410 protein-coding genes, 2 tRNA genes and 2 other RNA genes (2 of these 414 only partly in view) are annotated in these 449,429 nt (G+C 69.8%); 203 read left to right on the top strand and 211 right to left on the bottom strand.

Annotated features, from left to right (window positions below; all coding sequences use genetic code 11):
* From N7L95_RS08060 to hldE, 12 genes are all read right to left on the bottom strand, one after another.
* Positions 1–142, bottom strand: the 5' end (the start) of a protein-coding gene (locus tag N7L95_RS08060; RefSeq protein ID WP_301259305.1) for a hypothetical protein. Its footprint begins 650 nt before the window's first position; 142 of the gene's 792 nt are visible here — the first part of the coding sequence; the start codon lies at positions 140–142; its stop codon lies off the left edge, out of view.
* 1 nt (position 143) lies between these two features.
* The gene (gene glf / locus N7L95_RS08055; protein ID WP_301259304.1) at positions 144–1,235 is read right to left on the bottom strand and encodes a UDP-galactopyranose mutase; all 1,092 of its coding nucleotides are present in this window, start codon (positions 1,233–1,235) and stop codon (positions 144–146) included.
* A 265-nt stretch (positions 1,236–1,500) separates the two neighbouring features.
* Positions 1,501–2,934, bottom strand: coding sequence for a glycosyltransferase family 2 protein (locus N7L95_RS08050; RefSeq protein WP_301259303.1), 1,434 nt, complete (start codon positions 2,932–2,934; stop codon positions 1,501–1,503).
* 51 nt (positions 2,935–2,985) lie between these two features.
* Positions 2,986–4,059 carry a glycosyltransferase family 2 protein gene (locus N7L95_RS08045; RefSeq protein WP_301259302.1) on the bottom strand — a complete coding sequence of 358 codons (1,074 nt, stop codon included), beginning with the start codon at positions 4,057–4,059 and terminating at the stop codon, positions 2,986–2,988.
* Between the two features lie 630 nt (positions 4,060–4,689).
* The gene (locus N7L95_RS08040; protein WP_301259301.1) at positions 4,690–5,541 is read right to left on the bottom strand and encodes a hypothetical protein; all 852 of its coding nucleotides are present in this window, start codon (positions 5,539–5,541) and stop codon (positions 4,690–4,692) included.
* A complete protein-coding gene (locus N7L95_RS08035) occupies positions 5,534–6,313 on the bottom strand; it encodes a glycosyltransferase family 25 protein (protein ID WP_301259300.1) in 780 nt (259 codons plus the stop codon). The genes N7L95_RS08040 and N7L95_RS08035 overlap by 8 nt, the downstream gene beginning before the upstream one ends.
* Before the next feature lie 361 nt (positions 6,314–6,674).
* Complete coding sequence (locus N7L95_RS08030; protein WP_301259299.1) at positions 6,675–7,727, bottom strand: polysialyltransferase family glycosyltransferase; 1,053 nt, start codon at positions 7,725–7,727, stop codon at positions 6,675–6,677.
* Positions 7,724–8,851, bottom strand: a complete 1,128-nt coding sequence (locus N7L95_RS08025; RefSeq protein WP_301259298.1) for a glycosyltransferase — start codon at positions 8,849–8,851, stop codon at positions 7,724–7,726. The genes N7L95_RS08030 and N7L95_RS08025 overlap by 4 nt, the downstream gene beginning before the upstream one ends.
* Positions 8,848–9,909 carry a glycosyltransferase family 9 protein gene (locus N7L95_RS08020; protein WP_301259297.1) on the bottom strand — a complete coding sequence of 354 codons (1,062 nt, stop codon included), beginning with the start codon at positions 9,907–9,909 and terminating at the stop codon, positions 8,848–8,850. Before N7L95_RS08020 ends, N7L95_RS08025 begins: the two co-directional genes overlap by 4 nt.
* On the bottom strand, positions 9,906–11,009 hold the full coding sequence (locus N7L95_RS08015; protein WP_301259296.1) for a glycosyltransferase family 4 protein: 1,104 nt from the start codon (positions 11,007–11,009) through the stop codon (positions 9,906–9,908). Before N7L95_RS08015 ends, N7L95_RS08020 begins: the two co-directional genes overlap by 4 nt.
* Positions 11,009–11,779 carry a polysaccharide deacetylase family protein gene (locus N7L95_RS08010; RefSeq protein WP_301259295.1) on the bottom strand — a complete coding sequence of 257 codons (771 nt, stop codon included), beginning with the start codon at positions 11,777–11,779 and terminating at the stop codon, positions 11,009–11,011. Before N7L95_RS08010 ends, N7L95_RS08015 begins: the two co-directional genes overlap by 1 nt.
* A complete protein-coding gene (hldE, locus tag N7L95_RS08005; protein WP_301259294.1) occupies positions 11,776–13,203 on the bottom strand; it encodes a bifunctional D-glycero-beta-D-manno-heptose-7-phosphate kinase/D-glycero-beta-D-manno-heptose 1-phosphate adenylyltransferase HldE in 1,428 nt (475 codons plus the stop codon). Before hldE ends, N7L95_RS08010 begins: the two co-directional genes overlap by 4 nt.
* Before the next feature lie 199 nt (positions 13,204–13,402).
* Here hldE and N7L95_RS08000 point away from each other — a divergent pair, with 199 nt between their 5' ends.
* From N7L95_RS08000 to ybaK, 3 genes are all read left to right on the top strand, one after another.
* On the top strand, positions 13,403–13,900 hold the full coding sequence (locus N7L95_RS08000) for a GNAT family N-acetyltransferase (RefSeq protein ID WP_301259293.1): 498 nt from the start codon (positions 13,403–13,405) through the stop codon (positions 13,898–13,900).
* A 71-nt stretch (positions 13,901–13,971) separates the two neighbouring features.
* A complete protein-coding gene (locus tag N7L95_RS07995; protein ID WP_301259292.1) occupies positions 13,972–15,033 on the top strand; it encodes an aldo/keto reductase in 1,062 nt (353 codons plus the stop codon).
* Between the two features lie 7 nt (positions 15,034–15,040).
* Positions 15,041–15,529, top strand: coding sequence for a Cys-tRNA(Pro) deacylase (ybaK, locus tag N7L95_RS07990; RefSeq protein WP_301259291.1), 489 nt, complete (start codon positions 15,041–15,043; stop codon positions 15,527–15,529).
* A gap of 66 nt (positions 15,530–15,595) precedes the next feature.
* On the opposite strand, the gene N7L95_RS07985 is transcribed toward ybaK, so the two are convergent.
* The 3 genes from N7L95_RS07985 to N7L95_RS07975 all read right to left on the bottom strand — a co-directional run bounded on the left by N7L95_RS07985 (position 15,596) and on the right by N7L95_RS07975 (position 20,494).
* Entirely contained in the window at positions 15,596–16,975 is a 1,380-nt protein-coding gene (locus N7L95_RS07985; protein ID WP_301259290.1) for a sigma-54-dependent transcriptional regulator, read from the bottom strand.
* 511 nt (positions 16,976–17,486) lie between these two features.
* Positions 17,487–20,258, bottom strand: coding sequence for a hybrid sensor histidine kinase/response regulator (locus N7L95_RS07980; RefSeq protein WP_301259289.1), 2,772 nt, complete (start codon positions 20,256–20,258; stop codon positions 17,487–17,489).
* Between the two features lie 86 nt (positions 20,259–20,344).
* Positions 20,345–20,494 carry a hypothetical protein gene (locus N7L95_RS07975; RefSeq protein ID WP_301259288.1) on the bottom strand — a complete coding sequence of 50 codons (150 nt, stop codon included), beginning with the start codon at positions 20,492–20,494 and terminating at the stop codon, positions 20,345–20,347.
* Positions 20,495–21,037: 543 nt separating this feature from the next.
* Here N7L95_RS07975 and N7L95_RS07970 point away from each other — a divergent pair.
* From N7L95_RS07970 to N7L95_RS07945, 6 genes are all read left to right on the top strand, one after another.
* On the top strand, positions 21,038–21,307 hold the full coding sequence (locus N7L95_RS07970) for a GlsB/YeaQ/YmgE family stress response membrane protein (protein WP_301260098.1): 270 nt from the start codon (positions 21,038–21,040) through the stop codon (positions 21,305–21,307).
* 23 nt (positions 21,308–21,330) lie between these two features.
* Positions 21,331–21,819, top strand: coding sequence for an ElaB/YgaM/YqjD family protein (locus N7L95_RS07965; protein WP_301259287.1), 489 nt, complete (start codon positions 21,331–21,333; stop codon positions 21,817–21,819).
* Position 21,820: 1 nt separating this feature from the next.
* Positions 21,821–22,297, top strand: coding sequence for a phage holin family protein (locus N7L95_RS07960; RefSeq protein WP_301259286.1), 477 nt, complete (start codon positions 21,821–21,823; stop codon positions 22,295–22,297).
* Between the two features lie 12 nt (positions 22,298–22,309).
* Positions 22,310–23,272: a lipocalin family protein gene (locus N7L95_RS07955; protein ID WP_301259285.1), complete on the top strand. Its 963-nt coding sequence runs from the start codon at positions 22,310–22,312 to the stop codon at positions 23,270–23,272.
* A gap of 35 nt (positions 23,273–23,307) precedes the next feature.
* The gene (locus N7L95_RS07950; RefSeq protein ID WP_301259284.1) at positions 23,308–23,796 is read left to right on the top strand and encodes a DUF421 domain-containing protein; all 489 of its coding nucleotides are present in this window, start codon (positions 23,308–23,310) and stop codon (positions 23,794–23,796) included.
* A 147-nt stretch (positions 23,797–23,943) separates the two neighbouring features.
* Positions 23,944–24,405, top strand: a complete 462-nt coding sequence (locus N7L95_RS07945; protein WP_301259283.1) for a hypothetical protein — start codon at positions 23,944–23,946, stop codon at positions 24,403–24,405.
* A gap of 21 nt (positions 24,406–24,426) precedes the next feature.
* On the opposite strand, the gene N7L95_RS07940 is transcribed toward N7L95_RS07945, so the two are convergent.
* Positions 24,427–27,477, bottom strand: a complete 3,051-nt coding sequence (locus N7L95_RS07940; protein ID WP_301259282.1) for an ATP-binding protein — start codon at positions 27,475–27,477, stop codon at positions 24,427–24,429.
* A gap of 283 nt (positions 27,478–27,760) precedes the next feature.
* Here N7L95_RS07940 and N7L95_RS07935 point away from each other — a divergent pair, with 283 nt between their 5' ends.
* The 11 genes from N7L95_RS07935 to N7L95_RS07885 all read left to right on the top strand — a co-directional run bounded on the left by N7L95_RS07935 (position 27,761) and on the right by N7L95_RS07885 (position 38,441).
* Positions 27,761–28,165: a PRC-barrel domain-containing protein gene (locus N7L95_RS07935; protein ID WP_301259281.1), complete on the top strand. Its 405-nt coding sequence runs from the start codon at positions 27,761–27,763 to the stop codon at positions 28,163–28,165.
* Between the two features lie 3 nt (positions 28,166–28,168).
* Entirely contained in the window at positions 28,169–28,519 is a 351-nt protein-coding gene (locus tag N7L95_RS07930) for a hypothetical protein (RefSeq protein ID WP_301259280.1), read from the top strand.
* A gap of 212 nt (positions 28,520–28,731) precedes the next feature.
* Positions 28,732–30,054, top strand: a complete 1,323-nt coding sequence (locus N7L95_RS07925; protein WP_435870070.1) for a glycosyltransferase family 4 protein — start codon at positions 28,732–28,734, stop codon at positions 30,052–30,054.
* A 34-nt stretch (positions 30,055–30,088) separates the two neighbouring features.
* On the top strand, positions 30,089–30,847 hold the full coding sequence (locus N7L95_RS07920; RefSeq protein ID WP_301259279.1) for an SDR family oxidoreductase: 759 nt from the start codon (positions 30,089–30,091) through the stop codon (positions 30,845–30,847).
* A complete protein-coding gene (locus N7L95_RS07915) occupies positions 30,838–31,488 on the top strand; it encodes a D-glycero-alpha-D-manno-heptose-1,7-bisphosphate 7-phosphatase (protein ID WP_301259278.1) in 651 nt (216 codons plus the stop codon). Before N7L95_RS07920 ends, N7L95_RS07915 begins: the two co-directional genes overlap by 10 nt.
* Complete coding sequence (waaF, locus tag N7L95_RS07910; protein ID WP_301259277.1) at positions 31,466–32,626, top strand: lipopolysaccharide heptosyltransferase II; 1,161 nt, start codon at positions 31,466–31,468, stop codon at positions 32,624–32,626. The genes N7L95_RS07915 and waaF overlap by 23 nt, the downstream gene beginning before the upstream one ends.
* The gene (locus N7L95_RS07905) at positions 32,623–34,371 is read left to right on the top strand and encodes a carbamoyltransferase family protein (protein WP_301259276.1); all 1,749 of its coding nucleotides are present in this window, start codon (positions 32,623–32,625) and stop codon (positions 34,369–34,371) included. The genes waaF and N7L95_RS07905 overlap by 4 nt, the downstream gene beginning before the upstream one ends.
* Positions 34,368–35,345, top strand: coding sequence for a glycosyltransferase family 2 protein (locus tag N7L95_RS07900; RefSeq protein WP_301259275.1), 978 nt, complete (start codon positions 34,368–34,370; stop codon positions 35,343–35,345). Before N7L95_RS07905 ends, N7L95_RS07900 begins: the two co-directional genes overlap by 4 nt.
* A 12-nt stretch (positions 35,346–35,357) precedes the next feature.
* A complete protein-coding gene (locus N7L95_RS07895) occupies positions 35,358–36,368 on the top strand; it encodes a radical SAM protein (RefSeq protein ID WP_301259274.1) in 1,011 nt (336 codons plus the stop codon).
* A gap of 5 nt (positions 36,369–36,373) precedes the next feature.
* On the top strand, positions 36,374–37,492 hold the full coding sequence (locus tag N7L95_RS07890) for a glycosyltransferase family 9 protein (protein WP_301259273.1): 1,119 nt from the start codon (positions 36,374–36,376) through the stop codon (positions 37,490–37,492).
* Positions 37,479–38,441 carry a glycosyltransferase family 4 protein gene (locus N7L95_RS07885; RefSeq protein WP_301259272.1) on the top strand — a complete coding sequence of 321 codons (963 nt, stop codon included), beginning with the start codon at positions 37,479–37,481 and terminating at the stop codon, positions 38,439–38,441. Before N7L95_RS07890 ends, N7L95_RS07885 begins: the two co-directional genes overlap by 14 nt.
* Before the next feature lie 73 nt (positions 38,442–38,514).
* Here the strand turns inward: N7L95_RS07885 and N7L95_RS07880 are convergent, their stop codons facing one another.
* From N7L95_RS07880 to N7L95_RS07865, 4 genes are all read right to left on the bottom strand, one after another.
* Positions 38,515–39,786 (bottom strand): Glu/Leu/Phe/Val family dehydrogenase, encoded by a 1,272-nt coding sequence (locus tag N7L95_RS07880; RefSeq protein WP_301259271.1) that lies wholly within the window; start codon positions 39,784–39,786, stop codon positions 38,515–38,517.
* Positions 39,787–39,945: 159 nt separating this feature from the next.
* The gene (locus tag N7L95_RS07875; protein ID WP_435870069.1) at positions 39,946–41,049 is read right to left on the bottom strand and encodes a DNA topoisomerase IB; all 1,104 of its coding nucleotides are present in this window, start codon (positions 41,047–41,049) and stop codon (positions 39,946–39,948) included.
* Between the two features lie 11 nt (positions 41,050–41,060).
* Positions 41,061–41,993: a DUF4142 domain-containing protein gene (locus N7L95_RS07870; protein WP_301259270.1), complete on the bottom strand. Its 933-nt coding sequence runs from the start codon at positions 41,991–41,993 to the stop codon at positions 41,061–41,063.
* Positions 41,994–42,124: 131 nt separating this feature from the next.
* Entirely contained in the window at positions 42,125–42,373 is a 249-nt protein-coding gene (locus N7L95_RS07865; RefSeq protein ID WP_301259269.1) for a DUF378 domain-containing protein, read from the bottom strand.
* Between the two features lie 347 nt (positions 42,374–42,720).
* Here N7L95_RS07865 and N7L95_RS07860 point away from each other — a divergent pair, with 347 nt between their 5' ends.
* On the top strand, positions 42,721–43,854 hold the full coding sequence (locus N7L95_RS07860) for a glycosyltransferase (protein ID WP_301259268.1): 1,134 nt from the start codon (positions 42,721–42,723) through the stop codon (positions 43,852–43,854).
* Positions 43,854–44,747: a DUF2334 domain-containing protein gene (locus N7L95_RS07855; protein WP_301259267.1), complete on the top strand. Its 894-nt coding sequence runs from the start codon at positions 43,854–43,856 to the stop codon at positions 44,745–44,747. Before N7L95_RS07860 ends, N7L95_RS07855 begins: the two co-directional genes overlap by 1 nt.
* Here the strand turns inward: N7L95_RS07855 and N7L95_RS07850 are convergent.
* Together N7L95_RS07850 and N7L95_RS07845 are read right to left on the bottom strand one after the other, a co-directional pair.
* Positions 44,675–45,235, bottom strand: a complete 561-nt coding sequence (locus N7L95_RS07850) for a phosphatase PAP2 family protein (protein WP_301259266.1) — start codon at positions 45,233–45,235, stop codon at positions 44,675–44,677. The two genes, N7L95_RS07855 and N7L95_RS07850, sit on opposite strands and share 73 nt — an antisense overlap.
* Entirely contained in the window at positions 45,210–46,367 is a 1,158-nt protein-coding gene (locus tag N7L95_RS07845) for a glycosyltransferase family 4 protein (RefSeq protein WP_301259265.1), read from the bottom strand. Before N7L95_RS07845 ends, N7L95_RS07850 begins: the two co-directional genes overlap by 26 nt.
* Positions 46,368–46,511: 144 nt before the next feature.
* Here N7L95_RS07845 and N7L95_RS07840 point away from each other — a divergent pair, with 144 nt between their 5' ends.
* Positions 46,512–47,330 (top strand): mechanosensitive ion channel family protein, encoded by an 819-nt coding sequence (locus N7L95_RS07840; RefSeq protein ID WP_301259264.1) that lies wholly within the window; start codon positions 46,512–46,514, stop codon positions 47,328–47,330.
* Positions 47,331–47,409: 79 nt separating this feature from the next.
* Positions 47,410–48,477, top strand: a complete 1,068-nt coding sequence (locus N7L95_RS07835) for a UDP-glucuronic acid decarboxylase family protein (protein ID WP_301259263.1) — start codon at positions 47,410–47,412, stop codon at positions 48,475–48,477.
* 54 nt (positions 48,478–48,531) lie between these two features.
* Here the strand turns inward: N7L95_RS07835 and N7L95_RS07830 are convergent, their stop codons facing one another.
* Entirely contained in the window at positions 48,532–49,824 is a 1,293-nt protein-coding gene (locus N7L95_RS07830; RefSeq protein ID WP_301259262.1) for a phospholipase D-like domain-containing protein, read from the bottom strand.
* Positions 49,825–49,978: 154 nt separating this feature from the next.
* Here N7L95_RS07830 and N7L95_RS07825 point away from each other — a divergent pair, with 154 nt between their 5' ends.
* A complete protein-coding gene (locus N7L95_RS07825; RefSeq protein ID WP_301259260.1) occupies positions 49,979–50,362 on the top strand; it encodes a hypothetical protein in 384 nt (127 codons plus the stop codon).
* A 65-nt stretch (positions 50,363–50,427) separates the two neighbouring features.
* Here N7L95_RS07825 and N7L95_RS07820 read toward each other — a convergent pair whose 3' ends face one another.
* The 4 genes from N7L95_RS07820 to N7L95_RS07805 all read right to left on the bottom strand — a co-directional run bounded on the left by N7L95_RS07820 (position 50,428) and on the right by N7L95_RS07805 (position 54,809).
* On the bottom strand, positions 50,428–52,257 hold the full coding sequence (locus N7L95_RS07820; RefSeq protein ID WP_301259259.1) for an ABC transporter ATP-binding protein: 1,830 nt from the start codon (positions 52,255–52,257) through the stop codon (positions 50,428–50,430).
* 197 nt (positions 52,258–52,454) lie between these two features.
* Positions 52,455–53,540: an AI-2E family transporter gene (locus N7L95_RS07815; RefSeq protein WP_301259258.1), complete on the bottom strand. Its 1,086-nt coding sequence runs from the start codon at positions 53,538–53,540 to the stop codon at positions 52,455–52,457.
* Complete coding sequence (locus tag N7L95_RS07810; RefSeq protein WP_301259257.1) at positions 53,537–54,388, bottom strand: OmpA family protein; 852 nt, start codon at positions 54,386–54,388, stop codon at positions 53,537–53,539. The genes N7L95_RS07815 and N7L95_RS07810 overlap by 4 nt, the downstream gene beginning before the upstream one ends.
* A 22-nt stretch (positions 54,389–54,410) precedes the next feature.
* On the bottom strand, positions 54,411–54,809 hold the full coding sequence (locus N7L95_RS07805; RefSeq protein ID WP_301259256.1) for a DUF4398 domain-containing protein: 399 nt from the start codon (positions 54,807–54,809) through the stop codon (positions 54,411–54,413).
* A 117-nt stretch (positions 54,810–54,926) separates the two neighbouring features.
* Between N7L95_RS07805 and N7L95_RS07800 the strand changes: the two genes are divergently transcribed.
* From N7L95_RS07800 to N7L95_RS07780, 5 genes are all read left to right on the top strand, one after another.
* On the top strand, positions 54,927–56,246 hold the full coding sequence (locus N7L95_RS07800) for a replication-associated recombination protein A (protein ID WP_301259255.1): 1,320 nt from the start codon (positions 54,927–54,929) through the stop codon (positions 56,244–56,246).
* A gap of 231 nt (positions 56,247–56,477) precedes the next feature.
* Positions 56,478–57,407 carry a branched-chain amino acid ABC transporter permease gene (locus N7L95_RS07795; protein WP_301259254.1) on the top strand — a complete coding sequence of 310 codons (930 nt, stop codon included), beginning with the start codon at positions 56,478–56,480 and terminating at the stop codon, positions 57,405–57,407.
* Between the two features lie 18 nt (positions 57,408–57,425).
* On the top strand, positions 57,426–58,514 hold the full coding sequence (locus tag N7L95_RS07790; RefSeq protein ID WP_435870068.1) for a branched-chain amino acid ABC transporter permease: 1,089 nt from the start codon (positions 57,426–57,428) through the stop codon (positions 58,512–58,514).
* Positions 58,515–58,527: 13 nt separating this feature from the next.
* A complete protein-coding gene (locus N7L95_RS07785) occupies positions 58,528–59,310 on the top strand; it encodes an ABC transporter ATP-binding protein (RefSeq protein WP_301259253.1) in 783 nt (260 codons plus the stop codon).
* A 29-nt stretch (positions 59,311–59,339) separates the two neighbouring features.
* Positions 59,340–60,056, top strand: a complete 717-nt coding sequence (locus N7L95_RS07780) for an ABC transporter ATP-binding protein (RefSeq protein WP_301259252.1) — start codon at positions 59,340–59,342, stop codon at positions 60,054–60,056.
* Positions 60,057–60,383: 327 nt separating this feature from the next.
* Here the strand turns inward: N7L95_RS07780 and N7L95_RS07775 are convergent, their stop codons facing one another.
* Entirely contained in the window at positions 60,384–61,361 is a 978-nt protein-coding gene (locus N7L95_RS07775; protein WP_301259251.1) for a Bug family tripartite tricarboxylate transporter substrate binding protein, read from the bottom strand.
* Between the two features lie 128 nt (positions 61,362–61,489).
* Positions 61,490–62,521: a CDP-6-deoxy-delta-3,4-glucoseen reductase gene (locus N7L95_RS07770; RefSeq protein WP_301259250.1), complete on the bottom strand. Its 1,032-nt coding sequence runs from the start codon at positions 62,519–62,521 to the stop codon at positions 61,490–61,492.
* 80 nt (positions 62,522–62,601) lie between these two features.
* Here N7L95_RS07770 and N7L95_RS07765 point away from each other — a divergent pair, with 80 nt between their 5' ends.
* Complete coding sequence (locus N7L95_RS07765) at positions 62,602–63,501, top strand: SDR family oxidoreductase (RefSeq protein ID WP_301260093.1); 900 nt, start codon at positions 62,602–62,604, stop codon at positions 63,499–63,501.
* Positions 63,502–63,651: 150 nt separating this feature from the next.
* Positions 63,652–64,200 (top strand): hypothetical protein, encoded by a 549-nt coding sequence (locus N7L95_RS07760; RefSeq protein ID WP_301259249.1) that lies wholly within the window; start codon positions 63,652–63,654, stop codon positions 64,198–64,200.
* Between the two features lie 137 nt (positions 64,201–64,337).
* Here N7L95_RS07760 and N7L95_RS07755 read toward each other — a convergent pair whose 3' ends face one another.
* Positions 64,338–65,249, bottom strand: a complete 912-nt coding sequence (locus N7L95_RS07755) for a S1C family serine protease (protein ID WP_301259248.1) — start codon at positions 65,247–65,249, stop codon at positions 64,338–64,340.
* 318 nt (positions 65,250–65,567) lie between these two features.
* The gene (locus N7L95_RS07750; protein WP_301259247.1) at positions 65,568–66,173 is read right to left on the bottom strand and encodes a rhomboid family intramembrane serine protease; all 606 of its coding nucleotides are present in this window, start codon (positions 66,171–66,173) and stop codon (positions 65,568–65,570) included.
* A 148-nt stretch (positions 66,174–66,321) separates the two neighbouring features.
* Between N7L95_RS07750 and N7L95_RS07745 the strand changes: the two genes are divergently transcribed.
* Together N7L95_RS07745 and garD are read left to right on the top strand one after the other, a co-directional pair.
* Positions 66,322–67,656 carry an amidohydrolase family protein gene (locus N7L95_RS07745; RefSeq protein WP_301259246.1) on the top strand — a complete coding sequence of 445 codons (1,335 nt, stop codon included), beginning with the start codon at positions 66,322–66,324 and terminating at the stop codon, positions 67,654–67,656.
* Positions 67,657–67,943: 287 nt separating this feature from the next.
* On the top strand, positions 67,944–69,530 hold the full coding sequence (gene garD, locus N7L95_RS07740; protein ID WP_301259245.1) for a galactarate dehydratase: 1,587 nt from the start codon (positions 67,944–67,946) through the stop codon (positions 69,528–69,530).
* A 699-nt stretch (positions 69,531–70,229) separates the two neighbouring features.
* Here garD and N7L95_RS07735 read toward each other — a convergent pair.
* A tRNA-Leu gene (locus N7L95_RS07735) sits at positions 70,230–70,316 on the bottom strand.
* Positions 70,317–70,419: 103 nt separating this feature from the next.
* On the opposite strand from N7L95_RS07735, the gene cysM reads away from it, so the two are divergent.
* Positions 70,420–71,325: a cysteine synthase CysM gene (cysM, locus tag N7L95_RS07730; protein WP_301259244.1), complete on the top strand. Its 906-nt coding sequence runs from the start codon at positions 70,420–70,422 to the stop codon at positions 71,323–71,325.
* Here the strand turns inward: cysM and trmB are convergent.
* Positions 71,295–71,987 (bottom strand): tRNA (guanine(46)-N(7))-methyltransferase TrmB, encoded by a 693-nt coding sequence (trmB, locus tag N7L95_RS07725; protein WP_301259243.1) that lies wholly within the window; start codon positions 71,985–71,987, stop codon positions 71,295–71,297. The two genes, cysM and trmB, sit on opposite strands and share 31 nt — an antisense overlap.
* A gap of 130 nt (positions 71,988–72,117) precedes the next feature.
* On the opposite strand from trmB, the gene N7L95_RS07720 reads away from it, so the two are divergent.
* Entirely contained in the window at positions 72,118–72,642 is a 525-nt protein-coding gene (locus tag N7L95_RS07720; RefSeq protein WP_301259242.1) for an NUDIX domain-containing protein, read from the top strand.
* A 26-nt stretch (positions 72,643–72,668) separates the two neighbouring features.
* Positions 72,669–72,896 carry a sulfurtransferase TusA family protein gene (locus N7L95_RS07715; protein ID WP_301259241.1) on the top strand — a complete coding sequence of 76 codons (228 nt, stop codon included), beginning with the start codon at positions 72,669–72,671 and terminating at the stop codon, positions 72,894–72,896.
* Between the two features lie 101 nt (positions 72,897–72,997).
* Here the strand turns inward: N7L95_RS07715 and galU are convergent, their stop codons facing one another.
* From galU to N7L95_RS07700, 3 genes are all read right to left on the bottom strand, one after another.
* Positions 72,998–73,864, bottom strand: a complete 867-nt coding sequence (gene galU, locus N7L95_RS07710; RefSeq protein ID WP_301259240.1) for a UTP--glucose-1-phosphate uridylyltransferase GalU — start codon at positions 73,862–73,864, stop codon at positions 72,998–73,000.
* 47 nt (positions 73,865–73,911) lie between these two features.
* A complete protein-coding gene (locus N7L95_RS07705) occupies positions 73,912–76,737 on the bottom strand; it encodes a valine--tRNA ligase (protein ID WP_301259239.1) in 2,826 nt (941 codons plus the stop codon).
* A 106-nt stretch (positions 76,738–76,843) separates the two neighbouring features.
* Complete coding sequence (locus tag N7L95_RS07700; protein WP_301259238.1) at positions 76,844–77,821, bottom strand: GMP reductase; 978 nt, start codon at positions 77,819–77,821, stop codon at positions 76,844–76,846.
* 225 nt (positions 77,822–78,046) lie between these two features.
* Here N7L95_RS07700 and N7L95_RS07695 point away from each other — a divergent pair, with 225 nt between their 5' ends.
* The 3 genes from N7L95_RS07695 to N7L95_RS07685 all read left to right on the top strand — a co-directional run bounded on the left by N7L95_RS07695 (position 78,047) and on the right by N7L95_RS07685 (position 83,175).
* Complete coding sequence (locus tag N7L95_RS07695) at positions 78,047–80,389, top strand: UvrD-helicase domain-containing protein (RefSeq protein ID WP_301259237.1); 2,343 nt, start codon at positions 78,047–78,049, stop codon at positions 80,387–80,389.
* 255 nt (positions 80,390–80,644) lie between these two features.
* The gene (locus N7L95_RS07690) at positions 80,645–82,243 is read left to right on the top strand and encodes a class I adenylate-forming enzyme family protein (RefSeq protein WP_301259236.1); all 1,599 of its coding nucleotides are present in this window, start codon (positions 80,645–80,647) and stop codon (positions 82,241–82,243) included.
* A 47-nt stretch (positions 82,244–82,290) separates the two neighbouring features.
* Positions 82,291–83,175 (top strand): IclR family transcriptional regulator, encoded by an 885-nt coding sequence (locus tag N7L95_RS07685; RefSeq protein ID WP_301259235.1) that lies wholly within the window; start codon positions 82,291–82,293, stop codon positions 83,173–83,175.
* Positions 83,176–83,296: 121 nt separating this feature from the next.
* Here N7L95_RS07685 and N7L95_RS07680 read toward each other — a convergent pair whose 3' ends face one another.
* A complete protein-coding gene (locus tag N7L95_RS07680) occupies positions 83,297–83,512 on the bottom strand; it encodes a hypothetical protein (RefSeq protein ID WP_301259234.1) in 216 nt (71 codons plus the stop codon).
* Positions 83,513–83,687: 175 nt separating this feature from the next.
* On the opposite strand from N7L95_RS07680, the gene N7L95_RS07675 reads away from it, so the two are divergent.
* The gene (locus N7L95_RS07675; protein ID WP_301259233.1) at positions 83,688–85,925 is read left to right on the top strand and encodes a PhoX family protein; all 2,238 of its coding nucleotides are present in this window, start codon (positions 83,688–83,690) and stop codon (positions 85,923–85,925) included.
* A 200-nt stretch (positions 85,926–86,125) separates the two neighbouring features.
* Here N7L95_RS07675 and N7L95_RS07670 read toward each other — a convergent pair whose 3' ends face one another.
* The 5 genes from N7L95_RS07670 to N7L95_RS07650 form a co-directional block, all read right to left on the bottom strand.
* Positions 86,126–87,883: a glycoside hydrolase family 19 protein gene (locus N7L95_RS07670; protein ID WP_301259232.1), complete on the bottom strand. Its 1,758-nt coding sequence runs from the start codon at positions 87,881–87,883 to the stop codon at positions 86,126–86,128.
* 245 nt (positions 87,884–88,128) lie between these two features.
* On the bottom strand, positions 88,129–88,884 hold the full coding sequence (locus N7L95_RS07665) for a FecR family protein (protein WP_301259231.1): 756 nt from the start codon (positions 88,882–88,884) through the stop codon (positions 88,129–88,131).
* Complete coding sequence (locus N7L95_RS07660; protein ID WP_301259230.1) at positions 88,868–89,656, bottom strand: BPSS1780 family membrane protein; 789 nt, start codon at positions 89,654–89,656, stop codon at positions 88,868–88,870. The genes N7L95_RS07665 and N7L95_RS07660 overlap by 17 nt, the downstream gene beginning before the upstream one ends.
* A 94-nt stretch (positions 89,657–89,750) precedes the next feature.
* Positions 89,751–90,710 (bottom strand): homoserine kinase, encoded by a 960-nt coding sequence (locus N7L95_RS07655; protein WP_301259229.1) that lies wholly within the window; start codon positions 90,708–90,710, stop codon positions 89,751–89,753.
* Between the two features lie 51 nt (positions 90,711–90,761).
* Complete coding sequence (locus tag N7L95_RS07650; protein WP_435870067.1) at positions 90,762–91,076, bottom strand: hypothetical protein; 315 nt, start codon at positions 91,074–91,076, stop codon at positions 90,762–90,764.
* Positions 91,077–91,145: 69 nt separating this feature from the next.
* Here N7L95_RS07650 and polA point away from each other — a divergent pair, with 69 nt between their 5' ends.
* Together polA and N7L95_RS07640 are read left to right on the top strand one after the other, a co-directional pair.
* On the top strand, positions 91,146–93,908 hold the full coding sequence (polA, locus tag N7L95_RS07645) for a DNA polymerase I (RefSeq protein WP_301259228.1): 2,763 nt from the start codon (positions 91,146–91,148) through the stop codon (positions 93,906–93,908).
* 112 nt (positions 93,909–94,020) lie between these two features.
* Entirely contained in the window at positions 94,021–94,923 is a 903-nt protein-coding gene (locus N7L95_RS07640) for a YihY/virulence factor BrkB family protein (RefSeq protein WP_301259227.1), read from the top strand.
* A gap of 8 nt (positions 94,924–94,931) precedes the next feature.
* On the opposite strand, the gene N7L95_RS07635 is transcribed toward N7L95_RS07640, so the two are convergent.
* From N7L95_RS07635 to N7L95_RS07610, 6 genes are all read right to left on the bottom strand, one after another.
* Positions 94,932–96,359, bottom strand: a complete 1,428-nt coding sequence (locus N7L95_RS07635) for a sigma-54-dependent transcriptional regulator (protein ID WP_301259226.1) — start codon at positions 96,357–96,359, stop codon at positions 94,932–94,934.
* Positions 96,360–96,453: 94 nt separating this feature from the next.
* Complete coding sequence (locus N7L95_RS07630) at positions 96,454–96,774, bottom strand: BON domain-containing protein (protein WP_301259225.1); 321 nt, start codon at positions 96,772–96,774, stop codon at positions 96,454–96,456.
* Between the two features lie 79 nt (positions 96,775–96,853).
* On the bottom strand, positions 96,854–98,104 hold the full coding sequence (locus N7L95_RS07625) for a glycosyltransferase (protein WP_301259224.1): 1,251 nt from the start codon (positions 98,102–98,104) through the stop codon (positions 96,854–96,856).
* A 29-nt stretch (positions 98,105–98,133) separates the two neighbouring features.
* On the bottom strand, positions 98,134–99,084 hold the full coding sequence (locus N7L95_RS07620; RefSeq protein WP_301259223.1) for an amidohydrolase family protein: 951 nt from the start codon (positions 99,082–99,084) through the stop codon (positions 98,134–98,136).
* A gap of 4 nt (positions 99,085–99,088) precedes the next feature.
* A complete protein-coding gene (locus N7L95_RS07615; protein WP_301259222.1) occupies positions 99,089–102,691 on the bottom strand; it encodes an FAD-dependent oxidoreductase in 3,603 nt (1,200 codons plus the stop codon).
* 20 nt (positions 102,692–102,711) lie between these two features.
* Positions 102,712–103,317 carry a hemerythrin domain-containing protein gene (locus N7L95_RS07610; RefSeq protein ID WP_301259221.1) on the bottom strand — a complete coding sequence of 202 codons (606 nt, stop codon included), beginning with the start codon at positions 103,315–103,317 and terminating at the stop codon, positions 102,712–102,714.
* 168 nt (positions 103,318–103,485) lie between these two features.
* Between N7L95_RS07610 and N7L95_RS07605 the strand changes: the two genes are divergently transcribed.
* The 3 genes from N7L95_RS07605 (at position 103,486) to N7L95_RS07595 (ending at position 106,611) form a co-directional block, all read left to right on the top strand.
* Positions 103,486–103,743: a hypothetical protein gene (locus N7L95_RS07605; RefSeq protein ID WP_301259220.1), complete on the top strand. Its 258-nt coding sequence runs from the start codon at positions 103,486–103,488 to the stop codon at positions 103,741–103,743.
* A complete protein-coding gene (locus tag N7L95_RS07600) occupies positions 103,740–104,732 on the top strand; it encodes a hypothetical protein (protein ID WP_301259219.1) in 993 nt (330 codons plus the stop codon). Before N7L95_RS07605 ends, N7L95_RS07600 begins: the two co-directional genes overlap by 4 nt.
* A gap of 442 nt (positions 104,733–105,174) precedes the next feature.
* The gene (locus N7L95_RS07595; RefSeq protein WP_301259218.1) at positions 105,175–106,611 is read left to right on the top strand and encodes an RNA polymerase factor sigma-54; all 1,437 of its coding nucleotides are present in this window, start codon (positions 105,175–105,177) and stop codon (positions 106,609–106,611) included.
* Between the two features lie 95 nt (positions 106,612–106,706).
* Here the strand turns inward: N7L95_RS07595 and N7L95_RS07590 are convergent, their stop codons facing one another.
* A complete protein-coding gene (locus N7L95_RS07590) occupies positions 106,707–107,867 on the bottom strand; it encodes a hypothetical protein (RefSeq protein WP_301259217.1) in 1,161 nt (386 codons plus the stop codon).
* Positions 107,868–108,114: 247 nt separating this feature from the next.
* On the opposite strand from N7L95_RS07590, the gene plsY reads away from it, so the two are divergent.
* The 3 genes from plsY to N7L95_RS07575 are packed head-to-tail and all read left to right on the top strand — an operon-like array spanning position 108,115 to position 109,498.
* Positions 108,115–108,762, top strand: a complete 648-nt coding sequence (plsY, locus tag N7L95_RS07585; RefSeq protein WP_301259216.1) for a glycerol-3-phosphate 1-O-acyltransferase PlsY — start codon at positions 108,115–108,117, stop codon at positions 108,760–108,762.
* Positions 108,763–108,764: 2 nt separating this feature from the next.
* A complete protein-coding gene (locus N7L95_RS07580) occupies positions 108,765–109,121 on the top strand; it encodes a RidA family protein (RefSeq protein WP_301259215.1) in 357 nt (118 codons plus the stop codon).
* A gap of 20 nt (positions 109,122–109,141) precedes the next feature.
* Positions 109,142–109,498 (top strand): glutaredoxin family protein, encoded by a 357-nt coding sequence (locus N7L95_RS07575; protein ID WP_301259214.1) that lies wholly within the window; start codon positions 109,142–109,144, stop codon positions 109,496–109,498.
* A gap of 26 nt (positions 109,499–109,524) precedes the next feature.
* Here N7L95_RS07575 and N7L95_RS07570 read toward each other — a convergent pair whose 3' ends face one another.
* The 7 genes from N7L95_RS07570 to N7L95_RS07540 form a co-directional block, all read right to left on the bottom strand.
* Complete coding sequence (locus N7L95_RS07570; protein WP_301259213.1) at positions 109,525–110,151, bottom strand: L-threonylcarbamoyladenylate synthase; 627 nt, start codon at positions 110,149–110,151, stop codon at positions 109,525–109,527.
* 63 nt (positions 110,152–110,214) lie between these two features.
* Positions 110,215–111,072, bottom strand: coding sequence for a 3',5'-nucleoside bisphosphate phosphatase (locus N7L95_RS07565; RefSeq protein WP_301259212.1), 858 nt, complete (start codon positions 111,070–111,072; stop codon positions 110,215–110,217).
* 72 nt (positions 111,073–111,144) lie between these two features.
* Positions 111,145–112,299, bottom strand: coding sequence for a PQQ-dependent sugar dehydrogenase (locus N7L95_RS07560; RefSeq protein WP_301259211.1), 1,155 nt, complete (start codon positions 112,297–112,299; stop codon positions 111,145–111,147).
* A gap of 309 nt (positions 112,300–112,608) precedes the next feature.
* A complete protein-coding gene (locus tag N7L95_RS07555) occupies positions 112,609–113,778 on the bottom strand; it encodes a PQQ-dependent sugar dehydrogenase (RefSeq protein WP_301259210.1) in 1,170 nt (389 codons plus the stop codon).
* A gap of 114 nt (positions 113,779–113,892) precedes the next feature.
* Entirely contained in the window at positions 113,893–115,125 is a 1,233-nt protein-coding gene (locus tag N7L95_RS07550; protein ID WP_301259209.1) for a PQQ-dependent sugar dehydrogenase, read from the bottom strand.
* 117 nt (positions 115,126–115,242) lie between these two features.
* Complete coding sequence (gene recJ / locus N7L95_RS07545; protein WP_301259208.1) at positions 115,243–116,955, bottom strand: single-stranded-DNA-specific exonuclease RecJ; 1,713 nt, start codon at positions 116,953–116,955, stop codon at positions 115,243–115,245.
* A gap of 20 nt (positions 116,956–116,975) precedes the next feature.
* Positions 116,976–117,908: a hypothetical protein gene (locus N7L95_RS07540; RefSeq protein WP_301259207.1), complete on the bottom strand. Its 933-nt coding sequence runs from the start codon at positions 117,906–117,908 to the stop codon at positions 116,976–116,978.
* A 101-nt stretch (positions 117,909–118,009) separates the two neighbouring features.
* Here N7L95_RS07540 and N7L95_RS07535 point away from each other — a divergent pair, with 101 nt between their 5' ends.
* From N7L95_RS07535 to N7L95_RS07470, 14 genes are all read left to right on the top strand, one after another.
* Positions 118,010–119,266, top strand: a complete 1,257-nt coding sequence (locus tag N7L95_RS07535) for a lipoprotein-releasing ABC transporter permease subunit (RefSeq protein WP_301259206.1) — start codon at positions 118,010–118,012, stop codon at positions 119,264–119,266.
* Complete coding sequence (gene lolD, locus N7L95_RS07530) at positions 119,259–119,933, top strand: lipoprotein-releasing ABC transporter ATP-binding protein LolD (protein WP_301259205.1); 675 nt, start codon at positions 119,259–119,261, stop codon at positions 119,931–119,933. The genes N7L95_RS07535 and lolD overlap by 8 nt, the downstream gene beginning before the upstream one ends.
* Positions 119,934–119,952: 19 nt before the next feature.
* Positions 119,953–120,774: a TatD family hydrolase gene (locus N7L95_RS07525; protein WP_301260091.1), complete on the top strand. Its 822-nt coding sequence runs from the start codon at positions 119,953–119,955 to the stop codon at positions 120,772–120,774.
* Positions 120,771–121,346: a DNA-deoxyinosine glycosylase gene (locus N7L95_RS07520; RefSeq protein WP_301259204.1), complete on the top strand. Its 576-nt coding sequence runs from the start codon at positions 120,771–120,773 to the stop codon at positions 121,344–121,346. Before N7L95_RS07525 ends, N7L95_RS07520 begins: the two co-directional genes overlap by 4 nt.
* Entirely contained in the window at positions 121,343–122,104 is a 762-nt protein-coding gene (locus N7L95_RS07515; protein ID WP_301259203.1) for a methyltransferase domain-containing protein, read from the top strand. Before N7L95_RS07520 ends, N7L95_RS07515 begins: the two co-directional genes overlap by 4 nt.
* Before the next feature lie 10 nt (positions 122,105–122,114).
* Complete coding sequence (tfpB, locus tag N7L95_RS07510; protein WP_301259202.1) at positions 122,115–123,923, top strand: type IV pilus assembly ATPase TfpB; 1,809 nt, start codon at positions 122,115–122,117, stop codon at positions 123,921–123,923.
* Between the two features lie 353 nt (positions 123,924–124,276).
* The gene (locus tag N7L95_RS07505) at positions 124,277–124,741 is read left to right on the top strand and encodes a tripartite tricarboxylate transporter TctB family protein (RefSeq protein WP_301259201.1); all 465 of its coding nucleotides are present in this window, start codon (positions 124,277–124,279) and stop codon (positions 124,739–124,741) included.
* A gap of 21 nt (positions 124,742–124,762) precedes the next feature.
* Complete coding sequence (locus N7L95_RS07500; protein ID WP_301259200.1) at positions 124,763–126,271, top strand: tripartite tricarboxylate transporter permease; 1,509 nt, start codon at positions 124,763–124,765, stop codon at positions 126,269–126,271.
* 299 nt (positions 126,272–126,570) lie between these two features.
* Positions 126,571–126,834: a hypothetical protein gene (locus tag N7L95_RS07495; RefSeq protein ID WP_301259199.1), complete on the top strand. Its 264-nt coding sequence runs from the start codon at positions 126,571–126,573 to the stop codon at positions 126,832–126,834.
* Between the two features lie 351 nt (positions 126,835–127,185).
* Positions 127,186–128,463: a DUF3422 family protein gene (locus N7L95_RS07490; RefSeq protein ID WP_301259198.1), complete on the top strand. Its 1,278-nt coding sequence runs from the start codon at positions 127,186–127,188 to the stop codon at positions 128,461–128,463.
* 100 nt (positions 128,464–128,563) lie between these two features.
* Positions 128,564–129,664, top strand: coding sequence for an AAA family ATPase (locus N7L95_RS07485; RefSeq protein ID WP_301259197.1), 1,101 nt, complete (start codon positions 128,564–128,566; stop codon positions 129,662–129,664).
* Positions 129,665–129,766: 102 nt separating this feature from the next.
* A complete protein-coding gene (locus tag N7L95_RS07480; RefSeq protein ID WP_301259196.1) occupies positions 129,767–131,383 on the top strand; it encodes a gamma-glutamyltransferase family protein in 1,617 nt (538 codons plus the stop codon).
* The gene (locus tag N7L95_RS07475) at positions 131,380–132,300 is read left to right on the top strand and encodes a DMT family transporter (RefSeq protein WP_301259195.1); all 921 of its coding nucleotides are present in this window, start codon (positions 131,380–131,382) and stop codon (positions 132,298–132,300) included. The genes N7L95_RS07480 and N7L95_RS07475 overlap by 4 nt, the downstream gene beginning before the upstream one ends.
* 15 nt (positions 132,301–132,315) lie before the next feature.
* Positions 132,316–133,095: an SDR family oxidoreductase gene (locus tag N7L95_RS07470; protein ID WP_301259194.1), complete on the top strand. Its 780-nt coding sequence runs from the start codon at positions 132,316–132,318 to the stop codon at positions 133,093–133,095.
* Between the two features lie 19 nt (positions 133,096–133,114).
* Here the strand turns inward: N7L95_RS07470 and N7L95_RS07465 are convergent, their stop codons facing one another.
* Positions 133,115–134,020 (bottom strand): DMT family transporter, encoded by a 906-nt coding sequence (locus N7L95_RS07465; RefSeq protein WP_301259193.1) that lies wholly within the window; start codon positions 134,018–134,020, stop codon positions 133,115–133,117.
* 208 nt (positions 134,021–134,228) lie between these two features.
* On the opposite strand from N7L95_RS07465, the gene N7L95_RS07460 reads away from it, so the two are divergent.
* Entirely contained in the window at positions 134,229–135,212 is a 984-nt protein-coding gene (locus tag N7L95_RS07460) for a quinone oxidoreductase family protein (protein WP_301259192.1), read from the top strand.
* A gap of 123 nt (positions 135,213–135,335) precedes the next feature.
* On the opposite strand, the gene N7L95_RS07455 is transcribed toward N7L95_RS07460, so the two are convergent.
* The 9 genes from N7L95_RS07455 to N7L95_RS07415 all read right to left on the bottom strand — a co-directional run bounded on the left by N7L95_RS07455 (position 135,336) and on the right by N7L95_RS07415 (position 145,800).
* Positions 135,336–136,535: a response regulator gene (locus tag N7L95_RS07455; protein ID WP_301259191.1), complete on the bottom strand. Its 1,200-nt coding sequence runs from the start codon at positions 136,533–136,535 to the stop codon at positions 135,336–135,338.
* 34 nt (positions 136,536–136,569) lie between these two features.
* Entirely contained in the window at positions 136,570–137,088 is a 519-nt protein-coding gene (gene lspA, locus N7L95_RS07450) for a signal peptidase II (protein ID WP_435870066.1), read from the bottom strand.
* Positions 137,088–139,919, bottom strand: a complete 2,832-nt coding sequence (ileS, locus tag N7L95_RS07445) for an isoleucine--tRNA ligase (RefSeq protein ID WP_301259189.1) — start codon at positions 139,917–139,919, stop codon at positions 137,088–137,090. Before ileS ends, lspA begins: the two co-directional genes overlap by 1 nt.
* A gap of 87 nt (positions 139,920–140,006) precedes the next feature.
* A complete protein-coding gene (locus N7L95_RS07440; RefSeq protein WP_301260090.1) occupies positions 140,007–141,005 on the bottom strand; it encodes a bifunctional riboflavin kinase/FAD synthetase in 999 nt (332 codons plus the stop codon).
* A gap of 9 nt (positions 141,006–141,014) precedes the next feature.
* Entirely contained in the window at positions 141,015–141,734 is a 720-nt protein-coding gene (locus tag N7L95_RS07435) for a pseudouridine synthase (RefSeq protein ID WP_301259188.1), read from the bottom strand.
* Between the two features lie 307 nt (positions 141,735–142,041).
* The gene (locus tag N7L95_RS07430) at positions 142,042–143,184 is read right to left on the bottom strand and encodes an acyl-CoA dehydrogenase family protein (RefSeq protein ID WP_301259187.1); all 1,143 of its coding nucleotides are present in this window, start codon (positions 143,182–143,184) and stop codon (positions 142,042–142,044) included.
* 30 nt (positions 143,185–143,214) lie between these two features.
* Positions 143,215–144,408, bottom strand: a complete 1,194-nt coding sequence (locus N7L95_RS07425) for an acyl-CoA dehydrogenase family protein (RefSeq protein WP_301259186.1) — start codon at positions 144,406–144,408, stop codon at positions 143,215–143,217.
* Between the two features lie 231 nt (positions 144,409–144,639).
* Positions 144,640–145,278 (bottom strand): retropepsin-like aspartic protease family protein, encoded by a 639-nt coding sequence (locus N7L95_RS07420; RefSeq protein WP_301259185.1) that lies wholly within the window; start codon positions 145,276–145,278, stop codon positions 144,640–144,642.
* Positions 145,279–145,314: 36 nt separating this feature from the next.
* Positions 145,315–145,800, bottom strand: a complete 486-nt coding sequence (locus N7L95_RS07415) for a YajQ family cyclic di-GMP-binding protein (protein ID WP_301259184.1) — start codon at positions 145,798–145,800, stop codon at positions 145,315–145,317.
* A gap of 51 nt (positions 145,801–145,851) precedes the next feature.
* On the opposite strand from N7L95_RS07415, the gene murB reads away from it, so the two are divergent.
* From murB to N7L95_RS07400, 3 genes are all read left to right on the top strand, one after another.
* Positions 145,852–146,868 (top strand): UDP-N-acetylmuramate dehydrogenase, encoded by a 1,017-nt coding sequence (gene murB / locus N7L95_RS07410; RefSeq protein ID WP_301259183.1) that lies wholly within the window; start codon positions 145,852–145,854, stop codon positions 146,866–146,868.
* A 95-nt stretch (positions 146,869–146,963) separates the two neighbouring features.
* Positions 146,964–147,794 carry a glycine-rich domain-containing protein gene (locus N7L95_RS07405; protein WP_301259182.1) on the top strand — a complete coding sequence of 277 codons (831 nt, stop codon included), beginning with the start codon at positions 146,964–146,966 and terminating at the stop codon, positions 147,792–147,794.
* A gap of 162 nt (positions 147,795–147,956) precedes the next feature.
* A complete protein-coding gene (locus N7L95_RS07400) occupies positions 147,957–148,796 on the top strand; it encodes a CsgG/HfaB family protein (protein ID WP_363324864.1) in 840 nt (279 codons plus the stop codon).
* A 92-nt stretch (positions 148,797–148,888) separates the two neighbouring features.
* On the opposite strand, the gene ppnP is transcribed toward N7L95_RS07400, so the two are convergent.
* Together ppnP and N7L95_RS07390 are read right to left on the bottom strand one after the other, a co-directional pair.
* Positions 148,889–149,206, bottom strand: coding sequence for a pyrimidine/purine nucleoside phosphorylase (gene ppnP, locus N7L95_RS07395; RefSeq protein WP_301259181.1), 318 nt, complete (start codon positions 149,204–149,206; stop codon positions 148,889–148,891).
* 450 nt (positions 149,207–149,656) lie between these two features.
* Positions 149,657–150,199: a carboxymuconolactone decarboxylase family protein gene (locus N7L95_RS07390; RefSeq protein ID WP_301259180.1), complete on the bottom strand. Its 543-nt coding sequence runs from the start codon at positions 150,197–150,199 to the stop codon at positions 149,657–149,659.
* 131 nt (positions 150,200–150,330) lie between these two features.
* Here N7L95_RS07390 and N7L95_RS07385 point away from each other — a divergent pair, with 131 nt between their 5' ends.
* Positions 150,331–150,681 carry a winged helix-turn-helix transcriptional regulator gene (locus tag N7L95_RS07385; protein ID WP_301259179.1) on the top strand — a complete coding sequence of 117 codons (351 nt, stop codon included), beginning with the start codon at positions 150,331–150,333 and terminating at the stop codon, positions 150,679–150,681.
* Positions 150,682–150,931: 250 nt separating this feature from the next.
* Here the strand turns inward: N7L95_RS07385 and N7L95_RS07380 are convergent, their stop codons facing one another.
* From N7L95_RS07380 to kynB, 4 genes are all read right to left on the bottom strand, one after another.
* Positions 150,932–152,257 carry an argininosuccinate synthase gene (locus N7L95_RS07380; RefSeq protein WP_301259178.1) on the bottom strand — a complete coding sequence of 442 codons (1,326 nt, stop codon included), beginning with the start codon at positions 152,255–152,257 and terminating at the stop codon, positions 150,932–150,934.
* A 687-nt stretch (positions 152,258–152,944) separates the two neighbouring features.
* Entirely contained in the window at positions 152,945–153,805 is an 861-nt protein-coding gene (gene kynA, locus N7L95_RS07375; RefSeq protein WP_301259177.1) for a tryptophan 2,3-dioxygenase, read from the bottom strand.
* A 41-nt stretch (positions 153,806–153,846) separates the two neighbouring features.
* Entirely contained in the window at positions 153,847–155,118 is a 1,272-nt protein-coding gene (gene kynU, locus N7L95_RS07370; RefSeq protein ID WP_301259176.1) for a kynureninase, read from the bottom strand.
* A gap of 94 nt (positions 155,119–155,212) precedes the next feature.
* The gene (gene kynB, locus N7L95_RS07365) at positions 155,213–155,845 is read right to left on the bottom strand and encodes an arylformamidase (protein ID WP_301259175.1); all 633 of its coding nucleotides are present in this window, start codon (positions 155,843–155,845) and stop codon (positions 155,213–155,215) included.
* A gap of 205 nt (positions 155,846–156,050) precedes the next feature.
* Between kynB and N7L95_RS07360 the strand changes: the two genes are divergently transcribed.
* Positions 156,051–159,167: a diguanylate cyclase domain-containing protein gene (locus N7L95_RS07360; protein WP_301259174.1), complete on the top strand. Its 3,117-nt coding sequence runs from the start codon at positions 156,051–156,053 to the stop codon at positions 159,165–159,167.
* 9 nt (positions 159,168–159,176) lie between these two features.
* Here the strand turns inward: N7L95_RS07360 and N7L95_RS07355 are convergent, their stop codons facing one another.
* The 3 genes from N7L95_RS07355 to N7L95_RS07345 form a co-directional block, all read right to left on the bottom strand.
* On the bottom strand, positions 159,177–160,919 hold the full coding sequence (locus N7L95_RS07355) for a vWA domain-containing protein (protein WP_301259173.1): 1,743 nt from the start codon (positions 160,917–160,919) through the stop codon (positions 159,177–159,179).
* Between the two features lie 124 nt (positions 160,920–161,043).
* A complete protein-coding gene (locus N7L95_RS07350) occupies positions 161,044–161,397 on the bottom strand; it encodes a YkgJ family cysteine cluster protein (RefSeq protein WP_301259172.1) in 354 nt (117 codons plus the stop codon).
* Positions 161,394–162,065 (bottom strand): HD domain-containing protein, encoded by a 672-nt coding sequence (locus tag N7L95_RS07345; RefSeq protein ID WP_301259171.1) that lies wholly within the window; start codon positions 162,063–162,065, stop codon positions 161,394–161,396. Before N7L95_RS07345 ends, N7L95_RS07350 begins: the two co-directional genes overlap by 4 nt.
* A gap of 37 nt (positions 162,066–162,102) precedes the next feature.
* Here N7L95_RS07345 and N7L95_RS07340 point away from each other — a divergent pair, with 37 nt between their 5' ends.
* The 6 genes from N7L95_RS07340 to N7L95_RS07315 all read left to right on the top strand — a co-directional run bounded on the left by N7L95_RS07340 (position 162,103) and on the right by N7L95_RS07315 (position 166,823).
* Positions 162,103–162,471 carry a DUF2784 domain-containing protein gene (locus N7L95_RS07340; RefSeq protein ID WP_301260088.1) on the top strand — a complete coding sequence of 123 codons (369 nt, stop codon included), beginning with the start codon at positions 162,103–162,105 and terminating at the stop codon, positions 162,469–162,471.
* A 440-nt stretch (positions 162,472–162,911) separates the two neighbouring features.
* Positions 162,912–163,946, top strand: coding sequence for a chorismate transformation FkbO/Hyg5 family protein (locus N7L95_RS07335; RefSeq protein WP_301259170.1), 1,035 nt, complete (start codon positions 162,912–162,914; stop codon positions 163,944–163,946).
* Positions 163,946–164,845, top strand: a complete 900-nt coding sequence (locus N7L95_RS07330; RefSeq protein WP_301259169.1) for a MipA/OmpV family protein — start codon at positions 163,946–163,948, stop codon at positions 164,843–164,845. Before N7L95_RS07335 ends, N7L95_RS07330 begins: the two co-directional genes overlap by 1 nt.
* 15 nt (positions 164,846–164,860) lie before the next feature.
* Entirely contained in the window at positions 164,861–165,589 is a 729-nt protein-coding gene (locus N7L95_RS07325; RefSeq protein WP_301259168.1) for a lysophospholipid acyltransferase family protein, read from the top strand.
* The gene (locus N7L95_RS07320) at positions 165,586–166,365 is read left to right on the top strand and encodes a glycosyltransferase family 2 protein (RefSeq protein WP_301259167.1); all 780 of its coding nucleotides are present in this window, start codon (positions 165,586–165,588) and stop codon (positions 166,363–166,365) included. The genes N7L95_RS07325 and N7L95_RS07320 overlap by 4 nt, the downstream gene beginning before the upstream one ends.
* Positions 166,362–166,823 (top strand): DUF1294 domain-containing protein, encoded by a 462-nt coding sequence (locus tag N7L95_RS07315; protein WP_301259166.1) that lies wholly within the window; start codon positions 166,362–166,364, stop codon positions 166,821–166,823. Before N7L95_RS07320 ends, N7L95_RS07315 begins: the two co-directional genes overlap by 4 nt.
* Here the strand turns inward: N7L95_RS07315 and N7L95_RS07310 are convergent.
* The 16 genes from N7L95_RS07310 to N7L95_RS07235 all read right to left on the bottom strand — a co-directional run bounded on the left by N7L95_RS07310 (position 166,815) and on the right by N7L95_RS07235 (position 184,353).
* Complete coding sequence (locus N7L95_RS07310) at positions 166,815–168,185, bottom strand: dicarboxylate/amino acid:cation symporter (RefSeq protein WP_301259165.1); 1,371 nt, start codon at positions 168,183–168,185, stop codon at positions 166,815–166,817. The two genes, N7L95_RS07315 and N7L95_RS07310, sit on opposite strands and share 9 nt — an antisense overlap.
* A gap of 341 nt (positions 168,186–168,526) precedes the next feature.
* Complete coding sequence (locus tag N7L95_RS07305) at positions 168,527–170,668, bottom strand: TonB-dependent siderophore receptor (RefSeq protein ID WP_301259164.1); 2,142 nt, start codon at positions 170,666–170,668, stop codon at positions 168,527–168,529.
* A 703-nt stretch (positions 170,669–171,371) separates the two neighbouring features.
* Positions 171,372–172,673 (bottom strand): cation:proton antiporter, encoded by a 1,302-nt coding sequence (locus N7L95_RS07300; protein WP_301259163.1) that lies wholly within the window; start codon positions 172,671–172,673, stop codon positions 171,372–171,374.
* A 105-nt stretch (positions 172,674–172,778) separates the two neighbouring features.
* The gene (gene fabG, locus N7L95_RS07295; protein WP_301259162.1) at positions 172,779–173,516 is read right to left on the bottom strand and encodes a 3-oxoacyl-ACP reductase FabG; all 738 of its coding nucleotides are present in this window, start codon (positions 173,514–173,516) and stop codon (positions 172,779–172,781) included.
* 39 nt (positions 173,517–173,555) lie between these two features.
* Positions 173,556–174,029 carry a hotdog family protein gene (locus N7L95_RS07290; protein WP_301259161.1) on the bottom strand — a complete coding sequence of 158 codons (474 nt, stop codon included), beginning with the start codon at positions 174,027–174,029 and terminating at the stop codon, positions 173,556–173,558.
* Positions 174,026–174,826, bottom strand: coding sequence for a beta-ketoacyl synthase chain length factor (locus N7L95_RS07285; protein WP_301259160.1), 801 nt, complete (start codon positions 174,824–174,826; stop codon positions 174,026–174,028). Before N7L95_RS07285 ends, N7L95_RS07290 begins: the two co-directional genes overlap by 4 nt.
* Entirely contained in the window at positions 174,826–176,010 is a 1,185-nt protein-coding gene (locus N7L95_RS07280; RefSeq protein WP_301259159.1) for a beta-ketoacyl-[acyl-carrier-protein] synthase family protein, read from the bottom strand. Before N7L95_RS07280 ends, N7L95_RS07285 begins: the two co-directional genes overlap by 1 nt.
* Complete coding sequence (locus N7L95_RS07275; protein ID WP_301259158.1) at positions 176,007–176,756, bottom strand: class I SAM-dependent methyltransferase; 750 nt, start codon at positions 176,754–176,756, stop codon at positions 176,007–176,009. Before N7L95_RS07275 ends, N7L95_RS07280 begins: the two co-directional genes overlap by 4 nt.
* Positions 176,753–177,619 (bottom strand): polysaccharide deacetylase family protein, encoded by an 867-nt coding sequence (locus tag N7L95_RS07270; protein ID WP_301259157.1) that lies wholly within the window; start codon positions 177,617–177,619, stop codon positions 176,753–176,755. The genes N7L95_RS07275 and N7L95_RS07270 overlap by 4 nt, the downstream gene beginning before the upstream one ends.
* A gap of 56 nt (positions 177,620–177,675) precedes the next feature.
* Positions 177,676–180,069, bottom strand: coding sequence for an MMPL family transporter (locus N7L95_RS07265; protein ID WP_301259156.1), 2,394 nt, complete (start codon positions 180,067–180,069; stop codon positions 177,676–177,678).
* Complete coding sequence (locus tag N7L95_RS07260) at positions 180,066–180,719, bottom strand: outer membrane lipoprotein carrier protein LolA (protein WP_301259155.1); 654 nt, start codon at positions 180,717–180,719, stop codon at positions 180,066–180,068. The genes N7L95_RS07265 and N7L95_RS07260 overlap by 4 nt, the downstream gene beginning before the upstream one ends.
* Positions 180,679–181,704, bottom strand: a complete 1,026-nt coding sequence (locus N7L95_RS07255) for a lysophospholipid acyltransferase family protein (RefSeq protein ID WP_301259154.1) — start codon at positions 181,702–181,704, stop codon at positions 180,679–180,681. Before N7L95_RS07255 ends, N7L95_RS07260 begins: the two co-directional genes overlap by 41 nt.
* A gap of 13 nt (positions 181,705–181,717) precedes the next feature.
* Positions 181,718–182,041 (bottom strand): ApeI family dehydratase, encoded by a 324-nt coding sequence (locus tag N7L95_RS07250; RefSeq protein ID WP_301259153.1) that lies wholly within the window; start codon positions 182,039–182,041, stop codon positions 181,718–181,720.
* A 13-nt stretch (positions 182,042–182,054) separates the two neighbouring features.
* Positions 182,055–183,434, bottom strand: coding sequence for an AMP-binding protein (locus N7L95_RS07245; RefSeq protein ID WP_301259152.1), 1,380 nt, complete (start codon positions 183,432–183,434; stop codon positions 182,055–182,057).
* The gene (locus N7L95_RS07240) at positions 183,431–184,081 is read right to left on the bottom strand and encodes a COG4648 family protein (RefSeq protein ID WP_301259151.1); all 651 of its coding nucleotides are present in this window, start codon (positions 184,079–184,081) and stop codon (positions 183,431–183,433) included. Before N7L95_RS07240 ends, N7L95_RS07245 begins: the two co-directional genes overlap by 4 nt.
* A gap of 2 nt (positions 184,082–184,083) precedes the next feature.
* Positions 184,084–184,353: a phosphopantetheine-binding protein gene (locus N7L95_RS07235; protein WP_301259150.1), complete on the bottom strand. Its 270-nt coding sequence runs from the start codon at positions 184,351–184,353 to the stop codon at positions 184,084–184,086.
* 326 nt (positions 184,354–184,679) lie between these two features.
* Here N7L95_RS07235 and N7L95_RS07230 point away from each other — a divergent pair, with 326 nt between their 5' ends.
* The gene (locus N7L95_RS07230; RefSeq protein WP_363324863.1) at positions 184,680–185,456 is read left to right on the top strand and encodes a class I SAM-dependent methyltransferase; all 777 of its coding nucleotides are present in this window, start codon (positions 184,680–184,682) and stop codon (positions 185,454–185,456) included.
* Between the two features lie 45 nt (positions 185,457–185,501).
* Here N7L95_RS07230 and argF read toward each other — a convergent pair whose 3' ends face one another.
* Positions 185,502–186,434 (bottom strand): ornithine carbamoyltransferase, encoded by a 933-nt coding sequence (argF, locus tag N7L95_RS07225; protein WP_301259149.1) that lies wholly within the window; start codon positions 186,432–186,434, stop codon positions 185,502–185,504.
* Between the two features lie 7 nt (positions 186,435–186,441).
* Positions 186,442–187,638: an aspartate aminotransferase family protein gene (locus tag N7L95_RS07220; protein ID WP_301259148.1), complete on the bottom strand. Its 1,197-nt coding sequence runs from the start codon at positions 187,636–187,638 to the stop codon at positions 186,442–186,444.
* A 318-nt stretch (positions 187,639–187,956) separates the two neighbouring features.
* Between N7L95_RS07220 and N7L95_RS07215 the strand changes: the two genes are divergently transcribed.
* The gene (locus N7L95_RS07215; RefSeq protein WP_301259147.1) at positions 187,957–188,292 is read left to right on the top strand and encodes a DUF3579 domain-containing protein; all 336 of its coding nucleotides are present in this window, start codon (positions 187,957–187,959) and stop codon (positions 188,290–188,292) included.
* 324 nt (positions 188,293–188,616) lie between these two features.
* Here the strand turns inward: N7L95_RS07215 and rpsT are convergent, their stop codons facing one another.
* Positions 188,617–188,910, bottom strand: a complete 294-nt coding sequence (gene rpsT / locus N7L95_RS07210) for a 30S ribosomal protein S20 (protein WP_301260086.1) — start codon at positions 188,908–188,910, stop codon at positions 188,617–188,619.
* Positions 188,911–189,071: 161 nt separating this feature from the next.
* Between rpsT and murJ the strand changes: the two genes are divergently transcribed.
* Together murJ and N7L95_RS07200 are read left to right on the top strand one after the other, a co-directional pair.
* Positions 189,072–190,634 carry a murein biosynthesis integral membrane protein MurJ gene (murJ, locus tag N7L95_RS07205; RefSeq protein ID WP_301259146.1) on the top strand — a complete coding sequence of 521 codons (1,563 nt, stop codon included), beginning with the start codon at positions 189,072–189,074 and terminating at the stop codon, positions 190,632–190,634.
* A gap of 47 nt (positions 190,635–190,681) precedes the next feature.
* Positions 190,682–191,539, top strand: coding sequence for a SirB1 family protein (locus tag N7L95_RS07200; RefSeq protein WP_301259145.1), 858 nt, complete (start codon positions 190,682–190,684; stop codon positions 191,537–191,539).
* Positions 191,540–191,696: 157 nt separating this feature from the next.
* Here the strand turns inward: N7L95_RS07200 and purM are convergent, their stop codons facing one another.
* Positions 191,697–192,731, bottom strand: a complete 1,035-nt coding sequence (purM, locus tag N7L95_RS07195; protein ID WP_301259144.1) for a phosphoribosylformylglycinamidine cyclo-ligase — start codon at positions 192,729–192,731, stop codon at positions 191,697–191,699.
* Positions 192,732–192,973: 242 nt separating this feature from the next.
* On the opposite strand from purM, the gene hda reads away from it, so the two are divergent.
* The 8 genes from hda (at position 192,974) to N7L95_RS07155 (ending at position 199,294) form a co-directional block, all read left to right on the top strand.
* On the top strand, positions 192,974–193,648 hold the full coding sequence (gene hda / locus N7L95_RS07190) for a DnaA regulatory inactivator Hda (protein ID WP_301259143.1): 675 nt from the start codon (positions 192,974–192,976) through the stop codon (positions 193,646–193,648).
* Positions 193,645–194,355 carry a histidinol-phosphatase gene (locus tag N7L95_RS07185; protein ID WP_301259141.1) on the top strand — a complete coding sequence of 237 codons (711 nt, stop codon included), beginning with the start codon at positions 193,645–193,647 and terminating at the stop codon, positions 194,353–194,355. The genes hda and N7L95_RS07185 overlap by 4 nt, the downstream gene beginning before the upstream one ends.
* Entirely contained in the window at positions 194,333–195,919 is a 1,587-nt protein-coding gene (gene pcnB / locus N7L95_RS07180; protein WP_301259140.1) for a polynucleotide adenylyltransferase PcnB, read from the top strand. Before N7L95_RS07185 ends, pcnB begins: the two co-directional genes overlap by 23 nt.
* Positions 195,920–195,929: 10 nt before the next feature.
* Entirely contained in the window at positions 195,930–196,421 is a 492-nt protein-coding gene (gene folK, locus N7L95_RS07175; protein WP_301259139.1) for a 2-amino-4-hydroxy-6-hydroxymethyldihydropteridine diphosphokinase, read from the top strand.
* An 18-nt stretch (positions 196,422–196,439) separates the two neighbouring features.
* Complete coding sequence (locus N7L95_RS07170) at positions 196,440–196,799, top strand: DMT family protein (protein ID WP_301259138.1); 360 nt, start codon at positions 196,440–196,442, stop codon at positions 196,797–196,799.
* Positions 196,796–197,458, top strand: a complete 663-nt coding sequence (locus tag N7L95_RS07165) for a deoxynucleoside kinase (RefSeq protein ID WP_301259137.1) — start codon at positions 196,796–196,798, stop codon at positions 197,456–197,458. The genes N7L95_RS07170 and N7L95_RS07165 overlap by 4 nt, the downstream gene beginning before the upstream one ends.
* 158 nt (positions 197,459–197,616) lie before the next feature.
* Positions 197,617–198,264: a DUF47 domain-containing protein gene (locus N7L95_RS07160; RefSeq protein WP_301259136.1), complete on the top strand. Its 648-nt coding sequence runs from the start codon at positions 197,617–197,619 to the stop codon at positions 198,262–198,264.
* A 28-nt stretch (positions 198,265–198,292) separates the two neighbouring features.
* Positions 198,293–199,294 carry an inorganic phosphate transporter gene (locus N7L95_RS07155; RefSeq protein WP_301259135.1) on the top strand — a complete coding sequence of 334 codons (1,002 nt, stop codon included), beginning with the start codon at positions 198,293–198,295 and terminating at the stop codon, positions 199,292–199,294.
* 43 nt (positions 199,295–199,337) lie between these two features.
* Here the strand turns inward: N7L95_RS07155 and N7L95_RS07150 are convergent, their stop codons facing one another.
* A complete protein-coding gene (locus tag N7L95_RS07150; RefSeq protein ID WP_301259134.1) occupies positions 199,338–199,793 on the bottom strand; it encodes a TM2 domain-containing protein in 456 nt (151 codons plus the stop codon).
* 193 nt (positions 199,794–199,986) lie between these two features.
* Between N7L95_RS07150 and rpsP the strand changes: the two genes are divergently transcribed.
* The 6 genes from rpsP (at position 199,987) to N7L95_RS07120 (ending at position 203,893) form a co-directional block, all read left to right on the top strand.
* Positions 199,987–200,238 (top strand): 30S ribosomal protein S16, encoded by a 252-nt coding sequence (gene rpsP / locus N7L95_RS07145; RefSeq protein WP_301259133.1) that lies wholly within the window; start codon positions 199,987–199,989, stop codon positions 200,236–200,238.
* A gap of 32 nt (positions 200,239–200,270) precedes the next feature.
* The gene (rimM, locus tag N7L95_RS07140) at positions 200,271–200,864 is read left to right on the top strand and encodes a ribosome maturation factor RimM (RefSeq protein WP_301259132.1); all 594 of its coding nucleotides are present in this window, start codon (positions 200,271–200,273) and stop codon (positions 200,862–200,864) included.
* Positions 200,865–200,887: 23 nt separating this feature from the next.
* Positions 200,888–201,652: a tRNA (guanosine(37)-N1)-methyltransferase TrmD gene (gene trmD, locus N7L95_RS07135; protein WP_301259131.1), complete on the top strand. Its 765-nt coding sequence runs from the start codon at positions 200,888–200,890 to the stop codon at positions 201,650–201,652.
* A 90-nt stretch (positions 201,653–201,742) separates the two neighbouring features.
* Positions 201,743–202,096, top strand: coding sequence for a 50S ribosomal protein L19 (gene rplS / locus N7L95_RS07130; RefSeq protein ID WP_301259130.1), 354 nt, complete (start codon positions 201,743–201,745; stop codon positions 202,094–202,096).
* 78 nt (positions 202,097–202,174) lie between these two features.
* The gene (locus tag N7L95_RS07125) at positions 202,175–202,843 is read left to right on the top strand and encodes a CoA pyrophosphatase (RefSeq protein WP_301259129.1); all 669 of its coding nucleotides are present in this window, start codon (positions 202,175–202,177) and stop codon (positions 202,841–202,843) included.
* A gap of 60 nt (positions 202,844–202,903) precedes the next feature.
* Complete coding sequence (locus N7L95_RS07120; protein ID WP_301259128.1) at positions 202,904–203,893, top strand: CobD/CbiB family protein; 990 nt, start codon at positions 202,904–202,906, stop codon at positions 203,891–203,893.
* 70 nt (positions 203,894–203,963) lie between these two features.
* Here the strand turns inward: N7L95_RS07120 and rsgA are convergent, their stop codons facing one another.
* Complete coding sequence (rsgA, locus tag N7L95_RS07115) at positions 203,964–204,878, bottom strand: ribosome small subunit-dependent GTPase A (RefSeq protein WP_301259127.1); 915 nt, start codon at positions 204,876–204,878, stop codon at positions 203,964–203,966.
* Between the two features lie 87 nt (positions 204,879–204,965).
* Positions 204,966–206,243 carry a M48 family metallopeptidase gene (locus N7L95_RS07110; RefSeq protein ID WP_301259126.1) on the bottom strand — a complete coding sequence of 426 codons (1,278 nt, stop codon included), beginning with the start codon at positions 206,241–206,243 and terminating at the stop codon, positions 204,966–204,968.
* A gap of 159 nt (positions 206,244–206,402) precedes the next feature.
* Between N7L95_RS07110 and orn the strand changes: the two genes are divergently transcribed.
* Positions 206,403–206,978, top strand: coding sequence for an oligoribonuclease (gene orn / locus N7L95_RS07105; RefSeq protein WP_301259125.1), 576 nt, complete (start codon positions 206,403–206,405; stop codon positions 206,976–206,978).
* 22 nt (positions 206,979–207,000) lie between these two features.
* Here the strand turns inward: orn and gluQRS are convergent, their stop codons facing one another.
* Positions 207,001–207,906, bottom strand: coding sequence for a tRNA glutamyl-Q(34) synthetase GluQRS (gene gluQRS, locus N7L95_RS07100; protein WP_301259124.1), 906 nt, complete (start codon positions 207,904–207,906; stop codon positions 207,001–207,003).
* A gap of 26 nt (positions 207,907–207,932) precedes the next feature.
* The gene (locus N7L95_RS07095) at positions 207,933–208,922 is read right to left on the bottom strand and encodes a LysR substrate-binding domain-containing protein (RefSeq protein WP_301259123.1); all 990 of its coding nucleotides are present in this window, start codon (positions 208,920–208,922) and stop codon (positions 207,933–207,935) included.
* A 104-nt stretch (positions 208,923–209,026) separates the two neighbouring features.
* On the opposite strand from N7L95_RS07095, the gene N7L95_RS07090 reads away from it, so the two are divergent.
* The gene (locus N7L95_RS07090) at positions 209,027–209,728 is read left to right on the top strand and encodes a pirin family protein (RefSeq protein WP_301260085.1); all 702 of its coding nucleotides are present in this window, start codon (positions 209,027–209,029) and stop codon (positions 209,726–209,728) included.
* Positions 209,729–209,800: 72 nt separating this feature from the next.
* Positions 209,801–210,526, top strand: a complete 726-nt coding sequence (locus tag N7L95_RS07085; RefSeq protein WP_301259122.1) for a DUF599 domain-containing protein — start codon at positions 209,801–209,803, stop codon at positions 210,524–210,526.
* 70 nt (positions 210,527–210,596) lie between these two features.
* On the opposite strand, the gene N7L95_RS07080 is transcribed toward N7L95_RS07085, so the two are convergent.
* Complete coding sequence (locus N7L95_RS07080; RefSeq protein ID WP_301259121.1) at positions 210,597–211,340, bottom strand: sulfurtransferase; 744 nt, start codon at positions 211,338–211,340, stop codon at positions 210,597–210,599.
* 210 nt (positions 211,341–211,550) lie between these two features.
* Between N7L95_RS07080 and dnaE the strand changes: the two genes are divergently transcribed.
* The 3 genes from dnaE (at position 211,551) to N7L95_RS07065 (ending at position 216,939) form a co-directional block, all read left to right on the top strand.
* Positions 211,551–215,069 carry a DNA polymerase III subunit alpha gene (dnaE, locus tag N7L95_RS07075; protein WP_301259120.1) on the top strand — a complete coding sequence of 1,173 codons (3,519 nt, stop codon included), beginning with the start codon at positions 211,551–211,553 and terminating at the stop codon, positions 215,067–215,069.
* An 89-nt stretch (positions 215,070–215,158) separates the two neighbouring features.
* The gene (locus N7L95_RS07070) at positions 215,159–215,671 is read left to right on the top strand and encodes a hypothetical protein (RefSeq protein ID WP_301259119.1); all 513 of its coding nucleotides are present in this window, start codon (positions 215,159–215,161) and stop codon (positions 215,669–215,671) included.
* Between the two features lie 29 nt (positions 215,672–215,700).
* The gene (locus tag N7L95_RS07065) at positions 215,701–216,939 is read left to right on the top strand and encodes a patatin-like phospholipase family protein (RefSeq protein WP_301259118.1); all 1,239 of its coding nucleotides are present in this window, start codon (positions 215,701–215,703) and stop codon (positions 216,937–216,939) included.
* 80 nt (positions 216,940–217,019) lie between these two features.
* Here N7L95_RS07065 and N7L95_RS07060 read toward each other — a convergent pair whose 3' ends face one another.
* The 11 genes from N7L95_RS07060 to gyrA all read right to left on the bottom strand — a co-directional run bounded on the left by N7L95_RS07060 (position 217,020) and on the right by gyrA (position 230,009).
* Positions 217,020–217,400: a ComEA family DNA-binding protein gene (locus tag N7L95_RS07060; protein ID WP_301259117.1), complete on the bottom strand. Its 381-nt coding sequence runs from the start codon at positions 217,398–217,400 to the stop codon at positions 217,020–217,022.
* A gap of 124 nt (positions 217,401–217,524) precedes the next feature.
* Positions 217,525–218,682, bottom strand: a complete 1,158-nt coding sequence (gene lapB, locus N7L95_RS07055; RefSeq protein WP_301259116.1) for a lipopolysaccharide assembly protein LapB — start codon at positions 218,680–218,682, stop codon at positions 217,525–217,527.
* Entirely contained in the window at positions 218,672–218,995 is a 324-nt protein-coding gene (locus N7L95_RS07050) for a LapA family protein (RefSeq protein WP_301259115.1), read from the bottom strand. The genes lapB and N7L95_RS07050 overlap by 11 nt, the downstream gene beginning before the upstream one ends.
* Positions 218,996–219,231: 236 nt before the next feature.
* Positions 219,232–219,588, bottom strand: a complete 357-nt coding sequence (locus tag N7L95_RS07045) for an integration host factor subunit beta (protein ID WP_301259114.1) — start codon at positions 219,586–219,588, stop codon at positions 219,232–219,234.
* A gap of 51 nt (positions 219,589–219,639) precedes the next feature.
* Positions 219,640–221,355 (bottom strand): 30S ribosomal protein S1, encoded by a 1,716-nt coding sequence (gene rpsA / locus N7L95_RS07040; RefSeq protein ID WP_301259113.1) that lies wholly within the window; start codon positions 221,353–221,355, stop codon positions 219,640–219,642.
* Between the two features lie 175 nt (positions 221,356–221,530).
* Positions 221,531–223,540 (bottom strand): bifunctional 3-phosphoshikimate 1-carboxyvinyltransferase/cytidylate kinase, encoded by a 2,010-nt coding sequence (locus N7L95_RS07035; RefSeq protein WP_301259112.1) that lies wholly within the window; start codon positions 223,538–223,540, stop codon positions 221,531–221,533.
* A gap of 50 nt (positions 223,541–223,590) precedes the next feature.
* Positions 223,591–224,475, bottom strand: coding sequence for a prephenate dehydrogenase (locus tag N7L95_RS07030; protein ID WP_301259111.1), 885 nt, complete (start codon positions 224,473–224,475; stop codon positions 223,591–223,593).
* A 19-nt stretch (positions 224,476–224,494) separates the two neighbouring features.
* On the bottom strand, positions 224,495–225,583 hold the full coding sequence (gene pheA / locus N7L95_RS07025; RefSeq protein WP_301259110.1) for a prephenate dehydratase: 1,089 nt from the start codon (positions 225,581–225,583) through the stop codon (positions 224,495–224,497).
* 4 nt (positions 225,584–225,587) lie between these two features.
* Positions 225,588–226,679, bottom strand: a complete 1,092-nt coding sequence (gene serC / locus N7L95_RS07020; RefSeq protein ID WP_301259109.1) for a 3-phosphoserine/phosphohydroxythreonine transaminase — start codon at positions 226,677–226,679, stop codon at positions 225,588–225,590.
* 13 nt (positions 226,680–226,692) lie between these two features.
* Positions 226,693–227,274 (bottom strand): DUF2059 domain-containing protein, encoded by a 582-nt coding sequence (locus tag N7L95_RS07015; RefSeq protein ID WP_301259108.1) that lies wholly within the window; start codon positions 227,272–227,274, stop codon positions 226,693–226,695.
* 92 nt (positions 227,275–227,366) lie between these two features.
* Positions 227,367–230,009: a DNA gyrase subunit A gene (gene gyrA / locus N7L95_RS07010; protein ID WP_301259107.1), complete on the bottom strand. Its 2,643-nt coding sequence runs from the start codon at positions 230,007–230,009 to the stop codon at positions 227,367–227,369.
* Positions 230,010–230,291: 282 nt separating this feature from the next.
* On the opposite strand from gyrA, the gene ompA reads away from it, so the two are divergent.
* From ompA to N7L95_RS06985, 5 genes are all read left to right on the top strand, one after another.
* Positions 230,292–230,933: an outer membrane protein OmpA gene (gene ompA / locus N7L95_RS07005; RefSeq protein ID WP_301259106.1), complete on the top strand. Its 642-nt coding sequence runs from the start codon at positions 230,292–230,294 to the stop codon at positions 230,931–230,933.
* A gap of 112 nt (positions 230,934–231,045) precedes the next feature.
* On the top strand, positions 231,046–231,753 hold the full coding sequence (ubiG, locus tag N7L95_RS07000; RefSeq protein ID WP_301259105.1) for a bifunctional 2-polyprenyl-6-hydroxyphenol methylase/3-demethylubiquinol 3-O-methyltransferase UbiG: 708 nt from the start codon (positions 231,046–231,048) through the stop codon (positions 231,751–231,753).
* Positions 231,750–232,460 carry an HAD-IA family hydrolase gene (locus N7L95_RS06995; protein WP_301259104.1) on the top strand — a complete coding sequence of 237 codons (711 nt, stop codon included), beginning with the start codon at positions 231,750–231,752 and terminating at the stop codon, positions 232,458–232,460. Before ubiG ends, N7L95_RS06995 begins: the two co-directional genes overlap by 4 nt.
* A 57-nt stretch (positions 232,461–232,517) precedes the next feature.
* Positions 232,518–232,876: a transfer-messenger RNA gene (ssrA, locus tag N7L95_RS06990) on the top strand.
* Positions 232,877–234,280: 1,404 nt separating this feature from the next.
* On the top strand, positions 234,281–235,462 hold the full coding sequence (locus N7L95_RS06985) for a PEP-CTERM sorting domain-containing protein (RefSeq protein ID WP_301259103.1): 1,182 nt from the start codon (positions 234,281–234,283) through the stop codon (positions 235,460–235,462).
* A 78-nt stretch (positions 235,463–235,540) separates the two neighbouring features.
* On the opposite strand, the gene N7L95_RS06980 is transcribed toward N7L95_RS06985, so the two are convergent.
* The 3 genes from N7L95_RS06980 to N7L95_RS06970 all read right to left on the bottom strand — a co-directional run bounded on the left by N7L95_RS06980 (position 235,541) and on the right by N7L95_RS06970 (position 237,652).
* Positions 235,541–235,918 carry a hypothetical protein gene (locus N7L95_RS06980; protein WP_301259102.1) on the bottom strand — a complete coding sequence of 126 codons (378 nt, stop codon included), beginning with the start codon at positions 235,916–235,918 and terminating at the stop codon, positions 235,541–235,543.
* A 377-nt stretch (positions 235,919–236,295) separates the two neighbouring features.
* Positions 236,296–237,336, bottom strand: a complete 1,041-nt coding sequence (locus tag N7L95_RS06975) for a purine-nucleoside phosphorylase (protein WP_301259101.1) — start codon at positions 237,334–237,336, stop codon at positions 236,296–236,298.
* Positions 237,337–237,466: 130 nt separating this feature from the next.
* Positions 237,467–237,652, bottom strand: a complete 186-nt coding sequence (locus N7L95_RS06970; protein ID WP_301259100.1) for a hypothetical protein — start codon at positions 237,650–237,652, stop codon at positions 237,467–237,469.
* 417 nt (positions 237,653–238,069) lie between these two features.
* On the opposite strand from N7L95_RS06970, the gene N7L95_RS06965 reads away from it, so the two are divergent.
* On the top strand, positions 238,070–238,930 hold the full coding sequence (locus tag N7L95_RS06965; protein WP_301259099.1) for a flagellin N-terminal helical domain-containing protein: 861 nt from the start codon (positions 238,070–238,072) through the stop codon (positions 238,928–238,930).
* Positions 238,931–239,069: 139 nt separating this feature from the next.
* Here the strand turns inward: N7L95_RS06965 and N7L95_RS06960 are convergent, their stop codons facing one another.
* Complete coding sequence (locus tag N7L95_RS06960; RefSeq protein ID WP_301259098.1) at positions 239,070–241,106, bottom strand: M14 family metallopeptidase; 2,037 nt, start codon at positions 241,104–241,106, stop codon at positions 239,070–239,072.
* A gap of 1,021 nt (positions 241,107–242,127) precedes the next feature.
* Here N7L95_RS06960 and N7L95_RS06955 point away from each other — a divergent pair.
* Positions 242,128–243,144, top strand: coding sequence for a 1-aminocyclopropane-1-carboxylate deaminase (locus N7L95_RS06955; RefSeq protein WP_301259097.1), 1,017 nt, complete (start codon positions 242,128–242,130; stop codon positions 243,142–243,144).
* 25 nt (positions 243,145–243,169) lie between these two features.
* On the opposite strand, the gene N7L95_RS06950 is transcribed toward N7L95_RS06955, so the two are convergent.
* From N7L95_RS06950 to N7L95_RS06920, 7 genes are read right to left on the bottom strand one after another with little or no spacing between them, the layout of a single operon-like run.
* A complete protein-coding gene (locus N7L95_RS06950; RefSeq protein ID WP_301259096.1) occupies positions 243,170–245,257 on the bottom strand; it encodes a flagellar biosynthesis protein FlhA in 2,088 nt (695 codons plus the stop codon).
* A gap of 13 nt (positions 245,258–245,270) precedes the next feature.
* Positions 245,271–246,395: an EscU/YscU/HrcU family type III secretion system export apparatus switch protein gene (locus tag N7L95_RS06945; RefSeq protein ID WP_301259095.1), complete on the bottom strand. Its 1,125-nt coding sequence runs from the start codon at positions 246,393–246,395 to the stop codon at positions 245,271–245,273.
* Positions 246,388–247,176, bottom strand: a complete 789-nt coding sequence (fliR, locus tag N7L95_RS06940; RefSeq protein ID WP_301259094.1) for a flagellar biosynthetic protein FliR — start codon at positions 247,174–247,176, stop codon at positions 246,388–246,390. Before fliR ends, N7L95_RS06945 begins: the two co-directional genes overlap by 8 nt.
* 5 nt (positions 247,177–247,181) lie before the next feature.
* Complete coding sequence (fliQ, locus tag N7L95_RS06935) at positions 247,182–247,454, bottom strand: flagellar biosynthesis protein FliQ (protein WP_301259093.1); 273 nt, start codon at positions 247,452–247,454, stop codon at positions 247,182–247,184.
* 1 nt (position 247,455) lies between these two features.
* On the bottom strand, positions 247,456–248,214 hold the full coding sequence (gene fliP, locus N7L95_RS06930; RefSeq protein ID WP_301259092.1) for a flagellar type III secretion system pore protein FliP: 759 nt from the start codon (positions 248,212–248,214) through the stop codon (positions 247,456–247,458).
* Positions 248,211–248,567, bottom strand: coding sequence for a FliM/FliN family flagellar motor switch protein (locus N7L95_RS06925; protein ID WP_301259091.1), 357 nt, complete (start codon positions 248,565–248,567; stop codon positions 248,211–248,213). Before N7L95_RS06925 ends, fliP begins: the two co-directional genes overlap by 4 nt.
* A gap of 34 nt (positions 248,568–248,601) precedes the next feature.
* Positions 248,602–249,444, bottom strand: coding sequence for a FliM/FliN family flagellar motor C-terminal domain-containing protein (locus tag N7L95_RS06920; protein WP_301259090.1), 843 nt, complete (start codon positions 249,442–249,444; stop codon positions 248,602–248,604).
* A 70-nt stretch (positions 249,445–249,514) separates the two neighbouring features.
* Here N7L95_RS06920 and N7L95_RS06915 point away from each other — a divergent pair, with 70 nt between their 5' ends.
* The 18 genes from N7L95_RS06915 (at position 249,515) to N7L95_RS06830 (ending at position 263,723) form a co-directional block, all read left to right on the top strand.
* Positions 249,515–249,889: a hypothetical protein gene (locus N7L95_RS06915; RefSeq protein WP_301259089.1), complete on the top strand. Its 375-nt coding sequence runs from the start codon at positions 249,515–249,517 to the stop codon at positions 249,887–249,889.
* A gap of 95 nt (positions 249,890–249,984) precedes the next feature.
* Positions 249,985–250,323 carry a flagellar hook-basal body complex protein FliE gene (gene fliE, locus N7L95_RS06910; protein ID WP_301259088.1) on the top strand — a complete coding sequence of 113 codons (339 nt, stop codon included), beginning with the start codon at positions 249,985–249,987 and terminating at the stop codon, positions 250,321–250,323.
* 10 nt (positions 250,324–250,333) lie between these two features.
* A complete protein-coding gene (fliF, locus tag N7L95_RS06905) occupies positions 250,334–252,055 on the top strand; it encodes a flagellar basal-body MS-ring/collar protein FliF (RefSeq protein WP_435870065.1) in 1,722 nt (573 codons plus the stop codon).
* The gene (locus tag N7L95_RS06900) at positions 252,039–253,070 is read left to right on the top strand and encodes a flagellar motor switch protein FliG (RefSeq protein ID WP_301259087.1); all 1,032 of its coding nucleotides are present in this window, start codon (positions 252,039–252,041) and stop codon (positions 253,068–253,070) included. The genes fliF and N7L95_RS06900 overlap by 17 nt, the downstream gene beginning before the upstream one ends.
* Positions 253,067–253,759, top strand: a complete 693-nt coding sequence (gene fliH / locus N7L95_RS06895) for a flagellar assembly protein FliH (RefSeq protein ID WP_301259085.1) — start codon at positions 253,067–253,069, stop codon at positions 253,757–253,759. Before N7L95_RS06900 ends, fliH begins: the two co-directional genes overlap by 4 nt.
* Complete coding sequence (gene fliI, locus N7L95_RS06890; protein WP_301259084.1) at positions 253,756–255,066, top strand: flagellar protein export ATPase FliI; 1,311 nt, start codon at positions 253,756–253,758, stop codon at positions 255,064–255,066. Before fliH ends, fliI begins: the two co-directional genes overlap by 4 nt.
* On the top strand, positions 255,063–255,485 hold the full coding sequence (fliJ, locus tag N7L95_RS06885) for a flagellar export protein FliJ (RefSeq protein ID WP_301259083.1): 423 nt from the start codon (positions 255,063–255,065) through the stop codon (positions 255,483–255,485). Before fliI ends, fliJ begins: the two co-directional genes overlap by 4 nt.
* A gap of 70 nt (positions 255,486–255,555) precedes the next feature.
* Positions 255,556–256,911: a flagellar filament capping protein FliD gene (fliD, locus tag N7L95_RS06880; RefSeq protein WP_301259082.1), complete on the top strand. Its 1,356-nt coding sequence runs from the start codon at positions 255,556–255,558 to the stop codon at positions 256,909–256,911.
* A 52-nt stretch (positions 256,912–256,963) separates the two neighbouring features.
* Positions 256,964–257,350 carry a flagellar export chaperone FliS gene (gene fliS / locus N7L95_RS06875; RefSeq protein ID WP_301259081.1) on the top strand — a complete coding sequence of 129 codons (387 nt, stop codon included), beginning with the start codon at positions 256,964–256,966 and terminating at the stop codon, positions 257,348–257,350.
* On the top strand, positions 257,343–257,660 hold the full coding sequence (locus N7L95_RS06870; protein ID WP_301259080.1) for a hypothetical protein: 318 nt from the start codon (positions 257,343–257,345) through the stop codon (positions 257,658–257,660). Before fliS ends, N7L95_RS06870 begins: the two co-directional genes overlap by 8 nt.
* Positions 257,657–259,021 carry a flagellar hook-length control protein FliK gene (locus N7L95_RS06865; RefSeq protein ID WP_301259079.1) on the top strand — a complete coding sequence of 455 codons (1,365 nt, stop codon included), beginning with the start codon at positions 257,657–257,659 and terminating at the stop codon, positions 259,019–259,021. Before N7L95_RS06870 ends, N7L95_RS06865 begins: the two co-directional genes overlap by 4 nt.
* Positions 259,018–259,485, top strand: a complete 468-nt coding sequence (locus tag N7L95_RS06860; protein ID WP_301259077.1) for a flagellar basal body-associated FliL family protein — start codon at positions 259,018–259,020, stop codon at positions 259,483–259,485. Before N7L95_RS06865 ends, N7L95_RS06860 begins: the two co-directional genes overlap by 4 nt.
* Positions 259,486–259,639: 154 nt before the next feature.
* The gene (locus tag N7L95_RS06855; protein WP_301259076.1) at positions 259,640–260,359 is read left to right on the top strand and encodes a FliA/WhiG family RNA polymerase sigma factor; all 720 of its coding nucleotides are present in this window, start codon (positions 259,640–259,642) and stop codon (positions 260,357–260,359) included.
* Positions 260,360–260,376: 17 nt separating this feature from the next.
* The gene (gene motA / locus N7L95_RS06850) at positions 260,377–261,246 is read left to right on the top strand and encodes a flagellar motor stator protein MotA (RefSeq protein WP_301259075.1); all 870 of its coding nucleotides are present in this window, start codon (positions 260,377–260,379) and stop codon (positions 261,244–261,246) included.
* A 19-nt stretch (positions 261,247–261,265) separates the two neighbouring features.
* Entirely contained in the window at positions 261,266–262,237 is a 972-nt protein-coding gene (locus N7L95_RS06845; protein ID WP_301259074.1) for a flagellar motor protein MotB, read from the top strand.
* Positions 262,238–262,271: 34 nt separating this feature from the next.
* On the top strand, positions 262,272–262,553 hold the full coding sequence (gene flgM, locus N7L95_RS06840; protein WP_301259073.1) for a flagellar biosynthesis anti-sigma factor FlgM: 282 nt from the start codon (positions 262,272–262,274) through the stop codon (positions 262,551–262,553).
* A complete protein-coding gene (gene flgN, locus N7L95_RS06835) occupies positions 262,550–262,978 on the top strand; it encodes a flagellar export chaperone FlgN (RefSeq protein WP_301259072.1) in 429 nt (142 codons plus the stop codon). The genes flgM and flgN overlap by 4 nt, the downstream gene beginning before the upstream one ends.
* Positions 262,965–263,723, top strand: a complete 759-nt coding sequence (locus N7L95_RS06830; protein ID WP_301259071.1) for a glucosaminidase domain-containing protein — start codon at positions 262,965–262,967, stop codon at positions 263,721–263,723. The genes flgN and N7L95_RS06830 overlap by 14 nt, the downstream gene beginning before the upstream one ends.
* Here N7L95_RS06830 and flgA read toward each other — a convergent pair.
* On the bottom strand, positions 263,708–264,472 hold the full coding sequence (flgA, locus tag N7L95_RS06825) for a flagellar basal body P-ring formation chaperone FlgA (RefSeq protein ID WP_301259070.1): 765 nt from the start codon (positions 264,470–264,472) through the stop codon (positions 263,708–263,710). The two genes, N7L95_RS06830 and flgA, sit on opposite strands and share 16 nt — an antisense overlap.
* Between flgA and flgB the strand changes: the two genes are divergently transcribed.
* The 19 genes from flgB to N7L95_RS06730 all read left to right on the top strand — a co-directional run bounded on the left by flgB (position 264,471) and on the right by N7L95_RS06730 (position 286,493).
* Complete coding sequence (gene flgB / locus N7L95_RS06820; protein ID WP_301259069.1) at positions 264,471–264,827, top strand: flagellar basal body rod protein FlgB; 357 nt, start codon at positions 264,471–264,473, stop codon at positions 264,825–264,827. The two genes, flgA and flgB, sit on opposite strands and share 2 nt — an antisense overlap.
* A 4-nt stretch (positions 264,828–264,831) precedes the next feature.
* The gene (flgC, locus tag N7L95_RS06815) at positions 264,832–265,245 is read left to right on the top strand and encodes a flagellar basal body rod protein FlgC (protein ID WP_301259068.1); all 414 of its coding nucleotides are present in this window, start codon (positions 264,832–264,834) and stop codon (positions 265,243–265,245) included.
* Between the two features lie 2 nt (positions 265,246–265,247).
* Positions 265,248–265,919, top strand: coding sequence for a flagellar hook capping FlgD N-terminal domain-containing protein (locus tag N7L95_RS06810; RefSeq protein ID WP_301259067.1), 672 nt, complete (start codon positions 265,248–265,250; stop codon positions 265,917–265,919).
* Entirely contained in the window at positions 265,916–267,103 is a 1,188-nt protein-coding gene (locus tag N7L95_RS06805; RefSeq protein ID WP_301259066.1) for a flagellar hook-basal body complex protein, read from the top strand. Before N7L95_RS06810 ends, N7L95_RS06805 begins: the two co-directional genes overlap by 4 nt.
* Before the next feature lie 7 nt (positions 267,104–267,110).
* Positions 267,111–267,836, top strand: coding sequence for a flagellar basal body rod protein FlgF (locus N7L95_RS06800; protein ID WP_301259065.1), 726 nt, complete (start codon positions 267,111–267,113; stop codon positions 267,834–267,836).
* A 22-nt stretch (positions 267,837–267,858) separates the two neighbouring features.
* Positions 267,859–268,647 carry a flagellar basal-body rod protein FlgG gene (gene flgG, locus N7L95_RS06795; protein ID WP_301259063.1) on the top strand — a complete coding sequence of 263 codons (789 nt, stop codon included), beginning with the start codon at positions 267,859–267,861 and terminating at the stop codon, positions 268,645–268,647.
* A complete protein-coding gene (gene flgH / locus N7L95_RS06790) occupies positions 268,644–269,321 on the top strand; it encodes a flagellar basal body L-ring protein FlgH (RefSeq protein WP_301259062.1) in 678 nt (225 codons plus the stop codon). The genes flgG and flgH overlap by 4 nt, the downstream gene beginning before the upstream one ends.
* 29 nt (positions 269,322–269,350) lie before the next feature.
* A complete protein-coding gene (locus N7L95_RS06785) occupies positions 269,351–270,472 on the top strand; it encodes a flagellar basal body P-ring protein FlgI (RefSeq protein ID WP_301259061.1) in 1,122 nt (373 codons plus the stop codon).
* A 16-nt stretch (positions 270,473–270,488) separates the two neighbouring features.
* Positions 270,489–270,815, top strand: coding sequence for a rod-binding protein (locus N7L95_RS06780; protein ID WP_301259060.1), 327 nt, complete (start codon positions 270,489–270,491; stop codon positions 270,813–270,815).
* A 151-nt stretch (positions 270,816–270,966) separates the two neighbouring features.
* Positions 270,967–272,346 carry a flagellar hook-associated protein FlgK gene (gene flgK, locus N7L95_RS06775; protein WP_301259059.1) on the top strand — a complete coding sequence of 460 codons (1,380 nt, stop codon included), beginning with the start codon at positions 270,967–270,969 and terminating at the stop codon, positions 272,344–272,346.
* Between the two features lie 61 nt (positions 272,347–272,407).
* On the top strand, positions 272,408–273,319 hold the full coding sequence (flgL, locus tag N7L95_RS06770; RefSeq protein ID WP_301259058.1) for a flagellar hook-associated protein FlgL: 912 nt from the start codon (positions 272,408–272,410) through the stop codon (positions 273,317–273,319).
* Between the two features lie 27 nt (positions 273,320–273,346).
* The gene (locus N7L95_RS06765; protein WP_301259057.1) at positions 273,347–274,393 is read left to right on the top strand and encodes a hypothetical protein; all 1,047 of its coding nucleotides are present in this window, start codon (positions 273,347–273,349) and stop codon (positions 274,391–274,393) included.
* Between the two features lie 287 nt (positions 274,394–274,680).
* Entirely contained in the window at positions 274,681–276,963 is a 2,283-nt protein-coding gene (locus tag N7L95_RS06760) for an ATP-binding protein (protein ID WP_301259056.1), read from the top strand.
* Positions 276,960–279,536 (top strand): EAL domain-containing protein, encoded by a 2,577-nt coding sequence (locus tag N7L95_RS06755; RefSeq protein WP_301259055.1) that lies wholly within the window; start codon positions 276,960–276,962, stop codon positions 279,534–279,536. Before N7L95_RS06760 ends, N7L95_RS06755 begins: the two co-directional genes overlap by 4 nt.
* A 634-nt stretch (positions 279,537–280,170) precedes the next feature.
* A complete protein-coding gene (locus N7L95_RS06750; protein ID WP_301259054.1) occupies positions 280,171–283,425 on the top strand; it encodes a sensor histidine kinase in 3,255 nt (1,084 codons plus the stop codon).
* Positions 283,422–283,811, top strand: a complete 390-nt coding sequence (locus N7L95_RS06745; protein ID WP_301259053.1) for a response regulator — start codon at positions 283,422–283,424, stop codon at positions 283,809–283,811. Before N7L95_RS06750 ends, N7L95_RS06745 begins: the two co-directional genes overlap by 4 nt.
* Positions 283,812–283,815: 4 nt before the next feature.
* Positions 283,816–284,952 carry an ATP-binding response regulator gene (locus N7L95_RS06740; protein WP_301259052.1) on the top strand — a complete coding sequence of 379 codons (1,137 nt, stop codon included), beginning with the start codon at positions 283,816–283,818 and terminating at the stop codon, positions 284,950–284,952.
* Positions 284,953–284,991: 39 nt separating this feature from the next.
* Positions 284,992–285,642 (top strand): response regulator, encoded by a 651-nt coding sequence (locus N7L95_RS06735; protein WP_301259051.1) that lies wholly within the window; start codon positions 284,992–284,994, stop codon positions 285,640–285,642.
* A gap of 233 nt (positions 285,643–285,875) precedes the next feature.
* Positions 285,876–286,493 (top strand): hypothetical protein, encoded by a 618-nt coding sequence (locus tag N7L95_RS06730; RefSeq protein ID WP_301259050.1) that lies wholly within the window; start codon positions 285,876–285,878, stop codon positions 286,491–286,493.
* A 123-nt stretch (positions 286,494–286,616) separates the two neighbouring features.
* Here N7L95_RS06730 and N7L95_RS06725 read toward each other — a convergent pair whose 3' ends face one another.
* The 17 genes from N7L95_RS06725 to N7L95_RS06645 form a co-directional block, all read right to left on the bottom strand.
* The gene (locus N7L95_RS06725) at positions 286,617–287,138 is read right to left on the bottom strand and encodes a hemerythrin domain-containing protein (protein WP_301259049.1); all 522 of its coding nucleotides are present in this window, start codon (positions 287,136–287,138) and stop codon (positions 286,617–286,619) included.
* Positions 287,139–287,275: 137 nt separating this feature from the next.
* Complete coding sequence (locus N7L95_RS06720) at positions 287,276–287,521, bottom strand: hypothetical protein (RefSeq protein WP_301259048.1); 246 nt, start codon at positions 287,519–287,521, stop codon at positions 287,276–287,278.
* An 85-nt stretch (positions 287,522–287,606) separates the two neighbouring features.
* Entirely contained in the window at positions 287,607–288,113 is a 507-nt protein-coding gene (locus N7L95_RS06715; protein WP_301259047.1) for a pilin, read from the bottom strand.
* Complete coding sequence (locus tag N7L95_RS06710; protein WP_301259046.1) at positions 288,110–289,921, bottom strand: zinc ribbon domain-containing protein; 1,812 nt, start codon at positions 289,919–289,921, stop codon at positions 288,110–288,112. Before N7L95_RS06710 ends, N7L95_RS06715 begins: the two co-directional genes overlap by 4 nt.
* Before the next feature lie 105 nt (positions 289,922–290,026).
* On the bottom strand, positions 290,027–291,514 hold the full coding sequence (locus tag N7L95_RS06705) for a DUF3999 family protein (RefSeq protein ID WP_301259045.1): 1,488 nt from the start codon (positions 291,512–291,514) through the stop codon (positions 290,027–290,029).
* Positions 291,511–295,293, bottom strand: coding sequence for a DUF2339 domain-containing protein (locus N7L95_RS06700; RefSeq protein ID WP_301259044.1), 3,783 nt, complete (start codon positions 295,291–295,293; stop codon positions 291,511–291,513). The genes N7L95_RS06705 and N7L95_RS06700 overlap by 4 nt, the downstream gene beginning before the upstream one ends.
* A 120-nt stretch (positions 295,294–295,413) precedes the next feature.
* Positions 295,414–297,786 carry a hypothetical protein gene (locus N7L95_RS06695; protein ID WP_301259043.1) on the bottom strand — a complete coding sequence of 791 codons (2,373 nt, stop codon included), beginning with the start codon at positions 297,784–297,786 and terminating at the stop codon, positions 295,414–295,416.
* Positions 297,783–298,598, bottom strand: coding sequence for a hypothetical protein (locus N7L95_RS06690; protein WP_301259042.1), 816 nt, complete (start codon positions 298,596–298,598; stop codon positions 297,783–297,785). Before N7L95_RS06690 ends, N7L95_RS06695 begins: the two co-directional genes overlap by 4 nt.
* A complete protein-coding gene (locus N7L95_RS06685) occupies positions 298,598–300,118 on the bottom strand; it encodes an SEL1-like repeat protein (RefSeq protein ID WP_301259041.1) in 1,521 nt (506 codons plus the stop codon). Before N7L95_RS06685 ends, N7L95_RS06690 begins: the two co-directional genes overlap by 1 nt.
* A 51-nt stretch (positions 300,119–300,169) precedes the next feature.
* Entirely contained in the window at positions 300,170–300,532 is a 363-nt protein-coding gene (locus N7L95_RS06680) for a hypothetical protein (RefSeq protein WP_301259040.1), read from the bottom strand.
* A gap of 61 nt (positions 300,533–300,593) precedes the next feature.
* Positions 300,594–301,373 (bottom strand): magnesium transporter CorA family protein, encoded by a 780-nt coding sequence (locus N7L95_RS06675; RefSeq protein WP_301259039.1) that lies wholly within the window; start codon positions 301,371–301,373, stop codon positions 300,594–300,596.
* On the bottom strand, positions 301,370–302,119 hold the full coding sequence (locus N7L95_RS06670; RefSeq protein ID WP_301259038.1) for a phospholipase D-like domain-containing protein: 750 nt from the start codon (positions 302,117–302,119) through the stop codon (positions 301,370–301,372). The genes N7L95_RS06675 and N7L95_RS06670 overlap by 4 nt, the downstream gene beginning before the upstream one ends.
* A 1-nt stretch (position 302,120) precedes the next feature.
* Positions 302,121–307,310, bottom strand: coding sequence for a DNA repair ATPase (locus N7L95_RS06665; protein ID WP_301259037.1), 5,190 nt, complete (start codon positions 307,308–307,310; stop codon positions 302,121–302,123).
* Between the two features lie 154 nt (positions 307,311–307,464).
* Positions 307,465–309,765 (bottom strand): hypothetical protein, encoded by a 2,301-nt coding sequence (locus N7L95_RS06660; protein ID WP_301259036.1) that lies wholly within the window; start codon positions 309,763–309,765, stop codon positions 307,465–307,467.
* Between the two features lie 60 nt (positions 309,766–309,825).
* Positions 309,826–310,476 (bottom strand): ubiquinone biosynthesis protein, encoded by a 651-nt coding sequence (locus N7L95_RS06655; RefSeq protein WP_301259035.1) that lies wholly within the window; start codon positions 310,474–310,476, stop codon positions 309,826–309,828.
* A gap of 184 nt (positions 310,477–310,660) precedes the next feature.
* Positions 310,661–311,137: a cyanophycin metabolism-associated DUF1854 family protein gene (locus tag N7L95_RS06650; RefSeq protein WP_301259034.1), complete on the bottom strand. Its 477-nt coding sequence runs from the start codon at positions 311,135–311,137 to the stop codon at positions 310,661–310,663.
* A gap of 11 nt (positions 311,138–311,148) precedes the next feature.
* Entirely contained in the window at positions 311,149–313,434 is a 2,286-nt protein-coding gene (locus N7L95_RS06645) for a cyanophycin metabolism-associated ABC transporter (RefSeq protein ID WP_301259033.1), read from the bottom strand.
* A gap of 236 nt (positions 313,435–313,670) precedes the next feature.
* Between N7L95_RS06645 and N7L95_RS06640 the strand changes: the two genes are divergently transcribed.
* From N7L95_RS06640 to N7L95_RS06630, 3 genes are all read left to right on the top strand, one after another.
* Positions 313,671–315,878, top strand: a complete 2,208-nt coding sequence (locus tag N7L95_RS06640) for a cyanophycin synthetase (protein WP_301259032.1) — start codon at positions 313,671–313,673, stop codon at positions 315,876–315,878.
* Between the two features lie 38 nt (positions 315,879–315,916).
* The gene (gene cphA, locus N7L95_RS06635) at positions 315,917–318,517 is read left to right on the top strand and encodes a cyanophycin synthetase (RefSeq protein WP_301259031.1); all 2,601 of its coding nucleotides are present in this window, start codon (positions 315,917–315,919) and stop codon (positions 318,515–318,517) included.
* Between the two features lie 106 nt (positions 318,518–318,623).
* Positions 318,624–319,439 carry a TIGR00266 family protein gene (locus tag N7L95_RS06630; RefSeq protein ID WP_301259030.1) on the top strand — a complete coding sequence of 272 codons (816 nt, stop codon included), beginning with the start codon at positions 318,624–318,626 and terminating at the stop codon, positions 319,437–319,439.
* A 30-nt stretch (positions 319,440–319,469) separates the two neighbouring features.
* On the opposite strand, the gene rarD is transcribed toward N7L95_RS06630, so the two are convergent.
* Entirely contained in the window at positions 319,470–320,360 is an 891-nt protein-coding gene (gene rarD / locus N7L95_RS06625; protein ID WP_301259029.1) for an EamA family transporter RarD, read from the bottom strand.
* A 216-nt stretch (positions 320,361–320,576) separates the two neighbouring features.
* On the opposite strand from rarD, the gene N7L95_RS06620 reads away from it, so the two are divergent.
* The gene (locus N7L95_RS06620; protein WP_301259028.1) at positions 320,577–321,812 is read left to right on the top strand and encodes a sensor domain-containing phosphodiesterase; all 1,236 of its coding nucleotides are present in this window, start codon (positions 320,577–320,579) and stop codon (positions 321,810–321,812) included.
* Positions 321,813–321,959: 147 nt separating this feature from the next.
* Here N7L95_RS06620 and N7L95_RS06615 read toward each other — a convergent pair whose 3' ends face one another.
* A complete protein-coding gene (locus N7L95_RS06615) occupies positions 321,960–323,021 on the bottom strand; it encodes a porin (RefSeq protein WP_301259027.1) in 1,062 nt (353 codons plus the stop codon).
* A 493-nt stretch (positions 323,022–323,514) separates the two neighbouring features.
* Between N7L95_RS06615 and N7L95_RS06610 the strand changes: the two genes are divergently transcribed.
* Positions 323,515–324,819 (top strand): serine/threonine protein kinase, encoded by a 1,305-nt coding sequence (locus tag N7L95_RS06610; protein ID WP_301259026.1) that lies wholly within the window; start codon positions 323,515–323,517, stop codon positions 324,817–324,819.
* Between the two features lie 126 nt (positions 324,820–324,945).
* Positions 324,946–326,664, top strand: coding sequence for a long-chain fatty acid--CoA ligase (locus N7L95_RS06605; protein ID WP_301259025.1), 1,719 nt, complete (start codon positions 324,946–324,948; stop codon positions 326,662–326,664).
* Positions 326,665–326,688: 24 nt separating this feature from the next.
* Here N7L95_RS06605 and N7L95_RS06600 read toward each other — a convergent pair whose 3' ends face one another.
* Together N7L95_RS06600 and N7L95_RS06595 are read right to left on the bottom strand one after the other, a co-directional pair.
* Complete coding sequence (locus N7L95_RS06600; protein ID WP_301259024.1) at positions 326,689–327,657, bottom strand: DUF924 family protein; 969 nt, start codon at positions 327,655–327,657, stop codon at positions 326,689–326,691.
* An 86-nt stretch (positions 327,658–327,743) separates the two neighbouring features.
* Positions 327,744–328,022: a GNAT family N-acetyltransferase gene (locus tag N7L95_RS06595; protein ID WP_301259023.1), complete on the bottom strand. Its 279-nt coding sequence runs from the start codon at positions 328,020–328,022 to the stop codon at positions 327,744–327,746.
* A gap of 336 nt (positions 328,023–328,358) precedes the next feature.
* Here N7L95_RS06595 and N7L95_RS06590 point away from each other — a divergent pair, with 336 nt between their 5' ends.
* Together N7L95_RS06590 and N7L95_RS06585 are read left to right on the top strand one after the other, a co-directional pair.
* Positions 328,359–328,733 (top strand): hypothetical protein, encoded by a 375-nt coding sequence (locus tag N7L95_RS06590; protein ID WP_301259022.1) that lies wholly within the window; start codon positions 328,359–328,361, stop codon positions 328,731–328,733.
* Between the two features lie 140 nt (positions 328,734–328,873).
* A complete protein-coding gene (locus N7L95_RS06585; RefSeq protein ID WP_301259021.1) occupies positions 328,874–329,647 on the top strand; it encodes an SGNH/GDSL hydrolase family protein in 774 nt (257 codons plus the stop codon).
* Here the strand turns inward: N7L95_RS06585 and opgC are convergent.
* The 3 genes from opgC to N7L95_RS06570 all read right to left on the bottom strand — a co-directional run bounded on the left by opgC (position 329,625) and on the right by N7L95_RS06570 (position 333,137).
* Positions 329,625–330,776 (bottom strand): OpgC domain-containing protein, encoded by a 1,152-nt coding sequence (opgC, locus tag N7L95_RS06580; RefSeq protein ID WP_301259020.1) that lies wholly within the window; start codon positions 330,774–330,776, stop codon positions 329,625–329,627. The genes N7L95_RS06585 and opgC overlap by 23 nt on opposite strands.
* Positions 330,777–330,957: 181 nt before the next feature.
* Complete coding sequence (locus N7L95_RS06575; protein ID WP_301259019.1) at positions 330,958–331,728, bottom strand: ProQ/FINO family protein; 771 nt, start codon at positions 331,726–331,728, stop codon at positions 330,958–330,960.
* A 92-nt stretch (positions 331,729–331,820) separates the two neighbouring features.
* Positions 331,821–333,137: an Hsp70 family protein gene (locus tag N7L95_RS06570; RefSeq protein WP_301259018.1), complete on the bottom strand. Its 1,317-nt coding sequence runs from the start codon at positions 333,135–333,137 to the stop codon at positions 331,821–331,823.
* Positions 333,138–333,337: 200 nt separating this feature from the next.
* On the opposite strand from N7L95_RS06570, the gene N7L95_RS06565 reads away from it, so the two are divergent.
* Together N7L95_RS06565 and thpR are read left to right on the top strand one after the other, a co-directional pair.
* On the top strand, positions 333,338–334,600 hold the full coding sequence (locus N7L95_RS06565) for an ABC transporter substrate-binding protein (RefSeq protein ID WP_301259017.1): 1,263 nt from the start codon (positions 333,338–333,340) through the stop codon (positions 334,598–334,600).
* 121 nt (positions 334,601–334,721) lie between these two features.
* A complete protein-coding gene (thpR, locus tag N7L95_RS06560) occupies positions 334,722–335,357 on the top strand; it encodes an RNA 2',3'-cyclic phosphodiesterase (RefSeq protein ID WP_363324874.1) in 636 nt (211 codons plus the stop codon).
* Positions 335,358–335,415: 58 nt separating this feature from the next.
* Here thpR and N7L95_RS06555 read toward each other — a convergent pair whose 3' ends face one another.
* The 4 genes from N7L95_RS06555 to N7L95_RS06540 all read right to left on the bottom strand — a co-directional run bounded on the left by N7L95_RS06555 (position 335,416) and on the right by N7L95_RS06540 (position 338,885).
* Positions 335,416–336,234, bottom strand: coding sequence for an acyl-CoA thioesterase (locus N7L95_RS06555; RefSeq protein WP_301259016.1), 819 nt, complete (start codon positions 336,232–336,234; stop codon positions 335,416–335,418).
* Between the two features lie 125 nt (positions 336,235–336,359).
* Positions 336,360–337,244: an ion transporter gene (locus tag N7L95_RS06550; protein ID WP_301259015.1), complete on the bottom strand. Its 885-nt coding sequence runs from the start codon at positions 337,242–337,244 to the stop codon at positions 336,360–336,362.
* Between the two features lie 6 nt (positions 337,245–337,250).
* Positions 337,251–337,658 carry a DoxX family protein gene (locus N7L95_RS06545; RefSeq protein ID WP_301259014.1) on the bottom strand — a complete coding sequence of 136 codons (408 nt, stop codon included), beginning with the start codon at positions 337,656–337,658 and terminating at the stop codon, positions 337,251–337,253.
* Positions 337,659–337,820: 162 nt separating this feature from the next.
* A complete protein-coding gene (locus tag N7L95_RS06540) occupies positions 337,821–338,885 on the bottom strand; it encodes an oxidoreductase (protein ID WP_301259013.1) in 1,065 nt (354 codons plus the stop codon).
* Between the two features lie 87 nt (positions 338,886–338,972).
* Here N7L95_RS06540 and gorA point away from each other — a divergent pair, with 87 nt between their 5' ends.
* The 5 genes from gorA (at position 338,973) to N7L95_RS06515 (ending at position 344,509) form a co-directional block, all read left to right on the top strand.
* Positions 338,973–340,364 (top strand): glutathione-disulfide reductase, encoded by a 1,392-nt coding sequence (gene gorA / locus N7L95_RS06535; RefSeq protein ID WP_301259012.1) that lies wholly within the window; start codon positions 338,973–338,975, stop codon positions 340,362–340,364.
* 68 nt (positions 340,365–340,432) lie between these two features.
* Positions 340,433–342,013 carry an alkaline phosphatase D family protein gene (locus N7L95_RS06530; protein ID WP_301259011.1) on the top strand — a complete coding sequence of 527 codons (1,581 nt, stop codon included), beginning with the start codon at positions 340,433–340,435 and terminating at the stop codon, positions 342,011–342,013.
* A 59-nt stretch (positions 342,014–342,072) separates the two neighbouring features.
* A complete protein-coding gene (locus N7L95_RS06525; RefSeq protein WP_301259010.1) occupies positions 342,073–342,939 on the top strand; it encodes a D-hexose-6-phosphate mutarotase in 867 nt (288 codons plus the stop codon).
* Between the two features lie 515 nt (positions 342,940–343,454).
* On the top strand, positions 343,455–343,793 hold the full coding sequence (locus N7L95_RS06520; protein WP_301259009.1) for a hypothetical protein: 339 nt from the start codon (positions 343,455–343,457) through the stop codon (positions 343,791–343,793).
* A 197-nt stretch (positions 343,794–343,990) separates the two neighbouring features.
* Positions 343,991–344,509 carry a BON domain-containing protein gene (locus N7L95_RS06515; RefSeq protein WP_301259008.1) on the top strand — a complete coding sequence of 173 codons (519 nt, stop codon included), beginning with the start codon at positions 343,991–343,993 and terminating at the stop codon, positions 344,507–344,509.
* Between the two features lie 171 nt (positions 344,510–344,680).
* On the opposite strand, the gene N7L95_RS06510 is transcribed toward N7L95_RS06515, so the two are convergent.
* On the bottom strand, positions 344,681–345,736 hold the full coding sequence (locus N7L95_RS06510) for an NADP-dependent oxidoreductase (protein WP_301259007.1): 1,056 nt from the start codon (positions 345,734–345,736) through the stop codon (positions 344,681–344,683).
* Positions 345,737–345,865: 129 nt separating this feature from the next.
* Positions 345,866–346,780 carry a gamma-glutamyl-gamma-aminobutyrate hydrolase family protein gene (locus tag N7L95_RS06505; RefSeq protein ID WP_301259006.1) on the bottom strand — a complete coding sequence of 305 codons (915 nt, stop codon included), beginning with the start codon at positions 346,778–346,780 and terminating at the stop codon, positions 345,866–345,868.
* A gap of 280 nt (positions 346,781–347,060) precedes the next feature.
* On the opposite strand from N7L95_RS06505, the gene N7L95_RS06500 reads away from it, so the two are divergent.
* From N7L95_RS06500 to N7L95_RS06490, 3 genes are all read left to right on the top strand, one after another.
* Positions 347,061–348,206 carry an ABC transporter substrate-binding protein gene (locus N7L95_RS06500; RefSeq protein ID WP_301259005.1) on the top strand — a complete coding sequence of 382 codons (1,146 nt, stop codon included), beginning with the start codon at positions 347,061–347,063 and terminating at the stop codon, positions 348,204–348,206.
* 71 nt (positions 348,207–348,277) lie between these two features.
* Positions 348,278–348,514, top strand: a complete 237-nt coding sequence (locus N7L95_RS06495) for an RNA-binding S4 domain-containing protein (RefSeq protein WP_301259004.1) — start codon at positions 348,278–348,280, stop codon at positions 348,512–348,514.
* Between the two features lie 81 nt (positions 348,515–348,595).
* On the top strand, positions 348,596–349,342 hold the full coding sequence (locus tag N7L95_RS06490; RefSeq protein WP_301259003.1) for a 2OG-Fe dioxygenase family protein: 747 nt from the start codon (positions 348,596–348,598) through the stop codon (positions 349,340–349,342).
* 51 nt (positions 349,343–349,393) lie between these two features.
* Here N7L95_RS06490 and N7L95_RS06485 read toward each other — a convergent pair whose 3' ends face one another.
* Together N7L95_RS06485 and N7L95_RS06480 are read right to left on the bottom strand one after the other, a co-directional pair.
* Positions 349,394–349,579 carry a DUF3606 domain-containing protein gene (locus N7L95_RS06485; RefSeq protein WP_301259002.1) on the bottom strand — a complete coding sequence of 62 codons (186 nt, stop codon included), beginning with the start codon at positions 349,577–349,579 and terminating at the stop codon, positions 349,394–349,396.
* Positions 349,580–349,621: 42 nt separating this feature from the next.
* Positions 349,622–349,948, bottom strand: coding sequence for a plasmid stabilization protein (locus tag N7L95_RS06480; RefSeq protein ID WP_301259001.1), 327 nt, complete (start codon positions 349,946–349,948; stop codon positions 349,622–349,624).
* Between the two features lie 158 nt (positions 349,949–350,106).
* Here N7L95_RS06480 and N7L95_RS06475 point away from each other — a divergent pair, with 158 nt between their 5' ends.
* The 3 genes from N7L95_RS06475 (at position 350,107) to N7L95_RS06465 (ending at position 354,605) form a co-directional block, all read left to right on the top strand.
* Positions 350,107–351,531, top strand: coding sequence for a cytochrome ubiquinol oxidase subunit I (locus tag N7L95_RS06475; protein WP_301259000.1), 1,425 nt, complete (start codon positions 350,107–350,109; stop codon positions 351,529–351,531).
* A complete protein-coding gene (gene cydB, locus N7L95_RS06470) occupies positions 351,521–352,531 on the top strand; it encodes a cytochrome d ubiquinol oxidase subunit II (protein ID WP_301258999.1) in 1,011 nt (336 codons plus the stop codon). Before N7L95_RS06475 ends, cydB begins: the two co-directional genes overlap by 11 nt.
* 151 nt (positions 352,532–352,682) lie before the next feature.
* On the top strand, positions 352,683–354,605 hold the full coding sequence (locus N7L95_RS06465; RefSeq protein WP_301258998.1) for an ATP-dependent metallopeptidase FtsH/Yme1/Tma family protein: 1,923 nt from the start codon (positions 352,683–352,685) through the stop codon (positions 354,603–354,605).
* 80 nt (positions 354,606–354,685) lie between these two features.
* On the opposite strand, the gene N7L95_RS06460 is transcribed toward N7L95_RS06465, so the two are convergent.
* Positions 354,686–355,051 carry a hypothetical protein gene (locus N7L95_RS06460; RefSeq protein ID WP_301258997.1) on the bottom strand — a complete coding sequence of 122 codons (366 nt, stop codon included), beginning with the start codon at positions 355,049–355,051 and terminating at the stop codon, positions 354,686–354,688.
* A 332-nt stretch (positions 355,052–355,383) separates the two neighbouring features.
* On the opposite strand from N7L95_RS06460, the gene N7L95_RS06455 reads away from it, so the two are divergent.
* Genes N7L95_RS06455 through N7L95_RS06445 form a run of 3 tightly spaced genes read left to right on the top strand, consistent with a single transcriptional unit; the run spans position 355,384 to position 357,573 of the window.
* The gene (locus tag N7L95_RS06455) at positions 355,384–355,701 is read left to right on the top strand and encodes a hypothetical protein (RefSeq protein WP_301258996.1); all 318 of its coding nucleotides are present in this window, start codon (positions 355,384–355,386) and stop codon (positions 355,699–355,701) included.
* Positions 355,702–355,720: 19 nt separating this feature from the next.
* Entirely contained in the window at positions 355,721–356,764 is a 1,044-nt protein-coding gene (locus N7L95_RS06450) for a diacylglycerol/lipid kinase family protein (RefSeq protein WP_435870092.1), read from the top strand.
* Positions 356,761–357,573 (top strand): metallophosphoesterase family protein, encoded by an 813-nt coding sequence (locus N7L95_RS06445; protein WP_301258994.1) that lies wholly within the window; start codon positions 356,761–356,763, stop codon positions 357,571–357,573. The genes N7L95_RS06450 and N7L95_RS06445 overlap by 4 nt, the downstream gene beginning before the upstream one ends.
* Positions 357,574–357,581: 8 nt before the next feature.
* Here N7L95_RS06445 and N7L95_RS06440 read toward each other — a convergent pair whose 3' ends face one another.
* Together N7L95_RS06440 and N7L95_RS06435 are read right to left on the bottom strand one after the other, a co-directional pair.
* On the bottom strand, positions 357,582–359,984 hold the full coding sequence (locus tag N7L95_RS06440; protein WP_301258993.1) for a putative bifunctional diguanylate cyclase/phosphodiesterase: 2,403 nt from the start codon (positions 359,982–359,984) through the stop codon (positions 357,582–357,584).
* Between the two features lie 84 nt (positions 359,985–360,068).
* A complete protein-coding gene (locus N7L95_RS06435; RefSeq protein WP_301258992.1) occupies positions 360,069–360,665 on the bottom strand; it encodes a flavin reductase family protein in 597 nt (198 codons plus the stop codon).
* 159 nt (positions 360,666–360,824) lie between these two features.
* Between N7L95_RS06435 and N7L95_RS06430 the strand changes: the two genes are divergently transcribed.
* Complete coding sequence (locus N7L95_RS06430) at positions 360,825–361,358, top strand: DUF2059 domain-containing protein (RefSeq protein ID WP_301258991.1); 534 nt, start codon at positions 360,825–360,827, stop codon at positions 361,356–361,358.
* A 187-nt stretch (positions 361,359–361,545) separates the two neighbouring features.
* Here the strand turns inward: N7L95_RS06430 and N7L95_RS06425 are convergent, their stop codons facing one another.
* From N7L95_RS06425 to N7L95_RS06410, 4 genes are all read right to left on the bottom strand, one after another.
* Positions 361,546–362,646 (bottom strand): AMP-binding protein, encoded by a 1,101-nt coding sequence (locus N7L95_RS06425; RefSeq protein WP_301258990.1) that lies wholly within the window; start codon positions 362,644–362,646, stop codon positions 361,546–361,548.
* Positions 362,643–362,996, bottom strand: coding sequence for a phosphopantetheine-binding protein (locus N7L95_RS06420; RefSeq protein WP_301258989.1), 354 nt, complete (start codon positions 362,994–362,996; stop codon positions 362,643–362,645). Before N7L95_RS06420 ends, N7L95_RS06425 begins: the two co-directional genes overlap by 4 nt.
* A gap of 5 nt (positions 362,997–363,001) precedes the next feature.
* On the bottom strand, positions 363,002–363,862 hold the full coding sequence (locus tag N7L95_RS06415; protein WP_301258988.1) for a class I SAM-dependent methyltransferase: 861 nt from the start codon (positions 363,860–363,862) through the stop codon (positions 363,002–363,004).
* 330 nt (positions 363,863–364,192) lie between these two features.
* Positions 364,193–365,305: a 5'-methylthioadenosine/S-adenosylhomocysteine nucleosidase gene (locus N7L95_RS06410; RefSeq protein ID WP_301258987.1), complete on the bottom strand. Its 1,113-nt coding sequence runs from the start codon at positions 365,303–365,305 to the stop codon at positions 364,193–364,195.
* Positions 365,306–365,590: 285 nt separating this feature from the next.
* Here N7L95_RS06410 and N7L95_RS06405 point away from each other — a divergent pair, with 285 nt between their 5' ends.
* Complete coding sequence (locus N7L95_RS06405) at positions 365,591–367,666, top strand: M3 family metallopeptidase (RefSeq protein WP_301258986.1); 2,076 nt, start codon at positions 365,591–365,593, stop codon at positions 367,664–367,666.
* 201 nt (positions 367,667–367,867) lie between these two features.
* Complete coding sequence (locus N7L95_RS06400; protein WP_301258985.1) at positions 367,868–369,115, top strand: cation:proton antiporter; 1,248 nt, start codon at positions 367,868–367,870, stop codon at positions 369,113–369,115.
* A 9-nt stretch (positions 369,116–369,124) separates the two neighbouring features.
* Here the strand turns inward: N7L95_RS06400 and N7L95_RS06395 are convergent, their stop codons facing one another.
* From N7L95_RS06395 to N7L95_RS06385, 3 genes are all read right to left on the bottom strand, one after another.
* The gene (locus tag N7L95_RS06395; protein WP_301258984.1) at positions 369,125–369,793 is read right to left on the bottom strand and encodes an FkbM family methyltransferase; all 669 of its coding nucleotides are present in this window, start codon (positions 369,791–369,793) and stop codon (positions 369,125–369,127) included.
* A 140-nt stretch (positions 369,794–369,933) separates the two neighbouring features.
* Positions 369,934–370,395, bottom strand: coding sequence for a sensor histidine kinase (locus tag N7L95_RS06390; protein ID WP_301258983.1), 462 nt, complete (start codon positions 370,393–370,395; stop codon positions 369,934–369,936).
* Entirely contained in the window at positions 370,367–371,227 is an 861-nt protein-coding gene (locus N7L95_RS06385) for a PAS domain S-box protein (RefSeq protein ID WP_301258982.1), read from the bottom strand. Before N7L95_RS06385 ends, N7L95_RS06390 begins: the two co-directional genes overlap by 29 nt.
* Before the next feature lie 1,544 nt (positions 371,228–372,771).
* On the opposite strand from N7L95_RS06385, the gene N7L95_RS06380 reads away from it, so the two are divergent.
* Positions 372,772–373,929, top strand: coding sequence for an ABC transporter substrate-binding protein (locus tag N7L95_RS06380; protein WP_301258981.1), 1,158 nt, complete (start codon positions 372,772–372,774; stop codon positions 373,927–373,929).
* Positions 373,930–374,024: 95 nt separating this feature from the next.
* Here N7L95_RS06380 and N7L95_RS06375 read toward each other — a convergent pair whose 3' ends face one another.
* From N7L95_RS06375 to N7L95_RS06365, 3 genes are read right to left on the bottom strand one after another with little or no spacing between them, the layout of a single operon-like run.
* The gene (locus tag N7L95_RS06375) at positions 374,025–374,699 is read right to left on the bottom strand and encodes a class I SAM-dependent methyltransferase (protein WP_301258980.1); all 675 of its coding nucleotides are present in this window, start codon (positions 374,697–374,699) and stop codon (positions 374,025–374,027) included.
* On the bottom strand, positions 374,696–375,136 hold the full coding sequence (cueR, locus tag N7L95_RS06370; RefSeq protein ID WP_301258979.1) for a Cu(I)-responsive transcriptional regulator: 441 nt from the start codon (positions 375,134–375,136) through the stop codon (positions 374,696–374,698). The genes N7L95_RS06375 and cueR overlap by 4 nt, the downstream gene beginning before the upstream one ends.
* Positions 375,133–377,553 (bottom strand): heavy metal translocating P-type ATPase, encoded by a 2,421-nt coding sequence (locus N7L95_RS06365; protein ID WP_301258978.1) that lies wholly within the window; start codon positions 377,551–377,553, stop codon positions 375,133–375,135. The genes cueR and N7L95_RS06365 overlap by 4 nt, the downstream gene beginning before the upstream one ends.
* Before the next feature lie 177 nt (positions 377,554–377,730).
* On the opposite strand from N7L95_RS06365, the gene N7L95_RS06360 reads away from it, so the two are divergent.
* The gene (locus N7L95_RS06360) at positions 377,731–377,922 is read left to right on the top strand and encodes a heavy-metal-associated domain-containing protein (RefSeq protein WP_301258977.1); all 192 of its coding nucleotides are present in this window, start codon (positions 377,731–377,733) and stop codon (positions 377,920–377,922) included.
* Between the two features lie 77 nt (positions 377,923–377,999).
* Here the strand turns inward: N7L95_RS06360 and N7L95_RS06355 are convergent, their stop codons facing one another.
* From N7L95_RS06355 to N7L95_RS06335, 5 genes are all read right to left on the bottom strand, one after another.
* Positions 378,000–378,488 (bottom strand): cupredoxin domain-containing protein, encoded by a 489-nt coding sequence (locus tag N7L95_RS06355; RefSeq protein WP_301258976.1) that lies wholly within the window; start codon positions 378,486–378,488, stop codon positions 378,000–378,002.
* Positions 378,489–378,510: 22 nt separating this feature from the next.
* Entirely contained in the window at positions 378,511–379,944 is a 1,434-nt protein-coding gene (locus tag N7L95_RS06350) for a multicopper oxidase family protein (RefSeq protein WP_301258975.1), read from the bottom strand.
* 33 nt (positions 379,945–379,977) lie between these two features.
* Positions 379,978–381,447: a TolC family protein gene (locus tag N7L95_RS06345; RefSeq protein ID WP_301258974.1), complete on the bottom strand. Its 1,470-nt coding sequence runs from the start codon at positions 381,445–381,447 to the stop codon at positions 379,978–379,980.
* Positions 381,444–381,794 (bottom strand): hypothetical protein, encoded by a 351-nt coding sequence (locus N7L95_RS06340; RefSeq protein WP_301258973.1) that lies wholly within the window; start codon positions 381,792–381,794, stop codon positions 381,444–381,446. Before N7L95_RS06340 ends, N7L95_RS06345 begins: the two co-directional genes overlap by 4 nt.
* Before the next feature lie 122 nt (positions 381,795–381,916).
* Positions 381,917–382,351: a hypothetical protein gene (locus N7L95_RS06335; RefSeq protein WP_301258972.1), complete on the bottom strand. Its 435-nt coding sequence runs from the start codon at positions 382,349–382,351 to the stop codon at positions 381,917–381,919.
* A gap of 299 nt (positions 382,352–382,650) precedes the next feature.
* Between N7L95_RS06335 and N7L95_RS06330 the strand changes: the two genes are divergently transcribed.
* Positions 382,651–383,781, top strand: a complete 1,131-nt coding sequence (locus N7L95_RS06330) for a DJ-1/PfpI family protein (protein WP_301258971.1) — start codon at positions 382,651–382,653, stop codon at positions 383,779–383,781.
* A 121-nt stretch (positions 383,782–383,902) separates the two neighbouring features.
* Here N7L95_RS06330 and N7L95_RS06325 read toward each other — a convergent pair whose 3' ends face one another.
* Positions 383,903–384,238 carry a hypothetical protein gene (locus N7L95_RS06325; protein ID WP_301258970.1) on the bottom strand — a complete coding sequence of 112 codons (336 nt, stop codon included), beginning with the start codon at positions 384,236–384,238 and terminating at the stop codon, positions 383,903–383,905.
* 113 nt (positions 384,239–384,351) lie between these two features.
* Positions 384,352–385,164, bottom strand: coding sequence for a ferritin-like domain-containing protein (locus N7L95_RS06320; protein WP_301258969.1), 813 nt, complete (start codon positions 385,162–385,164; stop codon positions 384,352–384,354).
* A gap of 197 nt (positions 385,165–385,361) precedes the next feature.
* Between N7L95_RS06320 and N7L95_RS06315 the strand changes: the two genes are divergently transcribed.
* Both N7L95_RS06315 and hslO read left to right on the top strand, forming a co-directional pair.
* Entirely contained in the window at positions 385,362–385,886 is a 525-nt protein-coding gene (locus N7L95_RS06315; RefSeq protein WP_301258968.1) for a gamma carbonic anhydrase family protein, read from the top strand.
* A gap of 93 nt (positions 385,887–385,979) precedes the next feature.
* The gene (gene hslO / locus N7L95_RS06310) at positions 385,980–386,903 is read left to right on the top strand and encodes an Hsp33 family molecular chaperone HslO (protein WP_301260082.1); all 924 of its coding nucleotides are present in this window, start codon (positions 385,980–385,982) and stop codon (positions 386,901–386,903) included.
* Positions 386,904–386,952: 49 nt separating this feature from the next.
* Here the strand turns inward: hslO and N7L95_RS06305 are convergent, their stop codons facing one another.
* From N7L95_RS06305 to N7L95_RS06255, 11 genes are all read right to left on the bottom strand, one after another.
* Positions 386,953–387,723: an AAA family ATPase gene (locus tag N7L95_RS06305; protein ID WP_301258967.1), complete on the bottom strand. Its 771-nt coding sequence runs from the start codon at positions 387,721–387,723 to the stop codon at positions 386,953–386,955.
* Positions 387,723–388,358: a nicotinamide riboside transporter PnuC gene (gene pnuC / locus N7L95_RS06300; protein ID WP_301258966.1), complete on the bottom strand. Its 636-nt coding sequence runs from the start codon at positions 388,356–388,358 to the stop codon at positions 387,723–387,725. The genes N7L95_RS06305 and pnuC overlap by 1 nt, the downstream gene beginning before the upstream one ends.
* Before the next feature lie 87 nt (positions 388,359–388,445).
* A complete protein-coding gene (gene ftsB, locus N7L95_RS06295; protein WP_301258965.1) occupies positions 388,446–388,727 on the bottom strand; it encodes a cell division protein FtsB in 282 nt (93 codons plus the stop codon).
* Positions 388,728–388,740: 13 nt separating this feature from the next.
* Positions 388,741–390,024, bottom strand: coding sequence for a phosphopyruvate hydratase (gene eno, locus N7L95_RS06290; protein WP_301258964.1), 1,284 nt, complete (start codon positions 390,022–390,024; stop codon positions 388,741–388,743).
* Positions 390,025–390,084: 60 nt separating this feature from the next.
* Positions 390,085–390,372: a DUF1330 domain-containing protein gene (locus tag N7L95_RS06285; RefSeq protein ID WP_301258963.1), complete on the bottom strand. Its 288-nt coding sequence runs from the start codon at positions 390,370–390,372 to the stop codon at positions 390,085–390,087.
* A 22-nt stretch (positions 390,373–390,394) separates the two neighbouring features.
* A complete protein-coding gene (gene kdsA, locus N7L95_RS06280) occupies positions 390,395–391,249 on the bottom strand; it encodes a 3-deoxy-8-phosphooctulonate synthase (protein WP_301258962.1) in 855 nt (284 codons plus the stop codon).
* A gap of 51 nt (positions 391,250–391,300) precedes the next feature.
* Positions 391,301–392,965 carry a CTP synthase gene (gene pyrG, locus N7L95_RS06275; protein ID WP_301258961.1) on the bottom strand — a complete coding sequence of 555 codons (1,665 nt, stop codon included), beginning with the start codon at positions 392,963–392,965 and terminating at the stop codon, positions 391,301–391,303.
* A 94-nt stretch (positions 392,966–393,059) separates the two neighbouring features.
* Positions 393,060–393,869 (bottom strand): alpha/beta fold hydrolase, encoded by an 810-nt coding sequence (locus N7L95_RS06270; RefSeq protein ID WP_301258960.1) that lies wholly within the window; start codon positions 393,867–393,869, stop codon positions 393,060–393,062.
* On the bottom strand, positions 393,869–394,696 hold the full coding sequence (locus N7L95_RS06265; protein WP_301258959.1) for a proteasome-type protease: 828 nt from the start codon (positions 394,694–394,696) through the stop codon (positions 393,869–393,871). Before N7L95_RS06265 ends, N7L95_RS06270 begins: the two co-directional genes overlap by 1 nt.
* Positions 394,693–397,245, bottom strand: a complete 2,553-nt coding sequence (gene mutS / locus N7L95_RS06260) for a DNA mismatch repair protein MutS (protein WP_301258958.1) — start codon at positions 397,243–397,245, stop codon at positions 394,693–394,695. Before mutS ends, N7L95_RS06265 begins: the two co-directional genes overlap by 4 nt.
* 396 nt (positions 397,246–397,641) lie before the next feature.
* A complete protein-coding gene (locus N7L95_RS06255; protein WP_301258957.1) occupies positions 397,642–398,058 on the bottom strand; it encodes a hypothetical protein in 417 nt (138 codons plus the stop codon).
* A 241-nt stretch (positions 398,059–398,299) separates the two neighbouring features.
* Here N7L95_RS06255 and N7L95_RS06250 point away from each other — a divergent pair, with 241 nt between their 5' ends.
* Positions 398,300–399,049, top strand: coding sequence for a PEP-CTERM sorting domain-containing protein (locus N7L95_RS06250; RefSeq protein WP_301258956.1), 750 nt, complete (start codon positions 398,300–398,302; stop codon positions 399,047–399,049).
* 105 nt (positions 399,050–399,154) lie between these two features.
* Here N7L95_RS06250 and N7L95_RS06245 read toward each other — a convergent pair whose 3' ends face one another.
* Complete coding sequence (locus tag N7L95_RS06245; protein WP_301258955.1) at positions 399,155–400,135, bottom strand: inositol monophosphatase family protein; 981 nt, start codon at positions 400,133–400,135, stop codon at positions 399,155–399,157.
* A gap of 130 nt (positions 400,136–400,265) precedes the next feature.
* Here N7L95_RS06245 and N7L95_RS06240 point away from each other — a divergent pair, with 130 nt between their 5' ends.
* From N7L95_RS06240 to cysE, 3 genes are all read left to right on the top strand, one after another.
* Positions 400,266–401,327: a DUF1176 domain-containing protein gene (locus tag N7L95_RS06240; protein ID WP_301258954.1), complete on the top strand. Its 1,062-nt coding sequence runs from the start codon at positions 400,266–400,268 to the stop codon at positions 401,325–401,327.
* Between the two features lie 147 nt (positions 401,328–401,474).
* Positions 401,475–402,206 (top strand): RNA methyltransferase, encoded by a 732-nt coding sequence (locus N7L95_RS06235; protein ID WP_301258953.1) that lies wholly within the window; start codon positions 401,475–401,477, stop codon positions 402,204–402,206.
* Between the two features lie 216 nt (positions 402,207–402,422).
* Positions 402,423–403,193 carry a serine O-acetyltransferase gene (gene cysE / locus N7L95_RS06230; RefSeq protein WP_301258952.1) on the top strand — a complete coding sequence of 257 codons (771 nt, stop codon included), beginning with the start codon at positions 402,423–402,425 and terminating at the stop codon, positions 403,191–403,193.
* Positions 403,194–403,255: 62 nt separating this feature from the next.
* On the opposite strand, the gene mog is transcribed toward cysE, so the two are convergent.
* The gene (gene mog, locus N7L95_RS06225; protein ID WP_301258951.1) at positions 403,256–403,852 is read right to left on the bottom strand and encodes a molybdopterin adenylyltransferase; all 597 of its coding nucleotides are present in this window, start codon (positions 403,850–403,852) and stop codon (positions 403,256–403,258) included.
* Positions 403,845–404,390, bottom strand: a complete 546-nt coding sequence (gene yjgA, locus N7L95_RS06220) for a ribosome biogenesis factor YjgA (protein WP_301258950.1) — start codon at positions 404,388–404,390, stop codon at positions 403,845–403,847. Before yjgA ends, mog begins: the two co-directional genes overlap by 8 nt.
* Positions 404,391–404,484: 94 nt before the next feature.
* Here yjgA and pmbA point away from each other — a divergent pair, with 94 nt between their 5' ends.
* The 4 genes from pmbA to N7L95_RS06200 all read left to right on the top strand — a co-directional run bounded on the left by pmbA (position 404,485) and on the right by N7L95_RS06200 (position 409,702).
* The gene (gene pmbA / locus N7L95_RS06215; protein ID WP_301258949.1) at positions 404,485–405,867 is read left to right on the top strand and encodes a metalloprotease PmbA; all 1,383 of its coding nucleotides are present in this window, start codon (positions 404,485–404,487) and stop codon (positions 405,865–405,867) included.
* A 179-nt stretch (positions 405,868–406,046) separates the two neighbouring features.
* Positions 406,047–407,129, top strand: coding sequence for a TRAP transporter substrate-binding protein (locus N7L95_RS06210; RefSeq protein WP_301258948.1), 1,083 nt, complete (start codon positions 406,047–406,049; stop codon positions 407,127–407,129).
* A gap of 238 nt (positions 407,130–407,367) precedes the next feature.
* The gene (locus N7L95_RS06205; RefSeq protein ID WP_301258947.1) at positions 407,368–408,450 is read left to right on the top strand and encodes a TRAP transporter substrate-binding protein; all 1,083 of its coding nucleotides are present in this window, start codon (positions 407,368–407,370) and stop codon (positions 408,448–408,450) included.
* A gap of 169 nt (positions 408,451–408,619) precedes the next feature.
* Positions 408,620–409,702: a TRAP transporter substrate-binding protein gene (locus N7L95_RS06200; protein WP_301258946.1), complete on the top strand. Its 1,083-nt coding sequence runs from the start codon at positions 408,620–408,622 to the stop codon at positions 409,700–409,702.
* A 36-nt stretch (positions 409,703–409,738) separates the two neighbouring features.
* Here N7L95_RS06200 and N7L95_RS06195 read toward each other — a convergent pair whose 3' ends face one another.
* The 5 genes from N7L95_RS06195 to N7L95_RS06175 form a co-directional block, all read right to left on the bottom strand.
* Positions 409,739–410,086: a protein tyrosine phosphatase family protein gene (locus tag N7L95_RS06195; protein ID WP_301258945.1), complete on the bottom strand. Its 348-nt coding sequence runs from the start codon at positions 410,084–410,086 to the stop codon at positions 409,739–409,741.
* Between the two features lie 28 nt (positions 410,087–410,114).
* The gene (locus N7L95_RS06190) at positions 410,115–410,561 is read right to left on the bottom strand and encodes a GatB/YqeY domain-containing protein (RefSeq protein ID WP_301258944.1); all 447 of its coding nucleotides are present in this window, start codon (positions 410,559–410,561) and stop codon (positions 410,115–410,117) included.
* Between the two features lie 161 nt (positions 410,562–410,722).
* Positions 410,723–410,935, bottom strand: a complete 213-nt coding sequence (gene rpsU, locus N7L95_RS06185) for a 30S ribosomal protein S21 (RefSeq protein WP_012346814.1) — start codon at positions 410,933–410,935, stop codon at positions 410,723–410,725.
* A gap of 229 nt (positions 410,936–411,164) precedes the next feature.
* Entirely contained in the window at positions 411,165–412,400 is a 1,236-nt protein-coding gene (locus N7L95_RS06180; protein ID WP_301258943.1) for a BaiN/RdsA family NAD(P)/FAD-dependent oxidoreductase, read from the bottom strand.
* A 67-nt stretch (positions 412,401–412,467) separates the two neighbouring features.
* Entirely contained in the window at positions 412,468–413,595 is a 1,128-nt protein-coding gene (locus tag N7L95_RS06175) for a sterol desaturase family protein (RefSeq protein WP_301258942.1), read from the bottom strand.
* A gap of 174 nt (positions 413,596–413,769) precedes the next feature.
* Between N7L95_RS06175 and N7L95_RS06170 the strand changes: the two genes are divergently transcribed.
* Together N7L95_RS06170 and N7L95_RS06165 are read left to right on the top strand one after the other, a co-directional pair.
* On the top strand, positions 413,770–414,942 hold the full coding sequence (locus tag N7L95_RS06170) for an MFS transporter (RefSeq protein ID WP_301258941.1): 1,173 nt from the start codon (positions 413,770–413,772) through the stop codon (positions 414,940–414,942).
* Positions 414,943–415,010: 68 nt separating this feature from the next.
* On the top strand, positions 415,011–415,637 hold the full coding sequence (locus tag N7L95_RS06165) for a LysE family transporter (protein WP_301258940.1): 627 nt from the start codon (positions 415,011–415,013) through the stop codon (positions 415,635–415,637).
* Here N7L95_RS06165 and cobA read toward each other — a convergent pair.
* The 5 genes from cobA to nirB form a co-directional block, all read right to left on the bottom strand.
* Positions 415,618–416,415 carry a uroporphyrinogen-III C-methyltransferase gene (cobA, locus tag N7L95_RS06160; RefSeq protein WP_301258939.1) on the bottom strand — a complete coding sequence of 266 codons (798 nt, stop codon included), beginning with the start codon at positions 416,413–416,415 and terminating at the stop codon, positions 415,618–415,620. The two genes, N7L95_RS06165 and cobA, sit on opposite strands and share 20 nt — an antisense overlap.
* Positions 416,399–417,358 (bottom strand): DNA-binding protein YbiB, encoded by a 960-nt coding sequence (gene ybiB, locus N7L95_RS06155; RefSeq protein WP_301258938.1) that lies wholly within the window; start codon positions 417,356–417,358, stop codon positions 416,399–416,401. Before ybiB ends, cobA begins: the two co-directional genes overlap by 17 nt.
* A gap of 350 nt (positions 417,359–417,708) precedes the next feature.
* Positions 417,709–420,501 carry a nitrate reductase gene (locus N7L95_RS06150; RefSeq protein ID WP_301258937.1) on the bottom strand — a complete coding sequence of 931 codons (2,793 nt, stop codon included), beginning with the start codon at positions 420,499–420,501 and terminating at the stop codon, positions 417,709–417,711.
* 38 nt (positions 420,502–420,539) lie between these two features.
* A complete protein-coding gene (gene nirD / locus N7L95_RS06145; RefSeq protein ID WP_301258936.1) occupies positions 420,540–420,923 on the bottom strand; it encodes a nitrite reductase small subunit NirD in 384 nt (127 codons plus the stop codon).
* Positions 420,924–420,956: 33 nt separating this feature from the next.
* Positions 420,957–423,401 carry a nitrite reductase large subunit NirB gene (gene nirB / locus N7L95_RS06140; RefSeq protein ID WP_301258935.1) on the bottom strand — a complete coding sequence of 815 codons (2,445 nt, stop codon included), beginning with the start codon at positions 423,399–423,401 and terminating at the stop codon, positions 420,957–420,959.
* A gap of 178 nt (positions 423,402–423,579) precedes the next feature.
* Here nirB and N7L95_RS06135 point away from each other — a divergent pair, with 178 nt between their 5' ends.
* Positions 423,580–425,280: a bifunctional protein-serine/threonine kinase/phosphatase gene (locus tag N7L95_RS06135; RefSeq protein WP_301258934.1), complete on the top strand. Its 1,701-nt coding sequence runs from the start codon at positions 423,580–423,582 to the stop codon at positions 425,278–425,280.
* A 70-nt stretch (positions 425,281–425,350) separates the two neighbouring features.
* Here the strand turns inward: N7L95_RS06135 and N7L95_RS06130 are convergent, their stop codons facing one another.
* Positions 425,351–426,622, bottom strand: a complete 1,272-nt coding sequence (locus N7L95_RS06130; RefSeq protein WP_301258933.1) for an MFS transporter — start codon at positions 426,620–426,622, stop codon at positions 425,351–425,353.
* 382 nt (positions 426,623–427,004) lie between these two features.
* Between N7L95_RS06130 and N7L95_RS06125 the strand changes: the two genes are divergently transcribed.
* Positions 427,005–428,279: a type IV pili methyl-accepting chemotaxis transducer N-terminal domain-containing protein gene (locus N7L95_RS06125; RefSeq protein WP_301258932.1), complete on the top strand. Its 1,275-nt coding sequence runs from the start codon at positions 427,005–427,007 to the stop codon at positions 428,277–428,279.
* A gap of 170 nt (positions 428,280–428,449) precedes the next feature.
* A complete protein-coding gene (locus tag N7L95_RS06120) occupies positions 428,450–429,511 on the top strand; it encodes a GGDEF domain-containing protein (RefSeq protein WP_301258931.1) in 1,062 nt (353 codons plus the stop codon).
* Here the strand turns inward: N7L95_RS06120 and N7L95_RS06115 are convergent.
* The 5 genes from N7L95_RS06115 to N7L95_RS06095 form a co-directional block, all read right to left on the bottom strand.
* Positions 429,493–430,305: a sulfite exporter TauE/SafE family protein gene (locus tag N7L95_RS06115; protein ID WP_435870064.1), complete on the bottom strand. Its 813-nt coding sequence runs from the start codon at positions 430,303–430,305 to the stop codon at positions 429,493–429,495. The genes N7L95_RS06120 and N7L95_RS06115 overlap by 19 nt on opposite strands.
* Positions 430,302–430,784 carry an EVE domain-containing protein gene (locus N7L95_RS06110; RefSeq protein WP_301258929.1) on the bottom strand — a complete coding sequence of 161 codons (483 nt, stop codon included), beginning with the start codon at positions 430,782–430,784 and terminating at the stop codon, positions 430,302–430,304. Before N7L95_RS06110 ends, N7L95_RS06115 begins: the two co-directional genes overlap by 4 nt.
* Before the next feature lie 12 nt (positions 430,785–430,796).
* Positions 430,797–430,980, bottom strand: a non-coding RNA gene (ssrS, locus tag N7L95_RS06105) — 6S RNA.
* Between the two features lie 23 nt (positions 430,981–431,003).
* The gene (locus N7L95_RS06100; RefSeq protein ID WP_301258928.1) at positions 431,004–431,330 is read right to left on the bottom strand and encodes a cell division protein ZapA; all 327 of its coding nucleotides are present in this window, start codon (positions 431,328–431,330) and stop codon (positions 431,004–431,006) included.
* Positions 431,330–431,554: a cell division protein ZapB gene (locus tag N7L95_RS06095; RefSeq protein WP_301258927.1), complete on the bottom strand. Its 225-nt coding sequence runs from the start codon at positions 431,552–431,554 to the stop codon at positions 431,330–431,332. Before N7L95_RS06095 ends, N7L95_RS06100 begins: the two co-directional genes overlap by 1 nt.
* Positions 431,555–431,646: 92 nt before the next feature.
* On the opposite strand from N7L95_RS06095, the gene cobU reads away from it, so the two are divergent.
* Genes cobU through N7L95_RS06075 form a run of 4 tightly spaced genes read left to right on the top strand, consistent with a single transcriptional unit; the run spans position 431,647 to position 434,630 of the window.
* Positions 431,647–432,210, top strand: a complete 564-nt coding sequence (cobU, locus tag N7L95_RS06090; protein ID WP_435870091.1) for a bifunctional adenosylcobinamide kinase/adenosylcobinamide-phosphate guanylyltransferase — start codon at positions 431,647–431,649, stop codon at positions 432,208–432,210.
* A gap of 19 nt (positions 432,211–432,229) precedes the next feature.
* On the top strand, positions 432,230–433,285 hold the full coding sequence (gene cobT / locus N7L95_RS06085; RefSeq protein WP_301258925.1) for a nicotinate-nucleotide--dimethylbenzimidazole phosphoribosyltransferase: 1,056 nt from the start codon (positions 432,230–432,232) through the stop codon (positions 433,283–433,285).
* Positions 433,282–434,079 (top strand): adenosylcobinamide-GDP ribazoletransferase, encoded by a 798-nt coding sequence (gene cobS / locus N7L95_RS06080; protein ID WP_301258924.1) that lies wholly within the window; start codon positions 433,282–433,284, stop codon positions 434,077–434,079. Before cobT ends, cobS begins: the two co-directional genes overlap by 4 nt.
* Complete coding sequence (locus N7L95_RS06075) at positions 434,067–434,630, top strand: histidine phosphatase family protein (RefSeq protein WP_301258923.1); 564 nt, start codon at positions 434,067–434,069, stop codon at positions 434,628–434,630. Before cobS ends, N7L95_RS06075 begins: the two co-directional genes overlap by 13 nt.
* Here the strand turns inward: N7L95_RS06075 and nth are convergent.
* The 4 genes from nth to N7L95_RS06055 form a co-directional block, all read right to left on the bottom strand.
* A complete protein-coding gene (gene nth / locus N7L95_RS06070; RefSeq protein ID WP_301258922.1) occupies positions 434,599–435,243 on the bottom strand; it encodes an endonuclease III in 645 nt (214 codons plus the stop codon). The two genes, N7L95_RS06075 and nth, sit on opposite strands and share 32 nt — an antisense overlap.
* A 27-nt stretch (positions 435,244–435,270) precedes the next feature.
* Positions 435,271–435,936 (bottom strand): electron transport complex subunit RsxB, encoded by a 666-nt coding sequence (rsxB, locus tag N7L95_RS06065; protein ID WP_301258921.1) that lies wholly within the window; start codon positions 435,934–435,936, stop codon positions 435,271–435,273.
* A 173-nt stretch (positions 435,937–436,109) separates the two neighbouring features.
* Entirely contained in the window at positions 436,110–437,351 is a 1,242-nt protein-coding gene (locus N7L95_RS06060; RefSeq protein ID WP_301258920.1) for a polyhydroxyalkanoate depolymerase, read from the bottom strand.
* 244 nt (positions 437,352–437,595) lie between these two features.
* Complete coding sequence (locus N7L95_RS06055; RefSeq protein WP_301258919.1) at positions 437,596–438,795, bottom strand: amino acid aminotransferase; 1,200 nt, start codon at positions 438,793–438,795, stop codon at positions 437,596–437,598.
* A 139-nt stretch (positions 438,796–438,934) separates the two neighbouring features.
* Here N7L95_RS06055 and uvrB point away from each other — a divergent pair, with 139 nt between their 5' ends.
* Positions 438,935–441,022 carry an excinuclease ABC subunit UvrB gene (gene uvrB, locus N7L95_RS06050; RefSeq protein ID WP_301258918.1) on the top strand — a complete coding sequence of 696 codons (2,088 nt, stop codon included), beginning with the start codon at positions 438,935–438,937 and terminating at the stop codon, positions 441,020–441,022.
* A gap of 28 nt (positions 441,023–441,050) precedes the next feature.
* Here the strand turns inward: uvrB and N7L95_RS06045 are convergent, their stop codons facing one another.
* Positions 441,051–442,322, bottom strand: a complete 1,272-nt coding sequence (locus tag N7L95_RS06045; RefSeq protein WP_494516327.1) for an ROK family protein — start codon at positions 442,320–442,322, stop codon at positions 441,051–441,053.
* A 98-nt stretch (positions 442,323–442,420) separates the two neighbouring features.
* Here N7L95_RS06045 and N7L95_RS06040 point away from each other — a divergent pair, with 98 nt between their 5' ends.
* The 10 genes from N7L95_RS06040 to N7L95_RS05995 all read left to right on the top strand — a co-directional run.
* Positions 442,421–442,972, top strand: a complete 552-nt coding sequence (locus N7L95_RS06040; RefSeq protein WP_301258916.1) for a low molecular weight protein-tyrosine-phosphatase — start codon at positions 442,421–442,423, stop codon at positions 442,970–442,972.
* A 134-nt stretch (positions 442,973–443,106) separates the two neighbouring features.
* Positions 443,107–443,637 carry a Fe-S cluster assembly transcriptional regulator IscR gene (gene iscR / locus N7L95_RS06035; protein WP_047195414.1) on the top strand — a complete coding sequence of 177 codons (531 nt, stop codon included), beginning with the start codon at positions 443,107–443,109 and terminating at the stop codon, positions 443,635–443,637.
* A gap of 66 nt (positions 443,638–443,703) precedes the next feature.
* Positions 443,704–444,924, top strand: a complete 1,221-nt coding sequence (locus N7L95_RS06030) for an IscS subfamily cysteine desulfurase (protein ID WP_301258915.1) — start codon at positions 443,704–443,706, stop codon at positions 444,922–444,924.
* A gap of 30 nt (positions 444,925–444,954) precedes the next feature.
* Complete coding sequence (gene iscU, locus N7L95_RS06025; RefSeq protein WP_301258914.1) at positions 444,955–445,347, top strand: Fe-S cluster assembly scaffold IscU; 393 nt, start codon at positions 444,955–444,957, stop codon at positions 445,345–445,347.
* A 19-nt stretch (positions 445,348–445,366) separates the two neighbouring features.
* Complete coding sequence (gene iscA, locus N7L95_RS06020; RefSeq protein WP_301258913.1) at positions 445,367–445,690, top strand: iron-sulfur cluster assembly protein IscA; 324 nt, start codon at positions 445,367–445,369, stop codon at positions 445,688–445,690.
* Between the two features lie 119 nt (positions 445,691–445,809).
* Positions 445,810–446,328: a Fe-S protein assembly co-chaperone HscB gene (hscB, locus tag N7L95_RS06015; protein WP_301258912.1), complete on the top strand. Its 519-nt coding sequence runs from the start codon at positions 445,810–445,812 to the stop codon at positions 446,326–446,328.
* 52 nt (positions 446,329–446,380) lie between these two features.
* Positions 446,381–448,237, top strand: coding sequence for a Fe-S protein assembly chaperone HscA (gene hscA / locus N7L95_RS06010; RefSeq protein WP_301258911.1), 1,857 nt, complete (start codon positions 446,381–446,383; stop codon positions 448,235–448,237).
* An 11-nt stretch (positions 448,238–448,248) separates the two neighbouring features.
* Positions 448,249–448,587, top strand: coding sequence for an ISC system 2Fe-2S type ferredoxin (fdx, locus tag N7L95_RS06005; protein ID WP_301258910.1), 339 nt, complete (start codon positions 448,249–448,251; stop codon positions 448,585–448,587).
* 40 nt (positions 448,588–448,627) lie between these two features.
* Positions 448,628–449,335: a DNA polymerase III subunit epsilon gene (dnaQ, locus tag N7L95_RS06000; protein WP_301258909.1), complete on the top strand. Its 708-nt coding sequence runs from the start codon at positions 448,628–448,630 to the stop codon at positions 449,333–449,335.
* 60 nt (positions 449,336–449,395) lie between these two features.
* Positions 449,396–449,429 (top strand) — tRNA-Val (locus tag N7L95_RS05995) (it continues 41 nt past the right edge of the window).

Here is a 449,429-nt window from a genome sequence, read left to right as displayed (position 1 = left end):
CATGTAGTTGAGGGCGGGCACCGTAATAGCTGATGAACAGGTCGAAATCCCGATCGGGCTGCGCGATCCAGGAGGCGTGCAGCGAGGCATCGCCGGCACGCAGGATGACCAGGTTCTTTCGGCGATAGGTCGGCGCCGACATGTCAGACCGCGCTCAGGAAATCTTCTGCGGCTTTCAGCGCTGCGGCCACCACCTGATCCATGTTGTAGTAGCGGTACTGCGCCAGCCGGCCGATGAAGACGACGCCCTTTTCTTGCTCGGCCAATTCGGCATAGCGCTTGAAGAGCGCTTCGTTTTCTGCCCGCGGCACTGGATAGTACGGATCTCCCTCGGCTTGAGGGTACTCACGCACGATGGAAGTGCCGCTATGGCGTTGCCCTGTCAGGTGTTTGAACTCGGTGATCCGAGTGTAGTCGTGATCATTGGGGTAATTCACCGTACCGACTGACTGCACCTGTTCCACGTTAGCGAGGTGTTCATGGTCGAACCGGAGGCTGCGATAGGGTAGCCGACCGAACTTGAACCCGAAGTAGGCATCAATCGGCCCCGTGTACACCAACTGGCTGTAGCTCTTGTCCTGTCGCACTTGCTCGAAATCGGAGCCAAGCTCGATCGTGATGAGCGGGTGATCCAGCATCCGCCTGAACATCTCCCCGTAGCCGGCTGCGGGCATGAACTGGAAGGTGTCAGTGAAGTAGCGATCGTCGTCGTTGGTACGCGTGGGGATGCGCGCTGCCACGCCTGCAGAGAGCTGGGACAGGTCCAAGCCCCATTGCTTGCGGGTATAGCCGCGGAAGAACTTTTCACACAGATCGTGCCCGACGCTGCTGAGTACCACGTCTTCGCTGGTCTTGATCGCTTCACGAGGCTCCCGCACGCTTTCCAGATAGGCCTGCGCTTCGGTTTCCGTCAGGTCTTTGCCGTAAAGCTTGTTCAGTGTGGTGCGGTTGATCGGAATCGGGTACAGCTCTTGATCGACCTGCGCCAGCACCCGGTGTTCATAGAAGCGCCAGTCGGTGAAGCGAGAGAGGAATTCGAAAACGCGCTTGCTGTTGGTGTGGAAGATGTGCGGACCGTAAGGGTGCACCAGAACACCATGCTCGTCATAGCGGTCATACGCATTCCCGCCGATGTGGTCCCGCTTGTCGATGACGTGGACGCGGTGTCCCGCTTCGGCCAGTACGCGGGCGCAAGTGCTGCCGGCGAAGCCGGCGCCAACGATGAGGACAGTCACGATGTTCGATTGAAAGAGTGGGCGAAACTGCGCGAGTGGCGCGAGCGACTATGATGGCTGCCCTCGGGGCGAGCCATGTTGAAGCGGGCGTGAAGCAGGCGAAACGAGGCCGGCCGCGTGTCAGTGCTCGGGACAAACCCGTGCCGACACGGGCGCGATGCGGATTGTACCTGCGCAAAATTCGCTGTTCCGGCGGGCCCGGCCGCTTCCTGCGGGTTCTTGCCGAGAATGGAATCCATCTTGCGTGAGGCGGAGACGGTGCGGCTCACACGTCGGAAGGCAATGGCCGGTCACGCTTGAGCAGTGCGATCGCAACCATCTTGAGCAAGAGCCAGCGGTCCTTTGGAAACCAAGAGCGAAGGACTTTCAAGCGCTGCAACAGCGGAATGGGACCTCTGCTGTTCAGAATCTGTCGCGCCATGCCGTTGCTGTACTCATCCTTGAGTTCGGGCTTGATGCGCTCCAGGGCCCACTTGTGATGTCCGTACATTGCGGCCAGAAATTGCTTGTACAGCGGTCGATCTCGCAAGCGCGTGCGAAGATCGTCAAACAGGTGCTCGAAGATCCGGAAGTGGATGTACAGCCGCTCATCCGTGGCACTGACGTCCTGCCCGGCGCGGCCCAGGATGTAGAAGTAGACATTCTCGCGAACGATGGCCACCCCGTCCGCACGCGACAGGACGCTGATGTTGAACGAGAGATCGTCGTGGCGCCGGAACGATTCGACAAAGCGGATCCTGTTGCGGTTGAGCAGGGCACGGCTGTACAGACGACGCCAGATGCCGGGCGTTTGCGTGATCAGCTCGTAGGCCGGCTTGACTGCTGGCTGGATTCCCGAGTTGACGGTGCGTAACCACTCCGGGTGCGGAACGATCGTGCCGCTGTCGGCATAGACGTACGAAAACTCGGCTTGCGCCATCTCGGTGTTAGCGAGGATGGCCGCATTGAACATCGACGATAGATAAGTCGGAGACACGTAGTCATCGCCGTCGACAAAGGCCAGAAACTCGCCCCGTGCTCGCTCTATGCCCCAGTTGCGTGCCGAAGCCGCTCCGCCGTTTGGCTTCGTGAGCACCTTAGCGATGGTGGAGTTCGCGCATACGCGGTTGAGAATCTCCAGCGAATCGTCGGGGCTGCCGTCGTTGACGAAGAAGACTTCGTAGCGGCCTTGGAAATCCTGATTCAACAGGCTGGTAGCGCAACGTTCGATGAACTGGCCGACGTTGTACACGGGGACAATGACGGTCACGTCGACTTCGTGCCCAATGCCGGTTCGAAGGTATCCCGTCTCGCGGTCCCACAGTACGTAGCGTTCGCACATCGAGGACAACAGCGATGCCAGGTGCGCAAGCGGCAGCGCTTCGCTGTCAGCCATGAAGATCACGAGGGGGAAGCGAGCCACCTTCCACTCGGCCACCAGTCGCGCATGCAGGGACTGCAACCATTCCAGGCTCTCCGCGGCAACCATCGTTCGCAGCGGATCACTGCCTGCCGGCAGCAGCGGCGCGGTGGAGAGCAAAGTAACGACGTTGTCGGCGTGTTCTTCCGGCAGGATCGATTTCGCGCTTTCTGCATCCTCAGCGAGGCAGACCAGATAGCGTCCGGAGTTGAAGACGGGTTCCAGGTGGCTCCGCAGGGCCTGCTCCGGAGTTGCAACTGTCCCGCTTCGGGCGTCTTCGACGTTGGAGGTCATGGGCATGTGGTATTCAAAGCGTTCTGTGAATCGGCGCGTTCATCCTTTTGGGGGCGTTCACTTGCCCCGGGTCAGCCGGTACAGGCCTCCGAATAACTGATCGACGAGGCGCGGGCGCCGATAGCAAAAGAAGTGGTCGATGTTCTTCTTGTTGTAGTAGCCGCTGAAGTAGCAGGCTAGGCGCCGGATGTGCTTCTCGATCCGCCGGTCACGCCTGAGTGCGCGCAGCCACGGCCGGGGTACTTGTGAGAAGGTCTGATACGCGCGCTCCGAAAACTCGCGCTGATGGCCAAGCGGCGTCAGCTCCCAGCCCCACATCACCAGCCGCGATAGGCGGCGTGTGAGTTGCACGCCTTGGCTGGTGTCGAGAATCGTTTCCTTGCCGCGCTGCAGGCTGCGGTCGATTGCCAGGAAAACGTCCATGGTGTCCGGCCGGGTGTCAGAGGTGCGTTGTTGCGGCCGGTTCTGCCGATAGTAGTAATAGGTCTCGTTGGTCAGCAGGACGGCATTGCTGAGTAGCAGTGCTGCGCGGGAGGGGTATACATCCTCGCAGAACCGGATGTCGTCGAATTCGATGCCGTGCTTCTGCAGGAAGCCGGCGCGAAAGATCCGCATGCACATGGACGTCTCTGTGTCCAGCAGTTCCGGCATGTCACGCGAATTGGTCACGAGCGCGCTGTTGTCGCCGAGCAGACGCTTGATGAGGCCAGCGTCTCCGAACGGCCGCGTGTAACGCAGTCCGTCATCGAAGCAATAGGCGATGGGAAGCGCCATGTCGGCGTGATAGCGATGCATCGCATGGATGATCCGCACAAGTGCCGCAGAATTGACCAGGTCGTCAGCGTCCACAAAACAGACGTAGTCGCTGCGCACCTCCTTCAGTCCCCGGTTGCGCGCGGCTCCTGGCCCTTGGTTCGCGGTCTGCACGATCGTCAGCGCAATATCGGGGTGCGACGCCGAGAATGCCTTGGCAAGGGCCACGGTGTCATCCGACGAGCCGTCGTCCACGAGAATCAGGCTGCCGCCCAGCGGGCGCAGTGCTTCACTGCACGAACAGAGGGATTCGTAGATATAGTCGCGCATGTCGTGCGCGACGATGATGACATCGAGGGTGGGTTTGCCAGTATTCATGCAGTGTCTTGCCTTTTTTGTTCGGCGAGAAGGTGAGGCCTGGTTGACGACGCAGGCGGTCAGTGCGTAGCGCCATAGGCGTCACTTGACCGCTCCTCGCAAGGCTGGCCCTTGTGAGGGCGACTGGTGCGGAAAGGCAGCCGCATGCTCGCTGGATGCCTGCTTAGCTTGCCCACGGCGGCCGGGTCATCCCGGAGGGCAGACAGCCGGATGCTGGAGCGCTGCGCCCCAGGCTGACGGTGAACCCCAAGGGCACGGCTTCATGTCGATCGGAACGTTCTCGTTATCAGGCGGCCACCTCTAGCCCGTGATTTGGTGGCCCTTGCGAAACATCGAGGTCTGCTTCCCGCAGAACGGGCCAGGCGAAGCAGCAAGCGGCGAGAGGCTGATCCCGCACGCTCAGGCGGCATTATGGTCGAATTCGACCCTGTCTCCTTCCCGGTGATCGCTGCAAGCAGCAAATGTACCGATGACAGACGGGGTCCCCGCTGTCCTAGGTCTCGCCTCGGCGCAAGAAACCAGCCGGCCGGCCTCTGACTCTGCCGGTGTGTAGGGGGAGTCCGAGGCGCTCGCACGGCAAGCCGCTGCCTTGATCGCGCAGCGACGAAGTGAGGCCTTGCAGCGCCTGATTCAACACTCGCCGAGCCACTCCCGCCCCAGCGCCCGCGTCGAGAACGGCTCCCTCAAATTGCCATTGAGCAAGTCGCGCAGGCGGATGCGGAAGAAGTAGTACAGCGGGTCAAAGGCCTGGTGCATCTTTGGCGCGCCGTGGAACTTGACGATGGTGGCGTTGTCGACCATGTGGGCCGCGCGTGCAGGGTCCCGCCGGCCGACGCGCATGGCATTCTTGTAGCTCACCACCAAAGGCGCCGGGAAGCAGGCCACCCGGCCCTCGTCGCCCCGGCTGCGGATGGCGGCATGCAGGTGGTCCTGGTCGCCGGGCACCCGTTGCGCATGCGTCTCGCCGGCGGCGAAACCGTCATACACATAGCGCAGTGGCCCGCGCCGCACCCGCATCACGCTCGAGTTGTAGCAGGGGTAGTGCCAGTCGTTCACCACCACCAGGTCCTCCGGCCGGCCGAAGGCGTGCTCGAGCAAGTCGCGCATGTCGCGCCGGATGACCAGGCTCAGGTCCAGATAGAGAAACTCGGGAAACTCGACGAAATCGGGATTGAACAGGCCCAGCTTGCGCATCGTCGGGTGCATGCCGGGCGCTTGCAGCGCCTCCCAGCCACTGCAGTCGCGCAGGTCCACCTCGGCTGGCAGGCCGCGTGGCCGGTCGGAATAGCAGTGCAGCCGGAACGGCACCGGGCAATGCCGCTGCAGCATGCCGAACAGTCGGGACACATACATGTCACCCAGCCCGTACAACTCACCGGTGGCGATGCAGACCACCGGCAGTTGCGCGGGCAGGCAGCCGGCGGCGGACGGTACCGGTGCGGCCCCGGCGGTGGCCGGGCCACGGCCGTGGGAGTCATTCATGGCGCGGCACCGGCAGGGAGAGGGACTTGGCCGTCCAGAACGACCAGAGGCTCTTGCCACACAGCCGGCGGTAGATGGCGGCGACGGCCAGGTGCTTCTGCACCGAGCGGGTCCAGCGGGCACGCAGGCCGCGCACGCCCTGCGCCGTCGCCCGGCCGCTCGGCGCGATGCCGGAGTCGAGCTGTCTGTCCTCGGCCACCACAGGCGGGGCAACCATCACCACCGCCAGCCCGTGCCGCCAGTAGTTGTCCACCGCGCTGTCAATGGCCCTCTCGGGCCGGGCGTACGCGGCCAGCAGCCGCCGTGCGCCGTCGTGGGACAGCAGGTAGCCCTGGGTGCCGCTCGGGTTCTTCAGCGGCAATACCAGCTTGCGTGCCGCGGGCAGCTCGGCCACCACCTTGCCCACCTGCTTGTGCAGGCTGGACAGCCGCACCAGGTCGTAGGGCAGCGGTCGGGCGCACAAGGCCTGCAGCACCGGCAGCAGGTCCGGCTCCAGCAGCACGTCGTCCTCCAGCACCAACGCGTGCGACAGGCCGCGCTCGGCGACACGCTGCCACACGCCCAGATGGCTGAGGTAGCAGGCCACCTCCCCGTTGGACAAGGCAGCCGCCCCGGCCAGCTCGGGCGAGGCGGCGCGATCGAGAACGCGGCCGTCCACCGCGTCAAAGAACTCGCCCTCCAGCCCAGCGGCGTGCAAGCGGTCCTGCATCGCGCGACGGCGCTCGGTGCTGCGCCTCAGGCTGATGATGAAGATGGGGAGGGGGGACACCATGGCAATGATTGAACGGAAGCCGACGAACGAAGGCCGCACCAAGTCTCCTGCCGGCTGGGCTCGACGGTCACGAGGCCCGCGGGGTGGCGAAAGAATGGGTGCTGTGCCAGGCAGCAGCCGTCAGGCCCGCCGGCCGCCGCGAGGCAGCGGCTGTTTCACACCTCAGGCCAGCGACGCGACCTGGGCGGCTGCGCCGCTGTCTGGCGACGCCGCGCATCGGCTGCTGTGCAGGTCCGGCCCTCTTGGGCTGCGGGGGTAGCCACGCACCTCGCGCCGGTGCACAGGGGGCGGGCAGGGCTGGGGCGCAGGCGATCGGGCCGACTCTCCGGGATTGAAAGGCCGCATTATCCGGCATCGCCATTCACCTCGGGCCCGCCGCCGGCGGCGGGGCGAGAAGCACGCCACAGGAGCGGAAGGCGGCTTCCATCGCAGAGCGCTCGTTGGCCGACTTGAACTTCACCCGGTCCCAGCCGAAGGCGTGGACTTCGGTCTGGTCGCCATAGATCTGCTTGGCAAACAGCAGCGCCGAAGAGCGTACGCCCACCACGATGTCGAACCGCTGGCTGGCCATCCAGCTCTCCAGCGGTTCGCCGGGCTCCACCACGTCGTAGCCGGCTTGCCACAGCTCGCGCCGCATGTCCTTCGGGTGCCCTTTGTAGAGTACCTGCTGCATGCCGCGCGCCTGCAGCCATTGCCGGATCTCGGCCGACAAGCCGGGCAGGTCGGCTTCGTCGAGCAGGCCGGCGCCTGCCAGCGGTTGGCCCACCACGAGCGCCCGCGGCACCTGCGGCGCGGCTTCGGCCTGCCCATGGCGGGACGCCAGCGGCGCCAGGGTGACGACGCGGTCGGCCTGGTATTCGTGCGGCAAGCCGGGCAGCACATAGATGCGGTCGCAGAACGGCGCGTCGGCCCCGGTGCGGTCGCCTGAGAAGCACCAGTAGTCCAGGGCCGGTGTGACCAGCCGGCGCAGCTTGCGGGCGTACTGCGCCAGCCGCTTGACCCGGCTCAGCGGATAGCGGCGGATGCTGATGATGCCGTCTGGCAGCAGCCGGGCCCGCATGGTGGTGGCGCCGCAGGCGGCCGGCAGTCCGCGCAGGAAGTAATTGATCGCCTCGGTGTCGAACACCGCGCTGTGCAGGTGCAGCGTGTCGCACCGGCCCACCAGCGCCGCCACCTCCCGCAGGTTGGCGCACAGGCGCCGGTGCGCGCCGAACGGCCCGGGCAGCGGTTCCCAGCGTGGCCAGGGCATGTAGGCGGCGGCGTCCCAGTCCTCGGCACGCACCAGCGGCGCCAGCCCCGGCTTGTACCAGACGAGCACCTGCCGTTGCGCCTGCGCCTCGAAGCGCTGCGCGATCTGGCGCGCGGCCAGGTATTGCAGCGGTGAGGCAACGAAATAGACGGCGACGGTGCTCATCGGCTCGAGGCCCGGGACAGCCCGGCGTTGCGAGCATCGAGCACCTGCTGGTACACGGTGCGATTGCCGCGGGCCATGGCCTGCACGGAAAACTCCCGGAGCGCCAGCGCCCGCCCGGCGCGGCCGAAGTCCTGCCGCTCGGCCGGGTTGTCGAGCAGTCGGTTCACCGCGGCAGCCAGCGCCGCCGCGTCGCCGGGCTCGATGAGCAGGCCGGTCTGCCCAGGTAGCACGATTTCGGGAATGCCACCGGCGCGGGTGGCGACGATGGGCACCTCGCAGGCGGCCGCCTGCAGCAGCGAGACGCCCAGGCCTTCCATCTCCGCCGGATGCACCACCAGGTCGAGTGCCGGCAGCACCCGCTCCAGGTCGCGCCGGAAGCCGGCAAAGACCACCCGCTGCTGCCAGCCCGCGTTGGCCGCCAGGCGGCGGATGGCGTCTTCCTCCGGCCCCTGGCCGAACAGCAGCACCCGCACCCGCGGATGTCGGGCGATGATCGCCGGCAAGGCCTGCAGCAGCGTGCGGTGGCCCTTGCGGGGGATGAACTGGGCGATCATCGCCAGCGTCGGCTCGTCCTTGGCCAGGCCGAATTCCGCCTGCAGCCAGCGACGGTCGCCGCCCTCGGGGCGGTAGCGCTCGGTGTCCACCGCGCTGTGCACACATACCACCTTCTCGGGTGACAGCCCTTCGCCCAGCAGCACCTGGCGGATGCCCTCCGAGATGGCCACCACCCGGTCGTAGAGCCGGTACTTCAGGCCCACCCACCACGGTGCTTCCGGGTTGTCGACCCGCCGGCTCAGCACGGCCGGCACGCCTTCCAGCCGGGCGGCCACGCCGCCCCACAGATCGCTGCCGCGGCGGCTGTGCAGGTGGACGATGTCCGGCCGCTCCTCGCGGATGAGGCGGCGCAAGCGGCCGGGCAGCCCGAGGTCGGCATCGCCCTTCATCTCGATCTCGTGCACCCGCCTGGCGTGCGGGCGTGCGGCGGCGGCAATGGCGCTGCCGCGGGGGCACACCAGCACATGCTCGTCGCCCGGCGCCTGGCGCTGCAACTCCGCCAGCAGGAACACCACCTGCAGGGCGCCGCCGTAGAGGTGCTTGCCGGCTTCCACATGCATCACTTTCATGCCGCGGTCACCTCGAGTTGCCGCTGGGCCTGGGCCAGCACGCGGTCCACGGTATGCAGCCGCATGCAGTCGAAGCGGCCGCCACAGGTGGGGCGGCGCCGGCAGGGCGAGCAGGGCAGGGCTTCGTACATCACGGCGGTCCTCGGCGAATCGCCGTTGTCATAGGGGCAGGTGGAGCCGAACAGGGCCACGGTGGGGATGCGCAAGGCGCTGCCCATGTGCGTGAGGCCGGTGTCGACGCCCACCAGCAGCCGGGCCGACTCGATGGCTGCCACGGAGGCATCCAGCTTGAGCCGGCCCACCAAGCTGGCGAGGCCGGGTGCCTGCGCGACGATGCGCTGTGCCGCTTCCTGGTCGGCTGGGCCGCCCAGCAGCACCGGCTGCAGGCCGCGCTGCGCCAGGCGCTGCGCCAGCTCGGCCCAGCGGTCCTCGAACCAGTGCTTCTGCGGCCGGGTGGTGAACGGGCACAGCACCGCATAGTCGCCCTGCACGCCGGCCTCGCGCAGGGCCGCCTGCGCCGCCTCGCGCGGGGCAGCACCCACCGCCAGGTCGAGGCGGAAGGCTTCGTCGGGCGCGCCCAGGTGGCGCGCCAGGTAGCGGTATTCGGAGCCGATGCGGCGGCTGCCCGGCAGGTCCTGCCCGGGCGGGGGCCGCAGCCGCTCGGTGGCCAGCCGGTGGCTGCCCTCGCGGCCTTCCAGCGTGATGCGGCGCGGCGCGCCGCTCAGCCAGGACCACAGGCCGCTCTTGAGCAGGCCCTGGGTGTCGAGCACCAGGTCGAAGCGCCGTGTGCGCAGCTCGCGCCGGAACTCGCGCAGGCGCCGCCACAGTTCGGCGTAGCGCTTCTCGCGCCACAGCGCCTGCCATGCACCACGCTGCCAGACGATCACTTCGTCGAGGCGCGGGTTGTGCGCCAGCAGCGGCGCGGCCGCCGGCTCCACCAGCCAGGCGATGTGGGCCTGCGGATGCAGCTGTCGCAGCGCCGGCAGCAGGCCGGAGGCCATCACCACGTCGCCAATGGCCGACAGGCGGATGATGAGGATGCGCGGGGCGGGATTCATCGGCTCGGCTCCTGGAGGCGGCGGTAGAGCGCCTCGGTGGACTGCACCATGCGTTCGACGGTGAAGCGGTCGAGGTAGCGTTGTCGCCCCGCCGTGCCGAGCTGGCTTGCCAACGCCGGTTCGCTGGCCAGCCTGTCGATGGCGGCGCTCAGGGCCGCCACATCCTCGCTGGCCACCAGCAGGCCGTTGCCGTGGTCCTGCACCACTTCGGGCACACCGCCAACGGCAGTGGCCACCACCGGCAGGCCGGCCGCGCAAGCCTCGGCGATCGACAAGCCGAAAGCTTCCCGGCGCGAGGCGGACAGGTAGGCGTCGAAGCCCGCCAGCAAGGCCTGCACGTCGCCACGGTAGCCGAGGAAGCGGACGCGGGTATCGCCCCCTGCCAGCGCCTGCACCTCGGCGCCGAAGGGCGTGGCCGGGTCGCCCGCCAGGTAGAGCGTGGCGGGCTGGCGGCAGCCACGCAGGGCGCGCACCATCAGGTCCTGTCCCTTGTCGTGGATGAAGCGGGCGGCGCTGAACAGCGCGAACTCGCCGGGCGCGATGCCGAGTGCCTGGCGCACCGCCTGGCGATCGCCGGGCGGTCCTTCCGGCAGGCCGTTGTGGATGACGGTCACGCCGTCGTCCCGGTAGCCGTTGGCCAGCAGCCGGTCCTTCACTGCCTGAGAAACGGCAATCACATGACGGCAGCCGCGCATGTGCTTGCGGGCGGTGGTGGCATGTGCCGTGCAGACCGGCACCACGCCGCGCAGGCCGCGGGCGGCGGTGGCGGCATAGCGCGAGGCCCGCACCAGGTGGCCGTGCACGACGTCCGCCCCCCAGCTGCGCAGCAGGCCGCGCAGCCGCAGGTAGGACGGCAGGTCGAACAGCCCGGACATGCGCAGGTGCTCGGTGGCGATACCTGCGCTGCGGCATTCGCGGGTCAGCCAGGCGTCTTGCGGGCCGGCGTACAGCAGCTCATGGCCCCGGGCGCGCAGGCCGCTCATCAATGTCAGCGCATGCCGCTCCGCGCCACCATAGCCGTGGCTGTGCAGCACATGGACGATACGCAGCGGCCGGGCCGCGGCGGCGTCGGTGCCCGGGGTGGGGGACGCGGCCTGCATCAGGCGTAGACGTCGGCGCGCGCGGCGGGCCGGTCCTTGCGGGCATGTTTCATGTGCAGTTTCCAGGCATAGCCCAGCACGTTGTCGCCGTAGGAAATGGCCTTGCGAGGCAGCTCGAAGGCGTTGTCGGCGGTGTTGGCGGCGCCCCGGATGCAGGTCAGGCCCAGCCGGTAGCCGGCCTCGGCTGCCAGGTCGCGGGCGCGCTGGTCGTAGTCGCCGTAGGGATAGCAGAAGTCGGGCACCGGCTGGCCCAGCACGTCTTCCAGGGCCGCCTTGCTGTCGAAGATCTCGCGTCGCTGCCGCTGCTCGTCCTGCTGAGACAGCCGCACGTGCTGCTGGGTGTGCGAGCCGAAGCTCACGCCCTGTGCCGCCAGCTCGCGCAGCGTTGCGCCGTCCATCAGCCGGGCCGGCGCGAAATCGCTCGACAGCCAGCCCGCCGGCTGGCCGATCTGGCTGGTCACGATGAAGACGCTGGCCGGAAAGCCATGCGACTGCAGGATGGGCCAGGCATGGTCGGCGAAGTTCTGGTAGCCGTCGTCGAAGGTCAGCACCACCGGCCGGGACGGCAGCGCCGCGCCATCGAACAGGCCGCGCCAGGCCCGTTCCAGGCTGATGACGTTGTAGCCGCCCCATTTCAGCCAGCGCATCTGCGCTGCGAACCGACGCACGTCGCAGAAGGCCGCCCGGTGGGCCTTCGGTCGCGGGAACAGGCCGACCTGGTGGTACATCAGCACCGACACGGGAGGCTGCCCGGTCACCGGCGGCTTCATCGCGCACCCTCCAGGATGCGCTGCACGATGGCGCTGGTGGAGCGCCCCTCCACGAAGGGCAGGATGCGCACCTCGCCGCCACGCGCCAGCACGCCGCGGTGCCCGGCAATCTGCGCCACCTCGTAGTCGCCACCCTTCACGAGCACGTCCGGCGCCACCTGGTCGATCAAGCGCTCGGGGGTGTCCTCGCCGAACGGCACCACCCAGTCCACCGCAGCCAGGCCGGCCAGCACCGCCATGCGGTCCTCCACCCGCACGATCGGCCGCGTCGGGCCTTTCAGGCGCTGCACCGAGGCGTCGTCATTCACCGCCACCACCAGGCGGTCGCCCAGGCGGCGTGCCTCTTCCAGGTAGCGCACATGCCCGGGATGCAGGATGTCGAAGCAGCCATTGGTCATCACCACCCGTTCGCCGCGGCGCTGGGCTTCCTGTACCTGTTGCAGCAGCTGTGCCTCGGTCAGCACGCCTGGCTGCGAGCTGGCGCGCTGCGGGCTGCGGGCTGCGTCGGCCAGCTCCTGCAGGCTCACGGTGGCCGTGCCGAGCTTGCCCACCGCGATGCCGGCGGCCAGGTTGGCCAGTGCCACCGCCTGGGCCCAGCTCTCGCCGGCGGCCCGGGCGGCGGCCAGCACCGAAATGACCGTGTCGCCGGCGCCAGTCACGTCGTAGACCTCCTGCGCCTGCGCCGGGATGTTCAGCGGCGGCCGGCCGCGCTCCAACAGCGTCATGCCTTCCTCGCTGCGGGTGATGACCAGTGCCTCCCAGCCCATTTGCTCCAGCAGGGCAGAGCCCTTGCCGATCAGCTCCTCCTCGGTGCGCCAGGGCCCCACGGCACGTTCGAGCTCGGTCCGGTTCGGGGTGATGACCGACGCCCCGCGGTAGACCGACAGGTCGGCCTGCTTGGGGTCCACCAGCACCGGCTTGCCGGCAGCACGGGCCGCCTGGATCAGGGCCTGCACCTGTTGCAGCGCGCCCTTGCCATAGTCGGACAGCACGACCGCGTCGGCCCAGGGCAGCTGGGCTTCGAAGTCGTCCGTACGGACCGCGGCAGCCGCCGCCGGCGGGTTCTCGAAATCGAGCCGGATCATCTGTTGGTGGAGGCTCACCACCCGCAGCTTCGTGATGGTGGCCAGGCTGGGGTCGCCCTGCAGCTCGCAGTGCACGCCGCCGGCCTGCAGCAGCTCGCGCAGGATGCCGGCTGGCTCGTCCTGGCCGACGCGGCTGAGCAGGCGCACCGGCACGCCCAGCGCCGCCAGGCCCAGGGCGACGTTGGCGGCGCCGCCCGCACGGTGCTCCGAGCGGCGGATATTGACCACCGGCACCGGTGCCTCGGGCGAGATGCGGGCGGTGCTGCCTGACCAGTAGCGGTCGAGGATCACGTCGCCGGCCACCAGCAGGCGGTGCTTGGAAAAGTCAGGGATGCGCATAGCTGTGTTCGTTCTGGGGCCGCCGTGCCGGCCGGCAGCGGCCGACCCGCGGGCCGGCCCGGGACAGGAGAAGGACTGCGCGAGGCGCAAACAACCAGCCGCGATTTTGCCCTGCCTGGCGACCGGTCTGCCGGCGCTGCCGCCGGCGGCCCTGCTGGGTGGCCGGCGGCGCATGATCCGCGACGTCCTTGCTTCGATAATGCGCGCCATGAGCCTCACGATACGACCCGCGCAACCGGCCGACGTGCCGACCCTGGTGGACCTCATCCGGGCCCTGGCCGAGTATGAGAAGCTGACGCACCTGTTTGCCGTCACACCCGAGAAGCTGCAGGCCCAGCTGTTCGGCCCGCGCCCTCCTGCCGAGGTGCTGATGGCCGACATCCTGGTCGACGGCCGCCCCCGCAGTGTGGGGTACGCCCTGTTCTTCACCAACTTCTCGACCTTCCTGTGCCAGCCCGGCCTGTACCTGGAGGACTTGTTCGTCCTGCCGGCGCACCGGGGCGGTGGCATTGGCCGGGCCCTGCTGACCCACCTCGGCGGCCTGGCGGTGCAACGGGGCTGCGGCCGCTTCGAATGGAGCGTGCTGGACTGGAACGAGCCCGCCATCCGCTTCTACGAGGCGATGGGCGCCACGGTGTTGCCCGACTGGCGCATCTGCCGCATCGCCGGCGAGCAGCTGCAGCGTTTCGCGCGCTGAGGGCGTCGCCTGCAAGCTGGCGCCGCCTGGTGCACACTGGGCGGCTTTGGGTGAGTGATGGAGCCAAGACGATGGAGTTGACCCGGCTGGGGCGGAGCGAGCTGAACGTGAGCCGCGTGTGCCTCGGCACCATGACCTTCGGCGAGCAGGTCGATGAAGCTGCCGCCCATGCCCTGCTCGACCATGCCGTGGCCAGCGGCATCAATTTCCTCGACACCGCCGAGATGTACCCCGTGCCGGCACGGGCGCACACCTTCAGCCTGACCGAGGCGATCCTGGGCCGCTGGCTGGCAGCCCGGCCGGGCCTGCGCGAGCGGGTGGTGCTGGCGTCCAAGGTGTCCGGCCCCTCGCGCGGCTACGACTGGATCCGCAATGCGAGCCCGGACCTGACGGCCGACGACATCATCGCCGCCTGCGAGGCCAGCCTGAAGCGGCTGAAGACCGATCGCCTCGACCTTTACCAGATCCACTGGCCGGCCCGCCATGTGCCGATGTTTGGCGGTGTCTACTTCGAGCCGCAGCGCGACGTGCCGGTGACCCCGCTGCTGGAGCAGCTGCAGGCGCTCGATCGGCTGGTGCGCGACGGCAAGGTGAGGGCGATCGGGCTGTCCAATGAAACTCCTTATGGCGTCGCCGAATTCGTTCACCTGGCCGAGCGCCATGGCCTGGCCCGGGTGGCGACGGTGCAGAACCCGTACTCGCTGGTCAACCGCACGGTGGAGAACGGCCTCGACGAGGTGATGTACCGTCACGGCGTGTCGCTGCTCGCCTACTCGCCACTGGCCTTCGGCACCCTGACCGGCAAGTACGACGAAGCCGGCTTCGCCAGCCCGGCAGCCGAGGGCGGCCGCCTGGCCTTGTTCGAGACCATGCAGAAGCAGCGCTGGGGCCGACCCGAGACGCTGGCCACCGCACGCCGCTACAACGAGCTGGCACGCCGCCATGGCCTCACGCCGACCCGCATGGCGCTGGCCTTCTGCTACAGCCGCTGGCAGGTGGCCAGCACCATCATCGGCGTGACCACCCGCGAGCAGCTGGACGAGAACCTGCAGGCCTGGGGCACCCGGCTGGATCCGCAGCTGCTGGCCGAGATCGACCGCCTCCGCTGGGAACAGCGGGACCCCGCGCAGTGAGGTCGCCATGGCACGCAGGGACCACGCAAGCGAGACGCCCGCCACCACCTTCCTGCGCCAGCATGGCGTGGTCTTCGAGCCGCACTTGTACGCCTACGAGGAGCACGGCGGCACCAAGGTGTCGGCCCGGGAGCTGGGCGTTGACGAGCACCTGGTGATCAAGACGCTGGTGATGGAGGATGAGCGCAAGCAGCCGCTGATCGTGCTGATGCATGGCGACATGACCGTCTCCACCAAGCAGCTGGCCCGCGAAGCGAAGGTGAAGGCCATCCAGCCCTGCCAGCCCGAGGTGGCGCAACGCCATACCGGCTACCAGGTGGGCGGGACCTCGCCTTTCGGCACGCGCAAGGCCATGCCGGTGTTCATGGAGGCGAGCATCGCGGCGCTGGAGCGCATCTACATCAACGGTGGCCGGCGCGGCTTCCTGGTGTCGATGGATCCGCGCGAGGTGCTGCGTCTGCTCGGGCCCACGCTGGTGCAGGCGGGCTCGCGTTGAGCAGGGCCACCGGGCCGCGGGATGGCCCGGTGGCGCCCGGCCGGGGAGGCCAGGCGCGGAAGGCCCTCAGCCCGGCTCGCGCTCGTTGGCGCTGCCGCCCGCCGGGTCCTGGGAGTATTCCTTCAGCCGGTTGTAGAGCGTCTTCAAGCTGACGCCCAGAGCGGCCGCCGTCTTCTCCTTGTGGCTGCCGAAGTGCTGCAGCGTCGCCAGGATGAGCGAGCGTTCCACATCCGCCAGCGGCGTACCGACGCGCACGGAGAGGTAGGGGCCGCGCGGCTCCTGCACCGCCGGGGTGTCGAACACCAGCCAGTCGTCGCCGATGATGGCGCCTTCCTCCATCACGTAGACCCGCTGCACCACGTTGCGCAGCTCGCGCACATTGCCGGGCCAGCGGTAGCCGCGCATCTTCTCCAGGGCCTGCGGGCCGAAGCGCTTGTTCTCGCCTTCGCGCTTGCAGACCTCGTGCAGGAAGTGCTCGGCCAGCAGGGTGATGTCCTCGGTCCGGTCGCGCAAAGGCGGCAGGTGGATCGGGAACACGTTCAGCCGGTAGAGCAGGTCTTCGCGCAGCTTGCCCTGCTGCACCGCCTGCTCCGGCACCCGGTTGGTGGCGGCGATGACGCGCACATCGGCTTCCTGCGACTGGGTCGAGCCGACCCGCATGAAGGTGCCGGTCTCCAGCACCCGCAGCAGCTTGACCTGCAGCTCCAGCGGCATCTCGGTGATTTCGTCCAGGAACAGCGTGCCGCCATGGGCGCGCTCGAAGAAACCCTGGTGCATGCGGTCGGCGCCGGTGAAGGCGCCTTTTTCATGGCCGAAGATCTCGCTCTCGATGAGCTGGGGCGAGATGGCGCCGCAGTTCACCGCGAGGAAGGGCTTCTTGCGGCGCCGGCTCAGTTCATGGATGGTCTGGGCCACCACTTCCTTGCCGGTACCGCTCTCGCCGGTGATCAGCACCGTGACCGCGGTGCTTGATACCCGGGCCACCTGCTCGTAGACCCGCTGCATCGGCGCCGAGCGGCCCCACAGCAGGCCGAAGCGGCCGCTGCGCTCGAACTCGGCCTTCAGGTCGGCCAGCTCGGCCTTCAGCGTCGACGGCCGCATCACGCGCGACAGGATGCCCTGCAGCTGCTTGATGTTGACCGGCTTGATCAGGTAGTCGGCCGCGCCCAGCCGCAAGGCCTGGATGGAGGTGTCCAGGCTGGCATGGCCGGTGATCAACACCACTTCGGTGTTGGCCAGGGTTTCGGGTTCGTTGAAAAGCTCCATGCCGCTGCCGTCCGGCAGCATCAGGTCCAGCAGCACGATGTCGGGTTCCTGCAAGGCAAGCTGGCGCCGAGCATCACGCAAGCTGGTTGCCGTCGCTGCCGTGAAACCTTCGCTCGCGATCAGCGCCGCCATCATTTCGGCCGAGTCCGCATCGTCTTCGACGATGAGTGCGTGCCCCATCTTCTTCCTCCGTGATGCAGGCCCGGGCACTACCGCCCCGAACCTGCGTTTGAACCACGGCCGCTCGTCGGCGAACGGCCCACTCGCCGCAGCGTGGACGCAACGGCAAGCAAGAAAAGCACCTGGCCTCAGCCGAGCACCGCTTCCATACAGGGAAGCCATGCACTCTGCCGGGGCCCTTCCACCTTGTTGTTCGGCTGCTCCCTGTCACAGGATCCTGTCGACGCTGTGCCGGCAGTCAGGTTTCCTGGCACCTGGGTGACCACCGAAGCGACTGCGCTCACGCTGGCCGGCGGCGGCCCCCGGGACGACGCTGGTCCCTGGACACCATGGAACCTGAATTGCCGGGCTTCTACGGGTGCTGCGTTGCGAGCGTCAATTATGAGGCGGCAAGCCGCCATTGCAACGCTGTCTCTGTCATTGTGGGTCGGCGAATCACGAACGCAATGATTGCAAGATGTGTCGACTGGCTGGGCCGGAACCGTGCCACGCTGCCGTCCGGGGTCCCCCCTCACGGCGTGGGCGAGAGGGCTTCCCGCCCCATCACCACCTCTAGCAGGGTGTCGATCAGCACGGTGGAGTCGATCGGCTTGCCGATATGGGCGTCGAAGCCGGCGGCGAAGGCCTTGGCGCGGTCGCGGGCACTCGCAAAAGCCGTCAGGGCCACGGCCGGCACGCGCCGCAGGCCCTGCCGCAGCTCCTCGGCGCGCCAGCGCCGAATGAAGCTGTAGCCGTCTTCATCAGGCATCGCGATGTCCGAAATCAAGGCGTCGGGCTGCTGCTGCGGCGGCAGCTCCGCCAGGTAGCGGAAGGCGGAGGAGGCGTTGTCGAAGCTGGCCAGCTCCGCATTCTGGTCGCGCAGGATGAAGGAGAGGATCTCGCGGCCGTCCGCGTCGTCCTCCACCACCACGATGCGCTTGCGCGCGAGCTGCTGCGCGCGGCCGTCGTCGCCGCGCTGGCTGCCGGACGGGTCGGGGCGTGCCTCGGCCAGCCGGCGCGGCAGCTCCACCACGAACGCGGCGCCCCGGCCGATGCCGTCGCTGTGCGCCCGCAGCCGGCCGCCATGCAAGTCGACCAGCTGGCGTGCCAGCGACAGGCCCAGCCCGAGCCCGCCCTGGCGGCGCGTGCTGGAGCCGTCGGCCTGGTGGAAGCGGTCGAAGACCTGGGACAGCAGCTGCGGATCAATGCCGATGCCCGAGTCGCGCACCTCGATCTCCAGCGCGTGCGGCTGCAGCCGGGTGGCGACGTCGACCCGCCCCTCTTCCGGCGTGAACTTGATGGCGTTGGAAATCAGGTTGGCCAGCACCTGGCGCAGGCGCTCGACGTCCATCTCGACCATGCCGATCTGCGGGTCGTGTGCCACCGTCAGGGTGATGCGCTTGGCCTGCGCGCCCGGGCGGAAATTCTCGACCGCTTGTTCCACCACGGGTGCCAGCTCCGCACGCCGGGTTTCCAGGTTGAGCTTGCTGCGCAGCAGGCGCTGGGTGTCCAGCAGGTCGTCCACCATGCGGGCCTGCGCCTGCGTGTTGCGGTCGATGGCGTCGAGGGCGCGCAGTTGCGCAGGTGTCAGCTCGCCGGTCTGTCTCAGGACGTGGGCCCAGCCGCGGATGGCATTCAGCGGCGAGCGCAGTTCGTGCGAGACCACGGCAACGAATTCGTCCTTGGCCGAGGCCAGCGCCTCGGCCTCGGCGCGGGCGGCCCGTTCCCGTTCCAGCAGGGCCTCGCGCTCGATTTCGCGTTCCTTGCGCTCGGTGATGTCCTCGGCGATGCCGCCGATGCGGACCACCACGCCGTCCTGGTCGCGCAACTGGAAGCGCCGGTCGCGGATCCAGCGCGGCTGGCCGTCCGCGCGGCGGATGCGGTATTCGCGCCAGGCGTCCGGGCTGCCGGACGAAATCGCCTCGGCGAAGAAGGGCGCCGGCAGGCCCGCCGTTTCAGGCGCGATCAAAGCGGTCCGCCACAGTTCGGGGTTGGCCTGCAGCGCCTCGCAAGACCGGCCCCACACCCGCTCGAAGGCCGGGCTGACGTACAGCAGCCGGCCGCCACCCGCCTCGGCGAGCCAGAACACGTCGTCGCTGCTTTCGGCGAACTGCCGGAAGCGCTGCTCGCTTTCCTCCAGGGCCGACACCGCGTGGCGACGCTGCGTGATGTCGTAGGCGATGCACAGCACCGTCTCGACGCTGCCTTCACGGTCGAACTCGGGAATCAGGCGACAGATGTAGTGGCTCACCGGCCGGACCGGATCGTCGCGCTCGACGGTGAACTGGCACTCCTGCTCCTGCTGTGTCTGCAGGGCCGCCAGCGCGGTACTGCGCCATTGTTCGGCCACCACGGACGGTAGCCCGGCCTGGCCGCTGGTGCAGCCGATCAGCTGGGCCGGTGGCAAGCCGAAGGCGGTTTCGATGGCGCGGTTGGCATAGACATGGCGCAGCCGCCGGTCCAGCCGGGTGATGACGTCCGGTGCGTTCTCCACCAGGGTCCGGAACTCGCGTTCACGCTGGTCCAGCGCGTCCTCCACCTGTTTCTGGTGTTCGATTTCGGTCGCCATGCCGGCCCAGAGCAGGGGCTCGTCCAGCGCGTTGCACATCAGTTGCGCGCGGCACAGGTGCCAGCGGAACTGGCCGCGGGCGTTGCGCAGCCGGAACTGGCCTTCGAACTTGCCGCCTTCGGCATGCGCCCGCCGCCATTGCTCCACCAGGGCCAGGTGGTCGTCGGGATGCACCAGGTCCAGCCAGACGTCTGCCAACGAGCAGTCGTTGGCCAAGCCGGTGTACTCGAACCAGTGCTGGTTCACATACACCGCGCTGCCGTCCGGCGAGCAGGCGAACAGCAGGGCCGGCACTGCGTTCGCGACACCGGCGAAGGGCAGCCCGGCAAGCGCTGGCAAGGCCACTTGCCCGGTCCGGCCGGCAGCGCGCAAGGTATGGAAGGTGACGAGCCAGGCCGCGCTGGCCAGGGTGTACAGGCGCTGCACGCGCAGGTAGCCCTGCGCGCAGGTGCCGCGGCGCAGGCGGGCGACGCGGGCGTGCGCCTCGCGCTGGCCTGCTTCGGAGTCGAGGTCGATCAAGGTGTCCTGGCTGTCCAGCAAGGCCTCCAGCGGGAGCCCCAGGACCTCGGCGGGCTGCATGCCGAGCAGTTCCGGCAGGGCGCCCCCCGCACTGGCGACACAGGGCGCACCGGCGGTCGGGGTCTCCATCACGACGAAGGACAGCTCGCCCAGCGCCACACCGGCGTCAGTAAGCATGGGGACGGCCGCCGCGGCTGCGTGCGGTTGTGCTTGCATGCGCGCTCCTCAGCAGGCGCCTGAACGGCGGGAAAGGCAATGGGAAGGGAACAGATCCGGCAAGGCGTTTGGCTGGGGAAGGAAGGTCAGCGGTAGCGGGCCGATCGCTGCCAGGGATGCGGCAGCGCGTGGGCGCCATTGTCGTCTGCGCAGGCCTGCGCCTGGCGCGGCGGGCCATCCAGCCTGCGCTCGGGGGCCGCCGTGCTGCTGGCGCCACTCATGTCCTCGGCGTCCATGGTCGATGAATGCCGCGTACTGCGGTGTATCGGCCCACTGTGAGCATCGTGGGCTATGGGGCTGGCCATTGCGAACTCTCCTGCGGATCAAGGAGCGGGACGTGCAGCAAGGTCGTACCTCGGGCCAGCACGTCGCCCCAACAAACCGGACGAACGAAATCCTGTTTCCTGGCCCATTCGCCGTGCGTTCAAGGGCAGGACGTGGGTCGGAACAGTACACATCACGCTACATCGCAAACAGCGTGCCTGCTCCCTCTCGCCAGCAAAAAGACCGATGGCTGGCGGCTGGCGGCGAGTGGCGGCGAACGGCTCAACCCGCGTCTGCTTCAGGGTGAATCGTGCCGGGAGCACGGCTTACCGCCCCGCGGAAATTCCTGCGGAGTCTGCGCGCCTGCGGCACGACGGCGGGCAGGTGGCGGCGCCACAGCGGCACGGTGGTTGCTGGGTGTGGTCCGTGAGCGGCTCGGCCAACCGGCCCTCAGCGGCCCCGCGGCTGCTGCTGCACACAACACTTCCACTAACTCTGACAGGAGCATGCCCGTGATCAACTTCATCATTTGGTTAGTCGTCGGCGGTGTGATCGGCTGGATCGCCAGCATGATCATGCGGACGGACGCCCAACAGGGCCTCATCCTCAATGTCGTGGTCGGCATCGTCGGTGCCGCGCTCGGCGGCTGGCTGATCTCACCGCTGGTCGGCGTGCCCAGCATCAACCAGGACGCCTTCAGCCTCGGCGCCATGCTGGTCTCGCTGGTGGGAGCCGTGGTCCTTCTCGCGGTGGTGAACCTGCTGCGACGCGGAAGCGTCCGCTGACGGAAAAAACGGCGGGATCCGCCTTGACGGCGCCCCGCCCGCTGCAAATCTCTCTGCAATTCCTACTCAACCACTCTGCGGGCGAGACCCGCGACAGGAGCGATTTCATCATGGAAAACCAGCCTAGCACCTCCATTGGCACCTCTGGCATCGGCAGCAACGGTGTCGGCTCGGGCGCGGGCATTGGCAGCGGAGCCAGCACCACGACCTCGGGCCTGGGCAGCAGCACGAGCAGCTCCGCCTCGACGAGCAGCATGGTCGAACGCATGGCCCAGACAGCCCATGAGGCCGTCGACCGGGTCGCTGCCAAGGCTGGCCCGACGCTTGAGAAGCTGCGCGGCAGTGCCTCGACGGCGCGCGAGCAGTTCCACAGCAAGGCAGGCCAGTTCGGCGAGATGGAAGAGCAATGGGTCGAGGCCGCACGCGGCTATGTGCGGGAGCATCCGTTCACGGCAGTGACCGTGGCGGCGCTGGCCGGCATGCTCATCGCTCGCCTGACGAGCCATCGTTGAGATGGGGCCCGCCACGTCCACCGAGGCACCGGCCGCAGCGGATGCGGCCGCCGCCTTCCACGCGGCCGCCGCCCACCAGGAAGCGGCGGCGGCCGCCGCCGGGCCCGAGTCTTTCTCGCGTGCGGCCGGCTCGCTCTGGCATGAACTGCGAGCCTCGCTGCAGGAACGGGTGAAACTGTTCTCGCTGGAGGCCCAGCGGACCGGGCTCACCCTGGTCCAGCTGGTGCTATACGCCGTGCTGGCAGCGGTGCTCATCGTCACTGCCTGGCTGGGGTTGATGGGCGGCCTGGCGGCTTGGCTGGTGATCGAGCGCGGGGTGCACTGGGGCGCGGCGCTGCTGGCCGTGGTCGCGCTCAACCTGATCTTTGCCGGCGTCCTCACCTGGTCCATGCGCGGCTTGGTACACCGCATGGGTTTTCCTGCGACGGTGCGGCAGCTCAAGCCGTTCAGCCAGCAGCGGCATCCGCAGACTTCCTGACCTGGAGCCCACATGCTTCGTTCCCTTCTGACCCAGATCGATGCGCAGATCGAGCAGACCGAGGCGCAGGTGCGCCTGCAGGACGCGCGCACCTCTGCCAGCTGGCAGCAGGCGCAGACGGCCGGCAAGCAGCGGGCTCGCACACTGCTCATCGGCGGCGCCACCACGCTGGTTACCGGCTGGCTGTGGCGGCGTGTCACCCGCGGCTCCCGCAAGGGGCGTGCACGGCGTGAGCAGCGGCAGCGCGGTGGCTGGCTGCAGATGCTGCTGAAACCCGCCTTGCTGCCCTTGGTGGCTTCGGCGGTGACACCCCTGGTGGGTCGCAAGGGATCGGCCTTCCTCGCCGGCCTCGGACTGCCTTTCGCGCAGCCCGAGCCGGTGGCGCTGGGCACTGCGGCCCAGCTGGATCTGGAGCGGTATGCCGGCGTTTGGTACGAGATCGCTTGCCTGCCGCCCGCGCGGCCGGAGGACTTGGGCGCCAGCGATGTGCTGGTGGCCTTCGAGTGGCAGCCCGACGGCAGCTGCAACGTGATCCAGCAGTGCCTGCGCGGCGACGGCAGCCTGCAGCGCCAGGACGGGGTGGTGCGGGCGGCCGACCCGGAACAACCATCGCGGCTGGAGCTGAGCTTTGCGCCGGCGTGGCTGCGCTGGTGGCCCGGCTCATGGTCCGACCACTGGGTGCTGCACGTCGAGGCCGACTACTCCGCCGCGCTGGTTGGCACCCCCGACCGTGACGGCCTGTGGCTGCTGTCGCGCAGCCCCACGCTGGACGAGGACACCTTCGCCGAATTCGTCCTGCTCGCGCAGCAGGCCGGTTTCGACGTCAAGCGCCTGGTGCGCACGGCCCACACGTCGGCTGGCGCAGGCGCGGTCGCCAGCGCGGCGCGAGCCGCCGGTGCAGCGGGTGCGGCAGCCGCGCATCCGGTGCCCGGGGCACGGGAGGAGGCGGCGCCGCCCCGCGCCACCTACCACTGAGTCGCGCCGCGGCGCGGGCCGCGCCATTTTTGCCGATGCCCCACTTGTTCGAGGTCCACGTGCCGATCGGGGAGCTGATCCTCCGCGGCACGCTGATGTACTGGTTCCTGTTTCTCATCTTCCGCTTCGTGGTCCGGCGCGATGTCGGCTCGGTCGCCATTGCCGACGTGCTGTTGCTGGTCGTCATTGCCGACGCCGCGCAGAACGCGATGGCCGGCGGCTACGACACCGTCAGCGAAGGCGCGCTGCTGGTCGCCACGATCGTCGGCTGGAACTACCTGCTGGACTGGGCGAGCTACCGCTTCACGCTGGTGCGGCGCTTCGCCGAGCCGCCGCCGCTGCCGCTGGTCTGGCGCGGTCGGGTGCTGCACCGCAACCTGCGCCGCGAGTACCTGTCGATGCAGGAGCTGCAGAGCAAGCTGCGCGAGCACGGGGTGGAGGAACTGTCGGAAGTGAAAGCCGCCTACATGGAGCCCGACGGCGCCGTCAGCGTCATCCTGGTCAAGGATCAACGGCGCGCCTGAACGGCTGGGGCGAGACGCCCTGTCCGGCGGCCAGGGCCGGCGCGGGGTGGCGCCACCCGGAGGGGGGTTGCAAGCGATGTTCGTCGCCCTGCGGAACGCAGCGGCACCGGGCTTGCTGATCAAGATCATCCACTTCAGGAGCACACCATGGCACAAAGCAGCCTGCTCGGCGGGCAACGCGCCCCGCAGCGCAATGAAGGCAGTCGCACCGGCATGCTCGGCCCGAGCGACACGTCGGACACTGGCAGCGACATCCAGGGCGGCCCCGGCCTGGTCGACACCCAGGCCCTGGGCCTGGATGCCGGACCCACCTCGGACCTCGACCGCCGCGGCGGCGCCGGCGCGGACCTGGGCGACGCCGAGCTGGATGCCGACAGCGATTCCACCGGCAGCGGCGAGCGGGCGCTCGCCGATCGCGACGCCGGCTGGCGCGAGGGCGCGGACATCGCACCGGACCGCATCGAGGATGACGAAGATGCGCTGGGCATGACGGCCGAAGCCGATCTGGCCGGCATCGACGAGGATGACTTCGCCATCGAGGACGATGAGGACAGCGTTGATGCCGACATCGACGCCGCCACCCGCGCCGCCCGGCGCGACGCCCACTGAGATGGGGCGCGGTCGCGCGGCTCAGCTGGCGGCCAGGAAGCGCTGCAGCTCGCGCAGGTCGATCGGCTTGACGAGGTGCGCGTCGAAGCCGGCCGCCAGTGCACGCTCGATGTCCTGCGGCTGGCCGTAGCCCGACAGCGCCACCAGCCGCGTGCTGCGGCCGGCGGCGCGCAGTCGCTGAGCGACCTCGTAGCCGTTCAGACCGGGCAGGCCGATGTCGACCAGCGCCAGGTCAGGCTCGCAGTCCATCACCGTCTGCAGGCCGCTCAGCCCGTCCTGCGCCACCGTGACGCGGTGGCCGGCCAGGGTGAGCAGGTTCTCGATGGCATTGCGGGCGTCCTCGTTGTCCTCCACCACCACCACTTGCCGCGCGCCGGCGGTGGTCTCTGCCGACAGGGCCGCCACCGCGGGCGGCGCAATGGCGCGCTGCAAGCGGACGGTGAAGCGGCTACCCAGGTTAGGGCCGGCGCTGTCGGCCGTGACGCTGCCACCGTGCAGCTCCACGATGCGTCGCACCAGCGTCAGCCCGATGCCGAGGCCGCCCTGTCGGCGGTCGAGCGAACGCTCGCCCTGCACGAACAGGTCGAACACCCGGGGCAGCAGGGCGTCGGGGATGCCAATGCCGCTGTCGCTGATCTGCAGCACGGCCTGGTCGCCCTCCGGGAAAACACGCACCTCGATGTGGCCTTCCGCCGGCGTGTACTTGGCGGCATTGGTCAGCAGGTTCGTCACCACCTGCTCGATGCGCATGGCGTCCGCTTCGATCCAGACGTCCTGCAGGTCCACCGTCAATCTGTGTTGGCCGAAGGTGCCCGAGACCTCCAGGGCGCCGAGCGGGCGCTGCACCAGCTGCGCGAAGTTGAGGCACTGGCGGGCCAGCGTGATCTTGCCGGCGGTTGCGCGCGCCATGTCCAGCAAGTCGTTCATCAGCCCGGCGAGGTGACGAGTCTGGCGGCCGATGATGCGCCGGGCGCTCTGCGCGGTGTCATTCTGGGCGCCGACCCGATTGAGCACCTCCACCGCCGCGGCGATCGCGCCCAGCGGGTTGCGCAGCTCATGGCCCAGCATGGCAAGGAACTCGTCCTTGGCGCGATTCGCGTTCTCGGCATCACGACGCGCCGCCTGTTCGCGGGCGACAAAAGCGGCCCGCTCCTGTTCCACCGTCTTTTCGTCGGTGACGTCCACGCTGACGCCGATCATGCGGTCGGCATGGTCCTGCCCGTCATACGAGAGCAGGACCCGGCTGGCCAGCCAGCGCAGCGAGCCGTCCGGCCGCAGCACCCGGAACTCGAAGGTGGTCTGCTCGTCGCGGCGCGCCACCGCTTCATCCACCGCACGGCGCACCGCCGGCACGTCCTCCGGCAGCAGGTGGGCGGTCCAGCCTTTCCAGCCGCCGCCCGGATGGTGTGAGGGCAGGCCGAACAGCTTGGCGAGGCCGGAGGTCCAGATCACCACGTCTTCGGCGAAGTGGTAGTCGAAGAAGCCGACGTGGCCGGCTTCCTGCGCCAGGTCCACCAGGTTCTGGCTCTCGCGCAGGCGGCGCTCGGCGCTGATGAGCCGTTCTTCGGCGTGCTTGCGCTCGGTGATGTCGACGAAGGCGCCGATGGCGCCGCGTGATTGCCCCTCGGGACCGAGCAGCGGCACCGCATAGGCCAGCACGTTGACGACGCGGCCATCAGGGTGCACCACGTCGAGTTCCACATCGCTCAGCTCCACGCCCAGCGTGCAGGCGCGCTGGATCGGCAACTCGTCGGACGGCAACTCCCGGTCGTGGCGGAACACCCGGGCGGCGCCGACCGGCAGCGGCTCGCCGGGCCCGGGCAATTCGCTGCGGCCCGGCACCGTGTTGAACATCGTGGCCAGCGCCGGATTCATCAGCACGCCGCGGCAGCCAGCTTCCTGGGTGATGGCCAAACCAATGGGGCTGCTGTTGAACAGGGCTTCGAACTCGTCGGCCTTGGCCTGCAGGCGCTGGCGTGCCACCTCGCGTTGCTCGGCCGCCTGGACCAGGGCGTCGCGCAGCACTTCGATCTCGCGGACCACGATCTTGCCCGGCGCCGAGGCGGGCCCCTCGTTGGCGAGTTGCAGCAGCGGGTCGGTCACCTGGCGCGCGACGATGAGCGCCAGGATCAGCCCGAGCGACAGCGACAGGGCGCCTGCGCCGACCGCAGACGCGACCGCCGAGAGGTGCGCCCGGTTCAGCGGTGCCGCTGCGATGCCCACTCCCACGCCCCAGCCGGCGATCGCCACTCGCTGCCAGGCTGAGTAAGTGGTGCTGACCCCGATGAAGGGCGACTTCTGCAGGCCGCCCGGATCGCCCGTGATGGGCGGGTTGTCCTCGTTGAGGTCGGCGCCCACCCACTGGTCGGGGTGCAGGCTGTGGGCAATGATGCGGGAGTTGGCATCGAAGAGGGACAGAAAGCCGCCCTTCGGCACGCTGGCGTTGTGCATCAGCGCCTGCCAGTTCGAGGCGGGGATGCGGGCACCGAGCACATAGCGCAGGCTGCCGTCGATGATGACGGGCACCTGCACCGCGGTCACCAGTTGCCGGCCGTCCTGCTCGAGCATCAAGTCGGTCACCACCGGCTGGCGGGTGCGCTTCAGGCGTTCGAACTCGGGCGTGCCTTCAATGTTGGCCAGCACCGGCCCGAGGGGCCGGTCGGTGGAGAACAACAGGTCCCCGTTGGGGGCCACCAGGTAGGCGTTGCTCCAGGTGGCACGCAGCGTCGGTTGCTGCGTCAGCGTCCGGTAGAACCGGGCCACGTCGTTGCGTTGCAGTGACTCTGAATAAGCCAGTATCGACAAAGCGTCCACTGACGAGACGATTTCGCGCTCGACAGCCAAGGCGAACGTGTCCGCAGTGCGTTTCAGGCCTTCTTCAAGCTGGGTGCGACCGGCCAGCGTCTCCTGGTAGATCAGATATGAGACAAAGACCGCCAGCGGCACGGTGGCGACCAGGATCACCATCACGAAATACACCCGCAGCGACGAGGCAGGCCACTTGAACAGCCGGCGCCAGCGGCCGGTGCCGGGCGACGGCAGTCCACGGCGCGACGGCTGGGCTTGGGACATGGGGGGGGAGGAGAGGTCGAGTCGCAAGGGTCGAGGGAGGTCGCTGCGCCCGCGGGCGCCAAAGCGAGATGGTGCGCACCTTCGGGTCTCGCGCACCGAACCGAATGTAACCAGCGTCGCCCCTCCGGCTGGTCCTGCAGCGCTGGGGAGCGCTGCTCGACGGGCATAGGGCTTGCCGTGTCAGCACAGAGAGCTTCGTGCCACGTTGCGCGCACCGGCCTCGCCGGAGCGCGCAGGAATCCGCGAGTTCTCCTCCACTGAAACCAAGTGAAAGGAGCGATCGATGGAAAGCAATATCACGGGCCAGGGCGCCCGCATCGACATCAACGAGAGCGGCCCCGGACCGCGCCTGATGACCGCCGACACCTTGACCGGCGACAAGGTGGTCAACCGGCAGGACGAGACCCTGGGGACGATCAGCGAAATCATGCTGGACGTGCCGCGCGGCCGCATTGCCTATGCCGTGATGTCGTCCGGTGGCTTCCTCGGGTTGGGCGACAAGTTGTTCGCCATTCCGTGGAGCGCCCTGACGCTCGACACGGACCGCAAGTGCTTCGTGCTGGATGCCGACAAGAGCCTGTTTGCCAACGCCGAGGGCTTCGACAAGGACCATTGGCCAGAAAGTCCCAACCTGGACTGGCACCAGAACCTGCACACCCTCTACAAGTCCCGCCCGTTCTGGGAGTAAACCATGGATAGCGCCGCATTCAACCTCGAGACCGGCAAGCGCTTCATCGAGCGCGCCCGTGACTCGCTGGTCAGTCGCACCGAGTCGATGAGCCCCAGCCGGGGCATCTGGATCGCGCTGGCGCTCGGGCTGATCGCCGGTGCCAGCGTTGCTGCCTGGCGTGTGCGCGAGAAACGCCGCCAGGCGGCCGCCGCCGAGCCAGACTACCTGCAGCGCGGCCAGTCGCAGGAAGCGTCCAGCCGGGGACTGGGGGCGGATGACAGCACCAGCCTGAGCCGCAACATCGACCCCTATCCGGCCAGCCGCAGTGCCGATGCGTTGAAGTCGGCACCCGGCACCAGCACGCGTCAGTAGCGGGCAGCCTCTTGCCGCGGCGACTCCCATGATCCGGGCCTTCCTCGGTCGCCGCCTGCGCCCCTTCGGGGGCGCTTTTGTTTCTCGGGAAGATTTACCGGCCGGCCCGCTGCCTGTACATGAGGCGCCGGTGGCCGCCGCTTGCCGTGACTTCGGACCCCGTGGCACGCCGATTGCCATAGGGGTGAATCACTTCTCACCGATGGATCACCATGAGATCACCCTCCAAAAGATCCGCGCTGAAGATCGCCCTCATCAGCGAGCACGCTTCTCCTCTGGCGACCCTTGGTGGTATCGATGCCGGCGGCCAGAACATCTATGTGATGCACGTGGCGCAGTGCCTGGCGCGAGCCGGCCATCAAGTGGATGTGTTCACACGTCGTGACGATCCTGCGTTGCCGACGGTGGTGCACCTGCGCCCCGGCCTGCGCGTGATTCACATCGATGCCGGGCCGGCCCGCTTCGTCCCCAAGGAGCAACTGCTGCAGCACATGCCGGAGTTCGCACGTGCCTGCGAGGTGCTCTGCCGCAATGCGGGTGGCTACGACGTGGTGCATGCCAACTTCTTCATGTCCGGCTGGGTGGCGTTGCAGCTGAAGCAGGCGCTCGGCCTGCCTTTCGCCATCACCTTCCATGCCCTTGGCCTGGTGCGGCGCGAACACCAGGGGGGCGCCGACGCCTTCCCGGAAGAGCGCATCGAGATCGAGAAGACGCTGGTCGAGGAAGCCGACTGCATCATCGCCGAATGCCCGCAGGACCAGGACGACCTGGTGCGGCTGTACGGGGCGGACGAGCAGAAGATGGTGATGGTGCCCTGCGGCTTCGATGCTGCGGAGTTCGCGCCGATGGATCGCAGCGCGGCGCGTCGCCAGCTGGGGCTGGATGAGCAGGAATTCGTGGTGCTTCAGCTCGGCCGCATGGTGCCGCGCAAGGGCGTGGACAACGTGGTTCGGTCGCTGGCCCACCTGGATGCCGACCTGCCGGTGCGCCTGCTGGTGGTGGGTGGCGAATCAGACCGGCCGGACGAGGCCGTCACGCCCGAAATCGGCCGCCTGCGGCGCATTGCCGAGGAGCTGGGCGTGCAGGACCGGGTCACGTTCACCGGCCGGCGCCAGCGCCAGGATCTGCGCAGCTACTACTGCGCGGCGGACGTCTTTGTCACCACGCCCTGGTACGAGCCCTTCGGCATCACACCGCTGGAGGCAATGGCCTGCGGCACACCCGTGGTGGGCAGCGCGGTCGGTGGCATCCAGTACACCGTGATGGACGGCGTGACGGGCTACCTGGTGCCGCCCCACGACCCGACGGCCCTGGCCGAGCGGCTGGCCCACCTGCAGGCCAACCCTGCGCTGGCCCGGGCCCTGGGACGCGCCGGCATCCGCCGCGCACGGGCCATGTTCACCTGGGACCGCGTGGCCGCCCAGTTGGCCGCCACCTTCAGCACGCTGCACCGCAGTGCGGCCCGGCGTTCGGTGGTGGTGCCGATGCGGCGCGGCGCCGCGCGGCTGACGGCGGTGCAGACCGCCGCAACCTGAGATTTCTTTTCAACGCTGCAGGAGATTGCCTCAGATGACTTCCGCTTCAGCTCCCCAGATGACCTCGCTGGAGAACCAGACCGCCCTCGTCACCGGAGCCGGCAGTGGCCTGGGTGCCGAGATCGCGCGTGCGCTGGCGGCCGCCGGCGCGCGGGTGGTGGTGGCCGACCTGGATCGCGCCAAGGCCGACCGGATCGCCGGCGAGATCGACGCGAGCGGCCAGCATGCGCTGCCGCTCGCGCTCGACGTGGCGGATGCCAAGGCGGCCGGCGAGGCGGTGGTGCGCACGGTCGGGCATTTCGGCTCGCTCGACATCCTCATCAACAACGCCGGCACCGACGTCACCAAGTCCATCGACGAGCTGAGCTACGACGAGTGGGACCGGGTGATTGCCACCAACCTGCGCGGCCCCTTCGTGATGAGCAAGGCCGCAGTGGATGCGCTGCGGCAGGGCGACGGCGGCCGGGGCGGGCAGATCGTCAACGTCGCCTCCACCGCCGCCAAGCGGGCCTGGCCGAATGCAAGTGCCTACCACGCCAGCAAGTGGGGCCTGGTGGGCCTGTCGCACGCGCTGCACGCGGAGCTGCGGCCGCAGGGCGTGAGGGTGTCGACCTTGGTGGCGGGGGGCATGCGCACGCCCTTCCTGCTGGACCGCTTTGAAGGCATCGACCAGAGCAAGCTGCAGGACCCGGCCAACGTGGCCGTGGCGGTGCGCATGTTGCTGCAGATGCCGCGGGAGTCGGTGATTCCCGAGTTGATGGTGCTGCCCCTGATGGAGACCTCATGGCCATGATGCAAGCGCCGGCCGCCGGCGGCCTCTCGAAAGCGGTGTTCCTCGACAAGGACGGCACCGTCGTTGAGAACGTGCCCTACAACGTCGACCCCTCGCTGCTGCGCTTCACGCCGCATGCGATCGAAGGGCTGCAGATGCTGGCCGACGACGGGTTCCGCCTGATCATGATCACCAACCAGCCAGGCGTGGGCCTCGGGCTGTTCGATCTGGCGGCACTGACGCGGCTGCAGGAGGCGCTCACCGAGCGCCTGGCGCAGCACGGCCTGGTGCTGGACGGGTTCTACGCTTGCACCCATGCGCCGGGGCTCGATCCATCGCGGGCGCCCTGCAGCTGCCGCAAGCCCTCGCCGGGGCTGCTGCTGCAGGCGGCCGAGGAGCGCGGGCTGGACCTGGAGCGCTCCTGGATGATCGGCGACATCCTCGACGACATCGAGGCTGGCCGGCGCGCCGGTTGCCGCACCGTGATGCTTGACGTCGGCAACGAGACGGTGTGGCGCACCTCGGAGCTGCGCGTGCCGCATCACCGGGCGGCCGACTTGCGGGAGGCGGCGCGCTGGATCGTGCAGGCGTCGCCGCTGCCCTGGGACACTGCCGCCGCCCTCAATACCGACGGACTGCATGGCAACCAGCCTCGTGTCTGAACCGATGGTGTCGGCGCCGGAACGCTGGCGTGGCGTGCGGCGGGTGCTGGCGGTGCGGCTGGACAACCTCGGCGACGTGGTGATGACCAGTCCGGCGCTGGCCGCCATCCGGGAAAGCCTGCGTGGCGTCCACCTCGGCCTGCTCTGCTCCCGCTCGGGCGCCGCCGCGTTGCCGCACCTGCCCGAGGTGGACGAGGCCATCGTCTACGACGCGCCCTGGTCCAAGGGCAGCGCGCCGCGCGAACCTGCCGCCGACCGGGCACTGCTGCAGCGGCTGGAGGCGGGGCGCTTCGACGCGGCGGTGATCTTCACCGTCTACACGCAAAGCGCCCTGCCTGCGGCGCTGATGTGCCGCCTGGCCGGCATTCCACTGCGTCTGGCGCACAGCCGCGAGAACCCGTACGACCTGCTGAGCGACTGGCTGCCCGACCCGGAGCCGGCCCAGGGCATTCGCCACGAAGTGGAGCGGCAGCTGGCATTGGTCGCCTCGGTCGGCCTGCGGACCAGTGATGACCGCCTGCGCTTCGCCTGCCGCGCGGAGGACCGGGCCAGCCTGCAGGCCAAGCTGGCGGCAGCCGGCGTGTCCCCTGAGGAGCCGGTGCTGGTCGTGCACCCCGGCGCCACGGCGGCTTCACGTCGTTACCCGGCCGACCGCTTCGGCCTGGCCGCCGACAGTGTGGCTCAGCACAGCGGCTGCCGCGTGCTGTACACGGGCGGGCCCGACGAGGCGGCCCTGATCGAGGCCGCCCAGGCCGCGATGCGGCAGCCATCGATATCGCTGGCCGGCCGGCTCACCCTGGGCGAGCTGGCTGCATTGCTGCAGCGGGCACGGCTGCTGGTGTCGAACAACAGCGGCCCGGTGCACATCGCGGCAGCGCTCGGCACGCCGGTGGTCGACCTCTACGCCCTCACCAACCCTCAGCACACGCCCTGGCGCACGCCGGCGCGGGTGCTCAACCATGACGTGCCCTGCCGCAACTGCCTGAAGAGCGTCTGCCCGCAGGGCCATCACGACTGCCTGCGCAAGGTCGAGCCACAGCGGGTGGCCCAGGCCGCCCTGGAACTGCTTGGCCCGGCTGGAGTGGCCGAAGCGGCGACCTCGCATCCCATCGTCACACCACCCATCGCCTACGCATGATCACACTCGGCATCAACGCAGCCTTCCACGACAGCTCCGCCGCCCTGGTCGCCGATGGCGTCCTGATCGCCGCGGCGGAGGAAGAACGCTTCACTCGCATCAAGCACGGCAAGCGGCCGGTGCCGTTCTCGGCCTGGGAACTGCCCTACCATGCGATCGACTTTTGCCTGGCCAAGGCCGGCCTGACGTTGAGCCAGGTGGACCATGTGGCCTACAGCTACGACCCGCAACGCTTCATCCGCGACCGCGTGCAGGGCGACACGGTGACCCTGCCGATGCAGCCGTCGGCCGGCGCGGCCGGGGAGTGGGAGAGCGTGTGGGACCCGCTGTTCGCCAGCTACATCGTCAACGCACCGCGCCAGCTGGCCGACGGCGCGCCGCACCACCTGAAGGCGCGCTTCGCCGGCGTGCGGCACGACGGCCCGTTCCGCTGGCACTTCGTCGACCACCACCTGTCGCACCAGGCCAGCGCCTACCTGGCCGCGCCCTTCGAGCGCTGCGCGGTGATGACATTGGACGGCCGCGGCGAGGAGGCCACCACCACCTACGGCCGCTATGCCGACGGCCGCTACGAGCCACTGGGCGAAGTGACGATGCCGCATTCGCTGGGCATGCTGTACGAGCGCATCACCAGCTATCTCGGTTTCCTGCATTCGAGCGACGAGTACAAGGTGATGGCGCTGGCCGCGCTCGGCCAGCCGCGTTTCCTCGACACGTTCCGCGACCTGGTGCGGGTGCGCGAGAACGGACGCTACGAGATCGCCCGCTTCGACCCGGTGGCCCTGTTCGGCCCGGCTCGTCAGCGCGGCGGGCCGATGGAGCAGCGTCATTTCGACGTCACGGCGTCCTTGCAGGCGGTGCTGGAAGAAACCGTGCTGCAGCTGGCGCGCTGGCTGCGCGAGACCACCGGCGAAACCCGGCTGGCGATGGCCGGCGGGGTGGCCCTCAACTGCGTGATGAACGCCCGGCTGCGCGACGCCGGCATCTTCGACGAGGTGTGGGTGCAGCCGGCGGCCGGCGACGCCGGCACGGCGCTCGGCGCGGCGCTGTGGATCGACGCCCAGGAGCGCAGCCGTGCCGGCGGCGGCGCAGCACCCCGGCGCTGGACCATGGAGCATGCCTATTGGGGCCCCGACTACGACGACGCAGCCATCGAGCAGCTGCTGCAGTGGGCCAAGCTGCCCTACCGCCGGCTGCAGGATGTGCCCGGCGAGACCGCCCGGCTGCTGCAGGACAACCGCATCATCGGCTGGTTCCAGGGCCGCATGGAGTTCGGCCCGCGGGCGCTCGGCGCACGCTCCATCCTGGCCTCGCCGATCGATCCGGCGATGCAGTCGCGCCTGAATGAGTTGAAGGACCGCGAGGATTTCCGGCCGGTGGCGCCGGTGGTGCCGGAGGATGACCTGCCGGCCTGGTTCACGCCGGCAGAGGCCAATGGCGGCTCGGCGCCCTTCATGCTGTTCATCTACGACGTGCTGCCCCAGCAGGCGGCCCGCATCCCGGCGGTCTGCCATGCCGACCACACGGCCCGCGTGCAGACGGTGCGCCGCGACACCAACCCCCCGTACTACGACTTGTTGAAAGCATTTGGAGCATTGACCGGTGTGCCCGTGCTCGTCAACACTTCGTTCAATGTGCGGGGTGAACCGGTCGTGTGCACTCCGCGCGATGCCATCAATGCGTTCTTCAGCACCCCGCTGGACGCCTTGGTGATCGGATCCTTCCTGCTGGAGAAAAACGCATGACGCTTCGTGTGTCGGTGGTCATCCCCACCTACAAACGACCGCAACTCCTGATGCGCTGCCTGGAGGCGCTGGTGGACCAGAGCTTCGAGCCGTCCGCCTACGAGATCATCGTCGTCGACGACGGCCAGACCGACGACACCGAAGCCGCCGTGGCCCAGCTCGCCGAGCTGACCCGCGGTTCGCCCGAGATCCGCTACCTGCGCCCGGAGGGCACGCGCGGGCCGGCGGCCGCCCGCAACCGCGGCTGGCGGGCGGCCGAATCGGCCGTCATCGCCTTCACCGACGACGACACGATCCCCGACCGCGACTGGCTGCGCTACGGCATGCTGGCGATGACCATGGACCGCGCCGCCGCCTGGGGCCGGGTGGTGGTGCCGACCGCCGACGACCCGCCCACCGACCACGAAAAGAACACCCGCGGGCTCGAAAACGCCGAATTCGTCACCGCCAACGCCTTTGTCCGGCGCGACGCGCTGGAGGCGGTGGGCGGCTTCGACGAGCGCTTCAAGCGCGCCTGGCGCGAGGACGCCGACCTCTATTTCTCGCTGCTGCAGCGCTTCGGCACCGTGGATCCGGTGCCGGCGGCGCTCGTCATCCACCCGGTGCGGCCGGCGCCCTGGGGGGTGAGCGTCATGCAGCAGGCCAACATGTTCTTCGATGCGCTGCTCTATAAAAAGCACCCGCGCCATTACCGCGAGCTGATCCGCCGCATGCCGCCGTGGCGCTACTACCTGATCGTCACCTGCGCGATCGGCGCGCTGGTGTGCGCGCTCGGCGGCTCGCCGGTGCTCGCGCTGCTGCTGGGCATGGTGGCCTGTGGCTTCATCGGTGCCTTCGCCTGGCAGCGGCTGCGCGACACCTCGCACCGGCCGCGGCATGTGGCCGAGATGGTGCTCACCTCGGTGGCCATTCCCTTCCTGTCCGTGTTCTGGCGCCTGGCTGGGGCCTTGCGCTTTCGCGTTCCGTTCATCTGAGAGAGGGCGCCCATGCACCTTGCCGCTGCCGTACCGCCTCGTGGCTCCGAAGCGCTGCCGCCCTTGCCGCGCTTTGCGCAGATCGAGCCGACCGGCAGTTGCAACCTGGCTTGCCGCATGTGCACCGTGACGCAGCGGCCCGATGGCGACGGCATGCTGACGCTGGCCCAGTTCGAGCGCTTGCTCGACGAACTGCCGCAGCTGGAAGAAGTGCACCTGCAAGGCCTCGGCGAGCCGATGCTGAACCCGCAGTTCTTCGAGATGGTGGAGCTCGCCGTGGCGCGTGGGCTGCGCGTCACCGCCAACACCAATCTGACACTGCTCACGCCTGAGCGGGCAGCACGCTGCGTGTCCAGCGGCCTGCACACCCTGTCGGTCTCGATCGACGCGGCGCACCGGGAGCTCTATGAATCGATCCGGGTGAAGGCCTCCTTCGCAAAGGTGGTGCGCAACCTGGAGCGTTTGTCGGCGGCGCGCCGGGCTGCGGCCGGCTCGGTGCTGCAGGTGCGGCTGGTGATGGTGCTGATGCGCCAGAACCTGGACGAACTGGCGGACGTGCTGCGGCTGGCGCAGCGGGTGGGCGTGCACGACGTGCTGGTGCAACGCCTGTCCAGCGACCTCGAGCAGGCGACCTTGCCGCGCCGCTACATCCCGATCCGCGACTATGTGCACCAGGCCGAGCTGACCGAGCACGACCTGCCGCATGCCATGCAGGTCTTCGCGCATGCGTCGCGGCTGGCCGCCGCCTTGGGCGTCACCCTCCATCTGCCGCGCCTGTCGCCGCGACCGGGGGCGGCCGGCTGCCGCTGGCCTTGGGACCAGCTCTACCTGACCGCGGGCGGCGACATGCTGCCCTGCTGCATGGTGGCAACGCCCGACCGGGCGAACTTCGGCAATGTGCTCGACACCGGTGTGGCAGCGCGCTGGCAAGGCGAGGCGGCCCAGCGGTTCCGCGCGCAGCTCAACAGCGCCGAGCCACCGTCGGTCTGCCGCCATTGCGCGCTGTACCACGGCGCCTTCTAGCCGGCATGATGGACCGCGCCCGCTCCTTCCTGCTGTCAGCGCCCCAGGCCAGCACCCCCGCGCAGCCGGTGCTCGACCCGGCCCGGGTCCGTCGCATCCTGGTGTTCCGTGCCCTGGTGCTCGGCGACCTGCTCTGCGCGGTGCCGGCCTTGAGGGCCTTGAAGGCGGCCTACCCGCAGGCCGCACTGACGCTGGTCGGCCTGCCGTGGGCGCAGCAGCTGGCCGAACGCCTGCCCCAGGTGGACGATTTCATCGCCTTCCCGGGGCATCCCGCTCTGCCGGAAGGTCGGCTGGAGCTGTCGGCCTGGCCGGCCTTTCTCGCCGAAGTGCAGGCGAGGCAGGCGGATCTGGCCGTGCAGATGCATGGCAGCGGCGGCATCGCCAATCCGCTGGTGGCCTGCTTCGGGGCGACCCGCATGGCCGGCTTCTGGCTGCCCGGCGCCTGGTGTCCCGACCCGGAGCTGTTCCTGCCCTGGCCCGACGGCGGCCACGAGATCGAGCGCCTGCTGTCGCTCACCGACCGGCTCGGTCTGCCGCGCCAGGGGCAGCAGCTCGAGTTTCCCGTGCGCGATGCCGATCGCCGCAGCGTGCTGGCGCTGTGGCCCGAAGCCGGGCAGGGTGCTCATGTCTGCGTGCACCCGGGAGCCCAGCTGCGTTCACGCCGCTGGCCGGTGGCCCGGTTCGCGGCGGTCGCCGATGCACTGGCCAGCGAAGGCTGGCGCGTTGTCATCACCGGCACGGCGGCCGAAGCGCCGCTGGCCGCCGAGCTGCAGTCCGCCATGCGGGCGCCGGCCGTGAACCTGGCGGGCCGCACCTCGCTGTGGGAGCTGGGCGCGCTGGTGGAAGGTGCCCGGCTGGTGGTGAGCAATGACACCGGCATCTCGCACATCGCCGCCGCGCTGCACACGCCCAGTGTCATCGTCAGCTCCGGTGGCGACGTGCAGCGCTGGCAGCCGCTCGACCATGACTTGCACCAGGTGCTGTGGGGTGATGTTGCCTGCCGGCCCTGTGCCCACGAAGTTTGTCCGGGCGCGCACGAATGCGCGCTTGCCGTCGGGCCCGAGGCGGTGATCGCCGCGGCCCGGTTGTCCCTTGCAGGAGCTAGCGTCCATGTCCCGCAGTAAGCGGTTGAAGATCCTCACCTGGCATGTCCATGGCAACTACCTCTGGTACCTGACCCAGGTGCCGCATGACTTCTACCTGGTCACCGATGCCGAGCGCTCGACCCATCACAGTGGCCGCAGCGGCACGCTGCCGTGGGGCGATAACGTGTTCGAGGCCCGGGTGGAGCAGATTCGCGAGATGGCGTTCGACGTCATCCTGTTCCAGTCGCGCGATGCCTGGACCGAGGAGCAGTACCGGCTGCTGAGCCCGGCCCAGCAGCGCCTGCCGCGCGTCTACCTGGAGCACGACCCGCCGCAGGAGCATCCCACCAACACCCGCCATTGGGTGCAGGACCGGGAGGTGATGCTGGTGCACTGCACCCCCTTCAATGCGCTGATGTGGGACAGCGGCGACACGCCCACCCGGGTGGTGGAGCATGGCGTCAAGCTGATGAGCCCGGCCAGCTACAGCGGCGAGAAGGCCGAGGGCATCGTGGTCGTCAACAACCTGCAGCGACGCGGCCGCCGGCTCGGGCTGGACGTTTACCGCCAGGTGCGGCAGGCGGTGCCGTTGAGCCTGGTCGGCATGGGGGCGCTGGAGTTGCAGGACATCGGCGGCCTGGGCGAGGTGGAGAACCACCGCCTGGCGGAGGTGATGTCGCAGTACCGGTTCTTCTTCAACCCGATCCGCTACACCAGCCTCGGGCTCTCGATCATCGAGGCAATGATGGTCGGGCTGCCGATCGTGGGCCTGGCCACCACGGAGCTGGTGACGGTGATCTGCAACGGCGAGAACGGCTATCTCGACACGCGGCCCGAGCGCCTCATCGAGGCCATGCAGCGCCTGCTGGCCGATCCGAAGGAAGCGCAGGAGTGGGGCGCTGCGGCCCGCAAGACGGCGCTGCAGCGCTTTGGCATCGAGCGCTTCGTGGACGACTGGCTCGACGTGTTCGAAACCGTGGCGGGCTGAGCCGCCACCTGCCGCCGGCCGCGTGGCGCGTCCGGCGGCCAGAAGGGGGCGCGTGGAGCCCCCTGCCGGGGCCTCAGGGGTAGAGGCCGCGTTCCTGGCGCGCCATCAGGATGCGCTCGCAGGCCACGGCGAACGTGGCGGTGCGCAGCGAGATGTTGTGGCGCTCGGCGGTGTCCCAGATCTTCTTCAGTGCGTCGACCATGATCTTGTCGAGGCGCACGTTGATCTCGTCCTCGCTCCAGAAGAAGCTGGAGAAATCCTGCACCCACTCGAAGTAGCTGACCGTCACGCCGCCGGCGTTGCAGATCACGTCCGGCACCACCAGCACGCCACGGTCGCGCAGCACCTCGTCGGCATGCGGCAACGTCGGGCCGTTGGCACCTTCGAGCACCAGCTTGGCCTTGATGCGGTTGGCACGGTCGGAGGTGAGCTGGCCTTCCAGGGCGGCCGGGATGAGGATGTCGCAGTCGACGTCCCAGAACGACTCGTTGTCGATGCGCTCCGCCTGACCGTAGTCGCCGACGCCGCCCCGGTCGTGCAGGGTCTGCATCAGGCTGGCCATGTCCATGCCATTGCGATTGACGATGGTGCCGGTGTGGTCCTGCACTGCCACCAGCTTGGCGCCGGCCTGCACGAACAGCTCGGCTGCAGCGCTGCCGACGTTGCCGAATCCCTGTACCGCCACGCGAGCGCCGTCCAGGTTGAGGCCGATGCGGCGGGCCGCCTCGCGGCCGGTCACGAACACGCCCCGGCCGGTCGCCTTGACCCGGCCCAGCGAGCCGCCCAGGTGGATCGGCTTGCCGGTGACGACGCCGGTGGCGGTGGCCCCCACGTTCATCGAGTAGGTGTCCATCATCCACGCCATGATCTGGGCGTTGGTGTTGACGTCCGGTGCGGGGATGTCCTGCTGCGGCCCGATGATGAGGCCGATCTCGCTGGTGTAGCGGCGGGTCAGCTTCTCCAGCTCCTTCAGCGACAGGTGCTTCGGATCGACACGGATGCCGCCCTTGGCACCGCCATAGGGCAGGTTCACCGCGGCGGTCTTGACCGTCATCCAGGCCGACAGCGCCATCACTTCTTCCAGCGTGACGTCCGGGTGGTAGCGCACGCCGCCCTTGCCCGGGCCGCGCGAGAGGTTGTGCTGCACACGGAAGCCCTCGAAGTGGCGCACCGTGCCATCATCCATCTCGATCGGGATGTCGACGATCAGCGCGCGCTTTGGGCGCTTCAGGGTTTCGGCCCAGCGGGCCAGGGAACCAAGGTAGGGGACCACACGGTCCACCTGGGAGAGGTAGGTCTCCCACGGGCTGTCTGTGGACGGAGTCACGTAAGACAAAGAACTCACGCCTGTTCCTTTCGATCAAAAGCTTCGTTCGTTCGGTTGGCTCGGCCGGTAGGCCGTGCGCGCACCCGGAACTGTAGAGTCGCCCGACCCATTAAAGTCGGCCGAGTCATGCAAGTTATGCATGACCCTGCGGCATACCCTCAGGCCGCGTTGGCGGCGTCAACCCGCCGCTGCGGCGTGCAGGAACAGCATCAGTCGTCGTTCGGCGGCCGGCAGGCGGCTCGGCACCCGCCGGCGCCGGCAGGGCTGGCAGGAGGCCGCCAGCGTGCCGGCTACGAAGCACTCCAGCACGCCTGGATGGACATATGACTTGCGGCACACCGCCACCGTGTTGCCAAGGCGGGACGAGACCTGGGTCAGCGCTTCCTTGATCAGCCGCCGCGCCTCGCCCTTGCTGCCGGCGCTCAGCGGCGCCAGCCACTCCAGCGCCTGTGTCGACGCATGCCAGGTGCGGAAGTCCTTGGCGGTGAACTCAGCCCCGGTGGTTTCCCGGAGGTAGTCGTTGACGTCGCTGGAGCCGACGTCGCGCACCTCTCCGGCATCGTCCACATACTGGAACAGCTCCTGGCCTGGCAGGTCCTGGCAGCTGCGCACCAGCCGGGCGATGCGGCGGTCGGTCACGCTCACCTGATGCAGCACGCCACTCTTGCCCTTGAAACGCAGCTTCAGCGTGTCCCCGCGCACTTCTGCATGCCCGTCGCGCAGGGTGGTCAGTCCGTAGGAGCCGTTGGTGCGCGCGTATTCGTCATTGCCGACCCGCAAATAGGTGGTGTCCATCAGGTGCACGATGGCGGCCAGCACCTTCTCGCGGGGCAGCCCCCTGCGGCGCAGGTCGCGCTCCACACGGGCGCGGATGCGGGGCAGCGCCGCGCCGAAGGCGATCATGCGGTCGAACTTGTTGGCATCGCGCTGGGCGTGCCAATCCGGGTGGTAGCGGTACTGTTTGCGGCCGCGCGCGTCCCGCCCGGTGGCTTGCAGGTGGCCATCCGGCAGCGGGCAGATCCACACGTCGGTGTAGGCCGGCGGGATCGCCAGCTGGCGGATGCGGGCCAGCACTTCAGGGTCGCTCACCGCCCGGCCCTGGCTGTCCAGATAGGCGAAGCCCTGCCCGCGGCGCACTCGCTTCAGGCCCGGCATGCTGTCGCTCACATAGCGCAGGCGGACCGTCCCGCTGTCCAGCGCGCGCGCCAGGGCGGCGCCGATGGCCTCGACCGGCCGGGCGGTGGCGGCAGGCAGGGCGTCAGGACCGGCGTCGGCTCGCATGGGCAGCTCCGCTACTTGGCGCTCGTGCCGCCGGCCAGTTTCTGGGCGGCCGCCAGATGTTGCCGCAGCTTCGGCAGCAGGCGCTTGGCATAGGCCTTCACGTCCGCGTCCTGCGCGCTGCCGGCGGTCTTCTCGTAGAGGTCGATGTCGATCTTGTGTCCGTCGATGGCGCTTTGCAGAAAGCGGCGGTCGAAGTCGGCCCCACGCAGTGCCAGCAACTGCTGCAGGTCCGGCTTGCGCTCCGGCGCCACCTCACTCGCCACGCTCACCTTCTTCTTGGCGGCCAGGGTCCGCAGTTCGTCCAGTGCCGCGGTGTGCTCCTTGACGAGCATTGCCGCATAGTTTTTCACGTCGGCCCGTGCACCGTGCTCCGCGACGCTGCGAGCGGCATCCAGCTCGAACAGGGCCGAGGTGGCGGCCGTGGTCAGGAAATTCTGGTCGGCCAGCGCCAGCGCGCTGGGGTCCACCTGGCTGGCGGCTGGCGCCGGCTGGACCGAGGGGGTGACCCCGCCTGCCGTGATGTTGTTGCCGCTGGGCGTGGCGCGCGGCGACTGGGCGTCGCTGCCGGCGCCGGGGGCGGGCGGCGCTGCAGTGCTGTTGTCCATCGTGGTGCCGGCCGAAGCGGCCGGGCCGGCGGCGTTGCCGCGGGCGCCGGTGCTGGCATCTGCCGACGGCGTGCCCTCGGCCGCGCGCTCGTTACCGATGCCGCTGGTGGCGTCGGCCGAGCCGCCGGTGGGCCCGGTGCCGGTGGCTCCTGCCGTGGCGGTGTCAGACGGGCTGCCGGCGGCGCCGGTCGAGGTGCCTCCCGTCGGCGTGCCGACGGGAGAAGGCGCGCTGTTCGCGGGGCCCTCGGTCGTGCTGGAAGGCGGCGCCTCCTTGCAACCGGCGGCGAGCAGGGCGGACGCGGCGAGCGCCGCAAATAAGGCGGTGGACATCGATCGCATCGGTTCTCCTGAAAAAACTACAGCGTGCGGCAGTTTTGGGTGAGCGATGGGCATGCCCCTGGCCGCAGTCTGTAAGTGTCTGCTGGCCAGGGCCGGCCGGTAGGGCGGCCGACGCAGGCACGCCACTCGCGTCAGGGGCGCCGCAACAGCTTGGGCAACATCACCAGACCAAACAGGGCGGCCACCCCGACCAGGACGTAAACGACGCGGGACAGCGCCGACATGGGGCCGAACAGGGCGGCCACGAGGTCGAAGTTGAGCAGGCCAACCAGCGCCCAGTTCAAGCCTCCGACGATCAACAGCACCAGCGCAATGGTCGCAAGTACGGAAAAACCCGTGACGCCGGAAACTTCCCGGTCGGTGGAGGACTGAGGTGTCATGGACGGACTCCTTGTGACGGATGAAAGGCAGACCCCGATTCAGGGTCATGGCCTGTCTGGCAGGCGGCGTGCCAGCCGGAAGTGGGCACGCGGATTGCCAAAGACCTTTCGAGTTCGGGGATGCCGAGGGTGCACGCTGCGCCCGGCCCGGACACGGTTCGCGCCTTGTGGCGCGCCATTGCGACCATCCACTGCGAGGGAGCCCCATGCAAAGAATGACAAGGGGTAGTGAGCGCCCAGTTACGTCCAGCCATATCTCGTTGCCTACTCCGACGGCCGCCGGCCGGCAGCCGGAGGCGTCATGACCGAGGGTCTTCGCGTTCCCGACATGCCGCGGAGGGGCTGAGATGGCAAGCACTCACCTCGCCGACGTCACCATGTTCTGGAGTGCCGCCAGTGGCGGTGTGCGGCGGTATCTCCATGCCAAGCGGGCCTGGCTGCAGCGCCATGCTGACTGGCGTCACACGATTGCCGCTCCGGTCGTCGACACTGAACGCATGGTTCGCATGCCTGCCGTTCCCTTGCCGTTCTCGCGCGGCTATCGGATGCCCTGGCAACGCGGCGCCTGTGCGCAACTGCTGGTGCAGCTGGCACCCGACCTGATCGAGGCCGGCGATCCTTACCGGCTGGCGTGGTCGGTGCTCGACGCAAGTCGTCAGCTCGGCATTCCGAGCGTGGCCTTCTGCCATTCCAACTTGGCGGCCATGGCTGAGCGGGTGGCCGGCCGTGCCGCGGCGGCCATGGCACGGGCCTACATGAAGCGGCTCTACAGCCAGTTCGACCTGGTGCTGGCGCCCAGCGAAGCGATGCGTTCGCACTTGCTCGGCATGGGCCTCGGCAATGTGGAGCGCCAGGCGCTTGGCGTGGATACGCAGGTCTTTCACCCCAAGCGCAGCGACGCGGTGTGGCGCGCCTCGCTCGGGCTGCCGCCCAATGCGCGACTGCTGGTCTACACCGGCCGCTTCGCGCCCGAGAAGCACCTGGGCCTGCTGTGCAGTGCCGTTGCTCGGCTGGGGCCGCGCTACGTGCTGCTCGCCCTGGGGGCCGGGCCGACCCCGCCGAGTGGTCCGCGCGTCATCGTGCGGCGCTTCGAGCACGACAGCCTGCGGCTGGCCCGGGTGCTGGCCAGCGCAGACGCCTTTGTGCATGCCGGCGACCAGGAGACCTTCGGGCTGGCACCGCTGGAAGCCATGGCCTGCGGCCTGCCGCTGGTGGTGCGTCGGGCCGAGGGCCTGGCCGAACTGGTGGACGACACGGTCGGCATTGGCGTCGACCGCGCCCACCCGGACGATTTCGCGCAGGCGATCGATGCCTGCTTCTCGCGCGACCGGCAGTCGCTGGCGCGGGCCGCACGAGCCCGGGCCGAGCAATACGACTGGTCCAGCGTGATGCCTGTTCTGATGGCCCGCTACCACCGCCTGCTCACGCGGCGCGCAGCAGCGGCGCCCAGCTTGTCGCTCTCATCCCAAACGGAGGCTTGATGGAACCGAGTCTTTGTGTCGTTCTGCATGACGTTGCGCCCGATACCTGGGGCGCTTGTCAGCGGGTGATCGACGCCGTGGGCGAAGTTGCGCCCGTCCCCCTGACCCTGCTGGCCGTGCCGCGCTACCACGGCGCTGCCCGCAGCCCGGCCTTCGAGGCCACCCTGACCCAACGCCATGAGTGCGGCGACGAGCTGGCGCTGCACGGCTATACGCACCAGGACGACGGCACGCCGGCCGGGCCGATCGACCGTTTGCGACGACAGTGGTACACCGCCGGCGAAGGCGAGTTTGCTGACCTGAGCCGCGAGGCGGCCACGCAGCGGCTGGTCGCCGGTCTGCGCTGGTTCCAGGCGAATCGCTGGCCACTCTATGGTTTCGTCGCGCCGGCCTGGCTGCTCAGCCCGGGCACCTGGGAGGCGCTGGCCGTCATGCCGCTCACCTACACCAGCACGCTCCGCAAGATCTACACCCTGCCGCAGCGCCAGTCCATCACGAGCCCCAGCGTGGTGTACTCGACCCGCGCCGGCTGGCGCCGCCTGGCCTCGGTGTGCTGGAACAGCGCGTTGTACCAGGCCGGGCAAGACTCCCAGCTCCTGGTGCGCTTCGAGCTGCATCCGCATGATGCCGACCACTTCTGGGTGCGCCGCTCCTGGCAGCGCCTGCTGTCGTGGCACCTGCAGTATCGCCGCGCAATGACGGTGGCGGAGTTCGTCCGCCAGTGGCAGGAAAGCGCTTGCGCCAACACCTTGCCCGCCACCTACTGGCATCCCGGCGAGGAAACGGCGGCGCTGCCGCTGGTGCCCAGCGCGCTGGCGGCTCAGAACAACCTCAGCACGCCGGCCGCCATCAAGGCGCCGATGACGGCGCCGGCCAGCACATCGCTCGGATAGTGCAGGCCCAGCACCACCCGTGACAGCGCGATCAGCAGGGTGAAGGGCACCAGCACGAAGGCGAGTGACGGGTAGTAGTGCAGCAGCACGGTCGAGAAGGCCACCGCGTGCAGCGTGTGGCCCGACGGGAAGCTGAACTGGTCCAGCGCCCGGGTGCAGGCGCGGATGTCGGTGCAGGCCACGTAGGGCCGGGGCCGGCCGGCCCAGCGCTTGAGCAGCAGGTAGATCGTGAGGTTCGCCACCCCGAGTCCCAGCATGCGCAGGCTGCAGGCCCAGCCTTGCGGCCCGCCCACCAGCGGCAGCAAAGCCATGCCGCCGTACCACAGGGCGCCGTTGCCGAGGCGGCTGACGATGGCCAGCAGGAGCACCAGCCCCCGGTGGTCGGCCGCACGGTGGAGGCGGCGGGTCCATAGCAGGTCGTGTTGGGCCCAGGCGGCGCAGCGCTGCCGCAGCAGGCTGATCTCAAGCCGGGCAAGCGGTCCGGGCATGGGTGGCTTCCACTGCATGGGCGGCATCCAGCAGGTGGGCTTCAAAGCGCGTCAACACCGAGCGCCAGGTGGCTTCCAGGGCGGTGCGCCGCGCGGCCTCTCGCATGGCGCGTAAGCCGCCAGGCTGCAGCAGCAGGCTGCAGGCCGCTGCAATGAAGCCGGTTTCGTCCCCAGGACGGGCCAGCAGGCCGCTTTCGCCGTCCTCGATGTGTTCGCCGGCGGCGCCGGTGTCGTAGGACACCACCGCCAGGCCGGAGGCCATCGCCTCCAGCACCACATTGCCGAAGGTGTCGCTGAGGCTGGGGAAAAGAAAGACGTCCGCCGAGGCGTAGTGCTGGGCCAGCGCCTCGCCCCGCAGTGGACCGACGAAGCGGGCGGCCGGGTAGTCGTGCTCCCAGCGCTTGCGCATCGGGCCGTCGCCGACCACCACCATCTGTGCTTGCGGCAGCCGAGCGCGCAGGTGCTCGAAGGCCTGCAAGGCCAGCGGTACGTTCTTCTCCGCCGCCAGCCGACCGACATAGAGCAGCACCGGCGTGTGGCGGCCCGCCCCCCATTCGCGGCGCAATGCCGGGTTGCGGTGCTCGGGTGAAAAGCGCTCGGTGTCGACGCCGCGGCCGACGACGGCCAGCCGCTCGAAGCCCTGGTGGCTCAGCCCGCGGCGCACCGAGTAGGTCGGCACGAAGGTGCGGTGCGAGGTGTTGTGCAGCCGTCGCAGATAGCCGCGTACCAAGGGCTCGCACCAGCCCAGCCCGTAATAGTGACTGTACTGATGGAAATTCGTGCGGAAATCGCTTGTGACGGCCAGCCCCATTGCGCTCGCCGTGCGCACCGCGGCCCAGCCCAGCGGACCGGGCGTCGCGACATGCACGAGCTGCGGCCGCGCGCGCTGCCAGCGCTGGCGCAAGGTGCGGCCCAGTGCGAGGCCGAAGCGGAGGTCGCGGTACATCGGGATGGGAAGGCCGGCGGTGCGCCACTCCTCAGCGTCGCAGCGTGGAGCTTCGTGCGGCTGTCGGGGCCGCACCAGCTCGACTTCGTGCGGGCCGGAACGCAAGTGGTCAACGGTGCGCTGTACTGTCAGCGCGACGCCGTTGAGCTCGGGCGGATAGGTTTCCGTGATGTAGGCAATGCGCACGATGGCCCCTTGGGAAAGACGCCCGACCTCAACGGCAAGCGCTGTGCCCAGCCTGTATCTTGGCGTGCGCGTAAGTGAGGCATGACACCTCGAGGCATGGCGCCTGCTGAGTTGCCGCGCAACCGCCTCGAATGAAAGGACCGGATGGACTGGGCCGCGTGGTTCCTGCGCCTGAGCGCTTTCGATGTGAAGCTCTTCACCTTCAGTGGCACGACCTTCACTGTCTTCTCGTTGTTCAAGCTCGCGCTGGCGGTGGTGCTGCTGTTCGCCGGTGCGGCACAGCTAAGGCGATGGATGGTGGTCCGGGTGCTGGTGCGCTTCCAGATGGACCTGGGCACCCGGCAGGCCATCGGCTCCATCGTTCGCTACCTGGTGCTGATCGTCGGCTTTGTGGTCATCCTGCAAACCGCCGGCATCAACCTGACCGCCTTCAATGTTGTGGCCGGCGCACTGGGCGTGGGGGTGGGCTTCGGCCTGCAGAACGTGTTCAGCAACTTCATCAGTGGACTGATCATCATGTTCGAGCGCCCCATCAAGGTGGGCGACCGCATCGAGCTGGCCAACATCGAGGGGGTGGTCCACGACATCGGTGCGCGTCGTACCACCATCGTCACCAACGACAACGTTGCCATCCTCGTCCCCAACCAGCGCTTCATCACCGACAACGTGGTGAACCTGGTGTACCTCAATGCGCCCGTGCGGCTGAGGCTGCCGGTGAGCGTGGCGGGTGGCAGCGATATCGAGCAGGTCCGCGCCGTACTGCTCGACGCGGCACGGGAGCATCCCCTGGTGCTGAAGGAGCCGGGGCCCTCGGTGTTCCTGCTGTCGCTGGGCGGCGCAGCCATGAGCTTCGAGCTGCTCGTGTGGCACCTGCCGGGCGCTGCAACGCGCCACCAGCTCAGCAGCGAGTTGAATTTCGCCATCGGCCGAGGCCTGCGCGCGCATGGCATCCAGAACGCCTGACGGCTCGCGGGCGGCTTCAAACGCATTGAAGGGCATACCGCTTGCTGCTCAGGGTGCCACCACTGAAGCAAGAGCTGTGATGACTCCACGACATACCCTTGTAGCCGGCGGCGCCGGTTTCCTCGGCAGCCACCTGGTGGACCGGCTGATCGCCGCCGGCCACGACGTGCTGGTGCTGGACAACTTCTGTACCGGCTCACCACGCAATGTCGAGCATCTGTCGCGGCATCCGCGGTTCCGGCTGCGCTTGCACGATGTGATCGACCCGGTCGCCGTGGATGTCGACGGCATCTTCAACTTCGCCTGTCCCGCGAGCCCGGAGCATTACCAGCGCGACCCGGTGCACACCACGCTGTCCAGCGTCATGGGGGTGCGCAACATGCTGGAGCAGGCGCGCCGCTGCGGCGCCCGGATCTTCCAGTCCTCCACCAGCGAGGTCTACGGCGACCCCGAGGTGCACCCGCAGGTCGAGAGCTACCGCGGCCACGTCAACATCCTCGGTCCGCGCGCTTGCTACGACGAAGGCAAGCGCTGCGCGGAAACGCTGTGCTCTGCCTACCATCGGCAATACCGGGTGCCGGTGCGGATCGCCCGTATCTTCAACACCTATGGCCCGCGGATGCAGCCCGGCGACGGCCGGGTGGTCAGCAACTTCATCGTTCAGGCCTTGCGCGGCGAGGACATCACCATCTACGGGCGCGGCGAGCAGACCCGCAGCTTCTGCTACGTGGATGACCTGATCGAGGGCATCCTGCGCCTGATGGATTCGGACGCCGAAGGCCCGCTCAATCTCGGCAACCCGCATGAAAGCACGGTGATGGAGCTCGCCGAGCTCGTGTTGCGGCAAACCGGTAGCCGCTCCCGCCTGGTGTACCGTCCGCTGCCGGCCGATGATCCGCGACGGCGCTGCCCCGACATCGGCCGCGCCCGCCGTGTGCTCGACTGGCAGCCGGCCGTGCCGCTGGAGGACGGGCTGCGCGAGACCATCGCGTACTTCCGCCGCGTGCTGGGCTTGGGGCGTCCGATGCTGTCGATGCCTGGGCGGCCGGTCACTGCCGCCGAGACGGCTCCGGCGGCCGCACCGCAGTGGGTGCCCGAGCTGGCCGCCGTCGCTGCTGCACAGGAGGCGCAACAGCCGGCCCACTGACGACGGCGCCGGGCGGCGGCCGGCGCCCGCCTGGCACGATTGTCGAGCCGGGTGTCAGGGCAGGAAATCCAGGCGGGCCGCCAGCCATTCGCTGGCGCGGGCGTGCCAGCCGCGTTCGCGCCACTCGGTGGGCAGCACCTCGTGGCTGCAGAACAGGTCCTGGCGGAACACCTCTTCCAGCCTGGCACCGAAGGTCGGGTCGAGCACCACCACATTCGCCTCGGCGGTGTGCAACACGCTGCGCCAGTCCAGCTTGCCCGCGCCCAGCGTGGACCAGACGCCATCGATGACCGCGGTCTGCGCCTGCGGCAGCGCCTCGCGGCGCTCGAAGATGCGCACGCCGGCCGCCAGCAGCTCGGCATAGTGACCGCGGTGCACCGGCCACAGCGCGCTTTTGCCGCCGCCGGGAAGCACCAGGCGCACGTCGACGCCCCGGCGGGCCGCGCTGGCCAACGCGCGCAGGAGCCGGCGAGGCGGCGCAAAGCAGTCGGCGGTCAGCCAGATTCGTTGCTCGGCCGACTCCACCGCTCGCAGCAGCACATGCAGGGACGGGTGGTGGCGGTGGTGGTCGTCGCAGGCGGCCACCGCCACTTGCTGTTCGCCGGCCGCCGCCAGCGGCGGGAAGTAGCGGGCGCGCTGGGCGGCGCTACGCGACTGGCTGCACCAGTGGTCCAGGAACAGTCGCTGCAGGGTGGCCACCACCGGGCCTTCCAGGCGAACGTGGGTGTCACGGGCCGGGCTGTCGCCGCCGGTGCCGAGCGCTTGCGACGGCACCGGATAGATGCTGCTGCCGTCCAGGCCACCGGTGATGGCCACCCGGCCGTCGACGATCAGCAGCTTGCGGTGCTGGCGGGCGTGCAGCGCGTGCCCCAGGGGGTTGCGCCAGACGCTCGGCGGCCGGTATTCGCAGAGATGCACGCCAGCCTTGCGCAGGGCGGTGAAATAGCGGCTGCAGGTGCCGTCCGGGTCCATGCCGCCAAGCAGCAGGTTGACGCGCACGCCTTCGCGCCGCTTCGCCAGCAGCCGGCGCGCCAGTTCGCGTGCGGGGCCGTCCGCCTCGACCAGGTGGCTTTCGATGTTGATGTGGTCGCGTGCGGCTTCGATGGCGTCCAGCATGGCGGCGTACGCGCTCGGCGCATCGATCAGCGCGTCGACCCGGTTGCCGGGCGTGATCGGCCGCTCCAGGGCATTCGCAAGCGCCGTTGCATGGCGCACCGAGCAGGCCGCCTCGGCGGGCGTCTGGCGGGCTTCGAGGCCGGGATGCCGTCGAGGCACCGGCGGCATGGGGCGCAAGCGCGAGGTGGTGGCGGAGCTACGGTGAGGCGGGGCCGGGCGGAAGGTCTGCATGGCAAAACTGCGTGCGCTGAGCGCCAAGCTGGCGTTCGAGCTTTCTGGCAAACAGTGTGCCTGCCCCCTCTGGCACGGGTGTTGCCGTCTGGCAATGGAGACCTGCCGACCGGCGGGCCGAGCACGGCTCACTGCGAGCCGAAAGGAGCAATCGATGAGACACCACCCCATGTTCGCCTTGCTATGGGTTGCGCTTGCTGGCGTGGCGCAGGCGCAGGGCGCCGGCCCGGCCACCCAGCCGCGCAGCACGCCGGCCCCCGACATGCTGCCTCCGCCGGTGACGCAGCCCGATGCCGTCCGGCAGGCCGGCGCCAACGAGACTGAGCGACCGCGTGCCCAGCGTGCCAACCCGCTGCGCGGGGAAATGCCGAGCGGCCACTCGCGCGAGATGTCGCAGTGCACCGACCTCCCGCGCGAATCACGCGCTGACTGCGTGCGCGACCTGATGGGCACCCGCGGTGGCGACGCCGAAGCCGCGCCCGCGCGCGAAGGGGGCATGAACGCCCCGCGTGATCGCGGCCTCACCCCGCCTCGCTGAACGCTGACACGGGAAATGACAAAGCCGGCGCGGGGCCGGCTTCAGGGGGCGCTGCGGGGGCCAGCTCAGGCGGCGATGTGGTTCTCGTTGGCCGCCTCCTCGGTGGCCTGCACGGTCACGGCGTCCTCGCCCTCGGCCGCGGCGGCACCGCGATACAGCTCGCAGAACAGCGGCTGGCGCTCCAGCAGCTCTTCCACGCTGCCAACGTCGACCACCCGGCCGGCGGCCATCAGCACCACCTTGTCGAAGTGGGCCAGCAGGCTCATGCGATGCACCGAGGCGACGATGGTCGCGTCGGGGAAGGCCTCCTCCATGCGGTGGTGCACATGCAGCTCGGTCAGCGGGTCCAGCGCGCTGGTGGGCTCGTCCAGCAGGATCATGGAGCTGTCGCGGGCTGCCAGCACGCCGCGGGCGAGGGCCAGGCGCTGGCGCTGCCCGCCGGACAGATTGAAGCCGCGCTCTGAAATGGCGGTGTCGAGGCCGTGGGGCAGCCGCTCGAGCACCGCGTCGAAGGCGCTCACGTGCACGGCCTGTTCCACCGCCGATTCCGGCGTGGGCATGTCGAAGGTGATGTTCTCGCGAACGCTGGCCTCGAAGATCTCGGCTTCCTGCGGGATCAGGGTCGTGATGCCACCCAAGTGGCGCAGCCCCAGCTGCGCGACACCGTCCACCTCATAGTGGCCGTGCTGGGCGTCGTACAGCCCGGCCAGCACCCGCAGCAGGGTGCTCTTGCCGGCGCCGCTCGGGCCCACCAAGGCCACGCGCTCGCCGCGCTGCAGGGTGAACGACAGGTGGTTCAGGCCGCCCCGCTCGGCATCGCCGCCGGCATGGTGGTAGCTGATATCGGCCAGCGAGATGCGCTCCCAGCTGTCGGCGATCTCCGGGCCGCTGTGGCTGCGCTCGGGTGCTTCCCAGATGGGGGTGGAGGCGGCGAAGTTGGTGCGGATGCGGGCGAAGTTCTGGTAGTTCGATGCGAGCGAGGACACGACCCCGCCGGCCTGGTTCGCATACTGGTAGATCATGAAGAGGCTGCCCAGCAGCAAGGTCGAGCCGGCGCCTGCCACCTGCCAGGCGAAGCTCACCACCAGGCCCCAGGTCAGGATCACGGTGAGCAGGTCGACCGCACACCACTTGAACTCGGTGAGCACGATGGTCCGCTTCAGCGGCACGAACAGGGCCATCAGCCGCTTGTCCAGCAGGCGCTGCGAGGCACCTTGCAGGCGCAGGCTCATCACGGTGGAGATGTTGCCGATGAAGTCGAGCAGGCCCGCTGCATAGCGGCGGCCGGCCTGGTTTTCCTGCGCCGCGAGGCGCATCAGGGCCTGGTCGAAGCGCACGATCACCAGGCCGACGAGGATGTACCCGACGACGGCCACCGAGCCGGTCATCTGCGACAGCATGGTCAGCGCAATCAGCGGGCCGAGCAGGTTGACGGCGTTCTGCAGGTAGATGAACTGGTTCTGGGCGAAATCGAACAAGGCATGGCTGGCCTGGTCCACCCGGTGCTGCACATCGCCTGAATGGTGTTTGTCATGCCAGGCCAGCGGCACGCGGGTGAGCTTGCCGTACAGGGCGTCCGACACGCCGCGGCGCACACGCACGCCGACCGAGCGCTCCAGCACCCGGCCAGGCCCGTGCAGGCACCAAGCGCCAATGTAGACGCCGACGATGGCGGCAATCCACCAGGCGGCGCGGGTCAGGCCGGCCATGCCGCCGGTCTGGATGCTGTTGATGGCCTGGGCGGCCAGCCACGGCAGGCTGAGCTTGATGAGCTGCGAGCTGACCAGCAGCGACATGGCCATCGTCCAGCGCAGCCGGACGCCGGCAGCGTAGTGCCAGACACGGCGGTACAACTCGGCGACGCCGGTGGATTCGTGGGCAGCGGGATGGCTCATTGCGGTTCGCGTTCGAGAATGCCTTTGACGATGCTTGGCACTGTAGGCATCGCTGCTCGAGCGCAACAGTCGGGGGTGGGCCAGACAAGTTGTCGGAAGTTGCCTGACAGACAGTGAGGCCGGACCCCGTGCCGGCCTGCGGCGCGACTGCCGCTTTTGAGCACCGGCGCGGCTTGCCGGCCGGCAGGCGCTTGCCGCTAGCTGCTCGCGTCGCGCGGGTCGCCGATGTAGAGGCCCAGCAGCCGCAGCCGCCGCACCCTGCGGCAGGCGCTGCGCAAGCCCAGCAGCAGGGGCACCGCGATCAGGGCGCCTGCCATGCCCCACATCCAGCCCCAGACCATGACGGACAGGAACACGAACACCGGGTTCAGCCGCAGCCGCCGTCCCATCAGCCACGGCCCGAGGAAATTGCTCTCGATCGCGTTGAGCACCAGGAACGCCAGCGCCGGCGCGAGCATCTGGCTGGCGGTGGAAAAGCTGCTGATCCCCGCCAGCAGCAGCAGCAAGGTGGTGATCACCGGACCGATGTAGAACACGAAATGAAGTGCTGCAGCCAGCGCGCCCCACATCACCGGATTGGGCAGGCCCAGGGCATGCAGCGCCAGGCCAGTGGCCACGCCCAGCCCGATGTTGAGCAGTGTCAACGTGGTCAGGAAGCGGCCAATGTCGCGCTGCGCTTCGGCCAGCCCGGACAGCACCAGCAAGCGGGTGCGCCGCTGGGGCAGGGCCTGCAGCGTGCAGGTGACCAGCCACTGCTCGCTCACGAGCATGAAGTACAGCAGGATGGTGGTCGCCGCCGCCGAGATGGTGAAGTACCCGGTCTCACTCACCAGCACGCGCGTCAGCGCCATGCCTTCGCTGCGCAATTGTTCACGCAAGGCGGCGCTGTCGGGGGTGGCAACGAGGGCGCGGCCCGGCAGGGCGGCGCGGAGCCGGTCAAAGGCGTCCATCAACTGCTGCAGGTTCGACGGCGCCCGCTCCCACCACGCCGCGGCGGGCGTGATCAAGGTGCTTCCGAACAGCAGCAGGGTGCCGAGCAGCGCCAGCAGTACCATGCCGGCGCCCAGCGACGGCGGAATGCCGCGCCGCTGCAGCCCGCGCACCGGTGGCGCCAGCACGAAGGTGAAGAGCACCGCCACCGTCACCGGCAAAGCCACCGTCTTGGCGGCCTTGAGCAGGAAGATGGCGGCAATGGCCAGCAACGCCAAGCCGACCCAGCCCGGCACCCCCGCCGGGGGCGGCGGTGCCGGTGGCTGCGGCGACGCTGGCAGGCGGCCAGTCACCGCGGTTCGATCTGGCCTTGCTCGTCGGAGAACAGCAGTTCGACGCGCCGGTTCAGCTGCCGGCCGGCAGCGGTCTCGTTATTGGCGACGGGATAGGCTTCACCGCGCGGCTGCACGTCGATGCGGTCGGGTGAGACGCCGCGAGCCGTCAGCACCCGCTGCACCGCCTCGGCGCGTTGGCGCGAGAGCTCGAGGTTGGTGGCCTCGCTGCCGGTGCTGTCGGTAAAGCCTTCGATCAACAGGCGCCGCTCCGGATGCGTTCTCAACACTTCGGCCACCCGCTCCAGCGTGCGCTCTGCGCCGGGCTTCAGGCTCGCCTGGCCGACGTCGAACAGCACGTCCTGCAGGGTCACCACCATGCCGCGCTCGGTGTTGCGGGCCGACAGCTGCTGCAGTTCCTGCTCCAGCTGGCGGGCCCGCTGCGATTCGGATTGCGCCTGTTGCTGGGCGCTGTCGGCACGTGCTTGAGCGACCTGCGCCTCGACGCCCCGGGCGTCGGCCCGCACGCGCTCGCGCTCGGCACTGGCCTGCTGAACCCGGGCTTCCGCCTCGCGCTGAGCGCCGGTTTCCATGGCCACCACGGTGAGCTGCTTCGCCAGGTAGGCCAGGTGATTGGTCTCGGCAGTGTCCTGCTTGTCGTTCCACGCCGCGTCGGCACGGTTGAGGGCTTGGCGGGCGCGGTCGAGCTCCACCTGCGCCCCCTGTGCGACGGCCGGGCTGCTCGCGGTACGTCCGTAGAGCTGGCGTGCTTCTTCAAGGGCCGCGTTGGGCTGGGTCGGCGCGCTCGCGCAGCCGGCCAGCAGGCCGGCGGCCAGGGCCAGCAGGGTCAGCGATGGCGTGTGCTTCATGGCATGCTCCTTCGGGTTTTTCTCAAGAGGCGGGACGGGCATTGGGCCGTGCCATTTCTTCGCGCAGCATGCGGATGCTTTGCTCGATCTCGCCGACCGCCTTGCGCGACTTCTCGGCGTTGGCCTTCGCTGTGGCAGTGCGTGCGTCCACCTCGGCCTGTTCGGCAAGGCGGCGCGCGGTCATGGCGTCTTCGGCGCGCAGCGCGTTCTTCGCGCCGTCCAGCTTCTGCCGCGCCTGGTTCAACTCGACCGGCGCGTACTGGGTGGCGCCGGCACTCACCGCGGCATCGACGGCAGCCTGGGATACCGCCATCTGCTCGTTGGGCACCGGTGTCTTGCTGGCACAGCCGGCCAGCGCCAGCGCCGCGGCGGCAGCCAGCGGCGCTGCCACGCGCCAAGGGGTCTGGGGAGAGAACATCATGCAGGTCTCCTTCGGACTGACGGGTTGAGACGCAAAGGAGTCAGCATCTTTTGTTCCTGAGGCCGCCGGCTGCGCGCCGAGCGCCAAGCCGCCCGCTCCCTGCCACAATGCGCGCCCATGGCCGATCTCTTCTCCGCCACTGCCGCTGCTGCCGGCACCCCGGTCCCGCTCGCCGAACGGCTGCGGCCGCGCACGCTCGACCAGGTCATCGGCCAGCAGCACCTGCTGGGTCCGGGCAAGCCGCTGCGGGCGGCGTTCGAGTCCGGGCAACCCCATTCGATGATCCTGTGGGGCCCGCCCGGCGTCGGCAAGACCACGCTTGCCCGGCTGATGGCCGACGCCTTCGACGCGCAGTTCATCCAGATCTCGGCGGTGCTCGGCGGCGTGAAGGACATCCGCGAGGCGGTGGAGCAGGCCCAGGTGGCGCGCAGCATGGGCCGCCACACCATCGTCTTCGTTGACGAGGTGCACCGGTTCAACAAGTCGCAGCAGGACGCCTTCCTGCCGCACGTGGAGTCGGGGCTGTTCACCTTCATCGGGGCCACCACCGAGAATCCGTCCTTCGAGGTCAACTCGGCGCTGCTGTCCCGCGCGACCGTGCATGTGCTGCAGGCCATCGGGCCCGAGGACTTGCAGGCGCTGCTGGAGAAGGCCCGCGACCTGCTCGGCGCGCCCGGCCTGACCGAAGCAGCGCGTGACCGGCTGATCGGCTATGCGGACGGCGATGCCCGGCGCCTGCTCAACACTTATGAGAACCTGGTGCGCATGAGTGGCCCGCAAGGGCTGCTCGAAATCGACGAGGCGATGCTCGAGCGCTCGCTGGGCGAGCAGCTGCGTCGCTACGACAAGGGCGGCGAGCAGTTCTACGACACCATTTCGGCCTTGCACAAGTCGGTGCGGGGCTCCGACCCGGATGCAGCGCTCTACTGGTTCGTGCGCATGGTCGACGGCGGTGTCGATGCTCGCTATATCTCGCGTCGCCTGATCCGCATGGCGGCGGAGGACATCGGCCTGGCCGACCCGCGCGCCCTGCGCATGACCCTGGACGCCGCCGAAACCTACGAACGGCTCGGCTCACCCGAGGGCGAGCTGGCCCTGGCGCAGGCGGTGGTCTATCTTGCGGTGGCACCCAAGTCGAATGCGGTCTACACCGCCTACAAGGCAGTACGGGCCTTTGTGAAGCAGGATGGCACCCGACCGGTGCCCTTGCACCTTCGTAACGCCCCGACACAACTGATGAAGAACCTGGGGTACTCGCAGGGCTACCGCTACGCGCATGACGAGGAAGGCGGCTTCGCCGCGGGCGAGCGCTACTTCCCCGACGGGGTGGAGGACGCGGTCTTCTACCACCCCGTACCTCGGGGGCTCGAAATCCGCATTGGAGAAAAACTCGAAGAATTGCGCCAAAAGAATGAAGAATCGCGCAAAAAACGATGATCTTTTTGGGCCGTCGTTCAATTGACAGTCTCTGAAGGGTAAACCCCGAACTTTTCACCAAGTCGCGCGTGGCTACAATCCGCGCCAATTTGGGGCCACAGAGGGGGCCGGTGTCCGCTGCTGGCCGCGGTTGGGGGGAGGCGCGATGCTGAATCCTGCCGACGTCCAGGTGCTTAGGCGGGCCCGGTTTTTGCTCCAAGCCGACATTTACTTTTCCTCGGAGACCGACGGATGGACATCTTTCTCCAACAGATCATCAATGGTCTGGTGCTGGGCAGCATGTATGCGCTCGTGGCACTCGGCTACACGATGGTCTACGGCATCATCAGCCTGATCAACTTCGCGCACGGCGAGGTGCTGATGGTGGGCGCCCTGACCAGCTGGACGGTGGTCAGCTTCCTGCAGGAGGCGACGCCCGGCATGCCGGGCTGGGCGATGATGTTGATCTCGCTGTTGTGCGCGATCGTCGTCTGCTCGGCGCTGAACTTCGCCATCGAGAAGATCGCCTACCGGCCGCTGCGCAATGCGCCACGCCTGGCGCCGCTGATCACCGCGATCGGCATGTCCATCCTGCTCCAGACGCTCGCCATGATCCTCTGGAAGCCCAATCCCAAGCCCTACCCGCTGCTGCTGCCGACCGAGGTGGTGCCTGTGATGGGCGCCGTGATCACGGTCACCCAGCTGCTGATCCTGGCCACCACCGGCGTGCTGCTGATCGGCCTGTTGTGGCTGGTCAACAAGACCAAGCTGGGCCGGGCCATGCGTGCCACCGCGGAAAACCCGCGCGTGGCCAGCCTGATGGGCGTGCGGCCTGACATGGTGATCTCCGCCACCTTCATCATCGGTGCCGCCCTGGCGGCGGTGGCCGGCGTGATGTGGGCGGCCAACTACGGCACCGTGCAGCACTCCATGGGCTTCCTGCCGGGCCTGAAGGCCTTCACGGCGGCAGTGTTCGGCGGCATCGGCAACCTCACCGGCGCGATGGTCGGCGGCGTGCTGCTGGGCCTCATCGAAGCGATCGGCTCCGGCTACCTCGGCGAGCTCACCGGCGGCGTGCTGGGCAGCCACTACGCCGACATCTTTGCCTTCGTTGTCCTGATCCTGGTGCTGACCCTGCGTCCCTCGGGTCTGCTCGGCGAGCGCGTGGCGGATCGCGCCTGACCGCCTGGAGACATTGCCATGCTGCAAAAAAACAAGCTGCTTTCCTTCGTGCTGATCGGCGCGCTGCTGTTCATCCTGCCGCACGTCGCGCTGCACTTCGGCCAGGGCTGGGTGCGCATCATCGACCTGGCGCTGCTGTACGTGATGCTCGCGCTCGGCCTGAACATCGTGGTGGGCTATGCCGGCCTGCTCGACCTCGGCTACGTGGCCTTCTATGCGGTGGGGGCCTACCTCTTCGCGCTGATGGCCTCCCCGCACCTGTTCGAGACCTTCCCGGCCATCGCCGCCATGTTCCCGAACGGCCTGCACACGCCGATCTGGCTGATCGTCCCGCTGGCCGCCGGCGTGGCCGCCCTGGCCGGCGTGCTGCTCGGCACCCCGGTGCTGCGGCTGCGTGGCGACTACCTCGCCATCGTGACGCTCGGCTTCGGCGAGATCATCCGGGTGTTCATGAACAACCTGGAGTACCCGGTCAACATCACCAACGGTCCGCGCGGCCTGAGCGGCATCGACTCGATGCGCTTCTTCGGCTTCGACTTCGGCTCGCCGCTGATGATCGGCGACTACCGCCTGCCGCCGGTGGTGCTGTACTACTACCTGTTCATGGCGCTGGTGCTGCTGTCCATCGTGATCTGCCACAACCTGCAGAACTCGCGCATCGGCCGCGCCTGGATGGCCATCCGCGAAGACGACACCGCCGCCAAGGCGATGGGCATCAACGTGCGCAACATGAAGCTGCTGGCCTTCGGCATGGGCGCCACCTTCGGCGGCGTCTCGGGCTCGATGTTCGCGGCCTTCCAGGGCTTCATCTCGCCCGAGTCCTTCAGCCTGATGGAGTCGGTGATGATCGTCGCGATGGTGGTGCTGGGCGGCCTCGGCCACCTGCCGGGTGTGGTGCTGGGCGCGTTGCTGCTGGCCGCGCTGCCGGAAGTGCTGCGCTACGTCGCCGGCCCCCTGCAGCAAATGACCGACGGCCGGCTCGACGCCGCCATCCTGCGCCAGCTGCTGATCGCGCTGGCCATGATCATCGTGATGCTCCTGCGGCCGCGCGGCTTGTGGCCCGCGCCTGAGCATGGCAAGGCGGCCCCCCAGCCGGCCGTGAAGTGAGGGAGCACAGAAGATGAGCAACGACAACATCGTCCTGAAGGTCGCCGGCGTCTCCAAGCGCTTCGGCGGGTTGCAAGCCCTGTCGGATGTCGGCATCCAGATCGGCCGCGGCCAGGTGTACGGCCTGATCGGCCCGAACGGCGCCGGCAAGACCACCTTCTTCAATGTGATCACCGGCCTCTACGTGCCCGATTCGGGCGTGTTCGAGCTGGAAGGCAAGGCCTACAAGCCGTCGGCGGTGCATGAAGTGGCCAAGGCCGGCATCGCGCGGACCTTCCAGAACATCCGCCTGTTCGCCGACATGACGGCGGTCGAGAACGTGATGGTCGGCCGCCATGTCCGCACCGGCTCTGGCCTGGTCGGCGCGGTGTTCCGCACCAAAGCCTTCAAGGAAGAGGAGCAGCGCATCCGCGAGCGGGCGCTGCAGCTGCTGGACTACGTGGGCATCGGCAAGTACGCCGACTTCAAGGCCCGCACGCTGAGCTATGGCGACCAGCGCCGCTTGGAGATCGCCCGCGCCCTGGCCACCGAGCCCAAGCTGATTGCGCTCGACGAGCCGGCGGCCGGCATGAACGCCACCGAGAAGGTGGTGCTGCGTGAACTGATCGACCGCATCCGCAAGGACGGCCGCACCATCCTGCTGATCGAGCACGACGTGAAGCTGGTGATGGGCCTGTGCGACCGCGTCACGGTGCTCGACTACGGCAAGCAGATCGCCGAAGGCACGCCTTACGACGTGCAGCGCAACGAGAAGGTGATCGAGGCCTACCTCGGCGCCGGACACGCCGCCCACTGAGCTCGCCCCTGATACGAAAGCGTTCGAAGATGACCCAGACCATCCTCAAGATCAGCGGCCTGAAGGTCGCCTACGGCGGCATCCAGGCCGTCAAGGGCGTGTCGCTCGAAGTCAAGCAAGGCGAACTCGTCAGCCTGATCGGCGCCAACGGCGCTGGCAAGACCACCACGCTGAAGGCCATCACCGGCACCCAGCCCATCGCCAGCGGCTCGGTCGAGTACCTGGGCCAGCCCTGCACCGGCAAGGGCGCCTGGGACCTGGTGAAGCAAGGCCTGGTGATGGTGCCTGAAGGCCGCGGTACCTTCACCCGCATGACCATCACCGAGAACCTGCTGATGGGCGCCTTCACCCGCAAGGACAAGAAGGAGATCGACGCCGACATCGAGAAGGTGTTCGAGCTGTTCCCCCGCCTGAAGGAGCGCCGCAACCAGCTGGCCGGCACCATGTCGGGCGGCGAGCAGCAGATGCTGGCCATGGGCCGCGCGCTGCTGGCCCGTCCCAAGCTGCTGCTGCTGGACGAGCCCTCGATGGGCCTGTCGCCGATCATGGTCGACAAGATCTTCGAGGTCGTGAACGACATCCACAAGCAGGGCGTCACCGTGCTGCTGGTCGAGCAGAACGCCAGCCGTGCGCTGGCCCTGGCCAACCGTGGCTACGTGATGGAGTCCGGCGAGGTCACGATGGACGGCCCGGCCGACCAGCTGCTGAACGATCCGCGCGTGCGGGCCGCCTACCTCGGCGAGTGACCGCGCCCGAGTGGCCCTCCCGCCGCCGACGGCCGCCTTGGGCGGCCGTTTTTCATGGCCGGAGGTGCGGCCCGGCTACACGGGTGAGGCCGGTGCGCGGGCCCTTGCCCGACGTCGAAAGGGCTGCCGTGATGGCCGGCGCTTCCCCAATGAGGTGATGGCCTGCCCTCGCCGATGCGCCACCGGCATCGGTGGGCAACGCTGCCGAGCCGAGCCGAGCCGAGCCGAGCGGGGCCGGCGGCTGGCCCTGGCTGGCGAAGCCAGCCGCCTCCGTGCATCGAGCCCGGTCGCTGCATTCCTTCAGCGGCCGCTGCGGCTCTGCCGGCGTCACTCGATCTTGGCGCCGCTGCGCTGCACCACGCCGCGGTACTTGGCCAGTTCCGACTTCACCAGCTCGCCGAACTGCTGCGGCGAGGTGGGCGCCGGCTCGGCCATGAAGCTGGCGAAGCGCGTCTTGACCTCCGGCAGCTGCAGCACCGTGACAAAGGCCTTGTTGAGCTGGGCGACCGTCTCGGGCGGCGTCTTCGCGGGTGCGAACAGGCCGAACCAGGTGTCCACCGCAAAGCCGGGCAGGCCGGCTTCGGCCACCGTCGGCAGCTCGGGCATGGCCGGGCTGCGCTGGTCGGTAGTGACCGCCAGCGCCTTGAGCTTGCCTGAGCGGATGTTGGCGGCGGCCGAGGCGAGGTTGTCGAAGTTCAGGTCCACCTGGCCCGACAGCAGCCCGAGCTGCGCCGGCGCGGCGCCTGCATAAGGGATGTGCACCATGCTGACCTTGCCGAGGCTCTTGAACATCTCACCGGCGAGGTGGCCGGCGCTGCCGTTGCCCCCCGAGCCGTAGTTCAGCTTGCCGGGGTTCTTCCGGGCGTAGGCCAGCAGGTCCTGCAGGCTGTTGATCTTGAGCCGGGTGGCGCTTTCGGCATTCAGCACCAGCACATTCGGCACGCGGGCCACCAGGGTGATGGGCGCGAAGTCGCGGATCGGGTCGTAGGGGACGTGGGCGTACAGCCAGGGATTGATCGCGTGGGTCGCCACCGCGCCCATGACCAGGGTGTTGCCGTCCGGCGGGGCCTTGGCCACCAGGTCGGCACCCAGGTTGCCGCCGGCGCCCGGGCGGTTCTCGACAATCACCGTGCCGAGCTGCTCGCGCGCCCGCTCGGCAAGCACCCGCGCAATGGCATCGAGCGGGCCGCCGGCAGGGTAGGGCACCACCAGCTTCACGATGCGGTTCTGTGCACGCAGGAGGGAAGGCGTGCACAGTCCGGCGGCCAGCGCGGCCTGTGTCTGCAGCCAGAGGCGTCGATTCATGGGCTACTGCTCAGTGATGGCGTCGAGGCCGACAAGAGCGGGCGCGGCAAAAGCGGTGCACCCGGGGGAGGGGGGCTGTCCGGGCCGCGGCAGCGACCGCAGGTGGCGGCCGCCGTGCGGCGGGGGTCTCAATGCTTATCCGCTTCAGAGGTGAAGGAATCGGCGTAGAACTCGGCTTCCGGCAGCCCGCAACGCGCGACGAAATCGCGCTGCGCCGACTCTACCATCACGGGGGCGCCACAGGCGTAGACCTGGTGCCCCGAGAGATCGGGCAGGTCCTGCATGACCTTCTGGTGCACGAAGCCGACGCTGCCGGACCACTCGTCTTCCGGCCGTGGCTCGGACAGCACCGGCACGTAGCGCAGGCTGGGCAGCGCCTCGCAGGCCTGCAAGGCCCAGTCGTGCAGATAGAGGTCCTGGCGGCTGCGGCAACCCCAGTACAGCACCGCGGGGCGGGTGATGCCCTTGAACTGCATGTGCTCGATGATGGCCTTGATGGGCGCGAAGCCAGTGCCCGAGGCCAGCAGCACGATGGGCTTGTCGCTGTCCTCGCGCAGGAAGAAGCTGCCGAAGGGGCCCTCCATGCGCAGGATGTCCTTCTCCTTCATCGCACCGAAGACATGGTCGGTGAACTTGCCGCCGACCATGTGGCGGATGTGCAGCTCGATGCCGGGCTTCTCGGCCTGCAGGTGCGGCGCATTGGCCATCGAGTAGCTGCGGCGCGCGCCGTCGCGCAGGATGAATTCGATGTACTGTCCGGCGTGGTACTGCAGCCGGTCGTTGGCCGGCAGCTGCAGCTTGAGCAGCGCGACGTCGGCGGCGGCCTTCTCGATGGCGCTGACCCGGCAGGGCATCTTCTTGACCGGGAACTGCCCGGCGCCGACGACCTCGCGCGACTCGATGACGATGTCGGTCTGCGGGGTGCCGCAGCAGGTGAGGGTGTAGCCGGCTTCTTCCTCGGCCGGCGACATGGCCTTGACCTGGTGGGCGCCGTGCAGCACGCGCCCTTCGAGCAGGCGGCTCTTGCAGGAACCGCAGGCGCCGTCCTTGCAGCCATACGGCAGGCCGACGCCCTCGCGGATGGCGGCGGCGAGGATGGTCTCGTCGCGCTGCACCTCGAACTTGTGGCCGCTGGGCTGCACGGTCACGGTGAATGTCATGGGAGGACCTCTTAAACTGTGCCGCCCGTGATTGTGCCCGGGTTCTGGAAGCCTGCTCGCCCTTGTTCCCACTTCTTGCCATGCCCGCCTTCGTCGCTGCCCCTTCGCCCGCCCGTCCCCGCCTGCTGATCGTCGGTTGCGGCGACGTCGGCCAGCGGGTCCTGAAGCTGCTGGCAGCGCGCTGGCGGGTCTATGCACTGACCTCCCGGGCCGAGGCCATGCCCGCCCTGCGCGCGCTGGGCGCGGTGCCGCTGCTCGGCAACCTCGACGACCCGGCCACGCTGGGCCGCCTGGGCGGCCTGGCCGATGCGGTGCTGCACCTGGCGCCGCCGCCCGGCCAGGGGGACGAGGATCCGCGCACCGCGGCGCTGCTGCAGGCGCTGGCCCGCAAGGGGCGGGTGCGGCGCCTGGTCTACGGCAGCACCACCGGCGTCTATGGCGACGCCGGCGGGCAGCGCTTCGACGAGACCCGCGCGGTGTCGCCGGCCTCGGACCGCAGCCGGCGGCGCGTCGATGCCGAGCGGCGCCTGCGCGCCTTCGGACGTGCCCGCGGGGTGTGCGTGACGGTGCTGCGCATTCCCGGCATCTATGCCGGCGACCGCCCCGGCGGCCACCCGCGCGAGCGCCTTGCGCGCGGCACGCCGGTGCTGAGCCCGGACGACGACGTCTACACCAACCACATCCATGCCGACGACCTGGCACGGGCCTGCGTCGCCGCCTTGTTCCGCGGTCGGCCACAGCGCGTCGTGCATGCGAGCGACGACACCGAGCTGAAGATGGGCGACTACTTCGACCTGGCGGCCGACCTCTGCGGCCTGCCGCGCCCGCCGCGTGTCTCACGTGCCGAGGCGGCGGGGCAGCTCGCACCGATGTCGCTGTCCTTCATGAGCGAGTCGCGCCGACTGGAGAACCGGCGGCTGAAGCAGGAGTTGCGGCTGCGCCTGCGCTACCCGCGGGTGCATGACGGCTTGCTGGCCTGAGGCGCCGGCGCTTTCGCCGTGGCTGTGCGCCCGCCGGGGAGGGGCCACCACCCGGTCGACCCGCGACGACCGTCGAGGGCGGTGGCCAGCGCAAACACGGTCGCGGTGCGGAGCGCCCACTGATCACGTCACCGCCATGCGAGAAACAACATGACTGCGCAACTCCCCGACCTCTTCGCGCTGGATGGCGACATCCATCATCTTGCCGGTGCCCGCGGCCATGGCTTGTTCGGTCCCGAGGACCATGGGTTTGCACCGAGTTGCACCACCACGTGCTGCTGGCGAGGGTATGTCGCCACCTATACGGTTCTGGAGGGACGGCTGGTTCTCGATCGGTTGAGGATCAACAACGGCAGCTGGCAGGGCCGAGAGTATCGCTGCTCGCCGCCGCCCGCATTTGGCGGGCGTGCCCCGATTCCGCAGGAGCCCGGGTCGGTGAAATTCGATCTGCAGTACGCCGGCATCGCGCTTCCGGTCGCCTTCACCGGCGGGATCTTGATTGCCAGAGGTTTCATTGCCGACCTGCAGGTGCATATGGGGTTCCAGCCCGCCTGGAAATACCGGCAAGTGAGTGAACTCATCTTCGACGACGGGGCGCTCGTGTCGCGGATGGATGTTTCGGACAAGGTCGGAGCGGATCGCGAGCGGATCCTGCAGGAGGCCGGTCGGCCTGCCGACGCGGAGCACGGGCCGATCTAGCGGAAGCCGACCGCCGCCTGGCTGCTTCCTGTCCTGACGTCGGGCGGCGGGCGGTGCCGATGCGCTTCCAGGCTGGCCGCCCGATCGAGGGTGGGCGCCCCGCGGCATGTGTCGCGCGCGGCGGGCGTGGGCCCGGCTCAGATCCCCACCGACCGGCGCAGCGTCTTCATGCGGTCCACTGTGTGCGCCTTCTTGCTTTGCACGCTGGCGCCGCGACCGATCTCCAGCGTCACTTCTCGCTCGGGCTGGGCATGGTCCCAGAGCTTCTTGTAGAAGGTCTCCAGGCTGTCGATCGGCAAGCCGTCGAGCTTCAGGATCAGGTCGCCCGGCTGCACGCCGGCCTGCTCCGCCGGGCTGTCGGCATTGACGCGGACCACCCGCACCAGGCCTTGCTGCTCGATGCAGTTGACGCCGAGCCACGCCCGCGTGCTTCGCGCCGAGGCGCCGCGGCTGCGCATCTCGGCCAGCACCGGCTTGAGCAGGTCGACCGGCACGAACATGTTGCCGGGCTCGGCCACGCCGGGCTTGCTGGCCTCCATCACGATCAGCGAGCCGATGCCCACCAGCTCGCCCTGGCGGTTGAAGAGCCCGGCGCCGCTGTGGTCCAACCGCGGCGGCACGGTGAAGAGGGCGTCCTCGATGTGGTATTCCCAGTAGCCCGAGAACGGCCGGCGCGAGACCACCTGGGCAAGCGACATCTCCGCCTCGCTGCCGCCGCTGACCACGACATAGGGCTGGCTCTCGTCAACCCCCGAAGACGCGCCCAGCCGTGCCGGCGCAATGCCCAGGGGCAGCACCGATTGCAGCAGGCCGAAGCCGGTGGCCGGGTCGTAGGCCACCACCCGGGCCGGATAGGCCTTGCCGGCAGTGGTGACCAGTTCGACCCGCTCGGCCTCGACAATGAGATAGCCGATGGTGAGGACCGTGCCGTCGCTGCCGATCACCACGCCAGAGCCCACGCGAACCGGGCCCAGGCTGTCGGTGCTGCGCGCCTGCGGCGTGGCCACCGCGCGCACGCCGACCACCGAGCCGGCTGCCTGGCGTAGCACACGCGCTTGTTGCTGGACGGCAGCCTCGTCCGGCTCGTCTTCGGCCGATGCAGCCGATGCAGCCGATGCAGCCGATGCAGCCGATGCAGCCGATGCAGCCGATGCAGCCGATGCGCCGGCCGGCGGGGTGCCCGCCACGGCCGGAGCGCCGCAGGCTGTCAGCAAGACGAGCAGCCGGAGCGGCCGGACAACACGCGAGAGCCAAGACGCACGCGATACAGCCATGGTGCACCCCACTGTGGACAAGAGCGGATCGCCACAGCATCGCGCTTTCGCCATCCCTGTGCTCAAAGCAGGGGCATGGCGGGCGGGCGCCGCTCAGTGCAGGCGGCGGCGCTTCTTGAAGGGGGGCTGGCCGCGCCAGTAGCGAATCATCAGGAAGCCCCCCAGCATGCCGCCCAGGTGCGCGAAGTGACCGATGCCGGAGTGGCCGTGGTAGGCACCGAGGAACAGCTCGATCGCGCCGAACACGAAGACGAAGACCTTCATCTTCATCGGGATGGGAGGGAAGAGCGGCATGATGGTGCGGTTGGGGAAGTACATCGCACAGGCCAGCAGGATCGCGAAGAGGCCGCCTGACGCTCCCATGGACACCGACCTGCCGCCGACCACCACGGTGAACAGGACCTGCACCACTGCCGCGCTCAGCAGGCCGGCGGTGTAGAACTGCAGGAAGCGCTTGCTGCCCCACATCCGCTCCAGCTCGACGCCGAACATCCACAAGCCGAGCATGTTCAGGAACAGGTGCAGGGCGTTGCTGTGCAGAAAGGCGTGGGTGACGACCTGCCAGGGCATGAACTGGCCGCTGTTCAGCGACCACAGTCCGAACCAGAGGGTGAGCCAGCCGCCGGTGACCACATCGAGGCAGTAGGCGGCGACATTGACCAGGAGCAGGGCTTTGATGACGGGAGGCAGAGGAGGCATCGTGACGGCCGTGCGGCGAAGGAGAGGAAGCGCCCCATCATAGCGGCCCCCCCTCCGAGGCGCTGGCAGGGGGCAGGGCCGGTCGCGCCGACGCCCCGTCGTGGCAGCATGCGGGCATTGCCGGTCCATGCACTTCCCGGGAGGCTCCATGCTCGACATCATCCTGCGCCACTGCACCCTGCCCGACGGCCGGCTCGATCAAGACATCGGCATCCAGGCCGGACGCATCGTGGCGGTGCAGCCGGCGCTGCCGGCCCAGGCCGGCCGCGAGATCGACGCCGCCGGCCAGCTGGTGAGCCCGCCGTTCGTGGATGCGCATTTCCATATGGACTCCACGCTCAGCTACGGCCTGCCGCGCGTGAACGCGAGCGGCACGCTGCTGGAGGGCATTGCACTGTGGGGTGAACTCAAGCCCTTGCTGACGCAGGAAGCGCTGGTGCAGCGGGCGCTCGCCTACTGCGACTGGGCGGTGGCCAAGGGGCTGCTCGCCATCCGTTCCCATGTGGATGTCTGCGATCCGCGTCTGCTGGCGGTCGAGGCCTTGCTGCATGTCCGTGAGCGCGTGCGCCCCTACCTGGACCTGCAGCTGGTGGCCTTTCCGCAGGACGGCCTGCTGCGTTCGCCGCACGGGCTCGCGCAGGTCCAGCGGGCGCTCGACATGGGGGTGGACGTGGTGGGCGGCATCCCGCACTTCGAGCGCACCATGGCCGAGGGCGCCGAATCCGTGCGCCTGCTGTGCGAGCTGGCGGCCGAGCGCGGCCTGCCGGTCGATATGCATTGCGACGAATCGGACGACCCGCTGTCACGCCATATCGAAACCCTGGCCTTCCACACCCAGCGCCTGGGCCTGCAGGGCCGGGTGGCGGGCTCCCACCTGACGTCGATGCATTCGATGGACAACTACTACGTGTCCAAGCTGCTGCCGCTGATGCGCGAGGCGGGGGTGGCGGCCATCGCCAACCCCTTGATCAACATCACGCTGCAAGGCCGACACGACCATTACCCCCGACGCCGTGGCATGACGCGGGTGCCGGAGCTGCTTGCTGCCGGGGTGACGGTGGCCTTCGGCCACGATTGCGTGATGGATCCCTGGTACAGCCTGGGCAGCGCCGACATGCTGGAGGTCGCGCACATGGGCTTGCATGTTGCCCAGATGACGGGGCAGGACGGCATGCGGCACTGCTTCGACGCAGTGACCGAAGCACCGGCCCGCGTGCTCGGCCTGCCCGGCTACGGCCTGGCGCCCGGCTGCCGCGCCGATCTGGTGCTGCTGCAGGCGCGCGACCCGTTCGAGGCCTTGCGCCTGCGCGCCACCCGGCTGATGGTGATGCGCGGCGGTGAGGTCCTGGCCACCACGCCTGCCGCCGTTGCCAGCCTGAGCTTGCCAGGGCGGCCCGCCAGCACCAGCTGGCAGCCTGCGGCCGTCGCCGGCGGCAGCGCGGACGTGCGGCTCACGACGGCGGGCCCGGTGGCGACGCGCTGACTCGGGCGCGCGGGCGGCCGGCGAGGGGTGGGCGCACGAGGGGTGGGCGCACGAGGGGTGGGCGCACGAGGGGTGGGCGCACGAGGGGTGGGCGCACGAGGGGTGGGCGCACGAGGGGTGGTGTTGTCGTACAACATCGGCATTACTTGTCGCCACGAGGTCCCCTTTTATCGCCGCCCAGGGGCGGAGTGGCGCACGGCTTGACGCCGTCCCGCGTCATGGATCATCATTGTTGTACGACAACACCGTGTCGCCCTTCTCACTCTCCCAGCCCCGCAAGGACGGTCATGCAGCAGCGCGCGCCGGCATCCCCTCTCTATCTCAAGATGCACGAGGCGGACAACGTGGCCATCGTCGCGAACGACGGCGGCTTGCCCGCAGGAACGGTCTTTCCCGATGGCCTGGTGCTGCGCGAGGCGATACCGCAGGCCCACAAGCTGGCGCTGGTGGACCTGCCGGCCGGCAGCGAGGTGCGCCGCTACAACGTCACCATCGGTCACGCGCTGCGTGACATTGCTGCCGGCAGCTGGGTGCACGAACGCCTGTTGCGCATGCCCGAAGCCTGCGGCCTGGACGACTTGCCGATGGCCAGTGCCCGGCCGGCCCCCTTGCCACCACTCCACGGCTACGCTTTCGAGGGCTATCGCAATGCGGACGGGTCGGTGGGCACGCGCAACCTGCTCGCCATCACCACCACGGTGCAGTGCGTGGCGGGGGTGGTGGAGGCGGCGGTGCGCCGCATCCGGGACGAACTGCTGCCCCAGTTCCCGCATGTGGACGGGGTGGTGGCACTGGAGCATGGCTATGGCTGCGGGGTGGCCATCGACGCGCCCGATGCCGAAGTGCCGATCCGCACGCTGCGCCACCTGAGCCAGAACCCGAACTTCGGCGGCGAGCTGATGGTGGTGAGCCTCGGTTGCGAGAAGCTGCAGCCACAACGCCTGTTGCCGCCCGGCAGCTTGCCGATCCGGGACGAGCGCGCGGCGCCTGGCGATGCAGCCGCTGCAGGGCTGGAGGTCGTGTGCCTGCAGGACAGGCAGCATGACGGCTTCCTCGGCATGGTCGAGGCCATCCTCGGCCAGGCTCGGGTGCATCTGTTGCGCCTTGACCGCCGGCGGCGCGAGCCTTGTCCGGCTTCCGAACTGGTGGTGGGGGTGCAGTGCGGCGGTAGCGACGCCTTCTCGGGCGTGACCGCCAATCCGGCCGTCGGCTTCGCAGCCGACCTGCTGGTGCGCGCCGGCGCGACGGTGATGTTCTCCGAGGTGACCGAGGTGCGCGATGGCATCGCCCAGCTCACTGCCCGGGCGGCCGATGCGGAAGTGGCCGCCGCCATGGTGCGCGAGATGGCCTGGTACGACCGCTACCTGCAGCGGGGCCAGGTCGATCGCAGTGCCAACACGACGCCCGGCAACAAGCAGGGTGGCTTGTCCAACATCGTCGAGAAGGCGATGGGCTCCATCGTCAAGTCCGGCCGTGCGCCCATCTCCGGCGTACTGGCGCCCGGCGAGAAGCTGGGCGGCCGCAAGGGCCTGATCTATGCCGCGACGCCGGCCAGCGATTTCATCTGCGGCACGCTGCAGCTGGCCGCCGGCATGAACCTGCATGTTTTCACCACCGGCCGGGGCACCCCCTACGGACTGGCCGAGGTGCCGGTGATCAAGGTGGCCACCCGCAGCGACCTGGCACGGCGCTGGCACGACCTGATGGATATCGACGCCGGCCGCATCGCCACCGGCGAGGCGAGCATCGAGGATGTCGGCTGGGAGCTGTTCCACCTGATGCTGGAGGTGGCGAGCGGGCGCCGGAAAACCTGGGCCGAGCACTGGAAACTGCACAACGCGCTGGTGTTGTTCAATCCGGCGCCGGTGACCTGAGGGCCGGCTGTCGCCCAGGCGCAGGGTCCGGCGTGTGCCGGGGCGCCTCGGCGGACCGGCGGGTGCTCAGGGTGCTTGCGCTGTGCTGCGGGCTGCGGCGGTCGCCGGGTGTCAGCGGCCGACGTCGGCCGAGTAGGCCATTGCGAAGCGCCACCCCTTGGCCTGCAGCGCGAGCTCCAGCTGCCGACGCCCGCCGTCGGGCGGGGCAGTCGTCCACCCTTGGATGGGCGCCGATGTGCTGCTTCATCGGCACGTCCTCCAGGCCGATGCCTCGGCCAGGGCTGGCCATCACAACGCGCCAGCTGAAGGCGGTAGACAGCCTGCCGCTTGGTCGTGACAGGGCTTGGTGACGACGATCGGGAAATGGGTCGGCTTGGAGACAGTCGGCAGGCCGCCTGCCAGCACCGCCGCACGGAAGTCGTTCCAGTGGGCCTGGGCCTGCGCGCCGGTTTCAGCCGGTGCCGCCGGCACGGCATTTATTGCGAGACCGTCAGCAGGTCCCCGGCTTGAATCGAGGACAACGAGCGAGTGATGGAGGGCACGACGCCGCGCTGACCGGCTCAGGAGAAGAACGAGCGGGGCAGGGCGACGATGCATGTCGACCAACCGGCGCCTCGTGGCGCTGGCTCTTGCGAACAACTGCGGCGGAACAACTGCGGGAATGCGGCGGAAACGGTGAGTGCTTCCTGACCATGCTGGTGGTGCCCAGAGTCGGACTCGAACCGACACGCCATCGCTGGCGAGGGATTTTGAGTCCCTTGCGTCTACCTATTTCGCCATCTGGGCAGAAGGGGGTGAAGAACTTCACCCCGCGTGCGAGCCGCCGATTATGTCATAGCCTCGGGCGAGGCCGGGGCAAGCCTGAGACAATCGGCGCAGGAGAACGCTCATGCCTGTGTACAAGACGATCGAAGACACCATCGGCCGCACGCCGCTCGTGAAACTGCAACGCCTGCCGGGGGCCGACAATGAGCGCCGCGGCAATGTTGTCCTGGGCAAGCTGGAAGGCAACAATCCGGCAGGCTCGGTGAAAGACAGGCCGGCCATCAGCATGATCCGCCGGGCCGAGGAGCGGGGCGAGATCAAGCCGGGCGACACGCTGATCGAGGCAACCTCGGGCAACACCGGCATTGCGCTGGCCATGGCGGCGGCCGTCCGCGGCTACCGCATGCTCCTGATCATGCCGGAAGACCTCAGCGTGGAGCGCGCCCAGACCATGAAGGCGTTCGGTGCCGAGCTGATGCTCACGCCCAAGGCCGGCGGCATGGAATACGCGCGCGACCTGGCAGAGCAGATGCAGCGCGACGGCAAGGGCCGCGTGCTCGACCAGTTCGCCAATGCCGACAACCCGCGGGTTCACTACGAGACCACCGGGCCGGAATTGTGGGAAGAGACCGAGGGCCGCATCACCCACTTCGTCAGTGCGATGGGAACAACCGGCACCATCACCGGCGTCTCCCGCTTTCTGAAGGAGAAGAACCCGCAGGTGCGTGTCATTGGTGCACAGCCCAGCGAAGGCTCGCGCATTCCCGGCATCCGCAAATGGCCCGAAGCCTACCTGCCGAAGATCTACGACCCGAGCCAAGTCGATGAGCTGGTGCATGTGAGCCAGGCCGATGCAGAGGACATGGCACGCCGCCTCGCCGCGGAGGAGGGCATCTTTGCCGGCATCTCCGCCGCGGGTGCCTGCTGGGCCGCCCTGCAGCTGGCCCGGCAGGTCGAGAACGCGACCATCGTGTTCGTGGTCTGCGACCGCGGCGACCGCTACCTGTCGACCGGCGTCTTCCCGGCCTGATCTCCGGCCCGCTCCCGGCCCGGCTCCCCGGCCCGCGCTGCAGATGGATGCGAGGGTGCGCCGCCGTCCAGGGTGGCCTGCACCTGCCACAGCGGGTGGCCGGAGGCGGCGTACTTCAGCTCGAAGGGCGTCAGCGCGGTGCCCTCGGCCACCAGGGGGCGCAACGCGGCAACCTGGCCCGCCTGCCGCAGCGCCAGCGCGAACTCTTGCGCATACAGCTGCCAGTTGGTGCGCAGCTCCAGCTGCCCGCCGAGGGCCAGCAACTCGCGCCAGCGCGGATGGCCATGCCAGCGTCGCTGCAGGTGTTCGGCTTTCGGCCAGGGGTTGGGGTAGAGCAGGTAATGGTGGGCCAGCGTGACCCCGCGCTCCGCCAGCAGGGCCCACAGGTCGGTCGTGTCGGCACGCAGCAGCAGCGCATTCGCGGGCAGGGTGTCGGCCAGCTTGCGTCGGCCGCGCTCCAGGCGCTCGGCCGACTGGTCGATGCCGATCACCAGGGCGGCGGGGTGTCGCCGGGCCAGCACCGCGGTGCTTTCGCCGGTACCGCAGGCGCTGTCCAGCACCAGCGGGCAGCGGCCGTCCCAGCGCTGCGCCAGCCGTTCGAAGGCTTGCTGGCTGTAGCCGGCCACCGGCCGCAGGAAGCGGCTGCCCAGATGACGGGCCACCACCTGCGCCAGGCGGGGATGCGGGCCGGGCTGGTTGCTGGTGACACAGCGAGAGGCGGCGTGCCGAGGTGACAGCGCCGGCGGCGCGGACTCGTTAGCATGCGAAGTTCTCGACACAACATGAAAGTGCATGGTGAAGGACTTCAGATTCTGCCCCTGTTGTGCCACGGCCTTGCAGACGCAACATGACGGCGAGCGCGACCGGTTGCGCTGCCCGGCCTGCGACTTCACCCACTGGAACAACCCGACGCCGGTGCTGGCGGCCATCATTGAGCTGTCGGACCGTGACAACCAGATTCTGCTGGCCCGCAATGCCGCCTGGCCGGGTCGCATGTTTGCCCTGATCACCGGCTTCATGGAAGCGGGCGAAAGCCCGGAAGACGGCATCCGGCGGGAGATCGCCGAGGAAACCTCGCTGTCGGTGTCCTCGCTGACCCTGCACGGGGTCTGCGACTTCCAGCGCATGAACCAGGTGATCATCGCCTATCACGCGGTGGCGCACGGCGAGATCGTGCTGTCGCCCGAGCTGGCCGAATACCGGCTGTTCACCCCGCACACCGTGCGGTGCTGGCCGGGCAGCACCGGGCTCTTGCTGGCGCAGTGGCTGCGCGCCCGCGGTCATGAGCCGCAATGGATGGAATGGCCCAAGCCCTAGAATGGCAGCTTCAAGGACACACGCGCATGGACATCCACAAGGAACTCGACACCCGCGGGCTCAATTGCCCGCTGCCCATCCTCAAGGCCAAGAAGGCGCTGGCCGAAATGCACAGCGGCGAGTTGCTGCGGGTGGTGTCGACCGACCCGGGTTCTCTGCGCGACTTCCAGGCTTTTGCGAAGCAGACGGGCAATGAGCTGATGGACCAGCAGACGCAGGACAAGGAGTTCATCCACGTCCTGCGCCGCCGCTGAAGAGAGGCGCCCGCGCGGGCTTCTCCAGCACCGCGCTCCAGGCGAAAAAAAAGCGGCGCCCGGGCGCCGCTTTGTCGTGAAGCGCCTGACGGCGCTCGGTGTCACAGGTCCAGGTTCTGCAGGTATTCGCGGAAGCCGGGGCCCAGTTGCGGGTGAGCCAGGGCCAGTTCGACCGAGGCTTGCAGGAAGCCTTCCTTGCTACCGCAATCATAACGAGTGCCTTCATAGCGATAGGCAAACACCTTCTCCCGACGCAGCAGGCCGGCGATGCCGTCCGTCAGCTGGATCTCGCCACCCACGCCCTTGGGTTGGCGGCGGATCTCGTCGAAGATGCCCGAGGTCAGGATGTAGCGGCCTGCCACGCCCAGGCGCGAGGGCGCGACTTCCGGAGCCGGCTTCTCGACGATCTGCTGGATGTCGACCAGGCGGTCGTTGACCGCAATGCCGTCGACGATGCCGTAGCGGCGGGTGTGCTCGGGCGGCACTTCCTGCACGGCGACGATGGTGGCCTTCCAGTCGGCGAACTGGTTGACCATCTGCTTCATCACCGGGGGACGGCCCACCATCAGGTCGTCGGCCAGGATCACGGCGAAGGGGTGGCCGTTGACCAGGGTCTCGGCGCACAGCACCGCATGGCCCAGGCCCAGCATCTTCGGCTGGCGCACGAACACGCATTCCATGTCGTCCGGCTTGATGGACTGCAGGATGCGCAGCATCTCGTGCTTGCCGGCCGCTTCGAGCTCGGTTTCCAGTTCGTAGGCCATGTCGAAGTGGTCTTCGATCGGGCGCTTGGTGCGACCGGTCACGAAGATCATTTCGCGGATACCGGCTTCATAAGCCTCTTCCACGGCGTACTGGATCAGCGGCTTGTCGACCACCGGCAGCATCTCTTTGGGCTGCGCCTTGGTGGCGGGGAGGAAGCGGGTGCCGAGGCCAGCGACGGGAAAGACGGCTTTAGTGACGTGCATGTGTATTTTCCTCCTGAAATATCGAGTGGCAGACCGTACTGCAAGCTTCAAGCCAGCCTGGAGATCTGATCACGCACCTTTTGGAGCGTAACAGTGAATTCTTGCAGCCGTACTTTTTCCTGTTCCACCACGTTAGCGGGTGCACGTGCCACAAAACTTTCGTTACTAAGTTTCCCTTGGGCCTTGGCGATCTCGGCTTCCAGGCGTTTGATTTCCTTGCCCAGGCGCTCGCGTTCGGCGGCCGCGTCGATCTCGACGTGCAGCGCCAGACGCACCGCGCCCTGCACCGCCACCGGCGCCTGGGCGGTGGCTTGCGCGAAGGCCGCCTCGTCGTCGAAGACCTTCACTTCGCTCACCTTGGCCAGCGTCTGCAGCAGCGCCGCCGCCTGCGTCACGAAAGCCGCGTCGCCGACGGTGTAGAGCGGCACCCGCTCGGCCGGCGACAGGCCCATTTCGCTGCGCAGGGTGCGGCTGGCTCCGACCAGGGCCTTGAGCTGCTCGACCCAGGCGTCGGCCTTCGGGTCGATGCGCTCCAGCTGGGCCTGCGGATAGGGGGCAAGCATGATGGAATCGTCAGCGTCGGCCGCCTTGCGGCCGGCCACCGGCGCGACCTTCTGCCACAGCTCCTCGGTGATGAAGGGGGTGATGGGGTGCAGCAGGCGCAACACCGTTTCGAGCACCCGGATGAGGGTGCGGCGGGTGGCGCGCTGCTGGGCCTCGTTGCCATTGGCGATCTGCACCTTGGCGATTTCGAGGTACCAGTCGCAGTACTGGTCCCAGACGAACTGGTAGATGGCGTTGGCGACGTTGTCGAGCCGGTACTCGGCAAAGCCCTGTTCCACCGCGTGCTCCACGCGCTGCAGCTCGCCGGTGATCCAGCGGTCGGCCTGCGAGAACTCGAGCCAGCCACCCGGGGCGCAGTCGGCCGGGCCGTGCTCGGCCAAGCCGCAGTCCTTGCCCTCGCAGTTCATCAGCACGAAGCGGGTGGCGTTCCAGAGCTTGTTGCAGAAGTTGCGGTAGCCCTCGCAGCGCTTGGAGTCGAAGTTGATGTTGCGGCCCAGGCTGGCCAGCGCCGCGAAGGTGAAGCGCAGGGCGTCGGCGCCGTAGCCCGGGATGCCCTCGGGGAATTCCTTCTTGGTGGCCTCACGCACCTTCGAGGCGGTCTCGGGGCGGCGCAGGCCGGTGCTGCGCTTCTCCAGCAGCGGCTCCAGCCCAATGCCGTCGATCAGGTCGACCGGGTCGAGCACGTTGCCTTCGGACTTGCTCATCTTCTTGCCCTGCGCGTCGCGCACCAGGCCGTGGATGTAGACGTCGCGGAAAGGCACCTGGCCGGTGAAGTGCACCGTCATCATGATCATCCGGGCGACCCAGAAGAAGATGATGTCGAAGCCGGTGACGAGCACCGAGGAGGGCAGGAAGAGGTCCATCTCCTTGGTCTGCTGGGGCCAGCCCAGCGACGAGAAGGGCACCAGCGCAGAGGAGAACCAGGTGTCGAGCACGTCCTCGTCGCGGCGCAGCTCGCCGTCGTAGCCGGCGGCGCGGGCCTGGGCGCGCGCCTCGTCCTCGCTGCGGGCGACGAACAGCTGGCCGTCGTTGCCGTACCAGGCCGGGATCTGGTGGCCCCACCAGAGCTGGCGCGAGATGCACCAGTCCTGGATGTTGTTCATCCACTGGTTGTAGGTGTTGGTCCACTGCTCGGGCACGAAGCGCACGCGGCCGTCCTGCACCACCTCGATGGCTTCCTCGGCGATCGACTTGCCGTTGGCGCCCGGCTTGCTCACGGCGACGAACCACTGGTCGGTCAGCATCGGCTCGATGACCTGGCCGGTGCGCTCGCAGCGCGGCACCATCAGCTTGTGCTTCTTGACGTCGACCAGGAAGCCCTGGGCCTGCAGGTCGGCCACCACCTGCTTGCGGGCCTCGAAGCGGTCCAGGCCACGGTAGGCGGCGGGGGCTTCGTCGTTGATCTTGGCGTCCAGCGTCAGCACGCAGATCATCGGCAGGCGATGGCGCTGGCCCACCGCATAGTCGTTGGTGTCGTGGGCCGGCGTGACCTTGACGACGCCGGTGCCGAATTCGCGGTCGACATACGGGTCGGCAATGACCGGGATGGTGCGGCTGCACAGCGGCAGCACCACCTCGCGGCCGACCAGCGCGCTGTAGCGCTCATCCTCCGGATGCACCATGAGCGCGACGTCGCCCAGCATGGTTTCCGGCCGGGTGGTGGCCACCACCAGTTCGCCCGAGCCGTCGGCCAGCGGGTAGCGGATGTGCCACAGCGAGCCTTCCTCTTCCTCGCTGGTGACTTCCAGGTCGCTGACCGCCGACTTCAGCACCGGGTCCCAGTTGACCAGCCGCTTGCCGCGGTAGATCAGGCCTTCCTCGAACAGGCGCACGAAGGTGTCGGTGACGACGGGCGAGAGCTTCTCGTCCATCGTGAAGTACTCGTGCTGCCACGACACCGAGTCGCCCATGCGGCGCATCTGCTGGGTGATGGTGGAGCCCGACTGCTGCTTCCATTCCCAGACCTGGGCCACGAAGTTCTTGCGGCCCAGCTCGTAGCGCGACTGCCCACGTGCCTGCAGCTGGCGCTCCACCACGATCTGCGTGGCAATGCCGGCATGGTCGGTGCCCGGCACCCAGAGCGTGTTGAAGCCCCGCATGCGGTGGTAGCGCGTCAGCGAGTCCATCACCGTCTGGTTGAACGCATGCCCCATGTGCAGGGTGCCGGTCACGTTGGGCGGCGGCAGCTGGATGCTGAACGACGGCCGGGTCTCGTCCAGCGTCGGGGCATACAGGCCGCGGCGCTCCCATTCGGGGCCCCATTTGGCTTCGATGGCTTTCGGTTCGAATGACTTGGGCGTTTCGGACATGGTGCCGTGTGCAGTGAAAGTCGGGCGGTGAAAGGAAAGCGGCGTCCCGCAGGACGCCGCCGAGCATTGGGAATGCCGCGATTTTAGGCTGTCGGCCGCAGGCGGCTCACATCAGCAGGTGTTCACCGGCGTTGTCGCCGCCGAGGATCACGTAGTTGACCTTGCGCACGTCCGCCAGGCAACGTCCGCCGGCATAGCTGATGGAGCTCTGCAGGTCTTCCTGCATCTCGCGCAGCGTGTCGCCCAGCCGGCCCTTGACCGGCTCCAGGATGCGCTTGCCCTCGACATGCTTGTATTCGCCCTTGTTGAAGTCGGACGCGCTGCCGTAGTACTCCTTGTAGAGCCTGCCGTCGACCTCGACCGTCTGGCCGGGCGATTCCTCGTGGCCGGCGAACAGCGAGCCGATCATCACCAGCGTGGCGCCAAAGCGCACGCTCTTGGCGATGTCGCCATGCTCACGGATGCCGCCGTCGGCGATGATGGGCTTGGTGGCCACCCGCGCACACCACTTCAGTGCCGACAGCTGCCAGCCGCCGGTGCCGAAGCCGGTCTTCAGCCGGGTGATGCAGACCTTGCCCGGGCCGATGCCGACCTTGGTGGCGTCGGCGCCCCAGTTCTCGAGGTCGATCACCGCCTCGGGCGTGCCGACGTTGCCGGCGATCACGAAGCTGTCGGGCAGCTTCTGCTTGATGTGGCCGATCATGCGCTGCACCGAATCGGCATGGCCGTGGGCAATGTCGATGGTGATGTAGTCGGCGCCCACTCCTTCAGCGGCCAGCCGGTCGATGACCTCGTAGTCGGCCTGCTTCACGCCCGAGCTGATCGAGACGAACAGGCCCTTGTCCCGCATGCGCCGGGCGTAGGCGACGTTGTCGAGGTCGAAGCGGTGCATCACGTAGAAGTAGCCGTCGGCGGCCAGCTGTTCGGTGATGCGTTCGTCCACCACCGTCTTCATGTTGGCGGGCACCACCGGCAGCTTGAAGCGGCGGCCGCCGAACTCCACCGAGGTGTCGCACTCGCTGCGGCTTTCCACGCGGCATTTGCGCGGCAACAGCAGGATGTTGTCGTAGTCGAAGATTTCCATCAGAGATCGCTCCGTAAGCAGGTAGGACGCCGCGTTGAAGCAGTGCGGCGTCGAAGGCTGCGAGCGCTTGACTTGGAGACCCGGCCGGCGGCCGAAGGCCCCCGGGGACGGAGGTGGCCGCGCAAACAAAAACCGGGCGCCAAAATTTGGGCCCGGTGGCTGATTCTACTCACCTCGCGCGGCATCGGCTGCAAGGGGCTTCGCCGGGCTCCCTAGAATCGCGACATGAGTCTCGATTTTCCGCCTGCCGCTGCGTCGGCCCTGCTCAACAACCTCAACCCGGAGCAGCTGGCCGCCGTCACGCTGCCCAGCCGTCCGGCCCTGATCCTGGCTGGCGCCGGCTCCGGCAAGACGCGGGTGCTCACCACCCGCATTGCCTGGCTGGTGCAGACCGGCCAGGTCTCCCCGGCCGGCGTGATGGCCGTCACCTTCACGAACAAGGCCGCCAAGGAGATGCTGACCCGCCTGGGCGCCATGCTGCCCATCCCCGTGCGGGGCATGTGGATCGGTACCTTCCACGGCCTGTGCAACCGCTTCCTGCGGGCGCATTGGAAGCTCGCCAACCTGCCGCAGGGCTTCCAGATCCTCGATTCGCAGGACCAGCTCTCGGCGGTGCGCCGCGTCATCAAGGGCATGAACCTCGACGAGGAACGCTTCGTGCCCAAGCAGGTGACATGGTTCATCGCCGGCAGCAAGGAAGAAGGCCTGCGGCCGCAGGACGTGGTGGTGCGCGACGAGCAGAGCCGCAAGCTGGCCGAGATCTACCAGGCCTACGAGGACCAGTGCCAGCGCGAAGGCGTGGTCGACTTCGCCGAGCTGATGCTGCGCACCTATGAGCTGATGCGCGACCAGCCGGCCCTGCGCGAGCACTACCAGCGGCGCTTCCGGCATCTCCTGGTCGACGAGTTCCAGGACACCAACCGGCTGCAGTACGCCTGGCTGAAGATGTTCGCCGGACCGGGCAGCAGCGTGTTCGCAGTGGGCGACGACGACCAGAGCATCTACGCCTTCCGCGGTGCCCAGGTGGGCAACATGTCGGACTTCGAGCGCGAGTTCGAGGTGGAGCAGGTCATCAAGCTGGAGCGCAACTACCGCAGCTTCGGCAACATCCTCGACTCGGCCAACCACCTCATCGCGCACAACACCAAGCGGCTGGGCAAGAACCTGCGGACCGAGGCCGGGCCCGGCGAGCCGGTGCGGGTGTACGAGTCCACCAGCGACTATGCCGAGGCGCAGTGGCTGATCGAGGAGGCACAGCAGCTGCACCGTGACGGCATTGCGCGCTCGGAGATCGCCATCCTCTACCGCTCCAACGCCCAGTCGCGGGTGATGGAAAGCGCGCTGTTCAATGCCGGCATCCCGTACCGCGTGTACGGCGGGCTGCGCTTCTTCGAGCGGGCCGAAATCAAGCATGCGCTGGCCTATCTGCGCCTGCTGGAGAACCCGAACGACGACACCAGCTACCTGCGGGTCGTCAACTTTCCGACCCGGGGCATCGGCGCACGCACCATCGAGCAGCTGCAGGACGCGGCGCGCGCCAGCGGCCGCAGCCTCTACCAGAGCGTGACGGCCGTCACCGGCAAGGGCGGCGCGAACCTGCTCGCGTTCAACCAGCTGGTGGATGCGATGCGCGACGCCACCCGCGGCCTGACCCTGCGCGAGATCATCGAGCACGTGGTACAGGCCTCGGGCCTGGCCGACTTCTACCTCAACGAGAAGGAAGGCCGCGAGCGGCTGGAGAACCTGGCCGAACTGGTCAATGCGGCCGAGGCCTTCGTCACGCAGGAAGGCTTCGGCAAGGATGCCATTGCCCTGCCGGTGGACGAGCAGGCCGCTTCACCCGGCGCGCTGGCTGACGGCGACCCGCCCGCGGTGGCGCGCACCGAGCAGACCCCGGACGCCGAGACCGGCGAGATCATGTCGCCGCTGGCCGCCTTTCTCACTCACGCGGCGCTGGAGGCCGGCGATAACCAGGCCCAGGCGGGGCAGGATGCCATCCAGCTGATGACGGTGCATGCCGCCAAGGGGCTGGAGTTCGACGTGGTGTTCATCACCGGGCTGGAGGAAGGCCTGTTCCCGCACGAGAACTCGCTGTCCGACCACCAGGGGCTCGAGGAGGAACGGCGCCTGATGTATGTGGCCATCACCCGGGCGCGCCGACGGCTCTACCTGAGCCACAGCCAGACCCGCATGCTGCACGGGCAGACCCGCTACAACATCAAGAGCCGCTTCTTCGAGGAGCTGCCCGAGGCGGCGCTGAAGTGGATCACTCCCAAGGTGCAGGCCTTCGGCTCCGGCTATGCGCGCGACTACAAGGCCGCCTGGGCCAGCGGCCCGGGCGCGGGGTCGGTGGCGGCTGGCGGCGAGAAGAAGATGGCGCCCAAGGTGGCCACCTCCGACGGGGTGGCCCTGCGCATGGGCCAGTCGGTCTTCCACACGAAGTTCGGTGAAGGGGTGATCGTGACGCTGGAAGGCAGCGGCCCGGACGCGCGCGCACAGATCAATTTCGGCCGCCATGGCATGAAGTGGCTGGCGCTCAGCGTGGCGAAGCTGACGCCGGTCGACTGAAGCCGCGCCGCTGGTGCGGTGGCAATGCCGCCCCGGCATCGGCGTCGGCGCGCGGAGCCTCCCCCGGGGCGGCACGACGCGGGGCGGCTGCCATCCGGGTTCGCATTCCGCGGGTGAAGGGGTGCAGCCGCCCGGGACACGTGGGCTGGCGAGCGCCTATGTTCTGCTGTGCAGAACGTCGTTTCGATCTGAATTGACGTTGGCCGGGGCCCGTGACACGATCCGCGTTCCTTGGCATTGCGGGACATCGCGGTCATGACTGCCTCATCGCCCCTGGCCGCTGCGGCGGCTTCCGTTGACGCCGGCTCGACCTGCCCCGTCCTGCCGGCCCGCCTGCACCAGGTGATCGACCGCTGGGCGCGTGACACGCCCTCCGCGCCGGCCCTCGAGGACGCCACCCAGCAGCTGAGCTACGCAGAGCTGCAGCAGCGGGTGGCTGCGGCCGGCAAGCGGCTGGCTGCGGCCGGCTTGCGGCCCGGCGACCGCTTGCTGGTGGTGGCCGAGAACTGCGCGGCAGCGGCGCTGCTCGCGCTGGCCTGCAGCACCATCGACGCCTGGTGCTCGCTGGTGAATGCGCGGCTGTCGCCGCGCGAAGTCGATGCGGTCATCGAACATGCCGGCCCTCGCCGGGTGGTGGTGCTGGAGGGCGGCTCGGCGGAAGCCGCCGCCCACGCGCGCCGGCTCGGTGCCGCGGCGCAGGACTGGCCCGAGCTGGGCGCCTTGCACCTGGGTGCGCTCAACGAGGACTGCCGGCCGGAGCCGGTCCATGCGGCGGCCAGCGAGCAAGTGGCTGCCCTCGTCTACACGTCGGGCACTTCCGGCAGCCCGAAGGGCGTGATGCTGACGCATGCCAACCTGCTGTTCATCGCCGAGAACGGCCGGCGCATGCGACGGCTCGTGCCGGGCGACCGGGTTTGGGGCGTCTTGCCGCTGTCGCATGTCTATGGCTTGACTTCCGTGCTGCTGGCGACGCTGCATGCTGGCGCCAGCCTGGTCCTCGTGCCGCGTTTCGATGCGGCGGAGATGGCTCGGGCGCTGGCCGTCGGCGGCATCACGGTGCTGCATGGCGTACCGGCCATGTACGCCAAGCTGCTGGCCTGGAGCCGCCAGCCGGGCCATGTCCTGCGGGCGCCGGCCTTGCGTGTGGCGCAGTCGGGCGGCGCGCCACTGGACGAGGCGCTGAAGGCCGCCGTCGAGCAGGCCCTGGGCGTGGTGCTGCACAACGGCTATGGCATGACCGAGGCCGCGCCCTCCATCGCCCAGACCCGGCTCGACACGCCGCGGCGTGACGCCTCGGTGGGCATGCCCATCCCCGGCACCGAGGTGCGCATCGTCGACCTGCAGCGCCAGCAGCCGGTGCCTGGCGGTGAGACCGGTGAGCTGTGGGTGCGCGGGCCGCAGGTGATGAAGGGCTACTACCGCGATGCCGTGCTGACCCGGCAGACGGTGAACGCCGAGGGCTGGCTGCATACCGGCGACCTGGCGCGCCTGGCGCCCGACGGTGTGCTGGAGGTGGTGGGGCGTTCCAAGGAACTCATCATCCGATCCGGTTTCAATGTCTACCCCGTGGAGGTGGAGCAGGCCTTGTGCGCCCACCCCGACGTGATGCAGGCAGCGGTGGTGGGGCGCCCGGTGCCGGGCAACGAAGAGGTGGTGGCCTTTGTGGAGCCAGTGCCCGGCCGGCAACTGGAGGCGGGCACGCTGCAGGCCTGGCTGCGCGAGCGGTTGTCGCCATACAAGCTGCCGTCGGCCATCGTGCTGATGGCGCAATTGCCTGCCTCGACCACAGGCAAGGTGGCGAAGGCCCGCCTGCGCGAGCTGGCCCAGCAGCCGCTTGCGGGCAGCTGCGCCTGAGGCCGGCGACGCTGCCACAGTGGGACGGCAACACGAGGGGACGCGAGATGGGCACACGGCAGGCAGATGCCGCGGCAACGGCGGGCGATGACACGGTAGACCGCAGCGGCGGCGGGCAGACCCGCGGCCGCCGTGATGCCGGTGCTGCGGGCAGCCGGCCCGGCAAGCTGAAGGAGGACCGACATTTCGTCACCGCGCTGGCCCGCGGCCTGGACGTGCTGAGTTGCTTCCGCTCCAGTGACGGGATGCTGGGCAACCAGGAGCTGGCGCGGCGCTGCGGCCTGCCCAAGTCCACCGTCTCGCGCCTGACCTACACGCTGACCAGGCTCGGCTTCCTCGATCAGGTGGAGGACACCGGCCGCTACCGGCTGGGGAGCGCCACCCTGTCGCTCGGCAGCGCGATGCTCGCCCGCATGGACGTGCGCCAGCAGGCCCGGCCGCTGATGCAGGCGCTGGCCGATGCCTCGCAGGCCATGGTGTCGCTGGGCTCGCGCGACCGGTTGAGCATGATCTATGTCGAGAACTGCCGCAGCCAGTCGGCGCTGACGCTCAGCCTGGACGTCGGCTCGCGCATCCCGCTGGCCACCACGGCGATGGGCCGCGCCTACCTCGCGATGTGCGACGAGGGCGAGCGCCAGGCGTTGATGGAGCGCATCCGCGAGCTCGACGAGGCCGCCTGGCCGCGCCTGCGGGAAGGCATCGAGCAAGGCGTGCAGCAGTACCGCGAGCTCGGCGTGTGCTGCTCCTTCGGCGACTGGCAGCCAGAGGTCAATGCGATCGCGGTGGCCTTCCGGCCGGCCGGGCAACGCAAGCTGATGGCCATCAACTGCGGTGGCCCGGCCTTCCACCTGAGCCGCGACGATCTGCTGGGGCAGGTGCGGCCGCGCCTGGTGGCGCTGGGCGCACAGCTGGAGCGTGCCGCCGGACAGTGAGACCGGCAGGCGCAAGCGCAGGCGAGCCGACCGACCCGCCAGCAAGCGCCGCCCATGTCGGGCTCACGCCCCGGGCGGGACAGCCGGGCGCCCGGCGAAAGGCCGGCGCCGCCGGGCACGGTCAGTCGTCATCCTCGTCGTCGTCGGAGACGGCGTTGATGCCGGCCTCGACCGCTGCGCCCGTCACCTTGACGCCGGTGCTCACCACCGCGCCGGTGACCGAGATGGCGGCCCCTGCGGCCGCGCCTGCCACGCTGACGACGGCGCAGCCGCCCAGCAGCAGGCTGCACAGGCCGCCGAGCAGCAGCTGCTGCAAGTAACGCAGGGCAGGGCGCATGATGTGTCGATTCCGGAGCAGAAACGGCTTCATTATCGGTGTGCGGCCGGCCTGCCATGGCGCCGGCCGGCGGGCATCCGTCACACGATGTTCATGAAGCTGTAACGGCTCCTTCATGCATCGTCCCTAAGCTGCCGCGGGTCTTTCACCCCAACGCCCTACAGAGGACGACTCCATGAGCCAGCCGCTCGGCTTTCCCCAGCAAGCCATCGATCACGACGACATCGACAACAACAACTCGGGCAACGAAACCTTCGAGGCGGTGCTGCAGGCCCGCATGAGCCGCCGCTCCATGCTGCGGGGCGGCGTTGGCACCGCGGCCACCGCGGTGTTCGGCGGCCTGGCGATGGCCGCCTGCGGCGGGGGCGGGGGTGACGACGACGACCATCAGCCCGGCAACGGCCAGCCGCCGGCCGAGACCTTGCTCGGCTTCAAGGCCGTGGCCAAGAGCCTGGCCGACACGGTGGTGGTGCCCGAGGGCTACACGGCCAGCGTGCTGTACCGCCTGGGCGACCCGATCGCCGCCGGCGTGGCCGCCTACAAGAACGACGGCACCGACGACAACTACGAGCAGCGCGCCGGCGATCACCACGACGGCATGGAGTTCTTCGGCCTCAACGCCGCCGGCACTGCCCGCGACCCCAACGGGTCCGAACGCGGCCTGCTGGCGATGAACCACGAAGCCACGTCGGACGAGAACGGCCAGGTGCTGTTCATGCACCCGGCCGGCGGCAGCCCCAACTCGGCCCGCGTTGCGGCCGAGGTCGACAAGGAAGTGGCGGCGCACGGCATCTCCATCGTCGAGGTGCGCAAGGCCGACGGCCGCTTCCGCTATGTGCAGGACTCGGCCTACAACCGCCGCTTCACGCCGCTCACCCCGGTGGTGCTGGCCGGGCCGGCGCGCGGCCATGCGCTGATGGTCACCAGGTACTCGACCGACGGCACCGCCGCCCGCGGCACGCTGAACAACTGCGGCACGGGCTACACCCCGTGGGGCACGCTGTTGTCGGGCGAGGAGAACTGGGCCAACTACTTCAAGCGCTCGGCCGAGGACGACACCGCGCGGGCCGGCGACAAGAGCATCGTGGCGCTGGAGCGCTACGGCCGCAAGAAGGGCGCCAACACCCGCCACGGCTGGGAAACCGCCGGCAGCGAGGACAAGTACGCCCGCTGGGACCTGAGCGTGAAGGCCGCGACGGCCGCTGGCGACTACCGCAACGAGCTGAACACCTACGGCTACATCGTCGAGGCCGACCCCTACGACCGCAACACCTCGATGAAGAAGCGCACCGCGCTGGGCCGCTTCGCGCACGAGAGTGCCGCCTTCTCCAGGCTGGTGCCGGGCAAGCCGCTGGCGGTCTACATGGGTGACGACTCGCGCGGCGAGTACATGTACAAGTTCGTCTCCACCGCGGTATGGAACGCGGCCGATGCGAACCCGGCCAACCGCATCACCACGGGCGACAAGTACCTCGACTCGGGCAAGCTCTTCGTCGCCAAGTTCAATGCCGACGGCACCGGCCAGTGGATCGAGCTGTCGATCGACCAGCCGGCCATCGCTGGCTACGCGGCCTACGACTTCGCCGACCAGGCCGACGTGTTGATCAATGCCCGGCTGGCCGCCGATGCGGTGGGCGCGACCAAGATGGACCGGCCCGAATGGTGCGCGACCCATCCGGGCACCGGCGAGGTCTACTACACCCTCACCAACAACAGCAACCGCAAGGTCGAGCCGGACCCGGCGAGCACCTCGCAGATGGGGGTCGACGCGGCCAACCCGCGCTCCTACAAGGACGGCGGCGCGGGGTCGGCCGGCAACCACAACGGCCACATCATCCGTTTGCGGGAGAACGGCGGCGAGGCCGCAGCCACCGGCTTCGCCTGGGACGTCTACCTGTTCGGCGCCGAAGTGGGCTCCGATCCGGCCACGGTGAACCTGTCGGGCCTCACTGCCGACCAGGACTTCTCCAGCCCGGACGGCCTGTGGTTCAGCCGCGCCACCGGTGTCTGCTGGATCCAGACCGATGACGGCGCCTACACCGATGTCACCAACTGCATGATGCTGGCCGCGCTGCCGGGGCAGGTGGGCGATGGTGGCAAGAAGACGCTCACCCACACCAAGGCCGACAAGACGACGCTGGCGGTGGACACGCAAGTCGGCAAGGCGCCGACGGCCCAGACCCTCAAGCGCTTCCTGGTGGGCCCGGTGGGCAGCGAGATCACCGGCTGCGCGGAGACGCCCGACGGCAAGGCGCTGTTCGTCAACATCCAGCACCCGGGCGAGAGCACCCGGCTGGCCGACATCGGCAGCCCCTCGAAGTACAGCAGCCATTGGCCCGACGGCGGCACCGCGCGGCCGCGCTCGGCCACCATCGTGATCACCAAGAACGACGGCGGCCGCATCGGCAGTTGACGCCGGGGCTCCGGCTCGCGGTGCGCAACGAGCCGGAACCGCCGCATGACACCAGGGACCCGGAGGCGCGCGGAAGGGCGCCAAGGGGGCGCAGCCCGCCAACTGCGCTTCCTAGAGTGGGGGCCGGTGCTGTTTGCGTCCCCCTGCGCCATCGCCACCTTGCATGGCATGCCAGCCTCCCCTGTGGAGGCCGGCGCGTTTCAGGGCTTGACCACCACGTCGAAGAACTTCTCCACGCAACGCTGGTAGTCACCGGCCTTCAGTGCGAAGTGGGCGGTCTGGTAGCCGACCAGCTTGCAGGCGAAGGCCTTGCCTTCCGGCTTGTCCGGGTGGTAGGACCAGTCCTGGTCCCAATAGATGTCCAGCGCGCCGGCGCCGCCCACCTCGAAGCGCTTCTGGTTGGCGCAGCCCAGCTCTTCCTGCGGGCCGATCGGCACGCCCAGTGCCGCCGCATGCTGCCGGTAGTAGGCGATGCGGTTGACCGACTGCGGTTTCTCCGCGCCTTGCCCGCATTCGATGCCTCCGTTGATGATGTTGGTGGTGGCCCCGAAGCCCGGCCGGATGCCGGCCGCGGTGTCCACCGCATTGGGCTGCCAGGTGCCGTCCACCACATGCAGCATGCTGGGCTTGGGCGAGGCGGGGTAGACCAGGAAGAACACCGCCGAGGCAAGGTTCAGCCAGGTGTCGGCCACCTGCTCGGGGGCGTTCAGCAGCACCTTCACGTCGCCGAAGATCGCATCCGAGAACGGCCCGTAGTTGTAGTTGTAGGACAGCTGCTTGGCGCCGCGGCCGAAGTACTGCTTGAAGCGGCCCTGCGCGTCCTTGCCGCAGGGCCAGGCCTGGCCCTGCCAGGTGGTGGGACTGCATTCGTTGTTGTACGGGCAGCCGTAGCTGTTCTCGGTGCAACCCGCCTCGCGCACGAAGTACAGCGCCTGGCGCCATTCCGGGATGGCGTTGTTGCGGTCGTGCGCGCCGGTTTCCTGCGTGAAGTGCGCGAACATCGTTGCCAGGATCTTGCGGCAGATGGCGTCGGAGTCGCGGCCGTCGCTGTAGCTCATGCAGACACCCGAGAACTTGGCGATGGCCTGCAGCAAGCCGGTGTAGGTGTAGGAGCCGTCGCGCATCGGGAACAGGTAGTCCCACTGGCTTTGCGGCAGCAGGCGCTCGACCCGCTTGACGTTCTCCGGATTCCCGGCAGCCCCCGGCGTGACGGTATTGACGACGCTCTGCGGGCGGGTCGCCACCGAGGCCTTCACCGAACGGAACAATGCCGTGTTCGTCAATGCCGCTTCGGTGGCCTGGACGTCGGACAGCCGCAGGATGTACTTGCCGGTGACCGGATCCTTGATGACCGAGGCCAGCGCGAAGCTCTGGGCCTTGCTGGCCGTGGCGCCCTGGTTGTCCGTCACGGTCAGCGTCACGGCATAGGTGCCGGGTGCGGCGTAGCTGTGGCTTGCCTTGGCGCCGCTGGCACTGCTGCCGTCGCCGAACTCCCAGCGCCATTGGCTGACCTGGCCGTCTGCATCGCTGGAGGTGCTGCCGTCGAGCTGCAGGCTGAGCCGGTCCACCGTGGCGCTGAAGGCGGCGACTGGCGGCTTGTTGGTCCCCGGGGTGCCACCGCCGCCGTCGCAACTGCCCAGCGGTTTCCACACCGCCCAGGCGCCGGAGTTGCCGGCGGGCGACTGGCCCTGCGTCCACCAGTTCGCGCTATAGGCATTGCCACCGTCCTGCACCTGCTGGCCGGTGGTGTACGCGGTGCCGGCGTTCCACACCGGCAGGTTGCGGCAGTCCACGGCCTGGGCGGAGGTGGCCAGCAGACCGCCGAGCAGCAGGGCTAGCAGGGCCGGCCGCGGGCCGCGACGGTTGTCGCCTGGAGTTTCGGGAAAGGGCTCCGGCCGGTCGGCGGAGGGCAGGGCGCAGCGCATGGCGGCCGCGGCCGCGGGGACGGACATGGACATGAACGGGTCTCCTACGTTCAAGGCACGGTGGGATGGCACTGTGGGAGCGTCGTGTCGCCGCCAGTGCATGCGGCGCGACAAGACCAGTACCTGTGATTGATCTTGTACTGGTATTGGATTCTAAATACCAGTTCGCGCCAAGACCGCTCGGCAAGGCAGGTCGACCGTCCTAGCGAACGGGCTGCCGAAAGACGCCGGCGGCCCGGCGCGCAGAACGGGGAGGCGGTATGGCGCCGCCGCGCGTGTCAATCCAGGCGGCGAGAGGCGGCCGGGTGCGGCTGCTCCGCCTGCTCCGGCATGTAGCCCCGGCCGTCGCGCACGCCCTTGCGGCCCAGCTCCTGCCAGCGGGTGCGCAGGCGCAGCAGGCCAGCGAGGAATTCGAGTTCCTCGTCGGTGTGGTTGATCATCCCGGCCGGGCGCAGGCGCTGGCCGGCCGGCTGCCCGGGCTCGGCCCACACCGCCTGGTGGTAGTCCGACTGCGACAGCAGGCGGGTGGCACCGGCCTTCAGCTCGACGCGGCCGTAGCAGTTGCAGAAATAGGTGCGGCCGTCCTCGCGGGCCTCGGTATAGACGCCGGTGCCGCGGATGCCGATGGTCAGCGCGGGCGTCTGTACCAGGCGGGCCGTCTCGCGCCGGCCCCAGACCGACACCAGGCCGCCCGTCAGCAGGCGCAGGGCCGACACCAGGTGCACCGAGCGGCCCCGATCCAGCGTCAGGCGTGTGCGCTGGCGCAGGTGGAAGGCCGCGTCGCCGAGGGTGAACACCAGCATCGAGGCGTCGCCGGTCTCCAGCCTGTCGCCGGCCTGGATGAAGTCGCCGCGACGCAGGCGCTCGCCATTGAGCAGCGCCTCGCCGATCAGCGTGACGATGTTGCTGCGGCCCGGCGCGGCAAGCGGCCCCGCTGGCCAGCCGGCCAGCCAGGCGGCGGCGCCGACCAGCGTCTCACGGCGGGTGAGCCACTGCAGCTCGGTGGCGCTGCGGCCGTCAAGCAGGTGGCTCATCCGCCAGGTCGAGTTCGAAGCAGTCCACGAAGGTGAAGTACAGCGAAATGTAGAACACCGTCATGAACATCAGCGCGGCCGGAAAGGCCGCCAGCTGCACCATGCCGGGCGCGCCGAGCAGCGAGAACACCAGTGCCGACAGCACACCGAAGACAGCCACCACGCCGCCCCAGGTCAGCGCATACACCACAAAGGCGCCCTTGTTGCGCCAGCAGGCCACCAGGCTGAAGAAGACGGCCTTGGCCGCACTCACGCCACCCCAGTGCACCAGGGGCGGCGCATGCCAGAACATCACGCTCAATGGCAGGGCCAGCAGCAGGCGCAGCAGCAGGCCGCGCTGGACCCGGGGGTCGGCCAGCAGGTCCTCGCTGCCCGGGGCGCCGGACATGGCCTGCTCGAGGGCCGCCATGTCGCCCTCCAGCCAGCGGATCAGCAGCATCGCCACCAGCGAGGCGACCGCGTAGGCCACGCCAAGCCGGATCAGGGCCTGGGTGCGGCTGCGGTCGGTGCGGAAGGCCTGGACGAACACGCCCGGCATCGGGAAGCGGCCGCTCTGCGACTGGTGGGTGGCGATCATGAATCCCAGCGTGCCGGCCGGCAGCAGGGCCAACAGCAGCAAGCTTCCGACGTAGCGCAGCTCCAGCAGCAGGAAGGCGCCGAACAGGGCGATGAACAGCAGCGCCGTGAAGGCCAGCGGCTGGCGAAAGAACACGCGGAACGCCTGCTGCACCCACACGGTGCCCCGGCGGGCGCGTACCAGTCGAAGTTTCATGGCTCTTCTTGGTGGAAGTCGGTCTCGGCGATCGCCGGCCCCGGCCGGGCACCGGCATGGCGGCCCTGATGATAGGGCCGCTGCACGCGCGGGCTCAGCCCTTCACGTAGTGCCAGGGATTGGCGATGCGCTCGCGCAGGATGCGCTCGAAGTGCGTCGGGTCGTGAGCTTTCAGCATGTGCGCGTCACGCGGCAGGTGCCAGTCCCACAGGCGCGAGACCCAGAAGCGCAGGGCGCCGGCCCGCATCAAGCCGGGCAGCAGGCGTGACTCATGGTGAGTCAGTTCGCGTTCACTGTCGTAGGCCGCAAGGAAGGCCGTGGCACGCTCTTCCACCAGGCGGCCGCTGTCCAGGTCCACACACCAGTCGTTGAGGCAGACGGCGATGTCGAACAACCAGGTGTCGACGCCGGCGAAGTAGAAGTCGAAGAAGCCGGTGAGGGTGTCGCCCTCGAACATCGCGTTGTCGCGGAACAGGTCGGCATGGATTGGGCCGCGCGGCAATTCCGCATACACCGCGGAGCCGGCCAGATTCTGCTGGAAGGCGAGCTCCGATTCGAGCAGCTCCCGCTGGGGCGCCGCCAGGTGCGGCGCCACCACCGGCACCGTCTCGCCCCACCAGGCCAGGCCGCGCAGGTTTGGCTGGCTGCGCGGATAGTCGCGTCCGGCCAGGTGCATGCGCGCCAGCATGGCGCCCACGGCCTCGCAATGCCGGGTGCTGGGCGCCAGCTGGTGCCCGCCGCGCAGCCGGTTGACCACTGCGGCCGGCTTGCCGCCCACCGCATGCAGGATCTCGCCGGCGGCGTCGGCCTGCGGCTCGGGCACCGGGATGCCGTGGCCGGCCAGGTGCTTCATCAGGTGCAGGTAGAACGGCAGCTGCTCGAAGCCCAGGCGCTCGAACAGGGTGAGCACGTACTCTCCGCGTTCGGTGGTGAGGAAATAGTTGGTGTTCTCGATGCCGGAGGCGATGCCGCGCAGGCCGAGCGTGGCGCCGAGGTTCAGGCGCAGCGCCAGCGCCGCGGCATCGTCGAGGGAAACAGGCGTGAAGACGGCCATGGGGAAGGCAGCGTGCAGGGCACGGGGTTCAGGAAGGGAAGGCGGCGGAAATCAGAAGGACCACAGCTGCCAGACCCGCTTGCCGGCGGCGCCACGCTGGTTTTCGTTGGTCATGTCGCGGCCGCCGTCGGCCGGCAGGACTTCGTAGGCGGCGCCGCCTTTCTTCGGCTGCACGGTGATGCGGCGGTTCTGGCCGCGCACCCGCAATTCGTCGATGCGCGCGCCGTCATCCTCGATATGGATGCGCTGCACCGCCTCCTCGGGCACCGCCGCCGCAGCCGCGGGCTGGGCAGGGGCGGGCGCCGCGGCGGCAGCAGCGGCGAACAGGGCGGCCATCGAGGCCAGGCAGCAGGCAGAGCGCTTCATGGACGCGATTTTAGGCCCCGGTTGCATCTGCCCGGGCAGGCGGCCGAGGGCTTGCAGGAAAATGCCGCCATGAGCGACAACACCCTGCTGCTGGTCGACGGCTCCAGCTATCTCTATCGTGCCTTCCATGCCATGCCCGACCTGCGCAATGCGCAGGACGAGCCGACCGGCGCGATCTACGGGATGATCAACATGCTGCGCAAGCTGCGCGAGCAGTATCCCGCCCGCCATGCCGCCTGCGTCTTCGATGCCAAGGGCGACACCTTCCGCAACGAGTGGTATGCCGACTACAAGGCGCACCGGCCGCCGATGCCGCCGGACCTGGCGGCACAGATCGAGCCCATCCACGCGGTGGTGCGGCTGCTGGGCTGGCCGGTGCTGGAGGTGCCGGGCGTGGAGGCCGACGACGTCATCGGCACGCTGTCGGCCATGGCCTGCAAGCATGGCCGCAAGGTCATCGTCTCGACCGGCGACAAGGACATGGCCCAGCTGGTCAACGACCATGTCACGCTGATCAACACCATGAGCAACGAGACGCTCGACATCGCCGGCGTGCAGGCGAAGTTCGGCGTGCCGCCCGAGCGCATCATCGACTACCTCACGCTCATCGGCGACACGGTGGACAACGTGCCGGGCGTGGAGAAGGTCGGCCCCAAGACCGCCGTCAAGTGGCTGCTGGAGCACGGCTCGCTCGACGGCGTGATCGCCGCGGCCGACAAGATCAAGGGCGTGGCCGGCGACAACCTGCGCAAGGCCTTGGACTGGCTGCCGCAGGGCCGCCGCCTGATCACGGTGGTGACCGACTGCGACCTGAGCGGCCATGTCGACAACTGGCCCGCCTTCGATGCGCTGGAGTTCAAGGAGGTGGACCGCGAGGGCCTGCTCGGCTTCTTCACCCGCTACGGCTTCAAGACCTGGCGGCGCGAGCTGGAGGAGCAGCTGGGCCGGCAGGCCGCGCTGCCGGCCGGCGAGACGGGCCAGCTGTTCGGCGTCAGCAGCGGGGCCCCGGCGGCGGTGCCGGTGGTGGAGAAGCGCTACGAGACGGTGTTCGACTTCGAGGCGCTGGATGCCTGGATCGCGCGCCTGCGGGCGGCCCCGCTGGCGGCCCTCGATACCGAGACCGACTCGCTGGACCCGATGCGGGCCCGCATCGTCGGCATCTCCTTCAGCGTGACGCCGGGCGAGGCGGCCTATGTGCCGCTGCAGCACAGCTATGCCGATGCGCCCGAGCAGCTGCCGCTGGACCAGGTGCTGGAGCGCCTGCGGCCCTGGCTGGAAGACCCGGCGTGCGCCAAGCTCGGTCAGCATGTGAAGTACGACCTGCATGTCTTTGCCAATCACGGCATCGCGGTGCAGGGCTACCGCCACGACACCATGCTGCAGAGCTATGTGCTCGAGGCGCACAAGCCGCACAGCCTCGAGAGCCTGGCCGCCCGCCACCTCGACCGCAAGGGCCTGTCCTACGAGGACGTCTGCGGCAAGGGCGCCAGCCAGATTCCCTTCGCCCAGGTGGAGGTGGGGCGGGCCGCCGAATACTCGTGCGAGGACAGCGAGATGACGCTGCACGTGCACCAGACCCTGTGGCCGCAACTGCAGGCCGAGCCCCGGCTGCGCGAGGTGTACGAGAACATCGAGATGCCGGTGTCGGCGCTGCTGCTGCGCATCGAGCGCAATGGCGTGCTGATCGACGCCGGGCTGCTGGCACGGCAGGGCCAGGAGCTGGCGCAGCGCATCGTGGCACTGGAAGCCGAGGCGCATCAACTGGCCGGGCAGCCCTTCAACCTCGGCAGCCCCAAGCAGATTGGCGAAATCCTGTTCGGCAAGCTGCAGCTGCCGGTGGTCAAGAAAACGGCCAGCGGCGCTGCGTCCACCGATGAGGAAGTGCTCGAGAAGCTGGCCGAGGACTACCCGCTGCCGGCCAAGATCCTCGAGCACCGCAGCCTGTCCAAGCTCAAGGGCACCTATATCGACAAGCTGCCGCAGATGATCAACCCGGCCACTGGCCGGGTGCACACCAACTACGCGCAGGCAGTGGCGGTGACCGGGCGCCTGTCGAGCAACGAACCCAACCTGCAGAACATTCCCATCCGCACGCCCGAGGGGCGGCGCATCCGCGAGGCCTTCATTGCGCCGCCGGGGCATGTGATCGTCTCGGCCGACTACTCGCAGATCGAGCTGCGCATCATGGCGCACATCTCCGAGGATGCGACGCTGATGAAGGCCTTCACCGAAGGCCTGGACGTGCACCGCGCCACCGCGGCCGAGATCTTCAACCTGCCGCCCGAGGACGTCAGCAGCGAGCAGCGCCGCTATGCCAAGGTGATCAACTTCGGCCTCATCTACGGCATGAGCTCCTTCGGCCTGGCGGCCAATCTGGGCATCGAGCAGAAGGCCGCGCGGGACTACATCGATCGCTACTTCCAGCGTTATCCACTGGTCAAGCGCTACATGGACGAGACGCGTGCCTCGGCCAAGGACAAGGGCTATGTCGAGACCGTCTTCGGCCGCCGCCTGTGGCTGCCCGAAATCAACAGCCCCAACGGGCCGCGCCGCGCCGGTGCGGAGCGGGCGGCCATCAATGCGCCCATGCAGGGCACCGCGGCCGACCTGATCAAGCTGTCGATGGTGGCGGTGCAGCAGGCGCTCGACGCCGCGGCCAAGCAGACGCTGGTGGTGCTGCAGGTGCATGACGAGCTGGTGTTCCAGGTGCCGGAGGACGAGCTCGACTGGGTGCGCTCGGAAGTGCCGCGCGTGATGGCCTCGGTGGCGCAGCTGAAGGTGCCCTTGCTGGCCGAGGTGGGCGTGGGCCCGAACTGGGACCGGGCGCACTGAGCTCCTTCGGCCGCGCCTGACCTTGGGGCCACTGTCTTGGCGGCCCCGCTTCGGGCGGCAGGAGCCGCGCCGGGCGCGACCACGGGCATGCTCCCTGCCTTCGCTTGCTGGCATGGATCTACATGCCTTGCAGCAGCGAGCCTGGGGCTGGGTGCCGCGTCCCCTGCGCGGGCCGCTGGCGCTGGTGATCCAGGCGGTGGACGTCTGGCTCGACGAGCAGGGACCGCAGCTCGGCGCGTCGATCGCCTTCTATTCGATGTTTGCGATGGCGCCGCTGCTGGTGATCGTCATCACGATCGCCGGCGCGGTGTTCGGCGCCGAGGCGGCGCGCGGGCAGATCGTCGAGCAGATCCAGGACATCGTCGGGCGTGACGCGGCCCAGAGCATCGAGGCCATGATTGCCTCGTCCTGGCGCGGCAGCAGCAGCGGCCTGGCCGGTACGCTGAGCGTGGCGGCGCTGCTGCTGGGCGCCAGCGGCGTGTTCATCGCGCTGCGCAGCGCGCTCAACCGCCTGGGGCGGCTGCAGCAGCAGGCCAGCGGGCTGTCGGCCTTTCTCAAGGCGCGGCTGATCGCCTTTGCGCTGGTGCTGGGCGTGGGCTTCCTGGCCATCGTGTCCCTGCTGGCCAGTGCGGCGCTGGCGGCGGTGGGCGCTTATCTGTCCGCCCGCTTCCCGCCGCTGGCGGCCTTGATCGCGGCGCTCGACCTGGCGGTCTCGACGCTGGTGTTGTCCTTCGGGTTTGCGGCCTTGCTGCGCTGGCTGCCTGAGGCGCCGCCGGGGTGGCATGCAGTGGCGGTCGGCTCCGTGGTGAGTGCCTTGCTGTTTGCCATCGGCAAGCACCTGATCGGGCTCTACCTGGGCCGCACGGGGGTGTCGTCAAGCTACGGCGCGGCTGGCTCCTTCGTGGTGCTGATGCTGTGGGTCTACTACACCTCACAGATCCTCCTGCTCGGCGCCTCGCTGGCCTGGTGCATCGACGGCGCCCGCGGCCGCGCGCCGGGCCTGCCGGCCGACTGAGGGCGGGCTCAGTGCTTGTGGGTGCCGCCGCCCGCGTCACGGCTGCGCGGCGGGGGCGGACGGTGGCGCGGCAGCGGCGGGTTGCCGTCCTCGCGCGTTTGGTCCTTCATCGAATAGACCTCGAGCCGGTTGTAGAGGGTCTTCAGGCTGATGCCCAGCACCTCGGCCGTCTTGCGCTTGACCTGGCCGCAGCGCTCCAGCGTGGCCATGGTGACGCGGCGCTCCACCTCGTCGAGCGGGGTGCCGATGCGGATGCTGATGACGTCGCCCGGTCCAGTGTCCATCGGCGCATCGCCGGCATCGGCGGTCTCGACGATGTCATCCGACAGGATGAAGGCCCGCTGCACATGGTTGCGCAGCTCGCGGACATTGCCGCTCCAGCTGTGCTCGTAGAGCCGGGCGATGGCCTGCGGCGAGAAGCTCTTGCTGGTGCCTTCCTGCCGGTTCAGCTCGTCCAGGAAGTGCTGGGCCAGCAACTCGATGTCGGTGCCGCGGTCGCGCAGCGGCGGCAGCACCACCGGGAAGACGTTCAGGCGGTGGTAGAGATCCTCGCGGAAGCGGCCCTCGGCCACCGCCTTCTCCGGCAGCCGGTTGGTCGCTGCCACCATGCGCACGTCCGTCGAGATCAGCTGGGTGGTGCCGACCCGGGCAAAGCTGCCGGTCTCCAGCACGCGCAGCAGCTTGACCTGCAGCTCCAGCGGCATCTCCGTCACTTCGTCGAGCAGCAGCGTGCCGCCATTGGCACGTTCGAAGAAGCCGATGTGCTGGCGGTCCGCGCCGGTGAAGCTGCCTTTCTCGTGCCCGAACAGCTCGCTTTCGATCAGCTGGGGAGAGATGGCGCCGCAGTTCACCGCGAGGAAGGGGCAGCGCTTGCGCCGGCTCAAGTCGTGCAGCGTGCGCGCCGCCAGCTCCTTGCCGGTGCCACTCTCGCCGATCAGCAGCACGGTGGCCGAGGTCGGGGCCACACGGGCCAGCTTGTCATAGAGCGATTGCATCGCAGGCGAGGCGCCCAGCAGCAGGCCGAAGCGGCCGGCCTTGCGCAGCTCGCCACGCAGCTCGCCGATTTCGTGGCGCAGTTCGGCCGCTTCGGGCTGGCGCTTCAGGATGGCGCGCAAGCGCTCGATGTCGATGGGCTTGACGAGGTAGTCGGTGGCGCCGAGGCGCAAGGCCTCCACCACGCTGTCCACCGAGGCGTGGCCGGTGATGGCCACCACTTCCGTTTGCGCCGGCGCCTCGAGCTCGCGCACCAGCTGCAAGCCGTTGCCGTCGGGCAGCTGGATGTCGGTGAGCAGCACCTCCGGCTGCTGGCGTACCAGCTGGACCCGCGCGGCACGCAGCGAGTCGGCGGTGGCGACGGTGCAACCTTCGGCTTGGGCCACTTCGCTCATCCACCCAAGTTCATCAGGCGAATCGTCGACGATGAGGACGTGGGGCATGCGAGGTCGGCTGGTGAAAAGGGGGGCCGGTCGGAATTGCTGTGCGATTTACAGACGCAGCGGCGGGTCGGATCCGGCCCCGTGCGTGGGCGGCTTACTTGTCGGCCGGCTTCACGATGATGTTGTTGCGCACGCTCTTGGCCCCCGGGACCTCACGAGCGAGCTCGGCGGCCTTGGCGCGCTCGGCTTCGCTGGTGGCAAAGCCGGCCAGCTGCACCGTGCCGTCCTGCACCTCCACCTGGATGCGGGCGGCGCTCACGCCTGGGTCGGTGGCGAACTTCGTCTTCACCCGGGTGGCGACGGTGGCGTCATCGACGTACTCGCCGACCGAACTCTGACCGCTGGTGACAGCGCAACCGGTCATGGCCATCAGGCCTGCCGTGGCGATCATGCTGGCGACGAAAAGCTTCTTCATAGGGGGCTCCTTGGTGTTGATAAACCGTTGCGGCCCGTGCCGCGAACGCCAGAGAGAACGCAACCAGCGTGCCTGCTCCTCAGACGCCCACCTGCTTGCGGGGCGCACGCCGGCCGGTGCCAGCATGGCCGGCGGCCGCATGGCCGTTGGCGGCGCTGCGTGCCGGCGCCGGCACCGGTGCCGCTTCCGCCAGCGGCCGGCTGCTCAGCGCGCGCTGCGGATTGGCCTGCGCCAGCCGGGCCAGCAATTCGCCGGTGGCGGCCACCCCTTCTGCCAGGTCGAAGTGCTGCTCGGCGCGCTCGCGCGCCCGCCGGCCCATGGCTTCGCGGGTGTCCGGCGCTTCCAGCAGCTTCGCGATCTGGGCGCCGACGCCGTCGAAATCGCCCGGGCTCACCAGCGCACCGGTGAGGCCGTGCTGCACCATGTCCGGCACGCCACCCACCCGGGTCGCCACCACCGGCAGGCCACTGGCCATGGCTTCCATCAGGGCCAGCGGCATGGCCTCGGTGTGCGAGGTCGAGACCACCAGGTCCAGCTCGGCAAACACCGCCGGCATGTCCGACTGCAGCCCGGCCAGGTGCGTGTAGTCGCCCATGCCGAAGCTGTCGATGAAGCTGGCGCACTGCTGCGCCATCGGGCCGTCGCCCACGAGCACGAAGCGCGCTTGCGGGCAGCGGCGGTGTGCGATCAAGGCGGCGCGCAAGAAGCTCTCGGGTCCTTTCTCCCAGGACAGGCGGCCGACGAAGCCCACCAGCGGCACGTCGGCCGCAATGCCGAAGCGCTGCCGCAGTGCGCCGTCGCGCACCCGCCGCGGACGGAACACCTGCAGGTCGGCGCCATTGGCAATGAGGTGCAGCTGCGGCGCAGCGACGCCCAGGGTCAGCGCGTGGTAGTAGGTGTACTTGCAGACCACGCTGAGATGGGTGCCGGCCAGGCGGTGCGCCTCCAGGTCGGCCACCTGCAGCTGCCGGCCGTGGATGGTGGCCAGCACCGGTGTGTGCGTCAGGTGGCCGGCCACGGCGGCCAGCAGGTGCGCATTGGGCAGGTGCGCCTGGATGACGTCGACCCCGTGCGCCCGGATCAGCGCGCTGGTGGTCTGGATCGATGCCCACGGCGGGTCGTCCGGCATCGGCACCACCATCACCTCGGTGCCGGTGGTGCGCAGTTGCTCGCTGATCGAGCTCTCCCAGGGGCACAGCACGGTGACGCGGAAGCGTTCCCGCGGCAGCCGCTCGATCAGGCGGGACACATAGGTCTCCATGCCGCCGACGATCGCGTTGCCGACGATCTGCAGGACATGGGTCCGCGGAGTGGTTTGCAGTGGTGCCATGGGTCGCTGGGAGGCTGAGGACGCTGCAATCAGCAGCACACGGGGGCCAGGCCGGGCGGGCGGCCTTGGTCCCCACCAAGGAGGGAAGTGAACAGGCGGCGGGTCGCCACGCCCAGGGTGGCGGCTTCTGCCGGTGCACGCTCGCGGGCCTGCGCGGCACGGCGTGCCGCATCCGCTGCGTCAAGGCCCAGCCAGGCCGCAGCGGTGCCGCTCCAGATGCGCTCGCGGCCGCGAGCGTCGACGTCCAGCTCGTCCAGCAGGTCTTCCACCCAGCCTCGGCGCTCGGCAATGTGGGCGCCGCTGCAGGGCAGAAAGCAGTCGCTACCGAACTGCAGCAGGTCGGGGCCCAGCACGCTGAGGGCCTTGGACAGCACCTCGCGCCGGTACACCGGCGGCGGTCCGAAGGAGATGTCGAAGCGGAACATCACCTGGTCGGGCGCCACGCCGTGGATCAGCTCGATCAGGCCGACGGCGATGGCTTCATCGGTCCAGGGCCAGCCCAGGTGGGCCAGCGCCACCTTGAGTCCGGGGTAGTCGCGCAGCGCTTCGAAGAAGGTTGGCCGGCAGAAGCGGCCCGAGCGGCCATCGATGAAGATGCCACTGTGGAACAGCAGCGGCATCTTGAGCTCGTGCGCCTTGGCGAACAGCGGCTGCACCTGCTCGTCATACGGATACCAGCCGGCGGGCACCATCTTGATGCCGCGCAGGCCCTGGTCATAGGCGCGCTGCAGGTCGTCGGGTGCGTCGGCGCGGCGCGGATCGAGCACCGCGAAGCCGATCAGCCGGTCTTCGTGGCCCTTCACCAGCCGGGCCAACCCCGCATTGCCGCGGCGCAGCGATTCGGGGTCTTCCAGCGAATAGCCTTCGCTGAGGAAGGGGGCCAGCAACACCGCCATGTCGATGCCGGCATCGTCGAGCGATCGCAGCACGTCGCCGCTGCGCTCCTGGCCGGTGCAGTGCACATGGGCATCGATGATCATCGCCTCACCCCGCCTTGGCGATGGTCTGTGCCGCTGCGCCGCTGCGCGCCAGGGCCTGCTGGGCCGCCCGGCGGCCGGCCACGAAGGCATGTTCCGCATGGTCGTGGGCCCATTCGCCGTAGCGTCCGGCCAGCACGATGCCGAACTGGCCCAGCCACTGGCGCACCAGCGCGAGCTGGCCTGCCTGTGCGGCATCGTGCACCAGCCAGGCGCCCGGCAGGTCGACCTGGCTGCTGGCGAGCAGGCGATCGTCCTCCCGCAGCAGGCCGACACGACGGCAGTCGGCCACCACCCGCTCCAGCAACGCCGGGCCGTCGCAAGGCAAGGGGCGGCCGGGGCCGTAGCCGATCTCGCAGGTCAGGCCGAAGCCGCCCGGCGGGCTGCAATGCGGGCTGGCGTTGCCCTGCGCGAAGACGCGGTCGAAGACGGTGCCTTCGGGGTAGTAGATCCAGTGCTGGTCGGTCAGGGCCGCCCGGTCCACGCCCAGGTTGATGCAGCGCACCGACAGATGGCGCAGCCCGCGGGCGGCCGCCTGCACCTCGGGCGGTGCTTCATTGCCGCACGCGGCCACCAGTTGTGGCAGCGGCATGGTGCTGACCAGGGTTTCGTACTGCAGGGTCCGGCCGTCGTCCAGCCGCAGCGTGCGTTGTGAAGGCGACACATGGACCACCCGCGTATTCAGCGAGAGCTGCGCTTGCAGGTGAGGCAGGAAGGCCTCCATCAAGGCCTGGAAGCCACCGCGCAGCGGATAGCCGAAGCGAGTGCTGGCGCTCGGGCGGCGCTGCTCCTTCAATACGTCCGGCGGCAGGCCGTGGTGTGCACCGGCCAGCGGGAAGGGCGCCAGGCAGCCATCGCGGTGCACCGCCGCCCGGACGGTCTGCCAGTGCAGGTTGTCGCCCAGCAGCTTGCTGTAGAGCGCATGCACCTCCGGGTCTTCGGAAAACATCACATGCCCGGCGTTGCCAAAGGTGAAGCCGTTTTCCTCGGTGGACCGGCAGCCGCCGCCAACGCGGGCCTCGCGCTCGACGAGCAGCGTGTCGCCACCCAGGTGGTAGGCGGCCGCCAGGCCGGTCGGCCCGGCGCCGATCACCACATGGCGCACCGCACGCACCGCGGGGGTCGCGGCGCTCGCTGCCGCGGCGGAGCCCGGGGCGAGCGGCACGGCAGGGGTCGGCAGGGAGGCGGCCGCTGTTGCGGCCGGTTGGCCGGCGGTCGCCACCGTGCGCCGCTGCAGGGCGTCGGCGATGAGCCGGCCGATGGACTTTGCGGTGCTGTCCCACGAAAGCCGGGCCACCACGGCCGACATCGCGACCACCCGCTCCTGGCGTTGCGCCGGCGTTTCGCCGAGTGCGGCGACGCAGGCGTCGATGAAGGCCTGTCGGTCGGCACCGACGCGCACCACGTCGCCGTACAGGCTGACCACGTCGTGGATTGGCGTGCTGACCACCGGCTTTTCCGCCGCCATGTACTCGAGCGTCTTGGTCGGGCTGATGAAGCGCGTCGACTCGTTGAGCGCGAAGGGCAGCAGGCAGACGTCCCAACCGGCCACCAGCGCCGGCAGCCGGGCGTACGACTGCTGCCCCAGCCAGTGGATGTTGGCGCGGCGAGGCAGGTGCGCAGGGTCGATCTTCACCACCGGGCCGACCATCACCAGCTGCCAGTCCGGCCGGGCATCGGCCAGGGCTGCCACCAGTTCCACGTCGAGTCGCTCATCGATCACGCCGAAGAAGCCGAGCCGGGGCGAGGGGAGGTGCGATTGCAACTGCTCGGCGGCCGCCGCATGTGCCGGATCGGCCAGCGCGGAGCCGGGTGCGAAATGCTGTGCATCGACCGCACTCGGGAAACAGTGCACCTGCGGATGCTGCTCGCGCTTGGCCTCATACAGGCTGGGGCCGCCGGTGAAGACCAGGTCGGCGGTCTTCATCAGGGCCGATTCGCGCTGGCGCATCTGCCGCGGCGCGTACTTGAAGGCCGACAACTCGTCCATGCAGTCGTAGATCACCGCTCGCGGCTGCAGGCCGGTGAGCAGCGGCAGCGCCATCGGCGTGTAGAACCACACCAGGTAGTTGTCGATGCCATGGGCCTCGATGTGCCGCTGCACCAGGGGCTTGAGCACTGGCAGCTGGTCGTCATGGAAGCCGGCGGCCTCCACCGGCGTGTGCGGCCGCAGCACCTCCACCCCCTCGCAGGGGCGGAAACATTCCAGGTGCGGCAGCCCGGCATCGTGCACCGGCTCCTCGACGACCAGCACGCGGTACTGCTGTGCGAGTCGCGACAGCAGGTGCTGCGGGCGCTGGTAGACGAAGTCCCAGCGCAGGTGCGAGAAGACGAGCAGGCAGGGTCGAGACATCTTGGGGCTTCCTTCGGTGGTGCAGGCTGGCAGCTGGCGTTGCCAGCGTCTGAGTACACGGGCATAGGGCCGGTTGAGCACGCGCCCCGGTGCACAGCCGGCCGGCAGGGGGGTGTCCGGCGGCGCGGCGTCCCACAGGCCGCTGTTGTGCCAATGGGTGGGGTCGTCCCAGTCGTGGCGGTCGACGATTGGATAGAGGCACAGCCCTTCGAGCGGGATGCCGGCGGCGCGCACACGGGCCGCCTCGGTGGCCATCTCATGCAGCCACTGGCCGCGCCCGACACCGACATGACTCGTTTCTGCCACGATCATCGGATGGCGGTAGCGTTCCCAGGTCTCGCGCACCAGCGAGCCGAAGGGCAGACGACGTGGGTCACGCAAGTGCCAGTGCAGGCGACGCTCGGTGCCGACCTCCCACTGTCCGTTGTGATAGTGGTTCAGGCCCAGCAGGTCGAGCGCCGCCTCGTGGCCGCCCAGCTCCGGCTCCATCCGGCCGGCCAACAGGTCCCAGGTTTGCCACTGGTAGCCGCGCACCTCCGCCGCCAGGCCCTGCAGGTCCGGCCGGTCCGCCGGCGCCACCACGTGCAGCACCGGCTCGACATGCATGAAGCGGGCACGCCCATCGATGGCTCGCATGGCCTGCATCGCCTCCAGGGCGGCCCGCACCAGGCGGCGCTTGACGGCGTAGCCGCTGGCCCGGGTGCTGTCGGCCCGGGCGGCGTCTCCGTTCAGGTAGGGAGCCATCATCGACGTCTCGCTGACGGCCCAGGCCAGGAAGCTGATCTCGTTGATCGGTGTGTAGATCGGGGGCAGCTCGGACAGCGGCTTCAGCGTGCGCGCCACCGCCTCGGCAAAGCGAACGAACCGGGCGATGAAGCGGTCGTCGAAGATGTCGACGTCGGCCGGCATGCCGTAGTGCATGAGGGTCCACAGGGGCTGGACACCGTGGCGGCGAGCCGCCTCCGCCACCCGCTGGGTGCGTGCCAGGTCGATGCGGCCACCGGCGCCCTCCGACAGGCGCCAGCCGATGCTCTCCCGCGCGCCGCGCAGGCCCCAGCGGGCCAGGCTGGCGTAGTCGGCCTCCAGCCGTTGCAGGTGGCCCGTGCTGCGGACCATGTCCAGCGGCTCGCCGCGGCCATTGCGGTGGTCAGCCCCTTCGAAGCCGCCCATCCAGAAGGAGGCCAGCGCGGGGCAGTTGCAGGCGCCTTCCTGCAGCAGTCGGGCCTGCTCGGCGCTGGGCCAGGGCGAGCCGGACATGGGCGGCGGGGCGGCGGCTTTCAGCGGGCGGCCTTGTGGGAGGACTCGCCCCGGCCCGAGCGTGAGCCGCCCTGGGCGTGCGCCCCATCGAAAGACTCGGCTTCCTCGCCGCTGTCGGCTTCGTCGTTGGCGGCCTCCTCGGCCGGGGCCGCCAGGCCCATCTCGACCATCAGCTCGGTGCGGCGCTCGTGCATCTCCTCAAGCAGGGCCTCCCACTCGATGCGCGAGCGGCTCAGCTTCTCGAAGATGTCGCCTTCTTCCTCCTTGATATGGTGCTTCACGTACTCGCCCAGCACCGTCACCGTGGCCGCGAAGCGCGGGTTGTCGGGCGACATCGTGCGCAGCTGCTCGATCAGCCATTTGGCCGAGGCGTGCTCGACCTCGGCCTCCTCGATCAGCTCGGGCTCGTCCATGCCGCTGCGGGCGGCTGGGTAGAACACCTCTTCCTCAAGGCGGGCGTGCAATTGCAGATCGGTGCAGATCTGGTCGGCCAGCTGCTGGCAGGCTTGCGGATCGTTTTCGGGATCGAGCTTGGAGAAATCGCGGAAGGCCTTCTTCACCCGCTTGTGGTCCTCCTTCAGCATCTCGATGACTTCGGCTCTGGCGCTTGAATTGCGGGTGGTCATGGACGGTACTCCTTGGTCGGACGGGCGGGGATGAGTCAAGCACCGGTCAGCAAACGGTGTTCCTCGCCGCCACGGCCCCGCGCCAGCCCGCCAGGCCAGGCAAGCCACCAGCCGCTCCTCGCGGCACGCGCCTTGCCGGACACGCAACACCTATTCGAGGAGCCCAGCATGTCCACCTCCCGCCCGAGCGATACCGGCCAGCGCACCCGCACCGGAGACACCACCGCCAACGCCGCACAGCGCCGCCTGCCCCGGATGCCGCACGAGCGCGACGAGTCGGCCGACAGCCAGGACCAGCAGCGCCCCGAGCAGGACGAGGTGATGCAGCAAGCCCACGACGATGTGGAGCGCGGCCTGGTCGATACCGACCGCGGTGCCGTCACCGACAAGGTCTACCGCGAGCAGCTCAAGAGCGGTCGTTCATGAAACTTCCTGCCTGTTTGCGCCGGCTGCTCGGCACTCCTGCCGCCGAAGGGCCGCATTCCGCTCCCCCCCGCGGCGAGCCCCGGGTGCGCAAGGCGGTCATCCCGGTGGGGCAGCAGGCCGTGGCCTGGCCCGCGCTGCAGGCCCTGCCGATCGAGATGCTGCCGGTGGTGGACCGCCCGCTGTTGCACTACGCGGTGACCGAGGCATTGGCGGCCGGCATCGAGGAGATCTTGTTTGTCCTGGACGGCCCGCGCGGGCCGGTCGATGAGCAACTGGACCTCGAGGTGTCGATGCTGCCGCGCGGTGTGCGAGCCCACCTGCTGCGGCAAGGCGGCGAGCGCGGCCTCGCGCACGGGCTGCTCGGCGCCCGCCATCTGCTGCGCGGCGAGGCCTTTGCCCTGCTGCTGCCCACCGAAGTGACCGACGGCGAGCCCGGCGTGCTGCAGCAGCTGTTGCGGCAGTTCGAGCGCACGCCCTGCAGCCTGGTGGCGGTGGAGGCCGCCGCGGCCAACGACCCGCACAACGTCATGGTGGAGACGGCCGTCAGCGATGTGCGCCTGGCTTGCGTGCGCCGGCTCGGACGGGGCGCGGGCATCGCAGCGACGCAGGCGCCTGCCTGGGCGGCTGCCGGCCGCTGCATCCTGACGCCCGGTGTGCTCGACACCCTCGCCCAGCAGGCTGAACGCACGGTGTTGCGCGCCGCCGACTTGCGCGACGTGCTCGGCGCTGTCCTTCTGACACAGCCGTTGTTTGCCTATCGTTACAGCGGCCGGCGGTTCGACTGTCGGCGGCCCACGAAATGGCTGGAAGCCAACCTCGCGCAGGCCTTGAGACACCCCCGTGTCGCCGGTGAGTTTCAGCAGATATTGCGGCAAAGCGCACAATTTGTTCCCGCGAAAGAGGATTTGTCGCAGGTCCAGGCGCGGGCTTTGCCCTGCGCTCGACCGCCCGTTACGGGTCGGCCCAGGCTAAGACTGGTGCGGAATTGACTCGTCAGGGCGCCACGATCACCCCAGCGTGAGCGCGCTGTGCCGAAAGCGGCGTCGCAATTTTGCGATGCGGGATGTTTCCTGCGTCTTGTAGCGGTATGCGGCTTCTTGTAACGCCGACACCGATGGACTACCCGTTCCCGATTGCCTGGCACGGGGGTTGCTCTAAGAGGACGCACCCCGAGGGCCGGACACCGTGCAGCTTGCTGTCACGCCTGGTTCCCCGGTCCGGGTTCGCCTGGCGCGAGCCCCTTCACCCAACACCGTACACCGTCGTGCCGCGTCCTCCTTCTGCTCATGCTTGCCACTGTTTCTCACAGCCAAAGCGGCGGAAGATGGGCGTTGCCGGCCTGTCTTTTTGGTTTTCGATCCTTGCTCATTCACATGTGCAACCCCACCGACCCGCCGGAGCAAGGCGTGGGGCTTTCATCGGGAGGACTGCATGAACGCACCGGTCATTCGACTTGAGCACCGGCAACACCAGACGCTGACGCCTCGTCTGCAGCAGGCCGTTCGCCTGCTGCAGTTGTCGTCCCTCGACTTTGCCCAGGAGGTCAACCAGGCCGTCGGCAGCAATCCTTTCCTGGAGGAAGACGGCGACGCCCACGCGACGGCAGCCGCCACTCCCGAGGCGGCGCCGGTAGAGCCGGTGCCGACCTGGGCCGATGTCACGCCGGTGACCGCGCCGGCGGCCGACACCCCCTGGGACCGCGAGAGCTGGGGCTCGGCCGGTGGCGGTTCGGGCCGTGGCAGCACGGGCGACGGCGACCTCGACCTGGTCGAGATGGTGGCTGCCGACATCTCGCTGCGCCAGCACCTGCACAGCCAGATCAACGTGATGCCGCTGTCGCAACGCGACCGCACCCTGGCGGGCACCATCATCGAGGCCCTCGACGACGACGGCTACCTGCGCCTCACGCTGGAGGAGTTGCAGGGCCTGGTCGAATGCTCGCCGCCGGCCGACGACACCGAGATGAACGTGGCGTTGAAGCTGGTGCAGTCGCTCGATCCGAGCGGCATCGGTGCACGCGACGTGCGCGAATGCCTGCTGCTGCAGCTCAAGGACATCCAGCCCGCTGCCGAGCAGGAGCTGGCGTGCCGCATCGTCGGCGAGCACCTCGACCGGCTGGCCACCCGCGACGTCAACGGCCTCGCCCGCGCCCTCGGCGCCAGCGTCGCCCAGGTCGAGGCCGTCTGTGAACGCATCCGCCACCTCGACCCGCGGCCGGGCTGGCGCTTCGGCCCGTCCAACACCCAGTTCGTGACGCCCGACGTCATCGTGCGCAAGGTGCGCGGCGTGTGGACCGCCACGCTGAACCCGGACGTGATCCCCAAGGTGCGGCTCAACCAGGTCTATGCCGAGTTGTTCCAGCGCCATCGCGACTCGGGCCATTCGGAGCTGGCCGCCCATTTGCAGGAGGCGCGCTGGACAGTGCGCAATGTGGAGCAGCGCTTCGCCACCATCCTGCATGTGGCTCAGGCCATCGTGAAGCGCCAGCGCCATTTCCTGGAATACGGCGCGCTGGCGATGAAGCCGCTCGGCTTGCGCGAGATCGCCGAGGAACTGGGCCTGCACGAGTCCACCGTGTCCCGCGTGACCAACAATAAGTACATGGCGACGCCGCTGGGCGTGTTCGAGTTGAAGTACTTCTTCTCGCGCGCCTTGCCGACCGTCAGCGGCGGGTCCTGCTCGGCCACCGCCATCCGGGGGGTGATCAAGGACATGATCGAGGCCGAGGATGCGATGGATCCGCTGTCGGATGCGCAGATTGCCCGGCAGCTTGCCCGGCAGGGCCTGAGCGTGGCGCGCCGCACGGTGACCAAGTACCGCCAGATGATGCGCCTGCCCTCGGTCGAAAAGCGCCGCAAGCACGTCTGAGGGGCTGCGGGTCCGCTGCCGGACCCCCTCCCACCCACCAAGAGAACCGCCGGCCTCGTGCCGGCGGTTTCGTTCACGGGCGGCGCATGGGCCGCTTACTTCGACTTGGACGAGCCGGAGGAGCTGGAGCCGCTGCTGGCGTTGTTGCCACTGCCGGTGCGGTCACTGTCGCTGCTGGCCGAGCCGGTGCTGGCGGACAGCCCGCTGCTGCCCGAGACCGAGCCGGTCGAGCCGGCGCCGCTGCTGCCGGCATTCGCGGTGTTGGACGAAGCACCGAGCCCCGAAGAACTGCCGCTCAGCCCGGTGGTTGCGCCGCTGGAGCCGCCGATGCCGGAACTGCCCATCTGTTGGCTGCCTTGGCCGCTGGAGCCCGACTGCCGGCCCTGGCGCCACTGGTCGAATTCGTCGGAGAACTTGCGGTAGCGCTCCTGCCTCCAGTGGTGATAGTCCTCGTCGAGCCTGCGCATCTGCTCCATGCGCCACTGGTGGTAGTCGGGATCGGCGTGGCGCATGCCCTGCGTGTAGCCCTCGTGCTCGCCGGAGCCGCCGTAGTTGCGGCCATAGGTGTTGCTGGAGTGCTCGTCATAGGACTGGCCGCCGTAGCCGCCGCCGCGATAGTTCGCCTGCCCGGCATAGCCGCCGCCGTAGCCTGCGCCACTGCTGCCGCTGCCGTAGCCGCCGTACTGGCTGGCATAGCGGCCGGCCTGCTGGTCGCCATAGCCGCCTTGCTGGCCGTACTGGCCTCCCTGCTGCTGGCCGTACTGGCCACCGCCCTGGTATTGGCCGCCTTGCGAGCCGTACTGGCTGCCGCCTTGCTGGTACTGGCCGCCCTGGTACTGCCGGCCCTGCTGGAACTGGCCACCGCGCTGGTTGGGACCGCCTTCCTCATACTGGCCGCCCCAGCCGCTGCGAGCGCCTTCCCAGCCCTGGGAGCCGCCTTGCGGGCCTTGCGAGCCGTAGTTGCCGGCGAAGCCGCCGGTGCTGTATTGGCTGCCGCGCTGGCCGCCGGTGTAGTAGTCGCCCATCGAGCCGCGACCTGCGCTGTAGTCACTGCCCTGGTCGTTGCTGCCGTAGTCGTTGCCCCAGCCTCCGCCGCTACGTGCCGACTCGTAGTCGCGGCCCCCGGAGCGGGATTGCGAACCGAAGCGATCCTGCTGCCAGCGGTCGCCCTGGCCATAGCGTTCGTCGCTGCGGGCGCGATAGTCGTCGTCGCTGCCCTCGTTGCGACGCTGCTCTCCATAGTTTCGCTGTTGCATCTGCGTTCCTTTCAACCGTTGTGGAATCGTTGCTCCTGCTGCGCCGGCGCTTCTGCAAGCCCGTGTACGCTTTACCGTTGCAGGGGGGCGGCCAGGCCCGGTGCTCGTGGCACGGGCTGTTCGCGCAGCCTCTGCATTTCAGCAAGGGCTGTTCCTGTCATGGATGCGAGGGAGCGGTGGAGGCCCGCGGCGGGTGCACAATGTCGATCGTTTTTTTGTCGCTCGCCGGACCAACTTCCAGGAATCCATGGAGACACTCAACAGCCTCGTCGCGGTGCTTGCCGCCTACCTGATCGGCTCGCTGTCGTTTGCCGTCATCGTGAGCCGCGTGATGGGCCTGAGCGACCCGCGCACCTACGGGTCCAACAACCCCGGCGCCACCAACGTGCTGCGCTCAGGGAACAAGACGGCCGCCATCCTGACGCTGCTGCTCGACGCCCTCAAGGGCGTGGTGCCGGTGGTGCTGGTGCATCTCTGGGGCGAGCGCTTCGGGCTCGGCGAGGGCGCGTTGGCCCTGGTGGGCCTGGCGGCCTTCCTGGGGCACCTGTTCCCGGTGTTCTTCGGCTTCAAGGGTGGCAAGGGCGTGGCGACGGCCGCCGGCGTGCTGCTGGCCATCAACCCCTGGCTGGGCCTGGCCACGCTGGCGACCTGGGTCATCATCGCGGTGTTCTTCCGCTATTCCTCGCTCGCGGCCCTGGTCGCCGCGGTCTTCGCGCCGTTCTACCAGCTGCTGGGCTGGGGGGCCGGTCCGGTGCTGGGTGCGGTCATCGTGATGAGCATGCTGCTGGTGTGGCGCCATGCCGCCAACATCCGCAAGCTGATCGAAGGCAAGGAAAGCAAGATCGGCCAGAAGGCCGCCCCGGCCGGCAAGGCGCACGGCCCGAAAGGAAATTGAGCATGGTGAAACGCTTTCATGTCGGCAAGCGGCTGTCGGAGATGGCCATCCACAACGGCACGGTCTACCTGGCCGGCCAGGTGCCCGACGATGGCACCCAGGACATCCGCGGCCAGACCGCCGAGGTGCTCGGCATGGTGGACCGCCTGCTGGCCGAGGCCGGCACCGACAAGCGCCACCTCCTGATGTGTCAGATCTTCCTGGCCGACCTGGCCGACTTCGACGGCATGAACGCCGTCTGGGACGCCTGGGTGGCCGAGGGCCACGCGCCACCGCGGGCCACCGTGCAGGCGGCGCTGGCCCGCCCGGAGTGGAAGATCGAGGTGGTTGTCACGGCCGCGTTGCCGGCGGCCAGCTGAGCGCCGCTCGACGGGGCCCGGTGCCGCGCCGGCTGCGCTCCCTGCTGGGCCTGCTGCTGACAGCCTGGGCGGTGCTGTGGGCGGTGCAGCTGGCCCAGAACGGCGCCGATCGCGAGGCCGCCAGTGTGCTGGCCGAGCAGGCCCGGCCGGGCGACATCGTGATGTACACGACCAGCGACTGCCCCTACTGCGCCAAGGCGCGAGCCTGGTTGCAGGCACACGAGGTCAGCCACACCGAGTGCAATATCGAGCGCAGCCCGGCGTGCCGGCAGGCCTTTGAGGCACTGCGATCGGCCGGCGTGCCGACGCTGGTGGTCAAGGGGCGGCGCCAGGTGGGATTCGATCCGCAACGGCTGGCACGGGCCTTCGAGCCCTGAAGCAGGAGCCCGCGCGGGTGCCGGCCTCAGGCCAGCCCGAGCGGCTCCAGCGGGCCACAGCCCAGTCGCAGCACCCGCGGCTCGTCCTCGGTGAGGTCGATCACCGTGGTGGGCGTCCTTGGGCAGGCGCCGGCATCGACCACGGCCTGGATCTGGCGCTCGTAGCGCTCGCGGATCTCGGCCGCGTCATTGAGCGGCTCGGTCTCGCCGGGCGGAATCAAGGTGGTGGCCAGCAGCGGCTGGCCGAGCACGGCGAGCAGTTCCTGCGCCACGCCATGTCCCGGCACCCGCAGCCCCAGGGTGCGCCGCGACGGGTGCGAGACGCGTCGTGGCACTTCCTTGGTGGCTTCCAGGATGAAGGTGTAGGGGCCCGGTGTGCCGAGCTTGAGCAGCCGGTACTGGCGGTTGTCGACCTTGGCGTGGCTCGACAGCTCGGACAGGTCACGGCACAACAGGGTAAGGTGGTGCTTGTCGTCCACGCCGCGAATGCGGCGCAGCTGCTCGACCGCGTCCTTGTCGTCGAGGTGGCAGACCAGGGCATAGCTCGAATCCGTGGGGATGGCGGCAATGCCGCCGGCATGCAGGATCTGCGCCGCCTGCTTCAGCAGGCGGGGTTGGGGGTTGTCGGGGTGAACTTCGAAGTACTGGGCCATGCCGGCGATTGTGGCTGCCGCCGATGAACCCGCCGGTCACTGACCGTATCGGGCCGCCGCGGCTCAGCGCTGGATGCGGTCGGCCAGAGCGGCCCACACCGGGCGCAGCTGCGGGCTCAGCAAGGGCAGGCTGCCGAGGTCGGTGTGGCTTTCGGCGGGTGAATGGAAGTCGGAGCCGCGCGAGGCGTACAGGTCGAACTCCTGCGCCAGCTCGGTGTACTTGGCATAGTCCGCCGGCGTGTGGCTGCCGGTGACCACTTCGACGCCGCGCCCGCCCAGGTCCTTGAAGTGCGAGAACAGCGCGTACTCTTCGTTGGCATTGAACTTGTAGCGGCCCGGATGGGCCACCACCGCCATGCCACCGGCGCCGGTGATCCAGCCCACCGCGTCTTCCAGGGTGGCCCAGGCATGGGGCACGAATCCGGGTTTGCCTTCGGTCAGGTACTTGCGGAAGACCTCCGGGGTGTCCCGGCAGGCGCCGATCTCGACCAGGTAGCGGGCGAAGTGCGTGCGCGAGATCAGGTCCGGGTTGCCGACGTACTTGAGCGCCCCCTCGTACGCGCCTTCGATGCCCACCTTGGCGAGGCCGGCCGCCATCTCGCGGGCCCGCAATTCGCGGCCGCCGCGCGTGCGGGCCAAGCCCGCCTGCAGCGCCGCGTCGCCGGCGTCGAAGCCGAGGCCGACCACGTGCACCGTCTCGCCGGCGAAGGTGACCGAGATCTCGGTGCCGGTGAGATAGGCCATGCCCAGCGCCGCAGCCGCGGCGGCGGCCCGTTGCTGGCCGCCGATCTCGTCGTGGTCGGTCAGGGCCCACAGCTGCACGCCGCGCGCGTGGGCGCGCGCCGCCAGGTCTTCGGGGCACAGGGTGCCGTCGGAAACGTTGGAATGGCAGTGCAGGTCGGCGTTCAGGATGTCCACCACTGCATTGTAGGGAGGTGAACGACCGTGCGCTTCCCTTCCGGGCAAAGGCCTTGCCCGGCGGCCGCAGCGGCCTCAGCGCTCGACGCGCAGCACCTTCCCGTCTTCGCTGTCGGTGAGCAGGTAGAGCCAGCCGTCGGTCCCCTGGCGCACGTCCCGAATGCGCTCGTGCAGGTTCTGCAACAGGCGCTCTTCACGCACCACCTTGCGGCCGTCGAGCTCCAGCCGCACCAGCACCTGCGCGCGCAGCGCACCGACGAACAGGCTGCCTTGCCAGCCTGGGTAGCGGTCGCTGGTGAGGAAGGCCATGCCGCTGGGCGCGATCGACGGCACCCAGTGCACCAGCGGCTGCTCCATGCCGTCCTTGGCCGTGCCTTCGCCGATCTTGAAGCCGGTGCCGTATTCACGGCCGTAGGTGATCACCGGCCAGCCATAGTTCTTGCCCCGTTCGGTGAGGTTGACCTCGTCGCCGCCCTGCGGGCCGTGCTCGTGGGTCCAGAGCTCACCGGTCTGCGGATGCAGGGCGGCACCCTGGATGTTGCGGTGGCCCCAGCTCCAGATCTCGGGCCGCGCGCCGGGCTTGCCCACCAGCGGGTTGTCGGCCGGCACGCGGCCGTCGGGCTCGATGCGCACGACCTTGCCGATGGTGTCGCCGGCCGACTGCGCCTGCTGGCGCAAGCTGAAGCGGTCGCCCAGCGTGATGAAGAGCCGGCCGTCGCGGCCGAAGACCAGGCGGGAGCCGAAATGGTTGCCGCCCTTGAACTTGGGCGACTGGCGAAAGATCACGCTCAGGTCGGTGAGCCGCTGGCCCTGCAGCTTGGCGCGCGCTACCGCGGTGCCGTTGCCGCCGTCGCCCGGTTCGGCATAGCTGAGGTAGATCCAGCCGTTCTCGGCGTAATGCGGGTCGAGGGCCACGTCGAGCAGCCCGCCCTGGCCGCCGCTGTCCACCGCGGGCAGGCCCTGCACCGGCGGGCTCAGCTCGCCGCGGGCCGAGACGATGCGCAGCCGCCCGGGCCGCTCGGTGACCAGCATGCGGCCGTCGGGCAGGAAAGCCAGCCCCCACGGGTACTGCAGCCCGCGCGCCACGGCCACGGTTTTCAGGCGCTCGGCGGCGCCGGCCGTGCCGCCCGCCACCGCGGCCCAGACCGCCGCTGCGGCCAGCAGCGCGCTCGGCAGCCGCCGGGGGCGCTGCAGCACGGCGCAAAGGAGAGGACGGGGCCGGCGTGGCATACAGATCTCCATGTACAGGTGGGGTAAACCCACATCCTGCAACAAGGTGCCCACGGCTGCCAAGCGATGCAGGCGTCCAGCGACGCGCGGCGCCGCGGGCAGGCAGGCCAGCAGCACCTCAGGCGGCCATCAGCCCCGGGCGGCGCGTTGCCGGGATGCCGCGGAGGGTGCCGCTCGGGCGGCCGCGGCGAGGCGCCGGGCCGGTCGGCTCCCCCTTTGAGCCCGTGTCCCGATGGCGCCGGCCGATCGGTGCCCGGGCGCGAACCCGCCAGGGCCGCGCGGCCGTCCGGCAGGCTGCAGCGGCCGCGCTCAGTCTTCCAGCCGCAACACGCTCGCCGGCGCGCCGTCGGTCAGCAGGTAGAGGCCACCGTCGGGGCCTTGCTGCAGGTCGCGCAGGCGCTGGCCCAGGCCGACCAGCAGCGGCTCGCGGCGCAGCACTTCCGGCTCTGTCGGGCTGCCGCCCAGCTCGATGCGCCACAGCGCCAGGCCGGCCAGCGTGGTGACGAACAGGTTGCCGCGCCACTGCGGGAAGCGCTCGCTGGTGTACAGCAGCAGGTTGCTCGGCGCCACCGACGGCGCGCCCCAGTGCAGCAGCGGCTGCTCCATGCCGTCCTTGCTTGGGCCCTCGCCGATGGTGGCGCAGTTGTCGTATTCGCAGCCGTGGCTGATGACGGGCCAGCCATAGTTGCGGCCCTGGCGCGTGATGTTGACCTCGTCGCCGCCGAAGGGGCCGTGCTCGCAGGTCCACAATTCCTGCGAGGCCGGGTGCAGGGTGGCCCCCTGGGGGTTGCGGTGGCCGTAGCTCCAGATCTCGGGCAGCGCGCCGGGCGTGTCGACGAACGGGTTGTCGGCCGGCACGCTGCCGTCGGTGTGGATGCGCAGCACCTTGCCGTGGTGATACGCGAGGTCCTGGGCGTGCACCCGCTCAGCAGCCTCGCGTCGGTCGCCCACGGTGATGAACAGCAGGCCGCCGGGCGTGACGGCCAGCCGGCCGCCGAGGTTCTCGGTGCTCTCGGCGGCCGGGGCCTGGTGGAAGATCATCTGCACGTCTTCCAGCCGGCCGGCGTCGGCGTCGAGCCGGGCGCTCGCCACCGCCAGGCCGGTGAGCGGTGCTTCCGGCGTGCCGCAGGCCTGGCTGTAGGACAGGTAGATCCGCCGGTTGCCGGCAAAGCCCGGGTCGATCACCACGTCGAGCAGGCCGCCATGGCCGCGCGCGTCGACTGCAGGAATTGGCCCGAGCAGCGGTGCCGGCGCCGGATCGCCCGGCGTCACCAGGCGCAGCCGGCCGGGCCGCTCGGTGACCAGCAGCCGGCCGTCGGGCAGGAAGGCCATGCCCCAGGGCAGTTCCAGCCCGTGGGCCACCGGCCAGGCGCGCAAGCCGTCCGCCTGCGCCGCGGCGCCGCCGGCCAGTGCCGCTGCGAGTGCGGCACTGCGGGCCGGCGTGCAGGTGGCCGCGGCCAGGCCGGCCAGGCGGCGCAAGGCGTGTCGCCGGCGTGGCGAAGCCGGGCCGGCAGGGAAAAAGGGAAAGCGGGCAGCAGCCATCGGGCCTCGCGGCAGGGGGTAGGGGGGCGGCCCGGGGGCTGCCCTGGCGCGTCAGCGTTCGACGCGCAGCACGCGGCCGCTGGACGCTTCGTCGGTGAGGATGTAGAGCCAGCCGTCCGGGCCCTGGCGCACGTCCCGGATGCGCGCGTTGAGACCGGTCAGCAGCGCCTCGCGATTCACCATGCGATCGCCGTCGAACTGCAGCCGCCACAGCGCCTTGCCGGCCAACGCGCCGGTGAAGAGGTGGCCGCGCCATTCCGGGAAGCGGTTGCCGGTGTAGAAGGCCAGGCCGCTCGGCGCGATCGAGGGCGGGCCCCAGGTGGTCAGCGGCTCGACGTACAGAGGCGCATGCACGCCGCCGCCGATGCGGCAGGCGTCGGACGGTTCTTCCACCTCGTAGGGGCAGCCGTAGCTCACGTTGGGCCAGCCATGGTTGCGGCCGGGACGCGCGATGTTGATCTCGTCGCCGCCCTGCGGGCCATGCTCGCACAGCCACAGCTCGCCGGTGTCGGGGTGCACTGCCGCGCCCTGCGGGTTGCGGTGGCCGAGGCTCCACAGCGCCGGCATCGCGCCGGCGACGCCGACGAAGGGGTTGTCGGCCGGGATACGGCCGTCGCTGTGAATGCGGGCAACCTTGCCGAGGTAGCTGCCGAGGTTCTGTGCTTCTTCCTTGTGGAGGAAGCGCTCGCCGAGGGTGATGAACAGCGTGCCGTCGCTACGGAAGGCCAGCCGCCCGCCGTAGTGCTGGTTGCCGGCGAACTTGGGCGTCTGGCGAAAGATGACCTCGGTCTCGCTCACCCGGGTGGCATCGGCACTCAGGACGCCGCGTACCACGGCCAGTCCGTTCAGGTCGCCCTCGGCTTCGGTGTAGCTCACATAGATGAGCCGGTTGCTGGCGAAGGCGGGGTCGAGCACCACGTCCAGCAAGCCGCCCTGGCCGCTGTACCGCGCGGCCGGCAGGCCGGAGACGGCCTGCCCGCGGCCGCCGGTGTTGGTGCTCAGCAGCCGCAGCTGGCCGGTCTTCTCCGTGACCAGCAGCCGGCCGTCAGGCAGGAAACACAGGCTCCAGGGGTACTGCAGGCCGCTGGCCAGCGAGGCGGTGCGTAGCGGGCCGGGTGACGGCGGCGGTGGCCCGGGAGGTGGCGGCTCGGTCGGTTGCTCGTCATCGCCGCCGGAACCGCCGCCACAGGCGGACAAACCGGTCGCGGCAAGCGCGCTCAAGGCAGCCAGTCGCGCAAGCGCGCGCCGGCGTTCGGGTTGGCAGGGGGCGTCGGTCAGTTCCATGGCGGCACTTCTGCTGTGGAAAGCGCCAGGGTATCCGGAGCCGGGACAGCGAAGAAACGAACGGTAAACGGCGCCCTTGCGCCGCGTCCCTTCGGCGCTGTCCGGCGGCGCCCGGGCTCAGGCCAGCGCTTCCACCACCATCTGTACCCGCTGCGCGCCGTTGAACTCGTCCAGCGACAGGCGGTAAGCCAGCACGCTGCGCTCGGGCACCGGCTCGCTGCGGCCGAACCAGATCGCCTCGCGCACCGCACCGCCGCAGCGCACCGTGAGCTTGAGGTGGCGTTCGCCGACGATGCGCTGCGAGACGATCTCGACCTCGTCGCTGAACACCGGCGCTTCGAAGGACTGGCCCCACACCTCGCGCTCGATGGCCTGCACCACCTCGGGCGCGAACCAGCGCGGCTCCAGCGGGCCGTCGGTGGTCACGGTGCGGGCCAGCAGGGCCGGGTCCAGCCATTCGTGCGCCACTTGCTGGAAGGCCTGCTCGAACAGCTCGAAGTCCTCTTCCTCCAGCGTGCAGCCGGCCGCCATGGCATGGCCGCCGAACTTCTTCAGCACGCCGGGGTGGCGCTTGCTCACCAGGTCGAGCGCGTCCCGCAGGTGAAAGCCCGGGATGGAGCGGCCCGAGCCCTTGAGCAGCCCATCCTGCCCCAGGGCGAAGACGAAGGTCGGGCGGTGCAGCTTGTCCTTCAGCCGCGAGGCCACGATGCCGACCACGCCTTCGTGGAAGTCCGGGTCGAAGATGGCCAGCGCGGGCGGCGGCTCGTCCTCGGGCATCAGCATCTCCAGCATCGCTTCGGCCTGCTCGCGCATGCCAGCCTCGACGTCGCGCCGCTCGCGGTTGATGCCGTCCAGCGTCTGGGCCAGCTCGGCGGCCCGTTGCGGGTCGTCGGTGAGCAGGCATTCGATGCCCAGCGTCATGTCGGCCAGCCGGCCGGCTGCGTTGATGCGCGGGCCGAGTGCAAAGCCGAAGTCGAAGCTGCTGGCGCGGGCCGGCTCGCGCTTGGCCGCGGCAAACAGGGCCGCCACGCCGGGTTGCATGCGGCCGGCACGGATGCGCTTGAGGCCTTGCGCGACCAGCCGGCGGTTGTTGGCGTCCAGCTTGACCACATCGGCCACCGTGCCCAGGGCCACCAGGTCGAGCAGGGTGTCCAGCCGCGGCTGCTCCTGCGGGCTGAAGGCGCCGCGGCGGCGCAGCTCGGCGCGCACCGCCAGCAGCACGTAGAACATCACGCCGACACCGGCCAGGCACTTGCTGCCGAAGCCGCAGGCCGGCTGGTTGGGGTTGACGATGACGGTCGCCTCGGGCAGCACCAGCCGGTCGTCCACCACCGCGGGCAGGTGGTGGTCGGTGATGACCACCTCCAGGCCCAGCGCGCGGGCGTGCTGCACGCCCTGCAGGCTGGCGATGCCGTTGTCCACCGTCAGCAGCACGTCGGGCTGGCGCCCCATCGCCAGCTCGACCACTGCTGGTGACAGCCCGTAGCCGTGCACGGCGCGGTCGGGCACCACGTAGCTGAGGTGCTCGGGCCGCGCGCCCAGCAGGGCCAGGCCGCGCAGCGCCACCGCGCAGGCGGTGGCGCCGTCGCAGTCGTAGTCGGCCACGACGCAGATGCGCTTGCCGGCGGCGATGGCGTCGGCCAGGAAGCGCGCCGCGTCGTCGGCCCCGTGCAGGGTGTCGGGGGGCAGCAGGCGGGCCAGCGAATCGTCCAGGTCGTCGGAGCTGGCGATGCCGCGGGCCGCGAACAGGCGCGCCAGCAGCGGGTGCACGCCCGCCTGTTCCAGCGCCCAGGCGGCGCGCGGCGGGATGTCTCGGGAGGTGATCTTCATGGACGCCAACTTCTCATTCTTCACAGGTTCAGGAGCACGTCGGCCGGCTGCGGCCGGTGCCAGTGGCGCTTCAGGCGCGCCCACCAGCCACTGGGTGCCGGCTCGAAGTCCTGGGCGCTGCGCTCGCCGCACAGCGTGACCCGCACCGGCGCGCCGCGCCGCAGCGCCGCCAGTGCCAGCGTGAGCGGGCCGCGCTCCAGCTCGGCCCAGGCCTCGGCCCAGGCGGCCCAGTCGTCGCCCATCAGGCCGGCGCGCAGGCGCTCGTCCACCACCAGCGCGGGCGGCGCCAGCGCCGGCTGTGCCGGGCCGCAGCCACTGAGCCAGAAGGTGTTCACCGGCAGTGCGCCGCGCTCGACGCGGCGGTCGGTCAGCGGATGGGTGTAGAGAAGCATCTGTACTTCGTTCTGCAGGCGGCGGATGCGGCGCGCGGCGGCATGCTCGGGCATCCAGGCCTCGACGTTGCGGCCGACCACGCGGTCCGGCGAGGCGGTGGGCAGCTCGGCCAGGCTCTCGTGCGCCAGGTACCAGCGGGTCGGGGCGCCCCAGACCATCACATAGCCTTCGGACTCGAACAGCTCGCGCACCGCCTCCATCAGCTCGCGCGACTCGTCTTCCTGCAGCTGCAGCGCCTCCGGCGGCAGCATGCTGACCTGGTCGGTGCCGACATGCCAGTGCACCGGCGTCAGCAGGCCCCAGGCCAGGTCGCCGGTGGCAATGCCGTCGCGCTGGGCCAGCCAGGCTGCCCAGGGCAGGCCGCCGTCCGGGCCGCTCAGGCCCAGCGCCCGCGCCAGCGCGCGCTCGTGCGGGGGGGACAGGGAGTATTCGTCGCCTTCGCTGCGCCAGGCCGGCGACAGCTGGGCCAGGACCTGGGTCAGTACCGGCAGCTGCAAGTCCTTCAAGGTGTGCCGGCAGGCGTCTGACAAGGCCGAGGCATGGGGAATCAGCAGGTGCATGGGGCTCAATTATCGGGGGCCGGCGACGGCGGTCGGCTCGGTTAGCATCGAACGCTTCGCGGAATCGGCGCATTTTTGTCGGCTGCGCCGCAAGACCACTCATGAACTGGCCCTACGAACTGCACATCGGCTGGCGCTACACGCGCGCCGGCCGCGCCACCCGGCGCAATGGCTTCATTTCCTTCATCTCCGGCGTCTCGATGCTGGGCATCGGCCTGGGCGTGGCTGCGCTCATCATCGTGCTGTCGGTGATGAACGGCTTCCAGAAGGAGGTGCGCGACCGCATGCTCTCGGTGATCTCGCACATCGAGGTCTATGCCGCCGGCGGCCAGGCGCTGCCGGACTGGCACGACGTGGCGGCCCAGGCCAGCCGGCACCCGCAGGTGGTGGGGGCGGCGCCCTACATCGCCGCGCAGGCGCTGCTGGCGCGCGGCGACGAGATGCGCGGCAGCCTGGTGCGCGGCATCTCGCCGGCCGAGGAACCGAAGGTGACGCCGCTGGCGGCCCAGCTCAAGGACACCGTGCTCAAGCGCCTGGTGCCCGGCGGCTGGGGCATCGTGCTCGGCGCCGAGCTGGCGCGTGGCCTGGGCGTGAACGAGGGTGACAAGGTCACGCTGGTCTCGCCCAGCGGCCAGATGACACCGGCCGGCGTGGTGCCGCGCCTCAAGCAGATGACGGTGGTCGGCATCTTCAGCGCCGGCCACTACGAGTACGACAACGGCCTGGCGCTGATGCACGTGGACGATGCCGCCAAGCTGTTCCGGGTGGAAGGCCCGATCGGCGTGCAGCTGCGGCTGCGCGACGTGCACCAGGCTCGCGAGGTGGCCGACGACCTGAGCCGCCAGCTGACCGGCGACCTGTTGATCAGCGACTGGACCCGCACCAATCGCCACTGGTACGACGCGGTGCAGCTGGAAAAGCGCATGCTCTTCATCATCCTGACGTTGATCGTCGCGGTGGCGGCCTTCAACCTGGTGTCGACGCTGGTCATGACGGTGACCGACAAGCGGGCCGACATCGCCATCCTGCGCACCCTGGGCGCGAGCCCACGCTCGATCATGCGCATCTTCATGGTGCAGGGCGCAGTCTCGGGCGTGATCGGCACCGCCAGCGGCGTGCTGTTCGGCCTGCTGGTGGCCTGCAACATCGACGTCATCGTGCCTTTCCTAGAAACCGTCTTCCGGGCCAAGTTCCTGCCCGGCAGCATCTACCTGATCACCCGCATGCCCAGCGACCCGCAGGCCGGCGACATCGTGCCCATCGCACTGATCTCGCTGGTGCTGGCCTTCCTGGCCACCCTCTATCCGAGCTGGCGCGCCAGCCGCGTGCAACCGGCGGAGGCGCTGCGCTATGAGTGAGATCGTGCTGCAGGCCCGCGGGCTGAACAAACGCTTCCACGAAGGCCCGCTCGACGTGCATGTGCTGCGCGGGGTGGACATCGCGGTGCCGGCCGGCGAGACGCTGGCCATCGTCGGCGCCTCCGGTTCCGGCAAGAGCACGCTGCTGCACCTGCTGGGCGGGCTCGACGCGCCGACTTCCGGCGAGGTACAGCTCAAGGGCCGCGACTTCGCCACCATGGGTGCCGCCGAACAGGGGCAGTGGCGCAACCTGCACCTGGGCTTCGTCTACCAGTTCCACCACCTGCTGCCCGAGTTCACCGCGCTCGACAACGTGGCCATGCCGCTGCGCATCCGCCGCATGCCCAAGGCCGATGCCAAGGCCCGGGCGCGCGAGATGCTGCAGCAGGTGGGCCTGGGCGAGCGGGTGCAACACCGGCCGGCCGAGCTGTCGGGCGGCGAGCGCCAGCGCGTTGCCATCGCCCGGGCGCTGGTGACGCAGCCGGCCTGCGTGCTGGCCGACGAACCCACCGGCAACCTCGACCGCGGCACGGCCAACACGGTGTTCGAGCTGATGCTGTCGCTGGCCCGCCTGCGCGGCACCGCCTTCGTGGTGGTGACCCATGACGAGGCCATTGCCCGGCGCTGCGACCGGGCGCTGCACCTGGTGTCCGGCATGCTGGCCTGAGCGGAGGCGCGGCGCCGTGATGTGGATCGACACGCACGCCCACCTCGACGCGAGCGAGTTCGACGCCGACCGCCCGGCGATGATCGAGCGCGCCCGTGCCGCCGGCGTGGGCCAGGTGGTGCTGCCGGCGGTGGGCTGCGGCAACTTCGACGCCGTGCAGGCCTTGGCGCACGCGCATGGCTTGAGCTATGCGCTTGGCATCCACCCCATCCTTGCCAACAGCGAGCCGGACGATGCGCTGGAGCGCCTGCGCAGCGCACTCGCGGCCCGGTGCGACGACCCGCGGCTGGTGGCGGTGGGCGAGATCGGCCTCGACCTGTTCCTGCCCGGGCTCGACCGCGCGAGGCAGGACCACCTGTACAGCGGCCAGCTGAAGCTGGCCCGCGAGTTCGGCCTGCCGGTGCTGCTCCATTCACGGCGCGCGGTGGACGCGGTGCTGCAGCAGCTGCGGCGCATCGAGGTGCCCGGCGGCATCGCACATGCCTTCAACGGCAGCGAGCAACAGGCCCGCAGCTTCATCGGGCTGGGCTTCAAGCTGGGCTTTGGCGGGGCGCTGACCTTCGAGCGGGCCTTGCAGATCCGCCGGCTGGCCGCCGGCCTGCCGGCCGAGAGCCTGGTGCTGGAGACCGACGCGCCCGACATTCCGCCGCACTGGCTCTACAAGACCGCCGGGCAACGCGCCGCCGGCGAGGCCAGCCGCAACGAACCGGCCGAGCTGCCCCGCATCGCGGCCGAGCTCGCTCGCCTGCGGGGCACCAGCCTGGCCGAGCTGCAGCGCCAGACGCAGGCCAATGCGCTGGCGGCATTGCCGCGCCTGGCCGGCCTGGTGGGCGCCGCATGAGCCGGGCGCCGCGCCGCGCGGGCGCTGCCCGGGCCGGGGGCGGCGGCGGGCCGGCTCCGCGCGCCGCCGACCCGGCGGCCGTGCCCCTGCAGGGCCTGGCCCCGGTGCTCGGGCCACAGACCCGCCTGGTGGTGCTGGGCAGCTTCCCCAGCGTGGCTTCGCTGCAGGCGCAGCAGTACTACGCCCATCCGCGCAACCACTTCTGGCCGATCCTGTCCGCGCTGTGGGGGCTGGATCTGCCGAGGCTGCCGTATGCCGAGCGCCTGGCCGTGGTGCGCGAGCGCGGGCTCGGCATCTGGGACGTCTATGCCCGCTGCCGCCGCGAGGGCAGCCTGGACAGCGCCATCGAGGACGCCGAGCTGAACGACCTGCCCGGCCTGCGCCAGCACGCGCCGGGCCTGCGGGCGCTGGCGCACAACGGCGGCGAGTCGGCCCGCTCGATGCCCATCACCCGCGGGCTGGGCCTGCCGGTGCACCGGCTGCCGTCCACCAGCCCGGCCAATGCCTCGTGGAGCTTCGAGCGCAAGCTCGCAGCCTGGCGCGAGGTCTTCGATCTCTATTCACTCACATGACCCGCAGCAAGAAGACCCCCACGCTCGCCCCCGTCACCGTTTCTGAATCCGACGGCGTGCGCTTCCTCCACCTCGGGACCATCTGGGTGCAGGGCGCGATGCGCGTGCGCAAGCCCTATGACCTGGAGCTGGAATACATCCAGCGCATGATGGCCTGGATGCTGCTGAGGCCGCAGGCGTGCGTGACCGACGGCCATGCCGTGCAGCTCGGCCTGGGCGCCGGTGCCATCACCAAGTACTGCCACAGGAAGCTGCAGATGCGCACCACCGCGGTGGAGCTGAACCCCGAGGTGATCGCGGTGTGCCGCAGCATGTTCCGCCTGCCGCCCGACGACGACACGCTGCAGGTGCTGCAGCAGGACGCCGCCCGCTATGCCGCCGACCCGGTCAACGCCGGCGGCGCCGACGTGCTGTGCGTGGACCTCTACGACCACGAGGCGGCCAGCCCGGTGCTGGACGACGAGGACTTCTATGCCGCCTGCCACCAGCTGCTGGCGCCGGGCGGGGTGATGAGCGTCAACCTGTTCGGCCGCGACGCCAGCTACGATCGCAGCGTCGAGCGCATGGCCCGCGCCTTCGGCCGTGAAGCCATGTGGGCGCTCAAGCCGACGCGCGAGGGCAACACCGTGGTGCTGGCCACCAAGGGCCTGGCGCCGGCCGAGCGGAGCGAACTTGCTGCCCGTGCCGAAAACATCGAAACTCGCTTTTCCCTGCCTGCGGCCAAGTGGCTGCGCATGATCAAGCATCTCGCTGCGTGAAAGACGGCCGATGAGCGCCTCCACCACCCCCTTGCGGCGCAGCGGCGCCGTGCCGGCCACCACCGCCTTCAAGGGCCGCCTCGATTGGCGGCCGCTGCTCGACTGGCTGCGCGAGGACGGCGTGGTCTCCGCCGCCGACGCACAGCGCACCAGCCAGCGCCTGGCCGCCGGCGACAGCGCACAGCACCCGCTGGTGCGCCTGGCCAACGTCGGCATGAGCGACGCCCGCAACGGCAAGCCGCTGGATGTCGAGGCCCTCACCGAATGGCTGGCCGGCCGCTGCGGCAAGGACTACCTGCGCATCGACCCGCTGAAGGTCAATGTCGGCCGGGTGGCCGACGTGATGTCCATCAACTATGCCGAGCGGCGCCGCGCGTTGCCGGTGCAGGTCGGGCTGCAGGAGGTGGTGGTGGCCACCTGCGAGCCCTTCGACACCGACTGGGTCGCCGAGATCGAGAGCCACCTGCGCCGGCCCATCCGGCTGGTGCTGGTGAGCCCACCCGAGCTGCAACGCTACACCACCGAGTTCTACACGCTGGCCAAGTCGGTCAAGGCGGCGCAGAAGAGCGGCGATGCCACCGTGGCGCCGGCCAACTTCGAGCAACTGGTGGAGCTGGGCAAGAGCAAGCAGCTCGACGCCAATGACCAGGGTGTGGTGCAGGTGGTGGACTGGCTGTGGCAGTACGCCTTCGACCAGCGCGCCTCCGACATCCACCTGGAGCCGCGCCGCGACATGGGAGCGGTGCGCTTTCGCATCGACGGCGTGATGCACACCGTCTACCAGCTGCCGCTGACGGTGATGGCCGCTGTCACCAGCCGCATCAAGCTGCTCGGCCGCATGGACGTGGTGGAGAAGCGCCGCCCGCTGGACGGCCGCATCAAGACCCGCAACCCCGACGGCGAGGAAGTCGAGATGCGCCTGTCGACACTGCCCACCGCCTTCGGCGAGAAGCTGGTGATGCGCATCTTCGACCCCGACTCCACCGTCAAGACCCTGGACGCGCTCGGCTTCGGCCCGCACGAGGCGCAGCGCTGGGAGCAGCTGGTGACGCAGGCGCACGGCGTCATCCTGGTCACCGGGCCGACCGGCTCGGGCAAGACCACCACGCTGTACTCGACGCTCAAGCGCCTGGCCACCGACGAGGTGAACGTCTGCACCATCGAAGACCCGATCGAGATGATCGAGCCGGCCTTCAACCAGACCCAGGTGCAGCCGCAGCTGGACCTGGGGTTCGCCAACGGGCTGCGCGCGCTGATGCGGCAGGACCCGGACATCATCATGGTCGGCGAGGTGCGCGACCTGGAGACCGCCGAGATGGCCATCCAGGCCGCGCTCACCGGCCACCTGGTGTTCACCACCCTGCACACCAACGATTCCACCTCGGCGGTGACGCGGCTGCTTGACCTGGGCGTGCCCCCCTACCTGCTCAATGCCACGCTGCTGGGCGTGCTGGCGCAGCGCCTGGTGCGCACCTTGTGCGCGCACTGCAAGCAGCCCGACGAGAGCTTCACCCGCGAGACGCTGGCCGAGGCGATCCAGCCCTGGCGCATGAGCGGCGGTTTCCGGCCCTACCGGCCGGTGGGCTGCATCGAATGCCGCATGACCGGCTTCCGCGGCCGTGCCGGCCTCTACGAGCTGCTGATGGTGAACGAGCCGCTGAAGGCCCTGATTGGCCAGACGCCCGACCTCTCCAAGCTGCGCCAGCAGGGCGCTCAGGACGGCATGCGGCCGCTGCGGCTGGCCGGGGCGATGAAGGTTGCCGAAGGGCTCACCACGCTGGACGAAGTACTGCGGGCCACGCCGGCGTGGGAGCGCTGAGGGCGGCTGCAAAAGCGGCAGTTTCGTGAGTTCTTTCCGCCCTGCGGCAGGAAGAAGGCCCGCCGGGTGAAGAAAGGCCGGGGCGCGCCGCGTCCCGCTGTATCCTTCGCGCCCCCGCGGCGGCCGGCATGCCGGAGCTGTGCGCCCACCGGACGGCAGTGCCGCGCCGGGGCAGGGCACGGTGGTGGTGCGCCGATGCTGCCGGGAAAGTGGCCAGGCCGGCTGGCCTGGCCGTGTGGTTGTGCCGCAGTTCAAGGGGCGCCTGCATTGCGCTACGTGTAATCCACAGCCAGTGCGCGGAAGGCCCCTCCCTAGAATCGCAACAGTTTTTGAAGCTGGAGAGGAGCGCAAAGATGAAGATCAAAAGCCAGCGGGACTTCGTCTCGGGGCTCATGTTCCTGGCTGTCGGCATCGCCTTCGCGATCGGCGCCGGCAACTACTCCTTCGGCAATTCGGCCCATCCCGGGCCGGGCTACTTCCCGCTGGTGCTGGGCCTGATCCTGGCGGTGCTCGGTGCAGTGGTGCTGTTCACCTCGCTGTCCATCGAGCGCGATGGCGGCGACCCGATCGGCGCCATCGCCGTCAAGCCGCTGGTGATCATCCTCGGTGCCGTGGTGCTGTTCGGCTTCTGCCTGCCGCGCCTGGGCCTGCTGATCTCGCTGCCCATCCTCATCGTGGTGGCCAGCCTGGCCAGTGACGAATTCCACTGGCGTGATGCGCTGATCAGCTCCGTGGTGCTGACGGCCGGTGCCTGGGCCATCTTCACCAAGGGCCTGAACCTGACGCTGCCGGTCTACCCCACCATCTTCGGCGGCTGAGCGGCACAAGGACCTCCCATCATGGACCTGCTTTCCAATCTTGCCCTGGGCTTCCAGACGGCCGCCACGCTGCAGAACGTCGGCTACGCCTTCCTCGGTGCGCTGCTGGGCACGCTGATCGGCGTGCTGCCCGGTCTCGGGCCGGTGGCCACGATCGCGATGCTGCTGCCGTCGATCTACTCGCTGGACGCGACGCCGGCGCTGATCATGCTGGCCGGCATCTACTACGGCGCCCAGTACGGTGGTTCCACCACCGCCATCCTGATCAACGTGCCGGGCGAGTCGTCCTCGGTCGTGACCGCCATCGACGGCTACCAGATGGCCCGTCGCGGCCGCGCTGGCGCCGCGCTGTCCACCGCGGCACTGGGCTCGTTCTTCGCGGGCTCGGTCGGCACGCTGGTGCTGGCTGCCTTTGCGCCGCCGCTGACCGAGATGGCCTTCAAGTTCGGCTCGGCCGAGTATTTCTCGCTGATGGTGCTGGGCCTGATCGGCTCGGTGGTGCTGGCCTCGGGCTCGCTGCTGAAGGCCATCTCGATGATCATCCTCGGCCTGCTGCTGGGCCAGATCAACACCGACGTGATCTCCGGCGTGCCGCGCTACAGCTTCGACATCCCGGAGCTGACCGACGGCATCGACTTCGTCATCATTGCGATGGGCGTGTTCGGCTTCGGCGAGATCATCGCCAACCTGGGCCAGCCGTCCGAGTCGCGTGAGGTCTTCACCAAGGATGTGAAGGGCCTGTGGCCCACCCGTGACGACTTCCGCCTGGCCGCACCGGCGGTGCTGCGCGGCACGGCGCTCGGCTCCATCCTGGGCGTGCTGCCCGGTGGCGGCGCCCTGCTGTCGGCCTTCGCGGCCTACACGCTGGAGAAGAAGATCTCCAAGACGCCCGAGCAGTTCGGCAAGGGCGCCATCCAGGGCGTGGCCGGCCCCGAGTCGGCCAACAACGCCGGTGCGCAGACCTCCTTCATCCCGATGCTGACGCTGGGCATCCCGCCCAACCCGGTGATGGCGCTGATGGTGGGCGCGATGACCATCAAGGGCATCCAGCCCGGCCCGCAGGTGATGGCCAGCAACCCCGACCTGTTCTGGGGCCTGATCGCCTCGATGTGGATCGGCAACCTGATGCTGGTGATCTTGAACCTGCCGCTGATCGGCATCTGGATCAAGCTGCTGACGGTGCCCTACCGTTTCCTGTTCCCGGCCATCCTGGTGTTTTGCTCGATCGGGCTCTACACGCTGAACAACAACAACTTCCACATCTACCTGGCGGCCTTGTTCGGTGTGGTCGGCTATGCCTTCTACAAGCTGAGCTGCGAGCCGGCGCCGCTGCTGCTGGGCTTCATCCTGGGGCCGATGATGGAGGAGCACCTGCGACGGGCCCTGCTGCTGTCGCGAGGCGACTGGAGCACCTTCGTGAGCCGCCCGCTGTCGGCCAGCCTGCTGGGCGCCGCAGGGCTGATGATCATCATCGTGCTGCTGCCCAACATCCGCCGCAAGCGGGAGGTGGCGTTCCAGGACGCTGACTGAAAGCGGCCCCTCCGGCGTGCCGTGAAGAAGGGCCGCTCTTGCAAATAGCATAGAAACCTGCTGATCCGACCGCCTGCCAAGCGTTTTGCTTGGCAGGCGTTTTCATTTGGATATGCAACGCGGGCACCGGGCCAGCAAGCAATCTCGGCATCGGCGAGTATGTGAAGACCAGTTCAGCACCTATTCATTACACCGTGGCGCCGAAGGATGACATGCCACTGTCCCTCTTCCTGCAGCACCTATAGGGACTGGCTGCGAAGGCAACAGAGGAATAAGGTACGCCGGAGGAGGGATGATTCATGTACGAACTATCAACCGAAAGTCTGTTTGTTGCCATTTCGTCTGTGTTGGGGGAACGCCAGCGCCTGATACGCAAGCTGGGGGAAATCTCTGCTGAGGAGGATGAGGAGGAGCGCCTGTCCGAGCGAGTGATGGACATGGACCGTGTGATTGGAGAATTGGCCGGAGCGTATGAAGCGCAGCGAGTGCAGGACCCGGCCTATCCCGCGTTTGAAGTGCTCTACGCATCGTTCTTTGGAAACGCGAGCGCGAACGGCTCTTGACGAGGTGCAGGCGGCAAGCGGTGGCGCGACCGGAGAACGGCGCTGCCACAGTGATCTTGCTGCGCCAAGACACAGCAGCGCGGGCTGGCCACGGTGCCCGCCATGGACTCGGCGCCATTGCTAGTGCAAGGATCCAGAACCCGGGCGGCGCCGCCGCGGCGTCGAGCGCGCGTGGCGTCTGACCCGTGGTGGCGCATCAGCCGCCATGTGCGGTGCGGTTTCACTTCGTGAAGTGAACGGCTCGACGGAGGGCCGCGGCGACGGCCCGCCAGCCCGCCGAGCCCACGCTGGAGCGGGTCGGAGGTGGGTCGGCCCCCCTCGATAATCTTCCGCAAGGAGGATGACCGAGACATGCCGACCCCCCACCCGCTGCGCGAGATGCTGCACAACGAAGTGCACGCGCGTCCCTATGAACGCCTGTCGGCGCCGCTGGCGCTGTCGCACCTGGCGCTGCTGACGCCGCCAGGCGAGACGCGCAGCCGCGAGCACCTGCATGCGCTGCTGCGATCGCGCCACCTGCCGCTGCCGTCGGCCGAGGCCGGCCACCTGAGCATCGACCTGGGCGGCGTGCACCTGCGCTGGGAACAGCACACCGAGTTCCAGACCTACACCTTCTGGCGCAACCTGCCCGACAACCCGGCCGGCTTCGAGCCGAGCGCGGTCGGCTCGGTGCCGCAGGACTGGCTGCGCGGCGTGCCCGGCCAGTGGCTGGTGGGCATGCATGTCATGGTGACGTCCACCCGCGAGGACGGGGCGGACACACTGGTGCGCGGCTCGCTGGACGAGGACAGCCTGGTCGGCTCGGTGGTGATGGACGGCCAGGCCGAGGTGTACACCGACTTCCGCCTGCACGGCGACGGCTTTGCCCGCCTGGTGGTGGTGGCGGCCAGCATGCACCCGCGCCGGCTCGGCCGTGCGGTGCAGCGGCTGCTGGAGATCGAGACCTACCGCATGACGGCGTTGCTCGGCCTGCCGGCCGCCCGCGAGGTGGCCGCCACCCTGGCCGACGCCGAGCGCGACCTGGCCCGCATCGCGGGTGAGATCCGCAGCGCGGAGCGCCACCGCGAACCCGAGCTGCTGCGCCAGCTCACCCAGCTGGCCGGCCGGGTCGAGAGCCTCTACGCCAGCACCCATGCGCGTTTCTCGGCCAGCGCCGCCTACTTCGAGCTGGTGCAGCGGCGCATCGACGAACTGCATGAGCACCGGCTGGCCGGCCTGCAGACCATCGGCGAGTTCATGGACCGCCGCCTGGGGCCGGCCATGCAGACCTGCGCCTGGGCCGGCCGGCGCCAGCAGCAGCTGTCCGAGCGCATCTCGCGCACCAGCAACCTGTTGCGCACCCGCGTCGAGATCGAGCAGCAGCAGAGCAGCCAGGACCTGCTCGACGCCATGAACCGCCGCCAGGGCGTGCAGCTGCGGCTGCAAAGTGCGGTGGAGGGGCTGTCGGTGGCGGCCATCACCTACTACGGCGCCGGCCTGGTGGGCTACCTGGCCAAGGGCGGCAAGGAGGCCGGGCTGCTGCCGCTGTCGCCGGAGGTGCTGGTGGCGCTGGCCATCCCGCTGATCGCGCTCACAGTGTGGAGCGGCCTGCGGCGCATGCACCGGCTGGTGCTGCGCGAGGTGGCGTGACGGGGCTGGCGAGCCGGCCCACGCGCGCGGCCGGTGCGGATTCAACCGAATTTTCCAGCTTGGGTTAAATTCAACTTTACTGGTTGAATCAGGGCCACTCATGGACTTCGAGCACTACCCGAGGACCGACCTCGCCCAGCACTATCTGGATCGGCTCACTGCGCTCCCCGAGCGGGCGCTGTCCATCTTCGGGCCCCGGCAGGTTGGCAAGACGACCTTGCTGCAGAACGACCTGAGCGCCTTGGCGCATCAGCGTGGGTTGACGCCGGTGTATGTCGACTTCATGAGCGCCGACGACCCGCTGCACGCCCTGAGTGGCCGCCTGGAAGACCTGCTGCTCGACGTCGCGGGCGAGTTGAGGAACACCCAGGTCACCCGGGTCAGCGCCGCGCGCTTCGGCGTCACGCTGGCCCCGGCGCCGGTGGCGGCCAGGAGCCCGGATCCTGGCGTGCAGTTGCAGCACCACATGGCGGCGCTCAAGCGCGTGAACCCGGATGCCCGGCTGCTGCTGATGCTCGACGAGGCCCAGGAACTGGTGCGCAAGCGCGATGGTGAGCGCGCCATGAAGGCCATCCGCGGGCTGTTCAACACCTACCGGCGCGACATCCTCCTGCTCATGACGGGCTCATCGCGCGACGGCCTGCTGTGGCTGTTCGGCGAGCACCACCGCGCCAGCTTCGGGCTGGCCGACCATGAGGATTTCCAGGTGCTGGGCCGGGAGTTCGTGGAATTCGTGGTGCGGCCCCTGAACCAGCGCTTGAACCGGCCCCTGGACATCGAGGTGCTGAGCCAGGTGTTCGCCCAGTTGCATCATCGGCCCGCCGACTTCGTCGCCTTCGTTTCGCGCGCCGTGATGACGCATGTCGAGGACCTGCTCGGCGCGGTCAAGCCCTTCCTGGCCAGCCGCTACCCGGTGGAGGCGATCCGGGAGCGCTTCTTCCGCTTCACGCCGCTCCAGCAGGTGTTGCTGGCGATGATCGCCAGCGGCACCGCGCAGCTGACCGGCGCGGCCGCGCTGCGGGAGGTGGCGTCCCGGCTCGGCACGTCGGTCAGCGCCGCGGCTGTCAGCAAGGCCCTGGCGAGTCTGCCGGTGGATACCCTGGTCACCCACGGCCGCGGCCGCCACGAGATCGCCGACCCCGGCCTGCTGCACTGGCTGCGCGAAGGCGCCACGGGCGATGGCGTCGCCGGCGGCGGCTGAGCGGCTCATCGCTACAGCGGGCGCCACGCCTGAACCCACCCTGAACGCCTGCACGCGCCGGCCGGCCGTCCGATAATCTTCGCAGCAGCAGCGAGGTGCGCGATGAAGCCTTTCCTCTACGACTTTCCCTATGCCTCGGCCCGCTTGCCGGTGTTTGGCCGCAATGTGGTGGCCACCTCACATCCGGCCGCCGCCGCAGCCGGCCTGCGCATGCTGATGAAGGGCGGCAACGCGGTCGATGCCGCCATCGCCACCGCGGCCGCGATGACCATCGTCGAGCCGGTCAGCAACGGCCTGGGCAGCGACGCCTTCTGCCTGCTGTGGGACGGCACCCAGCTGCACGGCCTGAACGCCTCGGGCCGCGCGCCGGCGGCCTGGACGCCGGACTACTTCCGGGCCAAGTACGGTGCCGACGCCACCACGCCGCCCAAGCGCGGCTGGGACTCGGTGACGGTGCCCGGCGCGGTCGGCGGCTGGATGGCGCTCAGCCGGCGCTTCGGCAAGCTGCCCTTCGCCGACCTGATGGAGCCGGCCATCGACCTGGCCGAGCGCGGCTATGCGGTGCCGCCCATCGTCGGCTACAAGTGGGCCGCGCCGGTGGAGGAGCTGCGTGGCCTGCCCGGCTTTGCCGAGGCCTTCCTGCCGCACGGCCGCGCGCCGGCGGTCGGCGAGCTGTGGCAGTTCAAGGCCGCCGCGCGCAGCCTGCGGTTGATCGCCGAGAGCGGTGGCGACGCCTTCTACCGCGGCGAGATTGCGGCCGCCGCCGTGCGTTTCGCCCGTGAACATGGGGCGGCGATCACCGAAGCCGACTTCGCGGCCAACGCCCCCGACTGGGTGCAGCCGATCGGCCGCGACTACCGCGGCTACACGCTGCACGAGATCCCGCCCAACGGGCAGGGCATCGCGGCGCTCATCGCACTCGGCATCCTGTCGCACTTCGAGCTGGCCGGCCTGCAACCGGACAGCGCCCAGGCCCAGCACCTGCAAATCGAGGCGATGAAGCTGGGCTTCGCCGACACCTATCGCTATGTGGCCGACCCCCGCACGATGGAGGTCACGCCCGAGCAGATGCTCGACGACGCCTACCTGGCCAGCCGCGCCCGCCAGATCGACCCGGCCCGGGCCCAGCATTTCGGCCCCGGCAACCCGTCGCGCGGCGGCACCATCTACCTGACCGCGGCCGACGAGAGCGGCATGATGGTCAGCTTCATCCAGAGCAACTACATGGGCTTCGGCTCGGGGGTGGTGGTGCCGGGCTACGGGCTGTCCATGCAGAACCGCGGCCATGCCTTCTCGCTCGACCCAGCCAGCCCCAACGTGGTGGCGCCCGGCAAGCGGCCCTTCCACACCATCATTCCGGCCTTCCTGAGCAAGGACGGCCAGCCGGTGATGAGCTTCGGCGTGATGGGCGCCAACATGCAGCCGCAGGGCCACCTGCAGACGCTGGTGCGCATGCTCGACTATGGCCACAACCCGCAGGCGGCCTGCGATGCGCCGCGCTGGCGCTACAACAGCGGCTATTCGCTCAATGTCGAGGCCAGCATGGACCCGGTGGTGGTGCAGGGCCTGGTCGACCGCGGCCACCGCATCGAGGTGATCCAGGACTCGTACCAGGACTTCGGCGCCGGCCAGTTCATCTGGCGGCTGGGCGATCCGGCGCAGCACGGCTACGTGGCCGCCAGCGACCCTCGCCGCGACGGCCAGGCGGTGGGCTTTTGAGGGCCGCGGCAGCGGCATCGCCGCCGGCCGGCGCGGCCTCGGGCATTGCGCTGGCGTTCGCCGGTTCCATCGCGTTCTCTGGCAAGGCCATCATCGTCAAGCTGGCCTACCGGCATGGCGTCGATGCGGTGACGCTGATCATGTACCGCATGCTGTTTGCGCTGCCCCTGTTCGCCGCCATCGCCTGGTGGGCTGGCCGCGGCAAGCCGGCCATGGCCGGGCGCGACTGGCTCGGCATCGTGGGGCTGGGCATCAGCGGCTACTACCTGTCCAGCTTCCTCGACTTCATGGGGCTGCAGTACATCAGCGCCAGCCTGGAGCGGCTGATCCTCTACCTCAACCCGACCCTGGTGCTGGCCTTGAGCGTGCTGCTGTTCGGCCAGAAGGTGAGTGCGCGGCAGTTGGTGGCCATCGGCGTCAGCTACTGTGGCGTGCTGCTGGTGTTCGGGCAGGAGATCAATTTCCAGGGCAGCCATGTGATGCTGGGCGCCGCGCTGGTCTTCGGCAGCGCGGTCTCCTACGCGGTCTACCTGGTCTACAGCGGCGAGCTGGTGCGTCGCATCGGCTCGTTGCGCCTGGTGGGCTGGGCCAGCCTGGTCGCCTGCCTGTGCTGCATCGGGCAGTTCCTGCTGCTGCGGCCGGTGGCGGCCGCGGCGGTGGCACCGGAGGTGGTGTGGCTTTCGGTGCTCAATGCCACGCTCTGCACGGTGGCGCCAGTGCTGATGGTGATGATGGCCATCGAGCGCATCGGCGCGACGCTGACCGCGCAGACCGGGCTGATCGGCCCGCTCTCCACCCTGCTGATGGGGGTGGTGGTGCTGGGCGAGCCGCTGACGCCGTGGATCTTGGCCGGCACCGCACTCGTGCTGGCCGGCATCTGGCTGCTGGCGCGGGCCAGGGCACAACAGACCTCATAGACAGGAGTTCGGACGATGGATCTGGGTTTGCAAGGCAAGTGGGCGCTGGTGTGCGCCTCCAGCAAGGGGCTGGGCAAGGGCTGCGCGCAGGCGCTGGTGCAGGAAGGCGTCAACGTGGTGTTGACCGCACGCGGCGAGGAGGCGCTGCAGGCCACCGCGGCCGAGCTGCGCGCCCTGGGCGGCGGCGAGGTGAGGGCAGTGGCTGGTGACGTCACCACGCCCGAGGGCCGAGCCGCGGCGCTGGCCGCCTGCCCGCAGGTGGACATCCTCGTCAACAACGCCGGCGGCCCGCCGCCGGGCGACTTCCGCGAGTGGTCGCGCGAGGACTGGATCCGGGCGCTGGACGCCAACATGCTCACGCCCATCGAGCTGATCAAGGCCACGGTCGATGCGATGATCGCGCGCCGCTTCGGCCGCATCGTCAACATCACCTCGGGCGCGGTGAAGGCGCCCATCGACGTGCTCGGCCTGTCCAACGGCGCCCGCTCGGGGCTGACCGGCTTCGTCGCCGGCCTGGCGCGCAAGACGGCGCAGCACAACGTGACCATCAACAACCTGCTGCCCGGCGCCTTCGACACCGACCGCCTGCGCAAGACGCTGGAGGCCTCGGCCAAGGACCGCGGCGCCAGCCTCGACGCCACCCGCGAGGCGCGCATGAAGGCCATCCCGGCCGGCCGCTTCGGCACGGCCGAGGAGTTCGGCGCCGCCTGCGCCTTCCTGTGCAGCCGGCAGGCCGCCTACATCACCGGCCAGAACTGGCTGCTGGACGGCGGCGCCTACCCCGGCACCTTCTGAGCCGGCCCGCGCTGGCGCTTCAGCGCCGCGACGACACCACGATGCCGGCCACGATCAGCGCGAAGGCCGCGCCGTGGAACCACTGCGGCGGCTCGCCCAGCAGGGCGGCCGACAGCAGCGCGGCGAACACCGGCGTCAGGTTGCTGAAGAAGGCGGCGATGGCCGGCCCCACCGCGGCCACCCCCATGCCCCAGCAGCGGTAGGCCACCAGCGAGGCGGCCAGCGCCACGTAGAGCAGCCCGCCCGCCACCGGCAGCGACCAGGCCACCTCCACGCTGCCGCCATGCGCCAGCGCTTCACCGCCGGCGGCCAGGGTGGACCACATCAGCCCGAAGACGATCTGCGCAAGCAGGAATTCCGACCAGTGCCACTCGCGCGCGGAGTCGTCGCTGGGCCGGGCCAGCATCCAGCTGTACAGCGCCCACAGCGCCACCGCCACCAGCATGTAGAGATCGCCCGGCACCAGCCGCACCTGCATCAGCGTGTCCCAGCTGCCGCGCGAGATCACCAGCACCACCCCCAGCAGCGACAGCACCGCACCGGCGAGCTGCTGCGGCCGTGGCCGCTCGCGATGGAGCAGGGCGCCGGCGGCCAGCATCCACACCGGCATGCTGGCAGCGATGAGGGTCACGTTGATGGGGGTGGAGGTCTGCAGGGCGAGGTACTGCAGCGAGTTGTAGCTGCCCACCCCCAGGCCGCCCAGCAGCACGAAGCGGCGCCAGCGCGGCCACAGCGGCCCGCCGATGCGCAGCACCCGCCAGCCCAGTGGCAGCAGGACCAGCGCCGCCAGCAGCCAGCGCAGCAGGTTCAGCGTCAGCGGCGGCACGGCACCGACCATCAGCCGGCCCACCACTGCATTGCCGGCCCACAGCAGGGGTGACACGGTGAGCAGCAGGGCGGTCTTGCGGGTCAGGGCGGGCGTCATGGGGCGGGCAGGGGGGCAGCAGGGGCGGCGGGCGCTGCGCGGGCGGGTCCGGCGCAGGGGTGGCCGGCATCTTAGCGCCGGCACGCCGAGCCTGCCTGGCCCGGGCGCGATGGTGGCCCCGCGGCATGGCCGGTGCGGGGGCGGCCTGCAAAAGCCGGCCGTCCGACGTATCGTGTGCGGCATTCCCTGTCATCAAGGAGCAGCGACCATGCCCCTGGCCATCCAGATCAGCGCCTTCGGCGGCCCCGACAACCTGCAGCAGGTGGACCTGCCTGTCGGCGAGCCCGGCCCCGGCGAGATCCGCATCCGCCACCTCGCCTGCGGCCTCAACTACATCGACATCTACCACCGCACCGGCCTCTACCAGGGCGAGCTGCCGTTGACGCTCGGCATGGAGGCGGCCGGCGTGGTGGAGGCGGTGGGCGAGGGCGTGAGCCACCTGCGCGTGGGGGACCGCGCCGCCTATACCAGCCAGCCGCCCGGTGCCTACAGCGAAGCCCGCGTGATGCCGGCCCGCTGCGTGGTCAGGTTGCCCGACCAGATCGACGACGAGACCGCCGCCGCGATGATGCTCAAGGGCCTCACCGTGCAATACCTGCTGCGCAAGACCCAGCCGCAGGGCGGGCTGATGCCGGGCGACTTCATCCTCTTCCACGCCGCGGCCGGCGGGGTCGGCCTGATCGCCTGCCAATGGGCCCGGGCCATGGGCCTGCGGCTGATCGGCACGGCCGGCAGCGACGAGAAATGCCGCCTGGCGCTGGAGCACGGGGCCGACTTTGCGATCAACTACAGCAGCGACGACTTCGTCGCCCGCGTGCGCGAGATCACCGGCGGGCGCGGCGTGAAGGCGGTCTACGACGCGATCGGCAAGGACACCTGGGAGCGCTCGCTCGACTGCCTGCAGCCCTTCGGCCTGATGGTGAGCTATGGCAACACGTCCGGCCCGGTGCCGCCGGTGTCGCTGGGCGTGCTGGGGGCCAAGGGCTCGCTCTACGTGACGCGGCCTTCGGTCTACACCCACTTGGCCACCCGCGAGTCCACCCAGGCGATGGCCGACGACCTGTTCCGCATGGTGGCCGACGGCCAGGTGCGCATCCGCATCGACCAACGCTATGCACTGAAGGACGCGGCCGCGGCCCACCGCGACCTGGAAGGCCGTCGCACCACCGGCTCCAGCATCCTGCTGCCGTGAGCGTTCGGCTGGCGCGACGGTGCCTGGGCGGCCGTGGCCGGGCGGCCCTCGGTGGCCCGCCCCGCCGGCTTCATGGGGGTGGTTCAACCGCGGCGCGGCGGCGCCGGCAGGGCCGGGGGCCGCTCAGCGGGCGTGGCCAAGCACGCGGCTGATCGCTTCGGCCAGTGCCTCCAGCTGCACCGGCTTGGCCACGTAGTCGTCCATGCCGGCAGCCATGCAGCGGTCACGGTCGCCTTCCATGGCATAGGAGGTCATCGCGACGATCGGCAGCCGCGGACCGTCGCCCTCCTTGCGGCGGATTTCGGCGGTGGCCTCCAGGCCGCCCATCACCGGCATCTGCACGTCCATCAGCACCAGGTCGTGGCCGCCGCGGGCGGCCTGCTCCACCGCCTCGATGCCGTTGGCGGCCAGCGTGCAGCTCATGCCCAGTTGCGCGAGCATGGCCACCGCCAAGGTCTGATTGACCGGGTTGTCCTCCGCCAGCAGCACCCGCTTGCCATGCAGCGCGGGCCAGTGGCGCGGCGCCGGCGGCGCCCGACGCGCATCGGGCTCGGGTGCGGCCGGCTCGCAGGGCAGGGTACAGCGCAGGCTGCTGCCGTGGCCGGGGGTGCTGTCCGCCACCAGCTGGCCGCCCATGTGCTCCACCAGGCGCAGCGCGATCAGCAAGCCCAGGCAGGCACCGGCCGGCCGCCGGGGGTCCTGCGCGTCAGGGGCACCCAGCGCCTGCTGCAGCTGCTGCCGGGTGGTGCCGGTGCCGGTGTCGCTGACCAGCAGCTGCAGCTGCAGCCGGCCGTCAGGCAGCGGCTCGGCCTGGGCCGCCACCCGCACCTCGCCCACTGGCGTGGAGCGCAAGGCGTGCTCCACCAGGTGGCCCAGCACCTGGGCCAGCCGTTGCGGATCGCCAATGATCGCGTCGGGCAGCCCGGCAGCGAACTCGCTGCACAGCTGGACGTCCTTCTGCCCGGCCTGCGCCTCGAAGCCCGCCAGCACCTCCCCGACCAGCGCAGGCAGCCGCAGCGGGCGACGCTGCAGTGCCAGCTGGCCGATCTCGATGCGGGAGAGGTCGAGCACGTCGTTGATGAGTGCCAGCAGCGAGCGGGCCGAGCCGTGGGCCAGCTCCAGGAACTCGCGCTGCTGGGGCGTCAGCTCGGTGGCCAGCACCAGCTCGGTCATGCCCAGCACACCGTTCATGCGGGTGCGCACTTCGTGGCTGAGCAGCGCCACGAATGCGCCACGGGCGCGCTGCGCGGCGTCGGGCGCCTGCGCCGCCGGGTGGTCGATGCCGTCTTCCACGCAGCCCCCTTGCTCTTGCGACCGAGGCATTGTCGGCGCTGCTCGCGCAGGCCGTCAACGCAGCTCAGCGGCCCTGCCGCACGCGGCGCAGTTCGTCGAGGATCAGCAGCACCGCGCCCAGGGTGATGCCGCTGTCGGCGATGTTGAAGGCCGGGAAGTGCCAGCCGCCGGCATGGAAGTCGAGGAAGTCGACCACGTAGCCGTGCAGGCCCCGGTCGATCACGTTGCCGACCGCACCGCCCAGAATCAGCGCCAGCGCCCAGCAGAACAGGCGCTGGCCGGCATGGCGGCGCAGCAGGTAGACGATGAAGATCGCCGCCGCCGTGCCCAGGCCGATGAAGAACCAGCGCTGCCAGCCCGCGGCCTTGGCCAGGAAGGAAAAGGCCGCACCGGTGTTGTGCACCCGCACGATGTTGAAGAAGGAGAACACCTCGGTGGACTGGCCCAGCGTGTAGTAGCCGAGGATCAGCGTCTTGGTGAACTGGTCGAGCAGGATCACCACCAGCGCGATCCCCAGCCAGGGCCACAGCGAGCCGGCCGAGCCGCCGCCGGCGGTTTTCTTCTTCACGGTTCCCGCCGCCATCACGCCACCTTGCGCGGCTCGCCCGCGCCATAGAGGTTGCTGGTGCAGCGGCCGCACAGGGCCGGGTGCGCGCTGTCGTGGCCGACATCGTCGCGCCAGTGCCAGCAGCGCTCGCACTTGGCGGCGGCCGAGGGCGTCACCGCCACGGCCAGCGCGTCGCCCGCGGCCACCTGCACGGCCGAGGCGATCAGCACGAACTTGAGGTCCTCGCCCAGGCTGCCGAGCAGGCGGCGGTCATCCTCGCCCGCGGTGATGGCCACGTTGGCCTGCAGCGAGGAGCCCAGCCGGCCCTCGGCCCGCACCGCCTCGATTTCCTTGTTCACCACGTCGCGGATCTCGCGCAGGCGGGCCCACTTGATCAGCAGGGCCTCATCGTCGCCGGCGAACTTCCAGTAGGTCTCGACGAAGATCGACGGCGACTGGTTGGCCGACACCAGCTTCCAGGCCTCCTCGGCGGTGAAGCTGAGGAAGGGTGCCATCCAGCGCAGCATGGCCTGGGTGATCTGCCACAGTGCGGTCTGCGCAGAGCGGCGCGCGTGCGAGCCGGGCGCGGTGGTGTAGAGGCGGTCCTTCAGCACGTCCAGGTAGAAGGCGCCCAGCTCCTCCGAGCAGTACACCTGCAGCTTGGCCACCACCGGGTGGAACTCGTAGACCTCGTAGTGGGCCAGGATCTCGGTCTGGAAGGCCGACGCCCGGGCCAGCGCATAGCGGTCGATCTCCAGCAGCTCGTCGAAGGGCACCGCGTGCTGTGCCGGATCGAAGTCGCTGGTGTTGGCCAGCAGGAAGCGCAAGGTGTTGCGGATGCGGCGGTAGCCGTCCACCACCCGGTCGAGGATCTTCTTGTCGCCGGCGATGTCGCCGGAGTAGTCGCTGGCGGCCACCCACAGGCGGATGATCTCGGCGCCCAGCTTCTGCGAGGTTTCCTGCGGGTCCACGCCGTTGCCGAGCGACTTGCTCATCTTGCGGCCCTGGCTGTCCACCGTGAAGCCGTGCGTCAGCAGGCCCTTGTAGGGCGCCTCGCCATACATCGCGCAGGCGGTCAGCAGCGAGCTGTGGAACCAGCCGCGGTGCTGGTCATGGCCTTCCAGGTAGAGGTCGGCCGGCCAGGCCGACTGCTCGGCATGGCTCTTCTGCAGCACGTGGTAGTGGGTGGTGCCGGAGTCGAACCACACGTCCAGGATGTCGGTGCTCTTGCTGTAGTGCTCGGCGTCGTCGCCCAGCCACTCGCGCGGGTCGAGCTTGGACCAGGCTTCCACGCCGCCCTGTTCCACCAGCTGCGCGGCCCGCTCCATCAGGGCGAGCGTGTCGGGGTGCAGCTCGTCGGTCACCTTGTGCAGGAAGAAGGGCAGCGGCACGCCCCAGTTGCGCTGGCGCGAGATGCACCAGTCGGGCCGGCCGGCGATCATGTCGCGCAGGCGGGCCTTGCCGTTCTCGGGGTAGAAGCCGGTCTTCTCGATGGCGTCCAGCGCCATGCGGCGCAGCGTCTGCGGCGCCTTGTCGACCGTGAACACGCCCTCGCCCTCGTCCATGCGCACGAACCACTGGGCCGCGGCCCGGTAGATCACCGGTGTCTTGTGGCGCCAGCAATGCGGGTAGCTGTGGGTCAGCTCGGTGCTCGCGAACAGGCGGCCGGCATCGCGCATCGCCTCGATGATCTTCGGGCCGGCCTTCCAGATGTGCATGCCGCCGAACAGCGGCAGCTCGTCGGCGAACACGCCGTGGCCCTGCACCGGGTTCAGGATCTGGTCGTACTTCAGGCCATGCGCGATGCAGGAGTTGAAGTCGTCCACGCCATAGGCGGGCGCCGAGTGCACGATGCCGGTGCCGTCCTCGGCGGTGGCGTAGTCGGCCAGGTAGACCGGCGACAGCCGGTCATAGCCCGGATGCACCGCCGCCAGCGGGTGGCGGAAGGCGATGCGGTCCAGGTGCTTGCCTTGCGTGGTGGCCAGCACCTCGCCGGTGAGGCCCCAGCGGGCCAGGCATTTCTCCACCAGCGCCTCAGCCACCAGCAGCAGGCCGCGCTCGGTGTCCACCAGCGAATACGGCAGCTCGGGGTTGAGGTTGAGCGCCTGGTTGGACGGCAGCGTCCAGGGGGTGGTGGTCCAGATCACCGCATAGGCGTCCTTCTCCAGCCGGGGCAGGCCGAAGGCGGCGGCCAGCTTGTCCGGCTCGGCGGCCTGGAAGCCGACCTCCAGCGTGAGCGACTTCTTGTCGGCGTACTCGATCTCGAACTCGGCCAGCGAGGAGCCGCAGTCAAAGCACCAGTACACGGGCTTCAAGCCGCGGTAGACGAAGCCGCGCTCCATGATGCGCTTGAGCGCACGGATCTCGTTGGCCTCGTTGCCGAAGTCCATCGTGCGGTAGGGCCGGTCCCAGTCGCCCAGCACGCCCAGGCGCTTGAAGTCGGCCATCTGCTGGGCGATCTGCTCGGTCGCGTAGGCGCGGCTCTTGGCCTGCACCTCGTCGCGGCTGAGCTTGCGGCCGTAGGTCTTCTCGATCTGGTTCTCGATCGGCAGGCCGTGGCAGTCCCAGCCGGGCACATAGACGGCGTCGAAGCCGGCCAGCTGGCGGGCCTTGACGATCATGTCCTTGAGGATCTTGTTGACGGCGTGGCCCATGTGGATTTGGCCGTTGGCATACGGCGGGCCGTCGTGCAGCACGAAGCGCGGCGCACCGCAGCGGGCGTCGCGCAGCTGCTTGTAGATGCCTTGCTCCTCCCACTCCTTCACCCAGCCCGGCTCGCGCTTGGGCAGGTCGCCGCGCATCGGGAAGGGCGTGTCCGGCAGGTTGAGGGTGGCTCGGTAGTCGGGGGCTTGTGGCGTGTCGCTCATGGTGGGGCGGCGCGGGGGCGCGGAAAAAGCTGGAAAGGGGCCGTCGAGGTGTCGGCCGGCCCGGGCTCGCAGGAGGGGCGGCGAGCTTTAAATTCGATCGCGTGTGGTCTGGCGCCGGGTCTGTCCGTGGAGCGACGCAAAAAACGCGCGTGCGTTGTCTGCATCCTGGCGGATGGCGTCGGTGAGGGCGTCGAGGCTGTCGTAGCGGGCTTCGTCGCGCAGTTTGTGCAGCAGTTCCACGCGCACGATTTTACCGTAGCCCCCCTCCGCGCCGAGCCCGGCTGGCCAGTCGAGGCAGTGCACCTCCAGCAGCACCCGCCCGGCATCCTCGATGGTCGGCCGCACGCCGAGGCTGGCCACGCCGTCCAGCGGCGTGTCGGCGAGGCCATGCGCGCGCACCGCGAAGACGCCCATCGCGGCCGGCTTGCGATGGTGGAAGCGCAGGTTGAGGGTGCGAAAGCCGAGGTCGCGGCCCAGCTTGCGGCCATGGATGACGTGGCCGCTGATGCTGAAGGGCCGGCCCAGCAGGGTGGCCGCGCGATCCATGTCGCCAGCGGCCAGTGCCTCGCGCACCGCGGAGCTGGACACCCGCAGGCCGTGCACCTCGTAGCTGTTCATGCGCGCCACGTCGAAGCCGTGGGCATCGCCCGCGGCGTCCAGCAGCGCATAGTCGCCGGCACGCCTGGCGCCGAAGCGGAAGTCGTCACCCACCAGCACGTAGCGGGCGCCCAGGCCCTCGCACAGCACCTCGCGCACGAAGTCCTCGGGCGACAGGCGCGACAGCCGCTGGTCGAACGGCAGCACCACCACCTGGTCGACGCCACAGCGCTGCAGCTCGGTGAGCTGGTCGCGCAGCGTGGCGATGCGGGCCGGCCCGAGTTCCGGCTTGCCGGCCTGGGCGGCGAAGAAGTCGCGCGGATGCGGCTCGAAGGTCAGCACGCAACTCGGCAGCCCGCGGTGCTCGGCCTCCACCTTCAGCAGGGCCAGCATGGCCTGGTGGCCGCGGTGCACGCCGTCGAAATTGCCGATGGTGAGGGCGCAGGCCGGAGCCAGCGCCGCATGGTGGAAGCCGCGGAAGACTCGCATGGTCACCGATTATCGTGCCGGGGCGGCGCCGCCGCTGCCCAGGATGTCCTGCGGGCCGGCCAACCAGCGCCACTGGCCGGGGGCCAGGTCGTCGGGCAGCACCAGCGCGCCGAAGCGGCTGCGGTGCAGGCTCAGCACCTCGTTGCCGGCAGCGGCCACCATGCGCTTGACCTGGTGGTACTTGCCCTGCGTCAAGGTCAGCCGGAGCTGGCGCTCGCCGACGATCTCGCACGCTGCGGCGGACACCGGCTTCGGGTCGTCGTGCAGCACCACGCCGGCCAGCAGCTGGGCCACCTGGCCCTCGGTCACCGGCTGGGCGGTGCCCACCTCGTAGACCTTGGGCACGTGCTTCTTCGGTGAGGTCAGGCGGTGGATCAGGGCGCCGTCGTCCGTCAGGATCAGCAGGCCGGTGGTGTCCTGGTCGAGCCGGCCCACCGCCTGCACGTCGCGCAGGCGCAGCGGCGAAGGCAGCAGGGTGTAGATGCTGGGCCAGGCCGAGGGCCGGTGCGAGCACTCGTGGCCGGCGGGCTTGTGCATCAGCACGTAGGCTTTCTCGTGGAAGGGCCAGTCCTTGCCTTCGACGTTGAAGACCAGGCCGTGCGGGTCGACCTCATGAGCCGGGTCGTCGACCACTTCGCCGTGCAGGCGGACCTCGCCGGCGAGGATCAGGTTGTCGCACTCGCGGCGGGTGCCGAAACCTTGTGAAAAAAGCACCTGGGCCAGGCGCATAGGAACAACTCCAGCGAAAGAACAAGCCGCCCGCAGGCGGCTCGGAAGGAGAGAGTCTAGCCGGTTTGCCTCACCCGGGCGGCTTGCTTTTGGCGTGGGGCCGCGGGCGCCGCCGCCTCGACCGTGGCAATGGCGGCGGGGCCGCGACGCGGGTGATGGAGCGAAGCCGCATGCCCCCAGAAGGGCGGGAGCCGCCGGGCGGGTCGGCAGGCTCGCCTTCTCCCACCGCAGGGGCTGCCTTGCCCTCCAGCCCGGGGAGCCGGCGCGCACGCGGCGTGGCACCCCGGGGGGGCGCCACGCCGGCGCCTCAGGCAAACACGCCCGCGGTGTCCTGCATGCGGGCCGACACCTCACCCAGGTGGTGCTGGGTGTCGCCGAAGCTCATCTCGATGCAGGTCAGGCGCTTGAAGTAGTGGCCGGCCACGTACTCGTCGGTGACGCCGATGCCGCCGTGCAGCTGGATGGCCTGCTGGCCAACGAAGCGCATTGACTGCCCCAGCTGCACCTTCGCCTGCGACAGCGCACGCCGGCGCTGCGGCGTGTCCTCACCGAGCTTGAGGGTGGCGTAGTAGCTCATCGAGCGGGCCAGCTCCAGCTGCATCTTCATGTCGGCCACACGGTGCCGCAGCGCCTGGAAGCTGCCGATGGGCACGCCGAACTGCTTGCGGGTGTTGAGGTAGTCGATGGTCACTGCCAGCAGCTTGTCCATCGCACCGACCGCCTCGGCGCACAGTGCGGCGATGCCGACGTCGGCGGCCAGCTCCAGCGCATGGTGACCGTCATCCGGGCCGACCAGCAGCGTCGCCGCCACGCCGTCGAGCTGCAGTTCGGCGGCGCGGCCGCCGTCCTGGGTGGGATAGCCCCGGGTGCGCACGCCCGTCGCCTTGCGCTCGACCAGGAACAGCGCAATGCCCTGGCTGTCGTCCAGCGCGCCCGACACGCGGGCCGGGACGATGAAGGCATCGGCCTGGTCGCCCAGGGGCACCAGGCTCTTGGCGCCGTCGAGTAGCCAGGCGCCGTCCTGCTGGCGGGCACGGGTGCCGACGTGGCGCAGCAGGTAGCGCGCCTCGCGCTCCTGGTGGGCCAGCACCACCAGCGCCTCGCCGCCTGCCAGGCGCGGCAGCCAGGCCGCCTGCACCGCCTCGGGGGCATGGCCGCCCAGCAGGCTGGCCGCCACCAGGGCCACCGGCGCGTACGGTTCCAGCACCAGGCCGCGGCCCAGTTCTTCCATCACCACCATCGCCTCCACCGGGCCGAAGCCCAGGCCCCCATGCGCCTCGGGCACCGCCAGGCCGGTCAGGCCCAGGCCGGCGAGCTCGCCCCAGGCCTCGCGGGAGAAGCCGCCGGCTTTCACGATGGCCTGCCGGCGGGCGAAGTCGTAGCCCTTCTCCACCCACTTGGCGACCGCGTCGCGCAGTTGCTGCTGGTCGTCGCTGTATTCGAAGTCCATGCCGTGTTTCCTTGCTCGCGAGGGTGCCGCTCAGCCCATCACCGTCTGGGCGACGATGTTGCGCTGCACTTCGTTGGAGCCACCGTAGATGGTGGTCTTGCGCATGTTGAAGTAGGTGGAGGCCAGCGGCGCGCAGTACGCCGCGCCGACATGGTCGCCCTGCCAGCCGGCCTCCATCGCCTCGTGGATGAAGGGCAGCGCATAGGGCCCGGCGGCCAGCATCATCAGCTCGCTGTAGCGCTGCTGGATCTCCGAGCCGCGGATCTTCAGCAGCGCCGCCACGTCCAGCGCCTGCTTGCCGCCGCGCTCGGCCGACAGCACCCGCAGCACCATCATCTCCAGCGCGACGATGTCCACCTCCAGTTGCGCCACCTGGTCGCGGAAGCGCACGTCGTCAAGCAGCGGACGGCCGCCCGACTTCTCGCTGCGGGCGATGCGCTTGAGCCGCTCCAGCTCGCGCTTGGCGCGGTTGACGTCGGCGATGTTGGTGCGCTCGTGCGCGAGCAGGTACTTGGCATAGGTCCAGCCCTTGTTCTCCTCGCCCACCAGGTTTTTGGCCGGCACCTCGACGTTGTCGAAGAACACCTCGTTGACCTCGTGCTCGCCGTCGAGGGTGATGATGGGCCGCACCGTGATGCCGGGCGACTTCATGTCGATCAGCAGGAAGGAGATGCCCGTCTGCGGCTTGCCCTCGGTGCTGGTGCGCACCAGGCAGAAGATCCAGTCGCCGTACTGCCCCAGGGTGGTCCAGGTCTTCTGGCCGTTGACGATGTAGGTGTCGCCGCGGCGCTCGGCGCGGGTCTTCACCGAGGCCAGGTCGGAGCCGGCGCCCGGCTCGGAATAGCCCTGGCTCCACCAGACCTCGCCGCTCATGATGCCGGGCAGGAAGCGCTGCTGCTGCTCCGGCGTGCCGAAGGCCATGATGACGGGCGCCACCATCACCGGCCCGAAGGGCACCACGCGAGGGGCGCCGGCCAGCGCGCATTCCTCCTCGAAGAGGTGGCGCTGCACCGCATTCCAGCCCGGGCCGCCGAACTGCTTGGGCCAGGCCCAGCCATGCCAGCCCTTCTTGCCGAGGATGCGGGCCCAGGCCTGCAGGTCGTCCTTGTTCAGGCGCAGTGCGTTGTGCACCTTGTGGCTGATGGCCTTGGGCAGGTTGGCCCTGACCCACGCGCGCACCTCTTCCCGGAAGGCCTGCTCTTCCGGCGTGAAGTTCAAATCCATCGCTGTCTCCTTGGCTGCCGCCCCGGGGCCGGGCCGGCTCGGAGAGCCAGTTTAAGCACGATCGTGCGGAAAAGCTTGTCCCGGCGGCGACATCAGGGTTGACCCGGGGCTGCCGAACGGGCAGGAGCCGCATGGGGGCGGGTCAGGCCGGCCTGCCGGGCCGAACCGGCCGGCAGGCGCGGCGCGAAGCAGGCGGCCGCGCGCCTGCACGAGCGCAAGCGCCCGGAGGGGTCAGAAGCGCTTGTCGAGCGTCATCACGTCGTTCTCGCGCCGCATCTGGAAGCGGGTGAGAAAGGTATTGCCGAGCAGCACGTAGGGCATTTCACGGGCGGCCACCACGCCCTGCACGTTGTGCACCTCGACATTGCCGACCTTGACCGAGCTGAGCGCCACCATGTAGCCGTTGACCACGCCGTTGGCGGTGCTGAGCTTGATCGGGTGGCCCTGCTTGTAGTCGAGGCCGATGCGCTCGGCGTCGTGGACCGTCATGGACACCGCGGTGGCGCCAGTGTCGACCAGGAAGCGCACCGGCCGGCCATTGATCAGCCCGTCGCTGTAGAAGTGCCCGCCGGCGCCGGCCTGCAACACGATCTGGGTCGAGTTGCGCCCGGAGCCCGCCACGCTGACCGGCGAGCCGCCGAGCTGCAGCGTCTGCCGCTGGCCGCTGGCCTCGACCACCGCCTGGCCGCCGGCCAGGCTGAGCAGGCGCACACCGTCGACGGTGCTGCCCACGGCCACGGTGCGCGGCGTGCCGTTGATCATGAGCAGCGCCTTGCTGCCCAGGCTGCCGGTGAGGGCCACGCTCTGGGCGCCGGCTGCCTGGCACAGCAGCGCGGCGGCGGCCGCCAGGCCGCATTTGATGAACCACATGTTCCCGGATATCCCTCTGCCGCGCCCGTGTCCGATTCAGTCGCGGAAATTGTTGAAGCTGAGAGGCACCTCGGTGATGTCCTTCTTCAGCAGCGCAATCGCTGCCTGCAGGTCATCACGCTTGCTGCCGTTGACGCGTACGCTGTCGCCCTGGATGCTGGCCTGCACCTTGATCTTGCTGCCCTTGATGAGTTGCTGGATCTTCTTGGCCAGCTCGCTCTCGATGCCGGCCTTGATCTTGATCACCTGCTTGACCTTGTCGCCGCCGATCTTCTCGATCTTGCCGATGTCGAGGAAGCGCGCGTCGACGCTGCGCTTGGTCATCTTCAGCGTCAGGATGTCCAGCACCTGGCCGAGCTGGAAGTCGCTGTCGCCGAACAGGGTGAGTTCCTTGTCCTTCAATTCGATGCGGGCGTCCGAGCCCTTGAAGTCGAAGCGCGTGCCGATTTCCTTGTTGCTCTGGTCGACGGCGTTGCGGACTTCCACGAGGTTGGGTTCGAGGACGGTATCGAAGCTGGGCATGGCAGATGAGGTTTGCAAAGGGAAGAAAAGGGAATCGGCGAAAATTCTGCCATGCAAATCGAGACCGGCGTCAGCCTGAAACCGTACAACACCTTCGGCCTACCGGCCGTTGCCCAGACCCTGGTGCGCATCGAGAGCGACGCCGACGTTCGCCGCGTGCTCGACCACCCCACGCTCGGCACGGCGGGCAAGTTCGTGCTCGGCGGCGGCAGCAACATCGTCCTCACGCACGACGTGTCCCAGGTCGTGCTCAAGGTCGAGGTGCGCGGCCGCCGCGTGGTGGAGGAGCGCGAGGATGCCTGGATCGTCGAAGCCGGTGCCGGCGAGAACTGGCACGATTTCGTGACCTGGACCCTGGACCAGGGGCTGCCCGGCCTGGAGAACATGGCATTGATCCCCGGCACCGTCGGCGCCTCTCCTGTACAGAATATCGGCGCCTACGGGGTGGAACTGAAGGACCGTTTTGAGTCGCTCGACGCGGTCTACTTGGTGACCGGCCGCAGCGTCACGCTGGACGGCCCCACCTGCGGCTTCGGCTACCGCGACAGCGTCTTCAAGCAGTCGCTGGCCGGCAAGAGCCTGATCACCCGCGTGCGCCTGCGCCTGCCAAAGCCCTGGCAGCCGGCGCTCGGCTACCTCGACCTGGAGCGCAAGATGGCCGAGACCGGGGTGGACCGGCCGACGCCGCGCCAGGTCTACGACTGGATCTGCGAGATCCGGCGCGCCAAGCTGCCCGACCCGGCGGTGGTGGGCAATGCCGGCAGCTTCTTCAAGAACCCGGTGGTTACGCCGGAGCAGTGCCGCGACATCATCGGCCGCGACCCGGAGATCGTGCACTACCCGATGCCCGACGGCAGCTTCAAGCTGGCCGCCGGCTGGCTGATCGACGCCTGCGGCTGGAAAGGCAAGAGCATCGGCCGCGCCGGGGTCTACGAGAAGCAGGCGCTGGTGCTGATCAACCGGGGCGGCGCCATTGGCGCCGAGGTGGTCACGCTGGCGCGTGCCATCCAGGAAAGCGTCTACGGCCGCTTTGGCATCCGGCTGGAGCCGGAGCCTGTGGTGGTCTGAGCACGGGCCGGTGCCGGGAGGGCGCCTGTCACGGAAATGTCATGCCGGCACGCGACAGTGCGCGCCAAGAACAACAACAAGGGAGAACAACAAGAATGAGCCTCATCCTCCAGCCTGCCGCCACCCTCGTGTGGCGCGCCGCGCCCTTCCTGCTGGGACTGGCGGCGGCTGCCGCCTGGTGGCCGGTGCTGACCGGCTCGGGCAGCCACTGGCTGCTCGCGCTCGTCGCCAGCCTCCTGTGCCTGTGGGCGCACTCCAAGCTGCGCCGCCTGTTGCGCGAGCAGCGTGAGCACTTCCTGCGCCACGCGCCCCTGCCTCGCCACCTGCAGCAGGCGGTCGGCAAGGCCTACCCGCACCTTCTCGCCGCGGAGCTGGACCTGGTGGAGCACGGCCTGCGGCAGTTCTTTGTGGTCTACCTGCGGGCCGGCGCCTTCATTGCCATGCCCTCGCAGGTGGCCGACCGGATGTGGCACGAGTTCATCCTCGACACCCAGGCGTACCGCGACTTCTGCCAGCGCGGCTTCGGCCACTTCTTCCACCACCGGCCGGCCGCGACGCTGCAGCAGGGCCGCCCGGGCCTCAACCAGGCCCTGCGCACCACCTGGCGGCACGCCTGCCGCGTGCAGGGCCTCGATCCCCGGCGGCCGAGCCAGCTGCCCCTGCTGTTCGCGCTGGACACCCAGCTGGCGATTGCCGACGGCTTTCGCTACAGCCTGGACTGCCGCGAACTCGCGCCCGACGCCGCCAACCCGAGCTACTGCGCCACCGCGTTGAGCGGTTCGGGATGCGGCGGCGGCAGCGACAGCGGCAGCAGCTGTGCCGGCGACGGCGGCAGCGACGCTGGCGGCGGGGACGGCGGCGGCGAAGGCGGAGGGGACGGCGGCGGCGGCTGTGGCGGCGGCTGCGGTGGCGGCGGCGGCGACTGATGGCGCCCCCCGCTCAAGGGGGGGTACCTCAACTTAGGGACAGCCGCCGGGGCCACTTCTCGTTACCATGCCGAGCCTTTGGGGCCCGGTGCGGGTCGCGGCCGTGCGCCGCGCGGCTCGGGCGGGAATCGACGGGGAGCGGGTATGCAAGCGGTGTCTGGAATGAACGGGTCTGGCGTGGCGGTGGGCGTGCGCGCCGCCATGGTGGTGGGCGTGGCCTTGGTGCTGGGGGGCTGCATGGCCACTGCACCGACGATGGGGGACACCCGCGCCAAGACGGCGGCCACCGGCGCAGCCGCCGGCTCGACGGCGGAGAACGCCAATCCGGACATGGAGCGCTGCACCGAGTCGCTCGGTACGGTGGCGCTGGTCGAGGACCAGGGCTCGTCGTGGTACGCCGACCTGCGCAGCCACAAGCTGCAGTCCACCATCCCGGTGCTGCGCATGCTGGTGCAGCAGTCCAACTGCTTCGTCGTGGTCGAGCGTGGTGTGGCGATGCGCAACATGCGCCAGGAACGCGGCCTGGAAGAAAGCGGCGAGCTGCGCAAGAACAGCAACTTCGGCAAGGGCCAGATGGTGGCTGCCGACTACACGATGAGCCCCAGCGTGACCTTCAGCGAGAAGGACACCGGCGGCCTGCGCGGCCTGGTCGGCGGCCGTGTCGGCAGCGTCATCAGTGCGGTGGGCGGCTCGATGAAGTTCAACGACGCGTCGACGATGCTGACGCTCATCGACAACCGCTCGGGCGTGCAGCTGGCGGCGGCCGAAGGCAGCTCCAGCAACATCGACTTCGGTGTGCTGGCCGGCGCCTACAAGGGCGCCGCGGTGGGCGTCGGTGCCTATGGCAACACGCCGCAGGGCAAGGTGGTGGTGGCGGCGTTTGCCGACTCCTACAACCAGATGGTGCGCGCGGTTCGCAACTACAAGGCGCAGGAAGTGCGCGGCGGCCTGGGGACCGGCGGCCGGCTGGGCGTGCAGGGCGGCTCGACGCCGCAACGCTGATCGCGGCGCTGGGCCGGACAGCAGCACAAGGGCCGCATCTGCGGCCCTTTTTCATTCCGGCCTGCGGGCGGTGCACCGCCCGCGGCTGTGGCTCAGCCGAAGTGGCAGACGTAGTGGTAGGGCTCGCCCTCGACCTTGATCTCGAAGCTCGACTGGCCCGGCACTTCGAAGGACTGCCCCGCCTCGTAGCGCTGCCATTCGGTCTGGCCTGCCAGCTTCACCTGGCAGGCACCGGCCACCGATTCCATCACTTCCGGCGCACCGGTGTTGAAGGTCAGCGTGGCGGGCAGGATCACGCCCACGCTCTTGCGGGTGCCGTCCGGCAGGGTGACCGTATGCGAGACACATTTGCCGTCGAAATAGACATTGGCTTGTGCGTTGACGGAGACGTTGGCGATCTGCTTGCTCATGGTTCTTCAGTCGGTGGATCGGAAAGGCGAAGCGGCCATGGTACCTGCTGCAAAGGGCCATCCCCGGCTTGAGGGGCGGAGGACCCTCCCGTGGGGGATGGTGCTCGGGGGCAGGCGGGGCGACACTTGCGTCACGCTGTCATCGCGGCGAGGACACACCGGATACGGGGCCTCGTCGCCCCGGAGATGAAGCATCGAGCCCTGTCGATCGGGGCCCGATGGCTGCCGTGATCTCCGGTCGAGCGACCTGCCGGCCCCGCGGGCCGGCACCTTCTCCTCGGAAGCGGTCAGTAGGGGCAGGGCCTGTCTTGCAGGTGCCTGTCAGGGAGGTGACCGACTTCCGGGGGCCTTGTTCCGTCCTGGTTCGCAGGGTGACTGGTGCCCCGATCTCGAAGCCGGCGTGGCCTCCACGCCGGCTTTCGTCTTTGTGGCGTGCCCACGCCGGCCACTTCAGGCGGTGGCCGGAAAGCGGGCCGCATAGGGCTCCAGTGGCAGGCGCAGCCCGTTGGCGAAGAGGGCCACCGTGCGGTAGAAGCCGGCCAGGGCCATCAGCTCCAGGATCTGCTCGGTGCTGAAGTGCTGCTGCAGTGTGGCCCACAAGTCGTCGGACAGCTGCGTGCCCCGGTGCAGTTCTTCGCACAGGGCGAGGATGGCCTGCTCCTCGTGCGACCAGCCGGCTGGCGAGCCGTCCACGGTGGCGCGCAGCTGTTCGGGCGAGAGCCGGGCCTTCTCGGCGAAGAAGGTCACGTGCACCCCCCACTCGTATTCACAGCCGTTGAGGGCGCAGGTGCGGGCAATGGCGATCTCGCGCTGGCGCAGCGACAGCGGGCCCCGGTCCAGCAGCGCGCCGGCCCGGAAGCGCTCGAACACACGCGGCGCCACCGCCAGCGTGCGAAACAGCGCAAGTGGCGCGACGCCCGCCGGCATGATGCTGTCGAAGGCGGCCTGGACGGCGGGGGCATAAGGCGCTTGCGCGGGCGGAATCCGGGACATGGTCCACTCCTGTGGTTGCTACGGTTTTCGTAGCGACACGCTATCATGGGTGGCGGTGTTTCGCTACTTTTTCAGTAGCAACCGACTGGCAATGAAGTGGCGGTTCCAACGGGCGTGCACGGGAGATCGGGATGACACAGGCGCGGGTCGAGGCGGCGAAGCAGGCGATCAACGAGGCGCTGGCCTTGTTCCAGCAGCGCTGGCTGCTGCGGGTGGTGTGGGAGCTGCGGGCCGGGCCGCTGACGTTTCGGCAGCTGCAGGAGCAGTGCGGCGGACTGTCGCCGAGCGTGTTGAACCAGCGGCTCGGTGAACTGCGCGACGCCGGGCTGCTGGACCGGGGGGGCGAGGCCGACGGCGGCGGCTATCGCCTGGCTCCGCTGGGCCTGGCGCTGCTCGAGGCGTTTGCGCCGTTGACGCAATGGGCCTTGCGCTGGCAGCGCCAACGGTCGAGGAGCAGGCCCGCGGCTGCGGAGGGCGAGTGAGGGCGGGCGCCTTGCGCCCGGCGGGCGAGGCGGTCGAGCTGAGGTGCCCAGCTCAGGCCGGCCGGCAGGCCAAAGGGGACTGCACCGGTGGGTGCGCGGGCCGCAGGATGCTGACGGCGGGGCGGGCTTGAAACGACAAGAGGCCCGTGTCGGGCCTCTTGCTGGCGGCTGCTGAGCCGTGATGGCCGCGGGATGGACCTTGCCTGCCATCCCGCGGCGCTGCCGGGCAGCGATCAGTGCATCGTGCCGGTCACTTCTTGGCCTTGGCGGCCTTCTTGGCCGGCGCGGCCACCGCTGTGGCCTTCTTGCGAGCGGCCGGCTTGCCGCCCGCTGCTGCGCCGCCGCTGCGCTTGGCGCGTGCATTGGCGGCAATGCGCATGCGCAGGGCATTCAGCTTGATGAAGCCGGCGGCGTCGGCCTGGTTGTAGGCACCGCCGTCATCGTCGAAGGTGGCGATGGTGGTGTCGAACAGCGAGTCGGTCAGCGATTCGCGGCCCACGCACATGATGGTGCCCTTGTACAGCTTCAGCCGCACGGTGCCGTTGACGGTGGCTTGCGAGGCATCGATCAGGCCTTGCAGCAGCACGCGCTCGGGCGCGAACCAGTAGCCGTTGTAGACCATGCGCGCATAGCGGGGCATCAGGTCTTCCTTCAGCGCCAGCACTTCGCGGTCGAGGGTGATGGACTCGATGGCACGGTGGCCGGCCAGCATGATGGTGCCGCCGGGGGTTTCATAGCAGCCGCGGCTCTTCATGCCGACATAGCGGTTCTCGACCTTGTCGAGCCGGCCGATGCCGTGGCGGCCGCCGATGGTGTTGAGGGTCTCCAGCACGGTGGCCGGGGACATGCGCTGGCCGTCGATGGCGACGATGTCGCCGCGCTCGTAGGTCAGCTCGACCACCTGCGGCTTGCCGGGCGCCTTCTCGGGCGAGACCGTCAGGCGCCACATGTTGGCCTCGGGTTCGAAGTTCGGGTCTTCCAGCACGCCGCCTTCGTAGCTGATATGCAGCAGGTTCGCGTCCATCGAGTAGGGCGCGCCGCCGCCCTTGCGCTTCTTGAAGTCGACCGGGATCTTGTGCTGGTCGGCATAGGCCAGCAGCTTCTCGCGCGACAGCAGGTCCCATTCGCGCCACGGGGCGATGACCTTGACGTTGGGCATCAGCGCATAGGCGCCGAGCTCGAAGCGGACCTGGTCGTTGCCCTTGCCGGTGGCGCCGTGGCTGATGGCGTCGGCGCGGGTCTTCTTGGCAATGTCGATCAGGCGCTTGGCGATCAGGGGACGGGCGATGGAGGTGCCCAGCAGGTATTCGCCTTCGTACAGCGCGTTGGCGCGGAACATCGGGAAGACGAAGTCGCGCACGAATTCCTCGCGCAGGTCGTCGATGAAGATGTTCTCGGGCTTGATGCCCATCTTCAGCGCCTTGGCGCGCGCGGGCTCGACTTCCTCGCCCTGGCCGATGTCGGCGGTGAAGGTCACGACTTCGCACTGGTATTGGTCCTGAAGCCACTTCAGGATGACCGAGGTGTCGAGGCCGCCGGAGTAGGCGAGGACGACTTTCTTGATCTGCTGGGACATGAGGGGTCTCGTTGATGGAGGGCGGGAAAAGGGGGATTCTACGGGGGCTTAGGTCACTTGTTAGGTGCTTTGGTGGTGGAGGGCGGGGGGGCTGGCCCTGCGGGTGGGGCTGGGTGGTGCAGGTGGGGAGGCTGGCTGGCGTAGAGGGGAATGCCGGCCGGCGGGGGCATGGGTGGCGAGTGGCGCAAGCGGAAGGTGCCGCCTCGATGCCTCGCTGGGAGGCCGGCAGGCCGGCGCGGGTGGGATGCCGGTTGAGGCAGGCGATGATGCCTGCTGGCGCAGGCGCGCGCCCTGTGGGTGCGGTGCCGGGATGTGCGCCCCGCGGCGCACCTTCATTTTTTGTCTTGCCGAAGAAAGAAGGCAAAGAATGGCGAACCCGGGCGGGGGGTCCCTTCGCTGCGCGAAGGCACCCTCTGCGGTGCTCGCAAGCGGAAGGCGGCTGCGCAACTCGCCCTGTTTCGAGGGCGCTGCGCGCCCTTGAAACGGTGCTCGGCCAGGGTCGCCGTCCCCGCGCTGCGGGCGGGGCACCCTTCCGCTCGCTCCGCACGGGGTCCCCTATACCCACGCCCCACGCCTGGCTTCGCATCGGGTGGGGCCTGCTTTCCCTGCGGCAAAAGGTGGGCGGGGGATCGGCTCTTGGCGTTCGCCGCGGTCCGCATCAGTGCAGCCGCGGCTGGCTTGCAGGCCTCACAAGTCCGTGCGCAGCTTCCAGATCTCGGGGAACAGCACCACCTCCAGCATCTTGCGCAGGTAGCTCACGCCCGAGGTGCCGCCGGTGCCGCGCTTGAAGCCGATGACACGTTCCACCGTCGTCACATGGCGGAAGCGCCAGAGCCGGAAGGTGTCTTCCAGGTCCGTCAGCTCCTCGCCCAGCTGGTACAGGTCCCAATACCGGTTCGGGTCGCGGTACACCTGCAGCCAGGCTTGCTCGACGTCATGGCTCTCGGCATAGGGCAGCGTCCAGTCGCGCTCGGTGTGGCTGGCAGGCACCGCCAGGCCGCGCCGCGCCAGCAGGCGTAGCGACTCGTCGTACAGCGACGGCGCTTGCAGGGCCTGCTCCACCTCGACATGGCGCTCCTGGCGATGCGCGTGCGGCTTCAGCATCGCCGGGTTCTTGTTGCCCAGCGCGAATTCGATGCAGCGGTACTGCCAGCTCTGGAAGCCGCTCGAGTTCGACAGGTAGGGGCGGATCGCCGAATACTCGGGCGGTGTCATCGTCGCCAGCACGTCCCAGGCATGCACCAGCTGCTCCATGATCTTGCTGACCCGCGCCAGCATCTTGAACGCCGGCGCCAGCTCGTCGCGCGAGACGCAGGCGATCGCCGCACGCAACTCGTGCAGCATCAGCTTCATCCACAGCTCGCTGGTCTGGTGCTGCACGATGAACAACAGCTCGTTGTGGTCCGGCGACAGCGGGTGCTGCGCACTCAGCACCTGGTCCAGGTGCAGGTAGTCGCCATAACTCATGTCCCGCGAGAAATCGAGTTGGGCCTTCTCCTCGTGCACGATCTGCTCGGGGCGGCCAATGCCAGGGGTGGGGGTGCTCATTTGCGCTTCCTTCAATCGCTTGGTCTGTCTCTGGCTCGTGCTCAGGTCACTGCATGCCGGCGATTGAACTCGGGGCGTCGCCATTCGCCGCTTTGCAATACCTCGCGCAGCTGCTCTACGGCATCCCACACATCGACGAAGCGGCAATACAAGGGCGTGAAGCCAAAGCGCAGGATGTCTGGCGTGCGGGCATCACCGGCGCGGAAGTCGCCGATCACCTGGCGGGCGATCAGCGCCTGCACGATGGCGTAGCTTCCTTCGGTGCAGGTCAGGCACACCTGGCTGCCGCGCAGCGCGGCATCGCGGGGCGAGACGATGGACAGGCCCAGCCCGGCGCAGCGCGTATCCACCAGCTCGGCGAACAGCGTGGTCAGTGCGACCGACTTGGCCCGCAGCGCCGCCATGCCGCCGACCGGCTCGGCCGCCAGCACGGTGTCCACGCCACACTCCAGTGCGGCCAGCGAGATCACCGGCGGGGTCCCGCAGAGGTAGCGGGCAATGCCGGCCGCCGGCGTGTAGTGCGGCGTGAACTCGAACGGCGCGACATGGCCGAGCCAGCCGGACAAGGGCTGCGAGAAGCGCCCCGCATGGCGCGGATGCGCCCACACGAAGGCAGGCGCCCCCGGGCCACCGTTCAGGTACTTGTAGCCGCAGCCCACCGCGAAGTCGGCATCCGCGCCGAGCAAGTCCACCGGCACGGCGCCGGCCGAATGGGCCAGGTCCCACACCGTCAGCGCGCCGGCCTCGTGGGCGCGGGACGTCAGGTGCGCCATGTCGTGCATGCGGCCGGTGCGGTAGTTCACGTGCGTGAGCATCAGCACCGCCACCTCCGGCGCGAGGCCGCCTTCGATCTCGTGCGCCTCCAGCAGCTGCAGCTCCCAGCCCATGGCCTCGCAGACGCTCTGGGCGATGTACAGGTCGGTCGGGAAGTTGCTGCGCTCGGACACGAGCACGCGCCGCTGGGGCGAACGCTCGCGCTGCAGCCGGGCGGCCGCCATCAGCACCTTGTAGAGGTTGACGGAGGTGGAGTCGGCCACCACCACCTCGTTGTCGCCAGCGCCGATGAGGCGGCCGATCTTGTTGCCGATGCGCTGGGGCAGGTCGATCCAGCCGGCCGTGTTCCAGCTCTTGATCAGGTCGCGGCCCCACTCCTCGGTCACCACCTGCTGCACCCGCCGGGCGGTCGCCCGCGGCAGCACGCCGAGCGAATTGCCGTCGAGGTACAGGCAGCCCTCGGGCAGGTCAAACAGCTCGCGCAGGGACGCAAGCGGGTCGGCCTGGTCTTGCGCCAGGCAGTCTTCACGGGTTGTCATGGGGGTCTCCTCAGGGGGGACAGTGGCGGGCACGGTCCCCGTTGTCGTGGGGGTCAAAGGAAAGAGGCGAGGGGCAGCCAGCGCCGCGACCGTCTCACAGTTCACGCAGCACGGCGCGCACCGGACTTGCATCGGCCTGCACCAGCTTGAGCGGCAGGGCGATCAGTTCATAGTCGCCGGGCGGCACCTCGTCGAGCACCAGGTTCTCCAGCACCCGCAGCTCCCGCTGCAGCAGCACCTGGTGGGCGTCAAGGCTCTTGCTGTCGGCCGGATCGACCGAGGCGGTGTCGATGCCCACCAGCCGCACGCCGCGGTCGGCCAGCCACTGCAGCGTCTCGGGCGAATAGGCAGTGAAGTCGTCCACCCAGCGGTGCACCGGGGCGTGCTCGAACGTGCGCACCAGCAGGCGCGGCGGCAGGTCGCCCTGCGCCGCGGCGGCCTGCAGGTGCTCGATGCGGATGAGCGGGCCGATGCCGATGCAGTGCACCACGCGGCAGGGCCCCAGGTAGGGGTCGAGTGCCAACAGGCCCGCGGGGGTGGCGCCGTTGGCATAGTGCAGCGGCGCGTCGGCATGGGCGCCGGCATGCGGCGACAGCGTCATCTGGCTCACGTTGACCGGGCAGCCGGGGCCCAGCGTGGCGCACCAGCGCTGCTGGTAAGGCGTGTCGCCCGGAAAGACGGGGCTGCCGTCGTACAAGGGCGGCGAGATGTCCCAGAGGCGTTTCATGGCGTGCGGTCCAAGCTCAAAACCCAGTTTCTAGCACCGGGAAAATGGCCGTGGTGTCGGTTAATTCCAACGCTCATGAGACGGCCTGGCGTGCGGGAGTGCCAGCGCCGGGCCTCAAGGCTGGCACTGGTGAGCCGATAAGGCACGGAGGCCGGTCACGGCCTGCCCGCCACCGTTTCGTCGCTTCCCTTCGCCCGCTCCCTCGATGCCGCTGCTCCTGCATTGCCTGCTGTCCGTTGCCGTGGCGCTCGGCGCCTGGCTGTGGGCGCCTGCCTTCGCCGACACGCCGCCGCTGCGCTGGGAGCGGGGCGCCGATGCGGTCTTCCAGCGGGTGCAGTCGCCAGCCGCCGCGCTGGCCAATGCCATCGTGCAGGACCGCGACGGCTTCCTCTGGATTGGCGGGCAGGCGGGCCTGTCGCGCTGGGACGGCTATCGCTTCCGCACCTACACCGGCGATGCGGGCCGCCCGGGTGCGCTGCCGGACAGCTTCATCCATGCGCTGCACGTCGACCCGCAGGGCACGCTCTGGGTGGGCACCAGCGCCGGCGGCCTGGCTCGCTACGACGCGGCGCAGGACCGCTTCGTGGTCTATCCGGCCGCAGCCGGCAACGTTGCCGGTGCGGCCGTCTATGCCATCGAGGGCGACGGGGCCGGCGGGCTCTGGCTGGGCACCGGTGCGGGCCTGGCGCACCTCGACCCGGGCCGCGGCCACATCACGCCGCATGCCGGTGCGGCCGGCCCTGGGGCCGGCCCGGTGCAGGCGCTGCTGCGCGACCGCGCCGGGGCGCTGTGGGCCGGAACCCGGCACGGGCTGTGGCGGCGGCTGCCCCGCAGCGAGCGCTACAGCCTGGTGCCGCTGCCCACCGAAGAAGGCCCGGCGCCAGCGGTGACGCGGCTCATGCAGGACAGCGCCGGCCGGGTGTGGGCCGGCACCCGACCGCATGGCGCCTTTGTCATCGAGCCGGGGCCGGGCACCGTGCGGGCCGTGCGCGAGAGCGGCAACCCCGGCGCCGCCGGCCTGCATGGCGACACCGTCTTCGCGATGCTGGAGACCGTGCCCGGCGAAGTCTGGCTGGGCACCGACGGCGGCGGCATCGTGCGGGTCGACACGCATGCCTGGCAGACGCGGCGTCTGCTGCACCACGCCGGCCTGTCGAGCAGCCTGCCGGACAACGACATCTCGGCCTTGTTCCGCGACCGCAGCGGCCTGATCTGGGTCGGCAGCGACACGGCGCTGAGCAGCCACGATCCGCGCCAGCGGGCGGTTTCCACCTGGTTCGGCGGCACCGGCGCCAGCGGCGTCAGCCACGCCAACGTGCCGTTCCTGCTGCCGCTGCCGGACGGTCGCGTCTGGCTCAGTGTGGGCGACGGCGGCGTGGACATCATGGATCCGCTCAAGGGCCGCATCGGCCAGTTGCGGCCGGACTCGGCCCATCCGCGCAGCGCGCTGCCCAAGGGGCGCGTGCTGGCAATGGTGCGTGGCCCGCTGGGCGAGGTCTACCTCGGCACCCAGCAGGGCCTCTACCTGGCCGATGCGCAGGGCCTGGGCGTGCGGCGGCTGGACATCGAGGGCCGCCCGCCAGGCGCTGCGGTGTGGGCCCTGTGTTTCGACGCCGGCCGGCTGTGGGCTGGCGGGCTGGATGGCTTGTGGGGGCTGGACGTGGCCCGGCCGGACCGCCCGCGGGTGGTGGCGCGCGAGGACGCCACGCGGCTGGGCGAACCCAGGGTCACCTCGCTGACCGCGGGCCCTGGCCGCCTGCTCTGGATCGGCACCCGTGCCGGGTTGCTGAGCCGCGACCATGCCACCGGTGCGCTGCAGCGGCCGGCCGCCGACCGGCCGGACCGCATCGGCCTGCCGGCGGGCTACATGACCACGGTGCTGACCGATCGGCAGGGACGCCTGTGGGTGGGGTCCTTCGGTGCCGGCATCCGGGTGGTCGACGGGCGGCACGAGGACGGCACGCCCCGCGTGCGGCGCATCGGCATCCGCGAGGGGCTGCCGGACAACGGCGTGAACCGGCTGCTGCTGGACGCCCGCGGCGACATCTGGGCCAGCACCGATGACGGCCTGGCGCACATCGACCAGCGGACGCTGGCCGTGCGCGCCCTGCGCAGCGACATGGGTGTGGGCATCGGCTCCTACTGGACCAATGCCGGCGCGTTGACGGCCACCGGCGAGCTGCTGTTTGGCGGCATCGGCGGGCTGACCGTGGTGCGGCCCGAGCACTTGCTGCCTCCCAGCTACCTGCCGCCGGTGGTGGTGACGGAGCTGCGCGCCGGGCAGCAGCCGCGGCTGGTGGGCGCGGCACAGCACACCGGCCGGCTGGCGCCCGTGCAGCTGGAGGCCGAGCAGCGCAGCCTGCTGGTGGAGTTCGCGGCGCTCGACTATGCCGCGCCGCACGGTATCCGCTATGCCTACCGGTTGCTCGGCTTCGACAAGGAGTGGGTGGCCACCGAGCCGTCGCGCCGCCTGGCCGCCTACACCAACCTGCCGCCGGGCGACTACCGGCTGCAGCTGCGTGCTGCCAGCCGCGGCGGCGACTGGACCCCGGCGCTGGAACTGCCGGTGCGGGTGCAGCCGGCCTGGCACCAGACCCACCTCTTCCGCGGCATGGCAGTGCTGCTCGGGCTGGCGCTGCTGCTGGGCGGCCTGCAGTTGCGGACGGTGTACTTCCGGCGCCGCCAGCAGCAGCTGCAGGCGCTGGTGGCCGAGCGCACCGCGGCGCTGGAGCAGCGCAGCGCCGAACTCAGGGCCAGCCAGCAGTTGCTGGAGCAGATGGCGTATGCCGATGTCCTGACCGGCCTGGCCAACCGCCGTCGCTTCACCGATGAGCTGCGGCGCCACGCCGCGCCGGCCCGGGCAGGCGAAGGCTGCGTGTTGATGTTGATCGACCTGGACCGCTTCAAGCTCGTCAACGACACGCTGGGCCATGACGCCGGCGACGCGCTGCTGGTGGAGGTGGCGGCCCGCCTCGCGCGGGCCGTGCCGGCGCCGGGCTGCGTCGCCCGCCTGGGTGGCGACGAGTTTGCGGTGCTGCTGCCCGCTGCTGCGGCGCAGGCCGCCGAGGCGGTCTGCCGGCGCGTCCTGCAGGCACTGCTCGAGCCGATGTCCTTCCAGGGGCACCGGCTCAGCGCTGGTGCCAGCATCGGCCTGGCGCGCTGCCCCGAGCACGGGGAGCAGGCCGATGCGCTGTACAAGGCGGCCGATCTGGCCCTCTACGAGGCGAAGCGGGCCGGCCGCAACACCTGGCGCTGGCATGCCGCGCCATGGGCCGACGGGGCGGCCGGCGTGTTGCCACAGGCCCGGGCCGTGGCGGCCTGAGCCGGTCGCTCAGTCGCCCAGTGCGGCCCGGGAGGCGCGCCGCACCAGCTCGACGAACTCCTTGCGCTGGCCCCAGCGGTCGGTACCCAGGTGGCGCTCGGCCTGCTGCAGCACGTCGGGCCAGCCGTAGTCCTTCAGGTAGGGCGAGCCCTGCAGCAGCTGGCCATAGGCAGCCACTGCCATCGCAAAGCCAAAGTCGCTGCCCACCTGGTCGAGGCGCTTGGCGTCGCGCGGCAGCACCTGCTCCATCAGCCGGCTCTGGGTCTCACCGGGGCGCTTGTAGCGCACCTTGAGGTAGCCCAGCTCCTGGCTGTCCGCCCCGTTGGCCGGGGGGGCCGGGCGGTTGGCCGCATAGCGTTCCTCGTCATGCAAGCCGCGCTCGCCTTGCAGCGTGATTTCGTACAGGGCGGTCACCCGGTGGCCGGCGCCGACGTCGCCGGCATCCACCTTGTCGTTGTTGAAGTCCTCGCGTGCCAGGCGGCGGTTGTCGTAGCCGATCAGGCGGTACTCCTTGACCACCGACGGGTTGAACTCCACCTGCAGCTTCACGTCGCTGGCAACGGTGGCCAGGGTCGACGTGAACTCGTCGACCAGCACCTTGCGGCCTTCCTGCTCGGAGTCGAGGAAGGAGTACTTGCCATCGCCGACATCGGCGATCTGCTCCATCAGCGCATCGTTGTAGCTCGCATGCCCCACGCCCAGGGTGGACAGGCCGATGCCCTGCTTGCGCTCGGCCGCGACGATTTCCTTGAGCTGGTCGATGCCGGTGACGCCGACGTTGAAGTCGCCGTCGGTGGCCAGCAGGATGCGGTTGATGCCGCCGGCGATGTAGCCGCGACGGGCCTGCTCATAGGCCAGCCGCAGGCCGGAGGCCCCGGCCGTGCTGCCGCCGGCGCGCAGCTCGGTGATGGCCTGGCGGATGCGCTCCTTGCGATCGCCGGGCACCGATTCGAGCAGCACCTGTGTGCTGCCCGAGTAGGTGACGATGGAGACCCGGTCCTGCTCGCGCAACTGATCGACGAAGGCCAGCAGCGACTGCTTCACCAGCGGCAGCGACTGCGGCACGCTCATCGAGCCCGACACGTCGACCAGGAAGACCAGGTTGGCCGGTGGCAGGCTGTCCTTGGCCGGATCAGCGGCCTGGATGCCGATCTTGAGCAGGCGGGTGCGCGGGTTCCACGGCGTGGCGGCCAGCTCGGCATGCAGCGCGAACGGCTGGCCGGAACGGGCCTCGGGGCGCGGGTAGTCGTAGCTGAAGTAGTTGAGCATCTCCTCCACCCGGACTGCATCGCGCGGCACCGTGAGGCCGCGCTTGAGCAGCCCGCGCACACTGCTGTAGGAGCCGGTATCCACATCGATGGAGAAGGTGGACACCGGCTCGAGCGCCACCCGCTTGACGGGGTGCGGCGCCGCACCGCGCGTCGTGATGCCCTCGTAGGCCGTGTCGCGGGCGCCCGGCGGCGAATGCGGTGCCGCGATCGATGCATCGGCCTGCGCCGCGAATGACGCGATGCCGCGCTCACGGACCAGCTCGGGAGCGGCCGACCGCGCCAGCGGGGCCGGTGCCGGCGGCGCGGCCGGCGGGCTGCCGGCCACAGCGGCTTCGGCAACCCGGGGCGCCGGGCGGGTGGCCGCATCGGCCGGCGCAGCGGGCGGGCGCGAGGTGCAGGCGGCCAGGGCCAGCGTGAGGCTCAGGGTGGCGCACAGCGTGGGGTGCAGCGGGGCGCGCGGCGGGGTGGGGGGCAATGGCATGTCGGGTCCTCTCCTTGTCTGCGATTCGTCGGCGGCCCCGCGAGGGGGCCATGCCGGACTGAAACGCGGCCGCGGCGGGAGCGGGGTTGCGTGCTGCAGAAAAACTTCGGCAGCCGCCCGCGCTTCAGCCGGGGGGCTGCAGCGGTGGCAGGCCGTGGCGGTCGCGGGCGCGTGCGCAGGCCTCGTCACCCACGCCCATCGACGCCCAGGGCGCGAACTCGCGGCAGGGCGAGGGGCGCCATTCGTAGATGCCGCAGCGGGCATCGACGCCCACCGTGCCGACCAGCGCCGCACAGCGCGGGCGTGCATGGTCGGTGCCGCGCATGCGGCAGGTGTGCTCCGTCACCTCCACCGCCAGGCCGGCCGGCACGCGGCCGCCGGCCTCATCGAGCTCGTCGCGGGCGAAATCGACACGAAAGCTGGCGCAGCAGGCGCCGCAGCGGACGCAGGGGTTGTCGCGCGGAGAGGGCGGGTTCATCGGTCGGCGGCGGGCTGCAGGCGGGCCAGGGCGCGTTCGATATTGGCGCGGGCGGCCTGCTCGTAGCGCTGCTGGAAGGTGGCGGTGGCGTAGATGTGCGGACGGTCGAGGAAGCTGCGCAGCACCCGGCTGCGCCCCCCGGCGTAGGCCGCGGCGGGCACCCAGCGGTATTCGCTGCGCACGCCCGCTTCGAACTGGTCGTACACCTCGCTGGGCTGGCCGAGGATGGCCAGGTCGATGTCCACCACCCAGCGCGCGTCGCCCTGCAAGGCGCCGTTGTGGTGCTGCGTGGCCATCACCAGCGCTTCGACCCGGTCGGCCAGTTCTTGCGCACGCGGCCCGGGCAGGCCGCTGTGGTGGATGAAGCGCCTCGCCCAGTCCGCGCTGCGCCGCTCGTTGTGCTTGGACCATGGCCAGTAGACCGCGTCATGGAACCACAGCGCGAGGGCCACGGCATCGGCGTCCTGGCACTGCGCCGCGGCCTCGCGCCAGTGGCGGATGCAGGCCAGCAGGTGGCTGGCATCGTGGTAGCGCCGCGGCCAGCGCTGCCAGGCCGCCAGCAGCGTTTCACCGACGCCCACGCTGGCCCGGCCGGCCAGGCCCAGGCGTTCGCACAAGGCCTGCCACTCGGCCAGCAGTTCCTGGTGTTGCTCGGGAAGGAGTCGCATGGATGCGCAGGCTACCACCGCGCGCTACGCTCGGCCCATGATCTACCGCCTGCTGGCCGACGTGCTGCTGGTGCTGCACCTTGCTTTCGTGATCTTTGTCGTGGCCGGCGGCGCGCTGGTCTGGCGCCGGCCGTGGCTGGCCGGGCTTCACCTGCCCGCCGTGGCGTGGGGGGCATGGATCGAATTCAGCGCCGGCATCTGCCCGCTGACACCGCTGGAGAACCGCCTGCGCCAGGCCGGCGGCGAGGCCGGCTACACCGGTGGCTTCATCGAGCACTACCTGCTGCCGCTGATCTATCCCGCCGGGCTCACGCCGCGCCTGCAGCTGGTGCTCGGGGGGCTTGTGCTGGCGGTGAACCTCGTCGCGTATGCGCTGGCATGGCGGGCGCTGCGTCGCCGGTGGTAGCCGGTCGCGAAGCGCTTGCTTATCCCCCAAACGAGCGACAACGCTGGGCGCGGTCCGTCCAGGCGGCCAAGCTAGAATCCGGCCGGTGTCACCCCTTGACACAACCGAGCGCAAGACCGGTGGTATCCGGCGCTGCGTTGTGGTGTCCAGCCCTTCCTTCCGCGCATGGAATCGACAGCCTCCACCCAGACTTCAGCGACCTTGCCGTGCCAGGTGCGCTCCGTCGGCAACGCGGCCGACCTGGCCCGGCCAGGTACTTCGCTTGCTTCCCGGGGGCCGCGCGCGGCACTCGCCGCAGGGCGTTCCGGGGCCTGGCCCGTGGGTCGCCGTCGCGGCCTCGGGGCGGCAGCAAGGCCGGTGGGCCGAGGCGGCCCGGCAGCGAATGGGCCTCCCCGCGGGTCCTGCCGCCCGGCGCCGGCCGACGTGCGGGTGGCCGGCTCGTGACGGCCCGCGACAGCGCGGCCGGCGTGGCCGCTTCCTTCCTGGAGTTCCGCCGCTACCGGGCCGACTCGCCGCGCCCCCTCGAGGCCGGACGGCAGCTGCTGTCGCGGCGCATGCACGGGCCGTCCGAGGCGCTCGATTGCGCATCCCCCGCACTCCTGGCGCCGACGACGCCGGTGTTCGAGGAATGGCTGGTGCGCGGCGAGGTGCACACCGAGCGGCGCGGCTGCCTCAGCTACAGCACCGACGGCGACTGGCTGTTCGGCACCGCCTGTGTCGATGACACGGCGCTGGCCGGCGGGTTGGAGGCGGCTTCGCTGCAGGCCTATGCCGAGCTCTTCGAGCTGCTGGAAGGCCATGGCTGCCCGCAGCTGTTGCGGCTGTGGAACTACGTGGCCGGCATCAACCGGCCCGACGGGGGCCTGGAGCGCTACCGGCACTTCAACATCGGCCGCCAGCAAGCCTTCCTGGCGGCCCGGCGCAGCGCCTTCGACGGTGCACCGGCGGCCTGCGCATTGGGCACCGAGGGCGGCCCGCTGACGGTGCACTTCCTGGCTGGCCGGCGCTCGCCCCGCGCGATCGAGAACCCGCGCCAGGTCAGTGCCTACCACTACCCGAGCCAGTACGGCCCGCGCAGCCCGACCTTCTCGCGTGCGGCGGTGGCCGAGCTGGGGCCGCAACGCGAGGCGCTGTTCATCTCCGGCACCGCGAGCATCGTGGGGCATGCCACGCTGCACCACGGCGATGTGCGCCGCCAGACCGAGGAAACGCTGGCCAACATCGAAGCCGTCCTGCAGGCGGCGGCGTCGCACAGCCGCGCCGGCGGGCAGCACCGGCTCGACCGGCTCGACTACACCGTCTACGTGCGCGATGCACGCGACCTGCCCGCGGTGCGCGAGACGCTGGAGCGCAGCATCGGCGCCCAGTCGCCCGCCGCGCGGGAGGCGGTCTACCTGCGGGCCGACATCTGTCGGGCCGACCTGCTGGTGGAGATCGAGGCCCAACACATCGTCGATACAAAGGACCCGGCGTGATGCGCATCCGCAAGCTGCAACAAGGAGCCGTGGTGCTCGCCCTGGCGCTGGCCAGCCTGGCGGCCCGGGCCCAGGTGATCGACACGCCGACCACCGACAGCGCCGCCGCCGCCGGCCCGCGCGCCGACAAGCGCCAGCAGGCGCGGCCGTTGTGGGAACTGGGGCTGGGCGTGGGCGGGCTGAGCCTGCCCGACTATCGTGGCTCGGCCGAGCGCAGCAACTACCTGCTGCCGCTGCCCTACGTGGTCTACCGCGGCCAGTGGCTGCGCGCCGACCGGGAGGGCGCCCGCGCCGTGCTGCTGGACGGCCAGCGGGTGGAGGTCGACATCAGCCTCAACGGCTCGCCGCCGACCCGCGACAAGCCGCGCGGCGCCCGCGCCGGCATGGACGAGCTGCCGGCCAGCGTCGAGATCGGCCCCAACCTGAACATCACGCTCTGGCGCTCCGGCCCGCGCGGCGCCAAGCTCGACCTGCGGCTGCCGGTGCGCAGCGCCTTCACGCTGGAGCGCTCGCCACGCCACATCGGCAGCGTCTTCGCGCCCAACCTCAACCTCGACGTGATGGGCCTGCGGGGCGGCTGGAACCTGGGCCTGCAAGGCGGGCCGATGTTTGCCACCCGCCGCTACCACCAGCACCACTATGGCGTCGGCGCCGCCGACGCGCGCCCGGGCCGGCCGGCCTATGACGCGCCGGGCGGCTATTCGGGCTGGCAGACGGTGGCCGCGCTGTCGCGCCGCTTCGAGCGCACCTGGGTCGGCGCCTTCCTGCGCTATGACCACCTGGACGGCGCTGCCTTCGAGGACAGCCCGCTGGTGCAGCGCCGCCACCACCTGAGCGCCGGCGTCGGCGTGTCCTGGGTGCTGGCGACGTCCGGGCAGACCGTGCTGGTCGACGACTGAAGCCGAATCCAAGCGATGCTGGCGCGCGCGCTGCTCACTGCGTGGCTCTGGGTGCTGCTGCTGTGGCTGGGCCTGATCTCGCTGGCCTGGAACACGCTGGCCTTCCTGCTGCATCCGCTGCTGCCCGAGGGCCGCGGCGCTGCGGTCGGCCGTGCCGGCATCGCCTATGGCTACCGCTTCTACTGGGCCTGTGCGCGGGCCAGCGGGCTGATGCGCATCGACACCGAGGCGCTGGCTGCGCTGCGTGATGTGCCGGGCGGATTGATCATCGCGGCCAACCATCCCAGCATGGTCGATGCGCTGCTCATCGTCGCGCAGCTGCCACGCAGCGTCTGCATCATGAAGGCGGCGCTGGTGCGCAACATCTTTCTTGGCGCGGGTGCGCGCCTGGCGCGCTACATCTGCAATGACTCGCCGCGCAAGATGGTGCGCTGCGCGGTCGAGAGCCTGCAGCAAGGTGGCCAGCTGGTGCTGTTTCCGGAAGGCACGCGCACCGAGCAGGCGCCGCTGAACGCGTTCCGGCCCGGCATCACGCTGATCGCGCACAAGGCCGAGGTGCCGATCCAGACCGTCTTCATCGAGACCGACTCCCCCTACCTCGGCAAGGGCTGGCCGATCTGGAAGCTGCCGGCCACGCCCGTCGTGTTCCGGCTGCGCCTGGGCCGGCGCTTCGAGCCGCGGGCCGACCACCAGGCGGCGCTGGCCGAGCTGGAAGACTACTTCAGGAAGGAGCTGCAGCCATGAGCAGCGTCGCCGCCCCGCGCCATGCGGTCATCATCCCGAGCTACAACACCGGCCCGAAGGTGTACGAGACGGTGCGCGCCGCGCGTGCCCACTGGTCGCCGGTGTGGGTGGTGGTCGACGGCAGCACCGACGGCACCGCCGAAGGCCTGCAGCGCATGGCCGCCGAAGACCCCGACCTGCGGGTGCTGCTGCTGCCGCAGAACCGGGGCAAGGGCGCCGCGGTGCTGCTCGGCCTGCACGCGGCCCGGGCCGAGGGCTACACGCATGCGCTGACGATGGATTCCGATGGCCAGCACCCGGCCGAGCTGATTCCGCGCTTCATGCAGGCCTCGGCCGGGCGGCCGGACACCATGGTGCTGGGCCGGCCCATCTTCGACGCCAGTGCGCCGCTGCTGCGCGTGCGGGGACGCCGCATCTCCAACTGGTGGACCAACCTCGAGACCCTGGGCGCCGGCGTGGCCGACTCGTTGTATGGCTTCCGGGTGTACCCGGTCGACGCGCTGATCCAGGTGATGCAGGGCCAGCCCTGGATGCGGCGCTTCGACTTCGACACCGAGGCGGTGGTGCGGCTGGCCTGGCGCGGCGTGAAGCCGCTCAACCTGGACGCGCCGGTCAAGTACCTGCGGCCGGAGGAAGGCGGCGTCTCGCATTTCCACTACGGGCGCGACAACCTGCTGCTGACATGGATGCACACGCGGCTGATGCTGGGCTTCCTGCTGCGCCTGCCGCTGCTGCTGGCGCGCCGGCGGGCGGGCCGGCCGCCCTTCCAGGCTTGAAGGCCGGCGCCCCCCGCGCCGGCGAGCGCCGCGCCAAGGCCGCGCTGCAAGCACCGGTGGCGGCGCGACGCCGGGCGCCGCCGCCTGCTGCCGCACCGGCTGCCGGCTACGGCGCGCTGGCCGTGTTCGCGCTGGCCTACCGGGGGGCGCAGGCCTTCTGGGGAGTGCCGGCGCTGGTGCTGCCGGCCTACCTGGCTGCAAGCGTGGTGTGTTTCGCCGCCTATGCGCTCGACAAGCGCGCGGCGGTGCACGGGCGGCGGCGCACGCCCGAGCGCACCCTGTTGCTGCTCGGCCTGCTGGGGGGCTGGCCCGGCGCCATCGCGGCCCAGCAGGGCCTGCGCCACAAGTCCAGCAAGGCCGCATTCCGGCGTGTCTTCTGGGCCACGGTGGCGCTCAACATCGGCCTGTTCCTGGCGCTGTGCGCGCTGCTGGCGCGCGCTGCCGTCGCTTCAGCGTGAGGGGCCGGCGCCCTGGGCGTGGCCCTGCGGTGCCTGGGGGGCTGCCACGGCCGCAGCCGTCGGCGCCTCTTCGCCGCGCAGCACGTCCTGCAGGCGCTGCTCGTCGAGCTGGCCGCACCACTTGGCCACCACCAGCGTGGCGACGCCGTTGCCGATGAGGTTGGTCAGCGCACGGGCTTCGCTCATGAAGCGGTCGACACCGAGGATCAGGGCCACGCCGGCCACCGGCACATGGCCCACCGCCGACAGCGTGGCCGCCAGCACGATGAAGCCGCTGCCGGTGACGCCGGCCGCGCCCTTGCTCGTCAGCAGCAGCACCGCGAGCAAGGTCAGCTGCTGCACCAGCGTCATGGGTGTGTCGGTCGCCTGGGCGATGAAGACGGCGGCCATCGTCAGGTAGATGGAGGTGCCGTCGAGGTTGAAGGAATAGCCGGTGGGCACCACCAGGCCCACCACCGACTTGTGCGCGCCGGCGTGTTCGAGCTTGTGGATCAGCTTGGGCAGCACGCTCTCGCTGGAGGAGGTGCCGAGCACGATCAGCAGCTCTTCGCGGATGAAGCGCACGAAACGCCAGATCGAGAAACCGTGCGCCCGGGCCACCGCGCCCAGCACGCCGAAGATGAACAACAGGCAGGTGATGTAGAAGGCCGCCATCAGGTGGGCCAGCGACAGCAGCGTATCGACCCCGTACTTGCCGATGGTGAAGGCCATGGCGCCGAAGGCGCCGATCGGCGCCACCTTCATGATGATGCCGACGATGGCGAACAGCACGTGCGAGAGGCGGTCGATCAGCTGGTAGACCATGTTGTCCCGCCCGCCGAACTTCTGCAGCGCGAAGCCGAACAGCACCGAGAACAGCAGGACCTGCAGGATGTCGCCCTTGGCGAAGGCCTCCACCACGTTGTTGGGGATGACGTTGAGCAGGAACTCGGTGGTGCTGGCCATCTTGCCCGGGCCGACATAGGCGGCCACCGACTTGGTGTCCAGCGACGCCGCGTCCACGTGCATGCCAGCTCCCGGCTGCACCAGGTTCACCACCACCAGGCCGATGACCAGCGCCACCGTGCTCATGATCTCGAAGTAGAGCAGGGCCATGCCGCCGGTCTTGCCGACCTTCTTCATGTTCTCCATGCCGGCGATGCCCAGCACCACGGTGCAGAAGATGATGGGCGCGATGATCATCTTGATCAGGCGGATGAAGCCGTCGCCCAGCGGCTTCATCGATTCACCCAGCGACGGCCAGAAGTGCCCGAGCGCGACGCCCAGCGCAATGGCGAACAGGACCTGGACGTAGAGGATGCGGTAGAACGGCCGACGGGTGGGCGCAGAGGCTGGGGTAAGCCCGCTTGTGGAAGGACTCATCATCGATGTAGGGAGGAAGGTTTGCATCGACTCTAAGCGCCGGGTTCGCGCGGCCCGATGTGGATTTTGCGTAGGGGCGCGCTGAGCGGGCGAGCGGCAGGCCCTCGGGTGGCGCGAACGCACCCATGCCAGGGCGGGCGTGCGGAAGGCGGGCCGAGTTCGCACGCGCGCCTGGGTCGCAAGGCCTTGCCTGGTAGGGAGTGTGCAGGCGTTCTTGGCGCCATCGTCCCCGCAGCCGCGGCAAGGTGGGCGCCGCGGACCAGCGGGCTGCGCGGTCGGCAGGCCAGGCACCGGCCCGGCCTGCCTCGCGGCACTTGATGCGGCAGCGAGCCGCGCCGGCCTCAGAAGCGGTAGCTCACCGTACCCACCAGCTTGCGCTTGGTGCCGTACCAGCAATCGCCGCGATCCAGGCAAGCGGCGAAGTAGGTCTTGTCGGTCAGGTTGGTGGCGTTCAGTGCATAGGTCCAGTTGCCGCGTTCGAGCGAGACCATGGCGTCGAACAGCGTCACCGCTGGCGTCGAGAGCGTGTCGCTGCCATCCGAGGTCTTGCCGAGCCGGCGCACGCCGAAGCCGGCCTTCGCGCCCGGCACGCCCATGGCCGCGAAGTGGTGCACCGCCCAGAGCGAGGCATTGTGCTCGGGCACGTTGGGCAGGCGCGTGTCGGTCGCCTTGTCGCGCGTGTGGGTGCGGGTGAAGGCGCCGATCAGCTCCCACGACTGCACGCGGCCGGTGAAGGACAGCTCCAGGCCCTTGACCGCCACCTCGCCGCGCTGCAGCTGGTTGGTGGGGTCGGCCGGGTCCGGCATGGTGCGGTTGGTCTCCTTCGCGGTGTACACGGCGGCGGTGGCGCTCATGCGAGCGTCGGTGGGTTCCCACTTCACACCCAGCTCGACCTGCTTGCCACGCTTGGGCTTGAAGCTGCCGCTCTTGTTGAAGCCCGGCACCGGCTGGAAGGACTCGCCGTAGCTGGCATACGGCGCCCAGCCATGGTCGGCCAGGTAGACCACGCCCAGGTTCTTGGTCCAGGCCTGCTCATTGACGTCCTGGTTGGTGGACGGGCTCAGCTCGGTCTTCACCCGGTCGCGGCGCAGGCCGGCCACCACCACCCAGCGCTGGCCGAACTTCATCTGGTCCTGCAGCAGCAGGCCGTACTGGCGGGTGCGCGTGGTGCCGGAGCTGCCGGGCAGGGCGCTGTCGGCGCTCAGTGCCGGCGGGGTGAAGCGGCCGTACACCGGGGTGTAGACGTCCAGCGGCGTGGCCGCGCCGGCCCAGTAGAGCCGGGACATGCGCGAGCGCATCACGTCGACGCCCAGCAGCAGGGTGTGCTGCACGTCACCCGCCCGCAGCCGGCCTTCCAGCAGCAGGTCGCCGTTGGTGATGCGGCTGTCGTCGTCGGTGGCGTACCAGAGGCGGCCGAGCGAGCGGTCGTCGGCCAGGAAGCCGGTGGTGTAGTCGGCATACATGCTGCGCAGCTTGCCTTCCACGTCGTCATGGCGCAGGTGGTGGCGCAGCGTCCATTGGTCATTCAGGCGGTGCTCCAGCTCATAGCCCAGGCGCCAGCGCCGGCCGCCATAGGTGTCCCACCCCGGCTCGCTGACGAAGCGCTCCAGCGGGATCTTGCCTTGCGGCCCGGGATGGAGCGTGCCTTCCAGCGGGAAGAAGCCCTCGGTGTTGCCGCTGCGGTCCCGCTGGTACTGCAGATAGGCGGTCAGCCGGGTGCCGGGGGCCGCTTGCCAGGTCAGGGACGGAGCCACGTACTGGCGCTCCATGTCGGCGTACTGCACCTGGGTGCCGCTGTCGCGCGTCAGCGCCACCAGCCGGTACAGCAGGGTGGCGTCCTCGTTGAGCGGCCCGGTGAGGTCGGCGGCCAGTTGCTTGTGGTCGTGGTTGCCCAGTTGCACCTGGATCTCACGCTGCGGCTGGGCCTGTGGCCGCTTGGAGACGAGGTTGACCACGCCGCCCGGGCCGTTCTCGCCGCTCATCACCGACGCCGGCCCGCGCAGCACCTCGATGCGCTCGAACGCATAGGGTTCATTGCGCACCACCCCGTAGTACCCGGTCAGCGGCAGGCGCAGGCCGTCGAGCAGGATGGAGCCTTCGCTGCCGCCGCGCATCATGAACCAGTCGCCGCGGTTGTCGAGGCCGTAGACATCGGCCGTCACGCCGGCGGTGTAGCGCAGCACTTCCTGCAGCGTCTGGGCGTTCTGGTCGCGGATCTGCTCGGCGCCGATCACGCTCACCGATTGCGGCACTTCCTGCAAGGGCGTGTCGGTTTTGGTGGCGGTGGCGCTGCGGGTGGCCCGGTAGCCGGTCACCGGCCCGGTGGCGGTTTCGCGCACCGCAGTGGCACGCACCCGCACTTCCGGCAGCTCGGTGCCGCGGTCGGCGGCGGGCGGACGGTCGGCGGTCTGGGCCAGGGCCACGCAGCTGGTGGCTTGCAGGATCGCGGCGGTGAGTAGGCTGAGCCGGTGATGTGAGGCCATGAGGCCATGCTCCTAGCAACAGGACATCCGCATGGCTGGCTGGACCCGGAGCGGGGCGTGGCTGGCGCGGATCGCTTGCGGCATCCAAGGAAGGCAAGCACGGTCGAAGAAAAGCCGCGCCCCGGGTCGGTGGCACGGCACGAAAGACGTCAATGATAACGATTCTTATTCGTGCGAAGTGCCCGGGGGCGCGCAGCGACGCGAGGCCGCCAGGGGGCGGCGGCTCAGGCGGCGTTGGCGGGGGCAGCCGGCGCCAGCGGGCCCGCAGCCAGCCGAGCCAGCCACGGGCGGGTGCCGCGCACGGCTCGAGCGCCAGGCCGGTGGCCTGCGCCGAAGACGCAAGGCCCGCGCACGGCCGCGGCCGGCAGGCCGGTGATGGCGGGAGCGCCGGCTCGTCGGCGAAACAGCCGGTCAGCAGGCTGGGGTCCAGCGGCGCGACGGAGGCAAGGCGGCGATGCACGTCCATGGGTCCTCCCACAGGGCCAGGGGGCCGCGCTGCGGCGCGGCTGCGTTTGGTGCGGACGGCAAACCACCGCGCGTCCCGCGGCGCGCCGAAGGCGAAGCAGGCTGGCCGGCCGCCGCCCGGAGGCGATGGGCCGACCCTGGGGCGATGGCACTCGCAACAGGCGCACTGTCGCATCGAAGCCGCCGGCACCGGACAAGACGTGCATGCCGGCGGGGACAAGCCGGCCGGCGCCCGGCGTCAGCGCAGGGCCGGCCTGGCGGCTCTGACCGTCGGCTGCCACAGTCCCAGCGCCGGCAGCCAGCGGCGCAGCAGCGGGCTGGTGGCCACGGTGCTGGCGATGGCCATCAGCACCAGCATCGTGAACATCTGCGGGCCGATCACCCGCAGGTCGTAGCCGACGTTCAGCACCACCAGCTCCATCAGGCCGCGCGTGTTCATCATGGCGCCCAGCAGCCGGGACTCGTCCCGTCGCAGGCCGGCCAGCCGGGCCGCCAGGTAGCAGCCACCGAACTTGCCCAGCGTGGCGATGCTGATCACGGCGGCACACCACAGCCAGGCGGCACGGTCGGCCAGCGAGCCGATGTCGGTGCGCAGCCCGGTGTAGGCAAAGAAGACCGGCAGGAAGAACACGTCTACGAAACGGCCGACCCGCTCCTTCCAGGCGGCGGCGAAGCGGGCCCGGTCGTGCAGCAGCACGCCCAGCATGAAGCCACCGAACACCGCGAAGATGCCGAGCTCGTAGGTCGCCATGCCGCCGGCGAAGATGCCGGCCAGCACCACGCCCATGACCTGCCCGGACAGCTCGCCGTCACGCTCCACGCGGCTTTCCACCCAGCGCGCCAGCAGCGGCCGCACGCCCCACCAGCACACGGCGGCGAAGGCCAGCACCGCCGCCACCCGCAGGCCGAACCGGCCGCCGTCGAAGGGGGCGCTGGCCAGTGTCGTCACCAGCGCCAGGCACAGCCAGCCGGCCACATCGTTGATGGCCGCCGCGCTGATCGCGATGACGCCGAGCGGCGCGCGTGTCAGCCCGAACTCCATCAGCAGGCGCCCCAGCACCGGCAGCGCCGTGATCGACAGCGCGGTGGCGAAGAAAAGCGCGAAGGACTGTGCCGACGATGCGGGCCCGGCATAGGCGGCAGGCACCAGCGGAGCAAAGCCGAGGCCCAGGACGAACGGCACCGCGATGCCGGCCAGCGCCACGCCGAGCACGGCGCGGCGGTTGCGGCGCTCGCCGAGATGGCTGAACTCGAACTCCAGCCCGATCTGGAACATCAGCAGCAGCAGCCCGACCTGCGAGAGCAGGTCCAGCGGCAGCGGCGGGGTCGAACGAAACACGAGCCCGAAGGCCGCCGGTGCCAGCAGCCCGAACAGCGACGGCCCGAGCAGGATGCCGACGACGATCTCGCCGACCACCCGGGCCTGGCCGAGCTTCTGTGCGGCCGAGCCGCCAAGACGGCCGGCCAGCACGATGATGAGCAGCTGCAGCAGCGTGAAGAACAGCAGCTGCTCGCTGGCATGGACATGGGACGTCTGCATGGTGCTCCTCCTGGATCCGCCTGAGCGGAGGAGCCTTGCCCAATGCGAGAGGCGTGCCGGCGGCGCCCGCCGCCGGCTGTCCTTGCGGGCAGCGCCGCGCGGGCGTCAGACCATGCCGCCGTTGATGGACAGCACCTGCCCGGTGATGTAGCCGGCCTCGGGGCCGGCCAGGAAGGCGACCAGCGCCGCCACTTCCTCCGGCGTGCCGGCGCGCTTGGCGGGCACCAGCTGGGCGATGGTGGCGGCGTCGAAGACCGCGTCGGCCATCGGCGACTGGATGATGCCCGGCGCCACCGCGTTGACGGTGATGCCGCGGCTGGCCACCTCCAGCGACAAGGCCTTGGTGGCGCTGTTGAGCGCGCCCTTGGCTGCCGCGTAGTTCACCTGCCCGCGGTTGCCGGCCACGCCGGCCACCGAGGAGATGTTGATGACCCGGCCCCAGCGGGTGCGGATCATCGGCATCATGAGCGGCTGGGTGACGTGATAGAAGCCGTTCAGCGAGACGTCGAGCACCCGCTGCCATTGCGCCTCTCGCAGCGCCGGAAAGACGGCGTCGTCGTGCAGCCCGGCGTTGTTGACGAGGATCTGCACCGGCCCGGCCTGCAGCAGGGCGTCGATCGCCGCATGGGCGGCGGCGCGGTCGGTCACGTCGAAGGCGACGGCCTCGGCCGAGTGGCCTGCGGCACACAGCTCGGCGGCCAGCTGCTCGGCCGCCTCCAGTCGCGAGTTGGCATGCACGATGACATGGGCGCCCTCGCGCGCCAGCCGGCGGGCAATGGCGCTGCCGAGTTCGCCGCTGGCGCCGGTGACGAGCGCGCGCTTGGGGGGAAGGGGAGCGGTCATGGTGAGGGGCGGTTGCGCAGACAGGGTGGCCGGCTGGCTTCAGGGCAGCGGCAGGGGCGTGTCGAGCACGACGGCGGCGCGGCCCTCGGCCACCGGCTCGCCGGCATGGCGCACGCTGAAGGCGTAGAGGATCTGGCGCTCGTCGCCGGCCTGGCGGATCGCCTCCACTTCGAGCGGGCCGGGCAGGTCGTCGAGCCGCAGGCGGTGCCACTGCACACTGCGGGCGCTGGCCAGGAAGCCGGGTCGGGCCGTGCCACCGGCGGCGCGGGCCAGCAGGGCACCATGCAGGGCCATGGCCTGCGCCGCGTACTCGATGGCGGCGCTGGCCAGCAGCCCGCTGGCGCTGCGCAGCGGATGGTCGGGGCGGCGGTGGTTGCCGGCCTCGCAGCGGATGCGTTCGGCATCGCAGGACAGCAGGCGTTCGAGCAGGCACATGCTGCCGGCATGCGGCACCAGGGCGGCAATGCCCGCGTGATCGAGGTGGGCCGGCAGGGGGAGTGGCGTCGCCGTCATGGCTGCAGCAGCACTTCCAGGTGCAGGCCGGACTGGTAGTCGAGCACCACACGCTGCTCGCCGCCCTCGGCCAGCGCCTGCAGCAGTGGCAGCACCCGGGCGGCCGGGACGATGCGCCGCAAGCCTTCCAGCGCCGGGTCGCGGCAGGGCGTGGGCGAAACGCCAGCGGCCGCCGCCGCCAGCGGCCGCACGCTCAGGCGCGGGGTGCCCGCTGCCGGGTCGCCCAGCACCAGCCCGACCGCGAAGCTGTCGCTGATCGGCCGCACCGTGTGCAGCGGTTCCGGATAGGCGGTGTCGCTGGCCACCAGCAGCAGCTGGCTGCCGGGTGCGCGCTGCGCCAGCGCTTCGACCAGCCCGGCTCCAAAGCTGGCATCGTGCGCACACAGGCTGGTCGAGGCGGCCCGGCTGCCGACGGCGATGTGCCAGTACCCGGCTGCGGCGTTGTGGACCGAGTTGGTGAACCGGGTCGGCGAGATGAGCCGGTCGTCGCCGGCCAGCACTTCGCACAGCGCGTGGCAGTTGGCACCGTCGCCGCTGGACGAGGTGAAGACGGTCGGCAGGCCCTGCGGGTCCACCGCGGCATCGGCGCAGGCGGCTTCGGCGGCCGCCATCGCCAGCTTGATGGCCAGGCCGGCGCGGCGTCGCTCGGCCGCCGGCAGCCGCTGCGGCGCCGGCACCGCGCTGGCGGTGGGCTGGTAGGGCTGCTGGCCGGCCAGCACCGCGCGGGCTTCGGCCCAGCTGGGCAGGCCAGGGCCGACCAGACCGATGCCATGCAGGGAAACGGTGAGGGCGGGCATCAGGCGGCTCCGAACACGAGGCTGGCGTTGGATCCGCCGAAGCCGAAGGAATTGCTGAGCACCGCCTGCAGCGGCGCCGTCTGGTTGCGGTCAAGGTAGCGGACCTGCAGCGCGGGATCGCGCTCGCGCAGGTTCAGGCCGCCAGGCATCAGGCCATGCTGCAGCGCCAGCACGCACAGCGCCGCTTCCACCGCACCCGCCGCGCCCAGCGTGTGGCCGGTGGCGCCCTTGGTGGAGCTGCACGGCGTGTCATGGCCGAACACCTGGCTCACCGCCCGGTCCTCGGCCGCATCGTTGCCCGGCGTGGCGGTGCCATGCAGGTTGATGTAGTCGATGTCCGATGGAGCCAGGCCGGCTTGCGCGAGTGCCTCGCGCATGGCGGCCACTGCGCCCGCCCCTTCGGGATGGGGCGAGCTCATGTGGTGGCCGTCGCTGCTTTCGCCGCAGCCCAGCAGCCAGGCGCGCGGCCCGGCGCAGTCGCGCTCGATCAGCGCGAAGGCGCCGGCCTCGCCGAGCGAGAGCCCGCGCCGTTGCGCATCCCAGGGGCGGCAGATGTCGGGCGAGAACAGCTCCAGCGAATTGAAGCCATAGAGGGTGGTGAGGCAGAGGCTGTCGACGCCGCCCACCACCGCGGCATCGACCCAGCCGGCCTCGATGAGGCGGGCGGCCGAGGCGAACACCTTGGCGCTGGAGGAGCAGGCGGTGGACACCACCATGCCCGGCCCCGTCACGCCGAGGGCGGCCGCCACGAAGGCGGCGAGCGAGCCGGTGTTGTGCGTCTCGGCATAGTGGAAGTCGGCCGGCAGCGCGCCGCTGGCGTCGCGCCGCCGGTAGGCCAGCTCGGTCTGCAGGATGCCGGAGGTGCTGGTGCCGAGCAACACCGCAACGCGCTCGGCCCCCCAGCGCTCGCGGGCCTGGTGCACCGCCTCGAAGAAGCCGTCCTGCTGCAGGGCGAGCCAGGCCAGGCGGTGGTTGCGGCAGTCGTAAGCGGCCAGCGCCTGCGGCAGTTGCACCGCGTCCAGGCCCTTGACCTCGCCGACATAGCCGGGCAGGTCCACATCGGCGAAACGGCAGGGCGCCAGGCCGCTGCGGCCGGCCTGCAAGGCCGCCAGGTGGGCGGCCTGACCGGCGCCCAGTGCGCTGGTGGCGGTGATGCTGCTGATCGGCAGCGGGTTCTTCTTCATGCGCAAGCTCCTGCGTCGCTGCGGCGGCGGGCCACCAGCAGGACGTTCGCGAAAGGGGTGCCCTGGCTCATCGGGCGAGGCTGCACCTCGAAGCCAAGTGCCCGCAGCTGTTCAATCCAGGCGGCCAGGGGCCGGCCATAGGTGGGCGGCACACGGTGGCCGCGCACGCGGGTGACCAGCCGGTCCACCCACTGGCTGATGGCGTAGCCGCGCTTCTGGGCGGCATCGCCCACCCGCAGCAGCAGCACGCCGCCCGGCGAGAGCGCGGCATGCACGCGCCGCAGCACCGCGTCCTGCTCGGCATGGCCGATGTAGTGCAGCACGTCGAGGATGACCACCGCCTCGCTCGGCGGGAACTCGGCCTGGCGCATGTCGGCGCAGACGAAGCGGGCGGCCTCGCCTTCGCCGGCCAGGGCAGCCCGCGCCCGTGCGACGTCGCGCGGCATCAGCTCGATGCCGGTGACGCGCGTGCCGCAGGGTGCCGGTGCCCAGCCTTCGGGCCAGTCGCCGGGAGCGCTGCGGCCGGCGCTGAGCAGCAGGCTGGCCAGCACGCCCTGGCCGCAGCCGATGTCCAGCACCCGGGCCGCCGGCGGCACCAGGCCCTGGCTCAGCAGGTGGCGAAACACCGGGTCCATGCCGAGCTTGCCCCGGGCGAAATGCCAGGCGAAGCGGCCGGCGCTGCGGTAGGGCGCGGCGGCGGTCTCGCGCAGTCGGTGCCAGGCGGCGTCGGGCGTCGGGCGGCTCATCGGGCAGCCTCGGCCATGCCGGGCAGGGGCCGGCGGGCGGCCGGGGCGGCAAGCGCCTCGGGCAGCGTCACCGGGCGCAGCCCGGCGGCGGCGCAGCGCTGCAACAGGGCCGGCAGCACCTCGAGCACCACCGGGCGGCCGGCCGCGGTGCGGGCCGCATGGCCGTCGTGCAACAGCAGGATGTCGCCGGCGCCCAGCCCATCGCTCAACCGGGCCAGCACCCGGGCCGGATCGCGCTCGCGGGTGTCGTAGCCGCGCCGGGTCCAGCTGGCCAGCAGCAGGCCGTGGCGGTGCAGCACCGGTGCAAGGAAGGGGTTGCGCAGGCCGGCCGGGGCACGAAACAGCGTGGGTGCCTGGCCGGTCAGCCGGGTGAAGGTCGCCTGCGAGGTGGCGATCTCGCGCTCGAAGCCGCCCGGACCCAGTAGCGAGAAGCGGTGCGAATGGTGCTGTGTGTGGTTCTGCACGCTGTGCCCGCGGCGCAGGATGTCCTGCAGCAGCGCAGGATGGCGGGCTGCCCGCTCGGCGATGCAGAAGAAGGTGGCGCGGGCGGCGTGCGCGTCGAGCAGGTCGAGCACGGCGGGCGTCACCTCGGGATCGGGGCCGTCATCGATGGTGAGGGCGATCTCGCAGCGGGCCGCTGCGTCGGCCGGCAGCCGCGTCAGGTTCGCGCCCAGCCAGCTCGAACGTGGCCACAAGCCGGCGGCGGTGATGATGGCATGGTTGGCCAGCAGCAAGGCCAGGCCCCAGCGCCAGCCCTCCGGTACGGCGAGCGGCAGCAACGCGGCCGCCAGGTGGCAGGCAGCGCTGAGCTTCAGCAGCGGCGGCACGGGCCAAGCGGGCGGGAAGGTCGGCAGGGACGTCATGGCTCTTGCGGAAGCGCCGCTCGGGCGCTGGCGGCAGGCCCCGGGTTCGGGGTCGATCAGCGGGCGGATTGTCCCACACGGGCTGCCGCCGGCACCTCCCTAGAAGGAGCGATGAAGGCCGCCGCCAGCACCAGCGCCAGCAGCGCGCCAGGCGCCACCACCAGGCCGATGCCGGCCAGCGCCGGCACCCCGGCAGTGGCCAGCACGCCGAAGGACACCACGGTGGTGAGGTTGGCCATCATCAGTGAGGCCAGCGTCTCGGCATCGGCCTCCCCGGTGTGGCGCAGGTGGTCGAAGAACAGGGCGTAGTTCGAGCCCACCGCCACCACCAGCAACAGGCCCACCAGGTGCAGCACGCCGAGCGGCACGCCGGCCGCCGTCAGGCCCGCCAGTAGCAGCGCCACGCTGGCGGCCAGCGGCAGCGTCACCGCCAGCAGCCGGCGCAGCGAGCGCAGGTGGGCGCCCAGCAGCAACAGCACCGCCAGCGCGCCCAGGCCCGCCTGCCACTGCGCCTCGCGCAGGTAGTGGCGGTAGAGGCCGTCGAGTTCGGCCTGGATCTGCACCACCCGCGTGTCCGGCAGTCCGGCCAGGGCCGCCCGCAGCGAGGTGCCGTCCAGCGTGGGCTGCGGCGGCAGCTGCAGGTGCAGCAGCACCGTCCACGGGCCGCCGGCGTGGCCCGGCAGCAGTTGTGCCTGCAGCGCGCTGTCGAGCGGCGTGCCGGCCAGGCTGGCCCGCGTCAGCGGTGGCAGGCGGCGCTGGGCCTGCACATCGTCGATGAAGGGCTGCATGCGGGCGGCCGGCAGCGGGCCGCCCTCGGCCGCCTCGGCCAACCGGGCGCGCAGGGTGTCGGCGTTGGGCAGGGCGCGCTGGCGGGCCCTCTGGGTGGCCGGGCTGGGCAGCAGCTTGGCCGGCGACTCGTAGCCCAGCAGCCGGCCGTCGGCCACCAGCGCGTCCAGCCGCCGGCCGGCCTGCTCGGCGCGCTCCAGCGCGGTGGCTTCGTCCGGTGCCTCGATGGCGATGAGTGTGCCGGCTTCGGAGGCACCCAGGTCGGCACGCAGCGAGGCATCCAGCTGCAGCGCGGCCGGCGCGACCGGGCTGAGCGAGGCCAGCGTGCCCCGCCAGGCACTCGGCTGCAGTGCCAGCCAGGCCAGGGCCGCCACGGTCAGCGCAGCCAGCGGCCAGCGCCAGCGCGGCAACGCCGCGGCGGCGCGGGCCACCGCCCGGCCCAGCGGGCGCCGCAGGCCGAGGCCGGCGGCGCCGTCGGGCGCCAGGCAGGGCAGCAGGTGGCGGGTGGTCAGGGCTGCCGCCGCCAGGCCGGCGAGCGAGAACACGCCCAGCTGCGCCAGGCCCGCAAAGCCGGAGAAGGCCAGCGCGGCGAAGCCGGCCATCGAGGTCCACAGGCCCAGCCGCACCGTGGGCCAGCTGTGGTGGCGCCAGTGCAGATGGCCCTGGCCGGCGGGGGCGGCAGCCGGGTCCGCCGGCCGGGCCTGGATGAGGTAGTAGATGGCGTAGTCCACCGCCTCGCCGATCAGCGTGGTGCCGAAGCCGAGCGTGATGCCGTGCACCTCGCCGAAGCCCAGGCTCACCGCGGCAATGCCGGCCAGCACGCCGCTGGCCACCGGCAGCAGCGCGATGCCGACCGCCGCCAGCGAGCCGAAGGCCAGCAGCAGCAGCGCGACCATGGCCACCGTGTCGATGGTGGCCAGCCGCTCCACCTCGGCCTGGATCTGGCCGCGCGCCTCGACGCTCATCACGCCGGGGCCCGACAGCTCCAGCTGCAGGCCGCGGCCGGCCAGCGGCACAAAGGCGCGGCGCACTTCGGCGACGGCGGCGGCCTGCGCATCGAGGTCGGCGCCCTCCGCCCGCGTGGTGGCCACCAGCAGCGCACGGGGCTGCTGGCGCGACATCCACACGCCGGCCTCGATGCGCGGCGCGCTGGCCGGCATCATCGCCTCGGCCATGCGCACGGTCTCGCCGGTGGGGTCGCGCCACAGCAGCGGCTTGATCATGCTGCCGGCCGGCGTGCCGAGCAGCGAGGCGGTGTCGGCCAGGCCGTCGCGCAGGCCGTTCACGGTGAAGCGCTCGGCGTCGACCGCCGGGCTCAGCAGGTAGCGGTGGTCGAGCAGGAAGCGGCCGGCCTGCTGCCAGGCGGTGTGGTCGCCGTTGTGCACGGCGTCGAAGTGGCCGCTGGCGCGCAAGCCGGCGGCCAGCGTGCGGGAGGCCTCGGCCCGCGTCGTGGCATCGGCGCCGCGCAGGCCGATCAGCATCACCCGGGCGGTGCCGCCCCGCTTGAGCTGCTCCAGCAGCACGCGCTGCTCGCCGCTCGGCGCACGGGGCAGGAAGGCCGACAGGTCGGCCACATAGCTGGCGCGCCAGGCCAGGCCCAGCGCCAGCAGCATCAGGGCCAGCCAGGCCCACAGGGCCGGCTGCCGAAGCCAGCGGCGGTTCATCGGCCGGTGCCCGGCGCCAGCGTCTCGATCTGCATCACCGACGAATCACCGTCGGCCAGCAGGATGCGCACTTCCCGCAATTGCGCCTGCTGGCCCAGCACGGTGACACGTGCCACCTGGCCGCGCAGGCGCGGCTCGCGCGGCTCCAGCTCCAGCGTCCAGCGCTCCAGCGTGCCGGACAGGCCGGGGATGAAATGCCGCTGCAGCGCCGCGGCATTGCCGGTGAGCGTGCCGCGCACCGCCTCGACGATGGCCTCGGCCTCGGGCGCGCTGTCGAGCGCCAGCGTGCGGCTGCGGCTGCCCTGGCTCATCGTGACGTGGTTGCCGGTCACCGCGAGACGCTCCTGCCGCGGCTTGAGCGTCTCGCGGACAAAGACATCGGGCGCCTGGAACGACAGGCGGCCGGACGATTCGAGCGTCGTCTGCAGCTCGCCGACCCGGCGCTTCTCGACAAAGCGCGCCTCGCCCGACTTGACCTGGGCCAGCGCCTGCATCAGCTGCGCCAGGCTCAGCTCGCCGGCCGCCAGCGCAGGCGCGCACAAGGCCAGCCCGGCGGCCAGCCCGACGGCCGCCAGCAGCCGGCGGCGCCAGCACGCGGGGGCAGCCGGCTCAGGCCGTGAGGGGAGGATGCGGGGCAGCGGGTCGGTCATCGTCGGCAGTGGGTGAGACCTGGGGCGGCGGCTCGGCCGCACTGGCCCAGAAGTCGAAGAAGTTGAACCAGTTGTAGGGCGACTCGCGGCACAGCCCTTCGAGGATGGCGACATAGCGGGCGACGGCCTCGCCGATGGCGGCATCCAGCGCCGCCTGGCCGCGCGGCCGCTGCCGGAAGTCGGCCACCGGCAGGAAGCGCAGCTCGTAGCGGCGCCCGCCATGGTAAAGGCCGGCCATGAAGACAACCTGGCGGCGCAGCAGCGCGGCCAGCCGGAACGGGCCGTCCGAGAAAGCCGCCGGCTGGCCCAGGAAGGGCAGCTGGTGGGTGCCGGAGCGCTGGCCCTGGGCCGGCAGCGTGCGGTCGGCCAGCAGCCCGGCCACGCCGCCGTGGTCGAGCCAGTCGCGCAGGCTCAGCATGGCCTCCAGGCGGCCCAGCGCGATGGTGTGGAGCTCGGCCGCCGGGGCGATCGCCTTCAGCGTGCTGTTGATGAGCCGGGCATTGTCTTCGTACATCACCATGGCCACCCGCAGGCCGCCGTGCGACTGCCCGAGCGCCCGCAGCGCCTCGAAGCTGCCGAGGTGGGCCCCGACCAGCAACGCGCCCTCGCCCTCGGCCAGCACGGCGTCGAGGTGCTCCAGGCCTTGCAGCTGGATGTCGAATTCGTCGAAGCGCTCCTGCAGCAGGTAGACGCGGTCGAGCACCGTCGCCGCGAAGTGGTGCAGGTGGCGATAGCGCTCCCGCCAGCCGGGGGGGCGTTGCAGCACCCGCCCCAGGTACTGGCGCGAGGCCCGACCGGCTGCCGCGCCAAAGCAGAGGAAATAGAGCGTGATCGGGTGCAGCACCGCCCGGGCCACGCGCCGGCCCAGCGTGGTGGCGATCCAGCTCATCAGCCGCAGCGTGCGCGCATTGCTGCGCTCGCGCTGCCCGGTCCACGCGGTGGGGGCGGCGGCATTGCCGGCGGCGGAGGCGGAGCGGTCGTGCATTGGCAGGCCCGGATCAGCGGCCAGGCAGCGCCGTGTCGAAGTGGCCACTGGCAGCAGTGGCCTCGCCCGCCTCATCCAGCCGCGTCGCATCGAAGCGCAGCCGTGCGCCGGCGGCCTCCCAGCTCAGCCGCAGCCGGGCACCCGGGCCCACCGGCGCCAGGAACTTGACCGCGCCGAGCCGGGGCGCCGGCCCCAGCAGCCGCGCCGCCTCGGCGTCGGCGAGAACGGCTTCCATCAGCTCGGCCAGCAGCACCACCCCCGGCAGGATGGGATGGCCGGGAAAGTGGCCGGCGAAGCTCGGGTGGTCGGCAGGGATGCGCAGCTCGCAGCTTGGCATGGCAGGCGGCTGGTCAGGCGGTGCCGGCGGCGGCCTCGCCGGGCAACAGGTGGGCGGCCAGGGCGGCCAGGCGAGCCGCCGGCAGCTTGCCGGTCGCATCGCGCGGCAAGGCGTCCAGCGCAATGATGCGGCGCGGCAGCAGCACCGGGTCGATGCGCTGGCGCAGCTCGGCCAGCAACTGCTCGCGGGCGAGGCCCGGGGCAACGACAAAGGCCACTGGCCGGGCCACGTCTTCCACCTCGCCGGCCGGCGGCAGCCAGAAGACACCGTCGTGCACGCCGGCGATGCTGTTGAGGTGGTAGTTGAGGTGCGACAGCGAGCTGCGCTTGCCGGCCACGTTGATCAGGTCGTTCGAGCGTCCCAGCAGGCGAAAGCGGGTGTCGTCCAGCACCTCGAGCACATCGGCCAGCGCGGTGGCTTCCGGCACATGGCCGCCCTGCACCCGGCACGCTTCCCCGTCGCCGCTGAGGACCAGGCCCTGGAAGGTGCGCCACTCCGGGCCTTCGGTGGTGCGGCGGGTGGCAACCTGGCCCGCCTCGGTGCAGCCGTAGATCTCCATCAGCGGCGCGCCGAAGGCTGCCTCGGCCCGCGCCGCCAGTTGGGGCGACAGCGGCGCGGTGGCACTCACGCACAAATCGACCGGCGGCAGCGCCAGGCCCGATTCGAGCAGTGTCTTCAGGTGGAAGGGCGTGGTCACCAGCACCCGCGGGCGCGGCAGGCGCTGCAGCGACTGCACGATGTCGGCCGGGAAGAAGGGGCGCTCCACCGCAAAAGCGGCGCCGCCCAGCATCGCGACCAGCACGGTCGACTCGAAGCCGTACATGTGGTGCGCCGGCACCGTGCCGACGAAAGTCACCCCCTGCAGGTCGGGCCGGCCCAGGTGCTCGGCAATGCGCTCCGCGGCAGCACTGATGTTCTGCACCAGCCCGCCCCAGCGCTTCGCGTGCACGCCCGGCGTGCCGGTGGAGCCGGAGGTGAGCACCCGGGCGACCACGGCCTGCGTGTCGATCAGCGGCACATCACCGGCATGGCCGCCAGCCGTGCCGGCGAGCGCCGGGAAGGGCCGGCTCGGCATCGCCAGCGCGGGTGCCACCTCGTCGGCCAGCGCATAGGCCTGCGGAAACAGCGCTGCCAGCCGGGCGATGGTGTCCGGCGTGTGGTTGGGCGGCAGCAGGTTGCACTCGCCTTGCAGCAGGGCCGCGCCCAGCGCCAGCGCGAAGCGGTAGCGGTCGGCCGTCATGGCCAGCAGCGGCCCGCCGGCCGGCAGCGCAGCCGCCAGCGCATGCAGCTCGGCCAGGTAGTGGCTGCGGCTCACCGGCTGGCCGTCGCGCCAGGCCAGCGGTGCGTCGAGCCCGGCGCCGGCCAGCAGGGGCAGGGCGGTGGGCAGGCTCATTGCGGACGCTCCTTGCCGCAGCCCGGCTGGTACTGGCTCCAGGCGCGCACCGCCGCGGTGATGCTGACTCGCTCGAACTCCGGGTGCAGCCGGTAGCGCAGCAGGTATTCCCCGGCGAACAGCAGCACCAGCGACAGCGGCGTCAGCACATTGGCAAACAGCGACCAGGCGGCGAACGGCGCCCACGCGAACAGGCCGAGCGACACGCTGGTGATGGCGAAGAAGTAGCCGGTCCAGACGCCGGTGAGTCGGCGGGTGTACTGGGCCAGCCCCGGGCTCAGGCCCCGGTGGGCCCGCGCTGCAAGCAGCGAGATCAACGGCTGGTGGCCGGCGCGCAGGGTGCTGCCGAACCACCATCCCAGACCCAGGTGGATGCCGGCATGCTGCGCCAGGTAGAGCCACTGTGGCGACACCTGGCCACCGTGCGCGGCTTGTGCCGCCAGCGCGGTGCCCAGCAGCGCCAGCAGCGCCGCCACCATGCGCTGGCCGCTGCGCCACAGGCTCAGCAGCGCCAGCCCGGCCACGGGGCCGAGCAGCACCGCGAGGGCCAGCGGGCGGTCCGCGGCGTGGGTCATCAGCTGGTGCGACAGCACCGCGTAGGCGAGGCCGCCGGCCGCCCCCAGCAGGTAGCGGGCGCGGGTGTCCATGATCAGGTGGTGCGGTGGTCCGCGATGTGCCGGGTCAGGCTGGCCAGCGACGAGAAGATGCGCACATTGTTCTCGTCGTCCGAGCGCAGCTGGAAGCCATAGCGCTTGGACACCACCAGGGCCAGCTCCAGGATGTCGATCGAGTCCAGCCCCAGGCCTTCGCCGTAGAGCGGCGCTTGCGGGTCGATCGCGTCGGCGGCAATTTCCAGGTTGAGGCTTTCAACCAAGAGCGCGGCCACCTCCCGCTGCAAATTCTCGTCGGCAGAAGTCATGCTTGCCTGTCCTGTACCTCGGTATGTCTCATCGCCCCCCTCGGGCGAATTCAAGCGGCTGCAGCCGGTGTGCGCGCTGCAAGGCGCGCCTGTGGCTGCATCGCATGGCGCGGACACCTGTTCTTGTTGGGCGCTGCGGCCTCGTGTCCGGCACCCCCGCAGGGCGCGGGTGCCCTGCCGTAGGAGGTGGGGCAGTTTAGCAGAGGGGCGCGGCGGCCCGCCTCCCCGCTTTGGGGGTGCGTGTGAAGGAGTACCATGACTCACTGCTTCTCATCTTGCCCATCGCGCCCGGGCCCGTGGGCCGAATCAGGACACGCATCGTGCCCGTGCTGCAGAAATCCCCGCCCGCCGATCCTCACAGCGACCTCGTCCACCTGCCTCACACGCCCTTGCCCGATTACTACAAGTCGGGCGACGCTGCGGAGCGCGAGCGCTTCCTGCGCACCACCTTCGACGACACCGCGGTCGACTACGACCGCCTGGAGCGCATCCTCGGGCTCGGCACCGGCTCCTGGTACCGGCGCCAGGCGCTGCTGCGGGCCGGTTTGAAGCCGGGCATGGACGTGGTGGATGTCGGCATGGGCACCGGCCTGGTCTCGCGCGAGATCCTGCATGTCACAGGCGAGCCGGCCCGCCTGGTGGGGGTGGACCCGAGCCCCGGCATGATGGGCCAGGCCCGGCTGCCAGCGGAGGTGCGGTGTCGCGAGGGGCGGGCCGAGGCCATGCCCCTGCCCGATGCAAGCGCCGACTTCATCGTGATGGGCTATGCGCTGCGGCACATCGCCGACTTCTCGGCGGCCTGCACCGAGTTCCGCCGTGTGCTGCGGCCGGGCGGCACGCTGCTGATCCTGGAGATCACGCGGCCCGAGGGCCGGCTGGCCACCGCGCTGCTGAAGGCCTACATGCGCGGCGCCGTGCCGCTGATGGCCCGCCTGGTGTCGCGCGCCCGTGCCACGCCGATGCTGTGGCGCTACTACTGGGACACCATCGAGGCCTGCGTGCCGCCGGCCGAGGTGCTGCGCACGCTGGCCGGCTGCGGGCTGCAGGCGGCCGAGCGCTACGTCGAGCTGGGCATCTTCTCGGAATACCGCGCCCGCGGCTGAGCGGAAGGCGCGCGTGCGCCCGCTCAGCTGCCGGCGCCGGCCGACTCAGCCAATGCGGCCGAGCAGCAGGTATTCCATCAGCGCCTTCTGGACGTGCATGCGGTTCTCGGCCTCGTCCCAGACCACCGATTGCGGGCCGTCGATCACGTCGGCGCTCACCTCCTCGCCGCGGTGCGCCGGCAGGCAGTGCATGAACAGCGCGCCCGGCTTCGCGGCGGCCATCATCTCGGCATCCACGCACCAGTCGGCGAAGGCCTTCTTGCGTGCCTCGTTCTCGGCTTCGAAGCCCATGCTGGTCCAGACGTCGGTGGTCACCAGGTCGGCGCCGCGGCAGGCATCCATCGGGTTGCGGAAGGTCTGGTAGCAGGAGCGGTCGGTGATGCCGGCCAGCTGCGGGTCCACCTCATAGCCGCCGGGCGTGCTGACATGCACCTTGAAGCCCAGCACCTCGGCGGCCTGCAGCCAGGTGTTGGCCATGTTGTTGCCGTCGCCCACCCAGGCCACCGTCTTGCCCTGGATCGACCCGCGGTGCTCGATGTAAGTGAAGATGTCGGCCAGGATCTGGCAGGGATGGAACTCGTTGGTCAGCCCGTTGATGACCGGCACCCGCGAGTAGGCCGCAAAGGCCTCGATCTTCGCCTGCTCGAAGGTGCGGATCATCACCAGGTCGACCATGCGCGAGATCACGCGCGCGCTGTCCTCCACCGGCTCGGCGCGGCCGAGCTGGCTGTCGCCGGTGGTCAGGTGCACCACCGAGCCACCCATCTGGTACATGCCAGCCTCGAAGCTGACGCGGGTTCGCGTGGAGGCCTTCTCGAAGATCATCGCCAGCGTGCGGTCGGTCAGCGGCGTGTACTTCTCGTAGTTCTTGAAGCGCTGCTTGATGATGGCCGCACGCGCGAACAGGTAGGCGTACTCCTCGGTGCGGAAGTCCTTGAACTGCAGGTAGTGCTTGAGCAGCGTGTTTCCGGGTTTCATAAGGCACTCATGCAGCAAGAGGTTCAGACAGGAACTGCTTGATCAGCGGGCAGAGCAGGGCCACCACCTGGGCTGCTTCGGCCTCGCTGAGGATCAGTGGCGGCACCAGGCGGATCACCTTGTCGGCAGTGACGCTGATCAGCAGGCCGGCTTCCATCGACCGGCCCAGCAGCGCGCCGCAGGGCCGGTCGAGCTCGATGCCCAGCATCAGGCCCTGGCCGCGGATGGCCGTCACGCCGGCCACGCCTTCCAGCTCGCGCACCAGGCCGGCGCGCAGGGCTTCGCCGACGCGGGCCGCGTTCTCCAGCAGCCGGTCTTCTTCCATGATGCGCAGCGTCTCGACGCCGGCACGCATGGCCAGCGGGTTGCCGCCGAACGTGGTGCCGTGGTTGCCCGGCTGCAGCACGCCGGCTGCCTTCGGCCCGGCCACCACCGCGCCGATCGGCACGCCCGAGCCCAGGCCCTTGGCCAGCGGCATCACGTCGGGCACGATGCCGGCCCACTGGTGGGCAAACCACTTGCCGGTGCGGCCGATGCCGCACTGCACCTCGTCGATCATCAGCAGCCAGTCGCGCTCGTCGCAGATGCGGCGCACCGCTTGCAGGTACTCGGCACGGGCCGGATTGACGCCGCCCTCGCCCTGGATGGTCTCCAGGAAGATCGCCACCACATTGGGGCGGCTGCGCGCGACCTCCTCGATGGCGGCCACGTCGTTCAGCGGCACCCGCACGAATCCCGGCACCAGCGGCTCGAAGCCCTTCTGCACCTTTGCATTGCCGGTGGCCGACAGCGTGGCGATGGAGCGGCCGTGGAAGGCCTTCTCGTAGACCACGATCTCGGGCATCTCGACGCCCTTCTCGTGGCCGTACTTGCGCGCGATCTTCAGCGCCGCCTCGTTGGCTTCCAGGCCGCTGTTGCAGAAGAAGGCGTTGCTCAGCCCGGACAGCTCCACCAGCTTGGCGGCCAGCTGCTCCTGCAGCGGCACCTGGTAGTAGTTGGAGCAGTGGATGAGCTTGCTCACCTGGTCCTGCAGCGCCGGCACCAGGCGCGGGTGGGCGTGGCCCAGGGTGTTGACCGCGATGCCGCCCAGCGCGTCGAGGTATCGTCGACCCTCGGTGTCCCAGACCCAGGCACCCTCGCCGTGCGACAGCGCGATCGGCAGGCGGCCATAAGTGTTCATCACATGGGGCATCGGGTTTGTCATCGCTTTCTCCGGGGCGTTCATGGCAGACCAAAAACAAAAACCGCGGAGGCAGCCCGGCACCACAGGGCCGGCCCAACTCCGCGCTGGAAGTCCATTCTATCGGCCAGCCGGCGAAAGCCGGTTGACAGCGTGAGCTGCGATCATGTCGGGTGCGGCGGGGATCCTCGTGCATCCGCCACGATGGCGGTGCGGCCCGGCGACCGGTGGGCCCCGGTCTTCTATAAGATATCGTCCCGAACCGGAATGTTGCGTCGCAGCGAACGACACTGCGCTGCGCGCTCGCCGCCATCAGCGGCCTCCACTACAGTTCACGACTGCATGACGACTGCCAAACCCCGCGAGATCTTCATTCAGGGGATCACCTCCGATGGCCGCACCTTCCGCCCCAGCGACTGGGCCGAGCGGCTGGCCGGCGTGATGTCGTGCTTCCGCCCCGGTGGTCAGGCAGTGCCGCGCGGCGGCCACATCAGCTATTCACCGTGGTGCGTGCCGATGGTGGTGAACGGGGTGAAGTGCGTGGTGGTCAACGAAGCCGTGAAGCAGGTCGAGCCGATGGCCTGGGACTTTGTGATGAACTTCGCGCGCGACAACGACCTGCAGGTGGCCGAGGCCTGCCTGATTCCCGAGGACGTGCCGCCGACGAAAAAGCGCTGATCGGCGGGTGCTCGCCCGCAGGGGCGGGCGCTGCCAGGAGGGTGCGCTCGATGCGGCGTCTGCGCTGGCGGCCACAACGCCGGCACGGAGGGGGGGCGATGGGGGAGCTGTCGCAGCGTCCCGCGGTGACAGCCGGCTGTCCTGGCGGCGGGGGCATTGGCGCTGCCGTTGTCGAACACGCGCCGGCCATTCGCTGCGGCTGGGCGTAGATCATGGCAGCCGGTCAATGCGGGCCAGCCAATGCAAAAGGCCCGCATGCTGCGGGCCCCATGGAAAAAGGCCCGCAGCGCGAGCCTTTTCGTCTTGCCAACCCGGTGTTGGGCTTTAGGCGGCCAGCGCCTTGATGGCGGAGGACAGGCGGCTCTTGTGGCGAGCGGCCTTGTTCTTGTGGAAGAGGCCCTTGTCAGCGACCGAGTCGATGACCTTCTGGGCGCTGGTGAACAGCTCGGCTGCCTTGGCCTTGTCGCCGGTAACCACAGCTTTTTGCACGTTCTTGATGGCCGTGCGGAATTTGGAGCGCAGTGCGGTGTTCGCTGCGTTCAGCTTGACGTCCTGGCGAGCGCGCTTGCGGCCCGAGGCGATGCGAACGGTTTTCTTGGCTTTGGAAGAGGTGGCCATACTGAATGCTTTTCCGGGTTGGGCAAAGAGGCGAAAGTATAGCAGCATCTTTTTGCGCAAGGCAACGCGCATGAGCAAAGGCGAGCACCTGCTTCCTATAATCCCGCGTCTTCCACCCCTGGCCGCCCCTCCTTGCCCAAGCAACGGCGCGCTCGTCTGCCATGAATCTGCTCCGCGCCGCCTCCACGGTTTCCTTGTTCACCCTGTTGTCCCGCATCACCGGCCTGGCCCGGGACACGCTGGTTGCTGCCTATTTCGGTGCGAGCGCCTGGACCGACGCCTACAACGTCGCCTTCCGCATCCCCAATCTGCTGCGGCGGCTGTTTGCCGAGGGGGCCTTCTCGGCCGCCTTCGTGCCCATCCTCGGCGAATCGCGCACGCGTGTCGGTGACGAGGCCACCCGCGAGCTCGTGGACTCGGTCGCCACCGTGCTGGTGATGGTGCTGGTGGCCACCTGCGTGCTGGGTGTGGTGGGCGCGCCGGTGCTGGTCTACCTGATGGCCGCCGGCCTGCGGCGGTCGCCCGAGGCCTTCGACGCGGCCGTGGTGATGACCCGCTTCATGTTTCCCTACATCGGCTTCATGTCGCTGGTGGCGCTGGCCGCCGGGGTGCTCAACACGTGGAAGAAGTTCGTCGTGCCGGCGGCCACCCCGGTGCTGCTCAACGTGGCGATGATCCTGGCAGCCGGCTGGCTGGCGCCGCAGTTCGGCCACTGGGGCATCCAGCCGATCTACGCGCTGTCGGCTGGCGTGGTGCTTGGCGGCGTGCTGCAGCTGGCGGTGCAGTTTCCTGCGCTGGCCCGCATCGGCATGCTGCCGCGCCTGCGGCGGCCGTCGCAGGCCTGGCGCCATGAGGGTGTCGGGCGGGTGCTGAAGCAAATGGCGCCGGCGGTGCTTGGCGTGTCGGTGGCGCAGCTGTCCCTGCTGATCAATACCCAGGTCGCGTCCTTCCTCGGCTCGGGCACCGTCTCCTGGCTTTTCTATGCCGACCGGCTGATGGAGTTCCCCACCGGCTTGCTGGGCGTGGCGCTGGGCGTCGTGCTGCTGCCGCAGCTGTCCGCGACGCGGGCGCGGGGCGACGATGCCGGCTATTCGGGCCTGCTCGACTGGGGCCTGCGCCTGGTGGTGTTGCTGGCGCTGCCCTGCGCGGTGGCGTTGATGACCTTTGCCGAGCCACTGGTGGCAACGCTGTTTCACTACGGTGCTTTCGACCGCGAAGACCTGAGGCAGACCGTGGTGTGTCTGCGCGGCTATGGTGCTGGCCTGCTCGGGCTGATCGCCATCAAGGTGCTCGCTCCCGGCTTCTATGCCCGCCAGGACACGCGCACGCCGGTGCGCATCGCGGTCGTCGTGCTGTGCCTGACCCAGCTCATGAACGTGCTGTTCGTGTGGCTGCTGGACATGGGCCATGCGGGCCTGGCGCTGTCGATCGGCGTGGCGGCCCTGATCAATGCCGGCTGGCTGCTGTGGGGGCTGCGCAAGCGCGGCTCCTACGTGCCGGCGCCCGGCTGGGGCCGCTTCCTGGTACAAGCCGGCCTGGCCTCGCTGCTGCTGGGCGCCGGCCTGGCGGCCTGCGCCCAGGCGCTCGACTGGGCCGCCCTGCGCGCCACGCCGGGCCTGCGCATCGGCTGGCTGGCGCTGTGCATCACCGGCGGCGCAGCGGTGTACTTCGCCGTGCTGCTGGCGCTCGGCGTGCGGCCGCGGCAGTTCATGCGGCGCGGTTAAGCCGGGCGGGTTTGATGCGCCCGGCGGGGCCCGACTACACTGCATTCATGCGTTTCGTGGCCCCTTCCGTGATCGAGTACTTCGCCTCCCTGGTGGCCGACGACGCCAGCTTCTCCCTGACCGAAGTGGCGCTGTCGCTGGCCCAGGACGAGTTCCCCGATCTCGACCTGCAGGCCGCGCTGGCCGAGATCGACGCCCTGGCCGAGCGGCTGCGCCAGCGCCTTGCGCCCGACGCTTCCGCGCTGCAGCGGCTGCGCCTGCTGAACCGCTACTTCTTCCACGAGCTCGGGTTCGCGGGCAATGTGAACGACTACTACGACCCGCACAACAGCTGCCTCAATGCCGTGCTGCGCACCCGTCGTGGCATTCCCATCTCGCTGGGTGTCATCTATATGGAACTGGCCGGCCAGGTCGGCCTGACCGCCCGTGGCGTGTCCTTTCCCGGGCACTTCCTGGTCAAGCTCAAGATGCCGCAGGGCGAGGTGGTGATGGACCCGTTCTCGGGCGCCTCGCTGTCGCGCGAGGAGCTGGACGAGCGGCTCGATCCCTACAAGCGCCAGCAGGGGCTGGTGGGCGAATTCGACGTGCCGCTGGGCCTCTTCCTGCAATCGGCCACGCCGCGCGAGGTGGTGGCGCGCATGCTGCGCAACCTGAAAGAGATCTACCGGGTGCGCGAGGACTGGCCCCGATTGCTCGCGGTGGCGCGGCGGCTGGTCATCCTGCTGCCCGGTGCCCTCGAGGAAAGGCGCGACCGCGGGCTCGCTTATGCCGAGCTCGGCTGCCACGAGGAGGCCATTGCCGACCTGTCCGCCTATGTGAACGAGGCCGACGAGGCCGACGACCGGCTTGCCATGGCCGAGCGCCTCGACGCCCTGCGCCGCAGCGGACCCGCCCCCTTGCATTGATCCGGCCCGGCGGGGCGGCGGCGGTCGTCCGGCTTGCCGGCGCAAGAACGCTGGCCCCAAAAAGGAAGCGGAGGCCCGCCGCCTCCGCTTCCTGATCTTCTTGCGTCGTGCCGGCGGCGCCCTGGCGCCCGCTCGGGTACGCCAGGGACGCTGGCGCTCAGGCCACCTGCGTCTGGTGTTCCTCGCCCTGGCGCGCTTCGATGCGGCCGATGCGGTACACCGTCTGGCCCTGGGCCGTCAGCACCTCGGTGGCGCGTTCGGCGTCGGCCGCCGAGACGATCAGCACGAAGCCGATGCCGCAGTTGAAGGTGCGGTGCATCTCGCTTTCCAGCACGCCGCCTTCCTTCTGCAGCCAGGTGAACAGCTCCGGACGTGGCCAGCTGGCCGCGTCGAGCACCGCCTTGGTGGCCTCGGGCAGGCAGCGCGGGATGTTCTCCACCAGCCCGCCTCCGGTGATGTGGGCCATGCCCTTGATGGCCACCGACTGCATGGCTGCCAGCACCGGCTTAACGTACAGCCGGGTGGGCGCCATCACGCGCTCGCGGAAGGGCAGGCCGTCCAGCGTGGCGGGCAGGCTGTCGCCAGCACGCTCGACGATCTTGCGCACCAGCGAGTAGCCGTTGGAATGCACGCCGCTGGAGGCCAGGCCCAGCACGACATCGCCGGGCGCGATGCTGCGGCCGTCGACGATGCCGCTTTTCTCGACCGCGCCGACGCAGAAGCCGGCCAGGTCGTATTCGCCGGCCGGGTACATGCCGGGCATCTCGGCGGTTTCACCGCCGATCAGCGCACAGCCTGATTCCTCGCAGCCGCGCGCGATGCCGCCGACCACCCGCGCGGCGGTGTCGACGTCGAGCTTGCCGCAGGCGAAGTAGTCGAGGAAGAACAGCGGCTCGGCCCCTTGCACCAGGACGTCGTTGACGCTCATGGCGACCAGGTCGATGCCGACCGTGTCGTGCATGCCCCACTCGAAGGCCAGCTTCAGCTTGGTGCCGACGCCGTCGGTGCCGCTCACGAGCACCGGTTCCTTGTAGCGCTTGGGCACCTCGAACAGGGCGCCGAAGCCGCCGATGCCGCCGAGCACGCCTTCGCGCAGGGTGCGCTTGGCCAGGGGCTTGATACGGTCGACCAGGGCGTCGCCGGCATCGATGTCGACGCCGGCATCACGGTAAGACAAAGGGGTGTTGGACATGATCGGGGTGCCGGGACCTGCTGGCCGGCCTATAGAATTTGCGCGGATTTTACCGGTTGGGCTTCGCAATTCCGCGAGGCGCCGCCCATCCTGCTTCTCATGACCTTCACCACTGCACAAAAACTCGCCCTGGGCGGCCGCTTCGACGCGGCGGCGGCGCCCGGGCCCGGCACGCCGGCGACGATGCCCGCCGTGCCCGCACCAGGCCCCGGCGACCGACGCCGGCGGGGTTGACGATGGTCATGCGCCAGATTCCTCTGGGCTTCGGCACCGACGAAGCCCTCGGCTTCGACAACTTCTTCCCCGGCGACAACACGCCGGCGGTGCTGCACCTGCGCGGCCTCAATGCCGACCCGCGGCCGGCGCCCGTCTACCTGTGGGGCGAGGCCGGCGCCGGCAAGACCCACCTGCTGCAGGCCCTCGCGCACGAGATCGCCTCGCTGGGCGGGCGCGTCGGCTGGTTCGACGCCGCCAGTTCGCTGGAGATGGATTTCGACGACACTTGGCGCTTGCTGGTGCTCGACCAGTGCGAGCGCTACGACCCCGAGCAGCAGCAGCGCGCCTTCTCTCTGTTCGTGCAGGCCACGACGCATGGCCAGCTGATCGCCGCGGCCGGCCGCCTGCCGCCGGTGGACCTGCCGCTGCGCGACGACCTGCGCTCGCGCCTGGGCTGGGGCCATGTGTTCCAGCTGCTGCCGCTGTCGGAGAGCGATTGCCGGGCGGTGCTGCGCCGTGCGGCGGACCGCCGCGGCATCTTTCTTTCGGATGAAGTGATGAGCTACCTGTTGACCCGCTTCTCGCGCGACCTCGGCAGCCTGATGGGCCTGCTGCGGCGGCTGGACAACTTTGCGCTGGCGGCGCAGCGTGCCGTCACGGTGCCGCTGCTCAAGCAGATGCTGGCGGAGGAGGGCCGATGACGGCGCGCCCGCTGGCGTCGCGCACGCTGTGCCTCTTCGACCTGGACCACACGCTGCTGCCGATCGATTCCGACCACGCCTTCGGTGACTTCTTGGTGCGCATTGGCTGGGCCGACGCCGACGCGTTCCGCCGTGGCAACGATGCCTTCTACGCGCAATACCTGGCCGGCCGCCTGGACATCGACGCCTACATGAGCTTCACCACCGCGCCGTGGCGCGGGCGGTCGCCCACCGAGCAGGCGCAGGTGCAGGAGCGCTTCATGGCCGAGGTGGTGCGACCACAGATGAAGCCGCAGGCACTGGAGCTGGTGCGGCAGCACCAGGCGGCAGGCGACCTGGTCGCCATCGTCACCGCCACCAACGAGTTCGTCACCACCCCCATCGCAGCTGCCTTCGGCGTGGAGCACCTGCTGGCCGTGCAGCTGGAGCGCGACGGGGCCGGTACCATCACGGGGCGTATCCGCGGCGTGCCGTCCTACCAGGGGGGCAAGATCACGCGGGTGGACCAGTGGCTGCAGTCGCTGGGGGCGCGCTGGGGCGATTTCGAGCGCACCACCTTCTACAGCGATTCCCCGAACGACCTGCCGCTGCTGGAGCGTGTCAGCGATCCGGTGGCGACCAACCCGTCGCCTGCCCTCCAGCAAGTCGCGCAAGAGCGCGGCTGGCGCATCCTGAAACTGTTCAATGATCAAGAAATTCATCGATAGGCTGCTCGGCAAGTCCGCCCCCGCGGCCACGCCCGCCGACGCCGCCGCCACGGCGGTGCCCCGGCCGGGCAGCCACATCGGCCAGCGCGTCGAGGTGGGCAAGAGCGAGCACGGCATTGACCGCGCGCTGGTCGACGAGCGCGCGATGAAGGTGGTGGCCACGCTGAAGGACGCGGGCCATGAGGCCTACATCGTCGGCGGCGCGGTGCGCGACCTGATCCTCGGCCTGCGGCCGAAGGATTTCGACGTTGCCACCGACGCCACGCCGGAGCAGGTGAAGGCGTTGTTCAAGCGCGCCTTCATCATCGGCCGGCGCTTTCGCATCGTGCATGTGGTGTTTGGCCGCGGGCGCGAGCACGAGGTCATCGAGGTCTCGACCTTTCGCGCCTACCTCGACAACACTGCCGCCGAGCAGGTCGAGGGCAACGAGAAGACCTCCAAGGCCGACCTGGCCGGCAAGACCCATGTGGTGGACGCCAGCGGCCGGGTGCTGCGCGACAACGTCTGGGGCCCGCAGATCGAGGACGCGGCGCGGCGCGACTTCACGGTCAACGGCATGTACTACGACCCGCAGACCGAGATCGTGGTCGACTACCACCACGGCATCCGCGATGCCAAGCAGCGCGTGCTGCGCATGATCGGCGACCCCGAGAGCCGCTACCGCGAGGACCCGGTGCGCATCATCCGGGTGGTGCGCTTCGCCGCCAAGCTGGGCTTCGACATCGAGCCCAAGACCCGCGCGCCGATCAAGCGCATGGCCGAGCTGCTCGACAACGTGCCGCAGTCGCGCATGTTCGACGAGATGATCAAGCTGCTGCAGACCGGCCATGCGCTCGCCTCGCTGGAGCAGTTGCGCAAGGAAGGGCTGCACCGCGGCGTCTTCCCCATCCTCGACGTGGTGCTCGACGAGCAGCAGCGCCACGACGGCCGCGAGAAGTTCGTGCAGCTGGCGCTGGCCGACACCGACCGCCGCGTCTCCGAAGGCAAGCCGGTGGCGCCCAGCTTCATGCTGGCCTGCATGCTGTGGCACGACGTGCTCGATGGCTGGGCGCGCCGCCGAGCCCAGGGCGAGCACCCCTTCCCGTCGCTGCAGGCCGCCATCGACGAGGTCTTCGATGCCCGCATCGGCGACATCTCCGGCCGCGGCAAGCTGGCTGCCGACATGCGCGAGATCTGGATGATGCAGCCGCGTTTCGAGAAGCGCTCCGGCAACGGTCCGTCGGTGCTGGTGGAGCAGCCGCGCTTCCGCGCCGGCTTCGACTTCCTGCGCCTGCGTGCGGACGCTGGCGAGATCGACACCGAGTTGGCCCGATGGTGGGAGGACTTCTCGATGGCTGATGCCACCGAGCGCCGCGAGCTGCTCGACATGGCACGCCAGCAGGACCAGGGTCGCCGTGCGCCCGGTCGCGGCAGCGCCGTGCCGGCCGCCGGCATGCCGGCCGGCGAGGGTGGCGACGCCGCTCCCGCGAAGAAGCGCCGCCGGCGTCGCCGCAAGCCGGCCGGCGAGGGGGCGGGCGAGCCGGCTGGCGAGCGGCCGGGCGACGATGGTGATGCCGCCGACTGAGCAGGCCGCCATGCGAGGGTTTGTCGGACTGGGGGCCAATCTCGGCGAGCCGGTGGCCACGCTGCGTGCGGCTGTGCAGGCGCTGGCCGCGCTGCCACGCACCTCGGGCCTGCGGGCGTCCTCGATCTACCGCAGCGCACCAGTCGATGCCGGCGGGCCCGACTACTTCAATGCGGTGGTGGCGCTGGAGGGCGACTGGGACGCCGCCGGGCTGCTCGCGCAACTGCAGGCGATCGAGCAGGCCCACGGCCGCGAGCGTCCCTACCGGAATGCCCCCCGCACGCTGGACCTGGACCTGCTGCTGTGGGGCGACATCCGCAGCGACAGTCGCGAGCTGACGCTGCCGCATCCCCGGCTGCACGAGCGTGCCTTCGTGCTGCTGCCGCTGGCCGAGCTGGCGCCGGCGCTCCTCATCCCCGGCCGCGGTGCCGTGCAGGCCTTGCTGCCGGCCGTGCGTGAGCAGGCGATCTCGCGCTGCGACGACCTGCCACCGCTGGCCTAGTGCCATTCACCTCTCACCATGAACGCCTTGCCCGTCTCCCTGCAGACCCTGCTGCTGCTGATCGCCTCCAACGTCTTCATGACCTTCGCCTGGTACGGGCACCTGAAGAGCCTGTCGACCAAGCCCTGGTACGTGGCGGCGCTGGTCAGCTGGGGCATCGCGCTGTTCGAGTACCTGCTGCAGGTGCCTGCCAACCGCATCGGCTTCAGCAGCGGAGCGTTCACGCTGGCCCAGCTGAAGATCGTGCAGGAGGTCATCACGCTGGCGGTCTTCGTGCCCTTTGCCATGGTCTACATGAAGGTGCCGTTCAAGCTCGACTTCGTGTGGGCGGGCCTCTGCCTGGTGGGGGCGGTGTACTTCATGTTCCGGTCTGCATGAGCGACTTCCGCTTTGCACGCTGCCGCCACATCGTCATCGAAGGGCCCATCGGCGTCGGCAAGAGCTCGCTGGCGCGCAAGCTGGCCAGCCGCCTGGGGGCGGAGCTGATGATGGAGAAGCCGGAGGAGAACCCCTTCCTGGCGCGCTTCTACGCCGACGGCAGCCGCTATGCCTTGCAGACGCAGATGTTCTTCCTGTTCCAGCGCCTGGAGCAGTACCGCGAGCTCGCCCAGCCCGGCATGTTCTCGGGCCCGGTGGTGAGCGATTTCCTGTTCGCCAAGGACGCGCTGTTCGCCCAGCTGACGCTCAGCGACGACGAATACCGCCTCTATGCGCAGATGTACGCCCACCTGGCGCCGCAGATCCCGCAGCCCGACCTGGTGGTGTGGCTGCAGGCGACGCCGGCAACGCTGCTGCAGCGCATTGCACGCCGCGGCATCGCGATGGAGCAGGGCATCGATGCCGGCTACCTGCAGCGCCTGAGCGACGCCTACGTGGAGCACTTCGGCAGCCATGCCGAAGTGCCCTTGTTCGCGGTCGATACCGAAGGCTTCAACCCGATCGACAGCGAGGCCGATTTCGAGCAGTTGCTGCAGGCGCTGCAGCGCTTCGGAGGCGGCCGTGCCTTCTACTCGCCGAGGTCCGCACCGACGAGCTGACGCCCCCTGCCGGCAGGGCCGCAATCCCGGGCACGGCCGGTGCTGTCACAATATCGCCGTTTTTTTCCTCACGCCTCTTATCCGCAGGCTTGGCAGGTGCGCCGGGGGCTGACCCGCTCCCAGCAGCCGCACCACGATACACGCACAAGGTTTTCAACATGATCTTCGGCAAGCTGTTGCCCCGCGAAGGCAATTTCTTCGAACTCTTCAACCAACACGGCGAAAAGATCGTCGAAGGCTCGCGCGCATTCATCCTCATGGTCGAGAACTACGCCGACCAGGCCGCGCGGGAGCGTCATGCCGAAGCCGTCATTTCCGCCGAGCGCCAGGCCGACAAGATCACGGCCGAAGTCAACCGGCTGCTGCACACCACCTTCATCACGCCGATCGATCGCGAGCAGATCCACTCGCTGATCAATGCGATGGACGACATCGTCGACCTGCTGCAGGACGCCAGCGAGACCATGTCGCTGTACGACGTGCGGGCCATGACCGAGGAAGTGGTGCGCCTGGCCCACCTGAGCGCCAAGTGCTGCGAGCGGGTGCAGCATGCCGTGTCCTTGCTCGGCCGGCTGAGCAAGCAAGACGGTGCCCAGGCCGCCATCAAGACCTGCGAGGAAATCGACCAGCTCGAATCCGACGCCGACCGCGTGATGCGGGCCGCCATGTCCAAGCTCTTCCGCGAGGAGCAGGACGTGCGCGAACTGATCAAGCTGAAGGCCATCTACGAACAGCTCGAATCCATCTCCGACCGCTGCGAGGACGTGGCGAATCTGATCGAGGGCATCGTCCTCGAGAATTCCTGAGCCGCGCGCTTTCGTTTCGGAGCAAACCATGGAAGTAGGCTTCTGGGTCGTCGTGCTGCTCGTCGTGCTGGCGATCCTGTTCGACTTCATGAACGGTTTCCACGATGCGGCGAACTCCATTGCCACGGTGGTCTCCACCGGCGTGTTGAAGCCACAGCATGCGGTGCTCTTCGCCGCCAGCTTCAACTTCATCGCGGTGCTCATCTTCCACCTGAGCGTGGCGGCCACCATCGGCAAGGGCATCGTGGTGCCGGGCGTGGTGGACCACCATGTGGTGTTCGGTGCCCTGATCGGCGCCATCGCCTGGAACGTGATCACCTGGTACTACGGCATCCCGTCGAGTTCCTCGCATGCGCTGATCGGCGGCATCGTCGGCGCGACGATGGCCAAGGCCGGCGCGAGCGCGCTGATCGCCAAGGGCGTCTGGAAGACCGTCGCCTTCATCTTCGTCTCGCCGTTGCTGGGCTTCCTGCTCGGCTCGCTGCTGATGGTGCTGGTGGCCTGGATCTGCCGTCGCAGCTCACCCTTGAAGGTGGACAACTGGTTCCGTCGCCTGCAACTCGTGTCGGCCGGCCTGTATTCGCTGGGCCACGGCGGCAATGACGCGCAGAAGACCATCGGCATGATCTGGATGCTGCTGATCGGCTCCGGCTACGCCGCGGCCAGCGACGCATCGCCGCCGGCGTGGTCGATCTGGGCGTGCTACATCGCGATTGCGCTTGGCACCATGTTTGGCGGCTGGCGCATCGTGAAGACCATGGGCCAGCGCATCACCAAGCTCAAGCCGGTGGGTGGCTTCTGCGCGGAGACGGGTGGCGCCATCACCTTGTTCCTGGCAACGGCACTGGGCATCCCGGTGTCGACCACCCACACCATCACCGGCGCCATCGTCGGTGTCGGCTCCACGCAGCGGGCCTCGGCGGTGCGCTGGGGCGTGGCGGGCAACATCGTGTGGGCCTGGATCCTGACCATCCCGTGCGCCGCCTTCATCGCGGCGGTGTTCTACTGGGTCGGCATGCAGGTGCTGTGAGGCCCCGTCCGGCGGCACGCGCCGCCGGCCAAGGCCGGCCCCCTCACTGGCTGATCTTGTAGGCTTCCTCGGTCTGCACCTCGAAGTAGCGCTGCATGCTGTAGGCGATGGTGGCCATCAGCACGCCGGCTCCCACCATCAGCGCCAGCACCACGCCCAGCACCGTGTCCCAGCCGGTACGGTGCTGCGGCTGGCCCACATTGAAGCGCTCGTTCCAGCGTTCGTCCGGCATCAGCCCGTAGACGATGGCCGCCAGCATGGCCTGCGCCAGCATCAGGCCCAGCACCGGAATCAGCAGCCAGCTCAGCCGATCGTCCTGGCCCAGCTCCAGCATGCGGTGCACGCCCCAGGCGCCAACCAGGGTCGGCCAGGGGTGCAGCCAGCCGAGCAGGTCGCCAAAGCCGTAGAGGTAGAAGCGGTGCAGCCCCAGGCTGCCGCCGAGCAGGGCGATCCAGGTGGCAAGGGTCTTGGACTTGTAGCCGGGCGAGGGTTTTTTCATGGCGGCGTACTGTAACGGCAGTGCGCTGCGTCGCGGGCGCTGTCCGCAACTCCGGCCACCTTGCTATAATTTTCGGTTCTCAACGCCGGCCGGTCGGGTGACTGGCACGTATCTACGGTGTTGACCCCCCGGATGCTTTGCGCCTGTGTGTCTCCTGGTGCGGCGGCCTGACAAGAGATTCAAAGGAAACATCATGGTCGTGATTCGACTCGCCCGCGGCGGCTCCAAGAAGCGCCCCTTCTACAACATCGTGGCCAGCGACAGCCGCAACCGCCGCGACGGCCGCTTCCTCGAGCGCGTGGGCTTCTACAACCCGGTGGCGTCCGGCGCTGCCGAGTCGCTGCGCGTCGCGCACGACCGTGTCGACTACTGGGTCAGCCATGGCGCCCAGGTGTCGCCCACCGTTGCCCGCCTGATCAAGCAGGCCAAGACCGCCACCGCCTGAGCGGTTGGCGACGCGCCTTGCCCCCGATGGACATGAACCTGCCGACCACGTCGCCTGATGATGCGGCCTGGCCGGAAGATGCGGTGGAGGTGGGGCGCATCGTCGATGCCTATGGCATCAAGGGCTGGATCAAGGTCCAGCCCTACTCGGCCGATCCACAGGCCTTGTTTTCCTCCCGGCGCTGGTTCCTGAAGGCGTCGGAGGGGCCCCGCAGGGCCCCGGGCGTGGCAGCCTTGCCCACCCTCTTGAAGATCACCGAGGCGAAGGACCATGGCGATGTGGTCGTGGCCCGTGTCCGGGATGTCGAGGACCGCAATGCGGCCGAAGCCCTCAAGGGCGCCCGCGTGTTCGTCTCGCGCGCCAGCTTTCCCACCGCCGACCCGGACGAGTTCTACTGGGTCGACCTGATCGGCCTGGCGGTCGTCAATCGCCAGGGCGAAGCGCTTGGCCAGGTGGCCGACCTGCTCGACACCGGCGCCCACAGCGTGCTGCGGGTGGTGGACGAGGCCCAGGCATCTGCCGGCGCCGAGCCGGTCGAGCGGCTCATTCCCTTCGTCAGCGCCTATGTCGACGCGGTCGACCTGGCCGGCCGTCGCATCACCGTGGACTGGGGCCTGGACTACTGACGGTCCTTTGCGAAGTCCAACGCATGCGCTTCGATGCCCTGACGCTGTTTCCCGAACTCTTCCAGCCTTTCCTGACCCAGGGGGTCACCCGTCGAGCCTTCGAAGGCGGACAGGTGGACGTGCGCCTCTGGCAGCTGCGCGATTTCGCCGACGACAACTACCGCCGTGTCGATGACCGGCCCTACGGTGGCGGGCCCGGCATGGTGATGCTGGTCGAGCCACTGGAGCGCGCCCTGGCCGCGGTGCGCCGCAGCCGTGTGGAGGCTGGCGCGCCGGCCGCGCCGGTGGTGCTGTTCACGCCCACCGGCCGGCGCATCGACCAGGCACTGATGCGCGAGTGGGCCGATGGCCCCGGTGCGGTGCTGGTGTGCGGCCGCTACGAGGGGGTCGACCAGCGCTTCGTCGAGCGGCATGTCGACCTGGAACTGAGCCTCGGTGACTTCGTGCTGTCCGGCGGCGAACTGCCGGCCCTGGCACTGCTGGACGGCGTGGCGCGCCTGCAGCCGGGCGTGCTCAACGACCAGCAGTCGCATCTGCAGGACAGCTTCAGCGACGGCCTGCTCGATTGCCCGCATTACAGCCGCCCCGAGGTCCTGCAGGCCGAGGACGGTCCGCAGGCGGTGCCGGCGGTGCTGCTGTCGGGCCACCATGCGCAGATTGCCCGCTGGCGGCGCGAGCAGTCGCTGCGCCTGACGGCCGAGCGACGGCCGGAACTGATACATGCTGCACGCGCCGCCGGCAAGCTGACGGTCACCGATGAGCGCTATCTTTCCCAGCTTGGGCTATAATCGCGAGCTTTTCGATCCTCTGCCGGCCACTACACCCTTGCAGCCACGCTGCAGGCATATCGCGCCAGGCACGATCACAAGGAGAACTCCATGGATTTGATCGCTCAACTCGAGCAAGAAGAGATTGCTCGACTGAACAAGAACGTGCCCGCTTTTGCGCCCGGCGACACCGTGATCGTCAGCGTGAACGTGGTCGAAGGCACCCGCAAGCGGGTGCAGGCCTATGAAGGTGTGGTGATCGCCAAGCGCAATCGCGGCCTGAACTCCAGCTTCATCGTGCGCAAGATCTCCAGCGGCGAAGGCGTCGAGCGGACCTTCCAGCTCTACAGCCCGCTGATCGCCTCGATCGAAGTCAAGCGCCGTGGCGACGTGCGCCGCGCCAAGCTGTACTACCTGCGCCAGCGCAGCGGCAAGTCGGCCCGCATCAAGGAAAAGCTGGCCTGAGCACCGGCCTCGCCGGGCATCAGCCAAGCCGCCTGCCGCGTCACTGCCAGGCGGCTTTTTCACGTCTGAAGGGATTCGATGATCTTCAATCCCCATGAAGTGCCGGTCGTCGGCATCGATGATCATCTGCCGGCCGTGCCGGCGGAGCGCCTGCAGCCGCAGGCCCTGCGCGAGCGGTTTCGGCGCCCGCCCCACTGGGAGCCCGAGGTGGCGAGCGAACGGCCGACCGGCACGCGGGCTCCGGCGCATGCCTCGGTGCTGGTGCCGCTGGTGATGCGTGAGCAGCTCACGGTGCTACTGACCCGGCGGACCGAGCACCTGCGCGACCATGCAGGGCAGATCAGCTTCCCCGGCGGCCGTGCGGAGCCGCATGACGCCGATGCCACCGCCACCGCGCTGCGGGAAGCCGAGGAAGAGGTGGGCCTGGCGGCAACCCATGTGGAGGTGATCGGCAGCCTGCCCATCTATTCCACCGTGACGGCTTTCCTCGTGACGCCGGTGGTCGCCCTGGTGCAGCCCGGCTTCGAGCCGCGGCCCGACCCGTCGGAGGTGGCCGAGGTGTTCGAGGTGCCTCTGCCCTTCCTGATGCAGCCGGCCCACCATCGCCGGCATGCCTTCGAATTCGGCGGCGAGCGCCGCGAGTTCTTCTCCATGCCCTTCAGCTCGGCTGCGTCGGCGGCGCCCTATTTCATCTGGGGCGCGACGGCGGCGATGCTGCGCAACCTGTACCGCTTCCTGGCGGCCTAGGTGTGCTCGCCGCGCAAGCGGTGACGGCCCGAAGTCAACCTCGCCGGTATCATGCCGGCCATGAGTTTTCTCTCTGTTCTCTTCGCGCTGCTGATCGAGCAGCTCAAGCCCTTGCGCGGAGGCAACTTCGTGCACCAGTCGCTGATGGGCTGGGTGCGCTGGACGGGGCGCAACTTCGACGCCGGCAAGGCGGTGCATGCCTGGGTCGTCTGGTGCATCACGGTCATCGTGCCGTCCCTGGTGATCTGGGGCGTCTCGGCGATCATCAGCCAGGTCAGCCTGCTGCTTGCGCTGGCCTGGAACGTGGTGGTGCTCTACCTCACCCTCGGCTTTCGGCAGTTCAGCCATTACTTCACCGACATTCGGGACGCGCTGGAGCGCGGCGACGAAACCACCGCCCGGCAGCTCCTGGCGGAATGGCGCCACCTCGATGCCAGCGAGCTGCCGCGCTCGGAACTGCTGCGACACGTCATCGAGCATTCCCTGCTGGCCGCGCACCGCCATGTCTTCGGGGTGTTCTTCTGGTTCGTGCTGCTGCACAGCTTCGGCCTCGGCCCGGCCGGCGCGGTGCTCTACCGGATGGCCGAGTTCTCGAGCCGCTACTGGGCCTACAAGAGCCGCACGGTCGGCGTGCCCAGCAATCCGCGCCTGATGGAGCTGGCCCAGCAGGTGTTTGGCTGGCTGGACCACATCCCGGCCCGCCTGACCGCCTTTGGTTTCGCGGTGGTGGGCAACTTCGAGGAGGCGGTGGACAGCTGGCGTCGCTATGCGCGGCTGTGGCGTTTCGCCAACGACGGCATCATCCTCGCGGCCGCGGCCGGCGCGGTCGGCGTGCGCCTGGGCGGCAGCAGCGCCCCTGCGGTGATGCCCGACCGGTCCAAGACCTTCGACATCGGCTCGGCCGCCGAGGCGGCCGACGCCGAGGGCTCCACCGGCGGCATGCCGCCGGAAGCCGGCCACCTGCGCAGCATCGTCGGCCTGGTCTGGCGTTCGGTGGTGCTGTGGATGCTGCTGCTGGCCTTGCTGTCGCTGGCCAACCTGATCGGCTGAGCGCTGCGCCGGCGGCGGGCTGGCGGCGCTCGGTTCGTGCCGCGCAGGCAGGCGATGGTACCGGTGGCGCTCAGTACTGGCTGCGTGTCAGCTGCTCGTGGATCTCGGCATAGATGCGATAGCGCGATGCCGTGATCTCGCCGCGCTCCACCGCGGCACGCACGCCGCAGCCGGGCTCATGCAGGTGGGTGCAGTTGTAGAAGCGGCACTGGCTGGCGTGCTCGCCGAGGTCGGGCATGAAGGCCGCCAGCTGCTGTGGCTCGACCTGGCGCAGGCCGAATTCCTGGAAGCCGGGCGAGTCGATCAGGCCGCTGCTGCGCGCGTCGTCCAGCCAGTACCACTGCGTGGTGGTGGTGGTGTGGCGGCCCGAGTTGAGGGCCTGCGACACCTCGCCCACCTGGGCGCCGGCCGCCGGCACCATCAGGTTGATCAGGGTGCTCTTGCCGGTGCCCGAGGGGCCCAGCACCAGGGTGCTGCGGCCCTGCAGCCGCGGTGCCAGCGCGGCACGGGCTTCGTCGGGGCGGGCCTTGAGGGCCAGCTCCAGCACCTCGTAGCCCATGCCGCGATAGGGCGCCAGGCGTTCGCGGGCGGCCTGGGCCTGGGGCAGGTCGGTCTTGTTGAGCACCAGGCAGGCCGGGATGCCGGCATGGCCGGCCGCGATCAATGAACGGCTGAGCTGCGATTCGCTGAACACCGGCTCGGCCGCCACCAGCACCAGCAACTGGTCGAGATTGGCGGCAAAGGACTTGGTGCGCCACTCGTCCTGCCGGTAGAGCAGGTTGCGGCGCGCCTCGATGCGTTCGATCACGCCTTCGTCACCGCCTGCATTGGTGGGTTGCCAGTGCACCCGGTCGCCCACCACGCAATCGCTTTTCTTGCCGCGAGGGTGGCAGGTGAGGCGCCGGCCTTCGGGGGTTTCGACGATGTAGTGGCGGCCGTGGCCGGCCACCACCAGGCCGAGGTCGAGGTCTGAGTGCTTGGCCAAGGTGCTCAGGCGGCCACGGCCGCACGCAGGAAGGGCCAGGGGGCAGCGCGCAGGCGGCGTTGCGGCGGGATCGGGTGCTTCATCGGCTCAGGCAGTGTGCAGCGACATGGCCGCCAGCCGCTGCGCGGCGGGCGGGTGCGAGTAGTAGAAGCTGACATAGACCGGGTCGGGTGTCAGCGTCGAGGCATTGTCCTCGTAAAGGCGCAGCAGGGCGGCCTTCAGGTCGGCCCCGCTCGCATTGGCGCAGGCGTAGGCATCGGCCTCGAACTCATGGCGGCGCGACAGGCGGGACATCCAGGGCGAGACAAAGTACATGAAAGGCGGCGCCACCAGCATCAGCAACAGCAGCGCCAGCGCGTCATTGGGGGCGCCCAGGTTGGGCTCGACCCCCAGGTCGGCATAGAACCACAGGTGGCCGGCCAGCCAGCCCAGCAGGGCGAAGCCGATCAGCGTGACGGCGAACATCCCGCTCATGCGCTTGAGCAGGTGACGGTGCCGGAAGTGGCCCAGCTCGTGTGCCAGCACGGCCTCCAGCTGGGCGTGGGAGAGCTTGTCGAGCAGGGTGTCGAACAGGATCACCCGCTTGGAGGAGCCCAGCCCGGTGAAGAAGGCATTGATGTGCGCGGAGCGCTTGGAGCCGTCCATCACGAACAGTCCACGAGCCTTGAAGCCGCAACGCTGCATCAAGGCCTGCACCCGCTGCAACAGCCCGGGGTCGTCCAGCGGGGTGAAGCGGTTGTAGAGCGGCATCACGACGATCGGGATGACCACCATCATCAGCAGCATGTAGGCCGCGCAGGCGGCCCAGGCCCACAGCCACCACCAGCTGCCGGCCGAGGCCATCAGCCACAGCACCAGGGCAGCCAGCGGCGGCCCCAGCACCGCCATCACGCCCAGGCTTTTCAGGAAGTCGCTGACGAACAGGCGCCCGGTCATGCGGTTGAAACCGAAGCGCTGCTCGATGCGGAAGGTGCCCCAGGCCTCCAGCGGCAGCTCCAGCAGGCTGGCGATGAGCATGAAGGCGCCCAGCAACGCCAGCTGGTAGGCCATTGGCCCCCAGGCCGGCAGCACCGCGTCCCGCACCGCGGTGTTCAGGGCGTCCAGCCCGCCCAGCAAGGTCCAGCCGAGCAGCAGGGCGCTGCCGAAGGCGGTGGCCAGCAGGCCGAAGCGGGTCTTGGCGATGGTGTAGTCGGCGGCGCGCTGATGGGCCGTCAGCGTCACGATGCCGTCGAAGTCCGGGGGCACCGCAGCGCGGTGGCGGGCGACGTGGCGGATCTGCCGCGCTGCCAACCAGAACTTGGCGAGCAGGGAGGCCAGCAGCGCCGCGACAAAGGCGAGCGTCAGGGGGGAGAGCGCTTCTTGCATAAGCTGCAAGTGTAGGGGTCGCAGCCCCCGGTGGCGCGTGGCGGCGGGATGGCCTTGCGTCGCCCTGGCGCGGCGCTGCGGTGACGGGCGGGTTTCGTCGAGAATCCTGGCTTTGGCGCCGCGGCCGCCTCGTGCCGCGCCGCCCCCGCTGGAGAACCCATGACCGATGTTTCCGCCCCGCCGGCCACACTGCCGTTCAATGACCAGAACCTGGTCTGGATCGACCTGGAGATGACGGGCCTGTCGCCCGAGCGCGACCGCATCATCGAGATCGCCGTGGTGGTGACCGACCCGCAGCTGACGCTGCGGGTGGAGGGCCCCGTGTTTGCGATCCACCAGAGCAACGAGGCGCTGGACCGCATGGACAACTGGAACAAGGGCACCCATGGCCGCTCGGGTTTGATCGACCGGGTGAAGGCGTCGACCGTGACCGAGGCGGAGGCGGAGCAGCACGTGATCGACTTCCTGAAGCAGTTCGTCTCGAAGAACAGCTCGCCGATGTGTGGCAACTCGATCTGCCAGGACCGTCGCTTCCTGGCCAACTACATGCCGCGCCTGGAGGCGTTCTTCCACTATCGCAACCTGGATGTCAGCACCCTGAAGGAGCTGGCGCGGCGCTGGAAGCCGGCGGTGATGGCCGGCTTCCGCAAGGCGCAGAAGCACACCGCGCTGGCCGACATCCAGGAGTCGATCGACGAACTGGTCTACTATCGGCAGCACCTGCTGCAGGCCTGAGGGGAACGCCCGGGCGCGCGCTTCAAGCCTGGCGGTAGCGCGCCGCCCATTGCGCCACCAGCCCGGCCAGCATGTCGGCGAGCGTCGCGCCGGCTGGGGCGGATAGCCCGAGCATCGTCGCTGCCTCCTGCAGCGCCTGCAGCGGCCGGCCGGTGTCGAAGGCCAGCGCCCCGTTCTGCTTGGAGAGCTTTTCCCCGTTCGCCCCCAGCACCAGCGGCGTGTGCAGGTAGCCCGGGGTGGGCAGGCCCAGCAGCCGCTGCAGGTGGATCTGGCGCGGCGTGTTGTCGGCCAGGTCTTCGCCGCGCACCACCTGGCTCACTTGCTGCTCGGCGTCATCCACCACCACCGCCAGCTGGTAGGCCCACAGGCCGTCAGCCCGCTTCAGCACGAAGTCGCCCACCTGCTGGCTGAGGTTCTGCTGCTGGGTGCCCAGGCGGCGGTCCTGCCAGGTGATGTGGATGTCGCGCCAGCCGCCGTCGGCGCCGCGCCCGGCGGTCAGGGCCCGCACCGCACGCGCGGGCTTGCCATGCAGGCCGGTGCGGCAGGTGCCGGGATAGACCAGCTCGGCATGCCGCGGCCTGGCGCGACCACTGGCGGCCCAGGCGTCGGCGATGTCCTTGCGCGTGCAGCCGCAGGGATAGGCCCAGCCGGCGCTCAGCAACTGCTCCAGCGCCTGCTGGTAGCGCGGCCCCCGCTGCGACTGCCACACGGGTGGCTCGTCCGGCAGCAGGCCGCAGGCTGCCAGCTGCTGCAGGATGACGTGGTCGGCACCCGGCACGCAACGCGGGCCATCGACGTCCTCGATGCGCACCAGCCAGCGCCCGGCATGGGCGCGTGCATCGAGCCAGCTGGCCAGCGCGGCCACCAGCGAGCCGGCATGCAGTGCACCGGTGGGGGAGGGAGCGAAACGCCCGACGTAGGCCGCCATGCCGGTCTGCCTGCCTTGCTTGCGGTTCAGCCCAGCAGGCCGGGCTGCCAGCCGCTGTGCCGCTCCATCAGCGCGCTGCGGGTGGCGGGGCGCTCCAGCTGGGCCAGCCACCATTCCAGCGCCAGGCCCAGCCGGGCCCGGCTGCGGCCGGCACCGGCCGGCGCAGAGCGCCAGGCGTAGAAGAGCTTGCCGGTGAGCCGGGGGCGCGTCACCTGCTTGATCACCAGCCGTCCGACCTGCACCTGCTCGCGCACCAGGCTCTCTGGCAGGAAGCCGCAGCCCAGGCCGCGCAGGATGGCTTCCATCTTCGATGCCACGCTTGGCACCGTCAGCACGTCCTGGCCGGGCAGCAGGTTGATGGTCAGCGGCGTCAGGCGCTGGGCCGAGTCGGCCGCGGCCACGGCCCGGTGGTGGACCAGCTCGCCATCGGTCAGCGGTTCGGGCGCTTGCGCCAGCGGGTGGTGGGGTGCCACCGCGAAGACCATGTCGAGCTCGCCAAGCGGCTGCATCGAGATGCCGGGTGGCAGGCTCTGCACCGCGGAGATGCCGATGGCCAGGTCGGCCACGCCGGTGACCAGTGCCTCCCAGGTGCCGGCCAGCACTTCAGAGCGCAGCCGCAGCCGGGTGCCGGGGCCGTGTGGCGGATTCAGCGCGTAGAAGGACTCGCACAGCTCGAACATCGTCAGGCTGGAGAGGATGCTGTCCACCGCGATGCACAGCTGCGTTTCCCAGCCCGAAGCGACCCGCCGCACCCGATTGGCCACCGCGTCCATCTCCTGCAGCAGGCGGCGGCCTTCCTGCAGCAGCTCTTCGCCGGCCGCGGTCAGGCGCGCCTGGCGCGAGCGGCGGTCGAACAGCAGCACGTCCAGCGCGTCCTCGAGCTGGCGCACGCTGTAGGTGAGGGCCGAGGGCACCTTGCCGAGTTCCCGTGCAGCAGCGGCGAAGCTGCCGGTGCGGGCGATGACGTCCACCATGGCAAGGGCTTCGGGCGTGAGGACGTTGCGGCGATCGGTCATCTGTTCAATGGAATTGAACGATGTTATCAAGCCTGGCGGACGGCAGCGAATTCATGGCGGACCAACATAGCCGCATCACGAACGACAACACCAAGGACGCCGCCATGCTCACCCTGCGCCAATCGCTCGAACGCGGCCATGCCGACCATGGCTGGCTCAAGAGCCATCACAGCTTCTCGTTCGCCGAGTACTACGATCCGGCCCACATGGGCTTCGGGCCGCTGCGGGTGCTCAACGAGGACCGCATTGCGCCGGGCACCGGCTTCGGTACGCACGGACATCGCGACATGGAGATCATCTCCTATGTGCTCGACGGCGAACTCGCGCACAAGGACTCCATTGGCAACGGCGCGGTGATCCGCCCCGGTGAAGTGCAGCGCATGAGCGCAGGCAGCGGCATCCGCCACAGCGAGTACAACCACGCGGCCGATCGCACCACCCATTTCCTGCAGATCTGGATCGAGCCGGCGGTGGCCGGCATCGAGCCGGGCTACGAGCAGAAGGCCTTCACCGCCGAGGAAAAGCGCGGCCGACTGCGGCTGGTGGCCTCGCCCGATGCGGCCGACGGCTCGGTCACGCTGCATGCCGACGTGCGGCTCTTCATCGGCCTGTTCGACGCTGCTGAGAAGGCGGAGGTGCCGCTCGATCCCGGCCGGCAGGCGTATGTGCATGTGGCGCGCGGCTCGGTGCGGGTGAACGGGCGCACGCTGCAGGCCGGCGACGCCGCCAAGCTGGTGGGCGAGGCCCGGCTGACGCTCGACGGCGGCCAGCAGGCCGAGGTCCTCGTGTTCGACCTGCCCGCCTGAACCCGCACGGTCCGGCTGGCGGTGTGCGGGCCGCCGCCGGCGGCCGGGCGCGGTGGACGCTACAGTCGCGGCATGGACCTCACTGCATTCAAGAGCTTGAAGATTCTGACGGTGCTGCCGTGGCCCGACTGGCTGGCCCTGATCGTGTTTTTCATCGGCTGGGTTGGCTACGCGGTGTTTGCGCGGCGGCGCAGCGCGTCCTCCATGTCCTTGCTGGCCACCACCAACCACTACCGGCGGCTGTGGATGTTGCAGACCACCTGGCGCGACGTGCGGGTGGTGGACGGTGTCATCGTGCAGAACCTGTCCACCAGCCCGTCGTTCTTCGCCTCCACCACCATCCTGATCATCGGCGGCCTGCTGGCCGTGCTCGGCACTTCGGAGAAGGCCGCCGTGCTGGTCAAGGAGATTCCGTTCGCGGCGGCCACCAGCGCGCTGGTGTTCGACCTGAAGGTGCTGCTGCTGACCGGCGTGTTCGTCTATGCCTTCTTCCGCTTCACCTGGTCGCTGCGGCAGTACACCTTCGGCGCGCTGGTGATGGGAGCCTTGCCGGACTTCCGGGTGTTCGAGCGCGGCGAGCTGTCACGCGAGGAATATGCCGACCGCGCCGGGCGTGTCATGGGGCTGGCCGCCGAGAGCTTCAACGACGGGCTGCGTGCCTACTACATGGCCTTCGCGGTGATCGGCTGGTTCTTCTCGCCGTTGTGGTTCGTGGTGGGCACCGCGGGCGTGGTCTATGTGCTGTACCAGCGCGAGTTCCATTCGGACGTGCTCGCCGTGCTGAAGTCGTCGCCCTGACGGACCGGCTCCGAAGCGGGCGCTGAAGCGCGGGCGGCGCCGCCCGCGCGCCGCCTGGCGGCGGCCAGCCTTACTGCGCCTCGGCCTGCGGCTGCAGCTGCTGGCCCAATGCCTCGCGTTCGTCGAAGACGAAGCAGCTGCCGTGGTAGTGCGGCCCGCCGGTTTCCTCGAAGTACTTCAGGATGCCGCCCTCGAGCTGGTAGACATGGTCGAGCCCGGCTTCCTGCATGAAGATGGCGGCTTTCTCGCAGCGGATGCCGCCGGTGCAGAAGCTGACCACGGTCTTGCCGCGCAGCTCCTCGCGGTGGGCCATCAGGGCGGCGGGGAAGTCGCTGAACTTGGTGATGCGCCAGTCGATGGCGTTGTCGAAGCTGCCGTAGTCCACTTCGAAGGCGTTGCGCGTGTCCAGCGTCACCACCGGCCGGCCTTCGTCGTCCCGGCCCTGCTCCAGCCAGCGCGCAAGCGTGGCGGCGTCCACTGCCGGCGCGCGGCCCGCCTGCGGGCGGATGGTCGGGTGGTTCATGCGGATGATCTCGCGCTTGACCTTGACCAGCAGCTTGCGAAACGGCACGCGGGCCGACCAGCTTTCCTTGGGCGCCAGGTCGGCGAAGCGCGGGTCGGCCTGCAGCCCGCTGACGAAGTCGCGCACCGCAGGCGCCGGGCCGGCCAGGAAGAGGTTGATGCCTTCCTCGGCCAGCAGCACGGTGCCCATCAGGCCGAGGCGCTGGGCCTCGGCATGCAGCCGCTCCCGCAGTGCGGCGCAGTCGTCCAGCGAGACGAATTTGTAGGCGGAAATGTTGAGGATCTCGTTCACGCCCGGATTTTAGGCAGGGCCAGGCCGTGACCTTCCCTAAAATCGGCGCATCCGGACCGTGTTGCGCGGCCGCTGCCGGGATGTGGGCGCATGCTCCCCGGTGGTGCGGCCTTCCGCCACGGCCAGCCCGCGCCGTGGGCGCCGACCCGACTCGGCATCACCGCCCGGCGTGGCGCCGCGTCGCCACGCTTCACTTATTAGATTCACGCAATGCCCTTCGTACACCTTCGCACCCACACCGAGTTCTCGGTGGTGGACGGCACCCTGCGTGTCGACGATGTGGTGGCCGCCGCCGCGGCCGACCAGCAGATCGCGCTGGCGATCACCGACCTGAGCAATCTCTTTGGTGCCATCAAGTTCTACAAGGAGGCGCGCGGCAGCGGTGTCAAGCCGCTGATCGGCGCCGACGTGTGGCTGGAGCCGGGCCACGGCGAGAAGGCGCCCAGCCGCCTGCTGCTGCTGATCCAGGACAAGGCCGGCTACCTCAATCTTTGCGAACTGCTGGCGCGCGCCTGGACGCAGAACGTCAACCTGGCCAAGGCCTGCCTGAAGTGGGAATGGCTGCAGGACCTCAATGGCGGCCTCATCGCCTTGTCGGGCGCCGACCTGGGCCCGGTGGGCCAGGCCCTGCTGGCGCGCGACGATGCACGTGCCGAAGCGCTGGCGCAGCGCCTGGCAGCGCTGTTCCCGCAGCGGTTCTATATCGAACTGCAGCGCGCCGGCCAGCCCGGCAACGAGGCGCATGTGCGGGCCGCGGTGCCGCTGGCCGCCCGGCTGGGCCTGCCGGTGGTGGCGACCCATCCGGTGCAGTTCCAGACGCCTGATGACTTCGAGGCGCACGAGGCCCGCACCTGCATCGCCGAAGGCGAGACGCTGACCAACCCGCGCCGCGTCAAGCGCTTCACCCGCGAGCAGTACTTCAAGACCCAGGCCGAGATGGAGGCCTTGTTCGCCGACCTGCCGTCGGCGTTGGCCAACACGGTGGAGATCGCCAAGCGCTGCAGCCTGACGCTGGTGCTGGGCAAGCCGCAGCTGCCCGACTTCCCGACGCCGGAGGTGGACGGCCGCCGCATGCCGATGGAGGAGTACTTCCGGTATGCCTCGCATGAGGGCCTGAAGGAGCGCATGCTGCTGCTCTTCCCGGACGCCGCCAAGCGCGAGGAAGCGATGCCGCGCTACGTGGAGCGGCTCGACTTCGAGATCAACACCATCCTGAAGATGGGCTTCCCCGGCTACTTCCTGATCGTGGCCGACTTCATCAACTGGGCCAAGAACAACGGCTGCCCGGTGGGCCCGGGCCGGGGCTCGGGGGCCGGCTCGCTGGTGGCCTATGCGTTGAAGATCACCGACCTCGACCCGCTGCGCTACAACTTGCTGTTCGAGCGCTTCCTGAACCCCGAGCGGGTCTCGATGCCCGACTTCGACATCGACTTCTGCCAGGCCAACCGCGACCGCGTCATCGACTACGTCAAGGAGAAGTACGGCCGTGATGCGGTGTCGCAGATCGCCACCTTCGGCACCATGGCCGCAAAGGCCGCGCTGCGTGACGTGGGCCGGGTGCTGGGCATGGGCTATGGCCACGTGGACGGCATCGCCAAGCTCATCCCCGCGCCGCCGGGCAAGACCGTGACGCTCAAGCGCCCCGGCGACAAGCCCGACCCCGGCATCATCTACGCCCGCAAGGAAGCGCCCGAGATCGAGGAGCGCGAGAAGAACGAGGAAGAGGTGGCCGAGCTGCTCGCACTGGCCGAGCGGGTCGAGGGCATGGTGCGCAATATCGGCATGCACGCTGGCGGCGTGCTGATCGCGCCCGGCAAGATCACCGATTTCTGCCCGCTCTACATGCAACCCGGCAGCGACTCCGCGGTGTCGCAATACGACAAGGACGACGTCGAGGCCATCGGCCTGGTGAAGTTCGACTTCCTGGGGCTGGCGACGCTCACCATCCTGGAGACGGCCAAGGAATTCATCGTCAAGCGGCACCCGTCGCAGAAGGACTTCGCTTTCGAGACCATTCCGCTGGACGACAAGGCGTCCTACCAGCTGCTCTCGGAAGGCAAGACGGTCGCCGTGTTCCAGCTGGAAAGTCGCGGCATGCAGGGCATGCTGCGCGACGCCAAGCCGAGCGTGTTCGAGGACATCATCGCGCTGGTGGCGCTCTACCGCCCAGGCCCGATGGACCTGATCCCCAGCTTCTGCGCCCGCAAGCACGGGCGCGAGGAGGTCGAGTATCCGCACCCGCTGATGAAGGAGGTGCTGGAGGAGACCTACGGCATCATGGTCTACCAGGAGCAGGTGATGCAGGTGGCGCAGCGGCTGGGCGGCTATTCGCTCGGCGGCGCCGACCTGCTGCGCCGCGCCATGGGCAAGAAGAAGGCGGAGGAGATGGCCAAGCACCGGCTGATCTTCGCCGAGGGCGCTGCCAAGAACGGCATCCCGCCCGAGCTGGCCAACGAAATCTTCGACTTGATGGAGAAGTTCGCCGGCTACGGCTTCAACAAGTCGCACGCGGCCGCGTATGCGCTGCTGGCCTATCACACGGCCTGGCTCAAGGTGCACTACCTGGCCGAATTCGTCGCAGCCAACATGACCGTGGCGCTCGACGACACCGACAAGCTGAAGATCTTCTACGACGATGCGGTGGCCCTGGGCATCACCTTCGAGCCGCCCAACGTCAACACCGGCGGCTACCGCTTCGAGCCGGTCGCCAACAAGGTGGTGCGCTACGGCCTGGGGGCCGTCAAGGGCACCGGCCAGAGCGCCATCGAGGCCATCGTGCAGGCGCGGGAGGAGGGGGGGCCTTTCAAGAGCCTGTTCGACTTCTGCGCCCGGGTGGACCGCAGCCGCATCAACAAGCGCACGGTGGAGGCACTGATCAAGGCCGGCGCCTTCGACACGCTCGAGCCCAACCGGGCGCAGCTGGTCGCCAGCATCGGGCTGGCCTTCGAATACGCCGGCGCGCAGGCGGCCAACGCCGACCAGGGCGGTCTGTTCGATTTCGGCGACTGCCATGCCTCGTCCTCGCAGGAGCCCGAGCTGGTGGCGGCCGAGCCGTGGAGCATCAAGGAACGCCTGGGTTTCGAGAAGGTCGCCATCGGCTTCTACCTGTCGGGCCACCTGTTCGACGAATACGAGCCCGAGGTGCGCCAGTTCGCCAAGCGCAAGATCGCCGACCTGATCGACAGCCGCGAGCCGCAGATGCTGGCCGGCATCGTCAGCGACCTGCGGGTGGTCAACGGCCAGCGGGGCCGGGTGGCCATCTTCAAGCTCGATGACCGGAGCGAAGTGATCGAGGCGGTCGCCAACGAGGAGTTGCTGGACGCCCATCGCGAGCTGTTCAAGGACGACGAGCTGATCGTCGTGCAAGGCAAGGTGCAGCCCGACCGCTTTTCCGGCGGGCTGCGCCTGAACGTGCAGCAGGTCTGGGACCTCACCAGCGCCCGCTGCCGCTTCGGCAAGTACCTGCGGGTGGCGGTCAACGGCTCGGCGCCGCCCATCGGCGAGCTGATCAGGCAGTTCCCGCCCAAGCGCACCCAGACCGAGCACGGCGACCTGCTGCAAGGCCTGACCGTGCGGCTGCTCTTGAACCGCCCGGCCGCCTACGGCGAGCTGGACCTGGGCGAAGAGGCGCGTTTCTATCCCAGCGACGAGGCTCTGCAGCGCTGGCGCCAGGGCGCCCAGGCCGGGCAAGCCACCGTCATCTACGAGGAGCCGCAGAAAGCCATGTGAGGCCGGTGGGACGCCTTTTGTGGATTCCTCCGGCACGTTGGTCGGAAACGTGGGCGATCTTCCCTTCGATGGGCTGGAAGCGCACTAAGATGCCGGCATTGTTGTACTGGGTCGGCTCCGATGCGGTGCCGGCCGATGTGGAGCCCGCAGTGAAAGCAATATCAGCAGCCGTTGGCCTGGCGCTCGCCGTCGCGGCGGCGGCCAGCGCCGCCCAGGATGTCGGCGTCTCGGTGAGCATCAGCCAGCCGGGGGTGTACGGCCGCATTGACATCGGCAACCGGCCGCCGCCGCCGGTCATCTATGCGCAGCCGGTGATCATCGCCCGGCCGCGGGTGATGCCGCAGCCGGTCTACATGCATGTGCCGCCCGGGCATGCCAAGAACTGGGGCAAGCACTGCCATCGCTACCACGCCTGCGGCACGCCGGTGTATTTCGTCAGAGAAGGTTGGGATCGGGACGACGGCCGCTACGAGCGGCGCGACCGTGGCGATGACCGCCATGGGTCCTACGATCGTCGCGACCGGCGCGATGCCGAGGACGACCACCCGGGCCACGGCCATGGCCACGGCCGTGGCCATGGTCACGGGCGTCACGGTCACTGAGCCCTCGCCGCCTCCGGCCCCTGCCGCCCATGCCATCCGACCGTCCTAGCACCGGCCTGGTCCTGATGGGGGGCGGTGCACGCGCGGCCTACCAAGTGGGTGTGCTGGAGGCCATCGCCGCGATCTACCAGGACTGCGGCGCGGCCCACGGCGGCGGCAATCCCTTCCCCATCATTGCCGGCACCTCGGCAGGTGCCATCAATGGCGCGGCGCTGGCCTGCCGGGCCGACGACTTCGTTGGCGCGGTGGACGCCTTGTGCCAGGTATGGTCCGGCTTCCATGCCGAGCAGGTGTATCGGGCCGACTCCTTCGGCGTCATGCGGACCGGCGCGCGCTGGCTGTCCATGCTGTCGCTCGGCTGGGTGATTGCCCGCTGGCGGCGCGCCCGGCCACGCTCCTTCCTCGACAACACACCGCTGGCCGGCCTGCTGCAGCGCCTGGTGGCGCTCGAACGTATCGAGGAACTGATGCGCGACGGCCACCTGCAGGCCCTGGCGGTGACGGCGTCGAGCTATTCCTCGGGCCAGCATGTCACCTTCTACCAGAGCCGCGACGACATCCTGCCCTGGACCCGCACCCAGCGGCTCGCGATGCACGATCGCCTGACGCACGACCACCTGCTCGCCTCGTCGGCCATCCCCTTCGTCTTCCCAGCCGTGCCACTGGGCCTGGCCGGGACCGTGGAGTACTTTGGCGACGGCTCGATGCGTCAGGCGGCGCCCATCTCGCCGGCGGTGCACCTCGGCGCGCAGCGCATCCTGGTGGTGGGCGCCGGCCGCCTTCACGAGCCGCCCGGGCGGCGCCTGGTGTCGCAGGACTATCCCAACCTCGCGCAGATTGCCGGGCATGCCTTGTCCAATATTTTCCTCGACGCCCTGGCGGTTGACGTCGAGCGGCTGCAGCGCATCAATCACACGCTGGCGCTGATGCCGCCGGAACTGCGCGCCCGCACGTCCCTGCGGCCGCTGGAGGTGCTGGTGATCGCCCCGAGCCAGCGGCTCGACGACATTGCCGGCCGCCATGTGGGCGCGCTGCCGGTGCCGATCCGGGCGATGCTGCGGGCCCTGGGCGTCACCAGCGTGCCGGGCGACACGCGTGGGGCGGCCCTGGCGAGCTACCTGCTGTTCGAATCCGACTACACCACCGAGCTGATGGCGCTTGGTCGTGACGACACACTGGCCCGACGTGAAGAGGTGGAGCGCTTCTTTGGCTGGAGCCGCATGCCGCCGGCGCCGTCCGGGCCGGCAAGCGGGCCCTCGGGCGCCTAAAGAAAATGCCCCGGGTCACGGGGCATCAGGAGCAGGACGGCCCCGTGGGTCACGGGGCGGGGTGGTTGCGCAGGTGCGCGCTACTGCTGTTTCGCCGCCTTTTGGGCGGCGGGCTTCGCATGGGGGTCGGCCGGCTTAGCAGCGGCCTTGGGTTCGGTCTTGTTTTCGGTCTTGGCCGGTGCGGCTGCGGCGCCACTGCCGTAGCTCGTGCCGTTGACGGTCAGGCCTTCTTTGGACAGGCGGGCCGCGCTGCCTTTGCCGACGCCGGCAACGCGGTTGATCAGGTCGTCCCAGTCCTTGAAGGGACCGGCCTTGCGCTCGTTGATGATGCGCTCCGAGAGCGTGGCGCCCACGCCCTTGACGGTTTCGAGCTGGGCCTGGTCGGCCTTGTTGGCGTCGACGGCGGCGAAGGCGGCGGCAGCCACGAAGGCCAGAACTGCAAACAGCATGTGCTTCAGCATGAACTCCTCCCTGTGCGGTTGACTGGACTGCAGCCGGCCGGACCTTCCCGGCGGGCTGCTCGCAATATAGGGAAGGCGGCTGGCCGCGTCAGCCTGTCAAGCCCGGCAGAAGCGCAGGCTGAGCTCAGTAGTCTTCGATGCGCCGGGGGGGATAGCTGTCCCAGGTGTGGCAACCGGGGCACTGCCAGAAGTAGTGCGAAGCTTCGAAGCCGCAGGCGGCGCAGCGGTAGCGCTGCAGCGGCTTGGCCGACTGCGCCAGCACCTGGTGCAGGTGCTGCAGGTCGTGGCTGGTGAGCGCCTGGGGTTGCCCGCTGCTCTCGTCGATGAGGTGCAGGGCCGACGACATCGACGGGTGCTTGGCCAGGTGCTGCGCGATCCACTCGCGCCGTTGTGCCGGATCGTCCTCCAGCTGGCGCAGGGCAGCCAGCAGGTCGACCGACGGCACCCGCTCGTACAGCGCGCGCAGCCGCTCCCGGGCCGCAGCCTGCTGCCGCGCCGCGATGGCCGAGGCGGCATAGTCCTGTGCCACCAGCGAGAAGGCCGATGGATTGGCCGTCATCAACTCGTTCCACACCTCCAGTGCCTCGGCATGCCGCTCCTGGCGCGCCAGGCGCTGGCCGCCCACCACCATCGGCCGCGGCGCCTGAGGTGCCACGCGACGCGCCTCGGCCAGGGCCTGGGCAGCCGCCGCACCGTCGCCCTTCGCGTCGGCATCCAGGGCGATCTCGCACCAGCAGTGCGCGATGCGGCTGGCGAAGGAGCCGGCCGCCGCCGCCTCCAGCTTGCGGGCGGCGTCGATCGCCTTGCCCCAGTCGCGCGAGCGTTCATAGAGCGAGAGCAGCGCGAGCCATGCATCGGTGCGAAAGGCCGAGCCTTCGAGTGCCTGGTAGGCCATCTCGGCACGGTCGAACAAGCCGGCCTTCAGAAAGTCCTGGGCCAGCGCGAACTGGGCCCGTTCGCGCTCTTCACGGGGCAGGTCGGCCCGGCTGAGCAGGTGCTCGTGCACCCGCACCGCGCGCTCGTACTCGCCACGCCGGCGGAACAGGTTGCCGAGTGCGAAATGCAGGTCCGAGGTGTCGGGGTCATGGCGCACCGCCTCGATGAAGGCATCGATGGCCTTGTCCTGCTGCTCGTTGAGCAGCAGGTTCAGGCCCTTGAAATAGGCCTTGGGCGACTGGCGCTCGGCCGAGCGCAGTTGGCGCACATCAATGCGTGAGGCCAGCCAGCCGAGCGCAAACGCCACCGGCAGGCCCAGCAGCAGCCACTGGAGATCAAAGTCCATCGCGGGGGGGGTGCATCAAGGGCGGCGCGTCATCAGCACGGGCGACGGCAGCCGGTACGGCAGCGACCGGGTCGGCACTCACGGGGGCCGGCACATGGCGGGCGGCGCGGCGGTGCCGCCACCAGCTGGGCACCATGGCCAGCACGCCGAAGGCGCAGCCGAGTGCGAAGGCAGCCAGCACGATGAAGACCATCGGCGCGTGCGACTCATAGCCGAAGAACCAGTGCAGCACCGCCTGGTGCTGGTTGTTCAGCGCGAACGCGAAGAGCAGGAAGAAGATGGCGGCTCGAAAGAGCCAGAGCAGGGCTCGCATCGCAGCGATTCTAGCCGTGAGGCCGGGGCTTGCTGTCAGCGACCCGATGAGACCAGCAGGGCGCGGCTGCGGCAGGAAGTGCGGCCAGTGCCGGCAAGGTCGCGACTGGCCATCGGGCCTCGGCCTTCATGCCGGTGCCGCGCGACAGGGCCGGCGGGAAAGTCAGAACGGGAAGTCTGCAGCGGCAGGCAGGGCCCGCAGCCGGGCCGATGCCGCAGGGGCGCGATCAGCCGACGTCAGGCCGCGGCCTTGTCGATGCTGTCGGTCGTGTCCTCGCGCAGCTCGGCCTCTTGTTCAGGCTCGGTGTGCACGGTGCGGGCATCCACCGCTTCGCGCAGGGCCTTGCCCGGCTTGAAGTGGGGGACGAGCTTCTCGGGGATGATGACCTGCTCGCCGGAGCGGGGGTTGCGCCCCACCCGCGGCGGGCGGCGGTTGATCGAGAAACTGCCGAAACCCCGGATCTCGATGCGGTGCCCGCGCGCAAGCGCGTCGGACATCGCATCCAGGATGGTCTTGACCGCGAACTCGGTGTCGCGATGGGTCAGCTGGGCGAAACGCTCGGCCAACTGGTTCACAAGATCGGATCGGGTCATGAATCCTGGAGGTGAGATCGGGGCGTCGGGGTGTCAGATCGACGGCTGGGATCAGCCGTTGTTCTGCTGGTCGCTCAGCTTGGCCTTGAGCAGCGCGCCCAGGCTGGTGGTGCCGGCGTTCTCGCGGTTCTCGGCCGACAGGCGCTGCAGCGCTTCCTGTTGCTCGGCGTTGTCCTTGGCCTTGATCGACAACTGCAGGCCGCGGGTCTTGCGGTCGATGTTGATGATCAGGGCGGTGACTTCGTCGCCTTCCTTCAGGACGTTGCGGGCGTCTTCGACGCGGTCGCGCGAGATTTCGGAGGCACGCAGGTAGCCAATGACGTCGTCGGCCAGCTGGATCTCGGCGCCACGCGCGTCGACCGACTTCACCACGCCGGTGACCGTGGTGCCACGGTCATTGATGGCGGTGAAGCTGCTGAACGGGTCGGCGTCCAGTTGCTTGATGCCCAGCGAGATGCGCTCGCGCTCGACGTCGATGGCCAGCACCACGGCCTCGACTTCCTGGCCCTTCTTGTAGTTGCGCACAGCCGCTTCGCCCGGTTCGTTCCAGGAGAGGTCGGACAGGTGCACCAGGCCGTCGATGCCGGCAGCCAGGCCAACGAACACGCCGAAGTCGGTGATCGACTTGACGGGGCCCTTGACCTTGTCGCCACGGTTGAAGTTCTGGCCGAACTCGTCCCAGGGGTTCGGCTTGCACTGCTTCATGCCCAGGCTGATGCGGCGCTTGTCTTCGTCGATTTCCAGGACCATGACTTCGACTTCGTCGCCCAGCGTGACGATCTTGCTGGGAGCGACGTTCTTGTTGGTCCAGTCCATTTCGGAGACGTGCACCAGGCCCTCGATGCCCGGCTCGATCTCGACGAACGCGCCGTAGTCGGCAATGTTCGTGACCTTGCCGAACAGGCGGGTGCCGGTGGGGTAGCGACGCGAGACGCCGACCCAGGGGTCGTCGCCCATCTGCTTCAGGCCGAGCGAGACGCGGTTCTTCTCGGCGTCGAACTTCAGGACCTTGGCGGTCAGTTCCTGGCCGACCTGCACCACTTCGCTCGGGTGGCGGACACGACGCCATGCCATGTCGGTGATGTGCAGCAGGCCGTCGATGCCGCCCAGGTCCACGAACGCACCGTACTCGGTGATGTTCTTGACCACGCCATGCACCACGGCGCCTTCCTGCAGCGTCTCGAGCAGCTTGGCGCGCTCTTCGCCCATGGAAGCCTCGACGACCGCGCGGCGGCTCAGCACCACGTTGTTGCGCTTGCGGTCGAGCTTGATGACCTTGAATTCCAGGGTCTTGCCCTCGTACGGGCTCATGTCCTTGACCGGACGGGTGTCGATCAGCGAGCCGGGCAGGAAGGCGCGGATGCCGTTGACCAGCACGGTCAGGCCACCCTTGACCTTGCCGGAGACGGTGCCGGTGACGAAGTCGCCGGACTCCAGCGCGCGCTCCAGCGACAGCCAGGAAGCCAGGCGCTTGGCCTTGTCGCGCGACAGGATGGTGTCGCCGTAGCCGTTCTCGAGCGAGTCGATCGCCACGGAGACGAAGTCACCCACTTGCACTTCGAGTTCGCCCTGGTCGTTGCGGAACTCGTCGATGGGGATGTAGGCCTCGGACTTCAGGCCGGCGTTCACGACGACGAAGTTGTAGTCCACGCGGACGACTTCAGCGGTGATCACCTCGCCGGAGCGCATTTCGGAGCGCTGCAGCGATTCCTCGAACAGGGCGGCGAAGGATTCCGACCCTTGGGCGGTTTGGGTGGTTTGAGACATTCAGGTTCCTGGGGCCAGCCGGAGCTGGCGATGACTGCAACCGGGGTTGCGGGTTAAGTTGTCGAACCGGACCTTCGGCGTGCTGCTGTGCACAGGAGGGGAAGGTCCGGGCCTGCTTGCCCCGCTTGCGCGAGGCGGTGCCGCTTCGGTGGAGGGGGCCGCGAGGCCTCGCCCGTCAAACCGGCCGGCGTTGCTGCCACCACGCCAGCACTTGTTGCACCGATTCTTCGATGCTGAGGCTGGAGTTGTCGAGCGACACCGCGTCCTCTGCCGGCACCAAAGGCGCTGCGCTGCGGGAGCGATCCCGCGCGTCGCGCGCCTCAAGATCCTGGCGGAGGTCGTCAATACTAGCCGGAATTCCCTTAGAAATCAATTGCTTATGCCGGCGTTCGGCGCGTGTGGCGGCGCTGGCCGTCAAAAACACCTTCAAGCGGGCGTCGGGGAAGATCACCGTGCCCATGTCCCGGCCGTCGGCCACCAGCCCGGGCAGGCGGCGGAAGGCAAGTTGCAGCTCCAGCAAGGCCTGGCGCACGCCGGGCAGGGCCGAGACGCGGGAGGCCAGCAGGCCGACGTCCTCGCGGCGCAGGGTCTCCGTGACGTCGCGCCCGTCCAGCTCGATGCGTTGCCCGTCGAAGCGCAACGCCAGTCGGCCGGCCAGGCGGCTCAGGCTCGCCTCGTCGTCGGCCGGGATGCCGGCGTCCAGCGCGGCCAGCGCGGTGGCGCGGTAGAGCGCACCGGAGTCCAGCAGGTGGTAGCCCAGTGCCTGGGCCACTTCGCTGGCCAGCGTGCCCTTGCCCGAGGCGGTGGGGCCGTCGATGGTGATGACCGGGATGTCGGCGGTGCGTGCCTGCGCGACGCTGAACAGCGTCTCGAAGTAGTCCGGGAAGGTCTTGGCGACGCACTTCGGGTCAAGGATGCGCACCGGCACGCCGGGTCGAGCACCGGCCAGCGCATTGAAGGCGGCCAGCGAGAAGCACATCGCGACACGGTGGTCGTCGTAGGTGTGGATGGCAGCAGGCCGCCAGTCACCGGCCAGCGGGTGGACCTCGATGTAGTCCGGGCCCTCGATCACATGGGCGCCGAGCTTGCGCAGCTCGGTCGCCATCGCGGCGATGCGGTCGGTTTCCTTGACGCGCCAGCTGGCGATATTGCGCAGGCGGGTCGGGCCGTCGGCGTAGAGGGCCATCACGGCCAGCGTCATCGCCGCATCGGGGATGTGGTTGCAATCCAGGTCCAGGGCGCGCAGCGGCCAGGCGCCACGCGAGACTTCCAGCCAGTTCGGCCCCTGTCGCACCACCGCCCCCATCGCCTCGGCGGCCTCGACGAAGCGGATGTCGCCCTGGATGGATTCGGCGCCGACGCCCTCGATGCGCACCGGCCGGGCGGCCTCGGCCGCGATCGCGCCGAGCGCGACGAAGTAGGAGGCCGAGGAGGCGTCGCCTTCCACATGCACGTGGCCCGGCGAACGGTAGCGGCTGTGCGCCGGGATGGTGAAGCGGCGCCACTCGTCGCGTGCCACCTCGATGCCGAAGCGGCGCAGCAGGTTCAGCGTGATCTCGATGTAGGGCTTGGAGATCAGCTCGCCTTCGACCTCGATGACCACCGGGCCGTGCTCGCTCATCAACGGCAGGGCCAGCAGCAGGGCGGTCAGGAACTGGCTCGACACATCGCCGCGGACCCGCAGCGGCTCACCGGGGCGGGGCTGCCCGCCGGCCAGGCGCAGGGGCGGGTAGCCCTCGTTGCCGAGGTAGTCGATGCGGCAGCCGATGCCGCGCAGCGCATCCACCAGGTCGCCGATGGGCCGCTCGTGCATGCGGGCCACGCCGCTGACCTCGAATTCGCCGCCCTGCAGGCCGCTGAGCAGGGCCAGCGCCGCGCACAGCGGGCGCATGGCGGTGCCCGCGTTGCCCAGGAACAGCTGGGCCTGCCGCACCTCGAGCCGCCCGCCCAGGCCGGTGACGCACAGACCGCCGTCCTGCGGCTCGATGCGGCAGCCCAGCTGGCGCAGCGCCGCGATCATCACGCGGGTGTCGTCCGAGTCGAGCAGGTCGTGCAGCACGGTGCGGCCCTCGCTCAAGCCGGCCAGCAGCAGCAGCCGGTTGGAGATGCTCTTGGAGCCGGGCAGCCGCACGGTGCCGGCCGCGCCCTGCAGCGGGGGAAGGTCGAGGAATTCGGTGGCGTACATGCGTGGTCGGGCCGGGTGGCGGCCCGCGGAACGAGAACGAAGCCCCGACTTTATCGGCCGGGCGTGGGCTTGGGCGTGGACATCTGCCAGCCCGAGCGGGCATCGGCGGCGCTGCGGATCAGGTCCTCCAGCGCCTCGGCGTTGCCGGTCTTCATGACGTGCTCCATGGCGTCCAGGGTGTGCCTGAAGCGCATGGACTGCTTCAGGATCTCTTCCTTGTTGGCCAGCAGGATGTCGCGCCAGATGGCCGGATCGCTCGCGGCGATGCGGGTGAAGTCGCGGAAGCCGGGACCGGCCAGCGACAGGAAGTCCTTGCCCGCCGGCTGCTTGTGGATCGAGCTGAAGTAGGCGAAGGCCAGCAGATGGGGCAGGTGGCTGACGGCCGCGAAGGCGGCGTCATGGTTCTCGGGGCTCATCTTGAGCACCTGGGCGCCGATGGCGGCCCACACGTCGGTGGCCTTCTGCAGCAGCTTGGGTTCGGTCTGCGGCAGGGGCGTCAGGATGACCTGGCGGCCCGAGTACAGCAGCGGGTCGGCGTTCTCGACGCCCGACACTTCCTTGCCGGCGATGGGATGGGCGGGCACGAAGCAGTCGGCCCGGTCCTTCAGGACCCGGCGCGCGGCGTCAACGACGTCGCGCTTGGTGGAGCCGACGTCCATGAACAGCACGCCCGGCTCGACCAGGTGCCGGATGGCCTTGAAGGTCGCCTCCGAGGCGGCCACCGGCACCGAGATCAGGACCAGGTCCGATCCGGAGACGGCCAGCAGCGCCGATTCGGCGGCGATGTCGATGACGCCCAGGCGCTTGGCCTTTTCCGTCGTGGAGGGTGATTTGCTGTAGCCGATGACACGCTTGACCAGGCCGGCGCGCTTGAGCGCCAGCGCGAAGGATCCGCCCATCAGTCCACAGCCGATCACGCCGAGTTGATTGAACATCTGTGCAAACTCCGGCAGCTCAGTGCACGTCGATCGGGTAGGTGCCGAGCAGCTTGAAGAAGGCGCACACCGCGCGCAGCTCCTTCAGCGCAGCGGCCACGTGCGTTTCGTCGGGATGGCCCTGCAGGTCGATGTAGAAGTAGTACTCCCACTGGCCCGAGCGCGCCGGGCGCGACTCGAAGCGGCTCATCGACACGCCGTGCTGCTTCAGTGGCACCAGCATGTCGTGCACCGCGCCGGGGCGGTTCACCACCGACACCACAAGGCTGGTGCAGTCGTGGCCCGAGGCCTTGGGCTGGGGATGGCTTTCCGGCCGCGTCACGATGGCAAAGCGGGTGCGGTTGTGCGGGTCGTCCTGGATCGCCGGCGACACCACATGCAGTCCGTACTCGCTGGCCGCGCGCTCGCTGGCGATGGCCGCCAGCGCCGGGTTCTCCGCCGCCAGGCGGGCCCCTTCGGCATTGCTGGAAACCGGCCGGCGCTCGATGTTGGGCAGGTGGTTGCTGAGCCAGCCATGGCATTGGGCCAGGGCCTGCGGGTGGGCGCAGACCGCCTCGATCTCCTTGAGGCCGTTTTCGCGCCGCAGCAGGTTGTGCCGCACGAACAGGCTGGTCTCGCCGATGATGAACAGCGGCGTGGTGAGGAACAGGTCGAGCGACCGGGCCACCACACCCTCGGTCGAGTTCTCGACCGGCACCACGCCGAAATCGGCTGCGCCGGCGGTGGTCGTGCGGAACACCTCGTCGATGCTCGCGCAGGGCACCTTCACGATGGAGGCGCCAAAGAAACCCAGGGCCGCCAGCTCGCTGAAGGTGCCGGCCGGGCCGAGGTAGGCCACCCGCGTCGGCGTTTCCAGCGCCCGGCAGGCCGACATGATCTCGCGCCAGATGGGGGCGACCGAGTCGGTCTGCAGCGGGCCGCCGTTGACGGCCTTGAGCCCGTCGATCACCTGCGCCTCGCGCTCGGGGCGGAACACCACCGAGCCTTCCTTCTTCTTCAGCTCGCCAACCGCCTGGGCCAGCGCGGCGCGTCGGTTGAGCAGCGCCAGCAGTTCGCGGTCGACCGAGTCGATCTGCGTGCGCAGCGAAAGGAGGTCTTCGGGGGACATGTGTTCAGCCATGGCGAGCCGCAAATTCTCGCATGTAGTCCACCAAGGCCTGCACACCTTCGAGCGGCATCGCGTTGTAGAGGCTGGCGCGCATGCCGCCGACGCTCTTGTGGCCTTTCAGCTGCAGCAGGCCGCGTTCCTTGGCGCCGGCCAGGAAGGCCTCGTTGTGGCTGTCGTCCGGCAGGAAGAACGGCAGGTTCATGCGGGAGCGGGCGGCCGGCGCCACCGTGTTGCGGTAGAAGCCCGAGGCGTCGATGTAGTCGTACAACAGCGTGGCCTTGGCGATATTGCGCTGCTCCATCGCCGCCACGCCGCCCTGGCGCTTGAGCCACTGGAAGACCAGGCCCGCCAGGTAGATGGCATAGGTCGGCGGGGTGTTGTACATCGACTGGTTGTCCGCCACCGTCTTGTAGTCGAAGGCGGAAGGGCAGACCGGCAGGGCATGGCCCAGCAGGTCCTCGCGCACGATCACCAGCGTCAGGCCGGCCGGGCCGATGTTCTTCTGCGCACCGGCGAAGGCCAGGCCGACGCGGCTCCAGTCGATGGACCGGGTGGCGATGTGGGAGGAGCAGTCGATCACCAGGGCGGCGTCGCTGCCCAGGCCCTTGAGGTCGGGCAACTCGGAGAACTCCACCCCGTGGATGGTCTCGTTGGTGCACAGGTGCACATAGGCCGCCTGCGGCCGCAGCTGCCAGCTGGCTGGCGCGGGCAGGCTGGTGTGGTCGTCGGCCTCGTTGCTGGCGGCTACCGCGCTGTCGCAATAGCGCTTCGCTTCCTTATAGGACTTCTGCGACCAGCTGCCCGTGACGACGAAGTCCGCCTGGCCACCGCGCGAGAGGTTCATCGGCACGATGGCGTTCTCGGCCAGGCCGCCGCCCTGCATGAACAGCACCTTGAACTGCGGCGGCACGGCCAGCAGCTCGCGCAGGTCGGTCTCGGCCTGGTCACGGATGGACATGAACTCGCGACCGCGGTGGCTCATCTCCATCACGCTCATGCCGCTGCCATGCCAGTCGAGCATCTCGTCGGCGGCTTGTTGCAGCACTTCCGGCGGCAGGGTGGCCGGGCCGGCGGAAAAGTTGTACGGACGCTTCATGTCGGCGGGGGCCTTACTTCTTGGGCTTGGCGGGGGCGCTGGCGGGCGCGGGCGGCTGTTCCGGCAGGCCGAGGTGCTTGCGGATGTTCGCTTGCAGCGTGCGGATCTTGGGCTCCACGCTCGGGCGGGTGTCCTCGACCAGCTTCTGGCTCAGGTTCTTCTGCACTTCAGGCAGGACCTGCTGGTACTTCTTATAGGCCGGCGATTCGAGCCAGGCGATGATCTGCTTCAGCTCGTCTTCGCTGAACTTCTCCTCCAGCGCGGTGCCCAGCGTGCCGGGCGAGAGCTTGACGGCGCGCTCGCGCACCAACGCGCTGGCTTCCTCGGCGTACTTCTTCACGTCGGCCTCGATGGCCTGCGCGGCCGCCTGGCGCTTGGCTTCCGGCACCTGCGTGCGCAACAGCTGGCCGGCTTCCTGCATCAGCTGGGCGGCCGGTTGTTCGGCAATGCTGCGCGCCAGGGCTTCCACCGCGGGCTGCTGGATCTGCACGATCTTCTGGGCCAGTTCCTTCTTGCTCTGGGCGGCGGCCGGCAACGCCAGACCACCGAGGGCGAGGGCAAGGGCGGAGCAGGCGAAGACACGGGACATGGACATGGAAGCCTCCTGAAGTTGAACTGTGCCACGCGCGCAGCCAACCTGCTGCGCGGCGCGGAATCTTTGGAAAAAGAGGTGAGCGAGGCGCGCGCTCACTCCTCGGTGGTGCCTGCCGCCTCGGCGCCGTCCTCGGTGCCGGGCTCGGCGACCTTGTCGGCGGCGTCGTTCTCGACGATGCGTTGCAGGCCGCTCAGCTTGGAGCCGTCGTCGAGCGCGATGAGCGTGACGCCCTGCGTTGCGCGGCCCAGTTCACGGATCTCCGAAACACGGGTTCGCACCAGCACGCCCTTGTCGGTGATCAGCATGATCTCGTCCTCGGCGCGCACCAGCGTGGCGGCCACCACCTTGCCGTTGCGCTCGGACTGCTGGATGGCGATCATGCCCTTCGTGCCGCGGCCATGCCGGGTGTACTCGACGATGGAGGTGCGCTTGCCGTAGCCGTTCTCGGTGGCGGTGAGCACGCTCTGCGACTCGTCTTCGGCCACCAGCATCGCAATGACGCTCTGGCCTTCCTCCAGCGTCATGCCGCGCACGCCGCGGGCCTGGCGGCCCATGGAGCGGACATCGTTCTCGTCGAAGCGCACCGCCTTGCCGCCGTCGCTGAACAGCATCACGTCGTGCTTGCCGTCGGTGAGCGCGGCACCGATGAGGAAGTCGCCCTCGTCCAGGTCGACCGCGATGATGCCGGCCTTGCGCGGGTTGCTGAACTCGTCGAGCGCGGTCTTCTTGACCGTGCCCTGCGCGGTGCTCATGAAGACGTAGTGGTCAGCCGGGAAGCTGCGGAACTCGCCGGTGAGCGGCAGCACGACGTTGATCTTCTCGCCCTGCTGCAGCGGGAACATGTTGACGATGGGGCGCCCGCGCGAGTTGCGCGAGCCCTGCGGCACTTCCCAGACCTTGAGCCAGTACACCCGGCCCCGGTTGCTGAAGCACAGGATGTAGTCGTGCGTGTTGGCGATGAAGAGCTGGTCGATCCAGTCGTCTTCCTTCGTCGCGGTGGCCTGCTTGCCGCGGCCGCCGCGGCGCTGCGCGCGGTATTCGGCCACCGGCTGGCTCTTGATGTAGCCGGTATGGCTGAGCGTGACGACCATGTCGGTCGGCGCGATCAGGTCCTCGGTATCGAGCTCGTAGGCGTTGTGCTCGACCACGCTGCGGCGGGCGCCGACCTTGGTCTGGCCGAACTCCTGCTTGATGGCGGTCAGCTCCTCGCTGATGATGAAGGTGACACGCTCGGGCTTGGACAGGATGTCGAGCAGGTCGGCGATGTGGGCCATGACCTCCTTGTACTCGCCAATGATCTTGTCCTGCTCCAGCCCGGTCAGGCGTTGCAGGCGCATCTGCAGGATCTCGCCGGCCTGGTCGTCGGACAGCCGGTAGAGGCCGTCGGCCTGCAGGCCGTATTGGGTCGGCAGGCCCTCGGGGCGATAGGCAGCGCGGCCGGTCTCGGAGTCGGAGGCACGTGCGAGCATCTCGCGCACCAGCGATGAATCCCAAGAGCGGTTCATCAGCTCCTGGCGTGCAATGGGCGGGGTCGGCGAGTTCTTGATGATCGCGATGAACTCGTCGATGTTGGCCAGCGCCACTGCCAGGCCTTCCAGCACATGGCCGCGTTCACGGGCCTTGCGCAGTTCGTAGACGGTGCGGCGGGTCACCACCTCGCGGCGGTGTTCCAGGAAGATGGACAGCAGGTCCTTGAGGTTGCAGAGCTTGGGCTGGCCGTCGACCAGCGCGACCATGTTGATGCCGAAGGTGTCCTGCAGCTGGGTCTGCTTGTAGAGGTTGTTCAGCACCACCTCGGGGACTTCACCGCGCTTGAGCTCGATCACCACCCGCATGCCCGACTTGTCGGACTCGTCCTGGATGTGGCTGATGCCTTCGATCTTCTTCTCGTTGACCAGCTCGGCGATGCGCTCCAGCAGGTTCTTCTTGTTCACCTGATAGGGAATCTCGTCGACGATGATCGACTGCCGCGAGCCCTTGTCGATGTCCTCGAAGTGGCACTTCGCGCGCATCACCACCTTGCCGCGGCCCGTGCGATAGCCGTCGCGCACCCCGGACAAGCCGTAGATGATGCCGGCGGTCGGGAAGTCGGGCGCCGGGATGATCTCCATCAACTCGTCGATGGACGACTCCGGGTTCTTCAGCAGGTGCAGGCAGGCATCCACCACCTCGTTGAGGTTGTGGGGCGGGATGTTGGTGGCCATGCCGACTGCGATGCCGGCCGAGCCGTTCACCAGCAGGTTGGGCAGGCGCGTCGGCAGCACCAGCGGCTCCTTCTCGGAGCCGTCGTAGTTGGGGCCGAAGTCCACCGTCTCCTTGTCGATGTCGGCCAGCATCTCGTGCGCGATCTTGGCCAGGCGGATTTCGGTGTACCGCATGGCCGCGGCGTTGTCGCCGTCCACCGAGCCGAAGTTGCCCTGGCCGTCGACCAGCATGTGGCGCAGCGAGAAGTCCTGGGCCATGCGCACGATGGTGTCGTACACCGCTGAGTCGCCGTGCGGGTGGTACTTACCGATGACGTCACCGACGATACGAGCCGACTTCTTGTAGGGGCGGTTCCAGTCGTTGTTCAGCTCGTGCATGGCGAACAGGACCCGCCGGTGGACCGGCTTCAGGCCGTCGCGGGCGTCGGGGAGGGCCCGACCGACGATCACGCTCATGGCGTAATCGAGATACGAGCGCCGCATCTCCTCTTCGAGGCTGATGGGCAGGGTTTCTTTAGCGAACTGAGTCATGCGGTCCCTGAAATCGACGATGCAACGGGGCGGGTGCTCGATGGCGGCGGCGTTAAGCGCCGAGAACCCAGCATTCTAATTGGGGCTTGTTGTGGCAGTCGCGCAACATGCTCTGCCCACGTACCCGCCCCTATAGACAAAAACTTGTCCATGTGACGTGCTATGGCACAATGATTTGTCGATAGGGCAACCCGCGCGTAACTGCGCGTTTCCATTAAGCCGTCCGATCTTTTACTGGACGTTTTACGCAGTCCGTCTGCGGCTTTTCTTGAGAGGAGAAACATGAACAAACTCAACAAAGTGGCGATGCTGTTTGCCTCGGCCGCATTGGCTACCGGTGCTCTGGCGCAATCGGTCGACAACTGGCGCAACGTCGATGGCAATGTTTGGAAGAACGGCACCAACGAACTGTGCTGGCGCGATGCCACCTGGACCCCGGCCACTGCTGACCAGCGCTGCGACGGCGCTCTGAAGGCAGCGGCACCGGCACCGGCTCCGACCGCTGCTGCTCCGGCTCCGACCCCGACTCCTGCTCCCACCCCGACGCCTGCTCCCGCTGCTCCGACCAGCGAGAAGGTGACCTTCGCCGCTGACGCTTTCTTCGACTTCGACAAGGCCGTGCTGAAGCCCGAAGGCCGCGCCAAGCTGGACGACCTGGTCAGCAAGATGGGCGAGATCAACCTCGAGGTTGTGATCGCTGTGGGCCACACCGACTCCGTCGGCAAGGACGCCTACAACCAGAAGCTGTCCGTCAAGCGTTCGGAAGCCGTGAAGGCCTATCTGATCAGCAAGGGCATCGAGAAGAACCGCGTCTACACCGAAGGCAAGGGCGAGAAGCAGCCCGTTGCTGACAACAAGACTTCCGAAGGCCGTTCCAAGAACCGCCGCGTGGAGATCGAAGTCGTCGGTACCCGCAACAAGTAAGATCGTTCTCCTCAAGAACCCCGCCTCGGCGGGGTTTTTTTATGGCCGTGCGAATCGGCCCGACCGCGGTGCCCCGGGCGGCGGCCGCGCGATCAGGGCACAATCCAGGGCCATGACCGAAGCGACCAACGTTGATCCTCAGGAACTGGCCAAGTTCGGCGACCTCGCCCATCGCTGGTGGGACCCCGAGAGCGAATTCAAGCCCTTGCACCGCATCAACCCGCTGCGCCTGGACTGGATAGACAAGCACGCCAGGCTGGCAGGCAAGCGGGTGGTGGACATCGGTTGCGGGGGCGGCATCCTGGCGGATTCGATGGCCCGCAAGGGGGCCCGGGTGCTGGGCATCGACTTGGCGGGCAAGGCCCTCAAGGTGGCCTTGCTGCATGCGATGGAGGCCGGCACCGAGAACGTCGAATACCGGGAGGTGGCTGCGGAGGCGCTGGCCGCTGAACAGCCGGGGCAGTACGACGTGGTGACCTGCATGGAAATGCTGGAGCACGTGCCGGATCCATCGTCCATCGTCCGGGCCGCTGCCACCTTGGCAAAACCCGGTGGCTGGGTGTTTTTCTCGACCTTGAATCGCAACCCGAAGTCTTTCCTTTTCGCCATCGTCGGTGCTGAATATCTGCTGAAGATGCTGCCGAAGGGAACCCACGAGTACGCCCGATTCATTCGCCCCAGCGAACTTGCGCGCTGGTGCCGCGACGCGGGGCTGGACCCCGCCGACAGCCGGGGCATGGAATACAACCCGCTGACGCAGCGCTACTGGCTTTCCGGCGATACCAGCGTGAATTACCTGGTCGCCTGCCGCAAACCATGACGACACCTTTTCCCGATCGAGCCGTGGCGCGCTGGACGCCGCGGGCGGTGCTGTTCGACCTGGACGGCACGCTGGCTGATACCGCCCCCGACCTCGGTGGGGCCCTCAACCGACTGCGACAGCGGCGCGGTCTGCCGGCCCTGCCACTGGAGGTGTTGCGGCCGGTGGCCTCGGCGGGCGCGCGCGGCATGCTGGCGGTGGGCCTTGGCATTGCGGCAGACGACCCGAACTACCTGGCCTTGCGTGACGAGTTCCTGGCTGAATACGAGGCGGCGCTGGATGTCGACTCGCGGCTGTTCGACGGCGTGCAGCGCCTGCTCCGCCAACTGAGCCAGGCAGGACTTGCGTGGGGCGTCGTGACCAACAAGGCGATGCGCTTCACCGGCCCGGTGATTCGCGGCCTCGGCCTGTCGGACGCTGCGGTGGTCATTGCCGGCGATACCACGCCACATGCCAAGCCGCATCCGGAGCCCTTGCTGGAAGCTTGCCGACGACTGAACATCGCGCCTGCAGACGCCATCTACGTGGGCGACGACTTGCGTGATGTGCAGGCGGCCCGGGCGGCCGGCATGCCGGCCGTGGCGGCAGCCTATGGCTACCTGGGCCAGGAACCCGACCTCGGCGCCTGGGGGGCGGATGCAGTGATCAGCGAGGTGCTGGACCTGTTGCCGCTGCTGGGGATCGTGGAAAGTCACCCGGCGTCCTGAATTTGTTGGGGGCCTCTTGAAAGGCGGACGGGCACCCTGATCTACAATACCGAATACGGGGCCGACCTGGTTTCGACGTGGGTGCGGAATCAGAGCGGTGCATGCCGAGCACCAGTAAGCTCGTAAATCCACTGGATCAAAGTAACTGCGAACGACGAACGTTTCGCCCTCGCCGCTTAACACCGGTGAGCCTCTCAACGGTTGGCCGATAGGCCGGGCCCGCAAGGGCTGAGAGGTCATTCATATCGGCTGGTCTTGAGCCGGGTCACTCGGTTCAAGACGAGATCAAGTGACTGGCGTTGTTGGTAGCGTGCTCCTGCGCGACCGCAACGTGAGATTCAAATCAGTGAGCTAAGCATGTAGATCTGCCTGAGGATGGCTTGCGGACGCGGGTTCAATTCCCGCCGGCTCCACCACCTGAGACGGCCAGCGCCTGTGACGACAGTCGTGGCGCTGGCCCGTCAACTTCCCTGAATTGGCGTTGAGCGGCATTTATTTGCCTCGCCTGGCGCCAGCACCTCCCTGTGCACCGGCTGTCGCTGCCCGCCCTCTGGCTTGGCCGACTCGAGAGCTTCAGCCGTGCTGTCGCCACGCCCTCCGTATCGCCGACGTGCGAGCACTGCCGAAGAGCAGAAGGAACCGCCGGGCGTCCCAGTCGCTGGTGCCCGCGCGGCTCGGCCGCCTTGGCCCGGGTGATGGCCGTGGCTCTCCGTGGTTCTCTGCGCGTCTTCGAGTAACGCTGCTGCGGCGGCTCGAAACGGGCCAGGCGGTGAGCGCTGCTCGAGGCGAGCGGCAGGCGTTCGCTTCCAGCATGCCTGTTGTGCGCCGGGGCCCGACGCCTGCTGCTCGCAAGCGACCCGTGCGCGCTGTCGCGGCTGCCGCTCCCAGGCGCAGGTCGGGGCTGCGTCGGAGGTCAGCCTCATCGCTGGCGGACCGACGGCCGATCGGCCACGCGATTCGCGGGCGCACACACGGCGCTCGCTCGCCGTTCTCTCCACGCTTTCGGGGGCGCCACGACGCCCGGTCCACGGCCGGCACGCTGGGCACATGCGGGCCGTGCCCGGCCGGCCGGCCCCTCAACGGTCCATCGGCCCGTGCCGGCGCAGTGGGCGAGAGTGGGCAGGGCTGACCTGAACGCGCTGCGAGCGGCTCGTGGCCTTCCCACCTGCTCTGCGTCTTCGCGCTGGGACCGCCCCCTCGGAGCGGCGGTCCCAAGGACGTCCGGCCGGTGGCATGCGGGCGTCTTCCCGTTGTGCCTAGCCCCTTGCTGCACAGGCGAGGCAGTGGGACGGCCGGCGGCGCTGCGCCACTTCTCCAGGCCCGGCGTTCCATCGTGGCAGGATGCAGCCTCGGCCGCGGGCGGAACGCGCCGTTTCCATTCGTCTCCATGCCCGCTCCCCGAATCGCCAGCTTGCCTCATCCTGACCCGGGCATGGCGGAATCGCCAGGCCCGGCTTGTCGCGACGAGCCGTGAGCCTTGCTTCTGTGCTGCGACCTTGCCTGTCCCGATCCCAACCTCATCCCAGGACGTGCTTGCCATGAAAGCTGACTTCCCCTCGATGTTCCTCATGCCTGCCGTGGCTGCCCACCGCTTGCTCGTGGCTGGCGGAGTGATGCGCTTCCACAAACGAGGCGGCGACAGGGCGGGCGCTGCGGCCCGATCGGCGAAGGCGGACAGGCGGCGGATCCGCCCCCATCGCTTGTGGCGAGCGGGCCGTGTCGTGATCGGGGTGGCGGCCTTGACGATCGCAACGCATGCAGCGGCCGAGATCCGCTAGCAGTTGTCCGCCGAATTGGGCTGGCAGACCGGCTGGATTCGAATGGACACCGGCAGCGATTGGCCCGAGCCACTGACGCATCTGCAAGTGCGGACTGCCGATGGACAGCAGCTCACCGACGTGCGGCCGACCGTCTTCACTGAAGAGGGCGCCGCCACGGGCATGGCGCAGGTGGCTGGTGACTACCGGGCGGTGGCCTGGTCGGCCTCCGGCGAGCCTCGGCTGCTCCCCCGCCCGCAGCTGCCGGGGGCGACGCCTGCCGTCCCATCCGGCATGAACCGGGCCGGCGACGCCATTGCCAATGTGACGATCCAGGCGGACGGCCTCGATGGTGGCGGCCGCGCGGTCTGGTGGTCAGGGGGCCGCGCCACTGTATTGGCGCCGTTGACCGAGCACGCAGGCGGTGAAGCCTACAGCTATGCCGCGGACGTCAACGATGCGGGGCAGGTGGTGGGGGGCTCGACCCTGCATGAGAACGGCGAGTATCGTGGCAGCCATGCGGTGATGTGGGACCGCGGCAAGCCGATCGACCTGGGTACCCTGCCTCCGCCCGCTTCGGGCATCGTGAGCTTCAGCGAAGCCACCAGGGTGAACAATGCCGGCCAGGTGGTGGGCAATGTCATGTTTGCGGATGCCGAGCAACACGGCGTCGGGGGCTGCGCCTTCGTCTGGTCCGACGGCCAGATGATGCGACTGACGGCGCCGGGGGAGGACAGGACCGCCAGCCACATCGTCGACCTGAACGAGGCAGGACAGGCCCTTTTCAATGCCGCCCATTACGTGGGCGAGGGCAACGATCAAACCACTGCCTATGTCTGGCAGGACGGGCAGCTGGTGCGCCTGACGGGCTTGCGGGAGGGCCCCGGCGGCTTCACATATGCGCGCGACCTCAACGAAGGCGGCGTTGTGGTGGCGAGTTCGAACGGTTCTGCAGCCGTTGCATTGGATGGCCAGCAGTTCATCGACCTGAACGACCTGGTCGATCCCGCCGCGCTGGGCGACTGGCACTTGGCGGACGCTGTGGCGATTCGCGAGGACGGCCGCATCCTGGTGGAGGCACTGCGAGGACAGCCGCATCTCGGCACCCTCGAGCGGGTTGCCTTCGTGCTGACGCCGGTGCCCGAGCCGGCCTCCGTCCTGCTGATGCTGGGCGGCCTGGCAGTCCTGGCCGGCGGTGCACGCCGACGCAGCGCCGCGCGTCGTGGCTCGTCCAAGGCAAGCTGATCCAACGGCCTTCGCGCAGGGCCGCGGCGGCCGCCTGGCGAGGGGCCACGTCACCGTTTGCAGCGAGGACTGCACGCCCTACACCGTCTGCCCTGGGAACGGGCCGTTGTCCGTCTGGATCGACATCACCTCCAGTTCTGCCGGCCAGCAGGCAAGATGGCCGCAACCACGCGACGACCGGGGGCGATGGACGATGCCGACGGCGGTGACGATGTGGCCGTGCCAGGCACGCAGTGCATGGCGGTCCGGCCCGGGACCTTCGCTGTGGAGCCGCAGCCAGAGGCTGGAGTCATGGACCAGCCGCGATGTCGGCTCCCGGCGGCGACGCTCCTTCTCGGGGACATGCCATAAGGCGACATGTTCGAACTCCACGCGCAGGAAACCGTGCACGGCCAGCATGCGGCCGCTCAGCTCGGACAGACGGTCCAGCACGTCGTTGACGGAACACAGGTTCATCGTCCAGGACTCCTCGGGTCTTCAGCGGCCCCCTGCAGGTGGTATGCGGCGACTGGCGGTCGGTGCCCCGCGCTGGATCGGGCTGCCCCATCGACTTGTCACCTGAAGGGCCGGGTGTCGTCACCGTCGCGCCTCGGCGGCATGCGCTGTCGCAGGCGGGCCGGGCCGGGCGGCTGCCCAGCATGAGGGCGCTCGGTGCGCTGCCGTCGCCCGATGCCGGGCGTCGCTGACCGAGGTGGCAAGCACCCGCGGCAGGCGCCATCAGGCGACGGGCAGCGCCGTGCTTCCGTTGGCGATGCCAGGATGAGGCGGGGCCGCAGGCCGGTCCAGCCGGCCGGGGTCGGTCCCGCGCCTCACCCGGGTCGGGGCGCAGCGGCTTATTGCGCCGGCACCCCGTCTTGCCACAGCGACCAGCGCTGCACGATGTCGCGCACGAGAGCGCCGCCCACCTTGGCCAGGTTGCGGGTGGCCGGCACGAAGCCGCCAGTGGTGCCGCCGCTGGACGCCATCAGCGAGGCATATGCGCTCTGGCCGGGATAGGGGCGGTCGAAGTTGGACGCGGTGCGCAGCACGGCCAGGCGCTTGAGGTCCAGCTTGCCGGCAGCGGCCGCACGGGCCAGGGCGTTGTAGGTCGCGTTGTCTTCCTGCTGCGTGGTGCAGTAGGTGGCCTGGCCGTCGCTGAGCAGGCGGGTCCAGTCGCGTGCATGCTGGCCCAGGCGGTGGCCGTGCCACCAGGTGTCGCCGGCCAGGGTGTCGCACTGCGTCACCCGCGGCGGCTGGTTGGCCGGAGCCCAGCGGTAGTTCTTGCGATAGGCACGCGCTTCGGCGCTGTCCTCGAGTGGCACGTCGCGGCTGAGGGCCAGGGCTTTCTGCAGCAGCGCTTCGTCGAGCTGGAAGGCTTCGGTCCGGTAGTCGAACTTCGGCTTCTCGCCAGGGCCCTTGGTCATGATGCCGAAGTAGCCGCTGTTCCAGTGGCGTGGCATCTCGCGCGCGTCGATCTCATGGGCAATGCCGACGTCCACCAGCCAGCGCGCCCAGGCGGCGGTGCCCAGCGTGCCGCGTGCCGGGTCGATGCCCGCAATGCCGGCGATCAGGAAATAGGTCTTGCGCAGGTCGAAGCGCGGATCCAGCGTCACGGCCAGCGTCGATGCGGCGGCGTTGGCATGGCCCATGCCGGTGGTCAGCAGGCAGACGCCGTCGTTGTTGCAACGGAGGTCCGGCGCATCCGGCGAAAGGCCGGGCACCCGCACCTTCTCGGTCAATGTGAAGGGGTCGATCCATGGTGCCGCTTCCGGCTCGAACATCGAAATGATCAACACCTTCAGCGGTCGCGGCGTCTCCGTGGCGTGGGCCGAGCCGGCCAGCGCCAGCAGACCGGTCGCCAGCAGGCGGACCAGCGTCTTTCCTTGCTTCTTCATCTTGACTTGACTCCGTATGGGCCGCGCCGCCCGGGCGGCGGCAGCGTGCCCGCGCAGCGTAGCCGAGCAGGGTGGGTCACTGCCGTGTCAAGTTGTCTATGTATCGGAGCGCACCTGCAACCGGCCTCTGTCAGCCGCCGGGCCGGCTGTGCCGCCGCGACAGCAGGGCCTCGGGTTCGGGCTGAGGCAGTTGCGGGACTTCTTCGTCCGGTGACATCTCGGGCGGGATGGGGTCTTCCACCGGCTGGCCCGGCAGCACCTTGGGCGAGACGGGTTCGTGCTTGGGCGTGGCAGTGGCGAGAAGCGGGGTGCTCATGGGAGGCTCCAGGGTAATGGGGGCGCTGCGCGGCCGGCTGCAGCGGCTCGGGCCATGCGGCCGGGTTGCAGCCGCCATGCAGCGTGATGAGCAATGGGGGTGCCACGCCTGTCCGGGCCGCAAGTGGCCCGGACAGGCGAGCGGCAAGCCCTGCGCTGCCTCCGCAGCGCGATCGACCTCGGGTTTGCCCGCGGTGGCGGGCCGCCGAAGCGCGGCGGCGGGGCCGGCAGGGAGACGACTTCGTGCTTCAGTTGTGCACTATTGCGCTCTCCGGTGGGCTGCTTGCGGCGACACCCGCATTTCGTAGCAAAGCGCGGGGCGGCTGTTTAAGTTCAGCGCGCAGGTAGCCGCCTTGTACAGGCAGAGGGGATGACAGTTGTAGCGCCCCCCGATGTACAAACCCTACCGGAGTTCCTCATGCTCAGCCTGCACACCAACGCCGCTGCCCTGTCCACCAAGTCGGCCCTCAGCCACACCCAGGGTGCCCTGTCGACCTCGATGACCCGCCTGGGCACCGGCTTCCGCATCAACTCGGCCATGGACGACGCTGCGGGCCTGCAGATCGCCACCCGCCTGAACGGCCAGACCCGCGGCATGGCCGTGGCGATGCGCAACACGCAGAACGGCATCTCCATGCTGCAGACCGCCGAAGGCGCCTTCAGCGAGATCACCAACATCCTGCTGCGCATGAAGGACCTGGCCACCGAAGGCGCCAACGGCTCGACCACCGCTGCCGACAAGACCGCGATGCAGGCCGAGTTCGACGCCCTGGGCCTGGAAGTCGCCAACATCATGACCAACACCACCTTCGGTGGCGAAGCCGTGATGAAGTCCGGCAGCGGCAAGCTGACCTCGGCCGTCAACTTCCAGATCGGCTCGGCCACCGCTGAAACGATGACGGTGGACGTGACCACCGGCCTGAGCGATGTCGAGACCGCCTTCGCGGCCGTCAGCGCCAACTACACGGCCGCTGCCACGGGCACCGAGCTGACCGGTGGCGGCGCCAACGCCATGATCGGCACCATCACCACCGCGCTGGACAAGGTCGGTGTCGTGCGTTCGGCCCTCGGCGCTGCGTCCAACCGCCTGAACCACGTGCACAACAACCTGTCGAACATGAGCACCAACGCCGAAGCCGCGCGTGGCCGCATCATGGACGTCGACTATGCGACCGAGACGGCCAACATGACCTCCAAGCAGATGCTGCTGCAGGCCAGCACCTCGATGCTGAAGCAAAGCAACAGCATGTCGCAGCTGGTCCTGTCGCTGATGCAATAAGCGTCGGGCACCCAGCCTGCGGCCGGCGGCAGTGCCTGATGGCACGGCCGCCACGCCAAGGAAAAAGGCCGGACGCGTGAGCGTCCGGCCTTTTGCATGGGTGCTGCGGCAACGCCCGTCACCGGGCGTCCGCCAAGCATCACTTCGCTGCGATGGCAGGAACCGGTGCCGTCAGCGTGATGCTCTGCTCGGCAGAGCAGAGGCTGGAACCACCCTGCTGGCACACCTTGTAGGTCCAGGTGCCCGGCAGGCGCAGCTCGGAATAGCTGCCGTCGTTGCCGGTCTGGCCCACCAGCGTGCCGTTGCGGTAGACCGACACGTTGCTGCCCACCGCGCCGCTGAAGCTGAGCGTCACGCGATGGCTGGTGCCGACGTTCGGCACGGCCCCCACCGACAGGTTGATGACCTGCGGCGTGCCGCCTTCCACGTCAACAAACACCGCCGAGACCGGCCCACGGTGGCCCGAGGCGTCGCGGCCCTGCAGGTAGACGATGTGCCGGCCGGCGCTCAGGTCACCGGTGGGCAGCACGCCGCGCACGGCTTCGGTCCGCTCGTCGTTGAAGCGGCCGTCCACCGCCTGCAGCGGCACCGCCACCGCGCCGGGCGCCCACGGCGGGGTACCGATGTAGGCATCGGCGCCGGTGATGTTCTGCGTCGGTTCCTCGCCGTTGGTGTTGTTGAAGCGCACGTCGGTGATGGTGGCGGTCACCTCCACCGTCTCGCCACGCGCAATGCGCTTGGCATGCGGCTCGCCACCCAGCAGCAGCTCGGTCACATCCGGCCCGGAGGGCAGCATGTAGGGCGCGCGCACCACCTTGGCGGCATACACCAGGGCCTTCATGTTGTCCGGCTTGATGGTGTTGTTGAAGTCGGCGCAGCTCTGGAAGAAGCTGGTGCCCAGCTCGAAGGTGAAGGCCGCCACGCCGAGCTCACCGTAGCTCGGGCCGTCGCTGGTGCCGTCGGTCGGGTACAGGCCGATGGACTGCGTGGGGGTGTAGCCGTTGAACCAGGCAAAGCGCCGGCCCAGCGTCTGCAGGTCGGACGCATTGCCCGAGGGCGCGGGCGTGTTGCCCCAGGGCCAGAGCACCAGCTGGCTGTAGCTGTGGATGTCGAGGTGGATGCCGCTGGTATCGCGCGGGGCGGCATCGTCCAGGCCGGGACCGCGACGGTCGGGCCACAGCGAGCGGATGTACTTCTCGACCGCCTTGATCTCGGGCTCCGAGGCCGGGCCGGTGCCGCGGTAGGTCTGGTCGCACTGGTCGCCGCTGGAGCCTTCGCCGCCGGTGGAGTTCCAGCTGAAGCTGAAGTTGCGGTTCAGGTCGGCACCGCGGTCGACGCTGGTGGCGCCGCAGTAGGCGGTGTTGGTGTTCTTGCGCCACAGCACGCCGCCTTCGGCCTTCTTGCGGCCGTCGGGGTTGGTGTGCAGCAGCAGGTGCACCTCGGTGTTGTCCATGATCCAGGTGGCGTCGGCATTGCGGCCGTAGTACTCCACCAGCCAGCGTGCGAAGTGCAGCACCAGCGGCGAGGTGGCGTACTCGCGGGCGTGGATCGCGGCGTTGATGAAGAGCTTGGGCTTGCTGCCGCCGACCGCGCTGTTGGTGAGCTTGAGCACCCGCATGTCGAAGCCGCCAAGGCCCTTGGTCTTCTCCCAGGAGTCGCCGATGTCGACCCAGCTGGCCAGCTTGGGCCGCAGCTTGATCAGGCCGTCGCCGATGCTGAAGGTTTCCTCGACGGTGGGGTAGCAGGCGAAGCCGGGGATGGCCTGGATGCCGGCATCGGCAGCCATGGCCGACATGCCGCTCTTCAGCCGTGCGGCGGCCGCGGCCTGGATGGCGTTGACGAACTCATCGCGCTTGGCCACGAACTCGGGTGCGGCCTCGATGCGGAAGCCGAAGCGCTGCAGCTTGGCGATTTCCGCGCCGTTGAGTTCCAGCACCAGGAAGCCCTGCTCGTAGTTCGATTCCAGCAGGTTGGCGTGGAAGCTGATGGCCGCCTTGCGGCCGGTCTTCGCGTCCGGGAACCAGGCCTTGTAGATCTGCACCCGCTGCTTCTCCTGCGCCCGCAGCTGGTTCAGGTCATGGCCATGGTCGGCGCCTGCCACGGCGCCAGCGGAAGCGACCGCCAGGCCGATGGCCGCCAGCGCGGCACCGAGTGAGGTGTGAATGAGCTTTTTCATGTGTCCCCTTAGGTTGGTGCCCGTCCGCCCGAGTGGAGTGGAGAGGAAGGCGGCAGGCCCCGGCTTGTGCCCGGGGCCCGGACCAGGCAGGGCGCATTCTGAAAGTCTCAAGGACAAGACGATGTATCGCCCCCGGATGTCATCGGTCGATACAAGGTGCATCGAATTGCGGCGGTATGCTTCCGCACCCTCGGAAATGGCAACCTGTAGTCATTGACAGGCCATTAACGCCTCATTGGCGGTTCATTTCCGGCCGCCTGCTGTTCACAGTGACAGCCGGGCGGTCGCCAGCACGGCCTGGGACACTGAAGGTGAGGGTGTCGCGCGGGCCAGGCAGGCCGCGCGCTTGCTCGGCCTGCGCCGGTTCAAGCTGTCGCTGTTGCAGGGGCCGCAGCGGCAAGTCGTCGAACTGGCCGGTGCCGACGTGGCGCTTCATGTAGCCAGAGAGCTTGACCGCCGCTTGATCGTGGGCGGCGAAGCACGCCGGGTCCCAAGGTCAGCACCAAGCCGGGCATCGACCGCATGACGCCATCGGGCGCGGATTGGGCTGTGGCAATGCCGAAGCTGATTTCCGGCCGCTTCAGTCACTCTCCCCGGCCACAGGCCCGCCGGCAGGCTGCCGCGCTGCAGTGCAGCCTGGCCGGAAGCGCGACCCCGAAACCCGCCCCCGTGACGAAACGCGCCATGGTGGCGCCTCCCTGCGCTGGCGATGGCGCCATTCGCTGCGAGACGTGCGGAAGGCATTGCCGGTGCGTTCGAGGGACGCTGGCCGTGTGGTGGCCCTAGCGAGGAAGGCAGAGAAACGTCTCCTGCACGGGCGCCCGTGGCGGGAAACAACCATGCAGCGGTGGTGCAGGTGGCCTTTGCCCAGGTCCGCGCGACCTCCGGTATCGCGACCCCGGGCCGTGCGCCTCTGCCTACGATGGCCAGGCAAGCCGCCGCGCGCTGTGAGGTGCGGCGAAGTCCCCCGGCCGGCTGCGGCCCCGCTTGCGGCTGCCTGGCCACGACTGCTGGAGTGCGCATGAAGCTGACCCGATTCCCCCGTCATCCGCTGACCTTCGGACCCACGCCCATCCACCCGCTGAAACGCCTGAGCGCCCACCTGGGCGGCCAGGTGGAGCTGTTCGCCAAGCGCGACGACTGCAACAGCGGGCTGGCCTTCGGCGGCAACAAGACGCGCAAGCTCGAATACCTGGTCCCCGAGGCAGTGGCGCAGGGCTGCGACACGCTGGTCTCGATCGGCGGCATCCAGTCCAACCAGACGCGGCAGGTGGCGGCGGTGGCCGCCCACCTGGGCATGAAATGCGTGCTGGTGCAGGAGCACTGGGTGGACCATGTCGATGCGGTCTACGACCGGGTCGGCAACATCGAGATGTCGCGCATCCTTGGCGCCGACGTGCGGCTGGACAGCGCCGGCTTCGACATCGGTATCCGGCCCAGCTGGCAGCAGGCGCTCCAGGAGGTGCGGCAGGCGGGCGGCCGGCCGTTTGCCATTCCGGCCGGCTGCTCGGAGCATCCTCTGGGCGGGCTCGGCTACGTGGGCTTTGCGGAGGAGCTGCGGCAACAGGAAGCCGCGCAGGGCTGGCGCTTCGACTACATCGTGGTCTGCTCGGTGACGGGCAGCACGCAGGCGGGCATGGTGGTGGGCTTCGCGGCCGACGGCCGCGCGCAGCGCGTCATCGGCATCGATGCCTCGGCCAAGCCCGAGGCCACCCACGCCCAGATCGTGCGCATCGCGCGGCACACGGCGGCGCTGGTGGAGCTGGGCCGCGAGATCGAGGCCGCGGACGTGGTGCTCGACACCCGCTACGGCGGCCCGGCCTACGGCCTGCCGAGCGAAGGGACGCTGGAGGCGATCCGCCTGTGTGCGCGGCAGGAGGGCATGCTGACCGACCCCGTCTACGAGGGCAAGTCGATGCAGGGGCTCATCGACAAGGTGCGTCGCGGCGAGTTCCCGGCCGGCTCACGGGTGCTGTACGTCCACCTCGGCGGGGTGCCGGCGCTGAATGCCTACAGCTTCCTGTTCCGCAACGGGTGAGCCGGGCCCGGCATCGGCCCCGGCCTCAGCCCAGCGTGCCGACGATGCTGATCTCGCGGCGCTCGGGGATCTCGTTGTACGAGAGCACGCTCATGCCCGGCGCGAACAGGCGGGCATAGCGGGCCAGCAGCGGGCGGATCTGCGGCATCACCAGCAACAGGGGCGGCAGCGACTGCTGCTTCATCTGTTCGCAGGCCGCCGGCAGGTTGAGCTGCAGTTGCGACAGCAGCTGCGGGTCCACCGGGTAGTTGTCGAGTGCCACCTTGCCGGCCTGGCGGGCCTGGTTCAGGGAGCCCAGCAGCATGTTCTCCAGCTCGGCGCTCAGGCTGAAGACCTTCATCTCCGGCGCGCGGCCGCACAGCTGCGAGACGATCTCGCGGCGCAGGGTGCAGCGTACTTCCGCGGCCAGCAGGATCGGGTCCTTGGTGGTTTCCGCGCTGTCCAGCAGCGTGGTGGCAATCGGCACGATGTCCTTCAGCGGCACGTTCTCGGCCAGCAGCGCGCGGAACACCTTCAGCAGCTGGCTGTGGGTGAGCACCTTCTCCAGCGCCGCCGCCAGCTTGGGGGCCAGGGCGGTCAGCCGCTCCAGCAGCGCCGGCACGTCCTCGTGGCGCAGCAGCTCGGGCAGGTGCTCGCGGATGACCTTGGACAGGTGGGTGGCGATGACGCTCTGCGGTTCCACCACTTGGTAGCCCAGGCCCAGGGCGTGCGCCTTGTCCTGCGGCGCGATCCAGGTCACCGGCAGGCCGTAGGCCGGCTCGATGCCGGGGATGCCGTCGAGCTGACCCCACACCTGGGGCGAGGGCAGGGCCATCAGGCGGTCGGCATGCACCTCGGCCTCGGCGATGATGCTGCCGCCCATCAGCACGGCGTATTGCGACGGCTTGAGGGTCAGGTCGTCACGCAGGCCGATGACCGGCAGCACCAGGCCGAGGGATTCGCTCATGGTCTGGCGCAGGCCCTGCACCCGCTTGCTCAGCGGGGCGCCCTGGGCCGGATCGATCAAGCCCACCAGCTTGTAGCCGACCGACAGCGACAGCGGCTCCACCACCGGCAGGCTCTTCCAGTCCAGCTCGGGGACCCACTCGGTAAGCACGGCGGCCTGCACCGCGGACAGCTCCTCGCTGGCCGGCTGCACCGGCCGTTGCGACATGCGCCAGCCGACGAAGGCCAGCACCACCGCGAAGCACAGGAAGGTCAGCCACGGCATGCCCGGGATGGCGGCCAGCGCCATCATCAGGCCGGCGGCGCTGTAGAGCACGCTGGGCGAGGCCAGCAGCTGGGTGGCCACCTGCTGCTCGAAGTTGCCCGAGTCACTGACGCGGGTGACGATGACCGCGGCCGCCGCCGACAGCAGCAGTGCGGGGATCTGGGCCACCAGGCCGTCGCCGATGGTCAGCAGCGCGTACTGCCGGAAGGCGTCGGCGAAGGACAGGTCGTGCATCAGCGCGCCGATGGCGACACCGCCGACCATGTTGATCACCAGGATCAGGATGCCGGCGATCGCGTCGCCCCGCACGAACTTGGAGGCGCCGTCCATCGCGCCGTAGAAGTCGGCCTCGGCCGCCACCTCGCGGCGCCGCGACTGGGCCTTCTCCTGGTTGATGAGGCCGGCGTTCAGGTCGGCATCGATGGCCATCTGCTTGCCGGGCAGCGCGTCCAGCGTGAAGCGGGCCGACACCTCCGAGATGCGCTCGGCGCCCTTCGTCACGACGACGAAGTTGATGATCATCAGGATCACGAAGACCACCAGGCCGACGACGAAATTGCCGCCGATCACCACATGGCCGAAGGCTTCAATGACGCGGCCGGCCACGTCGGTGCCCTCGTGCCCCTTGAGCAGCACCACCCGCGTCGAGGCGACGTTCAGGAACAGCCGCATCAGCGTGGTGGTGAGGATCACCGTCGGGAAGATCGAGAAGTCCAGCGGCCGCTTGCTGCTCACCGCCACCAGGATGACGATCAGCGCCAGCACGATGTTGAAGGTGAACAGCACGTCCAGCACCACGCCTGGCAGCGGCAGGATCACCATGCCGAGCAGGGCGAACAGGAACAGCGGGATCGCGAAGCGGTGGCGGCGCAACTCGGCCACGGCCTGGGTCAGGTAGTTCATGGTCTTCTGGCGTTCAGGTCAGGTGCGGTGGAACGTCGAGGTCGGTGCTGAGCTGCGGCGCGCTCTTGCGCCGCCCGCCGCGGAAGGCCTGCAGCTGCAGCACGTAGCCCAGCACATGGGCGACGGCCTTGTAGAGCGAGGCGGGGATCTGCTGGTGCACCTGGCTGGTGTTGTAGATGGCACGTGCCAGCGGCGGCAGGCTCACCACCTCCACGCCATGCTCGGCGGCGACCGCGCGGATGTAGAGGGCCATCTCGTCCACCCCCTTGGCCACCACGAAGGGGGCCTGGGCGCGGTCCTCGTCGTACTTCAGGGCGACCGCGTAGTGCTCGGGGTTGACGATCACCACGTCGGCGCCGGGCACGGTCTTGCGCACGCTGCGTCGGGCGATCTGCTGCTGCAGCTGGCGGATCCGCTGGCGCACCTCGGGCCGGCCTTCGCTGGTCTTGTGCTCTTCCTTCAGCTCGCGCTTGCTCATGCGCAGGCCCTGCAGGAAGAAGAAGCGCTGCAGCGGCAGGTCCAGCAGCGCAAAGCCGGCATACACCACGCAAAGCGCCATCACGCCGTCCAGTGCCAGGCCCATGGCATGCTGTAGCGCCTGCGGCAGCGGCATGGCGGCGGCGCGCAGGTGCTCGCCCAGCATGGAGGTCGAGACGTGGTACAGCACCGCGATCATCAGCGCTGCCTTCAGCAGCGAGATGCCGAAGTCGCTCCAGTGCTTGCCGCTGACGAGGCGGCCCAGGTTCTTGGCCGGGCTCAGGCGCTCCAGCTTGGGACCCATGTTGGCGGTGCTCAGCACCCAGCCGCCCGGAAACAGCGAGGCTGCGAGCACCGTGGCCGGCACCGCGAGCAGCGGCAGCACCATCTTCACCAGCAGCAGCAGGGTGGTGGTGAAGGCGGTGGACCAGGCGTTGTCCAGCGTGCCGTCGCCCGAGAGCTGCGCGAAACCGTGGGTGAAGAGCAGGCGGAAGTCATCCAGCCAGCCGGGCAGCATCAGCACCGTCAGCTTGAGCGCGATGAGGATGCCGACCACCGTGGGCACATCGCGCGAGCGAGCCACCTGGCCCTGCTCGCGCGACTTGCGCAGCTTCTGTGGCGAGGGCTTTTCGGTCTTGTCGTCGGTGGATGCGTCAGCCATGCACGCCTCCTGCCTGCAGGCTCTGGTGCAGCATCTGCAGCACCCGCTGCGTCATGCGCACGTAGTGCTCGGGAATGAAGCGGACCATCTGCGACAGCACCAGCAGGCCGAACAGCGTCACCACCGAAAAGCCGAGCGAATAGAGGTTGAGCGAGGGCGCCACCCGGTTCAGGAAGCCGAAGCCCAGCTGCACCACCAGGCTCGAGAAGATGACCGGCACCGCCAGCAGCATGGCGGCCGAGAACACCCAGGCCACGTTGAGCGCCAGGCCCTGCAGCGTGGCCAGGGGAATGCCGGCGGCACCCACCGGCCAGGCCTTGAAGCTGGCGCCCAGCACGCCGGTGAGCACCAGGTGGCCGTCGATCGAGAAGAAGACCAGGATGCACAGCATGTAGAGCAGGCTGGACACTACGTCCGAGGAGCTGCCGTTCATCGGGTCGTTCATCAAGGCCATCGACAGGCCCATCTGCGACGACACCATGTAGCCCAGCACCGTGATCGCCGACATGGTGAGGTGAAAGGCGAGCCCCAGGCCAAAGCCGATCAACGCCTGCTCGACGGTGGCCACCACGCCGTGCAGCGAGAAGGCGTCGATGGCGGAGGCTGGCTGGGCAGCGGGCAGCAGCACCACCGCGAGCGCCAGCGACAGCAGCACGCGCGGCGCCACCGGCACCATCGCCTCGCCCACCACCGGCGCGGCCGACAGCATGGCCATGGTGCGGCAGAAGGGCCACCACAAGGCGCTCAGCAGCGCCACCAGCTGGCCGAACATCAGCTCCATGCGGTTCAGCCCACCAGCGAGGCGGCACGCTGGAAGATGGAGACGCAGAAGTCCATCAGCCAGCTCGCCATCCAGCCGCCGGCCAGCGTGATCACCAGCAAGGTGACCAGCAGGCGGGGCAGGAAGCTCAGGGTCTGCTCGTTGATCTGGGTGGCGGCCTGGAACAGGCTCACCAGCAGGCCCACCACCAGGCCGGGCACGGCCAGCACGGCCACCAGCACCATCACGATGTGCAGGCTCTCGCTCACCAGGTCCACGGCAACGTCGGGCGTCAGCATGTCAGTAGGCCTGTATGCTCGTCACGAGCGTGTTGACGGTGAGCGTCCAGCCGTCCACCAGCACGAACAGCAGCAGCTTCAGCGGCAGCGAGATGACCAGCGGCGACAGCATCATCATGCCCATCGCCATCAGCACCGAGGACACCACCAGGTCGATCACCAGGAAGGGGATGAAGAGCATGCAGCCGATCTGGAACGCGGTCTTCAGCTCGCTCAGCACGAAGGCCGCGAGCTTGACGGTGAAGGGGTGGTCCTCCGGCTTCGCCACCTTGGAGCCGGCCAGGCCGCCCACCTGGGCGAGCGAGGCCTTGCTGGTCTGCGCCAGCATGAAGCGCGACAGCGGCACCTCGGCCACCTTGAGGGCCTGCATCAGGCCGATGCGGTCCTCGTCGTAGGGCACGAAGGCCTGCGTCCAGACCTGCTCGCCGACCGGCCGCATCACCAGCAGCGTCAGGATCAGCGCAATGCCGGTGACGATGCGGTTGGGCAGGCCCTGCTGCAGGCCCAGCGCCTGGCGCAGCAGCGACAGCACGATGACGAAGCGCGTGAAGCTGGTCATCATCAACATCAGCGCGGGCAGCAGCCCGAGCAGGGTCATGATGACGAGCACCTGGGTCTTCACGGTGAACTCGTTGGTCGCGCCGCCGGGGCCGGCCTGGCCGAGCAGCTCGATGGTGCCCGCCTGCGCGCTGGGCGCCAGCAGCGTGAACGCTGCAAGGCCCAGGGCCAGCAGGAGGGGCAGGCGGGCCTTCAGCTTCATTGCGCCAGGCTGCCCAGGTCGAGGTCGCTGCTCAGCTCGACGACCTTCAGTGCGTAGTTGTCGCCGGCTACCACCACCTCGGCACGGCCGATGGTGGTGCCGTTGACCTTGATCACCAGCGGCTCGCCGGCCAGCGTGTCGAGCTCGACCACGCTGTCGGCGCGGATGTCGGCCAGGTCCTGTAGCGAAACACGCGCGCTGCCCACTTCCAGGGTCAGCGTGACGGGGATCTTGCGCATCATGCGGCCCAGGTCGCGGCGCGGTTCGGCACCGGCGGGCGCTGGCAGGTCGCCCGGCGCGGCGGCGGCTTCGCCGAGCAGGGAGTCGATGGCGGGGTTGTCGCTCAAGTCCATGAAGTCGCTTCTCTCGGGGGTCAGGCGGCGCGGCTCAGTCCGCGTCGGCAAAGGAGGTGAGGCACAGCTTGCCCTGGTGCTCGGCCACCGTGGCGGTGTAGAGGCGGGCGTCGTCCACCCGCACCTCGGTGGGGCCCAGGCGCACCGGAATCAGGTCGCCCACCCGCAGGTCGAGCAGATCGCCCAGCGGCATTTCCTTCTCCAGCAGGCGGGCGGTCAGCGTCAGGCGCAAGCGCTGGCTCAGCGGGCGGCTGTCCGCGGCGCCGTGCTCGGCGTTGCGCGCCCGCGGCGCGGGCAGGCAGGCCAGCAGCCGGTCCATCCAGGCGTCGTCGAGCAGGAGCCGCAGGCTCGCGTCCACGCCGTGCTGGCGGTCGATCAGTTGCACCCGGGCGATCCATGCCGGGCCGCGCGGCAGCAGCGCTGCGGTGGCACGCCAGGCCAGGCTGGGGATGTCGTACGGTGCGCCGTCCAGGCCGGCCTGGATGCGCCCGGCCAGCGCTTCGACGAACTGCTGGGCCAGGCTGCTGGCCAGGCGGTCTTCGGTGGCGGTGGGCGGCAGGGTCTGCGGATCGGTGGCCGCGCTGCGGCCGCCGTAGCGCAGCGCCAGCAGCGTCAGCAGCAGCGGCCGCTCGACGGCGCAAGCGATGCTGCCGGCCTCGGCCGCAAAGGCGTTCCAGCGGCCGGCGTCGGCCGGCACGCTGCTGCGCTCGATGCTCACCTTGCCGAGCTCGAAGCCGGCGCGCCAGCGGCGGTTCAGGACCTGGCCGAGCAATTGCGCCAGGTCTTCCCGCCAGCACTCGGTGAAACGGCCCAGCCGGTGCACCGGACGGCCGAGCGTGGACGGATCCAGCACCTGGCAGGGCGTCGGCGGTGACATCGTTCGTTTCATCGTCTCTGGGTCAGAAGTGGGAGGCGGCCGAGGCATTTCGGCGCCGAACAAAATTGTCTTGAGCCACGATTTGATTTTTCCGGCAGGCGGTCGCCTTATTGAGGGGAGCGGGAATGCATTTCGAGGTAATGCCGCTTCCATGCAGACGTTCTGCCTTATTGGCGGCGGATTGTATGGACCCACTATGGCGACGCGTAAGGCATTTGCCTATACACCCGGGCAGGGCCGGGCGGGTCGCCAAACTGCCCCGCTGCTGCGTGCGAAAGTGCCGTTTGCCCGCTCCCAGACTGGCGTGGCAGCCGATGGCGGGGAGCCGCAGGGGAACTTGATAGTGCGCGATGCCGAATCGCCAGGAAGTGAGAAATTCTTCTCGCACTATTCGCCGTATAAGAATTTTCCGGTGTCCTCCGATCGCATCTGCCGTAGCGGGTGAATACCCCATGGTCGCAATATCGCTGCCCGAACGCAGCTGGGTTTCGTCACCCCGATGAAACCCGCTGGCTGCTCCAGACAAGGGATCACAGCGAAATGAACATCGAATTGGGCGCCTGGGCCCGCACCGGCGGTGCCGCAGGCGACGCCGGCTTGTCCGACTTCGCGCTGCCGCAACCTTCCCAGCCTGCCCCGGCCGACGGCGGGCCGAGCAGCGGCAGCTTCATGGACAGCCTGAAGGCCGCCGTGCAAAGCGTGGATGCCCAGGACCGTGCGGCCAACGAGAAGATGGCCGCGGTGGATGCCGGCCGCAGCGACGACCTGGTGGGCGCCATGCTGGCCAGCCAGGAAGCCAGCCTGTCGTTCTCGATGCTGACCCAGCTGCGCAACAAGGTGGTTGGCGCGATGGACGAGCTGATCAAGCTGCAGCTTTGAGGTCGCCACCGTGCTCAACTCTGTGAAGACCGGGCTGCAGCGGCTCGGCCCCAATGTCGCACGCGCCGGCCTCGGCGCCGGCCTGATGAACCGCCTGCTGCCGCTGGTGGTGCTGGCCATCGGCGTCACTGCACTGGTGATGATGCTGGTGTGGCGAGACCAGTCGGCCTACAAGCCGGTGTTTGGCAGCCGCGAGAAGGTGGCGGCGGCCGACATGATGGCCGCCCTCGACGCCGAGCAGATTCCCTACCGCGTGCACCCCGAGACCGGCCAGGTGCTGGTGCCCGAGGACGTGCTGGGCCGCGTGCGCATGCTGCTGGCCAGCAAGGGCGTGGTGGCCAAGCTGCCGGCCGGCCTGGAACTGATGGACCGCAGCGACCCGCTGGGCGTCAGCCAGTTCGTGCAGGACGTCCGGTTCCGCCGCGGCCTGGAAGGCGAGCTGGTGCTGAGCATCCTGTCGCTCGATGCGGTCGAGTCGGCCCGGGTGCACCTGGCCATCGCCAAGTCCTCGTCCTTCGTGGTGAGCGATGGCGCGCCCAGCTCCGCCTCCGTGGTGGTGGGCCTGAAGCCGGGCCGCAGCCTGGCTGCCGAGCAGATCGCGGCCATCGTCAAGCTGGTTTCCGGCAGCGTGGCCGGCCTCGATGCGCAGCGCGTCAACCTGGTGGATCAGGCGGGCAACCTGCTGTCCTCGCGCATCGACCTGAGCGACGGCTTCGACGGCAGCGCCCAGGGCGACGAAGCCGCCCGCCGCGCCAAGGAAGACACGCTGCGCAATGTCGCGGCGCTGCTCGGCCCGGTGCTGGGCGAGCAGAACTACAAGGCCAGCGTCACGGCCGTGGTGAACAACGACCGGGTCGAGGAGACGCTGGAGCGCTACGGCGAGGCGCCCAAGGTGACCAACGAGGCGATGCGCGAGGAGCAGGACGTCGATCCGATGGCCCTCGGTGTGCCCGGCTCGCTGAGCAACCGGCCGGTTCCCGCCGCTGGTGCCGCCTCCGGCGCGGAGCCCGGCACGGCTCGCAAGAACGCCACCACCCGGCAGTACGCCTACGACCGCAGCGTGACGCGCATCAAGCGCAGCCGCGGCAAGCTCAGCCGGCTCAGCGTGGCCGTGGTGCTGAACAACGCGGCCGCGCCGGGCGGCAAGGGCCTGTGGAGCCCGGCCGAGGTGGCCGGCATCGAGCGCCTGCTGCGCACCGGCCTGGGCATGGACACCGAGCGAGGCGACCAGCTGGCCGTTTCCGCGGTGGCTTTCCCGGCCGCGCCCAAGGTGGCTGCACCGGCCTGGTGGGAGGAGCACAACCGGTTGCTGGACATCGGCTCCTGGTTGCTGACGCCGCTGGCCTTCCTGTTTGGTTACCTGCTGGTCGCCCGGCCGCTGCTGCGCATGCTGGGCCAGCGCCTGGCGCCCGGTACCGGTGCGCGCGGCGGTGCCGCCGTGCTGGCCGGCGCGGCCGCCGCTGCGGGCGAGCTGCCGGCGGCCCAGGCTGCCGCCATCCCGCTCGGTGGCCCGGCGGCGATGGCCGCCACGCTGATGGCCGAGCCCACGCACGCTGCGGCGGCGGGGCCTGGCATGCCGGTGGTGCCCTTGCTCGAAAACTACGACCTGCCCCCCGCCGGCTCGCCGGTGGATGTGATGGTGGAACACCTCAAGACCCTGGCTGCCAAGGAGCCCGAGCGGGTGGCCGAAGTCGTCAAGCAGTGGATGCAGAAACATGGCCGATCCGAATAAGCCCCTGGACCGTCCCGCCGACGACGGCCTGCCCAGCCAGATCGAGCAGGCCGCCATCGTGCTGCTGAGCATGGGCGAGGCCCCGGCCGCGGCGGTGCTGCGCTGCCTCTCGCGCGAGGAGCTGCTGGCCGTGACCCAGGTGATGTCGCGCCTGAGCGGCATCAAGGTGGACTCGGTGAAGACCTCGCTGCAGCGCTTCTTCGACGACTACCGCCAGCAAAGCGGCGTGCACGGCGCGTCGCGCGCCTACCTGAAGCGCTCGCTCGACCTGGCGCTGGGCAGCGACGTCGCCAGCAACGTGCTCAATAGCATCTACGGCGACGCCATCCGGCCCAAGATGGCGCGGCTGCAATGGGCCTCGCCCAAGTGGCTGGCCGAGCGCATCTCGTCCGAGCATGTGGGCATGCAGGCGGTCTTCGTGGCCTTCCTGCCGCCGGCGCTGGCGGGTGACGTGGTGGACGCACTGCCGGCCGCCGGCCGTGACCTGGTGCTGCTGCAGGTGGCCCGCCTCGGCGACATCGATGCCGAGCTGCTCGAGGAGCTGGACGCGCTGGTGGACCGCTGCCTGGAAGGCCTGGGCCTGCAGAGCGCCACGGTGGAAGGCGTCAAGCAGGCCGCGGAGATCCTCAACCGCCTGCAGGGCAACCGCCAGCAGATGGTGGAGCTGCTGCGCGCGCACGACCCCGAGGTGGTGTCGCAGATCGAGGTCAGCATGTACGACTTCTTCCTGCTGTCGCGCCAGAGCGAGGCGGTGCTCACCCGCATCATCGAGGAGGTGCCGCTCGAGCAGTGGGCCATGGCGCTCAAGGGCGCCGAGCCGGCCGTGCGCGACGCGGTGCTGCGCTCGATGCCGCGGCGCCAGGCACAGGCTTTCGAAGACACCATGCGCCGTGCCGGCCCGGTGCCGCTCAGCCGCGTCGAGCAGGCCCGCCAGGAAATCATGGCCACCGTGAAGACGCTGGCCGATGGCGGCGAGATCGAGGTGCAGCTGTTTGCCGAGGCGGTGGTGGAATGAAGCAGCACCACCGGCCGCACCGCTTTCCGCCGCTGTCCCAGCTGTCGGCCGGCGCCGCGCTGGCCGGTTCGGGCGGGCCGCATGCGCAGGCCTCGCTGGCCGAGGCCTTCCAGCAGGGGCTGGACCGTGGCTATCGCGAGGGCTATGACGGTGGCCACCAGCGCGGCCTGCAGGACGGCCATGCCGAGGGCCGCGAGGCCGGCCTGGCCGCCGGCCGCGAGGAGGCGCGCCGGGAGGCGATTGCCGGCTTCGAGACGCTGGCCCGGCCGCTGGACAGCCTGCTGCAGCAGCTGCAGCAGCTGCAGGCCGACTACCAGTCGGCCATGCGCAAGGAAGTGGTCGAGCTGGTGGCGAAGGTCGCCCGCCAGGTGATCCGCTGCGAGCTGGCGCTGCAGCCGGTGCAGCTGCTGTCGCTGGTGGACGAGACGCTCGCCACCATGCCGCCGGTGCGCGAGGGCGTGGAGGTCTACCTCAATCCGGAAGAAGCACAGCGCATTGCCGAGCTGGACCCGGAGCGGGCCCGCCGCTGGACGCTGATTCCCGACCCGCGGCTGGAGGCCGGCGAATGCCGCGTCAAGGCCGATGGCCGTGAAGCCGATGCCGGCTGCCGCCAGCGCCTGGCTGCCAGCATGGACCAGATCGCGGCCCAGCTGCTGCCGGGCGGCGGGGCGGGGGAGGCCGCCGCATGATTGCCGACCTGCTGCGCAAGCTGGAGCTCGACGATGTGCCGGTGGCCACGCCCACCGGCCGGCTGGTCGGCGCCTCGGGCCTGTTGCTGGAGAGCGTCGGCTGCCCGCTGCAGACCGGCCAGCGCTGCCGCATCGAGACCGCCTCCGGCGAGTGGCTGGAGGCGCAGGCGGTGGGCTTTCGCAACGAGCTGTCCTTCCTGATGCCGTTCAAGAAGCCGGTCGGCCTGGCCACCGGCGCGCGGGTGCTGCCGTCCACCGACAAGAGCACGCTGAGCATCGGCCCGTCCTGGCTGGGCCGGGTGGTCAACGGCCTGGGCGAGCCGCTGGACGGCCTGGGCCGCCTAGGCGGCGAGCATTCGCTGCCACCGCATCCGCCCAAGGTGCATCCGCTGCGCAAGCGGCCGGTGCACGAGACGCTGGACGTCGGCGTGCGTGCCATCAACGCCATGCTGACCCTGGGCAAGGGCCAGCGGGTCGGCCTGTTCGCCGGCAGCGGCGTGGGCAAGAGCGTGCTGCTCGGCCAGATCACGCGGCACACCGAGGCCGAGGTGGTGGTGGTCGGGCTGATCGGCGAGCGCAGCCGCGAAGTGCGCGAGTTCATCGAGATGTCGCTCGGCCCGGAAGGGCTCAAGCGCGCCGTGGTGGTGATCGCACCGGCCGACGAGTCGCCGCTGATGCGGCTGATGGCCACCGAGCTGTGCCACACCATTGCCGCGCATTACCGCGACCAGGGCCAGAACGTGCTGCTGCTGGTCGACTCGCTGACCCGCTACGCCATGGCCAAGCGGGAAGTCGCGCTGGCGCTGGGCGAGCCGCCGGCCACCAAGGGCTACCCGCCATCGGTCTTCAGCCTGCTGCCGCAGCTGGTCGAGAGCGCCGGCAACGGCGAGCACGAGCGCGGCAGCATGAGCGCCATCTACACCGTGCTGGCCGAAGGCGACGACCAGCAGGACCCGGTGGTGGACACCGCCCGCGCCATTCTCGACGGCCACATCGTGCTGACCCGCGAGCTGGCCGAGCGTGGCCACTACCCGGCCATCGACATCGCCGCCTCGGTCAGCCGCTGCATGGCCCAGGTGGTGCCCGAGTCGCAACTGCGCGCGGCGCGCCAGCTCAAGGAGATGGCCGCCCGGCATGCCCAGGTGCGTGACCTGATCCCGCTGGGCGCCTACGTGCCCGGCGCCGACCCGCATACCGACCGCGCGGTGTCGCTGTACCCGCGCATCGAGGCCTTCCTGCGCCAGGGCACCCGCGAGGGCGCGACGCTGGCCGACACCCGTGCCCAACTCGAAGGACTGACGAAATGAGCCTGTCCAGCCTGAGCCGCCTGATCGACCTGCGCGAGCGCGAGGTGGATCGCCTGAGCGCCGAGGTGGCCGCCAAGGGCGCCGTGCGCGACCGCTACCGGCGCAACCTCGACCGCATGAACGCGCTGTGCCAGGGCAGCGGCGCCACCGCCGCGCTGCCGCCCGCACTGTCGATCAATTGTGGCAACTACAAGCAGGCCATGATCGGCATGACGCAGTTGCACCAGCAGGACCTGGCGCTGCACGAAGCCGACATGGCGGTGTCGCAGCAGGCGCTGAGCGCGGCCGCGCGCAAGCACGAGGTGTTCGTGCAGTTGTTGGCACGCCGCGAAGACGCGCAGCGCCGTGCCGTCGAGCAGCGCGAGCAGAAGCGCCAGGACGAATTGGCCACCCAGGTGTGGTGGAGGTCGCAGCGGTGAGCGCGCCGGCTTCAGTGCCGGGCGCCGGCGGTCGCCTTTCAGGAGGCGAACACCCTCCGAGGAGACCTGCATGACCGAAATCAACCCCAGCAGCATGGCGACCCAGCTCGCCACTGCGTACACCCAGGGCGCGCGGGCCCAGCTGACCACCCAGACCCAGCGGGCCGACGAAACCGCCAAGGCGCTGAGCAAGCTGCAGACGGCGCTGCGCGCCTTCGAGACCGCTGCCAGCTCGATGTCGACCAAGAAGGGCGTGCTGCAGTACGCGGCCAGCTTCGACACCACCGGCATCGGCACCGCCACCGCGTCCAGCAATGCCCAGCCGGGCGCCCAGAAGCTGTTCGTGGAGCAGATCGCCACCGCTCACCAGATTGCGTACAACAACCTGCCGGCGGTGCCGGCCTCCGAAGGCGGCACGCTGAGCCTGCAGGTGGGCTCGGGCAGCGCCTTCACGGTGGACCTGTCGGCGGCCGACTCGGATGCCGATGGCAGCCTGAGCCAGGAAGAGACCGCGCGAGCCATCAACCTGGCGCCGAACAACCAGGGCCAGGTCTCGGCGATGATCGTCACGGTCGGCGCGCAGACGCAGCTGGTGCTCACCTCCGCGCAGACCGGGGCGGGCAGCACCGTGACGCTGGACGTCACCGGCATGCCGGCCGGCGCATTGAAGGACGCGCTGGCGGCTGGTCCGACCACGCTGTCGGCGGCGCGCGACGCCATCGTCTGGCTGGGCGCCAAGGACACCGGCATCAAGCTGCAGCAGGCCTCCAACACCGTCACCGCCATCCAGGGCGTGAGCATGAGCTTCACGCGCGCGATGGCGCCCACCGATGCGCCGATCACGCTGGCCATCAGCCAGGACCAGACCGCCACGGCCGACAACGTGCGCACCTTTGTCGATGCCTTCAACACGCTCAAGACGACGCTGGACGAGCTGACGCGCGGCGCCGATGCCGACGCCGGCAAGTCCGCCGCCGTGTTTGCTTCCGACGCCGGCGTGCGGGCACTGCGCAACAAGCTCAACGAGCTGGTGCGGCAGGAATGGAACGGCGTGCGCCTGATGGAGTTCGGCGTCAGCATGGACCGCCACGGCGCACTGTCGCTGGACAGCGCCAAGCTCAACAAGGCCGTGGCCGCCCGCCCGGATGCGCTGAACCAACTGTTCGGCAGCAACAGCCTGAGCGCCCGCTCGGGCCTGCTGGGCGGGCTGGACACCCAGGTGGACCTGTGGGCCGACAGCACGGGCGGCCAGATCAAGCGCCGCCAGGACTCCCTGGCCACCGTCCAGAAGAACGTCCGCCAGCGCCAGACGCGGCTGGACGAGCAGTACCAGCAAGCCTACGACCGCTACCTGAAGCAGTTCTCCCAGCTGCAGACGCTGATGTCCCAGATGGACCAGACCAGCAGCCTGTTCGCCACCACCTAGCCCACCCGCCCGGCGCGGCCCTGCCGCGCCGGCCCCGACCCGAGAGACCGCCTTGACCTACGACGCCTATCGCAGCTATCACGCTGTCAACCTCGAAGCCCGCACCGCCCAGGCCTCGCCCGTGCAGCTGGTGCTCATCCTGATGGACGGCCTGCTGGAAGAGCTGGCCCGCGCGCGCGCCCACATCGAGGCGCGCCGCTACGAGCTGAAGGCCCGCAGCCTGGACAAGTGCATCGACATCCTCAACGGGCTGTCGAGCGCCCTCGACCCCGAGTCCGGCGGCGAGGTGGTGGCCAACCTCGGGCGGCTCTACGACCACTGCGCCCAGCGCCTCTACCAGGCCGGCTATGAACTGGCGCCGGCCATGGTGGACGAAGTGGTGGCCCTGCTCACCACCCTCAAGCGCGGCTGGCATGGCGTGGAGGCACAGCATGGCTGAACGCCACGCCCAGCAGCTGCTGGGCCTGGCCGGCCGCCTGAGCCATGCCGCCGCCTCGCGCGACTGGGCGGCGCTGGCGCAGGCCGATGCGGAGCTGCAGGCGCTGGCACCCCAGCTGGCCCGGCGCGAGGACTGGAGCAGCGCCGAGCTGCGCGCCTTCGCCGTGTTGCAGCACGCCCACCAGCATGCCCGCGAGCGCTGCGCCTGCGAGGCCGAACGCATCGACGCGCGGCTGGCCGAGCTGCGCAGCAGCAAGGACGGCTGGCTGGCCTATGCCCTCAACGAAGACAGTGAAGAAAGCGCCGCATGACCCCATCGATCCCTGCCGCCCCTGCTGTTCGCCTGCCGGCCACTGCGCTGCCCGGCACGCTCGACGCCGCCGTGCCGGCCGCCGATGACCTGCTGACTGCGCTGCCGCAGGCGCCGGCGTTTGCCGGTGCCTTGCAGCAGGTGGTGCAACAACTGCTGGGCGAACGCCTGCCGCAAGCGCTTGCCGAGCCTGCGCTGCCCGCCGTGCCGCTGGCGTTGCCGCCGGGGATGCCGGCGCCTGCGCTGCCGGCCGAGCAGGTGCCGGCCGCCGCGGACGTGGCGCTGCCCACTCGCGCCAACGCCAACGCCAACGCCAACGCCGGTGCGGATGCGGATGCGGATGCGGGTGCCGGCACGCCGGCGGCCGCGACGCTGCCGGACTGGATGGCGGCCCTGCTGCTGCCCACCGGCCTGCCGCTGCCCCAGCCGGCGCCCGCAGGCGGGCCGGCCGAGGCGGGCGCGCACGCGCCGCAGGCAGCCAAAGCCACCACGCATCCCGGCGCTGGCGTGCCAGGGCTGGTGAATGCCGCGGCTGCCGCACAGCTTCGGCTGGCCCTGCCGGCCGCCGGCCTGCCGGCAGCCGCCGCAGAAGCGCTTGCCGTGCCGGACGCCTTGGCAGCCCAACTGCCGGCCGCTGCCGCGCCGGCCGCTGCTGCGCCGGCCGGGGGCCCGACGCCGCTGCCCGGTGCCGACGCCCGGGTGCCGGTGCCCGGCGCCAGTTTCGATCCGGCACGACTGGCCGAAGCCCGGGAACTGCCGGCGGCGGCGCTCGATGCGCAGGCCGGTGGCGTGGGCAGCGGTGGCACCGGAGACGTGATGGCGGCGCTGCCCTCCCAGTCCGGCGGCGCAGCGGCGGCCCTGCAGGCGGCAATGTCCCTGCACGGCGGCAGCGCAGCTGTCCGCGAGGGCGGTGCACAGGCGGCCCAGGCCACCGGCGGCGCCAAGCTGCGGGCGGCACCCGCCAGCCAGCCGCTGGCCGAGCTGCTGGGTGAGCGCCTGCGCTTCCAGCTGGCCGGCGGTGGCGACCGCGCCGTGATCCGGCTCGACCCGCCCATGCTGGGCAGCGTCGAGATCGTGATCCGCCACGAGGCCGGTGGCCTGCAGGTGCACCTGAGCGCCAGCCATGGCGAGGTGGCGCGACAGCTGCAGGCCATTGGCGACAGCCTGCGCCAGGACCTGGTGCAGCGCCAGTACGGTGACGTGGCGGTAATGGTGGTGGCCGACGCCGGCGCGCGCGAGCGCGACGCCCAGGGCCGCCAGGGCCGGCAGTCACAAGAGCAGCAGTCGCCCGGCCGGGCGCTGGGCGAGGGCGCGGAGGCCCGCAGCGGCTTCCAGCTCACCGACGACAAGGAACGGACATGAAGAAGAGCACGCTGGTGTTGAGCCTGGTGCTGGGCGCCACGCTCGTGGCCGGTGCCGCTGGCGGCGCCGTGTGGTTCCTGCTGCCGCGTGCGGCGGCAGCGGGCGGCCAGGCACCGGTGGTCGAGGAGGCCAAGCCGGACACCCAGGAGTACCGCTACGTCACGCTGGACAAGGTGGTGGTGATGCTGCGCGGCCGCGACGGCGAGCCGTTGGCCCATTACCTGGCGGTGGACCTGGTGTTCAAGGCGCCGGTCAAGAAGGAAAAGGCCACCAAGGCCCAGCTGCCGCTGTTGCGCAGCATCGCGGTGCAGGCGCTGTCGCACTACACGCGCGAGCAGGCGTCGATGATGAGCGTGGAGCAGTTCACGAAAGCGCTCAACGAAGCCATTGCCAAGCGCTATGCCAGCGACCGGCAGGAAGCGCCCTTCACCCAGGCGCTGGTGGGCAAGCTCATCATCGAATGAGCGGCACGGGCCGGCCCTAGCCCGAAGCGGGCCGCCCCTGCGTAGGTATTTGGCTGATCAAGACGGCCGCGGAACGTCCGCAAACCAGGGGGTGGCCCGAGTGTTTTGGGGGCCACGCCTTGTTTGAAGCCCACTTTCCAGAATCCGGACTCTCATGGACTACGGCTACGCCGAACTGCAGAGCGTCGAAAGCGTCGCGGTGGCCCGCAGCCCCGGCGAAGAGCAGCGCCACCTGCTGGCCTATGCGCCGCTGGTCAAGCGCATCGTGCGCCAGCTGTCCTCCCAGGCCGGCGGCGCGATGGACCGGGAGGACATGGAGCAGATCGGCCTGATGGGCCTGCTCGAAGCCCTGCGCCGCTACGGTGCGCCGGACGAGAAGTTCGGCGCCTTTGCAGCGCTGCGCGTGCGCGGCGCGATCCTCGACGAGCTGCGCCGCCAGGACTGGCGCCCGCGTGCCGTGCGCCAGGAAAGCCACCGCGTGCGCGATGCGGTGCGTGAGCTCACGCGCCGCCTGGGCCGCGAGCCGAACGAAGCCGAGATCACCGCCGCCCTGGGCCTCAGCAGCGAAGCCTGGCAGGCGCACCAGCTCAACGAGAACGCCGAAGTCATGGCCAGCTTCGACGAGCTGCTGCATGAGCTGGCCAACCACCCGGCCGACACCTTGTCGCCGGAGGCGCAGCTGGTGCGCCGGCGTTCGCTGGAGCAGGCGCTCGGCCAGCTCAACGAGCGCGAGCAGCGCGTGATCCAGCTCTATTACGAATACGAGGCCAACTTCAAGGAGATCGCAGCGGTGCTCGATCTCACCGAGGCCCGCGTGTGCCAGATCAACAAGGGGGCCCTGAAGAAGATGAAGGCCTTCCTCGAAAGCGCCTGAGGCAGGGACAGGACATCATGCAACTCATCGGAATCGGCATCGTGCTCGGCTGCGTGTTCGGCGGCTTCATGCTCATGGGCGGCAGCTTCAGCGTCATCTGGGAGCCGGTGGAGCTGTTGATCATCGCCGGCGCGGCGGTGGGCGCCATCGTGCTGGGCAACCCCAAGCACGTGCTGTCCGAGATGGTCATCCAGCTGCGCAAGCTGATCACCACCAAGCAGCAGGGGCAGGAGTTCCAGCGCCAGCTGCTGCTGCTGATGTACGAGCTGCTGCAGACCGCCGGTGGCGGCCTGAAGGCGCTCGACCAGCATGTGGAGGCACCGCACCAGAGCCCGCTGTTCCAGCGCTATCCGCAGGTGCTGGAAGAGCCGAAGCTGCTGGCCTTCATCGTCGACAACTTCCGCCTGATGGCGATGGGCAAGATCAACGCCCATGAACTGGAAGGCGTGCTCGAGCAGGAGCTGGAGGCCATCCACGACGAGCTGACGCAGCCCGCCAAGTCGCTGCACAAGATTGCCGAGGCGATGCCGGGCTTCGGCATCCTGGCCGCGGTGCTGGGCATCGTGATGGCGATGAACAGCGTGGCCGACGGTGCTGCCGCGGCCGAGATCGCCGCCAAGGTCGCCGCCGCCATGGTGGGCACCTTCATCGGCATCTTCTTCTGCTACGGCATGCTGGACCCGCTGAGCAACATGATGAAGCAGCTCGTCACCCGCGAGATGTCCACGCTCGAATGCGTGAAGGTGGTGCTGTGCACCCATGTGGCCGGCAAGCCGCCGCTGCTGGCCATCGACGCCGGCCGCCGCCTGGTCCAGCTCAACATCAAGCCGAGCTTCGCGCAGCTGGAGTCGTGGATCGACGCGCTGCAGAACGCGCCGGCTGCCTGAGGCCGGGAACGGGGCGCACATGTCCAAGCACGACAAGCACGAAGAAGCCGTCATCAAGCGCGTCTCGCGCAAGCATGACGACGACGGGCACGGCGGCGGCTGGAAGGTGGCATTCGCCGACTTCTGCCTGGCGCTGATGTGCCTGTTCATGCTGTTGTGGGTGCTCTCCGCGCGCGACAGCGAGCGTGCCTCGCAGGCGCTGGCGGCCGGCAGCCAGCTCGACGAAGGCGCCGGCCCGAACATGGGCGAGTCGATGCGCAGTGCCGACGGCAGCCTGATCTCGCGCGAGCCGGTGCCGGCCACCGCCACCGGCCCGGCCGGCGAATCGGCGGAGCAGCGCCGCGAGCCGGCCGAGCCGGTCAAGCGCCGCTACGACACCGCCGACGACCAGGAAGACCTGTCGCAGCTGCTCAAGCAGCTCAGCGAGCAGTCGGGCCTGGCCGGCAACCTGATGACGGCCATCACGCCGCAAGGCCTGCGCGTGATGCTGCACGACACCGACCGCCGCGGCATGTTCAAGCTCGGCAGCGCGGTGCCCAGCGAGCGCTTCTCGGAACTGCTGCGCCGCATGGGCCCGCTGTTCGCGCGGATCGAGAACCAGATGCTGATCGTGGGCCACACCGATTCGCTGCAGTACAGCCATGCCGGGCCCACCGGCCAGTCGAACTGGAGCCTGTCGAGCAACCGCGCGATGGTGGCGCGTGCCCACCTGCTGGCTGGCGGCATGCCGGGCGAGAGCATCCTGCAGGTGGTGGGCATGGCCGACCGCGCGCCGGTGGATGCCGGGCATCCGTCGGCGGCGGTCAACCGCCGCATCGAACTGCTGATCCTGACCACGTCCCAGGCCCGTGCCACCGCCGCGATGTTCGGCGTGCCGGGCGAGCGCGTGCCCCTGACCGACGGCGTCGATTCGACGCTGCCCGAGCGCGAAGCGCTGCAGCAGCTGCGCAACCGATTGAGCGAGGGCGCGCCTGCTGCCGCAGGCCGCTGACCACATGCGTACTCACAAGACAAGAGGCGATCGAATGAGAATCACCGGCACCGGCTCCACTGCGGGAGCCGCCCCCGTCGCCCCCGCGAGCTCGACGGCCGAGGCCGCCGCCCCGGTCGCCTCCGCCGCACCGGTGCGCGCCCCCACCCTGCAGTCGGCCGCCTTGCAGCCGGCCATGACCGCGATGCAGGGCCTGCCCGAGATCGACCAGGCCAAGGTCGATGCGCTGCGCGAGGCGCTGGCGCGTGGCGAGGTGCGCTTCGACGCCGAGCGCCTGGCCGGCCTGATCGAGCGCTACCACGGAGTGGGCCGATGACCGAGACGACGCCCCTGGCCCGGCTGCTGCAGGGCGTGCGCGCCGACCTGACCGACTACGTGCGGCTGCAGGAGCTGCTGGAGTCGCAGTTCGAGGCCGCCCTGCGCCACGAGACGGTGGCCATGCAGGACGTTGCCGAGCGCATCACCGCGCTGGCGGCGATGCTGGAGGCGCGCCGGCAGGACCGGGTGGCGCTGCTCGAGCAGCTGCTGGCCGGGCAGGCGCAGCCGGCATCGATCGACGCCCTGCTGCCGCAGCTGTCGCCGCAGGGCCGTGCCACGCTGCAGGCCTGGTGGCGCACGCTGGAAGAGCGGGTGCGGCATTGCAAGGCGCTGAACGCCCGCAACTGCCGCCTGCTGATGGACCAGCACGAGATCATGCAGCGGGTGCTGCAACCGGAGGCCGATCTCTATGCTCCGGCCTGAGTTCGCCACCCTGGCCTTGCCGCAGGCGACCGCCGGCGAGCGCATCGCAGCCCCGCAGGGCGGCCGCGGCGGTGCGCCGTTCGCCGGCTTCTTCAACGAAGTGCGCGAGGACGTGCTGGCCTTCATCGAACAGGGCAGCGGCAGCGCAATGGGCGGCCTGAGCCCCGAAGGCAGCCTGCACCGCGCCCGGCTGCAGCCAGCCTCGCCGGCGGCCGTGGCCGCTGCGGCACTGGAGCCGGCCGCACTGGAAGCGAGCGGGCTGGACGCGATGCTGCCGCCCGGCGACCCCAAGCGCCAGTTCCTGGCCGACATCGCTCCCTGGGCGGAAGAGGCCGGCCAGCGGCTGGGCGTCTCGCCGCGCCTGGTGGCCGCGCATGCCGCGCTGGAGTCCGGCTGGGGCCAGCGGCCGCTGCGCGGGCCGGACGGCGAGACCACCCACAACCTGTTCGGCATCAAGGCCACCGGGGGCTGGGGCGGCGAGGCGGCCGACGCGCTGACCACCGAGTTCATCGGCGGCACCCCGGTGCGCAAGACCGAGCGCTTCCGCAGCTACGACAGCGCGGCGGGTGCCTTCCGCGACTACGCCAGTTTGCTGCTGGGCAATCCGCGCTACCGCGCGGCGCTCAACGTGGGCGACGACGCGCAGGCCTTCGCCAGTGGGCTGGCCCGTGGCGGCTATGCCACCGACCCCGGCTATGCCGACAAGCTGGTGCGCATTGCGGCGCGCCTTCAGTCGGCGGAGTGAGGCATGGACATGGGTGCCTGGCCTTCTGGTTCCACCGTGCTGGCAGAGGTGATGCGCGCACGTATCACCTTGCCGGTCTTGGTGTTGCGCACGCGGATCGACTCGCCCTGGCCGCCGGCGTCCAGTGCCTCGCCGTTGGCGCTGACCTCGATGCCGGCATGCCGCGCGACGATGCGCACCGTGTCGCCGCGGCGCAGCAGCCGCGGCACCGCCAGCGCACGCCGCGCCACCGGCTGGCCGGGCTTGAGCGCGCGCCGGCTGCTCTGGCCGACGATGGACTGCGGGTCGGACACCGCGTCTTGCCAGGCTGGCACCGGCCGCCGCTCCAGCGCCAGCTCGCTGGCCTGCAGCGGGCGGTTGGCCGGTATCTCGGCAGTGGCCACCACCACGCGGGCGGACACCTCGGCGCGCACCACCACCGGCTGCTGCCAGCCGGCGGCTTCGCAGCGCACCGAAAAGCGCATGCGCGCGGCATGGCGGGTGTCGAGCGGCTCGATGTCCAGCGGCTCGGCACAGTCGGGCAGTGGCTTCAGGCCGGTCAGCACCGACAGCTCGAAGGCCGGCTCCAGCAGGCCGTCGCGCTCGGCCTGCTGCTGCAGCAGCTCGCGCGCCGCCTCGGCCACCTGGGCCTCCGCGCGGGCCGGTGCGGCCGGTACCGGACCCGAGGCGGCCAGCGCCCACCCCACCCACAGCCAGACCGCCGCGCGTGCGCCGGCCGGCTTCTTCTTCGACTCGAAAGGCAAGTGCATGGGTATCGATTTCGACAAGGCCCTCGGTCTGCATCCCGAGGCCCTCAAGTTGCGGGCAGAGCGGACGAAGATCCTGGCCTCCAACATCGCCAACGAAAACACGCCGGGCTACCAGGCCCGCGACCTGGACTTCGCCGCCACGCTGGCGAGCGTGACCGCAGAGGAAGGCGGCGGCCTGGCGCTCGACACCGATGCACTGTATCGCGTCCCCAACCATGCCTCCAAGGACGGCAACACGGTGGAGCTGGGCGTGGAGCAGGCCGCGTTCTCGCAGAACGCGTCGGACTTCCAGACCAGCCTCACCTTCCTCAACATGAAGCTCAAGGGCCTGGCCAAGGCCATTTCGGGACAGTGACAGCATGACCTTCAGGAACATCGCCCAGATCGCCGGCTCGGCCATGACGGCCCAGTCGGTGCGGCTCAACACGGTGGCCAGCAACCTGGCCAACGCCCAGTCGGCCGCCGGCAGCGAGGCCGAGGCCTACCGCGCCCGCAAGCCGGTGTTTGCCGCGGTGGCCGAGCGCGCCGGCGGCGTGGCGGGCGCCCGCGTGCAGGTGCTGGACGTCGTGCAGAGCGACGAGCCGGTGCGCCGCGCCCACGAGCCCGACCATCCGCTGGCCGATGCCGACGGCAACGTCTACTACCCCAACGTCAACAGCGTGGCCGAGATGACGGACATGATGTCGGCCTCGCGTGCCTTCGAGAGCAATGTCGAGGTGATGGGCCGCGTCAAGCAGATGCAGGCGGCGCTGCTGCGCCTGGGCGAGGGCTGAGCATGCAGACCACCCTGAACTCCACCACCACCGGCGCCGCCGCTGGCGCGACGGCGGCCCCCACTGCCGCGGCCAACGGTGCGCCGTCCGAGCTGTTCACCACCTTGCTGGTGGCACAGATCAAGAACCAGAACCCGCTGGAGCCGGCCGACCCGAGCCAGTTCGTCGGCCAGCTCACGCAGCTGAGCCAGATGGAGGCGCTGCAGAAGCTCGCTTCGCAAGGCGAGGCGCAGGCCACCATGCTGGCCAGCCTGCAGCAACTCGCGCTCGGCGCCCAGGTGGGCAGCACCGTGAGCGTCGCCACCGACAGCCTGCGGCTCGAAGGCGAGCCGGTGTCGGGCCGCTTCGTGCTGGACGGCGCGAGCGCCCAGACCACGCTGCTGCTGACCGGCACCGACCGCCAGCAGCGCCGCATCGAGCTGGGTAGCCAGGCCGCCGGCCAGGTCGACTTCAGCATCGACCCGGCGGCGCTGGGCCTGCCGCCCGGTCGCTATGCGGTGCAGGTGGAGACCGCGGGCGGCGCCGCCCCGGCCGTCGAGGTCGACGGCGTACTGCGCAACGTCCGGCTGTCGCCAGGCGGCAGCGCCATGTTGAACATCGCAGGCATCGGCGAAGTCGCTGCCAGCACCATCACCGGCCTGCAGGGCCGTCGCCAAGAGGAAGTGACCCCATGAGTTTCGCCATCGCCCTGTCCGGCATCAACGCCATCAACAGCGAACTGGACACCATCAGCAACAACATCGCCAACAGCGGCACCTACGGCTTCAAGTCCAGCCGTAGCAACTTCGCCGCCATGGTGGCGGGCACCCAGGCCGCCGGCGCCGAGATCGCCTCGATGACGCAGAGCATCGAGACCGGCGGCGGCGTGGTGAGCACCGGCCGCGCGATGGACGCGGCCATCCAGGGCCGCGGCTTCTTCGTGGCGCGCGACCCGTCGGGCGAGCTGATGTACACCCGCGTCGGCATCTTCCAGGCCGACAAGGACGGCTATGTGGTGGACAGCTTCAACCGCCGCGTGCAGGGCCAGGCTGCCATCGAGGGCAGTGCCGCGGCCGGCCCGATGGGCGACCTGAAGGTGCCGCGCGGGCAGGTGGCCGCCGCCGCCAGCGACGAGCTGAAGTACGTTGGCAACCTGTCGGCCGGCTGGACCGTGCCGAGCATCGCCACCTTCGACCGCACCGACCCGCTGAGCTTCAACAGCTCGATGGTCTCGGTGGTGCACGATTCGCTGGGCACGCAGCACAGCGTGACGCAGTACTTCGTCAAGACCGGCACAAACCAGGTCAACGTGCACTACACCTTCGACGGTGCCGACCTGGCGCAGACCACCACGCTCAGCTTCGGCAGCGATGGCCTGCTGACCGCGCCGGTCGGCGCCACCGCGCTGGCGCTCGGCACCCCCACCGGCGCCGAGCCGCTGACGGTGGACATCGACTACACCGGCACCACCCAGTTCGCTGGCGAGGCCACCACCACGGTCAACAGCAGCAACGGCCACAGCTCCGGCACCCTGGTGGGCCTGCAGCTGGCCGACGACGGCTCGGTGGTGGCGCAGTACAGTAACGGCGAGAAGCAGAGCGTCGGCACGCTGGTGCTGGCCACCTTCCCGAACGAGAACGCGCTGGTGCCGACGAGCGAGACCAGCTGGTCGGCCTCGATCGGCTCGGGCGCCGCGCTGTACTTCGCACCGGGCACCGGCATGGCGGGCAAGCTCAATGTCGGCGCGCTGGAGCAGTCCAATGTGGACATGACCGGCCAGCTGGTGAGCCTGATGTCGGCCCAGCGCAACTACCAGGCCAACACCAAGGTCATCTCGACCGAGAACGAGATGATGCAGTCGCTGATGCAGGCGGTCTGAGCGTGCCATGGACGCCCTCATCTACACCATCATGAGCGGCGCCGAGCGGGCCCAGCGGGCCCAGCAGGTGCACGCCAACAACCTCGCCAACATCGACACCGGCGGCTTCCGCGCCAACCTGGAGCTGGCCACCGCGCAACCGGTGGAAGGCTATGGCTACGACGCGCGCCACCTCAGCGGCCTGCAGGCCGACGCGGTGAGCGGCCGCCAGGGCGCGCTGCGCCAGACCGGCCGCGAGCTGGACGTGGCCATCAGCGGCGACGGCTACTTCGCCGTGCAGTGGCGCGATGGCGAGGCCTACACCCGTGCCGGCGCCTTCACGCTGGACGAGGAGGGCACGCTGACGGTCAACGGCCACAAGGTGCTGGGCGACGGCGGCCCCATCCAGCTGCCGCCGCACAGCCGGGTGGAAGTGGGCAGCGACGGCACCCTTTCCATCCAGCCACCCGGGCAGGCCGACATGCAGCCGGTCGACAAGCTCAAGCTGGTGCGCCCCGAGGCCGGCGAAGTGACCAAGAACGAAGCCGGCCTGATCGTGCCCCGCGCGGGCGGCGACCTGCCGGCCGACGAGACGGTGCTGGTGCGCAGCGGTTTCCTCGAAGGCAGCAATGTGTCGGCCATCGAGGAGATGGTGGCCACGATGAGCCTGAACCGCGACTTCGAACTGCAGATGAAGCTCTACCGCGCGGCCGACTCCATGGCCGAGGCCGGCAACCGCCTCATCCGCGAATGAACCTGACGACAAGGAAGACGACATGAATCCCGCAATGTGGATCAGCAAGACCGGCGTGCAGGCGCAAGACGCCAAGCTGCAGGCGATTGCCAACAACCTGGCCAATGTCAACACCGTCGGCTTCAAGCGCGACCGCATCGTGGCCGAGGACCTGTTCTACCAGGTCGAGCAGCAGCCCGGCGCGCAGCGCGCGGACAACACGCTGTCGCCCTCGGGCGTGCAGCTGGGCAACGGCACCCGGGTGGTGGGCACGCAGAAGGTGTTCACCAACGGCAGCCTGCAGACCACCGGCCAGTCGCTGGACGTGGCCATCGTCGGCAACGGCTTCCTGCGCGTGGCCCATCCCAACGGCGAGACCGCCTACACCCGCGCCGGCCAGCTGCAGGTGGATGCCGAAGGCCGCCTGGTCAATGCCCAGGGCCTGCCGCTGCAGCCCGAGATCACGGTGCCGGCCAATGCCACCGCCATCACCATCGGCGAGAACGGCGTGGTCTCGGCCACCGTGCCCGGCACGACCACGCCGACCGAGCTGGGGCAGCTGACCCTGGCGACCTTCATCAACCCCACCGGCCTGCTGGCACTGGGCGAGAACCTCTACCAGGCCACCGCCGCGAGCGGCGCCGCCAACGAGGGCAACCCCGGCGAGGAGGCCTTCGGCAAGCTCAAGCAGGGCGCGCTGGAAGGCTCCAATGTGCAGGTGGTCGAGGAGATGGTGGACATGATCGCGGCCCAGCGCACCTACGAGATGAACACCAAGGTGCTGTCGGCCGCCGACAACATGCTGCAGTCGCTGGCGCAGGCGGTGCGATGAAACGCCTGACGCCCCCCCGCGCCCCGCTGCTTGCGCTGCTGGCTGCAGTGCTGCTCGGCGGTTGCGCCACCACGATGGCGCCGCCGGCCGCGCCGGCCGACGAGCCGCCGCCCCCGGTGGCGGCGCCCGAGGCCCGCAAGGGCAGCGGCGGCGGTGTCTTCACCGGTGGCAACACCTGGTCGCTGGTGGCTGACCGCCGCGTCTTCCACCCCGGCGACGTGCTGACCGTCATGCTGCAGGAGACCACCCAGGCCAGCAAGAAGGCCGACACCAGCATCGGCAAGGAAAGCGGCGTGTCGGTGAAGGCACCGGTGATCGCCGGCAAGACGCTGAGGGGCGATGTCGCCGTCAGCGGCCAGCGCGACTTCTCGGGCAGTGCATCGAGCACGCAGCAGAACACGCTGTCCGGCGCCATCACGGTGGTGGTGCAGGAAGTGCTGCCCAACGGCTTGATGAAGGTCAGCGGCCAGAAGACGCTGAGCCTGAACCAGGGTGAGGAATTCATCCGCCTGACCGGCTGGGTGCGGCCGGCCGACGTCGACACCAGCAACCGCGTGTCCTCGCAGCGCATCGCCAATGCCCGCATCACCTATGCGGGCCAGGGCGCGCTGGCCGACGCCAACAGCCCCGGCTGGCTGACACGCCTGTTCTTCAGCAGCCTGATGCCCTTCTGAGGCGCAGCCCCCGCCACGAGACCGACCCCATGAACACTCGCTCCCTGCGCCTCCTGCTGGCGCTCCTGTGCAGCTCGCTCCTGCTGGCGCTGGCGCCGCCTGCCCATGCGGCGCAGACCCTGCGCAACCTGGTGCGCGTCGAAGGCATGCGTGAGAACCAGCTGATTGGCTATGGCCTGGTGGTCGGCCTGCACGGCACCGGCGACAGCACCCAGGTGAAGTTCTCGGGCCAGTCGGTCAACAACCTGCTCAAGCAGTTCGGCATCGAGCTGCCGGCCGGTGGCGACACCAAGCTGAAGAACGTGGCCACGGTGATGGTCAGCGCTGTCTTCCCGCCGGGCTACCGGCGCGGGCAGACCATCGACATCACCGTCAGCTCGCTTGGCGATGCCAAGAGCCTGCGCGGTGGCGTGCTGCTGCTGACGCCGCTGCGCGCGGCCGACGGCGAGGTGTATGCGCTGGCCCAGGGCAACCTGGTGGTGGGCGGCCTCTCGGCGCAGGGCAACAGCGGCTCCAGCGTGACGGTGAACACGCCCACCTCCGGGCGCATTCCCAACGGCGCCAGCGTGGAGCGCGAGATCGAGACCGACTTCGACAGCCGCCCCACCGTGCGCCTGAGCCTGAAGCGGCCGCACTTCCAGACCGCCACCAACATCGTGAGCGCGATCAACCGCCGCTATGGCGGCGAGATCGCCACCACCCGCGACGCCACCAGCGTCGAGGTGGTCGCGCCGGTGAACCCGACGCAGCGGGTGGCCTTCGTGGCCGGGCTGGAGTCGATGCCGGTGGAAGTGGGCGACGAGATTCCCAAGGTGGTCTTCAACTCGCGCACCGGCACGGTGGTGATCGCCGAAGGCGTGCGGGTGCGCGCGGCGGCCATCTCGCACGGCTCGCTGAAGGTGGTGATCTCGGAGTCGTCGGCGGTCAGCCAGCCGGCGCCCTTCGGCCGTGGCGAGACCACGGTGACGCCGCAATCGCGCGTGGCGGTGGACCAGGGCAACGGCCAGATGTTCAAGTGGCCGGCCGGCGCCAGCCTGCAGGCCATCATCGACACGGTGAACAGCACCGGCGCCTCGCCCGACGACATCATGGCGATCCTGCAGGCGCTGGACCAGGCCGGCGCGATCGACGGCGAGCTGGTCATCCTGTGAGCCGCGGGGAGCCGAGATGAATCCGATCCAGACCAACAGCAGCGCGGCCGCGCCGGCCGCCGGCGAGGGCGACAAGGTGCGCGCCCAGGCCGAGGCGGCGGCGCAGAAGTTCGAGGCCTTCTTCATCACCGAGGCGCTGCGCCAGATGCGCCGCGCCACGCGCGAGATGGCCGGCGAGGACAGCGTGTTCCGCGACCGCATCAACGACGACATGCTGGACATGGCCGACACCCAGGTGGCCGATGCGCTGGCGGCCCAGCGCGCCTTCGGCATCGCCGACGCGATCCTGCGGCAGGTGCTGCCGGCGCCGGCGGCCGAGGCGCCCAAGCCCGACGGGGCCTGAGGTCGGGGCGGGACGGTGCGCCGTGTGTCCAGCGCCGATGTTTGCGGCTTTTTGCACGCGCGGTGGGTCCATAGCTGCGCTGCCGCCGCCCCGCCGCTTAAGCCCGCCCCCGCGCCGGTCGCCTTAGACGAGTAACCGAAGCTCCATTGCCATGTCCATCATCCAGAACGCGCTGTCCGGATCGCTCGCCGCCCAGGCGGCGCTGAACACCGCCAGCCAGAACATCGCCAACGTCATGACCCCCGGCTACACCCGCCAGGGCGTGCTGCTGGCAGCGGCCAAGCCGTCGCAGGCAGGCGGCCTGGGCGCCGGCGACGGCGTGCGGGTGCCCTCGCTGATCCGCTTCAGCGACGACTACAAGACCCTGCAGCTGTGGCAGGCCGGCTCCGAGCTGGGCCGCCGCGAGGCGGTGCAGCCCTACCTGACACAGCTGGAGCAGGTGATGGGCGACGAGGCCTCCAGCCTCAACGCCGGGATGGACAGCTTCTTCGGCGCGCTCAATGCCGCCAGCGTGGAGCCCACCTCCAGCCCGCTGCGACGGCAGATCGTCACCGCGGCCGATGCGCTGGCGCAGCGCTTCAACAGCCTGGACCAGGTGCTGGGCCAGCAGCGCGCCTCCATCAACCAGCAGCGCCTGTCGAGCGTGGCGCAGATCAACACGCTGACCGCCGGCATCGCTGCCCTCAACCGCGAAGTGGCAGCCACCCGGGCCAGCGGCCTGAACCCGTCGGGGCTGATCGACGAGCGTGACCAGAAGATCGACGCACTGGCCGGCCTGGTCGGCGTGCAGGTGGTGGAGCAAGCCGACGGTACCCGCAGCGTGTCGCTGCGCGGCGGGCAGCCGCTGGTGGTGGGCATGGACGCCGCCACGCTGAGCGCGCAGGGCCAGCCGGATGGTTCGCAGAAGCTCACGCTGTCGTTCGCCAAGGAATCCTTCACGCTGGGCACCAGCGGGCTGGGTGGCCCGCTGGGCGGCCTGGACGAGTTCGAGCAGAAGATCCTGCAGCCGCTGCGCGAGTCGGTGCGTGACATGGCTGGCGAGCTGTCCAGCCGCTTCAATGCCCAGCTGGCCGCCGGCTTCGCGGCCGACGGCAGCGCGGGGGCGCCGCTGTTCAGCTTCGATGCCACCAGCGCTGGCGGGCTGCTGCAGGTGGACACCACGCTGTCGGCCGACGACCTGGGCTTCTCCTCCAACGCCAGCCAGCCGGGCAACAGCGACAACCTGCTGGCACTCATTGCGCTGAAGCAGCAGCCGGTGTCGGTGGGCTCGCTGGGCAATGTGCTGCTGGGCGATGCCTACACCCAGCTGGTCGGCCGGCTCGGCATGGACAGCCAGCAGAACCAGGCCGCGCTCAAGACCGCCGAGACGGTGCGCAACCAGGCGCAGGAAAGCTGGAAGTCGAGCAGCGGCGTCAACAGCGACGAGGAAGCCATCAACCTGATGCAGTACCAGCAGATGTACCAGGCGAACATGAAGGTGGTGGCGGTGGCCAACCAGCTCTTCGACAGCACCCTGGCCATGCTGGGCTGAGGCACGGCAGGCAGCCAAGCAGGCACGCACAAACGCAAGAACGCACGCAGCAGAGACCCTCATGCGCATCGCAAGCACCCATTACCACGCGACGATGAACACCGCGCTGCAGACCGCTTCCGCCCGCGTGGGCGAGGTGATGCAGCGCATGGCCACCGGCCAGCGCCTGCTGCAGCCCAGCGACGACCCGGTGCGCCAGGTGCGGCTGTCGCGCCTGCTGCGCGAGGACGCCGCCATCGAGCAGTACCGCGACAACATCGGCGCCCTGCGCAGCCGGCTGCAGCAGAACGAATCGCTGCTCAGCGGCATGACGCAGGACATGCAGCAGGCGCGCGACCTGCTGGTGTGGGCGGCCGACGGCGGCAACACCTCGGAGGACGTCGGCGCCATGGCCGACTCGCTGGCGGCGCTGCGCGACAGCCTCTACTACACCGCCAACAGCCGCGACCAGGAAGGCCGCTACATGTTCTCCGGCACGGCCACCGGGGTGCCGGCGGTTGCGCTGGACCCAGCCGCTGCGCCGGGAGCGCGCTACAGCCTGGCCGGCAATGCCGGCGAGCAGAAGGTGGTGGTGGGCAACGGCGTCACCCAGACCGCCAACGTCACGCTGCAGGAGATGCACACCATGCTGAACCTGCTGGACCGCGCGGTGGCCACGCTGCGCACGCCGGGCGTGAACATCAACGACCCGGCCACCCGGGCCCATGCTGCCGCGGCGCTGGACGGGCTGGATGCCGGCATGGAGTCGGTCAGCGTGAAGATCGCCACGCTGGGCGGTGCGCAGAACCTGCTGCACACGCTGGACGCCAACCACGAGAATGTCAGCCTGTCGAACCAGCAGGCCCTGGTCAAGCTGGGCCAGCTCGACTATGGCGACGCCGCGGTGCAACTCAACGGCTACACCACCGCGCTGCAGGCCACGCAGAAGGCGTATGGCCAGGTCAGCCGGCTGTCCTTGTTCGACGTGCTGTAAGCGCGGGCGGCGGAGCACGAAGTGAACATGCAGATCACGCCTCTCGGTGCCGGTGCAGTCGCGCCGCGACCGACCAGCGGCCATGACGCCGCTGCGGCGGTGCGCGGCCCGGCCGCAGCCGGCCCGGCCACGGCGGCGTCGCCGGCGTCGGCCGGCACGGCGGCCGCGGTGCGCAAGCGCGGCGTGCGCAACTGGAACCCGCAGCTCAATGCACAGCTGGCCGGCGCCCAGCAGGCCCTGAACTTCCTCGACGACGCGGCCCGCCAGCTGCAGCAGCTGAAGGCCGAACTCAGCGGCCGGCTGGCCGCCGGCCAGCCGCAGGACGACAGCTCGCTGGTGCAGGCGGTGGAGCGGTTCTCGCAGACCTGGCAGCAGCGCAGCCAGGCCAGCGCCGGCAGCCTCGATCCGCAGCTCGACCACACACCGCCCGGCGAGGCGCGGCAGTCGTTCACCATCCGCGGCCTGGACCTGCGCAGCTTGCGTTCGGGTGGCGCCGAGACGCTGGCGTTCAGCGTCGGCCTCCCGGGCCAGAAAACCACCCGGGTGCACCTGGAGCCGGGGCTGTCCGACGAGGCGCTGCTGCAGCGGCTCGACAACGCCCTGGCACCCGCCGGCATCCGCGCCGCGCGCGACGCGCAGGGCGAGCTGGTCTTCAGCACCCTGGAATCCTCCTGGGGCCAGGTGAAGGACAGCCTGTCGGTGCATGGCGGCGGCATCCGCTTTCCTGGCGGTGCCTTCCATGCGGTGCGTGCCGAGGCGCTGCCGGAGGCGGTGCGGCCGGCCAACTGGGCCGCGCAGCAGCGCGCCAGCCTGAGGCAGAGCCTGCAGGAGGTGCTGGATGCGATCGAGCGGGTGCGGCGCGCGCGCGAGGTGGTGCAGACCGCCCTGGCCGAGGCGCGGCAGCAGGTCGACGGCGCCAGCCCGGCCGACGAGGCGCAATGGGCCCAGGACTTCGTCGGCAGCTTCGAAGCCCAGGCGCAACAGCCCGGCTACGAGTTGCTGGCCTCGGTGGCACCGGCCCTGGTGGGCCTGGGCCGCGAGCGCGTGATGGCCTTGCTGTCGGTCGGCGGCTGAGCCGGCTCGCCAGCTGCCCTGCATCCGAGCCGCCGGCCGCGCCGGCGCCGGCCTTCCGCCCGCCTGCGCGGGCCGTTTCCATTCTGCCGCCCCACCTCACCGCCTGCCGCCTGACCGCCTGCCGCTTCGGCCGGTCGGTTGAGCGCGCACGTCCGCCGCCGGCCGCCCCGGCGAGGGGCGCCGGCAGCGCAAGCCCCTACTTGCGCTCGTCCAATAGGAAAATCTCCTAACCCCCTCTACGTCATCCCCATGGAGGTGGCAGGCGGTCTCTGCATATGCTCCCCGGCATGACAACTCCCAGCCGGCCGCAGTCCGTCGAGACGCCTGCGCACCGTGGCGATCGTCGGCCGGCACCGGGTGTGCAGGTGGACGGCGCCGGCGGTGCCGCAGCGCCGTTGCTCGCGGAGCTGCTGCTGCATGGCCGCGATGCGCTGGCGGTGCTCGACCTCGACGGCCGGGTGCAGCACTGGAACGACGGCGCGGCGCGCATCTACGGCATGCCGGGCGAGGCGGTGCTGGGCCGTCCCTTCGAGGACCTGTTCGAGCATGCCGACCGCCTGGCCCTGCAGGAGCTGCTGCTCGGCTGTGCCCGCCCGGCCGAGGCTGCAGGCGCGGGCGCTGTCGGGACGGCACCCGCCACGCTGGAAGTGCGGGCCTGCACGCCGCAGGGCGACGCGCTGTGGGTGCTGCTGTCGGTGTCGCCGCTGCCGGCCGGGCTGCTGGTGCACGGGATGGACATCACCGCCCGCCGCATGGCCGAGGACGCGCTGCGCCACGCGCTGGAACGCGCCAACACGCACAACCTGCGGCTGCTCGAGCTCAACCGCGCGTCGCTCGAGATCAACCGCCTGCTGGGCCGGCCGGAGCTGGTCCAACGCATCGCCGACGATGCGCGCCACCTGCTGTCGGCCCATCTCTGCCTGGTGAGCATCTGCGCCGCTGGCGAGGCGGGCGACCGGCATGCCGCATCGCTGTCGGCCAAGTACGCGGCCTTCCGCGGCCAGCAGGATGCGGTGGCGCAGGCGCGCCAGGCGCGTCGCCTGTGCACCCTGCTGCTGCAGCACGGCGCGCCGGTGCGGTTGGGCACGGCCGAGCTGGCGCGCCATCCCCGCTGGCGCGCGCTGGCCCAGCCGGCGCCGGGCCGGCCGGCGTTGCGCGGCTGGCTGGCAGTGCCGCTGGTCGGCCGTGAAGGCCAGCCGGTGGGGGTGCTGCAGCTGTCCGACCGGCACGAGGGCGACTTCAACGACGAAGACCTGGCCATGGCGACCCAGCTGGCCCAGATTGCCGCCGCAGCGGTCGAGTCCGACCTGCTGTGCAGCGCCGCGCTGCCGCCCCGCATGGTCGCCGCGCCCGTCACGCCGCTGCCGCCGGTGGCCCCGGTGGCGTCGGTGGCCCCGGTGTGCGGGGCGCTGGCCGACAGCGGGCTGCGGGCCGCTGCGCAGCAGGCGATTGACGAGCGCGACCGATTCTTCGGCCTCTGCCCCGACCTGTGTGGCAGTGCCGACCGGCACGGCCGGCTGCAGCAGCTCAATCCGGCCTTCGAGGAATTGCTCGGCCGTGACAGCGCCAGCCTGGTGGGCACGCCGTGGCTGGAGCTGCTGCATCCGGACGACCGTGCCGCCTTCACCGGCCTGCAGCCCGGCGAGCGGCGCGAGCATGGCATGGCGCGGCTGCACCCAGCGCTGCTGGACAGGGATCCCTGGCTGGACTGGGCCTGCAGCCTGGCCGCCGACGGCAGCGTGGTGTTCATCGGCCGCCGCCTGGCCGCGGCCCCGCGCGCAGCCGAGGCGCAGGCCGGCGCCGGCCGGCCGGCCGGCGCGGAGCTGGCTGAGCTGGCCGCGCAGGCGCTGCGCGAGCCGCTGCGCAAGATCGAGGCCTTCTCCGAGCGGCTGCAGCGCCGCCAGGCCGACGTGCTGGACGAGGAGGGCCGCCAGGACCTGGACCGCATCAGCCAGGCCGGCCGCCGGCTGTCGCGCCTGACCGGCGACCTGCTGGCCTATGCCCAGGCCGGTAGCCGCGCGCCGGCCTTCGAGAGCGTCGACCTCTACCAGCTGGCGATGCAGGTGCTGGCCGGGCTGGACGCCGAGGTGCGCCGCAGCGACGCGCGCGTCGCCGTGCTGCCATTGCCCATTGTCGAGGCCGATGCCACCCAGCTGCGCCAGCTGCTGCACCATTTGCTGGTCAATGCGCTGAAGTTCACCCGGCCCGGCGTGCCGCCCCAGGTGCAGCTCAGCGCGCGCAGCCTGGCCGGCGAGCCGGCGCGGGTCGAGATCGAGGTGCGTGACCACGGCATCGGCATCGACCCGCAGCAGGCGGCGCGCCTGTTCCTGCCGCTGCAGCGGCTGCAGGAGCGCGGCCGCTACGAAGGCTCCGGCCTCGGCCTGGCACTGGTGCGCACCATCGCCGAGCGCCACCACGGCAGCGTGGAGTTGCGGTCGGTGCAGGGCCCGGGCGCGAGCTTCGTGCTCCGGCTGCCGCTGCGCCAGGCGGCCGGCACCGACGACCACGGGACGGGCGCTGTCGACGCGCTGCTGCCCGCCGAGCCGCTGCCGGCTCGCAACGCCGCATGACGGGCGGCGCGCTGCGCGTCCTGCTGGCGGACGAAGACGCCGAAGACCGCCTGCTGCTGCAGGACCTGCTGTGCCGCCTGCCGCCGCCCGGCTGCGTGCCGGAGTGCGTGGACAGCTTCGATGCGGCGGTGGCGGCTTTCGCCCAGGCCCGGCACGACGTCTACCTGGTGGCTCAGCAACTGGGCCCCCACCGTGGTGACGCGCTGCTTGGCTTGCCACGCCATGCACAGCAGCGCGCGCCCATCCTGGTGCTGATGGACAGCGACGATGCGCTGCGCGAGCGCGAGCTGCTGGCCCGAGGCGCGGCCGACTGCCTGGTGAAGGGCCAGATCGACGTGGCCGGACTGGCCCGCAGCCTGCGCGGCGCGCTGGGGCGCCAGCAGGTGGTGGCCGGGCTGCTGGAAGAGCGCGACCGGTTGCGCTCGCTGTTTCGCGGCCAGGTGCAGAAGCTGCGGGAGGCCTTGCGCGAGCAGCAGCGCCTGGCCCGCAGCGAAGCCAGCCTGCGGGGCCTGCTGCACGACAGCGACGATGCGGTGCTGGTATGGCCGCTGACCGAGCTGCCCGACCCGCCACTGCTCTACGCCAACCCGGCCGCCGCCGCGCTGTTCGGCCTGGCCGCCCGGCCGGGCCAGCCCCTGCCGGAGGCCGCTGCGGCCGCTCTTGCAGCGCCGGTGCCAGCCGCGCTCACGTTGCTTGACGGGCAGGGCCGGCCGCGCCGCCTGCTGCCGCACAGCGCCTGCACCGACTGGGACGGCCAGGAAGCCGCGCTGCTGGTGCTGCGGGAGCTGTCGCCCGCGCCGCCGGGCCATGGCGAAGCGCTGCCGGCCGCCGGCGCAGTCAGCGGCACCGACCCGCTGACCGGGCTGCCGGACCGCAACGGCCTGATGGCCGGCCTGGCACGCGCCCTGGCTGACTTGGGCAGCGAAGGCCGTCGCCTGGTGGCGCTGGTGATCGACCTGGACCACTTCAAGGAAGTCAACGACACCCTGGGCCACGAGATCGGCGACCGCCTGCTGCGCGAGGTGGCCGCGCGCATCGGCCGCTGCCTGGGCGGCGGCGACACGCTGGGGCGGCTGGGCGACGATGAATTCCTGGTACTGCTGCCCGGCCTGTCCCAGGCCGATGCCGCGCTGCCGCTGGTGCGCGAGATCGCGGCAGCGGTGGCCGCGCCCTGCGAGCTGGGTGGACGCACCCTGTACGCCAGCTGCAGCATTGGCGTGGCGGTCTCGCAGGGGCTGCCCGGCGAGCCGGCCCAGCCGCTGGTGCAGCAGGCCGACATGGCGATGTACGCGGCCAAGCGGGCCGGCCGCAACACCTGGCAGGTGTACAGCGCCGAGCTGATGCAGCGCCTCAACGAGCGCACCGAGATGCGCCAGCGCCTGCAGACGGCCATCCGCCGGCGCGAGTTCGAGCTGCATTACCAGCCGGTGCTCGACCTGGCCAGTGGCCGCATCGGCGGCGTGGAGGCGCTGATCCGCTGGCAGCATCCGGGCCTCGGCCAGATCAGCCCGGCTCGTTTCGTGCCGCTTGCGGAGGAGACCGGCCAGATCGTCGCACTGGGCGAGTGGGTGCTGGAGGAAGCCTGCGCCCGGCACCGGCAGTGGCTGGAGCAGGGCCTGGTGGAGGGGGCGCTGGCGGTCAATGTGTCGGCCCTGCAGTTGCAGCGGCCCGATTTCCCGGCCTTGCTGCAGGGGGTGCTGGAGCGCACCGGCCTGTCGCCGCAGCGCTTGCAGCTCGACCTCACCGAAGCCGTGCTGATGGAGCCGGCCGGCCGGGCGGCGGACACCCTGCGCGGCTTGCGCGAGCTGGGCATCGGCATCGCGATCGACGATTTCGGCACCGGCTTCTCCAGCCTTGGCCAGCTGCGCCGCCTGCCGGTCGACAAGGTCAAGATCGACCGCAGCTTCGTGGCCGAGATGGCCGACGAGAGCGGCGGCGGTGCCATCGCGCTGAGCGTGATGGACATTGCGCGGCATCTCGGCCTGCAGGTCTCTGCCGAAGGCGTGGAAACACCGGCCCAGCTGCAGGCCTTGCGACGCCACGGCTGCCAGCAGGCGCAGGGCTACCTGATCGCGCTGCCGATGCCGGCGGCCCGGCTCGACGGCTTCCTGCGGGAGTTCCGGCTGGCACCCGCTGGCGAGGCCGGGCCGCTGCAGGTGCCGCGGGTGCTGCTGGTGCACGGCGAGCCGGAGATCCTGCGCTCGATGGCCCGCGCGCTGCGGCGCGAGGAGTGCCGCGTCCGCACGGCCGGCAGCGCCGTCGAAGCGCTGGGCCTGCTGCGGGAGGAGAGCGCCGAGCTGCTGCTGGCCGACCTGCACCTGCCAGACGGCGGCGGCCTGGCGCTGTTGCAGGCAGTGCACGCGTTGTATCCGGCGCTGCGCCGCAGCGTGCTGTGCGGCCGGGTCGACCTGCCGGGCGTGCAGGCCGCCGCTGCGCGCGGCGAGGTCGATGCATGGCTGCCGGTGCCCTGGCGAGACGAGGCCTTGCAGGGTTTCGTGCGGCAGTCGCTGCACCGGCGTGAGCGGGACGACGCGGCGGCCGCGGCGCCGCCGGGGGTGCCTGCGGCGCGATGACCCGCTGTCGCGCTGCCCTGCCGTTGAGCCGGTGGATCCAGCTGCCGGCGGTCCGCACGGGCGCATCGTTTGCTGAACTTTCAGCAGGCCTTCCCGCGCACGAGGACCGCCCCGGCCCCGGCGAGAAGACCGGCCGGGCGCGCGCCACGCCGCCTGCGGCCCGCCGTGCGGGCGGCGCCACGTCCTGCAGTTTGTCGTTCACCGAGGAAGGGCCGGCCCGTGGATATCCGCAAGCGCCCCGCAGAGTTGTCATGAGCGGTGCACGGCCGCCCGAAGGCGCTCGCACCGCTGTGCGTCAGCACGGAGGTTGCCGAATGAGCGGTGCACGGCCGCCCGAAGGCGCTCGCACCGCAGTGCGCCAGCACGGAGGTTGCCGAATGAGCGGTGCACGGCCGCCCGAAGGCGCTCGCACCGCAGTGCGCCAGCACGGAGGTTGCCGAATGAGCGGTGCACGGCCGCCCGAAGGCGCTCGCACCGCAGTGCGCCAGCACGGAGGTTGCCGAATGAGCGGCGCATGGCCGCCCGAAGGCGCTCGCACCGCTGTGCGTCAGCACGCACGGCGTGGGATGCAGGGCCCGCGGCCGCCCGAAGACCACGACCGGCGCCGCCCCATCCCCCGCGAGGAGGCCGCACGATGAGCGTGCTGCGCAAGCTGCCGCTGTACCGCGTCCTGTTGCGGGTGGCGCTCTATGTGCTGCTGCCGCTGCTGGCGGTGTCGGTCTGGCTGGGCCGGCAGGCCTACCAGGAAGAGCTGCAGGCCGCCCAGCGTGCGGCCCTGCAGGCCGCCGAGGAACGCGCCAGGGGCGTCGAGCGCAACCTGGAACAGGCCCTGCAGGTGCTGGCCATCGGCGCTGCCCGCCTGGGCGAGCCGGCCCTGCGCGGCAGCCCGCATTGCGACAGCTTCCCGCAGGACTTGCTGCAGGCCGAGCAGGCGGTGATCGGCGCCTGGGTGCTGCACAGCGATGGCGAGCCCGCCTGCAGCGCGCCGAACGCGAGCCGGCCGCCGGCGCTGGCGGCCTGGCCGCGGGATGCCGGCCGGGGCGTGTGGACCGTGCAGGGCGACGAATCGGTCCTGCTGATGCGGCACAGCATCGTCGCACGCGACGGTGCGCCGGTCGGCAGCTTTGCGATGCAACTGGATGCCGGCCTGATGGCCGGCCGGGAGGAGCACCTGCTGGGCCAGAGTTTCCATGTGCGGGTGCACTGGTTCGAGGCGCCGCGCCAGGGGCCGTCGACCCCTGCCAGCACTGACGCCAACGGCACGCTGCGCCTGCCCGTCGTGCTGCGCGGGCAGCAGGTGGCCGAGCTGCTGGCCGAGCCGGCCCCCGCCCACCCCCATCCCGGACGCGACGGCCTGGCCCGCTGGCGCGACATGATGGCCTTCACCGTGGCCGGGCTGGCCCTGCTGGCGGTGGCGCTGGTGGGTTACAGCCACTGGGTGCTGCGGCGGGACGTGGCCAAGCTGGTGCAGGCGGCCGGCAACCCGGGCCAGGCCCTGGCGCGATCGGACGAGATGGCCCTCAGCGAGCTGGCCGGCGTGGCCCGCGCCATGGCCGCCGAGCAGGCCCGCGTGGCCCAGCTCACCGACGCGCTGCGGCGCAATGCCGAGCGCCTGGAGGAGGTGCAACGCACCGCCGCGATCGGCTCCTGGCGGCTCGACCTCCGCGACGGCAGCATCGAGTGGTCGGCCCAGACGCATGCCCTGTATGGCGTGCCCGCAGACACGGTGATCAGCCACGACCTGCTGGAGGGCCTGGTGCATCCGGCCGACCGGGCCAGCTTCTCCGAGCGCACGCGCGCCTTGTACAAGGGACAGGCCGACCTGGACGTGGTGCACCGGGTCCGGCGCAGCGACGGCAGCGAGCGCGTCCTGCATGCACGCGCCACCGTGCAGTTGCAGGATGAAGCCGGCCGGCCGACCCATGTGCTCGGCACGGTGCAGGACATCACCGAGGCCTACGGCGCTGCGCGCCTGAACGATGCCCTGTCGGGCGCCTTGTTCCTGACCGGGGATGCGGTGCTGCTGGCCCGCCCGGGCAGCGACGGCTCGCTGGAGCGGCTGTGGGCCAACCCGGCCTATGACGCGGTGCACGGCGAGGCGGTGATGCTGCAGGCGCCGGTGCAGCAGCAGCTCTTCGATGCCGAGCGCGGGCTGCTGCGCGAGCAGGCCCAGGTGCTGCGGGACAGCATGCAGCGGCAGCTGCCGGCCCGCCTGGAGATGGAGCTGCCCATGCGGCAGGGCCGGCGCTGGACCGAGGTGGACCTGATCCCGGTGATGGCGCCGCAGGGCGGCGAGCTGCACTGGCTGCTGGTGCTGCGCGACATCAGCGCCCGGCATGAGGCGCAGCAGCGGGTGCGCGACAGCGAACGCCGCTACCGCGCCCTGTTCGACCACCATCCGCTGCCGATGTGGACCTACGACACCGCCAGCCGCCGCATCATGCAGGTGAACCAGGCCGCGGTGCGCAACTACGGCTACAGCCGGGACGAGTTCCTGGGCAAGACCGTCTTCGACCTGCATCCCGAGGCCGACCGCGAGGTCGTCGAGCGCTACCTGCAGGAGACGGGCGGGCGGCCACCGCCGGCCGAGCGCCGCTGGCGGCACCAGACCGCCTCCGGCCACTGCATCGTGGTGGACATCTATGGGCAGGACGCGCCCTTCGACGGCCCCGGCCACCGCCTGCTGTGCCCGGTGGACCGCAGTGCCGAGCAGCAGGCGCTGGACGCGCTGCGCACCCTCAATGCCGAACTGGAGGCGACGGTGGAGCAGCGCACCCGCGCGCTGGCGCAGCGGGAGCAGCAATACCGCGTGCTGTCCGACCTGTCGCCGCAGATCCTCTGGCAGGCCGACGCGCGCGGCCGCGTCACCTACCTCAACCGGGCCTGGTACGAGCTGGTGGGCAGCGCCGATGAAGACTGGCTGGACCTGCGCTGGATCGACGCCCTGCATCCCGAGGACGTCGAGCCGACCCGTGAGGCGTTCATGCAGGCCTCGCGCGAGATCCGCCCGATGCGGGTGCGACGCCGGCTGCGCACCCAGGCCGGCAGCTACCGCAGCTTCCTGTGCGTGGCGGCGCCGGTGCTGCAGCCCGGCGGCGAGGTGGAGAGCTGGGTCGGCGTGGACACCGACATCACCGAGCTGGAGCGCCAGTCGAGCCGGCTGCAGCAGCTCAACGACGAGCTGGAGTCCTTCTCCTACTCCGTCTCGCACGACCTGCGGGCGCCGGTGCAGGTGATGAAGGGCTTCCTGGAAGCGGTGCTGTCCGGCCAGGTGGGCCAGGTGGACGACCGCGCGCGCCACTACCTGGAACGCGTGCTGCGCAACGCGCGCCGCATGGACGAGCTGATTTCCGACATCCTGTCGCTGTCGCGGGTGTCGCGGGCGACGCTGCGCTTGCAGCGTTTCGATGTCGCGGCGCTCGCCCGCACGGTGGTCGAGACGGTGCAGGAGCGCTACCCCGACCGGGTGGTGGAGTGCTGGACCCCGGCCCACTTCGACCTGGTGGCCGACCGGGGGCTGCTGCAGGCCGCGCTGGAGAACCTGATGGACAACGCCGCCAAGTTCTCGCAGGGCCGGCCGGTGTGCCGGCTCGAGTTCACCGCGCGCCGCGAGCGCGACCAGGTGGTGCTGGAGCTGGCCGACGAAGGCGTGGGCTTCCCCGAGGAATATGCCCATCGCCTGTTCCGCCCCTTCCAGCGCCTGCACAGCCAGGAGGCCTTCGCGGGCACCGGCGTGGGGCTGGCCACGGTGGCCCGCATCGCGCACCTGCACGGCGGCGAGATCAGCGGGCGCAATCGCGAGGGCGGTGGCGCGTTGTTCGAATTGCGCCTGCCGCTGATGCCCGAGCTGCCGGCGCCGCAGCCGGTGGCCGAGGAGGACATGGCATGAAGCAGCTGGTGCTCGTCGACGACAACCCGGACCAGATCGAGCTGATGGTGCTGGCCTTGCAGATGCGGGGCATCGACCGGCCGGTGGTGACCTTCGAGTCCGGCACCGACTGCGTCGGCGCGCTGCAGCGCGGCACCGTCCGGCCCGGGCTGGTGGTGCTCGACGTCAACCTGCCGGGACTGGACGGGCCGGGCACGGCCGAGCGCATCCGTCGCCTGCCGGCGATGGCGGACGTGCCCATCGTGATGCTCTCGACCTCCGACCAGGCGGCCGACATGCAGCGCTCGCGGGCCTCGGGCGCCGACGGCTATGTGCTGAAGCCCGGCCGCGAGCGCGGCTGGGCCGAGGTCATCGTCGAGTTGATGCGGTTCTGGCAGGAGGGCTGAGGCGATGGACGCAACTGCAGCACCGCAAGGCATGGGCCAGGCAGGGCGGCCGGCGGCCGGCAGGCCGGGGCAGGCCCCCTTGCAGATCGTCTGCATCGAGGACGAGGAAGACGATGTCGAGCTGTTGCGCCTGAGCCTGCTGCGCGGCGGCGTCGCCGCCGACATCCGGCGGGTGGCCGACGAGGCCGGCCTGCGCCGCGAGCTGCTGTCGCCGCCGGACCTGCTGCTGTGCGACTACAGCATGCCCGGCTTCTCGGCCGAGCGCGCCTTGGCGCTGCTGGCCGAAGGCCCGCATGACGTACCGCTGGTGGTGGTGACGCGCGCCATCGGCGAGGAAGCGGTGGTGCGGCTGTTCCGTGCCGGCGCAAAGGACTACGTGGCCAAGGACAAGCTGGCCCTGCTGCCTTCGGTGATCGACCGGGTGCTGCGGGCCCGCGCGCTGGAGCAGGAGCGGCGCCGCACGGCCGAGCAGCTGGGCGCGGCCTATGACCGGCTGCGCCTGCTGTCGGCCCGGGTGGTGAATGCCCAGGAGCGTGAACGGGCGCTGATCGCGCGGGAGCTGCACGACGGGCTGGGCCAGTTGCTGACCGGCATCGTCATCCACCTGCATGCCGCTGCCCGCAGTGGCGACCCGGAGGACGCGCGCCGCTTCGCCGAGCGGGCGGCCGGGCTCGCGCAGGAGGCGATCCAGCAGGTCAAGAGCCTGTCCTTCGACCTGCGGCCGGCGCAGCTGGAGTTGCTCGGCTTCAGCGCGGCGGTGCAGGCCACGGTGGAGCGGCGCCTGGAGCACAGCGGCATTGCCGGCTATGTGCGGGTGCGTGGCGTGGATGACGCGCGGCGTGGCCGGGCCCAGCAGTCGGTGGCCCTGCGCATCCTGCAGGAGGCGCTGACCAATGTCGTGCGCCATGCGCAGGCCCGCACGGTGGTCGTGCGGCTGCGCTTCGCCGGGTCGCAGCGGCTGGTGATGACCGTGGCCGACGACGGCCGCGGCTTCGACGTTGCACGCACGCTGGCCGGTGGTGTCAGCGAGAAGAACCTGGGCTTGTATGGCATGGCCGAGCGGGCCGAGCTGGTGGGCGGGCGCTTGCGCTGGCGCTCCAGCTTGGGTCGCGGCACCGTGCTGCAGCTGTTCATTGCATGAGGGCTGCCGCCATCGCGCAGCCCGGAAAGGAAATACAACGTGAGCCCGCAACCCTCCATACGCGCCGTGCTGGCCGACGACCACGATCTGGTGCGCTCGGGCCTGAAGCTGCTGCTGGAGATGGTGGATGGCCTCAAAGTGGTCTACGAGGCGCGCACCGGCATCGAGCTGATCGAGTCGGTGCAGCGCCTGCGTCCCGACCTGGTGGTCACCGACATCTCCATGCCCGACCTGGACGGCCTCAGCGCGCTGGCCCAGATGCGCGCGGTCGAGCCGCCGCCCAAGGTGCTGGTGGTGTCCATGCACGACTCGCCCGACTTCATCCGGCGGGCCGTGCAGCTGGGCGCGGCCGGCTATGTGCTGAAAGAGAGCTCGCCGCTCGAGCTGGAGCAGGCGGTGGGCAGCGTGATGCGCGGCCATGCCTACTTCAGTGCCCAGGTGTCGCAGAAGCTGCTGCAGGCCAAGGAGCGCTCGCCGGAGGAGCTGCTGACCGAGCGGCAGCTGGAGATCCTGGTGCTGATCGGCAAGGGGCTGGCCACCAAGGAAGTCGCCTTCAAGCTGGGCCTCAGCCCCAAGACGGTCGACGTGCACCGGGCCCGCATCATGGAACGGCTGGGCATCAACGACGTGGCAGGCCTCACGCTGTACTGCGTGCGACATGGCCTGATTGACCCCTCGCGCGGGGCCTGAGCCGGGGGCGGCCACCTTGTTTCGTTGTGTACTTTCTGCTTTGCAGTTGCAGGAGCGGCGGGTAGCATCGCTGCCACTTCGAACATGAGGGGCCGGCGGGCCGGGCCCGCGCGCCCGGCACAGGGGGGTGTCTTGGAACCGGTACAGCCTGTCTTGGCCCTGGAGGCCACCACGGGACGTCGAGCGGTCGGCAGTGGTCCGCGCAGGGGCGGGTGCCCGGCAGGGAGCGAGGCATGAACCTCGACCCACCGCTGGTGGTGGTCAAGCCCCGGCCGCCGGGGGCCAAGGGCCGGGAGCGGTTTTTCCTGTACCGCGGCTCGCTGGCTTCGCTGCAGGAGGTGAAGCGGCGCGAGCTGCCGGCCTACGTGGCCTTGGGCCAGGACTGGGGCATGGAACTGGTGCGGCTGCCTTTCCGGCATGGCTGCCTGCTGGAGTTCCGCCGGGTGTTCGGCGGCGTGCTGCGCTGGGTGGTCTATGCCAAGGACGGCCGGCTCTACCTCGACACCGGCCCGGAGGTCTTCGGCATCGGGCCATCACAGGTGATGCTGCAGGTGAGCCGGCTGCCCGGGGCGGTGCGGGTGCGGATGAGCCGCGGCTCCTCACGCCGCCAGGAAAGCTTCTGGGTGCGGCGCCCGCTGCGCCGGGTGCTGCTCGGCGAGCGTGCGGACGCGGCCGATGGCTGGGACGCGCTGTATGCGCTGTTCAAGGACCTGGAGACGGAGGACGGCCGCGCCCGCTGGACCGAGCGCTGGAGCACCGGCATCGAGCAGCCAGAGACCTATGTGGGCCCGGCCGACAATGGCGGGCCTGCGCCGCAGGCCTCGCACGGTGGGGCCGCCCGGCCGGCCTGAGCCATCCCGGGCGGGCCGGTGGCCTCGGCCGGCCACCACGAGCAGGCCTGACGGCCGGCCGCAGTGCCGGGGCCCCGCGACCTGGCGACACCGGCGCCATGGCATGGCGGCCGGCGTTGCGGGTCAGGCCTCGATGGCCTCTTCCTCTTCTTCCAGCAGCCCCAGCTCCGACAGCAGTGCGTTCTTGCGTTGCAGCAGCTTGGCGCCGAGCTTCTGCAGGTCCACGCCGGCGGCCTTGATCTGCGGGAACATCTCGTTCTGCTCTTCCTTGATGTGGTGCTCCACATACTCGCCCAGCACGATCACCTTGGCGTCATACAGCTTCTCGCGCGGCTGCATGGACTGGATCTGCTCGATCAGGTCCTTGGCGCTGGCATGCTCCACCGTGGCCTCGTCGACCAGGTCTTTTTCCTCGAGGAAGCGACGGGCGGCGGGATAGAAGATCTCTTCCTCGATCTGCGTGTGCACCGTCAGTTCCTGGCAGATCTGAAGGGCCAGCTCGCGCTTCTGGGCGGCAGCGCCGCCTTCCTCGGCCAGCTTCTTGTATTGCTTGAACAGGGCCTTGACCTTCTTGTGGTCGGCGATCAGCAGCTCGATGGCATCGGGGCCGGCAGCCGCGCTGGTCTTGCGTTGAGTACTTGCCATACAGAATTCCTTCGTGGGTGTGGTTGTCAGTGAGCCGGCATGCGCCGCCGGCCATGACAGGATTGCAGCCGACGCGGCGCCGCGTGTCGGTAGGCGATGCGCTGACGCAGCGGTAGGCGTCGGCCGATGCAGCCCGTTCAGGCGTCGAGCGACTTGTCGCGCTCGGGCACCTGCTCGCCGGTGCCGCCGGGCCCGTGCTGCTTCATGTCATGCGCTGCATGGTTCTCGGACGAATGGGCGTGGCGGTCGGACACCAGCGCCTGGTCGGAGCCGCTGCGGCCGGAGCTGTCAGCGGTCGGCAGTGCGTCGGGCGTCGGCGTCGAGGGGGCTTGCGGGGGCCGGCCGGAAGAGCTGTCGCGGCGGGTGCTGGAGGGGCTGGGCATGGTGAACTCCTTCGTTGTTGGAGGCTGTCCACCGGAGCAAGCCCGGTGCCCGTGTCGGCCCCCGGAGGGGCGGGCGGCGCAGCCGTCAGGGAGTCGACGCCCGGCAATTGGCCGGCAGGAAGGCGGCCGGCAGGTCGGTGCGGTCGCGACCGCGCGCCTGCATGGCGCCGGGCGGGGCCGCCTTGCCGCAGACCCAGGCCACCGGCACACGCCGCTCGTCTTCCATCACGCCAGCCCGCAGGCTCAAGGTCTTGCCGCGGAGGGCGCTGCTGGCTTGTTGGCCGAAGGTGACGTGGATGGCGCCATCCTCCACCGTGACGGCGCTGACCAGGTTGCCAACGATGCGCTCGGGCGCCGGCAGACCCGCCTCGGCGTTGTCGGCCGGCAAGTCGTCGCCGGCGCCCCAGGCGGCGGCGATCGGCGCCTTGGCCACGTCGGCCAGCCGCGTGCCTTCGACCACCTGCTCGCGCACCATCTTGTCGCGATAGCTGGGCACGGCCATGAGCGCCAGGATGGCGATGACGGCCAACACCATCACCAGCTCGATCAGCGTGAAGCCGCCGGTCGGCCGGCCGGATCGGGCGGCTTTCATCGGGGCGTGACGGCGGCGCCGCAGGCGGCACAGAAGCGGGCGGCCGGGGTCAGGGCTTCGCCGCATTCGGCGCAGTAGCGGGGCGCCGCCGGCGAGGCGGGCGGCGGCGCCGCCTCGCCGGCCGCCGTGCCGGCCTGGGTCAGTGCGGCGGCGGCCCGGATGTCGTGGTGCAGCTGCGCCGCCCCCGGGCCGGTGGCGAGGGCGCGCTCGCCCTGGCCCAGCTGCGCGATGCGGGCCTGGTCTTCCTCGCTGCCGGGCGCCACCAGCACGCTCTGGCTGCGCCCGAAGGCGGCCAGGTGGGCGGCCAGGTCGCGCGCCTCCATCGCGGTGGAGAACATGGCGGTGACCTGGCGTTCGCCGTCCTTGCCGAACACCACCGATTCGATGCGGGCGCGCCAGACGCGCAAGGTCATCGCCTCGGTGCGCACGATCTCGCTGTCGGTGTGCAGCCGGCTGCTGAGCTGGTTGCCAGTGCCCACCCGCGAGCGTTGCCAGGTGCCGGCCAGTTCCACCCAGACCAGCACCGACTCGAAGTTGAAGCGACCCCACAAGGCCTGCGAGGCCTTGAAGCAGAACAGCGCCACCAGCAGCAGCAAGGTCGAGGTGCCGGCCATCGACAGGCGGTTGTCCTGCCAGGCGGCGGTGACGTCGAAGGCCCGCACGAAGTAGAGCAGGAAGCCGACCGCGATCGCCACCAGCAGCGTGGCATACAGGTCCAGCGCCACCAGCCAGCGGTGCGCCCGGTGGGCCAGCGCCGAAGCGAGCGTGGGCGCCACCGTGCCGCCCTGCGGCATCGGCTGGGTTTCCTCGAGCAGCTCGCCGGCGAAGGGGCCGGCGTTGCGGCCGGGGTCGATGGAGGGTTCCAGCCGGGCATAGCGGCGGTTGGGGATGCGCTCGGTCCACTCCTGCTGCAGCTTGCGGTCGAGTTCGTCGAGCAGCAGGTGGGGCGGCGCATTCATCGACAGCTTGAGCTGTTCACCACTGGCTTGCGTGCTCGGCAGCTCGCCGACCTGGGCCAGCACGGCGAGCGCGACCAGCGTCACCGCCAGCAGGCCGGTGCCCAGCATCACTGCGGTCTGGCCGCTGAGCGAGAAGCTGCCGAGCGATGGCAGCCGCGCGCCGACCAGGCCGATCAGCACCGGGGCCAGCAGGGCGGCGGCCACCAGGCCGACCACCGACGCCATCGTCAGGCGGGCCTGCTGGTCGCTCAGCACCGGCTTGAGCAGGAAGAAGGCGCCGAAGAGGAAATAGAGGATGCCCACCCAGGGCCGCGAGGCCTCGGTGCCCAGCAGCCACCACGAGACGGCGAAGCTCAGCGCGGTGGCCAGCATGGCCGCCAGGTTGAAGAAGTGGCGCTGCGCCAGCGTCTGCACCGCATGCGGTGCGGTGATCAGCCGCGGCACCGCGTGGTAGAGCAGGCCGTCCAGCGCACCCTGCGGCTCGGGGTAGGTGAGGCCGCCCTGGCGCAGCATGTCCTTGTAGTAGCCCGCACGGGGTGAGCCCCCGGTGGTGCCCGGCGCCAGCTCGGGCGCCAGCGAAGCCGGCCGGCCGCGGCCGAAGAAGAAGCGCAGCCGCCGGGCCGCGGTGCCGGCCGCGAACAGCCCGCCGGCCACCAGCGCCAGGCCGGCCAGCAGCGGCGCCAGCACCAGCCGCAGGCTCTGCGCCTGCAGGGCCTCGCGGCTCCACCACAGGCACAGCAGGCCGCCGCCGGCCAGCAGCGCCGCGCACAGCCAGAGCCACAGGTTCTGCAGCCGGTAGGGATTGGGTAGCTCCAGCCGCTGGCTTTCCGAGCTGTAGTCGTAGCCCATGCTTGTCCTCCTGAGTGTTCGGGTCGCATTGTCAACCGGCGCGGGCCGATGGCCCGGTGCCGGTGCGCGATGGCGGCCCCGAACGCCCCACCGCTTCGCTGCGCCTCACTCGGCCGGGGGACGCTTGCGCAGGAGCGACCAGGCCATCCAGCCCATCAGCGCCAGGCCGCCGGCCAGCACGGCCCAGAGCCCCGGCGCCACGGCAGGGCGCGCCGGCACGGGGGCGGGCGAGGACGCGGAGGCGACGGCAGGCGCCGCCGCCGCCGGCAGCGACAGGCTGGCCGTGTCGGCCGGCAGCGGCTCGCCCGGGCGGCGCAGCGGCAGCAGCTGCTGCAGCGCGACTGGTGCGCCGGCCTGGCGCTCGTCGCCGCCCCAGGCCAGCCGGTAGGGGGCCGGCCCGCGTGCCAGGAACACCAGCGAGCGGGTCTCGGCAGCGACCTTCAGGCTCGGCGGCCGCTGGCCGAGCTGGGTGATGGGCCCCTCGGTCTGCAGCCGCAGCTGCGGCCAGACGCCGGCGTCGAAAGGCAGGGCGGGCGAGCGGAATTCGCCTTCCGGCAGGCGCAGCCAGTAGACGCTGGTGCTGGCCAGCGGCAGCCAGCCGGGTGGCGCGGGGGGCCGCTGCTTGTGGCGCAGCGCACGCAGGCGCTCGCGCAGCCCGTGGGGCGGGCCGGCGGCCGGCGCGGCCGCTTCCTGGCCGAGCAGCTGCACCTCGGCCAGCGCATTCGGCTCATGGGCCACCACCTGCAGCTGCGCCAGCGGCAGCTGGGCCGGCAGCGGGTAGTCGCAGTGCCGAGGGCCGCAGCCGCTGGGGGCAATGGGTTCGCTCCACTGCAGGGCGGGCGCCTGCTCCACGCTGGACAGCGCGGTGACCTCGGCGGCGGCCAGCGGCGGCAATTCACTGCCTTCGATCGGGCTGAGCCGCAGGTAGCCGGGTGGCACGCCGCCGAGCGGCAGGCTGGCCTGCTCCAGGCGCAACCCCTGGTGTTCGAGCCACAGCACCTGCAGGCGCGGCAGCACCGACTGCCAGTGCTGCAGGTCGGTGCTGCTGTCCAGCGCCAGCGTGTAGGCCCCGTGCCTGCCCTCGGGCAGGCGCAGCTCCAGGGCCTGCAGCGAACCACGCAGCTGCCGGGTGTCGAGCACCCAGGCAGGCGGCCGGGCGGGCTGGCGCGTCACACCGGGCTGCTTGAAGAAGGGCACCGTGCGACGGCTTTCCTCGGCCGCCGGCGGCGGCAGCTCGCGCCAGGCGAAAGGCAGCGCCTCGCCGCGGGCATTGAGCACGCGCAGCGAGCCGAAGTCCGACGAAGCGGCCCGCGTGTGCAAGGCCATCGGCAGGTGCACCGTGTGGTAGGGGCCGCTGCCCTGCAGGGCCAGCTCGGCGCTGCCGGGGGCGGCCAGGGCCGGGCCGGCGGCCGCGGCCAGGCCCGCCATCGCCTTGGCCATCACACGCGGCAGAATCCGGTGGCCAGTGGCGGGCCGGGCCGGCGGGGCACCGGGCGGGGCCTGCCGCCCGTCGCGGCCGGTCACCGCGGTGTGCCGGCGGCTGCGCGGGCCAGCGGCGCTGGCGGACGGGAAATCGCTGCGGGTCGGGTTCACGCCGGCACCTCCTCGCTGCGCCGGCGTGGCGGCACCGGTGCGAAATAGCCCACCACCAGCAGCAGCACACCTACCACGATGAAGGACACGATGCGGTAGAGGCTGCCGCGATCGGCCAGCTCCACCAGGAAGAGCTTGAGCACCACCACGCCCAGCAGCGCCGCACCGAGCACCCAGACACCGCGGCGCACCTGCCGGTGGCCCGCCAGCATCAGCAGCACGCCGAGCACCGACCAGGCCACCGACAGCGCCGCCTGCGTCAGCGTGGAGTCGTACAGCGCATCGCCGCTCCAGGCCACGCCGGCCCAGTGGTGGCAGGCGCGCAGCACCGCGAAGGTGTAGAGCGCGAAGGCCGTCGCGCCCAGGCCGCCGAGCAGGGGCCGGCGCGGCAGCCGCTGCCGCCAGTGCGCCGGCAGGGCCCGCTGCCACAGCAGCAGCGCAAGCAGCACCAGGCCCTGGCCCAGCTCCAGCGGGTTGAGCAGCGGCACATAGGGCAGCGGCGCTGCATTGCCCGGCTGCAGGTTGCCGACCCAGAGCCAGCCCGCCAGGTAGAGCGCCAGCGGCGCGCAGGCTGCCAGCAGGTAGGTGTCGCGCTGCTCGGTCAGCGGCCAGCGCTGCAGCAGGGCCGGGCGGGTCAATGCACCGAGCAGGAGCGCCGGCACCAGCATCCAGCCCAGCGTGGGCCAGGCCGAGCCCGGCTCACCCAGGCCGGCCATCGCCAGCTGGCATTCACGCGCGGCGAGCAGCAGGAAGAGCCAGAAGCCGAGCACATGCAGCAGGCCCAGTTGCTGCGGGCGCCACCAGGCCGTTTGCCGGCGCAGCAGCAGCAGGTGCCAGGCCAGCGCCAGCGGCCACACCGCCCAACCCAGGTGGGCCGAGGGTGCCAGGCCCGCCACGGCTGGGCCCAGCAAGGCGCAGCCCACCCAGGCCGGCAGCGTGCCGGCGGTGGCGCGGCCGAGCACCTGCCAGCGGCGCCAGCCGGCCAGCGCCGCCATGCCGACGGAGGTCAGCAGCACCCAGGCCGCCAGCGCGGCGGCGCCGAACTGCAGCGCATCGCGCGCCAGCAGCTGGCGCCAGCCTTCGGGCGGCAGCACCTGGGCCCACCAGGCCAGGCTCCACAGCACCACGGCCCAATGCAGCGCAGGCGTGTTGCGCCACGCGCTGGGCCGCCGCCAGCGGCGGTGCAGCCAGTCACCGGCCAGCAGGCCGGCCGCGGTGAGGATCAGCGGGCCCCACAGGGTGACGCCGGGCCCGTCGCCCCACAGTGGCGCCCCGAACAGCAGCAGGGCGACGCCGGCGGCCAGCTGCAGCCCCAGCCCGGCCAGCGCCAGGGCCGGATGGGCCAGCCGCAGCGCAAGGAACAGTGCGGCCAGGCCGAGCACCGGCCAGAGCAGGGCGGCGCGGTCGGCCGGCATCACGAACAGCAAGCTGCCGGCCAGCACCGCCAGGCCGGCAAGCAGGCCCAGGCTGCCGGGCAGCGACCAGGCGGGCACGGCGGCGGCCGCGTCCATCACGCGCAGCTGGCGGCGCAGGCCCAGGCCGGTCTGCAGCAGCAGCGCGGCGGCGATCAGCACCGCGGCCGCCAGGCCTTGCCAGCCGCTGGCGAGCATCGCGCCGTCGCCGGCGACGTGCAGGGTCGAGACCAGGCCGGCCAAGGCCAGCACGTGCAGCACCGCCGAGCAGGCGCCCAGCACCGAGATGCCCAGGCGTTCGCGGCTGGCCGCGCAGGCCAGCGCCAGCCAGGCGGTGGTGACGCTGGCCCACGGCGGTGGCAGCAGCATCCAGCCCAGCAGGGCGAGCGGCGCCGTCACCAGCCAGGGCAGGGCCAGCACGTTGGCGCTTTCCCAGGCCGGGCTGTGCTGCGCCGGAATGCGCAGCCAGACCCGGTAGATGGCGAGCGCGCTGGCGCCGAACAGCACCACGCCGAGCACCGAGCCGTCGATGAGGGGGGTGCCCGGCGTCAGGTCCAGGCTGAGCGAGCTGGCCAGGCGCACCAGCCCGCCAAGCAGCACCAGCAGGCCGAAGGCGCGTGCATACGGCCGGTGCTGCCGGGCACCCAGCCAGTACATGCCGGCGGCCTCCACCGCCCAGGTGGCGCCGGTCCAGGCGCCTTCCAGCGCGAGCGGGACGGCCAGGGTGCCGAAGATCACGCTGACGATCACATAGGCTTCGCCCAGCAAGCCGTAGCGCGGATGGCCGCCGCGCAGCAGCCCGCCGCCCAGCAGCAGGTAGAACAGCGAGTAGCCGAAGGCCGCCCAGGCCGGGCCCCAGGGCAGCGCCTCGACCAGCGTGTACTGCAGGCCGAAGGTGGCCAGCGGCACGCCGAAGACCAGCGTGCTGTCGACCCGTCCCACCTGGGCCAGCGCCTGGGAGGCGCGCGCGGACAAGGGCCGGTCGGCGTCCCGGCCCGCCGGGCTGCCGGTGTCGCTGGCCAGCGCGCGCCGGGCGAACAGCACCCCCATGGCGGTGAACAACAGGAAGAACAGCAGCAGGAAGGCCTGCGTGCTCGGATAGAGCGCGTCGGTGTAGCGGCTGTGGGCCCAGCCGCTGGCCAGCGTCAGCGTGCCGAACAGGCCCACCAGGTGCAGCGGGCGCCAGGCCTTGTGCCAGGCGACGAGGAAGATGCCGATGTCGAGGATGGCCAGGTAGCTGAACAGCGCGATGTGGTTGCCGCTGCCATCCGAGATCAGCACCGGGGCCGCGAAGCCTTCGGCGATGGACACCAGCGCCAGCCAGGGCGCGTCCTGCTTGACGGCCAGCACCGCCCCCAGCACCGCCACGCCGGCCATGAAGCCGAAGGCCATGCCGGCGCTCAGCAGGGGGTGGCCGGCATGCAGCTTCAGCGCGGCCAGTGCCGTCAGGTAGAACACGCCGATGCCGGCACCCTGCAGGATCAGGCCATAGCCCTGGCCGCCGGCCTTGTCGGCCCGCTCACGCAGTCGCCAGCCCAGGCCCAGCAGGAAGGCGCCGACAGCGCCCACGCCGGCGTAGCGCAGCTCCAGCGGTACGGTGACCCGCTCGGCCGCATAGCGCAGCAGGAAAGCCAGGCCGAGGAAGAGGATCAGCACGCCGGCCTTGACGATGGTGTTGCCACCGAAGATCAGCCGGCTCACCACCGGCGGCAGGCGGTCACGCAGCGGCACGGGGGGCGGCGCAGGCGGCCTGGCGGCGCGCGGCGGGGCCGGCTCGGGGGCCGGCGCGCCGAGCGCATCCACCGGTTGGGGCGGAAGCTGCGGGCCGGGTTCGACGGCCGGCCCGTCGAGCGCTGCGCTGGAAGCCACCACCACCTCCGGCAGGGCTGGCTGCCAGGCGTCGGCCTGCGGCTCGGGGGAGGCCGGCAGCGCCGCCTTCGCCAGGACGGCCGGCGTGGCGGCCTGCACCACCGCCGGCGGCAACACCACCGGGCGGGGCTCGGCCGGTGCTGGCCGGGGCGTGCCTGCGTCCGCAGCCGTGTCTGGCACCGCTGGCGGCGCCACAGGGGCCGAGGCCTCCGGCATGGCCGGCTCGGCCTGCTCCAGCCGTTGCAGGCGGCTGCGCAGGCGCGCCACTTCCTGCTCGAGCGCCTGGACCCGTGCTTCCAGTGGCGCCGCGCCGGCCGCCGGGCCGGCTGCCGCCCCGGTGGCTGGCGGCGCCGGGCGGGCCGGCTCGTTCGCTCCCAGGGCGGCCTTGCCGAACAGCGTCCACAGCGCGGGCCCGAGCACCAGGCCGGCAAGCGCGCCGAAGATGTCGCCGATGCTCCATCCCAGGTAGGCGCCGATCAATGCGCTGACAAACTTCATGCCTCACCCTTGGTCTTGTGCCTTGCGGCGATTATCGGCGTGGCGGCGCATGGCGCCGGACCGGCCATCCTCCCCCTCAAGGGCGGGGCGCTGCGGCCGCAGTACGCGGCGCGGGCCGGCTCACTGCCCATACCAGTAGCGGGTGCGGGCCGCCCACGGGCTGCCGGGGTAATGCTTGTGCAGTGCCTGCAGCCCGCGGCGCGACCAGGCGCCGCTGCCCTGGCCCATGCAGCTGTGCCGCGCCAGGCGCACCGCCACCGACAGCGCCTGCGGCACCAGCGGATCGCGGGGCGCGCGCTCCATCAGCGCCAGCGCCGCCTGGGTCATCCAGATCGAGTCCTGCGGCACTTGCAGCAGGCGCTGCGCTTCCTGCTGCTGCTGTTGCTGTTCCGCGGCGTCGAGGAAGCCGAACGGCTGGGCTGCCTGCCGGTTCGCAGGCAGCGTGCCACCGGTCCGGCCGAAGGGGTCGCACCACTTGCCATAGGAGGAAGGCCCGGCGGCGCGCGGCGGCTCGGCGTGCCCGTCCGCCGGCGGCAGTGGCAGGGCGATTGCCCAGTCGGCCGGGCCGCGCAGGTGCGGCGGGTGCGCAACGTCGGCCGCATCGGCCAGGCGGCCCAGCAGCAGGCGCTGCCAGCCGGCGCTGTCGCTGTCGGACAGGGCCTCGGCCTGCCGCAGCCAGCCGACGCTGGCGGCCTTGGCCGGCAGCTGTGCATAGTGCTGCAGCAAGGCCGCGCCGGCTTCGCGGGCGCGGGCTGGCTCGCCGGCCAGCACCGCCCGGGTCCAGGCGGCTTCCAGCAGCTCGAGCTGCAGGGCCGGGTTCAGGCGTGGCTCGCGGCCCAGCCGCAGCAGCAGGGCCAGGCTGCCGCGGGTGTTGAGGGCCAGCGTGGCGTCATGGTCGAGCCCGGCGGCGGCCGCGTCGGCCGGGCGGATCTCGCCGCTTTCCGGGTCGCGCCGGCCGGCCGGCGTGCGCAGCGCCCAGCGCAGCCACTCGGCCTCGCTGCGCGCGCTGGGCAGCAGCAGGGCGGCCAGCAGGTTGTGGTCGGAGGCGCCGTGGCGGGCCGGCGCGGCATCCAGCAGTGGCTCGAGCAGCTGGCGCACCTCCGCGTGCCGGCCGGCATGGTGCAGCGTGCCGGCGCGCAGCAGCCGTGCCGCGAAGTGCCCCGCATGCCGCTGCGGCAGCCGCGCGAGCGCGGCCGACAGCCGGGCCTGCCGCCGGTCGGCCGGCGGCAGGAAGCGCGCCGCGGCAAACAGCCAGGGCAGTGCGCCGGTGCGCTGGTAGCCGGCCCAGCTCTCGCGGGCCTGCCAGTCAGGCGCCAGCGCATCGCCTTCCTGCCCGGGCCGGCCGCGCACGGTGTACAGCCAGCGCAGCATCTCCGGCTCCCGGCCGGCCAGGGGCTGGCGGCAGCGGACGAGGCTGCAGTCGCGCAGCGTCTGGTTGAGCAGCAGCAGCCGGGCGGCCGCGGTGTCGCCGTCGCGGGGCGCACGCAGGCCATCGACCAGCCGCAACAAGCGCTCATGCAGTGGCAGGTGGCGGATCAGCAGGGCCTCGCGCAGGCGCACGATGGAGCTGCGCAGCGGCGCCAGTGGCGCGCGGCGCAGCAAGGAGTCGCTCAGTGCCGTCACTTCTTCGCTCAGCGCGGCCTGCCGGGCCTCGGCCTCCGCCTCGGCCGGCGAGCCGTCCGGGTCGCTTGCGTCCGGGCCGGGATGCTGCCGGGCCAGCACCCGCAGCTGCATGTAGCCGGCCAGGTGGCGCCAGGGACTGGCGGCTTCCTCGGCAATGGCGGCGTAGGCGGTGGCCGCCGCCTCCAGCTCGCCGCCGTAGAACTGGCCGGCCGCCTCCTGCCAGGCGAGGTCGTGCTGCAGCCAGGCCGGCGCGTCGCTGCCGGCGTCGGGCAGGCTGTCGGGCTCCGCCGGCCCGCCCCCGCAGCGGCTGAAGACCCGGTCCTGGCCCTGCAGCCAGCGCAGCAGGGCGCCGCGGGCCTGCGGATGCCGCGCCTGGCGGTCGGCCAGCGTTGTGATGGCGTTGCGGAAGGCGTCGGCATAGCAGCCGTCGGCCGAGCTGAACGTGGCGGCATTCCAGGGTGGCAGGCCGCTGCCGTCGTCGCCGGCGGGCGGCGCCTGGCCCAGCTGGGCCAGCGCCCGGCTGCGGGCCTCCTGCCAGGCCTGGCGGGCCGATTCGTTCTCGCCGGGCCAGCGGTCACGATCGATGCCGTCGAGCACCGCGGCCAGGGGGGCGACCGCCGTGTCGGGAATCGGTACGCCGGTCAGGTGCCACCACCACACCACCTGGTAGGGCGCCCGGTGCTCCGGCTGGAAGCTGCCGGGCCCGGTGATGAACTCGCGTGTCGGCAGGTCGGGGCGCTGGCTGAGGAAATACAGGTCTTCCGGCAGGCCGCCGCCACTGGCGGCCGCCGGACCGCCCATCCAGGTGGCGAGGAGGGCCAGGGCGACGGCCGCGGCGCGGCGTGGCAGGTGGAGGGATCGTCTCATCATGGCGGGGTGGGCGCTGCTGTGGGCAGGCCGGCCGGCGGCAGCGCCGCGACATCGGCGGCCGTCCAGGCGGCGGGGTGAAAGAAGTAGCGGCGCTGCAGGCCTTGCAGGGCCACCACCGGCTCGCCCTGCATGAAGCCGGCGGCGGACTGGCAGGCGGGCACCGGTGCCTGCCGGTCGCGCTGCAGCCGCTCGCGGATGGCCGGGCCGTCGGGGCCGAGGCGGAAATACATCGGCACCACTTCGTCCACCAGCCCGGCGGGCAGCCACGCATCGTCCATGCACCAGGAAGCCAGGGCAGTGATGGACAGGCGCACTGCCGGCCGCTGCGGTGTCGCGGCATGGCGCAGCGGCTGCAGGCGCTGCAGCAGGCGGGCATAGGCTGCGCGCTGGCTGAACCGGGCTTCCAGGTCGAGTTGCACCCAGCCGGAGCGGCTGTGGCGGGCGGCGTGGCGCAGGGCGGCTTCGATGCGGGCCTGCTGCGCGTCGTCCAGCGGCGCGGGCTGCAGGTTGTCGAAGCTGACATGCACCACCGGCATCAGGAAGGCATCCGGCGGCGGCTTCAGCGGCCATTGCCGCAAGCGCACTTCGGCCACCGGCCCGCTCAGCCGCACGGTGGCATGCAGGTAGGCCAGGCCGACGCCGGCCGGATAGTCCGCCAGGCGCTGCGGCCGGTCCCACACCCACAGCACGGTCTGCGGGCGTGCCGCCGCCGGGCCGGGCAGGGCCGCCAGCAAGGCCGCCGAGAGGCACAGCACCCGCAGCGCCCGCTGCCGGCCGGCCGCCAGGCCGCGAGCGGGCAGGTCGCGGCCCATCAGCGGAACACGGCGCCGAGACGGCGCCTCAGCCGGCGCATGCTGCGCGCCAGCAGCACGATGACCCACAGCAGGCAGGCCAGCGGCAGCCACACCACCCGCCAGCCTTCGAAGGCGCCGGCCGGTGGCCGTCCCTGCCGTTGGTGTCGGTCCCGCTGCGCCACCTGGGCGCGCCAGTAGCTGCTGCGGTCGGCATCGTGGCAGGGACTGCCTGGCGGTCCGTAGACCCGGCGGCGCAGCGCCTGCATGGCCTGCCGGTCGCCGGCCTGCGCCGCGCGCTCCAGCCAGTCGCGCGCCTGTCGCAGGGCCTCGGCGCCGCCGGCCTGCAGCAGCAGCTCGCCCACCTGGCGCTCGGCGGCCGTGCGGCCGGCATCGCCGGCGGGCAGCTGCTCGGCGGCGTGGCGCAACAGGCCGAGCGCGCGGCCCGGTTCGGTGATGCCGGCCGTCTCTTCGAGCAGGAGGCCGCCGAGCAGCAGGCACAGCCGCGGGCCGGTGTCGCCCGCGGCCAGGGCACGCTCGGCCCATTCGCGCGCGGCCACCGGGTCGGGCGGGCCGCCGCGGCCGTGCAGCAGGTCTTCGGCATACAGGCACATCGCGGCGGGCAGCGCCTCGGGCGGGCCCGGCGGCCCGTCGGCACCGTCGGCACCGTCGGCACCGTCGGCACCGTCGGCACCGTCGGCACCGGTGGCACCGGTGGCACCGGCGGCGCGAGCGGCCCACAAGCGGGCGGTGGCCGCATCGGCCGGCGAGCTGCGCAGCCCGCGCGACAGGGCCAGTGCGGCCTGCGCGTCACCGGCCCGCCAGGCCTCGGCCAGGCGATCGAGGTCGACCGCCGACGCAGGGGCGGCCGGCTGGGGCTGCGCGGTGGCTGCCGCCTGGAAGTCGGTGTAGCGCAGCGGCTGGGGCCGCTGCTGTGCCGCGTGGAAGTAGGGGTGGCGCAAGCCGGCCAGGCCGAACAGCCGGCACCAGGCAGCCCAGTCGCTGCAGCTCAGCCGGTCGAGGTCGAAGCCCAGCAAGCCGTCGAAGCGGTGCAGCGCGCCGGCATGGCCGGCCGCTTCCAGCTGCTGCCAGCGCGCGGCAAATTCCTGCTGCAGGCGGGCGATGCGGTCGGCCGGCGCGAGGTCGTCGCCATCCATGCGGGCGATGGCAGCCAGGTCGGCGCTGAGCACCGCCACCGCGCGGCCGCCGGCGTGCCGCTCGCAAGCCTCGATGGCATCGCGCAGCCAGGCGGCCGTGGCTTCGAGGTAGCGGGGCAGCGCCGGCACCTCGCGGCAGGCCGGGTGCCGGGCGGCGAAGCCGGCAAACCGCTCCAGCCGCGCCAGCCCCTGCCGGGCGTTGCTCTGCACCCTCGGCAGGTCGGCGTGCAGGCGGTGCGGCAGGGCGTCGTGGGCAGGCTCGCATTGCGGGGCGGCCAGCAGCACCTGCCACAGACCCGGCACGCCACCGGCCGCTTCGGCCAGCGCGGTGGCGGCCTCGCCCGCCATGCCGGCCTGCAGGTAGAGAAAGCAGCGATGGCCCATTCCGGTCTCCCCGATTCTTGGCGCCGGATCGGCCGGCGACGATTCCAGCGCTCAGTAGGAACGCAGCAGGTCCGGGGCGAACAGGACCACCCCCAGCACCACCACATACGCAAAGGGCAGCAGCACCGGCAGCCACAGCAGCCGCTGCAGCAACCGCGGCATGCCGGCACTGCAGCTCCAGGCCTGCAGCCGGCCGCCCAGCGCCACCGCCAGCAGCGCTGCCAGCCAGGACAGCAGGCCGGCCACGGCGCGTGCCTGCCCGCAGCCGCCCTCGAAGCTGACAGTGCATGGCTGCCAGGCGGCCAGGCCCCAATGGGCGGCCATGCTCGCCATGCCGGCGTAGAGCAGGGCGCCCACGGCAGCCGGCTTCCAGGTGGGCGGCATCAAGGGTTTCGTTGTTGTGGTGGTGTCCATCGTTCTTTCCAATGCAACCGGCGCCGCGCTGCTGCGCCGGCCCGGCCGCGGGTGAGGCGCCTTAGCGCCGCGGGCGGGCCGGCTTCTTCTGGCCGTTGCCCGAAGGCGGCGCGGGCGCTTCCTGGCGGCCGATCCAGCCCTTGACCATCACACCCAGCCACAGGCCGGCGACAAAGACACCCCAGAAGGCATGGCCGGGCAGGCCTTCCAGCCCGCTCCTGAGGTTCATGCCGAAGACCGCGGCCAGCGCCATCAGCGGGAAGGTGAGGGCCGCGACGATGTTCAGCTTGTGCTGCGCGCGGCTGAACTGCAGCGCGGCCTGTGCCTGGTCTTCGGCGCTGCGCGCCAGCCGGTAGTCGAGCGACAGCCGGGCGTCGGCCAGCAGCAGCTCCAGGCCGCGTGCCACTTCCACCGCCTGGTCGCGCAGTGCCAGCACCAGCCGGTCCTCGCGCACCTGCTCGCGGGCCGATTGCAGCGCGTCCTTCAGGTTGGCCGCCGCCCGCGACAGCGGGATCAGCCGCTCCAGCACCTGCAGCAGGGCATCGGCCGTGTCGGCCTTGGCGCAGCGGCCCTCCAGGTCGGCCAGCACGCCCTGGTAGCCATCCAGCAGTCCGCGCAGCGCCGGCTCGCCCTCGCGCTGGCCCTGGTAGAGCCACTTGCCGTCGGGCTTGCGCAGGAAGACGGCATGCTCGCGCTGGTTGCCGCCGCGGGTGGGCGCCTCGTGCAGCACCAGCAGCAGGTGGCCCGCCTCGCACAGGGCGCGTTGCGCGCCATAGCTCTCGGTGCCAAGGCGATCGTTGATCTCCTTGGGCAGCTTCCAGTCGTACTCGGGTCGTCTCATCGGGCGCGGTCCTTGTGTCCGGGGCGGTCGGCGGCCAGCTGCCGCCACAGCCGGGCGAAGTGCGCCGAGAAGTGGCGCAGCAGCGCGGGGTCGTTGCAGAGCACCAGGTTCTCTTCGTTCTCGGTGCAGGCGCTGCGGGTCCAGTTGTAGCTGCCGTTGAGCAGCCATTGGTCGTCGAACAGCGCGTACTTGTGGTGCATGTGCGCGGGGCTGCGGTCCACCGCCACCGCGATGCCGGCGGCACGCAGGCGGGCGATGTCGCTGCCGCGGTCGTGCTCCTTCTCGTTGTCGGTGGCCAGGCGCACCACGACGCCGCGGCGGTGGGCCGCCAGCACCTCCTCGGCGATGCGGTCGTCCGACAGCGTGAAGACGCAGATGTCGATGCTGCGCCGCGCGCCGCGCAGCTGGCCGAGGATGGCATTGAGGCAGTCCTCGCCGGGGCTGAAGAACGCCTCGCTGCGCAGGCTGCCGGCCGGTGCGCGGGCGACGTCGATGGCGCGCACCACGCCGTCGAGCCACTTCAGCAGGCCCTGTTGCCCGTCATCGGGGCTGCGCTGGCGCACCAGCTCGAAGGCGCGGTTGCGCAGCTGGCGCAAGCCCTCCTCCGGTGGCGAGGCCTCGCGCAGGGCCTGAGTCAGCGAGCGCTTCTCGTCGTCGCTCAGGCGCGCATCGGCGAGGCTGGACTCCAGCCCGGCCAGCAGCGCCGGCAGGTCGGGCGGCTCGGTGGCAAGGGGGGGCGGCTGCATCTCAGCCCTCCTGCCCCGCAGGGGGCGCGCCGTCGCGCTGGCGGACGGCGCCCAGCCCGTCGAGCTGGTCCGCCACCCGCTTCATCTCGTCCCACACCGCATGCTCCGGAGAGAGCCGGGGCTGGGTGGTGCGGATCAGCGAGACCAGCACCCGGTGCTGGGTGGCGGCCATGTCCAGCACCATCTGCGCCAGCCGGCCCAGCTCGGGCTCGGCAGCGGGCGCGGGCTGCAGCCGTCCGACCGCCTCGGCCACGTCGAGCAGGCTGGCCGCGATGCGGGTGCTGCCGTCGCCCTCGGCCCCGCCCAGCTTGCGGCGCTTGGCGAAGGCCTCGCAGATGGCCTCCCAGCGACGCTGCTCGGCCTCGCTCGGCGAGCCCAGCAGCTGGGCCAGCCGCAGCAGGTTCTCCTCGGCACCGGTGGTGAGCGTCTGGGCCTCGCCGCGGTAGTGGTCGCGCAGCAGCGCATCGAGTTCGTCGTCATGCATCAGCGGCGTGATGCGTGCCGCCAGCTTGCTCATGTTGCGGTAGCTGCCCTGCAGCTTGAAGGGCGGCTCGCTGCGGTAGGCGTCCTGCTGGGCGGCCGACTCGATGTAGGCCAGGTTGACCTTCAGCAGCAGGTCGCGGGCGCGGAACAGCCGCTGCATCAAGGCCTTCAGCTCCTCCAGCTCGGCCGCGCCGTAGGCATGCGAGAAGGCGCTCCCCGGCACCTCTTCGCCCTGCGCCAGGCGCACCAGCAGCTGCACGTCCTTGGGATCGCGCGAGGCCAGCGGCAGCAGGGCCGGGTTGGCGGTCAGGCTGTTCTCGATGTAGGAGAGCGCGAACATCGCCTCGCGGCCCGACAGCACGTCGCCGAGGTTGTAGATGTCGGCCCGGTTGGCCAGCATGTCGGGGATCCTGAAGACCTCGCCCGACTCGGTGTACGGGTTGCCGGCCATCACCACGGCGAAGCGCTTGCCGCGCAGGTCCCAGCTGCGCGTCTCGCCGTTCCAGACGCCTTCGATGCGGCGGGTGCCATCGGCCAGCGCAATGAACTTCTGCAGGAACTCCGGGCTGGTGTGCTGGATGTCATCCACGTACAGCATCACGTTGTTGCCCATCGCCAGCCCGAGGTTGAGCTTCTCCAGCTCCTGCCGGGCGGCGCTGTTGGGCGCGGTGGCGGGGTCGAGCGCCGTCACCTCGTGGCCCAGCGCGGGGCCGTTGATGCGCACGAAGATCAGGCCCAGCCGGTCGGCCACGTACTCCATCAGGGTGGTCTTGCCATAGCCGGGCGGCGAGATCAGCAGCAGCAGGCCCATGCGGTCGGTGCGCTTGCCCTCGCCGGTGGCGCCGATCTGCTTGGCCAGGTTCTCGCCGACGATGGGGAGGTAGACCTCGTCGATCAACCGGTTGCGCACGAAGCTCGACAGCGGCCGGGCCTGGAACTGGCCCAGCTTCAGTCGCGCCTTCTCGGCCTGCAGCAGCTCCAGGCGCAGCGCCTGCAAGGCCTGGAAGGCCGGCACCACCTGGCGGCTGTGCTGCAGGAAACGCCGCCGGAAGTCGTTGAGGTTGAGCTGGCAGCGGCCGCCGCTGACACGCGGGTGCTCGCCCAGCAGGCCGTCCACCTGGCGGTCCAGCGTGGTGTTGACACGCTGGCGGCCCGACGGCACCAGCAGCAGCGTGGCCGCGTCGTCGACCCAGGCGAGCGCGGCGGGCGACTGCGCGGCGGCATAGGCGGCCACCCAGTCGCGCGCCAGGCGCCAGCGCTCCGGCGGCGGGGCGGCTTGCAGGTCCTGCTGCAAGGCGGCCCAGCGGCCGCTGCGCGTCAGCTCGCGCACCAGGGCCTGGGCCAGGTCGTCGCCGGCGCCGGACACCACCCAGGCCTCGGTGCCGCGCTCGCCGGCCAGCTGGCGCACCAGGTAGGCGGCGGCTTCGCTGCAGCGCAGCGCCAGCGCCTCGTCGTCGGCACGTCCGGCGGCAGCCGGCAGGAACTCGCGGGCGAAGCCGCCCAGGGCCCGCGCGGCTTCGCCTTCGAGCTGCTCGAGCCCGTCGCGGCTGCCGAACAGGGCCAGCATCTGCATGGCTGCCCGGGCGCGGCGCAACAACGCATCGCGCTCGGCCACGAAGCGGCCGAAATGCCAGTACAGCAGCGCCAGCGCCCGCTCGGCCGGGCCCCAGGCGAGCAGGCCGGCTTCGTCCTGCATGGCGGCCAGGGCGGCGAGCAGGCGCACCGCGTCCTCGTCGTGCACGCCTTTCTGGTAGCCCTCCTGGTAGCGCGGCGCGGCAAAGCGGCGCACCTGCTCCAGCAAGGCGGCGTGGCCATCGGGCCCCTCGGTGACCAGGCGCATCAGCTCGGCCCACGCCGGCTCGCCGCGGCCTTCCTGCGCCTGCTGCAGCAGGCAGCCGGCCAGGTATTCGGCCCGCGAGAGGGCTTCGGTTTCCGACACCAGTGCCTGCTGCCAGTAGGGCTGCAGCGCCGCCAGCCGCGGGTCGTCCACCGGCGCCAGGTAGTCGGTGCCGGTCAGGTGGTAGGCCAGGCCGCCTTCGCGCGGCAGCAGGGTCAGGTCCAGCGGCTGGCGGTTGACGGTGAAGGCATGGCGGCCGAAGCGCAGCGTCTGGCCATCATCGGCCACCAGCTCGCGCTGGTCGCGCACCGCGCGCAGGGCCTGGTCACGGGCGGTCTTCAGCCGCGTGTCGAGGTCGTCGGCGGCCACCGCGGCGCCCAGCGCACGCAGGTCGTCGACCAGCTTGCGCAGCTTCGCCAGCAGCGGGTCGGCCGCGAAGTAGCCGTGCACCTCGGCCAGCTCCTTCATCTGCGCGACGCGCCGCGGCACACCGTCGAGGATGCGGCCGCCGGCCTCCAGCAGGCCCTGGGCACGCCGCTGGCGCGCCTCGACCAGTGCTTGCCGGCGGGCCGAGAAGGCCTCGTAGACGGCCTCGCGCTTGGCAACGATGTCGGCCAGGAAGCCGTCCTGCTCGGCGAAGCGGCCTTCCAGCTCTTCCAGCTGGGCCAGCAGGCGGGTCAGCGCCTCGTCGCACTTCTCGGGCGCGTCGGCGAACTCCAGTGCGTTTTCCACCGCCTGGCCGAACAGCTTGAACTGCGCGCCGAACTCCGCCGCCGCCTCGCTCGCGCCGAGCGACTTGCGGCGCTGCCGCAGCTCCGCCCGCATGCGGTTGATCTCGGCATAGATCAGCGAGATGCGGTCCAGGATGGTGGTGCGCAGCACCGCGTCGCCGCCGGGCAGGCTGCCGAGCTGCTCGGTCAGCAGGTCGAGACCGGCGGCCTGTTCATCCAGTGCGTCGAGCACGCGGGCGAGCGCCGGCGAGGTGCTGGCCTGGGCCGACTCCTGGGCCAGGCCGTCGAGCGAGCGGCGATGGCTGTCGAAGGCGTTGTCGGCGGCCAGGAACTGCAGCGCGCGTTCGCCCACGCGCTGCTGCTCGGCCTGCAGCTCGGCATCCATCGCCTCGATGCGGGGCAGCTCGGCATAGCGCAGCTCCTTCAGGGCCTGCAGGTGGCCGCGCCGCTCGCGCAGGCGGTTGAGCGCCTGCACGAAGTCCTCCGGACGGCGCCACAGCGTGCTGGCGATGTCGGTGGCCAGCACGCGCTGCTCCTGCTCGGCCTGCGCCAGGGCCCGCGCGGTTTCGCGGCGAATGCCCTCGACCTTCTCGAACTCCGCCAGCGTGCTGCGGGCGCCGTCGGCGATCTGGCGCAGCTCGTCGGCGAGCCGGCCGGCTTCCGGTTCGTCGAGCCAGAAGTAGGCGTCGGCCACCCGGGTGCACTGGCGGATCAGGTCTTCGTACGCTGCCTTGGTCGGCACCTGCTCGCGCACTGCGCGGGCGATGCCGACCAAGTCGGAGACGCCACGCACCAGCTCGGCATTGCCGATGCGGCCGAAGAAGCCGCTGCCGCGCGGCTGCGCACTGGCGTGCTCCTCGCTCGGGAAGGCGGTCTGCCACAGCTGCATCGGGTGCACGCGGGTCGGCTCGCCGCGGTCCACCTGGAACAGCAGGAAGCGGCCGTCGGCAAAGCGGGCATAGCCGTTGGCCAGCAGGGGCGTGGCCAGCGTCTTGTTGATCAGGTTGTAGGTGAACAGCGCATAGTGGCCCGACGCCGGCTGGTAGAAGACATAGAGCATGTCCTCGCCGTTGGGCGAGCGCAGGCTGCGCTTGAAGCGAAGGGCCGGCACGATCTCGCCCGGCAGCTCGAAGCGCTTGTGTTCGCCCGACTGCAGGTAGTAGCCGCCGGGGAAGATGATGCCCTGGTCCTCCGGCAGCTGCACGCAGGAGCCGCCGATGGCATCGATGCGCTCCACCTGCTGGGTGCGCGTGTTGTAGACCAGGTAGCGCACCGCCTGCTCCCGGTAGGGCTTGACCCGCAGCAGGATCAGCAGCCCCAGCCGGGCATAGGCGATCTCGGCATCGGTGAGCGACTGGTGCTTGTCCTCCACCGGCTCGCTGTAGATGCCGAGGCCGGTCTCGGTGTTGTTCTCGATCTTGACCGTCAGGTCGCCGCCCACCGTCTCGACGAACACCGTGTCGAGGATGTTCACATGCGGGTGCTTGCCGCCCACATGGTCCTCGCGCCGGGTCGGCACCCATTCGAAGTCGTGGCTGGGCGGCAGGGCGATGTCGCGCTCGCCGCGGTTGTCGATGTACTGCACGCTGCCGTCGCGCGCGATGCTCCAGCGGAACACCCGGATGTCGCCCAGCTGCGCACCGATGCGGAAGCACGCCAGCAGCCGGTCCTGCGTCACGCGCAGCTGCATCAGCGTGGCCTGCTTGTAGTAGGCGTACAGCTCGCGGAAGTCGGTGGTGAAGCGCGGGTCTTCGAGGAAGCTGCCAGCCAGCGGCACCGTCTCCAGCTCGTCGGCGCCGTCGTGCGCGGCCAGGCGGTAGAGCGCGAAGACGTCGCCGACCGCGGTTTCCTTGCGCAGGCCGATGAAGACGTTGTAGCCGAACAGCAGCAGATCGCCGATGCGCACGATGTCGCGGGCGACGCAGTTGTTCTCGGTGCGCGCCCGCGTGCGCAGGATCAGCGCCTGTTCCGAGCGGCCGAACTCGGCCAGGCGCGCCTCGTTCAGCGCCTGCGTCTTGGCCAGCAGGCTGTCGCCCTGGGTGGCCAGGCGCTTCTTCAGCAGGCCGTAGCTGCCGCTCTCGGCGACGAGGCTGTCGGTCTGCGTCCCGGCGCCGGGGGCTTCTTGTGCGGTGGCTTGCATGGTTGCGGCTTTCACCGGCCGGCGCGCAGCGGCGCCGGCCCGTCATCGGGGCCGGTCCGGCCGGGGCGCCGGGCCCGGCAGGGCACCGCGGTGGCGCGCCGTGCCGTGCGGCCGTGGAAGGGGCCGCACGGGCGGCCGCCAGGGGCGCGCAGGCTCACTGCGGCGGTGCCTTGGCGTCGGCCAGGCCCAGCGGCAGCGACTTGCCGAAGCCGTTGATCAGCGTGCGCAGCGCGGCCTTCTGGCTGTCGTCGCCGTCGCGCATCACGCGGCTCATCAGGCCGGCCAGGCTGAGCTTCTGCAGCTCGTCGGACGACTGGCCGAGTGCGCCCACCACGCTGCTCACGTCGGCCACGATGTCGCGCTCGCCGGCCAGGTGGTCCTTGAACACGGCCTGCAGCGCCTGGCTCTTGCCCAGCGTCGCATCGATGCCCTTGCCGATCGACAGCGCGTTGACGAAACGGTCGAAGTAGTCGCCCTCGCCGCCGACGATGTCGATCTTCGCGTTGCCCAGCGCGGTGCCCAGCACCTGCGCCTGGTCGCGCGCAATGGCCGCCTGCGCCTCCAGGCCCTTGAGCGTCTCGATGTGGTTCTTCTCCAGGCGCATGCGGAATTCCTCGTGCGCGCGGGTGTCCTCGCTCATCGCCTTCATCGCATCGAACTTCTCGCGCAGGCCATTCGCCTCGGCCTGGAAGCGCGCCTCCACCGTCTTGGCCTCGGCCAGGCCGGCCTTGGTGGTGGCCTCGGCATCGGCCGAGCGCACCTGCACCTCGGCCAGGCCCAGCTTTTCCTTGCCGGCGGCTTCGGCATCGAGCTTGGCACGCAGGCCGTCGGCCTCCGCCTGGGCCCGTGCGGCGATGACCTGGGCTTCCGCCAGGCCCTTCTTCTCGCTGCCCTCGGCTTCGGCCTCCAGGCGGGCGCGCAGCGCATCGGCGGCGGCCAGCTGCACCTTGGCGTCGGCCAGGCCCTTGGCCTCGTTGCCGGCGGCCTCCGCAACGATGCGGCTGCGCAGCGCGTCGGCCGCAGCCAGCTGCAGCTTGGCATCGACCAAGCCCTGCTTCTCCTTGGCGTCGGCGGTGACCAGCATCACCTTGGCGGCGGCCAGGCCCGGTGCGGCGGTGACCGCCTCGGTGCCTTCGGCCTCCCGCTTCTTCGCTTCGGCGTCCTTCTCGGCCACCTTCAACTTGGCCTCGGCCAGGGTCAGCTCCTCGGCTGCCTTGTGCCGGGCGCGGCGTTCCTGGGCCTCGGCAGCCTTCACCTCGGTCAGCAGCTTCTCCTCGGCCTGGGCCTCGGCCAGCACGATGGTCGACTTCTTGGTGCGGTCGGCCTCGGCCATCACGCGCAGCTCCTTGATCGCCTCTTCCTGCTCGGCCACCGTGCGCTCGACCACGATGCGCTCGCGGATCACGTCGGAGATGGCCTTCTTCTGCACCTCCACCGCCTTTTCCTTCTCGATGCGCTGCAGCGTCACTTCCTTCTCGCGGTCGACCACCTCCAGCTCGCGCGCCCGGGTGACCTTCTCCTCCTCGATGGCGACGGCGCGGCGGCGGTTGTGCTCGGCCACTTCCTTCTCGCGCTGCACGTTCTCCTGCTGCACCGCCACTGCCTGCTCGGCCTGCAGGCGCGCCAGCTCGGCCTTGGTCTTCTCCTCGGCCTGGATCTTCAGCGTCTCGGCTTCCTCGCGGGCCCGCACCGAGGCGATGTCGCGGGCCTGGCGGGCCTGCGCGTCGGCCTGCTGGCGCTCCAGCTCCAGCAGCGCCTCCTGGGTCTCGACGTCCTTCTTCTTGATCTGCATTTCCTCGTTGCGGCGCAGCTCGTTGGTGCGCACATGCTCGGAGGCGGTCAGCTCGGTGATCTTCTTGATGCCCTGGGCATCGAGGATGTTGTGGCTGTCGAGCTTGTGCACCGGCGTCTGCTCGATGTAGTCGATCGCGGTGTCTTCCAGCGAATAGCCCGACAGGTTGTTGGAGCTGATCTCCTTGATGATGGCCTCGCGGAACTTGTCGCGCTCCTCGTAGAGGTCGACGAAATCCAGCCGCTTGCCCGCGGTCTTCAAGGCCTCGGAGAACTTGGCCGAGAACAGCTCCTCCAGCGTCTCCTGGTTGGAGGCCCGGTCGCAGCCGATGCCCTGGGCGACCTTCAGCACGTCGGCTTCCAGGTTGTTGACCTTGACGAAGAACTTCACCTTGATGTCTGCCCGGATGTTGTCCTTGCAGATCAGGCCTTCGTTGCCCATGCGGGTGATCTCGATGGTCTTCAGCGAGATGTCCATCAGCTCGGCACGGTGGATCACCGGCAGCACCAGTCCGCCGCTGAAGGTGACCACCGTCTTGTCGGCGGTCTTGTTGATGATCAGCGCATAACCCTGCTCGACCTTGCGATAGAACTTGGTGAACATTGCGAACAGGCCAAACACGACAATGGCCAGTGCGCCGATGGCGAAGAGAATCGGCTCCATGGGTTCCTCTCGGGACTAGGGTGGGGCAGGGAAGGGGGAGGCAAGCGCAGCGCTCGGGTCTCAGCTCTTGCGCAGCTGGATTTCGGGGCGGATGTCGTAGCGGTCGAGCCGCACGTCGTAGTGCAGGATGCGGGCGACCGAGCCGCGCGTCAGGGAGTTGGGCACGCCGGCCCGCACATTGATGAGGGCCACCGCGCCGCCGGTCTCGACCTCGGCCTGGCCGTGTCGATCGTCGACCGCCAGGGTGCGCACGGTGCACAGCGTGCCGACGAGGGACACATGGCGGGCCGCCTCGGGCGTGGTGAACAGGCTGCGCAGCGGCCGGATCGACAGCCACGCCGGCGGCAGCGCCAGCAGTGCGCTGCCGAGCAAGACGCCGCTGCCGGCCAGCAGCTGCAACCCGCCAGCCGGCACCAGCGGCAGCAGCCACATGCCGGCCAGGCAGGAGAACATCCAGCCGAACAGCACCAGCAGGCTGGCGCTCAGCGACATCGGTACCCCGGCCAGGCCCAGGGCGGCCATGAAGCTCGCTGCCGCGCCCAGCTCGGGCAGCTCGCCGTCGACGGGATGGCCGACCTCGACGTTCAGGCCGTCGGCTTCGATGTCCACCAGCCCGACGATGGCCAGCAGCCAGTACACCAGCACGACCCCGAGCAGCGTCGAATAGATCGCGGTGGGATAAGCCACCGCCGCGGCCACAAAACTGCCCATGACTCCCTCTCGAAGCGCGGATGCGCCGCCTGAACCGTCGTTCTTGTTGTGGTGGCGATGCGGCACGGACTCCCGTGACTGCACCGCTTCTGCGCGGGGCAGAATAGAAGTGGTCACAGGACGTGTCAACGCCCCCAAGCAGGGGGATCAGGAAGTGGCAGGCGCCGCCGAGGGGGGCGGCCGCTCAGGTCAGGAAGCGGTCGAGCAGGCGTCGGCTGTGCTTGTCCAGCGCGCTGAGATCGCGGATGAGGAACTGCAGGCCGTGGCTGTCGGTGATCATCACCGCGCCCTGGCCGAGGCGGCGGATGTCTTCCTCACCCTTGAGCACCAGCCGGGTGGCACCCCGGTCGGTCTCGACCTCCCAGGTGCTGGGCGTGGTGAAGCCCGAGACCGTCTGCAGCCGCCGGATCTCGGGGAAGAACTCGCGCGCGGCCAGCTCCTCGCGCAGCAGCGCCTGCATCTCGGCCGGCAGTGCGTCCAGGGTGTCGATCCAGGCCAGTTCGCGGCCGTCGCCACCGACCAGCGAGATGCCGTGCTCGGGCGCTGCCACCGGAAAGGCACGCACCGGCGTCACGCCCTCGCAGGCGGTGCCGTCGGCAGCGGTGTAGACCAGGCGGCCGAAGGCATTGCGGCTGAGCATGAAGTCGAAACGGTCGGTCATGGCGGAGCTCCTCATGCGGCGTCGCGGGTGTCGGGCGCGGGGCCGGCGGCCACTTCGGCCGCGCTGGCGGCCTGCGCTTCATGCAGGCGCCAGTAGGCGCCACGGTGCGCCATCAGGGCGTCGTGCGGACCCACTTCGACGATCTGGCCGCGGTCCATCACCACCAGGCGGTCGGCCTGGCGCAGCGTGCTGAGCCGGTGGGCGATGGCAATGGTGGTGCGGCCGCGCACCAGGTTGTCGAGTGCCGCCTGGATCTCCTTTTCCGTCTCGGTGTCCACCGCCGAGGTGGCCTCGTCGAGGATCAGGATGGCCGGGTCGATCAGCAGCGCGCGCGCGATCGAGATGCGCTGGCGTTCGCCGCCCGACAGGCCCTGGCCACGCTCGCCCACCAGCGAGTCGTAGCCGAGCGGCAGGCGCAGGATGAACTCGTGCGCATGGGCCGCGCGGGCCGCCGCCACGATCTCCTCGCGCGTGGCGCCGGGCTTGCCATAGGCGATGTTCTCGGCAATGGTGCCGAAGAACAGGAAGGGCTCCTGCAGCACCAGGCCGATGTGGCGGCGATAGCTGGCCACCGGCATCGAGCGCAGGTCGACGCCGTCGACCCGGATCGAGCCCTCGCTAACGTCGTAGAAGCGGCAGATCAGGTTCACCAGCGTGCTCTTGCCGGAGCCGCTGTGGCCCACCAGGCCGATCATCTCGCCCGGCGCGATGTTGAGGTCCAGCCCGCGGATGACGTGGCGGCTGCCGTAGCGGAAGCCGACCTCGCGGATCTCGATGCGCCCGCTCAGGCTGCCCGGCTCCACCGGGCGCAGCGGTTCCGGCACGCTCGAGACATGGTCTAGGATGTCGAAGATGCGCTTGGCGCCGGCGGCCGCCTTCTGCGTCACCGAGACGATGCGGCTCATCGAGTCCAGGCGGGTGTAGAAGCGGCTGATGTAGGCCAGGAAGGCCGTCAGCACGCCCACCGTGATCTGCCCGCGCGAGACCAGCCAGATGCCGAAGCCCCAGACCACCAGCAGGCCCACTTCCGTGAGAAACGACACGGTGGGCGAGAACAGCGACCAGACCTTGTTGAGCCGGTCATTGACCGCCAGGTTGTGCCGGTTGGCCTCGCGGAATCGGGTGGCTTCGCGCTGCTCCTGCGCGAAGGCCTTGACCACGCGGATGCCGGGGATGGTGTCGGCCAGCACGTTGGTGACCTCCGACCAGACGCGGTCGATCTTCTCGAAGCCGGTGCGCAGCTTGTCGCGCACCACATGGATCAGCCAGGCGATGAAGGGCAGCGGCAGCAGCGTGGCCAGGGCCAGCCAGGGATTGATCGAGAACAGGATGGCCGCCGTCATGACGATCATCAGCACGTCGGTGGCGAAGTCGAGCAGGTGCAGCGACAGGAAGACGCAGATGCGGTCGGTCTCGCTGCCGATGCGCGCCATCAGGTCGCCGGTGCGCTTGCCGCCGAAGTACTCCAGCGAGAGCTTGAGCAGGTGCTCATACGTGGTGGTGCGCAGGTCCGAGCCGATGCGCTCGCTCACCAGCGCCAGGATGTAGGTGCGCGCCCAGCCGAGCGACCAGGCCAGCAGCGCCGCTGCCAGCAGCCCGCCCAGGTACATGAGCACCCGCGGCGTGTCGATGGGCTGGCCGTTCTGGTAGGGGATCAGCACCTTGTCGATCAGCGGCATCGTCAGGTAGGGCGGCACCAGCGTGGCGCCGGTGGAGCCGAGCGTCAGTGCGAAGCCGGCGGCCAGCTGGCCCCGGTAGGGGCGTGCGAAACGCCACAGCCTGAGCAGCGTCCAGGTCGACGGCGGCGGCTGCGTCTCGCGGTGGCACACGCTGCACTCGTCCTCGTCGGGCTCCAGGGGGGCCTTGCAGCTGGGGCAGCAGGCATCCTGCGTCGCCTCGTCGGGTGGGGTGCCGCAGGCCAGGCCGGCCAGCTGGGCCTCGAAGCGGTCGATCAGCTGCAGCGCTTCGGCATGGTGGCGCAGCGTGTAGCGCCAGCAGGCCAGGCGCGCCTGGCTGTCGTGCAGCTCCAGGCGGCCGACGCCGGCATGGTCCTGGTGCTGCAGGCTCAGGCCGAGGTGCAAGGGCCAACTTTGCCAGTCCTCGCCCGGCTGGCGGGCCAGCAGGCGGCGCGAAGTCAGTGCAATTTGCCCGTGTCCGAAGGTAAGTTGCTCGTCGAGGTCAACCTCCAGCCGAGCCAGAACGTTCTCCCCTTCGGCCAGGACGGATTCCAGATCCGCCGGCTGTCGGACCGGCCGAACGCCGGCGGAGAGAGTGGTGTTGGAGGGTCGATGTGTCATTGAGTCCTGTGCGTCTCGGCAAGACGTGGCCGCCTTCGTGCGGAATTCACGTCTTCGTGCCAGGCACCGGCGAAGGCCGGGCAAGGCGAACCCGTGCCTCACGCATGGAGCCCCCGGCCGGTTGACAGCGGCGGCCAACTTTCTCCTTCGCACCTGCTTCAGGTGTGAACATTTATGTAATTCATAGCAAACCCCTGCTTGCCGGGCTGTGCTGCGGCGGCGGCGGGGACACACGCATGCGCGACATCAAGATCCTGCGAACGGCCTACCTCGACGGCCCCAACCTGTGGACTTACCGACCCGTGCTGGAAGCTTGGGTCGACATTGGCGAGCTGGAGGAGCAGCCGTCCAACACCATTCCCGGCTTCGTGGACCGGCTGGTGGCGTGGCTGCCCTCGCTGGCCGAGCACCGCTGTGGCGTCGGCGAGCCCGGCGGCTTCGTGCTGCGGCTGCGCGAAGGCACCTGGCCGGCGCACATCCTGGAGCATGTGGCCATCGAGCTGCAGAACCTGGCCGGCAGCCAGGCCGGCTTCGGCAAGGCCCGCGAGACCGGCGTGCGGGGTGTCTACAAGGTGGCCTTCCGCGCCCGCAACGAGCAGGTCGGCCGCGCCGCGCTGGCGGCCGCGCGCGAGCTGGTGCTGGCTGCGATGGACGACCGGCCCTACGACCTGCCGGCCACGCTGGCGATGCTGCGCGCCATGGTCGACTCGCTGTGCCTGGGCCCGAGCACCGCCTGCATCGTCGATGCGGCGGCCGAGCGCCGCATCCCCGCCATCCGGCTGACCGAGGGCAACCTGGTGCAGCTGGGCTACGGTGCCCGCCAGCGCCGCATCTGGACGGCCGAGACCGACCGCACCAGCGCCATCGGCGAGAGCGTGTCGGGCGACAAGGACCTCACCAAGAGCCTGTTGGCCACCTGCGGCGTGCCGGTGCCCGAAGGCCGCGTGGTCGAGAGCGCGCAGGACGCCTGGGACGCGGCGCAGGACATCGGGCTGCCGGTGGTGGTCAAGCCGTCGGACGCCAACCATGGCCGCGGCGTGTCGCTGGAGCTGCGCAGCCGCGAGGACGTCGAGGCGGCCTTCGCGCTGGCCGAGCAGGAAGGCAGCGAGGTGCTGGTCGAGCGCTTCATCCCCGGCAACGAGCACCGCCTGCTGGTGGTGGGCGGCCAGGTGGTGGCCGCCGCCCGCGGCGAGGCCGCCTGGGTGGTGGGCGACGGCCGCTGCAACGTGATCGAGCTGATCGAGCGCCAGCTCAATGCCGACCCGCGCCGCGGCCTGACCGAGGACTTCCCGCTCAACAAGATCCTGGTCGACGAAGACCCGGCGGTGGTGCTGGAGCTGCAGCGCCAGGGCCTGCAGCCCGGCTCGGTGCCGGCTGCCGGTCAGCGGGTGCTCATCCAGCGCAACGGCAACGTCGCCTTTGACGTGACGGACGCCGTGCATCCCCAGGTGGCGGCCGCTGCCTCGCTGGCCGCGCGCATCGTGGGGCTGGACATTGCCGGCGTCGACCTGGTGGCCGAGGACATCTCGCGCCCGCTGGCCGAGCAGCAGGGCGCCATCGTCGAGGTCAACGCCGGCCCCGGCCTGCTGATGCACCTGAAGCCGGTGGACGGCGCGCCGCGGCCGGTCGGCCGGGCCATCGTCGAGCACCTGTTCCCGCAGGGCGACAGCGGCCGCGTGCCGGTGGTGGGCATCGCCGGCAGCGGCGGCACCGCACTGGTCGGCCGCCTGGTGGCCTGGCTGCTGCACCTGGACGGCAAGCCGGTGGGCCTGGCCTGCAGCGACGGCCTCTACCTGGAGCGGCGCCAGGTCGACGCCCGCCCGAGCGCCACCTGGGCCGCCGGGCAGCGCGTGCTGATGAACCGCCGCATCGAGGCTGCGGTGATCGAGAACGGTGCCGAAACCATCCTGACACACGGCCTGGCCTATGACCGCTGCCAGGTCGGCGTGGTCACCGACGTGAGCGGCGCCGAGGCGCTGGCGGCCTACCACGTCAACGAGCCGCGCCAGGTCTTCAACGTCTTGCGCACCCAGGTGGATGTGGTGCTGCCCGAAGGCACCGCGGTGCTCAATGCCGATGACCCGCTGGTGGCCGAGATGGCGCCGCTGTGCGACGGCGAGGTGCTGTTCTACGGCCTCGACGCCGAGCTGCCGGCGCTGGCCGAGCACCGGGCCGCCGGTGGCCGCGCGGTCTTCCTGCGCGGCACCCAGGTGGTGCTGGCGCATGGCGCCGACGAACAGCTGCTGGGCGGGCTCGACGCCTTCCCCGCGGCCCGCGCCGGCCAGTCGCCGGTGGCCGTCGAGAGCCTGCTGGCCGCTGTCGGCGCCGCCTGGGCCCTGGGCCTGGCGCCGGAGCTGATCCGTGCCGGTGCCGGCACCTTCGACCCGACCCGCACCGCTTCGCTGGACGCCGGCACGCGCGGCACCCGGGCCGCCTCGCGCTGAGACGCGGCGCCCCTTTCTGATTGACGAGGACAACAACGATGGACGTTTCCCGACTCCGTGCGCTCCGTGGCCCGAATCTCTGGAGCCGCCGCACCGCAATCGAAGCGATCGTCTCCTGCAGCGAAGCCGAATGCGCGCTCGACCGCCTGAATGGCGTCGAGGCCCGGCTGCGCGCCCGCTTTCCCGAGATCGGCGAGCTGCGCCCGAGTGGGCATCTGCAGCCGGTCTCGATGGCCCAGGCCCTGGAGCTGGCGGCCCTGCGCCTGCAGGCTCAGGCCGGCTGTGCCGTGAGCTTCAGCCGCACCACGGCCACCGTGGAGCCCGGCGTGTTCCAGGTGGTGGTCGAGTACAGCGAGGAAGCGGTCGGCCGGCTGGCCTTCGAGCTGGCCGAGGCGCTGTGCCGCTCGGCCGTCGAGGACACCCCGTTCGACCTGGCCGCTGCGCTGGCCCGCCTGCGCGAGCTGGACGAGGACGAGCGCCTGGGCCCGAGCACCGGCTCCATCGTGCAGGCCGCGGTGGCCCGCGGGATTCCCTATCGCCGCCTGACGCGCGGCAGCCTGGTGCAGTTCGGCTGGGGCAGCAAGCAGCGGCGCATCCAGGCGGCCGAGATGGACCGCACCAGCGCCATCGCCGAATCCATCGCCCAGGACAAGGAGCTGACCAAGAAGCTGCTGCTGGCCGCCGGCGTGCCGGTGCCGCTGGGCCGTCCGGTGTCCGATGCCGACGATGCGTGGGCCGCGGCCCAGGAGATCGGCCTGCCGGTGGTGGTCAAGCCGCGTGATGGCAACCAGGGCAAGGGCGTCACCGTCAACATCGAGACCCGCGAGCACCTGCAGCGTGCCTATGAGGCGGCCTGCGAGATCAGCTCCGACGTGATGGTCGAGCGCTTCATCCCCGGCCACGACTTCCGCCTGCTGGTGGTGGGCGACAAGCTGGTGGCCGCGGCCCGCCGCGACCCGCCGCACGTGATCGGCGACGGCCGTCGCACCATCGCCGAGCTGGTGGACGAAGTCAACCGCGACCCGCGCCGGGGTGACGGCCATGCCACCTCGCTGACGCGCATGCGCATCGACGACATCGCCCGCACGCGGCTGGCCGCGCAGGGCTACACGCCCGAGTCGGTGCCGCCCAAGGGCAAGCGGGTGGTGCTGCGCAACAACGCCAACCTGAGCACCGGCGGCACCGCCACCGACGTCACCGATGACGTGCATCCCGAGGTCGCCGCGCGCGCAGTGGCCGCTGCACAGATGATCGGCCTGGACATCTGTGGCGTCGACGTGGTGTGCGAGACCGTCCACAAGCCGCTGGAGGCGCAGCATGGCGGTGTGGTGGAGGTCAATGCCGCGCCCGGCCTGCGCATGCACCTGAGCCCGTCCTACGGCAAGGGCCGCGCGGTGGGCGAAGCCATCGTGGCCGACATGTATGCCGGCCAGGACAACGGCCGCATTCCGGTGGTGGCCGTCACCGGCACCAATGGCAAGACCACCACCGTGCGGCTGGCCGCCCACATCCTGGCCGAGCAGGGCCTGAGGGTGGGCATGACCAACACCGACGGTGTCTACATCGCCGGCCAGCGCATCGACACCGGCGATTGCAGCGGCCCGCGCAGCGCCCGCAGCGTGCTGATGCACCCCGACGTGGACGCGGCGGTGTTCGAGACCGCGCGTGGCGGCATGCTGCGCGAAGGCCTGGCCTTCGACCGCTGCCAGGTGGCAGTGGTGACCAACATCGGCAGCGGCGACCACCTGGGCCTGAACTACATCACCACGGTGGAAGACCTGGCGGTGCTCAAGCGCGTCATCGTGCAGAACGTCGCACCGGACGGCATGGCCGTGCTCAATGCCGCCGATCCGATGGTGGCTGCCATGGCGTCGAGCTGCCCCGGCCGCGTGACCTTCTTCGCCAGCGACGCGCAGGTGCCGGTGATGGCCGCACACCGGGCGACCGGCGGGCGGGTGGTCTATGTGGAGGGGGGCGCCATCGTCGCGGCCGAAGGGCGCCACGAGCATCGCCTCCCGCTGTCGCAGGTGCCGCTGACGCGCAACGGCAGCATCGGCTTCCAGGTCGAGAACGCGATGGCCGCCGTGGCGGCGGCCTGGGCGCTGGACGTCGACTGGGACATCATCGCCCGCGCCCTGCGCGGCTTCGTCAGCGATGCCGGCAGCGTGCCCGGCCGCTTCAACCTGTTCGAGCACCGCGGCGCCACCGTGATCGCCGACTACGGCCACAACCCCGATGCCATCGCCGCCCTGGTGCGCGCGGTCGAGGCCCTGCCCGCGCGCCGCCGCTCGGTGGTCATCAGCGGCGCCGGCGACCGACGCGATGAGGACATCCGCCAGCAGACCGAAATCCTCGGCACTGCCTTCGACGACGTGCTGCTCTACCAGGACCAATGCCAGCGTGGCCGTGCCGACGGCGAGGTGCTGGCGCTGCTGCGCCAGGGCCTGCAGGGCGCCCGCCGCACCCGGCGGGTGGACGAGGTGCGGGGCGAGTTCCTCGCCATCGACACGGCACTGCAGCGCCTGCAGCCGGGCGATCTCTGCCTGGTCCTGATCGACCAGATCGAGGAGGCGCTGGCCCACATCGAGGCCCGCTGCCGCCAAGCCGCCACCGAGCCGGCGGTGCTCGAGACGGCCTGAGCGCCGGGCCCGCCGGTCCTCCTCCGCGCGGGGGGCTGGCGGGCTCTTGTCCATCGGCTACCATCCCGCCGTCATTGGCTACCGTCGGGTGGGAAAGGATCAGATCATGGCGATGGACGTGGTGGACTTCGAGATCAAGGGCGCCGAGATGCAGTTCGTGGAAATCGAGCTGGATCCCGGCGAGGCCGCGGTCGGCGAGGCCGGCAGCATGATGTTCATGGACGCCGGCATCGAGATGGACACGGTGTTCGGCGATGGCTCGCAGCAGCAGGGCGGCTTCTTCGGCAAGCTGCTGGGTGCCGGCAAGCGGCTGGTGACGGGGGAATCGCTCTTCACCACCATCTACACCAACCAGGCGCATGGCAAGAAGCGGGTGGCCTTCGCCGCGCCCTACCCGGGCAAGATCCTGCCGATGGACCTGCGCCAGCTGGGCGGCATGCTGCTGTGCCAGAAGGACGCCTTCCTGGCTGCAGCCCGCGGCGTCTCGCTGGGCATTGCCTTCCAGCAGAAGCTCTCGGTGGGCTTCTTCGGCGGCGAGGGCTTCATCATGCAGAAGCTCGAAGGCGACGGCCTGGCCTTCGTGCATGCCGGCGGCACCGTGGTGCGCCGTGAACTGCAGCCCGGCCAGACCCTGATGGTCGACACCGGCTGCGTGGTGGCCTACACGCCCAGCGTCGACTTCGAGATCCAGTACGTTGGCAAGATCAAGACGGCGCTGTTCGGCGGCGAGGGCCTGTTCCTCGCCAAGCTGACCGGCCCGGGCACCGTGTGGCTGCAATCGCTGCCGTTCTCGCGGCTCGCCTCGCGCGTCTTCGCGGCAGCGCCGCAGGCCGGGGGCCGCAGCCGCGAGGAAGGCTCGCTGCTGGGCGGCTTCGCGGTGGGCGGCCTGTTGGGCGGCGTGCTTGGCGGCGACGACGAGTAAGCAGCCCAGCCTGCCGCCTGCCGCGGCGCCTCAGCTTGCGGCCAGCGGCGGCGCCGGCCGTCGCGCATGCCAGGCGCCTTCCAGCGAGTAGACCAGCAAGGCGCCCCAGATGGCGCCGTAACCCAGCGCGGTGGCCGGTGCGAAGGGCTCGTGGTAGAGCCAGAGCCCGAGCAGCAGCTGCAGGGTCGGGCCGATGTACTGCAGCAGCCCCAGCGTCGCGAGCGTGATGCGGCGCGCACCGGCGGCAAACAGCAGCAGCGGCACCGCGGTGATCGGCCCGGCCAGCATCAACAGCCCCTGGGTGGCGGCCGGTGCGGTGGCGAAGGCATTGCTGCCCTGGGCCGTCTGCCACAGCAGCACCGCGAGGGCGATCGGGAAGAGCAGCAGCGTCTCCAGCGCCAGGCCTTCCAGCGGCCCCAGTACCGCCACCTTGCGCAACAGCCCGTAGGTGGCGAAGGTCGCGGCCAGGATCAGCCCGATCCACGGCAACGTGCCGGCCGACCAGGTGAGCCAGGCCACGCCACCGGCCGCCAGCGCCACCGCCGCCCACTGACCGCGCCGCAGCCGCTCGTGCAGCACGAGCCGGCCCATCACCACATTCACCAGGGGCGTGATGAAGTAGCCGAGGCTCGCGTCCACCACCCGGCCGTGCTGTACCGCCCAGATGTAGGTGAACCAGTTGGCCGAGAGCAGGAGGCCGCTGGCCGCGAAGGCCCCGACCAGCCGCGGCTGCCGCGCGGCCTGGCCCAGCCACGCCCATTGCCGGCGCACTGCCAGCACCAGCAACACGAACACCAGTGACCACACGACGCGGTGCAACACCACCTCGACCGAGGCGATGCCCTGCAGTGCCTTGAAGTAGAGCGGAAACAGGCCCCACAGCGTGTAGGCGAGGGCGGCGAAGACGATGCCGTGGTTCATGGATGCACTATCCGGCCGCACCGGGCGGCCCGCGAGACAGGAAGGGCGGCCATTGTGCCGGCCTGCGCTGTTTTTTGCCGAGCGCGCCGCTTTTGTGAACTGCGCCCGATTTGCTGCGGCCAACCCGTGTTTCAAAAAGTAGGGTGACTGCTAAGCTGCGCGGAGCCTGGATTCCACAACACCCCCATCGTGCCCGCCGCCGCCTTCGACGCGCAAATGCCGCCGCTCATCTTCGACGGGCAGCAATGGACCTGCATGCATGGAGAGCTGCGGCTGAGCAGCCATTTCCAGCCCATCTTCAGCCTGGCGCACCGGCGCGCGGTGGGCCATGAAGCCCTGCTGCGCGCCTGTGACGCACAGGGGCGGCCGGTGCCGCCTCCGCAGGTGCTGGCGGCCTGCCGCTCGGCGGACGAGCTGGTGTACGTCGACCGGATGTGCCGCTGGCTGCATTCCGCCAACTTCGCGCGGCAGGCCCGTGCCGACCACTGGCTGTTCCTGAACGTCCACCCGGCCGTCTTTGCCCAGGGGCCGCAGCGCGGCACGCCGGGCTATATGAAGAGCCTCACCGAGCAGTTCAACCTGCGGCCCGAGCAGCTGGTGCTGGAAGTGACCGAGGATGCGATCAGCGAGGACGAGCGCTTCGGCAGCGCGGTGGAGCTGGCCCACGAACTGGGCTGCCTGCTGGCGCTGGACGACTTCGGTGCCGGCCATTCCAACTTCGACCGCGTCTGGCAGATCCGGCCGGAAATCGTGAAGTTCGATCGCCGGGTGGTGCAGCGCGCCGCCTTGCAGCCCAGCGTCGCCCGCCTGGTGGCGCAGATGACCTCGCTGCTGCACGAATGCGGAGCGCTGGTGCTGTGCGAAGGCATCGAGACGCTGGACGAGGGTTACGTCGCGCTCGAATGTGGTGTCGACTTCGTGCAGGGTTACCTGTTCGGCCGGCCTGCGATCGACCTGTTCACCGAGCGTGCTGCACCGAGCCTGCTGGACGCGGTGTGGAGCCGCTTCGATGAGCAGCACGAACTGAGCGAGCGCCGTTCACGGGAACGGCTGGCGCCGTACCGTGCTGCGCTGGCCCAGGCCGCCGTGGAGATCGCCGCTGGTGGCTCGCAGGCGCAAGCCTGCCGCGCGTTCCTTGACCTGCCGGCCGCCGAGCTGTGCTACCTATTGGACGAGCAGGGCGTGCAGGTGGGGGACAACGTCGCCTCGCCCCGCTACGAGGCGGAGCGCCCAGTGCAATTCGCTCCCCTTGCCGATGCGAGCCAGGCCCGCTGGGCGCGTCGCCCGTATTTCCGCCGGGCCTTGCAGGCCGCAGGCCAGGTGCAGGTCACGCGGCCCTACCTGAGCATCACCGGAGCCCGCATGTGCGTGACGGTCTCGGTCAGCCTCACGCTGGGTGGCCGCCGCCTGGTGCTGGGCGGCGACATCGCCTGGGACAGCAGCAGCGACTGAATTCGCCGGCCCCAAAAGAAAAATGGGGCCTGGGGCCGCAGGGCTTGCGCCCCTGGACCCAGACCCCGAAGGAGGTCGGAACCTCTTGTTCAACCTTTCAACCGTGCCGCGTCACGCCTGGAGGCGCGTGACGCGGTGTGCCATTCCTTAGAAGGAGTGGCGAACGCCGACGACGAATTCGTTGACGTTGTCGGTGCCGTCGGTGAAGTTGCCGGCCGGCACGCCAGAGTGCCAACGGGTGGGACCGTCGTTCTTGAAGTGCGTCAGCGAGCTGTAGATCGCGGTGCGCTTGGACAGGTCGTACTGATAGCCGATGCCAAAGGCCTGGGTGTCACGGTCGTCGGCGTCCGGCTGGTTCGCCACGTACTGGGCACGCAGCAGGTTCGAGCCAAAGCGCCAGTCGCCGCCGATCCAGAAGCCGTCGCCGTCGACGTCGTTGGTGCTGCGGTCATCGACCTTCATGTAGCCGCCCAGGATGCGGAATGCACCCAGGGTGTAGGCAGCGCCAGCGGTGATGGTACGGCGCTCGAGGTCGGGCGTCGGGGCTGCAGCACGGTCGTCGATGAACGACAGCATCGCATCGATCGGGCCGGAGGTGTAGCGGGCATACAGGTCGGCAACGCGGGTCTTGTTGTTGCCACCGTCGGCCTCGCCGAAGCCCCACAGGCCACCCACCTTGAAGCCGCCGAAGGACGGGGTTTCGTACTTGATGGAGTTGTTCACCCGTGCCGGGCCGCTGTTGCCGGTGCCGCTGTTGACGGAACCGCGAACCGGCTCATAGCCGCCCAGGCCGCCGATCACAGCGGTGCTGGCGCCATAGGTGCCGTTCGAGAAGGCGCTGAAGTCGCCGGAAGCGAAGTACAGGCTGCTGTACTGGCGGCCCAGCGTGACGGTACCGAAGTTGCCGCCCAGGCCGACGAAGGCCTGACGGCCCCACATCGCGCCCTGGCCGTTGGTGCCGTCGTCCAGGTTGATGCCGCTTTCGATCGTGAAGATCGCGCGCAGGCCGCCACCCAGGTCTTCCGTGCCGCGGAAACCGATGCGCGAACCGTTGAGGCCACCGGACTGCAGGCGGGTGACGCTCTTGTCGGCCTTGGCGTATTGGAAGAAGGCATCGGCCACACCGTAGATGGTGACCGAGCTTTGTGCATTTGCAGCTGCGGCTGCTGCCAGCGTCATCGCTGCCAGTGCAATTTGTTTGATTGCCATCGAAATCTCCTGTGGGTTATGAAAAACGCCCCACTTGGGCGGCGAAATGAACGGTGTCTGCCACCTGCGGCGTCGCGTGCCGGATGCAACCGGACCACGCACCGCATCGGCCGGGGACCCCGTGTGCAAGCTCGCTGACTGCCGTTTCTGCGCGGCGGCCCGGCTTTACAACTCGTGATCAACTTTGCAGCGAAGAATAGGGATCACCCTGAGATGGGGGGATGTCATGCAACGCAATACCGCATTGCGGAATCCGCAATGATCGACAAAGCCGTTTCATGACAAGCACTTGCGGGACAGATTTGGGGTTCTCCCGGATTTCTGTCGCGCTGAAGCGTCTGATTCGTACCACGCTCGAGACGTCCGGTTTTGTCCCAGGTGCAGCGAAGCCGGCGGACGGAGCGCCCGGCTGCCGGCGCGGCAGCCGGCAGGGCGGGGGCTGCGGCGTCAGCCTGCGTTAAGCTCGGCGCAGCCTGACCCATCGATGCCTTGCATGCCCGCCCTGCCGCGCCCAGCCGCTTTTGCGCCGGCAACCGGATCGCTGTTCTCGCGGCCGGCCGATCACCACCAGGACGCCCTGCCTCCTGGCACGCGCCTGTTCGAGTTCGAGATCCAGAAAGTCATCGGCAGTGGCGGCTTCGCCATTGTGTACCTGGCCCTTGACCACGGCCTGGAACGGCAGGTGGCCATCAAGGAGTACCTGCCGGCGGCGCTCGCCGCACGAGGACGGGGCGGCGCGGTCACGCTGCGTTCGCGGTCCCTGGCCGAGACCTTCGCGATCGGGCTGCGCTCCTTCGAGAACGAAGCCAAGCTGCTGGCCCGCTTCGACCATCCCGCGCTGGTGAAGGTCTACCGGTTCTGGCGGGCCAACAACACGGCCTACATGGTGATGCCCTATTACGAAGGAATCACCTTGCAGCAGGCCTGTGGCCGCATGTCGGCGCCGCCCAAGGAGGAGTGGCTGCGGGCCCTGCTGCGGCCGCTGCTGGGGGCGCTGGAGGAGATGCATGGCAAGTCCTGCTTCCATCGCGACATCGCCCCCGACAACATCCTGCTGCTGCGCAACGGGCGGCCGGTCCTGCTCGACTTCGGCGCGGCACGCCGCGTCATCAGCGACCGCACGCAGAACCTCACCGCCATCCTCAAGCCATCGTATGCACCGATCGAGCAGTACGCCGATGCGACGCATCTGAAGCAAGGTCCCTGGACCGATCTCTATGGGTTGGCCGCGGTGGTTCACTACTGCCTGAACCAGGAGGCGCCCGTGCCCTCGGCCGCACGCGCAATCCGCGACCAGCTCAAGCCGGCGCGCGAAGTCGGCCGCATGGTGCAGCAGGCCTTCCCCGGCCGGCGTCAGTACAGCGAGCATTTCCTGGCGGCCATCGATTGGGCGCTCGCCGTGCCGCCCAAGGACCGGCCGCAGAGCGTGGCCGTCTTTCGTGCCGCGCTCGACGGCCTGGCTGCGCCGGTGGTGGAGTGGCAGCCGGCCACTGCGGCCGCCGCAGAGCCGCGGCGGCGCGACCGCGCATCGGGTGTGCGGCGGCCTGCGAACCGTTCGGCCATGGAGCGCTTGCGCGAGGCGCTGCGCGGCGGCCGGCGCAAGGCGGCGCTGGCGACGCTTTTTGTTGCGCTATTGGCCGGGGGGGCGTGGTGGGTCTGGAGCCTGCAGCGAAGCCGCGCTGCACCGCCGGTGGGGGCCCGGTGGTTGGCTGCGCCGGCCGTTGCGGCACTGGCGGTGCAGGTGGGGCAGGGAGTGCAGGGCGGGCATGCGCCCACGCTGCGCCGGCCGCGCCAATGAGGGCGGGACGCGGCCTGGCAGGGTCGGCAGGGCTGTCGCCCGGGTGACAACTCGCTAGCGTTTTGTCCGATGTACTGCACCCCGAGCCCACCGTAAGGTCAGGGCCCAGCCGTGAAGGAGACGCCCTTGCCCCTCGCTCCCGCCGATCCCCCGCATGCCAGCTTCTGGCCCAGGCGCCTGCCACGCCGCTTGACGCTGCCCGAGACCTCGCTGTGGTTCAACCTCGAAGTCTCGGCCCGGCGCTTCCCCGACAAGGATGCCGTGCTGTTCTTCGGCCACCGACTCAGCTATGCCGAACTGCATCGCCAGGCCGAGGCCCTGGCCGGCTGGCTGCAGCAGGTGGCGGGGGTGCAGCGAGGCGACCGGGTGCTGCTCTACATGCAGAACTGCCCGCAGTTCATCGTCGCCTTCTACGCGATCCTGCGGGCGGACGCGGTGGTGGTGCCCGTCAACCCGATGAACCGCGCCGAGGAGTTCCGGCACTACATCACCGACCCGCAGGCCCGGGTGGTGGTCTGCAGCGCCGAGCTGGCCGGCCACGTCCAGGCAGCCAATGCCGCACTGGGTGAGGCCGACCGGCTGCGTCACCTGCTGGTCACCCGCTATGCGGATGTCTTGCCGGAACAGGCGGAACACCCCGAGGACAGCCCGCCGCCGTCCATGGCCGAATGGCTGCTGGCCGATGCTCCGCTGCCGTCGGGCGCCGTGCGCTGGCAGGACGCACTGGCACGCGGCTGCCCGCCGGCGCCGCATGCCGCGCAGGCCGACGACCTGGCCGTGATGCCTTACACCTCGGGCACCACCGGGCTGCCCAAGGGCTGCATGCACAGTCACCGCACGCTGATGCACAACGCGATCGGCGGCGGGCTGTGGGGCTACTCGGGGCCCGAGTCGGTCGCGCTGGGCGTGGTACCGATGTTCCACATCACCGGCATGCAGTACTGCATGCACACGCCCATCTACAACGGGGCCACCGTGGTGCTGATGCCGCGCTGGGACCGCGAGCTGGCCGGCCGGCTCATCTCGCGGCACCGGGTCACGCACTGGACCTGCATCCCGACGATGATCATCGACCTGCTCGGCAGCCCCAACATGGCGCACTTCGACCTCAGCAGCCTGCGCTACCTGAGTGGCGGTGGCGCGGCCATGCCGGAAGCAGTGGCCGAACGGCTGCAGCAGCAGTACGGCCTGAGCTTCGCCGAAGGCTACGGACTGACCGAGACCGCCGCACCGTCGCATGCCAACCCGCCAGAGCGGCCCAAGCTGCAATGCCTGGGCATGCCTTTCCTCGGTGTCGATGCCAGGGTGGTCGATCCCCTCACCTTGCAGCCGGTGGCGGTGGGAGAGGTGGGCGAGATCGTCATCCACGGCCCGCAGGTGTTCAAGGGCTACTGGCGCAATCCCGAGGCCACCCGTGCGGCCTTCATCGAGATCGACGGCAAGTCCTTCTTCCGCTCCGGCGACCTGGGGCGCATGGACGAGGAAGGCTACTTCTTCATCACCGATCGCCTCAAGCGCATGATCAATGCGAGCGGCTTCAAGGTCTGGCCGGCCGAGGTGGAGGCCTTGCTCTACCGGCATCCCGATGTGCAGGAAGCCTGCGTCATCGCATCGCGCGATCCTTACCGCGGCGAGTCGGTGAAGGCGGTGGTGGTGCTGAAGCCCCAGGCGCAGGGCCGCTTGACCGAAGCCGCGCTGGTGGACTGGGCGCGGCAGCAGATGGCCGCCTACAAGTACCCGCGCGCGGTGGAGTTCGTCGACGTCTTGCCCAAGTCCGGCACCGGCAAGGTTCAGTGGCGCCTGCTGCAGGACCGCGAGAACGAGCGGGCCGCTGCCCGCACCTGAAGCGGCGGCGCGCCTGCAGCCGGGCTAGAAGCGCGAGCCGGGCTGTTGCAGGAAGGCCAGCTCCTCCTCGGTGGAGCTGCGGCCGAGGATCTCGTTGCGATGCGGGAAGCGGCCAAAGCGCTCGATCACGCGGCGGTGGCGGTGCGCATAGTCCAGTGCCTCGGCCATGGCCGGCGAGTCGGCCGCCAGGCGGGTGAACAGCCGCACGCTTTCATCCTGGCAGGCCAGGTCCTCGGCATGCTGGAACGGCATGTAGACGAACCAGCGCTCCACCGTGTTGAGCGATCGGTCTGCCCCCCGGCGCACCAGGGCGTGCGCTGCTTCCAGGGCTTGCGCATCGCCTTCGAAGGCCCTTGGCGTGTTGCGAAAGGCGTTGCGTGTCATCTGGTCCAGCAGCAGGATGCGGCCCAGCGTGCCGCGCGTGGTGGCGTCCCACTCGCGCAATGCGCCGCGCAGTGCGGCTTCGATGTGGGGACGGAAGCGGCGCATCACCTCGGCATCGAAGACCGGGTCCTGGCGGAACCAGACGTTGCGCACTTCGCCGTGCGGCGGGCTGCCGGGCTTGCCGAACCAGAAATCGAGCACTTCCTGGGCCATCGCGCCCGGCAGCACCACCAGTTCCTTCTGGCCGGTCGCGGCGTCGGGCTCGCGTCGCAGGCGGTGCTGCGGCAGGGCGAGCACCAGGGCCTCGAGGGTGGTGCGCACGATGCAGCCGCTGCACACCTGCCCGCCGAGCACACGGCCCTGGCTGTCGGCCAGGGTCATGTGGAGCTGGGCACCGTCCGGGCTCAGGGTGCCGGACAGCGTCAGCAGGGTCAGGTCACCCTGCAACTGCTCGGGCTCGGCCGCGCCCGGCAGCCGGAGCCGGGCCCTGCCGAGGCTGCCGACGGCCCCCAGCACATGGGCGGCGGACAGGTCCCGGTCAAGCAGGAAGCGCTCCAGGCTGTGGCGCAGGTCCTCGCCCGGCGGCAGGCGCAATGGCAGGGTGTACATCGCGTAAGGCCCTTGTGTACGTCGTGAATCGCAGCTCGTGGATCGCAGGACGATACCCGATCTGGTCGCCTGCTTCACAGGAAGGCTCAGTCGAGCAGCAAGGGCGCGGTCTCCGGGTGGCACTGCACGTACTGGCGCACATAGGAGCAGAGTAGATTCACCTTCAGCCCCTTCGCCCGGGCATGCTCGAAGGCTGCCCTGACCAGCGCGGCTGCAATGCCGCGGCCCTGCAGCGCGTCCGGCACATGGGTGTGCGTCATGTGCATCACCCCTTCGCGAAGTTCGTAGTCGGCTTCACAAAGCCGCCCCTCGACGGTGGCCTCGAAGCGCTGTTGGTCGGGGCGGTGGATCACGGGCACGTCCATCGGCTGTTTCCTCGGGTGTGGGGCCCGGCTGGAGCGGGCGGACAGGCAGGCCTGCCACTGTAAACACGGCCGAAGGCCCCAGGCGCAGCCGGGTGGCCGTGGCCGGGAATGCGGTCCGGCCAGCGGCAGGCGAACCGCTTGCTACGCTTGTCAGGCGGGGTGGGGGTCCGGCCTCCGCCTTCAGCGGGCGACGCGCGCAAGCCGCCTTGCCGCCAGCCGGACACGGGCCAGCACCTTCGCCCCGGGCCGGCGGCGGGTGAGCCGCGCACGCCACCGCCGTCCATCGTGTTCGCGCCGCGTGCGTGCCTGCGCGCGGGAGCTGGCTGGAGTGTTTCAATGAGCGAGCTGGCAGATCCCCCGTCCCCTTCCACCGTGCCGTCGTCGCCCGGCGAGCCGCTGCGCTTTTGCACGCTGCTGTACCGCTACTGGTTCTTCGCCTGGCTGTTCCGGGATGCCGGCCGCGGGTCCTTGTTCGAGCGGGCCGCTGCCTGGCGGCACAACCAGGAGCAGGCGCGCTGGCTGCCGACCTACATGCGCCGGTGGCTGTTGGCGGGCTGCCTGGCGTTCGCCGCCGGTGCCGCAGTGGAGCACCTCGGGGGTGCGGCCCTGCTGGCCAGCGTGTTCTTCGTGCCCTCGGCGCTGTGCCTGCCGGTCAACGCGATGATCGGTGCGGCCTGGCTGGGCTTGAAGCTGATGCCAGCGCCGGCGTGACGCCGTCGTTGGCGGGTGGCCCGTCGGGCGGGTCCGCGGAACGCGGTAAATTCTGCGAATCCGACCACCGGTCGCCACCGGCCGGCCAGTTCTGCCGGCTCTGCCGGCTGGATTCCGACCGTCTTGCCTCAGGAGCCTGGATGCCTGACTCTCTGCCCCGTCTTGCCCGCCCGGCGCGTTGCCTGGCCTGGCTGGCCCTGATCTGCCTTGCCGGCCCGGCCGCGGCGGCCGCGCCACAGGTGCAGGCCGATGTGGCGGCCGAAGCGCCGCCGGCGCCGGAGGCCGACGTGGCCGCCACGGTCACCCCGGTGGCCAGCGCCCTGGCCAAGCGCTGGGACGCCACCTTCGCGGCCTTCGACGAGGCGGACCTGGCCAACCCGCCACCGCCCGGCGGCGTGGTGTTCGTCGGCAGTTCGTCGATCCGGCTGTGGAGCGGGCTGGAGCAGCAGTTCCAGCTCGCTCCGGTGGTGCTCAAGCGCGGCTTTGGCGGCTCCACCATGCAGGACTGTGCCGAGCACCTGCAGCGGCTGGTGCTGCCCTACCGGCCGCGCCTCGTGGTCGTGTACGCGGGCGACAATGACCTGGCCCAGGGTCGCAGCCCGCAGGAGGTGCTGGGCAGTTTCACGGCCTTCGTCGACGGCGTGCGGCAGGCGCTGCCGGACACGCGCATCGCCTACGTCTCCATCAAGCCCAGCCCGTCACGCAGCAGCTTGCTGCCGCAGGTGCGCGAGACCAATGCACTGATCGAGCGTTATGCGCGGGAGGCCGAGCAGGTCGACTTCATCGATGTCTACACCCCCATGCTCGGCCCCGACGGCCAGCCACGCAGCGAACTGTTCGGCGCGGATGCCCTGCACCTCAACGAGGCCGGCTACCAGCTCTGGCGCACCGTCATCGGCTCGCACCTGAAGTGAGCTGGCCGGGCCAGGCTGCCGGCTGGCCGCCGGCCGTCGCCGGCCGCGCCTGCACCGCGCGCGCCACCGCCCACAGCAGCAGGAAGCACAGCGCCAGCAGCATGGCATCGGCCCAGGGCGGTCGCAGCGCCGGGTTGCCACCGAACAGCGTCAGCACGGCCAGCACGATCACCAGATGGGCGTTGAAGACGCTCAGCGAAGCACGGCCCAGCGTTTCCAGGCCGTGCGGCCGCGGCAGGGCGGCGCGCAGCGCGGGCCCGAAGTGCATCACCACCACCATCAGCGCCAGCAGGTTGAGCAGGCGCAGCGGCCCGAGATGCCATTTGTCGAACAGCAGGTTGAGCGTGGCGTCGGTGCCGAAGGGGGCATGCCCGACCGCATGGCGCCAGAAGAAGCAGGCAGTCGCCACCAGCACCGCTGCGTGCACCATCCAGCGCGGAAACCTGGGTGGCTGCAGCTGCCGCGACGCCGATTCGGCCCCCATCCACAAGCCCAGCACCCAGAGGAACTGCCACGCAAACAGCACGAAGGAGCCGCTGTCTTCCGGGCGCACCGGCAGGCCGAGCCCTTGCATCATCAGCGCATGCAGGGCTTCGCCGAGACCGAACTGCGCGGCCACCCACAGCAGCACGCTGCCAGCCAGGATGCCGCCCCAGCCGTGCCGCAGCCCGTGACACAGCAGCCAGGGGCTGGCGAGCATGAAGAGGACGTACATCGGCAGCACGTCCAGCAGGGCCGGCTGGTAGAGCAAGGCCAGCGCCTGCAGCCAGGCAGCCCGCGGATCTTCCAGGTAGTGGCCGATCAGGTTGCTCACATCGAGCTGGCCAAGCCGTTGCGCCAGCCCGGCAAAGACGCCGAACAGCAGCAGGAGCAGCACCAGGTGGCACAGGTAGATGACCCCGGCGCGTCGCCACAGGCCGTGCCGCATGGCTGCAGCGCCCTGGCGGCGGCCGCGCTGGCTGTAGACGAGGCCGGCCATGAAACCGGACAACAGGACGAAGCCCTCCGCCGCGGACACGAAGCCGAAGGTGTGGCCCAGCGGGTAGGACAGGCGGGTCGGCAGGTGCGTGAGCGTCATCAGCACCAGCATCAGGCCCCTCAGGGCATCGAGCTCCCATCGTCGTGACATCGGCGGCTTCCTGCGAGGGCACCCTGCGATGCAAGCAGCGCGGGGCGCCGCCGCACCAGGGTGCCGGTTGGGTTACCACAGGTGCGGCAGGCCCTGTGCCTGCCGCGGGATGTCCGACACGCGCTTGCCGGTGGCGCCGACACGGCTCGGTGGCACCGGCCCGTGCCCGGCGGAGGCGGGCTCAGCGCTTGCGCTGCGGCCGCTCGCCCTGCGGCGCCGCGGCCGGCCGATCGCCGCGCGGCGGCCGCGCGTCCGAGCGCGCAGCGCGCGGCTCGCCTTCGCGGCGCGGGCCGCGCTCGCGTTCACGCGGGGGTGGCCCGAAGCGCACACCCGCTTCGCGCAGCAGGCGCTCCAGCTGCACGGGATGCATGTGCTTCTGGTGCGCGTAGGCGGCCAGGTTGTTGTCGGCGGCGCGGAAGCCGGCCACCAGTTCGATCAGGAACTGCTGGCGTTCGGCGGTCTCGCGGCGGGCCAGCTCCAGCTGCTCATCGAGCTGGGCCGGGTCCACGCCCTTGAGTGCGCAGAAATTCTCGCGCGTCAGCGTGGTGGTTTCGAAGTCCCGCAGCAGGGCCGCGCGGAACTGGCGCTGCGCCTGCTCCTGGGCCCGCTTGGCATCGCCCTGGGTGCGGCGTTGCGCCAGCGTGTCATGGGCCAGCTTGCGGTGCTCTTCGCTCAGCTCGGCGACCGGCTGGCCGTCGAGGTCGAAGCGGTGTGTGCCGGCGGCCACGGCGCGCAGGTAGGCGTCGCTCATCGTGTAGCGGCGCAGGAAGGCCGACAGCGACTGTTTGGGGAAGACGCCGGGGCTGCGTTCCTGGATGTCCACCTGGATGCGCAGCTTCAGCGGCTTGGGTTTGCCCGCGAACAAGGCGGGAAAACGCTCCCGCAGCAGGGCGGCGCAGGCGGGAACGGTCATGGCCTCGGAGGAGGCGGCGGGCTTTTCTTGCGGGTTCATCCGGTGTGTCGGGTTCGGTTGCGGTGCGTATTGTGAGGCCCCGCGCCCACCGCTGCATCCCCTGATTCCATGAAGGGCGGCCGCGCGCGGCGTCAGGAGCGGCCGAAACGCCTGCCGGCGTCCAGCCCGAGGCCGGTGGCCACGCTTGCGAAACCGTCGCCTCGCACCGCGGCCGCGGCCGGGAAGGCGGCCGCCAGGCGGTCGGTCAGCAGGCGCAGGCCGGTCGAGCCGCCGGTGAAGTAGAGGGCATCGATCTGCTGTGGTGCCACGCCGGCCAGTTGCACGCAGGCGCGCGCGGCATCGACGATCCGCTCCAGGTCGGCCGTGATGGCGTCCATCGCCTGTTGCTCGTCGAGGCTGCGGTGCAGCCCCGCCTCCACCATCGTCAGGTCGATCGCGTGGCTGCCACCGGCCGCCACGGCGATCTTGGCGGCTTCGGCGCGGCCGGCCAGTTCGTGGCCGAGGCGGTGGCGCACCACATGCATCAGCCGCCGGTGGTGGACGGGGTCGGCATAGAAGCTCGCCATCGCCTGCAGTTCGGCCACCCGCCCCGGGTGGTAGACCGTGTTGATCAAGTGCCAGGTGGCGAGGTCGAAGTACACGCCGCTCGGCACCTCGCGCGGCGGCTGGCCCGGCGTGCTGCGGCCGTGGCTGCGGTAGCCGAGCGCCGGCAGCACCGCGGCCAGCTCGACACGACGGTCGAAGTCGGTGCCGGCGATGTGCACACCGTGGCTGGCGAGGATGTCGTCCTTGCGCTCCAGCCGCTCGCGTCGGTCGGGCCCCACCCGCACGACCGAGAAGTCGGAGGTGCCGCCGCCGATGTCGGCCACCAGCACCAGTTCCTCACGTGCGGCCTGCTGCTCGTAGTCGAAGGCGGCCGCGATCGGCTCGAACTGGAAGTGCACCTCGCCAAAGCCCACCGCCTGCGCTGCCGCCTGCAGCGAGGCCTGGGCCTGCGTGTCGCGCAGCGGGTCCTCGTCGACGAAAAACACCGGCCGGCCCATCACCACCCGGTGCAGCGGCCGGCCCGCAGCGGCTTCGGCCTTGGCCTTCAGGTGGTGCAGGTAGCCGGTGATGACATCGATGAACTTGACCGCCTGGCCACCGCCGACGTCGGTGGTCTGCTCCACCAGCGAGCTGCCGAGGATGGACTTCAGCGAACGCATCAGCCGGCCGTCGTAGCCCTCGACATAGGCCTTGACAGCGGCGCGGCCGAATGCGCGCAGCGGCAGCGGGCCGCTGACCGGTGCATCGTGCGGGTCGGCAAAGTAGAACACCGCCGTCGGCATGGTGTTGCGTCCATCCTCCAGGTCCACCAGGCGGTGGCCCTGGCCGCCGGCTGCGGCAATGGCGATGGCCGAGTTGGAGGTGCCGAAGTCGATGGCGCAATAGTCGGGCAAGGGCTTCATGGGGCGTGCGTCGAGGTCGACAGGCGAAAAGGCGCGGGGGGCGGATTCTACGGCCCTCCCGCGGGAAGAACGCCGCACAGCCCCGGGCAACCCCCGGGAAGCCCCGACTTAATCAAATGTTCAGATGTGTTAATAATTGTTATCTCATTCAAGAATTCGTTCGGCATCCTGCCGACATTTCACTAGCGAGGAGAGTCCCCATGCCGACCCCAGCACGTTCACGCCGCAGCGCCGGCCTGTTGCTAGCCTGTGCGCTGGCCGCCGCCATGCCGGCCTGGGCCGGCCAGGTGGAAGTGCTGCATTGGTGGACCAGCGGCGGCGAAGCCAAGTCGGTGGCCGAGCTCAAGCGGCTGCTGGCGGCAGAGGGCCACGGCTGGCGCGATTTCGTGGTGGCCGGCGGTGGCGGCGAAGGTGCGATGTCGGTGCTGCGTTCGCGCGTGCTGGCCGGCAACCCGCCGGCCGCGGCCCAGCTCAAGGGCCCGGCCATCCAGGAGTGGGGCCGCCTCGACGTGCTGGCCAACCTCGACGACGTGGCGCGGCGCCAGCAATGGGACTCGCAGCTACCACGGGTGGTGGCCGAGGCGATGAAGGTCAACGGCCGCTACGTGGCCGTGCCGGTGAACGTGCACCGGATCAACTGGCTGTGGATCAACCGCGAGGCCCTGCGCAAGGTCGGCGCACGCGCGCCGGCCACCTGGGACGAGTTCTTTGCGGTGGCTGACAAGATGCGCAAGGCCGGCATCGTGCCGGTCGCGCACGGTGGCCAGCCCTGGCAGGAGTTCACCACCTTCGAGACCGTCGCGCTCGGGGTGGGCGGCCCCGACTTCTATCGCAAGGCGCTGGTGCAGCTGGATGCCAAGGCGCTGCGCAGCGAGACCATGGGCCAGGTGCTGGAGACCTTCCGGCGCATCAAGGGCTATACCGACGCGGCTGCTGCGGGCCGCGAATGGAATGCGGCCACCGCCATGGTCATCCGCGGGGAAGCCGGCATGCAGTTCATGGGCGACTGGGCCAAGGGCGAGTTCCTGGCGGCGCAAAAGCAACCGAACCGCGATTTCCTCTGTGTTTCGGCGCCGGGCACGGCCCGCTCCTTCATCTTCAATATCGACAGCTTCGCGATGTTCCGGCTCAAGGACAGTGCCGCTGCCCAGGCTCAGCAGGCCTTGGCGGCCACCATCATGAGCAAGGAGTTCCAGCAGGTGTTCAACCTGAACAAGGGTTCGGTCCCGGTGGGCACCGGCGTCGACATGGGCAAGTTCGACCTGTGTGCGCAGGAGTCGAGTGCCTATTTCGTCGCCTCGAGCATGGTGAACGCGCTGGTGCCGTCGGTCGCGCACAAGATGGCCCTGCCGGAGAAGACCGAGGCGGCCCTGAAGGACGTGGTGGCTGCATTCTGGAACAACGACCAGACCAGCGTGCCGGAGGCGATGGACGCTCTGGTGAAGGCAGCACAGGTGAAGTAAGGTGGGGGCCGCGGGGCGCCCTGCAGCACTGGGTGCTGCGCCTGTCCCGCACCGATGGACACGCTTCCAGCATGAACCGGCTCCGTTGCCCGAGCGCCCACGCCGTTGACCCCACCGGCCGCTGCCGCCCCTCCGTGCCGGGCGGGCGCCGGGTGGCCTCGGCCGTCACTGCCCGACGCGCCGACGCCAGGCACCTTCACGGTCGCCAAGGGAGGCCGCTCTGAGCCAGCCCCCTCATGAGCCGGCTGGCGCCCGCCTGTTCTTCGCCCTCTGGCCAGGCGAGCGCGAACGCGAGGCGCTGCACGCCCAGCAGCAGCGCTGGCACTGGCCGCGCGGCGCCCGGCTGACCCGGTCCGAGCGGCTGCATGTGACCCTGCATTTCCTGACCCGGGTGCCGGATGGCCAGGTGGCCGACGTGGCCGATGCCGGTGCGGTGTCGGTGCCACCCTTCGAGCTGGCCTTGCAGGACGGCGGGCTGTGGCAGGGCGTGGCCTGGCTGCGGCCGGCGCGGCCGCCAGCGGAACTGCTCGAGCTGCACCGGCGGCTGGGCGAGGCGATCGCCCGGCTGCGCTTGCCGGTGGATGCCCGGTCCTTCGAGCCGCATGTCACCCTGGCACGCGACGCGCGGGGCGCGCAGCCACCCGCACAGGCAGGCGCGGTGCATTGGCCGGTGGGCGGGCATGTGCTGGTGGCCTCGGTGCTCGGACCCGGTGGCGGCTACCAGGTGCTGCGGCACTATCCCTGGCGCGCCGGCTGATGCTGCTGCCGCCAAGGGCGGCGCCAGGCGGGTGGCAGCGCCGCCGCGTCGCTGCCGCTCAGGCGTAGACCGCCACCACCTGGTGACCAAACGCCGCCAGCTGGCCGGAGGGCGTCCACAGGGTGGTACCGTCGTTGACATGGCCGGCAGCGGCCGCCCGGGTGTCCTTGTCGATGCGCCACCAGGCACCGGGGGCCGCCGTGCGGGTGAGCGGTGCAAGCTCCAGCGCCCAGGAGACCGAGCTGCTGGGCGCGGGCGTCGCCAGCTGGCCCAGCACGGCGGGTGGGGCGGCATCGGCCAGCAGCACGGTCAGCAACTCCTCGTCCAGCGAGTCGTCACGCAGGCGCGCATGCACCTTCACCTGCCAGCCGGGCTGGCCGCTGTAGGGCAGGTGGCCCTCGGCCCAGCGGAAGTCGAGGTGCTGCGTGAAATTGGGCGTCACGCCCGGCACGAACGGCAGGGGCCGTGCATCGGCAGGCGTGATGGACAGCGTCGGCTGCACCGGTGCATGGTGCGGCACGACCGTCTCGCGGCCGGCGCCGAAGACGGCCAGCAGCACCGCGGCGGTCTGGCCGGCCTGGCTGACGTGCGCCTGCACCTGGCGCAGGTGGCGGCCTTCGCGCAGCACCTGCACCGCCACATCCATCATGCCGAGGCCCACCGGGCCGACGAAGCTGGTTTGCAGCGCGGTCAGCTGTACCTGCGCCGGCCAGTCGGCGCCGGCCACGTCGCGCATGGCCTGGACCGCACAGGCGGCAATGAAGCCGCCAAAGGTGGTGCGGCCTTGCAGCCAGTCGTCGGTGACGGGAAAGCTGACCGTGCCGGCGCTGCGGCTGCGCCTGGCGAGCAGTTGCGAAAAAGTGTGTGGAGCAGTCATGGCGGCCGGGCCTTCAGGGCCGGTTGGCGAAACACCGGCTCATTGTGCAAGCGACGCCGGCCGGAAACTGTCACCTAGATAACTGCCGCCAGGGCATCAGCCCTGGACCGTTGCTTGCGAGGCGGTCAGGGCGCCAGCCGGCTGCCGCAATGCCGGCAGAAGTTCGCCTCGGCCGATTCCTCCATCGTGCTGCAGGCCGGGCACACCCGCACCCGCACCGGCCGCAGGCGGATCGAGGTCATCTCGGACGTCACGATGCCGGTGGGTACGGCCAGCGTGCCCCAGCCCAGCAGCATCATCAGCGACGCGATGAGCCGGCCGGTATCGGTCTTGGGGGTGAGGTCGCCGAAGCCCACCGTCGTCAAGGTGGTGATGGCCCAGTAGACCGAGGTCGGGATGTCCTTGAAGCCGTGTGCCGGCCCCTCCACCAGGTACATCAGCGTGCCCAGCACGAGCACCACCATCAGCACGAAGCCGAGGAAGACCAGGATCTTGCGCCGGCTGTTGGCCAGCGCGCGCACCAGCAGGCGATATTCCTGGGCGTACTGGCTCAGCTTGAAGATGCGGAAGATGCGCAGCAGGCGCAGGATGCGCACGTCCATCAGCAGGTGCAGCTCCGGCACCAGCGCCGAGAGGTAGGCCGGCAGGATGGCCAGCAGGTCCACGATGCCGAAGAAGCTCAGCACATATCGCAGCGGCCGCTGCACGCACAGCAGCCGCCCGACATACTCGGCAGTGAAGAGCAGGGTGAAGAACCACTCCAGCACGTTGAAGGCGGTGCGATGCCGCTGGTGCAGGCCCTGCACGCTGTCGAGCGTGACCACCAGCACGCTGAGCAGGATGGCGCCGATCAGGAACAGGTCGAAGCGCCGGCCGGCTGGCGTGTCGGCCTCGAAGATGACGCGATAGAGGCGCAGCCGCCAGCCGCTGGGCGGCTTGCCGAAGTCCTCATCCGAGGTGGAGGACAGCGAGAACGGGTCGGTGGAGGTGTGGGGCCGGAGGTCAGGCATGCGGTGTCACGTCGTGTCGCGCTGGTCCAGCGAGACGGGGCCGGCACCGTAGGCCGCCACGAAGAGCAGGCCGCCGGTGATGGCGAGGTTTTTGTAGAAGCTGATGTATTGGGCCATTTTCTGCGCTTCGTCCACCGTCCAGAAGTTGTGGAAGAAGAAGGCCGCCAGCAAGGCGAAGGCGGCCAGCAGCAGCGCCGCCCAACGAGCCTTGAAACCCAGCAGCAAGGCCAGCCCGGCGCCGATCTCCAGCGCGATGGTGGCGCCAGCCAGCAGCGTGGGCGCCGGCAGGCCCTTGGAGGTGATGTAGGCGACGGTGCCCTGGAAGTTGGTCACCTTGCTGAAGCCGGAAGGCACGAACATCAGCGCAAGCAGGATGCGGCCCATGAGTGGGCCGAATTTTTCGATGAAGGCCATGCATGCTCCTCGTCTGCCCGGCCCCAGGCCGGTGGTCTGGCGAGGATAGGAGGGATGCGCTCCCCCTGCAACGCCTGCCGGCGTGAGGGGCAGGGCGCTGCGGCCGGTCGTGGCCCGTGGCTCGGGTGCGCGCCGGACCGCCGCCGGCACCCGGCGAGGTGCTCAATGGCCGTTCACCGGCATTTCGCAGCGCCGCGCAGCGCTGCGGCGGCCCGCCTCGATCAGCGCCATCACCTGCATGGCTTCCCCGGCCGGCACCGGGTTGGGGGCGGCTCCGCGCACCGCGTCGCGCACTGCGGCGTAGTAGCCGAGGTAGTTGCCGGGCAGCGTCGGGTGACGACGCGAGGCGGCGGGCTCGGCCTCGCCGAGGGTCAGCACGCCGTCTTGCGGATCGCGGCCCCAGTCGCCGAGCGGCTCCAGGCGAGGGCGGGCGCCGGCCTTCAACTGGTCTTCCTGGGGGTCGAGGCCACGCTTCAGGTAGCTGCCGCGCGTGCCGTGCACGACATAGCGGGGGCCAACTGCCGCCACCAGCGCGCTGGCATGCAGGATCACCTGCAGGCCGCCGTGCGGGCTGGCGTAGCGCAGCCGGGCGTGGAAGTAGTCGTCGGCCTGGGAGCCGTCGCGCTGGCTGGCCAGGTCCACGCTCAGCCCCTCGGGCATGCCGAACAGCTGCAGGGCCTGGTCCAGCAGGTGCGGCCCCAGGTCGTTCCACAGCCCGCCGCCGCGGCCGGCCTGCTCGCGCCAGCGGTCGCGCACCTGGGGGCGCCAGCGGTCGAAGTGCGATTCGAAGTGCACCACCCGCCCCAGCTCGCCCGAGGCGAGCAAGGCCTTCAGTGTCAGGAAGTCCGAATCCCAGCGGCGGTTATGGAACACCGACAGCAGCCGGCCCTGGCGCTGCGCCAGCTCGTCGAGGTCGCGGGCCTCCTGCAGCGTCACGGTGAAGGGCTTGTCGACCACCACATGCTTGCCGGCGAGCAGCGCGGCGCGCGCCAGCGGAAAGTGGGTGTCGTTGGGCGTGGCGATGACCACCAGCTGCACGTCCGGCCGGTCGACCAGGGCCTGTGCCGAGGACTCCACCGGCAGGTCGGGCCAGTCGGCCCGCACTTTCCCGGGGTCGCTGCTGCTGACGGCGGCCAGCGCCAGGCCAGGCACCCCGGCCATCAGCGGGGCGTGGAATGTCTTGCTTGCATAGCCGTAGCCGATCAGGCCAACACGTATGGTGTCCATTCGCAGGTGTCCGGAAAACAAGGCGGCAAGCTTAACCTGTGCGGCAAGCGCTTATACAGTGCAGTTCTCGCCACCACAAAGACAGCCATGGCCTCGCATCCTCACGACTATGACCTGCTGGTGATCGGCGGCGGCAGCGGCGGCGTGCGCGCCGCGCGGCTGGCGGCGCGCCGGGGTTGCCGGGTGGCGCTGGCCGAGGGCGCGCGGCTGGGCGGTACCTGTGTCAACGCGGGCTGCATCCCGAAGAAGCTCTATACCTACGCGGCCCACCATGGGCAGGCTTTCGACGAGGCGCGGGCCTTTGGCTGGCGCTTCGAGGCACCGGTCTTCGATTGGGCGGCGCTGCGCGCGCAGCGGGCAACCGAGGTGGGGCGGCTCAACCAGGTCTATGGCCAGTTGCTGCAGGAGGCGGGCGTCACGCTGCTGCCGGGCTGGGCACGGCTCACCGGCCCGCATGCCGCGCAGGTCGGCCATGCCGCCGTCACGGCGGAGCGAGTGCTGGTGGCCACCGGCGGCGCACCGCGGCTGCCGGCGCTGCCGGGCGCCGAGCTGGGCATCACGTCCAACCAGCTGTTCGACCTGGAGCCGTTCCCGCGCCGGCTGGCCATCGTCGGCGGCGGCTACATCGGCTGCGAGTTCGCGTCCATCTTCACCGGCCTGGGGGCACAGGTGAGCCTGCTGCACCGCGGTGAGCGGCTGCTCGAGGGTTTCGACGACGACCTGCGCGCCTTCGTCGCCCAGGAGCTGCTCAAGAAGGGCGTGGACCTGCGCCTGCAGGCCCGCGTCTCGCGCCTCGAACGTGACGCGGGCGGCGCCTTGCTGCTGCAGCAGGCCGGTGCCGACCCGGTGGCGGCCGACGCGGTGCTGCTGGCCACCGGTCGTGCACCCAGCACGCGGGGCCTCGGCCTGGAGGCGCTGGGCGTCGCGCTGGACGAGCGGGGCGCCATCGCGGTGAACGAGCGCTTCGAGAGCTCGCTGCCCTGGCTGCTGGCCATCGGCGACGTGACCGGCCGGCGCGCGTTGACGCCGGTGGCGCTGATGCAGGCCGCCGCACTGGTCGACCGCCTCTATGGCTGCGACGGGCGCCCGCCGCGCGAATGGCAGGATGAGGAGGTGCCGAGCGCCGTGTTCTGCGACCCGCCGGCGGCCAGCGTCGGCCTGACCGAGGCCCAGGCGCGTGGGCGTTACCCCAAGGTGCGCATCTGGCGTTCGGAGTTCCGGCCGCTGCGCCATGCGGTCAGCGGCAGCCCGGAGCGGGCGTTGATGAAGCTGGTGGTGGACGGCACCACCGACCGCGTGCTGGGCGTGCACATCGTCGCGCCCGAGGCGCCGGAGGTCATCCAGGGCTTTGCGGCGGCGCTCAAGGCGGGCGTCACCAAGGCCCAGCTCGACAATACCGTCGCCGTGCACCCCAGCATTGCCGAGGAGCTGGTGCTCATGCGCGACGAGGTCTGCAAGGGCGGCAGCAGCGTGGCCTGACACAGCGCTGTCAAGCGGCGCCGGCATGCTGCGCGGCTCCATCATCACGGCACGAGGCGGGACTTTCGATGAAACGCAGGGACTTCGTGAACCAGGGCCTGTGGGTCGGTGCAGCGGGCTTCGGGTTGCCGGGCGTCCTCAGGGCGCAGCAGGCGCCGGGCGCCATCGTCAGGGACAGCGAGCGGCCCCAGCTGCCTTCGGGCGTGGCCAGCGGCGACGTCACCAGCGACAGCGCCATCGTGTGGGCGCGCAGCGACCGCCCGGCCCGCATGTGGATCGAGTGGTCGACCCGCGAGAGCTTTGCCGATGCCCGTCGGGTGCGCGGACCGCACCTGCTGGAGGACAGCGACCACACCGGCCGCATCGACTTGCAGGGCCTGCCGCGCGGCCAGGAGATCCACTATCGGGTGCTGCTGCAGGACCTGGGCAACGAGCGGGTGCTGTCGCAGCCGCAGGCCGGCCGCTTGCGGCTGGCACCGGTGCTGCCGCGCGACATCCGCCTGGTCTGGAGCGGCGATACCGCTGGCCAGGGCTGGGGCATCAATGCCGAATGGGGCGGCATGCGGCTGTACGAGCAGATGCGGCGGGTCCAGCCCGATCTCTTCCTGCATTGCGGCGACACCATCTATGCCGACGGCCCGATTCAGCCGGAGGTCCGCCTGCCGGACGGACGGGTGTGGCGCAACCTGGTCACGCCCGAGGTCGCCAAGGTGGCCGAGACGCTGGACGAGTTCCGCGGTCGCTACCGCTACAACCTGCTCGACCAGAACGTGCGTCGCTTCGCCAGCGAGGTGGCACAGGTGTGGCAGTGGGACGACCACGAGGTCACCAACAACTGGTCCTTGTCCAAGGACCTGTCAGGCGACGCCCGCTACAGCGAGAAGCGGGTGCCGCTGCTGACCGCGCGTGCCACGCGGGCCTTCCTCGACTACGCACCGCTGCGCCGGGCGGGCGACATCGAGAGCGAGCGGGTCTACCGCCGCATCCCCTACGGTCCGCTGCTGGATGTCTTTGTCATCGACATGCGCAGCTACCGTGGCCCCAACACCGACAACCTGCAGGACCACGACGGCCCGGACACCGTCTTCCTGGGCAAGCCGCAGATCGCCTGGCTGCTGGACGGGCTGCGCCGCTCGCGTGCCACCTGGAAGGTGATCGCCTCCGACATGCCGCTGGGCCTGCAGGTGCCCGATGGCCAGGATGCCAGCGGCCGCCCGCGCTGGGAGGCGGTGGCCAACGCAGAGGACGGGCCGCCCCGCGGGCGCGAGCGCGAGCTGGCCCTGCTGTTGCGCGAGATCCGGCGCGCCCGCATCGAGAACATCGTCTGGCTGACGGCCGACGTGCACTACACCGCCGCCCACTACTACGACCCGGCGCAGGCGCGCTTCAGTGACTTCGACCCCTTCTGGGAGTTTGTCTCCGGCCCCCTGCACGCCGGCAGCTTCGGCCCCAATGCGCCGGACGCCACCTTTGGCCTGCAGGTGGTCTATCAAAAGGCGGCGCCGGTGCCCAACGCACCGCCGTCGGACGGTTTCCAGTTCTTCGGCCAGGTGGACATCGACGGCCGCACCCGCACCATGACCGTCACCCTGAAAGACCTGGCCGGCGAGGCGCTGTACCGCAAGACCCTGTGGCCGGCGCGTGGCTGATGGCATGACCGGCCGGTGCCGCGGCACGGCCCGCGCCGGAAGCGGGTAAGCTCGCGGCCATGTCCCAAGCATCCACTCCCGAACTCATCGACATCCAGGGCCTGCCGGCGGTGCGGCTGCGGGCCCGTGACGGCGCCCAGGCGACCGTCCTGCTGCAAGGTGCGCAGGTGCTGTCCTGGACGCCGGCCGGCGGCCCGGAACGGCTGTACGTGTCCGAGCAGTCGGCCTACACCGAGGGCCAGCCGGTGCGCGGCGGCGTGCCGGTCATCTTTCCGCAGTTCGAGAAGCGGGGTCCGTTGCAGCGCCACGGCTTCGCTCGCAACAAGCCCTGGACGCTGCTGCGCAGCGAGGTCGGCCGTGATGATGCGCTGGCCGTGCTGCGGCTGTGCGACGACGAAGCCACGCGCGCCGCCTGGCCGCATGCCTTCGCGCTGGAGCTCACCGTGGCGGTGGGCGGTGGCCGGCTCGATCTCGAGCTGGAAGTCGAGCACACCGGCCCGGCCGACGCCGAGCCCTTCAGCTTCATGGCGGCGCTGCACACCTACCTGCGCGTGCGCGAGGTGGAAGAAGCGCGCCTGAAGGGCCTGCGCGGCCTCGACTTCCAGGATTGCACCCGGCCCGGTAGCCCGCTGCAGCCGGAGCCTTCGGCGGCCCTGGCCATTGGCGATGAAACCGACCGCATCTACTTCGGCGCAAGCCAGCCGCTGGTGCTCGAAGAGCCGCATCGCGGCCTGGTCATCGAGTCCCAGCAGTTCCCCGACGTGGTGGTCTGGAACCCGTGGGAGGCCAAGTGCGCTGCCATGGCCGACATGCCGGCGCTCGGCTTTCGCCGCATGCTGTGCGTCGAGGCGGCCGTGATCGGCGAGCCGGTGGCCCTGCAGCCCGGCGAGCAGTGGTGGGGCCGGCAGAGCCTGGTGGCCGACTGAACGCGCACTGCCCTGCAGGAGCGGCTCGGCCTTGTCCTGCCAGGCCGGCCGGCGTCCCTCCGCCGGCAGCGACCGGCAGCCCGCCAATTCCTGCAGTGGTACAGGGCCGATGCCTGCGCCACGAGGCGGCGGGTTCCATGACACATGCGCCTGCTCGCGGCCCCGCTGCGCAGCAGCCGGCCCCGGGCAGTTCCGGGCGGGCCACCTGACGCCTGCCAAGGCCTGCGCAGCTGTTGTCCCGAAGCACGATGCACCCACTGCTGACTCCTCACGCCCCAAGCGGCGGTGATCGAGGGGCGGGAGGGTGCCTGCCTCCCTCGATGAGGCAACGGCGCCATCGCCGGGCACCCCGGCGAGCGCGCCCATCGGTGCCGACCGCGTTCACTGGATGCGCGGGCCGCGGTGTCGGACACCGCTGACAACCCCGCCCCGAGCCTGCTGACAGAGCGCCCCGGCCCTGCGGCCTACAGTGAGTCCATCGACCGGTTCATCCGTCTAGCCGTAGAGGACGTGTCATGGCTCCATCCTTCGCCACCCTGATCAGCACTGCGCTGCTCGGCGCAGCGGGCGCCCTGGGAGTCGTGGCGGTGCGCAGCGCGGTGGCTCAGGCGGACGCCCCGGCTGGCGACATTCAGTTCGTGCGTTGTGCCGGTGCGTCGGAGGCTTTTGCCCACACGCCGCATCCGGCCCAGCCGGCGCAGCCGGTGTGGGCCCTGCGCCGGGCGCCGTCGGACGCGCCTGCTTCCTGTGGTGGCGACGGCAACACCGCTCCCGCGCCGGGCACCGGCCCGGTGGAGCCCGAATGGCTGGAGCGCCGGCCAGGCGTGATCGGCATGCCGCGGCTGCTGGTGTGAGGGTGGACTGGAGAGATTGCGGTGCCCGGGGCAGCGAGGCCGTCTGCTGCCGCCCCGGAGCGCGGCGTGCAGCTGGCCTGTGGGCCCGCAGCTGGCGCTGGCGTCAGGACCCGCGGCCGCTGAATGCGGCCCTCCTTCGATGCCGGCTGTGGTCGTGCCCCAGGCGCGGCATTTCTAGACTGGAAGGAGTGTGAGCGATGAAAGCACTGACTTTGGCAAGCGCCCTGGCCGCTGCCATGGCCCTGACGGCCTGCGACCGTGCCAATGAAGAGGACCGGAACGCGGCCGCTTCCGGCGATCCGACGGTGGTGGCCCAGACCGAGCAGGCGGGCCAGAACATGGAGCAGCGCACCGAGAACGGCATGGAGCGCGCCCGGGAAGCCGGCAGCGAAGTGGCCCAGCAGGCCCGCGAGACGGGCAGCGACATGGCCGACAAGGCCGGTGCAGGCCTCGACAAGGCCCGTGAGACCGGCAGCGATATGGCCGACCGCGCCGGCGAAGCGGTGGCCGACACCGCCATCACCGCGTCGGTGAACGCCGAACTGGCGCGCGATGACAAGCTGAGCGCCCTGCGCATCGATGTCGACACGAGCAATGGCAAGGTCAGCCTGAACGGCACCGCGCCCAGCGAGGCCGACCGTGAACGGGCCACGCAGCTCGCTTCGTCGGTGAAGGGCGTCACCGGCGTCGAGAACAACCTCACCGTCAAGCCCTGACGGTCGTCGGAGAAGGCCGGCAGCTTCAGGCTGCCGGGATCCTTCGCGGCGCGGCCCGCCCGGCGCCTGCCTTCGGGCTGCCGCTGACCAGCCCGGCCTCCAGAGTCCGGGCAAACAGGAAACCCCGCCGAGGCGGGGTTTCTTTTTGCGGCCCGGCGGCCAAGCTGCGCGTCAGGCCTCGTCGGCCACTTTCAGCACCAGCTTGCCGAAGTTCTCGCCGGTGAACAGCTTCAGCAGCGTGTCGGGGAAGGCATCGACGCCGCCGCTCACCACGTCTTCGCGCGAACTCATGCGCCCGCTCTGCAGGTGGCCGGCCAGCTCGGCCACGGCCTGGGGATAGCGGTCGGCATAGTCGAACACCACCATGCCTTCCATGCGGGCCCGGTTGACCAGCAGCGACAGGTAGTTCTTCGGGCCCTGCACCGGCTCGGTGTTGTTGTACTGCGAAATGGCGCCGCAAATGATGATGCGGGCCTTGCGGTTGATGCGCGTCAGCACCGTATCGAGGATCTCGCCGCCGACGTTGTCGAAATAGATGTCCACGCCCTGCGGGCAGTGCGTCTTCAACCCGTCCTTGACCGGGCCGGCCTTGTAGTCGATGCAGGCGTCGAAGCCGAGCTCCTTGACGACCCACTCGCACTTGGCCGGGCCGCCGGCGATGCCCACCACCCGGCAGCCGTGGATCTTGGCGAGCTGCCCCACGGTCTGTCCCACTGCGCCGGCGGCGCCGGACACCACCACGGTCTCGCCAGCTTTCGGCTGGCCGATGTCCATCAGGCCGAAGTAGGCCGTCATGCCCGGCATGCCAAGGACGTTCAGCCACTGGGTGAGGCTGCCTGCCCGGGGGTCGATGCGGGTCAGGCCCGAGCGCCTGAGCTGGTCGGCCGGCACGCTGCAGTACTGCTGCACGCCCAGGCTGCCGGTCACCAGGCTGCCAACCGGGAAGTCGGGCTGCTGCGACGCCAGCACGCGCCCGACGCCGCCGGCCCGCATCACCTCGCCGATGCCCACCGGCGGGATGTAGGACTTGCCTTCGTTCATCCAGCCGCGCATGGCGGGATCGAGCGAGAGGTAGAGCGTCTGGACCACCACGCCGCCAGCGGCCGGCTCAGCCACCGCTTCGTCGGTGAAGTGCCAGTTGTCCCGGGTGGGCGTGCCCACGGGGCGCGATGCCAGGCGGACCTGGCGGTTGCTCAGGCTGCCGGGGGAGGGGAGGGAAGTGCTCATCGGGATGTCGTCCGTGTCAGCGTTGGGGCGGGACGGCGGGCAGGCCTGCGAGGGACCGGCCCGCCGACGGTCGCCAGGATCAGACCACAGTCGCGTTGCCTCGCGCGTCACCTAAGTGACGGTCGCGCTTCAGGCCTTGGCAGCGGCCGGCGCTTCCTTGGCCGGATCGGTGGCCGGCGCCTCGAACGGCAGGTTCAGCGGGGCGCGCGGCATGCGCTGGTCGGCGCAGTCGCGGTCGCGCAGCCGGGCCAGCGCGGCGGTGCGGGCCTCGTTCAGGAAGTCGAGGATGATGGGCGAGCTGTCGGCCAGCGCCCGGCGGTCGAGGTGGAACTCCGGGTGCCACTGCACGCCACGCGCATAGCCGTCGCCGGTCCAGCGAATGGCCTCGATCACGCCGTCCACCGAGGACACCGCTTCCACCTCGATCTGCTTGCCCAGCTTGGCCACCGCCTGGTGGTGGATGCTGGTGACCCGCAGGCGCGACTCGCTCGGATAGAGCCGGGCCAGCTGGCTGTTGGGCAGGAAGCTGACTTCGTGCTCCAGCTGGTCGTACAGCTCAGCATCGACGTGCGCGTGCGCGCCGGCGTACTGCGTCATCACGTCCTGGTAAAGCGTGCCGCCAAAAGCGACGTTCAACAGCTGGCAGCCGCGGCAAACGCCGATGACCGGCTTGCGCTGCTGGATGAAGGCGCGCAGCAGCGCGAGCTCATAGCGGTCACGCACCGGGTCGCCGGCCCAGCGTGGGTCGATCGGCTCCTGCCCGTAGCTCTGCGGCGACACGTCGGCACCGCCTTGCAGCACCAGCCCGTCGAGCTCGTTCACGTAATCGAACACCGACAGGTGGCGCGCCGCCCGCCGGCTGTCTTCCGCCACCGCAGGCACCATGAAGGCGATCGCGCCGTGCGCCATGATCCAGTGCGACAAGGATTGCTCCAGGTACTGCAGCGTCTTGTTGCGAAAGCCCAGCTCGGGCGGCACCTGGTACAGCAAGCGGGCTGAGATCCCGATGCGCAAGGGCCGGGTCTGGGACGTGTTTTGCGACATGCGCAGGTTCTCCACTACTACGGGGACCGACACGGCGGTGATGTGCTCTTCTTAAGCAAACAATGCGCCGGCCGCCGCGCGACTTCATGTCGTCTTGTGTCGAAGATCACTGTCCGTATGCAGCCCCGGCTTCGCGGGGATGGTGGCTGCGAACTAGTTCACAGCTGAAGCGACAAGTGCAGCGGTCTCAGGTGGGTGTAAGGGTAAACCCTGGTTTGTCTCCCTAGAATGCCGGCTTGCGTTGCCACTTGCGGTGACGCGCCTTCCACCACTGCCTGCCATGTCCAGCCTCACTCACGCTTTCCGTCGTTTCCTGCCCTCCTTGCACCGTTCCCTGATCGCGCTGGCTGTCGTGGCCTGCGCCGGCGCGGCCCAGGCCGACGTCGTGGTGGCCCAGGTGGCGCCTTTCAGCGGCCCGCAGGCGGTGACGGGTCGCGCCATCCATGCCGGCGTCAAGCTTTACATCGACTCGGTGAACGCACGCGGCGGCGTGCGCGGCCAGCGCATCAAGCTGGTCACGCGCGACGACATGCAACAGCCCGAGAACACCGTGCGCCTGGTGAAGGAAGTGGTGCAGCAGGAGTCGCCGGTGGCCCTGATCGGCACCGTCGGCACCACCAACCTGGAGGCGCTGGCCCGTGACGGGGTGCTCGACAAGCAGCGCATTTCCATGGTGGGCGCGGTGTCGGGCGCCGCCAGCGTGGCGCAGTCGCGCACGCTGCGGGTGGTGAAGGCAAGCTACCACGACGAGGTGGGCAGCCTGTTCAAGCGGCTTTCGCAGCTCGGCCTCAACCGCGTCGGCGTCGTGTTCCAGGACGACGGACTGGGCAAGGACGTCAATGTCGGCGTCGACAAGGCCGCCCGCCAGTACGGCATCACCATCGTCAACAGCACCGGCTACGCCCGCAACACCACCGAGGTGAGCACCGCGGTGAACAACATGCTGAAGGCCAATCCGCAGGTCATCTTCCTCGGTGCGACCACGGCTGCGGCGGTGCAGTTCGTCAAGCAATACGGTGCCGCCGGTGGCCAGGCGACCATGTACGGCATGTCCATCATCGACACCGACACGCTGCTGAAGGCCCTGGGGCCGGATCGTGCCCGCGGCTACGCCTTCTCGGTGGTGCTGCCGCTGTCGAGCAAGACCGACCGTGAGGTGGTGCGCGAGTTCCAGCGCCTGCGCGAGACCGCGAACAACCCGGACCTGTCGGCCCGCTCGATGGAAGGCTTCATCGCGGCCAAGGCCCTGGTCAAGGCGATCGAGAAGGCGCCCCGCCTGAGCGCGGACGCCGTCAGCACTGCGCTGGACAGCGCCAGCGAGCTGGACGTGGGTGGCTACCGCCTCGACTTCACCAAGGCCGACCGCTCCGGCTCGCGCTATGTCGACTTCGCGATGATCGGCGACGGCGGCAAGATCGTGCAGTGATGCTCGCGGCGGTCCCGCCCGGTGCAGGCACAATGGCTCCATTCGTGGCGTAGCAGCAGGCAGGACCCCCCATGTTGATCATCGATTTCGAGCTTCGCGGCGAGTTCATCACTCTGGACCGGCTCCTGAAGGCCACCGGCCTGGCCGACAGTGGTGGTGAGGCCAAGGCCATGGTGGCCGCAGGCAAGGTGCAGGTCGACGGTCAGGACGAATGGCGCAAGACCGCCAAGATGCGCCCGGGCCAGGTGGTGGCCGTGCACGGCACCCGGGTGCGGGTGCTGGCTTCCCGCGAGCCGGCGGCGGCCTGAGGCCCGCCGCCGCGCGACGGGCGGCCTGCAACGCTGCAGGCAGCTTGCTACAGTGAGGGTCCTGTGCAAGGACCCTCCACCATGAACCTGCCGCCGCCGTCGATCGATCTGCCGGAACTGCAGCCTGCGCTGCGCGAACACGGCCATGCCGTGCTGGCGCCCGAAGCGCTGGCCGGCTGGCTGGACTGCGAGCCGGCCGCGCTGCAGGCGCTGCGCCCCTCCTGGGACCGCCTGCCGCCCGACGCCTACCTGCGCGACGGGGGCCGCTACCGGCGCCGCCGGCACTCCTGCTTCCTGGTGGAGCCCGGCGCCTTGCCCGCCCCGGTGCCCCACCGCGCCCACTGGCAGCCGGTGGAATACAACGCGCTGCACGGCGGCCTGGAGCGCTGGTTCGAGCCGATGGAGCCGGAGGTGGTGGCCCAGCCCGCCTGGCAGGCCCTGCTGCGCCAGCTGGCGCAAGCCTGCAGCGCGCTGCGGCCCGAGGCCGGCCCATGGTTCGTCGAGGCGCACCAGTTCCGCATCGACACCACCGACGGCATTGGCCGGCCGACCCCGGAAGGCGCGCACCGGGACGGGGTGGACTTCGTCGCGGTGCTGCTGGTGGACCGGGTTGGCGTGAAAGGCGGCGAAACCCGTGTGTTCGAGGCGCAGGGGCCGCGAGGCATTCGCTTCACCATGGAGCGGCCCTGGACCCTGCTGCTGCTCGACGACGCGCGGGTGATCCACGAAACCACCCCCATCCAACCCCTGGTGCCGGGCAGCGGACACCGCGACACGCTGGTCGTCACGCTTCGCGCGGGCGGCTTCCAGGGCCCACCCGCGGCCTGACGAAGGCGAGGGTGGCCGGTCGCACCGGGCCTGCACGCAAGGGAAGGCGGGCTACACCGTGTGGCTGGCGAGGTAGCTGCGCACCGCGGTCGCCTGCGGCCCGACCGTCTCGACGGCGCGGCGCAGGTCCTCGGCGCTCACGCCCAGTTCGGTGACCCAGTACTCGAGTTCGCTTTCCTCGTCGACGTCGACGGCGATGCGCTCATGCCCTGCGCGCTCGAAGATGTCGGCACCCATCTCTACCTCCTGGCCCGTGGCTCGTCTTGTGGTGGTGGGGTCTCAGCGGGCCAGAGCCTGCTGCAATTCCTGCTTGTTCATCTTGGAGCGACCCCGCAGCCCGCGGGCCTTGGCTTCGTTGTAGAGCTGCTCGTAGGTCCGCCCGCCGGGTCCCGAATGCGACCGCTTGCCGCCGCGGTGGCCGGAGGACACGTCCTCGATCGACGAGCGGCTCGCGGTCTTCGACTCGCCGTGCCGGGCGCGCTCCTTGTTGACCGTGCGTGCCGCGATCTCCTCGGCCACGCTTTCGCGGGTGCCCCGCTCCTCGAGGCCGGCCTTGATGTGCTCGTACTGGCGTTCGCGCTTGGCGCTCCATTGCTGTTGCGGCATGGTGTGCTCCTGGTACCGGGGCCCGCATACAGCACGGGCCCCACACCCCGGCGCTGGCAAGCGACGTGCCCCGTGCGGCGCGGCCCGCGTCTGCGGCCGGGACTCGCGCTTGCTCGCCGAGTCGCCGCGGGGGCGCTGCCGCCCCTGAAAGGAAAACCGTGGAGCTGGACGCCCTCTTGCTGTCGCGCGTGCAATTCGCCTGGGTCATCGCGTGGCACATCCTGCTGCCCGCCTTCACGGTGGGCCTGGCCTGCTACATCGCCACGCTCGAGGTGCTGTGGTGGGTCACCCAGCGTGAGGTCTTCGTGCGCCTGTCGGCCTTCTGGATCAAGTTGTTCGCGGTGTCCTTCGGCATGGGCGTGGTCTCCGGCATCGTCATGCCGTTCCAGTTCGGCACCAACTGGAGCCGCTTCGCCGACGCCACCTTCAGCGTGGTGGGCGGGCTGATGGCCTACGAGGTGCTCACGGCCTTCTTCCTCGAAGCCGCCTTCCTCGGCATCCTGCTGTTCGGCCGCCAGCGTGTGCCGCAATGGGCGCATGTCATGTCGGCGCTGCTGGTGGCGCTTGGCACCTTGTTGTCTTCGTTCTGGATTCTTGCGGTCAACAGCTGGATGCAGACGCCGCGCGGCCACCAGCTGGTGGACGGGCGCTTCGTGCCGGAGGACATGCTGGCGGTGCTGTTCACGCCGTCTTTCCCCTACCGGCTGACCCACACCGTGTTCGCCTTCCTGATCACCACCGGCTTCGTGGTGCTGGCGGTCGGCGCCGGCTACCTGCGGCGAGGCCGGCATGTGGCGGAAAGCCGCATCATGGTGAAGATGTCGCTGGCCTTCCTGAGCGTGATGGTGCCGCTGCAGATCGTGGCCGGCGACCTGCACGGGCTCAACACCCTTGAGCACCAGCCGGCCAAGGTGGCGGCCATGGAAGGTCTGTGGGAGACCCAACGGCGGGTGCCCGCCTCGCTGTTCGCCCTTCCGGATGCCGAGGCCGAGCGCAACCATTTCGAAATCGCCATTCCCGCGCTCGGCAGCCTCTACCTGACGCATGAACTCGACGGCGAGGTGCGCGGGCTGAAATCCTGGCCGCGCGAGGACCGCCCGCCGGTCGCCATCGTCTACTTCGCGTTCCGGGTGATGGTGGGCATCGGCCTGCTGATGCTCGCCGTTGTGGGAGCCGGCTGGCTGATGCACTTCAGGGGCCGGCTCTATGAGTCGCCGGCCTTCCTGCGGGCAGCGCAATACAGCGGGCCGCTCGGCTTCGTCGCCGTGCTGGCCGGCTGGACGGTGACGGAGGTGGGCCGCCAGCCCTGGGTGGTCTACGGGCTGATGCGCACCCGTGATGCCGTGTCGCCCACGCTGTCCGGCAGCGACGTCGCGCTGTCGCTGGCCGCCTACGTGCTGAGCTATCTGGTCATCTTCGGTGGCGGCTTCCTGCTGCTGCGCCGGCTGGTGCAGGCCGGGCCGCCGACCGTGGCGGCGCAGGAGGGGGCGGAGGCGGCCGGTGCGCGACCCAAGCGTCCGCTGTCCGCCGTCACCGACCGGGCCGGCGGCCCCGCACGTCCGGAGGCCGGCGATGCAGCTTGACCTGGTACCGCTGTGGGCCGCGATCCTGGCGCTGGCCGTCTTCATGTACGTGCTGCTGGACGGCTTCGACCTGGGGGTGGGAATGCTGTTCGCGCTGCGCCGGGACGCGCAGGAGCGCGACCTGATGGTGGCTTCGGTGGCGCCGATCTGGGACTTCAATGAAACCTGGCTGGTGCTCGGCATCGGCGGGCTGATGGCGGTCTTCCCGCTGGCCTTTGCCATCGTGCTGCCGGCGTTGTACTTCCCCTTCCTGCTGATGCTGCTGGGCCTGCTGTTCCGTGGCGTCGCCTTCGAGTTCCGCGAGGGCGCCGGCCCCCGCCGCTCGGGCTGGGACCGCGGCTTCTGCATCGGCTCGCTGCTGGCCACCTGGGCGCAGGGCGTGGTGCTCGGCAACTTCATCCAGGGCTTTGCGGTGGCGGGGCGCCAGTTCGCCGGCGACAGCTGGGACTGGCTGTCGCCCTTTGCGCTGCTCACCGGGCTGGGACTGGTGGCCGGCTACGCGCTGCAGGGCGCCACCTGGCTGGTGATGAAGACCGAAGGCGAACTGCAGCAGTGGGCCAAGCGCACCGCCCGGCGCTGCCTGGTGGGCGTGCTGGCCTTCATTGCGTTGTTGAGCCTGTGGACGCCGCTGACGCAGCCGCGCATTGCCGAGCGCTGGTTCAGCCTGCCCAACCTCTTCTACTTCTCGCCGGTGCCGGTCCTGACGCTGGCGCTCGCGGTCGTGATGCTGCAGGCCCTGCGGCGCGGGCGCGACGTGCTGCCCTTCCTGTGCTCGATGGGCTTGTTCTTCCTGGCCTTCACCGGGCTGGTCATCAGCCTGTGGCCCTACATCGTGCCGCCGTCCATCACGCTGTGGGAAGCCGCGGCCGCACCCAAGTCCCAGGCCTTCATGCTGGTCGGCACCTTGTTCCTGCTGCCGGTCATCCTGCTCTATGTGTTCTGGTCCTACTGGGTGTTTCGCGGCAAGGCGCGCGCGCACCACGGCTATCACGGCTTGTAAATCTTTCAACGCGGCGGCGGCCGTGATATTTGCCCGACCTGCACTGGAGAGGGTTCTCTAACTAGAGAAGTAAAGGCCTTTCCCGCCGCTGTTGCTTCCTCTTGCAGGGCCGGCTTTGCGTTCTCATATGGTCCTCTCCTCAGAGATACGCATGAAGCCCTTCAAAACCTGGCCCCGCTGGGCGAAATATCTGGCCGGCAGTGCTGCCGGCATCTCGGTTCTCGCTGCCGCCGTGGCGATGGACTACCACACGCAGGCGCCTGCCAAGGCGAACAAGACGCCGCTCGCCCTGCAATTCCAGGCCGAGGCGCGCTCCTGGCTCGACCATCCCAAGGATGTGTCCGAGTTCGAGCGCGCGCTGGAGCAAGGTGCGGTGCAGGCCGTCGGCGTCGACGGCCGCCGCGTGCTCATCACCACCCGCAGCGGTGAGCGCTACAGCACTGAGCTGTTGCCGGCGCCCCAGGGCCTGGGCTCGCGGCTGGAGTCGCTGAGCCGGGAGCGCGGCTTCGCGCTCACCCCGGTGGACATCGACGAGCGCAGCTCGCTCGCCAAGGTGGCGGACAGCACCGGCAATGTGCTGCAGCGGCTGATGGGCTTGCTGACGGTGGCCGTGATGGGCCTGGTGGCGGTCTACCTGGCGCGCCAGACGCAGGGTGGCGGCAGCAAGGCCAAGCTGGCCGAGAAGCCGGACACCAGCTTCAAGGACGTGATCGGCTCGGCCGAAGCCAAGGCGGCGCTGCAGCAGGTGACGGCCTTCATGCGCAGCCCCGAGAAGTACCTGGCGCTGGGCGCCAAGCCGCCGCGCGGCGTGCTGCTCGAAGGCCCGCCGGGCACCGGCAAGACGCTGCTGGCGCGTGCGCTGGCCGGCGAATGCGGGGCCAACTTCATCGCGGTGGACGGCTCCTACTTCTCCAGCATGTTCTACGGCGCGGGCATCACCAAGGTGCGCGAGCTGTTCGAGACCGCCCGCAAGCATGCACCCTGCATCGTCTTCATCGACGAGTTCGACGGCATCGGCAAGCGCTCCACCGGCGCCAAGGTGGCTGGCGGCCAGTCGGAGGAAAACCGCATCATCAACAAGCTGCTGGTGGAGATGGACGGCTTTGCGGCGTCCGAGAACATCGTCGTGATCGGCGCCACCAACCATGTCGGCAATGTCGACGACGCCCTCAAGCGCCCCGGCCGCTTTGACCTGGTGGCTCGCGTCGCGCTGCCCAATGTGCATGACCGGCGCGAGCTGTTCGCGCTGTGCCTGAGCCGCGTGAAGGCGTCCGGGCAGATCGAGCTGGACACGCTGGCCCGCTCCAGCACCGGCCTGTCGCATGCCGACATCACCAATGTCGTGAACCGCGCCACCGTGCTGGCTGCCGAGGAGGGCAGTGCCCAGGTGATGCAGGAACACCTGCACCGCGCACTGGAGACCCACCAGCTGGGCGGCGAGGTGTCGAGCGTCAAGGAGATGTTCACGCCGGAAGCGCGCCACCGCATCGCCATCCATGAAAGCGGCCATGCCATCGTCGCTCACGTCATGAAGGCGGGCAATGTCGAGCGCGTCACCATCGAGCCGCGTGGCCACGCGCTGGGCGTGACCTTCGTGACGCGCCCCAACGAGGTGCCGCTGTATGGCGAGCAGGAACTGGAGGCCCGCCTCAGCATGATGCTGGCTGGCCGCGAGGCGGAGTTGATGGCGTTCGGCAATACCACCTCCGGCGCGTCGGACGACCTGAAGCGAGCTTCGGAGCTGGCGGTCGAGATGGTGAGCTCGATGGGCTTCAGCAGCGAGTTCGGCCTGCTGAGCCTGCAGGGCGTGCCCGACAAGCTGGTCGGCCCGCACATCCAGGAGAAGGTGCTGGCCGAGGCGCGTGCGCTGCTCGACAAGGCCCAGCACCTGTGCCGCGATGCGCTGCACCATCACCGCGATGCCCTGCACGGGCTGACGGATGCGCTGCTGAAGGAAGAAACCGTGTCCGGCGCGCTGCTGCAGGCCTTGCTGCCGGCCGGTGCAGAGGAAGAAGCGCATCCGCATGCGCCGGCCCTTCGGGTGGCCATGGAAGGGGCGCACCGGGCGCTGTGAACGCAGCAGCCTGGCTGCAACCGAGCCGTCCTGGGGGCTGCCACCGAGCAAGGTGGCAGCCCCTTGTGCCTTCAGTGTCTTCAACTGCTCGTCTTGTCCAGCGGCCTGGAGCTCCACAGCTCGCCAACCTCGCTGCGCAAGTGCGCCACCAGCTCGTCGATCACCGCGGCGTCGACCAGACCGTCGAAGCGTTCGTGCAACACCTTGTCGGCGCGGTAGGGTCCGCCGTCGGTGTACAGGTAGTCGCCGGCCTTGTCGTGCGGGGTGGTCAGGCGGGGGTCTTCATACCGGGTGCCGAACCAGCGCCACATCGCCGCCTGCTGCAGCACCGGCTCGGCGCTGCGCAGCCAGCGCTCCTCAGGCTCGAACACCGGCGCATCGATGTTGCCGGCCTCTGCCGGCAGGCTCACCAGGCGACCGCCGGACAGCTTGTCTGCCACTGCCATTGTTGCCACTCCTTTCTTTCAGCTAGCCCGGTTGGAGCAAACTCCGGGCCTTGCCGCGGCGCGCCATCACGGTGGTTGCCCCGGATGAAGCCACCCGCCGTCGACGCTCGGCGGGCCAGGCGCGCACCCCGGCACGCCCGGCCCGACGGCCAACGGAATGCCGCGGACCGGCAAGGCGGATGACCGGGCCGCCGCCGGCAACAGCGGCATCGATGTTGGAGCGGGATGTCGGGACAGGGGGCCATCCTGACCCGTCAGCTCTTCTGCCAGCCTTGGCCCGCTGGCCGCCGGCAGGGCGGGAACTCTGTTTGCTCTGCCAGGCTCAGACCCCCATGACCCCAACCCTTTCGCGCTTTTTCCGCCGCCTCGCCTTCACCGCCCTCGGTGGGGTGGCCTTCGTGTTCGGCCTGCTGATGCTGGCGGTGCTGGTGGCCGCCGGCCTGGTGCTGGCGGCGGGCGTGCTGCTGTGGAGCCTGGTGAGCGGCCAACGGCCGTCCAGCGTGGCATGGGCACCGGCACGGGCAGCGGCACGGCATTTTTTCCACCGGCGTGCGGCAGCCACCGCGGGCTCCGCGCGTGGCGACCAGCAAGTCGTCGACGTGGTCGCGCGGGACATCACCCCGCGCGACCGTTCACTCATCAGAGACTGAGGCACCCTGCGGCATGACAATGGCGAGCGAAACCACCTCCGGCAATGCCGCATTCCCCACCCGGGTGCCGGCGCCACCGCCCGCCGACGGGCCCTTGTTCATCGTGCTCAACCTGCGTTCTGGCGAGCATGAGGCTGGCGACACCGAGAAGGCCATCGAAGCCGTGCTGCGCGAGGCCGGACGCCCCTTCGAGCTGCTGCGGGTGAACTCCGGCAAGGAGGTGCCGGCACTGGCGGCGCGGGCTGTCGAGCAGGCCCGGCGCCAGCATGGCGTGGTGGTGGCGGCCGGTGGCGACGGCACCATCAACGCCGTGGCCCAGGCGGTGCTGGAGGCGGAGCTGCCGTTCGGCGTGCTGCCGCAGGGCACCTTCAACTACTTCGGCCGGGCCCACGCCATCCCGCTGGATGCCGCCGAGGCCACCCGGGCCCTGCTCGGTGCCGAGCTGACGCCGACCCAGGCCGGCCTGGTCAACGGGCAGCTCTTCCTCGTCAATGCGAGCCTCGGGCTGTATCCGCAGTTGCTGGAAGACCGTGAGGCCTTCAAGCGCCAGTACGGGCGGCGGCGCTCGGTGGCGCTGTGGTCGGCGCTGATGACGGTGCTGCGCCATGAGCGCCGCATGGTGCTGCGCATGGAGCATGAAGGACAGCCCCGGCTGGTGGAGAGCGCGACGCTCTTCATCGGCAACAACCCGCTGCAACTGCAGCAGGTAGGCATTGCCGAGGCGGACGCGCTGCAGCAGGGGCGGCTGGTGGCACTGAGCGTGAAGCCGGTCGGCCGCTGGGCGATGCTCGGGCTGGCCGTGCGTGGCGCGCTTGGCCGGCTGGGCGAAGCCGACAACGTGCTGAGCTTCGATTTCCGCGAGCTCGAGGTGCAGCCCATCGTGGCACCCGGGCGGCGGGTGCGCGTGAAGGTGGCCACCGATGGCGAGACCCGCTGGATGCAGACGCCGCTGAACTTCAGCGTCGCGTCCAAGCCGCTGTGGCTGTTCAAGCCGGTGGCGGCTGCGGGCAGCTCGGGCTCGGAAGCCGCTGCCGCCGCCGAATCGGTGCGCAAGGCCGCATGACCCTGGTGCTGCAGGTCTCGGACCCGCACTTCGGGACCGAGCGGCCCCCCGTGCAGGCGGCCCTGCAGGCGCTGGTGGCCGAGCAGCGGCCGCAGGTGCTGGTGCTGTCGGGCGATGTGACGCAGCGCGCGCGCCGGACTCAGTTCGCGGCGGCGCGGCGTTTCCTGGATGCGCTGGACGTGCCGGCCAAGCTCGTCATTCCGGGCAACCATGACCTGCCCTTGTTCAACCTGCTGGCACGCGCATGGCAGCCGTATGGCGAGCATTGCCGCGCCTTTGGCCCCGAGCTGGAGCCCAGTCACGAGAGCGAGGACCTGCTGGTGCTGTGCCTCAACACCACGCGGCCCCGGCGGCACAAGGATGGCGAGGTATCGGCCGAGCAAATCGAGCGTGTCGCGCGGCGGCTGCGCCTGGCGCGGCCCCAGCAGCTGCGCATCGTCGTCACGCACCAGCCTTTGCTCGTGACGCGGCTGCAGGACGAGGAGAACCTGCTGCATGGCCATTGCGAGGCTGCCGTGGCCTGGGCCGAGGCCGGGGCCGACCTGGTGATGGGTGGGCACATCCACCTGCCGTATGTGCGGCCCTTGAGCGACAGCATTGCCGGCCTGTCGCGGCCGGTGTGGGCGGTGCAGGCCGGCACGGCACTGTCGCACCGCGTGCGCGACGGCATTCCGAATTCGGTCAACCTGTTGCGCTACGACGCCCGGCTGCAGCCGCTGCACTGCGTGGTGGAGCGCTGGGATTGCGCGCCCCAGGCCGGGCGGTTCAGCTGCGAGGGCCGCACCGTCATCGAGCTGGTGCGCGCCTGACGCGGCCTTCAGCGACCACGGCGCTGCAGCATCCAGGCGCGGAAGTCCTCGGCCGACAGCGGCCGGCTGAGCAGTTCGCCTTGCAGCTCGGTGCATCCGTTGGCCGCCAGGAAGTCGCGTTGCGCCGGCGTCTCCACGCCTTCGGCGATCACACCCTGGCCCAGGCTGAGCGCCATCTGGATCAGCGCCCGCGCAATGGCCGCGGCATCCTGTGCCTCGGGCAGGTCGCGCACGAAGGAGCGGTCGATCTTGACCTTGTCGATCGGCAGCTCCTTCAGGTGGCGCAGCGAGAAATAGCCGGTGCCGAAGTCGTCCACCGAGATCGCCAGACCCAGGCCTTTGAGCCGCTGCAGCTTGTCCTGCACCTCGGGCAGGTCGTCCATCAGCATGCGTTCGCTGAGCTCCAGCTCCAGCCATTCGCCGCGCACGCCTTCCTCGGCCAGCATGCGCTCGACCGCCTCGACAAAGCCCATCGCCTGGAACTGCACGGTGGAGAGGTTGACGCCGATGGGCGCATCGGTGAGACCCTCGTCCCGCCAGCGCTTGGCATGCCGGGCCGCCTCGCGCAGCACCCACTGGCCCAGCGGCCACATCAGGCGCTGCTGCTCGGCCACCGGGATGAAGGCGTCCGGCAGCAAGAGGCCGCGCTCCGGATGTTGCCAGCGGATCAGTGCCTCCGCGCCGACCAGGGCGCCGTCGCCGGCGCGCACCTGCGGCTGGAAGTGCAGCACGAACTCGTTGTGCTCGATGGCCTGCACCAGCCGGCTTTCCATCACCAGGGCCGCATAGGCGGAGTGCGCGAGTGCCGGATCGAAGAACTGGTAGTTGGCCCGCCCGCGCGACTTGGCCAGGTACATCGCGCTGTCGGCATGCTTGATCAGCTCGGCCGGGGAGCGGGCATCGGCCGGGTAGAGCGCAATGCCCACCGACGCGGTGACCGAGATCAGCCGGCCGTCGGCATCCACCGGCACCTCGATGGCAGCGAGCAGCTTGCGGGCCACGCTTTCCACCTCGCGGCGCTCCCGCACCTGGGGACACAACACCATGAACTCGTCGCCGCCGAACCGCGCCACCCGGTCGGTGGCGCGCAGGGTCTCGGTGATGCGCATGGCCACCGTCTGCAGCAGCTTGTCGCCGGCGCTGTGGCCGAGCGAATCGTTGACCCGCTTGAAGGCATCGAGGTCGATGAACAGCAGCGCCAGCTGGTGGCCGCCGGCCGCGACGTAGCCCATGCGGTGATCGAGTTCGTCCTCGAAGGACATGCGGTTGGGCAGGCCGGTCAGCGCGTCATGGTGCGCCAGGTGGTGGATGCGGGCCTGCGCGGCACGCCGGTCGCGCAGGTCGCGCACGATGGTCATGCGCACCTCCTCGCCCTTGTGCAGCATGCGGCGGCTGACGAACTCCACCGGGATGCGCCGCCCCTCGCGGTCGAGCACCTCGCTTTCGTAGCTGATGTCCTGCCCGGCCTCGCGCACGGCGTTGACCTTCAAGCGGTGCTCGGGCGGCACGAAGTCGAGGATGGAGCGGCCCCGCAACTCCTCCAGCGCGCAGCCGGTGAGGGCACAGACGGGCGGGTTGGCATCGGTGATGAGGCCGTCGCGGTGGAACACGACACCTTCGGTGCTGGCCTGCAGGAACTTGGTGAGCCGGTCCTCCGATTCACGGGCTGCGCATTCGGCCGCGCGGTGCCGGGTCACGTCGTGGATCAGCACGAAGGCGGCGATGGATCGGCCCTGGTCGTCGACATGGGGCAGCAGGTTGACCTCCATCCACCGTGGGCTGCCGTCCTCGCCCTGCAGCACCCGTTCATAGACGACCGGCTGGCGCGTCTGCAACATGTGCTCGACATGCGGATGGATCTGCCGCGCCGCCGGCTCGCCAATGACCTCCGCGAAGGTGCGCCCGAGGATGGACACCTCGTCCCAGCCGAAGGTGCGTGCGTACTGGCGGTTGGCGAACACGCAGCGGAACGAGACCGCTTCGTAGTAGGCGATCAGGGCCGGCACTGCATCGGCGGTCAGCCTCAGCAACTGGGCCTGGGCCAGGGCGGCCATCTCGGCCTGGTGGGTCGGCGTGGCGTCGTGGAAGAGGCAGAGGTGGCAGCGCTGCGCCGGCAGCCAGCTGGTGATGCAATCGAACCAGCGCCCTTCGCCGCCCGCCCGGCGTATTTGCAGCGAGAGGTGCTGGTCCACCGGCTGCGCCAGGCCGGCCAGCAAGGCCAGCCGCGAAGCCGGTTCCAGCACTGACAACCAGCCCTGGCCGTGGAGCGACTCGACCTCGCTGCTGACGAAGCCGGCAAAGGCCCGGCTCACATGTCGCGCTGCCCCTCCCGCCGCCGCCACGACCACCATGCCGGGCAACAGCGCCCAGAGCACGCTGTCTTCCTGCGATGCCACCCCGTCCTTGTTCATGCCTCGCCCCAGTGAGGCGGCCGAGGCGGGGTGGCTTGCGCCCGGCCCCGGGCCGTCCGCCCTGGTATATGTTGGTTCAAGTCATCATAGCGGCGAGGTGGCGTCGAAGGCCTCGCCGATGGTGAAGAAGGCGCCGCCGGCGACGTAGTGCAGCGTGCGCAGGGCCGGATCGGTCTGCTGGTCGTAGAGCCAGTGCCCGTTGGCGAAAACGCGGTCGTCGGCCCAGGCGGCCACCACTTCGCCGATGAAGAGATCGTAGGCCTGCTGGTTGTGCGGCTCGGGCAACACCCGGCATTCCAGCCAGCCGACGCAGCCTTCGATCAGCGGCGCTTCCACCTGGCTTGCCGCGAAGGTACGCAGGCCCAGTTCCTGGAACTTGTCGCCCGCGGCCTGCGCCGCAAGCTCGCGGCCCGACTGGTTGCCAGCCGCCAGCGCCGGCCTCGCCTGGGCCCGGCAGGGCAGGTTGAGCGCGAAGCTGCCGGAGGCCTCGACCAGCTCCCGCGTGTAGGTGCTCTTGTCGATCACGACCGCCACCTTCGGGGGCTGGAAGTCCAGCGGCATGCTCCAGGCAGCCGCCATCACGTTGCGCCGCCCGCGGTGCGCACTGCTGACGAGCACCGTCGGCCCGTGGTTCAAGAGCCGGTAGGCCTTGGCAAGTTCGACATGGGCAAGGTGAGACATGGCAGCAGTTTACGGGCAAGCGCGGCGGCTGGTGCTGTGGCTTCCCACAAGCCGGCGACGCCGCGGGCCGCAGCGGCGGGGGCGGCTTTCGCTTATGCTGCCGGTCCGGTGGCCGGGCCGCGCACTGCGGTCGGGCCTTGAGTGGCATGAGGGAGCTGAATGAACAAGAGGATGTTGGCGCTGTGCATGGCATGGGCGCTGTCCGGCGCGGCAGGGGCTGCAGCGCCCACCGTGGCGTCGATCGAGGAACTGCTGGAGGTCTCGGGCGCCGAGCAAACCACCGTCGCGATGCAGTCGCAGGTCGACGAGTTGATGAAACGCGAAATGGACGCCGCCTTCGAGGGCCGCACGCTGACGCCCGAGCTGCAGCAGGCGATGGACCGCTTCCGTGACAAGGCAGCGGCCATCTTGCGCGAGACCACCTCGTGGAGCCGCATGAAGGACGTGCACGTGCGCCTCTACGCCGAGACCCTGACCCAGGAGGAGGTCGACAGCCTGCTCGCCTTCTACCGCTCGCCTGGCGGACAGGCGGTGCTGAACAAGATGCCGCTGTTGATGCAGCGAACGATGCTGGCCTCGCAGGAGCGGATGCGGCCCGCGTTACAGCAGCTGCTGGTGGCGCAGCAGGAGCTGCGTGCCGAGCTGGCCCGCATGTCGGCCCCGGCGCGGGCGACGACCAAGCCGGCCCGCTGAGCGGGCGGCCCTTCAAGGGCTCGGCGCGCGACGCCGTCGGCACGGGCATGCGCCAGCGCGCGTGCAGGTGGCCTGGAAAGGTCGGCGGTGTCGAGGCGCGCCCTGGACGGCGCCAGCGCCTTCCGGATCGGACCACCCCGCGGTTGCCGCCGCGCCGGCAACCGCGGCCGGACACCGGCTCCTGCCTCTAGAGCGGCGCCCCATCCGGCGGCCCGCACTCGCCGTCCTCCATCAGCCTTGGGAGACCATCCCACCGCTCTACCGCGGCGGCATTGCTACGTCTGACCGGCAGCGTGGCCATCGGCGAGCCAGGCAGCGGCCCGTCGCTGGGCAGGCAGGGCGGGGCGGTCTCGCCGGGGCGGCAAAGCTCGTGATAGGTGACGTGCCCGGGCAGCAGCGCGCGCAAGCGCTCGAAGCCGCCCGCCGGCCAGCGTCCGCCGGCCAACACCACGGTGCGCAACCGGCTGAGGTCCTGCGTGTCGAGGCGGCCCCCGGCGACCAGCAAGGCCAGCATGGTGGGTGCGGCGCGCAGCACCGTGATGCCTTGGCACGCGAGGAAGCGCGCCAGCGGGGCCGCGGGCGCGGCGTTGCTGGCGTCGTACAGGTAGAGCGTGGCGCCGCTGGCCAGCGGCGCGAAGAGCTCGAACAGCGAAGCGCCGTGGCAGAAGGACGACAGGCCGGCCACGCGGTCGCCGCAGCCGAGGGCCAGTTCGTCGCAGGCCCGGTCAACGACATGGCGGGCAGCCCGGTGCGACACCTGAACGCCCTGGAGGGCGCCGGCGCTGCCCCTGGCCCAAAGGACGCAGGCTGACAGCTCGGGGGCGGCCGCGACGCGAGGCACTTCCTCTTCGCCACAGGCCGGCCGGGCCAGCTGGGCTGCGGTGACACGGCTGGGCAGGCAGGCCAGGTGAAGCCGCTCGCAACCGTCGGCGACGAGCGCCCGGGGCTGCAGCCGGCCCAGCAACTCGCGCTGCAGCGGCAGGGGCCAGCACGGGTCGACCGGCACATAGGCGGCGCCGAGGCTGAGAACGGCATAGAGTGTGATCACCGCGTCGGGCGAGGTCGGCAGGACCACGGCCACGCGGTCGCCCTGCCGCACGCCAGCCTGGTGGAGGTGGGTGCGGCTGCGCACGATGCGTTCGCGCAGCTCGCCATAGGTCATGAAGCGGTCCCGGCACACCAGCGCGGGCCGCCCCGGATAGCGGCGTGCCATCGTGCAGAAGGGAGCGTGTAGCAGCCCGGCGTCGAGCCACTCGGTGTCGGTGCAGTCGAGCTTGGCGGCTGTCATCGGCTGGCAGGGCGCTGGCGGCGATCGCTGCAAGCGATGCTTGCACGCACCCGGCACACCAGCTGGTCGAGCAAGGGGCCGAGCGAGAGGCTCGCATCGAGGTCGATGTCTTCAAGGGCGAGGTCGAGGCGGTGTTCGAGCTCCGTCAGCAGTCGCACGATCTGCACCGAATCGAGCCCGAGGTCGTCCACCAGGCTCAGCGACTCGATGCCAGGTGGCACCGGTGGCCGGCCCGGCACAGCGGCCAGGGTGGAGGCCAGCGTCGCCTCGACCTGGCGCAACACCCGCTGGCGCAGTGCGTCGCGGCGGGGCGGCGGGGTCAGCGCACCGTGGGGTGGAGAAGCAGCCACCTGACTCATGGCAGCCGGCCCATGCCGAAATGGTGGCTGTTGTGCAGGCTGGCGGGCGTGCGGGGCCGGCATACCAGGCGCAGCACGCCCGGGCCCTCGCAGGCATGCAGGCGGACAGGGTGCAGGCCGGCCAGCCGTGCAGCGTCGGCCAGCTCCGCCGGATGGAAGCGCCGTTGAACCTCGGGTGCCAGGCCTTTGAGCAAGGCTGCCGCCGCCTCCCGCGTGCAGGCCTCCGCCCGTGCGACAGCGGCCACCAGCCGCTCGATGGCCATCAGCCACAACCGGGCGATCAAGGCGTCGCGGCCGCTCAGCGCCAGCTCGTGCAGCATTGCCGGCACCGAACTGCTGCCGACCTTGGCGTGCAGTTCATACAGCCGGCGGTTGGCGACGCCGAGCCGCTCGCCCGCCCCCAGGATGCGGGCGGCCACCCAGTGCGGGCCCAGCCGGCCCCAGCCGAGCACCCAGAGCTCGCCATCGGGCAACAGGTGGTCGCGCAGCAGGCCGAGCAGGGCACCGGCTTCGTGCGTCTCGAGCGGGTCGAGCACGCCGGTCGCGATGATCAGGGTGCGAAAACGCAGCCCGGCCGGCACCGGCTGCTCGTTGCTGACCAGATGCACATTGGCGCAGCCACGGGAGCGCGCCTGCAGCACCATCTCCGGCGCCGTGTCGAACCCGAGTGCCTGGTCGCGACCCAGGCGCGCCTGCAGGGCCTGCAGCACCGCCCCGCGCGCACAGCCGAGCAGGCCTGCCGGTGCGGCCAGCTGCGGGGCCAGCGCCTCGGCCATCGCCGGGCTGAGCCCCATCCCCTCGAAGAACCCCCACAAGCTGGCCAGGCCGTTCCATCGATAGGTGCATTGCATATACATCGAGGCGTCCCTTCCTGCGTCCGCAGTCGCTGCCGGATGATCACTTTAGCGGCGCCCACCCCGTGTGAGGCCGCCTGTCGCCGCCCCCTTCGATCGCAGTTGCAAGCGACCGGTGTATGTAGCTACATATTGTTTTGGCGGGTGGCGGCAAGGCGTCGGGCAGTCTCGTCAGCGAACGGTTTTGCGGCCGGGAGGGCAGCGGAGCAGGCCCGCCGACGCAGGGCGTCGGCGGTTGCAATGCCGGTCCGGTGGTCGGGGAGCGGGCCGCTCACCGCTGGCGGGGCGCAGGGGCGCGGGGGGAGCGCCCGCGTCCTGCGGGTGGCTGGCGGCTCAGGGGCGGCCGAACTGGCGTTTCCAGGATTGCAGGAAGGCCAGTGTCACGGCCGAGGCATTTGCTTCCGCCAGGCCGCTGCCGAAGAAGGCGCCGACCTGCGCTGCATCGTCCCCGCCGGCCAGGTCGGAGAGGCTGCGGAAGGCGATGTACGGCACCTGGTTCGCGTAGGCCACATGCGCCAGTGCGGCGGTTTCCATCTCGACGGTCTCCGCCTGCAGCGTCTCGTAGAGGTAGCGCCGGTAGTCGGCATTGGCCAGGAAGGCCGGCCCGCTCACACCGCGGCCGCCCAGCTTGAGCTGCGGCTGGACTGCAACGCACAGCGACGGGTTCTTGGGACCGCAGCGCTCCAGCTTCGGGCTGATGGAGCGTGCCACGCGCAGCATGGTGGGGTCGGCCGGGTAGTCGAGCCGGAACTCGCCCTGCGGCGCATTGCGCTCGTTCAGCACATAGGTCTCGCGCACGAACAGGCCGCTGGGCACCGGGCCTTGCGGCGTCGGGATGGCGTAGGCCGGCAGCGGCTGACCGTCACGCGTGGCCAGGCGCAGGCCCAGGCAGCCGACGTCGCCCGGCGTTCCGCAGGCATTGGGCACCGCGTTGTTGCCGCTCCAGTACACCTCCAGCGGCATGGCCCATTTGGCGGGCACCAGCACGTCGCCGATGTGGTGGGCCGGGTTCACGCCGCCGGAGATGCCGCTCATGATCAGGCGCTCGACACGGAAATGGTCCAGCATCAACTGGGTGACCATGGTCGAGTTCACGATGCTCACGCCGCTGAGCACGATGACCACCGGCAGCCCCTGCAGGGTCCCGGTGGTGAATCGGTTGCCGTTGATGACGTGGGTGCGCGGGTTCAGCGTCTGGGCCACCAGGATGTCGGCCTCGGCGCCGAAGGCCGAGACGATGCCGACGCGCCTGGCGCAGTCGGTGAGGCAGCGCGGGCCGTGGCGGTTGCCGTGTTGGTCGGCGTCTTGCTGTTCATGGCGTGCCGTGGCTGCACCGGCCTGCGCGGTATTGCCACTGGCGACAGCGCAGCCGGCCGCCGCCAGCAGCAGGGCCAGCGTCGAGCACAGCCGGGGGAGCATCTGCGGGAAAAGACGCTTGAACGTCATGGAGAACCTCTCTGGGCAGGTGGATCCTGAAGGAAGCGCCGGCCGGCACCCGGTGCCGGCCGGCAGGACCCGGCAGCTTGCCGGCCTGCTTGCCCTGTTAGTGTTACCGGGTGTGAAACACCGCGGGGCGGCCGGGCGACTGTGTGGCGCCGTGACGCCCGCTTCGCGGGCTGTGTCAAAGTGGGCCATCGGTATCCTGGGTGAGGGCGTGCCAGGCGGCCACCGGGGCGGCCCGGGCCTTGCTTTCGTGCTGCCTTCCTTGCCACCGCCAGAAAGGTTTCCGACATGTCGCCCGCCTCGCCTGCCCATCCCTTGATGCAAGACTGGCTCCCCCCCTATGGCCTGCCCCCGTTCGAGCGGGTGCGACCCGAGCACTTCCCAGACGCATTCGAGGCGGCGATGCAGCAGCACCTGCAAGAGCTGGACGCCATTGCCAAGTGCCCGGAGCCGGCGAACTTCGACAACACGTCCGCCGCGCTGGACCGCAGCGGCGGCTGGTTGAACCGCATCGAGCTGCTGTTCGAGAACCTGTGCGCCTCGCACAGCAGCGATGCCCTGCTGGCCGTGCAGCGGCAGATGGCGCCCCGGCTGGCGGCCCATCGCAACGCGGTGTTCCTGCATGCGGGCGTGTTCGCCCGGCTGGACACGGTGCACCGGCAGCGCCTCGGGCTGGGCCTGGACACCGAGTCGCTGTGCCTGCTGGAGCGGCAGCACCTGGACTTCGTGCGGGCGGGCGCCCAGCTGTCGGGCCCGGCGCGCGAGCGGCAGGCCCGCATCAACGAGCGGCTGGCGGAATTGCAGACCGCCTTCAGCCAGGCCGTGCTGGCCGACGAAGCGCGTTGGCTGATGGAGTTGCGGGCCCCCGAAGACCTGGCGGGCCTGCCCCCGTTCATGCTGGAGGCGACGCGTGAAGCGGCCTTGCAGGCCGGCCTGCAGGGGGGCCATGCGCTGCGGCTGTCGGCCTCCTTGATGGAGCCTTTCCTGGCCTTCTCGACGCGGCGTGAGCTGCGCGAGCAGGCCTGGCGCGCCTGGTCCACCCGAGGCGCCATGCCCGGGGGCAGCGACAGCCGCCCGCTGATCCGCGAGATCCTGGCACTGAGGCTGGAGATGGCCCGCCTGCACGGGCACTCGGACTATGCCGAATACGCCTTGCACGACCGCATGGCAGCCACCCCGGAGGCCGCCACCGAGCTGCTGATGCGCGCCTGGGGGCCGGCCCGCGACCGGGCCCTGCAGGAGCAGGCGGCCTTGCAGCAGGAGGCCGCAGACCTCGACCGGCTGCAGCCCTGGGACTGGCGCTTCTATGCCGAGCAGGTGCGCCAGCGGCGCTTCCGGCTGGACGATGCGGAACTCAAGCCTTACCTGCAGCTCGACCACATGATCGAGGCGATGTTCGACTGCGCCGGTCGCTTGTTCGGGCTCAGTTTCATCGAACGCCGCGGCTTGCCGCTCTACCACCCGGACGTGCGGCTCTGGGAGGTGCGCGAGGGGCCGCTGGGGCGGCAGGTCGGCGTGTTCCTGGCCGACAACTTCGCGCGCCCGGGCAAGAACGGGGGGGCCTGGATGAGCAACTACCGCGAGCAGGCGCGCAACACCGTCGACGGTACTGAGGTGCTGCCCATCGTCGCCAACAACAACAATTTCGCCAAGGCGCCGGCCGGCGAGCCGACACTGCTGAGCCTGGCCGACGTGCGCACGCTGTTCCACGAGTTCGGCCATGGCCTGCACGGCTTGCTCAGCCAGGTGCGCTTCCGCCGCCTCTCGGGCGCCAACGTGCTGCAGGACTTCGTCGAGCTGCCGTCGCAGCTGTTCGAGCACTGGGGCCTGGCGCCCGAGGTGCTGCGCCGCCATGCCCGCCACGCCGCCACGGGCGAGGCCATTCCCGAGGACCTGCTGGAGCGGGTGGAGGCCGCACGCCGATTCAACCGGGGCTTCGAGACGGTGCAGTACGTCGCGCCGGCCCTGATCGATCTGGCGCTGCACCGGCAGACCGAGCTCGACACGCTGGACGTCGACGCCTTCGAGCGGTCCTGGTGCGAGCGGCTGGAAGTGCCGGAAGCGGTGGGCCTGCGGCACCGGCTGCCGCATTTCCGGCACCTGTTCTCGGGCCCCTATTACGCCGCTGGCTACTACGTCTACCTGTGGGCGGAGGTGCTGGAAGCCGATGCCTGGCAGGCCTTTGTCGAGACCGGTGATCTCTTTGACCCCGCCACCGCTGCCCGCCTGCGCCGCCACATCTACGGCGCTGGCAGTTCGGCCGATGTGCGCGACGGCTACCGGGCCTTCCGTGGGCGGGATGCGCGGGTGGAACCCATGCTGAAGCAGCGCGGCCTGCTGCCGGAAGAGGGCCGGCCGTCCTGACGCAGCCGGCAGCCGCCGGGGAGCCGCGTGGTCGGCTCTGCTTGCTTCTCCTTACAGTTGCGGCAGGGTTGGCCGGAAGCGGCCGGGCCGCCGCCGAGCGTGAGCCTCACTGTGACCACGCGGCGCGGGCCTCTGCCGGCCTTTGCGGGGCGCTGGGAGCGCCGTTTGCTGCATGGCGGCGTAACTTCTGCTGTGGTGCGCATGCTGATTCCCTGGTTCGTGCTGGTTGGCGTGGTGCTGATCGTGATGGCCTTCTCCAGCCACCTGGTGCGGCGCCTGCCGCTCTCGCCGGCCATCCTGTACCTCGGGGTGGGCGCGTTGATCGGCCCGCTGGGGGCGGAACTGCTGCCGGCCAAGCCGCTGCGCCATGCCGCGACGCTGGAGTTGCTGGCCGAGATCGCGGTGCTCATCACCCTGTTCGCGGTCGGCCTGCGGCTGCGTGTGCCGCTGGCACGCCGGCTGTGGGGCGTGCCGATCCGCCTGGCGACACTGGGCATGGCCATCACCACCGTGCTGAGCGCCGGCCTCGCGTGGTGGCTGCTGGGGCTGCCCTGGGGGGCAGCATTGCTGCTGGGCGCCACGCTGGCACCCACCGACCCGGTGCTGGCCTCGGAGGTGCAGGTGCGCCAGCCGGGCGACCGCGACAGCGTGCGCTTCTCGTTGACGGCCGAAGGCGGCTTGAACGACGGCACCGCCTTTCCGGCCGTGATGCTGGCACTGGGCGTCATGGGGCTGCATGAACTGGGCGAGCTCGGATGGCGCTGGCTGCTGGTGGACGTGCTCTGGGCCGGCGGCGCCGGGCTGCTGCTCGGCTGGCTCTGCGGCAACGCGGTGGCGCGCGCGGTGCTCTACCTGCGCGAGCGCGGCCATGCCCTGCAGCATGAGGAATTCCTGGTGTTCGGGGTCATCGCGCTGGTCTACGGCATGGCGTTGTGGATCCACGCCTATGGCTTCCTGGCCGTCTTTGCCGCCGGTGCGGCATTGACGCACTGCGAGCTGTGCCGCGAAGGCCCGTCGTCAAAGGAGCCGCAGGATGCCGCCCACTCCTCGCGGCTGATCAACTTCGGCGCGCAATGCGAGCACCTGGCCGAGGTGGCGCTGGTGCTGGTCCTCGGCGCCTCGCTGGCCTGGGCCACCTGGGACCTGCGGACGCTGGCCTTTGCGCTGCTGCTGACCCTGCTGGTGCGGCCGCTGTCGGTGCTGCTGAGCGTGCCGCGGCGCCTGATGGCGCCGGGGCCCCGGCGACTGGTCGCGTGGTTCGGCATCCGCGGGGTCGGCTCGCTGTACTACCTCTGCTATGCCGTGAACCACGACCTGCCCCAGGCGCTGGCCGAGCCGGTCGTCAGCGCGGCGCTGATCACCATTGCGGTGTCCATCGTGGCGCACGGCGTCTCCTCCACGCCCCTGATGGAGCGTCACCTGGCCCGGCGCGGCCAGGGCCGCAGCTAGCCGGAGGTGTCAGCTCGACAGGCCGAGCACGTCCTTGCGGATGAACAGCGCATCGCCGGCGTGGTGGCGATCGAAGTACACGTTGTTGAGCGTGTAGCCACAGGCGTCCAGCCAGGCGCAGAGGCTGGGGAAGGGCACCTGCCCTTGGTACAGCTCGGCGCGCATCACCTCGGTGAAGATGTACTTGACGGACTTCATCGTGCGGTTGGCGCCCATCATGATCTTCAGCTCAGAACCCTGGGTGTCCATGTAGAGGGTGTCCAGCTGGGCCACCGTGTCGGCATGCCCGTTGGCTGCCAGGAAGGCGGTCACTTCGTCGACCGTGCGCGAGGTGAGTTCCACGGTGCCTTCGAACTTCACGTCCTCGAACACCTTGAGGTGGTTGGCCGGTGGCAGGATGCTGCTGCTCATGCCGCCGTTGCTGGCCAGATGGAAGGTGTAGCGCTTGCCGCTCTCGTCGGTGCACAGGGCCTGCACCGCGACATAGCCCGGAATTTGCCGGCACTGCGAGGCCAGATGGGCATATGGCTGCGGCAGCGGCTCGATGAACACGCCGGCGCTGATGCCGTTCTGCATGAACAGCGGCAACTCCTGGCCATAGCTGGCGCCCAGTTGCAGGATGCCGCGTGGTGCGGGCAATGCGAGCGCGCGCAGCGTCTCGAACAAGGGAATTGACATGAGGCGCCCCGTGATGGCGGTGGGCGGGCCGCAGCCGGCCCGGCAGTGATCCAAGGATTGTGGCCGCACCGGTATCCAGCCAGCCTGGCGTAAGCACCGAAGATCGGGTCCAGTTCCGCGGATCGAGCCGCCCTGCGCCCTCAGCCGGGCGGCGGGCGGCGCAGCACCAGGGTGAAAGTGCTGCCCATGTCGGGGACGCTGTGCACCTCGATGCGGCCGCCGAACTGCTCGGCCAGGCGACGCGACAGCGTCAGGCCGATGCCGGTGCCTTCGATGGCACCGCCCTCCCGCCCCAGCCGGTTGAAGGGCTCGAACAGGTGCGCCAGCTGGCTTGCGTTGAGGCCGGGGCCGGTGTCGGCGACCTCGATGCGCACCTCGGTGGCTTGTTCGACCACACTCACCGACACGGTGCCTGCCGGGCGGTTGTACTTGATCGCATTGCTCAGCAGGTTGGCGAGCGCCCGGCCGAGGCCGCCCGCGTCGGCCTGCACCACCACAGCCGGGCTGGCCGGCGCGACCCAGTGCAGCGTGATGCCTTGCTGCGTCGCCAGCGCCTGCATGAGCGCCACGCTGTCATGCACGACCTGGACCGCGTCGGCCACCGCATCCGGCGGTGGGCGCCGGCGCACCTTCCACCCGGATCAGCTCCAGCAAATCGGTGACCATGGCGAGCTGCTGGCGGCCGGCCTGCAGGATATGGCGGGCATACCGGTGCAGGGAGGGCCGCTCCGCGGCCGCCGGGTCCACCAGCAACAGCTGCGCGAAGCCGATCACGGCATTGAGGGGCGTGCGCAACTCATGGCTCAGGTGCGACAGGAAGCGCGACTGCGTGCGGCGAGCCTCCTCTGCGGCCAGCCGGGCCCGGCGCTCGGCGTCGAGCGCTTCGGTGTCGCTCATGTCGCGCAGCATCACCGTCATCAGGCGGCGCCCGCCAACCTCGACCCGCGAGATCGCTGCTTCGATCGGGAACTCCTCGCCGTTGCTGCGCAAGCCGCGCAGGCGGGCGCCGGCGTCCATCGGCCGGGTGGTGGAGCCGGCCTGGTCGAAGACCTGCACGTCCTGCGCATGGCGGGCCCTGAAACGCTCCGGCAGCAGCGGGTCCAGCGGCTGGCCGAGCATCTGCGATGCCGGCACGCCGAAGATGCGCTCGGCAGCGGCATTGAACAGCACGATGCGGTGGCTCGCATCGATGGAGATGATGGCGGTGTTGACCGTGCCGATGATGGCGGTGAGCTGCTCCTGGTTGGCACGCAGCTCCGCGGTGCGTTGCTGGATGCCGGCTTCCAGGCTGATGCGGCGTGCCGACAGCGCCCGCTCGAAGCGGGCGATCCAGCGCGTGCTGAGCAGCGCCGCGCAGAACAGCAAGGCGGTGGAGGCGAGCACCGTTCCCACCATGCCGGCTTCACTGTCGTACCAGCCGGCCCGGCTGCCCACTGGCGCAGCCAGCCGAGCGCGGCGGGGAGCAATAAGGTTATCGGCAGCACCGCGCGGAAGAAGCGGCCGCCGGCGGACGACGGGCCACTCGGCGCATAGGCCTGGCGCACGGGCTGCAGCGCGAGGATCGCAGTGGCCAGCAGCAGGACCCCGGTGCTGGCCGGCAGGGTCACGCCGCGCACACCCGGCAGGTCGAATCCCTGGCCCGGGTACAGCAGGTCCAGAGACGTGAGGTAGGGCAGGGCGATCGCCAGGCAGGCCAGCACGGTGCAGAGGTCGTCGACGCGCCGCGGCGCCCAGCCCGGGCGGCCCGTGTGCAACAGCGTCAGGCAGCCGGCCAGCAGTGAGGTACAGAAGGCAATGGACAGCGGCACTGCCGCCGTCTCGGCCAGGCTGCCGCTGGCCCAGGCTCGCAGGGCCGGCGGCAGCAGCGGCGCGGCGGCGCCGATCCAGGCAAGGAGCGCCGCCGCCGGCGCCAGCCACTTCAGCCGGCTGGCAAGCCAAGGCAGCGGCAGCGCATGCGCGGCGGTGGCGACCGACAGCAGCAACAGGGCGAGCGCCGTGCGCTGGCGCATCACCTGCTGCAGCGGGTCGGCCAGCAGGCCGGCCACGCACACCAGTGCGGTGGCCAGGCTGGCACCCAGCGCATAGGCGCGCCACCAGTCGCTAGCGACATGCAGCGCGCGGTCCTCTGCGGCCTCGGCCGCGGCCATGGCATCGCCGGAAAGCGGCAAGGGCGGGGTGGGGTCGGTAGCCATGCCGCTCAGGCCGCAAGGGCAGGCGGGCGCCTGCAGGCATCGCCGGCTGCCGTCGTGTCGGGCCCGGGCCGCGCCGCAGGCGCCGGGCAGCCCGGTCGAAGCGCAGTGTGCATGGTGAATCGGCTCTGGGGAGGGCGGGCGGCACCTGGGCCGCAGACATGCGGTCGTGGAGTCGGGCAACGGCCGTGCCATGGCGGCGGGTCGCTTCGCCACGAGCCCGGCCGCGTTTCCTGTGCTGGCAGGCCAGGCGGGGTCGCCGGCGATCCGGCAGGTGGGTTCCAGCCGGGCGGAGCAGGAACGCTGCTGCTGCCGGCGAGGTCCGTAGCCCGCCGAGCGGCCCGCCGTGTTGCCGCTCTTCAAGGACTGCTTGTGATGTGAACGGCCTGCGGTGCTGCCTGTTCGTTGTATGCATGCCACTGCTCACGCCTCACCCCCAAGTGAGGGGGGCCGCGGGGCCGCTCCCGCGATGGCCGAGTGCTGGCGCGCCCGGGCGCGCCGGCTGCGGCCGCGGCCGGCGCCCGCAGGCGGGCAGTGGCGGGATTTCCATGCTCCCGGCGCCGCAAGGCTGCGTGGCAATATCGCGCCGCTCGCGGGACCTGTCCTTCGCTGGCGTGCCGCGCGGTGGCGGTGTGTTCAGTGGCGGGTGTGCGGGCACGCAAGCAGGGAGCCAGGCACCCCGGCGCCCGGCGCATCGGCCGGCGACGGCCGGCGCCCGGTTGTCCGGTGTGCGACTGACATGAGGACCAGCGCCCGGTATGGTGCGCGCCAGTGGATAGGGAGGATCACATGGACCGTCGTAGATTCGTGAGCCGCGTGGCCGGCTCGGCCGTTGCCCTGGGAACGGCCTCATGGGCCGTCGGCAGCCGGGCGGCCGAGGTGGGCCTGTCGGCCGGGCATGTCGGCATCGGCAGTTCGCTGGCGCTGAGTGGCCCGCTGGGCGGCGCCGGCACCGACCACAGCACCGGCATCAAGGCCGCCTTTGCCGCGGTCAACCGCAGCGGCGGCGTGCACGGCCGGGAGCTGAAGCTGCAGGTGCTGGATGATGCCTATGTGCCGGCCCGCACCGGCGCCAACGTCAAGCAGCTGCTGGAAGACGATGCCGCGTTCGCGCTGATGTCCATCATGGGTACGGCCAACAACGCGGCCGTGCTGCCCACCATCGAGGCCCGCGGCATTCCCTATGTCGGTCCCATCACCGGGGCCAGCTCGCTGCGCAATGCCGAGCAGCGCTCGGTCTTCCATGTGCGCCCGAGCTACCAGGATGAAGTGCTGCGGGTGGTGCCGCAGCTGGTGCAGATGGGGCTGCAAGGCATTGCGGTGGTCTACCTCGACAACCTCTTCGGCAAGGAAGTGCTCGAAGCCACCCAGCGCACCCTGGCCAGCAACAAGCTGCAGGCCGCCGGCTCCTTCGCGCTGGCGGTGGACGGCTCCAATGCACAGGACGTGGTGCAGCAGGTGCTCGCCGCCCGCGCCGGCGCGGTGGTGATGGGCACCACCGGCTCGGCCACCACCGCCTTCGTGCTGCAACTGCGGGCCAAAGCGGCGGCGCTGCCGCTGCTGGGTGTGTCGGTGGCGGTGGTCAGCTCCGAGCTGGCAAAGCTCGACAAGGCGGCGCATGGGCTGGCGCAGGCAGTGGTGTTTCCCGACCCCCATAGCGCCAAGTCGGGCGCCGCGCGCAGCTACCAGGCAGCGATGCGCGCCATCAAGGCCGACAACATCGGCGCCAGCAGTTTCGAAGGCTGGATCAATGCCCAGCTGGTCATCGAGGGCCTGCGCCGTGCCGGACGCGACCTGACGCGCGACAAGTTGCGCGCCGCACTCGGCGGCATCCGCCAGCTCGACCTGGGCGACTTCGTGCTTGGCTTCCGCGGCGCTGCGCCTTTCGTCGCCTCCAGCACTGTGAAGATCGGTGTGTTCGACGGCGAAGGCCGCATGCGGGCCTGATTCGCCGCGCAGCCACAGCCACAGCCGCAGCCACAGTCACAGCAAAGCCACGGCCGCCGGCCCGGCCCCGCGGGACCGGCGCCAGGCAGGCGGCCTTACAGGCGCAGGCTGACGACCGCTTCGAATCCCGCAGCGCGGAAGTACAGGCGCGCCGGGCCGAAGCCGGTCGCCCGCAGCAGCGCTTCGCGGCGCGCGGCATCCACCGGGTGGAAGCTGCTTTCCAGGCGTTGCAGCATGGCGGCCACCTCGTCCTCGCCGAGGCCGAGCAGCCGGCTCGCTTCGCCATGGCAGCGGCGCTCCAGCGCGTCGGCCCCGGCCCTCAGGTCGGCGAGCAGCAAGGGAGCGCCGGGACGCAGCTGCGCGGCGGTCTGTGCCAACAGGGCCTGCTTGCGGCCGTCGTCCGGCACGAAATGGGCCACCAGCAGGAGCAGGGCCGCGTCATGCGGTGCTGGACCCTGCAGGCGGTCGAGTTCACCCACGTGCAGCTGCACCCGCTCCTGTATGCCGGCCGCGAGGCAACGCTGCTGCGCCACGGCCAGCATGGGTGCCGACAGGTCGGTGGCAGTGAAGCACCAGCCCGGGCGCTGGCCGGCCAGGGCCAGCAGCTCGGTGCCGGTGCCGGCGCCCACCACCAGGACTCGCGCTGCGTCCTCGGGCAGCCGCGCCAGCAACTCGGCGCTGCTGAGCAGGTGCAGCAGGTCGTAGCCGGGTACCAGGCGGCGAATGCGGTGGTCGTAGTGGGCCACTTCCGCAGGATCGAAGCGCTTCATGCTGGCGTGCGCCCGTCACTGTCGGCCAGTTCTTCCAGGATCGGGCATTCCGGCCGGCCGTCGCCGTGGCAGCAGGCCGCCAGTCCTTCGAGCGTGCGCTTCATCGCCTGCATCTCGGCGATGCGCCGTTCCAGGTCGGCCACATGCGAGAGGGCGATGCGCTTGACGTCGGCACTGCTGCGGCGGCGGTTCTGCCACAGCTTCAGCAGCTCCGCGATCTCGGCCATGCTGAAGCCCAGATCGCGGGCACGCCGGATGAAGCGCAGGGTGTGCACCTCGCGCTCGCCATACTGACGGTAGCCGGCTTCGGTCCGGTGCACCGGCGGCAGCAGCCCGAGCGATTCGTAGTGCCGCACCATCTTGGCAGACACGCCGGAGCGGGCGGCGGCCTCACCGATGTTGAGCAGGGACCCGGAGGCAGTGGCGGGACGGTTCATGTGCGGCTTCCTTTCCAGCGGCGCAGCAGCAGCGCGTTGCCCACGACGCTGACGCTGCTGAAGGCCATGGCGGCGCCGGCCATCACCGGGCTCAGCAGGCCGAGGGCGGCCAGCGGCACGCCCACCAGGTTGTAGATGAAGGCCCAGAACAGGTTCTGGCGGATCTTGGCGTAGGTGCGGCGCGAAATGTCGATGGCGTCGGCCACCAGCGTGGGGTCGCCGCGCATCAGGGTGATGCCGGCCGCCTGCATGGCCACGTCGGTGCCGGTGGACATGGCGATGCCCACGTCGGCCGCAGCCAGGGCGGGAGCATCGTTGATGCCGTCGCCGACCATGGCGACGCGGCCACCTGCCTGCTTGAGGTCCGCCACGATGGCGGCCTTGTCGGCCGGCAGCACCTCGGCACGGATCTCGTCGATGCCCAGTTGGCGCGCCACCGCTTCGGCGCTTCCGCGGTTGTCGCCGGTCAGCATGACGGTGCGCACGCCCTGCGCCTGCAGGGCCTGCACTGCCTGTGCGGCCCCGGCCTTCAGGGTGTCGCCGAAGGCCAGCAGGCCCAGCAGGCGCGGCGCCTGGCCGACTTCCGCCAGCCAGGACACGGTGCGCCCTTCGGCCTGCAGCTGCGCGGCACGCGCCTGCAGCGTGCCGGTGTCCACCCGCAGCTCCTGCATGTAGCGGAAGCTGCCCAGGTGCAGCTCGCGCCCGGCCACCTTGGCGGCCATGCCGCGGCCGGCCACGGCCCGCACCTGGCTGGCCGCAGGCACGGCGTCGCCAGTGCCGCGTGCTGCGTCCAGCACGGCATGCGCCAGGGGATGTTCGCTGCCGGCCTGCACGGCGGCGCTCAGCGCCAGCAGCTGTGCATGCTGGCCGTCCGGCGCCTCATGGGCGACCAGCCGTGGCCGGCCCTCGGTCAGCGTGCCGGTCTTGTCGAAGGCCACCACCGCCAGTGCGTGGGCCACTTCCAGCGCCTGCGCGTCCTTGATCAGGATGCCCCGGCGGGCCGCCACGCCGGTGCCTGCCATGATGGCGGTGGGCGTGGCCAGGCCCAGTGCACAGGGGCAGGCGATGACGAGCACCGCCACCGCATGGAGGATGGCGGCTTCCCAGTCGCCGCCGGCCAGTCCCCAGGCGAGCAGCGTGAGGCCTGCGATGGCGACGATCACCGGCACGAAGACCGCGCTCACCCGGTCCACCAGGCGCTGGATGGGCGCCTTGCCGGCCTGCGCCGACTCCACCAGCCGGACGATGCGCGACAGCGTCGTTTCCGCGCCCACCGCGGTGGTGCGCACCACTAGCAGGCCTTCTGCATTGACGGCGCCGCCGGTCACCGGGTCACCGGGCTGGCGTGGCACCGGCAGGCTCTCGCCGGTGATGAGGGACTCGTCGAGCTGGCTGGCGCCTTCGATGATCAACCCGTCCACCGGCACGCGTTCGCCGGGGCGCACCACCACCAGGTCGCCCACCCGCACCTCGGCCAGCGGCACCTCGAGCTCGCCGCCTTCGCGGTGCACCCGGGCCCGCTCGGGCCGCAAGGCGTTCAGCGCACGGATGGCGTCGGTGGTCTGGCGCTTGGCGCGTGCCTCCAGCCATTTGCCAAGCAGCACCAGGGTCACCACCACCGCCGACGCCTCGAAATACAGGTGCGGCATGCCATGCCCGGCATGTCGCCACAGCAGGTAGAGGCTGAGCCCGTAGGCGGCCGAGGTGCCGAGCGCCACCAGCAGGTCCATGTTGCCGGTGCCGGCCTTCAGCGCCTTCCAGCCGGCCCGGTAGAAGCGCGCGCCCAGCCAGAACTGCACCGGCGTTGCCAGGGCGAGCTGCAGCCAGCCGTCCAGCATCCACTCGCGCCCGAACAGCAGGCCCAGCATGGGCAGCGCCAGCGGTGCCGAGAGCAGGGCGGCCAGCACCACCGCCCGGCGCCCGGTGGCCGAACCGGCCGCCGCCGGTGCTGCCTGCGGCCCGGCGTCCAGGTGGGCGGCATAGCCTGCACGAGCCACAGCGGCGAGCAGGCCGGCCACGTCGCTGTCGCGGCCGCTCCAGCGAACCTCGGCGGTCTCCGTCGCCAGGTTGACACTTGCGGCACTCACCCCCGGCACCTTGAGCAAGGCCTTCTCCACCCTGGCCACGCAGGAGGCGCAAGTCATGCCCTCGATGCGCAGGCGCCGGGTCTGTTCGCCAATGCGATAGCCGGCTTTCTCCACCGCCGAGCGCAGCGCCGGCAGGGCCACTGCCGCGTCGGCCTGTACCTGCGCCGCCTCGGTTGCGAGATTGACGCTCGCCTCGGCCACGCCGGGCACTGCGCGCAGGGCCCGCTCCACCCGCGCCACACAGGAGGCGCAGGTCATGCCTTCGATCGGAAAGTCCCATTGCCGCAGCGGCGTGTCGGACAGCGGCAGGGTGGCTGAAGAAGTGCTCATGATGGATGAGGAGGCTCGCAATGCCGCACCACTGGCGGCGAGGACCACAGTGTCAAGCTTGCCACCATGGGAGAGTCAAGTCCGGTCGCGGCCAGTGCTGCGGATGTCCCGCGGCTTGACCTTGCCACGGTGGGAAGGGCCATGCTGGGCACTTCCCATCCCAGACGGAGTGTCTCCATGATCGAATTCAGCATTCCCGCCATGAGCTGCGGGCATTGTGCTAGTGCGGTGGCGCGGGCCCTCGGCCAGGCCGATCCGCAGGCGCAGGTGGACATCGACCTGCGCGCCAGGACGGTGCGCATCACCAGCCGCGAGCAGGCCGCGGCGCTGGCCCAGGCACTCGCCGAGGCCGGCTATCCGCCGGCCTGAACGGCAGCCATCCGCCGGCCGGGCCTGCTCCGCGGCCGTGCCCCGGCCAGCGGCCGCGGGCGGCGCCGGCCGTCCTGTCACGGCCGCACGTGCACCCTGCCTGCCATGCCGGCTTCGTAGTGGCCGGCCACCAGGCAGGCGAACTCCACCTGGCCGGCCCGGTTGAAGGTCCACACCAGCCGGCCGGTCTCTCCGGGCGCCACATGGGCGATGTGCGGCTCGTCGTGCTCCATGCCGGGATGGCGGGCCATCAGCGCAGCATGCGCCTGCAGCGCCTCACGCGTACCGAGCACCAGCTCATGCTGGGCCCGGCCTCGGTTGTGGATCACCAGTTCGACGGTCTCGCCCTGCCGCACCTCGAGGCGATCGGGCGAGAAGCGCATGTCGTCACCCATGTCGATCTCGACACGTCGGTGCACCGCTTTCGGGTCCCCGGCGATGCCCCAGGCGGTCTGTTCGGCCGGTGCGGGCGGCCGCTGGCGGTGCGCGGACGGCTCATGCGCCCGCATGGGCTGCGACAGGCCCAGGCACAGGGCCGCCGTGATCAGGAAGAGGTGAGATTTCATTGCAGGCTCTCCTTGTCGGTCTTCAATGGCCAGTGTGGCCGCCGGTGCCGCGGGGCTTGCGCACCTGGACCTCGATGTTGTCCTGCCGCTGGCCCGGGTGGCCGGTGCGTCGCATGGCGGCCGGGCCGGCCGAGCCGGAGCGGGCCGGCGCGGCCAGGCTGCCGGTCCATTCGTAGGCCACCGTGCCGGGCGGGTGGCTGAACCAGCCGGGATCGCGGTAGTCGCCGGCCGGCTGGTCGCGGCGCACCTTCACGACGCTGAACATGCCACCCATCTCCACCGATCCAAAGGGCCCGTCGCCGCTCATCATCGGCGCGGTGTTGTCGGGCAGCGGCATCTCCATCTCCGCCATGTCGGCCATGCCGCGTTCGCCCATCACCATGTAGTCGGGAATGAGCCGGCTGATCTGTTGCGCCACGCCGCGGTGGTCGACGCCGATCATGGTCGGCAATGCATGGCCCATGGCGTTCATCGTGTGGTGGCTCTTGTGGCAGTGCAGGGCCCAGTCGCCTTCCTCGTCGGCCAGGAACTCGATCTGGCGCATCTGGCCCACTGCCACATCGGTCGTCACCTCCGGCCAGCGGGCCGCCAGGGGCGTGGGGCCGCCATCGGTGCCGGTCACGACGAACTCATGGCCGTGCAGGTGCATGGGATGGTTGGTCATCGTCAGGTTGCCGATGCGGATGCGCACCCGGTCACCCAGCCGGGCCTTCAGCGAGTCAATGCCGGGGAAGACACGGCTGTTCCATGACCACAGGTTGAAGTCGAGCATGGTCATGATGCGCGGTGTGTAGCTGCCGGGCTCGATGTCATAGGCATTGAGCAGGAAGACGTAGTCGCGCTCCACCGGCGCGATGAGTGGATGAGCGGCCTTTGGATGGGTGATCCACGCGCCCATCATGCCCATGGCCATCTGCGTCATCTCGTCAGCATGCGGGTGGTACATGAAGGTGCCGGGCCGGCGCGCGACGAACTCGTAGACAAAGGTCTTGCCCGGCGCGATGGCCGGCTGGGTCAGCCCGCTCACGCCGTCCATCCCGTTGGGCAGCCGCTGGCCGTGCCAGTGCACCGAGGTGTGCTCGGGCAGGCGGTTGGTGACGAAGATGCGCACCCGGTCGCCTTCCACCACCTCGATGGTCGGGCCGGGCGACTGGCCGTTGTAGCCCCACAGGTGGGCCTTGAAGCCGGCGGCCATCTCGCGCACCACCGGTTCGGCCACCAGGTGGAACTCCTTGACGCCCTGGTTCATGCGCCAGGGCAGGCTCCAGCCGTTGAGGGTGACGACCGGCTGGTAGGGCCGCCCGGTCGGCGGCGCCAAGGGCGGCTGGGTTTCGGGCCCGGTCTGGATGACCGGCTCGGGCAGGGCCGCCATGGCCACGCGGCTGACCGAGGCGGCCGCCACGGCGGCCCCGGCGCTGGCCGTGCCGGCCAGGAAGCGACGTCGCTGCAGTGTCATGTCGATGCTCATGGAGTGGGGGAAGTGGCCGCGTCAGTGCGCGGCATCGCTGGTGGGGTCGGCCGCGGCGGAGGGGCGGGCCTCGATCGCCAGGCCACCGGCCGGCGGCCCGACCCGTGCGGCTTGCAGCGCGGCATCGGCCAGCCAGAAGTCGCGCTGCGCATCCAGTGCACCGACGACGCTGGCCACCTGTTGGCGCGCATCGGCCAGCAGCTCGAAGACGCTGATGAGCATGCCGTTGTAGCGCAGCAGGTTCTCCTCGGAGATGGCCTTGCGCAGGGGCACCACCTGGTCCCGGTAGTGGCGGGCCACCTCGTAGGCACTGCGGTAGCCGGCATGCGCCTGCCGGACTTGCGACGCCGCCTCTCGCTCGCGTTGTGCCAGGCGCTGCTGCGCGGCCTGGTGGCTCGCCTGGCGGCGCAGCCGCCCGGCATCGCCCGGGTCGAAGACCGGCAGCGGCAGCTCCAGCTCCACGCCTTTCTGAGGGGCTTCGCCGGTTTCGCTGTTGCGCACGGCGGCCAGATGCGCGCCGCCGGTGATGTCGCCGGCCCGGCCGAGGCCCTGCTCATCGGCGCTGTGTTGCAGCTCGGCCCGGGCGATGCGCAGGTCCAGCCGCAGGGCGGTCGCGTCACGTTCCAGGGCGGTGGCGTCCCGCAGCGTGGCGGGCAGCTCGGGCAGGCGTGACGGCAGGGTCAGTGCCTGAGCCTGGGCGGGCGCGAGGCCCAGCGCCCGAACCAGCGCTTCACGGGTGTCGGCGGCCACCTGCTGCGCACGCGCCAGCTCGGCGGCGGCTTCTGCCGAGAAGGCCTGCTCGCGGGCACGCTGCAGGCGGCTGAAGTTGCCGACCGCCTGCATGCGGCGGGCCAGCTCGGCGCTGGCATCGGCGGCGGCCTGCACCTGTCGCTGGTAGTGCAGCCGCTGTTCGGCCGCGACGGCGCGCACCCAGGCTTGCCGGGCGGCAGTGGCGGCTTGCACCACCTCGCCGGCCAGCCGCCATTGCGTCTGCTGTTGGCGCAGGTCGGCCTGCCGCAGGCGGGCCGGCAGCAACAGCAAGTCGAACAGTGGCAGCCCCAGCATGCGGCCGATGTCGAGTTCGGTCTCGCCATGGCTGCGCCGTGCCAGGCGTTCAAAGGTGAAGACCGGGTTGGGCAGCCGGGCTGCCTGCGTGGCGTCGGCCGATGCGGCGGCCGCTTCGAACAGCAAGGCCTGCAGCGCCGGGCTGTAGGCCAGCGCGAGGCGCACCGCGTCGTCGGCCTGCAACGGCCGGGACAGCACCGCCTCAGCCTCGCGCTGTGCCTCCACGCGCGCGGCTTCCGACCTCAGCCAGCGCACCTCGACGCCCAGATGCTCGCGGCTGAGCTGGCGGGCGGCCTCGAAGTTCCGGTCCACCGGCGGGTTGGCACAGGCGCCGAGCCACAGCGCGGCCGCAACGGCCGCCACCAGGCCGGCCGAGGGGCGGTGCCTCGCCGCCTGGCGCCGGGACGGGAGAGAGCGCGGCGTCATCGCGGCTCCTTCTCGAGGGGGGCAGAGGCCCCTGTGGCGGGGGGAGAAGGCTGCGGGCTGCCCTGCACCGGCGGCCCGACCGGGCGCATCGCCCGCTCCTGCTGCACTTCGCGGGCATATGCCCGCCAGCCACCGATGCGGCCGACCTGGTGGTTGGCGTCGCGCCAGGGGATTGCCGGGGGATCGCCCGGGCCGGGCCGGGTCGCAAGAAGGGCTGCCGCGCCGGCATCGCGGCCGGACGGGTCAAGGCCCGTGGCGGCCGCACTGGCGTGCGCGCCTGCGGCCGTGCCGAGCACGGCCACGCCCATCATGGCCAGCAGGGCTGGCCGCCATAGTAGGTGAGACATGCTGTCCTCGCTGAAGCAGGGCCCGGCGCGCACAGGCGCGGCGCGAGCCACCGGGTCAGGCAGGGAACGGCGCATCCCGCCGCGGGCGGGCCGAGGCTGGGACGGGGCGCGGCCCCTGCGCGTCAGGCGAGGACGTGTCGGGGTGGGCGGTCAGGACCGCCGGTCAGGAAGGCTGCCAGTCGCAGCGGGACGGTGGAGGAATACCCGGCGTCGAAGCGCAGCGGTGCGAAAGCCGGTGCAGCGCTTGGCAGCGCGGCCGACGCACAGCAGGCGGCACAGGCACTGCAGCTGACTTTCGAGAGGCGATCCAGCTGGGCGGTGTCGCCCGATGAGGTGGCGGGGGGGTGGCTGGCCTCGCTGGCGCCAGGATGCGCCGGCACGGCATCTTCCCCATGCGGGGCGGAGGCGTCACCATGCGCATGGGCGCTGCGCTCCCACGGCCCGGCCAGCCGGGCATGCCCTGGCCCGCACGCTATCAGCGTGGCAGCGGCCGTGCCTTGCACCGGCAAGGCCAGCGCCAGCAGGCACATCAAGGCAAGACGGAGGTAACGCCACATGGATGGCAGTTTAGTCCAGCCAGCGGCGGCCAGGTTCCACGCCGCCCGGACGCCAGTGCAAAAATGAGCGTTGCCACCGGAGCATGGGGTGTGCCTCGGTACCTGCCACTTCGGGCAGTCCTGCGCGCCGCATGGGAACGCGGGCAGGCCGGGTGGATTCCCATACCGGATGGGCGCCACTGCGTGGCCAGCGCCGGGCGGTGCGGGATCGAAGCCGGTCCGCCGCGGTTCTACCGCCACGGGGTGGCCCGGGCTGCACGGGCAGCCTGTCGACCGGTCGTTTGATCCAAGGAGACGTGATGCGCCGCATCTTGTGCCTGCTGGGGGCTGCCAGCTTCTTCTTCGTCGCCGGCTGCACCGCGGCACCTGCTGCTGACGGCGCCGGTGCCACTGCGGCCGCCAGCGCACCGGCTCCCCAGGGCCAGGCGATCGCGCCCTACCAGCCGCGTTTCGGGCGCAGCCGGCCGGTGGCCGCGGTGATTGGCGAGAACCGCTACACCGAGTTGTCCGACTATGTGGTGCCGTACGGCGTGTTGAGCCAGTCCGGCGCGGCCGAGGTGGTGGCAGTGGCCACCCGGGAAGGGCCGATGCAGATGTTCCCTGCCTTCAAGATCCAGCCGCAGGCGACCACCGCCGCCTTCGACGCGCGTTATCCGGACGGGGCCGACTATGTGATCGTTCCCGCGGTGCATTACGACGACGATCCCCAGCTGCTGGGCTGGATCGCCGCCCAGGCTCGCAAGGGCGCCACCGTGGTCGGCATCTGCGACGGCGTCTGGGTGGTGGGCAAGGCCGGCTTGCTCAAGGGGCGGCGGGCCACCGGCCACTGGTATGCGTTCGACGACCTGCGCAAGGAATTCAAGGACACCACCTGGGTGAGGAACCGCCGCTATGTGGTGGACGGCCCGGTCGTGACGACCACCGGGCTGAGCGCTTCCATCCCGGTGTCGCTGGCGCTGGTGGAGGCCATTGCGGGCCGCGACCGGGCGCAGCAGGTGGCGGCCGAGCTCGGTGTGCCGGACTGGAACGTGGCGCACGACAGCGAGCGCTTCAAGCTCGGTGCCCGCACGGTGTGGACCATCGCCAAGAACTGGGTGGCCTTCTGGTCGCACGAGGACCTGGGGCTGCCGGTGGCGGCCGGCGTGGACGAAATCACCGCCGCATTGGTGGCCGACGTGTATTCCAGCACCTTTCGTTCGCAGACCTTCTCGGTGGCTGCGTCGCCGGGGCCGGTGCGCACGCGGCGCGGCCTCGTCCTGCTGCCCGACCGCGTGAGCGGCGGCGACAAGGCGCCCGACCGGATGCTGGCCGCCCCGGGCGACACCCCGCCGGTGCGGGCGCTGCAGCGAGCGCTGGACGACATCGCAACCCGCTATGGGCAGCCGACGGCGGCCTGGGTGTCGTTGAAGATCGAGCATCACCGGGATTGAGCCCCGGGGCGCCGCCGCTTCTCCGCCCCCGCGGTGCCGCGACGGGCTGAAGCCGGCAACACGCCAGCCCCCCTGCGGCCTGCCGCGCCGCAGGCCCGCTGCGCAGCCCGCGCCAGCGGTGTCAGACGGCCGCGGGCTCCTGCCCGAGCTGTGTTCCTTCGCCTGCGCCACGCCGCAGATGAAAGACGCAAAGGTAGAGCGCCAGCAGCCAGGCCGGCACCACCAGCGGCAAGAAGATCGACAGCGAGGCGGCCCGGGAGGCGCAGACACTGCCGCAGGCCAGGATGCCGATCACCGGCCAGTGCCAGTGCACCCGCCGCTGGCCGACCCAGGCGCGGCTCATCACGAAAAACGCGATCAACGCGTACCACAGCGCGATGCGCCCGGGCCCGTCCAGGGGCGCAGGCAGGTGCAGCCACTCCTGCGACCGGAGTACCGACGTCAGCAGAGTCGTCAATGCTACCGGGCTGCACAGCAGCCCGCAGGCCAGCGCGACGGCGAAGCGGTGGCCGCTGACGGGCCGCGGGGGACCGCCGCCCGGGCCCGTGGTGGGTGCGCTGGCTGGCGGCATCAGCGCGGCTTGCCGCCGAGCGGCCCCTCCAGTTCGTCCAGCTCCGCCTGGCTGAAGCCGGCTGCCCGGCGTGCCGCAAGGTTGAACGGCGGCCGCAGGCGCGGCGCGTCGTACTGCTGGACCAGGCCCCGGTAGTGCAGCAGCGCGTCGATGCCGTCGCGCTCGCACAGCCAGCGGTACCAGTGGTTGCCGATCGCCACATGGCCCACTTCGTCGCGCAGGATGAGGTCCAGGATCTCCACCGCGCGCTCGTCGCCGGCCTTGCGCAGCTTGGCCTGGATCAGCGGTGTCGCGTCCAGGCCGCGGGCCTCCAGGGTGCGCGGCACCAGTGCCATGCGGGCAATGATGTCGTGCCGCGTGGCGGCTGTCATCGACCACAGGCCGTTGTGCGCATCGAAGTCGCCGTAGCCATGGCCCAGCGTCGCCAGGTGCTCCCTCAGCAGGCTGAAGTGCAGCGCCTCCTCGGCCGCCACCCGCATCCAGTCGTGGTAGAAGGCCGGCGGCATGCCGTCGAAGCGCCACACCGCGTCCAGCGCCAGGTTGATCGCATTGAACTCGATGTGGGCGATGGCATGCAGCAGTGCCGCCCGGCCTTCGAGGGTGAAGGGCGTGCGGCGTGGCACCGCGTCTGCCGGCACCAGCGTCGGCAGAGGCGGGCGGCCGGGCAGTCCGGGCGGCTCGGGCAAGTGCTCGGCGGCATCCAGCGGGTGCTGCGCCATCGTGGCAAACAGCGCCCGGGTGCCGGCCGCCTTCTGCAGGGGATCGGGCAGCGCGAGCAGGCGCAGCGCTTCGTGCCGCAGCGGCGGCGTCATTGCGGATGGGCTCCGGGCCGGCCACAGGGCGGCACCAGGCGGGCAGGACGGCAGAGGCAAGGTGGCAGGTTCATCGGTGGCCAAGGCAAGGGCGGCCGCCGCGCCCCGCACCCTGTGCAGGGTAAGGACGACTCGCGGCACGCGGACGACGCTTCATCTCTAAAATTATGGATCCTCGGCGACCCGGAGAACTCTGCATGGCCCTCTACCAACTCGGCGACGACACGCCCCTGGTTCACGACACGGCCTGGGTGGCCGACAGCGCCGATGTCATCGGCCGGGTTGAATTGGCGGAGAACGCCAGCATCTGGTTTGGCTGCGTCGTGCGCGGCGACACCGAGACCCTGCGCGTCGGCCGCGGCTCCAACGTGCAGGACAATTCCGTGCTGCATGCCGACCATGGCTGGCCGCTGACCATCGGCGAGAACGTCACCGTCGGCCACCAGGCCATGCTGCATGGCTGCACCATCGGCGACGGCTCGCTCATCGGCATCCAGGCGGTGGTGCTCAACGGCGCGAAGATCGGCCGCAACTGCCTGGTGGGCGCCGGCTCGCTGGTCACCGAAGGCAAGGAGTTTCCCGACGGCTCGATGATCCTCGGCTCGCCGGCCAAGGTGGTGCGGCAGCTCACGCCCGAGCAGATCGCCGCCTTCCAGGCGGGCGCGGCGCACTACGTCGAGAACGCACGCCGCTTCAAGGCCGGGCTCAAGAAGCTCGCCTGACCTTCACCCTTACAGGACTCTTTCGTTTTGGACACTTCCTCCACCCCCAGCGAGCTGCACAAGTTTTTGTTCGAAGGCCTTCCGGTGCGCGGCATGCTGGTGCGGCTGACCGATGCCTGGCAGGACATGCTGAAGCGCCGCGAGCAGAGCGGCCCCTTCCCGGCACCGGTGCGCGAACTGCTTGGCGAGATGGCCGCGGCCGGCGTGCTGATGCAGGCCAACATCAAGTTCAACGGCGCGCTGGTGCTGCAGATCTCGGGCGACGGCCCGGTCAAGCTCGCGGTGGCCGAGGTGCAGCCCGACCTGGCGCTGCGTGCCACCGCCAAGGTGGTGGGCGAGGTGAGCGACGACGCCAGCCTGGAAGCCATGGTCAACCTGCAGGGCCGAGGCCGCTGCGCGATCACGCTCGACCCCAAGGACAAGCTGCCGGGCCAGCAGCCCTACCAGGGCGTGGTGCCGCTGCACGGCGACCAGCGCGAGCCACTGCAGCGCATCAGCGAAGTGCTGGAGCACTACATGCTGCAGTCCGAGCAGCTCGACACCCGGTTGATCCTGGCCGCCAATGACCAGATCGCTGCCGGCCTGCTGATCCAGCGGCTGCCGATCGAGGGCGAAGGCAACCTGGCCGGCACCCGCCAGCGCGAGGACGACATCGGGCTGAGCGAAGGCTTCAACCGCATCGCCCACCTCGCCAGCACGCTCACCTCCGAGGAGCTGCTGACGCTGGATGCCAACAAGATCCTGCACCGCCTGTTCTGGGAAGAGGACGTGCGCCGCTTCGAACCGCAGCGCGGCGAGGACGGGCCGCGCTTTGCCTGCACCTGCTCGCGCGAGCGGGTCGGCAACATGCTGCTGAGCCTGGGCCGCGAGGAGATCGACGACATCCTGCAGGAGCAGGGGCGGGTCGAGATCGGTTGCGAGTTCTGCGGGGCGCAGTACCACTTCGATCCGGTGGACGTCGGCGCGCTCTTCACGCCCGATCGCGACCATCCGCCCGGATCGAGCAGCATGCAGTGAGGCAGCCGCCCGCCGGGCGTGTCCGCTGGCCGGCCAGCGCGCAGCGGACTCAGCGCGGCGCGTCGCGGCCGAGCAGGCCGGTGAAGAGGCGCTCGTAGCGGCCGTCCAGGCATTCGGTGCAATAGGCCGGGTCGCTGGCGCCCGCTCCCTGCGGGCGGGTGTCCGAGCCAGCTCCGCCTGGGGCCGCGCCAGGGGTTGCGCCCGCGGCAGGGCCGACGCCGCCCGGGCCCGGGCCGCTGCCGTGGACAGCCGGCGGCCCTGCCTGCCCGCCCGGGCCTGGCCCCGCCGGCAGCAGCGGCCGCACCGCCTGCCACGCCGCCTCCAGCCTGGCCTCGCCCACCCCATACACGACACCGTAGGCCAGGCCGGCCCGCTGCAGGGCGGCGCGCACGCGCTGGTCCACGCCGTCCCGCACCTGCGGGCCATCGCGCTGCAGGCCGTCGGCCACCCACGGCAGGTCCAGGCCCATCAGCAGGGTCAGCGCGGCCTGCCGGGCATGCACCTGCTCGGCATCGGGATAGAGCGACCGGTCGCCGAAGACGAAGTCGCTGTACACCGCGATCATCAGCGCCGTGGTGTCGGCCACCACCAAGGTGTGGCGCGCGGCGGCGGTGTCGATCAGGCGGCTCTGCTCCTCGGCGATGTGGCGCTGCTCGTCCTCGCGCGGCGTGCGGCCGCGTGCCTCGCAGAACAGGCGCAGGTATTCGGGCACCGCTACCGCGTCGACGCCGCCGGCCCGCAACCGCAGCGCCAGTGCCCGGGCCAGCTCGGTCTTGCCGGTGCTCTCGGCGCCCAGCAGGGCGATCACCTGGCCCGCCATCAGGCCGGCTCCGCGGCCAGCTGCCGCCAGGTGCGCCAGCCGGCCATCGCCATCACGATGAACACCAGGTAGAGCGCGGTCGTCAGCCACAGGCCCTTGTAGGCGAACAGGCCGACGCTGACGGCGTTGACGACGATCCAGGTCGGCCAGTTCTCCACCAGCTTGCGGCCCAGCAGGTACTGCCCGGCCAGGCTGGCGACAGTGGGAAACGCGTCCCAGTAGGGCACGTCGGTGTCGGTGTAGCGGTCCAGGTAGAGCCCGAGCAGGGGCCAGCCGACCAGCACCGCGCCGAGCAGCAGCCCGCGGCCCCGGGCGGGCAGGGTGTGCACCCGCAACGGCGCGCCGTTGTCACCGCGCCCGCGCAGCCACTGCCACCAGCCCCACAGCGCGAGCACCGCGAACACGATCTGCAAGGCCGCGTCGCCGTACAGGCGGCTCTGCCAGAACACGAGGAAGTACAGCAGCGAGCTGACGATGGCCAGCGGCCAGCCCCAGGCGATGACGCGGATGTTGCAGGCCACCATCACCACCGCCAGCACGAAGGCGATCAGCTCCAGCACCGTGGTGAGGGGCCGGCCGTCGATGAGGAAAAGCGGCTGCAGCAGCGGCTCCAGGGCGGCGGTCAGGAAGTCCATCGGGCGGCTCGCGGCGGCGATCGGGTTGCATACAAGGAAAAACGGAGCCCCGCAGGGCTCCGTCGGCATCGGGCCCGGCAGCGGGGCTCAGGGCGCGTTGGAAACCTGAACGTAGACCTCGTTCGGCTTCACCATGCCCAGCTCGAAGCGGGCCTTCTCCTCGACCATCTCCAGGCCTTCCTTCAGGTCGCGAACCTCGGCCGCCAGCTGCGCATTGCGCTCGCGGGCGACCTCGTTCTTGGCCTGGTGGTCGGCCAGCTTGTGCTGCAGCTCCACCACCCGGTGCACGCCATTCTTGCCGAACCACAGCTCCGCATGGACCAGCAGGAGCAGCGCGGCGAGCACCAGGGTGAGCAGCGGCAGGCGCATCGCAGGGGGTCGATCAGCGCAGGTTGTAGAACGCAGCGCGGCCGGGGTAGCTGGCGATGTCGCCCAGGTCTTCCTCGATGCGCAGCAGCTGGTTGTACTTGGCCATGCGGTCGGAGCGGCTCATCGAGCCGGTCTTGATCTGGCCGGCGTTGGTGCCCACCGCGATGTCGGCGATGGTCGAGTCTTCGGTTTCGCCGGAGCGGTGCGAGATCACGGCGGTGTAGCCGGCGCGCTTGGCCATCTCGATGGCGGCGAAGGTCTCGGTCAGCGTGCCGATCTGGTTGATCTTGATCAGGATGGAGTTGGCGATGCGCTTCTCGATGCCTTCACGCAGGATCTTGGTGTTGGTGACGAAGAGGTCGTCGCCAACCAGCTGCACCTTGCTGCCGAGGGTCTCGGTCAGGTGCTTCCAGCCGTCCCAGTCGCCTTCGTGCATGCCGTCCTCGATGCTGATGATCGGGTACTTGTCGACCCAGGTCGCCAGCACGTTGGTCCATTCCTGCGAGCTGAGCGTCAGGCCTTCGCCTTCCAGGTGGTATTTGCCGTCCTTGTAGAACTCGCTGGCGGCGCAGTCCAGGCCCAGCGCGATCTGCTCACCCGGGGTGTAGCCGGCCTTCTCGATGGCTTCCAGGATCAGCTGGATGGCCGCTTCGTGGCTGGCCACGCTGGGTGCGAAGCCGCCTTCATCGCCGACGGCCGTGCTCATGTGCTTGTCGTGCAGGATCTTCTTCAGCGCGTGGAAGACCTCGGCACCGTAGCGCATGGCTTCGCGGAAGCTGGGCGCGCCGACCGGCAGGATCATGAACTCCTGCAGGTCGAGGTTGTTGTTGGCATGCGCGCCGCCGTTGATGACGTTCATCATCGGCACCGGCATCTGCATGGAGCCCGAACCGCCGAAGTAGCGGTACAGCGGCAGGCCCGATTCCTCGGCCGCCGCGCGTGCCACGGCCATCGAGACCGCCAGCGTTGCGTTGGCGCCCAGGCGGGACTTGTTGTCGCTGCCGTCCAGGTCGATCAGGGTGCGGTCGAGGAAGGCCTGCTCCGAAGCGTCCAGGCCCAGCACGGCCTCGGAGATCTCGGTGTTGACGTGCTCGACGGCCTTCAGCACGCCCTTGCCCAGGTAGCGGGCCTTGTCGCCGTCACGCAGCTCGATCGCCTCGCGCGAGCCGGTGGAGGCGCCGGACGGCACCGCGGCGCGGCCCATCACGCCGGACTCCAGCAGCACGTCGCACTCGACGGTCGGGTTGCCGCGGCTGTCCAGGATTTCACGGCCGACGATGTCAACGATGGCACTCATGCAGGTTTCCTCTTCCTTGTCTCGATAGTGAATGGGTGGCGAACGATAGCATCGGGCGGGTTACACGCCCTCGACAAGCACCATGCGCATGTCGGCTGCGTTCTCGCGGGCCGTGCGGGCGCGGCGGTACTCTTGCGAGTCGTAGAAGGCCCGGGCCTGGTCCGCCGTCGGGAACTTCAGCACCACGATGCGGGTGGGTTGCCAGGCCCCTTCGAGCACCTCGATGCGGCCACCGCGCACGAGCACTTCGGCCTCGTGCGCCTGGATCGCGAGCGTCGACCACTTGCGGTAGTCGGCGTACTGTTCTTCGTTGGTGACGGTGACGTCGACGATGATGTAGGCGCTCATGGGGTCTCGGTGATGGGAGCGTTCAGGCGAAATTGCTTTCCAGGAAGCCGTTGCGCTTGGTGATGCGGTCGAGCTCCACCAGCGTGGCCAGCAGGTCCTTCATGCGCTTGAGGGGCACGGCGTTGGGGCCATCGCTCAGCGCCTTGGACGGGTCCGGATGGGTCTCCATGAAGAGGCCCGCCACGCCCACCGCCACCGCGGCGCGCGAGAGCACCGGCACGAATTCGCGCTGGCCGCCCGAGCTGGTGCCCTGGCCGCCCGGCAGCTGCACCGAGTGGGTGGCGTCGAAGACGACCGGTGCGCCGGTCTCGCGCATGATGGCCAGCGAGCGCATGTCGCTCACCAGGTTGTTGTAGCCGAAGCTGGCGCCGCGCTCGCAGGCCAGGAAGCTGTCTTCCGGCAGGCCCTTCTCGTGGGCGGCGGCGCGGGCCTTGTCGATCACGTTCTTCATGTCGCCCGGCGCCAGGAACTGGCCCTTCTTGATGTTCACCGGCTTGCCGCTCTGGGCGACCGCGCGGATGAAATCGGTCTGGCGGCACAGGAAGGCCGGCGTCTGCAGCACGTCGACGACGGCGGCCACCTCGGCCACCTCGGCCTCGCTGTGGATGTCGGTCAGCACCGGCACGCCCAGCTCGCGCTTCACCTTGGCCAGGATCTCCAGGCCCTTCTGCATGCCGGGGCCGCGGAAGGAGGTGCCCGACGACCGGTTGGCCTTGTCGTAGCTCGACTTGAAGATGAAGGGGATGCCCAGCTCGGCGGTGATCTCCTTGAGCGTGCCAGCCGTGTCCATCTGCAGTTGCTCGGACTCGACCACGCAGGGCCCGGAGATCAGGAAAAACGGTTGGTCGAGGCCGACCTTGAAGCCACAAAGTTGCATGGCTTGCTCCTCAGCGAAGATTGGGCAGGGTGGTGCAGGCGGGCGTCTTCATCACGCCTTGTCCTTGCCGCCGCGGCTTTGCTGGTGAGCCAGCGCTGCCTTGATGTAGGACGCGAACAGGGGGTGGCCACCCCAGGGCGTGGACTTGAACTCCGGGTGGAACTGCACGCCCATGAACCAGGGGTGCACCTCGCGCGGCAGCTCGACGATCTCGGTCAGCTTCTCGCGCTGGGTGATGGCCGAGATCACGAGGCCGGCGCTTTCCAGCTGCTGCAGGTAGTGCTCGTTGGCCTCGTAGCGGTGGCGGTGGCGCTCGGTCACGACCGGGCCGTAGATCTCGTAGGCCAGCGTGCCGGGCTTGACGTCGGAGCTCTGCGCGCCCAGGCGCATCGTGCCGCCGAGGTCGGAGTTGGCGTCGCGGCGCTGGATGGAGCCGTCGGCCTCCTGCCATTCGTCGATCAGCGCGATCACCGGGTGCCGCGCCTGGGGATCGAACTCGGTGCTGTTGGCACCTTCGAGGCCGGCCTTGTGGCGGGCGTACTCGATGGTGGCCACCTGCATGCCGAGGCAGATGCCGAGATAGGGCAGGCCGTGCTCGCGGGCGTACTGGGCGGCCAGGATCTTGCCTTCCACACCGCGCTTGCCGAAGCCGCCCGGCACCAGGATGGCGTCGAAGCGGGCCAGCTTGTCGACCGTCTGCGGCGTCAGCTCCTCGGAGTCGACGTACTCGATCTTGACGCGGGCATGGTTGTGGATGCCGGCATGGCGCAGCGCCTCGTTGAGCGACTTGTAGGAGTCGCTCAGGTCGACGTACTTGCCGCACATGGCGATCGTCACGTCGTGCTTCGGATGCTCGACCTCGTGCACCAGGCTGTCCCAGCGGCCCAGGTCGGCCGGCTTGGTGGACAGGTGCAGCTTGGTGCAGATGAGCTGGTCCAGGCCCTGCTCGTGCAGCATGCGCGGCACCTTGTAGATGGTGTCGGCGTCCCAGACCGAGATCACGCCGTACTCCGGCACGTTGGTGAACAGCGAGATCTTCTCGCGCTCGTCGTCCGGGATGCGGCGGTCCGCGCGGCACAGCAGCGCATCGGGCTGGATGCCGATCTCGCGCAGCTTCTGCACCGTGTGCTGGGTCGGCTTGGTCTTCAGCTCGCCGGCCGCGGCGATCCAGGGCACGTAGGTCAGGTGCACGAAGGCCGTGTTGTTGGGCCCGAGCTTCAGGCTCATCTGGCGCACGGCTTCCAGGAAGGGCAGCGACTCGATGTCGCCCACCGTGCCGCCGATCTCGACGATGGCCACGTCCACCGCCTCGGGCGTGCCGACCCCGGCACCCCGGCGCACGTACTCCTGGATCTCGTTGGTGATGTGAGGAATCACCTGCACCGTCTTGCCGAGGTAGTCGCCGCGGCGCTCCTTCTCGAGCACGGTCTTGTAGATCTGGCCGGTGGTGAAGTTGTTGGAGCGCTTCATCTTGGTGGTGATGAAGCGCTCGTAGTGGCCGAGGTCGAGGTCGGTCTCGGCGCCGTCGTCGGTCACGAACACCTCGCCGTGCTGGAACGGCGACATCGTCCCGGGATCGACGTTGATGTACGGGTCGAGCTTGATGAGGGTGACTTTGAGGCCGCGCGATTCGAGGATCGCGGCCAGGGAGGCCGAAGCGATGCCCTTGCCAAGGGAGGACACCACACCGCCAGTGACAAAGACAAACTTGGTCATTGTTTGCAGCGGCCGCTTTCACGACCGCTGTGGTGGTAAAGCGGCATTATATCGGCGCCGCCCGCCGGCCTGGGCGCCTGTTCCTTCGCCCGCTTCAGGCACATTCGAAGGCCTTCAGCCAGGCGATGGTGGCCTGCACCGTCTCGTAGGGCTTCTCGAAGGGATAGAGGTGGCTGCCCTCGATCCAGGTGATGCGGTCTTGCGTCAGCTGACGCGTCGCGCGCAGGCCGACCTGCTTCACCTCGCGCGACTGCGTGCCGGCGATGAAGGCCACCGGGCTCTTCAGCCCGTGGCGGTCGAGCAGCCGATGGATGTGGTGGGGCAGGGTGTTGTAGATGTCGGTCTCCACCTCGCGCCGGAAGCTCAGCCGGTGTTCGTCGCCGCCGCCGTGCATGCCGCAGTGCACATAGTCGCGCAGCACCTCGGGATGCCAGCGGGCGAAGTTGGGCTTGCTCTGGAAGTGGGCCAGGGCCTCGTCGGCGCTGGTCCAGGTGGTGCGGCGCTGGCGGGCCACCTTGCCGGGGCCGACCTTGCCGATCCAGCCGGTGGACTTGAACAGCTGCACGCCGCGTGCCTTGACGCCGTAGATCACCGGCGAATCGAGCAGCACCACCCCGCGCACCACCTCCGGCCGGTGGATCGCCACCAGCAGGCTGAGGAAGCCGCCCAGCGAGTGGCCCACCAGGAAGGCCGGGCCGTGCTGCACGCTCTGCTCCACGAAGTGCGCCAGCTGGTCGCGCAGGTGCGGCCAGTTGCTGGTGACCGGATAGCGCGGATCGTGCCCGAACTTCTCGATGGCGTGGACTTCATAGCCCCCGTCCCTGAACTGCTCGAACAACAGCCGGTAGGTCCCGGCGGGAAAACCGTTGGCGTGCGAAAAGACGAGAGGGAGCTTGGTCGACATCAGCCTTGGGGTGCGTTGACTTTGCGGATGGGATTGAGGCCTTGTTCCTGCTGGACCGTGGGCGGCCTGAGCCCGGAATCGGAATCGGGGTCGTCCCAGACCGGGTTGGGAATCGACTCGAAGACCTCGCGCAGGCGCTGGCCCCAGCTGCTGCGGATCATGCGGAAGTAGGGGTCGTGCTCGTCGATGTGCACGATGCGCTGGGCATGCAGCGAGTCGGCCTGGTAGATCAGCAGGTCCAGCGGCAGGCCCACCGAGAGGTTGGACTTGAGCGTCGAGTCCATCGACACCAGCGCGCACTTGGCGGCCTGGTCGAGCGGCGTGTCGCGGTTGACGACACGGTCGATGATGGGCTTGCCGTACTTCGATTCGCCGATCTGGAAGTAGCAGACGCCGTCGGCGCCCGCCTCGACAAAGTTGCCGGCCGCGTACACGTTGAAGAGCCGCATCGGCTCGCCACGGATCTGCCCGCCGAAGATCAGGTTGACGTTGAAATCGATGCCGAAGTTTTTCAGCGACTCGGCATCCCGCTCATAGACCTTGCGGATGGCGCTGCCCACCACGCGGGCTGCGTCGAACAGGCTGGTGCAGTTCCAGATCGACACCGGCCCGTTCTCGCCCTCGATGGTGTGGCTGCCGAGCAGCTGGCGCACGGCCTGCGTGATGGCAAGGTTGCCCGCTGCCATCAACACCATCACGCGGTCGCCTTCTCGCTCGTACACGGTCATCTTGCGGAAGGTGCTGATCTGGTCCAGCCCGGCATTGGTGCGCGAGTCGGACAGGAACACCAGGCCATCGTCGAGGCACATGGCCACGCAGTACGTCATGCGGGTCTCCCTTGCAAATCCTTGAGGCGGTACAGCGCGTCGAGGGCCTCGCGGGGCGAGAGCGCGTCGGGCTGCAGGGCGGCCAGCGCCTGCTCCACCGGCGAGGGGTCGCGCTCCTCGGCGGCCGGCGCGGCAGGGGCGGCAAACAAGTCGATCTGCGCCTGGCTGTCCCGCTGCTGGGCCTCCAGGGCCTCTAGCGTGTGGCGTGCCTGGCGCACCAGCGTGGCCGGCATGCCGGCCAGGCGAGCCACCTGCACGCCGTAGCTGCGGCTGGCCGGCCCGGGCTGGATCTCGTGCAGGAAGACGATGTCCTCGCCCGACTCGACCGCCGAGACGTGCACGTTGACCGCCCGCTCGTGCTTGGCCGGGAACTCGGTCAGCTCGAAGTAGTGGGTGGCGAACAGCGTGAAGGAGCGGTTCCTGTCGTGCAGGTGGGTGGCGATGGCGCCAGCCAGGGCCAGGCCGTCGAAGGTCGAGGTGCCGCGGCCGATCTCGTCCATCAGCACCAGCGAATGCTCGGTGGCGCCATGGATGATGGCGGCCGCCTCGGTCATCTCGAGCATGAAGGTGGACTGGGCGTTGGCCAGGTCGTCGGCGGCACCGATGCGGGTGTGGATCGCGTCGATCGGGCCGAGCCGGCAGCGGCCGGCTGGCACGTAGGAGCCGATGGCCGCGAGCAGTGCGATCAGCGCCACCTGGCGCATGAAGGTCGACTTGCCGCCCATGTTCGGGCCGGTGATGACCAGCATCCGGCGGTTGGCGTCCAGCCGGCAGTCGTTGGGCATGAAGGGGCCGTTGCCGGTTTCCTGCAGCCGTGCTTCCACCACCGGATGGCGGCCCTGCTCGATGTCCAGGCAGGGTTCCTTGACGAACTGCGGCCGCACCCAGTTGAGCGTCGCAGCCCGCTCGGCAAGCGCCGCCAGGGCGTCCAGGCCGGCCAGCGCGCGGCTGAGCGCACCCAGCGCCGGCAGGTGGGGCTGCAGGCGGTCGACCAGCTGCTCGTAGAGCATCTTCTCGCGCGCTAGCGCCCGCTCCTGGGCCGACAGGGCCTTGTCCTCGAAGGCCTTCAGTTCCGGCGTGATGAAGCGCTCGGCGTTCTTCAGCGTCTGGCGGCGCTGGTAGTCCATCGGCACCTTGTCGAGCTGGCCCTGGGTCACCTCGATATAGAAGCCGTGCACGCGGTTGAACTGCACCCGCAGGTTCGCGATGCCGGTGCGGCCGCGTTCACGGGTTTCCAGGTCGATCAGGAAGCTGTCGCAGTTCTGGCTGATGGCGCGCAGCTCGTCCAGCTCGGCATCGAAGCCGGGGGCGATCACCCCACCGTCGCGCACCAACACCGCCGGCTCTTCCGCGATGGCGCTGCGCAACAGCTGGCCGATCTCGGCCGGCGGCGTCAGGCCCTCGTGCAGCTCGGCCAGCAGCGGCGTGGCCTCGGCCGGCAGCGTGGTGCGCAGCTGGGGCAACACCTCCAGCGTCGCGCGCAGGCCCGACAGCTCGCGCGGGCGCACCTGGCGCAGCGCCACCCGGGCGGTGATGCGCTCGACGTCGCTGATCTGCTTGAGCGTGTCGCGCAGCGCGTCATAGCCGTGGGCGATGAAGGCGCCGATGGCTTCATGGCGGCCCACGGCAATGCCGCGGTCGCGCTGCGGGTAGGTCAGCCAGCGGCGCAGCGCCCGGCTGCCCATGCCGGTGCGGCAGGTGTCCAGCACCGACAGCAGGGTGGGGCTGTCTTCGCCGCGCAGCGTCTGGGTCAGCTCCAGGTTGCGCTGGGTGGCCGGAGGCAGCTCCAGGAGCTCGCTGGCGCGCTCGACGCTGAGCGTGCTCACATGCGCCAGGGCCCGGCCCTGGGTGTGCTCGGCATACGAAAGCAGCGCCGCCGCGGCGGCATGGGCCACAGTGAGGTCTTGCGCGTTGAATCCGCCCAGGCTGGCCACCCGCAGCTGTTCGCAAAGCTTGCGCGCCCCCAGCGCCGCATCGAACTGCCAGGCGGGGCGTTTGGTCAAGGGGGCCCGGCACTGGCGCACGGCCTCGGGCCATTCGTCGCCGGCCACCAGCAACTCGGCCGCGTTCAGCCGGGCGAGCCAGGTGCCGAGTTCGCGGCCCGAGCATTCGGTGATGCCCAGCTGGCCATTGCTCAGCCCCAGCCAGGCCAGCCCATAGGTGGCGCCCTTGTGGTGCAGCGCCAGCAGCAGCGTGTCGCGCTTGTCGGCCAGCAGTTCGGTGTCGGTGACGGTGCCGGGGGTGACGACCCGCACCACCTTGCGCTCCACCGGCCCCTTGCTGGCACCGACATCGCCCACCTGCTCGCAGATGGCCACCGCCTCGCCGAGCTTGATGAGCTTGGACAGATGGGCTTCCACCGAATGCACGGGCACGCCGGCCATCACCACCGGCTGGCCACCCGACTGGCCGCGGGTGGTCAGCGTGATGTCGAGCAGGCGGTTGGCCTTGACGGCGTCGTCGAAGAACAGCTCATAGAAGTCGCCCATCCGGTAGAAGACGAGCGTCTCGGGAAAGTCCGCCTTGATGCGCAGGTACTGCTGCATCATCGGGGTATGAGTGGTGTCCGGCTTTCCGCCAAGTGATTGATTCGACTCGTCTTTCACGCCTGAGTGTCTATCGTCTAAGAAAAATGAGGAAAGGCTGCGTGCCGCCGGCGATCGCCACGCCGGCTGGCGGCTGCTTGCCTTGAGTTGAGATAGCGCTTTCCGGGGAGACCGAAATCCTACGCGGCGCACGCCGCGCCCTGATTGAAAAGCGACGCCGGCGATTGTCGGCGCCGGTGCGGCCGGGCTGCCGACGCAGGGCCAACACCTTACCATCGAAGGCGCTTGTGGCCCTCGGTGGGAGGGGGTGAAGTCGGCAGGAACCCGGACATACCGCTGCAAAAGTCCGACAGACGGATTGCGGCTGCCGAGCCCGGCGCGCGGCGCGCCTTGGTGTCTTCAACCGACCCGCTGAGACTCGATGACCGCCGCGAGGCGGTCGTGTACCTCACGCATGGTTCGCCGTGAGGCGAAGTACACCTCCTTGCCTTGCAGGACGACCACCATCCAGAGCGCCCCTGCCTCCGTGCCGTACTCCCCGTCGTAGCCCACATGGTCGATGCGCTCGGCTCGATAGGTCTTGTACCTGAGGCGCCACAGCGACCGGTGGATCTCGACCGACCGGGGCGTCACGGTGATGGCGCAACTCAGGCCGGCGACGGCCAGCACCGCCGTGCTCGCCAGCACGCCAGACGCGACCGGGGCCTTGAACCGGACCCAGGAAACGGCTGCGCTCCCGAGGAGCCACAGGACCGCCCAGAACCGGGCAGCGCCATCAGGGCCGCCATACGAAAAGAGAACCTGCTTGTTCATCATCGGTGGGAACGATCACGCAGTGCTTCACGATCCCACTATGGCACGAGCAGCGCCAGGCAGTCACGGCGCCCGCTCCGCACCGAGCCGGGCCCGCGTGCACAGCCGCCAAGCTCGCGGTCGGCCAGTGGTTTGCGCCAACTTACCGAAGATACATTGCCGCTGCTTTGTCCTTGCTGCGGGTGAATGCGCTGCCATGTCCGGCTCGCTAAGCTGCAGGCTCCTAAAACACTCAGGAGTTTCTGTGCGCCTCAACCTGTTTTCGGCGTCCTGCCTGGCCGCGGCATGCGCCCTTCTGGCCCCGGCCGCCCAGGCGATCCCGTTTCCCGCCGCCACCCGCTTTTCCTCCACGACCTTGCAGCAGTCGCCATGGCTGGCGGGTTCCGTCATTGCGGAAAAGACCTTCGCCTATTCGCTCGACGGCCCGCAGGGGGCGGCTCTCGGCACCGTCACCTCCAGCGTGGTGCGCAGCATCGATGGAACGGTGGACTTCCACTACCACCTCAGTGTGGAATCGGCCAGCGTTCCGGTGACTTTCTTCAACCTCTCCGACTTCTACACCTACAGCCGCGTCGACCAGCTGAAGCTCAAGGCCTACAACCTGGAGGTGCCAGCCCAAGAGGGGTGGGAGCGCCAGGCCGCGATGGACGCGGAGATCCGGAATTACTACTCGCCGGGACAAGGCGAACAGTGCACGGAGCCCGGCTGCACCATTCGCATCGACTTCTACGACAAGATGGGCCCGGGCGGCTTGGTGGGCAAGCAGGACGCCTATTTCGTCATTGACAGCAATGCCGTCAACTTCACCGAGAGCGCCACCATGCAGGTGGCGCTCTTCGGCGGCAGCTATGGATCAGAGTGGGTCAGCACCTATGCGCCGACCTTGGCGCCGGTGCCCGAGCCCAGCACGTTGGCGTTGTTGGGCGGTGGCCTTGCCGGGCTGGGCTATTGGGGCCGGCGTCGCCGCGCCGCTCGGCCGGGAACTCCGGCTTGAGGGTGCACGGCAGGTCATGCGGCGTGCCGCGCGACTTGCCCGATGCGGCGCAGGTCGGGTCACGCTTGCGCTGCACAGCAGGCCGGCCAGGGCCGGCCTGCGGCTTCAGAGCGGTGCGTCTTCGTCCTTGGGCGCGGCCAGGTCCGCCTTGCGGATGCGCACCGGGCCCTTCTTCTTGGCCGGTGCCGCCGGCGCGGCCGCCTCGGCCTCGCCGGCCACGATGCTGGTTGCATCGGGCTTGGCCTTTTCGCCGCCTTCAGCGCCGTCTTCCTTGATCACCCGGCTGAAGGGCGCCAGCATCTGCACCAGCTGGCCGTAGATGCGCGGCGTTGCGGCCACCACCTCGCGCTGGTAGAGGAAGTCGGACTCGCCCGTGAAATTGCCGATCAGGCCGCCAGCCTCGGTGATCATCAGCGAGCCGGCCGCCACGTCCCAAGGGTTCAGGCCGGTCTCGAAGAAGCCGTCGTAGTAGCCGGCCGCCACGTAGCACAGGTCCAGCGCGGCTGCGCCCGGGCGGCGCAGCCCGGCGCAGGACTGCGACATCAGCTCGAACATCTTCAGGTAGCGCTGGAAGTTGTCGCCCTTGCGGAAGGGAAAGCCGGTGCCGATCAGCGCATCGCCCATCCGGGTGCGCTTGGAGACGCGGATCCGCTTGTCATTGAGGTAGGCGCCACGGCCCTTGGAGGCATAGAACAGGTCGTTGCGGGCCGGGTCGTAGACCACCGCCTGCTGCACCTGGCCGCGATAGGCCAGGCCGATGGACACGGCGTAGACCGGGAAACCGTGGATGAAGTTGGTGGTGCCGTCGAGCGGATCGATGATCCAGACGTAGTCGCTGTCCTTCGCGCCGTGGGCGCGGCCCGATTCCTCGGCCAGGATGCCGTGGCCGGGGTAGGCCGTCAGCAGCGTTTCGATGATGACCTGCTCGGCCGCCTGGTCGACCTCGGTGACGAAGTCGTTGGGCGAGGACTTGGTACTGATGCGCAGCAGGTCCAGGTCCATCGACGCCCGGCTGATGATGGCGCCAGCGGCGCGGGCGGCCTTGATGGCCGTGTTGAGCATCGGATGGAGGGCGGCTTGGGACATGGGCAATACCTAAGTCAGGGCAGGCAGGGAGGAAGGGCTGGCGGGAAGAAAGAGCAGGCAGGGGCGGCAGTCGCCGGCCCTGCAAAGATAATAGCGATTCTATCCTTCTGATCTGAATCCTTGCCTTGTGATGAAACTCCTCGCCGTGATGTGTTGCCTGCTGGGCAGTTCCTGGGCTGCGGCCGCCACCCTGGCGGCGCCGGTCTACAAGGGTTTCGGCGACTGGCTGGTGGGCTGCGACAACGTCGGTGATTGCGAGGCGCTGGCCGCGGCGGCCGAGCCGCAGCGCCTGACCCTGCGCATCCAGCAGCCGGCCGGCCCCGCCGGCCGGCTGACGGTGCGGCTTGAAGGCGACGAGCGCTTCTCGGTGACTGATCTGCAGCTCGACGGCCGGCCGCTGGGGCTGGATGCGGCCGGCTGGCAGGTCAGCAGCGACGGCCAGGGCGAGCAGCCCTTCGAGATCGCCTCCCGGAGCCCGGCTGCAGCGGCCGATTTCCTGGCCCGCGTCCGCAACGGGCAGTTGCTGTCGTATGGCAGCGGCGATGCACGGGGCGCCGCCTCGTTGTCTGGCCTGAGCGCCGCGCTGCTGCTCATCGACGAGAAGCAGGGCCGCCTGGGCACCGCTGCCGCGTTGCTGCGCCGTGGCAGCAAGCCGGCGAGCAGCGTACCCGCCGCGGCGCCGGTGCCCCCCGCCCCTGCCGCGTCGCCGGTGCCACCTGGCCTGGACGAGCGCCAAGGCCGGGCCCTGATCGCCGCGGTCCGGCGATCGCAGGCCGGCTTGCTGAAAGAGGTGGACTGCGAGGCGCCCGGCTCGCCAGGCATGGTTGACGAGGCCGACGCGCTCGATGCGCGTGAAGCGCTGGTGAGCCTGGCCTGCTGGGCGGGCGCCTACCAGACCAGCAGCCTGCTGTTCCGTGTGCAGCGTGCGGCCCCGCATGCCGCCCAGCGCTTGGTGCTGAAGTCGCCACTGGGCAGCCGCTACGATCACCTGACCAATGTCAGCTACGACCCCGGCACCGGGGTGCTGCAGCACTTCGCCAAGGGCCGTGGGGTGGCCGACTGCGGCGAGTCGGCCGAATGGCAGTTCGACGGCCGCGACTTCGTGATGACCCGCTTCAGCTACATGGACCGTTGCGCCGGCCTGCGGCCCGAGCTCTGGTTCGAGCTGTGGCGCACCGGCGCCCCGCGTTGAACGCGCACCCTCCGATGGCAGCGGCTGCGCGCGCGACATCCGGGACGCTTGCCGAGCGGCCGCTGCCACCCGCCAGCGATGCCTTCTGCCGTGGCGCGGATGCTGTCGTGCGCCATGCGCCTCCCGAGGCACTGACCCGTCCCCAGCATGAGCACTGATCCGACCCGTTTTGTCCTGGTCCAGACCAGCCACCCCGGCAATGTCGGGTCCGTCGCCCGCGCGATGAAGGTGATGGGCTTCAGCGACCTGGTGCTGGTGGCACCCCGCTTCGCCGATGTGCTGGTGCAGGAGGAGACGATCGCCATGGCCAGCGGCGCTGCCGACATCCTGGCCCGCGCGCGGGTGGTCGAGACCTTGGAACAGGCGCTCGACGGCGTCAGCTTTGCCTGCGCCACCGCGATGACGCCGCGCGACTTCGGCCCGCCCACCCAGGCGCCCCGGGCGCTGTTCCAGGCGCTGGCCGGCTCGCCGCACCGCGTCGGCCTGGTGTTCGGCTCGGAGCGCTATGGCATGAGCAACGAGGATGTCTACCGCTGCCACGCCGTGCTCAGTATCCCGACCCATCCGGCCTATGGCTCGCTCAATCTGGCGCAGGCGGTGCAATTGGTAGCCTATGACTGGCGGCAGGCGCTGGGTGGCTTCGAGGTCGCGCCGCGCACGGCCGACGTCCGGCTGGCCGACGTGCCGGCGGTGCAGGGCGCCCTGCGACATTGGGAAGACACGCTGGCCGACATCGGCTTCCTCGATCCTGCGGCGCCGCGCAAGCTGATGCCGCGGCTGAACCAATTGCTCAACCGTGCGCAGTTGACGCAGGAGGAGGTGCACATCCTGCGAGGGATCGCGAGGGCGGTGCAGAAGCGGGGCGGCTCCGCGAAGTGAGGCGATTCCTCAAGGGCTGCCAGATCGCAAGGCCCCGCCCAGCGCACGGCCTGCGGCGCGCCGCTAAACTGCAACGATTCCGGATCCACAGGGCCAACGCTTCACCGCGCTTCAACCTTCCTTGATCGCGGAGCGTCTGGCGCTGTGGATGTTTCGTCCTGCTCATCGATTTCGGCCGTGCAACGGTCCCCTGTTCCGCAACCACCGGCTTCTGCCATGTTCCAGCACCTCAGAGAAGACATCGCCTGCATCCTTGAGCGCGACCCCGCCGCGCGCTCGTCGTGGGAGGTGCTGACCTGTTACCCGGGGCTGCATGCGCTGGTGCTGCATCGCAAGGCGCATTGGTGCTGGCAGCGGCGGCTCTACTGGCTGGCGCGCTTCATCTCGCACTGCGGCCGCTTCCTGACCGGCATCGAGATCCATCCGGGCGCGCGCATCGGACGGCGGGTCTTCATCGACCACGGCATGGGCGTCGTGATCGGCGAGACCGCCGAGATCGGCGACGGCTGCACCATCTACCAAGGTGTGACGCTGGGCGGCACCTCGCTCTACAAGGGCACCAAGCGCCACCCTACGCTGGGTCGCGGCGTGATCGTCGGCGCCAATGCGCAGGTGCTGGGCGGCTTCACGGTGGGCGACGGTGCCCGCATCGGCTCGAACGCAGTCGTGGTCAAGGAAGTGCCGCCCGGCTCCACCGCGGTGGGCAACCCGGCCCGCATCCTGAACAAGGAAGCCGATGCCGCCCGCGAACAGGCGGCCGCCCGCATGGGCTTCTCGGCCTACGGCGTGACGCAGAGCGACGACCCGGTGTCGCAGGCGATCAAGGGCCTGGTGGACAACGCCTCCAGCCAGGAACACCAGATCGCGCTGCTGTGGCAGGCCATCGAGAAGCTGTCGCGGGGCGGCAGCGCGCGCGAATGCGTGCCCGGCGAGGCCCACACCACCGAGCACTTCGACGCCGAACGCCTCAACCAGCTGGTGAAGTAAGGCAAGCCGCCGGCGGCGCGCTGCGTGCGGCGCCGCCAGCGCGCTGCGGCCGGTGTCCTTCCTCAGGCCTGTGCCGGCCGCAATGCCGACTTGGGCCGGAAGGCCTTGCACACCGCCGGGTCGCACTCGAGGTAGGGGCCGCCGATCAAGTCGATGCAGTAGGGCACCGCGGCGAAGATGCCGGGCACCACGGGCTGCCCTTCGGCATTCGTCAGGCCTTCCAGCGTCTCGGCGATGGATTTGGGCTGGCCGGGCAGGTTGATGATCAGCGCCTGGCCGCGGATGACCGCCACCTGCCGCGACAGGATGGCAGTGGGCACGAAGCGCAGGCTGATCTGGCGCATCTGCTCGCCGAAGCCCGGCATGACCTTGTCAGCCACCGCAAGGGTGGCTTCCGGTGTCACGTCGCGCAGCGCCGGGCCGGTGCCGCCGGTGGTCAGCACCAGGTCGCAGCGCTGCTGGTCCACCAGTTCGCGCAGGGTCGCGCTGATGGTGTCCTGCTCGTCCGGGATCAGGCGCGCCTCCCAGTGCACCGGGTTGCGCACCGCGCGGCCGATCCAGTCACGCAGGGCCGGGATGCCCTTGTCCTCGTACACGCCGCCGGACGCGCGGTCGCTGACCGAGACCACGCCGATGCGCACCGGGTCGAACTCACTCATCACCGTTGTCCTCCGCCAGGTGGGGCTTGATGAACTGGAACAGCTCCCGGTAGGCACGGCCGTTGCGCTGCTCGGGCGTGGCGGCCGCGTCCTTGCGGGCCGCACGCACCAGGCTGCGCAACTGCTGCATGTCGCTGCCCGGGTGTTCGGCCGCCCAGCGGGTGACCGCGTCGTCGCTGGCGACCAGTTCGGTGCGCCACAGCTCGGCCCGGTGCAAGGACAGCGTGTCCTTCGCCCGGCCCAGCTGCTGGGCCGCCACGGCTTCGCGGATCTGCTCGACATCGGCATGGCGCATCAGCTTGCCGATGTACTGCATCTGCCGGCGCAGGCCTTCGTGCGACCGGGTGCGCTTGTACTGCTGGACCGCGTCGCGCAGCGAGTCGGAAATCTCCAGCTGCGCCAGCCGGTCGTCGGTGAGCTGGGTCAGGGCCTCGCCCAGCGCCTGCAGCTCGTGCGAGTCCTTCTTGCGCTGGGTTTTGCTCGGCCGCGTGTCGAGGTCGTCTTCTGCGGGGTCGCGGGGCTCGGAATCGTGCTGCATGGAAAGGCCTGGCGGGGCACTCGCCCCGATGAACAACTGGGTGGGTATGATAAAGCGGCCGTTTATCCAAGGCCTGCCCGGCCAGAACCCGACCATGCCCAATACCGCTGCTTCTTCCCCCACCCGTGGCTTTGCCTATGCCCAGGACCAGTTCCGCGAGCTGGTCGAGGATGCCCTGGCCTTCGCACAAGCGCAGGGGGCGAGCGATGCGGCGGTGGAGGTGTCCGAGGGCGTCGGCCTGTCGGTCTCGGTCCGCAAGGGCGAGCTGGAGAATGTCGAGCGCAACCGGGACAAGTCGCTTGGCGTCACGGTCTACCTCGGCCAGCGACGCGGCAACGCGAGCACGTCCGACTTCTCGCGCGCCGCACTGGAGCAGACGGTGCGCGCGGCCTACGACATCGCCCGCTTCACCGCCGAAGATCCGGCCGCCGGCCTGCCGGACGAGGCGGACCTGGCCCTGGGCGAGGCCGCCGAGCGCGACCTCGACCTCTTCTATCCCTGGGACATCGATGCCGAAGCTGCGGCCGAGCTGGCCCGGCGCTGCGAAGCCGCCGCGCTGGAAACCGACCGCCGCATCACCAATTCCGAAGGCGCCGGCGTGTCGGCCCAGCAATCGCATTTCTTCGCCGGCAACACCCGCGGCTTCCGGGGCGGCTATGCCAGCTCCCGGCATTCGCTGTCGGTGGCGCCCATTGCCGGGCGCGGTGCCCAGATGCAGCGCGACGCCTGGTACACCTCGATGCGCGACCCGGCCGAGCTGGCCGCTGCCGAAGCGGTGGGCCGCTACGCCGCCGAGCGCGCGCTGTCGCGCCTGAAGTCGCGCAAGATCGCCACCTGCGAGTGCCCGGTGCTGTTCGAGTCCACGCTGGCCGTCGGCCTGCTGGGCAGCTTCGTGCAGGCCACCAGCGGCGGTGCCCTCTACCGCAAGGCGAGCTTCCTGAACGACAGCCTGGGCACCCGCGTGTTCCCCGAGCACGTCGACATCGCCGAGGACCCTCACATCCCCAAGGGCAAGGGCAGCGCGCCGTTCGACGACGAAGGCGTGGTCACCCGGGCCCGCCATGTCGTCAAGGGCGGGCAGGTCGAAGGCTACTTCCTGTCCAGCTACTCGGCGCGCAAGCTCGGCATGCGCACCACCGGGCATGCCGGCGGTTCGCAGAACCTGTCCATGACCAGCCGGCTCACCCAGCCGCAGGACGACCTCGACGCCATGCTGCGCAAGCTCGACCGCGGCCTGTTCGTGATCGAGCTGATGGGGCAGGGCGTCAACTACGTGACAGGCGACTATTCGCGCGGCGCGGCCGGTTTCTGGGTCGAGAACGGCCGCATTGCCTATCCGGTGCACGAGATCACCATCGCCGGCAACCTGCGGCAGATGTGGCAGGGCATCCAGGCCATCGGTGCCGACGCCTACACGATGGGCTCCAAGACCATCGGCTCGGTGCTGATCGACCGCATGAAGGTCGCCGGCTCCTGAGGCCGGTGGTCCGGCGATAGCACAGCCCGGCTGAACGCCCGCTGAGAAAAGCGGGGCTCTACGTAGTATTGCGAACAGGAATGCTCCCCGTGTTGCCGGGGGGCGCCGCTTCCTAGAATGGGTCGGCACCGGTGGCGGTATGCCGGCCGGGCTTGTGTGATCACTACGAGGATTCGAACATGGAGCGCCGTTCCTTCATTCGCAGCACCGGCATCGCCGGGGTGCTGGCAGCGGGTGCCGCCCCTGCCGTCGTGCAGGCCCAGGCCAATCTTCGCTGGCGTCTGGCTTCCAGTTTCCCGAAGGCGCTCGACACGATCTATGGCGGCGCCGAAGTCTTTGCGAAGAAGGTCGCGGAGCTGAGCGGCGGCAAGTTCAACATCTCGGTGCATGCCGGTGGCGAGCTGATGCCGCCCTTCGGCGTGGTCGACGGCGTGCAGAACGGCACCGTCGAGCTGGCCCATACCGCGCCCTACTATTTCTTCGGCAAGGACGACACCTTTGCCATCGGCGGGGCGATTCCCTTCGGCCTGAATTCGCGCCAGATGACGGCCTGGATGCAGGAAGGCAACGGCATGACGCTGATGCGCGAGTTCTACGCGCAGTTCAACATCATCAACTTCTCCTGCGGCAACACCGGGGCACAGATGGGCGGCTGGTTCCGCAAGGAGCTCAAGGGGCTGGCCGACGTGAAGGGGCTCAAGTTCCGTGTCGGCGGCTTCGCCGGCAAGGTCATCGAGCGCCTGGGCGGCGTGCCGCAGAACATCCCTGGCGGTGAGATCTACCAGGCGCTGGAGAAGGGCACGATCGACGCCGCCGAGTGGATCGGCCCCTACGACGACCAGAAGCTGGGCTTCGCCAAGGTGGCGCCGCACTACTACTACCCCGGCTGGTGGGAAGGCGGCCTCGAGCTGTCGCTGTACATCAACACCAAGGCCTATGCCGGCCTGTCGGCCGAATACAAGGCCATCATCGATGCGGCCTCGGCCTACGCGCATGTGGACATGCAGGCCAAGTACGACGCCCGCAACCCCACCGCGCTGAAGCAGCTGGTGGCACAGAAGGTCAAGCTGCTGCCCTTTCCGAAGGACATCATGGATGCGGCCTTCAAGGAGTCGATGGCGCTGTACTCCGAGCTGTCGGCCAAGAACCCGAACTGGAAGAAGGTCTACACCGACTACGCCAACTTCCGCCGCGACCAGAACCTCTGGTTCCGCTTCACCGAGGCGCAGTTCGACCGCTACATGCAGGCCGCCAAGCTCTGACCCCCGCATGACAGGACCGGGGCGATGGCGCTGCCGCGAGCGGCGGGTGCCACGCCCGTGCCTGCCCGACTGGCTTGCGCCAGCCTGACGGCCGGCGCCGGGGTGGAGTGCTTGCCACGAGGGGAAACCCCTCAGCGTCCGGCGGCAACCCCACTCCTAGAATCGCTCACGCCGGTCGCACCGGCACGCCCTGCAGGGCGGGCTGCCCGCGATCCTACATATCGACAGGAGATTGTTCATGGAGCGTCGTTCCTTCATCCGCAGCACCGGCATCGCCGGCGTGCTGGCAGCCGGTGCGGCACCGGCCGTCGTGCATGCGCAGGCCAACGTGCGCTGGCGCTGTGCCTCCAGCTTTCCGAAGTCGCTCGACACCATCTATGGCGGGGCTGAAGTCTTCGCCAAGAAGGTGTCGGAGCTGACCGGCGGCAAGTTCCAGATCACCGTGCATGCCGGTGGCGAGCTGATGCCCCCGTTTGGCATCGTGGATGGCGTTCAGAACGGCACGGTCGAGATGGGCCATACCGTGCCCTACTACTACTTCGGCAAGGACCCGACCTTCGCCATCGGCGCGGCCATCCCCTTCGGGCTGAACTCGCGCCAGATGACGGCCTGGACCTTCGAGGGCAACGGCCTGAAGCTGATGCGCGAGTTCTACGCGCAGTACAACATCATCAACTTCGCCGGCGGCAACTCCGGCGCCCAGATGGCCGGCTGGTTCCGCAAGCAGGTGAAGAGCGTGGCCGACATGAAGGGGCTGAAGTTCCGCATCGGTGGCTTTGCCGGCAAGATCATCGAGCGCCTGGGTGGCGTGCCGCAGAACATCCCCGGCGGTGAGCTGTACCAGGCGCTCGAGAAGGGCACCATCGACGCGGCTGAATGGGTCGGCCCCTACGACGACCAGAAGCTCGGCTTCCACCGCGTTGCGCCGTACTACTACTACCCGGGCTGGTGGGAGGGCGGTCCGCAGATCGACTTCTTCATCAATACCAAGGCCTACGAGGCGCTGTCGGCCGAGTACAAGGCGGTGGTGCAGGCGGCCTCCGCGTATGCGCACGTGGACATGCAGGCCAAGTACGATGCCCGCAACCCGATCGCGCTGAAGCAGCTGGTGGCCCAGAAGGTGCAGCTGGTTGCCTTCCCCAAGGCGCTGATGGATGCGGCCTTCAAGGAATCGATGGCGGTCTACGACGAGCTGTCCACCAGCAACCCGAACTGGAAGAAGGTCTACGCCGACTACGCCGCCTTCCGCCGAGACCAGAACCTGTGGTTCCGCTTCACCGAAGCGCAGTTCGACCGCTACATGCAGTCGGCCAAGCTCTGAGGCCGCGCGGCACCCGCTCCAGCCCCGCCTTGGCGGGGCTTTTCTTTTTCCGCTCGGCCGGCGAGGGCCGAATGGGTAAACCCTTGCAGGAAGCTGAAAGTTGCACTCCTAGAATCTTCAGACAAACAGTGATTCATTCACAGCTTTCATGTCGGAGAGGAGCACTTCCATGCAACGTCGTTCCTTCATACGGCACACCGGCCTGGCCGGCGTGCTGGCCGCCGGTGCGGCACCAGCCGTGGTGCGCGCGCAGGCGGCGCTGCGCTGGCGTCTGGCGTCGAGCTTCCCGAAGTCGCTGGACACCATCTACGGCGCGGCCGAGGTGTTCGCGAAAAAGGTGGCCGACCTCAGTGGCGGCAAGTTCCAGATCTCGGTGCATGCCGGCGGCGAGTTGATGCCGCCCTTCGGCGTGGTCGACGGCGTGCAGAACGGCACGGTCGAGATGGCGCACACGGCGCCTTACTACTTCTTCGGCAAGGACGAGACCTTCGCCATCGGCTGCGCGATTCCCTTCGGGCTCAACTCGCGCCAGATGACGGCCTGGATGTACGAGGGCAATGGGATGAAGCTGATGCGCGAGTTCTACGCGCAGTACAACATCGTCAACTTCCCGGGCGGCAACACCGGCGCACAGATGGGCGGCTGGTACCGAAAGGAGATCAAGACGCTGGCCGACATGAAGGGCCTGAAGATGCGCATCGGCGGCTTTGCCGGCCGGGTGCTGGAGCGGCTCGGCTCGGTGCCGCAGAACATCCCTGGCGGCGAGATCTACCAGGCGCTGGAGAAGGGCACCATCGATGCGGCCGAATGGGTCGGCCCGTATGACGACCTGAAACTGGGGTTCAACAAGGTGGCGCCGGTCTACCACTACCCCGGCTGGTGGGAGGGCGGCCCGCAGCTCGACTTCTTCATCAACACCAAGGCCTACGACGGCCTGTCGTCGGAATACAAGGCGATGCTGGAAGCGGCCTCGGCCTTCGCCCACATCGACATGCAGGCCCGCTACGACGCGCGCAACCCGGCAGCCCTGAAGCAGCTGGTGGCCGCCAAGGCCCGGGTGCTGCCGCTGCCCAAGGCGGTGATGGATGCCGCCTTCCGGGAGTCGATGGCGCTGTACTCCGAGCTCAGCGCGAAGAACTCGAACTGGAAGAAGGTCTACGCCGACTACGCGAACTTCAGGCGCGACCAGAACCTGTGGTTCCGCTTCACTGAAGCGCAGTTCGACCGCTACATGCAATCGTCCCGCCTGTGAGCGGGAGGCCGCCTGCCCTCAGGCAGGCGGCAAGCCTCAGCCGCGGGTGGCGGTGGCCGCCTGGAACAGGCGGGTGCACCGCCCGCCAGAGCGGCAGAAGGCCAGCACCGGCTTGGGCAGCGTCTCCAGCAACTCGGCGAAGCGGGCGATCTCCTCGGGGGTTTGCACCGAGGGGCTCACCGGCAGGTGCACATACTGGAGGCCGGCCGCCTTGGCAGCCGCCTCCATCTGCTCGCTGGTGGGCTGGGTCGGGCCGCCTTCATGGTCCGGGCGGTTGTTGATGACACTCTTGAAGCCGGCCTCGGCAGCCGCCTGCATGGCCGCAGGCTCGAGCTGGGGCGCGACACACACTTCACTGGACAACTGCTGGATCGGCAGGCTCATCGTCTTCTCCCGGTGGGGTGGTGGCGAATTATCGGCTCAGCGCCTGCTTGATGGCGGCGGAGACCTGGCCCATCTCGGCCTTGCCGGCCAGCCGGGTCTTGGCCACGCCCATCACCTTGCCCATGTCGCCCGGGCCGGCAGCGCCGGTTTCGGCAACGATGCGGGCCACCTCGGCGGCAATCTCCTCGGCGCTCAGCCGCTGCGGCAGGTAGGCCTCGAGCACCTTGATCTCGGCGGCTTCCTTGTCGGCGAGGTCGGTGCGACCGGCAGCGCTGTATTGGGTGTGGGAGTCCTTGCGCTGCTTGATGAGCTTGTCGACGATGCCGACCACGGCCACGTCGTCCAGCTCCACGCGCTCGTCGACTTCCTTCTGCTTCATGGCGGCCAGCAGCATGCGAATGGTCGAGAGGCGCTCGACTTCCTTGGCGCGCATCGCTGCCTTCATGTCTTCGGTGATCTGGTTCTTCAGGCTCATGGCGGTCTCTGGCGAAACGAAGGGGTGATGGTACTGCGTCGCGGCAGGCGGCGGCAGGGCGGAGGTGGGTGGCGCGCCAAAGCGGCCCAACAACGAAAAAGCCCGCGTGGGCGTCCCCAGGCGGGCTTTGTCAGTGCGCTGTCGGCGAGCGCGTCAGCGGATCAGTACAGCTTCTTGGGCAGCTGCATGCTGCGCACGCGCTTGTAGTGACGCTTGACGGCGGCGGCCTTCTTGCGCTTGCGCTCGGCGGTCGGCTTTTCATAGAACTCGCGGGCACGCAGCTCGGTCAGCAGGCCCAGCTTTTCGATGGTGCGCTTGAAGCGGCGCAGGGCCACGTCGAACGGCTCGTTTTCTTTGACGCGAATGGTAGTCATTGAGAGATCGGATCCTTGGATACGTGCGTTGCCGCCAAGACGGTGTCTGTTCACTGTGTGCTGCAAGCTAGGCCCAGGTGTACGGGCTGGGCTCACGGCGAAAAGACAGCGAAATGCGACGGACGCGGGTTTGCCAGCAAAGACCGCGATTATAGGTAGAAATTTCGCAAATGCAAAATGCCTGCTGGATTCCACTGCTGCGAGCCGTCGCCGCGGGCCGTGGCCTGCTTCACGCTTGCGGTGCCGCCTCGCGCGGGGCCGACTGGCTCGCCGCGAGCGCCCGTGCGCAGGCAGCCGCGCTGGCCCAGGCCCATTGGAAGTTGTAGCCACCCAGCCATCCGGTGACGTCCACCACCTCGCCGATGAAATACAGCCCGGGCACGTGCCGGCTCTGCATGTCCTGCGAGCCGAGCTCCCGCGTGTCCACACCGCCGGCGGTGACCTCGGCCTTGCGATAACCCTCGGTGCCGGCGGGCAGCAGCTCCCAGCGATGCAGCCGCTGGGCCAGGCCGTCGAGGTCCTTGTCCTTGACCTCGGCGATCGGCCGGGTGGCCAGCTGCGGCACGGCAGCCAGCCAGGTGTCGAGCAGCCGTGCCGGCAGCAGGCCGTGTAGCTCGTTGCCCAGCTGCTTGCGCGAGCCGGCCTTGGCCGCGCGCAGGTGGGCGGCCAGGTCGAGCTGGGGGGCGAGATCCAGTTGCAGCGGCTGTCCGGGCCGCCAGAAGCTCGAGATCTGCAGCACGGCCGGTCCGCTCAGGCCTCGGTGGGTGAACAACAGGTCTTCGAGGAACTCGGTGCGAGCCTTGCCGGCACCGGCGGCAATGCGCACCTCCAGCGAGAGGCCGGCCAGTGCGGCATATGGCGCAAAGGCTTCCGACGTGAAGGTGAGCGGCACCAGCGCCGGGCGCGGCTCGACCAGCCGGTGGCCAAACTGGCGTGCCAGCCGGTGGCCGAAATCGGTCGCACCGATCTTCGGAATCGACAGGCCGCCGGTGGCCACCACCAGGCGGGGCGCCTGCACCGGGCCGCCCGAGGTGTCCAGCTCGAAGCCCCGCACGCCGTGCCGTACGGCCTGCACCTCGCACGGCTGCCAGCGCTGCACCCGGCCCTGCTCGCATTCACGCAGCAGCATGGCGATCAGGTCTTCGCTGGAGTGGTCGCAGAAGAGCTGGCCCTTGTGCTTCTCGTGGAAGGGGATGCGGTGGCGCTGCACCAGCGCAATGAAGTCCTGCGGGGTGTAGCGGGCGAGCGCCGAGCGGCAGAAGTGCGGGTTGTCGGACAGGAAGTTGGCCGGGCCGGCGTCGCGGTTGGTGAAGTTGCTGCGGCCGCCGCCGGAGATACGGATCTTCTCCGCCACCTTGGCTGCATGGTCGATGAGCAGCACCTTCTGGCCCAGCTGGCCGGCAATGCCTGCACAGAACAGCCCGGCGGCGCCTGCTCCGATGATGACCGCGTCGAACTTCTGCATGGCGCGGGATTATCGTCCCTCGCCCGATCGGCGACGATGCGCCGGCTTCAGGCCGGGCGCCGCGACGTCAACCCTTCCACGTGAACGGAAACTTCAACTGCTTCCAGAAGCCCACCGGCACATAGTCGCCCAGCACGCCGTAGTCGCGTGGCCACTTGCGGTCGGCCTTCACGGCGGTGCCGAAAAGATGGTCGAGGAAGGCGAAGTGGGCCGCGTAGTTGCGGTCCAGCGCCTCCTGGTCCTGCGAGTGGTGCCAGTGGTGGAAGTTGGGCGTGACCAGCAGGTAGCCGAGCGGTCCGAGCCGGACGTCGACATTGGCATGGTTGAAAACGGCTTGGAAGCCGACGATGACGATGTAGGTGTCGATGACTTCCTTGGAGAAGCCGAGCACGAAGATCGGTGCCAGCACGAGCGTGCGGGTCAGCACCAGCTCCAGGATGTGCTGCCGGGAGCCGGCCAGCCAGTCCATGCTTTTCACGCTGTGGTGCACCGCGTGCAGCCGCCACAGCGCCGGCACCTCGTGGTAAGCCCGGTGGGTCCAGTACTGCACCAGGTCGGCCACCAGCACGATCAGGAACAGCGCGACGGGGAAGGGCAGGTCCTGCACCCAGGCCTGCACCCCGTCCTTGACGGCCCAGCCAAAGAGCTGGTGCACCAGCAGGTTGGTGGCCAGCAGGATGAAGCCCACCACCATGTGGTTGACGATGAAGTGGTGCAGGTCGCACTGCCATTCGGCACGGAACACGGGCTGCTGGCGCCGCAGCGGGAACAGCTTCTCGATGAAGATGAAGATCAGCGTCGAGCCGAGCAGGTCGAGGATGAACCAGTCCAGGCCGATGTAGGGCGTGTGGTCCGGGAAGTCGTTCACCGGCACCTTGTGCCCGCCGAGCGCCAGCGTCAGGGCCACCAGCGTGAAGGCCGCGAAGGACAGCCAGCGCACGCGGCCGAACACGACGTTGAGCAGCGCGGTGGAGCCGGCGATGACCATGGCCCAGTACATCACGCTGCGCAGGGTCTGCACATCGTAGGACTTGCGCAGTTGCGGCGTCGTCAGGTATTGCGGGAAGTGGAAGGCCAGCACCCCCAGGAAGCACAGCAGGGCCAGGGTCAGCGCCACCACCCCGGACACCATGCCGGTGCCGCGGCGCAGGTGGCCATGCGACTCGCCCAGTTGATTGATCTTTTCCAGCAGCATGACCCCGTCCCTTCCAACCGGCGCGGCAGCGGCAAGGTGTCGCGGCCTGTGTCCCTCTCAGTGCCCGGCAATTATCCGGGCAGTCCTGCATCCGTCACCGTCTGCTCCCTAGAATGGGGGGATCCTCCCTGCAGTGCTCCTCGACGGGTGCTGCATCCAACCGGTTGTTCCCCCATGTCCGCATCCACCAGCGGGTCCCTGGCCCGCCCGTCTGCTTCGCTGCGCGCTGCACGCTGGGGCACGCGTGCCAACTTCTTCTGCGCCGGCTTCCTGTTCGCGACCTGGGGTGTGCACGTGCCGACGGTGCGTGCTCACTACGAGATTGGCGAATGGGCGCTGAGCATGGCGATGCTGGCGGCCGGCGTCGGTGCCTTGCTGGGGCTGTCGCAGGCCGGCCGGCTGATCGGCCGCTATGGGCCGAAGTCGGTCGCCTGGGTGTGCGGCCTCAGCTCCACGGTGGCGATCGGCTGCCTGCTCAGCTTTCCAAGCTATCCCGGGTTGCTCGCAGCGCTGGCGCTGTTCGGGGTGATGAGCAGCGTGTTCGACGTGGCTATCAATGCCGAGGCGTCGGAGCTGGAGCGGCAGGAGGGCCGGCCGCTGATGAGTGGCTTCCATGCCCTGTTCAGCCTCGGCGGCATGGCAGGCGCGGGCCTGGGCAGCCTGCTGCTGGGGTGGCTGGTGGACCCGAAGAGCCACCTGCTGTGGGCCGCCGTGGCGACGGCGGTGGCGATATGGGCGGGCTGCCTGCAGATGCTGCCGCATGTGGCTGCACCGTCCGAGCCAACGCGCTTTCGCCTGCCGAGTGGCGTGCTGCTGCTGCTGGGCGTGCTGGCGGCGCTGGGATTGGTGTCCGAAGGCGCCATGTACGACTGGAGCGTGCTCTTCATGCAGAAGGAGCTGGGCAGCCCGCAAGACCTGGCGGCGCTTGCCTATGCGAGTTTTTCGGGCGCGATGGCCGCGGCCCGTTTCGGCGGCGACTGGCTGCGCGCCCGGGTGGCGGCGGCGCCGCTGATGTTCGCCAGCGCCTTGCTGGCGACGCTGGCGATGGCGATGGTGCTGCTGGTGCGCGAGCCGGTGGTGGCGCTGATCGGTTTCGCACTGGTGGGAGCCGGGCTGGGCAATGTGGTGCCGGTGCTGTTCAGCGCGGCAGCCAGCGTGCCGGGCACCACGCCGGCCCATGGCATCGCGGCGGTGTCCTCGGTGGGCTACCTGGGCTTCATGGCCGGCCCGCCGGTGATCGGCATGCTGGCCGAGGGTTGGTCGCTCACGGCGGCCTTGTTCGTGGTGGTCCTGTTCGCCGGCGTGCTGGCAGCAGCCTCCCGGCGGGCACTGGCACAGGTGGGTTGAGCCGTCGGCTCGCCGGGGCGTGCGGTGGTGCGCTGCCGCGTCAATGACAAATGCAGAAGGGGTGAGGGATGAGCTGGGATGCGTGGTGGGTGTTCTTCTTTGCAGCCTGGGCCATTGCGCTGTCGCCGGGCTCGGGGGCGGTGCTGTCGATGAGCCACGGGCTCTCCTACGGCTTTGCGCGGGCCAGCGTCACCATCCTGGGGCTGCAGGCGGGCCTGCTGTTCATCCTGGTGGTGGCCGGCGCGGGTCTGGGCGCGGTGCTGCTGGCGTCGGAAACCGCCTTTGCCGTGGTCAAGACGGTGGGCGCGCTCTACCTGCTGTGGCTGGGTGTGCAGCAGTGGCGGGCGCCGGCGGCGCGCCAGGCCGGCCAGCAGGTGGCCCCCATGTCGGCGCGGCGGCGGTTCCTGACCGGGGCGCTGACCAATGCCACCAACCCCAAGGGCATCGTCTTCATGGTGGCGGTGCTGCCGCAGTTCATCGATCCGGCCGGCCCCCTGGGACTGCAGCTGTTGATCCTGGGCGCGACGATGACGGCGGTCGATCTGGTGGTGATGCACGGCTACGCGCTGCTGGCGGCCAACCTGCAGCGCTGGCTGCGCAGCGAGCGGGCCGGCCGCTGGCAGAACCGGTGCTTCGGCGGCGTGCTGATGCTGGTGGGTGCGGCGCTGTTCTTCGTCAGGCGGCAGCCGCACTGAAGGGGCTGGCCGCCGCGCTGGCAGCCGCCAGGCCGCGCAGCACATCGCCCACGATGATGACGGCCGGGCTGCCGAGGCCTTCGCGCTCCAGGGTTGCCTGCAGCTGGCCCAGCGTGGACAGCGCCTGGCGCTGCCCGGGCAGGCTGGCGTGCTGCACGATGGCCAGCGGAGTGCCGGCCGGCAGGCCGCTGAGCAGGCCGGCCTCCAGCTGGGCCGCCTGGGCCACCCCCATGTAGATCACCAGCGTGAAGCCTTGCGCCGCCGTAGCGGCCAGTTGTGGCCAGTCCAGCGGTGCGCCGTCGCTGCGGGCGTGGCCGGTGACGAAGATCACGCCGTGCGCATGGTCGCGGTGCGTGAGCGGCGCCCCCAGGCTGGTGGTGGCCGCCAGGCCGGCGGTGATGCCGTTGACCACTTCCACCTCCACGCCCGCGGCCCGCAGGTGCTCCTGCTCCTCGCCGCCGCGGCCGAAGATGAAGGGGTCGCCACCCTTGAGCCGCACGACCCGCTCGCCCTTGAGTGCCTCGTTGAGCATCAGCCGCCCGATGAAGTCCTGTGGGGTGCTGCTGCAGCCGCCGCGCTTGCCCACCCTCACTACACGCGCGCTGCGCCTGGCATAGCGGAGCACGCCTTCGCTGACGAGGTCGTCCACCAGCAGCACGCTGGCGCGGCGGATGGCCTTGACGGCCTTGACGGTGAGCAGTTCGGGATCACCCGGGCCGGCCCCGACGAGCGTGACTGTGGGGCGGCGGGCGGCAGCGGCTTCAGGCAGAGCGTTCATCTCGGTCCGTGATGGCGATCGGTAGACGCCGCAGGGAATGCAAGATGCATTCCACTTGCTGCAGCAAGGCCGGGGGGGCTGGCTTCTCGCCGCTGACCACGCTCTGGATATAGACGGCGGTGGTTGGCGCGTCGCACTGCCGCGGCAGCAGGGGCATCTCGGTCAACACCCCTTCGCGGGCCGGCACGCTCAGTGCCGGCTGGGGCTGGCCATGCAGGAACACGTCCATGCGGGGCGTGCGGCGCGGGTCGGCCACCGGCTCGCCCTCGGTGCCGCGCATCAGCAGCGCGTTGGCACCGGTCTGCTGCAGGAACTGGGTCAGGGTGCTGCCGTACTCGGGATGGGTGTAGTTGACCACCCGCAGCGCGCTGCCCGGGGTGCAGGGGTCCAGCAGCTTGGCCACCGTGTGGCCGGGGTTGCGCAGGCCGATGACCCAGCGTGCATCCAGCAACCTCGCCAGCGGCGGGCACAGCCGGTCGGTGCGGATGTAGACCGGTTCGCGCCGCCGCCAGGCCTGCTGAATGCCGGCAGCGTCCTGCGCCACCGGCAGGCCGAGGTCGCGGAAGATGTCGGCCGTGGTCACCCGGGCGGGGTCTTCGGGCATGCCGTGGATCAGCACCGGCACGCCCTCCTGCGCCAGCAACAGGGCCAGCAAGGGCGTCAGGTTGGGCAGCCGCCGGGCCCCGTTATAGGACGGCAGCACCACGGTGGGGCGCATGCATTCGATGGGCAGGCAGCGCTCGACAGTGGCGGCCAGGAATCCATCCAGCTCGTCCAGCGATTCGCCCTTGATGCGCATCGCGATGGCAAAGGCGCCCAGCTCGAGGTCGCTCACCTGGCCGTCGAGCACCTGGGACATCAGGTCGTGTGCCTGCTCCCGGTCGAGGGCGCGCGCGCCCTCCTTGCCGCGGCCGATCTCCTTGATGTATTTGGCGATGCTCATGTGTCTCCTTGGCTGGGATGCCGGCCATCGAGTGGCCTTGCAGGGCGAACCGCAATTCTCAGGCCATTCGCATGGCTGCGGCGTGGGCGAGGCCGCCTTGGCGCGACGCGGGGGCTGGGGCCGTGGTTGGCCCCACCCGGCGCGCCACGACGCAGAACACGAAGGATCCGGGAATGCTGCAGGCGCCGCGGGGCACCGAGCCGCCAGGGGCAGCTGCATCCCTGCTTGCCCGCGGTGCGCGCCGTGTTCCCTGTCTTCCCGCGCCGAGCCCTGCCGATGACGCGTGGCGGCGATCCACGCTCGCAGCAGCCGCGGGCGCCGGGGACACGGGCACTGCCGCGGGCCGGTCCTCAAGCCACGCTCAATTGCAGGCGGATCAGGCGCTTGAGCTCCGGCACGCAGGAGCCGCAGTTGGTGCCGCACTTGAGCCGCTCCTGGAGCTGCGACAGCTGGTGGTCGGCCGGGCCGCTGCAGCCTGGCAGGGCCTGGGCGATCTGCGGCTCCGAGACGTTGAAGCAGGTGCAGACCTGGCGGCCTCGCGCCTGCACCGCCACCGGTGCCTTGGCCCCCGGCACCAGCAGCAGCCGGCCATAGGCCTGCGCCGGCAACTGGTCCTGCAGCACGGCCTTGATCCAGGCTTCGGCGCTGGTGTCACCGGCCAGCACGAAAGCATGCAGCCGGCTTTCCTTGCCGCCCTGCGGCACCAGGCGCATGGCACGGCGCTGGCCGCGCCGGGCATCGTTGTAGCGCAGCACGTCGGCACCGCTCAAGCCCAGCAGTGCCTCGATGCGCGTCACCACTTCCGCCGCCGGCGCGTCATGTGCCGCGGCGCGGAACTGCAGGCCCGACAAGCCGTCCGCACTCGGTTCGCGGCCGAAGGGCACGCAGCTGGCGAAGGGGAAGGCGCGCATCAGGGTGCGCAACTCGGCGCGAGCGCGCAAGGCCTGCTCCTGGGGCAGCCAGCCGACTGCCAGCAGCGACCACGGCAGCTCCGCCTTCAGCACCTTGACTGCGGTGTGCTTCAGCTCGGGTTGCCGGGAGCTCGGGCAGTAGGCCGGCGTGGTGAGCGCATTGATGCCGCGCGCCGGCTCGCCGGTGCTGGTGCTGCCGGACAGGAATTCCTCGCCCCAGTGCATCGCGATGAAGGCCTGCGAGGGGCCGACCTGCTCGCTGGCCTGCGCCGGCAGCACGATGGAGCCACGCCTCGACGTGACGTAGACCAGATCGCCGTCCTTGAGCCCGCGCCGCTGCATGTCTTGCGCGTGGAGCTGCACCGCCGGCTCCGGCACATGGCCGAACAGGCGGCCCAGCGTGCCGGTGCGGCTCATGCCATGCCACTGGTCGCGCAGGCGGCCGGTGTTGAGGCTGAACGGGTAGCGAGCGTCGCGCGGCTCGGCCACCGCGGCATACGCCACGTTGGCGAAACGGGCGCGGCCGTCGGCGGTGGGAAAGTGGCCGTCGGCATACAGGCGGGGCGTGCCGCTGCGGGCGCCTTCGGGCATGGGCCACTGCTGCGGGCCGGCGCTGTCCAGCAGGGCGTAGCTGAGGCCGGTGATGTCGAGGTCGCGTCCGCGGGTGCTTTCCCGGTGCTCGCACCAGACGTCTTCCGGCGTCTCGTAGGGAAAGAGGGTGTCGCGGCCATGCAGGCGGTGCGGCAGGCGGCGCTCCAGCCGGCGGGCGAAGTCGACCACCGCCCGCCAGTCATGCCGGGCCTCGCCGGGCGCCGCCACGGCAGGGCGCACGCGGCTGATGCGGCGCTCGCTGTTGGTCACCGTGCCGTCCTTCTCACCCCAGCTGGTGGCCGGCAGCAACAGGTCGGCATAGGCGCAGGTGGCGGTCGAGGCAAAGGCTTCCTGCACCACCACGAACTCCGCGCGCTCCAGCGCGCGGCGCACGGTCGCTTGGTCGGGCATCGACTGTGCCGGGTTGGTGCAGGAAATCCACAAGGCCTTGATCTCGCCGCGGGCCGCCGCTTCGAACATCTCCACCGCGGTCTTGCCAGGCGTGGCCGGTACCTCGGGCACGCCCCACAGCGCGGCGACCTCGGCGCGGTGCTGTGGATTGGCGAGGTCCCGGTGGGCGCTCAGCAGGTTGGCCAGGCCGCCCACTTCGCGGCCGCCCATCGCATTGGGCTGGCCGGTCAGCGAGAAGGGGCCGGCGCCGGGCCGGCCGATCTGGCCGGTGGCCAGGTGCAGGTTGATCAGCGCCGCGTTCTTCGCGGTGCCGCTGCTGCTCTGGTTCAGGCCCTGGCAGTACAGCGAGAGCACCGAGGCGGACTCGCCGAACCAGCGCGCCGCCTGCACCAGCGCGGCTTCATCGATGCCGCAGATGCGCGCCACTTCACGCGGCGTGTAGTCGCGCACCGTGGCCTTGAGCGCCTCGAAGCCGTGGGTGTGGGCCTCGATGTAGCGCGTGTCGATGCGGCCGTCCCACAGCAGCAGGTGCAGCAGGCCGTGGAACAGCGCCACGTCGGTGCCCGGCAGCAGCGGCAGGTGCAGGTCGGCCACCTCGGCCGTCTCGGTGCGCCGGGGGTCGGCCACGATCAGCTTGAGCGCCGGATTGGCGCGTCGTGCCTCCTCGATGCGGCGAAACAGGATGGGATGGGCCCAGGCCGTGTTGGCGCCGGCGATGAAGATCAGCTGGGCATGGTCGATGTCTTCGTAGCAGTTGGGGGGGGCGTCGGCGCCCAGGGTCTGCTTGTAGCCAGCGACCGCGCTGCTCATGCACAGCCGGGAGTTGGTGTCGACGTTGTTGGTGCCGATGAGCCCCTTGGCCAGCTTGTTGAAGACATAGTAGTCCTCCGTCAGCAGCTGGCCCGAGATGTAGAAGCCGACCGCGTCCGGGCCGTCGCGCTCGACGATGCGGGCGAAGCGCTCCGCCGCCTCGTCGAGCGCCGCGTCCCAGCCCACGGTCTGCGGCACCTCGCCGCGGCGGGCTCGCCGCTGTGGATGCAGCAGCCGCGCCTGCAGCGTCACCGGCGCGGCGGCCGTCAGGTGCAGCGTGCTGCCCTTGGTGCAGAGGCGGCCGAAGTTGGCCGGGTGCGCGGGGTCGCCGCGCACCCCGGTGATCTGCTGCCCCTGCGATTCGATGATCACGCCGCAACCGACGCCGCAATACGGGCAGGTCGAGCGGGTTTCTTTCATGCTGGCCCCTTGCTGGTCGGTGATGGTCGCGGGCGTCTTCAGGCGGCCACCAGGCGGATGACGGCCTGCGCCTCGGCCAGGCCGGCGTCGAGAGCGAGGCGGTTCAGCTCGTCCAGGTCGAGGTAGACCTGGCCGTCCTCCACTTGCACGCTGAACTTCTGCGTGCAGCCGACGTCCGGCGCCTGGGCACAGCCGTCGGCCAGGCCAATGGTCCAGTTGTGCAGCGGGCAGGCCACGCTTTCGCCGAACACGATGCCCTGCGACAGCGGGCCGCCCTTGTGCGGGCAGCGGTCGAGCAGCGCGAACACCTTGTCGCTGGCGCTGCGGAAGATGGCAACGTCACAGGCGCCGGGGCGGGCGACGCGGCGGGCGCCGAGCACCGGGATGTCGTCGACGCGGCAGATGGCTTTCCATTGGCTCATGATGCGGGGCTCCTTGCTTGTTCTTGGATGGCTTCAGGCCGACAGCGGCTCGAACTGGCGGGTGTCGACCCGCGCCTTGTCGAACTCGAACCAGGGATCGGGCTCGCCGTCCAGCGCGAACTGCAGCCGCTCCCACAGGGCCTTGCGGTTGGCGGCGTCTTCCAGCACCGCCTTCTTGATGTGCTCCATGCCGACCCGCTGCAGGTAGTGCACGGTGCGCTCCAGGTACCAGCCTTCCTCGCGGTAGAGCTGCAGGAAGGCGCCGCTGTACTCCAGCACCTCCTCGGCGGTCCTCACCTTGCAGAAGAAGTGGCCGGCTTCGGTCTTGATGCCGCCATTGCCGCCGATGTAGAGCTCCCAGCCGGAGTCGACCCCGATCACGCCGACATCCTTGATGCCCGATTCCGCGCAGTTGCGCGGGCAGCCGCTGACGGCGAGCTTCACCTTGTGCGGCGCATACATGCGCCACAGGGCGCGTTCCAGGTCCTTGCCCATCTGGGTGCTGTCCTGGGTGCCGAAGCGGCACCATTCGCTGCCCACGCAGGTCTTCACCGTCCGCAGCGCCTTGGCATAGGCATGCCCCGAGGGCATGCCGATGTCGCGCCAGACGTTGACCAGGTCTTCCTTCTTGACGCCCAGCAGGTCGATGCGCTGGCCGCCGGTCACCTTGACGGTGGGAATGCGGTACTTGTCCACCACGTCGGCGATGCGGCGCAGCTCGGCGGCGGTGGTCTCGCCGCCCCACATGCGCGGGATCACCGAGTAGGTGCCGTCCTTCTGGATGTTGGCATGCGAGCGTTCGTTGATGAAGCGCGACTGCGGATCGTCCTTGGCCTCCTTGGGCCAGGTGGAGATCAGGTAGTAGTTCACCGCCGGGCGGCAGCTGGCGCAGCCGTTGGGCGTGCGCCACTCCATGAACCGGAACACGCTGTCGATGGTGATGAGCTTGTGCTCGCGGACGGCCTGGCGCACCTCGGCATGGCTGTGGTCGGTGCAGCCGCACAAGGCCTTCTTCTTCGGCGTCGCCGAATAGTCGCCGCCCGCGGTGGACATCAGGATCTGCTCCACCAGCCCGGTGCAGGAGCCGCAGGAGGCGCTGGCCTTGGTGTGCTTGCGCACCTCGTCGAGCGTGAACAGGCCTTTCTCCTTGATGGCCTTGCAGATGGTGCCCTTGGTGACGCCGTTGCAGCCGCACACCTCCGCATCGTCGGCCATGCTGGCGGCCTTGTTCTGGCCTTCGTGGCCGGCCACGCCGAGGTGGGATTCGCCGAACATCAGCTTGTCGCGGATCTCGCTGACCTTGCGGCCTTCACGCAGTAGCTGGAAGTACCAGCTGCCGTCCACGGTGTCGCCGTAGAGGCAGGCGCCGACCAGCTGGTCGTCCTTGATGACGAGCTTCTTGTAGACGCCACCATAGGGATCGCTCATCACGATCTCCTCGGTGCCGTCGCCGCCCATGAAGTTGCCGGCCGAGAACAGGTCGATGCCGGTGACCTTCAGCTTGGTCGACACCTGCGAGCCGGTGTAGCGGCCGATGCCGAACTCGGCCAGGTGGGTGGCGCAGACCTTGCCCTGCTCGAACAGCGGTGCCACCAGGCCGTAGGCGATGCCGCGGTGGGCGGCGCATTCGCCGACCGCATAGATGCGCGCGTCGGTGACAGTCTGCAGGGTGTCGCTGACGACGATGCCGCGGTTGCAATGCAGGCCGATCTTCTCGGCCAGCGTGGTGTTGGGGCGGATGCCGGCGGCCATCACCACCAGGTCAGCCGGCACCTCCTTGCCGTCCTTGAACTGCACCGCCATCACACGGCCGGCACGGCCGCCGTCCTGGTCGCCGATCAGGGCCGCGGTCTGGGCGCCGAGCAGGAACTTCAGGCCGCGCTCCTCGAGCGACTTCTGCAGCAACTTGCCCGCCACATCGTCGAGCTGGCGCTCCATCAGCCACGGTGCGATGTGCACCACGCTCACCTGCATGCCGCGCAGCATCAGGCCGTTGGCCGCCTCCAGGCCCAGCAGGCCGCCACCGATCACCACCGCGTGCTTGTAGCGCTGCGCAGCCTCGATCATCGTGTTGGTGTCCTGGATGTCGCGGTAGGCAATCACGCCGTCCAGGTCCTTGCCCGGCACCGGCAGGATGAAGGGGTTGGAGCCGGTGGCCAGCAGCAGCCGGTCGTATTCGGCGGTGGTGCCGTCCTCGGCGGTGACGACACGCCGGCGCCGGTCCACGTCGACCACCTTCTTGCCCAGGTGCAGGGTGATGCCGTGCTCGGCATACCAGTCCAGCGGGTTGAGGACGATCTCGTCCAGCGTCTGCTCGCCGGCCAGCACCGGCGACAGCAGGATGCGGTTGTAGTTGGGATGCGGCTCGGCACCGAAGACGGTGATGTCGTAGAGGTCGGGGGCGATCTTCAGCAGCTCCTCGAGCGTGCGCACGCCCGCCATGCCGTTGCCCACCATCACCAGTTTCATCTTCCTCATGGTCTTACTCCAAGGCTATGCGCCGACGGGTTCAAGCGAAAAGGGTGCCAATACGCAGTGCGTTCGCTGCGTCCTTGGCTTGAAGCGGGCCGGCCGGGCGCACTGTTTTGGCGCCGCGCAGCTTCCCGGGGACAATGCCCGCCGGCGCGCATGGCGCTGCACAGCAGGCAGGGACAAGATGGGTTTGGAAGTGGACGTCGGCCACTGCAGCGAGCGCGGCCCGCGGCCCGGCAACGAGGACTTCGCGGCCGCCGTGGCGCCCCCGCCCGGCGAGGCCGCCCGTGGCTGGATCGCTGCGCTGGCCGACGGCGTCTCGGCGGGGGGCCATGGCGCCGAGGCGGCCCAGACGGCCGTGCTGAGCCTGGTGCGCGACTACCACGCCACCCCCGACACCTGGGACACCACCGTCGCGCTCGACCGCCTGATTGGCGCCCACAACGCCTGGCTGGCCGACCACAACCGCCGCCGTGCCGGACCGGCTGCCATGTGCACGCTGACGGCGGTGGTGCTGCAGGGACAGGGCTACACGGTGGCGCATGTGGGCGACACCCGGGCCTGGCTGCTGCGCGACGGCGAGTGCGTGCAGCTGACGCAGGACCACAGCTTCGACCATCCCGATCTGCGCCACCGCCTCATGCGGGCCCTGGGCCTGGACGACCTGGTGCGCGTGGACTACCTGCAAGGCCGGCTGCAGGCCGACGACGTGCTGCTGCTGACCAGCGACGGCGTGCACCGCGCTCTCAAGCGCAGCCGGCTGGCGGCGCTGGCCCTGCACGGCGACGCCAGCCTGGCCAGCGAGGCCATCGTGCGCGAAGCCGTTGCCGCGGGCAGCCGCGACAACGCCACCGCGCTGGTGATGCGGGTGCTGCACCTGGCCGAGGCCCGGCTGGAGGACATGCTGCTGCTGGGCCGCCAGCTGCCGGTGCCGCCGCGGCTCAAGGCCGGCGACCGCCTGGACGGGCATGTCATCGAAGTGCTCGTCAGCGACGACGGCGTGCATCGCCTCTACCGGGCGCGCGAACCGGTTCGCGGCGAGCCGGTGGCCCTGAAGACGCTGCACGAGGCGCGCGCCGCCGACCCGCAGGAGCGCGCGATGCTGGCGCACGAGGCCTGGCTGGGCAGTCGCGCCGGCAGCGGGTTCGTGCGCCTGCGCGAGCAGCGCGACGCCAGCGCCTTCTACCTGGTGTTCGACTGGCATGAAGGCCAGACGCTGGAGCAGTGCCTGGCGAGTGGCCGGCGCTTCGGCGTCGACCAGGTCGTGGCCGCCGCGCTGGCCGTGGTGCGCGCCCTGGGCGGGCTGCATCGGCAGGGTGTGATTCATCGTGACATCAAGCCCGCCAACCTGCACCTCGGCGTCGATGGGCAATGGCGCGTGCTCGACCTGGGGGCCGCCGTCTCCGGTCGCGAACCGCAGGCGCAGCGCCTGTTGCATGCCGGCACGCCGAGCTACATGAACCCCGAGCAGTGGCCCGGCCCCCACGGGGACGCCGAGCCGGCCGATGCCGCGAGCGACCTCTACGCGCTCGGTGTCACCCTGTATCGCTGGCTGACCGGTCGGCTGCCCTATGGCGAGATCGAGCCCTACCAGAGCGGGCGTTTCCGCCGCGACCCGTGCGCGCCGTCGCGCAGCCGGCCCGACGTGCCGATCTGGCTGGACCATGTCGTGCTGAAGGCGGTCGCCCGCGAGAAGGCCCAGCGCTTCGAAACCGCTGAGGAGTTCGCGCTCGCGCTCGAACGAGGTGCCTCGCGCCCGCTGCCCGCCCCGGGGGCCACCCCGCTGGTGGCCCGCGACGAGGCGGCGCTGTGGAAGATCGGCCTGGGGCTGTCGCTGCTGTTCAACCTGCTGCTGGTGATCTGGCTGCTGTTCCTGCCGCGTTGAACCGCAGCAGGCAGCAGGCGGGCAGTGGGCGGGGCGCCGGCGCATCGTCATCTCGTGCATGCCTCCGCGCTCACTCGGCCTGAGTGGTGTAGCGGGCCCGGCCATAGTCGTGCGGGGCCGGCGTTGTGGCTGCCGGCGGGCGCGCGCGGCCCCCCTTCTCGGCCCAGGTGCGGGTCCAGCGGATCTGGGCCACCCGCAGCACCAGCAGCATCAGCAGCGCCAGCACCGCGAAGACGACAAAGCCCCAGAGGTAGCTGCCGGCATGCTGCTTGGACAGGCCCATCGCGTTGGGCACCAGGCCGCCGCCCAGCGCGCCGACCTCGCCGATCATCGAGCCCGCCACTGCGGTGCTCAGTGGCCAGCGCAGCGGCACCAGCTGGAACAGCGCCCCGTTGCCGGCACCGAGCGCCGCGAAGCAGAGCATGAACAGCAGCGTGGTGACGACCACCGACTGCCCCGCCAGGCCGCACAGCACCAGGCAGGCGGCCACCATCAGCAGCACCGCCGTCAGCGTGTTGACGCCGCCGATGCGGTCCGAGATGTAGCCGCCCACCACCCGTACCGCGGAGCCCATCAGGGTGGCCAGCATGGTGAGCTGACCAGCCTCGATCTTGGTCACCTTGAACTGGTCGTAGAAGTAGGTCGGCAGGAAGCTGGACAGGCCGATGAAGCCGCCGAAGGTCACCACGTAGATCAGGCTGAAGACCCAGCCGTCCTTCTCGAACAGGCAGGACAGGTGCTCGCGCAGGGTCTGGTGCTCCCGGTCGGGCGGCTCCTTCGCGGCCAGCCACATCACGGCCATGGGCAGCAACATCGTGAAGGCCGCCATGCCGTACACGGCCTGCCAGCCATAGTGGGTCGCCAGCGGTGGGGCAAACAGCACCGCCAGCACGGTGCCGGAGTTGCCCGCACCTGCCAGGCCCATCGCCAGGCCCTTGTATTGCGGCGGGAACCAGCCCGAGCCGAGCGACAGCGCCACACCGAAGCTTGCGCCGGCAATGCCCAGCAGCACGCCCATGGCCAGTACCGAGTCATAGCTGTCGACGAAGAAGTAGCCGAAGGCCAGTGCCAGCACGATCAGGCTCATCTCGACCATCGCCGCGTTCTTGCGCCCGATGTACTGCGCCAGCACGCCGAGCGGGAAGCGCATCAGCGCGCCGGCCAGGATGGGCACCGACACCATGAAGCCCTTCTGCGCTGCGCTGAGCTGGAAGGCCTCGCCGATGAAGGGCCCCATGGCGCCGTTGAGCACCCAGATGGCGAAGCAGAAATCGAAGTACAGGAAAGAGGCCAGCAGCGTGGGCCAATGACCTGAGGAAAGAAAGCTCTTGTAGCCTGCCATGAAGCGACTCCGGACGGATGGAACGTGGACGGGGATGGATTCAGGCCTGGCCTGCACGGGAGGTCGGCGCGGGCGACGAGCGCCGACCGGCGGCAGGGCGGGGCAGGGGGGCCGGCAGGGGGCGGCCCGGGTGAATGGGGGCGTGGCGCATGATGCTCTCCAGCAGGAACAGGGTCCTCGCCTGCGGCGGGGACATGGAGGCACATGGCTGCGCACGGCGCTGTGCGCATGGCCGGCGGTGCTGTGACCGGCCTGGGTGCATCGTCACACCCGAGGCGATGCAAAAGCAACGTCCATGCCAAAGCTTCCGCGCTTGCGTGCACCGCCATGGCGTGTTCTTTGCATCTACGCCCGTCGGTCTGGCTGAGAGCAAGAGGGGCGAATGACGTCGGTGCTGGTGGTGTGTGCAGAAGCGGCCGCGGCTGCCATGCTGGTGGCCGACCTCGACGGGGTCGGCATTCACGTGCTTGGTGCGGTGGACCGCCGCAATGTGGTGCGGGACACGGTGCGCCATGCACCGGACCTGCTGGTCTGGTCCGAGGCGGTGCCCGACGAGCCGATGTTCGAGGCCCTTGCGGCGCTGGCCTCTACCGCGCCGCTGCCGGTGGTGGTTTTCACGGCCGATGCCGATGCGGACAAGATGAGCCGGGCGCTGGCCGCGGGCGTGCATGCCTGGGTGGTCGACGGCTATGCGCCCCAGCGAGTGCGCCCCTTGCTGCACCTGGCCCAGGCCCGCTTCCGCCATGAGCAGCAGCTGCGCACCGCGCTCGAGGACGTGAGCCACCGCTTCGAGGAACGCAAGCTGGTGGACCGTGCCAAGGGTATCCTGATGCGGGCCACCCAGGTCTCCGAAGAAGAAGCGTTCCGACTGCTGCGCACCTTGTCGATGCGTGACAACCGGCGCGTCGGCCAGGTCTCGCGTCAGGTCATCGATGCAGCCCGCTACGCTGAGGCCATCAACCGCGCGGGGCAGTTGCGCATGCTGTCGCAGCGCCTGGTCAAGTTGCATGCGCTGCTCGCGGCCGAGGTCGACACGGCCGGCTCGCGGGCCCTGATGGCTGCCTCGGTGAGCCGGGTGGAGGCCAACCTCGACGTGCTGTCGCGCAGCCTGCCCGCAGCCACCTTCGGCGACTTGCTGGATGAAGTGCAGCGACTGTGGGCAGAGTTGAAGCCGAGCCTCGGCCGTCCGGCACAGGTCGCGCCCCTGGCGCCGCTCGACGAGCTGGCCGGACGGTTGCTCAAGGGCGCCGAGCGGCTCACGACGGTGCTCGAGTCGGCCAGCCAGCTCCATTCATTGCACATCGTCAATATCTGCGGGCGGCAGCGCATGTTGTCGCAGCGCCTGGCCAAGCAGGCGCTGCTGGCGCGGCTGCTCGAAGGCGCCCAGGCCGACGCCGCTCAGGCTGGCCTGCGCGAGACGGTGCAGCAGTTCGAACAATCGCTGGCCTGGCTCCAGGCGGCCCCGCTCACCACCTCCGACATCCGCCAGTTGCTGGAGGCGGCGAGCCTGAGCTGGCGGTCGTTCTCGAGCGGGCTGCAGCAGGCCCACAGGGCCGACGGGCGGCTCGCACTGGCAGCAGCCAGCGAGGACCTGCTGGAGCTGTTCGACCGGCTGACAGAGCGCTATGAGCGCAGCATCGACCTGCTCACCCGCTGAAAGCGGCACTATTTCGCGCTTGCCCGATGCCCTGAACGAGGGGGCTGCTCGCGCCATGCCAGCACATGTTCAGGCGCTTGGGTGGACAATGACGCATCCGTGCGGCAAGTCGCCCGCGGAACCCGACATTGCACCGTCCTGGAGCCGCGATCGGTTCGCCAGGCCCGCTCATGGAACAGCCGCAACTCATCGCCGGGGCGCAGAGCGCGCCCAGCCAGACGCCGCCCGACCTGCCGTCGCCGGCCTTGCTCGCGCTGCTGCTGGCAGCCACGGAACACAGCCAGGGCGCCGTCTATGCCAAGGATGGCGATGGCCGCTATGTCTATGCCAACCCCGCCGCAGCCCGCTTGCTGGGCCGCGCCGTCGAAGAGGTGCTGGGCCGCACGGACGATGAACTGCTGCCGCCCGAATTCGCTGTGCCGTTGAAGAGCGCCGATCAGGCCGCACTGGCCCAGCGCCATCCGCTCCACCGTGACGACAAGCTGCCCGGCACACCGGGCGGGCAGCCGGTGGAACTGGCGGCGGTGCGGGTGGCGGTGGTGCCGGACCCGCTGGCCGAGGCTCGCTATCTGTGCGGCGTCTGGACCGATGTGACCGAGCCGCGGCGCCACCAGGCGCAGCTGCGCCAGGCGCTGGCGCAGCTCGAACAGCAGCAGCGCCAGAACGAGGAGCTGCGCCAGGAAGTGCGCGACCAGGCGGTGCGCGACCCGGTCACCGGCGTCTACAACCGCCGCCACTTCGAAGAGCAGCTGCATCGTGAGATCGACCTCTCGATGCGCGAACACCGCGAGTTCGCCTTGGTATCGGTGCAGGTGGATGGTCATGCGCGCTTGCTGGCCACTCACGGCCGCGAGGCGGCAGAGCGCACGCTCCAGGCGCTGGGTCGGCTGCTGCGCAGCAACACCCGGGTGATGGATGCGCCCTGCCGGCTTGGCGAGGACCGTTTCGCGGTGGTGCTGTCAGGCGTCGGCCTGGCCACGGCGCATGCCCGCATGGAAAGCGTGCGCCGGCAGTGCGAGGCCCAGCTGGTGATGCTGGAGGGCGCCGAGCTGCACTTCACCGTGTCCATGGGCGTGGCCAGCTTCCCGCACACCGCCTATGACCGAGAGGGCTTGCTGCGCAGTGCCGATGCGGCGCTCGAGGAGGCCAAGCGCCGTGGCAGCAACTGCGTGATGCTGGCGGCCATTCCCTTTGGGCCGGCCGCGCCGCCCCCTCAGGCCAGCGCCTTGTAGAGCATGTAGGCGGCGAGCAGGTAGAGCGTGCAGGCAAAGGCACGCTTGAGCTGGCGCACGTTCATCGCGTGTGCTGCACGTGCCCCCAGCGGGGCGGCCAGCACGCTGGCCGAAGCGATCACCACCAGGGCCGGCAGGTAGAGGTAGCCGAAGGCGCCGGGCAGCGGCGGGGCCAACTCGCGTCCGCCAATCAGGTAGCCCAGCGTATTGGCGAGCGCGATCGGGAAGCCGAGGGCTGCGCTGGTGGCCACCGCGTTGTGGATGGGCACATTGCACCAGGTCATGAATGGCACCGAGATAAAGCCGCCCCCGGCGCCGACCAGGCCCGAGATGAAGCCGATCCCGCCGCCCGCGGCGGTGCGGCCGGCCAGCCCCGGCATCTGCCGGCTGGGCGCGGGCTTCTTGTCGAGCAGCATCTGGGTGGCCGAAAAGCCGACGAAGACCGCGAAGATGAGGGCCAGCGACTGCCCCTTGAGCAGCGCGAACACGCCTGCCCCACCGAGCAGGCCACCCAGCACGATGCCAGGTGCCAACCCGCCCACCAGGCCCCAGCGCACCGCGCCGCGCTTGTGGTGCGCGCGCACGCTGGAGATGGAGGTGAAGAGGATGGTGGCCATCGAAGTGGCGATGGCCATCTTCACCGACAGATCAGCCGAGACACCGCGGTGCGTGAGGATCAGGGTCAGGAAGGGCACCAGCAGCATGCCGCCACCGATGCCGAGCAGGCCGGCCAGGAAACCGGTGCAGGCGCCGAGGGCGAGCAGCTCGGTGACGAACCACCATTCGATGTTCAAGAAGTCTCCAACAGCTTCACGATGTGGTCCCATTCCTCGGCCGTGACCGGCGTGATCGACAGGCGGTTGCCGGGCTTGAGCACCTGCATGCCGGCCAACGCCGGGTCGGCCCGCATCTCCTTCAGGCCGAGCAGCCGCGTCTTGCGCGACAGCTGCACGTCCACATGCAGCCAGCGCGGCGCCTCGGGCGTCGATTTGGCGTCGTGGTACGGGCTTGCGGGATCGAACTGCGTCGCGTCCGGATAGGCAGCGGACGCCACGGTGGCCAGCCCGGCAATGCCAGGCTCGGGGCAGGAGGAGTGGTAGAACAGCACGCCGTCGCCGACGCGCATCGCGTCGCGCATGAAGTTGCGCGCCTGGTAGTTGCGCACGCCGACCCAGGGAACCCGTTGGCCGGGCGCCGCTGCCAGGTCGTCGATCGAGCACTCGTCGGGCTCGCTCTTCATCAGCCAGTACTGGCAGGGGGAGGCAGGGGGCATGCGAGAAATCGGAAGGTGTCCGCCACGAGCCGAGAGCCGCATTCCTGAACCCAGGGGATTCAGGTGGGCGAGGTCAGTCAAGCTTCGGGTTCATCTGACGCGAGACGATCACACCAGCAGGACGATGTTCCAAGCCCTTGCTCAAAGAGCATCGGTTCAAGGAAATATAAAACTCCCGCGAACGCGACGGACGGATTGATTCTACGCCGGATGGCGGGCTCAGATGAGTTGCCCGTCTTGTCCTAGGGCCTCGTCGATGCGACGGACCAGGGCGGCCGCATCTGTGCTTGGCGATACCGCGGGCGCCGGCACCTGGCCAGGCGCCACCGAAGGTGCCGAAGCCGGTGGCCGCTGTGCAAGTTCGAAAGCCACATTCAGCGCAGCCAGCACCGCGATGCGCTCGCGCGCCTTCACCTTGCCCGCATCGCGTATCGCACACATCTCGCGGTCGACATGGTTCACCGCCTCCAGCAAGGCCGCCTCGCCACCTTCGGTGCAACCGAGGATGTAGCTCTGCCCCATGATGGTCACTTCGATCTGCTTCATCAGACCTCTTTCTCGCCGCCGGCTTGCGGCGCGATGGCTTCAGGCAGGCGTTCGAGCAAGGCGTCGATGCGGCTGCGCGCGGCACTCAGGCGTGAGCGCAGGCTGTCGCGCTCCGCGGTCACGCCGGCCAGTTGCTGCTCCAGCAGGGCATTGGTGCGCTTGAGTTCCTCGTAGCGCACCAGCAGGCGCTCCACGCGGTCCGCGAGTTCATCGGTCTGTGACATATCGGCGAGACATCCTCCTCGGCCATTGTAGAACGGGCTCTTACAATCCCGCGCTGTCCCCGCCAACAGGGGGTATCCAAGAGGGAGGCTGGCTGTTGTCATCGTCCGTACACCTGATCCTGGGTGCCGCCCGCTCCGGCAAAAGCCGGCATGCAGAACGGCTCGCCGCGCACTGCGAGCAGCAGGGTGCCGAGGTGGTCTACATTGCCACCGCATGGCCTGGCGACGACGAGATGCGCGAGCGCATCGCCCGCCATCGGGCCGGTCGTCCTGCAAGCTGGCAGAGCATTGAACTGCCGCCCGGCGGCGCGGCCCTGGCCGCAGCACTGCGCGAGCACGCGACGCCGGGGCGCTGCGTGCTGGTCGACTGCCTGACGCTGTGGCTGTCGCAACTGCTCTGTCCACCGCCCGGTGTGGCGCCCGAGCCGGCGCAGCCGGCCGTCGAGGCGCTGCTGCTGGCCTTGCAGCAGGTGCCGGGCACGGTGCTGCTGGTGTCCAACGAGATCGGCTGGGGCGTGATGCCGCTGAGCCGCGAGGCGCGGGCCGCGGTGGATGCGCTCGGGCGTCTGCACCAGCAGGTGGCCGAGATCGCCGCGCGAGTCACGCTCACCGTCGCGGGCATTCCGATGCAGGTCAAGCCGGCGGCAGCCGCGTGAGGCAAGAATCCCTTCACACATGAATCACTTCGATTATCTCGCACCCTCGGTGGCGCCTGCCGCCAATGCCGCCCTCGCCGCGCGCCTGCAACAACGTATCGATCGCAAGACCAAGCCGCTTGGCGCGCTCGGGCGGCTGGAGCGCCTGGCGCTCCAGCTGGGCTTGGCGCTGGCCAGTGACACACCGCAGCTGGAGCAGCCGCAGCTGATCGTGTTTGCCGGCGACCATGGTCTGGCTGCGCAGGGCGTCTCGGCCTACCCTAGCGACGTCACCTGGCAGATGGTGGAGAACTTCCTGGCGGGCGGGGCCGCGGTGAGCGTGCTGGCACGCCAGCACGGTATGGCGCTGACGGTGGTGGATGCGGGCGTCCGGCACGACTTCCAGCCGCGGCCGGGCCTGCAGCTGCGCAAGATCGCTGCTGGCACCCAGGACGCGAGCCGGGGCCCGGCGATGACAGCGGCCCAGTGCCAGGCGGCCCTGGCCGCCGGTGCGCAGGTGCTGCGCGAGCGGCCCGGCAATGTGGTGCTGCTGGGGGAGATGGGCATCGGCAACACCTCGTGCGCCTCCTTGTTGATGGCACGCCTGTGTGGCCTGCCCATCGAAGCGTGCGTCGGCCGGGGCACCGGCCTGAACGACGCGGCGCTGCAGCGCAAGCAGCGAGTGCTGGCCCAGGCACTCGAGGTGAACCATGAGGCGCGCGAACCGCTGGCTGCGCTGGCGGCACTGGGTGGCTTCGAGGTCGCGATGATGGTCGGCGCCATGCTGGAGGCCGCCCATGAGCGTCGTGTCATCGTGGTGGACGGCTTCATCGCCAGCGCAGCGGTGCTGGTGGCGCGGGCACTTGCACCGGCGCTGCTCGACTACTGCGTGTTTGCGCACTGCTCCGGCGAGCAGGGGCACCGGGCGCTGCTGCAGCACCTGGGCGCCGAGCCGCTGCTGGACCTTGGCATGCGGCTCGGCGAAGGTTCGGGCGCCGCGGTGGCCTGGCCGTTGATCGATTCCAGCCTGCGCCTGCTCGACGAGATGGCCAGCTTCGAGTCGGCCGGGGTGTCCGACGGCATGCCTGGCACATGAGGTGGCTCGCCCACGAGGTGCGCCTGGCGCTGATCGGCTGCCAGTTCCTGACCCGGTTGCCGCTGCCGGACTGGTTGACGCGCTGGGTGGGCTATCAGGATGCATGGCTGCAGGCCAGCGCGCGGCACTTCCCGCTGGTGGGCGCCGCGGTGGGGGCGGTGGCTGCCTCGGTGCTGCTGGCGGCAGCCACTGTGCTGGGCATGCCGGCCGCCACCGGCCTGTGCATCGCCGCCAGCCTGCTGCTGACCGGCGGCTTTCACGAGGACGGCTGGGCCGACACCTGTGACGGCCTGGGCGGCGCCAGCAGCCGCCAGCGCGCGCTGGAGATCATGAAGGATTCGCGCATCGGCGCCTATGGGGCCATGGGCCTGTTCGTGATGCTCGGCCTGAAGTGGGCAGCGCTGGCCAGCATGCCACCTGCGCTCGCCGCGCCGGCCTTGCTGCTGGCCCACACCGGCTCACGCACCGTGGCGGTGAGCCTGATCCGCTGGCTGCCCTATGCCGGCGACCTGGAGCAGGCCAAGGCCAAGCCCTTGTCGCGCCATCTGTCGAACCCGGGCTGGGCGGTGGCGCTCGGGTGGGCGGCATGCGCTGGCGCTGCCTGCCTGGCCTGGCTCTCGCTGCCGGCCGTGGCGGCAGCACTGTTGGCCATGGCGGCAGCCGGCCTGTACTGCCGGCGCTGGTTCCGCCGGCGGCTGGGCGGCTACACCGGCGACTGCCTGGGCGCTTCCCAGCAACTGAGCGAGCTGGCCGCCTACCTGGCGGTGCTCGGGGCGTGGCGATGCACTGCCTGATCTGGCGCCACCCGAAGCCCCGCGGTGCGCAGGGCCGCTGCATCGGCCGAACCGACCTGCCGGTAGACCCGCGCAAGGCGAAGCGGCTGGCCCACCGCATTCGCCGCGCGGCGCGCCGCGAAGGCTGGCCGCGCGAGGTGTGGACCTCGCCGCTGCAGCGGGGCGCGGCGGTGGGCCGCTGGCTGGCGCGCTGGGGCTGGCGCCATGAGTGCGACGCACGGCTGGCGGAACTCGACTTCGGCGAGTGGGACGGCCGGCATTGGCAGGATATTGGCGCCGGACCGGTGCAGGCCTGGTGCGACGATTTCGCTGCCCTGGCGCCGGGTGGTGGCGAGGCGCTGGTCCAGCTGTTCGACCGTTGTCTGTCCTTCCTGCGCGAGCAGGAGCCGGCCGCGGTGCGGCTGGTGGTGGGCCACGGCGGCTGGATGAACGCCGTGGCGCTGCTGGCTGCCGGCCGCGGCCTGCCGCACTCGCCCGGTGACTGGCCGGCAGCGCCCCGCTATGGCGCGCTGCGGCGCTTCAGCCTGACGGTGGCGGTGTCTTCGGGGTGAAATCGCAGTACTGGGCAACGGCGCACTTGTAGCACAGCGGCTTGCGCGCCACGCAGACATAGCGGCCGTGCAGGATGAGCCAGTGGTGGGCGTCCACCAGGTAGGCGGGTGGCACGCGGCGCAGCAAGGCCAGCTCGACTTGCAGCGGGTTCTTCCCCGGCGCCAGTCCGGTGCGGTTGCTGACGCGGAAGATGTGCGTGTCGACCGCCATCGTCGGCTCGCCGAAGGCGACATTGAGCACCACATTGGCGGTCTTGCGGCCCACGCCCGGCAAGGCCTCGAGCGCTTCGCGAGTGCGTGGCACCACGCCGCCGTGCTGCTCCACCAGGATGCGGCAGGTCTCCAGCAGGTGCTTGGCCTTGCTGCGGTAGAGGCCGATGGTCTTGATGTACTCGCACAGCCCGTCGTGGCCCAGCGCCAGGATCTTCTGCGGTGTGTTGGCCACCGGGAACAGCCGGCGGGTGGCCTTGTTCACACCGACGTCGGTCGCCTGTGCCGACAGCAGAACCGCCGTCAGCAGCTCGAAGACGCTGGTGTACTCCAGCTCGGTGTTGGGCTGCGGATTGGCAGCCTTGAGGGTGGCGAAGAAGGGCTCGATGTCAGAGACGCGCATGCGGCGCAAGTGTAGCGAGCCGCGGGTTCAACCGCCGCTGCGCTGCTGCCGGGCGCGCTGCAGCGCGGCCTCGATGATGGCCCGCTTGCGGTCGATCTGCGCCGGATCGGTCAGGCGGGTTTCGGCCGGCAGGTTGGCCAGCTTGCGCTCGGCCTTGGCGGCCAGTCGCTCGTCGTTTTCCTGCTTGTCGCGCACCAGCCGCAGGCGGTGGAAGGCATGGCGCTCGCGTGCCTGGCCGGCTTGCTCCTCGCTCCACGCCTGCCAGCCGGTACGCCCCGGGGTGGCCGAGGCCAGCGAGATGCAATCGACCGGGCAGACCGGCACGCACAGCTCGCAACCGGTGCACAAGGCGTCGATCACGCTGTGCATCTGTTTCGGCGCGCCGACGATGCAGTCCACCGGGCAGGCCTTGATGCACAGCGTGCAGCCGATGCACCAGTCTTCGTCGATGATCGCCAGCCGGCGCTCGCCCTCGATGCCATGGGCCGGGTTCAGCGGCCGCTCGGGCTGGCCGGTGAGCGCAGCCAGTCGGGCGATGCCCTCGGCGCCGCCGGGCGGGCACTGGTCGATGCCGGCGCGGCCCTCGGCGATCGCTTCGGCATAGCTGCGGCAGTCCGGATACCCGCACCGGGTGCATTGCGTCTGCGGCAGCAGTGCATCGATGGCGTCGGCCGTGACGGTAGGGTGAGGCATGGACTCGGAAGACATGGACGCCGGGACGGTCAGGGCAGGGCGGGCGGGGGGTGGCGTTGCTCCGGATGCCGGCAACACCGCGCCCACCGGCGCCTGGCTTGCGAGGGATCGCAGGCAACGCCGCGCGGCGCGGCGCATTGTAGCCACGGGCCACCGGGCCGGCGGCCGCGGCTTTACTTCTCGTGCTTGGCGATGAAATCGCGCACCCGGGGATACACCTTCTCGCGCCAACGCCGGCCGGAGAAGATGCCGTAGTGCCCGGCACCTTCCACCGTGTAGTGCGGCTGCTCGTCCTTCGGGATGCCGGTGCACAGTTCGTGTGCCACGCGGGTCTGGCCGGCGCCGGAGATGTCGTCCAGCTCGCCTTCCACGGTCAGCAGCGCGGTGGTCTTGATGTCCTGCGGCCGGACGTACTCGCCCCTCACCTGCCAGGTGCCATTGACCAGTGCGAAGTCCTGGAAGACGGTCTTGATGGTGTCCAGGTAGTACTCGGCGGGCATGTCGAGCACCGCGTTGTACTCGTCGTAGAAGGTGCGGTGTTGCTCGACGCTTTCATCGTCACCACGCACCAGGTCCAGGAAGTAGTCGTAGTGCGAGCTGAGGTGCCGGTCCGGGTTCATCGCGACGAAGCCGGTGTGCTGAAGGAAGCCCGGGTAAACGCGCCGTCCCGCGCCCGGGTAGTTGGGCGGCACCCGGTAGATGACATTGTTCTCGAACCACTCGTAGCTCTTGTTCATCGCCAGGTTGTTGACCGCGGTCGGGCTCTTGCGGGCATCGATGGGCCCACCCATCATGGTCATCGTGCGCGGCGTCGGCTCGCCGCGGCTGGCCATCAGCGAGATAGCCGCCAGTACCGGCACGGTGGGCTGGCAGACCGAGATGACGTGCACGTCCGGCCCGATGTGGCGGATGAAGTCCTGCACATACTCGACATAGTCGTCGAGATGGAAGGGGCCCGCGTCGAGCGGCACCATGCGGGCATCGACCCAGTCGGTGATGTAGACCTTGTGGTCCCGCAGCAGCATGCGGACCGTGTCGCGCAGCAGGGTGGCGTGGTGGCCCGACAGGGGCGCCACCACCAGCACCGAGGGTTGCGACTTCATCGTGGTGAGCAGCTCCACCTCGTCAGTGAAGCGCTTGAAGCGGCGCAGCTGGCAGAAGGGCTTGTTGACCGCGATCTGTTCCTGCACCGCGATGTCGGTGCCTTCGACCTGAACCGTGGTGATGCCGAACTGCGGTTTCTCGTATTCCTTCGCCAAGCGGTGCATCAGGTCGAAGCAGGCGGCGACCCGGTCGGCGCCCGGCGTGTGCGTCAGCGGCGACAGCGGGTGGCTGTAGAGCTTGGATGAAGCGCTCGCGAACTCCGCAAAAGGGCTGAGCCAGGCGCGTTGGGTTTCATACAGTTGGTACAGCATCGGAGGCCCTTTCTCTACGTACAGGCGCCGTGCAGCGGCGGCCCGTGGCCGAGGGAGTGGTGCAAGCGGCGTGCGCAAGCCGAACGGATGTTGCGGCGCACCATTCTAAGTTCGGTAATCGGATGTTTGCAGAGGCAGGCCTTCGCCGAAACCCGGAATAAGCCCGGATTCCAAAGCCAGAAACCGAGTCCAAGGCGAAAAAAATGGGCCAGTCGGCCCATTTTTTGTCACACAGATGACAACATCAAATGACTTTGGCGATGCAGGCGACCACGTAGTCGATGTTCTTGCTGTTCAAGGCGGCGACACAGATGCGACCAGAATCGACGCCATAGACGCCGAATTCCGTACGCAAACGCTGCATTTGCTCCTTGCTCAGTCCTGAATAGCTGAACATTCCCTTTTGCTGCGTCACGAAGCTCATGTCCTGTGCAACATTTGCCGACTTCAGCTTTTCGACCAGGGCGCCGCGCATCTGCTTGATCCGCACACGCATCTCGGCCAGTTCCTGCTCCCACATCTGGCGCAGGGCCGGTGTGGTCAGCACCGTGGCCACCACCTGGGCGCCATGGGTCGGCGGGTTCGAGTAGTTGGTGCGGATGACGCGCTTGAGCTGGCTCAGCACGCGATCGGCTTCTTCCTTGGTCTGCGCCACCACGCTGAGGGCGCCCACCCGCTCGCCATAGAGCGAGAAACTCTTGGAGAAGGAGGTCGAGACGAAAAAGTCAAGGCCCGACGCGATGAAGCGGCCGACCACGGCGCCGTCTTCGGCGATGCCTTCGCCGAAGCCCTGGTAGGCCATGTCGAGGAAAGGCACCAGGCTGCCGGCCTTGACGACCTCGATGACCTCTTCCCATTGGGCGGGCGACAGGTCATAGCCGGTCGGGTTGTGGCAGCAGGCGTGCAGCACGACGATGGTGCCGGCCGCTGCCGCCTTGAGGTCGGCCAGCAGGCCTTCGAAATTGATGCCTCGCTTGGCCGCATCGTAGTAGGCGTAGGTGCCGACCGTGAAGCCGGCGCTCTCGAACAGCGCGCGGTGGTTCTCCCAGCTGGGGTCGCTGATCAGCACGCGGGCGTCGGGATTCACCTTCTTCAGGAAGTCGGCGCCCACCTTCAGCCCGCCGGTGCCGCCGAGGCCCTGCACGGTGGCGATGCGGCCTGCCTTCACGGCGGCGCTGTCGGCGCCGAAGACCAGGCCCTGCACCGCCTTGTCGTAGGCCGCGATGCCGTCGATGGGCAGGTAGCCGCGCGCCTTCGGGGCCTCGAGCATCTGCTGCTCGGCGGCCTGCACGCACTTCAGCAGCGGGAGCTTGCCGTTGTCGTCGTAGTACACGCCCACGCCCAGGTTGACCTTGTTCGGGTTGGGATCGGCGTTGAACTGTTCGTTGAGACCCAGGATGGGGTCGCGCGGAGCCATGTCGACAGCGGCAAAAAGCGATGCCATGGAAACTATCCTTGTCAGTGGAGGGGAGCGGGCAATTGGGCTAACCTTGATGGCTACCGGCCCCAGTCGCAGCCAATTACTTCACACATGGAGCATCTGGCGGCCCGTAGCCCCTTCATTCTAGGCTGCTGACCTTCCCATGGCCGACACATTGACCGAAGTTCCCGCGCTCGACGACAACAAGTTCGTGCAGTTTCCGGACTCGCCCTTCCAGCTGTACCAGCCCTATCCACCGGCCGGTGACCAACCCAACGCGATCGCGCAGCTGGTGGAGGGGGTGAACGACGGCCTCAGTTTCCAGACCCTGCTGGGCGTGACCGGCTCGGGCAAGACCTTCACGATGGCCAATGTCATTGCCCGCTGCGGGCGCCCGGCCATCGTGTTCGCGCCGAACAAGACGCTGGCGGCCCAGCTGTATGCCGAGTTCCGCGAGTTCTTCCCGCGCAATGCGGTGGAGTACTTCGTGAGCTACTACGACTACTACCAGCCCGAGGCCTATGTGCCTCAGCGCGACCTCTACATCGAGAAGGACAGCGCGATCAACGAGCACATCGAGCAGATGCGCCTGTCGGCCACCAAGAGCCTGCTGGAGCGGCGTGACGTGGTCATCGTCGCGACGGTCTCCGCCATCTACGGCATCGGCAATCCGAGCGACTACCACCAGATGGTGATGACGATGCGGGTCGGTGACAAGATCGGCCAGCGCGACGCCATCTCGCAGCTGATCCGCATGCAGTACAAGCGCAACGAGATCGACTTCGGGCGCGGCACCTTCCGGGTCCGCGGCGACACCATCGACGTCTTTCCGGCCGAGCATTCGGAGCTGGCAGTCCGCATCGAGCTGTTCGATGACGAGATCGATTCGCTGCAGCTGTTCGACCCGCTGACCGGGCGCATCCGCCAGAAGATCCCGCGCTTCACCATCTACCCCAGCAGCCACTACGTGACACCGCGCGAGCGGGTGCTGTCGGCGATCGAAGGCATCAAGGAGGAGCTGCGCACGCGGCTCGACGAACTGGTCAAGGCCGGCAAGCTGGTGGAGGCGCAGCGGCTCGAGCAGCGCACCCGCTTCGACCTGGAGATGCTGCAGGAGATCGGCCACTGCAAGGGCATCGAGAACTACACCCGCCATGTCTCGGGCTCGCGCCCGGGCGATCCGCCGTCCACGCTGGTGGACTACCTGCCGCCGGACTCGCTGATGTTCCTCGACGAAAGCCACGTGATGATTGGCCAGCTCGGCGGCATGTACAACGGCGACCGGGCGCGCAAGACGACGCTGGTGGAGTACGGCTTTCGCCTGCCCAGCGCCCTCGACAACCGGCCGCTGAAGTTCGAGGAGTTCGAGCGCAAGATGCGCCAGGTGGTCTTTGTCTCCGCCACCCCGGCCGACTACGAGAAGCGCACGGCGGGGCAGGTGGTGGAGCAGCTCGTGCGGCCTACCGGCCTGGTGGATCCGGTGGTGGAGGTGCGCCCCGCCACCCACCAGGTGGACGATGTGCTGCAAGAGATCCGCGAGCGCATCGAAGTCAATGAGCGGGTGCTGATCACCACGCTCACCAAACGCATGGCCGAGCAGCTGACCGACTACCTGTCAGACAACGGCGTCAAGGTGCGCTACCTCCACTCGGACATCGACACCGTGGAGCGGGTGGAGATCCTGCGCGACCTGCGCCTTGGCACCTTCGACGTGCTGGTTGGCATCAACCTGCTGCGCGAGGGGCTGGACATCCCCGAGGTGTCGCTGGTCGCCATCCTGGACGCCGACAAGGAAGGCTTCCTGCGTGCCGAGCGCTCCCTGATCCAGACCATTGGCCGTGCGGCGCGCAATGTCAACGGCAAAGCCATCCTGTACGCCGACAAGATGACCGACTCGATGAACCGGGCCATCGGCGAAACGCAGCGCCGGCGTGAGCGGCAGCTGGCGCACAACGCGGCGCAAGGCATTACACCGCGCAGCGTCACCAAGCAGATCAAGGAGCTGATCGACGGTGTGTTCTCCGGCCAGGAAACGCGCCAGGACCTCAAGGCCGCCGAGGAGGCCGCCAAGGTCGAGGCGCTGTCGGAAAAGGACCTGGGCAAGCGCATCAAGCAGCTCGAGAAGCAGATGCTCGAGCACGCCCGCAACCTGGAGTTCGAGAAGGCGGCCCGCCTGCGGGACCAGCTGGCGTTGCTGAAGGAGCAGGCCTTCGGTGCCAGCGGTGGCGACCACGTGGTGCCGCTGCGCTGAACCGCCGGCGGCCCACCAGCCGCTGCGCTCAGCCGGCGTCCGCCGCGATCATGCTGCTGGCCTGCTGCGTGGCGTCCGACAAGGGTCGCACCTGGTAGTGGATCACCGCGGCTGCGGCGCCCACTGCGTGGGCCAGGCGTCCGAAGCGCGCCTGCCGCACCAGTGGCGGCTGCAGCCCGGCCGCTTCCGCATAGTGAGCGAGGCGCTCGCGGGCCGGCCCCAGCAGCGATTCGCCGAGTTCGCAGGTGGGCCCGCCCAGCACGATCAGCGCTGGGTCGAAGGCCGCCCAGAGGTTCTGCAGCAACAGCCCGATGTAGTGCCCGGCGCGCTCCAGTGCGGCACCGATCGCCTCGTCGTGCACCGCCTGCCCGGTCGCGAACACCGAGGCTGGCAGGCTGCGCAGCAGCATGGCCGGGTCTCGAGTGACCGGCGCACTGTCTTGGCCGAGCACCGCCTGCACCAGCGCTGCCAGCCCCACGAACGCCTCGGCGCAACCGCGCCGCCCGCAACTGCAGCGGGGGCCCTGGGCGTCGAGCACGGTGTGGCCGATCTCCCCGGCAAAGCCGCCGGCGCCGGTCAGCAATCGGTCGTTGACGACGATGCCCGCGCCCACGCCCGTGCCGAGGCCCAGGAAGACCAGCGGCTCGGACACCGGGGGCTCGCCGAACTCGAACTCGCCCAAGGCAGCCACATCGGCATCGTTCTGCACATACAGGGGCAGCTGGGCGGCCGGGCCTCCGGCCAATGCGTCGCGCAGCAGGTCGCGCAGCGGCACGCCTTTCCAGCCCAGGTTCGGAGCGAAGCGCAGCATGCCGGTGCGTTCATCGACGGCGCCCGGCACCCCCAGGCCCAGCCCCACGACGCCGCGCCGGCGCAGCTCGGGGTCTTCGAGCAAGGCATGCACCATCATCGCGACCCGCTCGCAGGTCTGCGCGGGCGATGCAATGTCGACCGGGCCGCTGTGCTCGGCCAGGATCTTGCCGACCAGATTGGTGGCCACCACGGTGGCCGACGCCAGGCCCAGGTCCACCCCGATGAAGGCGAGGCGGTGTTCGTCCAGCATCAGCGGCGTCGGCGGGCGGCCGGTGCCGCGCGCCTGTAGCGGCTGCGGTTCGGCTTCGACCTCTACCAGCCAGCCCTCCTCGATCAGCTCCTGCGAGAGCAGGCTGATGGTCGATTTCGTCAGACCCAAGGCCTGGGCCAGGTCAGCCCGCGAGCTCCCCGGCGCCTGCCGGACCTGTCGTATCACGGCACTGCGGTTGAGACGCTTCAGGAGCCGATGGTCACCAGTGATGGACATAGGTAAGGCCGAGCTGGAAAGCCGGGGATTATGCCGGGCTGCCCGCCGGCAGGCGGGCGCCGCCGGGCGGCCGCGGGTCGGCCCCTTAGACTGGCGCCATGGCCAGCTCCGACCCTGTACTTTCGTTACGCCTCTTGTTTGTCTGCACTGCCAACATCTGCCGTTCGCCAAGCGCCGAGGGCGTGTTCCGGCATCTGGTACAAAAAACCTCGCTGGCATCTCGATTGCTTGTCGATTCCGCGGGCACCCATGGCTACCGCCTGGGAGAGCCGCCGGATCCGCGCGCGCTGGCGCATGCACAGCGTCGCGGCTACGACCTGTGTGCATTGCGCTCGCGCCAGGTGGTGCCGGCGGACTTCGAGCGCTTCGACCTGATCCTCGCCATGGACCACGAGAACCTCGACTGCCTGCGTGCCGCCTGTCCGCCGGAGTACCGACACAAGCTGCGCCGGTTGATGGAATTTGCGCAGCGCCACGCCAAAGAGGAGGTGCCCGATCCCTATCACGGCTCGCCAGCCGGCTTCGATGTGGTCCTGGACTACCTGGAAGACGCCTGTGCCGGGCTGCTTGACCACCTGCTCGCGCAAGCGGCGCAGGATCCTGCCGGTTCTTCGCCTCAGAACTTGACTAAAAAAGTAGGCTTCACGTAAAATTCGAGTAAATCAGTCGGGAAATCACCGCACGGGAAACAACCGAAGGGCCACCGAGGGTTTACCCGAATCACCTGTTGTTTTGGGTTCAACACACCTTCAGCAGAGCTAGCTGAACGATTAAGGAGCTTGCCATGCGTCTTACCACCAAAGGTCGTTTTGCCGTCACTGCCATGATCGATCTCGCATTGCGGGAGCATCAAGGGCCGGTTGCGCTGGCGGCCATCAGCCAGCGCCAGCAGATTTCGCTGTCCTATCTGGAGCAGCTGTTCGGCAAGCTGCGTCGGCATGAACTGGTGGAAAGCACCCGTGGGCCGGGCGGCGGCTACTCGCTGGGCCGCAAGGCCGAGGAAATCACGGTGGCCGACATCATCGTGGCCGTGGACGAGCCGATCGATGCGACCGGCTGTGGCGGCAAGGAAAATTGCATGAGCGACCAGGGCCGCTGCATGACCCATGACCTGTGGGCCAGCCTGAATGCCAAGATGATCGAGTACCTCGATTCCATCACGCTGCGCAAGCTGGTCGAAGACCAGATTGCCCGGGGCATCTCGATCGAGGAGCAACCGGTCAAGCGTGCCATCTCCAGCCAGCCCGTCGTCAAGCCGATCAAGGTCAATGCACCGAATTCGGTCTTCGCGCTGGGCAACGCCTTCTCGAAGTAACCCGCTGTTCCCACTCCCGCTTTCTCTCCAGCCAGCCGGAGCCGAGCGGCTCCTGATGCAAGCACCATGGACATGACTCCCCACTTCCCCATCTACCTGGATTACGGCGCGACGACGCCGGTGGATCCGCGCGTGGTCGACGCGATGATTCCGTGGCTGCGCGAGCATTTCGGCAACCCTGCTTCCCGCAGCCACGCCTGGGGCTGGGAAGCCGAAGAGGCGGTCGAGAAGGCGAGGACCCAGGTGGCGCAGTTGATCAACGCTGATCCGCGCGAGATCGTCTGGACGTCCGGCGCCACCGAGTCGAACAACCTAGCCCTCAAGGGTGCAGCGCAGTTCTACAAGACCAAGGGCAAGCACCTCGTCACTGTCAAGACCGAGCACAAGGCGGTGCTGGACACCTGCCGCGAGCTGGAGCGCCAGGGCTTCGAGGTGACCTACCTCGACGTACAGGAAAACGGCCTGCTGGACCTCGAGAAGTTCAAGGCCGCGCTGCGGCCGGACACCATCCTGGCCTCGGTGATGTTCGTCAACAACGAGATCGGCGTGATCCAGGACGTCACCGCCATCGGCAATCTGTGCCGGGAGCGTGGCATCATTTTCCATGTTGACGCTGCGCAAGCCACCGGCAAGGTGGAGATCGACCTGGCCACGTTGCCGATCGATCTGATGAGCCTGGCGTCTCACAAGACCTACGGCCCGAAGGGCATCGGCGCACTGTATGTGCGCCGCAAGCCGCGGGTGCGTCTGGAGGCGCAGATGCACGGCGGCGGCCATGAGCGCGGCATGCGTTCCGGCACCCTGCCGACACACCAGATCGTCGGCATGGGCGAGGCGTTCCGCATCGCCCGCGAGGAAATGGCGACCGAGCATCAGCGCATCCGCGCGCTGCAGCAACGCCTGCTGGACGGCCTGAAGGACATCGAGCAGGTGTTTGTCAACGGCGACCTGGAGCGCCGCGTTCCGCACAACCTGAACATCTCCTTCAATTTCGTCGAGGGCGAGTCGCTGATCATGGGCGTCAAGGGCATTGCCGTGTCGTCCGGGTCGGCCTGCACTTCGGCCAGCCTGGAGCCGAGCTATGTGCTGCGTGCGCTGGGCCGCAGCGACGAACTCGCGCATTCGTCCCTGCGCATGACGATCGGCCGCTTCACGACCGAAGAGGAGATCGACCATGCGGTCAGCCTCCTCAAGGACCGTGTGGCCAAGCTGCGCGAGCTGTCCCCGCTGTGGGAGATGTACAAGGACGGCGTGGATCTCAGCACGATCCAGTGGGCCGCCCACTGACCGAACAAGTGCTAGTAGTAGGAGAGTGACATGGCTTACAGCGACAAGGTGATCGACCATTACGAGAACCCCCGCAACGTGGGTTCCTTCGAAAAGGGCGACGAGACGGTGGGTACCGGTATGGTGGGCGCTCCGGCCTGCGGCGACGTGATGAAGCTGCAGATCAAGGTCAATCCGAGCACCGGGGTGATCGAGGATGCGCGCTTCAAGACCTATGGCTGCGGTTCGGCCATCGCGTCCAGCTCGCTGGTCACCGAATGGGTGAAGGGCAAGACGCTGGACGAGGCGATCAGCATCAAGAACACGCAGATCGCCCAGGAACTGGCGCTGCCGCCGGTCAAGATCCACTGCTCCATCCTGGCAGAGGACGCCATCAAGGCCGCGGTGGAAGACTACAAGGCCAAGGCGGCCGCCACGGCCTGATCGAGCAGGCACATACACGATGGCTGTGACACTGACCGAAGCCGCAGCGCGGCACGTGACGCGCTACCTCGCCAAACGCGGGCGGGGAGTTGGAGTGCGCCTGGGGGTCAAGACCACCGGCTGCTCCGGCATGGCCTACAAGCTCGAATATGCCGACGAAGTGGCGCCGGAAGATTACATTTTCGAAGGCCACGGCGTGAAGGTGCTGGTCGATCCAAAGAGCCTGCCTTACCTCGAGGGCACGCAGCTCGACTTCGTGCGCGAGGGCCTGAACGAGGGCTTCCGCTTCAACAACCCCAACGAGAAGGATCGCTGCGGCTGTGGCGAATCGTTCCGGATCTGAAGCTTCAGATCTGAACCAAAACCGGTCGGCGGGAGGCGCGGGGAGGGCCCCCGCCTGCATGGGACGATGACACAACGATTCAGCGACGCGCCGGCTCTCGGGCGCACGGGATGCAGGCGATGAAGCTGGACGTGGACGATTTCGAGCTGTTCGGGATACCGCGGCGCTTCACGGTCGCCCGCGACGTGCTCGATGCGCGCTGGAAGGCCTTGCAGGCCGAGGTGCACCCCGACCGCTTTGCGGCCCAAGGGGCCGGTGCGCAGCGCGCTGCGATGCAGTGGGCCGTGCGGGTCAACGAGGCCTACCAGCGCCTGAAAGACCCGCTCAAGCGCGGCGCCTACCTGTGCGAGCTGCACGGTGCGCCGATCAAGGCCGAAAGCAATACCGCGATGCCGCACGCCTTCCTGCAGCAGCAGATGGAATGGCGTGAGGCCCTTGAGGAAGCGGCTGGCCTTGAGCCGCTGGAGGCGCTGGCCGCCGAGGTGGCGGAGCGGCGCCGCACGATGCTGGCGACCCTGCAAGACGAGCTCGACGATCGGCATGATCCTGCCGCGGCGGCCCAGCAGGTCAGAGCCCTCATGTTCGTCGAGCGTTTCGCCGAGGAAGTCGATCGCAAGCTGGAAGCCTTGGGACAATAGAAGGCAGAAGAAAGAAACCCGAGGCTCGCGCCCCACGTTCCCGTCCTACACCATGGCATTGCTACAGATCTCCGAACCGGGCCAGTCGCCGGACCCGCATCAGCGCCGCATCGCGGTCGGCATCGACCTAGGCACCACCCACTCCCTCGTCGCGGCGGTGCGCCACGGCCTGCCGGAATGCCTGCCGGACGACCATGGCCGTGCCATCCTGCCCTCGGCCGTGCGCTACCTCGGCGAAGGCCGCCGCCAGATTGGCCATGCAGCCTTGGCGGAGCAGGCCAACGACCCCGAGAACACCATCGTCTCGGTCAAGCGCTTCATGGGGCGTTCGGTGGCGGACATCGAGGGACGCGAGAAGCTGCCCTACGAGTTCATCGACACGCCGGGCATGCTGCAGCTCGCCACGCGGGAAGGCCCGAAGTCACCGGTGGAGGTGTCGGCCGAGATCCTCGCGACGCTGCGCTTCAGGGCCGAGGACACCTTCAACGACGACTTGTTCGGCGCGGTGATCACCGTGCCGGCCTATTTCGACGACGCGCAGCGCCAGGCCACCAAGGATGCCGCCAAGCTGGCCGGCCTGCATGTGCTGCGCCTGATCAACGAGCCGACCGCGGCGGCCATCGCCTATGGGCTGGAGAACGGGTCCGAAGGCCTCTATGCGGTCTATGACCTGGGTGGCGGCACCTTCGACATTTCGCTGCTGCGCCTGACCAAGGGTGTCTTCGAGGTGGTGGCGACCGGTGGCGACTCGGCGCTCGGCGGTGACGACTTCGACCGTGCGCTGGCCGACTGGGCCTTGCAGCAGGCCGGGCTGGCTGCCGACTCTGCGCACGACAAGCGGGCGGTGCTGGTCGCGGCCCGCGCGGCCAAGGAAGCGCTGACCGAGGCCACATCGGCGCGGCTGCGCTGCAGCCTGGCGGGTGGCGACATCGACCTGCCGATCGATCGCGCCCAGTTCGACCGGCTCACCGCCTCGCTGGTGGACCGCACCCTGCTGTCGGTGCGCAAGGTGCTGCGCGATGCCAAGGTCGACAAGCAGGAGGTGCAGGGTGTCGTGATGGTGGGCGGCTCGACCCGCATGCCGCGCATCCAGGCCGCGGTGGGCGAGTACTTCGGCCAGGCGCCGCTGACCAACCTGAACCCGGACGAGGTGGTGGCGCTGGGCGCTGCGGTGCAGGCCAACGCCCTGGCCGGAAACCGCGAGAACGGCGAGTTGCTGCTGCTGGACGTGATCCCGCTGTCGCTCGGACTCGAGACCATGGGCGGGTTGGTCGAGCGCATCATCCCGCGCAACAGCACCATCCCGACCGCCCGCGCCCAGGACTTCACCACCTTCAAGGATGGCCAGACCGCGATGGCCATCCACGTCGTGCAAGGTGAGCGTGAGCTGGTGAGCGACTGCCGCTCGCTGGCCCGCTTCGAACTGCGCGGCATCCCGCCGATGGCTGCGGGTGCGGCGCGCATCCGGGTCAGCTTCCAGGTCGATGCCGATGGCCTGCTGAACGTGTCGGCTCGCGAGGAGGGCTCGGGTGTCGAGGCGGCCATTGCGGTCAAGCCCAGCTACGGCCTGAGCGACGACGAGATCGCCCGCATGCTGCACGAGAGCTTCAGCACCGCCGAGAGCGACATGAAGCTGCGTGCGCTGCGTGAGGCCCGGGTGGAAGCCGAGCGCCTGCTGCTGGCCACGCAGGTGGCGCTCGAGCGCGACGGCGACCTGCTGGCGCCCGAGGAGCGCGCCTCCATCGATGCACTCACGGCTGCCGTGGCGCGCGCGGCGCAACAGGAAGACCACCGCGTGATTGAAGCCGCGCTGGAAGACCTGGCCAAGGGCACCGAGAGCTTCGCGGCCGAGCGCATGAACCGCAGCATCCGCCAGGCGCTGGCGGGACGCAGCGTCGAAGAGGTCTGATTCCCTACACCATGCCCATCATCAAGATTCTGCCCCACAACGACTTCTGCCCGGAAGGCGCCGAGATCCAGGCGCCGGCCGGCACCTCGATCTGCGAGGCGCTGCTCGACAACGACATCGCGATCGAGCACGCCTGCGAGATGAGTTGCGCCTGCACCACCTGCCACGTCATCGTGCGCCAGGGCGGCGACTCGCTCAACGAGCCCGAGGAAGGCGAGGAGGACATGCTGGACCGCGCCTGGGGCCTGGAGCCGCAGTCGCGGCTGTCTTGCCAGGCGATCCTGGCGCAGCAGGACGTGACGATCGAAATCCCCAAGTATTCGATCAATCACGCGAGAGAGAACCACTGAGCCGGCGCGGCCGCAGCGGCCGCTTCGCGATAATCGCCGCATGACGCGACAGATCTTCTTCGACACCGAAACCACCGGCCTGAGCCCGGAGTCCGGCGACCGCATCATCGAAATCGGTTGCGTGGAGATGGTGAACCGCCGGTTGACCGGCAACAACAAGCACTTCTACGTCAACCCGGAGCGCCCGAACCATGAGGACGCGGTGAAGATCCACGGGTTGACCGACGAGTTCCTGGCGGACAAGCCGGTGTTCGCCGCCATTGCGGACGAGCTGCTCGACTACCTGGCCGGGGCCGAGATCATCATCCACAACGCCAGCTTCGACGTCGGCTTCCTCGACGCCGAGCTCAAGCGCCTGGGGCGCCCGAAGTTCCACACGCTGGTGGCGGGTGTGACCGACAGCCTGCTGATGGCGCGCGAGATGTTCCCCGGCAAGTCGAACTCGCTGGACGCGCTGTGCAAGCGGCTGGAGGTCGACAACTCAAGCCGTACGCTGCACGGCGCCCTGCTCGATGCCGGCTTGCTGGCCGAGGTCTACATCCAGATGACGCGCGGCCAGGAGTCGCTGGTCATCGAGGCCGATGAGGGTGGGCCGCAGGAGCTGGAAGTGGAACGCATTGATCTGAGCCAGTTCCAGCTGCCGGTGCTGCTGGCCACCGAGGCCGAGACGGTCGAGCACGAGGCGGTTTTGGTCCAGCTCGATAAATCTTCGTCGGGGGCTACCATTTGGCGAAAAGTTCTGCCATAATTGCGTTCTTCGGTCGCAACGACAAACAAACAAGAAGTTGACGACTGAAACCGGAATCCCGGGTGGTTAGCTCAGCGGTAGAGCACTGCCTTCA

Source organism: Eleftheria terrae, assembly GCF_030419005.1.
GTDB lineage: Bacteria > Pseudomonadota > Gammaproteobacteria > Burkholderiales > Burkholderiaceae_C > Caldimonas > Caldimonas terrae.
The sequence above is the reverse complement of the archived record's forward strand: the minus strand, read 5'-3'. Positions and strand labels throughout refer to the sequence as shown.

Bases quoted from the DNA above. Each gene is read 5' to 3' on its own strand.
- N7L95_RS06430 (WP_301258991.1), top strand. From the start codon at position 360,825: ATGAACAAGAGGATGTTGGCGCTGTGCATGGCATGGGCGCTGTCCGGC.
- N7L95_RS07470 (WP_301259194.1), top strand. From the start codon at position 132,316: ATGGATCTGGGTTTGCAAGGCAAGTGGGCGCTGGTGTGCGCCTCCAGC.
- N7L95_RS06445 (WP_301258994.1), top strand. From the start codon at position 356,761: ATGACCCTGGTGCTGCAGGTCTCGGACCCGCACTTCGGGACCGAGCGG.
- N7L95_RS07625 (WP_301259224.1), bottom strand. From the start codon at position 98,104: ATGGCACCACTGCAAACCACTCCGCGGACCCATGTCCTGCAGATCGTC.
- N7L95_RS07915 (WP_301259278.1), top strand. From the start codon at position 30,838: ATGGCCATGATGCAAGCGCCGGCCGCCGGCGGCCTCTCGAAAGCGGTG.
- N7L95_RS07170 (WP_301259138.1), top strand. From the start codon at position 196,440: ATGAACGCCTTGCCCGTCTCCCTGCAGACCCTGCTGCTGCTGATCGCC.
- nirB (WP_301258935.1), bottom strand. From the start codon at position 423,401: ATGAGGAAGATGAAACTGGTGATGGTGGGCAACGGCATGGCGGGCGTG.
- N7L95_RS07770 (WP_301259250.1), bottom strand. From the start codon at position 62,521: ATGACATTCACCGTGACCGTGCAGCCCAGCGGCCACAAGTTCGAGGTG.
- flgC (WP_301259068.1), top strand. From the start codon at position 264,832: ATGACCTTCAGGAACATCGCCCAGATCGCCGGCTCGGCCATGACGGCC.
- N7L95_RS07465 (WP_301259193.1), bottom strand. From the start codon at position 134,020: ATGACGCCCGCCCTGACCCGCAAGACCGCCCTGCTGCTCACCGTGTCA.
- N7L95_RS06045 (WP_494516327.1), bottom strand. From the start codon at position 442,322: ATGTCCATCACTGGTGACCATCGGCTCCTGAAGCGTCTCAACCGCAGT.
- N7L95_RS07640 (WP_301259227.1), top strand. From the start codon at position 94,021: ATGGATCTACATGCCTTGCAGCAGCGAGCCTGGGGCTGGGTGCCGCGT.
- N7L95_RS06780 (WP_301259060.1), top strand. From the start codon at position 270,489: ATGAATCCGATCCAGACCAACAGCAGCGCGGCCGCGCCGGCCGCCGGC.
- N7L95_RS07540 (WP_301259207.1), bottom strand. From the start codon at position 117,908: ATGCACCTGCTGATTCCCCATGCCTCGGCCTTGTCAGACGCCTGCCGG.
- N7L95_RS07885 (WP_301259272.1), top strand. From the start codon at position 37,479: ATGTCCCGCAGTAAGCGGTTGAAGATCCTCACCTGGCATGTCCATGGC.
- N7L95_RS07355 (WP_301259173.1), bottom strand. From the start codon at position 160,919: ATGCCATTGCCCCCCACCCCGCCGCGCGCCCCGCTGCACCCCACGCTG.
- N7L95_RS07535 (WP_301259206.1), top strand. From the start codon at position 118,010: ATGAACTGGCCCTACGAACTGCACATCGGCTGGCGCTACACGCGCGCC.
- N7L95_RS06645 (WP_301259033.1), bottom strand. From the start codon at position 313,434: ATGACACATCGACCCTCCAACACCACTCTCTCCGCCGGCGTTCGGCCG.
- N7L95_RS06305 (WP_301258967.1), bottom strand. From the start codon at position 387,723: ATGGCGGGCCAGGTGATCGCCCTGCTGGGCGCCGAGAGCACCGGCAAG.
- N7L95_RS06960 (WP_301259098.1), bottom strand. From the start codon at position 241,106: ATGAAAAAGCTCATTCACACCTCACTCGGTGCCGCGCTGGCGGCCATC.
- N7L95_RS06055 (WP_301258919.1), bottom strand. From the start codon at position 438,795: ATGGCATCGCTTTTTGCCGCTGTCGACATGGCTCCGCGCGACCCCATC.
- N7L95_RS07675 (WP_301259233.1), top strand. From the start codon at position 83,688: ATGAGCCAGCCGCTCGGCTTTCCCCAGCAAGCCATCGATCACGACGAC.
- N7L95_RS06510 (WP_301259007.1), bottom strand. From the start codon at position 345,736: ATGAGCACTTCCCTCCCCTCCCCCGGCAGCCTGAGCAACCGCCAGGTC.
- N7L95_RS06340 (WP_301258973.1), bottom strand. From the start codon at position 381,794: ATGTCTCACCTACTATGGCGGCCAGCCCTGCTGGCCATGATGGGCGTG.
- N7L95_RS07350 (WP_301259172.1), bottom strand. From the start codon at position 161,397: ATGAACCCGCCCTCTCCGCGCGACAACCCCTGCGTCCGCTGCGGCGCC.
- cysE (WP_301258952.1), top strand. From the start codon at position 402,423: ATGTTCCAGCACCTCAGAGAAGACATCGCCTGCATCCTTGAGCGCGAC.
- N7L95_RS06120 (WP_301258931.1), top strand. From the start codon at position 428,450: ATGGAACAGCCGCAACTCATCGCCGGGGCGCAGAGCGCGCCCAGCCAG.
- hldE (WP_301259294.1), bottom strand. From the start codon at position 13,203: ATGCGCATCCCTGACTTTTCCAAGCACCGCCTGCTGGTGGCCGGCGAC.
- lolD (WP_301259205.1), top strand. From the start codon at position 119,259: ATGAGTGAGATCGTGCTGCAGGCCCGCGGGCTGAACAAACGCTTCCAC.
- murB (WP_301259183.1), top strand. From the start codon at position 145,852: ATGCAAATCGAGACCGGCGTCAGCCTGAAACCGTACAACACCTTCGGC.
- N7L95_RS07650 (WP_435870067.1), bottom strand. From the start codon at position 91,076: ATGAAGCGCTCTGCCTGCTGCCTGGCCTCGATGGCCGCCCTGTTCGCC.
- N7L95_RS06810 (WP_301259067.1), top strand. From the start codon at position 265,248: ATGCAGACCACCCTGAACTCCACCACCACCGGCGCCGCCGCTGGCGCG.
- N7L95_RS06360 (WP_301258977.1), top strand. From the start codon at position 377,731: ATGATCGAATTCAGCATTCCCGCCATGAGCTGCGGGCATTGTGCTAGT.
- rpsU (WP_012346814.1), bottom strand. From the start codon at position 410,935: ATGACTACCATTCGCGTCAAAGAAAACGAGCCGTTCGACGTGGCCCTG.
- nth (WP_301258922.1), bottom strand. From the start codon at position 435,243: ATGCGCGTCTCTGACATCGAGCCCTTCTTCGCCACCCTCAAGGCTGCC.
- N7L95_RS06550 (WP_301259015.1), bottom strand. From the start codon at position 337,244: ATGCCTGACCTCCGGCCCCACACCTCCACCGACCCGTTCTCGCTGTCC.
- tfpB (WP_301259202.1), top strand. From the start codon at position 122,115: ATGAGCGCCTCCACCACCCCCTTGCGGCGCAGCGGCGCCGTGCCGGCC.
- N7L95_RS06565 (WP_301259017.1), top strand. From the start codon at position 333,338: ATGCCGACCCCAGCACGTTCACGCCGCAGCGCCGGCCTGTTGCTAGCC.
- waaF (WP_301259277.1), top strand. From the start codon at position 31,466: ATGGCAACCAGCCTCGTGTCTGAACCGATGGTGTCGGCGCCGGAACGC.
- flgA (WP_301259070.1), bottom strand. From the start codon at position 264,472: ATGCACTTGCCTTTCGAGTCGAAGAAGAAGCCGGCCGGCGCACGCGCG.
- nirD (WP_301258936.1), bottom strand. From the start codon at position 420,923: ATGAGCCAATGGAAAGCCATCTGCCGCGTCGACGACATCCCGGTGCTC.
- dnaQ (WP_301258909.1), top strand. From the start codon at position 448,628: ATGACGCGACAGATCTTCTTCGACACCGAAACCACCGGCCTGAGCCCG.
- N7L95_RS07440 (WP_301260090.1), bottom strand. From the start codon at position 141,005: ATGCGAGTCTTCCGCGGCTTCCACCATGCGGCGCTGGCTCCGGCCTGC.
- N7L95_RS06320 (WP_301258969.1), bottom strand. From the start codon at position 385,164: ATGACGCCGCCGCTGCGGCACGAAGCGCTGCGCCTGCTCGCGCTGCCC.
- N7L95_RS06175 (WP_301258942.1), bottom strand. From the start codon at position 413,595: ATGCTGCTGGAAAAGATCAATCAACTGGGCGAGTCGCATGGCCACCTG.
- N7L95_RS07810 (WP_301259257.1), bottom strand. From the start codon at position 54,388: ATGAAGCACACGCCATCGCTGACCCTGCTGGCCCTGGCCGCCGGCCTG.
- cobS (WP_301258924.1), top strand. From the start codon at position 433,282: ATGAGGTGGCTCGCCCACGAGGTGCGCCTGGCGCTGATCGGCTGCCAG.
- N7L95_RS06245 (WP_301258955.1), bottom strand. From the start codon at position 400,135: ATGTCCCAAGCCGCCCTCCATCCGATGCTCAACACGGCCATCAAGGCC.
- N7L95_RS07415 (WP_301259184.1), bottom strand. From the start codon at position 145,800: ATGCCCAGCTTCGATACCGTCCTCGAACCCAACCTCGTGGAAGTCCGC.
- N7L95_RS07855 (WP_301259267.1), top strand. From the start codon at position 43,854: ATGGAACCGAGTCTTTGTGTCGTTCTGCATGACGTTGCGCCCGATACC.
- pheA (WP_301259110.1), bottom strand. From the start codon at position 225,583: ATGTCCCCCGAAGACCTCCTTTCGCTGCGCACGCAGATCGACTCGGTC.
- ompA (WP_301259106.1), top strand. From the start codon at position 230,292: ATGAACAAACTCAACAAAGTGGCGATGCTGTTTGCCTCGGCCGCATTG.
- N7L95_RS06170 (WP_301258941.1), top strand. From the start codon at position 413,770: ATGTCCGCATCCACCAGCGGGTCCCTGGCCCGCCCGTCTGCTTCGCTG.
- N7L95_RS07430 (WP_301259187.1), bottom strand. From the start codon at position 143,184: ATGGACTTCGAATACAGCGACGACCAGCAGCAACTGCGCGACGCGGTC.
- N7L95_RS08010 (WP_301259295.1), bottom strand. From the start codon at position 11,779: ATGAAGCCGCCGGTGACCGGGCAGCCTCCCGTGTCGGTGCTGATGTAC.
- flgH (WP_301259062.1), top strand. From the start codon at position 268,644: ATGAAACGCCTGACGCCCCCCCGCGCCCCGCTGCTTGCGCTGCTGGCT.
- N7L95_RS07285 (WP_301259160.1), bottom strand. From the start codon at position 174,826: ATGCCCGCCCTCACCGTTTCCCTGCATGGCATCGGTCTGGTCGGCCCT.
- N7L95_RS06590 (WP_301259022.1), top strand. From the start codon at position 328,359: ATGAGCGAGCTGGCAGATCCCCCGTCCCCTTCCACCGTGCCGTCGTCG.
- N7L95_RS06040 (WP_301258916.1), top strand. From the start codon at position 442,421: ATGGCCAGCTCCGACCCTGTACTTTCGTTACGCCTCTTGTTTGTCTGC.
- N7L95_RS07035 (WP_301259112.1), bottom strand. From the start codon at position 223,540: ATGTACGCCACCGAATTCCTCGACCTTCCCCCGCTGCAGGGCGCGGCC.
- N7L95_RS06785 (WP_301259061.1), top strand. From the start codon at position 269,351: ATGAACACTCGCTCCCTGCGCCTCCTGCTGGCGCTCCTGTGCAGCTCG.
- N7L95_RS07490 (WP_301259198.1), top strand. From the start codon at position 127,186: ATGCCGACCCCCCACCCGCTGCGCGAGATGCTGCACAACGAAGTGCAC.
- N7L95_RS06520 (WP_301259009.1), top strand. From the start codon at position 343,455: ATGGCTCCATCCTTCGCCACCCTGATCAGCACTGCGCTGCTCGGCGCA.
- N7L95_RS06670 (WP_301259038.1), bottom strand. From the start codon at position 302,119: ATGCAGCCGCCCCCCCTTGCCACCGAGCCGCCCGACCTGCCGGCGCTG.
- rplS (WP_301259130.1), top strand. From the start codon at position 201,743: ATGGATTTGATCGCTCAACTCGAGCAAGAAGAGATTGCTCGACTGAAC.
- N7L95_RS06195 (WP_301258945.1), bottom strand. From the start codon at position 410,086: ATGAGCCTGCCGATCCAGCAGTTGTCCAGTGAAGTGTGTGTCGCGCCC.
- N7L95_RS07290 (WP_301259161.1), bottom strand. From the start codon at position 174,029: ATGACGGCGACGCCACTCCCCCTGCCGGCCCACCTCGATCACGCGGGC.
- N7L95_RS06405 (WP_301258986.1), top strand. From the start codon at position 365,591: ATGTCGCCCGCCTCGCCTGCCCATCCCTTGATGCAAGACTGGCTCCCC.
- murJ (WP_301259146.1), top strand. From the start codon at position 189,072: ATGAATCTGCTCCGCGCCGCCTCCACGGTTTCCTTGTTCACCCTGTTG.
- N7L95_RS07785 (WP_301259253.1), top strand. From the start codon at position 58,528: ATGAGCAACGACAACATCGTCCTGAAGGTCGCCGGCGTCTCCAAGCGC.
- N7L95_RS06450 (WP_435870092.1), top strand. From the start codon at position 355,721: ATGGCGAGCGAAACCACCTCCGGCAATGCCGCATTCCCCACCCGGGTG.
- serC (WP_301259109.1), bottom strand. From the start codon at position 226,679: ATGAAGCGTCCGTACAACTTTTCCGCCGGCCCGGCCACCCTGCCGCCG.
- cphA (WP_301259031.1), top strand. From the start codon at position 315,917: ATGGACGTTTCCCGACTCCGTGCGCTCCGTGGCCCGAATCTCTGGAGC.
- N7L95_RS07495 (WP_301259199.1), top strand. From the start codon at position 126,571: ATGTACGAACTATCAACCGAAAGTCTGTTTGTTGCCATTTCGTCTGTG.
- rpsT (WP_301260086.1), bottom strand. From the start codon at position 188,910: ATGGCCACCTCTTCCAAAGCCAAGAAAACCGTTCGCATCGCCTCGGGC.
- N7L95_RS06965 (WP_301259099.1), top strand. From the start codon at position 238,070: ATGCTCAGCCTGCACACCAACGCCGCTGCCCTGTCCACCAAGTCGGCC.
- N7L95_RS06570 (WP_301259018.1), bottom strand. From the start codon at position 333,137: ATGAAGCCCTTGCCCGACTATTGCGCCATCGACTTCGGCACCTCCAAC.
- N7L95_RS07310 (WP_301259165.1), bottom strand. From the start codon at position 168,185: ATGAGTCCTTCCACAAGCGGGCTTACCCCAGCCTCTGCGCCCACCCGT.
- N7L95_RS06355 (WP_301258976.1), bottom strand. From the start codon at position 378,488: ATGAAATCTCACCTCTTCCTGATCACGGCGGCCCTGTGCCTGGGCCTG.
- N7L95_RS06485 (WP_301259002.1), bottom strand. From the start codon at position 349,579: ATGGGTGCCGACATCTTCGAGCGCGCAGGGCATGAGCGCATCGCCGTC.
- N7L95_RS06425 (WP_301258990.1), bottom strand. From the start codon at position 362,646: ATGACAGCCGCCAAGCTCGACTGCACCGACACCGAGTGGCTCGACGCC.
- N7L95_RS07110 (WP_301259126.1), bottom strand. From the start codon at position 206,243: ATGCAAGAAGCGCTCTCCCCCCTGACGCTCGCCTTTGTCGCGGCGCTG.
- cueR (WP_301258979.1), bottom strand. From the start codon at position 375,136: ATGAACCGTCCCGCCACTGCCTCCGGGTCCCTGCTCAACATCGGTGAG.
- N7L95_RS06400 (WP_301258985.1), top strand. From the start codon at position 367,868: ATGCTGATTCCCTGGTTCGTGCTGGTTGGCGTGGTGCTGATCGTGATG.
- N7L95_RS06440 (WP_301258993.1), bottom strand. From the start codon at position 359,984: ATGAACAAGGACGGGGTGGCATCGCAGGAAGACAGCGTGCTCTGGGCG.
- pmbA (WP_301258949.1), top strand. From the start codon at position 404,485: ATGCCCAATACCGCTGCTTCTTCCCCCACCCGTGGCTTTGCCTATGCC.
- N7L95_RS06330 (WP_301258971.1), top strand. From the start codon at position 382,651: ATGCGCCGCATCTTGTGCCTGCTGGGGGCTGCCAGCTTCTTCTTCGTC.
- N7L95_RS07245 (WP_301259152.1), bottom strand. From the start codon at position 183,434: ATGAGCCTGCCCACCGCCCTGCCCCTGCTGGCCGGCGCCGGGCTCGAC.
- N7L95_RS06655 (WP_301259035.1), bottom strand. From the start codon at position 310,476: ATGGGCAGTTTTGTGGCCGCGGCGGTGGCTTATCCCACCGCGATCTAT.
- N7L95_RS06235 (WP_301258953.1), top strand. From the start codon at position 401,475: ATGAGCACTGATCCGACCCGTTTTGTCCTGGTCCAGACCAGCCACCCC.
- N7L95_RS07360 (WP_301259174.1), top strand. From the start codon at position 156,051: ATGCCGCTGCTCCTGCATTGCCTGCTGTCCGTTGCCGTGGCGCTCGGC.
- N7L95_RS08030 (WP_301259299.1), bottom strand. From the start codon at position 7,727: ATGAGCACCGTCGCCGTCTATTTCGTTGCCTCACCGCTGCAATACCTG.
- N7L95_RS06855 (WP_301259076.1), top strand. From the start codon at position 259,640: ATGGACTACGGCTACGCCGAACTGCAGAGCGTCGAAAGCGTCGCGGTG.
- N7L95_RS06870 (WP_301259080.1), top strand. From the start codon at position 257,343: ATGGCTGAACGCCACGCCCAGCAGCTGCTGGGCCTGGCCGGCCGCCTG.
- N7L95_RS07275 (WP_301259158.1), bottom strand. From the start codon at position 176,756: ATGAGCCGCCCGACGCCCGACGCCGCCTGGCACCGACTGCGCGAGACC.
- lspA (WP_435870066.1), bottom strand. From the start codon at position 137,088: ATGGCGGCGGGAACCGTGAAGAAGAAAACCGCCGGCGGCGGCTCGGCC.
- N7L95_RS07150 (WP_301259134.1), bottom strand. From the start codon at position 199,793: ATGAAAAAACCCTCGCCCGGCTACAAGTCCAAGACCCTTGCCACCTGG.
- N7L95_RS06505 (WP_301259006.1), bottom strand. From the start codon at position 346,780: ATGTCGCAAAACACGTCCCAGACCCGGCCCTTGCGCATCGGGATCTCA.
- N7L95_RS06365 (WP_301258978.1), bottom strand. From the start codon at position 377,553: ATGAGCACTTCTTCAGCCACCCTGCCGCTGTCCGACACGCCGCTGCGG.
- N7L95_RS06595 (WP_301259023.1), bottom strand. From the start codon at position 328,022: ATGGACGTGCCCGTGATCCACCGCCCCGACCAACAGCGCTTCGAGGCC.
- N7L95_RS07670 (WP_301259232.1), bottom strand. From the start codon at position 87,883: ATGTCCATGTCCGTCCCCGCGGCCGCGGCCGCCATGCGCTGCGCCCTG.
- flgL (WP_301259058.1), top strand. From the start codon at position 272,408: ATGCGCATCGCAAGCACCCATTACCACGCGACGATGAACACCGCGCTG.
- fliE (WP_301259088.1), top strand. From the start codon at position 249,985: ATGAACATCGAATTGGGCGCCTGGGCCCGCACCGGCGGTGCCGCAGGC.
- N7L95_RS07270 (WP_301259157.1), bottom strand. From the start codon at position 177,619: ATGACGTCCCTGCCGACCTTCCCGCCCGCTTGGCCCGTGCCGCCGCTG.
- N7L95_RS06975 (WP_301259101.1), bottom strand. From the start codon at position 237,336: ATGAAGAAGCAAGGAAAGACGCTGGTCCGCCTGCTGGCGACCGGTCTG.
- fliD (WP_301259082.1), top strand. From the start codon at position 255,556: ATGACCGAAATCAACCCCAGCAGCATGGCGACCCAGCTCGCCACTGCG.
- dnaE (WP_301259120.1), top strand. From the start codon at position 211,551: ATGCCCTTCGTACACCTTCGCACCCACACCGAGTTCTCGGTGGTGGAC.
- N7L95_RS07860 (WP_301259268.1), top strand. From the start codon at position 42,721: ATGGCAAGCACTCACCTCGCCGACGTCACCATGTTCTGGAGTGCCGCC.
- N7L95_RS08025 (WP_301259298.1), bottom strand. From the start codon at position 8,851: ATGAAAGTGATGCATGTGGAAGCCGGCAAGCACCTCTACGGCGGCGCC.
- N7L95_RS07795 (WP_301259254.1), top strand. From the start codon at position 56,478: ATGGACATCTTTCTCCAACAGATCATCAATGGTCTGGTGCTGGGCAGC.
- N7L95_RS07805 (WP_301259256.1), bottom strand. From the start codon at position 54,809: ATGATGTTCTCTCCCCAGACCCCTTGGCGCGTGGCAGCGCCGCTGGCT.
- recJ (WP_301259208.1), bottom strand. From the start codon at position 116,955: ATGAAGATCACCTCCCGAGACATCCCGCCGCGCGCCGCCTGGGCGCTG.
- N7L95_RS07685 (WP_301259235.1), top strand. From the start codon at position 82,291: ATGGGCACACGGCAGGCAGATGCCGCGGCAACGGCGGGCGATGACACG.
- N7L95_RS06545 (WP_301259014.1), bottom strand. From the start codon at position 337,658: ATGGCCTTCATCGAAAAATTCGGCCCACTCATGGGCCGCATCCTGCTT.
- N7L95_RS06460 (WP_301258997.1), bottom strand. From the start codon at position 355,051: ATGGCAGTGGCAGACAAGCTGTCCGGCGGTCGCCTGGTGAGCCTGCCG.
- N7L95_RS06165 (WP_301258940.1), top strand. From the start codon at position 415,011: ATGAGCTGGGATGCGTGGTGGGTGTTCTTCTTTGCAGCCTGGGCCATT.
- N7L95_RS07515 (WP_301259203.1), top strand. From the start codon at position 121,343: ATGACCCGCAGCAAGAAGACCCCCACGCTCGCCCCCGTCACCGTTTCT.
- fdx (WP_301258910.1), top strand. From the start codon at position 448,249: ATGCCCATCATCAAGATTCTGCCCCACAACGACTTCTGCCCGGAAGGC.
- N7L95_RS07050 (WP_301259115.1), bottom strand. From the start codon at position 218,995: ATGCGAGCCCTGCTCTGGCTCTTTCGAGCCGCCATCTTCTTCCTGCTC.
- N7L95_RS06720 (WP_301259048.1), bottom strand. From the start codon at position 287,521: ATGCCCAGCCCCTCCAGCACCCGCCGCGACAGCTCTTCCGGCCGGCCC.
- N7L95_RS06410 (WP_301258987.1), bottom strand. From the start codon at position 365,305: ATGACGTTCAAGCGTCTTTTCCCGCAGATGCTCCCCCGGCTGTGCTCG.
- fliP (WP_301259092.1), bottom strand. From the start codon at position 248,214: ATGAAGCTGAAGGCCCGCCTGCCCCTCCTGCTGGCCCTGGGCCTTGCA.
- N7L95_RS07875 (WP_435870069.1), bottom strand. From the start codon at position 41,049: ATGCGAGCCGACGCCGGTCCTGACGCCCTGCCTGCCGCCACCGCCCGG.
- N7L95_RS07715 (WP_301259241.1), top strand. From the start codon at position 72,669: ATGGACATCCACAAGGAACTCGACACCCGCGGGCTCAATTGCCCGCTG.
- N7L95_RS07095 (WP_301259123.1), bottom strand. From the start codon at position 208,922: ATGACCGATCGCCGCAACGTCCTCACGCCCGAAGCCCTTGCCATGGTG.
- N7L95_RS07600 (WP_301259219.1), top strand. From the start codon at position 103,740: ATGAAACTTCCTGCCTGTTTGCGCCGGCTGCTCGGCACTCCTGCCGCC.
- N7L95_RS06095 (WP_301258927.1), bottom strand. From the start codon at position 431,554: ATGTCACAGACCGATGAACTCGCGGACCGCGTGGAGCGCCTGCTGGTG.
- folK (WP_301259139.1), top strand. From the start codon at position 195,930: ATGCGAGGGTTTGTCGGACTGGGGGCCAATCTCGGCGAGCCGGTGGCC.
- N7L95_RS07930 (WP_301259280.1), top strand. From the start codon at position 28,169: ATGGATAGCGCCGCATTCAACCTCGAGACCGGCAAGCGCTTCATCGAG.
- N7L95_RS06715 (WP_301259047.1), bottom strand. From the start codon at position 288,113: ATGAAAGCCGCCCGATCCGGCCGGCCGACCGGCGGCTTCACGCTGATC.
- galU (WP_301259240.1), bottom strand. From the start codon at position 73,864: ATGCACGTCACTAAAGCCGTCTTTCCCGTCGCTGGCCTCGGCACCCGC.
- N7L95_RS07345 (WP_301259171.1), bottom strand. From the start codon at position 162,065: ATGCGACTCCTTCCCGAGCAACACCAGGAACTGCTGGCCGAGTGGCAG.
- N7L95_RS07595 (WP_301259218.1), top strand. From the start codon at position 105,175: ATGAACGCACCGGTCATTCGACTTGAGCACCGGCAACACCAGACGCTG.
- N7L95_RS07690 (WP_301259236.1), top strand. From the start codon at position 80,645: ATGACTGCCTCATCGCCCCTGGCCGCTGCGGCGGCTTCCGTTGACGCC.
- N7L95_RS07610 (WP_301259221.1), bottom strand. From the start codon at position 103,317: ATGACCACCCGCAATTCAAGCGCCAGAGCCGAAGTCATCGAGATGCTG.
- N7L95_RS07960 (WP_301259286.1), top strand. From the start codon at position 21,821: ATGGGGCCCGCCACGTCCACCGAGGCACCGGCCGCAGCGGATGCGGCC.
- N7L95_RS06955 (WP_301259097.1), top strand. From the start codon at position 242,128: ATGAAGCTGACCCGATTCCCCCGTCATCCGCTGACCTTCGGACCCACG.
- N7L95_RS07380 (WP_301259178.1), bottom strand. From the start codon at position 152,257: ATGTCCCAGCAGATCAAGAAAGTCGTCCTCGCCTACTCCGGCGGCCTC.
- N7L95_RS06100 (WP_301258928.1), bottom strand. From the start codon at position 431,330: ATGAAGCAGATCGAAGTGACCATCATGGGGCAGAGCTACATCCTCGGT.
- pnuC (WP_301258966.1), bottom strand. From the start codon at position 388,358: ATGGACTTCCTGACCGCCGCCCTGGAGCCGCTGCTGCAGCCGCTTTTC.
- N7L95_RS07890 (WP_301259273.1), top strand. From the start codon at position 36,374: ATGATGGACCGCGCCCGCTCCTTCCTGCTGTCAGCGCCCCAGGCCAGC.
- N7L95_RS07605 (WP_301259220.1), top strand. From the start codon at position 103,486: ATGTCCACCTCCCGCCCGAGCGATACCGGCCAGCGCACCCGCACCGGA.
- N7L95_RS06865 (WP_301259079.1), top strand. From the start codon at position 257,657: ATGACCCCATCGATCCCTGCCGCCCCTGCTGTTCGCCTGCCGGCCACT.
- N7L95_RS07950 (WP_301259284.1), top strand. From the start codon at position 23,308: ATGCCCCACTTGTTCGAGGTCCACGTGCCGATCGGGGAGCTGATCCTC.
- N7L95_RS06435 (WP_301258992.1), bottom strand. From the start codon at position 360,665: ATGTCTCACCTTGCCCATGTCGAACTTGCCAAGGCCTACCGGCTCTTG.
- N7L95_RS07830 (WP_301259262.1), bottom strand. From the start codon at position 49,824: ATGCAGACCTTCCGCCCGGCCCCGCCTCACCGTAGCTCCGCCACCACC.
- N7L95_RS07680 (WP_301259234.1), bottom strand. From the start codon at position 83,512: ATGCGCCCTGCCCTGCGTTACTTGCAGCAGCTGCTGCTCGGCGGCCTG.
- N7L95_RS06690 (WP_301259042.1), bottom strand. From the start codon at position 298,598: ATGGGCCGCGACCTGCCCGCTCGCGGCCTGGCGGCCGGCCGGCAGCGG.
- N7L95_RS06415 (WP_301258988.1), bottom strand. From the start codon at position 363,862: ATGTATATGCAATGCACCTATCGATGGAACGGCCTGGCCAGCTTGTGG.
- N7L95_RS07425 (WP_301259186.1), bottom strand. From the start codon at position 144,408: ATGGATTTGAACTTCACGCCGGAAGAGCAGGCCTTCCGGGAAGAGGTG.
- N7L95_RS07620 (WP_301259223.1), bottom strand. From the start codon at position 99,084: ATGATCATCGATGCCCATGTGCACTGCACCGGCCAGGAGCGCAGCGGC.
- N7L95_RS06060 (WP_301258920.1), bottom strand. From the start codon at position 437,351: ATGCTGTACCAACTGTATGAAACCCAACGCGCCTGGCTCAGCCCTTTT.
- N7L95_RS07085 (WP_301259122.1), top strand. From the start codon at position 209,801: ATGGACCTCACTGCATTCAAGAGCTTGAAGATTCTGACGGTGCTGCCG.
- rimM (WP_301259132.1), top strand. From the start codon at position 200,271: ATGAACCTGCCGACCACGTCGCCTGATGATGCGGCCTGGCCGGAAGAT.
- N7L95_RS07260 (WP_301259155.1), bottom strand. From the start codon at position 180,719: ATGACCGACCCGCTGCCCCGCATCCTCCCCTCACGGCCTGAGCCGGCT.
- plsY (WP_301259216.1), top strand. From the start codon at position 108,115: ATGGAGACACTCAACAGCCTCGTCGCGGTGCTTGCCGCCTACCTGATC.
- uvrB (WP_301258918.1), top strand. From the start codon at position 438,935: ATGGCCGACACATTGACCGAAGTTCCCGCGCTCGACGACAACAAGTTC.
- N7L95_RS07070 (WP_301259119.1), top strand. From the start codon at position 215,159: ATGCCGGCATTGTTGTACTGGGTCGGCTCCGATGCGGTGCCGGCCGAT.
- N7L95_RS06995 (WP_301259104.1), top strand. From the start codon at position 231,750: ATGACGACACCTTTTCCCGATCGAGCCGTGGCGCGCTGGACGCCGCGG.
- ftsB (WP_301258965.1), bottom strand. From the start codon at position 388,727: ATGCGCCTGCCGCTGCTCACCCTGGTGCTCGCCGCGCTGCTCCTGCTG.
- N7L95_RS06315 (WP_301258968.1), top strand. From the start codon at position 385,362: ATGGCCCTCTACCAACTCGGCGACGACACGCCCCTGGTTCACGACACG.
- N7L95_RS06805 (WP_301259066.1), top strand. From the start codon at position 265,916: ATGAGTTTCGCCATCGCCCTGTCCGGCATCAACGCCATCAACAGCGAA.
- N7L95_RS07840 (WP_301259264.1), top strand. From the start codon at position 46,512: ATGGACTGGGCCGCGTGGTTCCTGCGCCTGAGCGCTTTCGATGTGAAG.
- N7L95_RS07320 (WP_301259167.1), top strand. From the start codon at position 165,586: ATGAGCAGCGTCGCCGCCCCGCGCCATGCGGTCATCATCCCGAGCTAC.
- flgG (WP_301259063.1), top strand. From the start codon at position 267,859: ATGAATCCCGCAATGTGGATCAGCAAGACCGGCGTGCAGGCGCAAGAC.
- N7L95_RS06980 (WP_301259102.1), bottom strand. From the start codon at position 235,918: ATGAACCTGTGTTCCGTCAACGACGTGCTGGACCGTCTGTCCGAGCTG.
- N7L95_RS07820 (WP_301259259.1), bottom strand. From the start codon at position 52,257: ATGAGCCATCCCGCTGCCCACGAATCCACCGGCGTCGCCGAGTTGTAC.
- N7L95_RS07765 (WP_301260093.1), top strand. From the start codon at position 62,602: ATGCCCGCCTTCGTCGCTGCCCCTTCGCCCGCCCGTCCCCGCCTGCTG.
- flgN (WP_301259072.1), top strand. From the start codon at position 262,550: ATGACCGAGACGACGCCCCTGGCCCGGCTGCTGCAGGGCGTGCGCGCC.
- N7L95_RS06845 (WP_301259074.1), top strand. From the start codon at position 261,266: ATGTCCAAGCACGACAAGCACGAAGAAGCCGTCATCAAGCGCGTCTCG.
- N7L95_RS07660 (WP_301259230.1), bottom strand. From the start codon at position 89,656: ATGAAACTTCGACTGGTACGCGCCCGCCGGGGCACCGTGTGGGTGCAG.
- N7L95_RS07850 (WP_301259266.1), bottom strand. From the start codon at position 45,235: ATGCCCGGACCGCTTGCCCGGCTTGAGATCAGCCTGCTGCGGCAGCGC.
- N7L95_RS06150 (WP_301258937.1), bottom strand. From the start codon at position 420,501: ATGAAAGAAACCCGCTCGACCTGCCCGTATTGCGGCGTCGGTTGCGGC.
- N7L95_RS07500 (WP_301259200.1), top strand. From the start codon at position 124,763: ATGGACCTGCTTTCCAATCTTGCCCTGGGCTTCCAGACGGCCGCCACG.
- N7L95_RS06630 (WP_301259030.1), top strand. From the start codon at position 318,624: ATGGCGATGGACGTGGTGGACTTCGAGATCAAGGGCGCCGAGATGCAG.
- N7L95_RS07700 (WP_301259238.1), bottom strand. From the start codon at position 77,821: ATGGAAATCTTCGACTACGACAACATCCTGCTGTTGCCGCGCAAATGC.
- gorA (WP_301259012.1), top strand. From the start codon at position 338,973: ATGGCCTCGCATCCTCACGACTATGACCTGCTGGTGATCGGCGGCGGC.
- N7L95_RS07905 (WP_301259276.1), top strand. From the start codon at position 32,623: ATGATCACACTCGGCATCAACGCAGCCTTCCACGACAGCTCCGCCGCC.
- N7L95_RS07125 (WP_301259129.1), top strand. From the start codon at position 202,175: ATGATCTTCAATCCCCATGAAGTGCCGGTCGTCGGCATCGATGATCAT.
- N7L95_RS07925 (WP_435870070.1), top strand. From the start codon at position 28,732: ATGAGATCACCCTCCAAAAGATCCGCGCTGAAGATCGCCCTCATCAGC.
- N7L95_RS06745 (WP_301259053.1), top strand. From the start codon at position 283,422: ATGAAGCAGCTGGTGCTCGTCGACGACAACCCGGACCAGATCGAGCTG.
- N7L95_RS07460 (WP_301259192.1), top strand. From the start codon at position 134,229: ATGCCCCTGGCCATCCAGATCAGCGCCTTCGGCGGCCCCGACAACCTG.
- N7L95_RS06130 (WP_301258933.1), bottom strand. From the start codon at position 426,622: ATGGCAGGCTACAAGAGCTTTCTTTCCTCAGGTCATTGGCCCACGCTG.
- N7L95_RS06710 (WP_301259046.1), bottom strand. From the start codon at position 289,921: ATGGGCTACGACTACAGCTCGGAAAGCCAGCGGCTGGAGCTACCCAAT.
- N7L95_RS06135 (WP_301258934.1), top strand. From the start codon at position 423,580: ATGGGTTTGGAAGTGGACGTCGGCCACTGCAGCGAGCGCGGCCCGCGG.
- N7L95_RS07015 (WP_301259108.1), bottom strand. From the start codon at position 227,274: ATGTCCATGTCCCGTGTCTTCGCCTGCTCCGCCCTTGCCCTCGCCCTC.
- N7L95_RS06465 (WP_301258998.1), top strand. From the start codon at position 352,683: ATGAAGCCCTTCAAAACCTGGCCCCGCTGGGCGAAATATCTGGCCGGC.
- fabG (WP_301259162.1), bottom strand. From the start codon at position 173,516: ATGACCGCTCCCCTTCCCCCCAAGCGCGCGCTCGTCACCGGCGCCAGC.
- N7L95_RS06650 (WP_301259034.1), bottom strand. From the start codon at position 311,137: ATGACCGACCGTTTCGACTTCATGCTCAGCCGCAATGCCTTCGGCCGC.
- N7L95_RS06265 (WP_301258959.1), bottom strand. From the start codon at position 394,696: ATGACGTACTGCGTGGCCATGTGCCTCGACGATGGCCTGGTGTTCCTG.
- trmD (WP_301259131.1), top strand. From the start codon at position 200,888: ATGCGCTTCGATGCCCTGACGCTGTTTCCCGAACTCTTCCAGCCTTTC.
- N7L95_RS06210 (WP_301258948.1), top strand. From the start codon at position 406,047: ATGGAGCGCCGTTCCTTCATTCGCAGCACCGGCATCGCCGGGGTGCTG.
- N7L95_RS06860 (WP_301259077.1), top strand. From the start codon at position 259,018: ATGAAGAAGAGCACGCTGGTGTTGAGCCTGGTGCTGGGCGCCACGCTC.
- N7L95_RS07300 (WP_301259163.1), bottom strand. From the start codon at position 172,673: ATGCAGACGTCCCATGTCCATGCCAGCGAGCAGCTGCTGTTCTTCACG.
- N7L95_RS08040 (WP_301259301.1), bottom strand. From the start codon at position 5,541: ATGAATGACTCCCACGGCCGTGGCCCGGCCACCGCCGGGGCCGCACCG.
- N7L95_RS08000 (WP_301259293.1), top strand. From the start codon at position 13,403: ATGCGCGCCATGAGCCTCACGATACGACCCGCGCAACCGGCCGACGTG.
- N7L95_RS07570 (WP_301259213.1), bottom strand. From the start codon at position 110,151: ATGGCCCAGTACTTCGAAGTTCACCCCGACAACCCCCAACCCCGCCTG.
- N7L95_RS07955 (WP_301259285.1), top strand. From the start codon at position 22,310: ATGCTTCGTTCCCTTCTGACCCAGATCGATGCGCAGATCGAGCAGACC.
- N7L95_RS06200 (WP_301258946.1), top strand. From the start codon at position 408,620: ATGCAACGTCGTTCCTTCATACGGCACACCGGCCTGGCCGGCGTGCTG.
- N7L95_RS06665 (WP_301259037.1), bottom strand. From the start codon at position 307,310: ATGCAAGCCACCGCACAAGAAGCCCCCGGCGCCGGGACGCAGACCGAC.
- N7L95_RS07240 (WP_301259151.1), bottom strand. From the start codon at position 184,081: ATGGACACCCGCGCCCGCTACCTGCTGGGGGCGGCCGGCGGCCTCGCC.
- purM (WP_301259144.1), bottom strand. From the start codon at position 192,731: ATGTCCAACACCCCTTTGTCTTACCGTGATGCCGGCGTCGACATCGAT.
- N7L95_RS07525 (WP_301260091.1), top strand. From the start codon at position 119,953: ATGTGGATCGACACGCACGCCCACCTCGACGCGAGCGAGTTCGACGCC.
- N7L95_RS06615 (WP_301259027.1), bottom strand. From the start codon at position 323,021: ATGGCAATCAAACAAATTGCACTGGCAGCGATGACGCTGGCAGCAGCC.
- N7L95_RS07775 (WP_301259251.1), bottom strand. From the start codon at position 61,361: ATGAATCGACGCCTCTGGCTGCAGACACAGGCCGCGCTGGCCGCCGGA.
- N7L95_RS07895 (WP_301259274.1), top strand. From the start codon at position 35,358: ATGCACCTTGCCGCTGCCGTACCGCCTCGTGGCTCCGAAGCGCTGCCG.
- N7L95_RS06480 (WP_301259001.1), bottom strand. From the start codon at position 349,948: ATGCCGCAACAGCAATGGAGCGCCAAGCGCGAACGCCAGTACGAGCAC.
- N7L95_RS07560 (WP_301259211.1), bottom strand. From the start codon at position 112,299: ATGCCACGCCGGCCCCGTCCTCTCCTTTGCGCCGTGCTGCAGCGCCCC.
- N7L95_RS07615 (WP_301259222.1), bottom strand. From the start codon at position 102,691: ATGTCCGGCTCGCCCTGGCCCAGCGCCGAGCAGGCCCGACTGCTGCAG.
- N7L95_RS07995 (WP_301259292.1), top strand. From the start codon at position 13,972: ATGGAGTTGACCCGGCTGGGGCGGAGCGAGCTGAACGTGAGCCGCGTG.
- pcnB (WP_301259140.1), top strand. From the start codon at position 194,333: ATGATCAAGAAATTCATCGATAGGCTGCTCGGCAAGTCCGCCCCCGCG.
- N7L95_RS07330 (WP_301259169.1), top strand. From the start codon at position 163,946: ATGCGCATCCGCAAGCTGCAACAAGGAGCCGTGGTGCTCGCCCTGGCG.
- N7L95_RS06375 (WP_301258980.1), bottom strand. From the start codon at position 374,699: ATGAAGCGCTTCGATCCTGCGGAAGTGGCCCACTACGACCACCGCATT.
- N7L95_RS07060 (WP_301259117.1), bottom strand. From the start codon at position 217,400: ATGCTGAAGCACATGCTGTTTGCAGTTCTGGCCTTCGTGGCTGCCGCC.
- N7L95_RS06075 (WP_301258923.1), top strand. From the start codon at position 434,067: ATGCACTGCCTGATCTGGCGCCACCCGAAGCCCCGCGGTGCGCAGGGC.
- kynB (WP_301259175.1), bottom strand. From the start codon at position 155,845: ATGAAACGCCTCTGGGACATCTCGCCGCCCTTGTACGACGGCAGCCCC.
- N7L95_RS07800 (WP_301259255.1), top strand. From the start codon at position 54,927: ATGGCCGATCTCTTCTCCGCCACTGCCGCTGCTGCCGGCACCCCGGTC.
- N7L95_RS06335 (WP_301258972.1), bottom strand. From the start codon at position 382,351: ATGTGGCGTTACCTCCGTCTTGCCTTGATGTGCCTGCTGGCGCTGGCC.
- N7L95_RS08035 (WP_301259300.1), bottom strand. From the start codon at position 6,313: ATGGTGTCCCCCCTCCCCATCTTCATCATCAGCCTGAGGCGCAGCACC.
- N7L95_RS06750 (WP_301259054.1), top strand. From the start codon at position 280,171: ATGAGCGTGCTGCGCAAGCTGCCGCTGTACCGCGTCCTGTTGCGGGTG.
- flgM (WP_301259073.1), top strand. From the start codon at position 262,272: ATGAGAATCACCGGCACCGGCTCCACTGCGGGAGCCGCCCCCGTCGCC.
- fliQ (WP_301259093.1), bottom strand. From the start codon at position 247,454: ATGCTGACGCCCGACGTTGCCGTGGACCTGGTGAGCGAGAGCCTGCAC.
- kynA (WP_301259177.1), bottom strand. From the start codon at position 153,805: ATGAGCACCCCCACCCCTGGCATTGGCCGCCCCGAGCAGATCGTGCAC.
- hscB (WP_301258912.1), top strand. From the start codon at position 445,810: ATGAAGCTGGACGTGGACGATTTCGAGCTGTTCGGGATACCGCGGCGC.
- argF (WP_301259149.1), bottom strand. From the start codon at position 186,434: ATGAAACCCGGAAACACGCTGCTCAAGCACTACCTGCAGTTCAAGGAC.
- mutS (WP_301258958.1), bottom strand. From the start codon at position 397,245: ATGATGCAGCAGTACCTGCGCATCAAGGCGGACTTTCCCGAGACGCTC.
- N7L95_RS06610 (WP_301259026.1), top strand. From the start codon at position 323,515: ATGCCCGCCCTGCCGCGCCCAGCCGCTTTTGCGCCGGCAACCGGATCG.
- N7L95_RS07265 (WP_301259156.1), bottom strand. From the start codon at position 180,069: ATGAACCGCCGCTGGCTTCGGCAGCCGGCCCTGTGGGCCTGGCTGGCC.
- N7L95_RS06700 (WP_301259044.1), bottom strand. From the start codon at position 295,293: ATGAAGTTTGTCAGCGCATTGATCGGCGCCTACCTGGGATGGAGCATC.
- kdsA (WP_301258962.1), bottom strand. From the start codon at position 391,249: ATGCAACTTTGTGGCTTCAAGGTCGGCCTCGACCAACCGTTTTTCCTG.
- N7L95_RS07780 (WP_301259252.1), top strand. From the start codon at position 59,340: ATGACCCAGACCATCCTCAAGATCAGCGGCCTGAAGGTCGCCTACGGC.
- N7L95_RS06030 (WP_301258915.1), top strand. From the start codon at position 443,704: ATGGACATGACTCCCCACTTCCCCATCTACCTGGATTACGGCGCGACG.
- N7L95_RS07405 (WP_301259182.1), top strand. From the start codon at position 146,964: ATGAGCCTCATCCTCCAGCCTGCCGCCACCCTCGTGTGGCGCGCCGCG.
- N7L95_RS07165 (WP_301259137.1), top strand. From the start codon at position 196,796: ATGAGCGACTTCCGCTTTGCACGCTGCCGCCACATCGTCATCGAAGGG.
- N7L95_RS06685 (WP_301259041.1), bottom strand. From the start codon at position 300,118: ATGGGCCATCGCTGCTTTCTCTACCTGCAGGCCGGCATGGCGGGCGAG.
- N7L95_RS06925 (WP_301259091.1), bottom strand. From the start codon at position 248,567: ATGGACTTGAGCGACAACCCCGCCATCGACTCCCTGCTCGGCGAAGCC.
- N7L95_RS07635 (WP_301259226.1), bottom strand. From the start codon at position 96,359: ATGCCCCACGTCCTCATCGTCGACGATTCGCCTGATGAACTTGGGTGG.
- N7L95_RS07980 (WP_301259289.1), bottom strand. From the start codon at position 20,258: ATGCAAGCACAACCGCACGCAGCCGCGGCGGCCGTCCCCATGCTTACT.
- N7L95_RS08015 (WP_301259296.1), bottom strand. From the start codon at position 11,009: ATGCAGGCCGCGTCCCCCACCCCGGGCACCGACGCCGCCGCGGCCCGG.
- N7L95_RS08050 (WP_301259303.1), bottom strand. From the start codon at position 2,934: ATGCCCATGACCTCCAACGTCGAAGACGCCCGAAGCGGGACAGTTGCA.
- rpsA (WP_301259113.1), bottom strand. From the start codon at position 221,355: ATGTCTCAAACCACCCAAACCGCCCAAGGGTCGGAATCCTTCGCCGCC.
- N7L95_RS07975 (WP_301259288.1), bottom strand. From the start codon at position 20,494: ATGGACGCCGAGGACATGAGTGGCGCCAGCAGCACGGCGGCCCCCGAG.
- N7L95_RS07385 (WP_301259179.1), top strand. From the start codon at position 150,331: ATGACACAGGCGCGGGTCGAGGCGGCGAAGCAGGCGATCAACGAGGCG.
- hscA (WP_301258911.1), top strand. From the start codon at position 446,381: ATGGCATTGCTACAGATCTCCGAACCGGGCCAGTCGCCGGACCCGCAT.
- N7L95_RS06985 (WP_301259103.1), top strand. From the start codon at position 234,281: ATGGACACCGGCAGCGATTGGCCCGAGCCACTGACGCATCTGCAAGTG.
- ubiG (WP_301259105.1), top strand. From the start codon at position 231,046: ATGACCGAAGCGACCAACGTTGATCCTCAGGAACTGGCCAAGTTCGGC.
- N7L95_RS07030 (WP_301259111.1), bottom strand. From the start codon at position 224,475: ATGTTCAATCAACTCGGCGTGATCGGCTGTGGACTGATGGGCGGATCC.
- N7L95_RS07985 (WP_301259290.1), bottom strand. From the start codon at position 16,975: ATGGGGCACGCACTCATCGTCGAAGACGATGCGGACTCGGCCGAAATG.
- N7L95_RS07655 (WP_301259229.1), bottom strand. From the start codon at position 90,710: ATGGCCGTCTTCACGCCTGTTTCCCTCGACGATGCCGCGGCGCTGGCG.
- fliI (WP_301259084.1), top strand. From the start codon at position 253,756: ATGATTGCCGACCTGCTGCGCAAGCTGGAGCTCGACGATGTGCCGGTG.
- N7L95_RS06945 (WP_301259095.1), bottom strand. From the start codon at position 246,395: ATGGCTGACGCATCCACCGACGACAAGACCGAAAAGCCCTCGCCACAG.
- N7L95_RS06540 (WP_301259013.1), bottom strand. From the start codon at position 338,885: ATGGACACCATACGTGTTGGCCTGATCGGCTACGGCTATGCAAGCAAG.
- N7L95_RS06585 (WP_301259021.1), top strand. From the start codon at position 328,874: ATGCCTGACTCTCTGCCCCGTCTTGCCCGCCCGGCGCGTTGCCTGGCC.
- N7L95_RS06760 (WP_301259056.1), top strand. From the start codon at position 274,681: ATGACAACTCCCAGCCGGCCGCAGTCCGTCGAGACGCCTGCGCACCGT.
- N7L95_RS06380 (WP_301258981.1), top strand. From the start codon at position 372,772: ATGGACCGTCGTAGATTCGTGAGCCGCGTGGCCGGCTCGGCCGTTGCC.
- opgC (WP_301259020.1), bottom strand. From the start codon at position 330,776: ATGTCACGACGATGGGAGCTCGATGCCCTGAGGGGCCTGATGCTGGTG.
- N7L95_RS07750 (WP_301259247.1), bottom strand. From the start codon at position 66,173: ATGCCTCCTCTGCCTCCCGTCATCAAAGCCCTGCTCCTGGTCAATGTC.
- N7L95_RS06640 (WP_301259032.1), top strand. From the start codon at position 313,671: ATGCGCGACATCAAGATCCTGCGAACGGCCTACCTCGACGGCCCCAAC.
- N7L95_RS07790 (WP_435870068.1), top strand. From the start codon at position 57,426: ATGCTGCAAAAAAACAAGCTGCTTTCCTTCGTGCTGATCGGCGCGCTG.
- N7L95_RS07580 (WP_301259215.1), top strand. From the start codon at position 108,765: ATGGTGAAACGCTTTCATGTCGGCAAGCGGCTGTCGGAGATGGCCATC.
- N7L95_RS07420 (WP_301259185.1), bottom strand. From the start codon at position 145,278: ATGTGGTTCATCAAATGCGGCCTGGCGGCCGCCGCCGCGCTGCTGTGC.
- N7L95_RS07090 (WP_301260085.1), top strand. From the start codon at position 209,027: ATGCTCACCCTGCGCCAATCGCTCGAACGCGGCCATGCCGACCATGGC.
- N7L95_RS07255 (WP_301259154.1), bottom strand. From the start codon at position 181,704: ATGCACGACCGCTCCGCCTCCGCCGCCGGCAATGCCGCCGCCCCCACC.
- N7L95_RS07485 (WP_301259197.1), top strand. From the start codon at position 128,564: ATGGACTTCGAGCACTACCCGAGGACCGACCTCGCCCAGCACTATCTG.
- N7L95_RS07455 (WP_301259191.1), bottom strand. From the start codon at position 136,535: ATGCCTCGGTCGCAAGAGCAAGGGGGCTGCGTGGAAGACGGCATCGAC.
- iscU (WP_301258914.1), top strand. From the start codon at position 444,955: ATGGCTTACAGCGACAAGGTGATCGACCATTACGAGAACCCCCGCAAC.
- hda (WP_301259143.1), top strand. From the start codon at position 192,974: ATGCGCCAGATTCCTCTGGGCTTCGGCACCGACGAAGCCCTCGGCTTC.
- N7L95_RS06240 (WP_301258954.1), top strand. From the start codon at position 400,266: ATGAAACTCCTCGCCGTGATGTGTTGCCTGCTGGGCAGTTCCTGGGCT.
- N7L95_RS06575 (WP_301259019.1), bottom strand. From the start codon at position 331,728: ATGAACCCGCAAGAAAAGCCCGCCGCCTCCTCCGAGGCCATGACCGTT.
- N7L95_RS06285 (WP_301258963.1), bottom strand. From the start codon at position 390,372: ATGAGCGCCTACATCATCGTCGACGTCACCGTCACCAACGAAGAACAG.
- N7L95_RS07720 (WP_301259242.1), top strand. From the start codon at position 72,118: ATGGTGAAGGACTTCAGATTCTGCCCCTGTTGTGCCACGGCCTTGCAG.
- motA (WP_301259075.1), top strand. From the start codon at position 260,377: ATGCAACTCATCGGAATCGGCATCGTGCTCGGCTGCGTGTTCGGCGGC.
- N7L95_RS07045 (WP_301259114.1), bottom strand. From the start codon at position 219,588: ATGACCCGATCCGATCTTGTGAACCAGTTGGCCGAGCGTTTCGCCCAG.
- cydB (WP_301258999.1), top strand. From the start codon at position 351,521: ATGCAGCTTGACCTGGTACCGCTGTGGGCCGCGATCCTGGCGCTGGCC.
- pyrG (WP_301258961.1), bottom strand. From the start codon at position 392,965: ATGACCAAGTTTGTCTTTGTCACTGGCGGTGTGGTGTCCTCCCTTGGC.
- orn (WP_301259125.1), top strand. From the start codon at position 206,403: ATGACCGATGTTTCCGCCCCGCCGGCCACACTGCCGTTCAATGACCAG.
- N7L95_RS07505 (WP_301259201.1), top strand. From the start codon at position 124,277: ATGAAGATCAAAAGCCAGCGGGACTTCGTCTCGGGGCTCATGTTCCTG.
- N7L95_RS06725 (WP_301259049.1), bottom strand. From the start codon at position 287,138: ATGGCAAGTACTCAACGCAAGACCAGCGCGGCTGCCGGCCCCGATGCC.
- cobT (WP_301258925.1), top strand. From the start codon at position 432,230: ATGAATCACTTCGATTATCTCGCACCCTCGGTGGCGCCTGCCGCCAAT.
- N7L95_RS06345 (WP_301258974.1), bottom strand. From the start codon at position 381,447: ATGACGCCGCGCTCTCTCCCGTCCCGGCGCCAGGCGGCGAGGCACCGC.
- rarD (WP_301259029.1), bottom strand. From the start codon at position 320,360: ATGAACCACGGCATCGTCTTCGCCGCCCTCGCCTACACGCTGTGGGGC.
- N7L95_RS06500 (WP_301259005.1), top strand. From the start codon at position 347,061: ATGTCCAGCCTCACTCACGCTTTCCGTCGTTTCCTGCCCTCCTTGCAC.
- polA (WP_301259228.1), top strand. From the start codon at position 91,146: ATGAGCGACAACACCCTGCTGCTGGTCGACGGCTCCAGCTATCTCTAT.
- N7L95_RS06740 (WP_301259052.1), top strand. From the start codon at position 283,816: ATGGACGCAACTGCAGCACCGCAAGGCATGGGCCAGGCAGGGCGGCCG.
- flgB (WP_301259069.1), top strand. From the start codon at position 264,471: ATGGGTATCGATTTCGACAAGGCCCTCGGTCTGCATCCCGAGGCCCTC.
- N7L95_RS06455 (WP_301258996.1), top strand. From the start codon at position 355,384: ATGACCCCAACCCTTTCGCGCTTTTTCCGCCGCCTCGCCTTCACCGCC.
- gluQRS (WP_301259124.1), bottom strand. From the start codon at position 207,906: ATGGCGGCCTACGTCGGGCGTTTCGCTCCCTCCCCCACCGGTGCACTG.
- N7L95_RS06125 (WP_301258932.1), top strand. From the start codon at position 427,005: ATGACGTCGGTGCTGGTGGTGTGTGCAGAAGCGGCCGCGGCTGCCATG.
- N7L95_RS07945 (WP_301259283.1), top strand. From the start codon at position 23,944: ATGGCACAAAGCAGCCTGCTCGGCGGGCAACGCGCCCCGCAGCGCAAT.
- N7L95_RS07695 (WP_301259237.1), top strand. From the start codon at position 78,047: ATGAGTCTCGATTTTCCGCCTGCCGCTGCGTCGGCCCTGCTCAACAAC.
- N7L95_RS06730 (WP_301259050.1), top strand. From the start codon at position 285,876: ATGAACCTCGACCCACCGCTGGTGGTGGTCAAGCCCCGGCCGCCGGGG.
- mog (WP_301258951.1), bottom strand. From the start codon at position 403,852: ATGAGTGAGTTCGACCCGGTGCGCATCGGCGTGGTCTCGGTCAGCGAC.
- N7L95_RS06950 (WP_301259096.1), bottom strand. From the start codon at position 245,257: ATGAACTACCTGACCCAGGCCGTGGCCGAGTTGCGCCGCCACCGCTTC.
- N7L95_RS07665 (WP_301259231.1), bottom strand. From the start codon at position 88,884: ATGAGCCACCTGCTTGACGGCCGCAGCGCCACCGAGCTGCAGTGGCTC.
- iscR (WP_047195414.1), top strand. From the start codon at position 443,107: ATGCGTCTTACCACCAAAGGTCGTTTTGCCGTCACTGCCATGATCGAT.
- N7L95_RS06525 (WP_301259010.1), top strand. From the start codon at position 342,073: ATGTCCCAAGCATCCACTCCCGAACTCATCGACATCCAGGGCCTGCCG.
- N7L95_RS06660 (WP_301259036.1), bottom strand. From the start codon at position 309,765: ATGGAGCCGATTCTCTTCGCCATCGGCGCACTGGCCATTGTCGTGTTT.
- N7L95_RS07435 (WP_301259188.1), bottom strand. From the start codon at position 141,734: ATGCGCCTGGCCCAGGTGCTTTTTTCACAAGGTTTCGGCACCCGCCGC.
- N7L95_RS08045 (WP_301259302.1), bottom strand. From the start codon at position 4,059: ATGAATACTGGCAAACCCACCCTCGATGTCATCATCGTCGCGCACGAC.
- kynU (WP_301259176.1), bottom strand. From the start codon at position 155,118: ATGACAACCCGTGAAGACTGCCTGGCGCAAGACCAGGCCGACCCGCTT.
- N7L95_RS06620 (WP_301259028.1), top strand. From the start codon at position 320,577: ATGCCGCCGCTCATCTTCGACGGGCAGCAATGGACCTGCATGCATGGA.
- N7L95_RS07200 (WP_301259145.1), top strand. From the start codon at position 190,682: ATGCGTTTCGTGGCCCCTTCCGTGATCGAGTACTTCGCCTCCCTGGTG.
- N7L95_RS07520 (WP_301259204.1), top strand. From the start codon at position 120,771: ATGAGCCGGGCGCCGCGCCGCGCGGGCGCTGCCCGGGCCGGGGGCGGC.
- N7L95_RS07865 (WP_301259269.1), bottom strand. From the start codon at position 42,373: ATGACACCTCAGTCCTCCACCGACCGGGAAGTTTCCGGCGTCACGGGT.
- lapB (WP_301259116.1), bottom strand. From the start codon at position 218,682: ATGGACTTTGATCTCCAGTGGCTGCTGCTGGGCCTGCCGGTGGCGTTT.
- N7L95_RS06515 (WP_301259008.1), top strand. From the start codon at position 343,991: ATGAAAGCACTGACTTTGGCAAGCGCCCTGGCCGCTGCCATGGCCCTG.
- N7L95_RS06110 (WP_301258929.1), bottom strand. From the start codon at position 430,784: ATGCCCCCTGCCTCCCCCTGCCAGTACTGGCTGATGAAGAGCGAGCCC.
- N7L95_RS06395 (WP_301258984.1), bottom strand. From the start codon at position 369,793: ATGTCAATTCCCTTGTTCGAGACGCTGCGCGCGCTCGCATTGCCCGCA.
- N7L95_RS06205 (WP_301258947.1), top strand. From the start codon at position 407,368: ATGGAGCGTCGTTCCTTCATCCGCAGCACCGGCATCGCCGGCGTGCTG.
- N7L95_RS06970 (WP_301259100.1), bottom strand. From the start codon at position 237,652: ATGAGCACCCCGCTTCTCGCCACTGCCACGCCCAAGCACGAACCCGTC.
- N7L95_RS06675 (WP_301259039.1), bottom strand. From the start codon at position 301,373: ATGAGACGACCCGAGTACGACTGGAAGCTGCCCAAGGAGATCAACGAT.
- N7L95_RS07480 (WP_301259196.1), top strand. From the start codon at position 129,767: ATGAAGCCTTTCCTCTACGACTTTCCCTATGCCTCGGCCCGCTTGCCG.
- N7L95_RS08020 (WP_301259297.1), bottom strand. From the start codon at position 9,909: ATGAATCCCGCCCCGCGCATCCTCATCATCCGCCTGTCGGCCATTGGC.
- N7L95_RS06495 (WP_301259004.1), top strand. From the start codon at position 348,278: ATGTTGATCATCGATTTCGAGCTTCGCGGCGAGTTCATCACTCTGGAC.
- N7L95_RS06350 (WP_301258975.1), bottom strand. From the start codon at position 379,944: ATGACACTGCAGCGACGTCGCTTCCTGGCCGGCACGGCCAGCGCCGGG.
- N7L95_RS06190 (WP_301258944.1), bottom strand. From the start codon at position 410,561: ATGAGCCTGAAGAACCAGATCACCGAAGACATGAAGGCAGCGATGCGC.
- N7L95_RS06530 (WP_301259011.1), top strand. From the start codon at position 340,433: ATGAAACGCAGGGACTTCGTGAACCAGGGCCTGTGGGTCGGTGCAGCG.
- N7L95_RS07120 (WP_301259128.1), top strand. From the start codon at position 202,904: ATGAGTTTTCTCTCTGTTCTCTTCGCGCTGCTGATCGAGCAGCTCAAG.
- eno (WP_301258964.1), bottom strand. From the start codon at position 390,024: ATGAGTGCCATCGTTGACATCGTCGGCCGTGAAATCCTGGACAGCCGC.
- N7L95_RS07340 (WP_301260088.1), top strand. From the start codon at position 162,103: ATGATCTACCGCCTGCTGGCCGACGTGCTGCTGGTGCTGCACCTTGCT.
- fliH (WP_301259085.1), top strand. From the start codon at position 253,067: ATGAAGCAGCACCACCGGCCGCACCGCTTTCCGCCGCTGTCCCAGCTG.
- garD (WP_301259245.1), top strand. From the start codon at position 67,944: ATGCAGCAGCGCGCGCCGGCATCCCCTCTCTATCTCAAGATGCACGAG.
- cysM (WP_301259244.1), top strand. From the start codon at position 70,420: ATGCCTGTGTACAAGACGATCGAAGACACCATCGGCCGCACGCCGCTC.
- N7L95_RS07325 (WP_301259168.1), top strand. From the start codon at position 164,861: ATGCTGGCGCGCGCGCTGCTCACTGCGTGGCTCTGGGTGCTGCTGCTG.
- N7L95_RS07630 (WP_301259225.1), bottom strand. From the start codon at position 96,774: ATGAAGAAGCTTTTCGTCGCCAGCATGATCGCCACGGCAGGCCTGATG.
- N7L95_RS06600 (WP_301259024.1), bottom strand. From the start codon at position 327,657: ATGTACACCCTGCCATTGCGCCTGCCGCCGGGCGAGGACCTGCGCCAC.
- fliJ (WP_301259083.1), top strand. From the start codon at position 255,063: ATGAGCCTGTCCAGCCTGAGCCGCCTGATCGACCTGCGCGAGCGCGAG.
- N7L95_RS06680 (WP_301259040.1), bottom strand. From the start codon at position 300,532: ATGGACACCACCACAACAACGAAACCCTTGATGCCGCCCACCTGGAAG.
- N7L95_RS06255 (WP_301258957.1), bottom strand. From the start codon at position 398,058: ATGATGAACAAGCAGGTTCTCTTTTCGTATGGCGGCCCTGATGGCGCT.
- N7L95_RS06800 (WP_301259065.1), top strand. From the start codon at position 267,111: ATGGACGCCCTCATCTACACCATCATGAGCGGCGCCGAGCGGGCCCAG.
- N7L95_RS07705 (WP_301259239.1), bottom strand. From the start codon at position 76,737: ATGTCCGAAACGCCCAAGTCATTCGAACCGAAAGCCATCGAAGCCAAA.
- N7L95_RS07250 (WP_301259153.1), bottom strand. From the start codon at position 182,041: ATGCCAAGCTGCGAGCTGCGCATCCCTGCCGACCACCCGAGCTTCGCC.
- N7L95_RS06270 (WP_301258960.1), bottom strand. From the start codon at position 393,869: ATGTCGACCAAGCTCCCTCTCGTCTTTTCGCACGCCAACGGTTTTCCC.
- N7L95_RS07550 (WP_301259209.1), bottom strand. From the start codon at position 115,125: ATGGAACTGACCGACGCCCCCTGCCAACCCGAACGCCGGCGCGCGCTT.
- ybiB (WP_301258938.1), bottom strand. From the start codon at position 417,358: ATGAGCATCGCCAAATACATCAAGGAGATCGGCCGCGGCAAGGAGGGC.
- N7L95_RS07235 (WP_301259150.1), bottom strand. From the start codon at position 184,353: ATGACTTCTGCCGACGAGAATTTGCAGCGGGAGGTGGCCGCGCTCTTG.
- N7L95_RS07835 (WP_301259263.1), top strand. From the start codon at position 47,410: ATGACTCCACGACATACCCTTGTAGCCGGCGGCGCCGGTTTCCTCGGC.
- N7L95_RS07220 (WP_301259148.1), bottom strand. From the start codon at position 187,638: ATGACAAACCCGATGCCCCATGTGATGAACACTTATGGCCGCCTGCCG.
- N7L95_RS06555 (WP_301259016.1), bottom strand. From the start codon at position 336,234: ATGACTGCTCCACACACTTTTTCGCAACTGCTCGCCAGGCGCAGCCGC.
- N7L95_RS07065 (WP_301259118.1), top strand. From the start codon at position 215,701: ATGCCATCCGACCGTCCTAGCACCGGCCTGGTCCTGATGGGGGGCGGT.
- N7L95_RS07920 (WP_301259279.1), top strand. From the start codon at position 30,089: ATGACTTCCGCTTCAGCTCCCCAGATGACCTCGCTGGAGAACCAGACC.
- N7L95_RS06830 (WP_301259071.1), top strand. From the start codon at position 262,965: ATGCTCCGGCCTGAGTTCGCCACCCTGGCCTTGCCGCAGGCGACCGCC.
- iscA (WP_301258913.1), top strand. From the start codon at position 445,367: ATGGCTGTGACACTGACCGAAGCCGCAGCGCGGCACGTGACGCGCTAC.
- N7L95_RS06695 (WP_301259043.1), bottom strand. From the start codon at position 297,786: ATGATGAGACGATCCCTCCACCTGCCACGCCGCGCCGCGGCCGTCGCC.
- hslO (WP_301260082.1), top strand. From the start codon at position 385,980: ATGCTGGTGCGGCTGACCGATGCCTGGCAGGACATGCTGAAGCGCCGC.
- N7L95_RS06490 (WP_301259003.1), top strand. From the start codon at position 348,596: ATGAACCTGCCGCCGCCGTCGATCGATCTGCCGGAACTGCAGCCTGCG.
- N7L95_RS06755 (WP_301259055.1), top strand. From the start codon at position 276,960: ATGACGGGCGGCGCGCTGCGCGTCCTGCTGGCGGACGAAGACGCCGAA.
- N7L95_RS07280 (WP_301259159.1), bottom strand. From the start codon at position 176,010: ATGAAGAAGAACCCGCTGCCGATCAGCAGCATCACCGCCACCAGCGCA.
- rsxB (WP_301258921.1), bottom strand. From the start codon at position 435,936: ATGCCTCACCCTACCGTCACGGCCGACGCCATCGATGCACTGCTGCCG.
- N7L95_RS07215 (WP_301259147.1), top strand. From the start codon at position 187,957: ATGACGACTGCCAAACCCCGCGAGATCTTCATTCAGGGGATCACCTCC.
- N7L95_RS06180 (WP_301258943.1), bottom strand. From the start codon at position 412,400: ATGCAGAAGTTCGACGCGGTCATCATCGGAGCAGGCGCCGCCGGGCTG.
- ybaK (WP_301259291.1), top strand. From the start codon at position 15,041: ATGGCACGCAGGGACCACGCAAGCGAGACGCCCGCCACCACCTTCCTG.
- ileS (WP_301259189.1), bottom strand. From the start codon at position 139,919: ATGAGCGACACGCCACAAGCCCCCGACTACCGAGCCACCCTCAACCTG.
- N7L95_RS07155 (WP_301259135.1), top strand. From the start codon at position 198,293: ATGGAAGTAGGCTTCTGGGTCGTCGTGCTGCTCGTCGTGCTGGCGATC.
- N7L95_RS07870 (WP_301259270.1), bottom strand. From the start codon at position 41,993: ATGCGATCGATGTCCACCGCCTTATTTGCGGCGCTCGCCGCGTCCGCC.
- N7L95_RS07590 (WP_301259217.1), bottom strand. From the start codon at position 107,867: ATGCAACAGCGAAACTATGGAGAGCAGCGTCGCAACGAGGGCAGCGAC.
- N7L95_RS06920 (WP_301259090.1), bottom strand. From the start codon at position 249,444: ATGTCACCGCCGACGCCCTGCCAGGTGCTGGATCCGTCCACGCTCGGC.
- N7L95_RS07940 (WP_301259282.1), bottom strand. From the start codon at position 27,477: ATGTCCCAAGCCCAGCCGTCGCGCCGTGGACTGCCGTCGCCCGGCACC.
- fliR (WP_301259094.1), bottom strand. From the start codon at position 247,176: ATGGAGCTGATGTTCGGCCAGCTGGTGGCGCTGCTGAGCGCCTTGTGG.
- ppnP (WP_301259181.1), bottom strand. From the start codon at position 149,206: ATGAGCAAGCAGATCGCCAACGTCTCCGTCAACGCACAAGCCAATGTC.
- N7L95_RS06765 (WP_301259057.1), top strand. From the start codon at position 273,347: ATGCAGATCACGCCTCTCGGTGCCGGTGCAGTCGCGCCGCGACCGACC.
- yjgA (WP_301258950.1), bottom strand. From the start codon at position 404,390: ATGCAGCACGATTCCGAGCCCCGCGACCCCGCAGAAGACGACCTCGAC.
- N7L95_RS06900 (WP_301259087.1), top strand. From the start codon at position 252,039: ATGGCCGATCCGAATAAGCCCCTGGACCGTCCCGCCGACGACGGCCTG.
- gyrA (WP_301259107.1), bottom strand. From the start codon at position 230,009: ATGACTCAGTTCGCTAAAGAAACCCTGCCCATCAGCCTCGAAGAGGAG.
- N7L95_RS07745 (WP_301259246.1), top strand. From the start codon at position 66,322: ATGCTCGACATCATCCTGCGCCACTGCACCCTGCCCGACGGCCGGCTC.
- flgK (WP_301259059.1), top strand. From the start codon at position 270,967: ATGTCCATCATCCAGAACGCGCTGTCCGGATCGCTCGCCGCCCAGGCG.
- N7L95_RS07305 (WP_301259164.1), bottom strand. From the start codon at position 170,668: ATGGCCTCACATCACCGGCTCAGCCTACTCACCGCCGCGATCCTGCAA.
- N7L95_RS07825 (WP_301259260.1), top strand. From the start codon at position 49,979: ATGAGACACCACCCCATGTTCGCCTTGCTATGGGTTGCGCTTGCTGGC.
- N7L95_RS07760 (WP_301259249.1), top strand. From the start codon at position 63,652: ATGACTGCGCAACTCCCCGACCTCTTCGCGCTGGATGGCGACATCCAT.
- N7L95_RS07900 (WP_301259275.1), top strand. From the start codon at position 34,368: ATGACGCTTCGTGTGTCGGTGGTCATCCCCACCTACAAACGACCGCAA.
- cobA (WP_301258939.1), bottom strand. From the start codon at position 416,415: ATGAACGCTCTGCCTGAAGCCGCTGCCGCCCGCCGCCCCACAGTCACG.
- N7L95_RS07935 (WP_301259281.1), top strand. From the start codon at position 27,761: ATGGAAAGCAATATCACGGGCCAGGGCGCCCGCATCGACATCAACGAG.
- N7L95_RS07390 (WP_301259180.1), bottom strand. From the start codon at position 150,199: ATGTCCCGGATTCCGCCCGCGCAAGCGCCTTATGCCCCCGCCGTCCAG.
- rpsP (WP_301259133.1), top strand. From the start codon at position 199,987: ATGGTCGTGATTCGACTCGCCCGCGGCGGCTCCAAGAAGCGCCCCTTC.
- N7L95_RS07160 (WP_301259136.1), top strand. From the start codon at position 197,617: ATGATCTTCGGCAAGCTGTTGCCCCGCGAAGGCAATTTCTTCGAACTC.
- N7L95_RS07185 (WP_301259141.1), top strand. From the start codon at position 193,645: ATGACGGCGCGCCCGCTGGCGTCGCGCACGCTGTGCCTCTTCGACCTG.
- N7L95_RS07400 (WP_363324864.1), top strand. From the start codon at position 147,957: ATGAACGGGTCTGGCGTGGCGGTGGGCGTGCGCGCCGCCATGGTGGTG.